At 37.8% G+C, this 461,373-nt stretch carries 481 protein-coding genes, 1 other RNA gene, 5 riboswitches and 2 other annotated features (2 of these 489 cut by a window edge); of the genes, 60 read left to right on the plus strand and 422 right to left on the minus strand.

Annotated elements, in window-relative coordinates; genetic code table 11:
* From RST01_RS01665 to RST01_RS01695, 7 genes are all read right to left on the minus strand, one after another.
* A protein-coding gene (locus RST01_RS01665) for a methylmalonyl-CoA mutase family protein (RefSeq protein WP_147195064.1) crosses the window boundary here: on the minus strand, window positions 1-32 show its 5' portion. The gene continues 1,633 nt to the left of window position 1, outside the view; the window shows 32 of its 1,665 coding nt (coding positions 1-32); it begins with the start codon at window positions 30-32; its stop codon lies beyond the left edge, outside the window.
* 200 nt (window positions 33-232) lie between these two features.
* Window positions 233-1,510 (minus strand): dihydrolipoamide acetyltransferase family protein, encoded by a 1,278-nt coding sequence (locus RST01_RS01670; RefSeq protein ID WP_147193599.1) that lies wholly within the window; start codon window positions 1,508-1,510, stop codon window positions 233-235.
* Between the two features lie 17 nt (window positions 1,511-1,527).
* Window positions 1,528-2,511: an alpha-ketoacid dehydrogenase subunit beta gene (locus RST01_RS01675; protein ID WP_066786718.1), complete on the minus strand. Its 984-nt coding sequence runs from the start codon at window positions 2,509-2,511 to the stop codon at window positions 1,528-1,530.
* A gap of 3 nt (window positions 2,512-2,514) precedes the next feature.
* Window positions 2,515-3,519, minus strand: a complete 1,005-nt coding sequence (locus tag RST01_RS01680; RefSeq protein ID WP_147193600.1) for a thiamine pyrophosphate-dependent dehydrogenase E1 component subunit alpha — start codon at window positions 3,517-3,519, stop codon at window positions 2,515-2,517.
* A 12-nt stretch (window positions 3,520-3,531) separates the two neighbouring features.
* A complete protein-coding gene (gene lpdA, locus RST01_RS01685; protein WP_147193601.1) occupies window positions 3,532-4,959 on the minus strand; it encodes a dihydrolipoyl dehydrogenase in 1,428 nt (475 codons plus the stop codon).
* Between the two features lie 140 nt (window positions 4,960-5,099).
* A complete protein-coding gene (locus tag RST01_RS01690) occupies window positions 5,100-6,197 on the minus strand; it encodes a Leu/Phe/Val dehydrogenase (protein WP_147193602.1) in 1,098 nt (365 codons plus the stop codon).
* 171 nt (window positions 6,198-6,368) lie between these two features.
* The gene (locus RST01_RS01695) at window positions 6,369-8,417 is read right to left on the minus strand and encodes a sigma 54-interacting transcriptional regulator (RefSeq protein ID WP_147193603.1); all 2,049 of its coding nucleotides are present in this window, start codon (window positions 8,415-8,417) and stop codon (window positions 6,369-6,371) included.
* Window positions 8,418-8,550: 133 nt separating this feature from the next.
* On the opposite strand from RST01_RS01695, the gene RST01_RS01700 reads away from it, so the two are divergent.
* The gene (locus RST01_RS01700; protein WP_147195066.1) at window positions 8,551-8,790 is read left to right on the plus strand and encodes a DUF2627 domain-containing protein; all 240 of its coding nucleotides are present in this window, start codon (window positions 8,551-8,553) and stop codon (window positions 8,788-8,790) included.
* Between the two features lie 78 nt (window positions 8,791-8,868).
* Here RST01_RS01700 and RST01_RS01705 read toward each other — a convergent pair whose 3' ends face one another.
* The 23 genes from RST01_RS01705 to RST01_RS01810 form a co-directional block, all read right to left on the minus strand.
* The gene (locus tag RST01_RS01705) at window positions 8,869-9,591 is read right to left on the minus strand and encodes a glycerophosphodiester phosphodiesterase (protein ID WP_147193604.1); all 723 of its coding nucleotides are present in this window, start codon (window positions 9,589-9,591) and stop codon (window positions 8,869-8,871) included.
* Window positions 9,584-11,155 carry a flagellar assembly protein A gene (locus tag RST01_RS01710; RefSeq protein ID WP_147193605.1) on the minus strand — a complete coding sequence of 524 codons (1,572 nt, stop codon included), beginning with the start codon at window positions 11,153-11,155 and terminating at the stop codon, window positions 9,584-9,586. Before RST01_RS01710 ends, RST01_RS01705 begins: the two co-directional genes overlap by 8 nt.
* Window positions 11,156-12,461: 1,306 nt before the next feature.
* A complete protein-coding gene (locus RST01_RS01715) occupies window positions 12,462-12,884 on the minus strand; it encodes a hypothetical protein (RefSeq protein ID WP_147193606.1) in 423 nt (140 codons plus the stop codon).
* Between the two features lie 596 nt (window positions 12,885-13,480).
* Window positions 13,481-14,272, minus strand: a complete 792-nt coding sequence (spo0A, locus tag RST01_RS01720) for a sporulation transcription factor Spo0A (RefSeq protein WP_066786694.1) — start codon at window positions 14,270-14,272, stop codon at window positions 13,481-13,483.
* Window positions 14,273-14,560: 288 nt separating this feature from the next.
* Window positions 14,561-15,520 (minus strand): SpoIVB peptidase S55 domain-containing protein, encoded by a 960-nt coding sequence (locus tag RST01_RS01725; RefSeq protein ID WP_147193607.1) that lies wholly within the window; start codon window positions 15,518-15,520, stop codon window positions 14,561-14,563.
* A gap of 120 nt (window positions 15,521-15,640) precedes the next feature.
* The gene (gene recN / locus RST01_RS01730; RefSeq protein ID WP_147193608.1) at window positions 15,641-17,341 is read right to left on the minus strand and encodes a DNA repair protein RecN; all 1,701 of its coding nucleotides are present in this window, start codon (window positions 17,339-17,341) and stop codon (window positions 15,641-15,643) included.
* 20 nt (window positions 17,342-17,361) lie between these two features.
* Window positions 17,362-17,811 (minus strand): transcriptional regulator AhrC/ArgR, encoded by a 450-nt coding sequence (ahrC, locus tag RST01_RS01735; protein WP_066786684.1) that lies wholly within the window; start codon window positions 17,809-17,811, stop codon window positions 17,362-17,364.
* A gap of 97 nt (window positions 17,812-17,908) precedes the next feature.
* A complete protein-coding gene (locus RST01_RS01740; protein WP_147193609.1) occupies window positions 17,909-18,730 on the minus strand; it encodes a TlyA family RNA methyltransferase in 822 nt (273 codons plus the stop codon).
* Window positions 18,727-20,637: a 1-deoxy-D-xylulose-5-phosphate synthase gene (gene dxs, locus RST01_RS01745; RefSeq protein WP_147193610.1), complete on the minus strand. Its 1,911-nt coding sequence runs from the start codon at window positions 20,635-20,637 to the stop codon at window positions 18,727-18,729. Before dxs ends, RST01_RS01740 begins: the two co-directional genes overlap by 4 nt.
* Window positions 20,638-20,954: 317 nt before the next feature.
* Window positions 20,955-21,839, minus strand: coding sequence for a polyprenyl synthetase family protein (locus RST01_RS01750; RefSeq protein WP_147193611.1), 885 nt, complete (start codon window positions 21,837-21,839; stop codon window positions 20,955-20,957).
* A complete protein-coding gene (locus RST01_RS01755; RefSeq protein WP_147193612.1) occupies window positions 21,836-22,078 on the minus strand; it encodes an exodeoxyribonuclease VII small subunit in 243 nt (80 codons plus the stop codon). The genes RST01_RS01750 and RST01_RS01755 overlap by 4 nt, the downstream gene beginning before the upstream one ends.
* Window positions 22,079-22,080: 2 nt before the next feature.
* The gene (gene xseA, locus RST01_RS01760) at window positions 22,081-23,430 is read right to left on the minus strand and encodes an exodeoxyribonuclease VII large subunit (protein ID WP_147193613.1); all 1,350 of its coding nucleotides are present in this window, start codon (window positions 23,428-23,430) and stop codon (window positions 22,081-22,083) included.
* A 129-nt stretch (window positions 23,431-23,559) separates the two neighbouring features.
* Window positions 23,560-24,429 carry a bifunctional methylenetetrahydrofolate dehydrogenase/methenyltetrahydrofolate cyclohydrolase FolD gene (folD, locus tag RST01_RS01765; protein WP_147193614.1) on the minus strand — a complete coding sequence of 290 codons (870 nt, stop codon included), beginning with the start codon at window positions 24,427-24,429 and terminating at the stop codon, window positions 23,560-23,562.
* A 24-nt stretch (window positions 24,430-24,453) separates the two neighbouring features.
* The gene (nusB, locus tag RST01_RS01770; RefSeq protein ID WP_147193615.1) at window positions 24,454-24,828 is read right to left on the minus strand and encodes a transcription antitermination factor NusB; all 375 of its coding nucleotides are present in this window, start codon (window positions 24,826-24,828) and stop codon (window positions 24,454-24,456) included.
* A 259-nt stretch (window positions 24,829-25,087) separates the two neighbouring features.
* Window positions 25,088-25,489: an Asp23/Gls24 family envelope stress response protein gene (locus tag RST01_RS01775; RefSeq protein WP_147193616.1), complete on the minus strand. Its 402-nt coding sequence runs from the start codon at window positions 25,487-25,489 to the stop codon at window positions 25,088-25,090.
* 20 nt (window positions 25,490-25,509) lie between these two features.
* Window positions 25,510-26,868 (minus strand): acetyl-CoA carboxylase biotin carboxylase subunit, encoded by a 1,359-nt coding sequence (gene accC, locus RST01_RS01780; RefSeq protein WP_066786659.1) that lies wholly within the window; start codon window positions 26,866-26,868, stop codon window positions 25,510-25,512.
* 15 nt (window positions 26,869-26,883) lie between these two features.
* On the minus strand, window positions 26,884-27,384 hold the full coding sequence (accB, locus tag RST01_RS01785) for an acetyl-CoA carboxylase biotin carboxyl carrier protein (RefSeq protein ID WP_147193617.1): 501 nt from the start codon (window positions 27,382-27,384) through the stop codon (window positions 26,884-26,886).
* A 253-nt stretch (window positions 27,385-27,637) separates the two neighbouring features.
* Window positions 27,638-28,183 (minus strand): SpoIIIAH-like family protein, encoded by a 546-nt coding sequence (locus RST01_RS01790; RefSeq protein ID WP_066786653.1) that lies wholly within the window; start codon window positions 28,181-28,183, stop codon window positions 27,638-27,640.
* The gene (locus tag RST01_RS01795; protein WP_490722673.1) at window positions 28,180-28,431 is read right to left on the minus strand and encodes a SpoIIIAG-related protein; all 252 of its coding nucleotides are present in this window, start codon (window positions 28,429-28,431) and stop codon (window positions 28,180-28,182) included. The genes RST01_RS01790 and RST01_RS01795 overlap by 4 nt, the downstream gene beginning before the upstream one ends.
* 260 nt (window positions 28,432-28,691) lie before the next feature.
* On the minus strand, window positions 28,692-28,835 hold the full coding sequence (locus RST01_RS15915) for a hypothetical protein (RefSeq protein ID WP_158512567.1): 144 nt from the start codon (window positions 28,833-28,835) through the stop codon (window positions 28,692-28,694).
* The gene (locus RST01_RS01800) at window positions 28,835-29,728 is read right to left on the minus strand and encodes a stage III sporulation protein AE (protein WP_184117496.1); all 894 of its coding nucleotides are present in this window, start codon (window positions 29,726-29,728) and stop codon (window positions 28,835-28,837) included. The genes RST01_RS15915 and RST01_RS01800 overlap by 1 nt, the downstream gene beginning before the upstream one ends.
* Window positions 29,729-29,760: 32 nt before the next feature.
* Window positions 29,761-30,135, minus strand: a complete 375-nt coding sequence (locus RST01_RS01805) for a hypothetical protein (RefSeq protein WP_066786645.1) — start codon at window positions 30,133-30,135, stop codon at window positions 29,761-29,763.
* Window positions 30,135-30,365, minus strand: coding sequence for a SpoIIIAC/SpoIIIAD family protein (locus RST01_RS01810; protein WP_066786641.1), 231 nt, complete (start codon window positions 30,363-30,365; stop codon window positions 30,135-30,137). The genes RST01_RS01805 and RST01_RS01810 overlap by 1 nt, the downstream gene beginning before the upstream one ends.
* Before the next feature lie 562 nt (window positions 30,366-30,927).
* Here RST01_RS01810 and RST01_RS01815 point away from each other — a divergent pair.
* Window positions 30,928-31,137: a hypothetical protein gene (locus RST01_RS01815; RefSeq protein ID WP_147193619.1), complete on the plus strand. Its 210-nt coding sequence runs from the start codon at window positions 30,928-30,930 to the stop codon at window positions 31,135-31,137.
* Window positions 31,138-31,554: 417 nt separating this feature from the next.
* On the opposite strand, the gene efp is transcribed toward RST01_RS01815, so the two are convergent.
* From efp to RST01_RS01835, 4 genes are read right to left on the minus strand one after another with little or no spacing between them, the layout of a single operon-like run.
* Window positions 31,555-32,112, minus strand: coding sequence for an elongation factor P (gene efp, locus RST01_RS01820; RefSeq protein ID WP_066786635.1), 558 nt, complete (start codon window positions 32,110-32,112; stop codon window positions 31,555-31,557).
* A 24-nt stretch (window positions 32,113-32,136) separates the two neighbouring features.
* Window positions 32,137-33,198 (minus strand): M24 family metallopeptidase, encoded by a 1,062-nt coding sequence (locus tag RST01_RS01825; RefSeq protein ID WP_147193620.1) that lies wholly within the window; start codon window positions 33,196-33,198, stop codon window positions 32,137-32,139.
* 13 nt (window positions 33,199-33,211) lie between these two features.
* The gene (gene aroQ, locus RST01_RS01830; RefSeq protein WP_147193621.1) at window positions 33,212-33,640 is read right to left on the minus strand and encodes a type II 3-dehydroquinate dehydratase; all 429 of its coding nucleotides are present in this window, start codon (window positions 33,638-33,640) and stop codon (window positions 33,212-33,214) included.
* 44 nt (window positions 33,641-33,684) lie between these two features.
* Window positions 33,685-34,122 carry a hypothetical protein gene (locus tag RST01_RS01835; RefSeq protein WP_147193622.1) on the minus strand — a complete coding sequence of 146 codons (438 nt, stop codon included), beginning with the start codon at window positions 34,120-34,122 and terminating at the stop codon, window positions 33,685-33,687.
* Window positions 34,123-34,305: 183 nt separating this feature from the next.
* Here RST01_RS01835 and RST01_RS01840 point away from each other — a divergent pair, with 183 nt between their 5' ends.
* Window positions 34,306-35,196, plus strand: a complete 891-nt coding sequence (locus RST01_RS01840; protein ID WP_147195068.1) for a DUF1385 domain-containing protein — start codon at window positions 34,306-34,308, stop codon at window positions 35,194-35,196.
* A gap of 22 nt (window positions 35,197-35,218) precedes the next feature.
* Here the strand turns inward: RST01_RS01840 and RST01_RS01845 are convergent, their stop codons facing one another.
* Window positions 35,219-35,578: a hypothetical protein gene (locus RST01_RS01845; RefSeq protein WP_147193623.1), complete on the minus strand. Its 360-nt coding sequence runs from the start codon at window positions 35,576-35,578 to the stop codon at window positions 35,219-35,221.
* A 30-nt stretch (window positions 35,579-35,608) separates the two neighbouring features.
* Window positions 35,609-36,442, minus strand: coding sequence for an octanoyltransferase LipM (gene lipM / locus RST01_RS01850; RefSeq protein ID WP_147193625.1), 834 nt, complete (start codon window positions 36,440-36,442; stop codon window positions 35,609-35,611).
* Between the two features lie 104 nt (window positions 36,443-36,546).
* Here lipM and RST01_RS01855 point away from each other — a divergent pair, with 104 nt between their 5' ends.
* Window positions 36,547-36,927: a rhodanese-like domain-containing protein gene (locus tag RST01_RS01855; RefSeq protein WP_066786621.1), complete on the plus strand. Its 381-nt coding sequence runs from the start codon at window positions 36,547-36,549 to the stop codon at window positions 36,925-36,927.
* Between the two features lie 391 nt (window positions 36,928-37,318).
* On the opposite strand, the gene RST01_RS01860 is transcribed toward RST01_RS01855, so the two are convergent.
* From RST01_RS01860 to comGA, 12 genes are all read right to left on the minus strand, one after another.
* The gene (locus RST01_RS01860; protein WP_147193627.1) at window positions 37,319-37,732 is read right to left on the minus strand and encodes a hypothetical protein; all 414 of its coding nucleotides are present in this window, start codon (window positions 37,730-37,732) and stop codon (window positions 37,319-37,321) included.
* A 280-nt stretch (window positions 37,733-38,012) separates the two neighbouring features.
* Window positions 38,013-39,491: an aminomethyl-transferring glycine dehydrogenase subunit GcvPB gene (gcvPB, locus tag RST01_RS01865; protein WP_147193629.1), complete on the minus strand. Its 1,479-nt coding sequence runs from the start codon at window positions 39,489-39,491 to the stop codon at window positions 38,013-38,015.
* A complete protein-coding gene (gcvPA, locus tag RST01_RS01870; protein ID WP_147193631.1) occupies window positions 39,484-40,833 on the minus strand; it encodes an aminomethyl-transferring glycine dehydrogenase subunit GcvPA in 1,350 nt (449 codons plus the stop codon). The genes gcvPB and gcvPA overlap by 8 nt, the downstream gene beginning before the upstream one ends.
* A 20-nt stretch (window positions 40,834-40,853) precedes the next feature.
* Window positions 40,854-41,966, minus strand: coding sequence for a glycine cleavage system aminomethyltransferase GcvT (gcvT, locus tag RST01_RS01875; RefSeq protein ID WP_147193633.1), 1,113 nt, complete (start codon window positions 41,964-41,966; stop codon window positions 40,854-40,856).
* Between the two features lie 44 nt (window positions 41,967-42,010).
* Window positions 42,011-42,084: riboswitch (glycine riboswitch) on the minus strand.
* Between the two features lie 3 nt (window positions 42,085-42,087).
* A riboswitch (glycine riboswitch) is annotated at window positions 42,088-42,180 on the minus strand.
* A gap of 84 nt (window positions 42,181-42,264) precedes the next feature.
* On the minus strand, window positions 42,265-42,828 hold the full coding sequence (locus tag RST01_RS01880; RefSeq protein WP_147193635.1) for a shikimate kinase: 564 nt from the start codon (window positions 42,826-42,828) through the stop codon (window positions 42,265-42,267).
* A 268-nt stretch (window positions 42,829-43,096) separates the two neighbouring features.
* Complete coding sequence (locus RST01_RS01885) at window positions 43,097-43,348, minus strand: hypothetical protein (protein WP_184117560.1); 252 nt, start codon at window positions 43,346-43,348, stop codon at window positions 43,097-43,099.
* Window positions 43,263-43,643, minus strand: coding sequence for a competence type IV pilus minor pilin ComGF (locus RST01_RS16285; protein ID WP_147193639.1), 381 nt, complete (start codon window positions 43,641-43,643; stop codon window positions 43,263-43,265). The genes RST01_RS01885 and RST01_RS16285 overlap by 86 nt, the downstream gene beginning before the upstream one ends.
* A 41-nt stretch (window positions 43,644-43,684) precedes the next feature.
* Window positions 43,685-43,990, minus strand: coding sequence for a hypothetical protein (locus RST01_RS01895; protein ID WP_147193641.1), 306 nt, complete (start codon window positions 43,988-43,990; stop codon window positions 43,685-43,687).
* The gene (gene comGD, locus RST01_RS01900; protein WP_184117498.1) at window positions 43,980-44,438 is read right to left on the minus strand and encodes a competence type IV pilus minor pilin ComGD; all 459 of its coding nucleotides are present in this window, start codon (window positions 44,436-44,438) and stop codon (window positions 43,980-43,982) included. Before comGD ends, RST01_RS01895 begins: the two co-directional genes overlap by 11 nt.
* Window positions 44,422-44,733, minus strand: coding sequence for a competence type IV pilus major pilin ComGC (gene comGC, locus RST01_RS01905; protein ID WP_147193645.1), 312 nt, complete (start codon window positions 44,731-44,733; stop codon window positions 44,422-44,424). The genes comGD and comGC overlap by 17 nt, the downstream gene beginning before the upstream one ends.
* A gap of 14 nt (window positions 44,734-44,747) precedes the next feature.
* Window positions 44,748-45,776 carry a competence type IV pilus assembly protein ComGB gene (gene comGB / locus RST01_RS01910; RefSeq protein ID WP_147193647.1) on the minus strand — a complete coding sequence of 343 codons (1,029 nt, stop codon included), beginning with the start codon at window positions 45,774-45,776 and terminating at the stop codon, window positions 44,748-44,750.
* Window positions 45,777-45,783: 7 nt separating this feature from the next.
* Window positions 45,784-46,821: a competence type IV pilus ATPase ComGA gene (gene comGA / locus RST01_RS01915; RefSeq protein ID WP_147193649.1), complete on the minus strand. Its 1,038-nt coding sequence runs from the start codon at window positions 46,819-46,821 to the stop codon at window positions 45,784-45,786.
* 254 nt (window positions 46,822-47,075) lie between these two features.
* Between comGA and RST01_RS01920 the strand changes: the two genes are divergently transcribed.
* Window positions 47,076-47,777 (plus strand): helix-turn-helix transcriptional regulator, encoded by a 702-nt coding sequence (locus tag RST01_RS01920; RefSeq protein WP_221297931.1) that lies wholly within the window; start codon window positions 47,076-47,078, stop codon window positions 47,775-47,777.
* Between the two features lie 130 nt (window positions 47,778-47,907).
* Complete coding sequence (locus RST01_RS01925; RefSeq protein WP_066786585.1) at window positions 47,908-48,147, plus strand: DUF2626 family protein; 240 nt, start codon at window positions 47,908-47,910, stop codon at window positions 48,145-48,147.
* 100 nt (window positions 48,148-48,247) lie between these two features.
* Here the strand turns inward: RST01_RS01925 and RST01_RS01930 are convergent, their stop codons facing one another.
* From RST01_RS01930 to RST01_RS01940, 3 genes are all read right to left on the minus strand, one after another.
* Complete coding sequence (locus RST01_RS01930; protein ID WP_147193651.1) at window positions 48,248-49,150, minus strand: aminoglycoside phosphotransferase family protein; 903 nt, start codon at window positions 49,148-49,150, stop codon at window positions 48,248-48,250.
* A 55-nt stretch (window positions 49,151-49,205) separates the two neighbouring features.
* Window positions 49,206-50,087, minus strand: a complete 882-nt coding sequence (locus tag RST01_RS01935; protein ID WP_147193653.1) for a GNAT family N-acetyltransferase — start codon at window positions 50,085-50,087, stop codon at window positions 49,206-49,208.
* A gap of 251 nt (window positions 50,088-50,338) precedes the next feature.
* A complete protein-coding gene (locus RST01_RS01940) occupies window positions 50,339-50,977 on the minus strand; it encodes an MBL fold metallo-hydrolase (RefSeq protein WP_147193655.1) in 639 nt (212 codons plus the stop codon).
* Between the two features lie 187 nt (window positions 50,978-51,164).
* Here RST01_RS01940 and RST01_RS01945 point away from each other — a divergent pair, with 187 nt between their 5' ends.
* Window positions 51,165-51,344: a DUF2759 domain-containing protein gene (locus RST01_RS01945; RefSeq protein ID WP_066786576.1), complete on the plus strand. Its 180-nt coding sequence runs from the start codon at window positions 51,165-51,167 to the stop codon at window positions 51,342-51,344.
* 110 nt (window positions 51,345-51,454) lie between these two features.
* Here RST01_RS01945 and RST01_RS01950 read toward each other — a convergent pair whose 3' ends face one another.
* The 4 genes from RST01_RS01950 to rpmG all read right to left on the minus strand — a co-directional run bounded on the left by RST01_RS01950 (window position 51,455) and on the right by rpmG (window position 54,584).
* Window positions 51,455-53,353: an LTA synthase family protein gene (locus tag RST01_RS01950; RefSeq protein ID WP_066786572.1), complete on the minus strand. Its 1,899-nt coding sequence runs from the start codon at window positions 53,351-53,353 to the stop codon at window positions 51,455-51,457.
* A 229-nt stretch (window positions 53,354-53,582) separates the two neighbouring features.
* The gene (locus tag RST01_RS01955; RefSeq protein WP_066786569.1) at window positions 53,583-53,789 is read right to left on the minus strand and encodes a YqgQ family protein; all 207 of its coding nucleotides are present in this window, start codon (window positions 53,787-53,789) and stop codon (window positions 53,583-53,585) included.
* Between the two features lie 17 nt (window positions 53,790-53,806).
* Window positions 53,807-54,376, minus strand: a complete 570-nt coding sequence (locus RST01_RS01960) for a 5-formyltetrahydrofolate cyclo-ligase (RefSeq protein WP_147193657.1) — start codon at window positions 54,374-54,376, stop codon at window positions 53,807-53,809.
* 58 nt (window positions 54,377-54,434) lie between these two features.
* A complete protein-coding gene (rpmG, locus tag RST01_RS01965) occupies window positions 54,435-54,584 on the minus strand; it encodes a 50S ribosomal protein L33 (RefSeq protein ID WP_066786565.1) in 150 nt (49 codons plus the stop codon).
* A gap of 162 nt (window positions 54,585-54,746) precedes the next feature.
* Between rpmG and RST01_RS01970 the strand changes: the two genes are divergently transcribed.
* Window positions 54,747-55,133 carry a hypothetical protein gene (locus tag RST01_RS01970; RefSeq protein WP_147193659.1) on the plus strand — a complete coding sequence of 129 codons (387 nt, stop codon included), beginning with the start codon at window positions 54,747-54,749 and terminating at the stop codon, window positions 55,131-55,133.
* Complete coding sequence (locus tag RST01_RS01975) at window positions 55,130-55,594, plus strand: endolytic transglycosylase MltG (protein ID WP_147193660.1); 465 nt, start codon at window positions 55,130-55,132, stop codon at window positions 55,592-55,594. The genes RST01_RS01970 and RST01_RS01975 overlap by 4 nt, the downstream gene beginning before the upstream one ends.
* A 71-nt stretch (window positions 55,595-55,665) precedes the next feature.
* Here the strand turns inward: RST01_RS01975 and pstB are convergent, their stop codons facing one another.
* The 7 genes from pstB to RST01_RS02010 form a co-directional block, all read right to left on the minus strand.
* A complete protein-coding gene (gene pstB, locus RST01_RS01980) occupies window positions 55,666-56,493 on the minus strand; it encodes a phosphate ABC transporter ATP-binding protein PstB (RefSeq protein WP_147193662.1) in 828 nt (275 codons plus the stop codon).
* Window positions 56,494-56,506: 13 nt separating this feature from the next.
* The gene (gene pstA, locus RST01_RS01985; RefSeq protein ID WP_147193664.1) at window positions 56,507-57,385 is read right to left on the minus strand and encodes a phosphate ABC transporter permease PstA; all 879 of its coding nucleotides are present in this window, start codon (window positions 57,383-57,385) and stop codon (window positions 56,507-56,509) included.
* Window positions 57,385-58,326, minus strand: coding sequence for a phosphate ABC transporter permease subunit PstC (gene pstC, locus RST01_RS01990; RefSeq protein WP_147193666.1), 942 nt, complete (start codon window positions 58,324-58,326; stop codon window positions 57,385-57,387). Before pstC ends, pstA begins: the two co-directional genes overlap by 1 nt.
* Before the next feature lie 23 nt (window positions 58,327-58,349).
* Window positions 58,350-59,306, minus strand: a complete 957-nt coding sequence (locus RST01_RS01995; protein ID WP_147193668.1) for a PstS family phosphate ABC transporter substrate-binding protein — start codon at window positions 59,304-59,306, stop codon at window positions 58,350-58,352.
* 148 nt (window positions 59,307-59,454) lie between these two features.
* The gene (locus RST01_RS02000) at window positions 59,455-61,635 is read right to left on the minus strand and encodes a peptidoglycan D,D-transpeptidase FtsI family protein (RefSeq protein ID WP_147193670.1); all 2,181 of its coding nucleotides are present in this window, start codon (window positions 61,633-61,635) and stop codon (window positions 59,455-59,457) included.
* A 186-nt stretch (window positions 61,636-61,821) separates the two neighbouring features.
* Window positions 61,822-62,430 carry a superoxide dismutase gene (locus RST01_RS02005; RefSeq protein ID WP_147193672.1) on the minus strand — a complete coding sequence of 203 codons (609 nt, stop codon included), beginning with the start codon at window positions 62,428-62,430 and terminating at the stop codon, window positions 61,822-61,824.
* 130 nt (window positions 62,431-62,560) lie between these two features.
* Window positions 62,561-63,040 carry a DUF456 domain-containing protein gene (locus tag RST01_RS02010; protein WP_147193674.1) on the minus strand — a complete coding sequence of 160 codons (480 nt, stop codon included), beginning with the start codon at window positions 63,038-63,040 and terminating at the stop codon, window positions 62,561-62,563.
* Between the two features lie 122 nt (window positions 63,041-63,162).
* On the opposite strand from RST01_RS02010, the gene RST01_RS02015 reads away from it, so the two are divergent.
* The 4 genes from RST01_RS02015 (at window position 63,163) to RST01_RS02030 (ending at window position 65,871) form a co-directional block, all read left to right on the plus strand.
* Entirely contained in the window at window positions 63,163-63,675 is a 513-nt protein-coding gene (locus RST01_RS02015; protein ID WP_221297932.1) for a DUF1189 family protein, read from the plus strand.
* Between the two features lie 50 nt (window positions 63,676-63,725).
* Window positions 63,726-64,064: a protein YqfZ gene (yqfZ, locus tag RST01_RS02020; RefSeq protein ID WP_066786537.1), complete on the plus strand. Its 339-nt coding sequence runs from the start codon at window positions 63,726-63,728 to the stop codon at window positions 64,062-64,064.
* 96 nt (window positions 64,065-64,160) lie between these two features.
* Window positions 64,161-65,276, plus strand: coding sequence for a flavodoxin-dependent (E)-4-hydroxy-3-methylbut-2-enyl-diphosphate synthase (gene ispG / locus RST01_RS02025; protein WP_147193676.1), 1,116 nt, complete (start codon window positions 64,161-64,163; stop codon window positions 65,274-65,276).
* Between the two features lie 22 nt (window positions 65,277-65,298).
* Window positions 65,299-65,871: a 5' nucleotidase, NT5C type gene (locus RST01_RS02030; protein WP_147193678.1), complete on the plus strand. Its 573-nt coding sequence runs from the start codon at window positions 65,299-65,301 to the stop codon at window positions 65,869-65,871.
* A gap of 45 nt (window positions 65,872-65,916) precedes the next feature.
* Here the strand turns inward: RST01_RS02030 and RST01_RS02035 are convergent, their stop codons facing one another.
* Window positions 65,917-66,399, minus strand: a complete 483-nt coding sequence (locus RST01_RS02035; RefSeq protein ID WP_147193680.1) for a hypothetical protein — start codon at window positions 66,397-66,399, stop codon at window positions 65,917-65,919.
* Window positions 66,400-67,004: 605 nt separating this feature from the next.
* Here RST01_RS02035 and RST01_RS02040 point away from each other — a divergent pair.
* The 5 genes from RST01_RS02040 to RST01_RS02060 all read left to right on the plus strand — a co-directional run bounded on the left by RST01_RS02040 (window position 67,005) and on the right by RST01_RS02060 (window position 70,458).
* Entirely contained in the window at window positions 67,005-67,733 is a 729-nt protein-coding gene (locus RST01_RS02040; protein WP_147193682.1) for a ZIP family metal transporter, read from the plus strand.
* Window positions 67,734-67,963: 230 nt separating this feature from the next.
* Entirely contained in the window at window positions 67,964-68,272 is a 309-nt protein-coding gene (locus tag RST01_RS02045; protein WP_147193684.1) for an excalibur calcium-binding domain-containing protein, read from the plus strand.
* A gap of 174 nt (window positions 68,273-68,446) precedes the next feature.
* The gene (locus RST01_RS02050) at window positions 68,447-68,914 is read left to right on the plus strand and encodes an RNA polymerase sigma factor (RefSeq protein WP_147193686.1); all 468 of its coding nucleotides are present in this window, start codon (window positions 68,447-68,449) and stop codon (window positions 68,912-68,914) included.
* A gap of 6 nt (window positions 68,915-68,920) precedes the next feature.
* A complete protein-coding gene (locus RST01_RS02055; protein ID WP_184117499.1) occupies window positions 68,921-69,763 on the plus strand; it encodes a zf-HC2 domain-containing protein in 843 nt (280 codons plus the stop codon).
* 47 nt (window positions 69,764-69,810) lie between these two features.
* Window positions 69,811-70,458, plus strand: coding sequence for a DUF421 domain-containing protein (locus tag RST01_RS02060; RefSeq protein ID WP_147193690.1), 648 nt, complete (start codon window positions 69,811-69,813; stop codon window positions 70,456-70,458).
* 78 nt (window positions 70,459-70,536) lie between these two features.
* Here RST01_RS02060 and RST01_RS02065 read toward each other — a convergent pair whose 3' ends face one another.
* Genes RST01_RS02065 through RST01_RS02075 form a run of 3 tightly spaced genes read right to left on the minus strand, consistent with a single transcriptional unit; the run spans window position 70,537 to window position 72,593 of the window.
* Entirely contained in the window at window positions 70,537-70,962 is a 426-nt protein-coding gene (locus RST01_RS02065; protein ID WP_147193692.1) for a Fur family transcriptional regulator, read from the minus strand.
* 12 nt (window positions 70,963-70,974) lie between these two features.
* Window positions 70,975-71,826, minus strand: a complete 852-nt coding sequence (locus RST01_RS02070) for a metal ABC transporter permease (RefSeq protein WP_147193694.1) — start codon at window positions 71,824-71,826, stop codon at window positions 70,975-70,977.
* Entirely contained in the window at window positions 71,826-72,593 is a 768-nt protein-coding gene (locus RST01_RS02075) for a metal ABC transporter ATP-binding protein (RefSeq protein WP_147193695.1), read from the minus strand. Before RST01_RS02075 ends, RST01_RS02070 begins: the two co-directional genes overlap by 1 nt.
* Window positions 72,594-72,697: 104 nt before the next feature.
* Here RST01_RS02075 and RST01_RS02080 point away from each other — a divergent pair, with 104 nt between their 5' ends.
* Complete coding sequence (locus tag RST01_RS02080) at window positions 72,698-72,943, plus strand: DUF2624 family protein (protein ID WP_147193697.1); 246 nt, start codon at window positions 72,698-72,700, stop codon at window positions 72,941-72,943.
* Window positions 72,944-73,027: 84 nt separating this feature from the next.
* On the opposite strand, the gene RST01_RS02085 is transcribed toward RST01_RS02080, so the two are convergent.
* The 9 genes from RST01_RS02085 to RST01_RS02125 form a co-directional block, all read right to left on the minus strand.
* A complete protein-coding gene (locus tag RST01_RS02085) occupies window positions 73,028-74,566 on the minus strand; it encodes an acyl-CoA carboxylase subunit beta (RefSeq protein WP_147193699.1) in 1,539 nt (512 codons plus the stop codon).
* 14 nt (window positions 74,567-74,580) lie between these two features.
* Complete coding sequence (locus tag RST01_RS02090; RefSeq protein WP_147193701.1) at window positions 74,581-75,360, minus strand: enoyl-CoA hydratase; 780 nt, start codon at window positions 75,358-75,360, stop codon at window positions 74,581-74,583.
* On the minus strand, window positions 75,338-76,267 hold the full coding sequence (locus tag RST01_RS02095) for a hydroxymethylglutaryl-CoA lyase (protein WP_221297933.1): 930 nt from the start codon (window positions 76,265-76,267) through the stop codon (window positions 75,338-75,340). Before RST01_RS02095 ends, RST01_RS02090 begins: the two co-directional genes overlap by 23 nt.
* Window positions 76,260-76,478 carry an acetyl-CoA carboxylase biotin carboxyl carrier protein subunit gene (locus RST01_RS02100; RefSeq protein ID WP_147193703.1) on the minus strand — a complete coding sequence of 73 codons (219 nt, stop codon included), beginning with the start codon at window positions 76,476-76,478 and terminating at the stop codon, window positions 76,260-76,262. The genes RST01_RS02095 and RST01_RS02100 overlap by 8 nt, the downstream gene beginning before the upstream one ends.
* Window positions 76,479-76,576: 98 nt before the next feature.
* On the minus strand, window positions 76,577-77,938 hold the full coding sequence (locus tag RST01_RS02105; protein ID WP_147193705.1) for an acetyl-CoA carboxylase biotin carboxylase subunit: 1,362 nt from the start codon (window positions 77,936-77,938) through the stop codon (window positions 76,577-76,579).
* Window positions 77,939-77,949: 11 nt separating this feature from the next.
* On the minus strand, window positions 77,950-79,593 hold the full coding sequence (locus RST01_RS02110) for an AMP-binding protein (RefSeq protein ID WP_147193707.1): 1,644 nt from the start codon (window positions 79,591-79,593) through the stop codon (window positions 77,950-77,952).
* Window positions 79,594-79,625: 32 nt separating this feature from the next.
* On the minus strand, window positions 79,626-80,768 hold the full coding sequence (locus tag RST01_RS02115; RefSeq protein WP_147193710.1) for an acyl-CoA dehydrogenase family protein: 1,143 nt from the start codon (window positions 80,766-80,768) through the stop codon (window positions 79,626-79,628).
* Window positions 80,769-80,831: 63 nt separating this feature from the next.
* Window positions 80,832-81,455: a TetR/AcrR family transcriptional regulator gene (locus RST01_RS02120; RefSeq protein ID WP_147193712.1), complete on the minus strand. Its 624-nt coding sequence runs from the start codon at window positions 81,453-81,455 to the stop codon at window positions 80,832-80,834.
* Between the two features lie 256 nt (window positions 81,456-81,711).
* Window positions 81,712-82,935, minus strand: coding sequence for a helix-turn-helix domain-containing protein (locus tag RST01_RS02125; protein ID WP_147193714.1), 1,224 nt, complete (start codon window positions 82,933-82,935; stop codon window positions 81,712-81,714).
* A 120-nt stretch (window positions 82,936-83,055) separates the two neighbouring features.
* Here RST01_RS02125 and RST01_RS02130 point away from each other — a divergent pair, with 120 nt between their 5' ends.
* The gene (locus tag RST01_RS02130; protein WP_147193716.1) at window positions 83,056-84,354 is read left to right on the plus strand and encodes an MFS transporter; all 1,299 of its coding nucleotides are present in this window, start codon (window positions 83,056-83,058) and stop codon (window positions 84,352-84,354) included.
* A gap of 65 nt (window positions 84,355-84,419) precedes the next feature.
* Here RST01_RS02130 and RST01_RS02135 read toward each other — a convergent pair whose 3' ends face one another.
* The 6 genes from RST01_RS02135 to RST01_RS02160 form a co-directional block, all read right to left on the minus strand.
* Complete coding sequence (locus RST01_RS02135) at window positions 84,420-84,923, minus strand: GNAT family N-acetyltransferase (RefSeq protein WP_147193718.1); 504 nt, start codon at window positions 84,921-84,923, stop codon at window positions 84,420-84,422.
* A gap of 70 nt (window positions 84,924-84,993) precedes the next feature.
* Window positions 84,994-85,251 (minus strand): hypothetical protein, encoded by a 258-nt coding sequence (locus RST01_RS02140; RefSeq protein WP_147193720.1) that lies wholly within the window; start codon window positions 85,249-85,251, stop codon window positions 84,994-84,996.
* A gap of 72 nt (window positions 85,252-85,323) precedes the next feature.
* On the minus strand, window positions 85,324-85,800 hold the full coding sequence (locus tag RST01_RS02145; protein ID WP_147193722.1) for a PaaI family thioesterase: 477 nt from the start codon (window positions 85,798-85,800) through the stop codon (window positions 85,324-85,326).
* 233 nt (window positions 85,801-86,033) lie between these two features.
* Complete coding sequence (locus RST01_RS02150) at window positions 86,034-86,588, minus strand: hypothetical protein (protein WP_147193724.1); 555 nt, start codon at window positions 86,586-86,588, stop codon at window positions 86,034-86,036.
* Window positions 86,589-86,672: 84 nt separating this feature from the next.
* Window positions 86,673-87,569 (minus strand): deoxyribonuclease IV, encoded by an 897-nt coding sequence (locus RST01_RS02155; RefSeq protein WP_147193726.1) that lies wholly within the window; start codon window positions 87,567-87,569, stop codon window positions 86,673-86,675.
* 17 nt (window positions 87,570-87,586) lie between these two features.
* Window positions 87,587-88,885, minus strand: a complete 1,299-nt coding sequence (locus RST01_RS02160; protein WP_147193728.1) for a DEAD/DEAH box helicase — start codon at window positions 88,883-88,885, stop codon at window positions 87,587-87,589.
* A gap of 207 nt (window positions 88,886-89,092) precedes the next feature.
* On the opposite strand from RST01_RS02160, the gene vrrA reads away from it, so the two are divergent.
* A complete protein-coding gene (gene vrrA, locus RST01_RS02165; protein WP_147193730.1) occupies window positions 89,093-89,920 on the plus strand; it encodes a VrrA/YqfQ family protein in 828 nt (275 codons plus the stop codon).
* Window positions 89,921-89,989: 69 nt separating this feature from the next.
* Entirely contained in the window at window positions 89,990-90,961 is a 972-nt protein-coding gene (locus RST01_RS02170; RefSeq protein ID WP_147193732.1) for a 4-hydroxy-3-methylbut-2-enyl diphosphate reductase, read from the plus strand.
* A gap of 146 nt (window positions 90,962-91,107) precedes the next feature.
* On the opposite strand, the gene RST01_RS02175 is transcribed toward RST01_RS02170, so the two are convergent.
* From RST01_RS02175 to ccpN, 12 genes are all read right to left on the minus strand, one after another.
* Window positions 91,108-91,635: a GNAT family N-acetyltransferase gene (locus RST01_RS02175; RefSeq protein ID WP_147193734.1), complete on the minus strand. Its 528-nt coding sequence runs from the start codon at window positions 91,633-91,635 to the stop codon at window positions 91,108-91,110.
* A 12-nt stretch (window positions 91,636-91,647) separates the two neighbouring features.
* A complete protein-coding gene (locus tag RST01_RS02180) occupies window positions 91,648-92,106 on the minus strand; it encodes a GNAT family N-acetyltransferase (protein WP_147193736.1) in 459 nt (152 codons plus the stop codon).
* Window positions 92,107-92,145: 39 nt separating this feature from the next.
* Entirely contained in the window at window positions 92,146-92,562 is a 417-nt protein-coding gene (locus RST01_RS02185) for a cytidine deaminase (protein WP_147193738.1), read from the minus strand.
* Between the two features lie 39 nt (window positions 92,563-92,601).
* Entirely contained in the window at window positions 92,602-93,426 is an 825-nt protein-coding gene (locus tag RST01_RS02190) for a DUF2785 domain-containing protein (RefSeq protein WP_184117501.1), read from the minus strand.
* Between the two features lie 101 nt (window positions 93,427-93,527).
* Window positions 93,528-94,646, minus strand: a complete 1,119-nt coding sequence (locus RST01_RS02195) for a Nif3-like dinuclear metal center hexameric protein (protein ID WP_147193742.1) — start codon at window positions 94,644-94,646, stop codon at window positions 93,528-93,530.
* Window positions 94,643-95,341, minus strand: a complete 699-nt coding sequence (locus tag RST01_RS02200; protein ID WP_147193744.1) for a tRNA (adenine(22)-N(1))-methyltransferase — start codon at window positions 95,339-95,341, stop codon at window positions 94,643-94,645. The genes RST01_RS02195 and RST01_RS02200 overlap by 4 nt, the downstream gene beginning before the upstream one ends.
* Before the next feature lie 110 nt (window positions 95,342-95,451).
* The gene (gene cccA, locus RST01_RS02205; protein ID WP_066786436.1) at window positions 95,452-95,826 is read right to left on the minus strand and encodes a cytochrome c550; all 375 of its coding nucleotides are present in this window, start codon (window positions 95,824-95,826) and stop codon (window positions 95,452-95,454) included.
* A gap of 322 nt (window positions 95,827-96,148) precedes the next feature.
* Window positions 96,149-96,712 carry a hypothetical protein gene (locus tag RST01_RS02210; protein ID WP_147193746.1) on the minus strand — a complete coding sequence of 188 codons (564 nt, stop codon included), beginning with the start codon at window positions 96,710-96,712 and terminating at the stop codon, window positions 96,149-96,151.
* A 263-nt stretch (window positions 96,713-96,975) separates the two neighbouring features.
* Window positions 96,976-98,124 carry an RNA polymerase sigma factor RpoD gene (gene rpoD, locus RST01_RS02215; RefSeq protein ID WP_066786431.1) on the minus strand — a complete coding sequence of 383 codons (1,149 nt, stop codon included), beginning with the start codon at window positions 98,122-98,124 and terminating at the stop codon, window positions 96,976-96,978.
* Between the two features lie 33 nt (window positions 98,125-98,157).
* Window positions 98,158-99,975: a DNA primase gene (gene dnaG, locus RST01_RS02220; RefSeq protein ID WP_147193749.1), complete on the minus strand. Its 1,818-nt coding sequence runs from the start codon at window positions 99,973-99,975 to the stop codon at window positions 98,158-98,160.
* A gap of 459 nt (window positions 99,976-100,434) precedes the next feature.
* On the minus strand, window positions 100,435-101,250 hold the full coding sequence (locus tag RST01_RS02225; protein ID WP_066786425.1) for a pyruvate, water dikinase regulatory protein: 816 nt from the start codon (window positions 101,248-101,250) through the stop codon (window positions 100,435-100,437).
* A gap of 11 nt (window positions 101,251-101,261) precedes the next feature.
* The gene (ccpN, locus tag RST01_RS02230) at window positions 101,262-101,900 is read right to left on the minus strand and encodes a transcriptional regulator CcpN (RefSeq protein WP_066786422.1); all 639 of its coding nucleotides are present in this window, start codon (window positions 101,898-101,900) and stop codon (window positions 101,262-101,264) included.
* 316 nt (window positions 101,901-102,216) lie between these two features.
* On the opposite strand from ccpN, the gene RST01_RS02235 reads away from it, so the two are divergent.
* Window positions 102,217-103,599, plus strand: a complete 1,383-nt coding sequence (locus RST01_RS02235) for a glycine--tRNA ligase (RefSeq protein WP_147193751.1) — start codon at window positions 102,217-102,219, stop codon at window positions 103,597-103,599.
* Window positions 103,600-103,634: 35 nt separating this feature from the next.
* Here RST01_RS02235 and RST01_RS02240 read toward each other — a convergent pair whose 3' ends face one another.
* The 3 genes from RST01_RS02240 to RST01_RS02250 are packed head-to-tail and all read right to left on the minus strand — an operon-like array spanning window position 103,635 to window position 106,643.
* Window positions 103,635-104,444, minus strand: coding sequence for an enoyl-CoA hydratase/isomerase family protein (locus RST01_RS02240; protein ID WP_147193753.1), 810 nt, complete (start codon window positions 104,442-104,444; stop codon window positions 103,635-103,637).
* Window positions 104,445-104,457: 13 nt separating this feature from the next.
* Window positions 104,458-105,501: an acyl-CoA dehydrogenase family protein gene (locus RST01_RS02245; RefSeq protein ID WP_147193755.1), complete on the minus strand. Its 1,044-nt coding sequence runs from the start codon at window positions 105,499-105,501 to the stop codon at window positions 104,458-104,460.
* On the minus strand, window positions 105,498-106,643 hold the full coding sequence (locus RST01_RS02250) for an acyl-CoA dehydrogenase family protein (protein ID WP_147193757.1): 1,146 nt from the start codon (window positions 106,641-106,643) through the stop codon (window positions 105,498-105,500). The genes RST01_RS02245 and RST01_RS02250 overlap by 4 nt, the downstream gene beginning before the upstream one ends.
* A gap of 403 nt (window positions 106,644-107,046) precedes the next feature.
* On the opposite strand from RST01_RS02250, the gene RST01_RS02255 reads away from it, so the two are divergent.
* From RST01_RS02255 to RST01_RS02280, 6 genes are read left to right on the plus strand one after another with little or no spacing between them, the layout of a single operon-like run.
* The gene (locus RST01_RS02255) at window positions 107,047-107,952 is read left to right on the plus strand and encodes an ABC transporter ATP-binding protein (protein WP_147193759.1); all 906 of its coding nucleotides are present in this window, start codon (window positions 107,047-107,049) and stop codon (window positions 107,950-107,952) included.
* Between the two features lies 1 nt (window position 107,953).
* Window positions 107,954-108,691, plus strand: coding sequence for an ABC transporter permease (locus RST01_RS02260; RefSeq protein ID WP_147193760.1), 738 nt, complete (start codon window positions 107,954-107,956; stop codon window positions 108,689-108,691).
* Window positions 108,692-109,828 carry a sensor histidine kinase gene (locus RST01_RS02265; RefSeq protein ID WP_147193761.1) on the plus strand — a complete coding sequence of 379 codons (1,137 nt, stop codon included), beginning with the start codon at window positions 108,692-108,694 and terminating at the stop codon, window positions 109,826-109,828.
* Window positions 109,825-110,427 (plus strand): response regulator transcription factor, encoded by a 603-nt coding sequence (locus tag RST01_RS02270; protein WP_147193763.1) that lies wholly within the window; start codon window positions 109,825-109,827, stop codon window positions 110,425-110,427. Before RST01_RS02265 ends, RST01_RS02270 begins: the two co-directional genes overlap by 4 nt.
* A gap of 51 nt (window positions 110,428-110,478) precedes the next feature.
* Window positions 110,479-111,018, plus strand: a complete 540-nt coding sequence (locus tag RST01_RS02275) for a GNAT family N-acetyltransferase (protein ID WP_147195074.1) — start codon at window positions 110,479-110,481, stop codon at window positions 111,016-111,018.
* A gap of 33 nt (window positions 111,019-111,051) precedes the next feature.
* Window positions 111,052-111,504 (plus strand): hypothetical protein, encoded by a 453-nt coding sequence (locus tag RST01_RS02280; protein WP_147193765.1) that lies wholly within the window; start codon window positions 111,052-111,054, stop codon window positions 111,502-111,504.
* Between the two features lie 42 nt (window positions 111,505-111,546).
* Here RST01_RS02280 and RST01_RS02285 read toward each other — a convergent pair whose 3' ends face one another.
* The 5 genes from RST01_RS02285 to RST01_RS02300 all read right to left on the minus strand — a co-directional run bounded on the left by RST01_RS02285 (window position 111,547) and on the right by RST01_RS02300 (window position 117,097).
* Window positions 111,547-113,163 carry a thiamine pyrophosphate-binding protein gene (locus tag RST01_RS02285; RefSeq protein ID WP_147193767.1) on the minus strand — a complete coding sequence of 539 codons (1,617 nt, stop codon included), beginning with the start codon at window positions 113,161-113,163 and terminating at the stop codon, window positions 111,547-111,549.
* A gap of 179 nt (window positions 113,164-113,342) precedes the next feature.
* A complete protein-coding gene (locus RST01_RS02290) occupies window positions 113,343-114,362 on the minus strand; it encodes a C45 family autoproteolytic acyltransferase/hydrolase (RefSeq protein WP_147193769.1) in 1,020 nt (339 codons plus the stop codon).
* A gap of 343 nt (window positions 114,363-114,705) precedes the next feature.
* A complete protein-coding gene (locus tag RST01_RS02295) occupies window positions 114,706-115,452 on the minus strand; it encodes an amidohydrolase family protein (protein ID WP_147193770.1) in 747 nt (248 codons plus the stop codon).
* Window positions 115,453-115,615: 163 nt separating this feature from the next.
* Window positions 115,616-115,789, minus strand: a complete 174-nt coding sequence (locus tag RST01_RS15920) for a hypothetical protein (RefSeq protein WP_184117502.1) — start codon at window positions 115,787-115,789, stop codon at window positions 115,616-115,618.
* A gap of 162 nt (window positions 115,790-115,951) precedes the next feature.
* Window positions 115,952-116,126: riboswitch (cobalamin riboswitch) on the minus strand.
* Window positions 116,127-116,353: 227 nt separating this feature from the next.
* Window positions 116,354-116,556, minus strand: a riboswitch (cobalamin riboswitch).
* A gap of 121 nt (window positions 116,557-116,677) precedes the next feature.
* Window positions 116,678-117,097, minus strand: coding sequence for a GNAT family N-acetyltransferase (locus tag RST01_RS02300; RefSeq protein ID WP_147193772.1), 420 nt, complete (start codon window positions 117,095-117,097; stop codon window positions 116,678-116,680).
* Between the two features lie 169 nt (window positions 117,098-117,266).
* Here RST01_RS02300 and RST01_RS02305 point away from each other — a divergent pair, with 169 nt between their 5' ends.
* Window positions 117,267-117,698 (plus strand): NUDIX hydrolase, encoded by a 432-nt coding sequence (locus RST01_RS02305; RefSeq protein ID WP_147193774.1) that lies wholly within the window; start codon window positions 117,267-117,269, stop codon window positions 117,696-117,698.
* A 14-nt stretch (window positions 117,699-117,712) separates the two neighbouring features.
* Window positions 117,713-118,267, plus strand: a complete 555-nt coding sequence (locus RST01_RS02310; RefSeq protein ID WP_147193775.1) for a histidine phosphatase family protein — start codon at window positions 117,713-117,715, stop codon at window positions 118,265-118,267.
* Window positions 118,268-118,362: 95 nt separating this feature from the next.
* On the opposite strand, the gene RST01_RS02315 is transcribed toward RST01_RS02310, so the two are convergent.
* The 7 genes from RST01_RS02315 to uvsE all read right to left on the minus strand — a co-directional run bounded on the left by RST01_RS02315 (window position 118,363) and on the right by uvsE (window position 124,951).
* Complete coding sequence (locus RST01_RS02315; RefSeq protein ID WP_147193776.1) at window positions 118,363-118,896, minus strand: helicase; 534 nt, start codon at window positions 118,894-118,896, stop codon at window positions 118,363-118,365.
* A 72-nt stretch (window positions 118,897-118,968) separates the two neighbouring features.
* The gene (locus RST01_RS02320; protein WP_147193778.1) at window positions 118,969-119,625 is read right to left on the minus strand and encodes an HAD family hydrolase; all 657 of its coding nucleotides are present in this window, start codon (window positions 119,623-119,625) and stop codon (window positions 118,969-118,971) included.
* 57 nt (window positions 119,626-119,682) lie between these two features.
* Complete coding sequence (locus tag RST01_RS02325) at window positions 119,683-120,147, minus strand: VOC family protein (RefSeq protein WP_147193780.1); 465 nt, start codon at window positions 120,145-120,147, stop codon at window positions 119,683-119,685.
* A 58-nt stretch (window positions 120,148-120,205) separates the two neighbouring features.
* A complete protein-coding gene (locus RST01_RS02330; protein ID WP_147193782.1) occupies window positions 120,206-121,558 on the minus strand; it encodes a M1 family metallopeptidase in 1,353 nt (450 codons plus the stop codon).
* A gap of 968 nt (window positions 121,559-122,526) precedes the next feature.
* Window positions 122,527-123,555, minus strand: coding sequence for a spore photoproduct lyase (gene splB / locus RST01_RS02340; RefSeq protein ID WP_147193786.1), 1,029 nt, complete (start codon window positions 123,553-123,555; stop codon window positions 122,527-122,529).
* Window positions 123,552-123,815: a transcriptional regulator SplA domain-containing protein gene (locus RST01_RS02345; RefSeq protein ID WP_147193788.1), complete on the minus strand. Its 264-nt coding sequence runs from the start codon at window positions 123,813-123,815 to the stop codon at window positions 123,552-123,554. Before RST01_RS02345 ends, splB begins: the two co-directional genes overlap by 4 nt.
* A gap of 179 nt (window positions 123,816-123,994) precedes the next feature.
* Window positions 123,995-124,951 carry a UV DNA damage repair endonuclease UvsE gene (uvsE, locus tag RST01_RS02350; protein ID WP_147193790.1) on the minus strand — a complete coding sequence of 319 codons (957 nt, stop codon included), beginning with the start codon at window positions 124,949-124,951 and terminating at the stop codon, window positions 123,995-123,997.
* Between the two features lie 147 nt (window positions 124,952-125,098).
* Between uvsE and RST01_RS02355 the strand changes: the two genes are divergently transcribed.
* The gene (locus RST01_RS02355) at window positions 125,099-125,557 is read left to right on the plus strand and encodes a GNAT family N-acetyltransferase (protein WP_147193792.1); all 459 of its coding nucleotides are present in this window, start codon (window positions 125,099-125,101) and stop codon (window positions 125,555-125,557) included.
* Window positions 125,558-125,779: 222 nt separating this feature from the next.
* Here the strand turns inward: RST01_RS02355 and RST01_RS02360 are convergent, their stop codons facing one another.
* Entirely contained in the window at window positions 125,780-126,739 is a 960-nt protein-coding gene (locus tag RST01_RS02360; RefSeq protein ID WP_147193794.1) for a D-2-hydroxyacid dehydrogenase family protein, read from the minus strand.
* Between the two features lie 207 nt (window positions 126,740-126,946).
* Between RST01_RS02360 and RST01_RS02365 the strand changes: the two genes are divergently transcribed.
* Window positions 126,947-127,861 carry an NAD(P)/FAD-dependent oxidoreductase gene (locus RST01_RS02365; RefSeq protein WP_184117503.1) on the plus strand — a complete coding sequence of 305 codons (915 nt, stop codon included), beginning with the start codon at window positions 126,947-126,949 and terminating at the stop codon, window positions 127,859-127,861.
* A 12-nt stretch (window positions 127,862-127,873) separates the two neighbouring features.
* Here RST01_RS02365 and RST01_RS02370 read toward each other — a convergent pair whose 3' ends face one another.
* Complete coding sequence (locus tag RST01_RS02370; protein WP_147193796.1) at window positions 127,874-128,020, minus strand: lmo0937 family membrane protein; 147 nt, start codon at window positions 128,018-128,020, stop codon at window positions 127,874-127,876.
* 182 nt (window positions 128,021-128,202) lie between these two features.
* A complete protein-coding gene (locus RST01_RS02375) occupies window positions 128,203-128,454 on the minus strand; it encodes a hypothetical protein (RefSeq protein WP_066786367.1) in 252 nt (83 codons plus the stop codon).
* Window positions 128,455-128,687: 233 nt separating this feature from the next.
* On the opposite strand from RST01_RS02375, the gene RST01_RS02380 reads away from it, so the two are divergent.
* Window positions 128,688-129,530, plus strand: a complete 843-nt coding sequence (locus RST01_RS02380; protein ID WP_147193798.1) for a DUF2268 domain-containing putative Zn-dependent protease — start codon at window positions 128,688-128,690, stop codon at window positions 129,528-129,530.
* A 4-nt stretch (window positions 129,531-129,534) separates the two neighbouring features.
* Here RST01_RS02380 and RST01_RS02385 read toward each other — a convergent pair whose 3' ends face one another.
* From RST01_RS02385 to RST01_RS02405, 5 genes are all read right to left on the minus strand, one after another.
* Window positions 129,535-130,236 carry a class I SAM-dependent methyltransferase gene (locus RST01_RS02385; RefSeq protein WP_147193800.1) on the minus strand — a complete coding sequence of 234 codons (702 nt, stop codon included), beginning with the start codon at window positions 130,234-130,236 and terminating at the stop codon, window positions 129,535-129,537.
* A gap of 135 nt (window positions 130,237-130,371) precedes the next feature.
* Window positions 130,372-131,334, minus strand: a complete 963-nt coding sequence (locus RST01_RS02390) for a cation diffusion facilitator family transporter (RefSeq protein ID WP_147193802.1) — start codon at window positions 131,332-131,334, stop codon at window positions 130,372-130,374.
* Between the two features lie 11 nt (window positions 131,335-131,345).
* Complete coding sequence (locus RST01_RS02395; protein ID WP_066786355.1) at window positions 131,346-131,666, minus strand: ArsR/SmtB family transcription factor; 321 nt, start codon at window positions 131,664-131,666, stop codon at window positions 131,346-131,348.
* A 183-nt stretch (window positions 131,667-131,849) separates the two neighbouring features.
* A complete protein-coding gene (locus tag RST01_RS02400; RefSeq protein ID WP_147193804.1) occupies window positions 131,850-132,458 on the minus strand; it encodes a YgaN family protein in 609 nt (202 codons plus the stop codon).
* A 29-nt stretch (window positions 132,459-132,487) separates the two neighbouring features.
* Window positions 132,488-132,943, minus strand: a complete 456-nt coding sequence (locus RST01_RS02405) for a hypothetical protein (protein ID WP_147193805.1) — start codon at window positions 132,941-132,943, stop codon at window positions 132,488-132,490.
* 287 nt (window positions 132,944-133,230) lie between these two features.
* Here RST01_RS02405 and RST01_RS02410 point away from each other — a divergent pair, with 287 nt between their 5' ends.
* Window positions 133,231-133,545 (plus strand): hypothetical protein, encoded by a 315-nt coding sequence (locus RST01_RS02410; protein ID WP_147193807.1) that lies wholly within the window; start codon window positions 133,231-133,233, stop codon window positions 133,543-133,545.
* A gap of 85 nt (window positions 133,546-133,630) precedes the next feature.
* On the opposite strand, the gene recO is transcribed toward RST01_RS02410, so the two are convergent.
* Genes recO through RST01_RS02440 form a run of 6 tightly spaced genes read right to left on the minus strand, consistent with a single transcriptional unit; the run spans window position 133,631 to window position 138,764 of the window.
* Window positions 133,631-134,458: a DNA repair protein RecO gene (gene recO, locus RST01_RS02415; protein WP_147193809.1), complete on the minus strand. Its 828-nt coding sequence runs from the start codon at window positions 134,456-134,458 to the stop codon at window positions 133,631-133,633.
* 21 nt (window positions 134,459-134,479) lie between these two features.
* The gene (era, locus tag RST01_RS02420) at window positions 134,480-135,391 is read right to left on the minus strand and encodes a GTPase Era (RefSeq protein WP_147193811.1); all 912 of its coding nucleotides are present in this window, start codon (window positions 135,389-135,391) and stop codon (window positions 134,480-134,482) included.
* The gene (locus RST01_RS02425) at window positions 135,378-135,785 is read right to left on the minus strand and encodes a cytidine deaminase (RefSeq protein ID WP_147193813.1); all 408 of its coding nucleotides are present in this window, start codon (window positions 135,783-135,785) and stop codon (window positions 135,378-135,380) included. The genes era and RST01_RS02425 overlap by 14 nt, the downstream gene beginning before the upstream one ends.
* Window positions 135,786-135,801: 16 nt before the next feature.
* Complete coding sequence (locus tag RST01_RS02430; RefSeq protein WP_147193815.1) at window positions 135,802-136,158, minus strand: diacylglycerol kinase family protein; 357 nt, start codon at window positions 136,156-136,158, stop codon at window positions 135,802-135,804.
* Window positions 136,145-136,633, minus strand: coding sequence for an rRNA maturation RNase YbeY (ybeY, locus tag RST01_RS02435; RefSeq protein ID WP_147193817.1), 489 nt, complete (start codon window positions 136,631-136,633; stop codon window positions 136,145-136,147). Before ybeY ends, RST01_RS02430 begins: the two co-directional genes overlap by 14 nt.
* A 16-nt stretch (window positions 136,634-136,649) precedes the next feature.
* Window positions 136,650-138,764 carry an HD family phosphohydrolase gene (locus RST01_RS02440; RefSeq protein WP_147193819.1) on the minus strand — a complete coding sequence of 705 codons (2,115 nt, stop codon included), beginning with the start codon at window positions 138,762-138,764 and terminating at the stop codon, window positions 136,650-136,652.
* A 619-nt stretch (window positions 138,765-139,383) separates the two neighbouring features.
* Between RST01_RS02440 and RST01_RS02445 the strand changes: the two genes are divergently transcribed.
* Window positions 139,384-140,025, plus strand: coding sequence for a GDSL-type esterase/lipase family protein (locus RST01_RS02445; protein ID WP_186806988.1), 642 nt, complete (start codon window positions 139,384-139,386; stop codon window positions 140,023-140,025).
* A gap of 41 nt (window positions 140,026-140,066) precedes the next feature.
* Here the strand turns inward: RST01_RS02445 and RST01_RS02450 are convergent, their stop codons facing one another.
* The 18 genes from RST01_RS02450 to hemW form a co-directional block, all read right to left on the minus strand.
* Entirely contained in the window at window positions 140,067-141,023 is a 957-nt protein-coding gene (locus RST01_RS02450) for a PhoH family protein (RefSeq protein WP_147193822.1), read from the minus strand.
* The gene (locus RST01_RS02455) at window positions 140,977-142,143 is read right to left on the minus strand and encodes a sporulation protein YqfD (RefSeq protein WP_147193824.1); all 1,167 of its coding nucleotides are present in this window, start codon (window positions 142,141-142,143) and stop codon (window positions 140,977-140,979) included. Before RST01_RS02455 ends, RST01_RS02450 begins: the two co-directional genes overlap by 47 nt.
* Before the next feature lie 5 nt (window positions 142,144-142,148).
* Window positions 142,149-142,388 carry a hypothetical protein gene (locus RST01_RS02460; RefSeq protein WP_066786320.1) on the minus strand — a complete coding sequence of 80 codons (240 nt, stop codon included), beginning with the start codon at window positions 142,386-142,388 and terminating at the stop codon, window positions 142,149-142,151.
* Window positions 142,389-142,438: 50 nt separating this feature from the next.
* Entirely contained in the window at window positions 142,439-142,894 is a 456-nt protein-coding gene (locus tag RST01_RS02465) for a YqfB family membrane protein (protein WP_147193826.1), read from the minus strand.
* Between the two features lie 23 nt (window positions 142,895-142,917).
* Window positions 142,918-143,922, minus strand: a complete 1,005-nt coding sequence (gene floA, locus RST01_RS02470; protein WP_147193827.1) for a flotillin-like protein FloA — start codon at window positions 143,920-143,922, stop codon at window positions 142,918-142,920.
* 10 nt (window positions 143,923-143,932) lie between these two features.
* Window positions 143,933-144,673 carry an NfeD family protein gene (locus tag RST01_RS02475; protein WP_147193828.1) on the minus strand — a complete coding sequence of 247 codons (741 nt, stop codon included), beginning with the start codon at window positions 144,671-144,673 and terminating at the stop codon, window positions 143,933-143,935.
* Window positions 144,674-145,050: 377 nt separating this feature from the next.
* Window positions 145,051-145,224, minus strand: a complete 174-nt coding sequence (gene rpsU / locus RST01_RS02480) for a 30S ribosomal protein S21 (protein WP_004227078.1) — start codon at window positions 145,222-145,224, stop codon at window positions 145,051-145,053.
* A 118-nt stretch (window positions 145,225-145,342) separates the two neighbouring features.
* On the minus strand, window positions 145,343-146,011 hold the full coding sequence (gene deoC, locus RST01_RS02485) for a deoxyribose-phosphate aldolase (RefSeq protein ID WP_147193830.1): 669 nt from the start codon (window positions 146,009-146,011) through the stop codon (window positions 145,343-145,345).
* 148 nt (window positions 146,012-146,159) lie between these two features.
* A complete protein-coding gene (locus RST01_RS02490; RefSeq protein WP_147193831.1) occupies window positions 146,160-146,963 on the minus strand; it encodes an SDR family NAD(P)-dependent oxidoreductase in 804 nt (267 codons plus the stop codon).
* 234 nt (window positions 146,964-147,197) lie between these two features.
* A complete protein-coding gene (locus tag RST01_RS02495) occupies window positions 147,198-148,037 on the minus strand; it encodes an N-acetylmuramoyl-L-alanine amidase family protein (RefSeq protein ID WP_147193833.1) in 840 nt (279 codons plus the stop codon).
* An 81-nt stretch (window positions 148,038-148,118) separates the two neighbouring features.
* Window positions 148,119-149,453, minus strand: coding sequence for a tRNA (N(6)-L-threonylcarbamoyladenosine(37)-C(2))-methylthiotransferase MtaB (gene mtaB, locus RST01_RS02500; RefSeq protein ID WP_147193835.1), 1,335 nt, complete (start codon window positions 149,451-149,453; stop codon window positions 148,119-148,121).
* A gap of 15 nt (window positions 149,454-149,468) precedes the next feature.
* Window positions 149,469-150,206: a 16S rRNA (uracil(1498)-N(3))-methyltransferase gene (locus RST01_RS02505; RefSeq protein ID WP_147193836.1), complete on the minus strand. Its 738-nt coding sequence runs from the start codon at window positions 150,204-150,206 to the stop codon at window positions 149,469-149,471.
* 17 nt (window positions 150,207-150,223) lie between these two features.
* Window positions 150,224-151,162, minus strand: coding sequence for a 50S ribosomal protein L11 methyltransferase (prmA, locus tag RST01_RS02510; RefSeq protein ID WP_147193838.1), 939 nt, complete (start codon window positions 151,160-151,162; stop codon window positions 150,224-150,226).
* 19 nt (window positions 151,163-151,181) lie between these two features.
* Complete coding sequence (dnaJ, locus tag RST01_RS02515) at window positions 151,182-152,315, minus strand: molecular chaperone DnaJ (protein WP_147193839.1); 1,134 nt, start codon at window positions 152,313-152,315, stop codon at window positions 151,182-151,184.
* A gap of 266 nt (window positions 152,316-152,581) precedes the next feature.
* Complete coding sequence (gene dnaK, locus RST01_RS02520; protein ID WP_147193841.1) at window positions 152,582-154,411, minus strand: molecular chaperone DnaK; 1,830 nt, start codon at window positions 154,409-154,411, stop codon at window positions 152,582-152,584.
* Window positions 154,412-154,447: 36 nt separating this feature from the next.
* A complete protein-coding gene (grpE, locus tag RST01_RS02525) occupies window positions 154,448-155,056 on the minus strand; it encodes a nucleotide exchange factor GrpE (RefSeq protein ID WP_147193842.1) in 609 nt (202 codons plus the stop codon).
* 28 nt (window positions 155,057-155,084) lie between these two features.
* Window positions 155,085-156,104, minus strand: a complete 1,020-nt coding sequence (hrcA, locus tag RST01_RS02530) for a heat-inducible transcriptional repressor HrcA (protein WP_147193844.1) — start codon at window positions 156,102-156,104, stop codon at window positions 155,085-155,087.
* Between the two features lie 99 nt (window positions 156,105-156,203).
* Window positions 156,204-157,337, minus strand: coding sequence for a radical SAM family heme chaperone HemW (gene hemW / locus RST01_RS02535; protein ID WP_147193845.1), 1,134 nt, complete (start codon window positions 157,335-157,337; stop codon window positions 156,204-156,206).
* Between the two features lie 199 nt (window positions 157,338-157,536).
* On the opposite strand from hemW, the gene RST01_RS02540 reads away from it, so the two are divergent.
* Window positions 157,537-157,935 carry a lipoprotein gene (locus RST01_RS02540; protein ID WP_147193847.1) on the plus strand — a complete coding sequence of 133 codons (399 nt, stop codon included), beginning with the start codon at window positions 157,537-157,539 and terminating at the stop codon, window positions 157,933-157,935.
* A gap of 101 nt (window positions 157,936-158,036) precedes the next feature.
* Entirely contained in the window at window positions 158,037-158,822 is a 786-nt protein-coding gene (locus tag RST01_RS02545) for a phosphotransferase family protein (RefSeq protein WP_147193849.1), read from the plus strand.
* Between the two features lie 142 nt (window positions 158,823-158,964).
* On the opposite strand, the gene hpaB is transcribed toward RST01_RS02545, so the two are convergent.
* From hpaB to gpr, 4 genes are all read right to left on the minus strand, one after another.
* Window positions 158,965-160,398: a 4-hydroxyphenylacetate 3-monooxygenase, oxygenase component gene (hpaB, locus tag RST01_RS02550; protein ID WP_147193851.1), complete on the minus strand. Its 1,434-nt coding sequence runs from the start codon at window positions 160,396-160,398 to the stop codon at window positions 158,965-158,967.
* Window positions 160,399-160,594: 196 nt separating this feature from the next.
* Window positions 160,595-162,430: a translation elongation factor 4 gene (gene lepA, locus RST01_RS02555; protein ID WP_147193853.1), complete on the minus strand. Its 1,836-nt coding sequence runs from the start codon at window positions 162,428-162,430 to the stop codon at window positions 160,595-160,597.
* Window positions 162,431-162,608: 178 nt separating this feature from the next.
* Window positions 162,609-163,451: a stage II sporulation protein P gene (gene spoIIP / locus RST01_RS02560; protein ID WP_066786274.1), complete on the minus strand. Its 843-nt coding sequence runs from the start codon at window positions 163,449-163,451 to the stop codon at window positions 162,609-162,611.
* A gap of 52 nt (window positions 163,452-163,503) precedes the next feature.
* Window positions 163,504-164,511, minus strand: coding sequence for a GPR endopeptidase (gpr, locus tag RST01_RS02565; protein WP_147193855.1), 1,008 nt, complete (start codon window positions 164,509-164,511; stop codon window positions 163,504-163,506).
* Between the two features lie 161 nt (window positions 164,512-164,672).
* Between gpr and rpsT the strand changes: the two genes are divergently transcribed.
* Complete coding sequence (rpsT, locus tag RST01_RS02570; protein ID WP_066786268.1) at window positions 164,673-164,921, plus strand: 30S ribosomal protein S20; 249 nt, start codon at window positions 164,673-164,675, stop codon at window positions 164,919-164,921.
* Between the two features lie 123 nt (window positions 164,922-165,044).
* Here the strand turns inward: rpsT and RST01_RS02575 are convergent, their stop codons facing one another.
* From RST01_RS02575 to RST01_RS02585, 3 genes are all read right to left on the minus strand, one after another.
* The gene (locus RST01_RS02575) at window positions 165,045-166,553 is read right to left on the minus strand and encodes an MDR family MFS transporter (RefSeq protein WP_147193857.1); all 1,509 of its coding nucleotides are present in this window, start codon (window positions 166,551-166,553) and stop codon (window positions 165,045-165,047) included.
* 116 nt (window positions 166,554-166,669) lie between these two features.
* The gene (gene holA / locus RST01_RS02580) at window positions 166,670-167,680 is read right to left on the minus strand and encodes a DNA polymerase III subunit delta (RefSeq protein ID WP_147193858.1); all 1,011 of its coding nucleotides are present in this window, start codon (window positions 167,678-167,680) and stop codon (window positions 166,670-166,672) included.
* A gap of 92 nt (window positions 167,681-167,772) precedes the next feature.
* Window positions 167,773-168,312, minus strand: a complete 540-nt coding sequence (locus RST01_RS02585; RefSeq protein ID WP_147193860.1) for a GrpB family protein — start codon at window positions 168,310-168,312, stop codon at window positions 167,773-167,775.
* 159 nt (window positions 168,313-168,471) lie between these two features.
* On the opposite strand from RST01_RS02585, the gene RST01_RS02590 reads away from it, so the two are divergent.
* Window positions 168,472-168,606: a YqzM family protein gene (locus RST01_RS02590; RefSeq protein WP_084246865.1), complete on the plus strand. Its 135-nt coding sequence runs from the start codon at window positions 168,472-168,474 to the stop codon at window positions 168,604-168,606.
* Between the two features lie 23 nt (window positions 168,607-168,629).
* Here the strand turns inward: RST01_RS02590 and RST01_RS02595 are convergent, their stop codons facing one another.
* From RST01_RS02595 to RST01_RS02650, 12 genes are all read right to left on the minus strand, one after another.
* Complete coding sequence (locus tag RST01_RS02595; protein ID WP_147193862.1) at window positions 168,630-170,906, minus strand: DNA internalization-related competence protein ComEC/Rec2; 2,277 nt, start codon at window positions 170,904-170,906, stop codon at window positions 168,630-168,632.
* A gap of 20 nt (window positions 170,907-170,926) precedes the next feature.
* Window positions 170,927-171,508, minus strand: a complete 582-nt coding sequence (locus RST01_RS02600; protein WP_066786247.1) for a ComE operon protein 2 — start codon at window positions 171,506-171,508, stop codon at window positions 170,927-170,929.
* Between the two features lie 80 nt (window positions 171,509-171,588).
* Window positions 171,589-172,311 carry a helix-hairpin-helix domain-containing protein gene (locus tag RST01_RS02605; protein ID WP_147193864.1) on the minus strand — a complete coding sequence of 241 codons (723 nt, stop codon included), beginning with the start codon at window positions 172,309-172,311 and terminating at the stop codon, window positions 171,589-171,591.
* A gap of 69 nt (window positions 172,312-172,380) precedes the next feature.
* Window positions 172,381-173,118 carry a class I SAM-dependent DNA methyltransferase gene (locus tag RST01_RS02610; RefSeq protein WP_147193867.1) on the minus strand — a complete coding sequence of 246 codons (738 nt, stop codon included), beginning with the start codon at window positions 173,116-173,118 and terminating at the stop codon, window positions 172,381-172,383.
* On the minus strand, window positions 173,115-173,465 hold the full coding sequence (rsfS, locus tag RST01_RS02615; protein WP_066786237.1) for a ribosome silencing factor: 351 nt from the start codon (window positions 173,463-173,465) through the stop codon (window positions 173,115-173,117). The genes RST01_RS02610 and rsfS overlap by 4 nt, the downstream gene beginning before the upstream one ends.
* A gap of 99 nt (window positions 173,466-173,564) precedes the next feature.
* Window positions 173,565-174,140: a bis(5'-nucleosyl)-tetraphosphatase (symmetrical) YqeK gene (gene yqeK, locus RST01_RS02620; protein ID WP_147193869.1), complete on the minus strand. Its 576-nt coding sequence runs from the start codon at window positions 174,138-174,140 to the stop codon at window positions 173,565-173,567.
* On the minus strand, window positions 174,127-174,699 hold the full coding sequence (locus RST01_RS02625) for a nicotinate-nucleotide adenylyltransferase (RefSeq protein WP_147193871.1): 573 nt from the start codon (window positions 174,697-174,699) through the stop codon (window positions 174,127-174,129). Before RST01_RS02625 ends, yqeK begins: the two co-directional genes overlap by 14 nt.
* Window positions 174,700-174,711: 12 nt before the next feature.
* Window positions 174,712-175,017, minus strand: a complete 306-nt coding sequence (gene yhbY / locus RST01_RS02630; RefSeq protein ID WP_147193872.1) for a ribosome assembly RNA-binding protein YhbY — start codon at window positions 175,015-175,017, stop codon at window positions 174,712-174,714.
* Between the two features lie 4 nt (window positions 175,018-175,021).
* Window positions 175,022-175,855 (minus strand): shikimate dehydrogenase, encoded by an 834-nt coding sequence (aroE, locus tag RST01_RS02635; protein ID WP_147193874.1) that lies wholly within the window; start codon window positions 175,853-175,855, stop codon window positions 175,022-175,024.
* 12 nt (window positions 175,856-175,867) lie between these two features.
* The gene (gene yqeH / locus RST01_RS02640) at window positions 175,868-176,971 is read right to left on the minus strand and encodes a ribosome biogenesis GTPase YqeH (RefSeq protein ID WP_147193876.1); all 1,104 of its coding nucleotides are present in this window, start codon (window positions 176,969-176,971) and stop codon (window positions 175,868-175,870) included.
* A complete protein-coding gene (locus tag RST01_RS02645) occupies window positions 176,968-177,489 on the minus strand; it encodes a YqeG family HAD IIIA-type phosphatase (RefSeq protein WP_147193879.1) in 522 nt (173 codons plus the stop codon). Before RST01_RS02645 ends, yqeH begins: the two co-directional genes overlap by 4 nt.
* A 126-nt stretch (window positions 177,490-177,615) precedes the next feature.
* Window positions 177,616-178,395, minus strand: coding sequence for a phosphatidylserine decarboxylase (locus RST01_RS02650; protein ID WP_147193881.1), 780 nt, complete (start codon window positions 178,393-178,395; stop codon window positions 177,616-177,618).
* Window positions 178,396-178,481: 86 nt separating this feature from the next.
* Between RST01_RS02650 and pssA the strand changes: the two genes are divergently transcribed.
* Both pssA and sigK read left to right on the plus strand, forming a co-directional pair.
* Entirely contained in the window at window positions 178,482-179,021 is a 540-nt protein-coding gene (pssA, locus tag RST01_RS02655; protein WP_066786218.1) for a CDP-diacylglycerol--serine O-phosphatidyltransferase, read from the plus strand.
* A gap of 104 nt (window positions 179,022-179,125) precedes the next feature.
* Window positions 179,126-179,839: an RNA polymerase sporulation sigma factor SigK gene (gene sigK, locus RST01_RS02660; protein WP_066791851.1), complete on the plus strand. Its 714-nt coding sequence runs from the start codon at window positions 179,126-179,128 to the stop codon at window positions 179,837-179,839.
* A gap of 258 nt (window positions 179,840-180,097) precedes the next feature.
* Here the strand turns inward: sigK and mtnN are convergent, their stop codons facing one another.
* From mtnN to cymR, 19 genes are all read right to left on the minus strand, one after another.
* Window positions 180,098-180,793, minus strand: a complete 696-nt coding sequence (mtnN, locus tag RST01_RS02665) for a 5'-methylthioadenosine/S-adenosylhomocysteine nucleosidase (protein WP_066786216.1) — start codon at window positions 180,791-180,793, stop codon at window positions 180,098-180,100.
* A gap of 139 nt (window positions 180,794-180,932) precedes the next feature.
* On the minus strand, window positions 180,933-181,739 hold the full coding sequence (locus RST01_RS02670; RefSeq protein WP_147193882.1) for a YrrS family protein: 807 nt from the start codon (window positions 181,737-181,739) through the stop codon (window positions 180,933-180,935).
* A 95-nt stretch (window positions 181,740-181,834) separates the two neighbouring features.
* Entirely contained in the window at window positions 181,835-182,116 is a 282-nt protein-coding gene (locus tag RST01_RS02675) for a hypothetical protein (protein ID WP_147193884.1), read from the minus strand.
* Between the two features lie 207 nt (window positions 182,117-182,323).
* Window positions 182,324-182,800, minus strand: coding sequence for a transcription elongation factor GreA (gene greA, locus RST01_RS02680; RefSeq protein ID WP_066786206.1), 477 nt, complete (start codon window positions 182,798-182,800; stop codon window positions 182,324-182,326).
* A gap of 115 nt (window positions 182,801-182,915) precedes the next feature.
* Window positions 182,916-183,554, minus strand: a complete 639-nt coding sequence (gene udk / locus RST01_RS02685; protein ID WP_147193886.1) for a uridine kinase — start codon at window positions 183,552-183,554, stop codon at window positions 182,916-182,918.
* Window positions 183,555-184,829, minus strand: coding sequence for a peptidase U32 family protein (locus tag RST01_RS02690; protein ID WP_147193887.1), 1,275 nt, complete (start codon window positions 184,827-184,829; stop codon window positions 183,555-183,557). It abuts the gene before it with no gap.
* Between the two features lie 17 nt (window positions 184,830-184,846).
* On the minus strand, window positions 184,847-185,776 hold the full coding sequence (locus RST01_RS02695; protein ID WP_147193889.1) for a peptidase U32 family protein: 930 nt from the start codon (window positions 185,774-185,776) through the stop codon (window positions 184,847-184,849).
* A 5-nt stretch (window positions 185,777-185,781) separates the two neighbouring features.
* Window positions 185,782-186,414 (minus strand): O-methyltransferase, encoded by a 633-nt coding sequence (locus tag RST01_RS02700; RefSeq protein ID WP_147193890.1) that lies wholly within the window; start codon window positions 186,412-186,414, stop codon window positions 185,782-185,784.
* Window positions 186,415-186,549: 135 nt separating this feature from the next.
* A complete protein-coding gene (mltG, locus tag RST01_RS02705; protein WP_147193892.1) occupies window positions 186,550-187,665 on the minus strand; it encodes an endolytic transglycosylase MltG in 1,116 nt (371 codons plus the stop codon).
* 78 nt (window positions 187,666-187,743) lie between these two features.
* The gene (locus tag RST01_RS02710; protein WP_066786187.1) at window positions 187,744-188,037 is read right to left on the minus strand and encodes a DUF1292 domain-containing protein; all 294 of its coding nucleotides are present in this window, start codon (window positions 188,035-188,037) and stop codon (window positions 187,744-187,746) included.
* A 124-nt stretch (window positions 188,038-188,161) separates the two neighbouring features.
* Entirely contained in the window at window positions 188,162-188,449 is a 288-nt protein-coding gene (locus RST01_RS02715) for a DUF1292 domain-containing protein (RefSeq protein ID WP_147193893.1), read from the minus strand.
* A gap of 9 nt (window positions 188,450-188,458) precedes the next feature.
* Complete coding sequence (ruvX, locus tag RST01_RS02720; RefSeq protein ID WP_147195078.1) at window positions 188,459-188,878, minus strand: Holliday junction resolvase RuvX; 420 nt, start codon at window positions 188,876-188,878, stop codon at window positions 188,459-188,461.
* Window positions 188,879-188,880: 2 nt separating this feature from the next.
* Window positions 188,881-189,147 carry an IreB family regulatory phosphoprotein gene (locus RST01_RS02725; RefSeq protein WP_147193895.1) on the minus strand — a complete coding sequence of 89 codons (267 nt, stop codon included), beginning with the start codon at window positions 189,145-189,147 and terminating at the stop codon, window positions 188,881-188,883.
* A 73-nt stretch (window positions 189,148-189,220) separates the two neighbouring features.
* Window positions 189,221-191,884, minus strand: a complete 2,664-nt coding sequence (gene alaS / locus RST01_RS02730; RefSeq protein ID WP_147193896.1) for an alanine--tRNA ligase — start codon at window positions 191,882-191,884, stop codon at window positions 189,221-189,223.
* A gap of 43 nt (window positions 191,885-191,927) precedes the next feature.
* Window positions 191,928-192,133 (minus strand) — a binding site (T-box leader).
* 67 nt (window positions 192,134-192,200) lie between these two features.
* On the minus strand, window positions 192,201-194,657 hold the full coding sequence (gene recD2, locus RST01_RS02735; protein WP_147193898.1) for an SF1B family DNA helicase RecD2: 2,457 nt from the start codon (window positions 194,655-194,657) through the stop codon (window positions 192,201-192,203).
* Window positions 194,658-194,677: 20 nt separating this feature from the next.
* Window positions 194,678-195,337 (minus strand): tetratricopeptide repeat protein, encoded by a 660-nt coding sequence (locus tag RST01_RS02740; protein ID WP_147193899.1) that lies wholly within the window; start codon window positions 195,335-195,337, stop codon window positions 194,678-194,680.
* 13 nt (window positions 195,338-195,350) lie between these two features.
* A complete protein-coding gene (gene mnmA, locus RST01_RS02745; RefSeq protein WP_147193901.1) occupies window positions 195,351-196,472 on the minus strand; it encodes a tRNA 2-thiouridine(34) synthase MnmA in 1,122 nt (373 codons plus the stop codon).
* Between the two features lie 19 nt (window positions 196,473-196,491).
* Window positions 196,492-197,634, minus strand: a complete 1,143-nt coding sequence (locus tag RST01_RS02750) for a cysteine desulfurase family protein (protein WP_147193903.1) — start codon at window positions 197,632-197,634, stop codon at window positions 196,492-196,494.
* Between the two features lie 153 nt (window positions 197,635-197,787).
* Window positions 197,788-198,207 carry a cysteine metabolism transcriptional regulator CymR gene (cymR, locus tag RST01_RS02755; RefSeq protein ID WP_066786159.1) on the minus strand — a complete coding sequence of 140 codons (420 nt, stop codon included), beginning with the start codon at window positions 198,205-198,207 and terminating at the stop codon, window positions 197,788-197,790.
* A gap of 237 nt (window positions 198,208-198,444) precedes the next feature.
* Between cymR and RST01_RS02760 the strand changes: the two genes are divergently transcribed.
* Complete coding sequence (locus RST01_RS02760; RefSeq protein WP_147193904.1) at window positions 198,445-199,737, plus strand: replication-associated recombination protein A; 1,293 nt, start codon at window positions 198,445-198,447, stop codon at window positions 199,735-199,737.
* 36 nt (window positions 199,738-199,773) lie between these two features.
* On the opposite strand, the gene RST01_RS02765 is transcribed toward RST01_RS02760, so the two are convergent.
* The 13 genes from RST01_RS02765 to hisS all read right to left on the minus strand — a co-directional run bounded on the left by RST01_RS02765 (window position 199,774) and on the right by hisS (window position 214,316).
* Window positions 199,774-201,012 carry an ABC transporter permease gene (locus RST01_RS02765; RefSeq protein ID WP_147193906.1) on the minus strand — a complete coding sequence of 413 codons (1,239 nt, stop codon included), beginning with the start codon at window positions 201,010-201,012 and terminating at the stop codon, window positions 199,774-199,776.
* Window positions 201,005-201,904 (minus strand): ABC transporter ATP-binding protein, encoded by a 900-nt coding sequence (locus tag RST01_RS02770; RefSeq protein WP_147193908.1) that lies wholly within the window; start codon window positions 201,902-201,904, stop codon window positions 201,005-201,007. The genes RST01_RS02765 and RST01_RS02770 overlap by 8 nt, the downstream gene beginning before the upstream one ends.
* Before the next feature lie 278 nt (window positions 201,905-202,182).
* Complete coding sequence (locus RST01_RS02775) at window positions 202,183-202,944, minus strand: tRNA threonylcarbamoyladenosine dehydratase (RefSeq protein WP_147193909.1); 762 nt, start codon at window positions 202,942-202,944, stop codon at window positions 202,183-202,185.
* A gap of 134 nt (window positions 202,945-203,078) precedes the next feature.
* Complete coding sequence (locus tag RST01_RS02780) at window positions 203,079-203,774, minus strand: glucosamine-6-phosphate deaminase (RefSeq protein ID WP_221297937.1); 696 nt, start codon at window positions 203,772-203,774, stop codon at window positions 203,079-203,081.
* A 17-nt stretch (window positions 203,775-203,791) separates the two neighbouring features.
* On the minus strand, window positions 203,792-205,513 hold the full coding sequence (ptsP, locus tag RST01_RS02785) for a phosphoenolpyruvate--protein phosphotransferase (protein ID WP_147193911.1): 1,722 nt from the start codon (window positions 205,511-205,513) through the stop codon (window positions 203,792-203,794).
* Window positions 205,507-205,776 carry a phosphocarrier protein HPr gene (locus RST01_RS02790; RefSeq protein WP_147193913.1) on the minus strand — a complete coding sequence of 90 codons (270 nt, stop codon included), beginning with the start codon at window positions 205,774-205,776 and terminating at the stop codon, window positions 205,507-205,509. Before RST01_RS02790 ends, ptsP begins: the two co-directional genes overlap by 7 nt.
* A gap of 18 nt (window positions 205,777-205,794) precedes the next feature.
* Complete coding sequence (locus RST01_RS02795) at window positions 205,795-206,514, minus strand: sugar isomerase domain-containing protein (protein WP_147193915.1); 720 nt, start codon at window positions 206,512-206,514, stop codon at window positions 205,795-205,797.
* Between the two features lie 3 nt (window positions 206,515-206,517).
* Window positions 206,518-207,240, minus strand: coding sequence for a GntR family transcriptional regulator (locus RST01_RS02800; protein WP_147193917.1), 723 nt, complete (start codon window positions 207,238-207,240; stop codon window positions 206,518-206,520).
* A 34-nt stretch (window positions 207,241-207,274) separates the two neighbouring features.
* The gene (nagA, locus tag RST01_RS02805) at window positions 207,275-208,426 is read right to left on the minus strand and encodes an N-acetylglucosamine-6-phosphate deacetylase (protein ID WP_244946633.1); all 1,152 of its coding nucleotides are present in this window, start codon (window positions 208,424-208,426) and stop codon (window positions 207,275-207,277) included.
* A gap of 212 nt (window positions 208,427-208,638) precedes the next feature.
* Window positions 208,639-210,582 carry an N-acetylglucosamine-specific PTS transporter subunit IIBC gene (gene nagE / locus RST01_RS02810; protein ID WP_147193921.1) on the minus strand — a complete coding sequence of 648 codons (1,944 nt, stop codon included), beginning with the start codon at window positions 210,580-210,582 and terminating at the stop codon, window positions 208,639-208,641.
* A gap of 221 nt (window positions 210,583-210,803) precedes the next feature.
* A non-coding RNA gene (gene ssrS, locus RST01_RS02815) (6S RNA) lies at window positions 210,804-210,995 on the minus strand.
* Window positions 210,996-211,245: 250 nt separating this feature from the next.
* A complete protein-coding gene (aspS, locus tag RST01_RS02820) occupies window positions 211,246-213,024 on the minus strand; it encodes an aspartate--tRNA ligase (RefSeq protein ID WP_066786127.1) in 1,779 nt (592 codons plus the stop codon).
* A 2-nt stretch (window positions 213,025-213,026) separates the two neighbouring features.
* Window positions 213,027-214,316 (minus strand): histidine--tRNA ligase, encoded by a 1,290-nt coding sequence (gene hisS / locus RST01_RS02825; protein WP_147193923.1) that lies wholly within the window; start codon window positions 214,314-214,316, stop codon window positions 213,027-213,029.
* A gap of 79 nt (window positions 214,317-214,395) precedes the next feature.
* Window positions 214,396-214,635, minus strand: a binding site (T-box leader).
* Window positions 214,636-214,884: 249 nt separating this feature from the next.
* Here hisS and RST01_RS02830 point away from each other — a divergent pair.
* The gene (locus RST01_RS02830) at window positions 214,885-216,717 is read left to right on the plus strand and encodes an N-acetylmuramoyl-L-alanine amidase family protein (protein WP_147193925.1); all 1,833 of its coding nucleotides are present in this window, start codon (window positions 214,885-214,887) and stop codon (window positions 216,715-216,717) included.
* 159 nt (window positions 216,718-216,876) lie between these two features.
* On the opposite strand, the gene panD is transcribed toward RST01_RS02830, so the two are convergent.
* The 8 genes from panD to dapB all read right to left on the minus strand — a co-directional run bounded on the left by panD (window position 216,877) and on the right by dapB (window position 223,682).
* The gene (panD, locus tag RST01_RS02835) at window positions 216,877-217,263 is read right to left on the minus strand and encodes an aspartate 1-decarboxylase (RefSeq protein WP_066786117.1); all 387 of its coding nucleotides are present in this window, start codon (window positions 217,261-217,263) and stop codon (window positions 216,877-216,879) included.
* A 2-nt stretch (window positions 217,264-217,265) separates the two neighbouring features.
* Window positions 217,266-218,117 (minus strand): pantoate--beta-alanine ligase, encoded by an 852-nt coding sequence (panC, locus tag RST01_RS02840; RefSeq protein WP_147193927.1) that lies wholly within the window; start codon window positions 218,115-218,117, stop codon window positions 217,266-217,268.
* A complete protein-coding gene (gene panB / locus RST01_RS02845) occupies window positions 218,114-218,953 on the minus strand; it encodes a 3-methyl-2-oxobutanoate hydroxymethyltransferase (RefSeq protein WP_066786110.1) in 840 nt (279 codons plus the stop codon). The genes panC and panB overlap by 4 nt, the downstream gene beginning before the upstream one ends.
* Before the next feature lie 213 nt (window positions 218,954-219,166).
* The gene (locus tag RST01_RS02850; protein ID WP_147193929.1) at window positions 219,167-220,150 is read right to left on the minus strand and encodes a biotin--[acetyl-CoA-carboxylase] ligase; all 984 of its coding nucleotides are present in this window, start codon (window positions 220,148-220,150) and stop codon (window positions 219,167-219,169) included.
* Window positions 220,134-221,321, minus strand: coding sequence for a CCA tRNA nucleotidyltransferase (locus RST01_RS02855; protein ID WP_147193931.1), 1,188 nt, complete (start codon window positions 221,319-221,321; stop codon window positions 220,134-220,136). Before RST01_RS02855 ends, RST01_RS02850 begins: the two co-directional genes overlap by 17 nt.
* Window positions 221,314-222,450: an N-acetyl-alpha-D-glucosaminyl L-malate synthase BshA gene (bshA, locus tag RST01_RS02860; protein WP_147193934.1), complete on the minus strand. Its 1,137-nt coding sequence runs from the start codon at window positions 222,448-222,450 to the stop codon at window positions 221,314-221,316. Before bshA ends, RST01_RS02855 begins: the two co-directional genes overlap by 8 nt.
* Window positions 222,451-222,465: 15 nt before the next feature.
* Window positions 222,466-222,870 carry a methylglyoxal synthase gene (gene mgsA, locus RST01_RS02865; RefSeq protein WP_147193936.1) on the minus strand — a complete coding sequence of 135 codons (405 nt, stop codon included), beginning with the start codon at window positions 222,868-222,870 and terminating at the stop codon, window positions 222,466-222,468.
* Window positions 222,871-222,884: 14 nt separating this feature from the next.
* Entirely contained in the window at window positions 222,885-223,682 is a 798-nt protein-coding gene (gene dapB, locus RST01_RS02870) for a 4-hydroxy-tetrahydrodipicolinate reductase (RefSeq protein ID WP_147195080.1), read from the minus strand.
* Between the two features lie 215 nt (window positions 223,683-223,897).
* On the opposite strand from dapB, the gene RST01_RS02875 reads away from it, so the two are divergent.
* On the plus strand, window positions 223,898-224,764 hold the full coding sequence (locus tag RST01_RS02875) for a YitT family protein (protein ID WP_066786098.1): 867 nt from the start codon (window positions 223,898-223,900) through the stop codon (window positions 224,762-224,764).
* A 71-nt stretch (window positions 224,765-224,835) separates the two neighbouring features.
* Here RST01_RS02875 and RST01_RS02880 read toward each other — a convergent pair whose 3' ends face one another.
* The 34 genes from RST01_RS02880 to prsW form a co-directional block, all read right to left on the minus strand.
* Window positions 224,836-225,540: a zinc metallopeptidase gene (locus RST01_RS02880; protein WP_443096414.1), complete on the minus strand. Its 705-nt coding sequence runs from the start codon at window positions 225,538-225,540 to the stop codon at window positions 224,836-224,838.
* A 26-nt stretch (window positions 225,541-225,566) separates the two neighbouring features.
* Complete coding sequence (gene lhaT, locus RST01_RS02885) at window positions 225,567-226,175, minus strand: lipoprotein heptaprenylglyceryl N-acetyltransferase LhaT (RefSeq protein WP_147193938.1); 609 nt, start codon at window positions 226,173-226,175, stop codon at window positions 225,567-225,569.
* A gap of 149 nt (window positions 226,176-226,324) precedes the next feature.
* Window positions 226,325-227,092, minus strand: coding sequence for a menaquinol-cytochrome c reductase cytochrome b/c subunit (locus RST01_RS02890; RefSeq protein ID WP_066786093.1), 768 nt, complete (start codon window positions 227,090-227,092; stop codon window positions 226,325-226,327).
* A gap of 41 nt (window positions 227,093-227,133) precedes the next feature.
* Window positions 227,134-227,808 (minus strand): menaquinol-cytochrome c reductase cytochrome b subunit, encoded by a 675-nt coding sequence (gene qcrB, locus RST01_RS02895; protein ID WP_066786091.1) that lies wholly within the window; start codon window positions 227,806-227,808, stop codon window positions 227,134-227,136.
* Between the two features lie 21 nt (window positions 227,809-227,829).
* Window positions 227,830-228,333 carry a QcrA and Rieske domain-containing protein gene (locus tag RST01_RS02900; protein WP_066786089.1) on the minus strand — a complete coding sequence of 168 codons (504 nt, stop codon included), beginning with the start codon at window positions 228,331-228,333 and terminating at the stop codon, window positions 227,830-227,832.
* Window positions 228,334-228,598: 265 nt separating this feature from the next.
* On the minus strand, window positions 228,599-229,048 hold the full coding sequence (locus RST01_RS02905) for a DUF2487 family protein (protein WP_066786086.1): 450 nt from the start codon (window positions 229,046-229,048) through the stop codon (window positions 228,599-228,601).
* A 47-nt stretch (window positions 229,049-229,095) separates the two neighbouring features.
* Window positions 229,096-229,647, minus strand: coding sequence for a ReoY family proteolytic degradation factor (locus tag RST01_RS02910; protein ID WP_066786083.1), 552 nt, complete (start codon window positions 229,645-229,647; stop codon window positions 229,096-229,098).
* A 17-nt stretch (window positions 229,648-229,664) separates the two neighbouring features.
* Window positions 229,665-230,918, minus strand: a complete 1,254-nt coding sequence (locus tag RST01_RS02915) for a tetratricopeptide repeat protein (protein WP_066786080.1) — start codon at window positions 230,916-230,918, stop codon at window positions 229,665-229,667.
* Window positions 230,919-231,048: 130 nt separating this feature from the next.
* Complete coding sequence (aroA, locus tag RST01_RS02920; RefSeq protein WP_147193940.1) at window positions 231,049-232,344, minus strand: 3-phosphoshikimate 1-carboxyvinyltransferase; 1,296 nt, start codon at window positions 232,342-232,344, stop codon at window positions 231,049-231,051.
* 19 nt (window positions 232,345-232,363) lie between these two features.
* On the minus strand, window positions 232,364-233,461 hold the full coding sequence (locus RST01_RS02925; protein ID WP_147193942.1) for a prephenate dehydrogenase: 1,098 nt from the start codon (window positions 233,459-233,461) through the stop codon (window positions 232,364-232,366).
* Complete coding sequence (hisC, locus tag RST01_RS02930; protein ID WP_147193944.1) at window positions 233,458-234,558, minus strand: histidinol-phosphate transaminase; 1,101 nt, start codon at window positions 234,556-234,558, stop codon at window positions 233,458-233,460. The genes RST01_RS02925 and hisC overlap by 4 nt, the downstream gene beginning before the upstream one ends.
* 23 nt (window positions 234,559-234,581) lie before the next feature.
* Complete coding sequence (gene aroH, locus RST01_RS02935; RefSeq protein WP_147193946.1) at window positions 234,582-234,944, minus strand: chorismate mutase; 363 nt, start codon at window positions 234,942-234,944, stop codon at window positions 234,582-234,584.
* Complete coding sequence (gene aroB / locus RST01_RS02940) at window positions 234,937-236,031, minus strand: 3-dehydroquinate synthase (RefSeq protein ID WP_147193948.1); 1,095 nt, start codon at window positions 236,029-236,031, stop codon at window positions 234,937-234,939. Before aroB ends, aroH begins: the two co-directional genes overlap by 8 nt.
* A 2-nt stretch (window positions 236,032-236,033) precedes the next feature.
* Window positions 236,034-237,215: a chorismate synthase gene (gene aroC, locus RST01_RS02945; protein WP_147193949.1), complete on the minus strand. Its 1,182-nt coding sequence runs from the start codon at window positions 237,213-237,215 to the stop codon at window positions 236,034-236,036.
* 136 nt (window positions 237,216-237,351) lie between these two features.
* Window positions 237,352-238,122, minus strand: coding sequence for a CheR family methyltransferase (locus RST01_RS02950; RefSeq protein WP_147193951.1), 771 nt, complete (start codon window positions 238,120-238,122; stop codon window positions 237,352-237,354).
* A gap of 126 nt (window positions 238,123-238,248) precedes the next feature.
* Entirely contained in the window at window positions 238,249-238,668 is a 420-nt protein-coding gene (gene ndk / locus RST01_RS02955; RefSeq protein WP_066786060.1) for a nucleoside-diphosphate kinase, read from the minus strand.
* An 85-nt stretch (window positions 238,669-238,753) separates the two neighbouring features.
* A complete protein-coding gene (gene hepT / locus RST01_RS02960; RefSeq protein WP_184117504.1) occupies window positions 238,754-239,728 on the minus strand; it encodes a heptaprenyl diphosphate synthase component II in 975 nt (324 codons plus the stop codon).
* 20 nt (window positions 239,729-239,748) lie between these two features.
* A complete protein-coding gene (locus RST01_RS02965; RefSeq protein WP_147193952.1) occupies window positions 239,749-240,453 on the minus strand; it encodes a demethylmenaquinone methyltransferase in 705 nt (234 codons plus the stop codon).
* 1 nt (window position 240,454) lies between these two features.
* Window positions 240,455-241,240, minus strand: a complete 786-nt coding sequence (locus RST01_RS02970) for a heptaprenyl diphosphate synthase component 1 (protein ID WP_147193954.1) — start codon at window positions 241,238-241,240, stop codon at window positions 240,455-240,457.
* 164 nt (window positions 241,241-241,404) lie between these two features.
* Complete coding sequence (gene mtrB / locus RST01_RS02975) at window positions 241,405-241,626, minus strand: trp RNA-binding attenuation protein MtrB (protein WP_066786045.1); 222 nt, start codon at window positions 241,624-241,626, stop codon at window positions 241,405-241,407.
* A 61-nt stretch (window positions 241,627-241,687) separates the two neighbouring features.
* Complete coding sequence (gene folE, locus RST01_RS02980; RefSeq protein WP_147193956.1) at window positions 241,688-242,293, minus strand: GTP cyclohydrolase I FolE; 606 nt, start codon at window positions 242,291-242,293, stop codon at window positions 241,688-241,690.
* A 231-nt stretch (window positions 242,294-242,524) separates the two neighbouring features.
* Window positions 242,525-242,797: a non-specific DNA-binding protein Hbs gene (gene hbs / locus RST01_RS02985; RefSeq protein WP_066786039.1), complete on the minus strand. Its 273-nt coding sequence runs from the start codon at window positions 242,795-242,797 to the stop codon at window positions 242,525-242,527.
* 362 nt (window positions 242,798-243,159) lie between these two features.
* Window positions 243,160-244,638: a stage IV sporulation protein A gene (gene spoIVA / locus RST01_RS02990; RefSeq protein ID WP_066786036.1), complete on the minus strand. Its 1,479-nt coding sequence runs from the start codon at window positions 244,636-244,638 to the stop codon at window positions 243,160-243,162.
* Between the two features lie 94 nt (window positions 244,639-244,732).
* Complete coding sequence (locus RST01_RS02995; RefSeq protein WP_147193957.1) at window positions 244,733-245,458, minus strand: YphF family lipoprotein; 726 nt, start codon at window positions 245,456-245,458, stop codon at window positions 244,733-244,735.
* Between the two features lie 23 nt (window positions 245,459-245,481).
* On the minus strand, window positions 245,482-245,703 hold the full coding sequence (locus tag RST01_RS03000) for a DUF2768 domain-containing protein (RefSeq protein WP_307723577.1): 222 nt from the start codon (window positions 245,701-245,703) through the stop codon (window positions 245,482-245,484).
* 165 nt (window positions 245,704-245,868) lie between these two features.
* Window positions 245,869-246,885 (minus strand): NAD(P)H-dependent glycerol-3-phosphate dehydrogenase, encoded by a 1,017-nt coding sequence (locus RST01_RS03005; protein ID WP_147193959.1) that lies wholly within the window; start codon window positions 246,883-246,885, stop codon window positions 245,869-245,871.
* Between the two features lie 28 nt (window positions 246,886-246,913).
* A complete protein-coding gene (gene der / locus RST01_RS03010) occupies window positions 246,914-248,224 on the minus strand; it encodes a ribosome biogenesis GTPase Der (RefSeq protein ID WP_147193961.1) in 1,311 nt (436 codons plus the stop codon).
* 174 nt (window positions 248,225-248,398) lie between these two features.
* Window positions 248,399-249,565, minus strand: a complete 1,167-nt coding sequence (gene rpsA, locus RST01_RS03015) for a 30S ribosomal protein S1 (protein ID WP_147193963.1) — start codon at window positions 249,563-249,565, stop codon at window positions 248,399-248,401.
* 83 nt (window positions 249,566-249,648) lie between these two features.
* Window positions 249,649-250,242, minus strand: coding sequence for a lysophospholipid acyltransferase family protein (locus RST01_RS03020; RefSeq protein WP_066786023.1), 594 nt, complete (start codon window positions 250,240-250,242; stop codon window positions 249,649-249,651).
* Window positions 250,243-250,917, minus strand: a complete 675-nt coding sequence (cmk, locus tag RST01_RS03025; RefSeq protein WP_173668470.1) for a (d)CMP kinase — start codon at window positions 250,915-250,917, stop codon at window positions 250,243-250,245.
* A gap of 339 nt (window positions 250,918-251,256) precedes the next feature.
* Window positions 251,257-251,913 carry a flagellar brake protein gene (locus RST01_RS03030; protein WP_147193964.1) on the minus strand — a complete coding sequence of 219 codons (657 nt, stop codon included), beginning with the start codon at window positions 251,911-251,913 and terminating at the stop codon, window positions 251,257-251,259.
* Window positions 251,914-252,135: 222 nt separating this feature from the next.
* Window positions 252,136-253,425, minus strand: coding sequence for a PepSY1/2 domain-containing protein (locus RST01_RS03035; RefSeq protein ID WP_147193966.1), 1,290 nt, complete (start codon window positions 253,423-253,425; stop codon window positions 252,136-252,138).
* Window positions 253,426-253,446: 21 nt separating this feature from the next.
* Window positions 253,447-254,220 (minus strand): spore cortex-lytic enzyme, encoded by a 774-nt coding sequence (sleB, locus tag RST01_RS03040; RefSeq protein WP_147193968.1) that lies wholly within the window; start codon window positions 254,218-254,220, stop codon window positions 253,447-253,449.
* A gap of 233 nt (window positions 254,221-254,453) precedes the next feature.
* On the minus strand, window positions 254,454-255,128 hold the full coding sequence (gene prsW, locus RST01_RS03045; RefSeq protein WP_147193970.1) for a glutamic-type intramembrane protease PrsW: 675 nt from the start codon (window positions 255,126-255,128) through the stop codon (window positions 254,454-254,456).
* A 71-nt stretch (window positions 255,129-255,199) separates the two neighbouring features.
* Here prsW and RST01_RS03050 point away from each other — a divergent pair, with 71 nt between their 5' ends.
* Together RST01_RS03050 and RST01_RS03055 are read left to right on the plus strand one after the other, a co-directional pair.
* Entirely contained in the window at window positions 255,200-256,168 is a 969-nt protein-coding gene (locus RST01_RS03050; RefSeq protein WP_147193971.1) for an asparaginase, read from the plus strand.
* Window positions 256,169-256,301: 133 nt separating this feature from the next.
* The gene (locus RST01_RS03055) at window positions 256,302-256,766 is read left to right on the plus strand and encodes a DUF2975 domain-containing protein (RefSeq protein WP_147193973.1); all 465 of its coding nucleotides are present in this window, start codon (window positions 256,302-256,304) and stop codon (window positions 256,764-256,766) included.
* A gap of 213 nt (window positions 256,767-256,979) precedes the next feature.
* Here RST01_RS03055 and RST01_RS03060 read toward each other — a convergent pair whose 3' ends face one another.
* The 4 genes from RST01_RS03060 to RST01_RS03075 form a co-directional block, all read right to left on the minus strand.
* On the minus strand, window positions 256,980-257,942 hold the full coding sequence (locus RST01_RS03060; protein WP_147193974.1) for a YpdA family putative bacillithiol disulfide reductase: 963 nt from the start codon (window positions 257,940-257,942) through the stop codon (window positions 256,980-256,982).
* A 308-nt stretch (window positions 257,943-258,250) separates the two neighbouring features.
* On the minus strand, window positions 258,251-258,931 hold the full coding sequence (locus tag RST01_RS03065; protein WP_184117505.1) for a LysM peptidoglycan-binding domain-containing protein: 681 nt from the start codon (window positions 258,929-258,931) through the stop codon (window positions 258,251-258,253).
* A 77-nt stretch (window positions 258,932-259,008) separates the two neighbouring features.
* A complete protein-coding gene (locus RST01_RS03070; protein WP_147193978.1) occupies window positions 259,009-260,445 on the minus strand; it encodes a RecQ family ATP-dependent DNA helicase in 1,437 nt (478 codons plus the stop codon).
* Between the two features lie 4 nt (window positions 260,446-260,449).
* A complete protein-coding gene (locus RST01_RS03075) occupies window positions 260,450-261,484 on the minus strand; it encodes a YpbB family protein (protein ID WP_147193980.1) in 1,035 nt (344 codons plus the stop codon).
* A gap of 101 nt (window positions 261,485-261,585) precedes the next feature.
* On the opposite strand from RST01_RS03075, the gene RST01_RS03080 reads away from it, so the two are divergent.
* On the plus strand, window positions 261,586-261,834 hold the full coding sequence (locus RST01_RS03080) for a ferredoxin (protein WP_147193982.1): 249 nt from the start codon (window positions 261,586-261,588) through the stop codon (window positions 261,832-261,834).
* A gap of 226 nt (window positions 261,835-262,060) precedes the next feature.
* A complete protein-coding gene (fabI, locus tag RST01_RS03085) occupies window positions 262,061-262,843 on the plus strand; it encodes an enoyl-ACP reductase FabI (protein WP_147193984.1) in 783 nt (260 codons plus the stop codon).
* An 88-nt stretch (window positions 262,844-262,931) separates the two neighbouring features.
* On the opposite strand, the gene RST01_RS03090 is transcribed toward fabI, so the two are convergent.
* Both RST01_RS03090 and RST01_RS03095 read right to left on the minus strand, forming a co-directional pair.
* Complete coding sequence (locus RST01_RS03090; protein ID WP_147193986.1) at window positions 262,932-263,942, minus strand: NAD(P)H-dependent flavin oxidoreductase; 1,011 nt, start codon at window positions 263,940-263,942, stop codon at window positions 262,932-262,934.
* A gap of 276 nt (window positions 263,943-264,218) precedes the next feature.
* Window positions 264,219-265,496: a C40 family peptidase gene (locus RST01_RS03095; protein ID WP_244946634.1), complete on the minus strand. Its 1,278-nt coding sequence runs from the start codon at window positions 265,494-265,496 to the stop codon at window positions 264,219-264,221.
* Between the two features lie 316 nt (window positions 265,497-265,812).
* Here RST01_RS03095 and RST01_RS03100 point away from each other — a divergent pair, with 316 nt between their 5' ends.
* Window positions 265,813-266,697 (plus strand): LysR family transcriptional regulator, encoded by an 885-nt coding sequence (locus RST01_RS03100; protein WP_066785977.1) that lies wholly within the window; start codon window positions 265,813-265,815, stop codon window positions 266,695-266,697.
* 47 nt (window positions 266,698-266,744) lie between these two features.
* Here the strand turns inward: RST01_RS03100 and trhO are convergent, their stop codons facing one another.
* The 11 genes from trhO to RST01_RS03155 form a co-directional block, all read right to left on the minus strand.
* A complete protein-coding gene (trhO, locus tag RST01_RS03105; protein ID WP_066785974.1) occupies window positions 266,745-267,698 on the minus strand; it encodes an oxygen-dependent tRNA uridine(34) hydroxylase TrhO in 954 nt (317 codons plus the stop codon).
* 189 nt (window positions 267,699-267,887) lie between these two features.
* Window positions 267,888-268,466 carry an ECF transporter S component gene (locus RST01_RS03110; protein WP_066785971.1) on the minus strand — a complete coding sequence of 193 codons (579 nt, stop codon included), beginning with the start codon at window positions 268,464-268,466 and terminating at the stop codon, window positions 267,888-267,890.
* A gap of 157 nt (window positions 268,467-268,623) precedes the next feature.
* A riboswitch (FMN riboswitch) is annotated at window positions 268,624-268,760 on the minus strand.
* Window positions 268,761-268,881: 121 nt separating this feature from the next.
* Complete coding sequence (locus tag RST01_RS03115; protein ID WP_147193988.1) at window positions 268,882-270,666, minus strand: ATP-binding protein; 1,785 nt, start codon at window positions 270,664-270,666, stop codon at window positions 268,882-268,884.
* On the minus strand, window positions 270,659-271,375 hold the full coding sequence (locus RST01_RS03120; RefSeq protein WP_066785966.1) for a response regulator transcription factor: 717 nt from the start codon (window positions 271,373-271,375) through the stop codon (window positions 270,659-270,661). The genes RST01_RS03115 and RST01_RS03120 overlap by 8 nt, the downstream gene beginning before the upstream one ends.
* Window positions 271,376-271,604: 229 nt before the next feature.
* Window positions 271,605-272,792, minus strand: a complete 1,188-nt coding sequence (gene ccsB / locus RST01_RS03125) for a c-type cytochrome biogenesis protein CcsB (protein ID WP_147193990.1) — start codon at window positions 272,790-272,792, stop codon at window positions 271,605-271,607.
* Entirely contained in the window at window positions 272,789-274,456 is a 1,668-nt protein-coding gene (gene resB, locus RST01_RS03130; RefSeq protein ID WP_147193992.1) for a cytochrome c biogenesis protein ResB, read from the minus strand. The genes ccsB and resB overlap by 4 nt, the downstream gene beginning before the upstream one ends.
* 16 nt (window positions 274,457-274,472) lie before the next feature.
* Window positions 274,473-275,003 carry a thiol-disulfide oxidoreductase ResA gene (resA, locus tag RST01_RS03135; RefSeq protein WP_066791844.1) on the minus strand — a complete coding sequence of 177 codons (531 nt, stop codon included), beginning with the start codon at window positions 275,001-275,003 and terminating at the stop codon, window positions 274,473-274,475.
* 118 nt (window positions 275,004-275,121) lie between these two features.
* Window positions 275,122-275,853, minus strand: a complete 732-nt coding sequence (locus RST01_RS03140) for a pseudouridine synthase (RefSeq protein ID WP_066785957.1) — start codon at window positions 275,851-275,853, stop codon at window positions 275,122-275,124.
* Between the two features lie 99 nt (window positions 275,854-275,952).
* Window positions 275,953-276,951 (minus strand): D-alanyl-D-alanine carboxypeptidase family protein, encoded by a 999-nt coding sequence (locus RST01_RS03145; RefSeq protein ID WP_223823522.1) that lies wholly within the window; start codon window positions 276,949-276,951, stop codon window positions 275,953-275,955.
* A gap of 18 nt (window positions 276,952-276,969) precedes the next feature.
* A complete protein-coding gene (scpB, locus tag RST01_RS03150; protein WP_147193994.1) occupies window positions 276,970-277,569 on the minus strand; it encodes an SMC-Scp complex subunit ScpB in 600 nt (199 codons plus the stop codon).
* Complete coding sequence (locus RST01_RS03155; RefSeq protein ID WP_147193996.1) at window positions 277,541-278,320, minus strand: segregation/condensation protein A; 780 nt, start codon at window positions 278,318-278,320, stop codon at window positions 277,541-277,543. Before RST01_RS03155 ends, scpB begins: the two co-directional genes overlap by 29 nt.
* Before the next feature lie 56 nt (window positions 278,321-278,376).
* Between RST01_RS03155 and RST01_RS03160 the strand changes: the two genes are divergently transcribed.
* On the plus strand, window positions 278,377-278,883 hold the full coding sequence (locus tag RST01_RS03160; protein WP_147193998.1) for a DUF309 domain-containing protein: 507 nt from the start codon (window positions 278,377-278,379) through the stop codon (window positions 278,881-278,883).
* On the opposite strand, the gene RST01_RS03165 is transcribed toward RST01_RS03160, so the two are convergent.
* The 12 genes from RST01_RS03165 to RST01_RS03220 form a co-directional block, all read right to left on the minus strand.
* Window positions 278,880-279,251, minus strand: a complete 372-nt coding sequence (locus tag RST01_RS03165; RefSeq protein ID WP_066785937.1) for a GNAT family N-acetyltransferase — start codon at window positions 279,249-279,251, stop codon at window positions 278,880-278,882. The two genes, RST01_RS03160 and RST01_RS03165, sit on opposite strands and share 4 nt — an antisense overlap.
* Window positions 279,252-279,446: 195 nt before the next feature.
* Window positions 279,447-280,763 (minus strand): diaminopimelate decarboxylase, encoded by a 1,317-nt coding sequence (gene lysA / locus RST01_RS03170; protein ID WP_147194000.1) that lies wholly within the window; start codon window positions 280,761-280,763, stop codon window positions 279,447-279,449.
* A gap of 80 nt (window positions 280,764-280,843) precedes the next feature.
* Window positions 280,844-282,397 (minus strand): spore germination protein, encoded by a 1,554-nt coding sequence (locus tag RST01_RS03175; RefSeq protein ID WP_244946635.1) that lies wholly within the window; start codon window positions 282,395-282,397, stop codon window positions 280,844-280,846.
* Window positions 282,387-283,181 carry a SigF/SigG family RNA polymerase sporulation sigma factor gene (locus RST01_RS03180; protein WP_066785928.1) on the minus strand — a complete coding sequence of 265 codons (795 nt, stop codon included), beginning with the start codon at window positions 283,179-283,181 and terminating at the stop codon, window positions 282,387-282,389. Before RST01_RS03180 ends, RST01_RS03175 begins: the two co-directional genes overlap by 11 nt.
* A 4-nt stretch (window positions 283,182-283,185) precedes the next feature.
* Entirely contained in the window at window positions 283,186-283,632 is a 447-nt protein-coding gene (spoIIAB, locus tag RST01_RS03185) for an anti-sigma F factor (protein ID WP_066785925.1), read from the minus strand.
* Complete coding sequence (locus RST01_RS03190) at window positions 283,625-283,978, minus strand: STAS domain-containing protein (RefSeq protein WP_066785922.1); 354 nt, start codon at window positions 283,976-283,978, stop codon at window positions 283,625-283,627. Before RST01_RS03190 ends, spoIIAB begins: the two co-directional genes overlap by 8 nt.
* Window positions 283,979-284,209: 231 nt before the next feature.
* Window positions 284,210-285,514, minus strand: a complete 1,305-nt coding sequence (locus RST01_RS03195) for a pyrimidine-nucleoside phosphorylase (protein WP_147194002.1) — start codon at window positions 285,512-285,514, stop codon at window positions 284,210-284,212.
* Window positions 285,515-285,529: 15 nt separating this feature from the next.
* Window positions 285,530-286,732: a phosphopentomutase gene (gene deoB / locus RST01_RS03200; protein WP_147194004.1), complete on the minus strand. Its 1,203-nt coding sequence runs from the start codon at window positions 286,730-286,732 to the stop codon at window positions 285,530-285,532.
* A gap of 79 nt (window positions 286,733-286,811) precedes the next feature.
* Window positions 286,812-287,723 (minus strand): site-specific tyrosine recombinase XerD, encoded by a 912-nt coding sequence (gene xerD, locus RST01_RS03205; RefSeq protein ID WP_147194006.1) that lies wholly within the window; start codon window positions 287,721-287,723, stop codon window positions 286,812-286,814.
* A gap of 57 nt (window positions 287,724-287,780) precedes the next feature.
* Entirely contained in the window at window positions 287,781-288,278 is a 498-nt protein-coding gene (gene fur / locus RST01_RS03210) for a ferric iron uptake transcriptional regulator (RefSeq protein ID WP_066785913.1), read from the minus strand.
* Between the two features lie 119 nt (window positions 288,279-288,397).
* Window positions 288,398-288,907: a hypothetical protein gene (locus RST01_RS03215; RefSeq protein WP_147194008.1), complete on the minus strand. Its 510-nt coding sequence runs from the start codon at window positions 288,905-288,907 to the stop codon at window positions 288,398-288,400.
* 54 nt (window positions 288,908-288,961) lie between these two features.
* Window positions 288,962-289,507, minus strand: a complete 546-nt coding sequence (locus RST01_RS03220; protein WP_147194010.1) for an NUDIX domain-containing protein — start codon at window positions 289,505-289,507, stop codon at window positions 288,962-288,964.
* A 70-nt stretch (window positions 289,508-289,577) separates the two neighbouring features.
* Between RST01_RS03220 and RST01_RS03225 the strand changes: the two genes are divergently transcribed.
* Entirely contained in the window at window positions 289,578-290,477 is a 900-nt protein-coding gene (locus RST01_RS03225; RefSeq protein WP_147194012.1) for an aldo/keto reductase, read from the plus strand.
* 149 nt (window positions 290,478-290,626) lie between these two features.
* On the opposite strand, the gene RST01_RS03230 is transcribed toward RST01_RS03225, so the two are convergent.
* Window positions 290,627-290,881 (minus strand): YqkE family protein, encoded by a 255-nt coding sequence (locus RST01_RS03230; RefSeq protein WP_147194014.1) that lies wholly within the window; start codon window positions 290,879-290,881, stop codon window positions 290,627-290,629.
* Between the two features lie 180 nt (window positions 290,882-291,061).
* On the opposite strand from RST01_RS03230, the gene RST01_RS03235 reads away from it, so the two are divergent.
* Complete coding sequence (locus RST01_RS03235) at window positions 291,062-291,997, plus strand: alpha/beta hydrolase (RefSeq protein ID WP_147194016.1); 936 nt, start codon at window positions 291,062-291,064, stop codon at window positions 291,995-291,997.
* Between the two features lie 28 nt (window positions 291,998-292,025).
* Here RST01_RS03235 and RST01_RS03240 read toward each other — a convergent pair whose 3' ends face one another.
* The 6 genes from RST01_RS03240 to yneA form a co-directional block, all read right to left on the minus strand.
* Window positions 292,026-292,247, minus strand: coding sequence for a YneF family protein (locus RST01_RS03240; protein WP_066785889.1), 222 nt, complete (start codon window positions 292,245-292,247; stop codon window positions 292,026-292,028).
* Window positions 292,248-292,380: 133 nt separating this feature from the next.
* On the minus strand, window positions 292,381-292,821 hold the full coding sequence (gene sirA, locus RST01_RS03245; RefSeq protein WP_066785888.1) for a sporulation inhibitor of replication protein SirA: 441 nt from the start codon (window positions 292,819-292,821) through the stop codon (window positions 292,381-292,383).
* 140 nt (window positions 292,822-292,961) lie between these two features.
* Complete coding sequence (tkt, locus tag RST01_RS03250) at window positions 292,962-294,965, minus strand: transketolase (RefSeq protein ID WP_147194018.1); 2,004 nt, start codon at window positions 294,963-294,965, stop codon at window positions 292,962-292,964.
* 97 nt (window positions 294,966-295,062) lie between these two features.
* Window positions 295,063-295,299: a DUF896 domain-containing protein gene (locus tag RST01_RS03255; protein WP_147194020.1), complete on the minus strand. Its 237-nt coding sequence runs from the start codon at window positions 295,297-295,299 to the stop codon at window positions 295,063-295,065.
* A gap of 129 nt (window positions 295,300-295,428) precedes the next feature.
* Window positions 295,429-296,085, minus strand: a complete 657-nt coding sequence (locus tag RST01_RS03260; protein WP_147194023.1) for a YneB family resolvase-like protein — start codon at window positions 296,083-296,085, stop codon at window positions 295,429-295,431.
* On the minus strand, window positions 296,078-296,392 hold the full coding sequence (yneA, locus tag RST01_RS03265) for a cell division suppressor protein YneA (RefSeq protein ID WP_147194025.1): 315 nt from the start codon (window positions 296,390-296,392) through the stop codon (window positions 296,078-296,080). The genes RST01_RS03260 and yneA overlap by 8 nt, the downstream gene beginning before the upstream one ends.
* 167 nt (window positions 296,393-296,559) lie before the next feature.
* On the opposite strand from yneA, the gene lexA reads away from it, so the two are divergent.
* A complete protein-coding gene (gene lexA / locus RST01_RS03270; protein WP_147194027.1) occupies window positions 296,560-297,174 on the plus strand; it encodes a transcriptional repressor LexA in 615 nt (204 codons plus the stop codon).
* A 149-nt stretch (window positions 297,175-297,323) separates the two neighbouring features.
* Here lexA and RST01_RS03275 read toward each other — a convergent pair whose 3' ends face one another.
* Complete coding sequence (locus tag RST01_RS03275) at window positions 297,324-297,824, minus strand: GNAT family N-acetyltransferase (RefSeq protein WP_147194029.1); 501 nt, start codon at window positions 297,822-297,824, stop codon at window positions 297,324-297,326.
* A gap of 451 nt (window positions 297,825-298,275) precedes the next feature.
* On the opposite strand from RST01_RS03275, the gene RST01_RS03280 reads away from it, so the two are divergent.
* Entirely contained in the window at window positions 298,276-298,584 is a 309-nt protein-coding gene (locus tag RST01_RS03280) for a hypothetical protein (RefSeq protein ID WP_147194031.1), read from the plus strand.
* 173 nt (window positions 298,585-298,757) lie between these two features.
* Here RST01_RS03280 and RST01_RS03285 read toward each other — a convergent pair whose 3' ends face one another.
* The 11 genes from RST01_RS03285 to mutS form a co-directional block, all read right to left on the minus strand.
* Window positions 298,758-299,357, minus strand: a complete 600-nt coding sequence (locus tag RST01_RS03285) for a DUF2247 family protein (RefSeq protein ID WP_184117506.1) — start codon at window positions 299,355-299,357, stop codon at window positions 298,758-298,760.
* Window positions 299,358-299,643: 286 nt separating this feature from the next.
* Window positions 299,644-300,978, minus strand: coding sequence for a type I glutamate--ammonia ligase (glnA, locus tag RST01_RS03290; RefSeq protein WP_147194035.1), 1,335 nt, complete (start codon window positions 300,976-300,978; stop codon window positions 299,644-299,646).
* 35 nt (window positions 300,979-301,013) lie between these two features.
* The gene (locus RST01_RS03295) at window positions 301,014-301,397 is read right to left on the minus strand and encodes a MerR family transcriptional regulator (protein WP_147194037.1); all 384 of its coding nucleotides are present in this window, start codon (window positions 301,395-301,397) and stop codon (window positions 301,014-301,016) included.
* Between the two features lie 205 nt (window positions 301,398-301,602).
* The gene (locus RST01_RS03300) at window positions 301,603-302,862 is read right to left on the minus strand and encodes a methionine gamma-lyase family protein (protein ID WP_147194039.1); all 1,260 of its coding nucleotides are present in this window, start codon (window positions 302,860-302,862) and stop codon (window positions 301,603-301,605) included.
* Window positions 302,863-302,965: 103 nt separating this feature from the next.
* Complete coding sequence (locus tag RST01_RS03305; RefSeq protein ID WP_066785861.1) at window positions 302,966-303,265, minus strand: rhodanese-like domain-containing protein; 300 nt, start codon at window positions 303,263-303,265, stop codon at window positions 302,966-302,968.
* Between the two features lie 208 nt (window positions 303,266-303,473).
* The gene (hfq, locus tag RST01_RS03310; protein WP_066785859.1) at window positions 303,474-303,701 is read right to left on the minus strand and encodes an RNA chaperone Hfq; all 228 of its coding nucleotides are present in this window, start codon (window positions 303,699-303,701) and stop codon (window positions 303,474-303,476) included.
* Window positions 303,702-303,758: 57 nt separating this feature from the next.
* Window positions 303,759-304,676: a tRNA (adenosine(37)-N6)-dimethylallyltransferase MiaA gene (miaA, locus tag RST01_RS03315; RefSeq protein WP_147194041.1), complete on the minus strand. Its 918-nt coding sequence runs from the start codon at window positions 304,674-304,676 to the stop codon at window positions 303,759-303,761.
* Window positions 304,658-305,596 carry an alpha/beta fold hydrolase gene (locus RST01_RS03320; RefSeq protein WP_147194043.1) on the minus strand — a complete coding sequence of 313 codons (939 nt, stop codon included), beginning with the start codon at window positions 305,594-305,596 and terminating at the stop codon, window positions 304,658-304,660. Before RST01_RS03320 ends, miaA begins: the two co-directional genes overlap by 19 nt.
* Complete coding sequence (locus tag RST01_RS03325; RefSeq protein ID WP_147194044.1) at window positions 305,589-307,244, minus strand: glycerol-3-phosphate dehydrogenase/oxidase; 1,656 nt, start codon at window positions 307,242-307,244, stop codon at window positions 305,589-305,591. Before RST01_RS03325 ends, RST01_RS03320 begins: the two co-directional genes overlap by 8 nt.
* A 25-nt stretch (window positions 307,245-307,269) precedes the next feature.
* Window positions 307,270-309,153: a DNA mismatch repair endonuclease MutL gene (gene mutL, locus RST01_RS03330; RefSeq protein ID WP_147194046.1), complete on the minus strand. Its 1,884-nt coding sequence runs from the start codon at window positions 309,151-309,153 to the stop codon at window positions 307,270-307,272.
* A gap of 15 nt (window positions 309,154-309,168) precedes the next feature.
* A complete protein-coding gene (gene mutS / locus RST01_RS03335; RefSeq protein ID WP_147194048.1) occupies window positions 309,169-311,766 on the minus strand; it encodes a DNA mismatch repair protein MutS in 2,598 nt (865 codons plus the stop codon).
* A gap of 319 nt (window positions 311,767-312,085) precedes the next feature.
* Here mutS and gntK point away from each other — a divergent pair, with 319 nt between their 5' ends.
* Window positions 312,086-313,630, plus strand: a complete 1,545-nt coding sequence (gene gntK, locus RST01_RS03340) for a gluconokinase (RefSeq protein WP_147194050.1) — start codon at window positions 312,086-312,088, stop codon at window positions 313,628-313,630.
* Window positions 313,631-313,741: 111 nt separating this feature from the next.
* On the opposite strand, the gene gnd is transcribed toward gntK, so the two are convergent.
* Window positions 313,742-314,638 carry a phosphogluconate dehydrogenase (NAD(+)-dependent, decarboxylating) gene (gnd, locus tag RST01_RS03345; protein WP_066785841.1) on the minus strand — a complete coding sequence of 299 codons (897 nt, stop codon included), beginning with the start codon at window positions 314,636-314,638 and terminating at the stop codon, window positions 313,742-313,744.
* 138 nt (window positions 314,639-314,776) lie between these two features.
* Between gnd and RST01_RS03350 the strand changes: the two genes are divergently transcribed.
* Window positions 314,777-315,622: a MurR/RpiR family transcriptional regulator gene (locus RST01_RS03350; RefSeq protein WP_147194051.1), complete on the plus strand. Its 846-nt coding sequence runs from the start codon at window positions 314,777-314,779 to the stop codon at window positions 315,620-315,622.
* A 140-nt stretch (window positions 315,623-315,762) separates the two neighbouring features.
* On the opposite strand, the gene RST01_RS03355 is transcribed toward RST01_RS03350, so the two are convergent.
* Window positions 315,763-317,181 (minus strand): DHA2 family efflux MFS transporter permease subunit, encoded by a 1,419-nt coding sequence (locus RST01_RS03355; protein ID WP_147194053.1) that lies wholly within the window; start codon window positions 317,179-317,181, stop codon window positions 315,763-315,765.
* 168 nt (window positions 317,182-317,349) lie between these two features.
* On the opposite strand from RST01_RS03355, the gene RST01_RS03360 reads away from it, so the two are divergent.
* Window positions 317,350-317,892, plus strand: coding sequence for a TetR/AcrR family transcriptional regulator (locus RST01_RS03360; protein ID WP_147194054.1), 543 nt, complete (start codon window positions 317,350-317,352; stop codon window positions 317,890-317,892).
* Window positions 317,893-318,036: 144 nt separating this feature from the next.
* Here the strand turns inward: RST01_RS03360 and RST01_RS03365 are convergent, their stop codons facing one another.
* The 121 genes from RST01_RS03365 to RST01_RS03965 all read right to left on the minus strand — a co-directional run bounded on the left by RST01_RS03365 (window position 318,037) and on the right by RST01_RS03965 (window position 441,833).
* Window positions 318,037-319,365: a GntT/GntP/DsdX family permease gene (locus RST01_RS03365; RefSeq protein WP_147194056.1), complete on the minus strand. Its 1,329-nt coding sequence runs from the start codon at window positions 319,363-319,365 to the stop codon at window positions 318,037-318,039.
* A 288-nt stretch (window positions 319,366-319,653) separates the two neighbouring features.
* The gene (gene cotE, locus RST01_RS03370; RefSeq protein ID WP_066791840.1) at window positions 319,654-320,208 is read right to left on the minus strand and encodes an outer spore coat protein CotE; all 555 of its coding nucleotides are present in this window, start codon (window positions 320,206-320,208) and stop codon (window positions 319,654-319,656) included.
* A 146-nt stretch (window positions 320,209-320,354) separates the two neighbouring features.
* Complete coding sequence (locus RST01_RS03375; protein ID WP_066785828.1) at window positions 320,355-320,789, minus strand: YlbF/YmcA family competence regulator; 435 nt, start codon at window positions 320,787-320,789, stop codon at window positions 320,355-320,357.
* Window positions 320,789-322,336, minus strand: coding sequence for a tRNA (N6-isopentenyl adenosine(37)-C2)-methylthiotransferase MiaB (gene miaB / locus RST01_RS03380; protein ID WP_147194057.1), 1,548 nt, complete (start codon window positions 322,334-322,336; stop codon window positions 320,789-320,791). The genes RST01_RS03375 and miaB overlap by 1 nt, the downstream gene beginning before the upstream one ends.
* Window positions 322,337-322,502: 166 nt before the next feature.
* Complete coding sequence (locus RST01_RS03385) at window positions 322,503-323,369, minus strand: 2-oxoacid:ferredoxin oxidoreductase subunit beta (protein WP_066785824.1); 867 nt, start codon at window positions 323,367-323,369, stop codon at window positions 322,503-322,505.
* Complete coding sequence (locus RST01_RS03390) at window positions 323,356-325,107, minus strand: 2-oxoacid:acceptor oxidoreductase subunit alpha (protein ID WP_147194059.1); 1,752 nt, start codon at window positions 325,105-325,107, stop codon at window positions 323,356-323,358. The genes RST01_RS03385 and RST01_RS03390 overlap by 14 nt, the downstream gene beginning before the upstream one ends.
* Before the next feature lie 214 nt (window positions 325,108-325,321).
* Window positions 325,322-325,678, minus strand: coding sequence for an SdpI family protein (locus RST01_RS03395; protein WP_147194061.1), 357 nt, complete (start codon window positions 325,676-325,678; stop codon window positions 325,322-325,324).
* A 165-nt stretch (window positions 325,679-325,843) separates the two neighbouring features.
* Entirely contained in the window at window positions 325,844-326,110 is a 267-nt protein-coding gene (locus tag RST01_RS03400; RefSeq protein ID WP_066785813.1) for a stage V sporulation protein S, read from the minus strand.
* Window positions 326,111-326,227: 117 nt separating this feature from the next.
* Window positions 326,228-327,025: a TIGR00282 family metallophosphoesterase gene (locus RST01_RS03405; RefSeq protein ID WP_147194063.1), complete on the minus strand. Its 798-nt coding sequence runs from the start codon at window positions 327,023-327,025 to the stop codon at window positions 326,228-326,230.
* A 146-nt stretch (window positions 327,026-327,171) separates the two neighbouring features.
* On the minus strand, window positions 327,172-328,728 hold the full coding sequence (gene rny, locus RST01_RS03410) for a ribonuclease Y (RefSeq protein ID WP_147194064.1): 1,557 nt from the start codon (window positions 328,726-328,728) through the stop codon (window positions 327,172-327,174).
* Between the two features lie 245 nt (window positions 328,729-328,973).
* Window positions 328,974-330,017 carry a recombinase RecA gene (recA, locus tag RST01_RS03415; protein WP_066785806.1) on the minus strand — a complete coding sequence of 348 codons (1,044 nt, stop codon included), beginning with the start codon at window positions 330,015-330,017 and terminating at the stop codon, window positions 328,974-328,976.
* A 171-nt stretch (window positions 330,018-330,188) separates the two neighbouring features.
* Window positions 330,189-331,442, minus strand: a complete 1,254-nt coding sequence (locus RST01_RS03420) for a competence/damage-inducible protein A (protein WP_147194066.1) — start codon at window positions 331,440-331,442, stop codon at window positions 330,189-330,191.
* A 146-nt stretch (window positions 331,443-331,588) separates the two neighbouring features.
* Window positions 331,589-332,167, minus strand: a complete 579-nt coding sequence (pgsA, locus tag RST01_RS03425) for a CDP-diacylglycerol--glycerol-3-phosphate 3-phosphatidyltransferase (protein WP_066785797.1) — start codon at window positions 332,165-332,167, stop codon at window positions 331,589-331,591.
* Window positions 332,168-332,213: 46 nt separating this feature from the next.
* Window positions 332,214-333,134, minus strand: a complete 921-nt coding sequence (locus RST01_RS03430) for a helix-turn-helix domain-containing protein (protein WP_147194068.1) — start codon at window positions 333,132-333,134, stop codon at window positions 332,214-332,216.
* A 17-nt stretch (window positions 333,135-333,151) separates the two neighbouring features.
* The gene (locus tag RST01_RS03435; protein ID WP_066791839.1) at window positions 333,152-333,952 is read right to left on the minus strand and encodes a DUF3388 domain-containing protein; all 801 of its coding nucleotides are present in this window, start codon (window positions 333,950-333,952) and stop codon (window positions 333,152-333,154) included.
* Between the two features lie 458 nt (window positions 333,953-334,410).
* Window positions 334,411-335,139, minus strand: coding sequence for an elongation factor P 5-aminopentanone reductase (ymfI, locus tag RST01_RS03440; protein ID WP_147194070.1), 729 nt, complete (start codon window positions 335,137-335,139; stop codon window positions 334,411-334,413).
* Window positions 335,136-336,446 carry an EF-P 5-aminopentanol modification-associated protein YfmH gene (gene yfmH, locus RST01_RS03445; protein ID WP_147194072.1) on the minus strand — a complete coding sequence of 437 codons (1,311 nt, stop codon included), beginning with the start codon at window positions 336,444-336,446 and terminating at the stop codon, window positions 335,136-335,138. Before yfmH ends, ymfI begins: the two co-directional genes overlap by 4 nt.
* Complete coding sequence (yfmF, locus tag RST01_RS03450; protein WP_147194073.1) at window positions 336,446-337,714, minus strand: EF-P 5-aminopentanol modification-associated protein YfmF; 1,269 nt, start codon at window positions 337,712-337,714, stop codon at window positions 336,446-336,448. Before yfmF ends, yfmH begins: the two co-directional genes overlap by 1 nt.
* A gap of 269 nt (window positions 337,715-337,983) precedes the next feature.
* Complete coding sequence (locus RST01_RS03455; RefSeq protein WP_147194075.1) at window positions 337,984-338,943, minus strand: ABC transporter permease; 960 nt, start codon at window positions 338,941-338,943, stop codon at window positions 337,984-337,986.
* 1 nt (window position 338,944) lies between these two features.
* Entirely contained in the window at window positions 338,945-339,994 is a 1,050-nt protein-coding gene (locus tag RST01_RS03460; protein WP_147194077.1) for an ABC transporter permease, read from the minus strand.
* On the minus strand, window positions 339,994-341,529 hold the full coding sequence (locus RST01_RS03465; RefSeq protein ID WP_147194079.1) for an ABC transporter ATP-binding protein: 1,536 nt from the start codon (window positions 341,527-341,529) through the stop codon (window positions 339,994-339,996). The genes RST01_RS03460 and RST01_RS03465 overlap by 1 nt, the downstream gene beginning before the upstream one ends.
* 270 nt (window positions 341,530-341,799) lie before the next feature.
* Window positions 341,800-342,867 carry a BMP family lipoprotein gene (locus RST01_RS03470; RefSeq protein ID WP_066785773.1) on the minus strand — a complete coding sequence of 356 codons (1,068 nt, stop codon included), beginning with the start codon at window positions 342,865-342,867 and terminating at the stop codon, window positions 341,800-341,802.
* A gap of 64 nt (window positions 342,868-342,931) precedes the next feature.
* The gene (locus RST01_RS03475) at window positions 342,932-343,660 is read right to left on the minus strand and encodes a GntR family transcriptional regulator (protein ID WP_066785771.1); all 729 of its coding nucleotides are present in this window, start codon (window positions 343,658-343,660) and stop codon (window positions 342,932-342,934) included.
* Window positions 343,661-343,854: 194 nt separating this feature from the next.
* Entirely contained in the window at window positions 343,855-346,191 is a 2,337-nt protein-coding gene (locus RST01_RS03480; protein ID WP_147194081.1) for an FtsK/SpoIIIE family DNA translocase, read from the minus strand.
* 144 nt (window positions 346,192-346,335) lie between these two features.
* Window positions 346,336-348,009, minus strand: a complete 1,674-nt coding sequence (locus RST01_RS03485; protein ID WP_066785766.1) for a ribonuclease J — start codon at window positions 348,007-348,009, stop codon at window positions 346,336-346,338.
* A gap of 208 nt (window positions 348,010-348,217) precedes the next feature.
* Window positions 348,218-349,111 carry a 4-hydroxy-tetrahydrodipicolinate synthase gene (gene dapA, locus RST01_RS03490; RefSeq protein WP_147194083.1) on the minus strand — a complete coding sequence of 298 codons (894 nt, stop codon included), beginning with the start codon at window positions 349,109-349,111 and terminating at the stop codon, window positions 348,218-348,220.
* 12 nt (window positions 349,112-349,123) lie between these two features.
* Window positions 349,124-350,164 (minus strand): aspartate-semialdehyde dehydrogenase, encoded by a 1,041-nt coding sequence (locus RST01_RS03495; RefSeq protein WP_147194085.1) that lies wholly within the window; start codon window positions 350,162-350,164, stop codon window positions 349,124-349,126.
* Between the two features lie 80 nt (window positions 350,165-350,244).
* Window positions 350,245-350,832, minus strand: coding sequence for a dipicolinate synthase subunit B (locus tag RST01_RS03500; protein ID WP_147194087.1), 588 nt, complete (start codon window positions 350,830-350,832; stop codon window positions 350,245-350,247).
* 1 nt (window position 350,833) lies between these two features.
* Complete coding sequence (locus RST01_RS03505) at window positions 350,834-351,640, minus strand: dipicolinate synthase (RefSeq protein WP_147194089.1); 807 nt, start codon at window positions 351,638-351,640, stop codon at window positions 350,834-350,836.
* Window positions 351,637-351,906 carry a YlmC/YmxH family sporulation protein gene (locus RST01_RS03510; protein WP_066785752.1) on the minus strand — a complete coding sequence of 90 codons (270 nt, stop codon included), beginning with the start codon at window positions 351,904-351,906 and terminating at the stop codon, window positions 351,637-351,639. Before RST01_RS03510 ends, RST01_RS03505 begins: the two co-directional genes overlap by 4 nt.
* Before the next feature lie 76 nt (window positions 351,907-351,982).
* Window positions 351,983-353,209: a M16 family metallopeptidase gene (locus tag RST01_RS03515; RefSeq protein WP_147194090.1), complete on the minus strand. Its 1,227-nt coding sequence runs from the start codon at window positions 353,207-353,209 to the stop codon at window positions 351,983-351,985.
* 104 nt (window positions 353,210-353,313) lie between these two features.
* Window positions 353,314-355,425 (minus strand): polyribonucleotide nucleotidyltransferase, encoded by a 2,112-nt coding sequence (gene pnp / locus RST01_RS03520; protein ID WP_147194092.1) that lies wholly within the window; start codon window positions 355,423-355,425, stop codon window positions 353,314-353,316.
* 315 nt (window positions 355,426-355,740) lie between these two features.
* Window positions 355,741-356,010 carry a 30S ribosomal protein S15 gene (gene rpsO / locus RST01_RS03525; protein WP_066785740.1) on the minus strand — a complete coding sequence of 90 codons (270 nt, stop codon included), beginning with the start codon at window positions 356,008-356,010 and terminating at the stop codon, window positions 355,741-355,743.
* A gap of 150 nt (window positions 356,011-356,160) precedes the next feature.
* On the minus strand, window positions 356,161-357,111 hold the full coding sequence (gene ribF / locus RST01_RS03530) for a riboflavin biosynthesis protein RibF (RefSeq protein WP_147194094.1): 951 nt from the start codon (window positions 357,109-357,111) through the stop codon (window positions 356,161-356,163).
* A 16-nt stretch (window positions 357,112-357,127) separates the two neighbouring features.
* Window positions 357,128-358,039, minus strand: a complete 912-nt coding sequence (gene truB, locus RST01_RS03535; RefSeq protein WP_147194096.1) for a tRNA pseudouridine(55) synthase TruB — start codon at window positions 358,037-358,039, stop codon at window positions 357,128-357,130.
* Window positions 358,040-358,127: 88 nt separating this feature from the next.
* Window positions 358,128-358,478 carry a 30S ribosome-binding factor RbfA gene (gene rbfA / locus RST01_RS03540; RefSeq protein ID WP_066785730.1) on the minus strand — a complete coding sequence of 117 codons (351 nt, stop codon included), beginning with the start codon at window positions 358,476-358,478 and terminating at the stop codon, window positions 358,128-358,130.
* Window positions 358,479-358,497: 19 nt separating this feature from the next.
* Entirely contained in the window at window positions 358,498-358,776 is a 279-nt protein-coding gene (locus RST01_RS03545) for a DUF503 domain-containing protein (protein WP_147194098.1), read from the minus strand.
* A complete protein-coding gene (gene infB, locus RST01_RS03550; protein WP_147194100.1) occupies window positions 358,776-361,322 on the minus strand; it encodes a translation initiation factor IF-2 in 2,547 nt (848 codons plus the stop codon). Before infB ends, RST01_RS03545 begins: the two co-directional genes overlap by 1 nt.
* A gap of 14 nt (window positions 361,323-361,336) precedes the next feature.
* Entirely contained in the window at window positions 361,337-361,648 is a 312-nt protein-coding gene (locus RST01_RS03555) for a YlxQ family RNA-binding protein (RefSeq protein ID WP_066785714.1), read from the minus strand.
* Window positions 361,645-361,923 carry an RNase P modulator RnpM gene (rnpM, locus tag RST01_RS03560; RefSeq protein WP_066785711.1) on the minus strand — a complete coding sequence of 93 codons (279 nt, stop codon included), beginning with the start codon at window positions 361,921-361,923 and terminating at the stop codon, window positions 361,645-361,647. Before rnpM ends, RST01_RS03555 begins: the two co-directional genes overlap by 4 nt.
* Window positions 361,924-361,984: 61 nt before the next feature.
* Window positions 361,985-363,139, minus strand: a complete 1,155-nt coding sequence (gene nusA / locus RST01_RS03565; RefSeq protein WP_066785709.1) for a transcription termination factor NusA — start codon at window positions 363,137-363,139, stop codon at window positions 361,985-361,987.
* 20 nt (window positions 363,140-363,159) lie between these two features.
* Window positions 363,160-363,642 carry a ribosome maturation factor RimP gene (gene rimP, locus RST01_RS03570; RefSeq protein ID WP_066785707.1) on the minus strand — a complete coding sequence of 161 codons (483 nt, stop codon included), beginning with the start codon at window positions 363,640-363,642 and terminating at the stop codon, window positions 363,160-363,162.
* A gap of 130 nt (window positions 363,643-363,772) precedes the next feature.
* On the minus strand, window positions 363,773-368,107 hold the full coding sequence (locus RST01_RS03575) for a PolC-type DNA polymerase III (RefSeq protein WP_147194102.1): 4,335 nt from the start codon (window positions 368,105-368,107) through the stop codon (window positions 363,773-363,775).
* A 96-nt stretch (window positions 368,108-368,203) separates the two neighbouring features.
* Window positions 368,204-369,910 (minus strand): proline--tRNA ligase, encoded by a 1,707-nt coding sequence (locus RST01_RS03580; RefSeq protein ID WP_147194105.1) that lies wholly within the window; start codon window positions 369,908-369,910, stop codon window positions 368,204-368,206.
* Window positions 369,911-369,971: 61 nt separating this feature from the next.
* Window positions 369,972-371,231: an RIP metalloprotease RseP gene (rseP, locus tag RST01_RS03585; RefSeq protein WP_066785698.1), complete on the minus strand. Its 1,260-nt coding sequence runs from the start codon at window positions 371,229-371,231 to the stop codon at window positions 369,972-369,974.
* 38 nt (window positions 371,232-371,269) lie between these two features.
* Window positions 371,270-372,415, minus strand: a complete 1,146-nt coding sequence (dxr, locus tag RST01_RS03590; RefSeq protein ID WP_147194107.1) for a 1-deoxy-D-xylulose-5-phosphate reductoisomerase — start codon at window positions 372,413-372,415, stop codon at window positions 371,270-371,272.
* Window positions 372,416-372,428: 13 nt separating this feature from the next.
* Window positions 372,429-373,223, minus strand: coding sequence for a phosphatidate cytidylyltransferase (locus RST01_RS03595; RefSeq protein WP_147194109.1), 795 nt, complete (start codon window positions 373,221-373,223; stop codon window positions 372,429-372,431).
* A gap of 6 nt (window positions 373,224-373,229) precedes the next feature.
* Entirely contained in the window at window positions 373,230-374,015 is a 786-nt protein-coding gene (gene uppS, locus RST01_RS03600) for an undecaprenyl pyrophosphate synthase (RefSeq protein ID WP_147194111.1), read from the minus strand.
* Window positions 374,016-374,258: 243 nt separating this feature from the next.
* A complete protein-coding gene (gene frr / locus RST01_RS03605; RefSeq protein WP_147194113.1) occupies window positions 374,259-374,816 on the minus strand; it encodes a ribosome recycling factor in 558 nt (185 codons plus the stop codon).
* Window positions 374,816-375,553, minus strand: coding sequence for a UMP kinase (gene pyrH, locus RST01_RS03610; protein ID WP_066785685.1), 738 nt, complete (start codon window positions 375,551-375,553; stop codon window positions 374,816-374,818). The genes frr and pyrH overlap by 1 nt, the downstream gene beginning before the upstream one ends.
* Window positions 375,554-375,627: 74 nt before the next feature.
* Window positions 375,628-376,515 carry a translation elongation factor Ts gene (gene tsf, locus RST01_RS03615; protein WP_066785683.1) on the minus strand — a complete coding sequence of 296 codons (888 nt, stop codon included), beginning with the start codon at window positions 376,513-376,515 and terminating at the stop codon, window positions 375,628-375,630.
* 343 nt (window positions 376,516-376,858) lie between these two features.
* Entirely contained in the window at window positions 376,859-377,581 is a 723-nt protein-coding gene (gene rpsB, locus RST01_RS03620) for a 30S ribosomal protein S2 (RefSeq protein WP_066785674.1), read from the minus strand.
* Between the two features lie 152 nt (window positions 377,582-377,733).
* Window positions 377,734-378,240, minus strand: a complete 507-nt coding sequence (locus tag RST01_RS03625) for a hypothetical protein (protein WP_147194115.1) — start codon at window positions 378,238-378,240, stop codon at window positions 377,734-377,736.
* A 29-nt stretch (window positions 378,241-378,269) separates the two neighbouring features.
* The gene (locus RST01_RS03630) at window positions 378,270-378,572 is read right to left on the minus strand and encodes an RNA polymerase subunit sigma (RefSeq protein ID WP_147194117.1); all 303 of its coding nucleotides are present in this window, start codon (window positions 378,570-378,572) and stop codon (window positions 378,270-378,272) included.
* An 18-nt stretch (window positions 378,573-378,590) separates the two neighbouring features.
* Window positions 378,591-379,361 carry a FliA/WhiG family RNA polymerase sigma factor gene (locus tag RST01_RS03635; RefSeq protein WP_147194119.1) on the minus strand — a complete coding sequence of 257 codons (771 nt, stop codon included), beginning with the start codon at window positions 379,359-379,361 and terminating at the stop codon, window positions 378,591-378,593.
* 83 nt (window positions 379,362-379,444) lie between these two features.
* Complete coding sequence (locus tag RST01_RS03640) at window positions 379,445-379,777, minus strand: hypothetical protein (protein ID WP_147194120.1); 333 nt, start codon at window positions 379,775-379,777, stop codon at window positions 379,445-379,447.
* Window positions 379,777-380,277, minus strand: coding sequence for a chemotaxis protein CheD (locus tag RST01_RS03645; RefSeq protein WP_147194121.1), 501 nt, complete (start codon window positions 380,275-380,277; stop codon window positions 379,777-379,779). The genes RST01_RS03640 and RST01_RS03645 overlap by 1 nt, the downstream gene beginning before the upstream one ends.
* Before the next feature lies 1 nt (window position 380,278).
* Window positions 380,279-380,911 carry a chemotaxis protein CheC gene (locus RST01_RS03650; protein WP_066785654.1) on the minus strand — a complete coding sequence of 211 codons (633 nt, stop codon included), beginning with the start codon at window positions 380,909-380,911 and terminating at the stop codon, window positions 380,279-380,281.
* 12 nt (window positions 380,912-380,923) lie between these two features.
* The gene (locus tag RST01_RS03655; RefSeq protein ID WP_147194123.1) at window positions 380,924-381,370 is read right to left on the minus strand and encodes a chemotaxis protein CheW; all 447 of its coding nucleotides are present in this window, start codon (window positions 381,368-381,370) and stop codon (window positions 380,924-380,926) included.
* A gap of 24 nt (window positions 381,371-381,394) precedes the next feature.
* Complete coding sequence (locus RST01_RS03660; RefSeq protein WP_147194124.1) at window positions 381,395-383,455, minus strand: chemotaxis protein CheA; 2,061 nt, start codon at window positions 383,453-383,455, stop codon at window positions 381,395-381,397.
* Between the two features lie 13 nt (window positions 383,456-383,468).
* Window positions 383,469-384,584, minus strand: coding sequence for a protein-glutamate methylesterase/protein-glutamine glutaminase (locus RST01_RS03665; protein WP_147195086.1), 1,116 nt, complete (start codon window positions 384,582-384,584; stop codon window positions 383,469-383,471).
* 27 nt (window positions 384,585-384,611) lie between these two features.
* Window positions 384,612-385,481: a MinD/ParA family protein gene (locus tag RST01_RS03670; RefSeq protein WP_147194126.1), complete on the minus strand. Its 870-nt coding sequence runs from the start codon at window positions 385,479-385,481 to the stop codon at window positions 384,612-384,614.
* Between the two features lie 2 nt (window positions 385,482-385,483).
* A complete protein-coding gene (flhF, locus tag RST01_RS03675; protein ID WP_147194128.1) occupies window positions 385,484-386,593 on the minus strand; it encodes a flagellar biosynthesis GTPase FlhF in 1,110 nt (369 codons plus the stop codon).
* Window positions 386,590-388,623 carry a flagellar biosynthesis protein FlhA gene (gene flhA / locus RST01_RS03680; RefSeq protein WP_147194129.1) on the minus strand — a complete coding sequence of 678 codons (2,034 nt, stop codon included), beginning with the start codon at window positions 388,621-388,623 and terminating at the stop codon, window positions 386,590-386,592. Before flhA ends, flhF begins: the two co-directional genes overlap by 4 nt.
* A 20-nt stretch (window positions 388,624-388,643) precedes the next feature.
* Complete coding sequence (gene flhB / locus RST01_RS03685) at window positions 388,644-389,729, minus strand: flagellar biosynthesis protein FlhB (protein WP_147194130.1); 1,086 nt, start codon at window positions 389,727-389,729, stop codon at window positions 388,644-388,646.
* A 1-nt stretch (window position 389,730) separates the two neighbouring features.
* Window positions 389,731-390,507: a flagellar biosynthetic protein FliR gene (gene fliR / locus RST01_RS03690; RefSeq protein WP_147194132.1), complete on the minus strand. Its 777-nt coding sequence runs from the start codon at window positions 390,505-390,507 to the stop codon at window positions 389,731-389,733.
* 4 nt (window positions 390,508-390,511) lie between these two features.
* Window positions 390,512-390,781, minus strand: coding sequence for a flagellar biosynthesis protein FliQ (fliQ, locus tag RST01_RS03695; RefSeq protein ID WP_147194133.1), 270 nt, complete (start codon window positions 390,779-390,781; stop codon window positions 390,512-390,514).
* Between the two features lie 13 nt (window positions 390,782-390,794).
* Complete coding sequence (gene fliP, locus RST01_RS03700) at window positions 390,795-391,463, minus strand: flagellar type III secretion system pore protein FliP (RefSeq protein WP_147194135.1); 669 nt, start codon at window positions 391,461-391,463, stop codon at window positions 390,795-390,797.
* On the minus strand, window positions 391,456-392,130 hold the full coding sequence (locus tag RST01_RS03705; RefSeq protein WP_147194137.1) for a flagellar biosynthetic protein FliO: 675 nt from the start codon (window positions 392,128-392,130) through the stop codon (window positions 391,456-391,458). Before RST01_RS03705 ends, fliP begins: the two co-directional genes overlap by 8 nt.
* Before the next feature lie 4 nt (window positions 392,131-392,134).
* Window positions 392,135-392,497 (minus strand): response regulator, encoded by a 363-nt coding sequence (locus tag RST01_RS03710; RefSeq protein WP_066785630.1) that lies wholly within the window; start codon window positions 392,495-392,497, stop codon window positions 392,135-392,137.
* A gap of 20 nt (window positions 392,498-392,517) precedes the next feature.
* Entirely contained in the window at window positions 392,518-393,738 is a 1,221-nt protein-coding gene (gene fliY, locus RST01_RS03715; protein WP_147194139.1) for a flagellar motor switch phosphatase FliY, read from the minus strand.
* Complete coding sequence (gene fliM / locus RST01_RS03720; protein ID WP_066785624.1) at window positions 393,731-394,726, minus strand: flagellar motor switch protein FliM; 996 nt, start codon at window positions 394,724-394,726, stop codon at window positions 393,731-393,733. The genes fliY and fliM overlap by 8 nt, the downstream gene beginning before the upstream one ends.
* 70 nt (window positions 394,727-394,796) lie before the next feature.
* Window positions 394,797-395,225, minus strand: a complete 429-nt coding sequence (gene fliL / locus RST01_RS03725; RefSeq protein WP_147194141.1) for a flagellar basal body-associated protein FliL — start codon at window positions 395,223-395,225, stop codon at window positions 394,797-394,799.
* Window positions 395,212-395,436 (minus strand): flagellar FlbD family protein, encoded by a 225-nt coding sequence (locus RST01_RS03730; protein WP_066785618.1) that lies wholly within the window; start codon window positions 395,434-395,436, stop codon window positions 395,212-395,214. Before RST01_RS03730 ends, fliL begins: the two co-directional genes overlap by 14 nt.
* A gap of 68 nt (window positions 395,437-395,504) precedes the next feature.
* Entirely contained in the window at window positions 395,505-396,287 is a 783-nt protein-coding gene (flgG, locus tag RST01_RS03735; protein ID WP_066785615.1) for a flagellar basal body rod protein FlgG, read from the minus strand.
* Window positions 396,288-396,364: 77 nt separating this feature from the next.
* On the minus strand, window positions 396,365-396,748 hold the full coding sequence (locus RST01_RS03740; RefSeq protein WP_147194142.1) for a TIGR02530 family flagellar biosynthesis protein: 384 nt from the start codon (window positions 396,746-396,748) through the stop codon (window positions 396,365-396,367).
* Between the two features lie 12 nt (window positions 396,749-396,760).
* Entirely contained in the window at window positions 396,761-397,444 is a 684-nt protein-coding gene (gene flgD, locus RST01_RS03745) for a flagellar hook assembly protein FlgD (RefSeq protein WP_221297941.1), read from the minus strand.
* A 3-nt stretch (window positions 397,445-397,447) separates the two neighbouring features.
* On the minus strand, window positions 397,448-398,761 hold the full coding sequence (locus tag RST01_RS03750; protein WP_147194146.1) for a flagellar hook-length control protein FliK: 1,314 nt from the start codon (window positions 398,759-398,761) through the stop codon (window positions 397,448-397,450).
* Window positions 398,762-398,805: 44 nt separating this feature from the next.
* A complete protein-coding gene (locus RST01_RS03755) occupies window positions 398,806-399,420 on the minus strand; it encodes a MotE family protein (protein WP_147194148.1) in 615 nt (204 codons plus the stop codon).
* A 4-nt stretch (window positions 399,421-399,424) separates the two neighbouring features.
* Entirely contained in the window at window positions 399,425-399,874 is a 450-nt protein-coding gene (fliJ, locus tag RST01_RS03760) for a flagellar export protein FliJ (RefSeq protein ID WP_066785603.1), read from the minus strand.
* Window positions 399,875-401,200: a flagellar protein export ATPase FliI gene (gene fliI / locus RST01_RS03765; protein ID WP_147194150.1), complete on the minus strand. Its 1,326-nt coding sequence runs from the start codon at window positions 401,198-401,200 to the stop codon at window positions 399,875-399,877. It lies immediately after the preceding gene.
* Window positions 401,201-401,203: 3 nt separating this feature from the next.
* Window positions 401,204-401,980: a flagellar assembly protein FliH gene (fliH, locus tag RST01_RS03770; RefSeq protein ID WP_184117508.1), complete on the minus strand. Its 777-nt coding sequence runs from the start codon at window positions 401,978-401,980 to the stop codon at window positions 401,204-401,206.
* Window positions 401,964-402,977, minus strand: coding sequence for a flagellar motor switch protein FliG (fliG, locus tag RST01_RS03775; protein WP_066785597.1), 1,014 nt, complete (start codon window positions 402,975-402,977; stop codon window positions 401,964-401,966). Before fliG ends, fliH begins: the two co-directional genes overlap by 17 nt.
* A gap of 15 nt (window positions 402,978-402,992) precedes the next feature.
* Window positions 402,993-404,591, minus strand: coding sequence for a flagellar basal-body MS-ring/collar protein FliF (fliF, locus tag RST01_RS03780; protein ID WP_147194154.1), 1,599 nt, complete (start codon window positions 404,589-404,591; stop codon window positions 402,993-402,995).
* Window positions 404,592-404,648: 57 nt separating this feature from the next.
* Window positions 404,649-404,909 (minus strand): flagellar hook-basal body complex protein FliE, encoded by a 261-nt coding sequence (gene fliE, locus RST01_RS03785; protein WP_244946652.1) that lies wholly within the window; start codon window positions 404,907-404,909, stop codon window positions 404,649-404,651.
* Window positions 404,910-404,977: 68 nt separating this feature from the next.
* Window positions 404,978-405,433, minus strand: coding sequence for a flagellar basal body rod protein FlgC (gene flgC, locus RST01_RS03790; RefSeq protein ID WP_147194158.1), 456 nt, complete (start codon window positions 405,431-405,433; stop codon window positions 404,978-404,980).
* Between the two features lie 2 nt (window positions 405,434-405,435).
* Entirely contained in the window at window positions 405,436-405,828 is a 393-nt protein-coding gene (gene flgB, locus RST01_RS03795) for a flagellar basal body rod protein FlgB (protein ID WP_147194160.1), read from the minus strand.
* A 595-nt stretch (window positions 405,829-406,423) separates the two neighbouring features.
* Window positions 406,424-407,203 (minus strand): GTP-sensing pleiotropic transcriptional regulator CodY, encoded by a 780-nt coding sequence (gene codY, locus RST01_RS03800; protein ID WP_147194162.1) that lies wholly within the window; start codon window positions 407,201-407,203, stop codon window positions 406,424-406,426.
* An 84-nt stretch (window positions 407,204-407,287) separates the two neighbouring features.
* Complete coding sequence (gene hslU, locus RST01_RS03805; protein WP_147194164.1) at window positions 407,288-408,679, minus strand: ATP-dependent protease ATPase subunit HslU; 1,392 nt, start codon at window positions 408,677-408,679, stop codon at window positions 407,288-407,290.
* Window positions 408,676-409,224, minus strand: a complete 549-nt coding sequence (gene hslV, locus RST01_RS03810) for an ATP-dependent protease subunit HslV (protein ID WP_066785582.1) — start codon at window positions 409,222-409,224, stop codon at window positions 408,676-408,678. The genes hslU and hslV overlap by 4 nt, the downstream gene beginning before the upstream one ends.
* Before the next feature lie 18 nt (window positions 409,225-409,242).
* Window positions 409,243-410,142 carry a tyrosine recombinase XerC gene (gene xerC, locus RST01_RS03815; RefSeq protein WP_066785580.1) on the minus strand — a complete coding sequence of 300 codons (900 nt, stop codon included), beginning with the start codon at window positions 410,140-410,142 and terminating at the stop codon, window positions 409,243-409,245.
* A gap of 256 nt (window positions 410,143-410,398) precedes the next feature.
* Window positions 410,399-411,709 (minus strand): FADH(2)-oxidizing methylenetetrahydrofolate--tRNA-(uracil(54)-C(5))-methyltransferase TrmFO, encoded by a 1,311-nt coding sequence (gene trmFO / locus RST01_RS03820; protein WP_147194167.1) that lies wholly within the window; start codon window positions 411,707-411,709, stop codon window positions 410,399-410,401.
* Between the two features lie 30 nt (window positions 411,710-411,739).
* On the minus strand, window positions 411,740-413,815 hold the full coding sequence (topA, locus tag RST01_RS03825) for a type I DNA topoisomerase (RefSeq protein WP_147194169.1): 2,076 nt from the start codon (window positions 413,813-413,815) through the stop codon (window positions 411,740-411,742).
* 91 nt (window positions 413,816-413,906) lie between these two features.
* On the minus strand, window positions 413,907-414,803 hold the full coding sequence (gene dprA / locus RST01_RS03830; protein WP_147194171.1) for a DNA-processing protein DprA: 897 nt from the start codon (window positions 414,801-414,803) through the stop codon (window positions 413,907-413,909).
* 68 nt (window positions 414,804-414,871) lie between these two features.
* Window positions 414,872-415,774, minus strand: coding sequence for a succinate--CoA ligase subunit alpha (gene sucD / locus RST01_RS03835; RefSeq protein ID WP_066785379.1), 903 nt, complete (start codon window positions 415,772-415,774; stop codon window positions 414,872-414,874).
* 16 nt (window positions 415,775-415,790) lie between these two features.
* Entirely contained in the window at window positions 415,791-416,951 is a 1,161-nt protein-coding gene (sucC, locus tag RST01_RS03840; protein WP_066785376.1) for an ADP-forming succinate--CoA ligase subunit beta, read from the minus strand.
* Window positions 416,952-417,116: 165 nt separating this feature from the next.
* Window positions 417,117-417,413: an EscU/YscU/HrcU family type III secretion system export apparatus switch protein gene (locus tag RST01_RS03845; RefSeq protein ID WP_066785374.1), complete on the minus strand. Its 297-nt coding sequence runs from the start codon at window positions 417,411-417,413 to the stop codon at window positions 417,117-417,119.
* Window positions 417,410-419,335 (minus strand): TP0910 N-terminal domain-containing protein, encoded by a 1,926-nt coding sequence (locus RST01_RS03850; protein WP_147194173.1) that lies wholly within the window; start codon window positions 419,333-419,335, stop codon window positions 417,410-417,412. Before RST01_RS03850 ends, RST01_RS03845 begins: the two co-directional genes overlap by 4 nt.
* Before the next feature lie 6 nt (window positions 419,336-419,341).
* Entirely contained in the window at window positions 419,342-420,115 is a 774-nt protein-coding gene (rnhB, locus tag RST01_RS03855) for a ribonuclease HII (protein ID WP_147194174.1), read from the minus strand.
* A gap of 88 nt (window positions 420,116-420,203) precedes the next feature.
* Window positions 420,204-421,067 (minus strand): ribosome biogenesis GTPase YlqF, encoded by an 864-nt coding sequence (ylqF, locus tag RST01_RS03860; protein WP_066785368.1) that lies wholly within the window; start codon window positions 421,065-421,067, stop codon window positions 420,204-420,206.
* 12 nt (window positions 421,068-421,079) lie between these two features.
* Window positions 421,080-421,649 carry a signal peptidase I gene (gene lepB, locus RST01_RS03865; RefSeq protein ID WP_066785366.1) on the minus strand — a complete coding sequence of 190 codons (570 nt, stop codon included), beginning with the start codon at window positions 421,647-421,649 and terminating at the stop codon, window positions 421,080-421,082.
* 146 nt (window positions 421,650-421,795) lie between these two features.
* Complete coding sequence (gene rplS / locus RST01_RS03870; protein ID WP_066785363.1) at window positions 421,796-422,140, minus strand: 50S ribosomal protein L19; 345 nt, start codon at window positions 422,138-422,140, stop codon at window positions 421,796-421,798.
* 134 nt (window positions 422,141-422,274) lie between these two features.
* Window positions 422,275-423,009, minus strand: coding sequence for a tRNA (guanosine(37)-N1)-methyltransferase TrmD (gene trmD, locus RST01_RS03875; RefSeq protein WP_147195088.1), 735 nt, complete (start codon window positions 423,007-423,009; stop codon window positions 422,275-422,277).
* On the minus strand, window positions 423,009-423,530 hold the full coding sequence (gene rimM / locus RST01_RS03880; protein ID WP_066785360.1) for a ribosome maturation factor RimM: 522 nt from the start codon (window positions 423,528-423,530) through the stop codon (window positions 423,009-423,011). Before rimM ends, trmD begins: the two co-directional genes overlap by 1 nt.
* 343 nt (window positions 423,531-423,873) lie before the next feature.
* Window positions 423,874-424,107: a KH domain-containing protein gene (locus RST01_RS03885; RefSeq protein ID WP_066785358.1), complete on the minus strand. Its 234-nt coding sequence runs from the start codon at window positions 424,105-424,107 to the stop codon at window positions 423,874-423,876.
* 14 nt (window positions 424,108-424,121) lie between these two features.
* Window positions 424,122-424,394: a 30S ribosomal protein S16 gene (gene rpsP / locus RST01_RS03890; RefSeq protein ID WP_147194176.1), complete on the minus strand. Its 273-nt coding sequence runs from the start codon at window positions 424,392-424,394 to the stop codon at window positions 424,122-424,124.
* A 106-nt stretch (window positions 424,395-424,500) separates the two neighbouring features.
* On the minus strand, window positions 424,501-425,856 hold the full coding sequence (ffh, locus tag RST01_RS03895) for a signal recognition particle protein (protein ID WP_147194178.1): 1,356 nt from the start codon (window positions 425,854-425,856) through the stop codon (window positions 424,501-424,503).
* A gap of 12 nt (window positions 425,857-425,868) precedes the next feature.
* Entirely contained in the window at window positions 425,869-426,204 is a 336-nt protein-coding gene (locus RST01_RS03900; protein ID WP_066785351.1) for a putative DNA-binding protein, read from the minus strand.
* Between the two features lie 151 nt (window positions 426,205-426,355).
* Window positions 426,356-427,621, minus strand: coding sequence for a signal recognition particle-docking protein FtsY (gene ftsY, locus RST01_RS03905; RefSeq protein WP_147194180.1), 1,266 nt, complete (start codon window positions 427,619-427,621; stop codon window positions 426,356-426,358).
* Between the two features lie 18 nt (window positions 427,622-427,639).
* Entirely contained in the window at window positions 427,640-431,203 is a 3,564-nt protein-coding gene (gene smc / locus RST01_RS03910; protein ID WP_147194182.1) for a chromosome segregation protein SMC, read from the minus strand.
* Window positions 431,204-431,205: 2 nt separating this feature from the next.
* Window positions 431,206-431,967 carry a ribonuclease III gene (rnc, locus tag RST01_RS03915; protein WP_147194185.1) on the minus strand — a complete coding sequence of 254 codons (762 nt, stop codon included), beginning with the start codon at window positions 431,965-431,967 and terminating at the stop codon, window positions 431,206-431,208.
* A 281-nt stretch (window positions 431,968-432,248) separates the two neighbouring features.
* Entirely contained in the window at window positions 432,249-432,494 is a 246-nt protein-coding gene (locus RST01_RS03920; RefSeq protein ID WP_304621408.1) for an acyl carrier protein, read from the minus strand.
* Window positions 432,495-432,542: 48 nt separating this feature from the next.
* On the minus strand, window positions 432,543-433,289 hold the full coding sequence (gene fabG / locus RST01_RS03925) for a 3-oxoacyl-[acyl-carrier-protein] reductase (protein ID WP_147194187.1): 747 nt from the start codon (window positions 433,287-433,289) through the stop codon (window positions 432,543-432,545).
* 2 nt (window positions 433,290-433,291) lie between these two features.
* Window positions 433,292-434,230: an ACP S-malonyltransferase gene (gene fabD / locus RST01_RS03930; protein WP_147194189.1), complete on the minus strand. Its 939-nt coding sequence runs from the start codon at window positions 434,228-434,230 to the stop codon at window positions 433,292-433,294.
* Window positions 434,231-434,255: 25 nt separating this feature from the next.
* Window positions 434,256-435,242 (minus strand): phosphate acyltransferase PlsX, encoded by a 987-nt coding sequence (plsX, locus tag RST01_RS03935; RefSeq protein ID WP_147194191.1) that lies wholly within the window; start codon window positions 435,240-435,242, stop codon window positions 434,256-434,258.
* Complete coding sequence (gene fapR / locus RST01_RS03940; RefSeq protein ID WP_147194193.1) at window positions 435,239-435,814, minus strand: transcription factor FapR; 576 nt, start codon at window positions 435,812-435,814, stop codon at window positions 435,239-435,241. The genes plsX and fapR overlap by 4 nt, the downstream gene beginning before the upstream one ends.
* 103 nt (window positions 435,815-435,917) lie before the next feature.
* Complete coding sequence (gene recG, locus RST01_RS03945) at window positions 435,918-437,963, minus strand: ATP-dependent DNA helicase RecG (protein ID WP_147194195.1); 2,046 nt, start codon at window positions 437,961-437,963, stop codon at window positions 435,918-435,920.
* Window positions 437,956-438,852, minus strand: a complete 897-nt coding sequence (gene sdaAA / locus RST01_RS03950; protein ID WP_147194197.1) for an L-serine ammonia-lyase, iron-sulfur-dependent, subunit alpha — start codon at window positions 438,850-438,852, stop codon at window positions 437,956-437,958. The genes recG and sdaAA overlap by 8 nt, the downstream gene beginning before the upstream one ends.
* A 12-nt stretch (window positions 438,853-438,864) precedes the next feature.
* A complete protein-coding gene (gene sdaAB / locus RST01_RS03955) occupies window positions 438,865-439,527 on the minus strand; it encodes an L-serine ammonia-lyase, iron-sulfur-dependent subunit beta (protein WP_066785328.1) in 663 nt (220 codons plus the stop codon).
* 259 nt (window positions 439,528-439,786) lie between these two features.
* Entirely contained in the window at window positions 439,787-441,451 is a 1,665-nt protein-coding gene (locus RST01_RS03960) for a DAK2 domain-containing protein (RefSeq protein WP_147194199.1), read from the minus strand.
* A gap of 19 nt (window positions 441,452-441,470) precedes the next feature.
* Window positions 441,471-441,833, minus strand: coding sequence for an Asp23/Gls24 family envelope stress response protein (locus RST01_RS03965; protein ID WP_066785323.1), 363 nt, complete (start codon window positions 441,831-441,833; stop codon window positions 441,471-441,473).
* A 346-nt stretch (window positions 441,834-442,179) separates the two neighbouring features.
* Here RST01_RS03965 and rpmB point away from each other — a divergent pair, with 346 nt between their 5' ends.
* Window positions 442,180-442,368 (plus strand): 50S ribosomal protein L28, encoded by a 189-nt coding sequence (gene rpmB / locus RST01_RS03970; RefSeq protein WP_066785320.1) that lies wholly within the window; start codon window positions 442,180-442,182, stop codon window positions 442,366-442,368.
* Between the two features lie 30 nt (window positions 442,369-442,398).
* Here rpmB and spoVM read toward each other — a convergent pair whose 3' ends face one another.
* From spoVM to RST01_RS04050, 16 genes are all read right to left on the minus strand, one after another.
* Window positions 442,399-442,545 (minus strand): stage V sporulation protein SpoVM, encoded by a 147-nt coding sequence (gene spoVM / locus RST01_RS16155; RefSeq protein ID WP_223823519.1) that lies wholly within the window; start codon window positions 442,543-442,545, stop codon window positions 442,399-442,401.
* Between the two features lie 4 nt (window positions 442,546-442,549).
* On the minus strand, window positions 442,550-443,212 hold the full coding sequence (locus RST01_RS03980) for a thiamine diphosphokinase (RefSeq protein ID WP_147194201.1): 663 nt from the start codon (window positions 443,210-443,212) through the stop codon (window positions 442,550-442,552).
* Window positions 443,209-443,874, minus strand: coding sequence for a ribulose-phosphate 3-epimerase (rpe, locus tag RST01_RS03985; protein ID WP_147194203.1), 666 nt, complete (start codon window positions 443,872-443,874; stop codon window positions 443,209-443,211). Before rpe ends, RST01_RS03980 begins: the two co-directional genes overlap by 4 nt.
* A gap of 2 nt (window positions 443,875-443,876) precedes the next feature.
* Complete coding sequence (gene rsgA / locus RST01_RS03990; protein ID WP_066785311.1) at window positions 443,877-444,758, minus strand: ribosome small subunit-dependent GTPase A; 882 nt, start codon at window positions 444,756-444,758, stop codon at window positions 443,877-443,879.
* A 39-nt stretch (window positions 444,759-444,797) separates the two neighbouring features.
* The gene (gene pknB, locus RST01_RS03995; RefSeq protein ID WP_147194205.1) at window positions 444,798-446,762 is read right to left on the minus strand and encodes a Stk1 family PASTA domain-containing Ser/Thr kinase; all 1,965 of its coding nucleotides are present in this window, start codon (window positions 446,760-446,762) and stop codon (window positions 444,798-444,800) included.
* A gap of 2 nt (window positions 446,763-446,764) precedes the next feature.
* On the minus strand, window positions 446,765-447,514 hold the full coding sequence (locus tag RST01_RS04000; RefSeq protein ID WP_147194207.1) for a Stp1/IreP family PP2C-type Ser/Thr phosphatase: 750 nt from the start codon (window positions 447,512-447,514) through the stop codon (window positions 446,765-446,767).
* Between the two features lie 14 nt (window positions 447,515-447,528).
* Complete coding sequence (gene rlmN, locus RST01_RS04005) at window positions 447,529-448,626, minus strand: dual-specificity RNA methyltransferase RlmN (RefSeq protein ID WP_066785305.1); 1,098 nt, start codon at window positions 448,624-448,626, stop codon at window positions 447,529-447,531.
* On the minus strand, window positions 448,626-450,008 hold the full coding sequence (gene rsmB / locus RST01_RS04010) for a 16S rRNA (cytosine(967)-C(5))-methyltransferase RsmB (RefSeq protein ID WP_147194209.1): 1,383 nt from the start codon (window positions 450,006-450,008) through the stop codon (window positions 448,626-448,628). Before rsmB ends, rlmN begins: the two co-directional genes overlap by 1 nt.
* Window positions 450,005-450,946, minus strand: coding sequence for a methionyl-tRNA formyltransferase (fmt, locus tag RST01_RS04015; RefSeq protein ID WP_147194212.1), 942 nt, complete (start codon window positions 450,944-450,946; stop codon window positions 450,005-450,007). Before fmt ends, rsmB begins: the two co-directional genes overlap by 4 nt.
* Window positions 450,943-451,446, minus strand: coding sequence for a peptide deformylase (gene def / locus RST01_RS04020; protein WP_147194214.1), 504 nt, complete (start codon window positions 451,444-451,446; stop codon window positions 450,943-450,945). Before def ends, fmt begins: the two co-directional genes overlap by 4 nt.
* 22 nt (window positions 451,447-451,468) lie before the next feature.
* The gene (gene priA / locus RST01_RS04025) at window positions 451,469-453,877 is read right to left on the minus strand and encodes a primosomal protein N' (protein ID WP_147194216.1); all 2,409 of its coding nucleotides are present in this window, start codon (window positions 453,875-453,877) and stop codon (window positions 451,469-451,471) included.
* Between the two features lie 88 nt (window positions 453,878-453,965).
* A complete protein-coding gene (coaBC, locus tag RST01_RS04030; protein ID WP_147194218.1) occupies window positions 453,966-455,171 on the minus strand; it encodes a bifunctional phosphopantothenoylcysteine decarboxylase/phosphopantothenate--cysteine ligase CoaBC in 1,206 nt (401 codons plus the stop codon).
* Window positions 455,172-455,359: 188 nt separating this feature from the next.
* Window positions 455,360-455,584 (minus strand): DNA-directed RNA polymerase subunit omega, encoded by a 225-nt coding sequence (gene rpoZ, locus RST01_RS04035; RefSeq protein WP_066785285.1) that lies wholly within the window; start codon window positions 455,582-455,584, stop codon window positions 455,360-455,362.
* Window positions 455,585-455,587: 3 nt separating this feature from the next.
* The gene (gene gmk / locus RST01_RS04040) at window positions 455,588-456,205 is read right to left on the minus strand and encodes a guanylate kinase (RefSeq protein WP_066785282.1); all 618 of its coding nucleotides are present in this window, start codon (window positions 456,203-456,205) and stop codon (window positions 455,588-455,590) included.
* Between the two features lie 48 nt (window positions 456,206-456,253).
* Complete coding sequence (locus tag RST01_RS04045; protein ID WP_147194220.1) at window positions 456,254-457,129, minus strand: YicC/YloC family endoribonuclease; 876 nt, start codon at window positions 457,127-457,129, stop codon at window positions 456,254-456,256.
* 300 nt (window positions 457,130-457,429) lie between these two features.
* Window positions 457,430-458,212, minus strand: a complete 783-nt coding sequence (locus RST01_RS04050; RefSeq protein ID WP_147194222.1) for a class I SAM-dependent methyltransferase — start codon at window positions 458,210-458,212, stop codon at window positions 457,430-457,432.
* Window positions 458,213-458,420: 208 nt separating this feature from the next.
* On the opposite strand from RST01_RS04050, the gene RST01_RS04055 reads away from it, so the two are divergent.
* Window positions 458,421-460,115: an Rqc2 family fibronectin-binding protein gene (locus tag RST01_RS04055; protein WP_147194224.1), complete on the plus strand. Its 1,695-nt coding sequence runs from the start codon at window positions 458,421-458,423 to the stop codon at window positions 460,113-460,115.
* A 119-nt stretch (window positions 460,116-460,234) separates the two neighbouring features.
* On the opposite strand, the gene RST01_RS04060 is transcribed toward RST01_RS04055, so the two are convergent.
* Both RST01_RS04060 and pyrE read right to left on the minus strand, forming a co-directional pair.
* Complete coding sequence (locus tag RST01_RS04060; RefSeq protein ID WP_147194226.1) at window positions 460,235-460,816, minus strand: DUF6944 family repetitive protein; 582 nt, start codon at window positions 460,814-460,816, stop codon at window positions 460,235-460,237.
* A gap of 199 nt (window positions 460,817-461,015) precedes the next feature.
* A protein-coding gene (pyrE, locus tag RST01_RS04065; RefSeq protein ID WP_147195089.1) for an orotate phosphoribosyltransferase crosses the window boundary here: on the minus strand, window positions 461,016-461,373 show its 3' portion. The gene runs 272 nt beyond the window's last position; only the last 358 of its 630 coding nucleotides appear in the window; its start codon lies beyond the right edge, outside the window; its stop codon occupies window positions 461,016-461,018.

The raw sequence follows: 461,373 nt of genomic DNA on the forward strand, positions 1-461,373 counted from the left end.
TTCGGGAAATTTACTTCTTTCATATTTGTCATACGCACGCGTAGATGCTTCCCCCCTTTGTCATTCTTACTACTATTTTACACAATATGTACATAGCTTAAAAGTAAAAGAAGTCTGAAAACCATTTCAACTAGGTTACCAGACTTCTTTTTTATTTATTCCACTTTGTCATTTAAAAAGATTTTGTTGGAAGAAGAAATGAGGCTCTCAATATCATTCTCCAGTATCTATCTTAATAAATGGACATTGTATCTTTTGAATAGCCCTCAAGCAATTCTTTGACACGTGAAAGGAATTTGCCACTCACTAAACCATCAAGAATACGATGGTCAATCGATAAGCATAAATTAACCATATCTCGTGCTGCAAACATGCCGCCTTCCATAATCACCGGACGTTTCACAATGGATTCAATTTGTAGAATCGCCGCTTGAGGATGATTAATGATGCCCATTGATTGGACAGAGCCGAATGCTCCGGTATTATTAACGGTGAAAGTACCGCCCTTCATATCATCTGATTTCAGCTTGCCAGCACGCACTTTCGATGCTAACTCATGAATTTCCTTGGCAATGCCTTTAACTGATTTGTCATCTGCATTTTTGATAACAGGCACAAATAGGGCATCCTCAGTTGCGACAGCGATGGATAGATTGATATCCTTCTTCTGGATAATTTTATCGCCTTGCCACTGTGAATTCATCATAGGGAATTCTTTTAAAGCTTGTGAAACTGCTTTTACAAAGAAAGCAAAGTATGTGATGTTATATCCTTCACGTTTTTTAAAGTCACCTTTAATTGAATCACGGTAATTCACCAAATTAGTGACATCAGCTTCCATCATTAGCCACGCATGCGGAATTTCCTGTGTACTATTCACCATATTTTTAGCTATGGCACGACGGACGCCTGAAACAGGAATTTCAATATCGCCTGTAGCAGTTGGCTCATACGTTTTTTCTTCTTTAACAGGTGCTGGTTCAGCCTGAATTGTAGGCTGCTCTGGAGTAGCAACTGGTTTTGCTTCTACTTCTGGATTTGGTTTAGTAGCTGGCATTTGTCCGGAATCAATAATCTTTTGAATATCTTTTCTTGTAATCCGCCCAGAAGTTCCACTGCCTTCAACCATATTCAAGTCGATGCCATGCTCTGATGCCATACGAACGACTGCAGGAGAATACCTTTTTTTCATACTTTGATCGCTTGCTGATTCTTCATTCTTTGTTTCTGCAGGAGCGGAAGCCTCTGTTTTTACTTCTGCAGCTCCGCCCTCAATTTCAACCTTACAAACAACTTCGCCCACCGCAATGGTGTCACCTTCGTTTGCGATTAATTCAATGATTTTGCCCGCAAAGGATGATGGGAGTTCAGCTGTTACTTTATCTGTCTGCACTTCCGCTAATGTATCGTACTTTTTCACTTCGTCGCCCGGTTTAACTAACCATTTTTCGATTGTGCCTTCCGTTACACTTTCTCCTAGTTGTGGCATTGTAATTTGTTCAATTGCCATTTTAAAACCCCCTTTGCTTAAAATGCAGCTAATTCACGCATTGCTACTTCTACTTTATCTGGATTAATCATAAAGAATTTTTCCATTGTTGGCGCGTAAGGCATAGCCGGTACATCAGGACCTGCTAAGCGTTTGATTGGCGCATCCAAATCGAATAGCGCATGTTCCGCAATAATCGCAGAGACTTCGCTCATGACGCTACCTTCTTTATTATCTTCTGTTACAAGCAATACCTTACCCGTTTTCTTTGCAGCTTCAATAATAGCCTCTTTGTCTAATGGGTAGATCGTACGTAAATCCAATACATGGACAGAGATGCCGTCTTTTTCCAAACGTTCAGCTGCTTGCAATGCAAAATGTACCCCAAGGCCATACGTAATGACAGTCAAATCTTCGCCTTCTCGTTTCACATCAGCTTTGCCGATTTCAATTGTATAGTCCTCTTCTGGCACTTCGCCTTTAATCAGGCGGTACGCTCTTTTGTGTTCAAAGAAAAGGACAGGATCGTCATCGCGAATCGCTGCTTTTAACAATCCTTTCGCATCATATGGAGTTGATGGAATGACGATTTTTAAACCGGGTTGATTAGCAAATACTGCTTCTACTGATTGTGAATGGTAAAGCGCGCCATGGACTCCTCCACCAAATGGAGCACGAATAACCATTGGACAATTCCAGTCATTATTTGAGCGGTAACGGATTCTAGACGCTTCCGAAATAATTTGATTGACTGCAGGCATGATAAAATCCGCAAATTGCATTTCGGCAATAGGTCTTAAACCATACATCGCTGCACCAATACCAACTCCGACAATTGCTGATTCGGCAAGAGGTGCGTCAATCACACGTTCTTCACCGAACTCATCGTAAAGGCCTTGCGTTGCTTTAAACACGCCGCCCTTTAAACCGACATCTTCTCCAAGAATAAAGACACGATCGTCTCTTTCCATTTCTTCTTTCATCGCTAATGTAATGGCATCAATATATGATAAATTCGCCATCTGCTACACCTCCTCATGGTTTCCGTAGACGTATTGCAATGCATGTTCCGGCTCCGCATATGGAGCGTTTTCCGCATAATCTGTCGCTTCGTCAACCTCAGCCATGATTTCTTCTTGCATCTTTTCTTCTATTTCTGAAGTTAGAACGCCTAAATCTTTTAAATATGCTGCAAAGCGAACAATCGGATCATTCGCACGGCCTTCTGCCAAATCTTCTTCTGTTCTGTATTGACGATGGTCATCATCAGATGAGTGTGCAGTTAAACGATAGCAGATCGTCTCAATTAAGCTTGGTCCCTCACCGTTTCTTGCACGATCTGCTGCTTCTTTCATCACTTTATACACTTCAAGTGGATCGTTGCCATCTACTGTTACGCCAGGCATACCGTAGCCAATAGCACGATCTGAGACATTTTCACACGCAACTTGCTTGCTAAGCGGCACTGAAATAGCATAGCGGTTATTTTCTACCATAATAATAACAGGAAGCTTGTGAACACCAGCAAAGTTAGCCCCTTCATGGAAATCACCTTGGTTTGAAGATCCTTCTCCAAGACTAACAAATGTGACAAAATCTTCTTTTTGCATTTTCCCCGCAAGTGCCACACCTACCGCATGTGGAACTTGTGTCGTTACAGGTGAAGAACCTGTAATAATGCGGTTTTTCTTTTGGCCAAAGTGACCAGGCATTTGGCGGCCGCCAGAGTTAGGATCTTCCGCTTTCGCAAATGCAGAAAGCATTAACTCTTTTGCTGTCATGCCGAAATGTAACACAACTCCCATATCCCGGTAATACGGTGCGACGTAATCTTTTTCATTATTTAAAGCAAATGCTGCGCCGATTTGAGCTGCCTCTTGTCCTTGGCAAGATATAACGAATGGGATTTTACCTGCACGGTTTAATAGCCACATTCTTTCATCGATACGTCGGGCAAGCAGCATTGTTCTATACATATCAAGTACTACTTCATCAGATAAACCTAAAGCAGTATGTTTATTTTCAGTCATTATGATCTCTCCTTAGAAATGAATTGCCATTCCATCAACAGCAAGGGCCGCTTCACCAATTGCCTCAGATAAGGATGGATGCGGATGAATATGCGCAGAAATTTCAAAAGGTGTTGCATCAACTAACATTGCAAGGCTTGCTTCGGCAATCAATTCCGTTGCATGCGCGCCCATAATATGCACACCGACTAGATCGTTTGTCTTTTTGTCTGCAATCATTTTAACAAAGCCTTCAGTCTCACCAAAAACAAGCGCTTTGCCAATTGCTGCAAATGGGAATTTACCCACTTTTACATCAATTCCAAGTTCTTTCGCTTGTTTCTCTGTATAGCCGATACTTGAAATTTCCGGGCTTCCATATATACAGCGTGCAATTTTATGGGCTTCCATCGGCCATGTTTCTTTACGAGCAATATGGTCTACAGCATGAATACCTTCGTGTGAAGCAACATGAGCTAATTGTAAGCCGCCGATTACATCACCAATAGCATATATATGTGATTCCTTCGTTTGGTAATGCTCATTGACTTGGATGAAACCTCGTTCTACTTGGATATCTGTATTTTCAAGGCCGATGTTTTCAATGTTTGCTTGTCTTCCGACAGACAATAGAAGTTTTTCAGCTGCAAAGATTTGAGTTTTGCCATCTACTTCAGCTGTAATCTCAAAACCATCGCCTGTTTCTTTATACGTATCAGGTAGCGTTTTTGCATTTGTAACTATCTGAATGCCACGTTTTTTCAGTGATGTTGCCATTGCTTTTTGGATGTCATGATCTTCTGTTGGCAATATCGAATCTGAATATTCAACAACCGTAACTTCCACTCCAAAATCATGTAACATAGATGCCCATTCAATCCCTATAACTCCGCCACCAACGATGACAATTGATTGAGGTAAGGTTTCAAGTGACATTAAATCATCTGATGTTACAATATTTTTACCATCAGGTGTTAGTCCCGGAAGCGTCCGTGGTCTAGAACCTGTGGCGATAATTACGTTTTGTGGGATTAACATTGCATTTTCTCGACCGTCTTTAAATTCGACAGAGATTGTGCCAGGCATTGGCGAAAAAATCGAAGGGCCTAATATTCTGCCATAGCCTTCGTATACATCAATTTTTCCTTTTTTCATCAATGCTTGGATTCCTGCATGAAGTTTATCTATGATACTATTTTTTCTTTTTTGAGCCTGCTCAAAATTGAATGTGACTTCTTTTACATCTACACCAAAATTCTCTGCATGCTCTTTTGTTGTCCGGTATACTTCTGCGCTTCGTAGCAAAGCTTTACTTGGTATACAACCTTTATGTAAACAAGTTCCCCCTAGTTTCCCTTGTTCCACAATGGCAGTCGATAGACCCAATTGCGCGGCGCGAATCGCGGCAACATAACCTCCAGTGCCTCCACCTACTATGACAAGGTCATAATTCTTAGCCATAAGAACACACTCCCTATTTTATACTAATATCTTTTAATATTAAAAGAATTGAATAGCTACCGTTTTTCACGGCAGCTATTCAATTTTATTACCTGGTACTAAATTATATCATAAAATGCTAGATTGTCATCTCTTGATTCTTATCCGCGTTGTGATAAGATATTTTTTTCGTTTTTCAAGAATGTGCCTCTTGATTTAGCCATTCTTTCAATTCTATCCTCTGCCATACGATTTGCAGCTAAGTATGTTGGAATATTATCACGTTCTGAAATTTCAACAATTTTTGTAATGCTATCATAAATACCTTCAACTTTTTTCATAGCGCGATCATAATTGTAACCGTATAATTCATCAGCTACATTGATAACACCACCTGAGTTGATTACGTAGTCTGGAGCATAGATAATGCCTTTTTCGTGAATGATCTCACCATGTTTTGAGTCTTTCAATTGGTTGTTTGCAGATCCTGCAATTACTTTTGCTTTTAATTGCGGGATTGTTTCATCATTGATGATTGCTCCTAATGCACATGGAGCAAAGATATCCACGTCTTGTGCATAAATTTCTTCAGGGCTAACAGCAACTGCACCAAATTCATCAACTACACGTTTGACAGCGTTTTCATTAATATCGGTTACGATAAGTTTTGCGCCTTCTTCGTGAAGATGCTTGCATAGTGAATAAGCAACATTTCCAAGACCTTGAACAGAAATGCGTTTTCCTTCTAAGCTATCTGTTCCAAATGCCGCTTTAGCTGCTGCTTTCATACCTACATAAACACCGTATGCTGTTACAGGAGAAGGGTTGCCTGATGAACCGAATGCAGGTGAAATTCCTGTCACATAATTTGTTTCTTCATGGATTAAGTCCATATCAGCAACTGTTGTACCCACATCTTCTGCAGTAATGTAGCGTCCGTTTAAGCCTTGGATGAAACGGCCTAATGCGCGGAACATTTCTTCATTTTTGTCTTTAAATGGATCTCCCATGATTACAGTTTTACCACCGCCAAGGTTAAGCCCAGCTGCTGCATTTTTATATGTCATGCCGCGCGCTAAACGAAGTGCATCTTCAATAGCTGCTTCTTCAGATTCATATGTCCACATGCGAGTACCACCAAGCGCAGGTCCTAGTGTAGTGTCGTGAATAGCGATAATCGCTTTCAACCCTGAAGTTTTATCTTGGCAAATAACCACTTGTTCATAATCATATTTTCCCATATATTTGAAAATTTCCATCTTAATAATTCCTCCTTCGAAGTTATAAAAAATCTGGTTGTATCCAGTCAATAATATATAATGCAAGAAGCGTGCCAAAACTTTTTGCCTTATAAAATAAAAGTTTAAACAATTTCGACGTTTTTTTCAATGCATAGCCATGCAGATCTGTGCAGTTATTTGCACGCCATTTTATGCAAGTTCATATTTTTCTAATTTATAATACAAGCTTCTAATCGAAATTTGCAACGCTTTAGCAGTCTGTGTTTTATTATATCTATTGTCCTTGAGAGCGGTTTCAATAATTCTTTTTTCATATTGGGCCATTGCTTCATCCAATGTTCCGTTATATATTTCTTCTTCTACTTTGCCCTCTACAGTTGAGGTTTTTTGCGTCGAAATTTGCACATAATTCTCCTGTAATTCTGTTTCAGCAGCAGGCATAAAGATCATCGCCCGCCCAATCACATTCTCTAATTCTCTTACATTACCAGGCCATTGATAGTTTCTTAACTTTTGAATTACTCCTCTAGTCACCTTTGTTACATTTCGACCATACTCACGGTTGAGTTTTTGAAGCAGACGATCTACGAGCTGTGGGATATCTTCAAGTCTGTTTCGAAGTGGTGGGATATAAATTGGCATGCGATTAAGCCTGTAGTAGAGATCCTCTCGAAACGTATGGTCATGAAGCGCTTTTTCCATATTGACATTTGTGGCTGCAATGATACGGACATCTATAGGAATGGGTTTTGTAGCGCCCACTCTAACAATCTCGTGTTCTTGTAAAACACGTAAAAGTTTGGCCTGGGTGCTAAGCGACAGCTCGCCAATTTCATCTAAAAAGATACTACCTCCGTTCGCCTCTTCAAAAAGCCCACGCTTGCCGCCTTTTTTAGCTCCAGTAAAGGCACCTTCTTCATAGCCAAACAATTCGCTTTCCAATAAATTTTCAGCAATTGCCGCACAATTGACTCTAATAAACTTCTCATAGTGGCGATTACTTTCACTATGTATTGCATGGGCAAATAATTCTTTCCCTGTACCTGATTCGCCCCTTAGAAAGACCGTCACCGGCGTTTTTGCAGCGAGCTTAGCTTGTTCAATCGCAAGCTTCATTTCTTCTGAATCGCCGATTATATCATCGAAAACATACTTTGATTCTAGTGTTCGTATAATTGTTTTCGCTTGGCTCAATTCCTTAGATAAGTTGCGCATCTCTGTTACATCATGGATGACCCCTACGCTGCCTTTAAGCTCATCTTCAACTAGAATTGGCGCCACATTGACGATAACTTCTCTTTTGGAAGGTCCTAAGCGCAAATTAACTCCTCGTATCGGCTTTTTGGTTTCAAGCACTTTTAAATGCATACTCTCACCTTCTGAAATATCGGTAGTTGCAGGCTTACCGATAATCTCTTCAGGTGACAAGCCTGTAATCCTTGTATAAGCCGGATTGACTACAATACCTCTTCCCTTCTCATCCACTACAGAGATCGCGTCGTCGCTCGATTGTATAATAGCTTCTAGCATCTTTTTTACTTCTTTCAGATCAGTAATCTCTTCCGCTAAGGCAACAACTTCAGAAATATCTTTAAATATTGCAAGTACACCAATTTGTTCTGACTTTTCATCTACCATTGGAATTTTGGAAAGCACGACCTTTTTTCCGGATGGAAGAATTAATTCTTGATTTGTCTCTGCTTGACCTGTTTCAATCACTTGCTCAAGTTCAAGAGCATTCATAACGTCTTTATAATGCTTGCCAACTGCTTTTTCTATTGGTGTATTAGTAAGTCGCATAGCACTTTGATTATAAAAAATAATTTCTCCTTTTTGATTAACGCTCATCATGCCTTCATCTATAGAGTTAAAGATAATTTGCTGTCTTCTAGAAAATGCTTGGATTTTTTGAATATAATAATCTTTCTCCTGCAAAAGTTTGATAATAATCTCAATCACGCTACCCGGTATCACAGTCGTATTATGGGGTAACTCCTCGACCAATTCGTCATATACCTTCGGATTACCAGTTACATCAATCGCCATATCGATAGAAGCATTCTTAAAATCACGCCAGTCATTTGCTGTAGCAATTCCTGACTTTTTAGCTTCTTTTATGCCTTTAGCATTATCATTTTTATCGATAACAGCCACTGTTTGCCAGTCTGACGAATGTGCGAGTAATTGCAGAATGGCTGTACCTCCTTTTCCTGCACCTACAATCATAATCCTATGCATTCTTATTCACTCCTTCCAAATATGTATGAAAATTCTTTCATATGGTTAGCTATCATCTTATCGGAAGTTTCCTATCTTGACAATGTGCAGGATACAAGTAAAAATGGATTATATTAGAGGAGTTGAACCAAAAATGGGGCGTTTTATTGCTTTTGTCATTCTAGCCATACCCGCTATTATGGCAGCAGCGGGCATCAAATTAATGCGAGATACATTTTTCGCCAAGTTATTCGATCCGATTCCATATCTTTGGCTACAATTTGTAATAGGGATTGTATTGTTTTTAATCGGCTTTGGATTTTTTGCCGGCTTTTTATTAAACCGTGATCGCAGAAATGGACGAGTTGCGCAAAAATATACAAAGAAAAAATAACATTGTGCAAAAAGCACCGACAAGAACGTAGTGTTCTCTTCGGTGCTTTTTGTATAATTATCTGAGCTTTACATTGATTTATTTAGTCTCCTGCATTTTCCGCACTTTCTCTGGATAGTCAGTAATCCATCCGATAACCGCATCATGCGGTTCTTTCAGAAATTGTTCATCACCTGTAATGTTATAAAAGCGGCATTTTCTTCCTTGAGCAGTAAGTGCATCAAGATACCTATTTTTATAATAACGCGATTTATTCGCATGAATTACATCTACGTATGGCAATTTGTCTAACTCTGCCCAGTTCAATTTCTTTGTTGTAATTAAGGCGGTCTCTATTCTTGGCGCTATTTCTTTTGCCTTTTCTAGCAATTCAGGATGAAACGATGAAATATGTAAATTTGGTATTTCACTACATTTCGCCACAGTCTCTCTTAGAGCGCTTTCATCTTGAAGCAGTGACTCTTTTAATTCCACATTAAGGGGTACAGAATGGACTTTGTGCCAACCTAGAAACTCATCAAACGTGCTAATTTTAGCTCCGCTAAACCTTCTAAAGAAAAATTTTCCAACATGTAATAGTTTAACCTGTTGGTAATACAAATTCGAAATCAGCTCATTTTTCCCTGTAAGACGCCTTAAATTATGATCATGAATCACAACTGGAATATGATCTTTCGTCGCTTGAATATCTAATTCTATACCATCTGCCCCTGATACTAACGCTAATTCAAAAGCATCTAGCGTATTCTCAATACCTCGAGCAGAAGCGCCTCTATGCGCAAAAACGAGCGGTCTAGACATTTAAAACACCACTTTCCAATTTAAATTCTCCTTTCGTCATTTGTTGAATAGTTGATCTTTCAGAACCTATTTGGAGAGTTGTCTCTGGATATGCAGCTTTGGTAATGGAAATTTTTTCATTACCACTACTCTTCAGTAGATGCAAAATCTCATCTATTTCATATTCAAGTATCTCAATTTGAGACTCCTTTTCTTTTATATTACTAGCAATCTTATCGTACGTTTGGCGCTGAACTGGCATCATTTTATGCAAGAACTTTTGCAATTGAGCTAGCTTTCCTCTTAAATCTTTCAGTTCATGCTCCAGATTCTCTATTTCATCACTTTTTTCTTTAATCTTTTTTAAGCTATCTTTGCGATCCGGGAGTGAAATAATCAGGTCTGTTTTACGACCAAGCTGATTGCCAACCCATGCTGCATGAATCGAATTTTTTGCACAAATACTTCCACCTATAAGTTTACCCTTATTTTCATCGACTCTGATATTTTGTGCCTTCATATCTGTACTGATGGCATATGTACTTATAAAAATGGTTTCTTTCGCAGCTAAATAGCAGTCATTGGTATACTGTACATAAATATTTTGACCCGCCATCACTTTCGTAATTTTGTTACCATATATACCTCCACAAACATAGACATCTCCGTGAGTAGATTGTATAAGTTCAGCTCCAGTTACACCTTCTTTGCTCTCAATCAGTATGTCACCTGTCGCCTTGACTGTAAATCCAGGTAGAATAGTTCCTCGAATAGTAATCGAGCCTGTGAACTCCAGATTGCCCGTTTCGACTCCCACATCACTCGGTATTTGAAGGTGCTTTTGAACAGATAATGGAGGATAAGGATGCTCGATGACACCATCGAAAGAAGCGTGGATGGTCACTATACCACTCGACTCTTTTTCATAAATAGATTTTTCATCATAAACCAACGTAAAATCTTTACCATCCATTGCCTCTATTCGTTGGCCTAAAACACTTTTCCCCGGAATTCCTTTCTTCGCAGGAATTTTTTCTCCTAACCATTCATCTTTTTTCACTTCCTGAATAAAGTTGATATCATAATGGTTTGCACGGCCATTATCAAGGATTTGGGGTTTCTTTTTTGGAAAGCTTTTATATGTAATCTTCGCATCTTCACCCTTTTGGGGAGGTTGGCCTTTTGCTATGACTGTTGGTTTTCCTAATAGAACAGTTTCAAGCGAAAGGGTTATATAACCATATTGGACACCCGCATTTTCTGCTGCTTCTTTAATTTGTTTATTCATAATCAACTCATCCTGAAATAGAGATGCAGGATGATCATTAATATACATAGTAGCTGCCATACCGTCACGTGCTATAACGATTTCAATGGGCGGCAGCCAATAGCCAATTTCTTGTTCTTCTTTTGAACAATTTAAAAAGACACTTCGCAATGCTTGAAAACCATTTAATTTAATTCTTTTGAATTTTTTTAATACAGGCTCAAACTCTTTTAAAGAATAACCTTCTTTTTTAACTAATACATAGACAATCGCTTCTTTTTCCATAAGCATAATCCAATCATTTTCAAAAAGAACCAACTTAAAAACCTCCCATCATTCTTTAATTATAGCACTTATTTCCTAATGTACAAAAATATCCATTTACTGTTCTAATGATAAATAGTAATTGAAGATTAAAATTCTAGCACTTTTAATTCCCCCTATAACTGGCTCCGTACTTTTTAATGTATGAAATTTCTTCTTTTTTAAACAATGAATTATAGCTATAAGAGATATTATAATCTGCCGGACTATTTTCAATTTTATTATAGTATTTGTTAGGTAATTTTAATTTATATTGATTTAATTTTAAATAATAACTATTATCTTCTTTAGAAATATCTTTTTTCTCAACTGTATATCTTCCATTCGATATTTCTTCATAAAATAGTTTATTAATTCCCCAAATACAAAAAAGGATGAAGATAAATAGATTACATTTATAATATACATTGATGGATTTAAAGATTCATTAATCAATAATTAAATAGCTCTGGAACTCCCCTTAAAAATCACCACTTCCTCAAATATCTTTGTTCACTTTGCAACATAATCTCCACTACAGAGTACATTACAGGTAAAAAATTCACTAAATAAAGCTAATCGTGCATTATACTATCTACATATCTATTTTGAAGGAGCTCTATTTCTTGAATGGACTGGCCCATAAAAATTCATAACAAGAAACTTAACAAAAGAAAAAAGCAAAAGAAATTTCTAAAACTGTACTTTATATTACAAATAGCATTTAATGATAAGTGGTTTTTTACCCCATTTATTTTAATAATTCATTCAATATATTAATTTAAAGTACAATTTCAAGAAAATTAATTAATGAAAGGAGAAGTAATGATGTTGGGCGGAATTCATTGGAGTTACATGTTAGTTCATCTTTTTATCATTTGGCTAATAGTTTTAATAACCGTACTTATTAGAAGAAAAAATTTGAATTCAACAAATAAACATTATATTACTATTGCTGCAATTATTATTGTTTTTCTTACTGTTCTACACTTTTTAGGATACCAAATATCTTTCATTTTTAGATTAATCGAATGGTCTACCAAATTTATCTTACCCTGGATAGCACTATATTGGCTAACTAGAGCAATAAAGCTATTAGAAAAAAAGATAAAATAATGTAAAAGAGAGCGATTGTTCATTATAAGAACAGTCGCTTTTTTTATTTAACTAACATTTCAAAGCAAATTAATTATCATCCTCTTACTGTACCTGTTATTTTTATCATTATTTTATTTTTGAGCAATGAAGCCGTTTTTTCTATCAAACAAAAAAGACAGTCTTATAAGCCGCACTTTATAAATTTCCTAACCTTTTTGTAATTTCAGCTGCTGGGAAGATCCCTATTAAAAGATACTTCGCCTACCTCTTCAATATTAATGGTTAATACTCGCCAATCCTCTACTCCGAACAAGGATTCACCAATTGACGAATATATTGTTTCAGCTAAATCTTTTTTACTTAAAAGGTCGTCTTCAGCTAATTTAATTGTAGCTTTAATTTCATTGCCCTTATTACTGAATTTAGTTATTTTATCGCCTTCACGGATGCTGTCGCTAATTATTTCTTTAAAATCAACATCATCTGATTCATTTTCCAATTCTTCAGTTGGTGCTGATTCTTCCGTTTCTGTTTGGGCTTGTACTTGCACTGATTCAGATTCAGCAGATCTGTCTTCATCGTTATTTCCACATGCAGCTAGTAATAATAGAAATAGCACGTCGGTAAATAATATGTATTTTTTCATAGTATTCCTCCTATTTTTTACATTTAATAAATACTATAGCATATCTAATAAAATAAATTAGGATTGTTGAATAAAAATGCTAGTAGCTCCTGGTGGTTAAGTGATGCATATTTTAATGATCAGCTAGTGGTTTCAAGGAGCTTAATTGCTGAAATATTTTCAATAGAATTATCTTGATTTCTCTTTAGGCTTGTAAAAAATTAAAGCAATTGTTGTATCAGATCATTGTTTTTTATAGAATTTAGCGACTTTTCTATTGCGGTAACTGTATATTTACCTCTTTCGTAGAATTATCAATATTTAATTCTTGCTTTATATAATTTATAACAAGTGTTAATGATATGTGATAACTTCTTAAAGTTTTTTGCGATAAATGTTTTAAATCTAATTACAACATAAACAGTTCAACTGTAAGTAAATTTCTATAAAATTTTTTCTATAGAAAGCAAAAAAGCACACCTCCAGTTGTTGAATTTTACATAAACTCAATAAATGGAAATGTGCTATATAATACAATTATTTAATAGTAGTTTATTGCTTTATAAATAATTACAATGGCAATTTACTATTATTCTATTTCAAGGCTTTAAACCGCTTTAAACAGCCACCATTTCAATACGAATCTTATCAGCGATCATAGCGATAAATTCTGAATTGGTTGGCTTAGATTTTAAGTGATGGACTGTATAACCAAACATTTTGGAAATAGATTCGTAGTTTCCGCGGTTCCATGCAACTTCGATAGCATGGCGAATTGCACGCTCTACCCGTGATGGCGTCGTATCAAATTTCTTTGCAATATCTGGATAAAGAATTTTGGTAATGGAACCTAATAAATCTACATCGAGATAGACCATTTGGATGGCTTCTCGTAAATATGCATAGCCTTTGATATGGGCTGGAACGCCTATTTCTTTAATTATTGCCGTAATAGTTGCATCTAATTGGCGCTGATCCATCTTTTGTGGAGTGGAGCTTTGCAGGACACTAACCCTTTTTTGTTTTTCCACTTTTTTACCGCCCACTTGCAGTATTTTAGACGCTAAACGATCATATTCAAAAGGCTTTAGCATAAAGTAAGATGCACCAAGCTCTGCTGCTTGTTTCATTACATCTTCTTGTCCAAATGCAGTCAACATAATTACTTGCATACTATTAAGCTGTGGGTTTTCATGGATCGTTTCCAATACAGCCAACCCGTCAAGGTGCGGCATAATTATATCTAATAACAGCACATCCGGCACTTGGCTTTCTAGCATTTTCAAACATTGTTTGCCATTTGTCGCTGTGCTGATTACATCAATTTCTGGTTGCTGTGACAGATACTCCTCCAGAGCTTTCACCAACTCACTATTATCATCCACAATTGCAACTTTTACTTTGTTCATACAGGACTCCTCCTTCATTTTTCCCAAGATTCAATCTGATTTTTGTTTCTTGCATAAATCTAGACATACGTTTGATACAAAATGGTAAATTCGACATCTTTACGGATAGCCCTTCAATTTTTTGAAAAATGAGTATGAAGGAATATGAATAATTTCAATTTCGACAATATTATGTAAATTAATTCGTGGTGTTTATTGACTATTATTGTAACAGATTTTTTGTAAAAAGAATACCAAATAAAAAGAAGAAAAAGCTGTCTCTTTCTTAGAGACAGCTAAAAATAAATTTTATGCAGGTTGATTTTTAAGCATTTCAGTAATTGGCAACGCAGCGCCTTTTTCCGGGCTTTCAATATACATGTGAGTAACCGCCCCGGCAAAATGACCATTTTGAATAATTGGGCTTCCGCTCATCCCTTGCAAAATTCCACCTGTTTTTTCTTTTAAGACAGGATCCGTTACTTCTATTTGAAAACTTTTGTTGTTCACTTTTGTAATCGTGATATCGAAGGTTTCTACCTTTTTTCCTTGAATAGTTGTTAATATTTTGGCCGGGCCTTTTTTAATTTGAGATGGCTGCATAATTTCAATTGCTTTTGGCAATGATGGTTGTAAAGTGTTTTGCCATTTTCCAAAAATGCCATATGAACTATTTAGCTCAATATCTCCAATTTCGCCATTTCCATTCTCTACAGAAGAAATTTTGTAACCTGGTTCTCCTGGAATACTTTTCTTAATATGTTCTATTCGCGCATAAAAAATGGACCCATCATTAAAATTCGGCGGTTCCTGCAATATCTGGTCAATAATCTGATGGCCAAGCGCTCCATATTGTTTTGTTTCTGGATCTAAAAAAGTGAGTGTTCCAATCCCATCTGTCTCGTCGCGCAAAAAATTCATGACAGATGCCATTTCTTCTTTCCGCACTTTGACGGTTTGATCTTCCCCATCTCGTCCAACTGTCATCTTAATGGCATCTTTTGATGAACTTTTCAAGATTTGATGGATGTTCTCAAGCTTCTTGATTTTAGTCTTATTCACTTTCTTGACGATATCTCCTCTTTTTAGCCAGCTTCCTTCTTGCAACAAGACATCATTTGAAACCGTCACATTTGCCAGCTGCAATTCCACACCGATTGAATCCCCCATTGGTATCACCTTCTTAGCGGCGCTTGCCATTGTCGACATGGATAACAGTATTCCCAGCAAAATGATCAAGCTCAAGAAAGAGCGCTTTGCATTTCTCATATGCCACCTCCTTTTTTAATTATCATGGCTATAATTGAGATAGTTATGAAAGGTAAATATTTGTGCACCTATTTGGCGTATAAAAAAACACCTCACATTTATGTAAGATGTTTTGCTATTTTATGCATGCATTGTTTTCTTTCTTTCATTTGCAATGTCGATCAATTCTTTAGCATGTTGGAAAGTCAGATCTGTTACTTCTGCGCCAGACATAATTCTGCTAATTTCACCAATCCGATCATCATCAAAAATCTCAGTCAAAGATGTAAATGTTCTGTGTGCATCTTCTTGCTTTTGGATATAATAATGATGATCAGCCATTGCGGCAACTTGAGGCAAATGAGAAATACATAAAACCTGTGAATGTATTGAAACCGCTGCAATTTTTTCAGCAATAGCTTGAGCAACTCGTCCGCTAACGCCAGTATCGACTTCATCAAATATAATGGAAGTAATACCATTAGATGAAGAAAAAATCGTTTTAAGCGCTAGCATGACACGTGAAAGTTCCCCGCCAGACGCGATTTTCGTCAATGGTTTAGGCGGTTCTCCTATATTTGTCGCAATATAAAAGACAACACGGTCAACTCCATATTGATCAAACTGACCAGGAGCCAATGTTTCAAAATGAACACTAAATTCGGCTTTTTCCATATACAATTCACGTAACTGCTGCATAATGGAAAAAGACAACTGTTCCCCTACAATTTTGCGAATACTTGTTAGTTTTTCGGCGGTTTTTTGCAATGTTTTTTGCAATCTCATTAATTGCTGTTCTTTTTTTTGGATATTTTCATCTCTGTTTAAGAGAGATGCCAATTCCTCGCCTATTTTTTCACGATACGTTAGAATTTCTTCTAAAGTATGCCCATATTTACGCTTCATTGATCCAATAAGAGCTAAACGTTGCTCTACTTCATTCAGCCTCTCTGGATCAAATTCAAGCTCATCCAGAATATTTTTCACTCCAAATGCAGCTTCTTGCAAATTGTAAAATGCGTTCGATACAGCTTCTGAATACTCATTAAAGCTTTCGTCAACAGTAGCCACATCCTCTAATGCGGACATAGCTTGACCAATCCAATCAAGCCCTTTTGATTCACCTAAAATGGTTTCGTGCGCTGTACTTGCGCCTTCAAATATTTTGTTGAAATTTAGCAGTCTTCTGCGTTCTTCCATTAATTCATCTTCTTCATTAGGCACAAATTTGCATGCATCAATTTCTTTGATTTGAAACTGAAAGAGATCAATTTTTTGTGCCACTTGTTGCTCATTAACTGAAATCGCAGCAAGCTCCTTTTTCAACAGGCGATATTCTTCGTATTGCGAAATATACAGCGTTTTTTGATCTGTGATTTGATCTCCTGCGAATTGATCAAGCAACGAAAGGTGATGCTTATCGTCCATTAATTCTTGGCTTTCGTGCTGGCCGTGAATGTCGATTAATGTTGCACCTATTTCCCTAAGTAATGATAGTGGGACAAGTTTTCCGTTGACTCGGCAAACACTTTTGCCGTTATCATTTAAGTCTCGTCTAAGGATGACCGAGCCTTCTTCTATATCAATGCCAGCTTCCGCACATTTAGAATATGCTGTATGCATCGATGAAGATAGGGTAAAAAGTCCTTCTAATTCGGCTTTTTTCGCCCCATGGCGAATAAATTCTTGAGATCCTCGCCCTCCTGCAAGAAGTTGCACGGCATCGATAATAATAGACTTCCCTGCCCCAGTTTCTCCAGTCAAGACCGTTAATCCTTCTTGAAAGTCGACCGTCAGATCTTCAATAATAGCGAAATTTTTAATTGACAGTTCTTTTAACAAGTTTCACACCCCGTTTACAGCTATAACATTTCCAACAAGCGATCTTTAATAAGGTTTCTTTCTTCATCTGCTCTGCAAATAATAAGAATTGTATCATCGCCGCAAATAGTTCCAAGAATTCCTTCCCAATCTAACCGATCCAATAAAGAACCGATTGCATGTGCGTTTCCTGGCAATGTTTTCATCACAAGCATATTGCTTGTACCATCTATAGACACAAAGGCATCCGCTAAAGCTCTATGCAGTTTTTGGATCGGATTAAAGCGTTGGTCTGCCGGTAAACTATATTTATAACGCCCATCATGCAATGGCACTTTTATTAAATGAAGTTCTTTAATATCTCTTGAAATGGTAGCTTGTGTCACATGGTAGCCTGCTTCTTTCAGCATATCCACTAATTCATCTTGTGTTTCTATCTCATTATTTGCGATCATATCGCGTATGCGAATATGTCTTTGGCTTTTATTCAACTGTGATCACCTCGTGCATAATTATGCTTATCTTAAATAAGGTAACATTTTTCCTATTGTTATACAAGAAAAAACACGGCCGTGAGTCGTGGCCGCGTTATTTCAATTGTTGATGTGCTTCATTTACTAACTTGTTGAAATCAGTAAATGAATGGACTTCCTCACCATTCTGAGGATTGTATAGATGGAATAAAAATTCAATATTTCCCTCTCCACCTGTAATTGGTGAGTAGGATGCATCTTTTAATACGAAACCAGTATTTTCAGCAAAGTTAGCCACTTTTTCTAATACTTCAAGATGTGTCTTAGCCTCTCGGACAATTCCTTTTTTCCCAACTTTATCTTTCCCTGCTTCAAATTGCGGTTTTACAAGTGCAATTACATCGCCCGTTGGTAATAACAATGTTTTCAAAACAGGTAAAATTAATTCAAGAGAAATAAATGAAACGTCGATTGTTGCAAAGTCTGGTAAACCAGAATCGAAGTTAACTGGTGTGACATAACGGAAATTGGTTTTTTCCATCACCGTTACACGTTCATCTGATCGTATTTTCCAAGCGAGTTGGTTTGAGCCTACATCTAGTGCATAACAGTGTTTTGCACCATTTTGCAGCGCACAATCAGTAAAGCCGCCTGTAGAAGATCCGATGTCCAACATAAGCTTTCCTGAGACATCTACATCAAATATATTTAAAGCCTTTTCTAATTTGAGACCACCGCGACTCACATACGGCAATTGTTGGCCTTTAATTTGAAGATCTGCATCAACTGAAATTTTTTCGCCCGCTTTGTCTACACGCACTTCTTTAGAAAAAACTTGGCCTGCCATGATCAAGCGTTTGGCTTTTTCACGTGTTTCGCAGAGGCCCCGTTGTACAAGCAATACATCTACTCGTTCTTTCGGTATTTTCGTTGTCATTTTGTTTCTAAACCCGCTTGCTTCTTAGATTTTTTATCGATAAGATGAAGCACGCTTTCTACAGCGTCTTCTTCTGTCATATGCAAATCACGTAGCAATAAGTCTACATTCCCGTGTTCAACAAATACATCAGGAATGCCCATGCGGTCAACTAAATCCGTATCATAACCATGGTCGTTTGCAAACTCTAACACAGCGCTCCCAAAACCACCTTCAAGCATGGCTTCTTCTATCGTAAGAATAGGCTTTTTGCTTTCAAATAAACGATGAAGCATATCTTCATCCATAGGCTTAATGAAACGAGCATTAATAATTTCCGTTTTGATACCTTTAGTAGCTAAGAGATCAGCTGCAGCTTTTGCCATTGGAATAGTGGTTCCGAACGTTAGAATTGCTGCATCAGTACCATCCTGTAATACTTCCCAAGTACCAATGTCAATCGGTTGCAATTCTTCATCCAACGGTACTCCTAAACCATTACCTCTTGGATAACGGAGTGCAATTGGACCTGCATCGTAATCAAGTGCCGTTTTTACCATATGCTGCCCTTCATTTTCATCTTTAGGCATCATAATCACCATGTTCGGCATGTGACGTAAAAAGGCAATATCGAAAACACCTTGGTGTGTTTCGCCATCTGCTCCCACCAAGCCTGCGCGGTCGATACCAATAAATACATTTAACTTTTGTCTGCAAATATCATGTAAAACTTGGTCATATGCACGTTGTAAGAATGTAGAGTAAATCGCAAGGAATGGTTTCGTTCCTTCTGCTGCCATCCCAGCTGCCATCGTAGTAGCATGTTGTTCTGCAATCCCTACATCAAAGAACCTATTTGGGAACTCTTTTGCAAATCCCTCTAATTTGGAACCCACTGGCATTGCAGGAGTGATGGTTACAACACGAGGATCCTTACGCGCAATGCGTGTGACTGTATCAGCAACCAATTTTGACCATGCAGGAGCTGTTGTTGAAGATTTAATAAAATCTCCTGTTTCAATTTTATATGGCCCAGTGCCATGCCAAGTACCAACAGTATCGTTTTCAGCAGGCGTATAGCCTTTTCCTTTTTTTGTTACAACGTGAATAAGGACAGGCCCTTGCGTTTTTTTAGCATTTTGTAACGTGTCTTCAAGGCTTTCAAAGCTATGACCATCAATTGGTCCGAGATAGGTAAAGCCTAATTCTTCAAAGAAAATGCCTGATACAAGCAAGTATTTCAAACTATCTTTCACACGCTCAGCTGTTGAAGCTAACTTACCGCCAACAGCAGGGATTTTCTTTAAAAGTCCCTCTAATTCATCTTTTGCTTTATTGTATTGACTCGCCGTGCGAAGGCGACCTAACACATTATGCAGAGCACCTACGTTAGGCGCAATAGACATCTCATTATCATTTAGAATCACAATCATATTTTTTTGTTCATGTCCGATATGGTTCAAAGCTTCTAACGCCATACCGCCTGTTAAAGCACCGTCACCAATAATAGGAACAATATAGTTATGTTCGCCTTTGACATCGCGGGCTGCTGCCATTCCCATTGCTGCTGAAAGGGATGTAGAACTGTGCCCTGTTTCCCACACATCATGTTCGCTTTCACTGCGTTTCGGGAAACCACACAATCCCTTATATTGTCTAAGTGAATCAAATTCACAAGCGCGTCCAGTCAAAATTTTGTGGACATACGCTTGATGGCCGACATCGAAAAGTAATTTATCTTCTGGGCTATTAAAAGCTCGATGCAAAGCTATCGTTAATTCAACAACCCCAAGATTTGGGCCAATATGACCTCCAGTATGAGCGCACTTTTCAATTAGAAACTTACGTATATCTTCACTAAGGTCCTGTAGTTGTTTTGTTGTACATTCTTTTAGAAAGGATGGACTAGATATCTGTGTTAAATCCATCGCCATCACACACCTTTTCATTATAGATTCATCGCACATTGTTGTTTTACACCATTATAACAGTGATAAAGTAAAACTTCACACATTGGGGGTCTTTTTTCTTCCCACATGAATTTTAGGATCATTTAATATGACATTAATAGACCTAACCCAGTATAGAGTATGAACTCAATTGGTTCAACTTAGCCTCTACATTTGAGAAAGCATCGTTCAGCCTTTCTTCACTGTTATAAACAGCTTTAAGAGAGTTTCCCCAAACATACATGGAAAATTGCTCAATAAAAGCATAGTAAACAATTGCACAAAATTTTGAGCTGTTACTTGTTACGATGAACAATATATTCAGCAAATTCTTTAAGTAAAATACTGTCAGAAGGCAATTTATCTAACGCTTCGATTGCTAAACGGAAATGTTGTTGCAATTTCTTGTTTGCCCCATCAAGTGTTAATAATGCAGGGTATGTGCTTTTGTCGCTTGCTACATCTTTGCCTGCTGTCTTACCAAGCTGCTCTGTGGTACCTACTACGTCTAAAATATCATCTTGTATTTGGAAGCATAATCCAATGTGATGGGCATATTCTGCCAATATGCTTCTTTCATCTGCTGTTGCATTAGCAAGTATAGCACCAGCTTCTATGCTAAAGCGAAGGATAGCACCTGTTTTATTAATATGGACTTTTTCTAGTTCTTCTAACGTCAGCTGCTTTTCTTCACCCTGAATATCTAGAATTTGACCGCCGACCATACCTTCCGCGCCAGCTGCAATACTTAATAGGTTGATGAGTTCTAAACGTTTCTCTGCATCCACATGTTGCATTCTAGCTAGTATGCCAAAAGCTAGAGTATTTAACGCATCACCAGCAAGAGTGGCAAAGGCTTCGCCGAAAACTTTATGATTTGTTAATTTGCCGCGTCGATAATCATCATTATCCATACTTGGCAAATCATCATGGATTAAAGAGTAGGTATGAATCATTTCAATGACAGCACCGACAGTATAAGCTGCATCATCTTTTACATTGAAATGATCCATAACAGCTAGCACAAATAAAGGGCGAACTCTTTTACCACCTGCATTCAGTGAATAAAGCATTGATTCCTTTAATATTTCCGGTGCTGTAATAATCTTCACAAGATCATCCATATGTTTTTCAACGAGTGGAATATTACTTTTCATGAATGATTGGAGTTGTAACGTCATTGTTTATTTCCCTCTTCTCCTGTAGGCTCGAACGGCTTTTCTTTGCCGCTTTCATCCATAATAGAGACAAGCTGTTCTTCTGCCTTTGTCAATTGGTCGTGGCAAAACTTTGATAGTTTCATTCCCTTTTTATACAGTTCAATTGCATCTTCAAGCGGCACTTCGCCTGTTTCTAATACTTGTACAATCTCTTCTAATTCGTTAATTGAAGTTTGGAAGGTTTGTTTTTCATTAGCCATTTTTAGTCTCCTTTCTTCGTAACAGATACAATGGATGCTAAAGCTTTTCCGTCATGCAAGTGTAGTTCAATTTGATCTTGTGTGTGAAGGTCATCAACTGATTTGACAACAGTACCCTTCTGGTATGCAATACTGTACCCTCTTGTCATGATAGAAAGTGGATTTAACGCTTCCAAAGTTCTGATTGCAGAACGAAACTCTTCTTTTTTTTGATTGATTTGCCCTACAATTGCTTTTTGCAAAGCACTTTCTAAATTGATTACATTTTTCTTTTCTTGCTTAATTTGTGTTACCGGTGTGCGTATTGCCAAGGTTTGATCCAATCTTTGAATAAGCTGTTTTTGATCTTTCACATAACGTACTGTCCCCTGTTGAAGCCTCTCATCTAAACGCATGAGCTGTTCGGTAAACGGTCGATAGAGCCTGTCAGGTAGACTGAGTGGATAGGATTTTTGCAAGCGGTCTAAACGGCTACGTTCGCTTCTAATTTTAGATTGAGTCAATTGAATTAGTTGAGCTTTTTTTGTGAGCAGATATTTCAAAAGTTCTTGGCTGCTTGGCACAGCAAGTTTTGCGGCTGCCGTCGGTGTTGCAGCTCTCGCATCTGCTACAAAATCAGCAATGGTCGTATCTGTCTCATGACCTACACCACTAATGATCGGCAACTTACTATTAAAGATAGCTCTTGCAACAATCTCTTCATTGAAAGCCCATAAATCCTCTATGGAACCTCCGCCACGACCAACAATTAATGTATCGATATTCGGTGTATTATTTGCCTGTTCAATTGCTTTCGCAATACTTTTGGCAGCATTTTCCCCCTGAACAAGTGCAGGAAAAATAACAATATCCACTAACTTATAGTGTTGTTTAATCGTCGTGCAAATATCACGGATAGCAGCACCAGTCGGAGCTGTCACAACTGCTATTCTTTGTGGAAAGGCTGGGATTTGTTTTTTATGGGTATCAGAAAATAGTCCCTCTTGCTGCAACTTCTCTTTTAATTGCTCAAATGCTAAGTAAAGACTACCTATACCATCCGGTTCCATTTCTTCGGCATATAATTGATATTGCCCGCCGCCTTCATAAACCGTTACATCCCCTTTAATCAACACTTTCATGCCATTTTCAGGTTTAAACTTCAATTTTTTAGCGCGCATAGCAAACATAACTGCTTTCACTTGCGACTTTTCATCTTTCAAGGTGAAGTAAATATGCCCAGACCCAATATGATGCTTCACATTGGAGAGTTCACCTTTAACATAAACATTGCGCAAATGAGGATCTGCATCAAACTTTTTTTTGATATATTTTGTAAGTGCTTGCACTGATAAATAAGGCATTGCCAAAATACGAAAACTCCTTATCTATACACTGGTAAAGATACCAGCGTTTATTCCTATTTCCCATTTCACAAAGATAGTTGTACTTATCAGTGAAATGGGCTGTCTTTCGCTAGAAAAACAGCCCATGTCTTCATATTATTTGACTAAAGGTTGTCTACTTGACTTCTTTTTGGCAGATTGCAATGTATTGTAAAGAAGCATTGTAATCGTCATAGGTCCGACTCCACCAGGTACAGGGGTAATAGCTGAAACTTTCTCAAAAACTGCATCGAAGTCAACATCCCCACAAAGTTTGCCATGATTATCTCTATTCATGCCTACATCAATCACGACTGCCCCATCTTTTACATCTTCTTTGCCGATTAACTTGGCACGGCCAGTCGCTACAACCAATATATCAGCTTGTTTTGTAATAGCACTTAAATCCTGTGTTTTAGAGTGGCAATACGTAACTGTTGCATCTTTTTTTAGTAGAAGCTGCCCCATCGGTATGCCAACTATATTGCTTCGGCCTACAACGACAGCATGCTTGCCTGCTACATCAACATTTGAGTATTCCAGCAGTTTCATAATCCCAGAAGGGGTACATGGCTGGAATGAGGGTTCACCAATCAGCATTTTACCTACATTGATTGGATGGAAACCGTCAACATCTTTATATGGAGATATAGCATCGATGATTTTTTGTTCATTGATATGTTTAGGCAACGGCAATTGCACTAAAATGCCATCAATCGCCGAATCAGTATTCAATTGTTCGATTTGAGATAACAGAGTATCTTCTGATATTTCGGCTTCAAATTGGATTAAACGCGAATAAATTCCTAGCTCTGAACAAGCTTTTTGCTTATTAGCCACATATGTATGCGATGCAGAGTCATCGCCGACCAAAATCACTGCTAAGCCAGGGGTAATGCCTTCACTCTTTAAGTCGTTCACTTCCTGTTGAATCGTTTCTCGAATCTTTCCACCAATTTCTTTACCATTGATCAATTTGCCTGACATTCTTTCCACCTCTATTTAAGGATTTTACGCAAATTTAGAAAGAACTCCATTCACAAATTTGCTGGATTGTTCATCGCCAAATGTCTTACTTAATTCAATTGCTTCATTTAATACAACACTTTTTGGTGTTTCAGGTGTAAATAACAGCTCATATGCTGCTAAACGCAAGATAGTGCGTTCAATTTTTGCTACGCGATCAAAAGACCAATTTTCAAGTTTTTCAGCTAGTGCTGCATCAATCTCCTGCAAATGCTCAGTTGTACCAGTTACTATCTTTTCATAGAACGTATCTGTCTCTTCACCCATGATATGCTCCATTGCTTCTTGTACTGTCAGCTCTGTATTTTCTAATTGGAAAAGGGTTTGTAATGCTTTTTCCCGCGCTTCTCGTCGCTTCATCTAAAATGTGCTCCTTTTACTACTACATCTGACCATTTTAATAATTGTCATTATGTGAAGTGTTTCATTTATTTACAATAGATTTATTTTATCACAAAACACCTATAGAAGCATGGATTCTTGCATGTTTTGAAAAATTCGACAATGGGGCTGAAATACTGTAAAAAAAAGGGCTCTTAAAAGCATAAAGATACCTTTAAGAACCCTTCTAAGAATGGTGTGAGTTCTCCACCACCAGAAGCTTCTGTATGACTTTTATTTAGTTTTTCATATCACTTTGATCAAATAAGATTCCTGTAATATGTACATTCACTTCTTTTGTTTGATGAGAGGTCATATTTACGATGGCTTCGCGAATATGTGATTGCACTTGTTTTGCAACCTTAGCAACTGATACACCATATTGGACAAAGCAATAAACATCGACGACTAAGCCTTCTTCTGTCCATTCAGTCTTAATGCCTTTGCCATGCACTTTTTTGCCGAACTTCTCTACAACACCTGTCGCAAAGTTGCCTCTTGTTTTTGAAATACCATCCACTTCAGTAGTCGCAATACCCGCAATCACTTCAATGACTTCAGGTGCTACCTCAATACGGCCAAGAGACGTCTTGTCAGCGGGTGTTTCTTGCGGTACTGAATGTACAATTTCGTCAGCCATTTAGCTTGCCCCTTTCTTTCTTATGAATTCATGACATCATTTTCTTCAAGGAATTTCGTGTTGAATTTACCTGATTTGAATACTTCATGATCCATTAATTTTTCGTGGAATGGAATAGTTGTATGAATTCCAGGACCCTCCACAATGAACTCCCCAAGTGCACGTTTCATCTTTTCGATCGCTTCTTCACGAGTATCGGCATGAACAATCAATTTTGCTACCATTGAATCATAGTATGGTGGGATCGCATAGCCTGGATACATAGCAGAATCAATACGTACGCCAATACCACCTGGCGCTAGGTAATTTTCCACTCTGCCTGGAGAAGGCATGAAGTTTTTTGATGGGTTTTCTGCATTAATACGGCACTCAATTGACCAACCATTTACCACAATATCTTCTTGTTGGTATGTTAATTTTTCGCCAGAGGCAATTTTTAATTGCTCACGTACAAGGTCAACCCCAGTAATTTCCTCAGTAACAGGATGTTCAACCTGGATGCGCGTATTCATCTCCATAAAGTAGAATCGATCTGCCTTATAGTCATAGATAAATTCAACTGTACCTGCTCCGCGATAACCACAAGCCTTCGCTGCTTTTACGGCTGCTTCGCCCATTTCAGTGCGTCTTTCTTCAGACAATGCAGGTGAAGGCGCTTCTTCAACAAGCTTTTGCATTCGACGTTGCACAGTGCAATCACGCTCACCTAGATGAATCGTATGACCATATTCATCTGCAAGCACTTGGATTTCACAATGGCGGAAATCTTCAATGAACTTTTCTAAATAGACGCCTGGATTACCGAAAGCAGCTTGTGCTTCTTTTTGGGTGATTTGAACGCCTTTAATCAAAGATTCTTCATCGCGTGCCACACGGATACCCTTACCTCCACCGCCGGCAGTTGCTTTAATAATAACAGGATAGCCAATTTCTTGTGCTACAGCTACTGCTTCATGTTCATCAGCAACAAGTCCTTTAGAACCTGGTACTGTCGGCACGCCAGCAGCAATCATAGTATCTTTAGCAATATCTTTAATTCCCATAATATTTATAGCCTGTGATGTTGGGCCGATAAACGTAATACCTGCATCTTCACATGCTTCGGCAAAACTCGCATTTTCAGCAAGAAAACCATAGCCTGGGTGGATACCATCGCAGCCTGATTTCTCTGCTACTGTTAAGATACGGTCAATCTTTAAATAACTATCGCTTGAAAACTTAGAGCCGATGCAATAAGCTTCATCTGCCAACTGTACATGCAGCGCTTCACTATCTGCTTCTGAGTAAACTGCTACAGAGGCAATACCTAATTCTTTGCATGCACGGATAATGCGAACTGCGATTTCTCCGCGATTGGCAATTAATACTTTTTTCAACATAGAGCATAGCCTCCCTTAGTTTTCTTTTACTAGGAATAAAGGCTGGCCATATTCCACTAATTCACCGTCAGTCACTAGGATTTCGACGATTTCACCTTTAACTTCTGCTTCAATTTCATTGAATAACTTCATCGCTTCTACAATACAAACAATGGATTCTTCTCCAATTTTGTCTCCTACTTGAACAAAAGGTTTTGCATCTGGACTTGGCGCCTGATAGAATGTTCCGACCATAGGTGAAACTATTTTATGCAATGATTCAGTTGAAGCGGTTTCAACTGTTTTCGCTTCTTGTTTTTCTACAGCTGGAGCTGCTTTAGCTACAGGCGCTTCAACAGCTGGTGCAGCTTGCACTGTTTCAATTGGTTTTGGTGCTTCGGGAGTATGATTTGAGATAACAATCCCGCTATTTTTTTTGAGTTTGACTTTTACTTCGTCAGCCTCATACACGAATTCTTCAATTGAAGAAGCATCTACTAATTTAATAATCTCGCGTATTTCTTGAATTTTCAACATATGTTACTCCCCTTATATTGTGATATAGTACAAGTTTTATTTTATCGTGTTTGGTAATATTTTTAAACAGTTATTTGGGAATATAGATATCTTCAACATTTTGGGCATAATTCCTCCTTTTCCTTGAAGATAATTCAAAACACTTATTAGAGCTGTATTTATAATCTACATTCATCCATCTAAAGGATAAATTACACACAAAAAAGACGGAAAAACAACTAGGTTGTTTCCCCATCTTCAGAAGACGTTTTATTTAGTTAATTGTTTCGGATTGGAAATCTACTACTACTTTTCCTTCATTAAACTCTTTTTTCACCATATAAACAATCTCATTCGCTTTTTCTTTTGATAATTCATTTGCCTGTACTGTTACACGAATTTGATCGTCTTCAGCCCGAACAAATGCGTCTGAGTATCCCAATGTGCGAATCAACATTTCAAGCATCGCTTCATTTGATTCATTTTTTGTAATCGCATCAATTTCATCGAAATATTTGTTCTTTTCATCTGCACTGTATTGAGAAGAAGCAACTTTTTGAGTTAGTGTTTCTTTCAATTGACTGCGCTCGTTTTGCAGCTCCATACGCATCTCTTCAAATAAGTGGCTTTCTGTAGTAACAGGAGTTGTTTTGCTTGTCTTACTTGCAAGCTCGCTAATCTTCGTATCTTTCAATGAATTATCACTGAAAATAGCAAGTCCGTTAAATGGCGTTACTGGATTAGATAAATAATAGACCGAAATGACTGCTGCCAAACTTAATAATGTTAAAAACCATACTGCTTTCTTTTTTACTCTCATGGGGTATCCTCCTTTTTTTCCATTGAACGTACGACAATACGATGAGTTGGTATTTCAAGTACACTTGATAAGACTGCTACAAGATCATTTTTTACTGTTAAAGAATCAGCTCCTTCAGCTACGACTAACACGCCGGTTACTTTCTGTTTACTCTCTCCATTTGTTTGCTGCCAGTTAAAATATTGTCCAAGGGATGACTCTTCCTTTTTAGGCTGGTCGTTTGTCTGGCCATAGTAAAAATAAATCATCACCTTACCAACACCTTCAATGGAACTAAGAATAGAAGTGAGATCCTGGGTCCCTGTTTGTTCGCTGCCAGCATTCGATGGATCTTTGTTGGTGTGATTCGTAAGCGAGAATATTCCGCTTACCAGAAGTATTGCGACTAAAATTCCTGCGGCAAGAAACGGTTTTTTAAAATTTGCTGCTTTTCCAAGGACATCTCCTCCTTCAAAACATTAACGACTAACACAATCTATGAATCTTGTTTCAGCAATATGCAAAAGTGTTACAAAAAGTATTGAATACTATATAAAGCAAGCACCATTTTTAATAACAGTGTCGCCTCCTCTTCCACATCTTTAGGAAGAATAAGAAGCAGGATTTTTCCGATGAGGCAATACACTAGCAAATTAAATAAAAAACTTGCCACTATGCCCCCCCCTTTCCCATCTGCATCTGAACCATAAGCACGACCATCATAATCGTGAAGAAATAGGCAAATGCAATAAGGAATGACACAGCACATAGAATGAAAAGTGTTTTGCTTACATCTTCGATTAATCCATTCACCTTACTGTCTGTGAACGGTTCTAAAACAGCAGCTAAAAAACGATAGCAAAAACCGAGTATTAAAATATTGAGTGTCGGAAGAATCGTTACACTCCAAACGCTTACAAGTAAACCAGTACTTGTAGTAATTAAAGCTGTCGACGAGTATTTTTTAAAAGTATTGAGAGATTCTGTGACAAGGGAACCGATGATAGGAATATTTTGTTGCAAGAGCCTTTTAACCGGCTCAGCTATTTCTCCTGAAAATGTACCAACCAAAACTCCATTTGTAGCAAGTAACATGGTATAAATTAGGACAGATACGGATACTACGCTCAAAACCGACATTCGCAAAAAATCTGACATTTTGGCAAACGAGAGCTCAGGAAGCATTCGCGTAATAAAATCGAAAACAAATGTGGCGATTAACATAGGGATTAAATATTTTGTAACGACCACTAAAATAGTCTGCAGGAAAATAAGGAAAACAGGACTAATGGAAAGCACTGAAAATATCCCTGAGCCAAGAAGCAAAGAGGATGTTAAAAGTGGCGACAGAACAAGATAAACATCCATTAGCTGTTCTGTTATATGTTGCATTTGTGTAAAAGCCTTAAAAACAGGTCGAATTGTTACCATGATCACTACTATTAAGAAAAAAAACCTTGTCCACTCTTTCATTGTTGGAAGCAGCCAATTAATACATAAAAACAGGATAGCGTAAAGAAAAAATGAACGTAGTGCGAAGAATTGTTCTTTAAATGGTTCGATCAAAAACGCAGCCACTTGTTCGATTATTACACCCCCTACGGTGCTACTAACTTTTCCCATTGTTTTAAAAATGATGCTAATTCATCGAGCCAAAGCGTGACAATCCAGATTTTTATAGCAAGATGACTTATAAAGGCAATGCTTTCATAATCGTTTTCATCTAATATGTGCGATACAATAAGTGAACAAAGGTAAAGCAAGGAACTACCTAATATAAGCGGCATATATGGCAAATCAAATAAAAAAAAGGTCTTTAATTTTTGCCAAAAAGGTAATACAACTCGCATCATCAAAAAACTTAATAGAATAAAAAATAAGACAACTGCAAAGAATTGATGCATTGTCGGTATTACTATTCGTATACCAATAAGGAAGAGGAACGTCATTAAAACATAGAATAAGAATTCCATTATGACGTCATCAGCCATTGGAAGAAGGTAATAATCTCATCAAAAAAGAGACGCAAAAATCGAAGCAACTCGATTGTGATATATAAATAGGCAATAAAATTAAGAAAGAAAGAAAATTCTTTTTTACCTGTTTGTTCAAAGAAGATGTGTAAAAGTCCCAGGACCAGTCCAATACCAGCTATTCTAAGCAAATCTTGAAGTTCCGAAGTCGCCCCTCCTCTCTTTACAATTTATGAGAGGGAAAAGAATTTATGCAGGGAAATTATGAAGAAATCTTGATAGATCTCACAAAAAAAGCACTTAAGATAAGTGCACGAAGGATTTTTATTGAAATTTTTATTATATATGTTTGAATTTCTTGACAGTTGAGAAATTTTAAATTAAATAAATTTTTGATAATCATAGACTTTCTTTTAGTAATTAAATTGTTAATATATTGATTGATATTAAACGAGTAAAAATAAAAACTTCCTTCTTCGAAACTCGTAACCGTTCTTTCAAATTTCATTCCATTTCTTCGTAAGAGTTTATAGAGGCTTTATTGGCAGTTTGTGTTTCAGCAATTATTGTTGAAAGTTTTAACAGCATAGGTAATTAGCAGCTGAACCACTTCGCATACATTGAATTAGAATAGTGGTTAAGATAGGGGGCTTATTTCTTCTAGTACATAAAGACTTTCTACTCATCAGAAAATACCAGCAATATGCTAGGTAGTATGTTATATTGATACGGAATTAATAATATTTAAGTAAGAACACAGTGTATAATTACATCTAAAAATGAGGGTTGACTTTGCTTGTTTTTACACTTTTTCTTCTATTCTTTTTATCTGTATTGTTAATCGGTTTAATTTTCTCGATAATTTTCTTGGTATCGTTTATTAAAGAGATGATTGAAAACAAAAGAAATGGTCTACCAATTTGGAATGATCGAATGAAAATTGTAGTATTAGTAGCTATCGTTCTAATCGTCTGCACTTTTTTCTATGAAGTGTATCATTAAAGTTTTGCATATTTAAAGACCACTTATGTGGTCTTTTTATTATTCTTTTTCGAAATCAATTAAGTCATTTATATCTTCTATTGCACAAAACACTTCATATCATTGCTTTTTTCCTTATTTGGTTCAGTTCCTATCGCTAACCATTTAAGTGGTTCTTTTCAAACTCAAATTTTCCTTATCTCCTTTTTTAAATAGGTAGCGTAGCATCCTTTGAAGGGATACCTCTGCCAAAGCCATATTCACTGTTATAAATAGGATCTGTATATGAATTACAAAATTTAAAGTACCAGTTAAGTTAGCTGAAGCAACACGAATATATCCTGTTTTAACTTGCTCAACAAGTTGAATAAGTTGAAAAGGAATAGTAAAATTCTCACAAAAAAAGCCATGCAGTTATGCATAGCTTTAATTTATAGATTAAGCACGAGAAACATAAGAACCATCAGATGTATTGATGATTAGTTTGTCACCTTCGTTTACAAAGAATGGTACGTTTACAACTAGGCCTGTTTCCATTGTTGCTGGTTTTGATCCGCCTGTTGCAGTATCACCTTTAATTCCAGGATCCGTTGCAGATACTTCTAGTTCAACTGTGTTAGGTAGTTCAACGCCTAGCACTTCTCCTTCATACATCATGATATGAACTTCCATGTTTTCTAGAAGGTATTTTAATTCTTCTTCTAATTGGCTTGCAGTCAATTCGATTTGCTCATATGATTCCATATCCATGAATGCATAAGCGTCGCCTGATGCGTATAGATATTGCATTTTGCGTGTATCGATTTGTGCTTTTTCCACTTTTTCGCCTGCACGGAATGTTTTTTCTGCCACGTTGCCATTACGTAAGTTACGTAATTTAGAACGTACAAAAGCTGCACCCTTACCTGGTTTTACGTGTTGGAATTCGATAACACGGAATAGGTTCCCGTCTACTAAAATCGTTAACCCTGTTTTAAAATCATTTACTGAAATCATTTCTGTATATCCTCCAATAATAAATTATAAGATGATTAATTCTTTTGGTGCATGTGTCAATTTTTCATTGCCAGTTTCAGTAATTAGCGTATCATCTTCTATACGCACGCCACCAACTCCTGGCAAATAGATACCCGGTTCACATGTGACAACCATGCCAGGCTCTAATGTGATATTGGATCTAAACGATAATCCAGGACCCTCATGTACCTCTAAACCAATTCCATGACCTGTAGAATGGCCAAAAGCATCACCATAGCCATGTTCCTTAATATAATCGCGGCATATTGCATCCGCTTCCTTACCTGTCATACCTGGTTTGAATTTTTCAAGTCCGAGAAGCTCTGCTTCCAAAACAATTTGGTAGATTTCCTTTAACTGTTCAGAAGGTTCGCCCACAGCGACTGTGCGTGTCATGTCAGAAATATAACCATTATATAAAGCGCCATAGTCTAAAGTGACGAAATCACCTTTTTCAATTATTTTATCAGTTGCAACGCCATGTGGCAATGCAGAACGTACTCCTGAAGCGACAATGGTATCAAATGAAGAAGAAGTTGCACCAAGTTTACGCATATAGAATTCAAGCTCATTTGAAACCTCAAGCTCTGTTTTGCCTGGTTTGATAAATTGAATGATATGTTCAAACGTTTCATCTGCAATTTGGCAAGCTGCTTTAATTGTCTTTAATTCATCTTCTGTCTTAACGAGACGAATTATTTCGATCAAATCTGTAACGCCGACTAAGTCAGCTGGAATAACCTTAGAATACGCTTCATACATGCTATAGCTAACTACATCTTTCTCAAAACCAAGCGATTTAATGCCTAATTCTTTCACGATTGCAGCAATTTCTTCAATGATTGTCCCCTTGTGTTCAACAATGCGATAGCCTGTAATTTGTTTAGATGCTTGTTCTGTGTAACGGAAGTCAGTGATAAACACTGCCTCTTTTTGTGATACTACCGCCACACCAGAAGTACCTGTAAAACCTGTCATATAACGTAAATTATAATTATTGGTAATAAGCAAACCATCTAAATTTTGCGAATTTAACGCTTTCACTAATCTCTCTACTCTTTCCATTATAATCCCCCTTTTATCCCTCTAAAAACATTCGAAGAGCTGCGCTATATCCAAATGTGCCAAGCCCTGTAATTTGCCCTACACATACAGGCGCTAAGTAAGAATGATGCCTGAATTCTTCTCTTTTATGTACATTTGAAATATGAACCTCAATAACAGGCACCGAAACACCAGCAATTGCATCCCTTAGTGCGATGCTCGTGTGGGTGTAAGCGCCAGGATTGAAGATAATGCCATCTACACCTGTATCTTCAGCTTCATAAATCCAATCAATCAACTGGCCTTCAACGTTTGATTGCTTGCAATCAATTGAAGAGTTGAACTCAGCTGCTAGGACTTTTAATTGGGACTCAAGGTCTTTTAATGTTGTATGCCCATAAACAGCTGGCTCTCTCTTGCCAAGTCGATTAAGATTAGGACCATTCAAGCATAAATAATTCATTGTTAGCCCTCCTCCTGCACTGATAGCCTTATTTTAGCATAATCCTAGACAGATTGGGGCAGTTTATTTCGAGATTCTAAATTTCTCATTTTCGCATGATATGTGGCTGTTTCAAATATCCAGAGCAAATGAAGTCCAATAACAACAGCAAGCGGAATTGAAAAGTGACGAATGTAGAAGGTATGTTGAACAGACCATTCAATGAGCCATACAATCACAATCGCAAGGAAAATAGCTACAATATCCATGCGTACTTTTTTCAATAATTCAGCAATCGCAAATAATACAGCCGCAATAATTACAACAAATATCCAGAGAATAAACCATTTGACAAGACCATGTGAATCGCTAAAAATATGCCACTTTTTTGCCCAACCTATCGGCGAAAGTTTCATAAAGGAAAACCAATCTAATATCTTTAAACTAAGTATAAATGTAAGCGAACTGAATAAAACAGTCCACAGGTAAACGTTAATTCTCATCTAAAAACCCTCCTTCCCCCTGAGGATAGACAAAAAATAAATATAATATGCTTTCTCTAGTGCAATGTTGATTTTTTTAGTACAATAAAAACAGTTTTTATCTTGTGAGAAAGCGCGGTGTCGTATGTGAAAGGTCAACAAAATCTCCCTGTATACGGTGGACAAGCCTTAGTGGAAGGTGTCATGATGGGCAGTAAAAAGCATACCGTATCAGCTATTCGCCGCAATGATGGGTCTATCGACTATTATTATGTCGAGCGAAAATACAATCCTACACTTCAAAAACTTAAAAAAATTCCCTTATTAAGAGGTATTATCGCCTTAATTGAGTCGGCTGCAAATGGATCAGAGCATTTACAGTTCGCCAGTGAACGCTTTAATCTCAATCCAGGTGAAGAAATAGAAGAAGAGAAAGAATCAAAATCAAAACTCGAGATGTGGCTTGGTGTAGCTGCAATCGGTATCCTATCATTTATTTTTGGCAAATTTATTTTTACGCTAATCCCTGTCTTTTTGGCCCAATTATTCCATTCTTGGCTGCCAGGAAAAACAGCTCAAATTTTATTGGAAAGTGGATTTAAACTAGTACTATTAGTCAGCTATATCTACCTAGTCTCACTGACACCTATGGTTAAGCGTGTGTTTCAATATCATGGCTCGGAGCACAAGGTAATCAATTGTTTTGAAAACGGCCTGCCGCTTACTGTAGAAAATGTACAAGCACAGTCTCGGCTTCATTATCGATGTGGTAGTAGCTTTATGTTGTTTACTGTACTTGTTGGAATGTTAATCTATTTTTTAGTGCCAACAGATCCATTTTGGCTTCGCATCCTAGACCGTATCCTATTAATCCCAGTTGTTCTAGGTGTTGCTTTTGAGGTACTGCAAGCAACCAATGCCTGTAGGGACATTCCTATCCTACGCTTCCTAGGCTATCCTGGCCTTTGGCTGCAATTGTTGACAACAAAAGAACCGCATGATGATCAAGTAGAAGTAGCGATTGCTTCTTTTAACAAACTATTAGACATTGAGAAAGATCCTGCAAATATACCAGCAGCTGATAAAGCTGTCTAATAAATAAAAAATGCAAAGGCTACTATTGAGCCTTTGCATTTTTTGTTTCTTTTCTTTTTCGAACCATCCAAATACCGAAGTAACCGATTAACCATGCTATCAAATAGTATAGTGAAAGGCCCCATGCGAAGTAATGAAAAAAAGATAGCATGATAATCCCAAAAGAAATGTACGAAATAAGCAATGCTATTAAAGGATTAATGTGGTTGATAGCACACGCTATTCCTTGAATTAGGAAAGCAAATGGGAAGATTAAATATAATCCAAAGATAAAGAACGATTTATTGACATCTCCTTCACCGAACAATCCTAAAAACGACAATACTGATAACGTAAGGATTGTAAAGGCCGGGAACATCAAGCCGGCGAGTTTGTTATTCATCTTTTCACCTCTAGCATTGCTTTCTTTTTATTATTTTCTAAAATTCCATTCATCCGATTCATAACGTGTTTTCGCCAGATTTTCGACAAAGGATTGCTGTTCCTCTGTCAATTCATAAGGGACCAACTCAATATCAAGCGCCTCTTGAAAACCTTTATAGAAAGCTTCAATGCAATCTTCCACATCAACTGTACGGTTTGCCAATTGATTGATTGCCACTGCTTTTTGAGGCAAATGCTTTTGCATGCGTTCTCTGTCTCTGTCTGAAGAAAAGTTGAAGAGTGAAATTAACTTCTCTTCATCCATATCAATTAAGATGGCGCCATGCTGCAATATTACACCTTCTTGTCTTGTTTGCGCACTGCCAGCAACTTTTTTGCCTTCTACTACAAGCTCATACCAGCTTGGTGCATCAAAACAAACTGCACTTTTTGGCTTTTTCAGTAAGTCACGCTTCTCTTCTGTATCAGGAATTGAAAAATAAGCTTCCAACCCAAGGTTTTGGAACCCTTTCAATAACCCTTCACTAATAACACGATAGGCTTCTGTTACCGTCTTTGGCATCTCTGGGTAATCCTCTGTCACGATTACACTATAAGTGAGTTCATGTTCATGCAAGACAGCTCGTCCCCCTGTGGGGCGTCTGACAAAGCCTAAGTCTAGTTTATGTATTTGCTCAAAATCGATATCCTGCTTTGCACGTTGAAAATACCCAATAGAAAGTGTCGCAGGGTTCCACTCATAAAAACGGATGACCGGAGGAATCAACCCTTCACTATGCCAATGCAGAAGCGCTTCATCCATCGCCATGTTATAAGCAGGACTGCAAGGTCCTGAATTAATAAAATACCACTTCGTTTTCATGTATACCATCCCTTCTTCACAACTATTTATTTTAACAAACCCATTGGACTATCGCTAGTTCTTCTTTTATAATATGTATGATAGATAGAAAGGGGTAAGATTTTGTGAGCTGGTTATATACTATACTAATTATTGTAGGTGTAATTGTTATTTATACACTAATCAATGCACTTCGCTTAAAAAAAGCAGTCACTTCTTTAAATGAAGAAGAATTCAAAAAAGGTTATCGCAAAGCGCAATTAATTGATGTTCGCGAATTGAAAGAGTTCGAGGGCGGTCATATTTTAGGCGCACGTAACCTGCCATCTACGCAACTACGCAATCGTTATCGCGAATTAAGAACCGACCAGCCTGTTTATCTTTATTGTCAAAGTGGTACTCGCAGTTCAAGAGCCGCATTATTTTTAAAGAAAAAGGGCTATGACCAACTCTATCAATTAGAAGGCGGTTATAAAAAATGGAACGGCAAAATTAAAGTTAAATAACCAAAAATTATACAAGTTGCATATGGTATTTTATTCTAGTTTGAGTGCCTGATCTACTAGCTATTATGCTAGTAAGAAGGGGTTGTATCTGACTCATTCTTTGGGAACGAAGTTGGATATTGCTCACACTGATACCAATAAGAGCGTATAAAGAAGAGAATCTTCTTTATATGCTCTTTTTATGCAGCAAGAAAAGCATTGAGAGCAAAGATCCCTGATATCCCTAAAATATCGAAAAATATAATGAGTTAAGTCCATTATTAAACTAGAATAAGAGCTAAGGATTAATTTTTATAGCCTTCTTAATAAAAGTCTATGAAAAATGGATAACTGAATTCTGTTCTGATTTGGACAATTGCTTTAATTGGTTGGCCTTCATTTCTTTGAGAGTTCAATTTTTTAGGCTTTGTATCCCCTTCAAACCATACCTTATCTTTTTTAATTTGCTTATTATAGTGATCTGCAAAGTATATTTCAAAACCAATTTTCTCTGTATCTCGCCAGGTATTGGAATTACATTGTCTTTATTGTAATAATTATATAGATCTTTTTCACTTAACTCACTTTCAAGTACAATATATGACGCAACTGTTGAATACCCTCCACTTCCAGAAGGTTCGCCTCCAAATAACACACCATAAGCAAAATCTTTCTCAATTACCTTAGTTTTATCCGGAAGTGGATATTCATAATGCTTAGAAGTAAATGACTTCGCATATAAATATTCTTGACCAAACAATACATATAACAAGGAACCACTTAAAAGGATTAAAATTGAAACTATCGCTATCTTTTTCGTTTTCATTTAAATCCTCTCCTGAAAGCACTTTACAATCCAGTTAATCTTAAAGTGAGTGATCATGAGACGGACCAGATTGGTAAAAGCTCCATATTTAATTAAATCAACAAGCTAATCAAAATTTAACAAATACCGTCATTGAAAAAGTGCTTTATGTTAATTCAGCTGACGAAGTTAAAAGTAGAAAGGGCTCTACATATTAGTTATTTCTAATATGTAGAACCCTTTAATTAGTCTATCTATATAAGATTAGGCCTTAATAAAAATCTCACAATGCACTTTCTTATTATACTTCTACTAAATCTGTCTTTTTCACATATTTTAATACTGGGTGACGGGCCGCACGTGTTTCGTCTAGACGGCTAATAACAGTAGTATGCGGAGCTTCTTGAACGACTTCAGGTGTTTCTTCCGCTTCTTTCGCTATTTGAATCATGGCATCACAGAATGCATCTAATGTTTCTTTTGATTCTGTTTCAGTTGGTTCAATCATTAACGCTTCTTCCACATTTAATGGGAAGTATGTTGTCGGTGGATGGTAGCCAAAGTCTAACAGCCTTTTGGCAATATCCAACGTACGGACACCCAATTTTTTCTGACGGCTGCCACTTAGAACAAATTCATGTTTGCAGTGGCGATTGAATGGCAATTCATAATAAGATTCTAATCTGCGCATCATGTAATTGGCATTGATTACTGCATTTTCAGTCACCGCTTTCAAGCCATCAGGGCCCATAGTACGAATATAGGTATAAGCTCGTACGTTGATACCGAAGTTACCGTAATATGGTTTTACACGACCGATTGATTTTGGACGGTTATAATCAAATGTATAGCCTTCCTCTGTTTTGATTAATACAGGTTTTGGCAAGTAAGGCATTAATTCTTTCTTAACGCCAACCGGGCCAGAGCCAGGTCCGCCGCCACCATGAGGTCCTGTAAATGTTTTATGCAGGTTCAAGTGAACACAGTCAAATCCCATGTCTCCTGGTCGAACTTTTGACATAATGGCGTTTAAATTAGCACCATCATAGTATAGCTTGCCGCCAACACCATGGATGATCTCAGCAATCTCTAGAATATCTTCTTCAAATAAACCAAGTGTATTTGGATTAGTCAACATTAAAGCAGCCGTATCTTTCCCTACAACTTCGCGCAAATGTTCTAAATCGACTAAACCATTTTCGTCAGAACGAACAGTCACTGTATCAAAACCCGCTACAGATACAGAAGCAGGATTCGTACCGTGCGCCGAGTCAGGAACGATTACTTTTGTACGTTCATGTTCCCCGTTCGCTTCATGGAATGCGCGAATCATCATAAGCGCTGTCCATTCTCCGTGTGCACCAGCTGCAGGCTGTAATGTCACTTCATCCATGCCTGTGATTTCAACTAAATGTTGTTGTAGATCATACATAAGTTCAAGAGCACCCTGCACTGTTTTTTCGGCTTGCAATGGGTGAATATGTGCAAAGCCTGGGAAACGTGCAACAGTTTCATTGATTTTTGGATTATATTTCATCGTACATGAACCAAGTGGATAGAATCCAGAATCAACACCATGGTTTCTGCGTGAAAGTGCAGTATAATGACGCATAATATCTAATTCCGATAGCTCAGGGAGCTCAGCTTCTTCTTTTCTAATCAAGTTTTCTGGCAATAAACTTGAAAGTTCCATGTCAGGTACATCCAACTCAGGCAGGCTGTAACCTACACGACCCTCTTTCGACAATTCAAATACAAGCGGTTGGTTTTCCTTATGCATGTTGTAATGCCCCCATTTCTTGGACAAGTGTATCAATTTCTTCTTTTGTCCGTTGTTCAGTGACTGCGATTAATACATGGTTAGCAAGTGCTTCTGAAACCTTGCCAAGGTCAAAGCCACCGATCATTCCCTTTGTAAACAGGTGATCGTTTAATTCCTCGACAGATCCTTCCACTTTAACAACGATTTCATTGAAATGCGGCCCTTTGAAAGGTACTTCAAAACCTGCTTTTTCAAATGCTTCTTTAGCATAATGTGTCTTCAAGATATTGTGCTTCGCCATTTCTTGAACACCTTTTTTTCCTAGAGCAGTCATGGCAACAGAAGCTGCTAACGCATTCAACGCTTGGTTAGAACAGATATTTGAAGTTGCCTTTTCGCGACGAATATGTTGTTCACGCGCTTGTAGAGTTAGAACGTAACCACGGATACCATCTTCATCGATTGTTTCTCCTACTAGTCTTCCCGGTACTTTACGCATCAGCTTTGTTGTTGTTGCAAAGTAGCCACAGTGTGGTCCTCCAAAACTTTCCGGTATACCAAACGGTTGTGCATCACCAACTACAACGTCTGCACCCAGTTTTCCTGGAGGCGTCAATATGCCTAGCGCTAATGGATTACTACTTACAACAGAAAGTCCTTTAACTGCATGGATTGCCTCTGACATCGTCGCTAGATCCTCGATTTGGCCAAAGAAGTTTGGATATTGCACCATGATGGCTGCTGTATCTCCATCTACTAAGTTGTTCAATGCATCCATATCTGTTTTACCGTCTTTAAGCGGTACAGTCACCACTTCAATAGACTGACCGTATGCATATGTTTTTACTACATCTATTGTAATAGGGTGAACGGCTTCAGAGATTAATAGTTTTTTACGGCGTGTATGCGCACATGCAAGCATACCTGCTTCTGCCATTGCTGTTCCACCATCATACATAGACGAGTTAGCCAAATCCATACCTGTTAATTCTGCTATCATTGTTTGGAACTCGAAGATAGCTTGCAATTCCCCTTGTGAAATTTCAGGTTGGTATGGTGTATAGGCTGTGTAAAACTCTGAACGGGAAATAACATGGTCAACAATAACTGGCTTATAATGGTCATAGACGCCTGCACCTAGGAAGGTTGCATATTCATCATGATTCGCATTTTGTCTTGCAAGGCCAGCTAATTCTTTCAATAGTGCCGTTTCAGCTTTAGCAGGTTTAATATTGTATTCACCTTTAAAACGGACTTTTTCTGGAATGTCTGCAAACAGCTCGTCAACTGTTGAAACACCAATCGTATCAAGCATTTCTCGTTGATCTTGCTCTGTCATAGGTAGATACCGATGTAACATATCTCATAAGCCTCTTTTCGTTATTTTTTTAATCTTTTATAAAATGGAGTTGCAACTGTCTTCGCTTTTACGCGTTTATTGCGAATTTCAACTTCCACCTCTTGGTCCAATTCAGCGTATTCACTTTTAATAAGCGCTAGCCCAATATTTCTTTTCGTCAAAGGCTGCTGTGTACCAGTAGTAACTTCGCCAACTTCTAAATCCCCGACAAACACTTTATATCCGTGACGCGGAATGCCTTTGTCGATCATTTCAATGCCAACTAATTTTCTAGGAACACCATTAGCTTTTTGGTCAGCTAAAACAGATTTCCCTATAAAATCGCTATCTTTATTGATTTTCACAACGAAGTTAATACCTGTTTCAAGCGGAGAAATCGTATTAGACAACTCTTGACCATATAGCGGTAGGCAAGCTTCAAAACGCAATGTGTCACGTGAACCTAATCCACATGGCAAAACGCCTTTTTCTTTCCCAGCTTCTAAAATCTTATCCCATAATTCTACAATCGCGTCATTTGCTCCATAAATCTCAAATCCATCTTCCCCTGTGTAACCTGTGCGAGAGACTAATGTATCAAATCCAGCTACTTCCACATGTTGTTTGAGGTGGAATGGTTTGATAGTCGACAAATCAACATCTGTTAATTGTTGCAATACTTCTTCTGCAAGTGGTCCTTGAAGTGCCAGTTGGCCAATTTCGTCTGATTGATTAGTAATTTTTACATCTCCAGACTCATGCTTCAAAAGCCATTCGTAGTCTTTTTCGATATTTGCTGCATTGACAACAAGTAAATAATTGTTTTCTGCCAATCTATAAATCAATAAATCATCTACTACTCCACCATTTTCATAGCACATCGTCGTATATTGCGTACCGTCTATTGCAATTTTTGAAACATCGTTTGTCATAAGCTTTTGTAAATACGCTAAACTTTCTGAACCTTCAACGAAAATTTCGCCCATATGCGACACATCAAAAAGCCCTGCTTTTGTTCGAACTGCTTCATGTTCTTCCTTTATAGAAGAAAACTGCACCGGCAAGTTCCATCCACCAAAATCAATTGTTTTACCACCATACTTTGCATAAGATTCAAATAATGGCGTGTGTTTTAAAGTCGTTTCCAATGTCATCCCCCTTATCCATAAAAAAGACAGAGAAACCCCTATAAAGGTTTCTCTGTCCTGTTCACCTGAAAGTTTAACCATAAAGGCTGGCCTCTTTGGTGGCTAAAATTAGCTCTCTCCAGAGTTGCGTCCCGTACGAGTCTTTTTGCCTGAGAGATTCATAGATACCTACTTGCTCCTTCGGCGACACTAAAAACATGTTCTCTCCCCGCACAATCATCCGCTTTTTATATTGGTACTCTTCCAATGTTGTATAACACAATTGCTTGAATATATCCTACCATTGAATAATCAATTCTGGCAATCATTTTCTAAAGATTGTTTGAGGAGAACTCCACGCTTTCTCCACACCAATGTGATCGCCTTTTAATCGGTTAATTTGGAACGCGGCATAGTCCACAATCTGTCTTAAAGACCTACCTTCAGTTCGTACCGTTATATGTGCAGCATTTAGGTAATATTTTCGCCTTTTTAAATAAAGCTCTTCTAATTCTTCTTTTGTCGACTTTTGAACGATGGGCCTATTTTTATCTCGATGTACTCTTTTCCAGATATCAGAAAAAGCTGCGTCCAAAAATAAAACCAATCCTGTTTGCCGCATGATTTTTCGATTTTCCTCACTGATAGAAACTCCGCCACCTGTTGCAATTATACAAAATTCATCACGAAATTCTTTCAGGAATTGCGTTTCTTTTTGGCGAAAATAGACTTCACCCTTTTGTTCAAATATTTCCGGAATAGTTAACCCTTCTCGCCTAATAATCTCCTTGTCCATATCATAGTAAGGCATTCGTAGAAAATAACTAAGTCTTCTGCCAATCGCACTTTTCCCGCTACCCATAAATCCGACAAGATATACTTTTTTCATTTTTTCACCTTCTTCGACTAGCGAATGCCCTATACCAAAAGTTCACTTTTAATTATAGTAGCATGAACACTTGTCGATTCCAATCACCTTTATTTTTTGACAGCATTATACAAAAGAACAGAATGGGTGGTGATACGCTCAGAAGCATATCTTTGTTCCAATTGAATGCTGAAAAAAATAGTTATGAAAGAGAAATGGTGATTTTTAAACTTAAAAGGAAATTGCTAAAAAGAATGGTATAGAAGTCAATTATTTTATGTCATGATTCTTATTCCCTTTCAAACGAGAGCAGGATAGACTTTGTTTGATTTAAATAGGCAATTTTTAATTCATCATACGAGCGATAATGCGATTCATATGATGCCGCTACAGCTAACATCATGTTAGTGATGAAGAATAAAAAAATCATAGCTGTTAGCAGCAAGAAACCTTGTTCATTCCTGATTCGGGACAATAAATTTTCTTCTCCTCTCACTTCCGCTTTTAAACGTAATAGTCGTTTCAAAGATAGAATCAGCATATTCAAATTCCGCATATTGAAGTCCAAATAACAAAGGTTGATATCCCCCCACTCTTCGAATATCCGAACCAACAGACTTTATGCCAATAATTCCTCGATTCGACGAATAAAGAGCTGTATATTTTTCGCTTAAAGAGAACTCTTTAGCATGTATAAGTTCTTTTGAAAGTTGATAGACGAACATTTCATATTGCAATTCACTATCACTTAATATGCCACTCTTTTTATGCCCATACCATACAAAAAAGAGTAGAAAAAATTGAGCAAACATCATTAATATTATAAGCTGTAGCATGGAATCCAGAATGGTAAAGCCCCTTTGATTATTATTCTTCTTTAAGTATTTGTCTCTACACAGAGCTGTTCTTCTTTTATGCCAGAATAACGAATACAAATGGAGGTTTCATCCCCTTTCCAATGGTAGATGACATCATCAATTTCTACATTTCCTTGGTACTTTTGAAATCGAACAATATTTCCAGCTGCATACAATGCTGCTTCTGCCGCATGCAGGCTCAATTTCTTTTTATAGAGCGATGTCTCTAATTGATAGTAAAAAGGCAATAATGTACCAAAAATTATAAAGACTATTACAAGAGTTAATAATGATTCCGGCAATGAATGACCGTTTTCATTGTTCAATTTGCACCCTTCCTTCACCTAAATAAACAGTTAATTTGACGATCCTATTATTAATAGAAAAGTACATAGTACCTGATTTTTGTACTGTTAACTCTTTTGTATAAGTAACTGATTGAATAGTACTGTATGGAAGTAATTGAATGTTCGTTGGATATTTCCTTACTAGATAATCCTTATTGCCATGCGCTGGCACCTTGATTCTTACTTCATTGAGCCCTTGCACAATAGTGAGAGTAGCATAATCTTGATAACGGAAAGACAAGGCTTGAGTTAGCTCAATATCTGCTTTCAATTGTTTAATGAAACGTTCCTCTAATTGTCGATCCAAGTGACTTTTGCCCAAAGTAATACCAATCAATGAAATGAGCATCGTAATGGCCAAGACCAACAACATTTCGATGAAAGTAAAGCCCCCTTGACTATTTACAGGTCTATTTAGAAATTTCAACTTTACCATCCGTGATCGTTAACTTCTTGCTTTCACAAGCTTTAGAATCCGTTTGTTTTAAATATTCATTTGTTTCTAATTCAGTTGTGGAACTTGGATAATTGCCATGGTCGATTCGATAGGCTTCTACTTGGCCTTGCACCATTTTGACATATGCATCGCAGCCTTTTTTATCAACTGTTGCGAAATGTTTTGTTACATTAGGAATAGCAATCAATATGAGTATCGAGATGATAAACAGCACAATTAACATTTCTATAAGCGTAAAACCTTTCTGAAAATGCTCTTTCCGCATACCTTTCTTCCTTTCTAGACTAAATCCATCATTTTATACATCGGCAATAAAATTGCAAGATACGCGCCTAAAATGCAAAGTGCAATTACAACAAACAAAAGTGGTTGGACGAATGCTAAGCTTCGCTGAATAGTATTTTCTGTCCGTTCAATTAAAAACTCACTATAGATTTGCAGCTCTCTCCCTAAGTTGCCACCTTGTTCACCATGAAGCACATGCGCATAAAAACCTTTATAAAAGTATGGTTCTTGTTGAATCGCAGTTGACAATGACTCACCATAAACTATCCTTTTTTGAAGAATCTCCGCTACCTTGGCTAAATAAGGCTGTAATGTTTGGGTTTTCAATAACTCTAAGGCTTCTTGCATTGACATTCCACTTTGAATGAGACCGCCTAATTCATAAGAGATCTGCCGCGTAATCTGTAATTTAAAGTGTTTGTTAATATAAGGAATTTTTAATAAAAAAAGAATTTGACTTGTTACCCTTTTCTTTTTCAACCAAATGAGGAAAAGGATCAACATTGATATAAATGAAATACCTAATACTATAAAGAAATCTGGCAAGTGTAAAAACAGCTTGGATAATGTTAAATCGAAACTTGTTTCGGAAGATTGGTTTGCCATCATAAAAGACATGTTAGGCAGAAAATAAGTTCGAAATGCGAAAAAGAGCAGGATTAAAAAAACAAACAGCACAGCAGGATAGACAAGCAATTTCTGTAGCCGTTCTCTATTTTGCTCCTTTTTCTCTAGCTGATTTGCCACTGTTTTTAAAGCTTGGATAGTTTTACCGTGTTCTTCTGAAACTAGAATGGTCATTAAATAAATTTTAGGATAGCCTAAAAGACAAAGTACGTCAGTCATAGATGAGCCATTTCGTAGCTGTGCTCTTATCTTAACCTCACCGCCTGTATCCTTTTTTAGATGATGAGGTAGCAGCATAAAAAGCGAATCTGAAAATGTAAAACCCTCTTCTAACAAAACGCTCATCTTTTTTAGTAATTGCGCTGAATCCCTTAAATGGATTTTTCGCTTTAGCAAAAAAAAATTAATCCATTTTCTTTGTAGAATGTTGGGAGGCGATTGCACCAAATTGAACCCCCTTCTCAATCTGTCCTTCTAGCGTTTTTTCAAAAGGAAGCTCGTAACTAATTTTATTTTCAATTGCTTTAAAGGATTGGTCTAGATATTGGTCAGATAAAATCTCAAAAATAGCTGTTAACTTTTTGGACTCCTGCAAGGGAACAAGTCTCTGAGCTACAATACCGATGACTGTCTGCTTTAATTCTTCCAATGAAATCCCTAAATCCAATAAACGGTATAAACAGCCAACGGTATCCTTACTATGAATGGTCGACACGACCAAATGGCCTGTCAAAACAGCTTCAATGGCTATGTGCGCTGTTTCACGATCCCGGATTTCGCCAATCATAATGACATCTGGAGAATGGCGTAAAATAGCTTTTAAGCCTACAGAATATGTGACCCCTGCTCGTTCATTCACCTGTATCTGCAAAAGATGAGACTGGTTGTTTTCAACGGGATCTTCAAGTGAAATAATATGTTTTTGATGCATATTAGAAAGATGATTGATTAAAGAATAGAGTGTTGTCGATTTTCCGCTTCCAGTTGGTCCAGTCATCAGCAAGATACCTTGTGGCTGTTCTACCAGTCGTATTAAGTCTTTGGCCGATTCACAGAACATGCTTAATTCAGTAATTGACACTGTTCGATTTTGAAGCATTAAACGTATGACGAGGCTTTCTCTCATAAATACGGAAGGAAGCGTCGATACACGAAAAGAAACATTTTGATCATTGAAAATATGCTCGAATGAGCCGCTTTGGGGTTTACGTTTTTCACTAATATCTAATGAGGATAAAAATTTTAAGTAAGAAATCAAACGATCTCCTATATCTAGGGGAAGCCCGCTTATAGGGACAAGTTTTCCGTATTTGCGGAAATAAATTTCATAGCGATCAGTTGTAGGCAATAGATGTAAATCTGTAGCGTTAAATTCCATCGCCTTTTTTAATAATTGCATTGTCTTCTGTTCAACAACAGTTTCTGTGTCAGAAAAAAGCATTTTACCTCCTCTTCAACCAACAAGCAAGGACCGCTCTTTACCTGTTATCACTATTATACAAGTAATCTATTAGATTTGGAAAGTTATATTTCTGAATTTTTCGATATAATTCTCTCTTTCTATCAGTATGAAATATATAACTCGTTGTATAGAACAAGTATCTCCATAAGTGTTTTAATAAATCTCGTGAAATCTACTGTCACTATTCCATAATTGCTTTATAATGGTAGTATTCTTATAGGAGGTGGCTGTTTTTGATTAATCATAATCCACTGAAAGTGACTAGCACTTTATCAGATGAAACTCGTTTTTCAATTTATCAATATATGTTGCAAGAGAAGAAGCCTTTCTCCGTGCAAGAGATTGCCGACCATTTTCATATTCATCCAAATGTTGCGCGACTCCATTTAACGAAACTAACAGAGATAGATGTCATAAGCGCAGAGTATGAAAAAACAGGAAAGGGCGGACGTCCAGGACGGCGTTATAAAGCTTTAGAAGATGGTATTTCGTTATCTTTCCCAAAGCGAAATAATGAAGAGTTACTAGATTGGGCAATCGACATTTTAGGAGAATTCGGCGAGGAAGCTTATATTGTTGGCCAAAAGATTTGTTATAAAAAAGGACGAAATGAGATTGAAGCAACCATTCTAAAACAGCGAAAAGAAATAACCCACTTAACTTTTGAAGAAAAGCTGGAAATTTTAACTGATACAGCTGCATTAATTGGATATATCCCAATGATCAAAGAAACCCCTGCAGGGAAAACCCTGTCTTTTGCTATTTATAACTGTCCTTTCCACACTGAAATCAAGCATAATGCAAGACTTGTTTGTGCATTACATGAATCTTATTTGAAAGGCCAATTTGATGCATTGTTTAATGTAAGCGATTTTGTGCAAGTAGAAAGTATGATGCAAAACTGTGAATACTGTACTTATCAAATAAATATATAATTTTTCATAATGTTAATGGAATTTACACTTCATTGTCACAAAGTCTTTACATCTTGCAGTTTACAGGCAAAATTCAATCATTTATAATGAGTATGAGATTATTGTGTCGTCGAAAAGGAGGGAATCGTACATGGATAATATGTATAAGGTGCTTGGCTTCTGGACAGGTATTTTCGCAGTTATGTTTTATTTAGGTGGTATGAAAGAGGTTTCGCTATTATTCGTAGCTAACACAGGGTTTTTCCTTCTATTAGGCTTCTTAAACCTTACAGAACGCATGTATATGTACATTTTCGGAGCATATTTAACTGTATTCTTTGCTGGATTTACTTATTGGACTACATTCATTCACGTTCCTGGCATGGAATAAGAAACAGACGATATGTAATAAAGAGCTATTGATATTAGATCTTACTAATATTGATAGCTCTTTTGCTTTTTATAAAAACACTTTTTTACTATTCAGTTATTTATATATAATAATCTTCTAAATACCAGGTTGGAATAGGGTCATCCATTCCGTTGAACCAAGTGAGCACATCTTTTGCTTGGTTTTTCATAATAGTTACTTGGTCTTCTCCGAAGGGGATAGCCCATGGAATGGAAGAAAGCATGTTACTACAAATATAAAAAACCAAGAGTTTGAAAAAGTCTATTGGCGGCCTTCCGTTGAAATAGCCATTAAGCTGTCCTGTTGCAAAGTGAGGACTAATCGTAGCACTCCATACAATTCGGTTAAACTCTTCCCAGGGATCACCATAATCATTGCGATTAAAATCAATAATGCTTAGCTCTCCTTTAGATGAAATTATCATATTTCCTACATGGTAATCACCGTGTTGAAAACATTGAGTCCTTCCTTCTAAAAGATGTTTGTTATTTTGGATATAGGAAATTATCTTTTCCCCACCTTTTATTTTCAGACCACAGTCTTGGTACATTTTTATCTTGCTATCAGCTTTACGCGAAAATCGAGCTTTCCACTCCTCTTGGCTTTCCGGCGCTGGTATTCGATGAATCTCCTTCAATATTCGCCCCGCATCCTTACCAAGTCCGTATTGCTCTATTTCCGTCATACTTTTTAACGCGATTTCGGCATCCTCTCCCTCGCACCATTTAAAAAGGGAATATACGCTTTTTCCATCGTTGCATATTCCTATTTTAATTGGATTTGACACGGGAACTTTACATTCTGCGAGGTGTTTCATTGCTTCAAATTCCTTAATCTTCTCGTCATATAGAGAAATTTCTGCAATCCGAAGCAACATTTTTTGATTCAGCTCGTTTTCAACAAAGTATTTTTTGTCGGTAGACCATCCTTTCATTATTGGCTTGATTAGCTTAAACTTCTCCCTCTCTTTTAAAATATGCATAGTTTCACCTCAATTAGCTTTTTTTCTTGAACTATGAATTTTCGTTTTTCTAAAACTATTTATCTTTTTGTAACAAGATCAGATTATGTTCTACTTGAAATCCAATTTTCTTATACATGTGGATCGCATGTTCATTATCTGATCGAACACAAAGAGAGATTTCTTTGATAGAGGGAAACGAAAACAGCCATTGCAACCCCCCTGTTAAAAGAGTTGTACCTATTCCCTTACCGCGGGCATTGGCATCTACACCAAAAAATTCAATACTACCTTCAGAATATGTAGGATTAGCTTCTGCATATAGATAACCTATCAAATTGCCTTCTTCAATTACTCCGAAAACTGCCGCTTCATCATTTAATCCTTGCAATATCTCCTCACCGGATAAATATGAACTTGGAAAAGTTGAATTATGCAGATTAATGAATGCTTCATTGTGAGATGCTGGCAACTTACTAACAGACTGAGTCTTTTTTGCCTTTAAAGTTTGGTTTGTACATGTTAAGATTGTTTGTTTACTAACTGGTTTAAAACCCAAATACTTCCCTGTATCTATTACTAGTCTATTGCGAATGTCAGGAAAAAGTGTAACAGAATCTATTTGATCAGGAATTCTTTTCAGTAGCGCTTCTAGTAATATACTTGAAGTCTCTAATGCATCATTACTCTTTATAAAAGGTCCCCATATATCCACAGTTTTTCTTTCATTATCTGCATCAAAACCGCAAACTCCTATTATATTGTTTTCATCTAAAGCTGATATAAATGCATTCTCTGCAGGCACATCTGTAAAATCTTTCTTCCATGTACTCATGATTTCCTCTGCATTTTTTCCGCAATAACCGATGTGGTTTTCAGGAATACAATTCATTCTTGCAATGAATTCCGCAATACTATTTAATTCTTCACTAGATGATTGACTTAATGTCAAAGTCATAAGCTTACCTCCTCCGTATGAATTATTAATATCTCTATTTGTATTAATTCTATAATCTACTAGTCTTTTCCTTTTAATAACGATTATAAGAAGTATCTTTCATTTAAGAGCTACAGACTAGCCTTTAAAATATAAAAAAGAAACAATATTTAACTTTTGTTAAGCCAAATATTGCTTCTTTTCTTTTTAAAAACTGTAGATATGGTGAATGGTACTTAGTAAACTTTAACATTCATATAATTCGTTAGAACTTAAAAACCATTTAAAAAAGGATTCTGTTCAGTTTCAATATCCACTCGAGTGGCTTCACCATGACCAGGATAAATAATAGTATCTTCATCCAAATTTAATAAATGATCATGGATAGACTTAAGCAATAGTTCTTGATTTCCTCCCTCTAAATCTGTACGACCAATACTACCTTCAAATAAAGTATCTCCTACAATCGCAAACCGATCTTCTGGGAAGTAAAAAGAAATACTGCCAGGCGAATGTCCGGGCGTATGAAAAATATCCATCTTAAAGTCAAAAAGCTCTAAGGTTTGCTCCTTATCAATCAAATGGTCAGCAGCATTCACCGTTACATCTGGAATTTCAGCATATCTACCAGAACCGTTGTATGCTGGGTCCTGTAACCAATGAGCCTCTGCTTTATGCAAATATACTGGTATTTCGAAAGCTTGTCTCACAGCCTCTACACCCCCAATATGGTCAAAGTGGGCATGTGTTAAGAGTATGGCTTTAGGTTTAAGACCTAAAGATCGTAACTTTCTAACAAATGCTTCTCCGTCTCCTCCTGGATCAATCACCAAACATTCTTTATTATTGTTGCTTACAACATAGCAATTGGCCTGAATGGGGCCAAGCGGAAAAGTTCGTATATTTAACATTTCAATCACCTCTATATCCATGATAAATCATTTCTTGCGAGAACCAAAGCCTTAATCTTTAGAAATTTTTAAGCTTGTTCAAATATCCGTCACTTTTTGTTCTCGACAAAAACTAAAAATAGCTTTACAATAGAGAAGGAATATTGTTTGCGACATTCATTTTCTGATGTCGAAAGGAGTGTCTAACTTGAACTTATTAATGGTTATTTTTGGCCTAGTAGCAATTTTTGGGCTTATTGGCACAATCCAAAGCATTAAAGAAAAAGCTATTCTTGGCATCATCTTTAACTTTGCAGCATTTGCTGTTTTTGGTTGGTTCGTTTTCATGACGATCCTACATCAAGGTTTCCCGCCAAGCCTACATTAATCAACAAACAAAAAAAGGTTGTCCTATTAAAGGACAGCCTTTTTTTGCATCTGCTGACAAAACCATTTTAAAAGCCGCACTGTCATCTTTAGACAGTACGGCTTTTCACACTATTCTTTTTCTTTCTTAACAGTAGCTTTCCCTGTTTTTGAATCATAGAAACGAAGTAAATCGCCATTAATAATCTGATCAGAGTACTCTAGTTTTTTGTTTGCTTGCTCAATATAAGGATCACATTTCTCTGCATCTGTTTTTTCTCCAGTTTTCTTGTCATAGCACACTTCCCCTGCATATAACAATTTGTCTGTTACAAATCGGCCATCTCTGAATGTCACAAAGTCTTTGTGATCTTTAGAGAATAAATCTGCACCCAATTGTAAATCGTTAGATGTATCAACACCTAGTAAGTGTAAAACAGTTGGACGAATATCTAATTGACCAGCTACCTCGTGCATTGGTTTACCAATTCCTGAATGAGGAATATGGATAAAGAAAGGCACTTTTTGAAGCTGAGCAGAATCAAACGGTGTAATTGAATCTTTTCCTAAATACTGAGCCATCGCTTTATTATGGTTTTCAGAAATACCATAGTGGTCACCATACATGACAATAACTGAGTTATCATATAGGCCTGATGCTTTCAATTGCTTAAACAATTCTTTAATAGATTCATCCGTATAGCGGACAGTTTGGAAATAACGGTTTACTGTATTGTCACTAGATGTATACGGTTCAATCATTTGATCTTCTTCATCTGAAGTGAATGGATAGTGATTAGACAATGTAAGCATCCGTGTATAGAACGGTTGTGGCATTGTTTTCATAATCTTAACTGATTGATCCATGAATGGAATATCTTTTAAGCCCCAGTTAGCTGAATTGTCATCTGTAACATTGTATGAATCTACATCATAAAAATGTTTAATATTTAAAGCTTGATACATCATATCACGGTTCCAGAAACTTTTATTGTTAGCATGCAGAACAGATGTATAATAACCGTTCCCATTTAATCGTTCTGCCATCGAATTGAACGTATTGCCGCTATTTGTAAAGAAGACTGCGCCACGTCCAGTACCGTATAAGGAGTTTTCAACAATAAATTCTGCATCAGATGTTTTACCAAGCCCAGTTTGATGATAGAAGTTATCGAAGTAGAATGTATCCTTGTCTTTAGATAACTTGTTAAGGAAAGGTGTAATGACTTGGCCATTCACTTTCTTATTGATAACAAAGTTTTGAGTTGATTCAAGAGAAATAATAATCACATTACGTTTTTTAGCTACGCCAAATGTTTTCTTATTATTATCAGCTTGATTTGATTTCACGTAATTTGTTACTTCTGTTAACTCACTACCATCTGCAAGAGCTCGTTGAGCATGTGATTTTGATTGCACAAAAATATCATATAAGTGATAGTTATATGTTCCCATGTTTTTAACTAATAGTTCACGGTCAAAACTACGTGTTAGTAGTTGAGGTCTTTCTGTTTCTGCTAATCCTAAATTTAAGAAAAGCATCGCAAAAGACAAAACAAAGTAAGTTCTGCGCAAGTTTGGTCTTACAACTGTTGCTTCTTTTGCAATTGGCAACAATTTAACTGCTAGTATTAATAAAATAACATCTGTAAAGAAGAAAATATCATACCAGTAGATTGAAGATGCTGCTGAATTGCCTAAATCTCCGAAGTTATTTGTTTGGAATAGAACCGGCAATGTAATAAAGTCGTTAAAGAAGCGATAGAATGCTACATTACCATATACTACAATGGATAAAATAGCGCTAATTGTAATTAAATATCGATTCCGTACCTTTGCCGTCTTGAAGAACAATGAAATACCATATATAAATAATAAAAATGCAAGCGGGTTAATCAACAATATTAATTCTTGCATAGCATTTTCAATCTTCATATCAAAGCTCGTTTTATATGTGATATAGGTCTTGATCCAAGTAGTGACAATGGCTATCACTAATATCGTATGTTTAGGAAGCTTTTTGAGTTTCATGCTTATTATCCTCCTACTTTCTTTCTTATTCTTTTGTTCACAGTCTGAAAGAAACAAAATATATACTAATCCTTTTTTTACAGGAACGCAACATTTTTGTTACAGAATAATTTCCCATACTGTGTACTACCCATTAATTAACGATTTAAACCCTGAAAAGGTTTCAATTTTATTCACAAATAATGGATTTAATACCCAACTGTAAAAGGACTTTTATTACAAACGAAAATTAACTGTACCTTTTACTTTCCAGTTTTTTCGTTTCAGTCCTTAAAATATGGCGTGCAGATTGAAAATCTTGCGCTTCGATTAAACCACCTTTATAGAGCTCTACTAAATCTATTTCCATCAGCTGCAAATCGCCAACACGGTTTTTTGTATAAACAAAAGTTCCAAAACGTTTTAAAAGCTGCATAACATCGTATACTGTCTCCAAGGGTTAATTGCCCCCTTTCATTTCTGCTCCACGAGAATTATTTCACGTTCTGTAATAATTTTTCCAATAGATAAATCATAATCATCTCGCGGGATTTTTTCAACCACCTGCAATTGAAATGCTAAAGAAATTGTTGAACCTCTATAATTCGACAAGTATCGGTCATAATAACCACCGCCAAAGCCAAGTCTAAAACCATCTTTATCATATGCTAGCCCCGGCACAATTAAGCATTGAATTTCTTCTTTTTTTACTACTTTTGTGCGATTTGGTATCGGTTCTGAAATCCTGCTGTAACCTATTTCAACTTGATCAAATGATGTAATTTCATAAAATGTCATCTCTCTTGTCTTGGGATGACATTTAGGTACTGCAACTGACCTCCCTCTAGCCCATAGCTCCTCAATAAGTGGCCAAGTATCAACTTCGGGAAAATTAGATAAAGTAATCCCGATAACAGACGCATCTTTAATTGCAGATTCATCCAAAAGTTTGCTATGTATAATGGCGGATTTTTCTTTATATGTATCAGCAGCAAGTTGTTTCAATTGCAGTTGCATTGCATTTCGAAGATCTTTTTTATCCATTTCGCCACCCCTTTAAAATTGAAAATGCCAAAACCACTGGAGGTTTTGGCAATGAGCATTATTTTGTTTCACGGTGAAGTGTCATTTTGTGATCACGAGAACAATATTTTTTTAATTCAAGACGTTCTGGATTGTTACGTTTGTTTTTCTTTGAGATGTAGTTACGTTCACCACATTCAGTGCAAGCTAATGTAATATTAACGCGCATTGTTATCCCTCCCACTCTATATAAAGAATAAAACTTTGTGAGCATGATTTATACGACTAACTTATTATATCACAGATTGCAAAAAAATCTACTGTCATTTCTAAATACTTGTCCATATGTTACAATAAATTGAGCAAATTTAAAAAGGTCGAAGGTGAACGAATGAATCTACCTGTACTCTTCATAATTGTAGGAACAGTTGTTTTTATTGCATCTTTTTTTATCGGCAACCACCCCAAAAAATTAGAAAACGAAGTGGAAGAGCTTTCTCTTCAGTTTTATCAGGAAACTAACCAATTAAAGCATCGTATAAAAGCAGTAGAAGAGGAGTTAATGATGGATTCCCCTCTGCTAAAAACTAAAACTATAAAACAGGATCCGCACCCACGCCGTGAGAAAACGAACATAAATAACATCCATCAAATTCTCATTAGCCAGGTACTCGCATTACATCAGCAAGGCTATACTGTGCCCGAAATTAGCCAGCGTTCTTCTCTTACACAGGAACAAGTCCATGCAGTGATCACTTCACGAGGTGGACATTTATGAGAAAATCAACTCTTCGTTCATTTGGCCTTGGACTTTTCATCGCTGGTAGTGCCATGTTTTTATACGATGAATTCACAGAAAAGCCCAGCAGCGACCGGATTGCAGCTAGCTCTTCTAAAGGAAATATAGTGAAAATACAAAAAGATAAGCTGGTCTCACTACAAAAAGAAGCTGCTGAAGCCAAAGAACAACTGGCAAAAATTCAAACTGATTACAATCAGCTGAAAAATGATTCTGCTGCAAAAAAAATTCATTCCTATACATTAGTTATCAATCGAGGAATGGACAGCGAGGACGTTAGCCAAGCTATAAAAAGAGGCGGCATCATTAAAGATGAACGTGCATTTGAACGGTTTATGGCTGATAAAGATGCATCTAAAAATATTCAAATCGGTGACTATAAGCTAACTTCAGATATGTCCAATCAAGAAATATTAAATATCATAACTCGAAAAAAATAAAAAAAGATGCGGATAAGAGCACAGACCTTCTTCCGCATCTTTTTGTTTTCGATTTTTCTGTAAGCAAGCCATTATCCGAATCTCCCAGAAATATAGTCGCCGGTTCTTCTATCAGCAGGAGATGAAAATAACTTATTGGTTTGGCTGCACTCTATCATCTCACCGTGCAAGAAGAAAGCAGTCTGATCTGAAATACGTGCTGCTTGCTGCATATTGTGCGTCACAATAATAATAGAATAGTTCTGTTTTAATGTCTGAATTAATTCCTCTACTTTCAAAGTAGAAATCGGATCAAGCGCAGAAGTCGGTTCATCCATCAGAATCACATCAGGTTCTATCGCAAGACATCTTGCAATGCAAAGCCTTTGCTGCTGTCCTCCTGACAAACCATATGCATGATGTTGCAAGCGGTCTTTAACATCGTCCCAAAGCGCAGCTTTTCTTAGACTATTTTCAACGATTTCGTCTAGCATTTTTTTATTTTTTATTCCATGAATTCTTGGACCGTACGCTACATTTTCATAAATTGATTTAGGAAATGGATTTGGTTTTTGAAATACCATTCCTACTTTCGTTCTCAAGCGTTCTACAGTATATTTTTTGTGTAGAATATTTTCCTCTTTATAAAGGATATCACCTGTAATACGAACATTCGAAGCTAATTCAACCATTCGATTCAAAGTTTTAAGATAAGTTGATTTTCCGCAACCTGAGGGTCCGATGATGGCTGTCACTTCTTTTTCTTTAATGGAAAGATTAATGTCTTTCAGAGCATGCTGTTCTCCGTACCAAACATTCAAATGGTTGGTTTGAAAGATTTCTCTCGGCTTTTCTATTTGTATAATCTTGGAACCTTCTACTTTTCTCTTCTCTGGTTCTCTAACTTGGATATGTAACATTTGCTTACCACCCTTAATAGCGTTTTTGATATTTATAACGGATATAGACAGCTAGTGAATTCAATAGAAGTAAAAATACCATTAGTACAACAATTCCTGCTGCTGCTACCGTTTGAAATTCAGGTTGAGGCCTTTTTGCCCAATCGAATATCTGCATAGGCAGCGCGGTAAATTCACTCAATAAACCAGTTGGCAAAAAATACACAATTACAGGAATACCTAAAATAACAAGTGGTGCCGTTTCACCAACTGCTCTTGAAAGAGCCAGGATGCAACCTGTTGCAATGCCAGGAATGGCTGCTGGTAACACAACATGTAAAATTGTTTTCCATTTGGCAGCTCCCATTCCATAGGAAGCTTCCCTTAGATCACTTGGTACACCTCTGATTGCTTCTTGTGAAGAGACGATAATAACAGGTAGTACGAGTAAACTCATCGTTAATCCTGCTGCTAAAACACTTTTCCCTAGCATTAGTCCCCGTACAAAAACCGTTAAGCCAAGAAGTCCAAATATAATAGAAGGAACTCCTGCTAAATTTGAAATATTAATTACAATAAGATTTGTCAGTTTGGTCTTTGGTGCATATTCCTCTAAGTAGATGGCAGTAGCTACGCCTATAATAAGAGTCACTGGAGCAACCACTAACATTAACAATATTGAACCAACCAAAGCAGCTTTGATACCAGCTTTGGCAGCAAAACGAGAGGAATAATTCCCCAGGAAATCAAGTGATAAATGACCCGCTCCTTGGCTAATCAGACGAAATAATAATAACGCGAGAACAGCTAAAACAAGTAAGGTCGCTACTAGAAAAATACCTTTTACAAATCGATTTAGGTTTACCCTGCTTTGGATTCTATGCAATATTTCTTTCTGGTTGATGAGGTTCATCAATATCCCTCCCTAAATCGCTTAGATAAAAACTGTGCCGCTATGTTCATTAGGAAAGTAAAGAAGAATAGCGTAAATCCAATTGCATAGATTGAATAATAAATGGTCGTACCGTAACCCGCATCGCCACTTGCTACCTGCACGATATATGCCGTCATCGTTTGAATAGAATCTGTAACTTGCATATCGAACTTAGGTGTTGATCCCCCAGCGAGCGAGACGATCATCGTTTCACCAATAGCTCTAGATACAGCAAGTACAACTGACGAAAGTATGCCAGATAATGCTGCAGGTAATACAACTTTTAAAGCAACTTCAAGCCTTGTAGACCCTAATGCCAAGGCGCCTTCCCTTAGTGAATTGGGAACTTGAGACATGGCATCTTCTGAAAGAGATGCAATCATAGGTAAAATCATTATGCCAATCACAATTCCCGGACTAAGTGCATTAAATATTTTAAGCGATGGTACGATATGTTGGAGTAATGGAGTGACGAATGTAAGTGCAAAGAATCCATAAACAATCGTCGGAATACCCGCTAAAATTTCTAATATCGGTTTAATCACCTGTCGAATTTTGTCGCTAGCATATTCGCTTAAATAGATGGCAATCGCAAGGCCTAGAGGAGCCGCTACAATTATAGCGATTCCCGTGACCTTTAAAGTGCCCATTAATAATGGCCAGATGCCGTATGTAGGGTCAGTGCTTGAGAAAGGAAACCATTCCTTTCCAAAAAGATATTCCCAGACACTTACCCTCGTGAAAAATTCACCTGTTTCTACTACCAACGTCAATATGATGCCTATTGTGGTCAGTACAGATACCAATGCCGCTATAAATAAAATCTTAGGCATTAATTTTTCAGTCAAATTTGAGCTTTGATTCTGAGACTGCTCAATCAACTCCTGTACTGTTTTCTCTTCTAGCTTTTTGGTAGCCAATTCAAGCGCTCCTTTTTAAACTCTTATTTTAGATTTTCCAATGCTTCTAAATCTTTTTTATAATCTTCATCTGGCGTTTTTACATAGCCTACTGCCTCAGCCATTTCGCCTGCATTTTCTATTGTGTATTTCATAAAATTGTACATAGATGCATTTTCTTTAACTGATTTATTTTTCACATACACGAACAATGGGCGGGATAGTGGCGTATAGGTACCGGATTTGATAGTTTCGTGTGTAGGTTCAATACCACCGATTTTTACCACTTTCAATTGGTCTTTATTCGCAAGATAATAGGCAAATCCAAAATAGCCAATTCCATTTTTATCGGATTCTACACCCTTGACTAAAACATTATCGTCTTCTGATAATGTTGCATTTTTAACGAGATCTTTTCCTTCTAAAATATCATTTACAAAGTAGTCATATGTTCCAGAATCTGTACCAGGAGAGTAGAATGAAATTTTTTCTTTTGGCCATTTTGGATTGATATCTGACCATTTTTTATTTTTACCGTTTTCTGTCCAGATTTCTTTTAACTGATCTACAGTAAGATCTTCAACCCAATCATTATCTTTATTCACAACTATCGAAATGCCATCATATGCAATCTTCATTTCTGTATAGTCGATTCCTGCTTCTTTTAACTTAGCTGCTTCCTCATCTTTTACTGGTCGAGAAGCATTTGAAAAATCTGTTTCTCCATTTATGAACTTTTCAAACCCTCCACCTGTTCCAGACACACCGACTGATACTTGAGTCTTCGGATGCGATGCTGAATATTCTTCTACGATTCCTTCTAAAATAGGCGCTACAGTAGAAGAACCATCACCCGAAATATTGCTTTCTGCTACTTCATCGGCTTTGGCTGTTTGCTCGGCTTCTGAGGACTTTGATTTTCCGTCTCCTTGACCGCAGGCTCCCAGTAATAGAGCTGATCCAATCATAGTTGCTGCCACTAAGTTTTTTGCTTTTTTCATCCGTATTGCCTCCCGTAGAAAATAGTTATTACTTACACTATCTACTATATCGATAGATTGTTAAGCTAGTATTAAGGGAATGTAATAGAATATTTAGATAATGTAAATGGCATGTAAAAAAAGCACAGCTATAAGCTGTGCTTTTTGTTTACTCATTTTCTGACTCAGTATTTTTCGGTTTTGTAATTTTTTCTTTGGTCGACTGTTTTTGTTTTTGCATATGGTCTTTTTGCAAAGAGAAATACGTTTCGACAGCTTTACGTGCAATAATGTTGTTTATAGCTGTATATGATTCATTTGTTGTAATCCATGGTACTACAACAGCATAGGCAATTTCCGGATTATTATATGGAGCGAATCCAATATGAGTAACACTAAGTGTCTGTGTTCCATAAGCTGCCCTCTTTGGTCCATAATAAACAACTTGGGCTGTACCTGTTTTACCAGCTGCATCAAATTTCGCATCTCCAAAATAGGATTTAGCAGAACCTTGACTGCCAAAATACACTCGATGCATCCCCTCTTTGACATGATTAATTTCGTAAGGAGAATTACGAATGACATTTAATACATTTGGTTGGAACTCTTCTACTATAGGGCCCAAGTTTTTGCCATCTGCAGAAGGTTCTCGGATTTCTTTTGCGAGATGTGGCTGAATTCTTTTACCGCCATTTGCAACTGTTGAGACATATTGTGCCAATTGTAGAGGTGTAAAAGTGTCATATTGGCCAATTACTAAGTCTAGTAATTTACCTGAAATGGTTTCTTGTCCTTTAAAACCATCAAATTCCCCTGGTAAGTCAATACCTGTATCAACTCCTAAGCCAAATTGGGCATAAGAATTTCGAATTTTAGTGAAATCATTTGCTGTTACACGCAGTCCACCATTTGGAACATATGTCACTCCAGCAATTTTCATAGCAACTTGGAACATATAAGAGTTAGAAGATCTCTCAAGAGCAGTTAAATCATTCATTGGAATAGCTCCAGATCGGTTAAAGATAGATGATTTAGGAGCTGTGCCAGCAATTTTAATCGGCTTATCAATCAGAACTGTATTTGGAGTAATAGCATTTAAAGCATAACCAGTCAGTAAAGTTGCAGGCTTAATTACAGATCCTACTTCGTAAGCAGAAGTAAATGTACCAATCGCATAATCATTTACTTCTGTTTTACCGTTTTCATCAGTATCAATCTTTTTACCAACCATAGACAGAATTTCTCCTGTATTTGGGTTCATCATAACGAGGAATGCCCTGTCTAATAAGCTGGATGCACCTGTTGCTTTGGCACTCAACAACTGTTCCTCTACTAATTTTTCAAGTTTCTCTTGGAGCTGACTATCTACAGTAAGTACCAAGTCTTTACCAGGAGAGCCAGGGAAAGTTGTTTTTGTCTCGACTACTTGCCCTTTTCCATTCGTCTCGTTCTTTACAACGGCTTTTTGCCCTTGTAACAACTCTTCGTATTCCTTCTCTATATAACTTTTACCTACTCGGTCATTCCGGGAGTAATCACGCGCTAGATAATACTCTAACTTGTCTTTAGGAATCCCTTCAGAAGGTGTAGTAGTCGATCCCAGAATACTTAAATCAGAATTTTTCACACGCTTCCAATCTGTAGCGGTGTTTACGTTAGGCAGTTCATTCAAATGCTCAGAGACAATCGCAAATTCCTTATCTGATACGTCATCACTTTTGATAATTTGAGGTGATAAGTTATACCCCGCCACCATTTTGCTATAAATTGCCAGAACTTGTAGGTCACTTTTTGAAAAGCTTTTTAGCTCTGCATTTGTAATACGCTCCCGCACTAAATCATCAATTTTTGCTTGTTTTTGAGAGCCTGTTAGCTTTTCATCTTTATTGATCGCTTTTTGCTCTTGTTTCGAAACTTTTTCATAAGCTTCTTCTTTATGGAGTTTAATCCAAAAATCTTGTTTATCCCGTAGTGCGATTTTGCTTGTATCCATCTTAATTAGTGTTGCGAGTTTTTTAGCTGTTTTTAGCATTTCGTCACTTGTAGTGGTTTGAAGCTTTGTATATGTAATCGCATTTTTCGGTTTATTATCAACCAGTACGCGCCCTTCTCTGTCATAAATCCTGCCGCGAGGCACACTAGTATTGACTGTCACTTCTTCTGTTTTTTCTAGTGTTCTTACATAATCCTCCCCTTTTACAATTTGCATATAGCCTAAACGTAAAATTAGGATGGAGAACAAAATAAAAATAGAGAAAAAGAGTACGTTCATTCGAAAAGAAAGACTAGCTCGTTGCTTTGCCTTGACATTAGTAGAACGCTTTTTGGGATTTTTATTTTTTTGGCGCATCGAATACGGGATCCTCCTTTCCGGTTTCATTCACAACTAGTAGTATATCATTTTTCCTTTGAAAAAACATAAAACTATTAATTGATTGCTAGCCCATTTGATATGTGTTTTTGTCATGCTTATGTAATAAAAAAACACACCTACATAAACGTAGTAGGTGTGTTTTTTGTTCCAATTAGAACAGAATTATTTTGCTGATTTGTATAATTCAGCAACTTTATCCCAATTTACAACATTCCAGAATGCTGAAATGTAATCAGGACGACGGTTTTGATAATTTAAGTAGTATGCATGTTCCCAAACGTCCAAGCCTAATAATGGTGTTTTACCTTCCATGATTGGAGAGTCTTGGTTAGGAGTAGACATGATTTCTAATTCTCCGTTAGATAATACAAGCCATGCCCAGCCAGAACCAAAACGAGTTTTAGCTGCTGCTGCGAATTTTTCTTTGAACGCATCAAGGCTGCCGAATTTAGCGTCGATTGCTTCTTTTAATTCGCCAGTTGGTTCGCCGCCACCGTTAGCTGATAATAATTGCCAGAATAATGAGTGGTTAGCATGGCCGCCACCGTTATTGCGTACTGCTGTACGTACGTCTTCTGGAACTGCATCAAGGTTAGCAATGATTTCTTCTACAGACTTACCTTCGAATTCAGATTTACCGGATAAAGCATCGTTTAATCCTGTAACATAAGTATTGTGGTGCTTGTCATGGTGAATTTCCATTGTTTTTGCGTCAATATGAGGTTCTAATGCATCAAATGCATAAGGTAAATTTGGTAATTCGAATGCCATAATAAAAGTCCTCCCTGAAATTAAGTAATAATTACTACAAATCTAGATTATCAAAAATTAGAGTGTTGTTCAAACATTAGACACTTGTTTTTATAGAATTCAGCCTTTTGACTGAGCCTTCACTCAATACTTATACAACCATCACAAAGATGATAATCATAATGATTTGAATAACCCCTTTTGTAAAAACGGAAGTAAGAAAACCAACAAGTGATCCGATACCTGCTTTAAAAGCAGTTTTTAAAGAAGTCCTCTTAAAAATCAGCTCTGCTAACACAGCACCAATAAATGGACCGATTAATATACCTGCAAATGGGATAACAAATGGGCCTACAAGCAATCCAATGGTACTCCCCCAAATTCCTGCTTCACTTCCGCCAAATCGTTTCACACCAAATGCATTTGCTAATGTATCTGCTCCAAATAATAAAAGAGTAAACAAAACCTCAATCACCCAGAACCACCATGGTAATTCACTAAATGAATGGAACAAGCCATGAATGATGAATCCTAAAAATATAAATAACACCGATGGTATGATTGGGTATACCAAACCAACCATGGCGACAATAAAACTCGCAATAACTAATGTCCATGATATAAATTCCATTTAATTAACTCCCTTTTTAGAAACAATCACCTATACCCTTTGTCCAAAAATCCATGCATTTTCACCAAGCATTGTCGAATCTAAATCGCTTCCATGGTACTATAATTTTGGAGGTATTGAATATGAAGATTAAACACTGGCAGTTATTCAAAGATAGTCTATTCCACCCTAAAAAGCTAGCGGCATATAGATTGTTGCCCATTGGCAAAGTTATACAGTATGTATTAATGCTGGTCCTTTTTGTTACAATTGTTTCACTTATTCAATTTGTAACAGGTAGCAGTATAGAAACCAGTCAAATAAATGGATTGAAGGAATTCTTTAATGAAGTGAAATGGCTCATCTACCCCGCTAGCTTTATTCTGTTATTTCTTATTAATTCATTCTCGCTCTTTCTTCAGATTAGTATTTACGCTTTGGCTGGAATGGTAATATTAATTATCCGTAAAAAACGCGGCGAATATCGGCATATTTGGCGTACAGCCGCCCTAGCTGTCACATTACCAACAATTATCGCGACATTATCTGTATTCTTGCCGATACATACTTATATTATGACCATCTTTACAGCGCTTTTGACACTCCTATACGTCTTTATCGCTTCGTCAAAATATCCAAATCAACCTCAAAAATAGTTCTGAATCTCTCTCTTATTCATATAGTAGATGATAAGGAGGGATTTTTTATGAGAATACTAGTTTCCGCACTGATTATTATTATTTGTGCTTATTTTATAAAAGTAGATTTAATCGAAGGTACTGTTTCTAAAGCAGATTTTTATAAAAATCAGCCAGAGCCAGTTTGTACGAAAACAGATGAAATCCAAACTATTAAAGTTACCGTAGCGTTAGGCGATACATGGGAATCTTTATTTGCCTTGTACCCTGCAGAAGATATGAATTTTGCGGATCGTCTAGAATTGGTCTATAAATTCAATCCCCATCTATTAAAGCAAAGCTTTAAAGAGAACGAACAAGTGGTTCTACCTTATCGTATAAAAGCCAACAACAACTGCACAAACTAGGTAAACAATGTTTCTCTCTTGTCATTTCCTTTTGAACACTGCTAAAATAGTGTACAGTAAGGCTTTTTAAATAGCCTATGAAGGAGAGAGTAATTCATGAATGAAATCACGCACCGTTCGAATACACGGAAAGTTCGTGTTGGTGATTTAACAATTGGCGGAAGCAATGAAGTAATCATCCAAAGTATGACAACGACAAAAACGCATGATGTGGAAGCGACTGTCGCAGAAATACTGCGTTTGGAAGAAGCAGGCTGCCAGATTGTCCGTGTTGCATGTCCTGATGAACGAGCAGCGAATGCATTAGCTGATATTAAAAAACGAATTCATATACCGCTTGTAGCGGATATACATTTTGACTATAAACTAGCATTAAAAGCAATTGAAGCTGGCGTTGATAAAATTCGTATTAACCCCGGCAATATTGGCCGTAAAGAAAAAGTTGAAGCTGTTGTAAATGCAGCGAAAGCAAAAGGTATTCCTATCCGTATAGGTGTAAATGCTGGATCCTTGGAACGTAAAATCATTGATAAATATGGCTACCCTACTGCTGACGGTATGGTAGAAAGTGCTCTTCACCATATAAAAATTTTAGAAGACCTTGATTTCCATGATATTATCGTTTCCATGAAAGCTTCTGATGTTAATTTAGCGATAGAAGCATATGAAAAAGCCTCTCGTGCTTTCGATTATCCGCTTCATTTAGGCATTACTGAGTCAGGTACTTTATTCTCAGGAACTATCAAGTCAGCTGCTGGCTTAGGTGCTATCCTTTCAAAAGGAATCGGGAATACACTCCGTATTTCTTTGAGCGCTGACCCTGTAGAAGAAATTAAAGTAGCAAGAGAATTGTTAAAATCTTTCGGGCTTGCTTCAAATATACCGACTTTGATTTCATGCCCTACTTGCGGACGTATTGAAATCGATTTAATTTCCATCGCAAATGAGGTAGAAGAATATTTGCAAACAATCAAAGCTCCTATTAAAGTATCTGTGCTTGGTTGTGCAGTAAACGGACCTGGCGAAGCACGTGAAGCTGATATTGGTATTGCTGGTGCTCGTGGAGAAGGCTTATTATTCCGCCACGGGAAGACAGTCCGCAAAGTACCTGAAGAAACAATGGTAGAAGAATTGAAAAAAGAAATTGACATTTTAGCGGAAGAATATTACCAAAAACAAGCAGCAGAAAAAGCTGCGAATGTGCAACTTTAACCGTTTGGAGGGCGAACTGACTATGGAGAAGAAATATAGTTTTGGCATAGATATAGATGGTACCGTAACAACTCCAGAGTTTCTATTGCCCCATATTAATAAAGCATTTAACAGAAATTTATTATTAGATGATGTCACTCAATATGATTTAACAAAAGTATTGAATATAGATGCTCAAACTTTCTATGACTGGTATCGTAAAGAAGAACTTAATATGTACAGCAATCCTCCAGTCCAGCTCGAAGCTCAGCGGATTCTTTCAAAATGGCATAATGATGTAATGCTAAACTTTATAACTGCACGAGAGGAAAATTCTCGAGAGGTTACAGATCTCTGGTTCAAAACGAACTTACTTCCTTATGATTTACTAGAAATAGTTGGAAATACAGATAAAGTAATCGCAGCTAAGAAACATGGCGTCCATCTTTTCATGGAAGATAAGCATGATAATGCAGTACGTATACATGAGGAATTAAAGATACCTGTCTTACTTTTCGATGCTCCATATAATCGTGATACGATCCCTGATGGTGTCATCCGTGTCCAAAATTGGACTGAAGCAGAAAACTGGGTCAAAAAAGAGTTCGGCATCTAAACAAAACAAGAGCGAAAGAACAAACCAATTGTTCTTTCGCTCTTTTTAAAATTTTACACCTAGCAGTTTTTTCATTTCCTCTAACTTCTTAGGTTCTTTTTTCACAGACATATATGTCATTTCTTTTTTCATCGTATCCTGGAAAAAAAGCGTCCCATCTTTTAGCATATATATTTTATAAGTTAATTTATCCATTTTTTCCGTATCACCAAGTGCCACAATATAGCTTCCATGCTTGTCTAGTTGCTTTACTATAGATGCTTGTTTTTCTGTTTTGGGTACCATTACAACACTCCGATTCACCAGTCGAATGAAGTCTTGAACTTTTGCAGGTTCTTTAATCAATTTGCCTGTCTTTTCAGTAGATACCCCTTGATCATTTACACCTTGAATATAAAGATATTTATAAAATTCGGTTTTCGGTATAATAATTTCACGAGTATTTACTTTAGACTTTCCTTCTCCGCCACAACCAGTAAGCACCATTATAACAGCTAGCATACATACAACAACTTTGATTATTTTCATATTAGGCCCCTCTCTTTCCTTTGCCACTTGTCGTACCTAATTATACAAGAGATTCCAAAGAAAAGATGGTTATGATTAAAGTTGTAACAAGATTGGCAAACCTATTGAAAAAGCGCTTACAGAATTTTTATTTTGCAGGTTTCAAACTTTATTGTTTTGATAGACTGCACTATAATATTATATATAGAAAACAAAAAGGAAGTGGTGGGAAGTAATGATGAGTTGGCAGTATTTGTTCAATTTATTTATGAATTGCTTTATATTCCTCTTCTTCATCCAATATATTTGCTCAATCTTTAAAGCTTCTCGTAAAAGCGGTCTTTCCAAAATATTAATAAATTGCCTTGTCATATCTGCCCTTGTCCTTTTGTCCCTCCCTATACTGGAAGAGTGCGACATCAATTTAGGTTATGTTATTGAATTCCCTTTTGATGATTAAGTAAATTTTCAATTGGAGAAACAGCTATTTTAAGATGCTAACACATAATTTTAAAATCACAAAAGCAATCTTCTGCTTAACAGCAGATGGTTGCTCTTTTTATGTCTTGATTGTTTCAATTCCTGTTTGTTCAGGGTATTGGTCCTCAAGTAAAGGAGTGGTTAATATGTGGCATGCCGCATTTTGGGGAGCAGTGTCAGGTTCAGCTGTCCTGCTAGGCGCTTTAGGCGCATTATTCTTACCAATTAAAAATAGATGGATCGGTTTTATTATGGCATTTGGGACCGGTGTATTAATGGGTGCCGCAACTTTCGAATTGCTTGAGGATTCGGCTCATGATGGTGGTGTAAAAGCAACAGGAATCGGTTTCTTAATAGGTGCTATAGTATTTACTATTTTTGATTATTTGGTATCTAATAAAGGAAAGATTCAGCGTAAACGATCGCAAGGTGATCTAGCAGCATCAAGCGGATTAGCTATTTTTGCAGGTACTATTATGGATGCAATACCTGAATCTATCATGATTGGCGCTAGCCTCATCGGACAGCAAAGTGTCAGTTCCCTCCTAGTTGTTTCTATTTTTATCAGTAATATCCCAGAAGGTCTTTCAAGCACAACAGGTATGAAAAAAAGCAACTATTCAACTGCGAAAATAATTTGGTTATGGATTGCAGTTTTAGCTATTTCGACATTTGCGTCATGGGCAGGGTTTTTCTTCTTAGACGATGTGTCTGCTGCTACCCAATCAGCAATTGCTGCATTTGCAGGTGGTGGTATAGTAGCCATGATTGCTTCAACAATGATGCCGGAAGCCTATGAAGAAAGCGGACCAATTACTGGATTGATTGCAGCCTGTGGTTTATTCATTGCTTTCTTGCTTGATCAATTCTCTTAATTTAATTGCCGCTCACTCTTCGGATGTTTGCGGCTTCATTTTGTGTTTTATACTGCCCTTCCCTTTAACTCCATTCTAATTCACTACTATAATAGAAATTTACCTAGTAGAACTATTATTAAACAATACTTTTTACACATAAACCTTCAAATTATTTATAAATTTTAGTTTGATTTATTCATAAAAATAACTTATTATAAATAGGAATAATTTCGAAGGAGTAAAAACGAATGAAAAAGACCCTACAAATTGGTATAGCTGCAGCTTTAGCAACAACAACGTTTTTTGGTGCTACAATCACTAAAAATGATGAAAATGTTCAAGCTCGTAGTATCTATTCAAATTGCACCGCTTTTAACGGAAAATACGCTCACGGAGTGAAAGTTTCGGCTAAAACGAAAAATACAGTACACAAGCGCAATGGCAGCATAGTTTATGAATACTCACGCGCATATGTTTCCGCAAGTATTTACAAAAAAGCCATGAAACAAAACCGTGATTTGGATAGAGATAGAGATGGAATAGCTTGTGAACGCTAAAAATATCATATAACTTCTATTTAATTTAAAAGCCTGTCTCCGTATACGAGACAGGCTTTCATTGTATTGTATATCTAATTTAAAAAACGTCTCTTTGTAGAAATAAAAATTTTTACGAAATCTTTGTAACGAAAAGGTGATTTTTTAGATATATGAGTTGAAAGGAGGTTAAATATGAACGAGTTAACGGAAATTTATGAAAAATATGGCGACCAAGTTTTTAAATATTTATATGTCTTATGCCGTAATACAGACATTGCAGAGGAACTGACACAAGAGACTTTTTATCAGGCTGTTCGTTCAATAGATAGTTATAATGGAAAATGCAAAATGTCAGTTTGGCTTTGTCAAATTGCAAAGTATACATACTATAAGTACGTGGATAAGCAGGTTAAACAACCGCAATCATCTCACCTAACGAATCAAATACCCTCTGCAGAAAGTAATATTATTGAAAGTGAAAATAAAATTACACTTTACCGGAAAATACATTTGTTAGAAGAGCCATTTAAAGAAATTGTGTTACTTCGAATACTAGGTGCATTGTCGTTTAAAGAAATCGGAGAAATATATCAAAAAAATGAGAATTGGGCAAGAGTTACTTTTTATCGTGCTAAAGTAAAATTAAAAGAGAGTGAGTGAATGTACATGAACAATGAATGTCCTATAGTGCATGATTTATCATCATCCTATATTGACCAACTATGTAGTGAGGAAAGTTCAAGATTTATAGAACAGCATATAAGCACTTGTAAATCATGTGCAGAACTTTTAGAAGAAATGCATAAAGAAATCGATATTCAGAAACAACAAGAATTCTCGAGTCGTTTAGAACAAAAGAAACCATTTCAAAAATTAGCGCGCTATTTTAATGCTCAGAACAGATTCATGAAATTTTCAGGTTATTCGTTTTGGATTACACTTATTATTACTTTAGGTTTTTTTATAAACTCTGTAGGTGTATTTACACAAATTAATCGCGAGAAAGAAAAAGTACAACTAATAGACCAAGAACAACATGAGATCATGAAAAAATCCTTCTCACTATTAACAGATAGTTCACACATAGATACTAAAGCACTTCAAGATGTTTTCCAAGAATATAAAGGTAAATTAAAATTTCTAGCAGTATTTTCAGAGCAGAATATAGAGGATAATACAGTATTGAAAGAAGGTCCGACGTATACTTACCCTATTGACTATTCACAAGCAAAACTTATTATCGGAGAAAAAGGAAAGATTACACAACCAATCATTCCAAATAATTATGATATTGGTACAGTAGCTATGGCAGATGATCAATGGATAGTTCAATATGAATACAAGGAATCATATCTTAAAACAGTTGAAAATGCATTTCAAATTAAACACTATGCCCCTTCTTCTTGGACAGTATTTCAGATACCAATAACGTTAATGTTTATACCTATAATTCTCGCAACTTACTGGTTTATTCAAAAACGAATTATAAAACAAATGAAGAATAATTAAACTTATCTTAGGGTATTTAAAGATTAAGTTAGGAGTGTGAGAAAAAGATGATATTAACTATTACACTTAAAGTTATTCTAGGCTTTATAGCACTTATGATAGTAATTCGCTTAATGGGAAAAAAGGAACTCTCTGAAGTTACTCCTTTCGATATAGTCTTTTTATTGATGCTGGGGGGTATCCTTGAAGAAACTCTTTATGATAACAAGGTACAGGTATGGCATTTTCTCTATGCAATTATTTTATGGACTGTACTGAGCCTTATGACAAATCTTGCTGTTAGGAAATATGATAAATTACGTCCGTTTATTAAAGGAGAACCATCAATTCTTATAAATAAAGGTGTCTTAGATATAAAAGAATTAAAGAAAAATAAAATGGAAACTGAACAATTGCTTTCCTTGCTTCGTCAGCAAGGGATTTTTTCTATTAGAGAAGTAAAATATGTGATTTTGGAACCCGGAGGTCAAATTAGTGTAATGAAGAAGGATTCATCCGATCAAGTAACGACTGATACATTGCCTCGCCTGCTTATTGACGAGGGGCAAATCGTAAATAGAACATTAAATCAAATTAGAAAGAATGAACAATGGGTCATTAAACTATTAAAAAAAGAAGGCTACGAGGATATTAAAAAAGTTTACTATGCAGAATGGTCTGAAGGTAAAGGCCTTTATGTTCAATGCAACGAATAGTTAGTGCTGAAAGAGGATAATAGATTAGGAAATTAGGAAAATTAATAAATATAAAACAACAAAAGCCTGTCAACCTTGTTATGACAGGCTTTCCGCTACACATTCGGGACATTTTCCGTAAATTTCAAATTTATGACTATCAATTTCATAACCAGGCAACTGTTCTTGTAACATATCCATTGGGCAAAGGTGAATTTCTTTAATATTGCCGCATACCATACAAATGAAATGGTGATGATGGTGTTCGGTTTCACATTGCATACGGAAGTGACGTTCACTATTAAGCTCGGTTTCTTCCAGTATACCTAGATCCACAAATGTTGCTAGATTGCGATAAATAGTATCAAAGCTCATGCCAGGATAATCCTTCTTCATCACATCCAACAAATCTCTTGCAGTTAAATATTTACCCGTTTTCGTGAACATGTCTAAAATCTGTTCACGTTTATCCGTTTTTTTGTAGCCACTTTCCTTCAGAATATCCCATGCTTTCGATATATTCATGAGAATGCCTCCTTAACTCTTTTTCGCACGAATAGCTATAGCAGCTTTCTTTCCGACAATGACGAATAGTAAAATGAAGATAGATGTCACTACGATTGTTCCGCCTGGTGCCAAGTTTAAATAGAAGGCTGAAATCAAACCAATCATAACAGCCAACTCCCCAAACAAAATTGCAAAGAAAATCGTTTGTTTAAATCCTTTGGCAATGCGGAGACTTGCAGCCACTGGCAATGTAATAAGTGATGACACCAGTAAAATTCCGACAATCCGCATACTTGCTGCAATGACTAATGCCGTCACAATCATAAAAAGAAAATGAATCCATTTTGCAGGAAGTCCGCTTGCTTTCGCATATTCCTCATCAAATGATAAAACAAATAGCTCTTTATAAAAGAAATAAACAAAAACAACTACTAAAATAGCGATCGATAGGACTACCCAAAGATCCTGTCTACTTACAGCTGATACAGATCCAAATAAATAACTGAATAAATCAGTACTAAAACCTTGTGCAAGAGAAATAAAGATTGCACTAACACCAAGGCCAGCCGACATAATAATAGGAATAGCCAATTCTTCAAAATGCTTATATAAACGACGTAAACGTTCAATTACCATTGAACCGCCGACAGCAGACAGAATTCCTAAATAAATCGGATTTAATAAAGCCAATGCTGAGAATGTTTGGCTGAGATATAAGCTTCCAGCTATTCCGGCTAAAGTTACATGGCTTAACGCATCTGCAATTACAGATAATCGACGTACTACAATGAAAACTCCTAATAACGGAGCGATTACGCCAATAATCATGCCTGACAGAAATGCATTTTGTAAAAAATCATAATGCAATATAGATGAAATCATTATTTATTCTCCTTCTTCATATGAGGAAGTTGGCGTACCGAATGGCCATACCATTCATTACGCTGATCTGCTGATATCGAATCATAGTTATCTTTATAGCCATGAAAATGAATCGTTTTGTTTAAACATGCAACATGGCTGATCGTATCCGTCAGTGTGTCCACATCATGTGTTACCAAAATCATTGTAATTCGCAGTTCCTCATTTAAATGATAGAGCATATCATAGAATGACTGTACATTTTCGTAGTCTATTCCGACAGTTGGCTCATCTAGAATAAGCAGTTTTGGTTCTGCAATCAGCGCCCGTGCTATAAATACACGTTGTTGCTGGCCTCCTGAAAGCTCGCCTATATTGCGATTTGCAAATTGTTCCATGCCTACAGCATGCAATGCCTCGAACACTCGCTCTTCTTTATTGGGAAGATGTCTTTTGAACAATCCAATTTTTTTAGTTAGGCCGCTTGCTACTACTTCTTTTACTGTTGCTGGGAAACCCGCATTAAATGAATTCGATTTTTGCGACACATAACCGATCCACTCTCGATGTTTAAATGATGTACTCTTTTCCCCGAACAGTTTTACAGAGCCCTTTGTTGGCTTTAATAGGCCCAAGATAATTTTAAGCAGTGTAGATTTGCCAGAGCCATTTGGACCCAGCAACGCAAGAAAGTCGCCTTCTCGCACAACAAGCGATATATTATGTAACACTTCCTGATATTCATACTGAAACGAAACATCTTCTAGTTCTATTAATGGCTGTTTCAATTAGCCTCACTTCTTTCTAATTCATAATCATTACGATTTATGTCAAATAGTATAGCGAATTGAAGGTGCTTTGTAAAGACAATTACATTAAAGGGGATAAGCGAATGGATTATTTAGCATTAATTAGTGAGATGAATCGAAAAACGGATAAGGAGCTTGCTGAATATGCCAAAGTTCATCAGATTCCACTTTCGAAAAAAGAAATACAAAAACTGCGCCCACTTCTTTCAAAATTTTCGTTTCAATGGGTCCTGACAGGAATTCCGGATAAAGTCCTGAAAGAAGTGGAAGAAATTCTAGGCAAGAAGAAAACAAAAGAATTATTAGGTAAATATGCAAAATATCTTTAATCATTAATAGAAGGCATAGCAAAAGGCGAAATGCATGAAAAATGCATTTCGCCTTAGTTTTGTTCTGTTGCTTTGTTCGTTTCTTTAAACTGGTCTAACCCCATGTTTACGTTCTGTAAATGATATATCTTTCGTTTTATAGGCTTCGAATCTCGCTTCTAATGTAGCCCGCAACTCATTTGGTTGTATGACATCATCAATTATGAGCTCAGATGCTAAACGATAAACATCAATTTCAGCGCGATATTCATTGCGCTTTTCTTCAATAAATGCAGCTTGCTCTTCTTTTGGTAACTGTGCGATTTTATTCGCATAAACTGCATTTACAGCTGCTTCTGGACCCATTACAGCAATTTGGGCAGTAGATAAGGCGATGCACGCATCTGGCTCAAATGCTGGACCAGCCATTGCATACAAACCAGCACCATATGCTTTTCGAACGATGACAGTTACTTTTGGAACTGTTGCTTCACTCATTGCAAAAATCATCTTTGCGCCGTGGCGAATAATGCCCAGTTTCTCCACTTGAGTACCAATCATGAACCCTGGTACGTCGGCTAAGAATAAAAGCGGTATATGGAATGCATCGCAAAGTTGGATGAATTTTGCCGCTTTATCCGCTGAATCATGGAATAAGACACCACCCTTAACTCTCGGTTGGTTAGCGATAATACCGACTGATTGGCCGTTAATTCGCGCAAGACCTGTAATAAGCTCCGCAGCAAAAAGCTTTTTCACTTCACAGAACGATCCCTCATCAACAATTCGGTCAATCAGGTCATACATATTAAATGGTACATTCTGATTGGCAGGAATAATCTCTTCAATCGTTTTTTCAAAGTTCGCTGGCAGTTTAGGCTCTTCTATTACCGGTTTAATTTTAAAGTTATCAGGAAAATAAGAAATATATTGGCGTGCGTAGGCAATTGCTTCTTGTTCTGTTTTTGCTAAAACATCGCCACATCCAGATGTTGTACAGTGCATTTTTGCTCCGCCCATTGTTTCTAAGTCTACTTTTTCCCCAATAACCATCTCAGCCATCCGAGGCGATCCTAAATACATGGAAGCATTCTTTTCAACCATGACCACGATATCACAAAACGCAGGAATATATGCTCCGCCTGCTGCTGACGGACCAAATAACAAGCAGATTTGCGGTATGCGTCCGGATAGTTTGACTTGGTTATAAAAAATACGTCCTGCTCCCCTTCTTCCTGGGAACATTTCAAGCTGATCTGTAATCCTCGCGCCTGCTGAATCGACTAAATAAAATAGCGGTACGCCTAGTTTTTCGGCAGTCTCTTGAATTCGAATGATTTTTTCAACAGTACGGGCCCCCCATGAGCCAGCTTTGACTGTTGAATCATTAGCCATAACACAAACCGAACGTCCATGGATTTTTCCTATGCCTGTAACCACACCGTCTGCCGGCAAATCTTTCGCTAAAACATTGGCAAACGTTCCATCTTCAGCTAATATACCATCATCAAATAGTAACTCAAGACGTTCACGCACAAAGAGTTTTCCTTGTTCACTATTTTTCGCATGATACTTTTCGTTTCCACCTTTTTGAATCGTTTCTTTCATCTCATCATGTTTAGAGCGTGTTGTTAGTTCCGCCATTTCTGTCATCCCCCTTATTTTCCTTGATAAACAGGTGTTCGTTTTTCTTGGAAAGCCTTTAACCCTTCTAAACGGTCTTCAGTGGGAAGCAATCTGCTATAGGCAAGTGATTCAATTTGCAATGCTGTAGAAATATCTGTTTGCATCCCATAATTTATCGCTGTTTTGGCTTGTTCCAAAGAAAGTGGAGCATTTTTGGCTATTTCTTTCGCAAGTGCTACAGCTTTAACCCATACATTGTCCGGTTCTTCTACATATTCCACTATTCCATAGTCCTTTGCTTCCTCTGCAGTTAGACGGCGAGCTGTGTATATTAATTCTTTTGCTTTCCCAACACCAATCAATCGAGGTAAACGCTGTGTACCGCCAGCTCCTGGAATAATACCTAATGAAGTTTCAGTTAAGCCAAGCTTTGCCGCACTGCTAGCAATGCGCAAATCACAGGCAAGGGCTAATTCAAGCCCACCACCAAACGCTACCCCATTGATAGCTGCAATAACAGGCTTAGAAATGGACTCAAAATGAGAGACGGTTTGGCCAATAAGGGCCACTGTTTGTTTTGTTTCCATCTCCGTCATACCGTGCCGCTCTTTCAAATCTGCCCCTGCACAAAATGCTTTCTGACCTTTTCCTGAAACAATCACCACACGAACAGACGGATTGTATTGAACTTCATCCAATACATCGTTGATTTCTTGTAGCATCTTTCGAGATAAGGCATTCGCTGCCTCAGCTCTATTGAACAGAATGGTGGCGATGCCTGCTTCAACCTCAAGCTTTACATACTCCGCCATGATTCTCCTCTCCTCTCGCTACTGCTACTAATTTAGAATGTAGTGGTTTCCCCAATTTTTCTTCCACATACAATGCAGTTTGTACAATTTTTTCTCGCTGAATCCCCGTTTGAATACCCATGCCTTCGAGCAAATATAGTAAATCCTCAGTGGCAACATTTCCTGATGCCCCATGTGCATATGGGCATCCACCAAGCCCCCCTATAGAGCTGTCAAACTTTTGAATGCCATGTGCAAGGCTTGCCATTACATTAGCTAAGGCCATCCCTCGAGTATCATGGAAGTGCATCGCTAATTGATCTGTACTAAAATGGCGGGTCATTTCTTCTAAGAGAGCATCAACCTGAGTAGGAACACCTACTCCAATCGTATCACCCAGTGAAATTTCTGAGACGCCCATTTCAAATAGCTTCTCCGCAACCCTTGCGACCTGGACTGGAGAAACCAATCCATCATATGGGCAAGCAATAACAGTTGAGATATAGCCTCGAACAGTTTTCCCTGCAGCAAGGGCGCCTTCTGCTACTTCCTTTAACACAGGGTAAGTCTCAACAATCGACTTGTTAATGTTTGCTTTATTGTGCCCTTCGCTAGCAGACATAAAGATACTTACTTCATCAATGTCAGCTTCTATTGCACGTTCTAATCCTTTGCTATTCGGCACGAGAGCACCATATGTAATTCCTTTTTTACGCTTAATTCCTTTTAAAACTTCTACTGCATCAGCAAGTTGCGGAATCCATTTTGGATGGACAAAGCTTGTTACTTCAATATAATTGAGTCCTGTTTCGCTTAAGCGATCTATCAGTTCAATCTTGTCATTTGTATTAATAAGTGTTTTTTCATTCTGTAAACCATCGCGTGGACCAACTTCTTTCACTTGGACGCTTGATGGAAGTTTAATCATTCTCAATCTCCAATAAGTCGTCGTCTACGTTAATAAAATTACCTTCCGCAGCGATTACATTTTTCACTATTCCAGCTTCTTCTGCTGCTATGGGAATTTCCATTTTCATTGATTCCAGGATGACAACATCCTGTCCTGCTTCCACGCGCTCTCCTTCTGAAACCAAAATTTTCCACACTGTTCCTGCCATACTTGCTTTTACTGTTGTCATCATAAATCCCTCCGATTAAAATAGTAGATAGAGAGGTGGTACACTCCTAGTGAACGAAGGCAAAGTTCTGGATTTCTATGTGCCCCCTCTCTATTTTTTTATTTAGGCTTTCCAACTGTTTCTTTTAAGTAATGTTCTTCTACGAATTTAGTAGTCGTTATTCCACTTTTAAACTGTTCATTTTTCACTATATCTAAAAGCATTGGAATATTTGTTTGAATTCCTTCAATTACATATTTTTTAAGTGCTTCCTCTAGCTTTTCACAAGCTTCTAAACGATTACCTGCAAACACAACCAATTTTGCGATCATAGGGTCGTAGAATGGTGTAACTTCACTTCCCTCTTGGATTGAAATCTCGTGTCTAATACCTTCCCCCTCTGGTAATACAAGCTTGGTAATTGTACCTGGAGAAGGGAAGAAAGTTACTGGATTTTCCGCATAAATGCGCACTTCAATTGCATGACCCTTGGCTACAATATCGTCTTTTGAAATGTTTAATACATCACCATAGGCAATTTTCAGTTGCTCCTCAACTAAATCTAACCCCGTAATTTCTTCTGTGACTGGATGTTCAACCTGCAATCGTGTATTCATTTCTAAAAAGTAGAAGTTTTGATCCTTATCTACTAAAAATTCAATCGTTCCTGCATTAGTATATTGGATGGTCTTTGCTGCATTTACTGCAGCCTCAAGCATTTTTTCTCTTGTCTCTTCTGAGATAAATGGAGATGGAGCTTCCTCTAGGACTTTTTGGTGACGTCTTTGAATGGAACATTCCCGTTCGTATACCGGAATAGTATTTCCATGCTGGTCTGCCAAAATTTGCACCTCTACATGATGTGGATCAGCGATAAATTTTTCGATAAACATTTGCCCATTCCCAAAAAAACTTTGCGCTCTCTTTTGATTTCCCTCAAAAGCTTGGCGGAGCTCTACTTCGGTATGAACAAGCTGCATTCCTATACCGCCTCCCCCAGCTGATGCTTTTAACATCACCGGGTAGCCCATTCTATTGGCAATTTCGACAGCTTCTTCAGCGTCTTTTAGTGGATCATTCACACCATCTACAATCGGTACACCTGCTTTTTCCATTGTTCTACGTGCTTCTAATTTACTGCCCATTGCAGCAATGACGTCTGAGGAAGGTCCGATAAATACCAGTCCTTCTTCTTCCGCACGCTTAGCAAACGCGGCATTTTCAGAAAGTAATCCGTATCCTGGATGAATTGCTTCTGCGCCTGATTCCTTTGTTACTTTAACAATTGCATCGATATTTAGATAACTCTGGGCTACCGGCGGCTTGCCTATACAATAGCTCTCAGTTGCATCAGAAACATATAAACTATTCGCATCTGCTTCTGAATAAACAGCTACAGTTTCAATTCCAAGTTTTTGGCATGTTCTAATAATTCGCCTTGCGATTTCTCCACGATTGGCAATTAGTACTTTTTTAAACATTTGAAGCCCCCCTAGTTAATTGATTGAGAGAGTGCGTTGAATTGTTCTCTTAGTTTATATTTTTGAATTTTTCCGGACGCCGTCATCGGATACTCGTCAATAAAGAAAATATACCGCGGTATTTTATGTCTGGAGATCTTGCCATCACAAAATGTGCGAATCTCCTCTTCTGTTGTTATTTGACCATCCTTCAAAATAATCCAAGCTGCTGCTTCTTCACCGTATTTTTCGTCCGGTACACCCGCAACTTGTACGTCAAGTACTTTTGGATGCTGATATAAAAATTCTTCTATCTCGCGTGGGTAAACATTTTCCCCACCACGGATAAACATATCTTTCAATCTACCTGTTACACGTAGGTAGCCATTTTCATCCATTGTTCCCAGGTCACCTGTATGAAGCCAGTTATCTTCATCGATTGCTTCATGTGTAGCATCTGGATTTTGGTAATACCCTTTCATAACAACATAACCACGGGCACAAATTTCACCTTGTTCTCCACGCGGCAATTCTTCGTTGGTGCCTGGTTTAGCGATAATTACTTCCACATTAGGCAATGCACGACCGACTGTCTCTACTTTTAATTGAATAGGATCCTCAATCCTTGTCTGTGTAACAACAGGAGATGATTCTGTCTGTCCGTAACAAATTGTTACATCTTCCATGCCCATCACATTTATGACACCTTTCATGACTTCAATTGGACAGTTAGACCCTGCCATAACACCTGTACGAAGTGAAGAAAGATCAAATTCATGAATATTCGGCAAATTGAGTTCACTAATAAACATTGTCGGTACGCCATGAAGAGCTGTGCACTTTTCTTTCTCAACCGTTCGGAGAACTGTTTCAGGATGAAATTCCTGTACAGGAACCATTGTACCGCCGACAGATGTAATGGCGAGCGTACCGATTACGCAACCGAAACAGTGGAAAAATGGCACAGGAATACAGAGTCTGTCTTCATGTGTTAACTTCATACATTCTGCAATATTAATCCCATTGTTAATCAAATTAGAATGCGTCAGCATAACACCCTTTGGAAAACCAGTTGTGCCAGATGTATATTGAATATTAATGACATCTTCATAAGAGAGAGAATTCTTTCGCTCTAACAGTTGTTCATCTGTTATTTCATTGCCTTTGGCCAAAAATTCATCATATGAATATGTGCCGGGATAGCTTTGATCACTAATGACAACAACAGTTTTTAAATACGGCAAACTTTCACTTTGGAGTTTTCCAGGTTCACTTGTTTTGAGTTCTGGGCAAATATCATAAATAGTTTCAATAAAGGAATAGTCGCGATAATGATCGATTAAAATAATCGCGCGTGAATCAGCCTGTTTCAGAAGGTACTCAAGCTCCTGTGAACGGTAATTTGTGTTCACAGTTACAAGTGGTGCACCCATCTTTCCAGAGCCAAACTGCAAACCTGGCCACTCTGGCACATTTGTTGTCCAGACGGCAAAATGATCTCCCTTTTCTAACCCAATCGCCATTAATGCTTTTGCGACGCCATTCGCATGGTCATTAAATTCAGCGTAAGTCATGCGGATATCTCTATCTGCATATACGAGCGCTTCATTTTGTGGAAGTAGTGCAGTTTTTTCATCCAATAATTCGCCTATCGTTTGGTAAACAAGTTCTGCCATCATAATCCCCCTTTATTCTCTTTTATGATAATTTAGCAGCCTAACAAGCGAGATATGACTACTCGTTGGATTTCAGAAGTACCTTCCCCAATCTCCATCAGCTTAATATCACGCAGATGTCTTTCAACATCATATTCTGCCATGTAACCATAACCACCGTGAATTTGGATGGCTTTGTTACACGTCCTAAAGCCCATCTCTGAAGCAAAGAGTTTTGCAAATGCCGCCTCTTTTTTAAATGGTTTACCATTATCTTTTAACCAAGCAGCTTTTAGAACCATGTTTCGTGCAAGTTCTATTTCCATTGCCATATCAGACAATTTGAAGCTAATGCCTTGGAATTTGGATATGGATTGACCGAATTGTGTACGTTCTTTAGAATAAGCTAGCGCTTTTTCAAATGCAGCCTGCGCAATGCCGACTGATAATGCGGCAATAGAAATGCGGCCGCCGTCTAATGTATTTAAAAATTGGCCAAATCCTTTTTTCTCATCGCCTAGAACGTTCTCTCTTGGTACACGCACATTTTCTAAAATAATTTCGCATGTATTAGATGCACGTACACCCATCTTTTGATAATTTGAACGAATCGTAACACCCGGTGTGTTTGTTGGCACAATAATAGCAGTAATAATATTTCTGCCTTTCTCATTTTGGCCTGTAACAGCTGTAACAACTACTTGTCGGGAATACTCCGCATTAGTAATCCAACATTTCTCACCGTTGATTACCCATTCATCCCCATCTATATAGGCACGTGTACGTGTTCCTCCAGCATCTGATCCAGCATTCGGCTCCGTTAATCCAAATGCACCCAGTGTTTTACCTTGTGCCATCGGAACTAAAAATTCTTGTTTTTGTTCTTCTGTTCCAAAATTATAAAAAGGCGTAGCGCCAAGGCTAACTGCAGCTGCATAGCTTAAACCAGTACCGCCGCAAGCACGTCCGATTTCTTCAACTGCTAATGCATATGAAACAATATCTCCGCCTGCCCCACCATATTCTTCTGGGAATGGGATACCGAGCAATCCTAATTCGCCCATTTTGTCGAAGCTCTCTTTTCTAAATGAATGGGTTTCATCTAGTTCACGAGCATATGGCTCAATTTCAGCTTTTGCAAAATCGCGTACCATATCACGGATCATACGTTGTTCTTTTGTTAATTCAAAGTTCATCTTTATTTCCCCCTTGTGTATAGACCGACTAGTCGGTTTGTAAAACAGAAAATGAAAATCCCCTTATTCAATAATCAAAAGTTGTTGTTTTAATGCTTCTTCGTAGCCTTCCTTTGTTACAATTCCCCGTAGTATTATATCGTTAAAATAAGACGTGATTTGCTGCATTGTCATTGGTCCGTTCTGCCTGTACCATTTATATGTCCAGTTGACAAGACCGATGATTGCCATTGTGGTCATACTTGTTGAAATTTCTTTTCGGAATGAACCAAATTCTACCCCATCACTAATGACTTGCTCAATTAGCTTCTGATATTCAGTTCGTTTTTCGTTTATAACCTCCTTGTATTCATCCGGCAAATACGTTCCTTCGTTATAGAAGACAGTAATATGCCGTTGATAGTAATCAAAAACATATGTAAACGCATACAACATTGCTACCACTTTTTCAATCGGCGTTTCATGCGTATCATAAGCTTCCTTTGTTTTTTTCAAGACAACGGAAATAAAAACATCGTGTATCTCGTAGAGAAGAGCGTCTTTCGATTTATAATTATGATAAAAGCCGCCTTTTGATGTCTGTGCTGCTTCGACTATTTTGTCAATTGTGACGCCGTGGTAACCTTTCTCATGAAACAAATCTAACGCTGTTTCAAGAATTCTTTCTTTCACCGATTGCTTTGTCATTTAACCTTCACCTACAACTAGCTAACTAAATTTAATTCAGAAAATTTACTATTTACTGTATTTTCAATATAACATAACAGATAATTCAAGTCTAGTAAACAGTTAGTAATTTCTACCTTATTCGTAAATTCTCTCGTTTAGTTGATAATCTTAAAGTAAAAGACTATTTATCGTATTTTACGTTGCCCCACTTCTATTTAAAAAGCACCCCCTAACGATTCTTGTGAAAATAGTTAGAGTGTGCACTTCTCTGTTCTTATATATTCTCTTTATTGATTTGATAATAAACGGTTTCTACAAATTCTTTATATGGTGAATCAGGCATTAGCTGCATATTTTGTTTCGCTATTTTTACCAGTTGCTTTGCTATTTTTTCGTTTCCAATTACCTGCTCACATAAGGCCCTATAGGCATCTTTAACATACAGTATTGAGAGATCAAACGGATGGTGAATGGAATGATGAATGCATACTCCTTTAAATACTTCAATTGCTTCTTCATAGCGCTGTAAACCATATAATACTTTTCCTTCTTCAATACGTAAAAAGTCTAACGATACTTCATCCATAACATGCTCAACTAGCGCATTGTTAATAAGTTCTAACGCTTTAGTATAATCCTTATCATTGTCTATTACATAATGAATCTGAATAAAACATAAAATCCACTTCGTAATGTTATCTTCCGCAAAATCGCTGTATTGCTGTAGCTTCTTTTCATAATAATAAAAAGCTTCTTGATCTTTATCATTCATTGCCTGATATGCAGCTAATCTGTATAAATGGTCAATTCGATAAAAAATACGCTCTTTTTTTGAATAATGAATTGCTTTATTCATGACACGAATAGCTTCTTTTGAATCCCCTACTGCAAATCGCATAATAGCTTCATAATAATCTAAATCCAGTTTTGTAAGTGCATCGATATAATCACCTTGCCGCTCTATCAGCATGCGCTCATTCAATAATTTTTGTAATGCTTCCTGATACTGATGTTGGGCAAATAATACATTCACACGAAACAACACCATGCCTGCTTGCCTAGCAGTAATATTTAGATCATCATAAATAGCTGATGCTCGATCTGCTGTATCCTGCCATCCCTCTAATTGCAGATAATGAAGAATTCGACTGTAAATCTCAAGCAGCCTTGCTGCCTCATACCCTTGTGTAAGCTTTGGTAAGAATGGCTTGATCTTCTCAATCCAAGCATTATAATCCGGTTTAACTTGTTCTTTTAAGAGTTGCTCTCCTTCGTGCAATAACTCCTGAAATTCCTGAATGCTTATTTCTCCCCATAATTCCGATATTTCAACTTCCAATCGTCGCGCTAGATATTGTAAGTTTTCGATAGATGGATTTGCCTTATTATTTTCGATTAAGCTAAGCATTCCCTTAGTCATTTGGTCTCCAGCACAGGCTTCTAATGTCATTCGATGTTTTTTACGAAGATTGCGGATACGTTCGCCAAGAGTATTCATGCGATTCAGCTCCTATTATATTCAACTAGTTTAATTATATTAAACTTTCACTTTAAATGAAAGGTCAATTGTGATATCCTTTGTTTAATTAAATTAAACTTTCAGAAAGGATTGAATAATTTGAACGATGGTTTGAAATTGAAAAAAGCTACCTACCATTTGTGGACATTTACTGCTAGCAAGATGATCAGCACTTTTGGAGCTCAAGTCTACGCATTTGCAATCAGTTTTTATATTTTGAAAATGACAGGCTCTGCTTCCAGTTTTGCAACTAATCTGATTTGTAATATCCTACCGCGAACATTAATCGGACCTTTTGCAGGTTATATTGCAGACACTTATTCTCGGAAAGTAATTGTTATAGCAGCCCAGCTTGTTTCCACTGTAGCTATTTTTGGATTGCTGCTCTATAGCCTTTTTTATACTTTATCTTTACCAGCAATTTATATTACGACTATTATTCTGTCCATTGCATCTACTTTTTCCAGCGTTGGTTTTACTTCATCAATTACTGGGTTAGTCGATGAAAAGCGAATTCAAAAGGCGATGTCTTTAAACCAAATGGCTTCTTCTATGGCAGCTGTTGCAAGCCCTGCGATTGGTGGAGTGTTATACGGAGCTGTATCTATACCTTTCTTTCTTGCAATCTATGGAGTTGCTTCATTACTTGGCGCGATCATTGAATCAACGATGAATTTTTCACTTTTCGCAAATCGAAATGTAGAAAAATCTACAGTTGCTAAAGAATCCATGTTTGCCAGCATTAAAGATGGAATTTCTTATATACGGCTTCAGCCCATTTTAATGGCCATCATATGGACTGCTCTTCTTATAAACTTTTTCATGGGAGCGCTTCAAGTAGGTTATTCATTCTTACTTATAGAGAAATTAAAAATCATTTCTTCTCACTTTGGTTTCATTGAAGGCGCTATGGCAGCCGGGATGCTTTTCATCTCTGGATATTTAGCTGCAAGGAAGGAATTTCAATCACCACTTATCATTTCAAAAAGGGGCATTGCTGGATTAGGCATTTTAATGTCATTGGTAACCCTACCATTGCTTGTTCCTCTCCCCTATGAAGGAATGTTTGCGTTTTATGCATCCCTATCTTTACTAAACGGTGCTTTATTACCATTAATAAATACGCCGCTGCAAGTTCTTATGATGAAGCTAATCGATGATGATTACAAAGGGCGTGTGTTTTCTATTTTAGAAACAATAGCTATGGCATTAATGCCAGCCGCCATGATTTTATTTGGATTTCTTTATGATGTTCTTCCTGCTCCTTGGATTTTATTTGGCTCAAGCTTTCTACTTATATTAACTGTTTCTATTCTTATGAGACCCTCTGTCATTCGGAATGCTACAACCTTGGATCAGAAGCCCGTGAACGAGCAAACAAATAGGGCAATAAGTTGAATAATTGTTCACTCTTTTTACAAAGCTAATATCTAAACCATCTTTAACAAAAAATATGGCACAATTCATATAATTGAATTGTGCCTCACATTATTTAATAACTTTTCTAAAACGATTTCATCTCTAATTGGTATATCATTGTATCCTGTAAAAGGAATCTGTGGTTTAATCTTTCTCGCAGTTTCGACAGCATTCTTTAATAATTCTGCTAGATAGTATCCTCTTTTTTGATAAAATTTCATGGCTAATAAATTATCATTTGTAGTTATAAGTTTTACGTGGGTACATTTATTTTCTAAAGCTTCTTCTTCCACTCTAGCCACCAATAAAGTGCCTATCCCCTTCTTTTCTTCTAAACTATCTAATGAAATTATTTCGCATTCTTTCTCAGTCATATAATAGGTAATCAAACCAGTGATTTGATCTTTATCATTTAAAACAGCAAAACCATCAAGCTTACTACAATCAAAAACGCCAGAAGATATAACCATTTCTGTGCTGCCCCACTGTTTCTTTAAAAAATCTTTAACTTTTTCTTCCGATATATCACATAATGCTAATAGCCTCATAAAAGTCTCCTGATAATTTTATTTATTCAGATATATTAGACCGTAACATTGTAAACATTTTTTTCATAATTTATGATTCACTAATGCCTATCGCAATTAAAAGGAAATATGACAAAACCAAAACAGCGCTATTTAATAACACTCCTGATACTATGAACCAAAGTTTTTTTGATGCTATAGCAAAAATTATCCCAAGCACTGATAGTACAGTAAACACGCAAACACCTAAAGTTAGATTTGCATTTGGACCTCTTATACTAAAGAAAAAAATAATATTTAATATAACCGTTAATATTGATAAAACTCCTAAAATAGCTTTCTTGTACAAGATAGCACTCCCCTTTTAAAAGTCTTTATTAAGTTCGGTGATTACTATATTAATTTCCTCTTTTACGCTTTTTTAATCTAAAATCATTATAGATGAGGTACTGTTACAGCACTTTTTATCATTTTGGACTACCTCTGCTGTAAGATATGCTGTTCTATTTCCTTTTCTTTCTACTTTAGCGACAACCTCAGCTATACCAGGAACTACTGGTCGGAAAAAAGTGGTATGTAAATCAATTGTAGTAAACGATTGGCCTGGCTTTAGTTCAGTTGCTATTGCATAAGCCATCATTGTATCTGTAGCTGCAGCAACAAATCCACCCATTGTGACACCAATACCATTGACGAATTTTTCATCTATTGTCCATATTGCTTTTGCCCATCCATCTTCCGACAGTACAGGCTCGATTTGAAGAGTTTGGTCACAGTTAGGTGAGGGAATCTTTTTCAAAACTACATCTTTAAAATTTTCTATACTATACTTTCCCCCTGTTGCGTTCCTACCTTTTACTTCCGCATTATCAATCAATTGATTGCTTGAATTGTTCATAGTTTTAACCCAACCCCTTTTACTTTTAGAACAGTCATCTAGCTGCCTGTTTTGGAACTACCTTACAATAAACCATTGAGTTTTAGCAAGCGATTTATTTCATTAAAGTAATAGTAACTTAGTGAATCTTCTTCGAAATACACTAATACATTATATTCTTCTTTTATAAGAGTAGTGAATTTAGAGTATCCATTTATTTATAAAAATCTGATAATCCAATTACTTTTCGCTCTCTATGATTCTATACAATCTGTGTAATACTTAATTAAATCAAACCCAACATAAATCTCTTTCGAATAGTCCCATCGGTAATAACAATTCCAGTAGCTTATGATTCTTTGTGTAATAAGATAATGAAATGATGGGTTTTCCAGAAAAAAATCCTTTATAAAAGCATCGTTTAAATGGTCTACCTGTTTTTGAATTCTGCTTAAAATCTCTATTACATGCTCTCCTGTTAATTTTATAATAAAAGGTGTCACCCAGTAGTCGTAATGCCCCCTCTCCAAAAGGTTAGTAAGATATTTTTCTCTTACAAATCCATCACAATGTCTAGTATATATGCAGTCAGCTATTGTTTTTTGGGTAATGCTTAAGCTTTCATATACATCTTTAGAGATCTCGTTAAAATAAATACGTTCCGGAATAAATAAATTTTCTTGATCTACAAATATCTGAAATGGATGTGAAAAATTTTGACTAAATAGCTTTAAAGGCAATTTTTTTTGTATGTATTTTACTTCTTGCTTTAAAGAAATTGGAAAAGCTTTGTTTAGAATGTTTCCCATTAATTATGACTCCTCCTTTATTCATTATTAGGATAAAAAAGCCCTTACCCTAAATTAAAGGTAAAGGCTTTATTTTTCTAGTAACTAATCTTGCTCACCACGTAATGCATCGATTTTTTCTGGCATAAACTGCCCTGTACGCAGCATTTCAATTTCGTATGCATATGGCGCTTTTTTGGTTTTAGCATCTTTCCCTACCCATGGTGTTTCTAGGATTTTAGGAATTTGCTCGAATGCTTCATGATGAACAATACGGCTTAACGCATCAAATCCAATATGACCAAAGCCTATATTTTCATGGCGGTCTTTTGCAGCACCACTAACATTTTTGCTATCATTCACATGCAACACTTTAATACGATCAAGACCTATAACCTTGTCAAAATTCGTTAATACACCATCAAAGTCATTAATAATATCATAACCCGCATCATGTGTATGGCATGTGTCATAACATATAGATAGTCGTTCATTATTTGTAACGCCATCAATAATTTTAGCTAGCTCTTCAAAAGTGCGACCACATTCAGATCCTTTGCCCGCCATAGTTTCTAATGCAATTTGTACCGGATAGTCTTGTGATAAGACTTCATTCAGGCCTTCAATAATCTTAGCAATTCCGACTTCTGCTCCTGCTCCAACATGGGCTCCAGGATGCAATACAATTTGATTTGCACCAATAGCTGCGGTCCGCTCGATTTCTTTTTGTAGAAAATCGACACCTAGCGCAAAAACTTCAGGCTTGGTCGTATTCGCTATATTAATTATATACGGTGCATGTACTACAATATTTGATAAACCATTTTCTTTCATATGCGCAAGGCCTGCTTCAATATTTAAATCTTCAATTGCCTTTCTGCGCGTATTTTGGGGGGCGCCTGTATAAATCATAAAAGTAGTAGCCCCGTATGAAGCCGCCTCTTCACTTGATCCCAGCAACATTTTTTTGCCGCTCATGGAGACGTGAGAACCAATTAACATAATGAAAAGTCCCCTTTCTAACGATTGCGGTTACGTTTACGTCGTTCTTTTTTCTTGATTTTATCCATTTCCCAACGCATATTACGTTTATATCCTGGTTTGACCTTTTTAGGCTTGCGGACACGAGATTTTGCAATTTGGTCGATCTCATCCACTTTCTTTTCACGATTTTGACGCGCATGACGCTCTTTCATTTCAATAATTTCGCCATTTTTAATATCTTTTGGCACAAAAGGAATCCCCATTTTTTCTACTCGTACAATAGCATCTTCATCTGAAGGCTCAAATAATGTAATGGCAAGCCCTTTGTTGCCTGCACGTGCAGTACGGCCAACACGGTGTATAAAGAATTCTAAATCCTGCGGTAATTCGTAGTTTATTACATGGCTAACACCTGGGATATCAATACCACGGGCAGCTAAGTCAGTAGCAACGATATATTGGAATTCTAAATCCCGAATTTGCTTCATCATTTTTTTACGATCGCGCGGCGTCAAATCACCGTGAATTCGTCCAACACGTTTCCCATTGCTCGAAAGGAAATTCGCTACTGCTTCAGCTTGTTTGCGAGTATTGGTAAAAATAATCGCTAAATACGGATTAATAGCATCCATAACCTCTAAGAGTTTTGTATTGCGTGATTTGCTTCTTGTTGGAATTAAGTAGAAATCAATATTTTCTGCTACTGGTTTTTTGTCGTTCATGTGAATATGAACAGGAGCCTCCATATATTTTCTTAAGAAAGGCTGTAAGCTCTCTGGCACTGTTGCGGAGAAAACATACATTTCAAGGTTTTCAGGCATTTGTGTCGCAAACTGGTCAATATCCTCAATAAAGCCCATATCAAATGCTAGGTCTGCTTCATCTACAACTAAAACAGATGCAGTATGCACAAGCAACGCTTGTTCTTTCACGAGGTCGCGTATACGCCCAGGTGTCCCTACCACAATTTGAGGCTGAGACTTTAATTTATCGATTGAACGCTGTTTATCCGTACCACCTATAAATAATTTAGCGTGGATATCAGTTTTTTCGATTATCTTCATTAACTCTGCATGTATTTGAGTAGCAAGCTCTCTAGTTGGTGCAGTAATAACTGCTTGTACCTTTTGCTCGTCTTGCTTAATACGCTCTACAATAGGAATTAAAAAACTATGCGTTTTGCCAGTTCCTGTGTGAGCTTGTCCGATTGCGCTTTTTCCTTTTAAAATCAGCGGAATCATTTCTTTTTGGATTGGCGTTGGCTCAGTAAAACCGAGTTCTTTGATTGCCTCTCGCAAAAATGGTTGAAAATTGTAATCACTATACTTGGACATTCATTTGTCCCTCCTAACTTCCTTCACTCATTGTAACATGATTCGTACATTAAAGTAGCCATTTGCATATGATATCTATTAATAGCACTTTCGTCAATTCTGTTGGCGATTTTTCCTATGGTTTTTTGTTTACCCCGCTTAAAGGAGGAGTAAATTTTCGATCGATTAAAGGTTTACTTTATTTAAGAATATGAAAGGAGTAATCATATGGTTCACCCATCCTTTTTTCCATACGGCAATCCAGCTCAACGTAATTATCCGATGTATACAACCAATCAGACGCTGAGGCCGCCTTCACCTTACCAACCGAATATGTATAGGCCATACCCGATTGCAAATACAGGATTTCCGCAAGCAACAGGACAAAAACCTAGAAAGAAAGGCGGGGGCCTTTTACAAAATTTAAAAAATACATTAACAGGAGGTAACAAACAAAATAATAATGAAACTTACTACCCTGCGCCAGGTATGCCACCTTATGGTATGCGTGGGCCTGGAATGATGGCTGGAGGTCCTTCTCGGATGGCTCCTGTACCCCGAGGCCCAAGAGGAGCTGCTGCATCACGGGGATCAGTGAACGTAGCAGAAGAATCAGTAGTTGCTGAAAACTTGGGTGGTGTAGAAGCTGGAGATGGTATAGGCGCTGGGCCTGAAGTAGCTGGTGTCGCAGCAACTGAGGCAGCAGCAGCAACAGGTGCAGCTGGATTGTTTGGCGGAGGTTTTGCGAAACTTGAACAATATATGAATACAGCCGATCAGCTTTATAATACCTATCAAAAATATTCACCAATGGTAAAACAAATCTCACCTATGTTCCAAAATATACCCGCTATGTATAAGCTTTATAAAGGATTCCAATCAATGCCTGACGCTAACCCTGGAGGTGGAGCAACAGCCAGGGCAGCAAGTGGAGGTACTTCAGGAGGCGCATCTAACTTGAATACAGGTAATACAGGTTCCTCCTCAACAGGTGGCCAGAATTTTATCCAAACGCCAAGAGCTTCAAGACCACGCATCTTTCAGCCTCCTTTCTAGTCGATAATTTTGTATTAGATTAAGGACTCCGTTATAATGGTAGTAGTGAGCATTGAAAGGGGTCCAATTATGCAAGTCATTAAAATTACACCTAGAGGCTATTGTTACGGTGTTGTAGATGCGATGGTTATCGCTCGCAATGCTGCAATGGATAAAACATTGCCAAGGCCTATATATATACTTGGAATGATCGTTCATAACAAGCATGTAACTGATGCATTTGAGAGTGACGGGATCATTACATTAGATGGAAAAGATCGTTTGGAAATTCTGGAAAAAGTCGATGGAGGCACAGTTATTTTTACTGCACACGGTGTATCGCCAGAAGTACGAAAATTAGCGTCCGAAAAAGGGCTAATTGCTATTGATGCAACTTGTCCCGACGTGACTGTAACGCACGATTTAATCAAAGAAAAGTCAGCAGAAGGCTATGATATAATCTATATTGGGAAGAAAGGCCATCCTGAGCCTGAAGGTGCAATTGGGGTAGCTCCTGATCATGTCCATCTTGTACAAAATATTGAGGATATCGAGGCGCTTCAACTAACGAACGATAAAATATTGGTTACAAACCAAACGACGATGAGTCAATGGGATGTATCACATTTAATGGAACGTTTAAAGGAAAAATATCCTAACATAGAAGTTCATAAGGAAATTTGCTTAGCGACACAAGTCCGCCAAGAAGCTGTGGCAACACAAGCTGGTGAAGCAGATTTGCTCATCGTAGTCGGAGACCCGAAAAGCAATAACTCTAACCGCCTGACACAGGTTTCTGAAGAAATAGCCCAAACGAAATCGTACCGTATCGCTGATCTTTCAGAATTAAAACTAGAATGGTTGGATGGAGTTGAAAAAGTCGGCGTGACAGCAGGCGCTTCTACGCCAACGCCAATAGTTAAAGAGGTTATTAAATTCTTAGACCAATACGATCCTGCGAATCCTGCTACACATGACTTAAGCCGTTCTGTCACACTAGACAAAATTCTACCGAAAATCAAACAACCTTCACCTGTGACAAAGATCTTACCAAAAGGATAATTACGGGCAATCTCAGATTTCATGAGTGATCCATAAATAAGCCTTCTGTTTTTCTAACAGAAGGCTTTTTTGGTTAGATACGTGAGGCACAGCTTATACAGCTAGCGAGGCAGGCTATCTTCCTAACTGTACACTAGAGGATTTTATTATCTCTTAAGAAGAGAATAAACATTAGTATCGTATGCTTTTCCTTGTTGGTATATATAGCCTCTTAAAATTCCCTCTTTTTGAAAACCGACTTTTTCCAATAATTTATTAGATGCTTCATTTTCTAGGAAAACAATTGCTCCTATACGTGTTAAGCCCATTGTATCAAAACCAAATGAAATTACTTTTGATATGGCCTCAGAAGTGTAACCTTTCCTCCAGTACTCCGGATGAATCTCATATCCAATTTCAGCTCTTTTATGTTTTTGAGACCAAGCATGGTATCCAATTGTACCAATTATACCTTTTGTTCCTTTTCGCTCAATCCCCCACCTTATGCCTCTTTCTTCATTATAATTTTTCTTAAAAAACTCTACTAATTCTTTTGCTTCTTTTGCGCTGTTTAATGGTTCTGACCCATAAAATCGTATGACTTCTTTATTGGAAAGGCAAGCGAAAATATCATATACATCTGTATCCGTTAATTCTCGCAGAGTTATTCTATCTGTCTCTAATATAGGAAACATTTAATCTCTCCTTTATTTTAGTTTTGAATTTGACTTAATTGGCATAACCATTGTAATAGTTCTATTTTTATATCCCATTTTTTCATACAGTTTAACAGCTTGATTTCCTGCATATACGCTTAAACGTGCTTCTAAATATCCGTCTCTTTCGAAATTTTCGGCCGCAGTTGTCATCAATTTTTTTGATATTCCTTTACCTCTAAATTCTTCTATTACAAACAATTCATAAATAAATCCATATGCTTTTTCAGTAAATTGATCTTTACTACTACCTATAAGGATCCAACCCATTAAGGTACCGTCTTCCGTTGCAATTAAATAGTAACTTCCCTTTTCCAATAAAGGCTCAACAAGTTGTTTGACTTTTACATCTGTCGGTATGATCCCACCCATAGTACCATCGTGTATAGCTTGTGGTGTTAATAATAAAATCTTTTGGTATTCCAAATCATTCGGTCTTCTGATTTCCATTAATTTAACATTCTCCTTCACGAACAAATCTCACACCATTTAGTTGAAAAACTCTTCCTCTGGATATGCGGCAGTCCAGTGATAGGGTTGCATTTCTGATAACGGTTTATAGACAATATCTTTCCCTGCCAAACTAACTGCAACCATAACAGACGGCCCCCAGTAGAATAGTCTTTCTTGGCACACTCCACAAGGTGATAAGACTTTGATGTCTGCAGCTGTATCATCTCGAACTAAACAGATGGAATGTGTTACCCTTTTGTTCAGCTTATGAGCTTCTAGTATTGCACCTGTTTCTATACAAAGTTCAGTAGATGCGTTAATCACTTCAGGCGCTATACTCGTCAAGATTGTACCATCGTCTAATGCCATCGCTGCGGCACCCCCCCAACCTGTTGGGTATCTATCCTTGATTAATTGCTCTGCATAAAGATATAATTTTTCTTTTAACTCCATCATTACCTCTCCTATTAACAATCTACGAATCTTCGATGACTAAGCATACACCCTATGATGTAGGTCCTTTAATTTCTCTGCCATCAATTCTCTTATGCGACAATCTCCATATTTAAATCCAATCCTAAAATAGAAGGTTTTAATGAAGTTTGCGACATTGAACTTGGTCTGGAAAAATTTATTTGAGAATCCTTCTTTCTCAAATATCAAATCTAAGCTATTAAATATTTGCAACACCCATTGTTCTAATTCCTTCTCGCTTTGTCCTTTTTCCAATAATGCTTCTATCACAAAGATTAACCGCTCATCTTCATCGTCAATATAGGTTGCATCTTTAAACAAACACTGTTGGACTGTTTGAAGAATTTTTGAGAATTGTAGTTCCTCTATTATCTTAGGATGACTTGCAAGAGATGCTAATAAGTCCGCTCCATGTGCAATACTGTGAGCCCACCCCTTTTTTCTACATATCCTCTTGTATCCATCTCGAATGGCTCTGTTCATTACACATTCTAAATTCTTCAGCGTTAAAAAGTTCAATTCACTATCTTTTGTTAATATCCCGGTAATGACTAAAGAAGAAAATGAGCGAGTGAAAACTGAATCTGTATTTAATTCGCCAATCTTATAGAACAGATGGTTCTCATCTAAACAGATTTCCAAAATAGAACAATATTGCTCAAAGGTTAATAAATTTTCATTAAATATTCTTATAAATGTTGGATATATTAGATTATCTCTTAGTTCCGGGTCAACTGATCCTATATTATCCAACATATTTTGAATTAAATATTTTAATTCAGCTTCAACAAAAGTTCCAATATTCCGACTCTTTAATTGATTAAGTTGTAATTTTAAATTCATGTTAGATACCTTTCGAGTCACCATTTTTTTAAAAGACTCCATTATATAACTCAAATAAACATGGCTTTTGTATTTCCATGTTCATTTGAGTCTTAACTGGTTTAAATAAATTGAAATGGCTCAGTAGAGAGTTTTGAAGGGATAAATGTGCAATCAATTTTTTGCTCTTTGCATAGTTCGTCCATCTTTTTTGAAACACCTATTTTCATGATCGATTCTACATGGTGCCCAGGGTCAACCACGTGGAGGCCTAAGTTTTCTGCATCTTGTGCAACATGGAAATACAAGTCACCTGTTACAAAGACATCTGCACCTGCTCGTTTCGCATCATAAATATATTTGTTGCCATCGCCACCGAGCACTGCTACTTTTGAAATATTTGAAGATAAATCACCAACTACACGAACAGCTTTTACCTTCAGTTTTGCTTTTACATGTTCTGCAAAGTCTTGCAAGGTCATTGGATGAATCGTACCAATCCGACCAAGCCCCATTTCTTTAGCAGGTGTCTCAAGAACAAACAAATCATACGCTGGCTCTTCATATGGATGAGCATTCAGCATCGCACGTAGGACTTTATTTTTCTTGCCTTCTGGGACCACGACTTCAATCTTCACTTCTTCCTCTATATGAAGCTTACCGAGTTTTCCTGCAAATGGATTAGCACCTTCTTGCGCTCTATATCTGCCTTCACCTTCAAGGGTATAACTACAGGAGTCATAGTCGCCAATTTGACCAGCCCCAGCTCCTGCTAGCGCTTGTCTTAATGCTTCAGCATAATCAGTTGGTATATAGACCGCTAGCTTATACAATCTTTCCGTATATGTTGGCACAAGGGTTTCACAGTTTTCTAATTGTAAGGCTTCTGCTAATAAATCGTTTACTCCGCCTTCTGCTACATCAAGATTCGTATGTGCTGCATAGACTGCAATATCATGCTTGATGCATTTTTCTATCAGTTGGCCCTGTGGCGAATCAGTGCGCATATTCGCTAATTTTCGGAAGATAGGCGGATGGTGTGCAATAATTAATTCACATTGATTTTCAATTGCCTCATCAACCACTTGTGTATTCACATCCAAAGTGACCAATACTTTTTTTATTGGCTTATTTAAGGTGCCAATAGCTAAGCCAATGGGATCACCTTCCATTGCAGCTAACTTTTTAGGAGACCATGTTTCAAAAATACTAATGATTTGTTGCCCATTCGCTACTTTCAATCTTTCAAAACCTCCTTGACCAGTTCTATTTTCTGTTGAAGTTCTCTTTCTTTCTCTGCAATAGCTGTAGTTGGTTCTGCTTGTTTTAATGCTTCTAGTACTTGTAGCCATTGATTTATTTCATGTTGCCACTTCTCTTTAAAGACAGCATTTTTCTCTTTATAGAGTACGGGGCCTAATAGTAATTGTACTGTGTTTAACGATTCTTCTCCTCGTTCTAGAACAAGCACTTCATAGATTTTTTCGTCTTCCTTCAGTATTTCCTCATTTATAATCTTCCAGCCATTTGCCATTGCCCATTCACGAATAGCTATCGCATGAATATTCGGCTGGAGGATCAGGCGCTCTACTCCCTGCAAACGTTCAGCATCTTTTTCTAATATGGAAGCAATTAGCGGACCTCCCATACCTGCAATTGTAATAGCTGTGACGCCATCCTCTTTTTCTATAGCTTGTAGGCCATCAGCAAATCGAACAGCAATACTTTCTTGCAATTGTTCTTTTCTTACTTCGTTGCATGCGGATTCATAAGGGCCTTTCACCACTTCACCAGCAATGGCTCTATGTATAACCCCCTGCAACACTAAGTAACACGGCAAATAAGCATGGTCACTCCCTATATCAGCCACAATGGCTTTCTCTGGTACAAAAGAGGCTACTGTTTGAAGCCGTTTGGATAATTTTTGAGCATTCATATAAAGTCCCGTCCTTTCATCTTATATTGTAACTGATAATAGATAGTATTTGTATGCAAAAAAACCCTTATCCACGTTGGATAAGGGTTTGCAAAATAGTCGAGAATTAATTATTTTAATCCAGAGATATATTTTGCCATTGCATCAAGTTCAGCGCCTTGAACTAAACCAGCTGGCATGCCGCCGCCTTTACCTTTAGTTAAGATGTCTTTAACTTCTGCTTCAGATAAACCTGTGCCATGTAAGTTAGGACCTACATTACCTTTAAGGTTGTCTCCGTGGCAAGAGATACATTTTTGTTGAGCAATTGCTTCAGGATCTGCTTCGCCTGAAGCTGATTTGCCTTCTGTTTGTTCAGTTTTTTCTTTGTCTCCGCCTTTAGCGATTTCAGCTTTTTTATCTGCTCCGTCAATAGACATGAAGAAGATTAAACCTAAGCCAAAAGCCATGATTAAGATATACGGAATAATAGGATTTTTCATCAATTTACCCTCCCTCATAAGTTCAATCTATTTCTATAAATAGAATCAGTCAACACTTAATATTGTACTTCATTCCGCAAGAAACGGAAAGACCTTCTGAAGAAGTTTTCAATCGTTTGTGACAAAATTGCCATATTTGACACAAAAAAAATAAATTTTTCTTGCATTTTCTCTTATTAGTATCACCTTCGTCCATTTCTCTGTCCTATTTTGTAGGAAAGCCATTTCAATGGTCATACTCCTACATCCTTATTTTCTACACTTTATTCATCGTTATGCTTCCTAATCCAATTTTAAAGTCACACAGATTTTCTAGTTTCTATTACTATATGAAATAATAAATAATTAAAACTAAAAGGCCTAACCCACCTGAAATAAGGAAATAAACTAAGCGTAACCATATACCAGAGATAATCCATAGAACACAATTCCCTATCAAAACACCATATAACACCATTGATTGGCCTTCAAAGAAAATATTTGCTCCTTTTATCGATATCCCAAAGAGCAGAAGAGCGATTGTTGCGTATGCAAATGTTGTACTAATGGCTCTATTAGGAGACAACCGAAAAATCAATATAATGATCCCAATGATAGCTGCAATACTAATGGCAAGCGGAATAAAAACGAGAGGCGCTTGTAAATAAAAAAGTGCAATCAATAATAAAAGGGTACCCGCTATTGTTAGGCTTTTTTTCCAAATCGTTTTTCCTGAGCCTTTGGCTAATATGGAAGTGGATGCGCTTACTTCATCCATAGAGGTATCCTTGCTATCTTCTCCAGCTGTGTAGAGAGTTGTGAGAAAATCACAGTATTGCTCTGGCAACAGCTTATTTTCTTTCCAAAACGCAATCTCGCTTAATATGACTTCTTTTTTTTGACTATTCATCCATTCACCTCGAACTTGTTAAGCTCTTTGATTTTCACCTTTAAAAAAGGCACCTAATTAAATAGGTGCCTTTTAATTATTGCACTCACGGACAACTTCTCTATGTGCTCTCCCTTGAAGAAATAGTTGAGCCAAGCTGCCTGTATAGCTTTGATAATCAGGGTCTGATTTTATACTATGATTTAAATCTTACTGTATAAGAAAGATGATTTAGAGAATTTCTCCTGTAAACGTCTGATTGATTAACAATCAGGTGCCCACTGTTATTCTAAGAAATCTTTTAATCGCTTACTGCGTGAAGGATGGCGCAATTTTCTTAGCGCTTTCGCTTCAATTTGTCTGATACGTTCTCTTGTTACACCGAAGACTTTACCTACTTCTTCTAGTGTACGAGTACGGCCGTCATCTAAACCGAAACGAAGGCGAAGGACATTCTCTTCTCGGTCTGTCAATGTATCTAATACATCTTCTAACTGCTCTTTTAAAAGCTCATATGCCGCATGATCAGATGGCGATTGCGCTTCTGAATCTTCGATGAAATCGCCTAAATGAGAATCATCTTCTTCGCCGATTGGTGTTTCAAGTGAAACAGGCTCTTGGGCGATTTTCAAGATTTCACGCACTTTTTCTGGTGTTAAATCCATCTCTTCACCAATTTCTTCAGGTGTTGGTTCGCGCCCTAAATCTTGAAGTAGCTGGCGTTGCACACGAATCAATTTGTTGATAGTCTCTACCATGTGCACTGGAATACGAATAGTACGAGCTTGGTCGGCTATTGCACGTGTAATCGCTTGGCGAATCCACCATGTAGCGTACGTAGAGAATTTGAATCCTTTACGGTAGTCGAATTTTTCTACTGCTTTGATTAAGCCCATATTTCCTTCTTGTATAAGATCTAAGAAAAGCATTCCGCGACCAACATATCTTTTGGCAATACTTACTACTAACCTTAAGTTAGCTTCTGCCAACCGTTTGCGCGCTTCATCATCGCCTTGTTCAATACGTTCAGCTAAAGCAATTTCCTCTTTCGCGCTTAATAAGTCAACTCGTCCAATTTCTTTTAAATACATTCGAACAGGGTCATTTATTTTTACGCCTGGAGGAACACTTAAATCATTCAAGTCAAACGTTTCTTCTTCGGCATTTCCTTTTAGCAAGCGATCAAGATTCTCTTCGTCTCCGTCTTTTCCGCCTAGTTCGATACCATTCGATTCGAGCTTGTCGATGAATTCTTCTACCTGATCTGCTTCCATTTCATATGTTTGCAGCTTATCAGCAATTTCTGCATAAGTTAATTCACCATTTTTTTTACCTGTTTCAAGCAAGATTTTTTTGGTTTCTTCTAATGTATGTTCTAAATCCAATTCTTTTACTTCTTTTTCGTCATTTGAACGTTTAGACTTGTCCGCCATAGGTGTTTCCTCCTTCTGCCAATCACAATCAACTTACATACGAGAAAGTGATTTCATTAAATCAAAAACTTCTTTTGAAAGCTCCATAGCACCTTTGATATCGTGCATTTTTTCAGCTTCTTTAATTGCCGAAGTTTTATCATGAATTTGTTGTTTAATTCTAAATTTCTTTAAATGCGCCCGGCAATCTGCAATTTCTTCATCCGCATGATTCGGATCACGCTCGACAAGAGCCGCTTCCATTATAATCTTTCTAAGCTCTCTGTCATTGATAACTTCAGCGAAACGCTTATAATCCGCTTGTTCATATTCTTCATAAAACCCTATTAAGTGTATATATATCGCCATATAATCTTCCCGTACAAAAGGATTCTCATCCTCTTCTTGGCGAATTCGATCCACTATATCAATGTTATGGAGCATATGCGAAAGCAATAAACGCTCTGCTCTATCTGTTGCTGTAATGGGTTTTTGAAGAGTTGGCTGCATTAAAGGCTGTATTTGTTGCTTTTGATGCTGTGAACTTTTAACTACCTGAGCTTCTTTTTGCCGCAATTGCATTTCTAAAGTCTCAGAGGATATATTCGTATCCATCGAAATCTGTTTAATATATAATTCTTTTTCAATGGGCGATATTCCTTCTATTAAAAAGTTCAGTGCCTCATCGACATATTGCAATATGTCGTTTTGGTATTGAAAATTCTTATTGCGCCTTGCATGCATTAACATGAAGGCAACATAGCTTTGCGGCTCGCTTATTACTTTTTCCTTAAAAGCATCTGGACCAAATTGCTGTATATATTCATCCGGATCTAAACCTGTAGGCAAAAGGGCGACTTCAACATTGAGTTTTTCAGCATGGAGCATTTCCGCTGCTTTCTTCGCCGCTTCCCAGCCGGCTTTATCACCGTCATAGCAAACAATTATGTGATCAGTTAGACGTTTAATCTTTGCCAAATGTTGCGTTGTTAGAGCTGTACCCATAGAGGCCACTCCATTAAAGACTTCCGCTCTTTTGGCTGATAGCACGTCCATAAAACCTTCAAACAGGACAACTTTGCGTTCTTTCCTTATAATAGGTCTAGCCTGATCTAAGTTATAGAGCACTTGTCCTTTATGAAAAATAGGCGATTCAGGGCTATTTAAGTACTTTGCATCCTCACCACCGCTATCTAAAATTCGGCCAGAGAATGCGATAATTTTTCCTTGCTCATCACGAATAGGGAACATCACACGGCCTCTGAAACGGTCAAAGTAACCTGATCCGTCCTCACGTTTGATAATTAATCCGCTTTGTTCCATTTCGTCTAAGCTAAAGCCTTTTCTCGCTAAAAGTTGAGTTAATGAATCCCAATGTGGCAAAGAGAAACCAATGCCATTAGATTCTATCTCCTCTTTTGAAAATCCTCGTTGTTGTAAATAGGAAAGCCCTTCTTCACCTTCTTCTGTATGAATAAGCAAATGTTGATAATATTCTGCTGCAAAGGCATGAGCCTCTTTCATTCTTTCCTCTTCCGGCGTTGCAGAAGATACATGATGATCATGTGAAGAAGATACATCAACATGGATACCTACTTGCTCACCAAGCTTAGCTGTAGCTTCTTGAAAGGTAAGATTTTCAATATCCATTAAAAATGTTATGGCACTGCCGCCAGCTCCACAGCCGAAGCAATGGAATATTTGCTTATCTGTTGATACGGAAAAAGAAGGTGTCTGTTCTCCATGGAACGGACATAAACCAAAATAGTTTCGTCCCCGTTTGGTCAACTGGACATAGTCTGATACAACATCGACAATATCTACCTTTGTACGGATCTCTTCAATAATCTCTTCTGGTATTTTTTGTGCCATTCCATCACCATCTTTTTTTGTTCAAATAACCAATTCGAGATTATCATTATAAATTCCTTCATTTTTCGACAAAAAAATAAAATTTTTAACCTTTATTCAAAGGCAATAGTCTTTAAAAGGAAAAGATTAGGAATTTAGGTGTGGAATAAGTGCTCGCAAAAGTTAAATTGTTCATTCAACAAGTAGAAGATAATTTCTACCCAATAAATGAGGCATTATTTTATTTACTTTAGTATTGACAAAATCTCATTAATTATTTTTACCACAATTTTTTATTATAAAACATTTGTTTCGGAAATTCTACCACAATTTTGATATTTTTATTAAGCAAACAAAAAAACCTTCTGGAATATGAAGGCTTTACACCTCAAATATGGAGGTTGAGTATATTTGTGGATTCTAAAGCAAGTCAACTTTCTTTTCAATTACCTTTTGAATAGAAAGAAGAATCTCCAACCATTATTGATTAGAGATTTGGATACGGTGCAATATATCATTTGCTGTTTCTTCGACCGCTTTATTGGTGACATCAATTACCTGGCAACCAATTCTGCCCACTACTTTTTTGAAATGGACGATTTCTTCATTAATACGTTCGAGACGAGCATAATTGGCATCATCATTTAGCCCTAAAGCAATTAAACGTTCTTTTCGAATATTATTTAACTTATCCGGAGAGATAACGAGTCCAAAACATTTTTTTGGATCGACCGAAAAGAGTTCTTCTGGTGGTTCTACTTCCGGAACAAGCGGGACATTTGCCACTTTAAAACGCTTATGTGCCAAAAATTGCGAAAGTGGTGTCTTAGACGTGCGCGAGACGCCGACTAAAACGATATCAGCCTTTAGTAAACCTCTAGGATCTCGACCATCATCATACTTAACAGCAAATTCAATCGCTTCAATTTTTTTAAAGTAATCGTCATCCAGTTTTCGAACTAAACCCGGTTCTTCAATTGGTTCAATTTGCAACGTATTTTGTAGCATTTCCATCATGGGACCCATTAAGTCTACCGCAGGAATCCCATTTGCACTGCAGCTCTTATGCAAATAATCGCGCATTACTTCTTTCACCAATGTATAAACTATCATAGCTCCCTGTTGATCTGCCAGAAGCACAATTTCCTTTAACTGTTCAATACTCTCTACGTGTGGAAAGCGTTGGATTTTAGTATCTTGCATGCCTGGTCTAAATTGGCTGATAGCCGCTTTCGTAACTAAATCTCCCGTCTCTCCTATAGAATCCGATATAATAAAAACAGATATATTATTCATGGTTTATCACCTCACAAATCATGATTTTCTGCGAGCGATAAAAATGCACGCGTTATATTTGTTTTTGTTAAACGACCAACAACTTCCAGGCCATCTGGGTGTTGCACCACAACGGGTAATGCGTCTATTTGTCTTTCAATTAGCTTGTGGGCCGCCTGTATTAAACCATCTGATTTAAAACAATAGGCTATATTCGGCATCCTTGTCATAATAATATGTACTGGAATATGGTTTAAATCTTGGCTGCCTATACTTGTGCGAAGCAAATCTTTTCTAGAAAGTACACCTGTCAAATAAGAATTTGGATCCACGACAAATAACGTGCCCACATCTTCTAAAAACATCTGACAAATAGCATCATAAACAGAAACATTTTCTGAAATCACTACCGGTATAGACTGGAAATCTTTCACCTTCATATTAGTCATACTGTCAACTACAGCTTGATTGGATTTTTTGCCAGAATAAAAATACCCTACTCGGGGTCTTGCATCTAAGAAACCAGCCATTGTCAAAATCGCTAAATCAGGCCTTAAGGTAGCGCGTGTCAATGATAGACGCTCAGCGATATGCTCTCCTGTAATCGGGCCATTTTCTTTGACAATTTCTAAGATTTCTTCCTGACGTTTGTTGAGCTCTATTGGACTCACCGCCTCAAAAAGTGTTATACTCAATACCTAATAATTATATACTACTTTCATTCTTATTGCTAAGAAAAGAATCACGTGGTACAATTGTCTTCATAATAAAGCGATGAACGGTCAATAAGTATGATTTCATCTTGACAAGCGAGTAGAGATGGTGAAAGTCTACACGAAATCAGAAAAAGGCAGCCGGGAGCTAACTTTTTAAAGTGGATTACTCAGGTAATCAATCGGGGTGGAACCGCGGGTATAGCACTCGTCCCCGGGTACAAATATGTGCCCGGAGACGGGTGCTTTTTATTATTTTATTGGAGGGTTTAGAATGGCAAAAACAATGGAAAGTATCGTATCTTTAGCGAAACATCGCGGCTTTGTCTTCCCAGGATCAGAAATTTACGGTGGTTTAGCGAACACATGGGATTACGGTCCACTAGGCGTTGAGCTAAAAAACAACGTAAAAAAAGCTTGGTGGCTAAAATTTGTACAAGAATCTGAGTATAACGTAGGATTAGACGCAGCAATCTTAATGAATCCTAAAACTTGGGTTGCTTCTGGCCATGTTGGTAACTTTAACGATCCAATGGTCGATTGCAAAAAGTGTAAGTCTCGCCATCGAGCAGATAAATTGATTGAAGATGCTGCATTAGCACAAGGTGAAGAAATTGTTGTAGATGGTATGCCGTTCGACAAAATGGCGGAAGTCATGAAAAAATATGATGTACATTGCCCAGATTGCGGCGCACAAGATTTTACTGAGATTCGCCAATTTAACCTTATGTTTAAAACATTCCAAGGTGTAACTGAGGACTCTACTAATGAAATCTTCCTTCGTCCAGAAACTGCCCAAGGTATTTTCGTTAACTTTAAAAACGTTCAACGTTCTATGAGAAAACGTGTACCATTCGGTATTGCGCAAGTCGGTAAATCATTCCGTAATGAAATTACACCAGGTAACTTTACATTCAGAACACGTGAGTTTGAACAAATGGAACTTGAGTTTTTCTGCAAGCCTGGCACAGAGTTAGAGTGGCATGCTTATTGGAAAGAGTTCTGCAAAAACTTCCTATTAAATTTGGCTATGCATGAAGAATCTATGCGTCTTCGTGACCACGATGAAGAAGAACTTTCACACTACTCTAATGCAACAACTGATATTGAGTTTAAATTCCCATTTGGCTGGGGCGAACTATGGGGTGTAGCATCTCGTACTGACTTCGACTTAAAACGCCATGCAGAACATTCAAGTGAAGATTTCACTTATATAGATCCTGCTACAAATGAACGCTTTGTACCTTATTGCATCGAGCCATCACTAGGTGCTGACCGTGTGACACTTGCATTTTTATGTGACGCTTACGAGGAGGAAGAGTTAGAAGGTGGCGATTCACGTACTGTTCTTCGCTTCCACCCTGCTCTAGCACCTTTTAAAGCAGCCGTATTGCCGCTTTCTAAAAAATTGGGTGACAAAGCTTCAGATGTATGGGCAGAATTACGCAAGGCATTCCCTGTTGATTATGATGAATCTCAATCAATTGGTAAACGATACCGTCGTCAAGATGAAATCGGTACTCCATTCTGTATCACGTATGACTTTGATTCAGTGGAAGATGGTCAAGTTACAGTCCGCCATCGTGATTCAATGGAACAAGTTCGTATGCCAATCGCCGATGTTCAAGCTTATATCGAAAAACACCTTGTATTCTAATAAAAAGGAGATGTGCTTATTGCACATCTCTTTTTTTATTTATTAAATTGCGGATTTCTTTTTTCCGCAACTGCCCTTACACCTTCTTTAAAATCTGGAAGTTCAGTTACAATACCCATTTGCGATGATATATAGTCTAGTGAAGAGCGCAAACTCATTGTTTGACTTTGATAGACAGCTCTTTTGATCATTTGAACGACTACCTTAGATTTACCTGCCAATTTCATTGCATAGTCGTTCGTAAATTCTTCTAAGTCAGTATCTTTTACAACATATGTGACAAGCCCTTTTTCCTTTGCATCCTGTGCTGAAAGTATGCGACCCGTCCATAATAAATCCAGCGCTTGATCAACCCCAACGATTCTAGGTAAATAGTAAGCTCCTCCATCTCCTGGTACTATACCAACGTTGATATAGCTTTCTGAAAGCTTTGTTGATTCTGCTACAATACGAATATCACACATTAATGCCATATCAAGCCCTGCGCCCATTGCAAAGCCATGTATTTGCGCTATCACTGGTTTATCAATCTCTTCCAACATAAGAGGTATGCGTTGGATTTTTTTCCAAAGTGAATTTTTCCGTGCTAGTGCCGTAGAGGTAATATCCTCCTTGCTCGCAAAGAAGCCCTCTCCCGCCTTCATCGCTTGAATATCACCCCCTGCACAAAAACACCGCCCATTGCCTTTAACTATTAGCACATGAATATCCTCAGAATCTCTCACTAATTCTAGAGCTTCAATCCATTTCAGAATCATTTCTTCACTAAATGCATTCATACTTTCAGGTCTATTTAAGGTAATTGTTGCAATGTTGCCGTTTTGTTCAAACAATAAATCTGCCATCCCACACCTCTCCCTAATATGTCGTTAAAAATTCCCACATGGAATTATTTGATTGTAGTAAATCTCTTGATAGTTTTTGGCTCCATTTAAGATGCCCTCTTCCTTCATCACGGTAAGACCATAGTCGGCGGGTATAATGATGCAGGTTGTGTTCATACGTGACGCCGATTGCTCCGTGCACTTGATGAGCGGATGCGGATACTGTCCGAATAGCTTCTTCTATACGTATTCTTGTAAGAGGAATTTCATGGCGATGTCGTTTTTCCACTAAAGCCTCCATCATATTATCTACAGCTGAATCAACAATAACTGTTTCTCCGGCTAACTGAGCTATATGATGCTGGATGAGCTGAAAGCGGTGGATGTAGCGTCCAAATTGCTGCCGCTGTTTTGTATATTCGATGGTTGATTCATAGATTTTTTCTAGTGTGCCTGCAATGACAGCGCATTTTGCTGCTGTTTCTAGTAAAATCATTTCTTCTATCTGTTCATAATCTATTATTCTGCTTTTTTCCAGGATAGGAATAGCCGTTAACTTTATATAGTCGCGCGGCTCCCCAGCTAAATTGGCACCCTCTTTAACTAGAGCATCCTTTAACGGTACTTTTACTAGGTAATTTCCTCCACTGCCTTTAGCGATAGTAACAAGGTTACTAGCATACCTGCCCCATGCTACATGAGGAAACGCTCCACTAACTTCCCCATTTTCGGATAAGGTACAATTTGGTGTATCAGATAAATTATAAGTAATCATTTCATCGGTTGGCGCAAGATGGAACTTCTCCAGTATATAATTCGAAAAAATATACTCCATCAGGGGAATGGGCACAGCATATTTGCCACCTATCTTAAGAAGTGAAAATAAATCCTCTAAATCACCACCTGCTCCGCCTGCTTTTTCAGAAATACATGCAGCTAGTAATCCATTCTCTTTCAATATTTCCCACACATCATCTGCCCATTGGCCTTCATCTATCAAATCTACGGTTTCTTTTGTAATGTGCTTTTTAAATATTTTTTCCATCGTCTTTACTAACAGCTCTTTTATCTCGCTCATCCATTAATCACATCCTTTGCAATGATGCCGTATAGTATTTCTGTCGTCCCTCCCCGAATAGTGAAACCTGGCGAATGTAGAATAGACTGAGCCATATACCGATCTAACATTTTTTGAGCATCCATTGTTGGATATGTCTCTGTTAAAAGACGTACCATTTCAGGAATGCTTTGCTCGAATTGTGTACCCATTGCTTTGACCAAAGCTGCAGGTACAGCCACCTCACCGCCTTGTTCCAACATTTTCGCAACACCGAGGGATAAATTTCGTAGACTCCAAAGCTTCGCGACAAGCTCAGTAAGCCTGTTCATGGCTTCTTTATTTTGCTGTTGCTTAAGAATCGAATATATTTCTTCAAGGAGCGGGAATGTGCTAAGAATCCGCTCAGGTCCACTTCTTTCATAGGCTAATTCAGCAAGTCCTTGTTTCCACCCTTCTCCGATTGTTCCAACTATACGGTTATCTGGAACAAATACATCTTCAAAAAAAACTTCATTGAAGTGATGTTCCCCTGTCAAATATTTTATAGGTTTGACGCTAACACCTTTATCATGTAAATCTATAATCATTTGGCTGAGTCCACTATGTTTAGATTCCTTGCTATAAGGAGCAGTTCTCACTAAAGTAATCATAAAATGAGCGTCATGCGCGTTGCTCGTCCATGTCTTAGCGCCGTTCACCAGCCATCCGCCTTCTACTTTTTTTGCATTTGTGCTAACAGATGCTAGATCAGAGCCGCTGTTCGGCTCACTTAAACCAATTGCAAAAAAACATTCTGCATTTGTTATTCTAGGCAAGAAATAACTTCGCTGCTCCTCTGTTCCATAGCGCAATAAAAGAGGACCTGTTTGCCGATCCGCAATCCAATGAGCTGCAACTGGAGCGCCAATCGCTAAAAACTCTTCAGTTAAAATATAGCGGTCAATTGCACTTCTTTCTTGCCCACCGTATTTTTGGGGCCAGGTCAGCCCAATCCATCCCTGTTCAGCAATTTTTTTAGAGAATTGTGGATTACAGCCGCTTAGCCATGAATCACACGCGGTTTCGAATGTTCTATTCGCCAATTCCTTTTGTAAAAATGAACGCACTTCTAATCGGAATTTCTCTTGATCCTTCGTAAATTGTGAAGATGGTAATTTCATCTTGATCATGCTCCTTTGCCGATTTTCACGCCACCTTACATCTATATGCGTATCGTAACAATGGAACACCTATTAACACAAGAAGTTTTTTCTGAATATTTTGTCTAAATGGTGGGTCTAAAGATAGTTTCTAACTATTCATCTTATGTTTATTCAGGAATGATGATGAAATTCAAGGTAATATTTTTTGAGGCGATGTAAATCCAATTAAGGTTCAGTTTGTGAATTTTCATATATACAATTTATTTCATAATTTTCAGAGACGAATGAGTTATAAAAACAGTTGTCTTCTCTGTTTAGGAACACAATACATGACATTTGTCATTTTTCTTCATGACGTAAACGACTAATGATGTTTCCTGCAGCATATTAAAATGAACATATAACAGTTGGGGGTGAAAAGATGAATGACGTTGTTACTTTTTACAATGTAACCAAAACTTATAAAGACCAAAAAGCAGTGAATGAAGTTTCTTTTTCCATACAAAGTGGAGAAATAGTTGCTATTTTAGGGCCGAATGGAGCGGGTAAATCAACCACAATTATGTTAATGCTTGGCCTTTTAGAGCCATCTTTAGGATTAGTGCAATTATTTACTCATTCTCCGAAAGAAAAGCTGGTTCGCGAAAGGATTGGGGCAATGCTGCAAGAAGTTAGTGTAATTGATCGTTTAAAGGTAAAGGAGATCCTTGAATTGTTTCGAAGTTATTATTCGAATCCTTTATCTTTAAGTGAATTGATTAAATTAAGCGGAATGTCTACAGAGCTTTTAAATCAAAGAGCAGAAAAGTTGTCGGGCGGCCAAAAGAGAATGCTCAATTTTGCACTATCACTTGCAGGAAACCCAGACTTATTATTTTTTGATGAACCAACTGTGGGGATGGACATTAAAGCTAGAGCAAATTTTTGGAACACAATTCGCATCTTAAAGGATAAAGGAAAAACTATTATTTTCACTACACATTACTTGCAAGAAGCGGATGATGTAGCAGAAAGGATACTTCTTCTGCATGATGGCAAACTGGTTGCAGATGGGCACCCTAGTGAAATCAAAAAGAAAATAACAAAACAGTCTGTCTCGTTTCTTGCTTCTACTGATTTAACGCTGGACCAATTCAGATCTCTACCACATGTAGAAGATGTTTATCTAGAGGAGGGCAGGATTTACTTAATTACAAATGATACAGATACGGTTTTATTCTCTTTAATTAAATCCAACTCTAGCGCTGAAATTAGCGAAATTCAAATTAAACAGGGGCGTTTAGATGAGGTATTTGAACAATTAACATTGAGCAAGGAGGCACAATAATATGTATGCCATGTGGATGCAAACAAAAGCTGAAACACTGAAAGTTTTAAGAAATCCCTATTATGTCTTTTGGTCACTTGCCATGCCTATTCTTTTTTACTTTCTCTTTACGAAAATCATTAATACAGGCGTAGATGATAAACAACAATGGCACAAGCATTATTTAATGTCGATGACAATTTTTAGTATTATGGGATCTTCCATTATGACGTTAGGTATTCGGCTTGTACAGGAACGGACAGAAGGCTGGTCCCGCTTTATGCGTATTACACCTCTTTCAGAGTATAGCTATTTTATTGCCAAAATGATGGCGCAAACAGTGATTCATATACTATCCATCATGGTAATCTTTGCGGCTGGCATAATAATTAATGGTGTTTCCTTATCATTCCAAGAATGGCTTTTGAGTGGTTTGTGGATTTTGGCTGGTTCTTTGCCATTCCTTGCACTTGGCACTTTAATTGGGACGATGAAACGTGTGGATACAGCTTCCGGTATTAGTAATATCCTTTACATGGCATTGGCAATTATGGGTGGTATGTGGATGCCAATTGAAATTTTACCTAGAACAATGCAAGCAATCGCTAAATGGTTGCCTTCATATAATTTAGGAAACGGTGCTTGGGAGATTATCAGTGGTAGATATCCTGAATGGTTTAACGTTTTGATTTTGTCGGGTTATTTCTTCTTATTCGTGATATTATCTAAATATGTAAGAAAAAAACAGGAAGCGATATAAATGAAAAAGAAAGAAACCTTCTCGATTTTCCCTAAAAGATATGGATTGTTCCCCTATGTGTTTTTAATATATTTGGGAATGCCTGCAACTCTTGTTATACAAAATGAAATAGGTCTTAAACGAATTCTAGGATTAATTATCGTTCTCATATTTGCAGTGTCTTACAGGCAAATGTATTTTAAAGCCGGAAAAAAGTCTTTTGACTCTTGGCTTGCACTACAGTTAATTATTATTTTTTTCATGAGTTTAGTTTATGATTTCAATTTCCTATTCTTGGGATTTTTTTCTACTTACTTTATAGGCTCATATACTGAACAAAAGAAATTTTTCAGAGCTTATATTGCTCTTTGTCTTGCTGTAATCATACCACTGCTCTATTTATATTTTACCGTTTCGTTTAGTCTTATCTTTATTTTTCTTTATTTGCTCGTTATGCTATCCTCCCCATTCGGTATTCGGTCTATGATCCAGCGGAGGAATTTAAAGGAACAATTGAATGAAGCAAATGAGCAAATTCAACAATTGATCAAACGGGAAGAAAGAATTCGTATTGCGCGCGATTTACACGACACACTTGGTCATACTCTATCACTACTCACATTAAAAAGTGAATTAGTCGGGAAGCTTATTGAGAAAAATCCCGAGAGAGCCCGCTTAGAAGCTAAAGAAATGGAAAGAACATCTCGCTCAGCCTTAAAGCAAGTTAGAGAACTTGTAACAGATATGCGAGCAATTACAGTTGCAGAAGAATTAAATGAAGCAAAGTTAATTCTTACAGCGGCATGTATTGAGCTATATGTCGAAGGTGATGTAGATTTACCAGATGTGCCTTCTTTAACGCAAAATATTTTAAGTATGTGCCTGCGTGAAGGCGTTACAAATGTTGTAAAGCACAGTCAAGCAAGTCATTGTAAGATTAGTAGTAAAGCTGTAGCTGGCCATGTGCTAATAACTATTATAGATGATGGGGTTGGCCTTACAAACACTATTAATAAAGGAAATGGACTAAAAGGAATAGAGGAAAGGCTCTCTTTAATCGAGGGAAGGCTTATACTTACTTCCTCTCAACTAGGAACAGAGTTAACATTTCAAGTTCCGATCATCGTAAAACAATTGAAAGAAGGGGTCGCTTTGTGATTCGAGTTGTAATTGCTGAGGACCAACGGATGCTAAGATGTGCACTTGGTTCTCTTTTAGATTTGGAAGAAGATATCGAGGTCGTTGGTCAAGCTGAAAATGGTGAAGAAGCTCTGCGTATTATCTATTCATTCAAACCGGATGTATGTTTACTAGATATTGAGATGCCAATTAAGAGCGGACTTGATGTTGCTGAGGAACTGAAACAACTAGATTCTTCTTGTAAAGTTATTATCCTAACTACATTCGCTCGACCTGGTTATTTTGAGCGTGCTTTAAAGGCAAATGTTCATGGCTATTTTTTAAAGGAAAGCTCAAGCGATGAGTTGGCAGATTCTATTCGCCATATTATGAAGGGCAAACGCGAATTTGCACCTGAATTGGTTTTTGGAAGTGTGACAGAAACAAACCCGCTGACTGCTAGGGAACAAGATGTTCTTAGGCAAGTAGCAGCAGGCAAGACTGCAAATGAAATTTCTGCGAGCCTCTATTTATCTTCGGGCACTATCCGCAACTATATATCAGAGATCATTAACAAGCTTGGAGCAAAAAATCGTATTGAAGCCATCAGCATGGCTCAGCAAAAAGGATGGATATAAGAAAATTCTCAGCTAAAAAACAAAAAGATCATAATGAATGGAGGAATACGTATGTTTACATATACAGTTAATAATGATATTAGATTAGGCTTACTCGAAGTTCGACATGCAGAAGAACTTTTTGCTCTTACTGATCAATCAAGAGAAAGCTTAGAAAAGTGGTTACCGTGGGTAGCGTTTACGCGTACAGTACAAGACTCAAAAACCTTTATTGAAGGTACACTAAAACAATTTAGCGAAAACAATGGATTTCAGGTAGGCATTTGGTATAAAGATGAGCTTGCTGGCGTAATTGGTCTACATGGAATCAACTGGACGAATAAATCTACATCAATTGGTTATTGGCTTGGAAGCAGTTTTGAAGGTAAGGGATTAATGACCAAGGCATGTCAGGCAGTTATTCAATACTGTTTCGAAGAGTACGGTTTACACCGAATTGAAATTCGGGCTGCTACTGGAAATAACAAGAGTATCGCAATTCCCGAACGACTCGGTTTTACAAAGGAAGGATGTATTAGGGAAGCAGAATTGTTAAAAAACGGTTTTGTGGATTTTTATGTTTTCGGTCTGCTTAAATCAGACTGGAAATAGTGAGCCAACATAATATTGGAGTGAAAATAAGGCATGCGTTTGGTTAAAATAATGATAGGGATGCTATCTATTTTTCTATTAACAGGTTGTTTTGGTGAAAGCTATGACTTTTCTCCACCCACTGTCTCACTTTCAACATCGAATGCTATTATTTCAAAAGAAAAATTAGCAGAGGCGAATATTAAATGGTACCAAGACAATGTTTTTAACAAAAAAATAGACAATCTTTTCGCTTTAGCAAGAAAGCAAGAGCCCATATTAGTGAAAAAAGGAAGCAAACTTGAACTTAATATAGAGAATGGGTATGATGAGCTTGAAAATATAGAAGTTTCCATCTGGAAAGGCCAAAAAGAAACTATTTTAGGAATTGAAGAAGATAAAACCTTCTATTTACCCAAATTAGAAGGCGAATATATGATAGTAGTTGAACTTGATACATCTAAAGGAATGGCTCAATACGTTGGAAATCTTATGATTACAAAATAATAAAAAGATGTGGTGACTGCCTATACAATCACCACATCTTTTTTAATTTGTTTCTGGGAAGAAGACTTGGGCTGTTCTGATATCTACGAGTGTTGGAGCATTAGTATTCAGCGCTTCTTCCAAAAGCGATTCTAAGTCGGTTTCTGATTCAGCACGAAGTCCCTTCCAACCACAAGCTTCTGCTACTTTCACAAAATCCGGATTTGTTAAATCTACCCCTACTTCCTTCTTATCAGCAACTTTAAGTTTGTCTCTCTCCATTTGCAGAGCCTCGTTATTTAAGACAATGACTGTAATATTTAAGTTGTAGCGGGTAGCTGTTAGTAAATCTGCTAGGACCATTTGGAGACCGCCGTCCCCTACTATCGCAACTACTTGTTTTTCTGGTTTAATAAGCTTAGCTGCCATCGCTGCGGGAAGACCAAAGCCCATCGTGCGCCAGTAACCGGAAACTAAAACAGTTTGATTCTTCTGTTTAAAATTACGGTTAGTCCATACTGTATTGTCTCCCGTATCAAGTGCAAGGACAGCATCCGCAGCTACTGTTCGGTCAAGAGCACGGATAATGCGAGATGGATGATAGGGATACCCCTCTGTGCTACCTTCCTGCTCATTTAGCTGAGCCCATTTTTCTTTGATTTCCTGACAGCTTGCTATCCAGTCTTCAGAACGGGAAAATCCTTGAAGGCTCTCTGTTAAGAGAGGAAGAACTTCTTCCGTTTTGCCCATAATACCTAGCTCGACAGGAATGCCTTTTTCAAATTTATCGAAATGGCAATCGATGTGAACGATGCGTGCATCAGTTGGCATATATCCTTCCGGCCACCAGGTCGTACCAGCCAAAAGTACAACGTCTGCCTGTTTAAACAAATCAGAGGCATAAGGATTTCCACCTTCACCAATCCCTTGCAATACATGCGGAGAAGATTCATCAAAAACTCCTTTACCTCCTAAGCTTGCTAGGATACCCGCTCCCCACAAATCTGCAAGTTTCTCCAACTCCTCTGAAGCACTTGCAGCGCCAGCACCTGCGAGTATCATGGGACGCTTAGCTGTTTTCATGATGGCCGTTGCCTGTTCTAAGCTTTCTTTCGTAAAGTGGGCTGAGCCCTCTATAACCTGTGGCAACGAACGCGGTTTACCTTTGGCTACCATCATGAAAATGTCTTTCGGTATAGACAAATGAGTTACAACCCGCTGTCCGAGTGATGTTTGTACTGCTTTGTGTAGAAGTTCTATCGTGGCATCTGGACTCGTAAGATTAGCAGAATAAGAAGCGAAAGGCTTCATTAACTCCTGCTGATCAATATATTGTGGAAACTCAGTACCTATTTTATTACTAGGTGCTTGACCAGTAATAGCCAGAACAGGCGCTTTGTCTGCATGAGCATCACCTAGCCCATTCATCAGATTAGTAGCTCCTGGCCCCATTGTTGCTGTACATACTCCAAGCTTCCCTGTTAGTTTCGCCTCGGCTGAAGCCATAAATGCAGCAGTCGACTCATGTTTGACCGCGATGAATTTTATTTTATCTTGCTTAGCCAGTGCATCGATGAGACCAAAACTAGCATCTCCAACAACTCCATAAATTCGTTTCACGCCAAATAAAGACAGTTGATCAAGCATTAATTCCGCAACTGTACGCTTAGTTTCTCCCATAACATGAACCTCCTTGATAAATCTTTTTAACTTGCCTTGAAGTAGCTATCCCTTATTGTTCATATTATTTCTTCCCCTAAAAAGCGTTGGTTAACCCTCATCTATCTATTTGAGGATGTTGCTGTTAAACGGATAATCTTTGCTTTGGATAAACATCATTTTAGTAATGCAGATGTATATCATACTTTGATTATTCCTTTTAGAAAATGCTGATCTATATTCTTTCCATTCACCCATTCATTTAAGTCAATATCCAGCACCTCTGAGCTTTGGGCAATGGTTGTTAAGATCCTTGCATTGGCATAAGAATACGAAAAAGTATGAAGGGTGCCAAATAAGTTGTCATAGTCACTGAAAAACAATGGTGATGTAGTTTCTTTAAACTGTTCAAACATTTCTTCATGTGTAATAGCTTTTTCTTTAAAGCCCTTCAGGTATTGTTCCCGTTTCATTGAACCATCTATTGAAACTCTATTTTGGTTTTTCATTTCAATTGTTCGAAAGTGATTTTCACATGACATTAAAGATTCTTCTCGTCTTATATTTACATTCAAAGGACTCGCTTCGACTACTGCTAAGCTTCCATTCTTATCTCCTATTGAAAAGTTGTAGCATGCTGAGTGTGGTATCTCTTTTAGCATTTCAATTGCCTCTTCAGTAGTAGAACAGCTATCCAAAACCATTCGAATTGAAATCCATGGAGATATGCCCACCGTATAATCATTATTACTCACAAAATGTAATCCTATGACTAGACCTTTCTGATTTACACCATCATGTCTTCCCAGTCCCTGAAGGTTGTATCCTGCAGAAGCAAAGGTTCCTTCAGGTTGAACCAAACTAAAAATGCCATCATATAAATCAGGCGTAAAATCATAATTTCTAACATAATAATCTTTTGTTATGATGGCAGAACACCCCATTGCTTCTGTTTTAGGTACATCATAACCTGAAAATAAGGATGCTGCTTTTGGGAAGGAGAGGTTCAAACCTTGAGCAATCCCTTCTAATTCTTCAAGCAGCTGCGGCGCAAAAGTGGTATAGATCGATTTCATATTCGGAATATCAATCTCTGGCTTTGTTATAACTTCAAAGGTCTTCAATATCGATGGGTTATTTTTAAAGAAATTCGCCAATTGAACTCCTATATTAAACGAATTATCTCTTGCTTGAAGAATATCTACAGCAAAATTTGTCATTACTTATACACCTCTATTATTTTTCTATGAGCATAATTAAAGAATTAATCCTCTCTTAGCGTGCAACTCCTTAATTGAAAGATACTATTTCCATATCCATAAATCCTGCCATTAGTTGCTTTTATTAGACATTTTTTATTTGTATCTATTGTAAATAAAGATCAATTAAAATAATTTACCTCACAAAAAACCCAGCCTTATAAAAGACTGGGGCATTATCTACTCATTTTTTCTTTTTCCAAGTTTCCAAAGGCGAGCACAGGTTGTACATTTCTAACAAACTTTCAAGACTTTAACGAATGGTACAGTTGGTGTTGCATCCATACTTTGAAAGAGCTGAACCTCATCTCATAAAATACCAATTATAAGCATTCTTATATAGAATTTCCTCCGCTTCTTTTTCATTAAATAGCCCTTGAATTAATTCAATGTCTGCTGTTTCAAACGGTCTTGTTGCTCTCGTTGAGGGTAAATCTGTACCAAACATTAAGGCTTCGGGGTTAGCCTGGTAAATCTCTTTTAATGCTTTTTCTACATTTAATTCGACGCGACCAAATCCCGTGGCTTTAACACGTACTCCTCGATCCACAAGTCTTAATAAATGTGGCAATCCTTCCGCAGATAAACCCAAATGGTCAATTGAAATAGCCGGCAAGGTTTCTATCGTAGATGCAATGCTTGGCAATTCTTTGGCATCTATATAAAGCTCACTGTGCCAGCCTGCCAAATCATATACCCTTCTAGCTAGATAATCGAGCTTTGAAAGATCTTCTGAACCACCGCGCTTCACATTAAAGCGCAATGCTCTAACACCATCCATATGTAATTTTTCTATTTCCTCATCCGACACCGTAAAAGGCAATTGGGTCACACCACAAAAGGTTGGCCCTAATAATTTTAAAGATTTGACTAAATAGTCTTGGTCAAATCCTTGAAATGAACCAGATACAATTGCACCCCCTGCTATCTCAAAAGAGGCGGTATCTCTTTGATAATCTACTACATTGTAAGAAGGCGGAAGATATCCCTGATTTTCAAAAACCGGAAACTCGTAATCAATTATATGAAAATGCGCGTCGAATAGTTTCATTTAAACTCTCCTTTTTTAAAAGAATTTAGAAAGAAAAAATCTTTTAATGCTATATAAATAATAACAAGGGAAGCATATTCAAACAAATACGTATATGAAATACTTCACATTATAAAGGTTACTGAAATTAAGACGCTAAAAACTTTATTTAATATTAAGTCAACTATCCAAGCAATTCTTTACGAACAATTTCAAAAGCTTGAGAAATTTGCTGATGCTGATTTGGAAACTTACGATTTAATTCCTTTTTCATATCATACAAGTTCTCATACTGATGTACGATTTGATTATTCATTACTAATGACCGAAATTCTTCAATAAACATATCTTTCTCCATTATTGTTCCTCCTTGAAATAGAAGTAACATACTCCAAATAAAAAACGCTATTCCTTTTCAGAAATAGCGTGGACATTTTTGCAAGTTTAAATAAGCGTAAAAAGAACTCTTTTTTCGCTTCTAGTCGCACAAAAACACCACCTATCTCCACGTAGGTATTTGGTGTGTACTTGAATCTTGGCAGGTCTCCTGACTTATCTTCAACGCCCTCTATGCCTTCCCGTTGTTAACAGTGGCTTTAAATATAGGCTCCAAATTACAGTTGCGGGACAGTGCCGGATTCTCACCAGCTTCCCTTTTAAGTATACCTTCGTATGCACCAGTTCATGACACGTATGTTATTATCGAGATTAAGCTGGTAGATTTCCTTTTAATAAGGGTTCAACACTCCTTTTTATAAGGTAACTACTAAGCTATCACATTACTTGATTACACAATATTTAAAAACAAAAAAACAACTTTCATCCATTTATGGTGAAGTTGTTAATAATAGACAAAACAAATAAACATACTGCTGAGGTATGTATACTGCCTCTCACTAACACCTCCCTATCCTCGTAGGTAAATTGATGCTCATCTATGGCAGGTCTCCTGACTTATGATCTTCATTTATAACCCCCTTCCCATTTTCTAATTTATGAAAACAGTGGTACCGCTTATAAACTCCCAAATACAGTTGCGGGACAGCGCCTGAATTACACAGGCTTCCCTTTTAAACAATGAAAATATAACTCGACTTCATCGTACCAATAAATGCTTGCTATTCAATTTTCATACTTAAGATTATCAAACTACTTTTTATTTTACAATAAATAAATATATTTTAAGATTCATTGTCTTTTACTCAACTATATTATTTTAACTATTTTTTATTTTATTAATTATTAGCTACTCTAAATATTCATCCCTAAGATCTGAATTCAAATACCTAGCCATACCTGTTTTTAACTTTTTAAAACCAGATTTATTATAAAACTCTTCGTTCCCCGTCGTAGAGATTAAGTGCACACATGATACATCTCTCAGTTGATTTAATATATACTCCATAACCTTTTTCGCTATGCCATGACCTTGGTAATCTTTGTGAACAACAATATCATAAATTGCAGCGTTAAAAATGCCATCTGACATCGCTCTGCCAAATCCGATAATTCGACCATTCACATACACTAAAGCAATTATGTTACTTGCTCTGAAAACTTGTTGAATGACTTCAGGGTTATGCTTTTTCCATCCAACAGATGCATAAACTTCTCTCATCTCATCAAGATTTGCATGGGTGAAATCATTACAAATCAATATATTCAATTAATATACTCCTCTCCTTGTTTTCTAGAAATTGCTTTAATTATCGCCGCCTTTTATTATTTATTTTTACCTATATTTTATCTAATGTTCACCTTTATTACATCACTTTACAAGAAGGAAAACGAGGTACCTCTATAGAATAAGTAAACAATTGAGTGGAGGTATAATCATGTTTATCGTAAATGTCGAGGGTGCTATAAGAAAGGAACATAAATGGCTAATCATAGAGAGAAGTAAAAAAGAAGAGCATGCTGCTGGATTGCTATCCCTTGTAGGCGGCAAGGTAGAATCTGATGGTCAGTCAGCAGATATATTAGAAAGAACTATAAAACGAGAAATCCTTGAGGAAATCGGTGTAAAAATAAAGGATAGGCTTCATTATGTACATAGCAGTATATTTGTTTCTGATGTAGGTGATAGCGTATTAAATACCGTATTTCTATGCGAGTATCATTCTGGTAGTGCCTCACCTCTTAGTCAAGACGAAGTAGAAGAAGTTTTTTGGTTGACTACTGCGGAGATTTTAAACCATCCAATGGCACCTATTTATTTAAAGGAAAGTATTAATCTTGCTGAGAAAGTAATTCCTAACGGTTATTGAAAGGAGTGATTTGATTGAAAAAAATTTATATTGTAAGGCACTGTGAGGCTAAGGGTCAGTCGGCAGATGCAACTCTTACAGATAAAGGTTATAAACAAGCTACAGATTTATGCAAGTTTTTTTGTGATATTGAAATAAATCATATAATTACCAGTCCGTTCGTCCGTGCAATTGAATCCGTTCAACCACTAGCAAATCATTTGAATTTACAGATAGTTACTGATAACAATTTAAAGGAACGTGTATTGAGTTCAGACAATTTTAATGATTGGCTAGAAAAACTTGAAGCAACATTCAACAATCATGAATTAAAATTTGAAGGTGGCGAATCGAGCGCTGAAGCTGGAAATCGTATAATCACTGTTGTCGAAGGGATTTTTAACAGCAATCATCAAAATACTGTAATTGTTACACATGGTAATGTAATGTCCCTGCTACTTAGACATTTTAATGAAAGCTTTGGTTTTAAAGAATGGAGAAGTCTCAGTAACCCTGATGTGTACCTTTTAGAAAACAGGGATAATAAAGTAACTTTTAAAAGACTATGGAGAGAGCCTTCTTGCTTATAGGATGTAACGCTTGCTGGCTTTTCAGTGTGTCTTGCCCCAGAAAGGCCAGTATTTTATTATTTTCATGCCGTTCAATGAATCGACAATGCTTAATTTTAACAAAAAACAAAGTGATCTTCTGAGTCCAATACGTGCAGGTAGTCAGCGATGTATCCTCGTAACCACAGTTCCCCATCAATTCTTCTAAGATAAAACCCCTTCGGAAAATTTACGTCTTCAGATAATATCTCTGATGCTATTGTAACGGAGCCATATGGTGCCTGATGTTGCAAAGAAGACTTCCCCAAATTCCCTTCAGGCTGATCAAGATATGCCAACCTTAAATATGGTCCAAGCTCTACAGGACATAAGTCTAAACCAACTTTTTTTGCTTTATTAAAAAGCTGAGGTATTGTTGCTCCTTCAGGGAAGCCAAGATTGCGTACTTTGAGCTCAACTGTTTTCACCTTGTATCCCTTCTCTGAAACAGTAAATTTATCATTATCAAAAAGTTTTTCTCCATATTTATTCAGCAAAATAGAATGTTGTTGTAACTTCTGAAGTAGCTGCGTTTTCGTAAAGCCGCCAATTTTGATCATCCTACTAATAGTTGGGCACTCAGGATATATTTTATCTATTTCTATTTCCATTTGATATCACTCCATACTTAATGAAAATAATAGTAAATAAAAGTTTGGTTACTAACCACGAAGAGAGTATGACTAGTTTAACCTTGAAATTAATGTCTTTAGTTCAATTAAATCATTTATAACAAAATCGGCATGGGAAAGTTCATTTTTATTAGCAAAATCAAAATTACATCCAATAGAAAGCAGATCATTATCTTTTGCGGCATTGATATCAGATAAGCGATCACCTACTACTGCTGCATCTTTAATATTGTATTTCTCTACAATACATTTCACTAAGTCTGATTTGTTCAGTGAATCGATTTGTTGAATACTGAACGTTTCGGTTACCCATTTATCTAAATCATAATAACGGATGATGGCGTTTAAATACTCCTGCAATCCATTACTAGCTATGTAGATTGAAAGTCCTTGCTCCTTTAAAAAATCGAAGACTTCCTTTACATTGGGATATAAAGAACCATTTCCTCGTTCTATATTGTCTATTAATACCTTCAAGAAATATTGATCTGTGTATCTTCTTTCTTCACTAGAATGATTGGGCAATAGCGTTTCCCATACCTTAGGCAAAGGAACCCCCATTATTTCACGATATTTATCGATAGGTGTTGCTCCCTCCCATTTATTCATTGAACAAAGATGTTCAAAAGTTTCATCAAGCGCTAGCTCTAATATTGTGTCTGTTTGAAAAAGAGTACCATCCATATCAAAAATGATTGAGCTCAACATTACCTTTCTCCTTTTCTATCAAATTTCTAGGGTTTATTAACTTCTACTTTATTCCTTTTAAAAATCATTTTTATTTAATTGTTCCCATTCACTTAAATACATACGTGTAGCAATTTCTTTAGGATTCTTAAGTTTGCAAATAAACTCTAAACTATTACCATCCGGATCATTAAAATGGATTTTAGCATGAGCATATTGTTGGTGGGGCATCACAAAAGGTTCAATCGGTTCGAAACCAAATGCTTCTCTTGGTTTAACTCCTCTATCCCTAAGCCAAGCCACTGAAGTCTTCAAATCTTCTAGAGTTACTTGAAAAGCCACATGCCTGATGGAAGGATGGTATTCTAGTTTTACATTGTCAGTTTCCCATAAACCTAACCAACTTTTATCTTTTTCTATCCACAAAAAAGCAATTTTATCGTCAACAATATGATCTAGTTCTAAACCGAGCTCTTTGTAAAAAAGTACAGATTGTTTTAGATCGCTAACTGGTAAATGTGCTTCATATAATCCTTTTATCATTTCGATCTCCTTCTTACAAAATAATACATTCATTATAGCATCGCATAGAAACTAATAATCAAAATTTTAGAAATTCTTTTAACAAATGATCATCTTTTAGTTCCAAATATTGCTTTATAAATCTTACAAATTCCGCTGTGTCTACATCTTTATACTTATAAAAATCATAGTAACTTTTCAAAAAATCTTCTGCTCTTTTTTTGCCGCCATATTCTGATAATACTTTCCATAGATAAACTGAAGCTTTGCCGTAAATATGATTACTTTGTTCCCCTAATGTATACTTGTTTAATGAAAGATTAACAGGCAAGGGAGCATCCTTAAATTGGCTTATATCTAATGAAATATACTCATTTTCGTAATCTGAATAAAATAAACGTGTAGCGAGGGTCGCAAGCCCTTCGTCTAACCAAGCATCGTGAAAAGGATCACTACTAATCATTCCGTAAAACCATTGATGAGCTATTTCATGGACTACTATGCTCTCTCTCCAATCAGACATATCTCCACTATTCTGGATAGTTCCTGCTGTTACAATACCTGGATACTCCATTCCTAATTGGGAAACAATAATATCCAATTGCTTATGAGGGTAAGGTCCAAACTTATCTTGAAAATAATTTAATGCTTTCTCAGCTATTTGCAATGCTTCTCTCTGTATTTCGGCATCATCATTAAGTGTAAAAGTCCTTATATTTACCTGTCCTACCTTTCTTTCAATTTCATTCGGTTTCTTTAGAATAGCAATAAAGAAGTCTTTTACATTCTTCATTTTTAATGTTGTTTTATGACTGCCCACGTATTCACGATCACTTGTAGAAACGATTGTTAACCCTTTAGGAATTTTATAATTCACTTCAAAATCGCTAAAAGCTGTGTGATACGTTTCACCTCTTACACGATAGTCTTCTTTATTCCAACCGCCATTTTTATAGGTAGCTACCATAGGATACCATTGTGCTAAGTAAAAGTTCCCATTTTCCTTTGTAAATCGATAACCTTCCTCTGGCATAGTAAAGTTATATTGAATGTCAATAACCATCTTCTTAGTTGGGTAGACCTTCTTATCTAAAAGCACTTTGAGCGTATCTTTTTTAAGAGAGAACTTCGCTTTTTCACCATTAACAAGGATCCTTTTAATATTGGCTGTACCAGGGTTATTTAAAGTAGGTGAATTTTCTTTCGTAAAAATGTTTGGAATAAAGTAGAAAACCACATCACTCCATTTATCATTCGAAGTATTTGTTATCGTACTACTCGACTCAACATCGAAGTGTCCTTTTGAATCCATTTTTAAACTTATCTTGTATTTAGTCTTGCTGCCGAACGGTTGAGTAATCGGGTTGTATTTTTGACTCATTTGCTTAGGCACAACTGTCTTCTCTAATTGAGGTCCTGTTTTTGGCTTCAAAATAAATGTTACACAAATGGATACAAAGACTAATAGACATCCAACTATCCAGATATATTTCTTTATAATTCTTCGCCCCTCTGACTGGTAAAATTTTTCATGTTATACTAGTAGTCTATTCAAATAATTTATTGGTTATTAAAAATATAAATTGTATACACGTCTTCATCATAAAGAATTTAAAATAAAACATATAAAAGGATGAAGTGTTATGAAAAAAATCTATTACACGTATTTTTCCTTACTTATTTTATTTTTAACTATTTTTCTTTTTGCATTTGCCCCAGAATTTATTTTACTTTTCCATTTTATTATTCCATTATTATTAGTCTTAATAGGCCTAATAAGTGCTTTATACGGGAGTAAAGGTGAAATTCGAATGGTGGTCGTTGTCTTACATCTATTTATTCTAATTGTATTTGCTAGTATTTATATATTGGGGATTTATGGATTCAATGAACCTTAATATTTTATGTGCCCTCGCTTATGGCAGGGGGCTTTTTTTATTTTCGTTTCAATGGTTTATATCTATATAATCAGTGCTCTTCTTTCTTAAAACAAGTCTTAGTATATTTCTGAATTCTCTCATCAATAACTACATCGCTCTACTTTATATTCTGGTGCTTGCATAAAAGAAGTATAATTATACATTCATTTCACCCTCTTAAAATTCCTTTCTTTTTATAGAAAGAAGAAAAAAACGTCACTTTCCCCTTTTAATACAGCTAAGTAAAAATTAGCGGGAAATGACGAAATATAAGAATTAACATAAATAAACTCTCTATTTCTCCTATTTTTCGCTATTTTTCATCTATCTTTAATTTCCAATAAAAAAGCCCTTCATCTCAAAAGAGATCAAAGACTTAATGATTAAAAGGCGATTTACTTAGATTTTGTTGGGAAATAATCAGTAAAAAACTTAGGATAAATTGTCGATCCAACTAGTAGAAGCTTTTATTCTTTTTTAATTACGTAAAATACTCCAACTTAGCGTGGGGAAAGAATTTTTCCATATAACTATAGAGGTGGTTTTTTATATCTTCCTCTTCGTCTTTTTGATAAATATATTTCCCTATACCATATTTTCCCCACTTATATCTTCGTCTTTCTTCATCTAACTCCAGCTTTGTCATAGGATAATTTTTTTCAATAACCCGTTTGGCTGGTTTCGTAAAACGATGCTGGATGAATTCAAAGGTTAAATCTTTCTTCGCTTCATCAGGAAGCTCTGCATCTAGGCGTTCGAACATATGGTAATAACCTTCTTCCCATCCTTCATGTAGATAAATAGGAGCCACAATAAATCCAAGTGGATATCCTGCTCTTGCGACTTTGCCCGCCGCTTCAATTCTTTTGGCTAAGGGTGAGGTGCCAGGCTCAAAGTTCTTTATTACATAATCAGCATTAACGCTAAACCGGAATCTTGTTTTTCCGTTATGTTTGGCGTCTAGCAAATGATCGACATGATGGAACTTTGTCACAAAGCGCAATTTACCATATTCAGATTCTCCAAAATGTTCAATCGCATGTTTTAAGGTATGCGTCAGATGGTCAATCCCAACAATATCTGATGTACACGAAGCTTCAAAACGCGTGATTTCAGGTGCCCGCTCTGCCATATATTGATCTGCTGCTTCTAAGATTTCTTCTACATTGACATACGTTCGAATGTACGGCTTGCTTCCCATTGTCGTCTGCAAATAACAATAGTGGCAATGACCCATACAGCCTGTCGCGAAAGGGATCGCATATTCAGCTGAGGGTTTAGATGTATCAAATTTTAGCGTTTTTCTAATACCTACGACAAGCGTAGATTTTGCAACCCGATACTTTTGGAAATCATTTTCACCTGGAAGATTCCTAATTTGGTTATGAGATGTGGTGTATCGAATTTCCACACCACTGTTTTCGAATTTCTTCAGCAACTGTTGGCCGAGCGGATAGTCAAGGGCTTTTGGTTCAAAATAGACTAGCCTTGGTGAGAATGGTTTATTCATTGTAATGGTCCTTCTGAAGAAGTTCCATAATAATAATTAAAAGCCCTATTTGCTTCTTCTTCTGTTGTATAGACTGCCATTTCATTTGATAGTGGATAATAATTTTCATATAAAAAGAGTGCGAGCTCATTTGGATTTTCAGGATGGTTTACAACTGCTGCACTTTGTAAATTGGCAACATCTTGCGTGTGAGGATTTCTATAAAATACATAGACGATATCACCTGGATTATAAGACTCACTGCTATTCATCTCGTTCATTTTCGTACGTCTCCTTTTTACTATTACTTAGTGATCCTATTCCTATTTTGCTTTACATAATAAAAATTATGTTACTTATTTAGATGAAATAGCAAAAGTTTGTTCAAGATGCGAATAGAAATAAATTATGTATACAAAAAAACGGCGCTAAAAGATGCTAGCTGCCGTCTATTCCAGTATTATTTCCATTCAACCTTTCCTCCTGCAACACGTTTGACACCTCGGATGTTTGAAATATTTTCAACCAATTGCAGCATAGCGAGATTCTTTTGCTTGGCTTCAATCATTACATCAAAGTCACGGTTAAGCTCTTTTGCCATTTTTAAGAAGGGCAACACAAAATCCAACGAGACAAAGTCTGCATGTGAACGAAAAGCACCTTCTGATTTGGGAGATGATAAATGAACTTTCGGCACTACGTTTGTGTGATTCCATGTATCAAAAATGCGCGGTAAAAATGCCTCGAGTTCGATATCCCCTTGATTCGCCATATAATGATGATAATCAAGGATCATTGGAACGTTTTCTTTTTCACAGGCTATCAGTGTTTCTTCAACATTATAGGTTTTATCATCATTCTCAAGCGTCATATGTTTTTTAACCTTACTCGGCAACATTTTTAAATTTTCATGGAAACGTTTTAACGTAGCAGTCTTATCCCCATATGCTCCACCTATATGAATGTTGATCAACCCTTTTTCCAATACATCCATCGCTTCAAGCATGTTGAAATGGAATTCCATGTCCTTTACAGCATTTTGCGTTACTTCTTCACGTGGACTTGTAAAAAGGGTGAATTGGTTCGGATGAAAGCTTGGCCGCATGTTGTATTGCCTGATGAGTTCACCCAGCTCCTGCCATTCATCTTTGAAGGGTGTTACAAAATCCCACATCACTTCTGGATGTGTAGCCAAAGGAACAAGTGAGCTTGAAAGACGATATAAACCAATTTCGTTTGCAATATTATAGTGAAGAATTCTTTTAGTGTGGTGTAAGTTTAAAGCAGTTACAGCTCTTAATTTGTCCATTCGCTCATACTCTGAAAGAGCTGAATAGCGAGCAAAGGTCATTGTCTTTGAAGGACTCGCATCCCATAAACCTAATGCACTTGCTACAAACCCAAAATTAATTTTCATGTCGTTATCCTCCATTACATGTCACTACATAATGAGTAATTCCCTAATTCCCCTATCTTTTACCTACCTCTTTAACATTTTTGACTTCTTTTGTTTTCGCTTAAACATTGTTATAATTCAGAAAATAGTTTTTAAGGAGAGATTAAGTTGAACCAACATCAACTCGTGATCACTCAGTATAAACCTGAGTATGCTGAACAGACTGTTGACATGTGGCGAAATAGTAAGGAACGAGCTATAGGTCAAAAAGAAATTCATAGCTTTGAAAATCACATTTACTTTTTAAATCATATTTTACCTGAACAGCACCAAATAGAATTAGCTTTAATTGATAACAAAGTAGTCGGAATGATTGCCTATAATGACAAGGAGGTAAGCCAGCTTTATATTCATAACGATTATCAAGGGTTAGGGATAGGCAGAACGTTACTTGATAGGGCTAAAGAACAATCAAGCGGTAGTTTAACTCTATTTACCTTTGATATTAATAAAAACGCACAACGGTTTTATGACAAGAATGGATTTAAAATAGTAGCAAGAGGCCACGAAAATGAGGAAAATTTGCCTGACATTCAATATAAATGGATTCAAAATAATAGTTTTTAAGAAGCTTGAGGTACTATTCAAGGGTTAAAAAAAGGTGTGAACATTTCTCACACCTTAATTTCCTAATACATATTCAATTATATTTAAAACAAGAAAGGAATCATTAATACAGCAATTGCACCCAAAGTCGTCACAGTTATGACTTTAATTAGATTCTTTTTCAAAAAATCTCCCTTTCACTTTCACATTTATTAACTTTGCTACAAGTTTATTCTAAAATCATTAAATTAAAGTTCTAATCGGTGAACCTAACAAATATGCCCGGATATCCTCCAAAGCTTCTCTATAATATTTTTCATAGTTTGATCGAGTCACATATCCAAGATGCGGTGTAGCAAGTACAGTGGGTAAAGTTCTAAAAGGATGATTTTCACTTAACGGTTCTTCTTCATAAACGTCTAATCCCGCACCAGCTATCACTTCGTTTTCAAGCGCTTCTATTAAATCATGTTGATTTAAAATGGGTGCTCTTGATGTATTGATTAGAAAGGCTGAGGGTTTCATTTGCTTCAATTCATTAGAGGTGATTAAATTTCTTGTCCGGTCACTTAAAACCAGATGAATCGATACATAGTCGCTTTGCCGTAAAAGTTCCGCCAATGAAGCCGCTTTTCTTACTCCCAGCGAATCTGTCTTTTCCTTTGTTAAGTTTTCACTCCATGCGACTACATCCATTCCAAAGGCTTGGGCTATCGTTGCCATCTTTGTACCGATTTTTCCAAGTCCAATTATCCCAAAGCACTTACCATAAAGATCTTCTCCAACCGACAATTGCCAAGATCCTTTCTGTCTAAAGTTATTATGTTCTTCTGTTATGTGGCGTGCTAAGTTCAGTATGAGCCCCCAAGCAAGTTCAGTCGGCGGTTCTGATCCGCTTGATGTGCCGCACACTGTTACTCCGCATTTCTTAGCTGCTGTTAGATCGATGGATGCATTCCGCATACCTGTCGTTACTAACAATCTTAGCTTTGGCAGCCTTCCGAACATGGCTGCATTAAATGGCGTTCTCTCCCGCATAATAATGACAATATCAAAGTCTTTAATTTTATCAACAATTTGATTCTCAGTATGGAAATGTTGGTGAAATGCAGTTACTTCAACCTGATCCTCTATGGAACTCCAATTTGCAAAATCAAGTGCCGTTTTTTGATAATCATCAAGGATAGCGCATTTTAATTTCATATGTACCTCCAGTAGTTTGAACTATTTCCTTTATTACTCATATTATAAGTTATTGAACACCAATTTGGTGTATAAGAGGAATTAATTTGATTTTCATATTTTAAGTCATAGAAAGCGCTCACTAGTTTAAAACTAACAAGTCAGTGGTATATTTTTCAAATGAACCTCTAATACTAAAATATCTTTAAAGAACAGGCGGTTAGATAAATGAAGACAATGGATTGTATTATTATTGGCGGTGGAATTGCAGGCTTGCAAGCTGCCATCCAATTGGGAAGATATAAACACTCAATTATGGTCATTGACTCTAATCAGGGGCGGTCCACTATATGTAAAGGCTATCACAATATTCTAGGTTGGCCGGATGGTGTAAGCGGTGAGGAATTGCGCAAGCTTGGCAAGGTTCATGCGGAAAAGTATGGTGTCGAATTTTTGGATGACATTGTGATATCTCTAAAAAATGAAAAAAATACTTTTCTTATAGAAACATCGTCAAATCAAACTTTTCAAGCGAACACGATTTTTCTTGCAACTGGATTAATTGATCATCTTCCTAAACTGGAAAACTTACTTCCCTGCCTCGGAAAGTCTATTTATGTATGTCCTGACTGTGACGGCTATGAAGTATCTGACAAAAAAACGATCGTTTTAGGCGGCGGGAATACAGGCGCTTCTATGGCCGCAACCCTCACTTATTGGACAAATGATGTAACATTTATTAATCATACCAAAGAGCAACCTGACTCAAAAAAAGTCAAAGAGCTAGAAGATTTAAATATCGAAATAATCAATGAAACATTAACGCGCGTTCTTTTAGATGATAAAGGCAATTTTGCTGGTGTAGAGCTTGAGAATGGCAAAACTATTGCTGGAGAAAAAGGCTTTACAGGTTTTAGCGGCAATAAAATAAATGCAGAGTTGGCTGAACAAGTGGGTGTAAATCTTAATGACAGCAGACATATAATAGTCAATCCTCGAACAAAAGAAACCTCGGTTGAGGGCATTTGGGCAGGAGGAGATCTTACCGCCCATTCTGAACAAGTCACTATTTCTATGGGAGATGGTTCCCAAGCCGCTATTTGGATTCACAAACGATTATTGAAACAAAAAAGGGAAGCCTAAACGGCTCCCCTTTTATCGATTTGCCATGCCTTTAATCAACTTTACTATAATCAAGATGACTGCAATAATTAAAAGAATATGAATCAAGCCTGCGCCAATTTTAAATATAAGACCTAGCACCCAAAGTACAATCAGTATTCCTATAATGGTCCAAAGCAACTTCATTCCCTCCTTCCTACATACTTATTTACTAATATACCCATTAAATAAAATTGAATACGGTTGTGTTTTGGCACGTAAACCAAGAAAATGAATGAAGTCTTATGCCCTGATTTTATGTATTAATAAAAGAACAAAAAACAAACGTGAAATTTTCTTCCACGTTTGTTTGAGTTATTATTTTACCAGAAAAATGCAGCTGAAAGAGCGATCCCTGTAATAGCACCTAATGCAATGCCATAGCCAAAGCCGCCTCCGCCCCAGCCCCAGCCCCAACCAAGTCCATAACCACCGCCGCCCTGAGGGCGAATCCATACCATATTGCGGTCTACTCGAGTAATATGACCTTCATGCACTCTGCCATCACGATCTGTAATCCGCACATGTCTTCCATGGTAACGACGACACATATTATAAGCTTCTGATGCGTTCATCCTATGCCTCCTCCCATTCATTTCTACATACGTGTATGCCTCCATATTATATGTCTCGCCCTTTTCTCCCTTTGGACAAAGGTCTAATTTAAAAAAATATTCAGCATACCTTAGGAGTCAACATATGATAGTTATAAAGCGTAACGCCATCTAAAGGAATGGCATTTGGTTAATTCCTTTAGATTTTATGATTTTGGCTAGGATGATAGAAAACATGTAAAGGAATGATTTGATTGGCAGTAATCGAAACACAAAAATGGCTTCATACTTTTAATGAAAGATGTAAGGAAACCTCTATAAAAGAAATAAATAATAACCATATTGATTTACTTTGCAAACCATTGGAGAATGTATTTGAAAAATTGCCCCCTCAAGCGATTCAGTATGAACTGCTTCAGTATGGGTTATTTGACCCGAAAGATTGGTACAGAATAGAATATGTGATGGAAGAATTAGAAAAACAAAAAGTATGGAAAAGGATTGAACACGAATTTTTGAAATTGAAAAAAAGATGGAAAGGCCCCGATATACCTATATATATTTTTCCTATTAAAAAAGGAAAGCGGCGTTCAGAAAAAGAACAATTTCGAAAAAACGGAGTGGCTTATAAAAATGCATTGTTTTTATTTGTATCGATAGAATTGCATAAGGAAGAATTAAAAGCAATGCTTGCCCATGAATACAACCATGTGTGTAGAATTAATCTAATAGATATTCCACCTAAAATAACACCATTAAAAGAATCGCTTGTCGTGGAAGGGCTTGGTGAATATGCGGTGAATGAGTTATATGGCGAGAAGTGGCTTGCCCCCTGGGTTAATCTGTATTCGCTAGATTCTTTGCAAAAAATATGGAAGGAGCATTTCATCAATTCTCTTAATCTGACAGGTATTGATGCCCATCAAAAATTCTTATATGGTCAAAAAAGAAGCCCATTCACTAAATGGATCGGATATGCAATCGGTTATCATATTGTTCATTCTTATGTTGAAAAAAATGGCCCTTTTACTTCTAATGAACTCTATCAAAAATCAGCGGATACGCTTATCAAAGGTTCTGCTTTTAGATTGGAGTAGCCTATTATTTAGAAGCAAGATAAACTATATACCCTATATGTCCATGCACTTTTTCTGTCATTTCATTATGCTCATCCCATACATCATAGAGTGACATTGGAATAGATTCCGATAAATCCATTTCATCAAGATCGCTTGAAATAAGAGAGGAATGTGTTTGGATTTCCTCAATAGTCGCAAATCCTGCTTCTTCTAGAATGGAACGCCATTCTTCTCCTGTGTAAATGTCATGAACTCCATAGAGCTTTTGAACTTCTTCTTTCATGGATTTAGGTATAGAAGCTTCTGCGGCCATTTCAATTAAAAGTAATTGACCCTTTTCTTTGAGCACGCGTGCAAGCTCCTTTACCGTTTCTTTCGCATGTGTAAAGCTAATAACAGATTCTGAAAGAATAAAGTTAAACGTTTGGCTCTCGATATCTAACTTTTCTGCATCACCAAGTAACACTTGAACAGGTAGATCTTCTTTAGCAAATCTTCTTTTCGCTTTTTCTACCATGAGAGGGTGATGGTCAATAGCTGTTACACTACATTTAAATTGTTTGGCTAAATATTGAGCTGTTTGGCCAGTACCACAACCAATATCTAAAACCAGGTCGTCCTGATTAATTGATACCTTTTCAAAAATAGACCTCGTCAAACTCGCCCCTCCAGGATGTGCACTCCCGATACCAAAGTATGCAAGCAAATCAATATACTCATTCATAGTTAGTTCTCCCCCATCTTAGTCATATAAATTATCGTATGCAGGAATGAAGAGGTAGAAGCCATACATTAACCTAGAATAAGCACCCATATTTAAAAAGCTCTTCCCTACAGGGAAGAGCTTTTTAGCATTGAGTTAATTCAATTTATGGTCATGTGGTTTTTCTTGATTCATATTTAAGTTGCACAGGATGTCGTCACCGTGTTGATGTCCATCATTTTCAAGTTGAATTGTCATATGGCCAATGCCCATATGTAGCAATTCGTGCTCTAAGTGTTGTAGGATTCCTTGGCTTTCTTGCACTGTTAGTGAACCATTCACAACTGCATGGCATGAAAGCGCATTTTCACCACTCGTGATGCTCCATATATGCAAATCATGAATGGCTAGAATCCCATCGGTTCCTTCTATAACTTGAATAATCTTTTCAATTTCCACATTGCTTGGCGTTCCTTCCATCAAGACATGAATAGAATCTTTAGTTACACGCCAACCACTGACTAAAATCAATATTGCTACAATAATACTTGCTAATGGATCTGCCCAATCCCAGCCAAACAGCATAATAAGAATTGCTGCCAACACTGCGCCGACTGAACCAAGCATATCACCAATAACATGCAAGAAGGCAGCTCGCATATTAAGGTTACCGTGCGTATCACCGCCACGCATTAGGATCCAAGCCACAAGAATATTGACAAGCAGACCAATAATAGCAATCAGTAGCATACCATTTGAAGCAACTTCCGGTGGATAGGCGAAACGTTTGACTGCTTCTATACAGATAAAGATGGATATAACAATTAATGCTACACCATTAAATACAGCTGCCAAGATTTCAAAGCGCTTGTATCCAAATGTATTACGATAATTGGCTACTCTTTCACTAAAGGTAAAGGCAACTACGCCAACTCCGAGCGATATTGCATCACTTAGCATATGGCCGGCATCAGAAAGTAAAGCCAAACTATTGGTCATATAACCGCCAATAACTTCTACAATCATATAAACTGTAATAATGAAAAAGGCTATCAGTAATGTTTTCTTATTCGCACCATGGGTATGGTTATGCTGATGTCCATCATGTGAATGAGCCATAATACTCCCTCCTAATTGTGCGTCGCATGGTCAATCGTCTGCTGCAGTATCTGCATCACATGATCATCATCCTGTGAATAGATGATGGTCGTCCCTTCACGGCGAAATTTCACTAAACGTAGATTTTTTAAGAAACGTAACTGATGGGATACAGTAGATTGTTTTAGGTGCAGCTTTTCGCTCAATTCATTGACCGAGAATTCTTTTTGGCAAAGTAAATTTAAGATTCGTATCCTTGTTGGATCACTTATAGCTTTAAAAGTTTGCGCTACAAGGAATAGACTTTCTTCATCCAAATCTTCTGGTTCTTTTGATAGCGGTTCCTCTTTCAATGGAAAAGCCCCCTTCTTATTCAATATAATATGTGTATATATTCATATATACACATATTATATTGTTGTTAAACATGCAAGTCAAAGATATGTGCGGAAAGTCAACAAAATTTTCTGTTCGGAATAGTAGTTCAGAACAACTTTAACAAAAGAGAACCTTTTACAAAAGCTCTCTTTCATTCTTTATTTATCTTTCGCCTTCCAAACAACACTGTATAAAATAGTTTCTTCTACATCCTGAATACCTTGTGGCAGCTCTCCATTTTTACTGCTGGGCGAACTTAAATGATTTTCAGAAGTCCCGTACCAAGCTGCTAAATAAACGGGTTTGTTCTTCTTTAACGTAATACGCTCGTTTACTAGTGATTCAAAAGAATACCCTTTCATATTATTAGAGAAATTCGTAGTGGCAATTCCAGATGGCGTACCCATAATCAACTTTAAAGATGTTCTTTTATAATCTATATTATTATCAATGGCAAAGGAGAAAAGAGTATTTTTGTATTTACTTTCTACCATGTTTGACATGGAAGTTAATTCCCCTTTAAATTTTCCTTTTTTATAATGCTCAATTTTGAATTCTAAATCATCCTTCTGCCCCAATTCACCATCAAACTGAAAGAATTCTATTTGGCTTACTCCAGCATACATCATTAGTGATTCTTCTTTATCACTTAATGAGTAGGGCTCTATTGAGATTTTTGTATGTCCATTCGTGCTTACTTTTTTTTCATTTGAACATCCGATTAATAATAAGCAGCAACAAATGAATAAGAAAAACCATTTCTTCATATTTTCTCTCCTCGGATTATTTTCGTCTTTTAATTGTCTATATCGGTAAAGCACTCTTTTATAATCTTCAGCAATCTTTTCAATGAATCTTGGCCTTGTATTCTATAAACTTTGTCTTCATAAAGTAATACACCATTCTCATAAATTGAGATATAATTCGGTAGATAATTATGGCGGACGATAAACATGTATTCCGTACCTGAAGGTTCCACTTTAACGTTTCTTTTAATATTCAAACTTTCTAATACATTCAAGAGGCTTTTGAAGTTTGCGTTGTTTTCGTCAATACTCACTATAAAATCTTCACTTTTTATCTTTTCATATTTTGTATCTTCCATTATCGTTATTCGATCTTTATTTTTATATTGTTCAATATGTAATACATCTTGCAGTAGATTTTTTGTTTTGTAGTCATTATAAAAATAGATACATCCGCCTATCATTAAAAAGAAAGCAACAATGCGATAAATTATTTTCTTTTTCAATCCATTGCTCCTTTTTCTTATTAGGTATGTGAAACTTTTGCCATGACATTTTTAAACCGTAATACTCGTTTTTGCTATTGAAAAATCCCTCTATTTATAACTAATTAGCTCTCCCTTAATAATACAATAAAATATTCTTATAATTATATATAATTTTATAAATTTCAAATTATGGTATATAAATACTTTAAGACTTGTTAGACTAAATGAAACAATTAATGTAGGCATGATTTATTTTAATCTTTTAAATATAAAGTATATGATGAGGGATTAAAGGAGAGAACATAATGGGGAGTATGTTAAAGATAGCAATTTTCGGATATATAATATCGTTTTTTATAAGTGTAATTTACAGTCTAAAATTCCAATTCAGTAGAGAAAATCATAACGAGCAAGGCGAAAAAATATTGAACATATCTTACAGAATTGCATTTCCATTAATTTTATTGGGCTGGTTTGTTATAGATTTAATCGATAGTTATGTTTTACCTTTTTCTTTAGAAAGCTATAAAACAGCTATATGGTTATTGGTAACTGGCACGTTTGTTGTTCATGCCTTATCTTTATTTATTTTAAAGAATATAAATACAGGCATAAGGTAATTATGAAAAAAAAGAGTCATTCCTACAAAGAGTGACTCTTTTTTTATATAACAAATAAATTCAATAATCTCTAAGCATTCAGCATTTATTCATTATCCTCATCAGTTTGTAATGCTTTATCAGGCTGACCCTCATCCGGTTTTTCACTGTCCATATGCTTATTAAATAACAATGGCGTTCGTTCTAATTGTTCAATAAAAGAGCGGCTCTTAAAACGCATGCCTGTTTGTTCTTCATAAATGGTCGTCACAATTTTACGGATAAATTGCTTTGTCTCTTTTTTTAATGTCAGTTTACCAATTTGGTCGATCGGTACTGTATAGAACATGCGTATGAGTTTAACCTGTGTTGGCGTTAGTCGAATGAGATACGGATCTAGACGAAAACACCGATGGCATAGAAATCCACCTTGAGAAAAGGAAAAAGCAAATTCCCCTTCCACTGCTCCGCAGCTAGCACAAGCATGTAATACTGGCTGTACGCCTGTATAGGGAAGCATTTTCCACTCCACAAACATGGCAATCGATTCAGGATCGTAACCTTCCTCAATCGCATGGAGAGCTTGCACCATAATATCGAATGCATAAGGCTCTGGACGGTCTGATTCAATCAGTCGGTCGATGATTTCAACTACATAGCTTGCATAAGCTGTAGCTGTGATATCTTCTTGTATATGACGCATGCTTTCAAGTGGTTCTCCTTGCTGCAAAGTACCCATACCCCGACCTTGTTGAATCATGAAAATACCATGAACAAATGGTTGGCTAATGGCAGCTAAACGGCTTTGCGGCTTTTTTGCTCCCCTTGCCATAGCTGCTGTTTTGCCAACTTCCCTTGTCATAATAGTTACTACTTTATTTGTTTCTCCGTATGCTTTGGTTTTTAAGACAATCCCTTCCCATTTGTTCAGCAATTGTCCTCACTTCCTAGTCGTTTAGTATTCATCTTCGCGATAGCCATAATCTCGCAGTTGCGATGCACGGTCACGCCAATCTTTTTGAACTTTGACCCATAGTTCTAAATATACTTTACTGCCAAGCAATGTTTCGATATCATGCCTTGCACGTGTACCGATTTCTTTTAAAAGAGCTCCGCGCTTACCAATGATAATTCCCTTTTGCGAATCGCGTTCAATAATGATAGATGCGTTAATACGCACTAGGTCTTTGTTTTCATCTTTAGCAATCTTTTCGATTTCAACAGCCACTGAGTGGGGTATTTCATCGCGAGTAAGATGTAATACTTTTTCTCGAATTAACTCAGCAATGATAAAACGTTCAGGGTGATCAGTCACTTGATCTGCTGGATAATATTGCGGCCCAGCAGGCAAGTATTTCTTCAATGTTTCTAATAATTTATCCACATTATTGCCTTGCAGTGCAGAAATAGGTATAATTTCAGCAAAATCAAACTCAGCTTTGTATGCGTCAATTATTGATAACAATTCATCAGGATGTACGGCATCAATTTTATTAACAATTAAAAAAACAGGTGTCTTTGTCCCTTTTAACATTTCCATGACAAAACGGTCACCTGCACCCATTTTTTGTGTTGCATTGACCATAAACATAATGGCTTCTACTTCACGTAATGCGTTTTTTGAAACCTTTAACATAAATTCGCCTAGCTTATGCTTTGGCTTATGGATTCCAGGTGTATCGATGAAAATCATTTGGGCATCTTCAGTTGTATAGACACCTTGCACTTTGTTACGGGTTGTTTGAGGCTTATCGCTCATGATTGCAATCTTTTGCCCGATAACTCGATTCAAAAATGTTGATTTCCCTACATTGGGTCTCCCTACTATGGTAACAAATCCTGATTTAAATTCTTTATTTTCCTGCATTCACTAAATCCTCCGGTGAAAAGGCGCCTGGTAACAACTCAGCAACAGTTGTTTCAAGTACATTGCCTTTCATATTAGTTAAGTATACTGGCATATCTTTTGGGAAGAATTCAGACATAACCTGTCTGCATGCTCCGCATGGTGCACAAGGTCCTTCTGTATCTGCAACCACTGCAATTGCCTTGAAGTTTCTTTCTCCCTCTGAAACTGCTTTGAAAATAGCAGTACGTTCAGCACAATTCGCCATAGAGTACCCAGAATTTTCAATATTACAGCCTTGATAGACTTTGCCATCTTCTGTTAATAAGGCTGCTCCCACTTTAAATTTTGAATAGGGAACGTAAGCCTTTTCTCTTCCTTCTTTCGCAAGGTCCATTAATTGTTGTTTCTCCATTTTATACACCTCAAATTCATAGATTCATCCACTTTGGCAAAAAGATGAGTATTCCGATTATAACACTCGCACAGGCAAAAACAAATACAGCACCCGCCGCAATATCTTTTGCAGCGCGAGCTAGCGGGTGAATATCAGGCGAAGCAAGATCAACTACATTCTCAATCGCCGTATTAATCATTTCTAAGCTAAGCATCAAGGCAATCAACAGGATAACGACAATCCATTCCATCTGTGATAAGCCAGTAAAAATACTTAAAAAAATGGCAAGCAATCCCGCAAATATATCAAAACGAAAATTCTGTTCGCGCCATGCTTGCTTAACTCCCGCTACTGCAAATGTAAACGAACGGAAAAATTTACGAATGTCCATTCTCATCGCGAGTCAAACCGAATGAATTTAAAATCTCATCTTGTTTACCAAACATTACGCGCTCATCTTCAGGATTCATATGGTCATAACCAAGCAAGTGCAAGAAACCATGAACAGCAAGGAAGCCTAGTTCACGCTCAAAAGAATGTCCATACTCCTCTGCTTGTTCAATTGTCCGGTCGGTTGAAATAATGATATCTCCTAACACGCGAGGCATACCTTCCGCAATGATTGGTGTTTCTCCCTCGCCTATTTCTTCTAAAGCAAAAGAAATAACATCTGTCGGTGCATCCTTTTGACGATAGGTACGATTAATTTCATGGATCGCTTCATTAGTAACAAATGTTACTGATAATTCAGCCTCATCCTCAATCGCTAATATCTTTGCAGCGTGCTGCAATAGTTTTTCAACCAATTCAATATCTTTTTCTTTTACTTTTTCTGTTTCATCTAAAAAGTCGATGTTCAAGCTCATATGTTATCTCCTCATCTTATTCTGGCTTCGGGTATTCAATTCTCGAGTGGAAGATCCCTTTTAATGTTTCACAAAATACATGTTCAATTCGTTGCAACTCACGAAGGGATATATCACATTCATCAAACTGGCCGTCTTGTAATTTGTCTTGGATAATACTGTGGATCAGCTGTTGAATAGCATCAGCAGTTGGATTTTTCATCGAACGCACTGCTGCCTCTACACTATCTGCTACGCTTATTATAGCAATTTCTTTCGTTTGTGGCTTCGGTCCTGCATAACGATAGTCCGCTTCATTCACATCAGGGTTTTCTTTCTTCTCCTTATAATAGAAGAACTTCACTAAGCTTGTCCCATGATGTTGTCTTGCAATGTCGACAATTTCTTTTGGCATTTTATGCTTTTCTAATATTTTAACACCATCTTCTACATGGGCGATAATAATATCTTTACTTGTTACTGCCGGCAAGTTATCATGCGGATTGCTGCCCATCTGGTTTTCAACAAAAAAGCCTGGCCTTCTTGTTTTACCAATGTCATGATAATAGCATCCGACACGAGCTAAAAGACCATTCGCCCCCACTTCTTCACAGGCAGCATCAGCTAAATTTGCAACCATTACACTGTGATGATATGTGCCTGGTGTTTCGACTAAAATTTTCTTGAGCAATGGATGGTTTGGATTGGAAAGCTCCACTAGCCTATAAGTCGACAACATACCAAAAGCTGATTCGACGAATGGCAATAAACCAAGCATTAAAGCACCAGATACAATAGCTGAAACAATGGCGGCACTTAGATAAAACAACAGTTCTTTCGGTCCATAATTCGACTGCGATAAAAGAAGATAAAATGCGATAAATGCAATATTCACACAAGCGACTCCCAAGCTTGTTGTCATTACGCTTGATCTTTTTCTAACATTGCGCATAAAGTAAATACTCGCCAAACCGCTAAAAATAATGTAAAGCGAAACTTCCATTTGCAGTACAGAAGAATAGCCTTTTTGAAATATAATTCCTGCCACGGCTGCAGACATAATTGTTGCTAATATAGCAATACGCTCATTAATTAGGATACGGAACATCATAGGCAAAATAGTAGCCGGGAATAAAAAGCCTACGATTACATCAAACTCGCTAGATATTAGGTTTAATAGTTTCATTACGATGATAGACGCCAAATAAATAATCATTGTAATCATAGCATGGCGCGTTTTAGTTTCCTTATCATCTCTCTCATGATATAAAGCAATATAAAAGAAAGCCATTTGCAATAAAACGAATAATGCTAATCCTAAAATTGGTTTTGGGGATTTTTGATTAATCAGCATGCCTGTAATTTCTAATTGATGATAGACTTCACGGTCAATTAATTGGCCTTCCTGTACAATAATCTGCCCTTGTAGTATACGCGTTGGATCAACATTTGCCTTCGCTTGTTCAATACGCTCTTTGGTCAACCTTCCGTCTCTTTTATCATTCGCAACTATCGACGACCTTGCGAGTGTAATGGCGATCGTACGAACAGCATCAGGTATCGAAAAGCTTCCTCTAACCGATCGCTCCACACTTCCCTTCGCATCAGTCAGTTGTTCTTCCCTAATCGGTTCTGCCATTTGCTTGCTAACAATTGAAACTAAGGCATCTTGCGTATTCTTTAAACCATCTTCATCCTGTGCAAGCAATGTGACAATTTCTTGTTCAGTCAACCTTACACTTGGTCCACTTTGATCAATTTTGTCTAGTTTTGCTCTTAATTTATTTATTTGATCCTCTTTTTTAGATTTTTTTGTTACTTTTTCAACCTTTTGCTTTGCTTCTATTATGTAATCAAAGGTAGTTTTCAACAGTGTTACTTGATTCTTCCCTATTTCTGTTGAAAAGGTATAGACAGGGTTTACTTCAGATGCAATTCTTTCTCGATCTGCTTCTGTCTTTTCGGTATCCTCTACCGTTTTGGCAGATCTTATTGTTTCAGGTGACAGCTGAAATAACTTTAGATCATAATGCTCTCCCTTTATATCATTAACTGTCAAAGCAAATTGTAGAATGCCAGCTACTATTAACAGAATCGCTAAAAGTATAGGAAAACGTATATATCTGTTTAATGTCCGAATAAAATTACTCATTAAAGCGCCTCCCATCTAATATTACTATACCAATTAGGCAAAGATTTTCCAGCTTTATTTTGGTGATAAAGGATAATATATTAAAAAAATTAAATAAATTTCCATTTAAATTAAATAGAGTTCCTTTCATCTAAATGAGCTCTCTTAGTGGTTGTGCGTTGCTTCATATAGCCTACTCCCATATTCATTATAAAATAAAAAAGAATGGTGGATTCACCATTCTTGATATTTCTTGTTTTATGCTCTTTCAATTCCCCTTTTCATATCACTAACATTAGTGCTTACATTAAGCTAAACCAGTTACTGAAATTCAATACTCCCTATTTTAAATTTTTAATAACATTATCTATTCCTGGTGGACATTTTTATGATTCATCGATTGAAATCATGACAAAGATAATTCCATATAAACACTCTCCTATTTTCTTATTACTGCCTTCAGATAGAATTTCAGCACTCTATTTCTTCATAACTTAATTTTTCTCCACTTTCATCAAAATCTTATCTTTCTTTATTTATGTATTTTTTCATGTCCTTACATTGAGTAATTAACCTATAGGCACATTTGTGTCAAAAAAGTCATAAGATATAAAAATAAAGAAAAGACTCGAGGTGTATGATGACTTACAATTCTTTACAATATATTGCAATAGGTGATTCCCTTACTGCTGGAATCGGCATCCCTTTCCTCAATTCAGGATTCCCAGAGTTTTATAGAAAACTGAGTGAGCATACATTGGAAAAGCGTATTTATCTTCACAAATTCGGAAAGTCTGGCGCAACCACAGGAGATATATTAAATATGCTCGATTCCCCAACTGTTGGAAGAGCTATTAAGTGCGCAAACATTATCACGATTACAGCAGGTGGAAATGATTTAATTAATGCAGCAAAGAATCTTCTAAGGCATAATGACAAAGAAAGTGTGATTCATGCGATGCAACAATCTCAAGAGAATTACTCTAAAATCATCAAAAAAATCCAGATAATAGATAAAGAAAATCCATCTATCCTGAGATTAATGAACTTATATAACCCATTTCCTCATATACCAGTGGCGGATGAAGCAATAAAAACATTTAACATCGCCATTTCAAGATTCGCAAAACAAAAGAATATCAAAGTGGCAGATGTCTATCATGTCTTTAGCGGTAAGGAAAAGGCGCTCTTATCAAAAGATGGAGTTCATCCTAACCAAGAGGGCTATCATCAAATGGCTTTAACTTTTTCTAAGCTTGGCTATGCACCTCTAGAGTATTGAATTCCAGAAAAAAAGAGTAGCGAGAGATTCGCTACTCTTTCTTATTTTTGTTGTTCATATGCTTGGATAATCTTTGCAACAAGTGGATGTCTCACTACATCAGCTTGCTCTAGAAACTTAATTTCAACATCTTTTACATAGCGCAATGTTTTTTCAGCGCTGATGAGACCTGACTTAGCACCGTGAGGTAAATCAATTTGTGTCTCGTCTCCTGTAATAACCATCTTGGAGCCAAATCCTAAACGAGTAAGGAACATTTTCATTTGTGCTTCTGTTGTATTTTGTGCTTCATCTAAAATCACAAACGCATCATCCAGTGTTCTGCCTCTCATATAGGCAAGAGGTGCGATTTCAATGGTGCCACGTTCAATCATACGGGCAGTTTGTTCAGCACCTAAAACATCATGCAATGCATCGTAGAGAGGCCTTAAGTATGGATCTACCTTTTCTTTCAAATCGCCTGGCAAGAAACCTAAACTTTCTCCAGCCTCAACAGCTGGTCTTGTTAGAATAATACGTTTTACATGCCCATTTTTTAAAGCTTGTGTCGCCATCACGACAGCTAAATATGTTTTACCTGTACCAGCTGGCCCTATACAAAAAACTAAATCCTTATGGCGAATCGCTTGGATATATTCTCGCTGGCCGATGGTTTTAGCACGGATAATCTTTCCTTTTGTATTGCGGCCAATCGCCTCATCATATAGCTCAGAAAAGTACTCCATTGTACCACTTTTGGACATTTCAAGAGCTGAGACTACATCACGTTGATTGATATTTATACCTTTACGGATCACTTTCAGCAACTGTTCAACTAACTCACTTGCTTGTTGTTTATTTTCTTCATCACCGACAATGACAATACTGTCACCACGGGTAATCATTTGGATTTGAAAAGCTTCTTCGATTAATTTCAAATTGGCATCCGATATGCCAAGTAGCATGACTGCTTCATTCGGATCTTGCATTTTGAGTTGGATCGGTTGTTGTTCTGTCATTCTCAATCTCCTTGGTTATCGCACTTTTTACCGCAATATTCTCATTTATTAAAAATAAAACTTTCCCTTTTACTGTATCATTATCAATGGTAACATTCAAAAGTTTTTCTTTTTTGATGACTGTTTTCGGCGGCAAGTCCCGTAAATATTTTTGATGTAGCAAGGGAACAATCATATCTTCTACCGCATTCTTATCAAGTGTTACTTTTTTGTCAATCTGTTCTTGCTCAATAGATACTTCACCTATTGAAGATAGCCATTTTGGTAAGTTAACGACCTTCCATTCATTTGGGCTCTTCTTTTCATTTGCCCATCTAAAATGATACGTTTTTTCACCCATTGTTCCGTATGTGATTTTTTGGGGCATAGTAAATGTTGACTCAATCCAATAATCCGCATACACTTCTCCATCTGCACCATAATAAATTGCTTTTTCACCTTGTTTTAAAATACCAGTTACTAAGAGGTCTCCTTTTTTTACTGCATCATTTTCATCGACTACTCGCTCTCCCCTTTGTAGATTAAAGTGTGTAATTACGCCACTTTTATTAGCATATAATTCACCTTTCATTGAACTCTTTTCTTCTTCTTGATCTACAGCTGGTGCATTTAATGGCTCAAAACTCATTTTGCTGCCTTTCCGATGGATATGAACCCATGAAAGGTCCCGATGTTTTGATAGGATATATTGCCGAATCACTGAATCGTCCGGTTTATCTTTTTTCATAATGGGGCCGTCTAAGTTTAAATCATGCAATGTTTCAGATAATTCATCTTCTTGCTCAGGAGTCGCATTGTCGATGGACACCTGCCAAATCCATTGTGAAAAGAAAAATGGTATGAAGAGCAAAATCAAAATGCCGGCAAATACAGTCCATTCTTTCCTTAAAATTTGATTATCATCTAAAGACTCAATGTGAAACGTAACACCGTATTGGTAACGCAATCTTCGAATCGTTTTTAGATGCTTCCGAATGGTTTCAAATCGGACTTCTTCTTCAGAAAGACGTAAATTTCTAAGTATAATATTATTTTTAGTTAAAGCATTTAAGAAAGCTTCTACTTTCTTTGTGCGTTTTATGCAAATTTCTATCATACGATAATCTCTGCTTTTTTTCATTATCCCTAATCCTCAATTCTGGTAAGCTCAATTTTTTTTACATTGCTCATATCAAGCGCCAATAATTCATCTCGGAGAAGATTGACATGAAATGAATCAGCTTCTATCTTTATCTTAAAATTTTCATGAATGAATACCATTTGATGATCATGAATAGCTTCTAGCAATATATCCCCTCTGATTCGAATTCCCTGGAAGTTTTCGATTTCGATCAGCGGCACTATTTGCAATAGCCTTTTCGACATAAAAAACCTCCTCTCTTTTTAGCATATGCTAGAAGGGAGGAGGTCATGTGTTATCTTTTAGATTTTGGTGGGCCTAAAATTTCAGCCATGATGATGGCATTTGCCATTTCATTTGTACTTTGTGGAAATTTGAAACCGGTTGATTTCTTATCAACTGTTTTCTTTATTTCTGTAGGTACAGTTGTGGTATGTTTATGCTTTTCAAAAATAGGATTTTGCGTTCTTCCTACCGATTGCCTTTCAATCAATTCCTGAGCTTTTGGCAATGCCTTTTCAACCGTCTCTGCGGCACGCTTTTGCATACTCCTAGGCATCTTGCCTTCAAGCTCGCCAATCGCTTTACGTGTATATTCTTCTGCTTTTTGACGCGTACGATTTGGTGTTGATGGATCAACACGCTTTATTTTTCGATTAATTGGAGGCGTTGTTTTTGAAGCATCATCATCTTTATTTTTGAAAAGGTAACCCACCAGTGATGTAATAATCAAGAATATTAGTGCTTCCATTCAAAACGCTTCCTTTCAAAGGCTTAGCTTTCAGTAGATGAACCACCGTCATGTTGTTGATTCATTTTGCCAATTGAATCACGCATCCCTGTATCAGCTTGGATGTTTTTATAATTCATGTAGTCCATAATACCGATGTTACCGGTTCTAAGCGCCTCTGCCATTGCCATCGGCACTTCTGCTTCTGCTTCTACTACTTTAGCTTTCATTTCTTGTACTTTCGCAATCATTTCTTGTTCGGATGCAACAGCCATAGCACGACGTTCTTCCGCTTTCGCTTGTGCAATATTCTTATCCGCTTGGGCTTGCTCGATTTGAAGTTCTGCCCCAATATTTTTGCCTACATCTACGTCCGCGATATCAATAGATAAGATTTCAAACGCAGTACCTGAATCTAAGCCTTTTGATAATACCGTTTGAGAAATGGAGTCAGGGTTTTCTAAAACTTCTGTATGACTTGTTGAACTACCGATAGTACTTACAATCCCTTCGCCAACACGAGCTACAATTGTTTCTTCACCCGCACCACCGACTAGACGTTCAATATTTGCTCGTACTGTAATACGAGCTTTTGCCTTTACTTCAATCCCATTCATTGCAACCCCTGCAATAAATGGCGTTTCAATAACTTTTGGATTTACAGACATTTGAACAGCTTCTAAAACATCACGGCCCGCTAGATCAATGGCTGCACAACGTTCAAAAGTAAGCGAGATATTCGCACGATGCGCTGCGATTAATGCATTTACAACACGGTCTACATTACCACCTGCTAAATAATGGCTTTCCAATTGATTAATTGTAACAGGAAGTCCTGCTTTGTGGGCTTTAATGAGCGGGTTGACAATACGAGAAGGAATAACCCGGCGCAGCCTCATACCAATTAATGTGAAAATGCTTACCTTAACGCCAGCTGCAAGGGCCGAAATCCATAGAGCAACTGGTACAAAAGTAAATAAAATAATTAAAGCCAAAAAGACAACAACAATGCCGATAATTGTAAAGATAAAACTACCTGTAATGGCCATTCTAATCCTCCTATACGTTTTCAGACTCCCGTACAACAATACGGACGCCTTCTACTTTAATAATGATTACATTTCTATGCGCTTCAATATAGCCGCCTTCCGTAACCACGTCGATTCTTTCATCCCCCAACATGGCAGTGCCAGAGGGACGAAGTGGCGTAGCGGTAACGGCCACTTTTCCAAGTAAATCAGTGCGATTCAGATTTGATACATAGCCATGTTCTGTATCGGTTGAATCTTTTAACACCATTTTGTTCAACAAATTTAGTTTTTTGCCGAAAAATTTCATCATAATCACCATTCCTACGACTGCTATAATAAGAGCAATCAAGACTGCATAAGCCATATGCGTTGTATTTGCGCCTGAACTTATCAAGCTGACAATGATTGCCGCAAAACCAATAATGCCGACTATGCCGCCTGGCAGTAAAAATTCCAATAAAACAAGCCCAACACCAATTAGAAGCATTATAATACCTAGCCAAGATGCAAAGCCTGCAATAAAATGAACGACGTAAAATATCAACAATGCAACGATGCTGAGTATTCCTCCAAAACCAAAATGCGGTGAAAATAGCTGCAATACAAGGCCGAAACTGGCGAGCGACAGTAACACTGTTACCGTTATGGGATGGGTCATAAAAAGTTGCCAGCCAGGTAAAGAAGCGGCAGAGACTTGGGCTGCAAAGCTAGGTTCCGCAATAAATGCGGCTGATAGCGTACAAATTAATATAATGATGATCTTTTTCATTAGTTATGTATGTGATCCCTCCTCTTCGCACAAGCTTATACTCTAACTTACGTTTGAAAGTGCTAGAAGTTTCATTTTATTTTCATTTAAAATTGGTCGATATGTAGCATAATTTAAGCTTGTGTATTATATTACACTGCGATTTAAGAAATATTTATAATATGTCTTATTTGTCTTATACTTTAAGAGTTTGTAGATTAAAACTGAAAATATCACATCTAGCCAAAGTAATATCTAGTTCCTTGGAGTAATTTTATTGCTTTCTTTCAAAAAAATAAGCTGAGAAATCTAGTAAGACTTCTCAGCTTAGTTCATTTGCGAGTTTATAAATCATGATAGTGCGTGTTTAGAACGTAGGGATTGTCTAGGAATTTAAATTACCACTTACGTTTACGTGCAGCTTCTGATTTCTTTTTGCGTTTTACGCTAGGTTTTTCATAGAATTCGCGTTTTCTTACCTCTTGAATTGTACCACTTTTAGAAACAGTACGTTTGAAGCGGCGAAGAGCATCTTCAAGCGATTCGTTTTTTCTAACGACAGTTTTTGACATCTCTCTTTCCCTCCCTCCGAACACACGTCAAAACACAATAATAAAATCATACGTCATATCATTGTGTACTAAAAAAGTATAACTTATTAATAGGTTTTGGTCAATACTATTGCTTCAATTAATAGTCAGTTTTTGCACGGTTGCCCTTCATGATTTGTACGCCAGAGCTTGCACCTATTCTTGTAGCTCCTGCTTCTATCATTGCTTCTAAATCTTCGAGGCTTCGCACGCCGCCAGATGCTTTTACACCTGTATGCTCTCCAACTGTTTTACGCATTAATGCAACATCCTCAACTGTCGCACCTCCTGTTGAAAAACCAGTAGAAGTTTTTACAAAGTCAGCGCCAGCTGCGATTGAAAGTTCACATGCTTTGATTTTTTCTTCTGTAGATAGTAGGCAAGTTTCAATAATAACTTTCACTAACACACCGTCTGCTGCATCAACAACAGCTTTTATATCTTTTTCTACTACATCATATTGTTCGCTCTTTAAAGCGCCTATATTAATGACCATATCAATTTCGTCAGCGCCATTAGCGATGGCATCTTTTGTTTCAAATGCTTTCGTTGCTGATGTTGAAGCTCCTAGAGGAAATCCAATTACTGTACACACCTTAGAGTCAGCACCCTTTAATTCTTCGGCTGCTAGACTAACCCAAGAAGGATTGATGCAAACAGATGCAAAGTTATATTCTCTTGCTTCTGCACAGATCTTTTTGATTTGTTCCTCTGTTGCTTCGGGTTTTAATAATGTGTGGTCGATATATGATGCATAATTTTTAGCCATTTGGAAATTCTCCTTTAAATAAAGTTGTACGTACCTCTAAAGTCTACCATGACTTAATATAGTTTATCCATAAAAAAGAAGAACTAAAACCACTTACCCAAAGTAGAATAAAAAAATCCATATGCTGGGCATATGGATTTTAATATTATTATTTTTGTTGTTCTGTCCAAGCTTGAACATCTGCAATAGATGGGTTTGCGATATAGTGACCGCCTTCAACTTGCAATACTTGTCCTGTCATGAATTTTGACTCATCTGATGCAAGGAATACAACAGTATAGCCAATATCATTTGGTTCACCATGATAAGGTAAAGCATTATATTTAGAGAAAATATCTAACATACCTTGTGGCATATTGTTCTTAGCAGCAGGAGTTAAAATTAATCCCGGTGCCACTGCATTACAACGGATTTTATCTTTGCCGTATTGAGTAGCAATGTATTTTGTTAATTGAGCTACTGCTGCTTTTGATGCACCATATGCTGAACGTACCGCATCAGATGCAAAGGCAGCCATAGATGTTGTATTAATAATTGAACCGCCGCCCGCTTTTTGCATATATGGAATAGCAAATCGAGAACCAAGCAATACAGATTTTAAGTTAACGTTCATCAAACGATCCCATTCATCTAAATCCATATTCACAACATCTAAATCTTTACGTAGATTAGTTAGGCCTACGTTGTTAAATAAAGTAGTGATGGTACCGTATGTGTTGACTGTGAATTCTACTGCTTCTTTAATAGAATCTTCGTTTCCAGCATCTAAAAAGATTGCTGTTGCTTCAAAACCTTGTTGTTTCAATGCTTCAGCTTCTTTTTTGGCACCTTCTATATTAAAATCACCAATAACTACTTTTGCTCCTTCTTTTGCAAGCAATTGAGCTGATGATAAACCAATACCTGATGCACCGCCTGTCACTAATGCTACTTTACCTTCTACTCGTCCCATTCAAAAAACCTCCCAAATTAAAATGAAACCTATTTATCAGTGGGACCTTTATCCCCGCTGATCAATTGTTTCAATCGACATTCCAAAGCTAATAATCCATAATTAACTACTCTTTATGAAAGGTAGTATGTGCGATTATAGGGTTGGTAATGTGATATAGACTTAATTATTTCTACTAATATATTTTAACACTTAAATATTAGATTTCAAATTAATTTGTTCGGTAATAGTTAATTATTTTTTTCGTTTCGAGTAAATTTCAACACCTTTAGCAATATCGACTGTTAACTTATCAAGTTTATCCCTGTCTAACAGTCTTTTTTCATCATTAGGGTTGGTTAAAAAACCTAATTCAACTAAAACAACTGGTACTTTTGACCAATTAAAACCGGCTTGATCACCACGATAGCTTATGCCATTTTGGTAAATATCCGTCCTGTGAGAGACTTGTTTTAAAATATCCTCTGCTGCCCACTTGCTTTCTTTATAGAAAGAAGTTGTATGTTCATTCTTTGCGGGCGCAATCACAGAAAAGCCAGAAGCATTTGGATTTTCAGCTCCATCAGCATGAATTCTAATATACAAAAATGATTTATTCTTGTTCGCTTGTTTGGTACGTTCTACATTGGATAAATCCACATCATTCGTATGTCTTGTCAGAATCGTTTTAAATCCCTTTTTCTTTAGTTGTGCAGATAACTTTTTTGCAGCCTCTAATGTAACAGCGTACTCTGGTCTTTTTGTTGTAATACCTATAGATCCTACTGTTGCTTTATATTTGGTTTGTAAAGAATGTGGAGCTTCTGGCTCTTGTCCAACATTCGCTTTCAATTGATGTCCAGGGTCAATCGTAATGACCAATCGTTTTTTCTTTCTCTTATGTGGAGCTTCTTTCTTTTTCTTTTCCTGTGATTTCATGTGATCTTTGGGGTTTTCTTTAGCCACATTTTTTTGGTTTTTTTGGTGAGTTTGTTGGGTGTTTACTAAACCTTCGTTGGTTTTATAATTTACAATTAATGTAATGCCAGAAATAATAAATGCCAAGATGATTAAGGATAGTGCTAATTTTTTCATTCAATCGCCTCAATTCTTGTGTTACTCCTAACTATAACAAAAAGCCTAGCATTCGTCTCGCTAGGCTTTCTGTTATTTTCTTTATACTTCTACTGTGTCCATCACACGCACAAATTGTGCATAAGAATGCGGATAGTAGGCTTTTTCAATTTTAACTTTCACTAACTTGCCAATCATGTCCTCACTACCTTCGAAAACTACTTTCATGTAGTTTGCTGTATAGCCAGTAAGAAGCCCGGTATCTTTGCCTTCTTGAACCACTTCTTCCGGGATGACTTCAAGGACTTGGTCTTCAAATCTAGAGGCGTATTCTTTTGCCAACTGATCATTTAATGTCAGTAAGCGGTGAACACGTTCATTTTTGATTTCTTCATCAATCTGATCTTCCATACGTGCAGCAGGTGTTCCTGTCCGTTTTGAGTAAGGGAAGATATGCAATTCTGCAAATTGATGTTTAGCAATGAAATTGTATGTTTCCATAAATTCATCTTCTGTCTCGCCTGGGAACCCAACAATAACATCTGATGTAATAGCCAAGTCAGGTAAAACTTCACGCAAGCGATCAAGGCGCTCACCGAAGAATTCCATTGTATATTTGCGGCGCATGCGTTTTAATACAGTATCTGATCCTGATTGGATTGGGATGTGAAGATGGTTGACGACAATTTTAGAATCTCTTAACACTTCGATTACTTCGTCAGTCAACTGGCTAGCTTCAATTGAGCTAATTCGCAAACGTTTTAACCCTTTCACATTCGCTTCAAGATCACGAAGCAACTGCGCTAAATTGTAATCTTTAAGGTCCTGGCCATAACCGCCTGTATGAATTCCTGTTAAGACAATTTCTAAATAGCCTGCATCCACTAATTGTTGCGCTTGACGAACAACTTCTTGCGGATCACGAGAACGCATCAGCCCACGCGCCCAAGGTATAATACAAAATGTACAGAAGTTGTTACATCCTTCTTGAATTTTTAAAGACGCTCGCGTGCGATCTGTAAAGTAAGGCACGTCCAACTCTTCATAAACACGGTTTTTCATAATGTTTTTTACAGCATTGATAGGTTGACGCTCTTTTTTGTATTGTTCGATATAAGAAAGCAAATTCATACGATCCTGTGTACCCACGACAATATCTACTCCTGGAATTGCCATAATTTCAGCAGGAGATGTTTGAGCATAACAACCAGTTACACAGATGACTGCGTCTGGGTTTTGACGAATCGCCCGGCGAATCACTTGGCGACTTTTTTTATCGCCTGTATTCGTTACAGTACATGTATTGATTACATATACGTCCGATTGATGATCAAAATCTTTCCGTTCATAGCCTTCATCTTTAAACAGTTGCCAAATAGCTTCTGTTTCATAGTGATTCACTTTACAACCAAGTGTGTGAAAAGCCACTGATGACAAGGCTGCTCACCTCTTTCATTCAAATTCATATGATATAGCAGATAAAACGTACAGTGGCGCTGTCTCTGCTCTTAATATTCTAGGTCCGAGCGAGATACTCTGACATCCTAATTGTTGTAGTGCTTGGGCTTCAGATCTATCAATCCCACCTTCAGGACCGAAAATCACAAGCATTGATTTATAATCATACACCTTTTTTAATCTTTCGGCAAATCGCGTTCGCGTAGTTTCTTTAGCATCTTCTTCATCTGCAAGAAATACAACATCATAATCTCCTACAACTTGCAATAGCTGTTTAAAGCTATACTGTTCATGAATTGTTGGAATATGCGTTCGATGTGATTGCTCTGCTGCTTCTTTTGCAATTTTTTGAAGTCGTTCTTGTTTCTTTTTCCCTTTTTTCGCATCCCATTTTACAATGGAACGTTCTGCTTCAAATGGGATAAAATCGTACATACCAAGTTCTGTTGATTTTTGTACGATAAGTTCAAGCTTATCTCCCTTAGGCAATCCACATGCAATCGTTACATGGATTGGTAACTCTGTGTTCGGACGCACTTCGCCTGTTTTTTGCACTTCGACCGAACCATTATCTATCTTTGTTATCTTGCAGACGAATGCTTCTCCATTATGTACAGCGATTAGCTCATCAGCAAGACGCATGCGCATCACATTGATAATGTGATGCGCATCGTCCTCTCGAATCGTGGCTACTTCATCATTAAAGGGTTGCTCTATAAAATACCTTTGCATTATACCACTCCACCCTATTAGGATTTACGACAAATAATTGTAACCCAGTCTTCCATCATCATCACTTCTTCGATGTCAAAGCCAGCATCAAGCAGTGATTTTTTTACGTCTTCTTTTTTCCCTTCTATGATCCCAGAAGTGATAAAGTATCCACCTGGTTTCACAATAGAGTAAGCATCATTCGTAAATGTCATGATGATTTCTGCCAAAATATTTGCAACAACTAAGTCTGCTGGTTCTTTTACTGTATCTAGAAGATTTCCTTGTACCACATTAATACTATTTTCAACTTTGTTCAAAACAACATTTTCTTTCGCTGAGCGAACTGCTACTTCATCCAAGTCTAAGGCATGAACGCTTTTCACTCCTAAGAGCGCCGCGCCAATTGCCAATACGCCTGAGCCTGTGCCGACATCAATCACGGTAGAACTTGGCTTAATATACTTTTCTAACGCCTGCAAACTAAGAACTGTTGTCGGGTGTGTTCCTGTACCAAATGCCATGCCAGGGTCTAACTCGATGATTAATTCATCACTCTCAACTGGCTTATATTCCTCCCATGATGGAACGATGGTGAAACGATTTGATATTTTAACAGGATGATAGTATTGCTTCCATGCAGTTGCCCAATCTTCTTCTTGTACTTCACTTGTGGTAACTTCATTAGCTCCAATATTTATATCAAATTGATGGAGATTTGTGATTGCAAGCTTGATCTCTTCTACTGTTTCTGCTAAAAAACTGGTAACAGGCAAATATGCTTTCACGACAACTCCATCTACCGGAAAGTCTGACGGGTCTAAATCGTAAATTTCTCCGTATACATTTTCTCTTGTTTTTGCTAGCTCTTGAGAATCTTCAATAACTATACCGCTTGCCCCAGCTTCATATAATATATTTGAAATAGGTTCTACTGCTTCATTGGCAGTATGAATCGAAATTTCCGACCATTTCACTTGCAAATCACTCCTCTAATTATTCGCCTTTAAATTTTTTCTTCAATTTATCAATTAATGAACTGCTTTGTTCTTCTGGGATATCTCCAGAAATATTTGCGAACTCTCGAAGTAGTTCCTTTTGCTTTTCAGTTAGTTTATTTGGTGTTTTGATTTGAACGATGACGTGTTGATCTCCATTGCCATAGCCATGCACGTTTTTAACACCTTTTCCTTTTAAGCGGAAGTGGTCGCCTGATTGAGTACCTGCAGGGATTTTCATTTTTACTTTGCCGTTGATTGTTGGCACTTCAATTTCGTCGCCAAGGGCTGCTTGAGGGAAGGTGATTGGCAATTTCAAATAAATATCGTCGCCATCACGCTCAAATTTTTCGTGTGCACGTACATGGAAAACGATATATAAGTCACCTGAAGGGCCACCATTTTTCCCAGCCTCTCCCTGGCCGCTTATACGTAATTGTTGACCATCGTCTACACCTGCTGGAATATTGACTTTGATTTTTCTACGTTTTTTAACTGTTCCTGCACCATGGCATGTTGGACATTTTTCTTTAATGATTTGGCCAGTTCCTTCGCAATAGCCACAGGTACGGCGATTTGTCATTTGACCGAACGGTGTATTGACTGTTTCTGAAATTTGCCCAGAACCATTACAGTGTGAGCATGTTTCTTTGGACGTGCCCGGTTTTGCACCGTTACCATGGCATGTTTCGCATGTTTCTTCCCGAGGGATTTCAATTTCTTTTTCTTTCCCGAATACTGCTTCCTCAAAGCTAATAGTCATGCGATATTGCAGATCATCGCCTTTTTGTGGTGCATTCGGATCTCTTCTGCTACGGCCGCCACCGCCAAAGAAGGTACTGAAAATATCTTCAAAGCCACCGAAACCTTCAGCACCTGAAAATCCGCCGCCAAATCCGCCAAAGCCTTGGTTAGGATCTTGATGGCCAAATTGGTCATAACGCGCTCTTTTTTGTTCATCGCTTAATACTTCATATGCTTCAGCGATTTCTTTGAACTTTTCATCTGCGCCTTCCTCTTTGTTGATGTCAGGATGATATTGTTTTGATAACTTACGGTATGCTTTTTTTATTTCGTCTTGAGAAGCCGTTTTGCTAATTCCTAAGACGTCATAATAATCGCGTTTCTCCATCTTTCACACTCCGCTCTTTTAACATAAATATTATTGTATCATGTATTTATAAAATGGCAAAAACACACTTTTATTGAAAAGGTGTATTTCAGCACTCATTTAAAAAAGCCAAAGCCCGAGAGCGGTCTTTGGCTTTTGATTATCTTTTTATTCTACATAAACGAACTATTACTACAGTACTTATAACCGAGAGCATTGTCTTCCTTTATAATACTCTGATAAAAGGTACATTGCTTAAGTTCTAATTTTATATAGATTTTGCACAATTATTTTTTATCGTCTTCTACTTCAGTGAAGTCAGCATCAACGACACCATCGTCTTTTTTGCCTTCTCCTTCAGCGCCAGCTTGTGCTTGTTGCGCTTCAGCTGCTTGTTGATAAACTTTCATTACAAGAGGTTGAAGAACGCCTTCAAGTTTTTCTTTCGCTTTTTTGATGTTTTCTGTTTCACCAGCTTCAAGCGCATTTTGCAATTCTTGTTTTGCTTCTGTTACAGAAGTTTTTTCTTCGTCTGTAATTTGATCGCCTAAGTCAGTAATTGTTTTATCCACTTGGAATACTAGTTGATCTGCTTCATTTTTAAGATCTGCTTCTTCTTTGCGTTTTTTGTCAGCTTCTGAATTTGCTTCAGCTTCTTTAACCATGCGCTCGATATCTTCTTCTGATAGACCAGAATCTGATTGAATTGTGATTTTTTGTTCTTTTTGTGTGCCTAGATCTTTCGCTTTAACATTCACAATACCGTTTTTATCAATATCGAAAGTTACTTCGATTTGAGGGATACCGCGTGGTGCTGGCGGGATATCAGTCAATTGGAAGCGGCCAAGTGTTTTGTTGTCTGCTGCCATTGAACGTTCACCTTGTAGTACATGAATATCTACTGCTGGTTGGTTATCTGCAGCTGTAGAGAATACTTGTGATTTAGATGTTGGGATTGTTGTATTACGGTCGATTAATTTAGTGAATACACCGCCCATTGTTTCAATACCAAGTGATAGAGGTGTTACGTCAAGAAGAACAACATCTTTCACATCACCAGTTAATACGCCGCCTTGTACAGCTGCACCCATTGCTACAACTTCATCAGGGTTAACGCCTTTATGAGGTTCTTTACCTGTTGCATTTTTTACTGCTTCTTGTACAGCAGGAATACGAGTAGAACCACCCACAAGAATTACTTGATCAATTTGTGATGCAGATAATCCAGCATCTTTCAATGCTTGGCGTGTTGGTACCATTGTACGTTCAACTAAATCAGCTGTTAATTCATTGAATTTAGCACGAGAAAGAGTTACTTCTAAGTGTAATGGGCCAGCTTCGCCTGCAGTGATGAACGGTAATGAAATTTGTGCTGAAGTCACACCAGAAAGTTCTTTTTTCGCTTTTTCTGCAGCATCTTTTAAGCGTTGCATAGCCATTTTATCTTGAGATAGATCTAAGCCGTTTTCTTTTTTGAATTCCGCTACTAAATAATCAATGATTTTTTGGTCAAAATCATCGCCGCCAAGACGGTTGTCCCCAGCAGTGGCTAGTACTTCAAATACACCATCGCCTAATTCAAGAATAGAAACATCAAACGTACCGCCACCAAGGTCAAATACTAAAACTTTTTGGTCTTGGTCCATTTTTTCTAAACCATATGCAAGTGCAGCTGCTGTAGGTTCATTGATAATACGTTCTACTTCTAAACCAGCAATCTTACCAGCATCTTTAGTAGCTTGGCGTTCTGCATCGTTGAAGTAAGCAGGTACTGTAATTACCGCTTTTGATACTTTTTCACCTAGATAGTCTTCTGCATACTCTTTTAAGTGTGTAAGAATCATGGCAGATACTTCTTGCGGTGTATATTGTTTATCTTCAATTGTTACTTTGTAGTCTGTACCCATATGGCGTTTAATTGAACTAATTGTGTTTGGGTTAGTAATAGATTGGCGTTTTGCTACTTCACCTACTTGGCGTTCACCGTTTTTGAATGCTACAACAGATGGAGTTGTGCGCGCTCCTTCTTTATTAGCGATTACAACTGGTTCGCCGCCTTCAAGTACAGCGACGCAAGAGTTTGTTGTTCCTAAGTCAATACCGATAATTTTGCTCATTAAAAATTCCTCCTAGTGATTCATTACTTAATCCGACTACTCGTTTACTTTTACCATTGCTGGTCGAAGCACTCTGTCTTTCAGCATATACCCTTTTTGCAGCTCTTGCAAAACAATACCCGGGTCTTTTGACTCGTCATGTTCTTGCATCACTGCATGGTGTATGTTGGGATCAAATTCAGCGCCAAGCGATTCAATCGGCTCAAGACCTTCTTTCTTAGTCGCTTCAACAAGAGAACGATAAATCATTTCAATTCCTTGTTTCATCGATACTGCCTCGTCCGTTGTCGCTTCAGCTTGCATAGCGCGCTCGAAGTTATCTAGTGCTGGCAATAAGTCTGTCAGCAGACTTTGAGCACGATACTTTTCTTGTGCCACGCGTTCAAGTTGCGTGCGGCGTTTTAGGTTATCAAAGTCTGCACGCAAACGAAGGTAACGTTCTTCTTCTTTAGCCAGCTTTTCTTCTAGTAGCGCTAGCTCGTCTACTTGTTCTTCTACCTTTTCATCTGTTTCATCGTTTCTAGCTGCTTCCGTTTTTTCTTCCGGTACAGCTTCTACGTTTTCATCAGTTTTTGGCGCTGCATTTTCTTTAGCTGTCTCTTCATTTGCAGCGAACTGTTCTTTTTCTTCTTCTGATTTAGACAATTAATACCCTCCTCTTCTACCGGCCATGCTAGTGGCGTTCGATAAATCGACTAAGACCACTGCTCATTAAATCTAATATAGAAACTACTCGCCTATAATCCATGCGAGTAGGACCGATGATCGCGATTGATCCTTTTTGCTCTTCACCTATAGTGTAGGTTGCTGTGATGACGCTGCAATCCTCCATTGCTATATGATGGTTTTCAGAGCCTATTCGGATTTGAATGCCTGATTGATGATGAGGGAAAATAGTCTGTATTTGACTTGTTTTTTCCATTAGCTCCATCAGCATTCGAACTTTATTTAAGTCATGGAATTCAGGTTGCTTCAGCATATTCGTTTTACCACCGTAGTATATCTTACCCTCACCGTGGTACTTATTGAGGTCGAAAATTGACGTAAGCAATCCATCATATGAGCCAATATGCTGCGCAATAACAGCTGTTGCCTCTTCTTCTAGCTTTTTGTGAATCTGCTCCAGTGGAACTCCAACAAGCCGTTCGTTTAGTATATTAACGACTTTTTCAATATCCGATAGCGAATAGTTTTCCGGTATCGATATTAATCGATTTTCTACATGACCATGATCTGTTACGATAATGGCTACAGCAGATCCCACTGAAATCGGTACGATTGAAAATCGCCTTACTTTATGAAGCTGAACATCCGGTCCCAAAATAATCGACGTGTAGGTGGTCAATTCTGATAAAATATCAGCGGATTTACGAATTACTTGCTCGGTTTCCATCATCCGATCTTGAAATAAGGATTGAATAGTTATGATATCTTGATTTGTAATAATTTGAGGTTTTAACATATGATCCACATAAAACCTGTAACCCTTTTCGGAAGGAACCCGACCAGAAGAAGTATGGGTTTTCTCTAAGTAACCAAGCTCTTCTAAATCAGCCATTTCATTCCGTATGGTAGCGGCGCTAAAACCTATACCTTCTTTTTTCGCAATTTGGCGAGATCCTACAGGCTGTGCGGTCGCAATGAAATCATCTATGATTACTTGCAGAATTTGCAGCTGTCGATTCGTTAGCATGATCATCACCTCACATTGTTAGCACTCAATAAGAAGGAGTGCTAATACAATTATTAATTTAACACCTCTCAAGAATGATGTCAACGGAAATGCCTAACCCTACAATAAAAATTGCTGAAATACTTCATTACCTACAAAACGCCCTTTTCGAGTGAGTTTGACAAAGTCACCATCATCTTCAATAAGCTCTTTTTCAAGTAAATCTTTCAGCTGTTCCTCATAAACACTTTCGATAGTACATTGATATTTTTCGTAGAAATTCTTTTTGCTGACACCCGCTGTTTTGCGAAGTCCAAGAAAGAGTTCTTCTTCTATTTTCTCTTGCTTTGTTTCAACATGTGTCTGTTGAATAGGCTTTTCGCCTCGAGAAATAGCTTCCATATATTTCTTTAAGGGACCAATATTAGAATAACGCACACCATTCATATACCCATGAGCTCCTGCCCCAAATCCAGCATACTCATCGTTGTCCCAATATATTTGATTATGGATAGAAGAGTAGCCAGGTTTGCTAAAATTACTAATTTCATATTGATGGTACCCGTGTTTTTCCATCTCCTTCATCAACACATCATACATTTCTGCTTCTAAATCTTCACCTGGAAGACTAAGCTTTCTTTTGACCATCAAATTATAAAATATTGTTTTCGGTTCTACGATTAATGAATATGCTGAAAAATGAGTGAGGTTTAAAGAGAAAGCATATGCTAATGTTTCTTTCCATTGTTCCATCGTTTGTCCAGGCAAACCATACATTAAATCAATGCTGATATTTTCAAAGCCAATCTTCCTGGCATTCTTGATCGTTTCAAATACATGTTCATTGGAATGAGTACGCCCTAAGTTTCTCAAAAGCTCCTCTTGGAATGCTTGAACACCCATGCTAAGCCGATTAACGCCCCCATTGTATAAAACGCGCAGTTTTTCTTCCGTCAATTCATCAGGGTTAGCCTCTGAAGTAAATTCTGTGACATGTTCCATTGGTATATACATGCGAATTAATGACAATAAACGTTGAAGTTGCTCAGGTGAAAGTGCGGTTGGTGTCCCCCCCCCTAAGAAAACTGTTTCAATTTTGTGATCCTTATAGTCGCTTGCCCACATGCGCATTTCTTCACCCAATGCTTCTATATATTCATCGACTGGCTGGTTTTTAAAAAATACCTTGTTGAAATCACAATAGTTGCAAATCTGATGGCAAAATGGAATATGAATATAAATACCTCTAGCCAATCTGAAAACCTTCTTCCTTTTGAAAATTCTAAACTGCTTCTTAACTAACATCTTTTAATCCTGTCATATAGTTTAGTTTATTTTTACTGTTAATGAAAATCAGACGCGTTAATATAAAAAGTTTTATTTAGATTACAACTTGTAAAATTATTTTAATTTTCCTATAATTTGTATAAACATTAAAGGAGATGAGTGTATAATGAAAAGATTTTTGATTGCTTTATTGTCAATTTTCGTTTTAGCTGGTTGTGCAAGCAACACAGATAAGGGGAAATATTTTGCAAAGAAAAGTGATTTGGAAAACACCGTATTTAGCGGACAAACCGAAGAAGCCAACCAACTTATTTTTAATAAAGATAATTTAACGATTATTACAAATCCCACTTTGAACAATATTAAACCCTCTACTAATCCTCAAAAAAACACCAATGAAAAAAGTAGCGAAAATCATTACAACAATATAAAAATTAGAACAGCTGGAAACACGTATACGATTACCGGATCTAATGGATTAGACTTAAAATTAAAGAAAGTCGGCAAACGTGTCATTAGTGATTTGGATGGCAACGAGTATTCGACAGAACGTGATTTAGATTAATATAAAAGGTGGATGGAATCTAGCTGTCCGTTCATTTTAGTTCACAGTAACACTATAAATTGATTGAAAACTAGAATACTTTGTAAAGAAGGTGTATTATTTTGCAGCCAATTGATATAAGTGAAATTCCTAATGAGATAAAAAAGTACATGGGTACCATCCATTCAATTCGTTTCCCAAAACAGGGTTGTACCTCAGATGTTGCCATTATTGAATGTGAAAAGGCTGTTTTCGCACTTAAAAGAACAAAAGAACATTTATATAATACTTGGTTGAACAAAGAAATTTCCGTTTTACATTGTTTATCTAGTAAAACAGATTTACCGATTCCAATAATAAAAGAATTTAAATGTGACAAAGATCAAACTTGGGCTCTAATTGAATACCTAGAAGGAGCAACTGTTAGAGAAGCCTTATCTAATGAGAAAAATAAGGAAACTAGAGAGGAAATAATATTTGTCTTTGGGAAGGCACTTTCCCGCATACATTCAACTTCATGTCCCGCTGAATTGAAATATAAAACGCCTTGGATTGATGAAATGCTACTAAAAGCCACATATAACTTCACACACTATGAAGTAGATGGGTCAGAAGCAATATTAAATAAAATTCAAACCCAAAAACCCAAAAATTTCAAACAAACATTAATACATGGCGATTTTACAATAGATAATGTATTGTTGCATAACGGTAAAGTATCGGGGATGATCGATTGGTCGGGAGGGGCTTATGGTGATCCAAGATATGATGTAGCACTTGCCATTCGTCCTAAGCCTAATGTTTTCGAAAATAGTGATAGAGAGATTTTTTTTGAAGGATATGGCAATAAAATTATAAATCAAGAGGAATATGATTACTTTGCGAACGGCTTATATGAATTCTTTTAATCATATCCTATCCGAAACAAGGCATCTCCAACACATTAGATAATCTATACCATTTAATCATCAAAATCGGATAGCCGTGGGCTATCCGATTTCTCGTTTCTAAGTACTTTCTCTCAGTCTGACTATAAATAATGCTTAGACTCTATTTAAGTTTCTTTTTCACCAATTCAACATATGGTTTCTTGTCATATTCATGATAAAGGCTCATTGCCAATCTTACTGGATCCCCAAAGAAGAATCGTTCATATAAGGTCTGACGGGTACCGAATGAGCTCATTGTCGCATCCCAAGCGAGCCGGAAAAGTTTTACACGGTCTTCTGCATTATTTGCAGCAGATTGGAGATATAGGTCTATATCTTTTCGAATTGATGAGTGAAATGCTTTTTCGGTTGGAATAGACATTAAGCCGCTCGCACCTAGCAATTGAACTATTTCAGTAAAACGTGGATATACCTTAGGAAAAATACTGATGGCAACTCTAAGAGTCGTATAATCCGGCTGCATCAAACCTGCTTCGTTCATCTTTGCTTCAACTTCGGATTTGATCAACAAGGCTTTTAAAGTTTCAAGTGCCACAATAATTTCGGTAGCCTTTTCTTGTACGTGTTGAAAGCCTGAAATATTGATAGATTCTATAATTGATTGAACGATTCCCAGCATAAATTCTGTTTTCACAATTTGTCTGGATAACACCTGATGTAGTCCAAAAGGTTGAAAAGAACTCCTACCTAAAAAGGACTGTGCGACATCAATATTGTCATAGTAAAATACACGATCCCACGGTACTAAGACATTATCAAAGACGACAATAGAATCCATTTCTTCATAGCGAGAACTTAAAGGATAATTAAAGACAGACTCTCCTTTTACAAATGATTCTCTACAAATAAATTTGAGTCCCTTTGTGTTACTTGGAATGGAAAAGGCAAACCCGCTCTCTTCATCAAATGGCTTCCCCGCTTTAATGAATAACATTTCATCGGTGATACCGCCCTGGGTTGCGAGTAAACGCGCTCCTTTGACAATAAGACCCTCACTCGTTCTTTCTACAACCTCAGCAGATATTGGCTCACTCGTCGGTTTATCTAAAACACTGCCGCGGTCCACTTGTGGTTCGATAAACGTATGTGTCATCGATAAATCATTATCTCGAACATATTCATAATATTTTTGTAAATTTCCAGGAAAACAATGATCTTTCCCCTCCAATAAATGGGCAGATGAAGCCATAGCCATGAGTGCTGTATTCATATAATCCGGGCTTCGTCCCATCATGCCATTGCTTTCTCTTGCCAATAGCTGGATAGCCTCTCTTCTCTTCGCTAAATCTTCTTTTGACCTTGGCATGAGAAAGGAAAGTCCTACAGGATCACCCTTCCCCTCAGAGAGATAGGTTAATTTATCTTTTAATATTTCATCATGCTGTAAATCATATAACCTAGCCTGACTCTTCATTACACCTCTAAATGCAGGATGTTCAGAAATATTTCCTGTCACCTGTTCTCCATCAACCCAAATATTAGCTTTCAATTGGTCAATCTGTTCAATATATTGGGATCCAGTTCTTACGGGCATAACTCTCCTCCTACCTTTTTATTCATCAACTTTTAGTTATTCGTCTAAAAGTATCATATGACAATTCTTAACAGGCGGTGACATGGCTATTTAATTGAAAAATGAAAAACACCTGATGAGCTTGAAAAACCTCATCAGGTGTTTTTATCTATAAGAGCTACTTACGCATGTTTCCAACAACATTGTAATTTTAAAATTATTTTTTCGGTTGATCATCATCCATTTTAAGTACAGCCATAAACGCTTCTTGCGGGACTTCAACGGAGCCGACTTGCTTCATACGTTTTTTACCTTCTTTTTGTTTCTCAAGAAGTTTACGTTTACGCGAGATATCGCCGCCGTAACATTTAGCCAAAACGTTTTTACGCATCGCTTTAATAGTTGAACGTGCAACAACTTTTTGACCAATCGCAGCTTGCACTGGTACTTCGAATTGTTGACGTGGAATTAACTCTTTTAATTTTTCAACAATAACCTTGCCTCGTTCATAAGCAAAATCCTTGTGAACAATGAAACTTAAAGCATCGACCTGTTCTGCATTCAAGAGAATGTCCATCTTCACTAGTTTTGATGGTTTATAGCCAATCAATTCGTAGTCAAAAGATGCATATCCTTTTGTGCTGGATTTCAATTGATCAAAGAAATCATAAACAATTTCGGATAACGGAATTTCATACAGGATATTTACGCGTATAGAATCCATATAATCCATCGTCAGGAAATTCCCGCGTTTTCGTTGGCAGATCTCCATTACAGCACCCACATAATCATTTGGCACCATTATACTTGCTTTAACATAAGGCTCTTCAATACGATCAATCTTTTGTGGATCCGGCATCATTGAAGGGTTGTCCACTTTAACTTCCTCACCATCGGTCATATGAACATGGTAAATAACTGATGGTGCTGTTGTAATTAGATCAATATTAAATTCGCGCTCAATACGTTCTTGAATGATCTCCATATGCAAGAGACCTAAAAATCCGCAACGGAAACCAAATCCTAGAGCTTGAGAGGTTTCAGGCTCATATTGAAGAGCAGAGTCATTCAACTCTAATTTTTCTAATGCTTCCCGTAAATCATTGTATTTTGATGTATCAATTGGATAAAGACCGCAATACACCATCGGGTTCAACTTACGATAGCCAGGTAATGCTTCTGTGGCTGGGCGATTTGCAAAGGTAATCGTATCCCCTACGCGCGTATCTCCTACATTCTTAATAGAAGCTGTGAGATAGCCAACATCCCCGACAGTTAAAAACTTCGCTGGCGTCATTTTTGGAGTATGCACGCCTACTTCGATGACTTCAAATTCTGCGCCTGTTGCCATCATGCGAATTTTATCTCCTGGTTTCACAGTGCCTTCAACAACCCGAATAGAGGTAATTACGCCACGATATGCATCATATACAGAGTCAAATATCAGTGCTTGTAATGGCCCTTCCGGATCCCCTATTGGTGCTGGCACTTTTTCAACAATCTGCTCCAGAATATCTTCTATTCCAATGCCAGCTTTGGCTGATGCAAGCACAGCTTCAGATGCATCGAGTCCAATGACATCCTCTATTTCACCTCGTACACGCTCTGGATCAGCTGATGGAAGGTCGATTTTGTTAATGACTGGTAAGATTTCCAAGTCATTATCTAGCGCAAGATATACATTTGCAAGCGTTTGAGCTTCAATACCTTGTGCTGCATCGACAACTAAAATCGCACCTTCACATGCAGCCAAGCTTCGTGATACTTCATAAGTAAAATCGACATGCCCCGGTGTATCGATTAAATGTAAAATATATGTTTCTCCATCTTTCGCTGTGTAGTTCAACTGTACAGCATTTAGTTTAATTGTAATGCCTCGTTCTCTTTCCAAATCCATGGAATCTAGCAGCTGTTCTTTCATTTCCCTTGCTGTTAGGGCTTGGGTTTTCTCTAGTATCCGGTCTGCTAATGTTGATTTGCCGTGATCAATATGTGCGATAATAGAGAAATTTCGTATATGTTCTTGTCTGTTAATTAATTCTTCTCGATTCATTCGTTCCGCTCCTATAATCTATGCGCCTCATTTTTGAATCGTCTATCTGCATGCGTTGCCTTAGACTAATTCATTTTTTCAGCTTCATTTCTCTTTCTATCACACCACTATAGAAGCGGTGATCTACTGAAATGTTGTTATTAAGAATTATAGCAGTGAAACGCCATATATTGCAATGTTAGGAATTAGGATTAGCAAACGCTTCTTCGATTGCACGTGCCAAAATCGCGACTGATCGATTTAACTCTTCTTCTGTGTTATCCACACCGCCTATTTCAACTAAAATGGATTGCTTCGACAAATCTTGATTGTAAATTCCATTTACGCCCGCACCCTTTTTAGCAATGACACCACGCGAGATACCAGGTACAAGGTCTGCCATTTTTTTAGACAACTTCTCAGCATATGCTTCATTTGCCTGGTAACTTGGATTTTTTGTTCCGATGACAATGGCCATGCGCGCATAAGAGGTGCCATTATATGTGATAGTCGATAAATTTCTTTTTGCAGAATCTCTATGAATATCCAAGATTAAATCATAATCTTTTTTTTCTATTTGCTTTTTAACATAAGGACGTACTGCATCATACGCCTGGTAAAACTTCATTTGTTTTTGACTCATCACTTTCTGAGTATCAACATCCAAAAGGTCCAATTGAATATTATTTTGTTTAAAATGATTGGTGAACAATTTTCCTAGGGATTGGATATTCTCGGTATTATGATACGCAGTTACTGCCTGTTGATGTTTTCGAAGTATAGGCGCATAAGCTTCATGAGAATGTGTAAAATATACCAATGCATCAAAAGAAGCTTTTGATTTTTTGTCCGATACTTTTGTAGCTAACCCCTTTTTAGCAGCATAAGCAACTTTTGTTTCTTGTACAGGGGACTCAATGACTGGTTTTCCATTTGGCTTTTGTTCAGCCAACACCGGGATCTTAGCTGCAATAATAGGTAGTGAAAAGAAGATTGCTAAGAATAATAAACTAAATTTCCATCGTTGTTTGCGTCTTCGCATTCTATATCCCTCCTCCTGTCAGCTTATGAAGGAGGAGAGAGAGATAGAACCATTATGCATTACTAATCCATCGCGTACAAACACTCGATAGCATGTTGATATAAGCAGAGAGCCAATCATCAATGTTTTTTGGCGTCACAAAAAGCCGTTGCTGGCCTGTTAGAACTTCTTGGAATAGCTGAAGTCGCTCTTCTTTGTCCCACTTCACCCAATCACCAAAGATAGGCATCAGTGCCTCTGTTTGAATCTTCGTTTCTTCGTTTGGCGTATAGGCAGAAACAGATAAAGCTTTGGACGGCGACTTCCCTTCTGATATCTGTGCGGAGATATATTTGAACATGGTTTCAATTGCATCTGTTATCAATACAGGACCATCCACCACTGTTGGTAATCCAATTGCTGTGACAGGACATCCCATTGTTTCGAGCGAAATCTCTTTACGGGCATTCCCTACTCCCGCCCCAGGCTGAATGCCTGTGTTTGTAATTTGAACTGTTTTACACAGTCGTTCGCTCGAATTAGTTGCGAGAGCATCAATTGCAATGATTAAGGATGGCTTAATTCGATCCGCCAACGCTTTGACAAACTCGCTCGTTTCATATCCTGTTTGCGCTGTTACGCCTGGCGCATAAATCATACATCTATCTTGAATTAGTTCATCCTGGTTGTGGAGCTGTTCAATCGTCATTGGACCCACGGCATCTGGTGTAATCGTACGATTGCCTAACCCTATTATCAATACTTTTTCAAGCGTCTCTTTTTTATGAAGTTTTTGCAGTGTTCTAATGATCGACTCTTCGAACATCTCAAGACCTTCTTGGTCGTAAGGGTCTAGCGTAGGTACAGATAAAGTAACATACGTGCCCTCTTTCTTACCGATATGTTCTTCTCCTTTTTGGGACACAATAACTTCTGTGACCTTTACGATATTTTCCCACGTTTCTTTTATATCAATTCCATTAGATTCCCTTAGTGTCTCTCGCTCTTCCTCTGTCTTATGATTGATAAAGGCTGTTGTTTCATCGACTAAATCAACAGTTGACCATTTGAAATTTTCCATTCTATCACCTCTTCTTTAGTTTGACCATTGTGTCAAGTAAATATTCTTTGCTATTGTCTCTTGATTTTTATAGTAGGCATTTGCTATAATGATGCTTGTTGTATAGACACATACAGTTGAGAATTTACTCATCTCGATCCTTTTTAGGAGGTGAATTTGAAATGCCAAATATTAAATCTGCAATCAAACGCGTAAAAGTTAACACTAAAGCTAACGCACAAAACGCACAAGCTAAATCAGCAATGCGTACTGCTGTGAAAAAAGCTGACGCTGCACTAACTGCTAAAGAAGAAAACGCAAACGAACTATTAACTCTTGCTGTTAAATCTTTAGACAAAGCAGCTTCAAAAGGCTTGATCCACAAAAATGCAGCTTCTCGTCAAAAAGCTCGTTTAATGAAAAAAGCTTAATCCTTGATGGGATTCAAAAAGGCTAGAGAGAAATCTCTAGCCTTTTTTTATTGCATATCTTTTGACCATGTAAAAGGAACCGTCTCACTACGAACGGTTCCTTTATTTAATGCTAGAATTAACTTAACTATCCTTTTTTACAACTCCAACTCTATCTTTTCCCATCAATAGTACAACAATGACAGAAATGGCAATAGGAATTAAAGCCATAGAAAATGTGAAAGTAACAGAGTCCGACAAAGCATGGACTATTTTATCAAGTATAAAACTAGGAATCTTTGCGCGTTCACTTGCTTCAAAAAGTTGCCTCGAATTATCTGAATCCGGTACATAGTTCCCATTCCCCATTCCCTTAAAGGCGTCAGTCAATTTTTGTGAAAACCCACTACTTTGTATAGCACCAAAAATGGTAATACCAAGCGTCATGCCAAACGAACGCAAGAAAGAGTTAGTTGAGTTAGCTGTCCCTCTAAAATTCGGTTCAAGGTTATGGATAGAAGCTGTCGGCAGAAGAGAGAACGAAAAGCCAACGCCAAATCCCACTAAAATCATATAAACGGTCAAAAGTAGCCTTGCTGTATCAGGCGTCAATGTACTAAGAAGATACATGCCTGCAAAATAGGATATCACAGAAATTATCATTAATCTTTGGAAGCTTGTTTTAGTAAGGAAAATACCACCCATCGCACTGCCTACTACTGACCCAAGCATCATGGGCATTAATATTAACCCTGCATTTGTTGCCGACCCGCCATAAACAGCTTGAACAAAAATGGGAATAAAAATGGTCAAAATAATAAACGTACCGCCGTATAAAAAAGCTAATATTTGTGAAGCAGCAAATAGACGTCTGCGGAAAAGCCAAAATGGTAATATTGGCTCTTTTGCTTTTATCTCGAATATAATAAATGCTATAAAAAAAATTATAAATCCACTAAACAAACTGACAATTTCAATGGATAACCAATCAAACTTCTTGCCGCCTAGCTCCAATCCAAACATTAAACAGATGATTGCTGCTACGAGAGTAATTGCCCCACCCCAATCAATTTTTTGATTTTCGAGTGCTGAGGATTCTTTATAGTAGCGAAGGATGAAAAATAATGAAATAATGCCGATTGGTACATTTACATAAAACACCCAATGCCAGCTGATATACTCTGTGATGTATGCGCCCAATAACGGACCGAGCACACTAGATGCACCAAATACTGCACCCAACAATCCCGTTATTTTCCCTCGCTTCTCAGGTGGATATATATCAAACACAATCGTAAAGGCAATAGGCATTAAAGCGCCACCGCCTATACCTTGGATTGCGCGGTAAATGCTTAGTTGTGTCATTGACTGTGCAATCCCACAGAGTGCTGATCCAATTAAAAAAACGACTAATCCAAATATAAAAAATCGCTTACGTCCAAACATATCCGATAATTTTCCAAAAATCGGCATCCCTGCCATAACAGCCACCATATAAGCGGATGTTACCCAGATAAACATGTCAAAGTCCCCTAAATCCGACACAATCGTTCCCATTGCAGTTGCCACGATAGTATTGTCCATGGCGGACATCAAAATCCCTAGCAACAATCCCGCAACAACAAACCGGATATTGCTCTCTTTTGTGATCATGTATTCACTCTCCCTTCTCTAATTCACAGTATATAGTAAAAAGGATCGTGGTATCGCTATAATTTTCTCGTTTTTAAAATAGTAAAAAAGCTAGCTCAAGTAAGCTAGCTTTTCTTCTATAATGGTTTCATTAAAAAAAGTTCTAGGAACCTCTCTCGTCTACCGCTGACCGATTTTAACTTGAGGTCGACTTCACTCAGTCCATACAATGCTTTCAATAAAGCTTCTTCCGATATATTTCTCCTGTCTTCTACTATACGTTTGATCCGATAAGGATTGACCTTTAACTGCTTGGCGATTTGTCCTGAATGATAACCTTTTTTCAATAAATAATAGACATTGGACATCAACCTAATTTGTGAAGCTAAAAGCGCAACAAGCATAATAGGTTCTTGCTTTTGCCGTATTAAATCGTGATAAATAGAGAGCGCTTCAGAAACATCATGGCGGATATAAGCATTCAACATTTTAAATGCATCCTGTTCCAATGTCTTTGAAACGAGTTCCTCCACTAAAGAAGCTGTGATAGTTGTTTCTTCACCAAGATATAAGCAAATTTTATCTACTTCTGATTTCAGATGAAGCATATCCAAGCCAACGAGTTCAATTAGTTTAGCTGTTGCTTCATCTTCAATTAACTTGCCAAAACCGGCTACCTCATGTTGCACCCAAACAGCCAAATCATGCTCTTTCGGGGTTTCAGCTAACAAATATACCGCATGCTCTTTCATTTGCTTTGTGACCTTTTTTCGTTCATCTAACTTTTCATACGGTGCAATAAAAATTGTCACAGATGTGTCTGATGGAAATTCTAACCACCTAGCAAGCCGAGTCAAATCATGTTGGATTTTTTCTTTTGTTTTATCCGTTGCCTTTAAAAACGAGGCATTCTTTGCAATAATCAACTTCTTGCTTGAGAAAAAAGGAATCGTATCTGACTCATCAATTACTAGATCTACTGGCTTCTCATCCAAATCTATTGTAACTGATTCAACCTCTCCTTCTTCTTCTAACTTATCTTTGATTCTGCGTATCGTTTCGTCTATATAATAAGATTCGAGGCCCGCTAAAAGATAAACAGACGCCAATTTCCCTTTTTGAATATCAGCCCATAATTTTGAAAACATAATGATACTCCCCCTACTACTGCTCCTTTAAGTATACATGGGTTTTGGTGGATATGCACTGTCTTCGCTAAGGATATGGATAGTGGATTTCTTTAATTGTTATTTCTTATACTAAGTATATTCTTTACAAAGTCTTCTTTATACTTTGTATAATCATTGATATTTAACCCTGTAGCTGTATTATTAATATATTCTTGTTTCAGCTTCATATAGCGATGTTTAACTTCTTCATTCGCATTTAAATAATCCCTAAAGAAAAGAAGATTATTCCAAAGATCTTTTTGATAATCAACCAAATGTATAAAGTGGGTTTTTTCTTGATAAGTATCATCCGTAAACTTAGCCAACACCTTTTCTTCAGGCCGTTCTACTTTCAACCTTAAAAAACCAACTTTTGAAAAGTCTCTAAGCAATGATTCATCTACTTTTTTTAGATTGTCTACTCCTACTAAAATATCAATGATTGGCTTGGCAGGCATATCTTTAATTGCCGTACTGCCGATATGCTCGATACGCTCTGCAGCTAGACCTGTTTGTTCTTCTATAGCTTTCCGAGTTTGCTGGAACTCTTCATTCCATTCAAGCGAATAATCTACCAACTTTATTTCATCCCGCTTCAATCCTAACTTCATGTAATACCTCCTAATAAACTGTTTAAGTTTAAATTTAGTTGACATATCACTACATTAAGCCCTATTTTAAATCTATTGCGGAGAACGCCATTTTCCGCATTCAATCTAGATTTTTCACAGCCATTACCGTATAATTAAATCGAACTAGGAGGGATAGTAATGAATCCATTTGAACAAGAGGTACAAAGCAAAAGAAATGACGCGATCGATTCAGGCGTTGGATTCGGCGTATCATTCGCATTCTTCGCAATCATGTTCATCATCGCAACAGTTATTGAGTATGTGAATTTATAAGTCCTTATTCCGAAAAAGCTTTGTCATTTGGACAAAGCTTTTTTCTTTTCAAGAAACTCTGCCGTTGTATGGATTTGCCATGAATCTTCTTTGACTGACACCTCGATTGATCCTGATTCCGCTGTGTTTAAAGTAGTATAACCTAATCTTTGATAACGATCGACCACTTCCTGGCTCGGATGACGATACCGATTATTTAAGCCTGTAGAGAATATGGTAAGCAAAGGCTTTGTTATATTCAAAAAAGGCTCCGAGCTTGACGTTTTGCTTCCATGATGGCCAGCTTTTAATATCGTTAGTCCCGCTATATCCGCTACACTATTTCCGATGAGCTGCTTCTCCCCCAACTCTTCTAAATCACCAGTAAAAACGGTTTTAAATTCGCCAAACTTTAGCAGCAGTACAAGAGAGTCATTATTACCCTCATAATTAGTATCAGTAGGTGAAATATATTTGAATTCAGTACGGTGTTCTGCCCAGCTATAACCTGCCATTCTTTCTTTTAGAGGAATTCTTTTTTCTTTAACAAGCTTAAGAACCTCTCCCATCACTGCCTTCTCCCAAGAGTTTGGACTTATGTGTATTTCTTTCACATGCAATTCCTCAATTACTTCTTCCGCACCTTCAACATGGTCTGCATCTGCGTGCGTTAAAATCATTGCATCCACTGAGCGTATCCCTCGACCTTTTAAATAGGGGACCACCACCTTCCTACCTACTTCATACTCATTCTTAGGTTCCTTCCATTTTTCCTGGCCAAAACGAAGTAATCCGCCTGTATCAATTACATATACTTTTTTGCGATATGGCAGTTCAATCACTGCGCTATCCCCTTGACCAACGTTTAAATAAGTAATGCGTAAATCTCGGTGCAAGCTTGAAGCAAAATGAATGATCAAAACCGGGAATAAAATCCATGCAGCTGCTCGGACAAAGTATTTTTTCTCTATATAAACAAATGCAGTTAATACACCTATCATTGCTAAGACACAAAGAAGAATGTCCGGCCTGCCCGACACCCACATTTGATATGGTATTTCCTTGAAAAACAAAATCCCAGAGGTTAACCATGTTCTCAGAGGTTCATATACTGCAAAAATTAGATTAGAAAGCGGTAAAGATATACCTGTTAATACAAGCATAATTAGATTAATAGGCAAAATCACAAACGAAAATAGGGGTACGAACACAAGATTGGCCACGAATGAAGAAAGGCTCAGCTCGAAAAAGTGGTAAATCAATAAAGGGTAGACTAATAGCTGACAGACAAAAGTCATATAAAATGATTGGAGCAATACATGATTTGAAGATTGTAAAACCCTACTTGAATAAATTAGCGCAGCTGTCGCCAAATATGACAATTGAAACCCCATTTGAAATACCATGGCTGGCTGATAGGCAAGAAGCAAAATGAAACTTATAGAAAGTGCATCATCTACCGTTAATAATGATTTGCTTGCTCGACTAATCATCATTATTTCTACCACAGTCACAGAACGCCATACCGAAGGGGCCCCACCAGCTAGACAAGCATACAGCGGCAGAACAATCATAATAGCCAGTGTTGCATGTTCTTTGCGGACATGGCACCTCAGCATTATCTCAAAAAGCAATAGCGTGATAAGGGCAACATGCAACCCAGAAATTGCGAATAAGTGTGTGATGCCCAGTTTTTGATAAGCACGACTGAGATCTTCATCCACATTCCCTTGGTCACCAATAATGAGTGCCTCTGCTTCAGCTGCTAAACGTTTAGGGAATGTCCTTTCTATATGCTTTTTAACTTTTAATCGTTGCTGTGCCAAAACAGAAGAAATACTTTTCTTTTTTCCGATATATTCAGCTTGTTCAATTTCATAAATGCCTATAGCACCTTGACTCTTCAGGTACTCATCCATTGAAAAAGCATATTGATGCGCAGGCATATTAGCTGGCGTAAGTTTTCCTTTAACACGGAACATAGCCCCACTTAAAGAAATATTTTCGTATTTTTCTTTCTCTTCTTTGTTTGAAAACGTCATGACCGCATAAATTTTGGCACCACTGTCCGTTTTGGAAAAGCCACGCAATTTAGCGCCATTAATTGTATAGGTACCAGTCCATGTAATCACCGCATGCTCTGGAATATGTTCTTTTAAATCTTCATTTCGATTCTTTGTATAAAAAAAGGCAGAAAAAGAAAAAACGGCGATAATGGCAAGAAGCCATGTTTTTTCATTTTTCCACCATAGAAAACAGCTATACGGAACGAATAGCCAAAGAAGAAAGCTATCTTTAAATGCTGCGAGAACAGCAAGCATAATAGCTAGAGCTATATATATTAATTTATGTCTAAAAGAGAATGGCCAAATAATTCTTCCACCTTCTGTTCATAAGGGGCCAATTCTTCAGGCGTTGCACCATGTTCACGCAATTTAGTAAGCATGTCCATATAGAGCATCATTTTTTCATCACTTAAAAAATCTATTTTTCTCTCATCAAAAGGTACATGTACGACATTCACCTTGGCTTGCGCCAACAATTCGATGGCGTACGGGTTATTCTTGTAGTCTGTTGCATAGTATAAGTTTTGGATGCCTGCTTGTATGATAGATTTGGTACATGGCAAACAAGGAAAATGCGTCACATAGAGATCTGCTCCTTTTGTCGGCGTTCCATATTTCGCACATTGCAACAAAGCATTAACCTCAGCATGCACTGTTCTAACGCAATGATTGTCCACTACATAGCACCCATTATCGATGCAATGGTCATCTCCGGAAATCGAACCATTATAACCTCCAGCAATAATTCGTTTCTCACGGACTATCGTAGCCCCTACTGATAATCTTGTACATGTACTTCTAAGTGCAAGCAAATGGCTTTGCGCCATGAAAAATTGGTTCCACGTGATTCGCTCCATATTATTGCCTCCTGTAATTATTACTTATTATATTCAGTGTAATTTTAAGAGACATCTTTTTCAACAGGCAAACGGGCTATTTAATTGACTGTTATTTGATCTTGTAGCGATTCAAATGTTTTGTCACCAATTCCCGTTACATTTTTTAAATCTTCAATCGTTTGAAAAGATCCATTTTCTGTCCGATAAGCAAGGATAGCTTGGGCTTTTGCAGGACCAATACCATTTAAGGTTTGCAAAACTGATTCATCTGCAGTATTGAGATTGACTAAATTTGAAGTACTTTGGCTACCACCGCTTGAACTGCTAGTATTGATAGACGGCTGGACTGCAGTTTTGTCATTTGATGCAATGGCCAGCACTTCTTCCACCTCTTCGCCTGTTTTGGGCACGTAAATAACCATCTCATCCTGCAACTTTTGAGCATGATTGATTTGCTTAGATTGTGCATTCTTAGCATATCCTCCAGCCAGCTGAATAGCATCTATAACGCGACTATCACCATCCAGCTTGTAGACCCCTGGATTTTTGACCGCTCCTTTGACATCTACTATTATGGATGTAGACGCTACGATTTCAGGTTTTTCAATCGATGTGCTATTTGATTTACCATTTGCATGATCAGCAGTATTTGATTCGTTTAATTCGTTTGTTTTTTCAGCACGGGAAAATAAGTCGTCCTGTGGGGGTGTGGACGATTGTTTGGAAAAGTATATAAAAGTAAAGAAAAAAATAACAATGGCTATGGGGATGCCAAATTTTTTGCCATTTTTCTTCAAAAAAGAAGGAATTAGTCCGCACATCCTTTCTTTTTCAGAAGGCAATATACGAAGCTAATTCCAGTATATAGGATATTCATTTTTTTGAAAAGACTATTTTACAGCCCGGAAGAAAATTCTTTCAGAAAATTCTACAGGCTCTTTTTCAGCAAAATCAGCTGTGATGAAGATATCCTGAAAGCCGGCTTCTTTGAGCATATTATTATACATTTCAATATCAAATGTACGCTGTGTATGAAATTCTTCAAATCTTTCATAATACCCATTATCTAGTTGGGAATAGAAAACAAGATCATGATGGACAGAATGAGGTTCTTCACCTTTTTCAGTCATCCACAAATAGCTGACTTCTCCGTCATCATAAGTGAAAGGAGAGTCCATAAAAAGTTCATCCATTTTGTAAATTGAATGCACATCAAAAAACAGCTGTCCGCCGCTTTTCAATGATTCATATATACGCTTAAGTGTTTCTCTTACCGCATCTTCTTCTAGAACATAGTTGATAGAATCTATCGGAATCGTAATGACATCGAGATCGTTGAAACCCTCAAGCTCATCCATGGACATGCAATAGAGAGGAATATCAAGGCCTGCTTCTGCAAAGTTTTGAGAAGCTACCATTAGCATATCTTCAGAAAGATCGATGCCGCTAACTTTATAGCCAAGAGCCGCAAATTTTGCGGCCATTGTCCCTGTACCGCAGCCAATATCCAAGAGATTGGGATAAGAGGCAGGCGACGCATGTGAAGTGACCCAATTGACATATTCATCATATGGAACGTCTGTCATTAAGCCATCATATACTTGTGCGAATTGTGAGTAGCTACTCATTCTGGATCCACTGCTACAAATTTTTCAGGCGCGTCTCCCCATAGACGCTCTAAGTTATAGTAAGCGCGTTCATCCTTGTGGAAAACATGACATACCACTTCACCTAGATCTACTAAAATCCATCGAGCCGAATCAAAACCTTCAAGCCTTTTTACTTCATAGCCTGCTTTATGAGCAACATCTGCGATTTCACGCGCAATTGCTTGGGTTTGGCGATCGGAGTTACCATGGCAAATTAAGAAGTAATCCGCCAAAAGTGAAATACCCTCCATATTTAACGCAACTATATCCTCTGCTCTTTTGTCATCACAAGCTTTAAAAGCAATTTCTAATAAATTATTTGCCATATATTTGTTTTCCTTCTTTCCTTTGACTTTACGCCAAAACATATACTTATGTTACGCAAGTTTTGTTTATATTAACCGTAAGAGGTTGCTGAAAATTTCTTATATATTACTTCTTCTTTTTTGCAATATATCATTGTAGCATTCGAAAGAATCTGGGAACACAGGTTGACCCTTGCTGATAAGAAACCCAATTGAGTGCGTAATACATTCACTCATTAGTTCATCTAAAGGTAGCTCTTGTGCAGCTTTCCTCAACTCTTCAACACCTGAAAATTGACGGTTCGGTTCAATCATATCAGCGATATAAATGATTTTTTCTAAATCACTCATGTTAGCGCGCCCTGTTGTATGGTAGCGAATCGCATTGAGCACATCTTCATCTTCTACATGGAATTCTTTTTGTGCAACATAAGCACCTACAGGACCATGCCATAATTCATGGTGGTATTCAAGCAGTAATGGATTCATGTTCTCGCCTTTAATAACTTCCTTCATCCAAACACGGTCCGCATATTTGCATGAGTCATGCAGAATCCCCGCTGTTTCCGCTTTTTTTGTATCTAAATTGAAGCGCGTTGCTAATTCGATTGCTGTGTCTGCAACGCCAATAGTGTGGATATAACGACGCTCAGGCATACGGTCTTTCATTGCAGCTAATAATTCATTTCGTCCCATATAAACCTTCCTTTCGTATATACTCCTCCACCGCAGGCGGCACTATAAATGTAACTGGTTTCCCTGCATGTAATCGCTCGCGAATCATCGTTGAAGATAAATCCACCATCGGCGCCTCAATCTTTTGCACAGGCAACGACGTGCTACCAACTGAACCAGGGCGGTGTACACCAACAAAATGGACTAGCTTTGTCAATTCCTCAATATGATACCACTCATCCAACATATCTATCATATCTCCGCCAATGATAAAATAAAACTCTACTTCTGGCTCTAATGCTGTTAAGGCCCTTAACGTATCATATGAGTAAGATACGCCGCCATGCTTGATTTCATACGGTTCTACCGTAAAATGTGGAACCATCTCTGCAGCGAGTTCTGTCATATGAAATCGCTGTTCTGCTGTGGCATCTTCTGGTTTAACTTTATGCGGTGGTATTGCATTTGGCATGAGGCGCACTTCATCTAAATTAAGCGCATAATACGCTTCATTAGCCATGATTAAATGCGCAATATGCGGCGGATTAAAAGTGCCGCCGAGAAGCCCTACTTTTTTCATGAAATCAAATCCTTATTTTGCTTTTGGCAATTCGATTTTGCGATGTTCACGTTTTGATGCTTGTTTATATAAAACAACTGTAAGACCAATCAATTGAACAAGTTCTGCATTTGTACCTGAAGCTAATTGTTCTGCCACATCATGCTTATCTTCTTCACAGTTGTCTAAAATACGCACTTTTAATAATTCACGCACTTCTAATGCTTGCTTAATTTGTACAAGCATTGCTTCATTAACACCGCCTTTGCCCACTTGAAAGATCGGCTGTAATGAATGTGCTTCTGCACGTAAAAATCTTTTTTGTTTACCTGTTAACATAAAATCAATTTCCTCCTATTTGCCGAAGCAAAAGTTCTTCTACATCTTTCGCATTCGGGTACGAGCCCATCCAGTAACTGTAACTAAGCGCACCCTGATGGATAAACATGCCTAGTCCTGTCACAATGGTGGCTCCTGATCGCTTTGCTTCTTTTAAAAATGGCGTCATCATTGGATTATACACAATATCTGCCACAATTGCAGTCTTAGACAGCCGTTTGAGCCCAATGGGCATTGAAAATTCACTTTTATTTAAACCTGCGGCCGTCGTTTGGATAATAATATCATATCGATCCAAATCCTCTGATGCTCTCTCTAAGGTAAGCGCCTTAGCCTCTATATCCAAATCATCACAAATAGCCTGTGCCTTGCTGATAGTACGATTGGCAATATTAATTTGCCTATATCCAGTTTGTTTTAAAGCAAACGCAATGCCCCGAGCTGCCCCGCCCGCTCCAATTAGCAAGACAGACTTATGGCGATGGTCTATGCCAACTGCTTCTTCTAAAGAACGTACAAAGCCAAGCCCGTCCGTATTATAACCTTTATACCGACCATCCTGCATCCTTACGACTGTATTAACCGCACCCATCTGTGCAGCTGTGTCATCAATCTCATCAAGCAATGGAATAATGGATTCTTTATGTGGTATTGTCACATTCCAGCCGCTGCAGCCAAGTAGTTTTAATGAAGTCACGGCTGCTTCTAAATTTTCTGGCAATACATGAACCGGGATATAGCTTGCATTTTTGCCCTCTTTTTCAATCCACGTACTATGCATTAAAGGTGACATAGAATGCTCAATGGGATTTCCTATAACGGCATACCATTTCTTCATCTTAGTTCCTCCCTATATCAATGACGGGCGAACTTGCACTTCGACTCCCTCTGGTGCGTATGCCGCAATTACGACATTTGGATCTTGTATTGTAATCCAGCCAAGCCCAGAAAAAACAATATCAGTTTTCGCTTCTTTAATTGAAAATTCATGGCGTACTAATTTCGGAAGTGCATCCATATGTTGCTTTGTAGGCGGTGATAGCAGCTCGCCTTTATGGTTTTCGTAAAGTTCATCTGCATTTTCGAGCTTAGTACGATGAATCATCAGTTCATTAGCAATATGCACTGTAAAGGCTGCTCTCTCGCCTTTAATAAAATCAAATCGCGCAAGCGCGCCGATAAATAGAGTTTGCGCCGGATTTAATTGAAATACTTTTGGTTTAATTTCTTTTTTGGGCATAATATATTTAAGCTCTGATGGATCTAAGTAATGCGCCATTTGATGATGATTGATAATACCCGGCGTGTCATAAATAGCTTGTCCATCTTCTAATGGGATTTCAATCATGTCTAGCGTAGTGCCAGGGAAATAAGAAGTAGTGATGATATCCCCTGCTCCTGTTGCTCTTTTAATAATTCGGTTAATGAATGTAGATTTCCCTACATTTGTACACCCAACAACGAAAACATCTTGTCCATTACGATAATTCTCTATTGCTTCTATCGCTTCTTCCATACCGCTGCCTTTATGCGCACTGACAAGCAAGACATCGATTGGTTTTAGCCCAAGCGCTTTTGCTTCTCTTTTCAGCCAATTAATCACTTTTTGCTTTTTCACTGATTTTGGTAGCAAGTCCGCTTTATTTGCGATGAGGAGTACCGGATTATTGCCAACAAAACGGTGTAATCCAGGTAACCAGCTCCCATTAAAATCAAATATATCTACAATTTTTACGATTAAGCCTTTTTGAGTACCAAGGCCGTTTAAGATGCGCAAAAAGTCGTCATCTGTCAAAGAAACAGGCTGAAGCTCATTGTAATTCTTGAGACGGAAACAGCGCTGGCATATGATTTCTTCTTTCTCTAACGTTGCTGCAGGAGCATATCCTGGTGCATTTTTATCTTCAGTTTGGATGGTAGTACCACAGCCAATACATTGTGGCATGTCTTTCATTCTTTTTCCTCCCACGTTTTAATTCCTTTTTTGCTTAAATATTTAAAAACACGGCGTTCGATGAAACGATTGAATCGTGTAACAAATCCGTCCGATTGTGCGACAGGCTTTACTAAAATCGTATATAACCTACTACGATTTGCTCCCATCATATCTGTGAGCATTTGGTCTCCCAGCATGAGCACTTCTTCAGGTCTCATATCAAGTAATGCAAGAGCACGTTTAAAACCCTTGCCAAGCGGTTTTTGCGCTTGGAAAATATATGGAATTCCGACCGGATCTGCAAATTTTTTGACGCGTGCCTCTTTATTATTCGACAGAATGACAACCTGTATTCCAGCATCCTTCATCTGTTGAAACCAGGCAATTAAGTCCTCTGTAGCATCTGCACGATCCCATTCGATTAATGTGTTGTCTAGATCTGTAATAATCCCTCGAATGCCTTTTTCTTTCAGCTTTTCCGGCGTAATATCAAACACCGAAAGTGCAAATTCGTGTGGCATAATCAATTTGTACATTTTTTCCTCCAATAAATCTATTCTCCTGCATTTACAGGCTGTTCCCCTAACAAATATATATGCTCAAGAAGCTAAGAAGGGGTGAACCTCCCGTAAAAGCCCAATGGTTTATCTACGCTCTACAAATTATAGCATATGTGCAAATGCTTGACCCACTTGGATCTTTTGTCCGGGAACAGTTTGTTCTAAGAATTCTGCGCTATTGGGTTCAAAAAGCATCACAACGGTTGACCCAAAACTGAAGAATCCTACTTCTTCTCCTTTTTTCCACTCTGTTGTTGTATTCGTCAAATGAATGGAATTCACGAACATGGCACCAACTTTAATGAACGCGCAAGTGGCACCGTTTGCTGTTTGTAGCTCTGTGATTTGTCGGTAGTTTTTTGAAATCGGCTGATCCCCATAAGTCAATCCTAAAGAATTAACGGGATAAGATTTTCTTCCAAGTGTAAATTGTTTTATCACTTCACCATCAATCGGACTATGAAGCCTATGATAATCCGCCGGACTAAGGTAAAACACAATGTATTTTCCATTGATATACTTTGCAATATTTTCTTCTTTGCCTAGTAGATCAACAAGGTTGTACTTTTTTTCCTTCACCAAAAATATACTGTTTTCTACAATATCGCCGCAGGATTCAATTTTTCCATCAACTGGGCTTGTATACAATTCAGTTCCTTCTGCAATCGGCCGAGCACCCTGTTTTAATTTCCGAGTGAAAAAGTCATGTAGATTGTGGTATGTGTTATTTTCCGTTTCTTGCGTATCAATTCCATATAATCGTATATAGGAAGAAATTATTCTTTTGCTAAAGCGAGAACCAGCTATTCCTCGCAGTATCGTAGACGACCACCTGCCATTTGTTAATTCTACAAGTGACCGGTAATATTTTTCTCGTAACATTGACAACCCTCATTTTAAAAAAGTTTTACACTCCCAATTAAAAGAAGTATAATATTGTAATACTGAACATAAAGGAATGATGTCCATTGTTTTTAATTGAAGTAGTGGATACCACAATTAAAAAAATGAAAGCACACTTAGCTAATACTATCACACTAGGGAATATCTCATTCGGCGGCGCCTCTATTATGGCAACCATCCATGAGTCCTTTAATTATGCTGTATTGTTTATTTTCATAGCTGCCTTTTTGGATCGTTACGATGGCAAAGTGGCACGGAAATTCAATCAAGAATCAGAGCTAGGAAAACAATTGGACTCCATGAGTGATATTATATCATTTGGTGTGGCTCCAGCGATATTAATGTATGAAATGACACTTGTCCATTTTGGCACGATCGGTATGATTGTCGCTGTATTATATATTGCATGCGGTGCATTTAGGCTGGCTCGTTTCAATATTACAGAATCCAATGGTTATTTCAGCGGTCTGCCAATTACCGCATCTGGTGCTATCTTAACGTTAACATTTTTCTTCATACCGGTATTATCCCCAGTTTTTTATATGTTTTTATTCCCACTTCTATCAGTTCTTATGATTAGCACGTTTACATTAAAGAAGGTTTAATTTGGCGAATAAGTATGACCTGCATTTGCAGGTCATTTTTTTGTTGTAAAATGACTTCTCTTGTCATATGATGTGTTACTCACATGTAAGGAAGGATGACGACAATTAGCTCCCTTTTAACAGCCATCATGCAACTGTGGGTCGATCTCCCCGTCTTACTTGGCTATTTAAAAGGCCAATCGTTTCCGCAACCCTTTTCAAAAGAGGAAGAAGCCGAGTGTCTCGAACGGTATATGAATGGCGATGAATCTGCAAAACTTGAACTCATTGAAAGAAATATGAGGCTTGTTGCGCATGTCGTCAAAAAATTCCATCCGAAACACGAACAGCTTGATGACTATATTTCCATTGGGACGATTGGGTTAATGAAAGCGGTCGCAAGCTTTACGCCGCAGAAAAAGACGAGGCTTGCTACATATGCAGCTCGTTGTATAGAAAATGAAATACTAATGCATTTAAGAAGCCAGAAAAAAGTTCAAAAAGACGTGTCTTTACACGAAACCATCGGCTCTGACAAAGATGGTAACCCGCTAGAAATTGCAGATTTTTTGCAAAGCGATGAACCTTCCACCGAACAACAGATTGAAAGGTGTGAAGAAGAGCAGCTTTTATATGAGCATCTAGATTTATTAGATGACCGTGAATTAAGCATTATTCAACAGCGCTATGGACTCGGCCAGCAAGAACCCAAAACCCAGAAGGAAATTGCAAAAGACATGAATATATCCAGAAGTTATGTTAGCCGCATTGAAAAACGTGCACTAGTCAAACTGTACCAGCATTTAAAAAAGAAAAATCATCGAAATTTCGAGCAATAAAAAAGAACTGCCATATATATGGCAGTTCTTTTCTATCTTTAAGATTCATTCATTCGGAAACTTCTGATACCATTATAAGGCTTAATACTGCTGTAATTGCCATAGCCGCCGCCATAATAAAAGTCATGAGAATCCCTCCCGCATCCTAAGTATGTAAGTATTTGTTGCTTTTATCTTACCACTTAAAAGAAGGCTTTGAATGGAACATTATGAACAACTGCTGTCTAAATTTTGGATAAATTGTGTCAGGCCACTGCCTTACGCTAACTTTGAAATAACCTTCAAAACAATCTCTGTTGAATGTTTTGCTGCTACTTGTAAAAATTCATCAAAGCTGATTGCAGATTCTTTGCCAGCAATATCAGAAAGAGCACGAATGACCACAAAAGGAGTATCAAATTGATAGCAAACTTGCGCTACAGCAGCTGCTTCCATCTCAACAGCTTTCATTGATTTAAAATCCCCACGTACTTTTTCCACACGAACAGGATCGTTCATAAAAGAGTCGCCCGTTGTAATCAGACCAACTGCAAATTGGTGCTCGCCTATTTCTGTTACGGCTTCTTTCGCGATTTCGATTAGTTTTTGATCTGATTGGAACATAGCTGGCATTTGTGGAACTTGTCCGATTTCATAGCCGAAAATAGTAGCATCCACATCATGATGCCTTACTTCGTCTGAAATAACTATTGCACCGATATCAAGATTTTCATCATAGCCGCCTGCAGATCCTGTATTAATGACAATATCTGGTTTGTATTCATGCAGTAGCAATGTAGTTGTCATGGCTGCATTGACCTTGCCAATCCCGCTCTTCAGAAGGATGACATCATGGCCTGCGTATGTACCTGTCGTAAATTCACTATGCGCCATAGTTCGGCTCTCCGTATTTTCTAGTGTGTTTCTTAAATATTCTACTTCTTCTTCCATTGCGCCAATGACAGCAATTCTCATTTTTATACTTCCTTTCTTAAGTTAAATCTACTCCATGCTGGGCCGTAATCTTCCCATAGGAGATAGTCACTTATACCGCTTATTATATTACAACATAAAGAATGGCGATGCCTCACTTATAGGGGGCATCGCACATATTTTAATAAGCACCTTGATGTGTTTTTAAGACTTCCAATTTAGTTGGTTTCCAACCTTTATTAGGAATCCACTCCATTGAAACACGATAGTTCTTGGTCTTGTCATTTGAAGAAACAATTCCGATTGACGTATTCGGGCTACCACCGTTCTTAACATACCATATAATCATATCATTTTCATCTAAGCCTGTCGTATGAGCAATCGTTTTTATTTTTTCGTTCCAATCAAGTGAACCTTTTGTATAGCTTGAATTATGGACATCGCTGGATTCTTTTTGTTTTGTTTTAGTTGGCTTCCATTTTGAATCGGTAACAACTTTTTTCACGTTTGGATCGTTAGAATCTTCGACTTTAGCTGTATGACTGTATTGGTCACTGTCTTTCTTACTTTCTTCATTATCTTGTGTTTCATCTGAAGCTGAATTATTATCTTCATCACTAGCAGTCTCTTCTTGTTCACTAGACGAATTATCGTCTTCCGCTTGTGCATCACTTTCTTCTTCAGATGCGTCTGCTTTTTCTTTCTTGGCCTCTTCCGCTTGTTTTGCTTTCTCTTTTTCTAGCTCTTTTGAATCTTTTTCTACTATATTATCTTTTTCGGATTCATTTTCTTGCGGTGTTTGTTGGGCAACTTTATCACTTTTAGTGTCTTTGTTATGCGAGCCGCCAATGACAATGAAGCCAGCTACAACGAGTATAAGTGCAGCTACAACACCAATTAACACATTCAATATTTTATCCATTTTCTTTTTATCTGTGTTTTTTGGTTTTTTGCCATTCGGATTATATCGGCGTCCAATTTCAGCCATAAGTCTCCCCCTTACTTCTTTACATGATGACGCGCATCATCTGGTTTGGTTTCTTAATACTCTTGTCTATCATAGCATAAAAACAGAATACGCTTCTAGCTTTGCGAGTATACATGAAAAGCATTCCAGGTAGCCCCAAAGCATATAAAATAAGGATTAAAGTCGTATTCATTTCTTTTACAAGTAACCGCAGACCCAATAACATGCTTTTTAATTGTTACTGTCGTTTGATTTCCGTAGTTTTCAAAACAATCAGCTATAATTAATTGATTCGTATGGTACTGATATTTAATAATAATCATGAGTGATATACCCAAAGTTAAAATACCAACGCTACCGAAAATCGCGATTGACTTTTTCTTTTTAGATGTTTTCAATTAAATCTCTCTTTCTTTCGTTTCATAATTCAGAATATAATATATTTTATTTTTCCTTTTTTTCAACCATTTAATAATGGCTGATACGTTTACTTAATCTATTTATAACAAAAACCTCATTTGTTGAATACAATAATTTCCGTTTAATTGCGTTTAATAAAAAAAGAAGACAATACAAACGATTGTCTTCTTTAAAGGTTTTACATTTTATTTAATAGAAATAATCTCGACATCCATGTCTCCACCAGGTGTATTGACTTTTACACGGTCTCCCACTTTATTGCCAAGTAGGGCTTTAGCGATTGGCGAATCATTTGAAATACGACCCTCGAAAGGATCTGCTTCTGCTGAACCTACGATTGTGTAAGTTTCTTCGTCGTCTTCCTCTAAGTCCTTGAATGTTACTGTACGGCCAATTGTTACGATATCAGATGTACTCGCGCCTTCTTCGATAATCATGGCATTACGAATCATTGTTTGCAAAAGCGAAATACGGCCTTCTACAAAGCCTTGTTCGTCCTTCGCAGCATCATACTCGGAGTTCTCCGATAAGTCACCAAAACCACGCGCTGTTTTGATGCGTTCAACAACTTCTTTACGTTTAGTTGAAATTAAGAATTCTAATTCTTCTTCTAGTTTTTGCTTACCCGCTGCAGTCATTGGGTATTGTTTTTCTGCTGCCATTTTATTCACTCCTCGATTGCTTCTTCATCATCTTAATAAAAATACTATGTCGCTACTCGTTAAAGCATGCGACATAGTTTCTAACAAGAATATTTACTAATCATTTACAATGATATTACACAATACTATTTGTTTCAAGAATTGTTTTTATTTTTGTAACCATTAAATCAATTGCCACTTCATTTTGGCCGCCTTCTGGAATAATAATATCTGCATAACGCTTAGTTGGCTCAATAAATTGATTATGCATCGGACGAACAACAGAAAGATATTGCTCAATGACAGAATCCATTGAACGACCACGCTCATTGATATCGCGTAAAATACGGCGAATAATCCGCAAGTCTGCATCCGTATCCACAAATAATTTAATGTCCATCAATTCACGCAAGCGCGGATCAAAAAGTACCAAAATTCCTTCAAGAATGATAACATCTTGTGGATCAATATGAATGGTTTCTTTTGAACGTGTATGTAGTGCATAATCATACACTGGTTTTTCAATGGATTTTCTTTCTAATAAACGCTTTACATCACTAATTAATAAATCCGTATCAAATGCATCCGGATGATCATAATTCGTTTCTAGTCGTTGATCAAATTCCAAATGGCTTTGATCTTTATAATAAAAGTCTTGCTCAATCACTACTACTGAATGTTCTTTAAATACATCATGGATGGCATGTGTCACACTTGTTTTGCCAGACCCAGAACCTCCAGCGATGCCAATCACAACTGGACGTTGTTTTTCCATCTACCGCATCTCCTTGCGCATCATATTCATTGGATACAGCTTCTCAGCACATTTGAAACGAACGATTTGCAATGGATGTCTAGCAGCATCAAGTGCTTGTCCATCTTCATCCCATACTTCGTCAATGACAACTTTAAAGTTTTCAATTTCAGGCCCGAAAAACTCTACTTCGTCGCCAGGTTTAAAGTAATTACGTTGCTGTAATGTAACCATTTGTGTTTCTTCATTGTAATCTAAGACCATGCCAACAAAATCAAATTTCGTTTGCTTGCCATGTTCACCGAACATTTGTTGTTCATATCCAGGTTGTCCTTCAAAGAAAGAAGAAGCTGTTTCACGGTTTGCACATTTATCTAGCTCTTCAAGCCATTCAAGTTTAATTTTGAAATTATCAGGATCTGCACAATATGCGTCGATTACTTTACGATAGACACTGACTACAGTAGCTATATAGTGAATCGATTTCATACGACCTTCAACTTTTAAAGAATCAATGCCTAAGTCAATAATTTTTGGAATAGATTCGATAAGCTTCAAATCTTTCGGGCTCATTGCAAAGGCTTCGTTGCCTTCTTCAAATAAAGGCTTTTCTTCACCATCTTCTACTGCATATAAATCATAATCCCATCGACATGATTGGCAACAACCCCCACGATTAGAATCACGCGCAGTCATATGGTTAGATAAAACACAACGACCAGAATAAGCAATACACATTGCGCCATGAACAAATGACTCAATTTCAATATCCACTTTTTCTTTCATTAGTTTGATCTCTTCTGCACTTGTTTCACGTGCTAACACGACACGCTCTAATCCTTCTTCTTTCCAATACTGAACAGCTTTCCAGTTGGAAAGGGATTGTTGCGTACTTAGATGGATTTCTAATTTTGGTGCAACAATTTTACATGTCTCAATAATTAATGGATCGGCTACAATAATACCTGCTACTCCTGCGCCTTCCAGTGCTTTTAGATATTCATCAAGTCCATCCATATTATCATTGTGAGCAAAAATATTCGTCGTCACATAGATTCTGGCACCATATTTATTAGCAAATTCTACACCTTCGCGCATTTCATCGATTGAGAAATTTCCTGCGTTTGAACGAAGACCAAATTCTTGGCCGCCGATAAATACAGCGTCTGCACCATAGTGGACTGCAATTTTTAATTTTTCCAAGTTGCCTGCAGGTGCTAGCAATTCGGGTTTTTTAACGATGACTCTTTTGCCATCACGAATTTCGCTTATCGTATCGTCTTTTAATAATGTCACGGTTTTTTTCTCCTTTCCTAGTATACAGTTTCCTTGAAGAAGAAGCCTGTATCCAATGGACGCAACTCTGGTTGAATTTCTTCAATTTTTGCGAGTAGTTCTTCTTTTATATCGAAGTATGCATCAGGAGATTCAGTGTATGCATCAATTGCTTTGCGGTAACACTCTGTTACAGCGACCACATATTCTTCTGTATGCAAGACACCCTCAATTTTGAAAACGTCGATTTCAGCTTCAAATAATTCATCTAATTCATCAATAATACACATATCATTCGGACTGAAAATATGCGTACCGTTTAAATCCTCGTATATTGGATATTTGCTGTTTCGTTCTGGATCATGCAAGAACATATTGCGATTGTTTTTCCGGTTTTCAACTTCCATTGCTTTGCCTTCATACAAGAAGTAATGGCCAAGCAGTGGTCGTTTCGACTGGAACATACATGTCATTCCGTGCACTTGGACTTCGATTTCGATTTCGGCATTTTCTTTAATTTCAACAATTTCATCCATGCTTAATTCACGAGCAAGGACAGCCCTTGTTGCACCGCGTTTGCCCCAATAATTAGCTTGGAACCAGTTCGTTGCAATTGTTTCTGGGTTCCAATGTAATGGGATGTTAACGTCTGCTTCACGTCTAGCAATGATGACTGATGGATCGCCAAAAACGATGCCATCCACACCTATTTCTGATAATGCTTTCATATAAGGTGCTAGTGCATCCACCCGATCATTATGGAAGATAGCATTCATCGCAACGTATACTTTTTTTCCAGCATTGTGAATGATTGCAGTAGCTTCACGTACTTCTTCAATAGTAAATTCTCCTGCTAATCGTAAACCAAATTGCTGTTCACCTATTAAAAAGGCATCTGCACCTGCTTCAATAAGCGCTTTAATATGTGAAAGCGATTGTGGAGTTACAAGTAATTCAGGTTTTGTCATTATGGTCACCTCTTTATACAAATCAATAATCCATCACCAACTGGGAAGAATGTGGATTGATAATCTTCATTTTCTATCATCCAATCCGCAAATTGATGCAAATTACGAATCATCGTTCTTTTCCGCCTAGGTACCTCTGAAAGATCCAGATCGGAAAGGCCGTGCATATACATATTATCGATATATATAATACCGCCTTGTTTTATAAGCGGACTATACTTTTCAAAGAACTTTTGATATTGCCCTTTTGCAGCATCGATAAAAATAGCATCAAATGCTGAGTGATGATTTTCTATATCTACTTCTAATGCATCGCCTGAGATGATTTCCACTTGCTCAGCAACAGAAGATTTCGAAAGGAAATGTTTAGCTTGCTGTACACGGTTTTCATCTCGTTCAATTGACACTATTTTTGTTTCGGGCAATGCCTCAGCCATACGAATGGCAGAGTAGCCAATTGCAGTGCCAATTTCTAATATACTTTTAGGTTGTTGGATTCGGAGCATTTGCAGCAATAATTCAATTGCTGGCAGTTGCATAATAGGCACAAAGTTTTCTTTTGCGAATTGTTCCATCTCAGTAAGCAATGGATTTCGTGGTTTTATAAAGGACATTGTATATGCATCCGAAATAGCCATACAATTCCCTCCTTATTTTTTCAAAAATACACTTTATCTTATCACAAAAATAGAAGAAAAGCGAGAGCCGCTCTTCTCCTATCTTAGTTATTCAAACCTAATTTCAATAAATCGGTTCAGCATCTTTTTCCTAGTTTACTTTATATATTTCTCAACTTTACCTAAATGTTCATCATACGTTTTAGAGAAATGATTGTTACCGTTTTTGTCTGACACAAAGTATAGGTATTCTGTTGTTGCTGGATTTATTGCAGCCTCAAGTGATTCTTTACCTGCGTTTGAAATAGGGCCTGGTGGCAATCCCTTAATTTTATACGTATTGTATGGATTTTTCACTTCTAAATCTTTATAAAGGACCCGGGATTTATGCTCTCCTAATGCATAAAGAACAGTAGGGTCGGTTTGAAGTGGCATTTTGCTTTCTAAACGATTATAAAAGACACTAGCAATCGTTTCACGGTCGGTTTTGGCTGTTGCTTCTTTCTCCAAAAGGGAAGCAAATGTTAAAAATTTATGAACAGATAAATGTTTTTGCTTCAATTGGCCAGAGTAATTAGTGATAACCTCATTGGTCTGTGCAATCATTGGCTCTATGATTTCCTGTAATGTCGGCTTCTCTTCGAAATACGGGTATGTTGAAGGGTACAGGTAGCCTTCAAGTGGATAGCGTATATTTTTTTGGTCAATTGCTTTTGTAACGGTACGTGGATATGCTTTTTTCATTTGTTTAATGAATTTCTTGCTATTCACGAGATCCATAAACTCTTTTTTCGAGTAGTTTGTACTTTTTTCAACTTTTTCTGCAATTTGGTCAAGAGTTAAACCTTCTGGGATTGTAATCGTAAAGATTGGCGTACGATACACTTTCCCTGTTTTCAGACTTTTGATAATTTCATCGATCGTCATAGAAGAAGTCAGATTATAGGTACCCGCTTGAAATTCTGATTCATTTTTTACCTTTGTATAATACTTGAAGACTTTAGCATTTTTAATAATATTTTTATTCTCCAAGGTTTCGGAAATAGTATCAATCGATGAACCGATCGGGAGATTAACTTTGACTGTTTTAGTTGCATTTTCATCTACTGGCTTTAACGCATTATTTACATAAAAATACATACTTATCCCAAGAATCAGTGCAAGTGCAATAAATACTCCTGATGCAGCTAATACAATTTTACGTACAACCCTTTTTTCAGACTGCCGTTCTTTTATTTTATTGATCTGATCTTGGTTTTTCTTCTTTTCCACGTAGGTAATTCCTCCTTAACGGATGTTTGCTGCACAAAAAAGCGGAATGCTAGTTGCTCATTCCGCTTAGGCAAACAATTACTCTTCGCCAAATTCAGCGTCAAGAGTGTTTAAAACTTCTTCCACCATGTCCCATTCTTCATCAGTTTCAATAGGAACAAGTTCTCCGCCTTCACCATCTTCAGCTGGGACAACAGCAGATGCAAAGATTTCAACTTCTTCGCCTTCTGCAGCGCCTTCTTTATAATAAAGTACATAGGAGCGGTCAAAATCCTCAGAGTCGAATGTATAAAGTACCGCGTATACTTGTTCGTTACCGAATTCATCTACTGCCACGATGTGCTCGTGATCATGTTCGTGTTCATGTGCCATTTAGGTCACCTCTTCTATATATTTTATGCTGTCTACTTCAGCAGCATCTTAAGTATTCCTTTTGTATTGGATAAATACATATTGCCGAGCATTTATTTTAAACTAAACTGCCAACTCTCTGCAATTATCCTTGTTCAATATCCTCATCCAACTCTTCAATAACAGATTCGATGTAATCCCACTCTTCATCTGTTTCGATTGGAGTAAGTTCACCGTCTGTTCCATTATCTGATGGTTCATAGGAGGATGCGAAGATCTCAACTGTGCCATCTTCGTCTTCTGAACCAATAATAGAGTAAAGTACATATGATTTGCCGAATTGTTCGGAATCAAATGTATGAAGCACTTCGCAAAGTTGCTCATTGCCTTCATCGTCTACAATTGTAATATGTCTTTCTTCAAATTCTTCCATAATTTCACCTCATAACTGTTTTCGGTCTAAGTATCCTTGGAGAATCATAACCGCCGCCATTTTATCAATGACTTTTTTTCGATTTTTGCGACGTACATCCGCTTCGATTAGCAAACGTTCCGCAGCCATTGTTGTCAATCTCTCGTCCCAAAGCGTTACTGGCTTAGAAAATGTATCTTCTAAAAGCTTTGCATAAGCCTGTGATGCCTCGCCTCTTGGTCCAACGGTATTGTTCATATTTTTGGGGAAACCTACAACAAATTCAGCAATGTCATACTCATTCACCAGCTCTTGGATTCTTTCAATGCCGAATTCATTATTTTCCTCATCAATTTTTACCGTTTCGATACCTTGGGCTGTCCAACCTAGCGCATCGCTAATTGCTACGCCAATAGTTTTGGAGCCAACATCTAAACCCATTATTCTCATCATTATGCCTCGTTATTCTTTTTAATATAGAACTTAACCAACTCTTCTAAAATTTCGTCACGTTCAAGTTTACGAATTTTGTTCCGTGCATCCTGATGACGAGGGATATAAGCAGGATCTCCTGATAATAGATAACCAACGATTTGATTGATAGGATTGTATCCTTTTTCTTCTAGCGCTGCATGTACTCGTTGCATGGTTTCTCTAACTTCTTGTTCCATCGATTCTTCAGGGAAATTAAATTTCATCGTCTGATCAAACTTACTCATGCAGGGCACCTCACTTTAAAATAGTAGAATAACGTCTTGTATCTATGTTAGTATACCCTATTCAACAAACCTTTTAAATAGATTTTACATAATTATACACGGAATCCAACGCTTCTTCCAATTTAGAAGCATCTTTTGCACCCGCCATCGCCATATCAGGACGGCCTCCGCCTTTGCCTCCGCAAATCTCTGCAACTTCTTTCACAATCTTGCCTGCGTGATAGTTTCCGTTTGCTAGATCTTTTGTTACCCCGGCAATCAGCATAACTTTACCTTCAGATGCTGCGCCTAAAACAATGACACTATGGTCCATTTTAGCTTTCAAATCATCCATTAGTTGGCGTAATTGATTGTTGTCTTTTGCTTCAACTTTTGTTGCCAGCACCGTTACTTCGCCGATTTTCTGTGCTGATGATAAGATAGTTGAAGCTTGTGCACCTGCTATTTTGGCAGATAATGACGCATTCTCGCGTTGTTGCTCTTTCAACTCTTGTTGAAGACTTTCCACACGTGCGACTAAGTCTTTCGGATTTGCTTTCAGCAAACTAGCTGCTTGTTCTAAAACATGCTGTTCTTCTTTCGTTGCTTGATATGCAGCTTTGCCTGTTACAGCTTCAATACGTCGAGTGCCTGCACCAATACCGCCTTCTGACATAATTTTAAAGAATCCAATTTCTGAAGAACGTTTAACATGGATACCACCGCATAGTTCAATAGAATAATCGGACACTTGTACTACGCGCACGACATCACCATATTTTTCACCAAATAAAGCCATTGCACCAATTTCTTTCGCTTCCGCAATTGGCATCTCCTGAATAACTACTGCGATGTCATCCCAGATTTTTTCGTTAACGATCTGCTCTATTTTTTCTAACTCTTCTCTAGTAACAGCGCCAAAGTGTGAGAAGTCAAAACGAAGACGGTCTGGTCCTACATATGAACCCGCTTGGCTTACATGATCGCCTAACACATCTTTTAGTGCGCGTTGCAATAGATGTGTTGCTGTATGGTTCTTCACAGTCAAGTTACGTTCTGTGCGATCAACTTGTGCAAATACATCTTCACCTACATGCATTTCGCCAGATTCAACAATAACTGTATGCAATGCTTGGCCATTTGGCGCTTTTTGGACATCTTTTACAAATGCATTGAATGAATCGTTGCTAATTGAACCATGGTCAGCAATTTGCCCACCCATTTCAGCATAGAAAGGTGTTTCAGCAAGAATAATTAGTGCTTCATCACCCTCTGAAGCTGTTTTTTCGATTTGTCCATTTACTACCATTGCTGCAATTGTTGTGTTTGTCTCAAGAGTTTCATAACCCACAAATGTGCTTGCCTCTGTTAGGTTTGCAAGTACTTCTGATTGGACATGCATAGAATCGACATCTTGGCGTGCATTACGAGCACGTTCACGTTGAACTTCCATTTCTGCTTCGAAACCTTCAACATCCACTGTCATGCCTACTTCTTCTGCATATTCCTCTGTCAATTCGACTGGGAAGCCGTAGGTATCATATAAACGGAATGCATCTGCTCCAGGAATGCTTGTTTGTCCGTTCGCTTTTTGGGCTTCTACCACTTCATTGAAGATAGAAAGGCCGTCATGTAATGTCTCATGGAATCTTTCTTCTTCGTTCTTAATAACGCGAGCGATAAATTCCGCTTTTTCTTTCACTTCTGGATAGAAGTCAGCCATGATCTCACCAACTGTTGGTACAAGTTGGTACATGAATGGTTTTTCGATACCTATTTGTTTTGCATATCGTACGGCACGGCGAAGTAAACGGCGAAGCACATAACCACGACCTTCATTTGAAGGTAATGCTCCATCACCAATTGCAAATGCCACTGTCCGGATGTGGTCTGCAATGACCTTGAATGGCGTGTTTATATCTTCCTCGCTGCCAAAGATTTCATTTAAATCGATTTCATTTGGGCGTTTGTATTTACGATTTGCAAATTCTTCAATTTTCTCGATAATTGGCATAAACAAATCTGTATCAAAGTTAGTTGGCACATCTTGAACAACTGAAGCCATACGTTCTAGGCCCATACCTGTATCAATGTTTTGTTTTGGCAGAGGTGTATATGTGCCATCTGGATTATGATTAAATTGAGAAAAAACAAGATTCCATATTTCTAGATAGCGCTCATTTTCACCGCCCGGATATAATTCTGGATCTTTCAGGTCGTTGCCGTATTTCTCTCCGCGATCGTAGAAAATTTCTGAGTTAGGGCCACTAGGACCTTCTCCAATATCCCAGAAGTTCCCTTCCAAACGAATTAGGCGTTCTTCTGGAATACCAACTTCGTCTTTCCAAATCGTATAGGCCTCATTATCTTCCGGATGTATGGTAATGGACAATTTTTCACCTTCAAAGCCCATCCATTTTGGATCTGTTAAGAACTCCCACGCATAGTGGATAGCTTCTTTTTTAAAGTAATCACCAATAGAGAAGTTCCCAAGCATTTCAAAGAATGTATGGTGGCGAGCTGTTTTGCCGACATTCTCAATATCATTCGTACGTATTGCTTTTTGTGCATTTGTAATACGTGGATTTTCAGGGATCACTGAGCCATCAAAATATTTTTTCAACGTTGCTACTCCGGAATTGATCCATAGTAATGACGCGTCATTAATTGGCACAAGCGGCATACTAGGTTCTTGTTTGTGTTTTTTCTCTTCAAAGAATTCGATAAACTTGCGACGAATTTCTGCTGATGTTTTCATTAATTTTCCTCCTTTTATATATAAAAAAACCCCCATCCACTGTAACAGGGACGAAGGTTTCTATTCGCGGTACCACCCTAATTATAATAGCTTTTGCTATTATCACTTAATTACCTTAACGCGGCACACGGTAGTTTTTAGCTACACTCAGGAATAGCTTTTCCAAATTGGGTAGTGAAGGTTCTCACAGCCTAGGAACCTCTTTCTGTACACGGACCAACAAGTACTTTTTTCCTTCAACGTATTGCAGTATTAGAGATCAATCTTGTTTAAATAGGATAACTCTTACTTATTTTAAGAAATGCTTTTACTTCTGTCAATTCTCATTATTCATAAAATCATAAGGGCTAATGCCCGCCATTCCAATCATTGGATGAATGCCTGAATAATTATCTAGCGTTAAAGCAACAGGTACCTTGTCCTCTACTGATTGTATTGCTTCTTTCTCAGTTGATTCCGTTTTGGTATCATTCTTTTCTTCTAGCGATTTGATTTCAGTTGTCTCATCCAATGATAAACGCTCTACAAGTGAGGTATGGCGTTTCATATCATCTGTTTTTTGAAAACCATACACAAATGTGTCTGGCTCGCCACATAGGATAAGAAAATTTTTAGCTCTTGTAATACCTGTATATAGCAAATTTTTCCGAAGCATTTTGGAATAACCGCGGACTATTGGCATTATAACCATCGGAAACTCGCTTCCTTGCGATTTGTGAATGGAGCAGCAATACGCAAGCGTTACCTGATTTAGATCACTTTTTTGATACGTTACTTCAATGCCATCAAACGATACAACCATTAAATCCGTTTTTTCAATCGTTTCTTTTGCCTTCACAATTGAAATGACTTCACCCATATCGCCATTAAACACATTGTTATTTGGCTGATTAACAAGTTGTAGCACTTTATCGCCAATCCGGTAAATCGTATCACCAAAGGCAATCTCTTTTGTCTTTTGGGATTTTTTAGGATTTAGTAATTCTTGTAGCATTTTGTTCATTGCATCAATACCCGCATTGCCACGATACATTGGTGCGAGCACTTGGACGTCATGAATAGAAAAACCTTTATTAATAGCACTCTTGACCACTTGCCCTACAACGTCTGCAATTTGATCTTGGGTTGCACGTATAAATGAACGATCACTTGTTTTCACCATCAAGTCTTGAGGGACAGTACCACGTTTCATTTCATGTGCCAACTGAATTATTGATGACCCTTCTGATTGCCTATAAACATCTGTTAACTCCACTGTTGGAATGGCTTTTGAGGCAAGCAGATCCTTTAAAACCTGTCCTGGACCTACCGGCGGAAGTTGGTCTTGGTCGCCTACAAATATTACTTGGCAGTCATCATTCAATGCCCTCAAAAGTTGATGTGCGAGCCATGTATCAACCATTGACATTTCATCGACTATAATAAGCCGCCCCATTACTTCTCGCTCCACATCTTCTTCCTTTTCTTGACCCGTGAAACCTAACAAGCGATGAATAGTCATTGCAGGCAGTTCCGTTGATTCGCTTAAGCGCTTGGCAGCTCTACCTGTAGGAGCCGCTAGAACGATTGGAAAGGCCTCTTCTTTCTCTGCATAATCTTTAGTGTTTAGCGAGAGCCCATGAAGTTCTGCATAGACATCCACTATTCCCCTGACAACTGTTGTTTTCCCCGTTCCGGGGCCCCCCGTTAAAATCATTACAGCTGAATTAATAGCCGTTTCAATTGCCTTTACTTGTGTATCAGCATATGTAACACCAAAGCGCTCTTCTGCTTCACCGATTACTTTTCTTATCTCAGAAGAAGGAAAAGATGATTGCTCTTCATTTTTTTGAGCAAGCTCTGTAATCTTCGAAGCAATTCCTATTTCAGAATAATAAAGAGACGGCAAATAAACTCTTGTTTCTTCACCGCATACTTTACCATTCTCGCCTAGTTCAATTATTGCTTGGGAAATATCATCGTATTCAATCGTGCATGACTGACTCGATTCAAGCATCGCCTTGGAAGCAGGCAAAATTTCTCTTGCATCTAAAAAAACATGCCCTTCTGATAACGAGGCAGTGTTTAACAAGTGAAGTATAGAGGCCTTGATGCGGTCGGGATGGTTGCCGGTGATTTGTAGCCTAGCGCCCAGTTCATCCGCTCGCTGAAAACCGATCCCCTCAATATCTTCAATGAGGCGGTATGGATTTTTTTGTAGTACTTGTAGTGTCTCACCTTCATACATTTGATAAATCTTCACAGCAATTTGAGCACCAAATCCCCATTCGTTCAATTGAATCATAATGCGGTCAAGCCCTAGATTTTGCTCAAGTACAGAGCGCAGTGTTTGTTTTTTATCTTCTGTTAAGCGTGGAACGTCATCCAACACATCAGGATTTTCAATGATGGTTTTAATAGCATCTGCACCTAGCTGTTGAACAATCGTTTCAGCAGTACGGTGGCCTATCCCCGGAAATAAATCGCTAGATAAATATTGCACGACACCTGTTTCAGTTGCTGGAATTTCTTTTTCAAAAGTGGCAGCTTGAAACTGCAGCCCATATTTAGGATGCTGTTTCAGCTGCCCTGTATAACGGTATAACGCTTCTTCTGAGACAGCAGGAAAATAGCCTGCGACAATAATCTCTTTTTCCTTATAATCCGTATTTGTTTCTTGGATTTTCAATTTAATAATCGAGAATAAGTTTTGTGCATTATGAAATATTGTGACGACAGGCCGGCCGACAATAAAAAGTGGTTCATCGGAAAACAAAGATAGATTTTCAGCCAACGCTGCCACCACCTTTCTTTTTAATCTTTTTTCATTGCAAGCATGTCATGAATGTAACGTGCTTGATCAAACTCTGGCTGCAAAGTAAAAGCTTGCTTTAAATGATACTGTGCATCTTCTATTTTATCGGTCGAAACAGCATACAGAACACCCAGATTATAATGGGCATCGGCATTGTTCCAATCTGTATCGATTACATACTTCAGCTCTTTTTCTGCTTCATTAAATAGCTCTAAAGTAGCTAACATAATGCCATAAGAAAGCCTGATCTGTAAATCTTCCGGTGCTAGTTCTGCAGCTCTTTGCATATAAGGCAATCCGAGTTTCGGCTCGTCGATATGTTCAAAGCTTTTGCCAAGCATAAAATAAGCGTCTGCTCCTTGAATACCATGGCGGATAGAACGTTCATAAAGTTTTGCTGCTTCTGTATACCGTTCTGAATTATAGTAAAGGTTTGCAAGGCCATAATAGGCAGTTGCCGCAGATTCATCCAATGAAATAGCTTTTTGGAAGAATCGCTCAGCTCGCTCGATATCATCAAGCGATGCAAGCAAATTTCCAAAGTTAATATAGCCAATTGTTTCATTTGGATTCTCTTCTATAGCTTGTGTAAAGGCTTTTGCGGCATCTTCATACCGTTTTTCTTGGATGGCTTTAATACCTATCTCATTTAAATCCATTTTTTCACCTCTATTACCCTACATACGTTAGTTTTTTACTGTCTTTAAATACTTCGTCTATTGTAGCGCCACCTAAACATTCATCACCATCATAAAGTACAACAGATTGGCCTGGAGTGATAGCACGTGTTGGTTCGTTGAATGTTACGTACCATTCATCATCCCCAGTGATTTCTACTGTAACTGGCACATCTTGTTGGCGATAGCGGAATTTAGCGGTCGCTTGGAATGTTTTCGGCATATCACGATGCGTCGTGAAGCCTGTTTTTACAGCTTTTAAGCTTGTTGAATAAAGCTTATCATTGTGGAAGCCTTGTCCCACTAATAATACGTTGCGTTTTAAATCTTTCCCCAGAACAAACCAAGGATCGCCGTCTCCACCAATCCCAAGGCCGTGACGTTGGCCGATTGTATAATACATAAGGCCGTCATGCTTGCCTATTACAGTGCCATCGAATGTTTCCATATTTCCAGGTTGTGCAGGTAAGTATTGACCTAGGAATTCTTTAAAGTTTCGTTCTCCAATAAAGCAAATACCAGTTGAATCTTTTTTCTTAGCTGTTGCAAGGCCCGCTTCTTCAGCAATTTCTCTAACGCGTGGTTTTTCAAGTTCACCAATCGGGAACATAACTTTTGAAAGTTGTTCTTGTGAAAGCTGGTTTAAGAAGTAAGTTTGATCTTTATTTTGATCAATGCCGCGAAGCATTCTTGTTTCGTCATCGCGTACTTCAACGCGTGCATAATGGCCTGTTGCTAAATAATCCGCACCTAGCTTTAATGCGTGTTCTAAGAATGCTTTAAATTTAATTTCTTTATTGCACATCACATCAGGATTCGGTGTACGTCCTGCTTTGTATTCTTCTAAAAAGTACGTAAATACTTTGTCCCAATATTGTTGTTCAAAATTGACTGCATAATATGGGATACCGATTTGATTACATACTTTAATAACATCTTCATAGTCTTCAGTCGCAGTACATACGCCTGAATCATCGGTATCATCCCAGTTTTTCATGAAAATACCGATAACATCATACCCTTGTTTTTTCAGTAGATAAGCTGCTACGGAAGAATCGACTCCTCCAGACATACCAACCACAACTCGGGTTTGTGAGGGGTCTTTCGTTGTATTCATATTGTTCACCTTTTTTCTATTATTTCGCTAATCGTTTTACAATCTCAATGGTCCGTTCTGCCGCTGTATCAATGTCTTCTAAGTCTAATCCATAGCCGAAGCTATAACGAATCGAATTCCGAAGCTCATCTGCTTCGCTTCCATACATTGCAACAAGTACATGCGATGGATCAATGGAACCGGCCGTGCAAGCAGAGCCACTAGATGCTGCAATACCTGCCATATCCAAATTGACTAAGAATGATTCGACATCCATATTTTTAAAGCTAATATTCATAACATGTGGCAAGCAGTATTGCTCATTTCCGTTTATATGATAATCGATTTCCGCCTGATCTAATTTCTTTAAGAAGTGTTGGTGGAATTCTTTGTATGCTTGTTGTTTCTCTTCAAAATTCCTTTGCGCAATGGCTACAGCTTCAGCAAACCCAACAACCGCTGGAACATTTTCCGTTCCTGCTCTGCGCTTACGCTCTTGTTCTCCACCATAGATTAGTGGCTTTAGCTTTGTTTGATCGCGTTGATATAAGAATCCAATGCCTTTTGGACCGTTCAATTTGTGGGAAGATACTGAGAGCAAATCAACGTGCAAATCATTGACATCAATCGGTAGAATGCCAAACGCCTGTACCGCATCAGTATGGAATGTTGCACTATGCTCTTTCAACAACTCGCCGATTTCTTTAATAGGCTGTATAGTACCGACTTCATTATTTCCAAACATAATCGTTACTAAGATAGTATCATCGCGTAAGGCTTTTTTGACGTCTTCAAGAGAAACACGACCCGTTTCATCAACAGGCAAATAAGTTACCTCATATCCTTCTTTCTCCAGTTGTTGACATGTATGAAGAACTGCATGATGTTCTACTACAGTTGTGATAATATGGCGGCCTTCATTCTGTTTCGCATAAGCAGTGCCTGTAATAGCCAAATTGTCTGCTTCACTACCGCCGCCTGTCACTATAATCTCCTGGTCTTTCGCCCCAATGCTTTTAGCTAAAATATGTCGAGCGTCATCCAAGTGCTTTCTAGCAAAGCGGCCAATTCTATGAATGCTAGATGGATTGCCGTAAACTGATTCCATACTTTCTACCATTTTGGAAATCACTAGTGGATGCATGGGTGTTGTAGCCGCATGGTCAAGGTAAATTTCTTTCATCTTTAAAACTCCTTCTAAACCGGATTAACGGGCAGTAAGATAGATTCCCCCGTACAAAATTGAGTTAAAAAACAAACAGTTAGAGGGGGTAACTGCCGTCAATACCCTCGCAGAACATCTAATTTCCATTGGTACTCTCTGAATAGATGCTGCTTATATATAAAACATATATCCTTTATCATCTGGCTCTTCTGTATAAGAAGCTAAATCTTCTAGGCTCGTTTTCTCTAAAACCTCTTTGACAGCATCACGTACACGAAGCCATAACTGTCTTTGAGCGGGAGCTTCTTCCTCAATCCCTTCAACAGGCTGAATTGGGCCTTCTAACACTTTAATTACATCTGCCGAAGAAATCAAATGAGGAGGCTTGGAAAGCATATATCCTCCATATGCACCTCGAACACTCTTAACGAGACCCGAATTTCTTAGTGGTGAAACTAGTTGTTCTAAGTATGCTTCCGATAAATTATTCTGGGATGCGATTTGCCTAAGAGGAATGGGCCCTTGTCCATATTGTTTGGCAAGTTCGATCATAATGGTTAGCCCATATCGCCCTTTTGTTGATATTTTCATTTATACACCTCTATATTTAGCGAATTTGTCTATGCACAAGTATAGCATATTTCCCTTCATTCTACTCGGGTATGATTTATGAACATGCACATTTGGCTTTTATCTGTTAATCCTGAACAGGAATTAATAAGTAATGACAACAAGATTTAAAATGCCTAATCTATTTTAATGCAAAGCTAGTGAATATTTGAGAAAATAACAAAGTAGGCTTTAGATATTAGAAAAGAGGTGACCACGTTGCCGCAACAACCACTTGCATTTCGCATGCGTCCGCGCAATCTTGATGAAGTTGTCGGTCATCAAGACATCATTGGACCAAAGACCAATTTATATAAAATGATTCAAAAAGGTCATGTTCCCTCCATGTTGCTATATGGAGAACCTGGTATAGGTAAAACATCCATTGCATTTGCTATTGCTGGTTCTTCTAACTTGCCGTTCTTTGCATTGAATGCGACAAGGGCTGGAAAAAAGGATGTAGAGGATGTAGTAAATGAAGCGAAGATTGTGGGACAAGTTATATTATTCCTTGATGAAATACACCGATTCAATAAATTGCAACAGGATACATTACTTCCGCACGTTGAAAATGGTGCTATTATACTCATCGGAGCCACAACAGAAAATCCATTTCATGATGTGAATCCAGCCATACGTTCACGCTGCGGTGAGATTAAGCAGCTAAAAAAGCTCGACGAAAGTGAAATAGTTTCATTAATTCAACGGGCTCTAGAAGATAAAGAGCGTGGCCTTGGCCAATATTCAATTCGCATAACTGATAAGCAAATTCAGGAAATTGCTCTTGCAGCAAACGGTGATGCAAGGAAAGCTCTTACTCTGCTAGAATCTGTTTATTACGCCTCTGATGAAGAAAATGACGAGACAATTGTCGATGATGTGACTATCCAAAGCTTAGCTGAGCGCATCGGTGTTTACGGAGACCAAAAGGGTAGCCATTTTTATAACTTATTATCTGCGTTACAAAAATCAGTTCGCGGAAGTGATCCTAACGCCGCCATTTATTATCTAGCTAACCTCTTAGAAAATGGCGATTTAGTTGCTGTCTCAAGGCGGCTTCTAGTCATGAGTTACGAAGACATCGGTCTAGCCGCTCCTGAAGTAGGCGCACATGTACTTGCAGCTATCCAATCCGCCGAACGACTCGGTATGCCGGAAGCTCGCATACCGCTTGCATCTGCTGTAATCGAGATGTGTTTGGCTGAGAAATCTAATTCTGCCATCACAGCGATTGATGCAGCTATTTCTTCTATCCATCAAGGAAAAACAAGTGACATCCCGCTCCATTTGCGAGACGCTCATTATAGCGGAGCCAAAACACTTGGCGTAGAAGGTTATCAATATCCACATAATACACCTGTCGGCACATTTGGCGGTTGGGTAGACCAAGAATATTTGCCAGACAAGCTAGTCGGCTCAGAATTCTATAAACCTGTAATTGCGGGACAAGAAAAGCGAATGGCAGGCATTTATGATCATTTAAACCAATTAAAAAAGAAAAATAAAAAATGATTGAAAAGGCTAATGCCTCTTCAATCATTTTTTTCATTATGTTGTTACTTTTAAAACCGTTTTAATTTTTTGCATCATGCCGCCTGAGCTGTATGTCAATACACTTCGTTTATAGAATGAAAAACTGATGTAGAACAATACGATAACTGTGACGATCAGGATAATAAGCGCAATCAACGGCTCCATTGGTGAAAGATCTGTTGCACTTATGCGTAGCGGCATAACCATTACGGTCATAAACGGGATATAGGATGACACTTTTACTAGCATCGTATCTGGGCTAAACAAGCCGGACATCAAGATATAAAAACCCGCCATACCCATTAACATTGCAGGCATCATAGCTTGGCTAGCTTCCTCTACTTTTGATACAAGCGAACCAAAGAGCGCCCCCATAATTAAGAATAAGAAAATGGACAACAATAAGTATGCAATAGTGTATAAAATATAGGTTGAAGATAGATGGTCAATCGTATTCGTTACTTTATCCCATTTAGAACCTCCATCCACAACTAAAAACAGCGCTACTTGAACAACGATTAACACAATGAGCTGAGTTAGCGCCAGCAAATATGTTCCGGTAATTTTCGCCAAGAAGTGCGTGGAAGGCTTTATACTTGCAAGCATTACTTCAAGCACACGCGATCCTTTTTCAGATGCGACATCGGTGGTTATCATCGATAAGAATGAAATAACAAAAGAATAGACAATGGAACCGATTAAAATAGAAACACCGATCCCGGCAGATTTTTCATCTTCACTTTTACCTGTGCCTTTTTGTTTATCTAAGTTTTTAGAGATAATCGTTGTATTGGCATCAAGAATCTGTGCAGCCTGATCGCTTGTCAGATTCAACTGTTGTACGGCATAAATTCTGCCAGCATATTGAATCATCCCTGACAAAGCGGTTTGATCGTTATATTCAAGCGGTTCAAATGTCGCTATTTCTGCTTCCATTTGTTTATTCTTGCTCGTAAGAAAAACAGCTGCGTCGTACTTTCCATTCTTTACTTTCTTTTCGACCTCAGCCCTTGATTGATCTGTAAAGTTAAATTTCATGTCTTTATCCGATTTAAACAAAGGCTTGAAATCCTGTTCTGTCTCATTAACCATCGCAATTTTCACAGGCTCTTCAGAAAATAATGCAGCCTTAATATCAGACCAGAACATTACACAACTAATTACGGCAACATACAAAAGAATAGATAGAATAAATGATTTCGTTTTAATTTTTTGTTTATAAAGCTGTGTAACTAAAATCCAAAACTTAGACAACTATACCACCTACCAAATCTTTGAAAATTTCATCAAGAGTTAAATAATCCATGCTGAATTTATCCATATATTGACCTCTACTAATTTGTTCAAATAGCTGTTTCCCGTATGTTTCGTCTTCCAGTGTAAGTGTGTATCCATCTCTTGTTTTTTTGACGTTTTTTACGCCTTCTAACATATGTAACTCTTTTTCTGTTAAATCTGTTCGAATGCTTAATTTCTTTTTACCATATTGTTCTTTTAAGTCTTTTAAACTACCAGTGAAAAGCGAAACGCCTCTTTTTAATATGCACAAATGGTCACAAAGCTCCTCAACATTCGCCATTTGGTGGCTTGAAAATAAAATTGTAGTTCCTTTTTCTTTTAAATAGAGAATGGCATCCATCAAAAGCTCACGGTTTACAGGATCCAGACCACTAAAAGGTTCATCAAGAATTAAAAATTCAGGCTGGTGGATAAAGCTTGCAATCAACTGCACTTTTTGTTGATTCCCTTTTGACAAGGTTTCCGCTTTCGCCTTTCTTTTGTCGACTAGTTCAAAACGTTCAATCCAATAATCTACATCCTGTTTTAAATCTTTTTTGCCCCTGCCACGCAAAACACCAAAGAAATAAAGCTGGTCTTCAACGGTCATTGATGGAAATATTCCTCGTTCTTCCGGTAAATAGCCCAGGACATCTCTGTTTACTTTATTGATAGGTATATCATTCCAAGAGATGTTTCCTTCCGTCGTTTCCTGTAAATCAAGAATCATACGGAAAGTAGTTGTTTTACCCGCGCCATTTTGCCCGATCAAACCGAATATCTCTCCTTTTTCAATCGTAAATGAAAGCTGGTTAACCGCAGTGAAATTTTGGTATTTCTTCGTGACATGATCAATTTTTAAAGCCATAGCTGTCTCCTTTTATAAAAATTTTCCGAACATATTACATATACGTTTAGTACAGCATAAAGTATTCATTTATTTAACTATTTAAGTGCAGTATCACTGAAAAATTTCTGAAAACTAATTGTCTTCATTCAATATTGAGATTTTTCAGCTCAATCACTATACACATCTATCTTATCATATAATTTCCTATAACATCCTTATATTTCTTTTTTTAGATAACTTACGTCCTAAAATATTAAAAAGCCGTATTCGCACAGTACATGCGAATACGGCTACAATTAATCACGAACACGTTGTATTTTAATGTCTTTTAGAATATCATTAATGACCCAGCTAGCTGCAAACAGTCCTGCTGTAGATGGGGCAAACGCATTGGATGAAGGCGGCATTTTAGCTTTCCGAATCTCTGCGTCTGGATTACCAACTGTTTGAGCTACATCTTGTCGTATTACAATTGGGCTCTCATCAGAGAAAATAACCGGAACGCCTTTTTTGATACCTTCTTTTCGCAATTTTAAGCGAATCACTTTTGCAAGTGGATCAGTATGCGTCTTAGAAATATCTGCAATTTTGAAACGTGTCGGATCAGTTTTGTTAGCTGCTCCCATACTTGAAATGATTTTGATATTGCGTTTTAGACATTCTTTAATCATATGGATTTTGTATTTGACCGTATCTGAAGCATCTATGACATAGTCTGGCTGATAGCTAAAGAATTCTTCGTATGTTTCTTCAGTATAAAACATATGAAGGTCAATTACTTCACACTCAGGGTTGATGTCTGCTATTCTTTCTTTCATAACTGCTGATTTAGATTTGCCGATTGTCGATAGATATGCGACTAATTGGCGATTGATATTGGTAATATCTACATCATCTTTGTCCACCAAAATAATACGACCTACTCCGCTTCTTGCACATGCTTCTGCAGCAAAAGATCCCACACCGCCGACTCCTAAGATGGCAACTGTCGTATTTTTAAGCTTGTCCAAGCCTTCTTGGCCAATAGCTAATTCATTTCTTGAAAATTGATGCAACATGATATCGCACTCCTTCTACTTAAGTAAACCAAGTAACTTACTAAGATAAACAAAACAAATTATAGCATGAAAATGTAATTGAAAATAGACTCTTGATAAAAAAGAAGGCCTTAGAATCTAGGCCTTCTCTTTATCTAGAAATCCAAATCTGTCAAAACAATCACGTTTGGATGATTATTTAAGACGGTTACTGGCACCTCTTCAGTCATATTCCCATCGATTAAAGATTTGATCGCATCTCTTTTTTTCTCTCCCACTGCGATTAAAAGGATGTATTTCGCCCTCATAATGGATTTTATACCCATTGTAATCGCTTTTTCAGGAACTTCATCAATTGATTCAAAAAATCGTGCATTAGCTGTTCTTGTAGAAGGTGTCAAATCTACGACATGGGTTTCACTGTCAAAAGAAGTACCCGGTTCATTGAAACCGATATGTCCATTTTCACCTACGCCTAATAATTGAAAATCAAGAGTTAGGGATTGTAAAAGCTCCTCATATCGCTTAGCTTCTAATTCTGGATTTGTAGCTTCTCCATTAGGTAAATGAGAATTTTTGAAAGGCTTCTCTTTAAACAATTGTTGCGTCATAAAAGAAAGGTAGCCTTCAGGATGTTCTTTTGGTAATCCAACGTATTCATCCAAATTTACACTCTCACAGTTAGAGAAGTCAATTGAGCTATTTCGGATACGTTCGTATAAAGGAAGCATTGTTCCTCCAGTTGCAAGTCCGAAAGTTTTAGCTCCATTGTCTTTCTGCTCCTCAATCAATTGAAAAGCTCGAGTATATAATTGATCTAGGTCCTTCACGGTTTCTAATTGAATAGCCAACTGGTCACTTCCCTTTTCTATTTAGTTTCCTTCATTAAATATTGTGTTACATAGCTTGAAACTTCTTTATTGGAGGAAAGTTGCAGAATCTTTTCTATATGCTTTTCTAAATCTTCTTTTGAAGATTTGGCGATTTGTGCACGTGCCCTAAGTATTGAAGATGCACTCATTGAGAATTCATCTAGTCCCATTGCAAGCAAAATAGGAATTGCTATCTCATCGCCTGCCATTTCGCCACACATACCTACCCATTTGCCTTCTTTATGAGCGCCGTCAATGACACTTTTCACAAGACGCAAAATAGCAGGATTATACGGTTGATACAAATAAGAAACTTTTTCATTCATCCTATCTGCTGCAAGTGTGTATTGAATTAAATCATTTGTGCCTATAGAAAGAAAGTCTGCTTCCTTCGCGAATAAATCGGCCATAACAGCAGTAGAAGGTATTTCAACCATCATACCGACTTCAATGGTATCGCTTACTTCTTTGCCTTCGGTTACAAGCTCCTTTTTCACATCCTCTAGAATGGCTTTCGCTTCTCTAAATTCATCAAGTGTTGCGATCATAGGAAACATAATTTTTAAATTGCCATAAATGCTTGCACGAAGCAATGCACGGAGCTGCGTTCGGAACAATGCTGTATCATCTAAACAAAGGCGAATGGCACGGTGGCCTAAGAAAGGATTCATTTCCTCTTCCATTTTCAAATATGGAAGCTTCTTGTCGCCACCAATATCTAACGTCCGAACTACTGTTGGCTTTCCTTTCATCTTTTCAAGAACAGATTTATAAGAAACAAATTGTTCTTCTTCAGATGGCAAATCAGTGCGGTCCATATATAAAAATTCTGTTCGGAATAAACCTACGCCATCTCCGCCATTTTCTAACACAATATCTGCATCTTCAGGCTTACCGATATTCCCAGCGATTTCAACATGGTGTCCGTCTCTACTAATGCTTGGCTCGCCCTTAAACTGCTCAAAGTATGCACGTTCTTCAAGATAAGCTTTTTGAGCCGTTTGGTATGTACCAACTATCTCCGGCGCTGCATCTACTATAACATCGCCTTTTGAACCATCTACAATGACTAATGATCCTTGTTGGATATCTTTTGTCGCTGTTTTGGCGCCAACAATCGCTGGGATTTCCATTGTTCTAGCAAGAATTGCTGAATGGGAGGTTCTACCACCGATATCTGTCACAAATCCTTTAACATGTGTTTTATCGAGTTGAGCCGTCATAGACGGTGTAAGGTCATTTGCGATTATGATTACATCTTCATTTAAATGGCTGTAATCTGGTATCTCTACATTCAATAATTTTGACAATAAACGCTTTGACACATCTCGTATATCTGCTGCTCTTTCTTTCATGTAAGCATTCTCCATTACCTCAAACATCTCGATAAATGTGGTTGATACCTCATGGAGAGCAGCTTCTGCATTCGTACCTTCATCGATTTTCCCATCAATCATACCGAGCATTTCAGGATCCTCTAATACCAGCAAATGTGCTTGGAAAATGGCTGCTTTATCAAGTCCAAATTTCCTTTCAGCTTCTGCTTTGATTCCTTCTAAATCCTTTTTAGCTTCGGCTACAGCATTTTTCAGACGCTTTTTTTCTGCCTCTGAATCGCTGATGGAGACTTTTTCAAATGACAAGTCTGGTTCTACTAAACAATACGCTTTAGCAATGGCAATACCGTTTGATACGGCAATCCCCTTCATTTCTAGCATTCTTCACCAATTCCTTCTGTAGAAAGAACATTTTTGACTTTGTTTAAAGCTTCATCTGCATCGCTTCCTTCCGCAGATACTAAAATCTCTGCTCCTGAAGGAATGCCCAGTGACATCACACCCATAATTGATTTAAGGTTTACCGTTCTGTCATTATACGTAAGCTGAACCTCTGATGAGAAGGGTGTTACAGCTTGTACTAAAACTGTACATGGTCTTGCATGTAAACCTTCTGATGCTGTAATGTTAAATTTCTTTTCCATTGTAAATACCTCCAAGAGTTAATTAAAATTGACCCGCTTTTGATATTGTTCTACCAAAGCTTCATTATTCTTTCCTGCTTTATCCACATTTGCACTAGAAAATACTGGAGCGCGCTCCTCTTTTTCCATAATTATCTCCACCACTTCACTTATCAAAGCATTCAATATGCAAGAACCGATGGTTGTAGAGACAGGACCATATTGCAGATTGCCTCTGTACAGGACGCCATCGCCAACAGGCACATGAGTATCTATTATCACATCTACTACATCCTCAAGCCGTTTGTGTGAAAGGTGCCTTGAAGATTCCCTTGAATAGTTAAGAGACTGAAGCGAGATGGTGGTGATTTTTAACTTTTTTGCTAAAAGTGCAACGTCAATTGGAACAGCATTTCGCCCAGATGTAGAAATAATAAGAAGGACATCTCCATCGTGAAAATCAAAATTTTCTATATGCTTTTCAACAAAATTTGGATCTTTTTCATTTTTAGAAGAAGTGAGCGCACCACTGTGAAGCATAAGGGGTTCTATACTAATTGGTTTGGCAGGAACCAATCCGCCTGCCCTATAAAATGCTTCTTGAGCCAGAAGGTGAGAATGTCCACAGCCAAATAACTGTAAAATGCCCCCTTTGTTCACGCTCTCTGCAATTAGTATCGCTGCCTGTTTTATGGCAGGCATTTCCTTTTCATATACATCTTTTAAAAGATGCGTGACTTCAGCAAAATAATTGTTCATGTGTCACCTCGTAATCTCGCTTATAAACTTATAACGGTCTGCGCGATACACGCTGCGCACAAGTTCAAACGGCCTTCCGTTCGATAAATAACTTGTTCTTTTGATAATCAAGACAACTGCTTTTTGCCCAACGTTTAGATATTTTGCATCCTCTTTTGAAACAATAGCGGCTTCCATCTGCTGTGTGGCATTGTGAATGTCTAGTCCGTATTCCTGCTCAATCAATTGATAGAGAGATCCACTTAGCTGATCTTTGCTTAAGTTTGGGACAAGTTTAACAGGTATATACGTCCTTTCAATAGCCATGGGAAGATGATCCGCATTTCGAATACGCACTATAAAGTATACCTCATCTTCATCGTTTAAACCTAAATCTTGCTTTATTTCAAAAGAAGGTAGTTGTTTCTCAAACAGTACTATATCACTGCTCGGCTCCATACCTCTTGCGATCATATCCTCCGTAAAACCGGTCAAGCCATTGAGCGGCTGTTCAAATTTAGGATCAGCCACAAAAGTGCCTCTCCCTTTTTCCCTATATAGCAAACCACTATTAACTAATCCTGTAATCGCTTGCCTCACTGTCATCCTGCTGACATTGTATGTCTCAGACAGCTCCCTTTCGGAAGGTATAGAAGATCCTTTAATGTACTCGCCAACCGCTATCTTTTCTTTGATGATATCTTCAATCTGTATATATATAGGCACATGCGAATTCCGATCAACCAAATCTATTCAACACCTTTAAATTAATGAACTTACACTACAGATTTTCAATGACGTTGCCTTTTTTAATCGTCTTTTGAATCTTTAAGTCTTTATCCAATAAAACGAGATCGGCGTCATAATGTTCTTTGATTCTTCCCTTGCCAGTCAAATTCAATTGCTTTGCCGCATTGAAGGATGTCATAGCGACAAGTTCTTGTAGTGTACAGTTGGTTGCTTCTTTCATATTTAGAAGAGCTTGATCCATTTTTAATACGCTGCCAGCCAATGCGCCATTCTCTAAATGAGCGCCACTCTCTGTGACATGAACAAGCTGCCCACCTAAATCGTAGTCACCATAGGGTAAGCCTTTCGCTCTCATTGCGTCGGTAATTAAAATAATATGCTCGGCGCCTTTCATTTGATAAGCAAGCTTAACTGATTCCTTATGTGAGTGAATGAAATCGACAATGATCTCTGCTTGAATTTCATGCAGAAGCAATGTACCTCCTACCACGCCTGGATCCCTATGATGGAAGGGGCGCATTTGATTATAAAGATGCGTTCCTTGTTTCACGCCAAGAACTACTGCTTTTTGCACTTCTTCAAAAGTTGCATCTGAATGACCGATAGAAACTACAACGCCTGTCTTTGCGACATTTTCTACAAATTCAAATCCGCCATCTGTTTCTGGTGCTACAGTTACTTCTTTAATCCTGTATCCGCTAAGTTCTTGAAACCGTTGGAATAATGATAATTGGGGTGGAATAATATGCTCGAGCGGCTGTGCACCCGCGCGTTTTTTCGAAACAAACGGACCTTCCAGGTGAACGCCGACCATTTCGGCTTCATCTATCCCACTTTGAAAAACAGCTAAATTTTTTAGTGCTTCTTCTATCGTGTCAATCGATTGAGTCATGGTAGTTGCAAGAAAACTGGTTGTCCCCTCTTTCAGCAGAGATTTCGCCATTATATGAAGCGATTCTGGCGTAGCATCCATTGCATCACTACCAGCTGATCCATGTATATGCAAATCGATAAATCCTGGAAGAAGATATTGGTTAACGCCATCTATCACTTCATCTGCTTCTATCTCTATCAAACGGCCGATGTGTTGAATAACGCCATCTTTTATATAGACGTCATAATTGTCCATACGTTCATCGGCATTTACAAGGGTTACATTTTTTATCAGGCATGTTTGCTTCAAATTTAACATCTCCTAAAGAAAATCCAGGTGTCTAACAGAAAACTTTAAATATAATGTTACATAGCTTTAAAACACTTTATGATTGGAATGAAGTGAAATCAGCTTCTATTCCACATTTAGACCCAAGCTTTCTGGACTGTAGAGTTTTAGCTGATTTCACTTTTATTAAAGCTACAACATTCTTTAATCTGTTGTTATACCTGACTTAAATTTTATTCTTCTAATCTGATGATATTTGATGTTCCATTACGTTGGTAGCCTGTTTTTTCAAGCTTCACGCTTTTATCTTGTGAGTTTGTAAAGATTACAGGTGTCGCAATGGATGGAGCATTTTCTTTAACATATGCCCAGTCAACTTTGATTAAATCATCCCCGCGTTGAATAAGCTGGTCTTGTTTTACTAGCACCTCAAAGCCTTTACCATTTAATTTTACCGTATCAAGGCCGATATGGATTAAAATTTCTATTCCTGTATCCGTTACAAGGCCAATTGCATGTTTTGTCGGGAAGATCATCATCACTTTTCCGTCAACAGGTGATTGTATAACACCGTCTTTTGGCAAAATACCGAAACCAGGACCCATCATGCCAGATGCAAATGCTTGGTCAGGTACTTCTGAAAGTGGAATTACATCACCTGTTACCGGCATAACAAAGTCTTCCGGCAATAAGTTCGTATGTGTAACATCTGTCTCTTCCAATGCTGCTTCACTTACTACATTTTTGGGAGCTGGATTTCCTTTGACGATGCGTTTTTTCATTGCATCTGCCAAAAATTCTACAGACGTACCAATGATGACTTGCAAGTTTGTTTTACTGATGCGCATAACACCACGTGCACCATATTTTTTCAATTCTTTTTCGTTCGCCAAACCCGCATCTTTTACAGTTAAACGAAGGCGTGTCGTACAATGATCCACTTGCACGATGTTTTCCTTGCCGCCTAGCGCTTCAATTGTATGATAAGCTTTTGCATCAAGTACTTCATCTTCTGTTCCTTGCATTGTTTCTGTTTCCTCATCCTCGTCATCTTCACGGCCTGGCGTTTTTAAATTGAATTTTGTTATTAAGAAATAGAAAATTACAAAATAGATAGCGCCAAATGCTAAACCAAGAGGTATAAGCAAGAAAGGTTTTTGTGCGATACCGAGATTCAATAAATAATCTATTAGACCGGCAGAGAAACCAAAACCATCATGAATATTTAATGCAGCCGCTATCATTAAAGAGATACCCGTTAATACAGCGTGCACTGCATATAAAACTGGAGATAAGAACATAAATGTAAATTCGATTGGTTCTGTTACCCCTGTAACAAAAGCTGTTAAGGCGATTGACAGGAACATACCGCCCACAATAGCGCGTTTCTCTTTTTTAGCTGCAAAGTACATAGCTAAACAAGCTGCTGGCAAACCAAACATCATAATCGGGAAGAAACCAGCTTGGAAGAGTCCTGCTGCTGGATCTCCAGCTAAGAAACGAGGAATATCTCCTTTTACTACTTTACCCGCAGCATCCGTAAATTTACCAAAGTCAAACCATACTATTGTATTGATTACATGATGCAAACCAATCGGAAGTAACAAACGGTTTAAGAAACCGTAAACCCCGTATCCAATAGCGCCTGCTCCGATAATCCAGTTACCTGTAGAATCAATAACTCCTTGAATTGGTCCCCAAATATAAGCAAGCAACGCGGCAATTATAGCCATAGTGATCGAGGTTATTATGGGGACAAATCGTTTGCCGCCAAAGAATGAAAGCCACTCAGGAAACTTTACATTATAAAATTTATTATATAAAAGTCCTGCGACAATACCCGAAACAAGCCCTCCGAAAACACCCATATTCAAATCTTTATCTATTTTTTCAAGTACACCTGATAAAACTAAATAGGCTATCGCCCCAGCTAACGCTGCACCCCCATTGTTGTCAAAAGCAAAACCCATCGCAATACCAATAGCAAAAATAATTGGGAGATTACCAATTATTGCATTACCTGATGCTTCCATAACCTTGGCGACAATTTGAATAAATTTCACATGGCTACTCCCAATCATATCAGGCGAGCCAAGCCGAACAAGCAATGCAGCTGCAGGCATGGTTGCAATCGGGAACATTAGCGATTTACCAATCTTTTGCAAGAAACCTAACATTTCAATACACTCTCCTTTGTTTTGGTATAGTTGTCTATACCAATTAGTATAAAGCGTTTTCATACAATAATAAAGTATTATTTTCCTCCAGAAGATATACCCTCTTTTGCTATAAAATATTGCCGGTTTTAAAAAAATTAATCATGTATTTCTAGCATTATATTCCATAAAAAAATCCTCTGATTCTTAGAGAATCACAGGTTATCAATCTTACAATATGAACAAATCCCGATTGTGCCGTCGAGTAATGCAAATAGCCTTGAACCCGCACTCTAGCAGGTGGGTGTCGTATTCGAAACTTTAAAAGTCCCCTACTAAGTAAAGGGCATGTTTGCCATTCCAAAATGAGCAACTCCCAAAGACGATATGTTCGGTCAAGACGATATGAGCTTCAACGAACACCTCAGGATTTGTTGTTAAATACATATTAACACGAAAGTTTTGAAAAATCAAAATAAAAGTTTTTACTCTTTTAATTATTAATCTTTCATTCGTGCTCCTTACATTTCTTTGACTTAATTCTCATCAGTCTTCAATCGAGCTGATAATAATATTAAATCTTGTAAGATAAGAATATATACCACTCTCACACAAGAGTTAAACATAAAAAAAGAGAATCGAGAAATTTTTCTCGACCTCTTTTTTTATCACTTTTAGGTTTAATTATAATTCATCCGCAAGTGTTTTTGTTTTAATATGAAGTTCATCTAATTGCGCTTCTGATACTTCGCTTGGCGCTTCAGTCATTAAGTCGCTAGCAGATGCTGTTTTAGGGAATGCAATGGTATCACGTAGATTATCGCGGCCAGCTAACAACATTACTAAACGGTCTAAGCCGAATGCAATCCCGCCGTGAGGAGGAACGCCGTATTCAAATGCATCCATCAGGAAACCAAACTGTTCATTCGCTTGTTCTTTTGTAAAACCAAGCACTTCGAACATTTTTTCTTGTAATTCTTTTTCGTAAATACGTAATGAACCGCCACCCAACTCGTAACCATTAAGAACGATATCATATGCTTGGGCACGTACTTCACCTGGAGCTGTCGCCATTTTTTCAAGATCTTCTTCAAATGGGCGTGTGAATGGATGGTGTGCTGCTGTATAGCGTCCTTCTTCTTCTGAGTACTCTAGCAGCGGCCAATCAGTGATCCAAAGGAATGCAAATTGAGATTCATCAATTAGACCTAAATCTTTTCCTAATTTCTTACGAAGTGCACCAAGTGAATCTGCAACAACTGAACGTTTATCTGCTACAAATACTAGCGTATCACCTGGCTCTGCACCCATGCGTTCCATTAGTTTTTGGCCAAATTCATCTTGGAAGAACTTGCCGATTGGGCCTGTTAAACCTTCTTCTGTTACTTTCATCCACGCTAAGCCTTTTGCTCCGTAGCGGCCAACGTATTTTGTCAATTCGTCTAAGTCTTTACGAGAATATTTGTCGTTGGCTCCTTTAATGTTCAAGCCTTTAACTTCATTGCCGGCTTCAACTGTTTGAGCAAATACTTTGAAGTTACAGCCTTCTACCACATCAGAAAGTTGGATTAACTCCAATCCAAAACGGACATCCGGCTTATCAGAGCCATAGCGAGCCATTGCTTCGTCATATTTCATGCGTTGGAATGGACGTGGGATTTCAATATCCTTAATATCTTTCATTACTTTTTGAATCAATCGTTCATTTAAGTCTAAAATTTCCTCTTGCGTCATGAAACTCATTTCCATATCTATTTGCGTAAATTCAGGCTGTCTGTCAGCACGCAAGTCTTCATCACGGAAACAACGAGCAATTTGGAAGTACTTTTCAAAACCAGATACCATCAACAATTGTTTGAACAATTGAGGTGATTGAGGCAATGCATAAAATTCACCTTCATGAACACGAGACGGCACAAGATAGTCACGCGCGCCTTCTGGAGTAGATTTTGTCAGAATTGGTGTTTCTACTTCCAAGAAACCTTCATCTTGCAGGAAGTTACGGATGACTTTTGTTACGTCTGAACGCATTTTAAATGTGTTATACATTACAGGACGGCGCAAATCTAAATAACGATATTTCAGACGCAAATCCTCATTTACTACAATACGGTCCTCAATTTGGAATGGCGTTGTTTTGGCTTTATTAATTAATTCAACTTTGTCTACATAAACTTCAACCATACCTGTTTCCATATTTGGATTAATCATATCATCTGCACGGCGTTTTACTTCGCCTTCCACTTCGATTACATATTCTGTACGGAAGCTATCAGCTAAATCAAGCGCTTCTTGTGAGTTTTCTGGAGTAAATACGATTTGTACAATCCCTGAGCGGTCGCGCAAATCAATAAAAATCAAGCCGCCAAAATCTCTTCGGCGTTGTACCCATCCTTTTAAAACCACGCGCTCACCTGCATGTTCGCCGCGTAAAATACCACATTCATGTGTTCTTATAGCCATCTTTACTTTTCCTCCATTTGCTTCTGCTTCTGTTTTGTTAAATATTCTACTAAATCGAAGAACGGCACTTTCTCTTGATCGCCTGTAGCCATATGTTTTACAGCCACTTGTTGTTCCGCTAATTCTGTTTCACCTAGCACGATAACCCATGTAGCCTGTTTTCGGTCGGCTGACTTCATTTGCGCTTTCATTTTGCGGTCCGTGTAATCAAGCTCTGTTGAAATGCCTTTTGCTCGGAATGAGCTAGCTAGCTCAACCGCTTTTAACTTCGCATCTTCATCCATAGCAACAATATACATATCTAACTGGTCTTCAATATTCAACTCTTTGCCTTCTGCTTCCAATGCTAGTAGCAAGCGTTCAATACTCATACCAAAACCAATACCTGGTGATTCAGGTCCACCAATTTCTTCTACTAAGCCGTTGTATCTTCCCCCACCACATAATGTTGTGATCGAACCAAAGCCTTTTGACGTACTCATAATTTCAAATGCTGTGTGATTGTAATAGTCTAATCCACGTACTAGGTTAGGATCCACTTCATAAGAGATGCCTAAGACATCTAAATACTGTTTTACTTTGTCGAAGTAATTCGCAGATTCTTCGTTTAAATAATCTGTCAATGCTGGAGCAGTCGCCATTAACGGATGATCATGATCTACCTTACAATCCAAAATACGTAAAGGATTTTTTTCTAATCGCGATTGGCAATCTTGGCAGAATTCATCAATATGTGGCTTAAAATGATTAACTAGAGCTTCTCTGTGATTTGCACGTACCTCTTGATCCCCAAGTGAATTGATGACAAGCTTCACATCTTGAAGTCCTACCTTGCTATAAATATTCATAGCTAGGGAAATTACTTCTGCATCAATAGCTGGGTCTTTGCTTCCAATTGCTTCTACACCAAATTGAACAAATTGGCGATAACGACCAGCTTGTTGTCGTTCATAACGGAACATTGGCCCTAAATAAGATAGCTTAATCGGCTGATCTGGCTGGCCAAACATTTTATGTTCTACATATGATCTAACAACACCTGCTGTACCTTCTGGGCGCAATGTTAATGAACGATCCCCTCTATCTTTAAACGTATACATTTCCTTTTGTACGATATCAGTGGTGTCACCTACGCTACGCGTATACAATTCAGTACTTTCAAAAATTGGTGTGCGGATTTCTGGATAGCGGTAAAGATGACATAGCTCACGGATAATCTCCTCAACTTTTTGCCATTTTTCTGTTACACCAGGTAATAAATCCTGCGTACCTCTAGGAACTTTAAAATTCATAGTAGAACTCCTTTCTATTTTAAAAAAGATCAACTAGTGCTTAATCCTAACAAAAAAGGCCCTCGCCCCCTGCATAAATGCAAGGGACGAGAGCTCTATAGCTTCCGCGGTTCCACCCTAGTTGATCTAGTATAATGACTAAATCCTCTCAAATCGGATAACGGCCGATTCCGTTTCCCCCTACTAGAACCATGTCCGTTCGAAGAAAAGCCTCTCAAGTGTTATTCACAAATCAGTACGATGGAAAAGCTTGCAGCCACGGCTTATTCCTCTCTAAAAAGTACTTGCTGATTGTTACTTTCTTGGTCTTTGGCGATCAATTTTTTAGATAATACTTATAATATCATTTCTAAGGAATATGTCAACTATTGCTCTATCTTTGTTTGATCTAGGTTTTCTTGTATATTTTATATTTTTTTATCATCAAAATTTTAACAAAATTTAAAAGCTGTATTTATGAAGTTTTCCCGAAAGATGTGGAATAAAGGAAAAATTTTTTATTAAACTATCAAAAAAGTTGTAGTTTTTTATGACTTTTCATCTTACAATGTAGAAAAGGAGGAAAAACATGGATACTAATAATCGAAAGAAAGCGACCATTGTCACACTTTGCTTATTGCTAGTGTTTTCATTATTTGCAGTCATACCAAAAGCAGAAGCTGCTACAGTAAAATTGAAGGTGACAGCGAATGCTTTAAATGTACGAAATGCACCAACTACGTCTAAATCACGTGTCCTTTTTAGCATCAAAAAAAATACTGTTGTCACCAAATTATCCAAAAAGGGTTCATGGTATAAAGTAAAGTACAAAAATAAAACAGGTTGGGCTTCAGCTACTTATTTAAAAGTGGTCAAGCAGACACTACAGCCTCTTAGCAACACAACAAAAGTAGTTTTATCCAAAACAAATGACCTAAACATTCGCAAGAGTAACACTACTTCTTCTACAATAGTTGGAAAAATGCAAAAGGGAGAAAGTGCAACCTATAAGGCTAAAAAAGGCGATTGGGTACAAATTAGTAAAGGATCTATTACTGGGTGGGTAAGCGCTGCTTATGTAACTATTTCTACTAAACCTTCTCTGACAGCAGCTGCAGCTAATTATTATTTCGCGGTGACAGCAAATTCTTTATCTGTACGTGCTGAACCTTATGCCGATTCTAAGCTGCTCACTTATGTAAAAAAGAATGAATCTCTTTTAATTTCACGAATTGCCAGCAATGGGTGGATTGAGGTTACTTATAAAACAGGAAAAAAAGGCTGGGTACTTTCAAAATACGGCAAACAGCAAAAGAAAGAACCAATTACAAATTCTGTTACAATTGTTGTGCCTGAACAAACAACCTACTACTATATTACAGAACCAACAGGTCTCACGATGCGTAACAGTTATAGTGTGAACGCAAAGTCACTTGGACAAACTATACCCAACGAAACTAAAGTACAAATTTTAAAGCAAGCTAGTAACGGTTGGATTTATGTAAAATATAACGATGTAGAAGGATGGATTAACGGGAGCTCATACTATGGCTTTGCTTCAATTGAAAATATTTCTTTTACATCAAGCATACCGTCTAAGACTTCTTACTTCGTAATGAAAGCTGATACATTGAATATTCGTTCACTGCCTTCTACAGTGGCACCTACATTAGGAAAAGCTTCAAAAGGCAATTACTTTAAAATCTTACGTATTTCAAGCAACAATTGGGTACAGGTTCAATATAACTCAAAACAAAAAGGCTGGATCTCAGCGAATACTAGCTCTAGTACCATTACAACAAAAAAACCAACAACTTCTGTATCGAACCCTTTAAAAGGCTCGCTAACAGGGTTGAAAATTGTAGTAGATGCAGGCCACGGTAAACAAGATTCCGGTGCTGTCGGCAATGGAGTCTATGAAAAAACATTGAATCTATATGCAGCACGCGCTGTCAGAGACGCAATCCAAGCAGTCGGTGGTACAGTTTCTATGACACGTAATAGTGATAATGAATTTTTGACACTGGATCAACGTTCGTTCTATGCTGCAAAGGTCGGAGCCAATGCCTTTATCAGTGTTCATCATAATTCTGGTCCTGCAGCAGCAAGTGGTTATGAAAGCTACTATACATCATCTGCTAAGGTTTCTAGCTATAACTTTGCAAAAATAATTAACGATGAAATTACGAAAGCCATAAAAGATGAATATCCAAATTACAATATTCGGAAAGCAAACAATAGCGCGCTTAAAGATAAAAGTCTTCAAGTAACACGCGTGAACTCGGTTGTATCTATTCTCTTAGAGCTTGGTTTTGTTTCCAATAAGGATGACGTCAAGCTTGTGAACACAGATGATTTCCGCGAAACTGTTGCAGAAGGTGTTGTAAATGGGCTTTTAATCTACTTTGGTCGTAACAAGTGATAAAACGAAAATGGAATAGCATATAAAAAACCGAACTATAGTGCGATTATCATCACACTTGTTCGGTTTTTATTTATCTTTGAATTCAAATTCTATTAAAATTATTATTATTTTGTTTTGAAAGGGACGAATTTTGTTTTATCCGATCCTCTTTATATATTAAACGATAACCGTAGCTTCTGGTTCATGCTGAAGCATTTGTTTAATTTGATTGTGCTCATTTAAAATGGCAACTGCTGGTTTATGATTCAAAGCTTCTTCTGCTGTCATATAGCCATAAGCGATAATAATAACTATATCTCCCGGTTGCACGAGCCTAGCAGCAGCACCGTTTAAGCATATAACTCCTGAACCACGCTCTCCAGCAATAGTATACGTTTCAAAACGAGCCCCGTTATTGTTATTTACAATTTGTACTTTTTCGTTTGGCAAAATGCCGACTGCTTCCAATAAATCTTCGTCAACTGTGATGCTGCCGACATAATTCAGATCAGCTTGTGTCACTGTTGCACGGTGTAATTTAGATGTCATCATCATTTTTAACATTTTTATATCTCCTCAGTAGAAAAAAGAATATTATCAATTAAACGCACTTCTGAAAAATAAACAGCAGCAGCGATGATTAATTTTTCCGTATTCGCCTGTACTTCCTGCAAATCCGGATAGCTCCAGACTTCTATATAATCAATCCGGCCGCTTGTATTAGCATGGATATATTCTTTTGCTGTTTCAATGGCTTGTTTTTTATCTTGATGTTGTAAGAAATCTTGTTTTGCCAAAAGTAACGCTTGTTGAATGAAAGGGGCTTCTTTTCTTTCCTCACTTGTTAAGAAAACGTTACGAGAGCTTTTGGCTAGGCCGTCTTCTTCTCGCACAATCGGCACATTGCATATTGTAAGAGGGAAAAAGTAATCCCTTGCCAGCATTTCAATTAGCGCTAACTGTTGTGCATCCTTCTGACCAAAATATGCATTTGTTGGTTGCACAATATGGAACAACTTCGTCACAATTTGCAATACTCCATTAAAATGGCCCGGTCTGCTCGCGCCGCATAATATAGATGTAGCAGGCCCTGCAGCAAATTGAATTCCGCCATCTGTTCCATACATCTCTTCCACTGAAGGAGCAAATAAATAATCTACTCCAGCCTTCTCTGCTATTTCTCGATCCCTTTCCAGATCCCTAGGATAGCTTTCGTAATCTTCATTGGGACCGAATTGAGTAGGGTTTACAAAATCACTCAACACCACTATTTCATTATCTCTTCTTGCTGCATCAATCAGTGATATATGCCCCTCATGCAAATACCCCATCGTTGGAACTAATGCCACGCTTTTATGTGCAGAGTGAAACTCTTTTAGCTCTTCTTGCAATCCTGCAACTGTTGATATTACTTTCATCTTTTTATGCCTCCATACAATTCATCTATCGTCTCTTCAGACATAGTAAATTGATGTTTAGGAGCCGGAAATTCATTGTTTTTTACAGCATTGCAAAATGAAGTGATACCCTTGCTTATTTCTGAAGCAACATCTGCATATGTCTCTACGAACTTTGGCAAATGATGATTGCCATATCTTAATACATCATGATAAACAAGCACTTGCCCATCGACATCGCGTCCAGCCCCAATTCCGATTGTCGGTATGCGTAATTCTTGCGTAACAATTTCAGCTAATTGATGCGGTACACATTCCAAAACGAGAGCAAATGCTCCCGCCTCCTCTAATGCTTTGGCATCTTGGATTAATTTTTTGGCAGCTTCAGCATTTTTACCTTGTACTTTAAATCCGCCTAAAATAGCAGCAGACTGCGGCTGCAATCCAAGGTGCCCCACAACTGGTATACCTGCATTAATCATTCTTTTGATAGAAGGGAGTAACATCCCTGCCCCTTCTACCTTTAAGGCATTTGCACCTGTTTGCTGAAATAAGCGTACTGCATTTTTCAAGGTTTCTGTCTCATCGCCATGGTAACTGCCAAATGGCATATCAACTACGATAAATGTATCTCTTGCTCCATTACGTGTTGCTTTTCCATGATGGATCATATCTTCCATCGTCACATTGACTGTAGAATCGTAGCCTAGTACCACCATCCCAAGCGAATCACCAACCAATATCATATCGACTCTGCTGCTTTCCACAAGCTGTGCAGAGGGATAATCATAGGCCGTAATCATTGTGATTTTCTCGTTCATTTCTTTCATTTTGATAAAATCCGTTGTCGATTTCATTATTTTTCCTCCTTTTTGAAGAGGAAGAAAACAAAACCCTTCTATCTTAAAGGATAGAAGGGCAGAATTTTCGTAAAGCAATCGTTTTCTTCCGTCCCTGTCTAGTCGATCAAGGCAGATCAATTATTGTAATAGTGTCGTTTTGGAGGTACAGTTCCGAGTTGGATACTGTCCTAGACTCACTATAACAAGTTCTATAACAATTGCCAATATTTATTTTTCTAATTCAATGTCAGCTGAGATAATTTCTTTTATAGTTCCATCATCTAACAGCAATTGCAGGACACCATCTTTTGTTATACCGACAGCCTTGCCTATAAATGTTTCACGGAGAGTTGTTGCTTTAATTCGATTGCCGATTGTGCAAGAATTCTTTTCCCACAATGTTTTTATTTTCTCAAAACCTTCAGCTACATATTGCTTACTGAACGCTTCCATATAATAAAGAATTTTTGCTACAAGCGCCGCCCGATCAATTTCTTTACCAAGTGATATACGTAAAGACGTAGCAATCGACGCAATCTCTTCACCAAAATCTTCTTGCTGGTGATTAACATTTATGCCGATCCCCATAATAATCGCATTAACTCTATCGGGATCTGCTTGCATTTCAGTCAATATCCCTGTACATTTCATGCCATTAATCAGCAAATCATTCGGCCATTTTATAGCAGGGCTAACGCCTGTTACATCAAAAATAGCATATGTAAGAGCGACTGCAGCCACCAATGTAAATTGTGGTGCTTGATAAGGTGCCACATCTGGCCGCATAATAATGCTCATCCAGATTCCTTTTCCTTTTTGAGACTTCCACTCACGCATGAGCCTGCCTCTACCTTCAGTCTGTTCTTCACAAATTACTAATGTCCCATCAAGGGCTCCCTCTTGTGCTAACTGATGAGCAATTGTTTGCGTAGATGTCAGCGATTCTTCATAAATAATTTCTCTGCCAAAGCGCTTTGTTTCCAAAAGTGCTTTTATTTTTGATGGGTCAAGGGTATCCGGGCTTTTCTGCAATAGATAGCCTTTTTTACGTGTTGCTTCAAACTCATAGCCCTCTTCTTCTAACTGTTTCATATACTTCCATACCGCTGTACGTGAAATTTGGAGCTCATCTGCCAATTGCTGGCCGGAAATGGGCTTATCTTTTGCAGCTAATAAACGCTTTACAATTTCATATTTAATGGGTGTGTTCACGCAAAAACCATTCCTTTATCTGTTCAGTACTGTTAGACAGCCGATTTTCAAGAATTTCATTTAAAATCCTATTCAGCATTTCTTTTAGCCAAGGCCCACCTCTTTGACCGCTCCACTTTATTAGGTCTTGTCCACTCACTGCCAATTCTTGTTGGGACTGAATCGCTAAGCTACTTTTGATCTGGACTATGTCATACTGAGATGCAGGAGCCTTTACATTCTTGTTTAATTGGCAAGCAAACTCATATGCCGTTTCTAAAATATCTACATCATAGTCAAAGTAATCCCTTTTAGTCCATCCACCATCAATTAGCAATTGAAATGCTTCAACTACTGCTTTAACATATTTCTTTTCACTATTCGAACATTTCAATTGCGACAATATTGAAGCATCGTGATTAGGTTGTAAGAGAGTTAAAAATGCCCACCCTTTTACAGATTTTCCGTTAGGCTTAAAGCATTCCCAAGCCTCATAATGGCTATAATCCCCAGGCAGAAATTGTGACAGACTGCTATTTGAAATATGAAGAAATGCATTTTTCGGATAGCGGCTTATAAAGATTTTATCGAACTCTTGTTTTAAACGTTCCTTGGCAATAAAGCATATGTCTTCCGCCTGCTGTTTAATAGCCTCCAACGTATTGATTTCAATCTGGAACCCTAATTGTGCACTAAACCGTATGGCACGGAGCATTCTTAAAGCATCTTCCTTAAACCGCTTTGTTGGTTCGCCCACCGCTCGGATGATACGTCGTTCCATATCTTCCTTGCCACCATATAAATCAATGATTTCTTCATGGATGGTTAAAGCCATTGCATTAATAGTAAAATCGCGTCTTTTCAAATCTTCAGAGAGGGATGAGACAAACTTTACTTCATCTGGTCGTCTGTGATCCTGATACTTCCCTTCAGTACGATAAGTCGTTACTTCAATAGGGCTGAGCTTATGAATGACTAGCACGGTACCATGCGCAATCCCAACATCTGCTGTATTCGAAAAAAGTGCCTTCACTTCTTCAGGGTGTGCATTTGTTGCAACATCTACATCATGTACCAAATGCCCTCGCAGTAAATCCCTTACAGCACCACCTACAATGACAGCTTCATAGCCATGGTTAATTAATGTTTCCATTACATTAAAGGCTGCTTTCCAGGATTTCTGCTCATACATTTTTCTTTGCCACCTTTTCATAAAGCGCTTCATATTGTTCCACAATATGAGTAGAATGGAAATTTTGCTGGGCTGTTGCAATCGCATTTTCTTTGAAATGACGGTGTTTTTCTTCATCTTGCAACAATTGAGCTGCATATTCTGCAGCTTTTTCTACATCTGCTAAATCAACTATATACCCATTTTCGCCATGTGAAATGACTTCTGGTATACCACCAATATTCGTTCCTATGCCTGGCACGCCACAAGCCATCGCTTCCAACAGAACAAGACCAAATGCTTCTTTCTCAGACATAAGCAATTTTAAATCACTTATAGCATAAAGCTCTGATAGGTTTTCTTGCTTTCCTAAAAAGAGGATATCGTCCGCGAATGGTCCCTTTTTGATCTCATGCATAATCTTGCTCTTCTCAGGCCCATCGCCTACCAATAACAATTTTGCTGGCATTTTTTCTCTTACTTTTAAAAATGTTTGAATAACGTCCGGCACATGTTTGACTTTCCGGAAATTCGAAACATGAATCAGCACTTTCTCATCTTCCTGAATACCAAACTCTTTTTTGAGGACTGTGCAGTCTTGTGGTTTATATTCTCGTTCATCTACAAAATTATAGATGGTCTCAATCGGTTTAGTCGTATCAATTAATTCATATGTCTGTTGCTTTAAAGAATTGGATACAGCCGTGACAATATCCGATTTTTCTATGCCGTATTTAATAGCACTTGTTAATGCTGTGTCATATCCCAACACGGTAACGTCTGTACCATGTAAAGTTGTGACGATTCCTACATTTTCTCCAGCCATATCCCTTGCTAAAGCCGCACATACTGCATGTGGGATAGCATAGTGAACATGAAGCAAGTCAAGTCCCTCACTTTGAATAACATCTGCCATCTTGCTCGCTAAAGCAATTTCATATGGGGGATATTGAAATACAGGATAATTGCTGACTTGTACTTCATGGTAAAAAATATTTGAATACATTTTATTTAATCTAAATGGCATGCTTGAAGTAATGAAATGTATTTCATGGCCTCTTTCAGCTAGCATTTTTCCGAGTTCTGTTGCCATAACACCAGAACCTCCAACAGTCGGATAACATGTGATTCCGATTTTTAATTTTTTCATCCGACCACAACCTTTCTAATCTTCTTGATGTTGTATTAAACGCCAATCCATAAATCCTTCTTGAAGTCCTTTAATTAATACTTCTGCTGTCCCCATGTTGGTCGCTAAGGGGACCTGATACACATCACTTAACCTCATTAAGGCAGAAACATCAGGCTCATGCGGCTGTGCAGTTAGCGGATCGCGAAGGAAGATTATCATATCCATTTCATTGTTAGCGACCATTGCTCCGATTTGTTGATCTCCACCTAAAGGACCTGAACGAAATCGGGTAATGTTGAGCCCTGTCGCTTCCATAATACGTTTACCCGTTGTACCTGTTGCAAACAACTCATGTTGTTGCAATATAGGACGATAAGCTGTCGCAAATTGTATGATATCTTCCTTTTTCTTATCATGTGCAATTAAAGCTATTTTCAATTGCCACACCCCTTTTATAGAATATTTTCAAGTCCATATACAAACTGGTTCAATTCCAGTACTTTTTCAATTGATAAGGTTAAGCCTGTCATAAAGGAATTGCGGTCAAACGAATCATGTCTTATGGTTAACAATTCCCCTGTGCCACCGAATAATACTTGCTGATGGGCAACTAATCCAGGCAGCCGCACACTATGTATACGCATGCCATCAAAATCGGCTCCGCGAGCTCCTTCTAATGTTTCACGCTCAGCCTCAGCTCCTTGACGGCGCGCCATACGATTTTCTTTAATCATCTGTGCGGTTTTTAGGGCTGTCCCTGATGGCGCATCCAATTTACCATCATGGTGCATTTCAATAATTTCTGTATCAGGAAAATAGGACGCAGCCATCTGAGCAAACTTCATCATTAAAACTGCCCCAATAGAAAAGTTTGGAGCAATAATGCAACCAATGCCTGCACTTTCTGATAAATACCTTAATTCTTGTAATTGGCTCTCCGTAAATCCAGTTGTGCCAACAACAGGCCGCACACCAGCAAAAAGTGCTGCCTTGGTATGTATAAATCCTGCTTCTGGTACAGTCAAATCAACGAAAACATCTGCTTGTACCGTTTCAAATAATGTTTGTATTGATGAAAAGACAGGAACACTATAAGTGGCGTCAAATTCCTGATACTGTGCTAAATTGGGAGCAATATTTTTATAATCAAACACAGCTACTAATTCCATCTTATCATCTCTCATTACAGTATGTACTGCATTTTGACCCATTTTGCCTCGGGGGCCTGCAATTGCAACTCGGATTACCATTTTCATCGTCCTTTCTCATTTCTACCATATATTTTATCTATTGTAGGCTTCTAGTTGAAAAAACCTTGGAAATACATGATAATATATTCTTGTGTTGATTTTTAGGTATTTCTACTAATAATGTAACATCTATTTGCCTTAATTACGATAAAGGACAATTATTTTTGTACATTTAAAGCTATTATATTCTATAACAAAAAGATGAGGTGAAGCTTATGCCAAAAATTAAAGTTAAAAATACATTATTTATTATTTTAGGCGCAGCATTATTCAGTTTCGGTTTTGTCCACTTTAATATACAAAACCATTTAGGTGAGGGCGGTTTTAATGGTATAACGTTAATTCTTTATAATGTATTAGGATGGGATCCAGCAATACTCAATTTAGTTTTAAATATCCCCATGTTTGTCATAGGATGGAGAATCCTTGGCAAAAAAACTTTTGTTTATACAATTATCGGAACTGTTTCGGTATCAGTATTTTTAAAAGTTTTCCAAATTTATCAATTCCCTATCGACTTGCACGATGATATGTTTTTAGTGGCGCTATTCGCCGGCGTATTCCTAGGCGCTGGTCTCGGCATCATTTTCCGTGTCGGAGGTACAACTGGTGGAGTTGATATTATTGCAAGGCTTGCAAATAAGTTTTTCGGATGGCCGATGGGTAAAACTATGTTTATGTTTGACGCTATCGTCATTATTTTATCTTGGTTAACATACTTGGATGCACGGTCTGTTATGTATACGCTAGTCTGTGTGTTTATCACCGCACAAGTAATCGATTTTGTACAAGAAGGTGCATACGCTGCGAAAGGTGCATTCATTATTTCTAAAAATAGTGATGAAATTGCAGCAAAGATTACTAAACAAATGGATCGTGGTGTTACTTTCCTAAAAGGTTATGGTTATTATACAAAAGAAGACCGAGAAGTTCTCTATTGTGTAGTGGCAAGAAATGAAATGTTTAGGCTAAAAAGCATTGTACTATCAGTAGATCCGCATGCATTTGTATCAGTTTCTGAGGTTCATGATGTAAGTGGTGAAGGTTTTACACTCGATAATCAAAAAAATCCGCTTGAATAACACAATTACATGCATATAAAAAAAGCGAAGGGCCTAAAATGGCCCTTCGCTTTTTTTACTCGATCTTCGAATTAATCATCATTATTATTGCCCATACCTGTATAAATGAGCAACAAACGTAGTAACTCCATAACAGCTGTAGCAGCTGCTGCTACGTAGGTTAATGCTGCAGCACTTAAAACCTTGCGCGCATGAGGTTCTTCTTCATTTCTTATAATCCCTAAGTCCACTACTTGATGCATTGCTCGTCTTGAAGCATCAAACTCTACTGGCAACGTTACAATTTGGAAAAGCACACCAACTGCTAATAATACGATGCCGACTAACATTAATTGATGCATCGCGGTACTAAACATACCAATCATAATGAAAATCCATGAAACATTGGATGAAATATTAGCTGCAGGAACCAATTTAGAACGTAGCGTCAAGAAAGCATATGCTTCTTTATGTTGAATTGCATGGCCGCATTCATGAGCAGCTACAGCCGTACCTGCGACTGATGCATAATCATAGTTATCTGCTGAAAGAGCTACTGTTTTGCTCGTAGGATCATAGTGGTCTGATAGGACACCTTCTGTTCTTACTACACGAACATTGCTCAATCCATTGTTATCCAATATAGTTCTTGCTACTTCTGCACCTGTCATGCCAGAAGTAGAGCGTACTTCAGAATAACGCCGGTAGGTTTTCATTACTTTTCTCTGCGCATAAAGCGGCAGTAACATTAGTACAAGAAAATAAACGATATACATCGCTATTGACAAATAAACCATCCTCCTAATACTTACTTAATACTATTTTAATGGTTGTCGATTTTACTATCAAATAAAAACCTTTTTTTCATGGACCAATATGCAAGCGCAATACATAAAATGGATAACCAAAAAGTAAAGTAGCCAATCTGTGCAATATAATCAGATAGCATACTATAAATAGGCATTTGGCCAAACACATAGTCAATGATGACATCATGCAATGTCCAAGCTCCCGCAATAGCTACATGGATTAAACGAAACTTATATTTCGGGATATACAGAACACCTTGTACTGCCATAGCAAAATGAGAAATCACAAGCATCCAGCCATCGTAGCCGATTGATCCTAATTGTTGTAATGCCAACAGGTTCATTACTACAGCCCAAAGTCCGTATTTTACCAATGTAATCAATGCCAAAGCCTCTATTAAACGAAAGTGTTTCCCGAATAACCAGAATATAATGGCTATAGAGAAAAACAATGTTGCAGTAGGGCTATCAGGCACAAAAATTCTAAATATCGGCTTTGTATCAGCCAATTGACTACCATACCAAATATATCCGCCAATTGTTCCCAAAACGTTCACAACCAATAGTATCCATAAAAAGGCTTTGTGTGTTAAATACTGCCATATAATAAAACTAAACTTCATGTTGTCCTCCTGGTTATTTCCTTCATTCTTTATTTTGTATGTAATATTACTGTATATGTATTGCTTTCTGATTTTCCTTAATTGTTGTCATAACAGATTCTTATTTACTGTAGAAAAAAAGAGCCAGTTTCCTGACTCTTCTCTCCATATTATTCAGCTTTTAATTCAGAAATGAATTTAGCTAATTTCTGTAAATCTTCATCTGAACCTTTATATTGTCCAGGTGGCATACCGCCTTTACCTTCATGAGCGATTTTTGCAATCTCATCAGGAGATAAACCAGTATTTGTCAGGTTTGGACCTGCTCCACCTTGAAGTTTATCACCATGGCAGTTAATACAAGATTGTTTTGCATATACTTTATAGCCAGGGTCTTCTTGGTCAATTTCAACTTCTTTCACAATTTGACCTTGCTTCTTAGCAGCAGCCCAGTCATGGTTTACAACAGATTCCCAAGTTAGGTAAACCATAGAAGCTAGCGCTAATAGCATAAATGCTACTGGAAGTGGGCGTTTAAGCGGTTTGCGTTCAGGACCTCTATCTAAGAATGGAGCTAACATTAAAGCACCAATTGCGATAGCAGGCACTACAATTGCACCAATTGTATTATAAGGGCCTGAAGCATATTCATATTTAAGTAATTGGTATAAGAATAAGAAATACCAGTCTGGCATTGGAATGTAACCTGTGTTTGTTGGATCCGCTTGTCCTTCTAGTGGCGACGGATGGGCAACAGTCAAGATTAAATACCCAACTAAGAATACAGCACCAACCATCCACTCTTTTAATAAGAAGTCAGGCCAGAACGGTTCTGTTTTGCCAGGATATTCGGAATAATCGGGTGGGTAAACGCTTTTATTGTTCTTTTCTTGAACACGCGAATCCCCTACGAATTTCATTCCTTTTCCTTTATGCATTTTGTCCCCTCCTTAAGGAAATATTAATGGCATTGTAAATCTTACAATGGGCCAGATATCCCTTGTCTACGAATCATGATAAAGTGAGCTGCGAGCAGTGCAAGTAAGCCTGCTGGCAAGAAGAATACATGAATCGCAAAGAATCTAGTTAGTGTTTGAGCACCGATGATTGTTGCATCACCAGCTAATAAGATTTTTATAAGTTCACCAATAAACGGTACTGATGCTGCAATTTGAATACCTACTTTAGTAGCAAATAATGCTTTCATATCCCAAGGAAGCAGGTAACCTGTAAAGCCAAGGCCTAACATTACACAGAAGATTAGAACCCCAACGATCCAGTTCAATTCACGAGGTTTTTTATATGAACCTGTGAAGAATACCCGTAATGTATGAAGGAACATCATAACTATTACGAGAGAAGCGCCCCAGTGGTGCATACCACGCACGATTTCACCGAATGCTACCTCATTTTGGAGATAGTAAACTGATTTCCAAGCATTTTCAATATCCGGTACATAGTACATTGTTAAGAACATACCTGATAAGATTTGAATAACAGTAACGAAGAACGTTAACCCCCCGAAACAATATACGAATGCAGAGAAATGATGTGCAGGGTTTACGTGCTCTGGAACTTCATGGTCGGCAATATCACGCCAAATCGGTGTAATATCTAGGCGTTCATCGACCCAATCATAGATTTTATTAAGCACTGACGTCGTACCCCCTTACAATTATACTAATGTGTTTGCTCTTGTTTTTCCGATCATTACTAGACCGTCTTTTACTTTTACTTCAAATTCGTCTAACGGACCAAGTGGCGGTGTACCCGGAATATTTTTACCGTTTTTCTCGTAACGACCTCCGTGGCATGGGCAGTAGAATTGGTTTTTAAATTCTGGGCTGCCGTTCCAGTTGACAGTACAACCTAAGTGTTTACATACAGGTGAAAGTGCGATAATTTTATCGCCATCTTTATAAACCCACGCTGTATCTGTAACATCAGATTTGTACCAAGCGTCAACTTGCTCGAACTTAAAATCAACTTTTACAGGAGTTTCTGATAGCTCTGATGCTTTTTTATCAGTCATTACAAAATCTCCGCCAGCTTTCTTTTCTAGAACTGGGTCGATTGCAAAGCGAGCCATTGGCATAAGCATACCTGCTGCCATAAAACCACCAACACCTGTTAGTGTATAGTTCAAAAATTGACGTCTTGTGACACGATTGTTACTCATCCTTTTCCCCCCTCTAACTTCAGGTCAGTCCAATGGACAAACTTATACAAAATAGTAATACTAGGACATATCTATGATATATCAAGTAAAATGTTAGGTCAATAACGCTTTCAATTGTTTTAGACAGTTTTGTGAACATTTATCGAAAAAAGTGAAAGTTCCAATTGTTGATAACCTTCCTGCATACTATCGCTCTTAATCTGACAGTCCTTCATAATCCTGTTATAAAACAGCAGTTTAGGCTATTAGCATTTAGTATACAATTTTATTGATTTGACCATTTAGCCGATAACATTGGAATAACTTGTCGTAATTGGTCGCTAAGCACTTGTTGTCTAACTTTTTGATCCATATCGCTTAAAGGTATGGACGGCAACCACAAAACATCCTTCTCCGGCGCTAATTGTGTCCATTCATGATCACTTGTAATGAAGAAAACATATGTAAAACCGCTCGCTATTAACTCGTCATGCATAGCCGCTATCAATTCTTTTCTGTTTAAAGATTTGGTATATGTAACAGGTGAAGTTAATACAACCCTTCCTTTAAATTGCTGTTCCAGAAAATTTGTTAACGACATTAAGAATTCTGCCCCAGATGCACTCTGTTTTATACCTATTTCTGTTCCTTCTAACAAAACTAATGGAACGATTGCTGTATCTATAAATTGTTTATTCTTTAAAAATTCATCTATATCCTTGCTTGTCCAAAACATACTAACTCCTCCTCAAGATAAAACTTCATCCAAAAAGGATGAAGTTTTTATTTTTCTTCATTTTTTATTATATTTAATAGTGCAGATAACTTATAAAACTTCTCTTTGTCGTTCTGGTCTAGTGCTTCATCAATTTGTTTTAGAACAGCTTCCTCTTGAAAAGTTTTCATACTATCTTGCAAAATTTCCTCCGCCAACTGCCGATCCGACTCGCTGATTTGCAAATAATTTGGCATAAAAGGATTTTCCTCTAGTACTGTTAAGTATTCGCGGCTCGGCGGAACTTTAGGGAAGTTTAATTGAATGTACATTTCTTCGTTTGGGTGAAGCCGTAAATCGTGAAAGGATTTTTCTGCGTCTGCAGTCATGATGTTCTCACGGTAAAATCGGAATGGGATACCTGAGGAATCAGTTGTAGACATTACCATTGCTCTTGGACAGTAATGTGCTTCTTCTACAAAATGAATGCGTTCTAATAATTCATCATGGCCCAGCAGATAGTTTAAAATCCATACACATTCACGTCGTTTCATTTGGTATTTTTTTAAAAACCAACGAACAAATTCTTTTTTGTCCAAGACAGAAACGGATGCCGTCATTTTGCATGGGTCTCCTCTCATTCAAAAGTTTGTAAAAGATCTTGCCAAGCCGGTTCATCTGGCTGTAATGCTACCAACTGCCGAGCGACTTGCTGTGCTTCCATACGCTTACCATCTTCAATTAGGAAATAAACGTATTTTTCGAGGAACAGTGGATCTTCCTTGTGTTCAGTATATGCTAACTTATAAAATTCGTATGCACGTTTGAAGTTTTCTAATCGATCATATGAGAGAGCGGCAAACGCAGACAGCGACGACCAATCAAAATCATCTTTTTCAAGCTGTTCAATTAATTCGACTACCTCTTCATCTCTTTCTTCGTTGGAAAGTATGGATACGAGTGTAAGGATAGCTTCCATATACTCACTATCTAATGCAATCGCTTGGCGCAAATATTGCTCGGCCTCATTTGGTAAATTATTTTTCAATGACATTTTGCCTGCGAACAAATATAGTTCTTTATCATATTCATCACGCATTATTCCCTCTTTTATTACTTCTAAAGCTTTTTTGTTGTCTTCTAACATAGCATGACTTTGAGCAAGCAATAAGTATGCGGAAAAATAGTCTGGATCCAGTGTTTTTAAATCTTCTGCATAGCGAATAGCAGTTTCATACATTTGACATTGAAAAGCAGAATACGCAGCGCCAAATAATAAATCTGGAGAAGTTTGATTTTCTAGTGCTTGCGTATAAAATTCATATGCCTCTTCAAATGCACCGCCAGCTCTATATACTTCAGCTAATCGTTCAACCAATCTCACACCAGCAATTTCTTCTGTATCTTTGTTTATTGAATGATAAAGCCTAGCTGCTTCACTGAAGCGTCCTATTTCCATTAAAAGCTCAGCTTTCGCAAATTGGAGAAGTGGCTCATCCGGCAATATTTCCAATGCTTCATTCATACGTTGCTCTGCAACTTCATATAAGCCTTGCATTTGATAATAATCGGCTAATGCAAGTAGGACCTGTGGATATTCTGGTTCTTCTTTACCGATAGACATTAGGTATTCAAGTGCCTGATCTTCTTCGCCACGCTCCATTAAAAGAGTGGCCCTATCAATCTTAAGCTGAACCTCATCTGGGAAAACATATTGTAAATGTTCCAATAGTTCATCTGCTTCATCTAAAAATCCGAAATTAATCAGTAGACCTGCAATCTCATATTGCATATCGGGATTAACTTTTAATAATACGTCTCCAAGCAAATCTTGAATTTCTTTTAAATCCCCTTGCTGAATCGCATCTATCATTTTTTTTTCAATATCCATATTGTCACCTGTTTTAACATTAATTTTTAAATCCTGATATATAACTTAGTTTCTACAAATAAATAAGGATTCATTCTAATGCTACATGAGTGTCTCTTTTGGTACAAGAAAAAAACATTTTTCGTATTAATTATCGTGATTGTAAAATAGTCTCTAAATCTTCGAAGAAGTTCGGATAGGACACTGCAATGCAGTCGCTATCATCTAACTGAATAGCTCCTTCAGTTATCAATGCTGCGATTGCACCCATCATGCCTATACGATGGTCCCCATATGTTTGAAGCGATGCGCCATGGAGTGGTTTTCCTCCTTGGATAATCATGCCATCTTCTGTAGCTTCTATATCTGCTCCAAGTTTTTTTAATTCAGATACAACAGCAGCAATTCTGTCTGTTTCTTTGACTCTTAGTTCTGCTGCATCCCGAATAATCGTCTTTCCTTGCGCTTGTGTAGCTAAAAGAGCAATAATTGGAATTTCATCAATTAATAATGGAATTAAGTCCCCGCTAATCGTTATGCCATTTAAAGTAGATGTGCTAATTGTAATTGTTCCTCTAGGCTCATAAGCATGGTCATCCACGTTGGAAACCTCGATATCTGCACCCATTTCTTGCAGCACAGTGAGAATGCCTGCCCGCGTCGGGTTTAGCCCAACATTATGAAGTATAACTTTGCTATTTTTTGCAAGTGCTCCTGCTACTAAAAAGAAGGCGGCTGATGAGATGTCACCGGGCACTTCAACATGAGCTGGGATGAGGTCTTGGCCGCCTTTATATGAAATTGTTCCATTTTCAGCTATAATTTCTGCGCCAAACTGTCTTAGCATTCTCTCTGTATGATCACGGGTTAAACCCTTCTCATAAATGGTAGTTGTTCCGCGTGCATGCATTGCTGCAAGCAAAATAGCAGATTTCACTTGAGCGCTAGCGACTGGCATTGTATATTCAATTGCTTGCAATGGATTACCCTTGATTGCTAGCGGAGTATACTGGCCATTCTCTCTGCCATTAATTTGCGCTCCCATCAAGCGTAAAGGATCTATCACTCGTCTCATTGGCCTCTTCCCAATAGAAGCATCGCCATTCAAGACAGTGTGTAATTTGGAACCAGCTAATATCCCTAACATCAAACGGGTTGTCGTCCCTGAGTTGCCTGTATCCAGGATGTCTGTCGGTTCTACCCAATCGGCCATCCCCTTGCTTTCAATCACAACATTCGTGCCTTCTACTTCTATCTTAACACCGAGTTTTCGAAAACAATCGATAGTGCTCAAACAATCATTGCCTAGCAAAAATCCGCTAACTGTCGTGCGTCCTTTCGCCATACTACCGAACATAATCGCTCGATGTGAGACCGATTTATCCCCCGGTATACTCAATTCTCCATGCAAGCTTGGTTTATGATAGTCTAAATTCATTTGATTCATAATCAAAACACCTGCCTCTTTATCTTATATAAACATCGTACTGGGTACGGCGCTTAATACAACTTGCTGCTTTTCCGCGATCTTCTTCGTTTTGAAAACTAACCACAAGGATACCATATACGTCTTCTCGTGTTTCTATAATACGAATATTTGTAATGCTGATCTGTTCTTCTGCAAAATAAGCAGTAATTTCTGCAATGCTACCTGGGTAATCAGGGACATCAATTGATAAATCATATGTAGAAAATAAAGCCCCTTTTGTACTCGGAAGCTGATCTCTATATTCTTTTGCATCGAAAAAAAACATTTCAATTTCATCCGCGTTGCCCGTTTCAAGAACCTCTTTTACTTTAGCCATTTCCTTTTGCCAACTAGTCAATTGAGCAAGTATCTGAATTCGATTTTGCATTGTGATATCACGCCATAACTTCGGGTTTGAAGAGGCAATCCTTGTGAGGTCTCTGAATCCTCCAGCCGCTAACATTTTTGTAGTTTGGTTTTGCGTGCTTTCTTCTTTTAATTGATTCACTAATGAAGCTGCCACAATATGAGGGAAATGGCTCACTACAGCTGTCATTTGATCGTGAGATGCTGCTGATACAGTTAAGAGCTTGGCCTTTGTATAAGAAAGTATTTCTTTTAACCTTTGTATTGTTGCTTCCTCTTCACTTTCTAGAGGGGTCAGCAAATAATAGGCGTTTTCAAATAAATATGGCTTTGCAGCTGAGATGCCACTTTTATGCGAGCCCGCCATCGGATGCCCGCCAATAAAAGTTATTCCTAATTTCCTTAGTTCACACGCTTTTTCCATAATTAATGTTTTTGTGCTACCTGTATCCGTAATAATTACATCTTTCTTTAGTGGCCAGTCCTTTATTAGGTCTAGCCAGTTTAACGTAGCATTTACAGGTGTTGCAAATAGTATTATGTCAGCTCTTTCTGATGTACTTTTAGGATCCAATGTTCCTTCCTGGATAATATTTAATTCTAAGGCGGCATCAGTATTCTTTTCGTTTATATCATAGCCAATCACATGTAGATTAGGGGACTTCCGTAATGAAACCGCAACGGAACCGCCAATTAATCCTAAACCGACAATGAGAATAGTTTTCTTCATATAGCAACGCCTTGGTCTTTAAGGACATCTGTTAACTGTCTCAAGAAGCCTTCATTCTGTTCTTGCGTACCAATCGTCACCCGTACATACCCTGGTACGCCAAGTACATTGCCGCTTCTTACAATATACCCTTTTTCCATTAGTCTTTGGAAGACTATATCACTGTCAGTCTTCACTTCCATTAAAATAAAGTTAGTATCTGAAGGATAAAAATGAAGATTATGCGCCGTACAGAATTTCTCTATTAGCTGTTTACCCTTTTCATTTTCACTTCTGCACATATCAATGAAGGATTGATCCTCAACTGCTACACTTACTACGGCTTGACTTAATACGGTAGTGTTAAATGGTCCTCTAACAGGTTCCAATTTAGCAATAATCGGTTCTGAAGCCATTCCATAGCCAACTCGGAAAGAGGCTAATCCATAAGCTTTAGAAAATGTACGTAGGATAAGTAGATTAGGATATTCATCTATATACGAAAGCGTATTTCTGTATGTAGGGTTTGTTATATATTCAAAATAAGCTTCGTCTAGGACCACTAATACATCCTGAGGAACCTTGTCAAGAAATGCTGTAAGGGCACTGTCATCAATCACAACCCCTGTTGGATTGTTTGGACTGCATAGCCATACGACTGCTGTCTCATGATCTATCTGTTCAAACATCTCTACTAAGTCATGAGTACCGTCTTTCAAAGGAACCTCGCGTACTTCTGCTCCTTCAATTCTTGCATTTAATGCGTACTGTGAAAAAGTCGGCTTTGCCATTACTGTATTAACCCCTGGACGAAGAAGCGATCTTGATATAATGCTAATTAATTCGTCAGACCCATTGCCAAAAATAAGCTTTCGACCACTAACACCTAAATGCTCTGAGATGGTTGACCGCATATCAGTTGCTGCTCCATCTGGATATAAAGCAAAGTTGAATGCTTCTTTTGCTAAGAATTCTTGCACCTTGGGCGAACAGCCATATGGATTTTCATTTGAAGCAAGCTTATGAATAGTGCTTAGTCCGAATTCTTTCTGAACTGCTTCAATCGACTTTCCTGGCTGATATGCTTTTAGCCCCTCAATTTCTTTCTTCCATTTCATTGCACTCTCTCCTTCTATATCTATTATTTTGTCAAATCTGGTCTTAATTTTACAGCCTCATTCAGATAGATGTGCTTAATTTCATTTTGTGGGACAGTTGTATTCACATGTACTAGTACTCGAATACATAAGGGAAGCCCGTTTGGCACATTCATCTCATGTGTACACATAACGGGAACATACTCCCATTTCGGAAGTGACCGTACAGCTTTAGCAGGAAAAGCTGAAACGATATCTGCAGTTGTAGAAATAATCACTGATGCAACATTCTCCGGAAGCACCTCATTATCCTTTATTATTCGCTCCATTAAATTCTTTGTTTCCTGCATTACTAATGCTGGATTATCATAAGCGATTGTACTGGCGCCTCGTATTCCTCTAATCATATGATACCCCCTCTATTAATTCTCTTAAAAGAAGATCTGTTTCTTGACACTCACTACGGGATATTCGCTGAGTGAATGGTTTACCGATATCCTTTAAAAGTACAAACTGCAGTTCACCATCTTCAGCTTTTTTATCCTTTTGCATAAACTCAAATAATTCATCAAAACTAAAATTAGCAACAGATTCTACAGGATATTTATTACGTATAGCAAACAAAAGAAATTCTTTCGTAAATGAGCGTGATATTTGACCATACTTTTCGCTTAGCAATAAAGCATATACCATACCGATCATCACCGCTTCGCCGTGCGTTAATTTCCCAAAGCCAAATGCTGCTTCTAGTGCGTGGCCGTATGTATGGCCAAAGTTTAAAAATTTTCGTACGCCATGTTCTTCTTCATCTTGGGCTACTATATTTGCCTTTACACGAATCCCCTGTTCTAAATAGCCCATCGTTTTCTCTTCATCTAGATTGAACATTGGCGGAAGCTCCATTAATTCCTGTAACCAGACCATGTCAGAAATAAGTGCATGTTTTACTACTTCAGCCATTCCTGATCTTACCTCTTGTGCTGGCAAGCTTTTTAAAAATTCAATATCGAATATGACACCTTCTGGTTGATAAAAGGTTCCTATCATATTTTTGCCTAAAGCATGATTTATCGCAGTCTTTCCTCCTACTGCGCTATCGTGGGCAAGAATGGTCGTAGGCAATTGAATGATCGGAATTCCTCTCATAAAAGTGGAAGCAACAAAGCCTGTAAGATCGCCAACTGCTCCTCCACCAAAAGCAAACAGCATTGATTTACGTGTACACTTTTGTTCTAACAAAAATGTCTGTGCGGCTAAGTATTGCTCAAATGTTTTGCATGCTTCTCCGCCTGGCAAAACAAATACAGAGAATGGAAAAGGGAAACTTTTTGTAAATGCGTCTTTATATATTCGCCAAACATTTTCGTCCGTAAATACAATTACCTTGTCCCTTTCTACGATGAATTGTTGATACGTTTTTATAGCTTCTTCAAGGTCTCCCTGACCTATATACACATTATAGCTACGGGAGGGAGTATGAATTGGAATTTTCATCACTAAAACTCCTTCATTATTTTTCTCATCTCATTTATTTGGTCTTTTAATTGGCCAAGCTGGTCGCTATGGAAATGTTCAACGATAGCTTTTGCTATTTCGAAAGCTACAACATGTTCTGCCACAACTGAAGCAGCAGGTACAGCACAACTATCGGAACGCTCGACACTTGCCTTAAAAGCTTCCTTAGTATCAATATCAACACTTTGAAGGGGTTTATATAATGTCGGAATAGGCTTCATTACTCCTCGAACGACGATTGGCATCCCAGTAGACATACCACCTTCTAGACCACCTAAGTGATTGGTTCTCCTTGTGTATCCCTCTTCAGGACTCCAGAGAATTTCATCATGCACTTCGCTCCCTTTTAAATGAGCCATTTCAAAACCAAGACCAAATTCCACTCCTTTAAAGGCATTGATGCTCATCATAGCCGCAGCTAATTTACCATCCAATTTACGGTCATAATGGACATACGAACCGATTCCAGCTGGTACACCTTCTACTATAACTTCTACAACGCCGCCAATCGAATCTCCCGCTTTTTTAGCTGCGTCAATTGCTTCTACCATCTTAATAGAAGCATCATGATCTACACAATAACATGGATCATTTTCAATGATTTGACGAATTTCATGAACTGTTTTATTCATCGTCGTTTCAGGATTTGCAATGACACCACCGATTTCTGTTACATGCGATACAATATGGATGCCTAATTCATTTAGTAAAACTTTTGCTACAGCGCCAACTGCTACACGCACAGTCGTTTCTCTTGCCGATGAGCGTTCTAATACATTTCTTAAGTCTCTATGTCCGTATTTAATGCCGCCTACTAAATCTGCATGTCCTGGGCGTGGTCTCGTAATTTTTCTTTTAATCTCATCTGGGTTTATATCTTCTGGCAAAGGGTCCGCACCCATAATTTTTGTCCAGTGTTTCCAATCATCATTTTTGACAATTAGCGCAATCGGCGACCCTAACGTCTTACCATGTCGAACACCTGAAGCAATCTCTACAGTATCTGTTTCTATTTGCATGCGGCGCCCTCTTCCATGGCCACCTTGTCGACGTTTAAGTTCTTTATTAATCTGTTCTGTTGTTAGCTCTAATTGGGCTGGTATTCCTTCGATAATAGTAGTTAATTGTGGTCCATGCGACTCTCCTGCTGTTAAATAACGCATATACTTTCCCCCTTCAACTCGTTAAAGTGTATGTTTTTCACTATAACATATTTTAACTCAAAAAAGCATGAACAGACGGATAAATTTGTGATTAATAAAAAGAGCGCCTTCCGTATAAAACGAAAGCGCCTTCAACTTATGCCTTGCTATAAAAAAATGTATCTTCAATATCAAACGAATATTTAGATGGATTAAAGATTTGCTCTGTACTACCAACAAATAATACTCCACCTGGTCGAAGCGCTTTACTAAAATTTAGGTATATTTGATCTTTTGCTTCTTCTGTAAAATAGATCATTACATTGCGGCACACAATCAAATCATAATTTTGTTCATATGGATCTTTGAGCAAGTTATGTTTGCGGAAGGTCACTGTCCGTTTTATTTCATCTTTCACTTGGTAGAACATCCCGTTTTTCACAAAATACTTTTCTTTAATGGCTGTAGGTACCTCTGCTAGCGACCGTTCTGGATATATCCCAGTTTTTGCTTTTGCTATTGCATTTTCATCAAGGTCAGTTGCTATAATTGAAATCTGCGATAAAGGAAGATAGTTTGATAAGACCATAGCGATAGTATATGGTTCTTCTCCCGTTGAGCAGGCTGCACTCCATATTTTTAGTTTTCTATTCTCTTTTAACAATCTTGGAAATATCTTATTTTGGAGAACTTCCCACCGTTTGCCGTTACGATAAAACTCAGATACATTTATTGTCATTCGATCTAAAAATTCATTTAATAATTGTTGATCTCTTTCAATTCCCTTATAAAAATCATTGAAATTTTTAAATCCTCTTTTTTCATATAGGGATGTTAATCTTCTTTTCATCTGGGCTTCTTTATATAAAGCCAAATCAATGTTTGTTTTGCGTTTAATATTTGTGATAAATCCTTCATAATCCGTCATATACTCTTCCCTCTCTTTAGACCTAGGTTTATTATACCTAATTAGTTCCAAATCGGAAATGGTCTATTAATAGAGTTTGAAGAAAAATAAAAAAACTGTTCATTTGAGTGAACAGTTTTCTTGATATTAGTGAATTTCTTCTTCTGTGAAGAATAGACCGATTTCACGTTCTGCTGAAGCTAATGAATCAGAACCGTGGATCACATTGTGAGATAAAGTTGTTGAGTAGTCACCACGAATTGTGCCAGGTGCTGATTGCTCAGGGTTTGTAGCACCCATCATTAGACGAGCTACAGAGATAACGTTTTCGCCTTCCCATACCATTGCAAATACAGGACCAGATGTGATGAATTCAGTTAACTCACCAAAGAATGGCTTGTCCGCATGTTCAGCATAGTGTTTTTCAGCTAATTCTTGAGATACTTGCATAAGTTTAGCACCTTTTAGTACGAAACCTTTGCGTTCAAATCGATCAACGATGTCACCAACTAGTTGGCGTTTTACACCGTCAGGTTTAACCATTAAAAATGTTTTTTGGATAGCCATTAAATATTACAACTCCTTAAGATGTTCTAGGGTAAAAACCCTACTTGAAAATAGTATCATTGAACGCTTGAATGTTCAACAATTTTTAGAATTTGCGTTTCCCCATATATAAAGCAATATCTTTTAAAGACTTTTTCACAGAATTGGCTGGCAATTCTTCAATTTCTTTTAAAGCTTTTTGCAAATATAAGTTGCTTATATGATAGGCATCGTTGATTGCATTAGAGCTGCGCATTTTTTTCAAGAAAACTTGTCGTTCATCTTCTTTCATATCGCCGTTCAATGCTTTTTCAATATATGGCCGAATAGCTGAATCGTTTTTCGCCAATAAGACAGGCAATGTGATATTCCCCTGAAGTAAATCGCTGCCTGCGGGTTTCCCTAACTGTTTATCTGTAGCTGTCAAATCCAGAACATCATCAATGATTTGGAATGACATGCCTACATAGTAGCCGAACTTCTTTAAGTGATGTGCTACGCTATCATCTGCTCCAGCGGCTACAGCACCAAGCTGACAGCTTGAGGATATAAGCAATGCAGTTTTCCGTTTAATTCTACGGAAATAATCACGGATAGATTGGTTTAAATGCATCTTATCCTCAATTTGAATGATTTCTCCTTGCACAATTTCCACCATCGTTTTAGATAGAATTTGGTGAGCCTTTTCATTTTGAATATTCGTCATATATTCTAATGCCCTTGCAAAAATAAAATCACCAGCATACATAGCAACACGATTATTCCATTGGGATTTAACAGTAGGACGGCCTCTACGCAGCTCAGCGTCATCGATGACATCGTCATGTACAAGCGATGCCATATGTATTAACTCAAGTGGCACAGCTACGTTTTTCATATCATCTATATTATATTGGCCAAATTTTGCACCGAGCAACACAAAGACAGGTCGAATACGTTTTCCGCCAGCCTTCAGCAAATGGAGAGAGGCATCTTTCAAATAGTGTGAAGATGAATCCAACGCTGTTTCTAATTCTTTTTCGATGACTCTTATGTCTGATTGCAAATCAGCATAAAGAAGCTTTAACTTCATCTTTTCCACGCGTCTAAACATCCCCTACACTAAATTTCTTTTTTTATGCCCATATGCATAGCAGCTGCTCCGCCACTATATGATTTGTATATTACATTTTGTAAGCCCGCAGCTTCAAACATTTTTTTCAATTCTTTCATCCCCGGGAAATCATTTGCAGATTCTTGCAACCAAGAATATTCATTGAAACTTTTAGCAAAAAGCTTGCCAAATAACGGCATAATATAGTGAAAATAAAAGCGGAACAATTGTCTATAACCTGGAATTTCAGGTTGTGATGTTTCAAGGCATACAACCTTGCCGCCCGGTTTTACCACACGGTGCATTTCTTTTAAAACTTGCATATAATCAGGTACATTGCGAAGACCAAAGCCAATTGTTACATAATCAAACGTATTATCATCAAATGGCAGTTCCATCGCATTTCCTTGTATTAGCTCTATTTGTTTTATATTCTTTGTTTTTTCAATGCCTACATTCAGCATATTTTGGCTGAAGTCTAGCCCTGTGACATGGCCATTCTCTCCAACTGCGTCAGCAAGCGCAATTGTCCAATCTGCAGTGCCGCAGCAGACGTCTAGCGCATGAGAACCTGGTTTTACGGCCATGCGTTTCATTGTATCTTTACGCCAATTTTTATGCATCTGAAAACTAATGACAGAATTCATCTTATCATAGCTATCTGAAATATTTTCAAAAACAGCGTGTACGCGCTCTTCTTTAGATTGAGCCATTCTACTCAACACCTTTCATCGTAATCTGTGCCTCTACATTTACTTCAACATGCTGCAACATAAATGTTTTCACTTCATCTTGTAAGATCGGAGAAGCTGTAATAATACGTATTAGCCTAGATGAAAGGTTAGAGATTAGCCGTCTTAAAATTTGTTCATTGTTCATGCCTGCATACTCTTGCTGCTGTTCTAGTATTTTCAGGAATGGCGTTTTCATATGCTTTTCTTGTAAAGACTGTAATTCTCGTTTAAGTCGTTCCAAAACCAGTCCGTTTTTGACAATTTCAATATAACTGTCTAGATTAAAACGCTTCAAAAACTGGCACGTAATCGTTGATTCGATCACTTCTAGAATCTTATACCATTCATCCATCGAACGCTTCATAGGCTCATATAAAGCAGTCCTTGATTCGCTACTCTTTGCGACAGCCTCAGACAATGAACGAACAAGCTCAATATCAGGAATTTTTGCAAGTGTTGCATAATACATACCGCTATAGTAATCGCCAGCAAGAACTGTTAGTTGCTGCCTTTTTGTGGCAGCATCTTGTTCGTTGATTTGTTCATGGCCATTCAATGCGGCATAAACCATAGCAACTGCGTTTACAGCCTGTTCTATTTTTTTCGGCCAATGTTCGCCGTTCAATTTTGGCAATAATATATAGCGAAGTTGTCCATCAAAAATAATTGGCTGGCCTGTATACTGCAGGAGCGTTCTATGATGCAATTTGGTTAATATATTATTTTTTGATTGTAATAAATGTTCTTCTAAAATTGCTGCATTCATAAACTTTTCTCCATTCAGTTCATTTCCTGTTGCTATACTGTATTACTTATCTCGTTTTAACAATGTAAAAGGCCAATTGGGGCTTTTTTCACCTAATGCTACAGCATGGCCCAATCAAACTTTCAACACCTTATTTTCCAGAGATAGTAAAACGGGCTATAATTTTATTTTTTCGCATCGCTTTCAACAATACCAAATGCTGTTTGAATCTCTGCTTTGCCTCGAATTTTCATCGCTGAAGTATGTTCTGTAAATTGCGCGATCATTACTTCACCCTCGTCCAGTTTCTCCGAGTGGTGAAATTTTGTATCATTCCCGCGAGTCAAACCGATCACATGGACGCCATCTTCCTTTGCACGTATTACTACATAATCATTTTGGCCCATTTGAAGAGTCTCCTTGTATTCGAATTTCCTTTTCCTATCATACCATAAAAAAAGGCGTAAATTAAGCCATTTTAATGAATGATAGTATTTCTTGTCGTTTCACATCATCTTCTGAAAAGATTCCTTTTGCTGAAGATGTAACCGTTTTTGCACCTGGTTTTTTAATACCTCTCATAGTCATACACATATGTTCTGCTTCCACCACAACATAAACACCTTCCGGCTCTAGCATCTCCATCATTGTTTCGGCAATTTCACTTGTAATACGTTCTTGCAATTGTGGACGGTGTGAAATAGTTTCAACTGTTCGCGCAAGCTTGCTTAGACCTGCAACAACTCCATCCTTTGGCAAATAAGCAATATGTGCTTTACCATAAAAAGGTACTAAGTGATGTTCACACATAGAATAGAATGGTATATCTTTTACTAACACTACTTCATTATGCTCTTCATGAAAAACTGTTTTAAAATACTCTCTAGCATCTATATGAAGTCCTTGGAACATTTCTGCATACATTTTCGCCACACGTTTTGGCGTATCTAATAATCCTTCACGATCAGGATTTTCTCCTACTGCTTCAAGTATCATTTTTACTGCTTGTTCAATTTTATTTAAGTCAACATTCGAATTTGAATGATCAATTTTCTCTTCTTTAATATTAATCATGGTAACCCCCTATGCTTCTAAAAAAGTCTCAAAATGAGATTAACATACAAGACCTCTAATCGCAAAATATGAAAACGGATTTATTTCATTTTCCAAACTTGAATAAACCTATATTATTCTTAGTCCATCCCACTAAGTAATATCTTTTTATGTATAGTTGGTCCTGTTCACTCTTAATTATACAAAAAGAGTAGCCAGTTATATTGGCTACTCTATGTAACAGATGCAAAATTATTTTACTGCATCTTTAAGCGCTTTACCTGGCTTGAATGCAGGTACTTTGCTTGCAGCGATTTCGATTTCTTCACCCGTTTGAGGATTGCGTCCTTTACGAGCCGCACGTTCGCGGATTTCAAAGTTACCAAAACCAATTAATTGTACTTTATCTCCCTTTGCAAGAGCTGCTTGGATAGATTCAAATACTGCGTCAACTGCTTTTGTTGCATCTTTCTTAGAAAGTTCTGCAGTTTCTGCAACAGAGTTTACTAAATCTGTTTTATTCACACCATTCACCTCCTCTCAAAAGGCATACCACTAAATCATGTAAAAAGATTATCACAACACTATTTACTGTGCAACAATATTTATACTTCATTTGTTGATTTTAAGCAAATAATAATGCCTGTCTTAACCAATATAGCATGTTTAAATGAAGTATACGACAGTAAAATATGTACAATTAAAGCAAATATATGATATCCCTTTTACATATAGATACATAAAAAACACCATAAAAAAAGGGCTACTTACATACTGTAAATAGTCCTTCATTGTTCCTTTTATTCAATTTATAAACTATTTTCTTTATATAGATAAATAAATTTTCAGTCCAGATTCATTTATTAAATGGCTAATATATATTGAATTTATAAAATAAATGTTACCATGCCCGAATCGCCTTTATTGACCATTTTTTCTATCGTTTGGCGCATTCTTGCTTTTGCATGTTTAGGAACTGCATCTGTCTTGTAAGCAATGCTTTCTTTCATTACTTCAAACAATGGTGTGCCGAATAATTGCGTTTCCCATAATGCATCCCGATCATGTAAAAAGGCATACGTTAAATCTTTCAGCAGCTGCTGACTATGGAACTCTGATCCAATCAACGGTGCAAATTCCGCTGCCATATCAATACGTAAAATATGATAAGATGGTGCTTTTGCTTCCATGCGGACACCAAAGAAATTATTCTGTTTAATAATCTCTGGTCTTGACGGTTCGAATTCCTGAAGGGTCGGCAGTGTTACACCATAACCATCCTTCCGTGCTTGCTCAATCGCTTCATGGAAGCGTTGATAAGATTTTCTCGCTTGTTGCGATTCTTTTATAAATAATAACCAATCCTTCTTACTTTGGATAGGCTCTTCCAGCCATTCGTCACAGATATTTTTGAAAATATCATTTTTCAGTTGTAAGCTAATTATCGCATGCCCTAATCCCGCATCTACACTTTTCACCTGTGCTGACGCAATGAAGTCCTCATCAAGCAATTCTTTTGTCAAGCGTTCAATATCCCTAATTTTATTGACAGATTGCTTCCAATTGTCAATTGATTGCTTGATCAATTTATTTAATTCATGATTCTCTTCTAGTACATCTAACCAATCCGGTTTTTCCATTTCCAATTTTTTAATTGGGAATTCATATAATGCTTCTTCTAGGATATGTTTTACCTCATTTAGCGTCATTTGATCTACTGATGTAGAAATGACTGGTGCATTATACCTCTCATGTAGTTCATCACATAATTCTTTAGCAGTCGTATGCGCTGGCATTTTGCTATTCACTACAATGACAAATGGTTTGCCGATTTCTTGTAATTGATCAATAATATCTTGCTCCGCCTGACGGACAGATTCACGCGGAATGCCATTAACTGTACCATCAGTCGTCATTACAACACCAATATTAGCATGCTCTCGTATAATCTTGTCTGTGCCAATTTTAGCTGCATCTTGGAATGGAATCGGGTCGTTGTGCCATGGTGTATGTACCAACTTTGGTCCATTTTCATCTTCATAGCCTTTCACTCCATCAATAATGTATCCTACACAATCTGCGAATCTAATCTTAAAAGGCATATCCTGATTGCCTACTGAAATTTGCGCGCCATTCGCTGGGACAAATTTAGGTTCTGTTGTCATAATGACTGGACCAGGCGAGCTTTGTGGCAGCTCATCTTGTGCTCGTTGTCTTTCTTTTTCATCTTCCATATTCGGTAATACCATAATATCCATAACACGCTTTGTAAACGTTGATTTACCTACTCTTACAGGTCCTACTACACCAATATAAATATCGCCGTTCGTTCTTGTTGCCATTTGCTCGTACACTTCTTGTGACATGTTTTTCTTCCCCCTTTTTCTCAGCACTATATCCTATGCACGCAAAAAACGTTTCATGCACAAGTCATGAAACGCTTTTTAAAAAGGTAAATGATTATTTTCTTTTCGAATCTGTAAGAAATTCGACTTCTTGTTTGTCATTCACTGTATAAGGCAAAGAATAGGCAGGCAAAACCTCATAGTGATCCGATAAAAGGTGTCTGATGTCCTCACCACTTTTCACTTTTGGCTTTTCTTTATCAAGAATTCTTTGCAGTTCAATAGAATAATCAATGCAAATTTCGCCACTTCCTTTAACTATAAAGGGCAGATTGGTATTTGAATAAGGGCTAGGAACAGTAGGGGCTTGTTTATAGCCCATTTTTTTATAATCTATTTGATAAATATCATCCTTGATTTGTCCCGCAATTGGCACAAATCCATTCACACCTTTTTTAATATTCATCTCTCGGATAATTTCAGTTCCCCGCAGATCGACTAATTTTACTTTTGGCTTTTTGCTCTCTGCATGCCAGATTACATATTGATATATTCCACCCTTTTCAAAAGAATTGCCTGGAGCTTTTGGAATATATCCGCCACTTATAAGCTTTGAAAAATCTATTGGGTACTTGATATATTGGTCTACATCTTGATCACGATTCTGAATCGGCAATAAACCACCTGTATCTTTTCTGAATTGATTAATAGTCTTTTGGACTGTTAATAGCTGTGCTTCATCTGGCACTTGATTTTCTACTTTCTCTTTATCTGGATACATACATCCGGCCAACACCACTGTAAGTAATGCAACAAATAATAATAAGCTATATTTTTTCATAAACTTTCCCTCATTCATTTATTTTAAAATGACATTACAACAAATACCATTGTCAAAAAGCCAATTATTAAAAAAATATACGCAATCAACGCGACAATTGAACTGATAATTCGATTTTTTATCTTTTGTCTGCTTAAATAAATGAGTCCTGATGCGACAAGCATAAAACCAATGGAATAAAAAGAAATCCACATCATTGTCATACCGGATATGCCTGTACTTGCAAGAAGCACTAAATTTGACAACGATACAACCACCTTTCTTATGTACATTCAGTCAAACCCTATATGAGATAGCCTAAAAAAATAAGAGATGGCTGCTGCTCACCTCTTATTTTGACTATTCACTAAATACGTAGAGCGTTGAAAATATCTTATGACTCCATTATACAATATGGATGTTAACAAAGTTTAGAGATAATACGCATCTAATTCTTGCTTTTTCACTCTAAGCATAAGTTCTTCCACCGTTTGGCGAGGGTTCTTATCCTCAAACAAAACGCTGTACAACGCTTCTGCAATAGGCATGGACACTTCGTACTTCTCTGCAAGCTGATGGGCTGCCTTTGTTGTACGAACGCCTTCTACCACCATGCCCATTTGTTCAAGAATCTCATCTAGTGTATACCCTTTGCCGAGCATATGGCCAGCTCTCCAGTTACGGGAGTGGACGCTTGTACATGTGACGATTAAATCACCCATGCCTGCCAGCCCTGAGAATGTAAGTGGGTTAGCACCCATTTTCACGCCCAATCTGGAGATTTCGGCAAGACCTCGAGTAATTAGGGCCGCTTTGGCATTATCGCCAAATCCTAAACCATCAACGGCTCCTGCAGCTAATGCGATAACATTCTTTAAGGCACCGCCTATTTCTACGCCGATGACGTCCTGATTTGTATATACTCTGAAATATTGATTCATAAATAAATCTTGTACTCGCTCAGCTGCTACTATATCTTCACATGCTGCTGCTACTGTTGTAGGATGATGCAATACCACTTCTTCTGCATGACTAGGACCTGACAACACTACAATTTCCTCAATAAATTCAGCTGGAATTTCTTCTTTAATAATATCAGATATGCGTAATAAAGTATTAGGTTCGATTCCTTTTGAGACATGTATAAAAAGGACCTTTTTGTCTAATGTCTTGAGCATTTTTTTACAAGTCTCGCGGATACCTTTAGTAGGCACAGCCATGACAACTATTTCCGCATGTGAAATTGCCTTTTCCATATCATCTGTCGCATTTAAATTCTCCGGCAAGATTGTTTCCGGCAAATATTTAGCATTCCTATGTTGGTTGCTAATTTCTTCCGCCTGTTCTTTTCTATGTGTCCATAGTAATGTATCATGCCCGTTTTCTGCTAGAACAATCGCTAATGATGTTCCCCATGAACCTGCTCCTAGCACTGCTACACGACCCATGTAAAAGCCCCTTTCTATTAAATAGTTATTAGTCCCTCGCTCTTGTAATCAACTTAATCGGCGTACCTTCAAAGTCAAAAGTCTCGCGGATTCGGTTTTCTAGGAAACGCTCGTAAGTAAAGTGCATTAATTCTGGATCATTCACAAAGACAACAAATGTTGGCGGCTTAATCGCTACTTGGGTTACATAGTAAATACGTAAGCGACGACCTTTATCTGTTGGTGCAGGATTTCTTGCTACTGCATCTGAAATTACTTCGTTTAAGATGCTCGATTGAATCCGCATGGAATGATTTTCGCTGACGCGATTAATAATTGGCAAAATGGAATGTACACGTTTCTTGGTTTTAGCAGACACAAAAATAATAGGTGCATAGTCAAGAAACTGGAATTGTTCTCTAATTTCCTTTGTTTTTTCATTCATTGTTTTTTCGTCTTTCTCTACAACATCCCATTTATTCACAACAATAATCACAGCTTTACCAGCTTGATGCGCATAGCCAGCAATTTTTTTGTCTTGTTCTTGTATACCTTCTTCGCCGTTTAAAACAACCAGAACGACATCTGAACGTTCAATTGCTCGAAGGGCTCGAAGGACACTGTATTTCTCTGTTGTCTCATAGACTTTTCCTTTTTTGCGCATTCCAGCAGTGTCAATGATGACATATTCTTGACCATCAAATTCATAATTTGAGTCAATGGCATCGCGCGTTGTACCGGCAACATCGCTGACAATAACTCGGTTATCACCAAGAAAGGCATTAACTAAAGAAGATTTGCCGACATTTGGACGGCCAATTAATGAAAACTTAATGACATCCTCATCGTATACTTGTTCTTCTTCATTTGGGAAATGTTTAGCTACTTCATCAAGCAAATCCCCTAAGCCTAAACCATGTGATCCTGAAATTGGGAATGGATCGCCGAAGCCTAATGAATAAAAATCATATATCATATCTCGCATATCAAGGTTATCAATTTTATTAACAGCTAGTACTACTGGTTTTTTTGTTTTGTATAAAATTTTGGCTACATGCTCATCTGCCAATGTTACGCCTTCTCTTCCATTGACCATAAAGATTATTACATCTGCTTCGTCCATGGCAATCTCTGCTTGATGGCGAATTTGTTCTAAAAACGGCTCATCTCCTATATCAATACCGCCAGTATCAATAATATTAAAATCATGTGTAAGCCAGTCCGCAGAACTATAGATTCGGTCGCGCGTCACACCTGGAATATCCTCCACTATGGACACACGTTCACCTACAATTCTGTTAAAAATAGTCGATTTACCGACATTTGGACGGCCGACAATTGCGACAATCGGTTTCGTCATTTTAAATTCATCCTTCCAACTTCTTAATCCTATTATACAACAAAAAAGGTGATGGCATCTGATCTGTCACCATCACCTACAATTCAAGTCAATATATCTTTATTTTATCAAAAAACTGATGCATTGCAAGAAAAAACAGACGCTAGAACGATTCTTTGCGTCTGTTTCTTTTAATTAGTTATTTTTTGAGAAATTTTTCAGTTGATCACCAATCACATCACCGAATGAAAATCCATTTGTTTCTTCTGGCATTTCGTAGTCTGTTACTTCTTCTTCAGCTGCATTATTTAGTAATGCTTTAATGCTAAGAGATAACCGTTTTTCGTTTTGATCAACGCCCAGAACCTTCACTTCTACCTCTTGGCCTTCTTTTAAAGCTTCATGAGGAGTGGAAATATGATTATGTGAGATTTGTGAGATATGGACAAGTCCTTCTACACCTGGGAATACTTCGATGAAAGCGCCAAAACCAACTAGGCGTTTCACTTTCCCTGTAAGAACAGCACCCACTGGAGCTTTCTCTTCAATATTTGTCCATGGGCCTTCTTGTGTTTCTTTAATAGATAAAGAAATACGCTCTTGTTCTGGATCAACGGATAGAACTTTTACTTTAACACGTTGTCCTTCAGAAAGAACGGATGCCACATCATCAATATGTTCGTGAGATACCTGAGAAATGTGTACAAGGCCGTCAACGCCACCCAGATCTACAAATGCGCCGAACGAAGCTAAACGCTGAACAGTACCTTCTAGTACATCGCCTTCATGAATACCACCTAACACTTCGCCTTTTTTCTCAGCTTTTTGGGCTTCTAAAACTGCGCGGTGAGATAGGATTAGACGGTTTTTCTCTTCATCCATCTCTACGATTTTGAATGTTAACGTTTTTCCTTTGTAATCGTCGAAAGATTCAACAAAGTGATCTTCTACAAGTGAAGCTGGTACAAATCCTCGAACGCCTAGATCAACGACAAGGCCACCCTTCACTACATCTTTCACTTCAGCTTCAATTATTTCGCCGTTATTAAATTGTTCCTCTAAAACTTTCCATGCCTTTTTCGCATCAACTTTGCGTTTTGACAACACGTATTGACCAGGCTTTGCATCATCAGGTTCTTCAACTTTTGTTACGATTAATTCTAATTCATCATTTACGGAGACAGCGTCAGAAGCTTTTTCCACATGCAAGCTAGATAGCTCGCTAATTGGCACTACGCCATCAAACGGTGCACCAGCTATAGTGACGATTGCAACTTTATCTTCCACTCGTTCGACCTTGCCTTTTACGACATCGCCTTCACGGATTTCGTTTACTTCGTTTAAGTTCATTTCTTCAGACATATGTAATCCTCCTTCACAATGTATAATTCCTATTTTATAAGAATTTGCTAGTAAAAACAAAAATTAACCCTTATAATCACATATTATTTATTTTCAGGATGATGTTCATTTAGCAATAGCTGGATATGATCCATGATCACTTGTGTTACTTCTTCCGCTTTTGCCTTTGTTTCTCTGTACGGTTCCATATCGATTGGTTTACCAAATACAACTTTCACTTTTCTAAACGGTTTATATGGACCTATGATGGCACATGGAACCACATTTGCATTTCCTCGCAATGCAAAAAAACCAGCGCCCGAAAAACCTTTGCCTAGTTTACCGCTTTTATTGCGAGTACCTTCTGGAAAAAGGCCAACAACTTGGCCGTCTTTTAATGTATCAATTGCAACTCGCAATGCTTGCCTATCGCTTAAACCACGCTTCACAGGAAATGCATGTACCTTAGGGAGAATGGATTTTAAAATAGGAACTTTAAAAAGCTCTTCCTTTGCCATAAAGTTGACCGGTCTTGGTGAACAAATACCCACCATTGGAGGATCTAAATTATCGATATGATTTGAGCATAAAAGTATACCGCCTTCTGCAGGAAAATTTTCCTTTCCTATAACTTCCATGCGGTAGATTGGCTTTAGTACATTAAACACAACTGTTTTAGCAAATTGGTAAAAGTCCATTTAGCCCATCCTTTCATTAGCTAATTCCAAAATAGTTTGTGCAGCTTCAGAAATAGAAAGCTCTGTTGTATCAAGGAAAATGGCATCTGGTGCCTGAATCAACGGAGAAGCTTCACGCTCACTGTCTAATTTATCGCGTTTTGCTATTTCAGATTTTAATTGTTCCAATGATGATTCAATACCTCGGTGTTTATTATCCTCATATCTTCTCCGAGCTCTTTCTTCCACTGTCGCTGACATAAATACTTTTAATTCTGCTTCTGGCAGCACTGCGGTAGCAATATCTCGTCCATCCATTACTACACCGCCCTGCTTTGCCATTTCACGCTGGTGATCTACCATAATCTCTCGCATCGTTGCATGACTAGCAACTTTCGATACATTCTTGGTCACTTCATTAGAACGGATTTCTTCCGATACATCTTTCTCATCAAGAAATACAAGTTGTCCATTGCTTGAAGGCTTTAACTGGATCTTCGTATTTGTAAGCAAATCAGTAATGCTTTTAGCATCTTCTAAATTTATATGTTCGTTCAATGCTTTTAATGTAAGAGCACGGTACATTGCGCCCGTATCAATATAAGTATAGCCAAGCTTTTCTGCCACTATTTTGGCAATTGTACTTTTGCCGGCCCCTGCAGGACCATCAATAGCGATTTGTATATTCATCTTCAAATGTCAACCCCTTCTCTCCGTCATATTGTAACACAGAAACCAATTGCCCGTGAAAAGATAAAGTGAAACATTACTCAATATTGAATCTGCGTTCAAACAGCAAGGAGAACCTTAGTAATATGAAGCTAGCATAAATTTATTTAAGGTAATAAAAAAACGAACAAATGTGATTATTTTACTTAACATTTGTCCATTTTCCTTGTTATTATTTTCCCACTCATAATTAAATATTTGATGACGGACTTTCCTCATAGGAGAAGCCATTCTCGTCTTTATATTAAATGATTAGTCGTCTATTGCTTATACTAACAGATTAAAACTTCACAGTTTCAAAATACCCTAAAAGCTTGTTTCCTTTTTGCGATTTTGCAATTGCCGTTCAAAACAGAACCTTACAATGTATTGTCGGTCGACGTCATCCGTATTTGTAAATTGCAGTGTAGCCAACATTCTTTGGTCTTTTTCGATTATCCGAATGACTCTTGCAGAGGTATGGACATATTTAACTCCTTCATTTGAATTCGAAAATGGCAAGACAATGATAAGTTGCAATTCATCATTTTCTTTAAATGGTACAATTTTGGGAATGTTGATTGCTAAGCCACCAGCGCTAATGTCTTCCGCCACATATTGATAATTCTGTTGATTATACTCTACAGCAATATCAACAGGTGTAGCTACACGAACATATTCACGCCTTTGTATCCTAATAAACTGATCGTTAGCAGGTAATGCCAGCATAATCATTGGAATATTGCTTTTAATTCTTCCAAGAACTTCTGTTTTAAATGCATAAGCGTTGTTAGCTTCATCTACAAAAGAAACGCGATATTGTCCACCCTCTAACAAAAAAGAGGTCTTATTTGTTTGTATATTGGTTGGATAATCAATGTAGAGAATATTGTTTTTTTGCTCTACAATTTTAGCGCGAAGGCGATCTTTTACATCGGAAGAAATTGATTCTAATATTATATTGGTACCTATTTTCAATTCCATAGCAATCTCCCTTTATGATTCATAAGTTGTGTTTTTATTATGCCACGGATTGGACGATTTAGCTATATCCATTCTACATAAAGGAAAAGAGCATAAAATGCATTTATATATTTTTTTATTTTTATCATTATGAATTTAAAAACGACATAATATTTAATCATCCGACACCTTTAGACCTACAAAAAAATCAGTGAGGATTCGTTCCCCACTGATATATGTTTTTTATGACAGTCGCTCGTTTTTAATTACCTCACCTGTCTCTGTGTCAATTAGTACTTTGTATGTGTGCTGCGTTTTATTGGCGTTCACTCTAACTGTTACTTCATAACAAAGTCTCTCGACAAAATCTTTATCCTCAACATATGCTAAATCTTCTTCCATCACTTCCGCATCGCGATTAAAGAATGTGTTCCAATCTATTTTCTTCATCGTTTGCGGTTTTACTTTTTCTTTTTGAATGTACTCAATTCCATTAAGACCTACAACTTCACCAGTATCTTTGGCTATTTTCACTTGTACGCCATCCGCATAAATCTTCGCTTTTGTTGATTGATCTACTCTTGCGTAGCTTAAGTGCCAAACTTCACTATTTTCTCTTGCATCTGTTTCAACAACATCGGTATAGCCTAGTTCTTTTAAATGTTGATCTGCCAATTTTTTTAGTTTTAGAATTGGAAGACTAGTTTGTCCAAATGGTCGTTCAACTAAATAGGAAAGAAGATGGCCGCCTTTTACGGTCAAATCCGCATAACCTGTGCGTTCGCCTTTAGTGAAAGTAATGTGATAAAAAGGATACGGTGCACCTTTTCTGCTATTTTTCACTGCTATAGTGGCATTTGATAACTCTGGGAACATATCTTTAAAACGATTTATCGCTTCGCTCTCGCTAATTTTTCGGTCATCTAATTTTTGCAGGTTTTTCCTCTTTTCATGATCTGATTCACTAGCAGTCAACGGAAAATCACTTTCTCTATATGTCTTAATTGATTTAGCCATATTTTTAAAATTACCCGTTGATTGGTCTGCCGTTTGTTCTTCTAGCCAATGTTTGTAATTGTTATCTTGCTGTAACACATGTGCTGTTGCTACTTGCCAATCATTCGAAAAGTTTGTGAGGTTTTCAGAAACATTCTTTATGTTGGCATGCCATTTATCAGCATTCTCCTTAGATGTCATCGTCATTTTTGCATTGTTACCTAGTCGACCAAGATAATTCATCCATTCGCTTGTAAATTCTTGATCTAACGGCAAATCCGCTATGGAATATTTAATATCAGATGACAAGCGCCATACATCCTGTAAAGATTGATGCAGTGCGGTGGTATCTTTATACATTAAGGATTGCTGAACAGCTTGCTGTAACTCATTTAGTTGTGTTGAAGCATCTGCCATTTTATTCGTATATTGTCCGTGCAGTAGATATTGAAGTTCCTTATTTTCTCTATTTGATGCTACTATAAATATTAAGCAGGCTATTAGTGCGTAGCTTAATAAAAATATGGTTTTTTTCATTCGTTTTCACCTCCAGTTTTACTAAATGCAGAAGATATGCTCGCCAATTTGTGTGATTTGTTTTCTTGTCCATATCCATTTACTTGTTGCTGTTTTTGGGTTGAAATAATAAAGGGCATTTTGTGAGGGATCCCATCCATTCATTGCATCCAGTACCGCTTCCATCGCTTGTTTGTTTGGTTCAAGCCAGATTTGTCCATCTGATACAGCTGTAAATGCACCAGGTTGGAAGATGATACCTGAAACAGTGTTAGGAAAATCAGGGCTTTCCAAACGATTCAATATCACAGCAGCTACAGCCACTTGTCCTTCATATGGCTCTCCTCTTGACTCTCCATATACTGCATTTGATAACAGCTTCAAATCCTGTTCCGTAAATTTACTTGGGATTTGCATATCTGCCCCATTACCAGTGCCTTCTTGTGTAGTTTTCTTTTGGCCACCATAGACAGTAAATTTATTTCCTTTTCTTATTTGTTCCATTACATAGTCTTTATCATAGTTTGAAACCGATGCTAACTTCTTCTTCGTTGTTGCACCAGCCACTCCGTCTATCGGCAATCCATATTGATCCTGGAAATTTCGCAATGCCCAATATGTGCTATAGCCAAATTTCCCATCAATCGTTCCTTTATAGTATCCAATGTATTGAAGTCTTGATTGCAATTCAATAACGTCATCGCCAAACGCGCCTCTTGTAATAATTTGTGAGGAGAATGCTTCTCCTGTCCTCGGGGCCACGCTTGTAAGAAAAAGACTTAGAATAACCAACAAAAGCATTTGATAACGTCTCATATTGACAGCTCCTTTTCTATAAGCATGGTTTCTTGCATGTTTTTTATACAAAAAAACTGAGAGAAAAAAACCTCTCAGTACAAACAAAAAGTGAAAAGCTTTTAGAAATTTATTATTCTAAAAGCCTTTTGTTTCTTTTCTTTATTTTTTCGATTAAAGAGATGCTGTTTGAACATATAGCAAACAATCCTAGTCAACCTATTTTTAAAAATTGATTTCGCTATTTTCAATTGTTAAAATTTCTGCTGTGCCGCAAGCATCTGAACCAATTGCTTATGTGCAATTTTTACTTTGCGCAGAGCAAACCACCATAAAAACAACATAAATGGGAGCATGATATATGCCCACTTTCCTTCTATTGTTAGTATGAAATTAAAAATAATATGAAGCAACATTGGCAAAGCCAAAGACACTGCTTGGTAACGAATAGAGCTGTTTCTTCCTGTAAATTTTGCTCTTCCTAGATAATAACCCATAACAACGCCAAAAAGGGCATGGCTAGACACAGGCATAAGAGCCCGCATAAAAGCCGTGTCTAAGCCGAATGACAGGATGTATAATATATTTTCAACAGTCGCAAATCCAAGTGATATACTGACTCCGTATAAAACGCCATCATAAGGGTCATCAAACTCGATATGATGATAAATGGCGATTAGTAATATAAACCATTTGAAAAACTCTTCCACTACTCCTGAAAACAGTACATCTTGCATTAGTACACTTGAAAAAATTTTTTCTTCATTTACGACAAATTGCAAAAATAAAATCGGAAATGTTAAAATTGCACCATATATAAATGTATGAAACAATGTTGTTCTAGGCTCTGTTGCCATTTGGTTCCTCAAGTAAAAGAAACTAAATAGCGCTAGTGCCGGAGCAATGGAAACGGATAAAAGAACAAACATTTGTCAGGCACCCCGTCTCTATTTATAGTACTATTTTATAAGATATGACAGGAAATTTCGAGGAGGACTTTATGAAGAAAAAAGTTTTGCTTATTCATACAGGAGGCACTATATCCATGCATATGAGTGAGGATGGAGGTGTCATCCCAGATACAAACAATCCCTTAATGCAAGAAAGCAAAAAACTGGAGATGATTGCAGATCTAATTGAAATAGAAGCTTTCAATCTACCATCGCCACATATAACACCGAAAAAGATGCTTGAATTGCGCAATTTAATCATAGATACCATTAAGAAAAATACGGTTGACGGAGTTGTAATTACCCACGGCACAGATACGTTAGAAGAGACAGCTTATTTCTTAGAATTAACAACAAATTTAGAAATGCCGATCGTACTGACAGGTGCCATGCGTTCATCAAATGAGCTAGGTGCTGATGGTGTTTATAACTTGGTAGAAGCTGTTAGAGTTGCTTCGTCTGATCAAGCAAGAAATAAAGGCGTACTTGTGGTGATGAACGATGAGCTTCATTCAGCTGTAAATGTTACAAAAACATCTACAAGCTCTGTTTCCACTTTCCAGTCACCGCAGTATGGCCCGCTTGGATTAGTGACAAAGACATTAATCCACTTTCAACAAGCACCAATGAAAAGAGAATACGTCGAAGTAAATAGCCTGAATAAAAAAGTTGCGTTATTTAAAATATATGCAGGAATGGATGCAGACCTTCTTCATTCAGCAATTGATTGCAATTATGATGGTGTAGTATTAGAAGGACTAGGACAAGGCAATGTTCCTCCTGCAATACTGCCTACTATAGAAAAATTAATACAACACGGCATTCCAGTTGTTCTAGTATCACGTTGTTTTAATGGCATTGCGCAAGGTGTATATGGATATGAAGGTGGCGGCAGAATGCTAGAAGATATGGGCGTTATTTTCGCAACAGGTTTAAGCGGACAAAAGGCTCGCTTAAAGTTAATGATCGGTCTCAACCAAGAGGAAAAACCAATTAATGTTAAGAAATTCTTCATCTAAATACATCATTCATCAAAAATTATATGGAAATCCTGTTTTTGCAGGATTTCTTTTTACTTTATGTTCAGCAGATGAACTTTCTGAATTTTCATACGTTATAATATAAAGGTAAATATAAAAAAGGGGGAATACTATGCAAAAAATCAATTCCACCATTTTAAGTTCAGTCACCATTTTAATAGGTACAATCATTTTGTTATTATGTGTGTTTGTTTTACCGAAGGTAGCCCAGGAAACCGTATTAATACATCCAGAAGTAACATATCTAAAATATCCTGTTTTATTAGGAATGTATGCGACAGCGCTGCCCTTTTTTTATGCGATATATGAGACACTGATTATGATTCAAATTATTGAGTATCAATCTATCAATCCTAGTCGCATTGTTCAGGGATTAAATCGAATAAAATACAGTGCATTTGTTATTATTGTCTTCTATGTCTTAGGAATCTTTATACTTGACTATGCAAATGCACTACCGCCAATAATTGCAGTAATGGGATTTGGGATACTTCTTGTTACAATAATGGTGGCAGCAGGAGCATCGTTCATAAAAAATATACTTATAAAATATCAATTGAAGTTATCTAATTCATAAAAGATCACCCTAGGACTGGCTTAGTTCAGTTTTAATTCACAAATTATAAAATCCAAAAGACAGATTTATTCTACACATTTGTAGAGTAAATCTGTCTTTTAATTTTTACAGCAATTATTTGTTTAACAATACAACCTAAAGAAAACCAATATAGCTTTGTTAAAGCTAGGACATCATATATATTTACTTATGACAAAATCCTAGTTATTTATTTTAGCGTTTTTCTTTAATTGATTTTGCGATTAAGTCTCCATGCAGCTTTCCATTTTCAATAAAAATTTCATTAGCATTATTGCCTGCTGCAATCACACCTGCAATGTATAACCCCGGCACATTTGTTTCCATGGACTCCGGATTAAATGTAGGGCGACCAGTTGCTTTGTCTTCCGTTACGCCCATTTTTTGAATAAATGAATGGTCAGGATGGTACCCTGTCATCGCGAATACAAAGTCATTCTTCACAGTAACTTCTTTACCTTCCTGCAATAATATTACTTCATCCTCTGTAATCTCTTTTACGAGTGTATTAAACATCATATTTATCTCGCCATTGCGTACAAGAGCTTCGAAATCTGGCAATACCCATGGTTTAATGCTCGGCGAGTATTCCGCTCCGCGGTAGGCAACTGTTACACGAGCACCTGCTTTATGGAGTTCTAGACCTGCATCTATCGCAGAATTCTTACCTCCAATAATCAAAACGTCCGTATCAAAGAAGGGATGGCCCTCCTTAAAATAATGATACACTTTTGGTAACTCTTCCCCCGGTATGTTCATATAATTGGGATGGTCATAATATCCTGTTGCAATGACAACATAGGGTGTTTCATATTCAGCCAAATCTGTTTTCACAATAAATTTGCCCTCATTTGGCGTTACTTGTTCAACTCTTTCGAAGCGATGAATATTTAGGTCTTTTCTTTTTACAACTTCACGGTAGTAGACCAATGCTTGATTTCGCTTTGGTTTTTGTTGTTCAGTTATGAAAGGTATATCACCAATTCCTAATTTTTCGCTTGAACTAAAAAACGTTTGATGCGTAGGATAGTTATAAATCGAATTGACGATATTTCCCTTCTCAATAATAATGGGATTTAGCCCAATCTGTTTTAATGAAATAGCCGCAGCTAAGCCACATGGACCGCCGCCTACAATTATCGCTTCTTCTTGTAGCACTACAATGTCACTCCTTGTAAATTTCTTTCTGTTTCAGAGATAGCTCTATATGCAACTTTAAACAATCAATATTAAGTTTACAGTATTGTCTAATTGTACATTATACGCCTGGATACCATAAAAAAACAGGCATGCGCCCTCTACCACATACCCGCACTCTTTTAAATTATAAGCATTTTTTGTTGACGGACTTTTGCCCACCTCAATTGAATTGACAATAATTGAGGTGAAGTCCTTTAATCAGACTCGATTTACAAGATATAGAGGAATTTAGCCTAAAATAAATCAAAGTTAATGTAATATCTTATTTATTTTTGGGCTGGTATTGCAATTGTTGTTCCTGGCGCAACGTTATTTCCTGTAATACCGTTTGCTTCTTGTATAATCGGAATTCCGGCTGCACTGCCATAGAACTGGACTGCTATACTTTCGATTGTTTCGCCAGACTTCACATTATAGAGACGTCCAGCTGCCTTTGCTTCTTCATATAACTGTTGCTGCTTCACTTTTTGTGCTTCAAGTTCTGCATTTGCGGCTTGTTCTTCTTTCTCTTTTTGTGCTTCAAGCTTGGCATTTGCAGCTTGTTCTTTTTTCACTTTTTCAGCATTTATTCGGTCTGCTTCTTTTTGAGCGGCTTGTTCCTTCTTTAGCTGCTCCTGTTCCTCTTTTTTTGACGCTTGAGTAGTTACTTTTTCTTTCTCGCTATTGGTCTCAATATGGACACCACTGTCACTCTCTATTTCCGCTTTCTCATGACTGTTATCATGTGAGAGAGTACTAAAATATATCAAGGTGGAAATAGGAATTAATATAAAGACAATTGCTAATGCTGTTAGCAATTTAGGTTTGCTTTGATTTTTTTTCTGCTTACCCTCATCGTTTTGATGTCTTCTTTTCATTCTAGAAGGATTTTTCTCTTCTTCTTCCGGCTCAATATAAATTGCCTGTCTATGTTCTTCAATTTTTCCTCGGTAATCATCTTGAGGCATGGAAATCCCCCATTTCAATAAAACTTCTATTCTCCTATTATGACGAATTAATAGGTACTTGTAAATGAACGAACTTACTAGGGCATAAGTGCCTGTAACCGTTCTTGCCATGATGGTCGATTTCTTGATACAGGATGAAATTCTCTTTTTGCGACAATGTCTTGGTGATTAATGCCGCAAAAATGGCAGCAGTTTGGCGGCTTCTCTTCCAACGATTGTCCAAAATAGGAAACTAATCCTTCTCGCATACATTTTTGAGCTTCTACAAAGTTTGCAACCTCTCTGATTTGCTCTACCTTTTGTCTGCGTAAATCTTCTAACTTTTGGATAACCTTTTCCGCTGGCAATTGTGTCATCCAATATGACAAAACACGATAAACCGTTTCGCTAATTTGGTTTAAATCAATCATTTTTTTGGGATCTTGTTCTAGACGTTGATATTCCTTAAATACTTCCACATGGTATGAACTAGGCAAATCCTCTGTCACGATAAAGCGGGTATGATCTTCATCCTTTGGACTGTGTACCAAGATGGCAAGCGCATCTTTCCCATCACGCCCTGCCCTTCCAACCTCTTGCATATAATTCGCCATTGTGGCAGGTATATGGTCGTGCAGGACTTGGTATACATTATCTTTATGGATTCCCATACCAAATGCAGTTGTAGCACATATCCACTCTAATTCTCCTGATTGAAATTGCTGTTGGATGAACTGCCTATCTTCCATCTCCATTCCAGCGTGGTAAGCGGCTGCTCTAATCTGTTTTTTTTGAAGCTCATCAGCATAAAGAAGCGTTTTTTTTCGCGATTGTGTATAAATGATACCTGGCCCCTCGGTTTGCACAACATGATTAATAATCCATGGTAGTTTTTCATCAACGCTAGGAAGATTAATGACATCATAATGAATATTAGGCCTTTCAACAGAGTGGATATATTCAAATGGGTGAATCATTTTCAAATATGTTTTAATATCAATTACCACTTGTTCTGTAGCAGTCGCACTTAAGGCTAATATTGGGGGTCTGTTTCTCTTAGGAATCCAACTGGCAATCTTCAAATAATCTGGGCGGAAATCAAATCCCCATTGAGAAATACAGTGCGCCTCGTCTACAACAATGAGCGAGAAATCTATCTTTTGAAAAACACGCTGGATTGAGTCGGTTGCAAGCATTTCAGGAGATATAAATATATATCGATAAGTAGCTATTCGTTGAAGTGCATGTAACTTTTCACTGCCTTGTAAAAAAGAATTGAGAGCTATCACTCTCTTTTCTCCAAATCTTTTTAATGAATCTACCTGGTCTTGCATCAATGAGAGCAATGGAGAAATAATTAAAATGGGACCATTTAATATATATCCCGGAAGCTGATAGCATAATGACTTGCCCATTCCTGTTGGCAGTAGCGCCACTGCATCTCGTCCTTCTAAAATTGCTTCTATTACTTCCTTTTGTCCTTCTCTGAACGCCTCATAACCAAAATGCCGATAAAGAATATCTTCAAGTTTCATAAGCTCAACCTCCTTTGATCGCCATCACTAATCGAATTTGGAAATAAGACAAATGCGGAATACTTTCACGTATAACTTTTAATTTTTTGCTCCCAGTCTGTCGCATTACATCTCTTGCTTTATTTGCATCCTCTTCGCTAATAAATTGATTGAGTGGAAAATCTATATCATTCATTGCCATCTCTACAAAATGGTCCTCAATTGTGCTGATTTTTAATGATCGGACTTGTGCGATTTGGTCTGGTGTATAGCCATTATAATATAAATCTGCGGTTTTCTTTGTGGAATCATTTAAAACATTTTCAAGCCTTATTCCTGCAGCCAGTTGATGTAAAAAGGGATATTGATTGCGCTTTGCATACAGGTCGTCCAGCCAAATATGTAACGACTCGATTAATATTAATTGCATATCTAACTCAGTTGCATCAAACTCTTCCGCCAATTGTTGCCATGTCCAGCCTGATAAACGATACCCTGTTATTCGTAAAACAATCGTTAACTTGTGCTTATCATCTATCGGCAATTGTTGGATAGATTCTTCCAACTCATCTCTGAATTGGTTTTTAAAATTAGTCTCTTTATATGGCTTTCCCATTAAAAACTGCTTTACAAAGTGTTGAATTTCCTCATCTTTCTGGAGTGGCATGAAACGATAGTCTCCTGCATGAAAATGCGACAAAGTTTGCACTACAAGCGAAAGTCGCTTAAAAAAGATGTGTTCATTGCCACGATAGTACCATCCATTAAAAAGTAACTCTTTAGATTGCTGAAGAAGCGTCTTCCCTCTTGCTGTTATAATTGCTTGTTGTCCATCATTTATATGAACCCAGCCTGCATCAATTAATTGATTTAATTCATCAGTAAAGGTATTTTTAGAAAGTTTCGGCAGGATACCAAAATATTTGTGAAGGTGAAATGTCCCTACATCTTGAATCGTCTGACCTGACCTCTTCCCCCTTAACAAATGAAGGGCTGCTTTTGAAGAACGCTGACCATTCATTGAAGAAAAAATAGATAATAGTACTTGTTGTATATACATGATTATTCCTCCATTTAAAGTGATTTAGGTTGAAATGTGAGGAAAAGCGTTTTAGAATAAGTAAGAAGCTATTGGGATTGATAGTAAAGGAGAGAAGTATAATGGCTAAATTTACCATCGTTGACCAAGATACATGTATTGCTTGCGGTGCATGTGGGGCGGCAGCACCGGATATTTACGATTACGATGATGAAGGAATTGCCTTCGTTATTTTAGATGATAACACGGGAACAGCTGTAGTTCCAGAAGATTTGATGGAAGATATGGAGGATGCTTTCGAAGGGTGTCCAACAGATTCGATCAAAGTAGCAGAGGAGTCTTTTGAAGGCGACCCGCTTAAATATGAATAATTATATAACGTTATAGATAAAAGAGTATCGAACCTAATTCGGTGCTCTTTTTATCATTTTTCAACAACTTTTTCTATAGTAATGAATGTACACAAATTCATCATTTATAAAAACTGCTATAAATTCGTTCTACAAAGAAGGTTATATTTCACGATTGCATTCTTTTAATAGATAGGTTACAATTTTTAGTATCTGGTATTAATAGCAACTATTATAGGAGGGTACGATGGATAATCTATTTCAACTAAAAGATAAAAATATCGTCGTGATGGGCGTAGCAAATGACAGAAGTATTGCATGGGGTACAGCCAAAGCATTGATTGAAGTCGGCGCTAATGTCATCTTTACATACCGTAAAGAACGTTCTTTAAAAAAACTAGAGAAACAACTTGCAAACTATGAGGATATTCAACCACTATTAATTCAATGTGATGTAAATAGCGATGAAAGTATACAGCAGGCATTCAACGAAATTTCTGAAAAAGTAGGTACAATTCATGGGATTGTCCATTCTGTTGCCTTTGCACATGCAGAAGATTTAAAAAATCGTTTTGTTGAAACATCTCGCGAAGGATATGCTTTTGCACAAGATACAAGCGCTTACTCCTTGATCGCTGTTGCAAACGCTGCTCGTCCATTTATGACTGAAGGCGGCTCGATTGTCACTATGACTTACTTAGGTGCAGAACGTGTACTTGAGGGTTACAATGTCATGGGCGTTGCTAAAGCTGCTTTAGAAGCATCTGTTCGTTATTTAGCTGCAGATGTAGGCACTGACGGTATCCGCGTAAATGCTATCTCAGCTGGAGCCATCAAAACACTCGCTGCTAAAGGGGTGCCTTCATTCAATACTATCTTAAATAAAATTGAAGAATCTGCTCCATTAAAACGTAATGTGACACTTGAAGAAGTGGCAAAAATGACCGTTGTTATGCTTAGCCAATTATCAAGTGGTATTACAGGAGAAGTTATTTATGTCGATAGCGGTTATCATATTCTTGGCATCTAATAATACTAAAAACTGCTTCATCCAATATTAACATTGGGTGAAGCAGTTTTTTATTTTCTATCCAATGAACGCACTTATCTTAAGACGATCACTTGGTTAGTCGATCTATAATATCTTGCACCGTTCCCTCGTTAGCTAGATGCAAACTTGTTCCGGCCCACATTGCCATTAAACTATACATATCTAGCTCTGCCGCCCGAAGACGAATATTTTTAGTTAAATCATTTTGATAAGGATATGGGGCAATCGTATTTCCCTCCATAAAGACCATAAAGTCATTTTCTATACCCCTTGCATATTTCCCTGAAAAAGCCTTTGTATAGGCAGTATTGTCTTCATCTGCTAACAAAATCTGTTTTTTATAAATTGAAGCTGCACCACTTTCTTCACTGACAATGAAGGCCGTACCGATTTGTGCCGCTTGTGCACCTAAAGAGAGCACTTCTTCCATTTGGGCTTTAGTTGCAATACCTCCTGCTGCTATTTTAGGAATATGGATCACTTCTTGCGCTTCGTTCAATAGTTGTTTGAGCGGGATAAACTCTATAGGTTCTATAAATGAACCTCTATGTCCCCCTGCTTCCTCACCTTGTAGTACAACCGCATCCATTCCCAACTCCTGAATGTATAAGGCTTCTTTAATTGTCGTAGCTGTCCCGATTGTATAAATGCCATGTTGCTTTAGTCTATCTAAGAGATTCTCAGATGGTACGCCAAACGTGAAAGAACAAACTTTTACGCCTTCTTCTATAATGACATCAATCTGTCCATCAAAATCTGTGGCAGATAATGGAGCTCCTTCTTCCGCAATCATCAATTTCTTACGATACGGCTTTAACACATTATAAGCTTCTTCCAGTTCTTCTGTTGTCGTTTCTACAAAATTGGGAATAAATAAATTGACAGCAAACGGCTTATCCGTTTTTTCCTTGACAGCCTGAATAAAAGCTCTGGTCACCTCTGCGTTTAAATAGCCTGCACCAATAGATCCTAAGATTCCTCCATTTGAGCTCGCTGCTACCATTTCAGGAGTGGTCACTCCAGCCATCGGGGCTTGCACAATCGGATACTTTAACTGCAAATTCTCCATTAAATCCATATATTATACCTCCTAGGATATGTATTAACTACTAACTTATAGATTACTTTACCATATATTCTTCTAAAATTATCTACATAGTATCTTACCCGTTCAATTTTGTTTTAAATCTTTTCCTACAGGGTATAAAAAGAAAAAGCCTTCATAAGAGAAGGCTAATTCAAGAGTTAAAATATCTATGGGATTTTAGAGTGCTATATAATTATTGGTTCATCTTCCCTATTAACATATCTATATGATTAGCGAAAAGTAAGTTTGAGAGTGGACAATATTATATTAGTTGACACCAGAAATGCGGCCGTATCCAACTAAATATTGGTTCCACCAATCTAGAGATTCAGTTACAACACCATTATTTTGGGCATCTAGCATTCTTCCGCCACCCAAATAAATACCGACATGAGCGATCCCTTGTCCATAACTAAAGAACACAAGGTCTCCTGCTTTCGCTTCACTTGCACTAATTTTTTTGGTAGCTATATATTGCTGAGCAGCTGTTCGCGGCAAGCTAACGCCTGCTTGTTTGAAGGCCCATTGAGTTAGACCAGAGCAATCAAATCCTGTAGATGGATTACTTCCTCCCCATACATAAGCTCGTCCTAAATATTTACTAGCTTCAGCTATTGCAGCTTTAGCTGAACCAGAACCTGATACAGAAGGTGCTTTTTGATCACTATCGGTTACTTTTGCACCATTGTTACCATTGCCAGCATTACCTGATGAGCCAACATTATTCTGTTGAGGTACGCTTTCAGCTTTTACCGTATTATTGCTTGTTTTGCTGACCTGTGCAGATTTTACTGCTTCGGCTTCTTGAGCTTGTTGTGCTTCTTTTGCTTTTTTAGCTTGTAAGAATTGCTTTTCTTGAAGAGCTTTTAAGCGTCTTGCTTCTCTTTCACGCTTTTTACGTTCTCTTTCAAGTCTTTCTTGTTCTTTCTTCGTTGCAATTTGTTCTTTCAATTTTAGAGATTTTGCTTTGTTTTCAGCTTTTTTTGTTTCTAATCTATTTTCTTCTTCCTGCATTTCTTGGAATTGGTTTTGTAGCTTAGATTGCTTCTCTTGCAAATTGTGTTTTTCTTTAGCAAGCTTAGCTTTGTCTTTTTTCTGTTCATCTAATAAGTTTTGGTCTGCATCTAAAATGGTTTTTACAGAAACAGTACGGCTTACAGCATCCGCAAAGTTATCTGCACCTAAAATAGCATTTAGGTATGGACTGAATGTGCGATCTTGATTTTGGTATGCTTTTAGACGGTCCTCAATAATCTTTGAGCGTTCATTTATCGTTTTTTCAGTTTTTGCAATCTCATTGTTTGTTTCTGCTATTTCTTGTAAAGTTTTTTCATATTCAGCTTGTTTTTTGTCTAGTTGTTTTTGTAGTTGTTTAATTTCTTTATTTAAGAGGTTAATTTTATGATCGATGGATGCTTTCTTTTGAATCATCTGCGCGGATGTTTTTGCATTTACATCAATTGGTTGTTGCGTTGTGTACATAAAGCCGCATGACAGTGCAAGGGTTGCTATAGCAGTGCGACCCCATTTTGTGCGTTTATTCAATCTAAATCAACTCATTTCCCTAATTTTCTTTATATGCGTTATTTACCATTACTTATATTATCATGAATAAAGCGTTTGTATAGGTCTTTTGATGGCATTTAATAGAAGCGTAACGGATGTTACATATTTGTCATAATATTCTTTTCTTCTATTTTCTTCTACAAATTATATCACTTACTTTCCTATAAGTCTTTTATATTGTTTTTATTCCATTTTTTAAATAGGATTCACAACCTTTTATTCATCCCTTAACAAAGCGAAAAAGGCTGTAGATATGTTACTATAATTAAATCAAGGGTAAGAGGAGCGAAGTCTAATGGAATGGCAACAGTTAGAATATTTTCAGGTGTTGGCTAAAATCCAGCATATGACCAAAGCAGCCGAGAAATTGTCTATTTCCCAACCAGCACTAAGCCGATCAATAGCTAGGTTAGAAATGGAGTTGGGGGTTCCTTTATTTGAAAGACAGGGCCGTTCCATCAAGCTAAATAGGTATGGCGAAATATTTGTTAAACGTGTGCACAATATTATGCGAGAATATCAAGATGGGCTCCATGAAATTCAAGAACTAATTAATCCGAATCACGGAGAAGTATATCTAGGCTTTTTACATACACTTGGCACAAATGTAGTGCCAGATTTAATTATGCATTTTAGAAAACAGTTTCCAAATATTCATTTTGTCCTAAAGCAAAATCACACTCACTCACAGCTTAAGCAACTAAAATCCGGGGAACTAGACCTGTGTCTGCTCGCTGAAATGAATGTAGAAAAACCTATAGAATGGATGGAGCTTTGGCGTGAAGAGCTATATGCTATAGTACCAATATCACACCCGCTTGCCGATCGTAAAACTATTACCATATTTGAGTTGGCCAACGAACCTTTCGTATTGCTTAAAAAGGGATATGCCTTGCGCATTCAGATTGATGAAGCGCTAAATCAAGCAGGCTTAACTCCGACAATTACATTTGAAGGGGATGAGGTAGCCACGGTAGCAGGTTTCGTGGCCGCAGGATTAGGTGTTTCCATATTGCCTGACGGAGAAGAAATAAATCCAAATAGGATGGCAAAAATAAAAATTAGCGATTTAAAATTAGAAAGGGTCATTGGGATGGCTTGGTCTTTAGAACGTTATCTATCTCCAGGTGCTAAGCAATTCCGACAATTTATTCTTCAATATTTTAAGAATAAAAAATAGTTATAAAAAAAAGCAAAACGCCCTGTGCGTTTTGCTTTTTTCAATATCTATTTAGCAATCGTTTCGCCAATTTGTGCTAGACGATCTAGTACTTCACTTTCAGTTAATTGATGTTTAGCAATATAACGGTTTCTTGGATGCACCCTACATTCATGCGTACAACCACCTAGATGCTTATCTTCATTTTCTTCCGAACATAAGATTTGTTTATTGCATTCAGGATTTGCACAATTTATATAACGCTCACAAGGTTCACCATCAAAGTGGTCTCTACCAACGATGACATGTTCTACTTGGTTAACTGGAACCGCAATTCGTTCATCGAACACATAGCATTGGCCATCCCATAATTGTCCTTTAGCTACTTCATCTTTACCATATGTGACAATGCCTCCGTGAAGCTGAGCCACATTGTCAAAGCCTTCTCTCTTCATCCATCCAGAGAATTTTTCACAACGAATGCCGCCCGTGCAATATGTCAAGATTTGCTTACCTTCAAATTGCTCTTTATTTTCATTAATCCACTCTGGCAATTCGCGGAATGTTTGAATATCTGGACGAATGGCACCTCTAAAATGCCCCAGATCATATTCATATGTGTTACGTGCATCTATCACAACTGTATTATCTTCTTGCATTCTTTTCAAAAACTCTGCTGGTTCTAAATATTCACCGGTTAATTCATTTGGATTAATATCTTCTTCTAAATGGAGATTCACCAATTCATCTTTCGGACGTACATGCATTTTTTTAAAGGCATGGCCCTCTGCTTCATCTATTTTAAAAACAATTCCATCAAAAAGTGGATTGTTTCGCATATAATCCATATATGCATTTGTAGCTTCTACAGTTCCAGAAAGTGTACCATTGATTCCTTCTGGAGCAACCAATATACGGCCTTTTAATTCATTTGATTGGCAGTATGCTAGATGCTCCTGAGCAAATTGCGCAGGATCTTCGATTTTTGTATAGAAATAATATAATAAAACTTGATATTTCATTTATTTCACCTATCTTTCATATTTACAAGATATTAAGACGGGGTCAGTAATTTTTAGACGCCGATAAATCTTGGCTTTTAAAACGACTTATCTATTATACTATAATTTAAAGAAAAAAGGGGCTCATTAGCTCGAACTCCATTAAACAAAAAAAAGCTAGCTTATTTATCATAAGCTAGCAATCTATTTTTACATATATTGTTTTTGCTGTTTTTGTATCCACTTTTTCATGTTTGAAGCTAGAAGTAAGAAGATAGCTGTTAGGATAATACCTTTAATAATATTAAAAGGCAATATACCCGTCACAATTGTTTTTGTTAGGACAGCTCCTGTCTCAGTTGGTACATTTAAAAAGTAGGAATACATCGGCATAAATAAGAAATAATTAAGAACGCTCATTCCTATAGCCATTGAAATTGTGCCGACCACTAATCCAGTTGAAAGCCCTTTGGTAGTTGTTAAACGTTTATATACAAAGTAAACCGGCATAATAAATAATATACCTGTTGTAATATTTGCCAAATGTCCTACTGGCACACCTGTTGGGCTGCCTTTATAAAACCAATCTAGCACATTTTTGATGACTTCTACTGTTATTCCTGCAACAGGTCCCATTGTAATTGTTGCCAAAAGAGCTGGGATATCACTAAAGTCGACTTCTAGAAAAGCCGGGAATGGAGGCAATGGAAAGTTAAAAATCATTAATACAAATGAAATACTGCTCAACATTCCAATCGTCACCATTTTTTGTAGACGTGTGTTCTTCAACGTTTTTCTCTCCTTTTGCGATTCACTTCAAAAAGAGGAAAGGCCCGTTTTGATTATGAACAAATAAACCCCTAAGCAAAAATTCGCTTAAGGGAGAGTTAGGCATAGTCAAATAAACGTCTTCGCATTCAACAAAAAAATGCACAGACGACCGTACCTTCACCTTCTCCCATCCAGACTATACTGTCGGCCCTGGATTCTCACCAAGTCCTGCCTTAACGGCTCGCGGGCTCAAGAGGTCAAAATGCCTCTAATACCGCCGATCGGGAATTTCACCCTGCCCCGAAGATGAATCAATATGTTTTTATTACAATTCCACTATATAAGAGATTTAGAACTTTGTAAAGAGAGTTGCACCATTCGTTGTAACAAAAAACGCCAGCATCTTTATGCTGGCGTTTTTAACTATTAAAATTTACTTACTGATCTTGGCTAACGGCAAGTAGAAAATAAAACTTGTACCCACATCCACTTCACTTTCTACCAAGATCCTTCCTTTATGTGCTTCAATAATATTTTTAGTAATCGCAAGTCCTAATCCTGTGCCGCCTTTTCCCCTAGTTCTTGCTTTATCAGCCTTATAGAATCGCTCAAATACATATTCTATGTCTTCTTTTGGAATACCTGCGCCATTATCCTTTACTTGGATACGCGCGTAGTCTTGCTGCTGATCGACAACAACTTGTACTATACCTTTTTCCCTTGTATGGCGAATGGCATTGTCAATTAAATTGGTTAGGACTTGCTCAATACGGTCTTCATCTAAACTAATCAGTGTCACATCATCAAATGACGATGAGTAGGTTAGCGTGATATGCTTTTCTCTTGCTGCTTGCACAAATTTCTGGGTAATTCGTTCGAACACGGGCGTAATAGGTACTACTTCTTTATATAAGGTGATGTTCCCCGATTCCATCCTCGCCAAATCTAGCAAGTCTGTAACCAACCTACCCATTCTCTGTGATTCATCATAGATAATTCGTATCATTTCATTCCGTTCTTCCTCACTAGATACGACATCATCGATAATAGCTTCACTATAGCCTTGCAGCATAGCAATCGGCGTTCTTAGTTCATGTGATACATTTGCGATAAAGTCAGAACGCAACTTATCCAAGCGATGTTCTTCTGTTTTATCACGAAGCACCGCAACAGCCCCCCGAACAGAATCGCCGCTATAGAGAGGGCTTATAGAGATTAAAAAATATGCCCCTTCCATTTCCAACTCTTCTCTTAATACTTCTTCCATTTCTAAGACATGGTCAAGCATATGGTAAATTTCATTAGGGATCAATTGGTGTTCATCTCGTTTTTTGATCGCCCATTTCTGAAGCAAGAGATCCGCGGGAGGGTTGCTTAATATGATACTTCTTTCACTATTAAATGTAATAACAGCATCTGTCATCGAAGTTAGAATGCTTGAAAGTTGTTCTTTTTCTTGGTTGATTACTTCCATATGGTGCTTGAGCTGCTTACCCATTTGGTTAAAGGCTATCCCTAGCTGACCAATTTCGTCATTTTGCAGTACCGGTACCTTTTTATCAAAGTGTCCCTTCGCTAATTCAAACGCCGCTTCACGAATTTTCAATAAAGGGGATGTGATACGCGTTGATAAGAAAAAGGCAAAGAAAGTTGTTAATAGAAAAGCTATAATAGCTGATAGAAATACAATCTTTGTTGTTTCTTTTGATGTTCGATGGATTGCATCAGGACTTTGATAGATAAAGACGACACTATGCTCCATCTTCTCAACATTTAAAGGAAAGGCTAAAACAATATACGATTCAACATGGTCCTTCTCGGTCGAGGAAGGAAGCATCATTTCTTTCACAATGGGTTTAGATGAAGTAAAAGCTTTATTGAAGGATTTTTCACGAATAATCCGTTCTTTAATCTTTTCTGAATTGACCCCTTCTTGCAAAGAAAATAGATCATGACCAGGCTTGTCTGCAATAACTGCATTTGTTTCATCGCTTAATATATCATGTATTATGGATTTAGTAGAGGCAATCGATTTATGGTCATCGACGACTCGTGCGATGGTAGTTGCTTCTTGTCTTAGTAGGGCTTCAGATTGTTGGGTATGGTATTTGGATAAAAATTCAAGCATCAATACTGTGAATACAAATAAAACAAATGAAACGAGAAGCAATATGGTTACCCATAGCTTCCCGACTACACTGCCCCATATCCTAATCATTCACTACCTCAAATTTATAGCCTACTCCCCAAACAGTTACAATCATTTTTGCAGCATTTTCCGATACACGATTTAATTTTTCACGAAGTCTTTTGACATGTGTATCAACTGTACGCAGATCACCGAAGAAATCATAATGCCATACTTCTTTCAATAGCTGTTCTCGGTCAAATACTTTATCTGGTGCTTTTGCCAAATAATAAAGCAATTCATATTCCTTCGGTGTTAGATTCACTTCTACGCCATCCGCTGAAACGCGATGTGCATCATTGTCAATAGTCAAATGCGGGAACACAACTAAATCCTTCGAAACCGATGTCACTGTTACGGGTGAAAAGGCAGCCGATCTGCGTAGAATAGCTTTTACTCGTAGTACTACTTCCCGAGGGCTAAATGGCTTTACAATATAATCGTCCGCTCCAGTTTCAAAACCTTGGACCCTATTAGCCTCTTCACCTTTTGCTGTTAATAAAATAATTGGTGTTGATTTCTTCTCACGAATTTCCTCGCAGGCTTCTAAACCATCTTTCTTCGGCATCATAATATCTAAAAGAATACAGCGGTAATCATTGGTTAATGCTTTTTCTACCGCTTCTTCTCCATTTTCTGCTTCTTCTACTATGTATCCTTCACGCTCAAGATACATTCTGATAAGTCGACGAATTCTTTCCTCATCATCAACTATTAATATTGAAATTTGTTCAGTCACTGTACATGCCTCCCAGTATGCTATAGTATTATTGTACAATTCTTAATAGAAAATGAAAAGAAAAGCCTTTTTCTCATAAGAGAAAAAAGGCTTTTCTTTTGTCATAGAAACAGCATCTAAAGACAAGTACTCTAGTCATTACAGCGTATTCTCATTGTGAATTATCAAGCTAACCTTATATCTAACTATATTTAACTATAGTTGTTAGGTTTATTGCTTTAATTAGTTGTTATCCAGCATATGAATGTAGACCAGCAATAATCAAGTTAACTGCTACAAGATTGAACATAATAATAACAAACCCGATTACTGCAAGCCATGCTGATTTTTGTCCTTGCCACCCTTTAGATAAACGCAGGTGAAGAAATGCCGCATAGAATAACCAAGTAATAAGAGCCCAAACTTCTTTAGGATCCCATCCCCAGAATCTTGACCAAGCTTCTTGTGCCCAAATCATAGCGAAGACTAGCGCACCAAGTGAAAAGACAGGGAAACCAATTAGTACAGATCGATAACCAACTTCATCCAACAACTGCATATTTACTCGTTTTGTAAGTGGTTGGATTGCACGGCTAATGGATTTGCGAAGAATTAAACGAATGATAATATACAAGATTGAGCCAAAGAGTATGGACCAAACTACTGTCGTTAATTTTTTCGCATTTACTAATGCCGGCATGGCAGCTAAAGGTTTCATCTTGTCTGGAGATTTCATTTCATATTCATGCATACCGAATAGAGCCGGCGTGTTGTAAGTAATTTCTTGAGTAGCGCCATTTTTATCTACATAGGTGAAATCAGCATTATAATCCATTAATTTAAAAGTAGTAGTCACAATCACAAATCCTAATACAAGTACGCCAGCATACATGACGATTTCTAGCCAAATGCTGCTCTTTGTACGTTTTTGTGTATCAACGCTCTTCATGAGATAAATCAAACCAGCTACAGCACTAATGGCTAAGATGGATTCGCCCATCGCAGCCGTAATAACATGGATAGTTAGCCAATAACTTTTAAGGGCTGGGATTAACGGCGTCACTTCTTTTGGGAACATACTTGCATAAGCAATAATCAAAATGGCGATTGGCAAAGCAAAAAGGCCAAGTGATGGCAGTTTGTAAATAAAATAAATGAGAATAAACGCACCGACAACAAACATGCCAAATGCAGTCGTAAACTCAAACATATTACTTACAGGCGCGTGTCCAGAATAAATCCAGCGAGTAATGAAATAGCCTAAGTTCGCAATAAAACCAATAATTGTAACAGTAATAGCGATAGTTCCCCACTTTTTATTGGAGACGGATGCATCTTTTTTTCCGCCTTTTACCGCTCCACCAAAAAATAGCGTACCTACTAAATAAGCGATAAAAGCAATAAATAATAACGTACTGCTCAGATCAATTAAACTCATAAGGTGTTGTCACCTTCCTTTTCTTCCATTTCCTTCTCATCTTCTTCTTGCTGGTCAACCCATAAAGGCAGGTGGGCATAAGTAGTAACCGCATCCAAATCTTTCTTCATGCTAAACCAGTTTTTATTTGTATGCGCAGCAAGCAACAGGCGACCATCATTTGTACGTTGTAACCAAAGTCGACGATGGCTCCAATATGAACCTATTACTACACCTAACATAAAGATTATACCACCGATTGCTAAAATTGGGAGAGTCCTATCTTTACGTATTGTTAGGCCTGAAACATTACGAGTTTCGATATTTTGGAATTTCATTTGATATTTAGTTGTGCCAAGTGGTTCAAGTGTTTGCTTAATTGCAACAAAGCTTGTCTCACCCTTTGGCGTCTCTGGTGTATACATTTTGAAAATAAAGGCAGGATTATTAGGTAGCGGTGAGTCAGATTGCGGTTCCCCATCATCAAAACCTGAAAAAGTTGGGTAGTAACCTTTAACTTCGACTTTTGAGCCGCTTCCTAAATCATACTCTTTTTTCGGTTCTGTTAAGTCAATATCTACTTCACCTAAAGATTTTCCTGTTTTCTTATTCACTAAATTAAAATTCATTGCTTTTAATTCGTTTAATTTAAAATCCATTTGATAGAGGGCATAGCCATCGTATTTCAGTGGTTTATTTACTTGGATTGCATGGTGTGCGACTTTCTTCATATCTTGAGTCTCACCAGCAATGCCTTCATCCTTTGATTGATACAGCACAACATCTGACTGATAATTTTTTGCTATTGAATTAACAGCAGCTTTGGATTGATTGAACTCTTGTTTTTGTTCCTCTTTTTTATACGTTTCAAAGGTGAATTTATTATTATGTAGATAATAACCATCCATACCAGGAATAGATGCTGTCTCGCCTTCTCGAATCCATAAGGACTCATCAATATAAAATCCAGGCATTAAGCGCAACATTACACCGAACAAGAAAATGATAAGCCCTACGTGATTGATATATGGACCTGAGCGCGCAAATCGGTTTTTCTCCGCGAGCAATACTCCATCTTCTCTTCTCACTTTATACTTTAGCTCTTTCATTTTCTTCTCAGCTAAATTTAATGACTCTTCCGCTTTATCCGCGGCTATTTCTTTCTCGCCAAAAATACGTTGGCGTTTCATAAAACTTTCATGTCGTTTTACACGTTGATTCTTTAATGATTTGTAAAGAGGCACGCCTCTATCAATACTTGCAGCAATAATAGAGATCGCCAGCATACCAATTAAGGTCTGAAACCACCAAGAACTGTAAATATCACTCAGCCCTAAGTTATAGTAAATTTTACCAAAAGTTCCATAATTATCAATATAAGCCTGTTTTGCATCTTCACCTTGCATGACATTAACATACATTACTTGCGGCAAGAATGTACCGATAGCTGCAGCAACTAGTGTGATGACGATAATCGAGACGCCGACTTTGACACTAGAAAAGAAGTTCCATATTTTATCGATGATTGTTTTATTGTATGTTTTTGAACGTATGGCTCTTCCTTCATACTTCATATCGACGACTTTTGCGTGCTTTTCTTCTTCTGTTAGCGGCCTTCCGCATTTTTCACACAGATGTGTTCCTTCAGGATTGACATGGCCACATTCACACGTTATGTTTTTCATCCGTAAGAACTCCTTATTATGGTTTAATACTGTTTAGATATTGATTAATCTCTTTCTCTTTCATTTCCCCGGTAATAATATTCTCAATTTTGCCATCTTTATTAATCAGTATCGTAGCTGGCAACGGATCAACATTGTATGCTCTCATAACACTTCTAGTTTTATCGATTACTATTGGAAATTCAACTCCTAGCTTGTCTGTAAAACTTGTTACTTCAAGTTCGGATTGAGCAATATTAATACCCAATATTTGGATTCCTTGATCTTTAAATTCTTTATATTGATCGTTTATAGCAGGCATCTCTTTTTTACAAGGTTTGCACCAAGTTCCCCAAAAATTTAACAGGACACCTTGACCCTTATAGTCCGATAGCTTATGTGTTTTACCATTTAAGTCCACAAGCGAGAAGTTAGGAGCATCATCCCCCACTTTAAGCAACTTTACATCATTCTTATTTGCTGTTGTATAAATAGTGTAAACGATAGCAGCTACAAGAACAGCCAAGATGGCTATTCGTAGATACAGCCTTTTTTGTTTTTTTTCCATTGGCATAGAAAGCCTCCTTTAACAGTAGAAACAGCCTATTCCATTATAGCAAATTTAATCTAATTAGTTCTGTAAGATATAGGTCTTTGTGAAAGCTTTATGAAGGATAATCGGCTGGTTAGCCGATTTTTCCTGTTTCTGACAATACACGTAGCTGTTTTACTTCATGTGCTGTTAATTCGCGTGATTCTCCTGCATTTAATCCATGTAAACCTAAAAATGCAAATTGCTCCCGTTTTAATTTTTGAACTGGGCATCCAATTGCTTCAAACATACGCTTCACTTGTCTATTTTTACCTTCATGAATGGTAAGCGCAATGATGGACTTATTTTGCTGTTTATCCGATGATAGCACTTTCACTTTTGCAGGAGAAGTTTTGCCATCTTCTAGTTCAATCCCGCGTTCTAATTTTTTTAAATCTTCCCTGCGAGGTAAACCCTTCACTTTTGCTACATATGTTTTATCAATTTTATAGCGAGGATGTGTCATTTGATTTGCAAATTCCCCATCGTTTGTTAACAATAAAACTCCTGATGTATCAAAATCTAAACGGCCGACTGGAAAGATCCGTTGTTCCACTTGCGGAAAAAGATCTAAAACAGTTTTGCGCCCTCTATCATCAGATACAGCTGAAATAACACCACGCGGTTTATATAATAAGTAATATACTTTCTCTTCCTTTTCTATTTTTACACCTTCTACTTCAATCGAATCATGTGAGGACACTTTGATACCGAGCTCACGAACGACCTGACCATTGACTTTTACTTTACCTTCTGTAATTAATTCCTCTGCTTTTCTTCTAGAAGCAATCCCCGCATGTGCGATTACTTTCTGTAGTCTTTCCATTTAGTCACCTCATTAAACTTAATGCTATTAGCCTTCAAAAATTATGTCATACTTTGACTAATAATAAAAGAGAAAAAGACCGTCACTAGGACAGTCCTTTTACTTCCAAATCATTTGTACAGGCTCTTCAATCAAAGGCTTTCCATTTAACTGGAATTGCCATACACCAATCTCTCCCTGTGCAATGCGTGGCATCTGCAAAATAGATTTGACTTTTTTGCTCTCATCTTTTGTTAACAAAGCCGACACAGGATGGTCAAGTTTAACTTGTAAATCATCTTTCACTTGATAAACACCTTTTTTTGCTAAGACACGTTGTTCATATTTATTGAAAACTGTGTCTGCAAATCCAGCATGCACTTGCCAGTCATTAGATTCGTTTAGCGTCACAACAATTACGCGCTTTCCATCTTTTTCAAAATATGTTGCAAGTGTTCGTCCCGCTACTTTTGTATAACCTGTTTTACCTGCAATCGCATATTTATTAGAGTGCAACAATTTATGTTTGTTTTGCCAAACTGTTGGGTTTTCCAAATCACTTTTATAGAATTTGGTAGTAGCAATTTTACGGAATTTTTTCTCCTGCATCGCAATACGAAGCATTTGGGCCGTATCATAAGCAGAGGATAAGTGCTTCTCATGATGAAGGCCAGAAGGGTTTTCAAATCTGGTTTCTGTTAAATCATAGAGCACAGCATAGTCGTTCATTAATTTAACAAAGCCTTCTGCTGATCCACCTACTTCTTCTGCAATTGCTGTGGCAGCATCATTACCCGAACGGAGAAGCAGGCCATTGAGCAGTGTTTTTAGGCTCGTCTCTTCACCCTCTTTTAAATAAATGGAAGACCCTTCGCTCAAGGTTGCTCTTTTCGAAATGGTTGTCGTTTTATTTATATCCATTTCTTTAATTGCTACAAAAGCTGTCCACATTTTTGTAAGGCTTGCAATTGGGAGTCTTTCATGTTCATTCATCCCTATGAGCAGCCTTCCCGTATCTGCATCAATTACTGCATACGAATGAGAAGCAGCTTGAGCTGTTTTTTCAAATGGCATAAAAACGACAAGGCAACTTAATACTACGATAATCCAACGATACAAATTGTCACTCCTTTAACTTCATTCTGTTTCAGGTTCCTGGAAGGCTTCTTGGAATTTAGACATAAATAAGTCTGGTTGATCATCCAGCTCTTCCATTCCTTCTTCTGGGAGAGTCGGCAATTCAGATAAATCATTTAAACCGAAATAATTTAGGAACTCTTTCGAGGTGCCATACAATATTGCACGTCCAGTCCCTTCTGCTCTTCCCACTTCATGGATTAAACCTCTTGCATTTAAAGTATGTAACGCTCTCTCACTTTTTACACCTCTTAAATCATCAATTTCTACACGAGTTATTGGCTGCTTGTACGCAACAATAGCTAATACTTCTAAAGATGCTTGTGACAATGATTGGCTTGGAGGATTCTCAACTAATTTTTGGATCAATTCAGCATGCTGTGGCTTCGTAATTAGCTGAAAGGTTCCTGCTAATTCTTTTAGTTTGATTCCCCTGTTATCCTGTTCTTCATAATCTTTCATCATTTGCTCAAGAGCTAATTTTATTTCACCTTCATCAGCCTCTAGTAAAATGGATAGTTGTTTAATTGTCAGTCCATCTTCACCTATGACAAATAGTAGGCTTTCAATTTTACTCATCAATAGATTCAAGTTGCTCATCTGTTATTTCTTCCTTCCGTAGTATCACCGTTAAATCGGCAAAGTTGTTCAATTGTTCAATCGCCACGATTTGCCGCTTCATCAATTCTAGAAGTGATAAAAATGTGATAACAAGCGTTTCTCTGTCATCTGACGGAAATAAATCAAAAAAGTCTGCACGACCGTTGGAAAACTTTAATACATTGATTACAGACTTCATTTGAGCTTTTATCGTGATGTCTTGTTTCGTTATCTTTGTAGACAAAGGAGCTTTCAATCTTTTTCTATTTAACATTTTTTGAAACGCCGCAACCATATCATAGACATTGACTGAAGCATCAAATAAAGCAAGTTGTTCCTCTGGCATAAGAGCAGATAAATCTGTTGGCGGTCTCGTAAAATAATGTGTTCTGCTGGTTTCTAATTCTTTTAAATTAAGAGCTGCTTCTTTATATTTTCTATATTCTATTAATCTTGCTACAAGCTCATCACGGGGATCCTGCTCTTCAATTTCAAACTCTTCTTCAGTCAGTTCCCCTTCATATATTGGTAATAGCATTTTACTTTTAATGGCGAGCAATGTTGCAGCCATAACCAAATATTCGCTTGCTTCGTTCAATTCCAAAACTTGCATCGTATGAATATGGCCCATATACTGTGCAGTAAGCTCAGCCATCGGTATATCATATATATCAATTTCCAAACGATGAATTAAGTGCAATAATAAATCAAGAGGGCCTTCAAAAGCCTCTAACTTCACTTCGTATGACATATCTTACCACCTGACAATTTTTCTTTAAAATTTAGTATAGAGGAAAGGTGAGCAAAATGCATCCTATGCATCATCCTTTATTTATTCAATTTCTTGCATACTTTAATGGCAACCAAGATTATTTTGAATGCCATGAAGTTCTAGAGGAGTACTGGAAGTATGTAGCTCCACGGGATAAATTGCATCCACTAACTGGCTGGATCCAATTAGCTACTGGCTTATATCATTATAGGCGAGGCAATTACAAAGGTGCTGATACTATTTTAAAAAAAGCAGAGCTAACTCTTCGCAATTCCCTTCACTCGCCTTTTTTTGATGACAAGGAAATCGATGCTCTTAGCGTAATCGAACATATTCATCAAACTCAAAAAAATGTGAGTCTTAGGGAACCTTTTAAAAACTGGCCAGTCAATATATTATCAATTTCTTTAAAAGATAGGGTAGAAGAATCCATCTCTATATTGCCAAACCAGGATGATCAATTCCTTCAAAATAAGCATATGCTTAGAGATCGTACGGATATTCTTCGTGCACGGAACGAAAAAAGAAGAAGCAGACATTAAACCTCTTCGTCTGCTTCTTCCAACATTGTTAAACATTTTTGTATAAACGGCTCTGTTAACTCATCAGCGGCAATAGAGCCACAAACATCCATTTCATAAAGCTTTCGAATCATTTCGACTCCAACGCCTTCTCCACGATGAGAAGGATCAACGGAAATATGCCTAACAATCCATTTATTATCTTTAATTTCGACTCCTACAAGACCAATATAATCATCGTCTTGTTTCCACAAATATAGTTGCCAGTTTGGATCAGAGTTATATTGACAAATCGTCTCTTGCAATTTTTTCACGTCTTTATGTTCTGGCATAAAGGACAAAAGCCCCATTGCAATTTTTTCGTTTGCTTTTTTATAACGACATAACATGTATTAGATCCCTCTTCTTTTTGCCTTTAAGTCTCTTTGAATATCCTACACGAAAATAAATAAATGCGCAAATATTCTTCCGTTATTTGGTAAGGGAATCAGGTGCTACAAAAAACCAATAGATTACTCCCCAAATCACAGCCATTAAAATAAAAGATATTAATAAAATAATATTGCTTCTTCTCACGATAGCTTTTACCTCCTTCCAATTGTCAAAGGAAGGTCTAACCTTACAATATCCTCATATGTTTCACGCTTGATTGCCAACTGATGTCTTCCCTCTTCTACAAATACTACCGCAGGCCGGGGAATTCGATTATAGTTGCTGGCCATTGAGTACCCGTAAGCCCCCGTGCAAAATATAGCAAGAATATCATTAGGCTCAGCCTCTGGCAATTGTATATGCTCAATCAGTTTATCACCAGATTCGCATAACTTACCAGCTATCGTGTAAAACTCAGCAGGTTTCTGTAAAATCTTATTAGCAATGGCCGCTTCATACTTCGCTCCATATAGAGCTGGACGGATATTATCGGACATTCCACCATCAACTGCTAAGTACTTTCGTGTATCGGGAACCACTTTTTGTGAACCTATAGTATATAAAGTTGTTCCAGCTTCGCCTACTAGGGAGCGACCTGGCTCAATCCAAATTTCAGGCATGCTTAAATTGTGCCTTTTGATTTCTTCTGATACTGTTTGAATTAATTCTTCTACATAGATATTTGGCTCTAATGGCTCGTCGTCTTCCGTATATCGAATACCAAAGCCACCGCCTAAATTAAGCACGTTAATCTCATAGTCTTCCTCGTTATGCCATTTACTAATTTTTTCTATTAATCTAATGGCAGCCAACCTGAATGCTGTACTGTCAAAAATTTGTGAGCCAATATGACAGTGGAGACCTTGTAGTTTTAGAAAAGGATCGTGCTGCAGCTCTTTAAATGCTCTGTCTGCTTGCCCATTGTTCAAGTCAAAGCCAAATTTCGAATCTGCTTGTCCTGTCGTAATAAAATCATGGGTATGTGCTTCAATCCCCGGCGTAACCCGAAGAATTACGTCCATTTTCTGCTCTTTACGCGCAGCTAGTTCTTTTAGTAATTGAATTTCTCTAAAGTTGTCAATGACAATACAGCCAATTCTTTCATTAAAAGCAAGCTCTAATTCTTCCAAACTTTTATTATTTCCATGAAAGTGAATTCGATTGCTAGGAATTCCTGCCTGTAATGCTGTGTATAGCTCGCCTCCTGAAACGACATCTATCGATAAGCCTGCTTCTGCTGCAGCCTGATAGATGGCGATACTTGAAAACGCTTTGCTTGCATAACACACTTGTGCTTTCACAGAAGCTTTCTCGAAAGTATCGATAAAACTCTTTGCCCTTTTGTAAAATAACTCGAGGTCATACACGAAAAGGGGAGTCCCATATTTTTTTGCAAGATCTACCGTATCTATATCTCCAATTGTTAAATGGCCTAATTCATTAATTGCTTGCGTTCCATATAAAAACATCAAATCTCTCCTATCATGAATAAACCGAATTTTCTTTATAATGAACTTTACCATGATAGGAAGAGAGATGCAATGCGTTGTTAGTTTCGCTTTCTGTCTTTTGCTCCAACAATATACGGACGAGGAGCGTCGTTAGTCATTGGGAAACGAATTAATACATGGGCAAAACCAACTGGGAAAAATGGAATGAGCGGCCATAGATAAGGCACCTTCATCGGTTTTAGAGAGACCATGTACCAAACAAGTAGGAATAATCCTATAAAGAAACCATTTAATCCTAATGCTGCTGTTAATAAGAGCAAGATAGTTCTAAATATTTTTATCGATATACTTAGCTCATAAGAAGGAATAGCAAAGGTGAAAATGGCCGAAATAGCCGTATAGAGAACAACCTCAGCTGAGAATAAGCCGACATCGATTGCAATTTGACCTATGATAATCCCTGAAATAAGTCCCATGGCAGTGGATAAAGGAGTTGGAGTATGAATCGCGGCAATCCTTAAAAATTCGACGCCTATGTCTGCAGTTAATATTTGGACGAGGAGAGGAACTGAGGTTTTTTTGTTAATGCCAATAAAATCAATTGATTGCGGGATAAATTCAGGATGTTTGACTAGTAAAAACCATAGAGGAAGCAAAAAGAAACTTAAAAATACGCCAAAGAAGCGCAAAAATCTAAGCATTGTACCAATGGCTGGCGCTTGTCTATATTCTTCAGCATGTTGCAAATGATGAAACATTGTAATTGGGACCAATATAACAGATGGTGATGTGTCTACTACAATGGCGATATGGCCTTCTAAAACATGCGCAGCTACAATATCCGGCCTTTCACTGTATCGGACAAATGGAAGCGGATGATAACGTTGCTTAATCAGCCATTCTTCTAGTGATTTATCCGACATGGTCATGCCGTCATGATGAATCGCTTTAATCCTCTCTCTTACATAATGGAGATGCTCATCATTAACAAGTTCTTTAATATAAACAATAGCTATATCCATTTTGCTTCGAGCTGTTTCTTGGTGAAGCTCGAACCTTAAAGAAGTGTCACGAATTCGCCTTCTAATCAATGCCGTATTCAAAACTATATTTTCTGTAAAGCCATCTCTAGAGCCACGTATTACCTTTTCATTATCTGGTTCTTCTGGCTGTCTACCAGGATAACTTCTTAAATCAGCAACAAATGCTATACCAGAGGGTGTGATAAACGCGACTTGCCCACTTAAGATTGCAGCCAACAATTTGTCCTTAGATGTTTGCATTTCCCAAGCAAAATAAGGAAAACATTCAAAGAAGTACTTTGCTTCTACACTTAATTTCTCTTCTTTGCTTGAATCCACTTTTTCATCTTTCTTATTAGCATCTAATTCTGGAGCATCTTCTTTTTTCACTTGAGCGTGGTTCTTCGCAAAGACAGATGTAGGCTGTGTGGCTGTTAAAATACGCGTGAAATTTTCTGTATCAGTTAAGCCATTAATATTAATCATAAATACGTCCATGTTGTGCACATGGACATATTTCATATTGATATCATAGCTTTCACTTTTACCAAACTGCGAAATCATGAACTCTTCTGCAGCTTCGTTGCTTTGAAATAAAGATACTATTTTATTATTGGTATCATTGCTCATGTTCTGCCACCTTTACCAATTGTTCGTATTGTTGATCTGTTAACCAAATTTTAAGCTGTGCTAATATCTTCTTCTCTAGCCGTGACACTTGCACTTGAGAAATACCCAAGCGTTCGGCAATGTCACTTTGGGTGCAATCATGGTAATAGCGCAGATAGATGACTGATTGTTCTCTTTTCCCCAGTCTCTCTAACATATCTTTTAATGGAATATGTTCAAAAGGTTTTTCAGATCTCTCATCTTTCATTTGATCCATTAAGCTTATCGGATCCCCATCGCTTTCAAAAATTTGTTCATGAAGTGAAGCAGGGTCTCGTAGCGCGTCGCTGGCCATTGTGATGTCATCAATAGAAACATCTAATTGCTGCGCCAATTCTTGCAATGTCGGCGGCCTTTCATTGTTCTTCAGGAAGTCATCTGTTGCATGACGAATTTTAAAATTAAGCTCACGGATGGAGCGGCTCACTTTTACCATACCGTCATCGCGCAGAAATCGTTGAATCTCCCCAATGATCATTGGAACAGCATATGTGGAAAATTTTACCGGGTAGGATAAATCAAATTTATCGACTGATTTCATGAGGCCAATACAACCTATTTGAAACAAGTCTTCTAAGTCTGCCCCTCGTGATGCAAATCGTTGAACAATGGACCAAACAAGTCTTGTGTTTCCTTCTACCATATCTTTCCTTGCTGCTTCATCCCCTGCCTGCGCTAATTTGATAAGCTCTCGCATCCGATCTTGTGTTAGTAACTCTTTTGACGCTTGCGGGTTTGATGTCATATTGTCACCTTACATATAGCGGCTCTTGGACTGGTTGAAATTGTTTCTTGAAAGTAACGGCCGTTCCTTTCCCGAGTTCTGATTGCACAGTTAATTGATCTGTAAAGCTTTCCATGATGGTAAAGCCCATCCCTGACCTTTCTAGCAATGGTTTTGTTGTATATAGCGGTTCCATCGCTTGTGTCACATTTTCAATTCCTATACCTTGATCAAGAATTGTTATGGTTACTTCTCGGCCATGTCTTGAAGCTTGTACTGTTACAATGCCATTAGGATTTTCATCATAACCGTGAATAATCGCATTTGTTACTGCTTCTGAGACAACTGTTTTAATTTCTGATAGTTCTTCAATAGTTGGATCAAGTACTGATAAAAAGCTTGTTATCGCTATTCTAGCGAGTGCTTCGTTATCGCTTACTGCCATGAATGATAGCGTCATTTCATTATCCATGCAGAATCCCTCCTAAACTTTGGATGGCTTCTTGTTCAGTGTCATGCCAAATATATTTTCCTAATCCAGAGAACTGGAATATTTTCTCCATGGTAGAAGAAGGTTTAATGATTAATGTACGGCCATTGTGCACTTGCAGATCTCGCATTCTCCCAAGTATTAAGCCTACGCCTGCGCTATCCATAAATTGAAGGCTTTCTAAGTTCCAGATAATATCTTGTACATAACCGCTATAGATCGCCTGAGAGATATCTTCGCGGATATGGCGAGCTGCATGGTGGTCGAGTTCGCCCCCAAGCCTGATAATGGCTATTTTTTCTGATGTAATTTCAATATGATGCTGCATTTGTATACCTCCTTTTTAGAAACTATACTACATGAAAAGGTAGGTTTCCTTAAGTATGACAATTTAAGAAGTAATAAGCTAAAAATAGAAAAAATGTGACAGCTACCATCCCTCATTATAGACGGCCATTTTCCCTTTTAAACACAAAGAGTTGGATTAATATTTTTGATTTCAAGTCAAAAAGTGATATAGAAAAAACCTGCATTCAATAGAATGCAGGTTTAATTTAAACTATTCAGTAATGATTTCTTCAATTAATTCTGGTGCTTTCACTTCGTTTTCTGAGAGTGAAATATTAGCGTATATCTTTTCGATCACTTCTTTGACTTCTTCTTGGTTTGCATAAATTGTAGCTAGAGATTCTCCTTCTTTTACAGAATCGCCCACTTTTTTATGCAATATAATACCAACAGCAAGGTCAATAACAGAATCTTTAGTAGCACGCCCAGCACCCAGTAACATTGCAGCAGTACCAATCTCGTCTGCTACAATATGACTTACATAACCTTGCTCTCTTGCAGGTACCTCAAACGTATATTTTGCTTGCGGCAACAGGGAAGGGTCGTCCACTACACTCGGATTGCCCCCTTGGCTTTCAATAAACTCTTTGAAAACTTCTAAAGCTTTGCCGTTTTGAATAACTTCTTCGAGCTGTATTCTTGCTTCCTCGATAGTTTTCGCTTTATTACCAAGTACAACCATTTGAGAACCAAGTGTCAGGCAAAGCTCTGTAAGATCTTCAGGTCCTTCCCCACGCAATGTATCGATCGCTTCTTTGACTTCTAATGCATTGCCTATTGCATAGCCTAGAGGCTGGTTCATGTCCGAAATAATCGCCATTGTATTACGTCCAACATTTTTTCCTATTTGAACCATTGCATGCGCCAATTTCTTAGAATCTTCAACCGTTTTCATAAAGGCGCCATCACCTGTTTTAACATCTAATACAATAGCATCTGCTCCAGCCGCAATCTTTTTACTCATAATTGAGCTTGCAATTAGGGGAATGCTTGATACAGTTGCTGTAACGTCACGTAGTGCGTAAAGCTTTTTATCAGCTGGAGTTAAGTTCCCGCTTTGGCCAATGACGGCTAGCTTGATTCGGTTTACTTGTTCTGCAAATTGTTCAGTTGATAATTCAACATGGAATCCATCGATTGCTTCTAATTTATCAATCGTTCCGCCCGTATGGCCTAAACCGCGTCCGCTCATTTTTGCCACAGGAACGCCTACAGCAGCTACTAGTGGTCCTAGAACAAGTGTAGTTGTATCTCCAACACCACCTGTCGAATGCTTATCTACTTTTATTCCTTCTATATCGGACAAGTCGATTTGGTCGCCCGACTCCACCATAGCCATTGTTAGATCCGCTCTTTCACGCTCACTCATATCTTGGAAATAGGTTGCCATCAACAAGCTACTCGCTTGGTAATCAGGGATAGACCCGTCTGTATAGCCTTGGATAAAGAAGCGAATTTCTTCTGTCGTAAGTTCTTGTCCCTCACGTTTTTTTTCGATAATGTCTACCATTCTCATGGATGGATCCCTCACTTATTTTAAAAGTTGTAAAAAGCTTGTGCCGAATTCAGGCATTTTGACACCAAAGTTCTCAGCAATAGTCGCTCCAATAGCAGCGAATGTTTCTGTCTTTGGTAGTTCTTTACCTTCTTTCAATCGAGGCGAATAAGCAATTAGTGGAACAAATTCGCGCGTATGGTCTGTTCCAGGGAAAGTAGGGTCGTTTCCATGGTCTGCTGTAATGAGAAGTAAATCATCTTCCTTCATAAGGTCCAACGCTTCTGCTAATCGACGGTCAAATTCTTCAAGAGCTTCTCCGTATCCAATAGGATCGCGTCGATGGCCATATTTAGCATCAAAGTCAACCAAATTAAGGAAAGATATTCCTTGGAAGTCTTTTTTCAAGACATTCACTAATTGATCCATTCCATCATCATTGTCTTGTGTACGGATAGCTTCCGTAACGCCTTCGCCATTGTATATATCTGATATTTTGCCTAATGCTATGACATCGTAGCCTGCATCCTTCAATTCATTCATTACTGTACGGCCAAATGGTTTCAATGCATAATCATGACGATTGGAAGTACGTTCAAAATGGCCTGGTGTACCAACAAAAGGTCGTGCAATAACACGGCCAACTAGATATTCAGGTTTTAACGTAATTTCACGTGCAATTTCGCATATTTTGTATAATTCTTCTAGCGGGATAATATCCTCATGTGCAGCAATTTGCAATACTGGGTCAGCAGATGTATAAACAATAATTGCACCTGTCTCCATATGCTCTTTTCCGAAATCTTCAATGACTTGTGTCCCTGAAGCTGGTTTGTTGCAAAGCACTTTGCGCCCAGTACGTTCTTCTAATTCATCAATAAGCGATTGAGGGAATCCTTCTGGGTACACTTTGAATGGCTTGTTAATATTTAGGCCCATGATCTCCCAGTGGCCAGTCATCGTATCTTTACCTACAGAGGCCTCTTGCATATAGCCATGAAAAGCTTGAGGCTGATCAACAGACTTCATGCCCTCTAAATCTTCTAAGCCGATTATGCCTCGAATATTAGAATAGCCCAACTTTTCCATATTCGGCATTGTGAGCCCTTTCATTTCTTTCGCGATGTGTCCTAGAGTATCCGCGCCAACATCGTTAAAACTAGCTGCATCCGGCGCTTCTCCTATACCTACTGAATCCATGACGATAAGGTGAATGCGTTTAAACGGTTTTATAGTCATAATGTTGCCCTCCTTGTTTATAGATTTATTTTACCAAAATATTTTAAAAAATAAAGGTCAGACATCTGATGTATATATTTTATGCTCTTGGATGGAACTGTTTATATACTTCAGACAACCTTGATTTGCTAATATGTGTATAAATTTGTGTTGTAGAGATATCAGCATGTCCAAGCATTTCTTGCACTGCACGTAAATCTGCTCCATTTTCAATTAAATGAGTCGCAAAGGAATGACGTAAAATATGTGGCGTCAATTCTTTCGTTATATTCGCTTTTTCTGCATAACCCTTTAATAATTTCCAGAGACCTTGCCTGGTTAACCTTTTCCCTCTCTGATTGATAAATAACGCATCTGTTCGTAGCTTCGGATTCTCAAGATGAAAACGCGCATGATTTAAATAATTCGTACATGCATTAATGGCTGAGTTCCCAAGAGGAATAATCCTCTCTTTGCCGCCTTTCCCAAAAACACGTACAAAGCCCATGGTTAAATGAATATCTTCCATATTAAGTGTTATACACTCACTCACACGCATACCAGTTGCATATAAAAGTTCCATCATCGCTTGATCTCTAACACCTTGTGGCCGCGAAAGATCCGGCATAGAGAGAAGACGATCTATTTCTTCAATTGATAATATTTTTGGCAATTTTTGCTCAATTTTAGGCAATTCTAAATGTACGCTCGGATCATTGTTTGAATATTTTTCTCTTAACAAAAACTGATGAAATGAGCGAATGGATGAAATATGCCTTGATATGGTCCTAGCTGAAATCCCTTTTCTCTGCAAACTCTGCAAATATTTTAAAATCTGCAATTTATCAATTTCATCAAATTTCTCTAGCTGACTCGGACTCGTCTCAAACAAAAACTGTGTATAATCTTTTAAATCTCGTTCGTAGGACTGCAATGTATTTTGTGATAATTGGCGCTCTACTCTTAGAAAGTGAATATAATCTGCAATTGCATCTAGTATTTCTTGTTTCATCGCAATAATCCTCCTAAAACAAAAAAGGACAGCACCTCCGCCATCCTTTCCATTTGTTTAAAAATCTTCATTATTATTTGGATTGTTAACATTCTCTTTGTTTTTTTCTTCGGCATGCTTTTCAGTACAACGCCAGCATATACCGTGAAATGTCAATCGATGGTCCTTTATTTGGAAATTCCACCGTTTTTCAACTACTGCTTCAACATCTTCAAGCAAGTCTTCTTGTATTTCATCAACGGCGCCACATTCGATACAAACGAGGTGATGATGAAAATGAGCTGCACCCTCTTGCCGTAAATCATAACGAGAAACCCCATCGCCAAAATTAATCTTATCGACAATTTTCAGCTCTGTCAGCAACTCTAATGTACGGTACACAGTTGCTAGACCGATTTCCGGTGCTTTCTCCTTTACTAATAGGTAAACATCCTCAGCACTTAGATGATCTTCTTCATTTTCTAAAAGTACTCTAACCGTCGCTTCTCGTTGTGGCGTCAGTTTATAGCTAGCACCATGTAATTGTTTTTTAATTCGATCAATACGGCTCTCCATATGACGCCCCCCTAAACTTCTACCATTATACCAAAAGTTTATTTCTCATTACAAGATTAAGCGACTAAAATACTTATAATGATTGTTTAATGATAATTAATATCAAATGATAAAAATCATTAAAACATAAAATGGATAATGAGAAGCTCAATACCAAATATAAGTGCAGCTAATACTCCAATGGCGATGAGTCGATTCCAATGAAGCCCCTGCCGTCTAGAATTATAAAATGGTTTAGGGACAAGCACAATTGAAAATAACAATAATAAGCAAGTGTATAAAAATTGAATAGGAAACCACCAAAAAACGTAATTCCAAATAGCATTTTGAGTAGCGATTAGATAAGCTGAACAAAAACCAAAAAAGGCGCTTTTACAGACGACTACTAATCTTGTTGCATGGCGGAACCATTGATGTGTAGCAAGCAACACTAAGAAAAGATACGGCATAAATGCTGGCCATAGCGATTGCCACATTTTTGGCTTACCCTCAAACAGAAGGCGAGGATCAATTATAGATATTAGCCATTCGGTTTGTTCGGGAGCTGAAATCTTAAAAGCTATAATTCCACCAATGAAGCCAATTGAAATGATTAGAAAAAAATACGATAGTTGCAATGAACGATTCACTAGGTCACCTACTTTCTAATAGTACAACCTATGCTCCTCGTTCTAAAAAATACCTTATTTTGATAGATTATTTTTTGCCCACATAATTGCTAGAATTGTTTTCGCATCATAAATTTGTTGTTTCTCTACTAAACGCTCTGCTTCTTCAATGGAAACTTCCATAAGTTCAACAAATTCGTCTTCATCTGGGCTTGCTGGCTGTTCTATTTGATATAAATCTGTTGCAGCATAGAGATGGATAATTTCATCAGCAAATCCAGGAGATGTGGCGAATGAATAAATTTTTTCAAAATTCTTCGCACCGTAGCCTGTCTCTTCTTCCAATTCACGCATTGCTGTTTTTTCTGGAGCTTCACCTGGCTCGAGCTTACCAGCTGGAATCTCAATAATACTTTGTTCGAGAGGCTTACGATATTGTTCTACCATAACTATTTTCCCTTCTTTTGTTACAGGAATAATAGCAACCGCTCCCGGATGTTTTACTAATTCTCTTGAAGCAGTTTTGCCATTTGGTAGTGTGACTTCATCTTTTTGGACATTAATAATACGTCCTTTATAAATTTCTTCTGTTGAAATAGTTTTTTCTTCAAATTTTTTCATTGTCGAATTCCTCTCTATTGTTATTTATCTATGAATCATTGTACCATTATCTTTAAAGGAGGCGATAGTTTTGGAAAAAAGACGGTTAGGAGCAAGTGAATTACTATTATCAGAAATAGGTCTAGGATGCATGTCTTTGCCGACAAATCGTGTTGACGCATCATATATAGTTGATACCGCAATCGATGCAGGCATCAACTACTTTGATACAGCTGACCTCTATCAGCGTGGCATGAATGAAGAAACCATCGGCCATTTACTAAAAGAAAAGCGAAAAGATATATTACTGGCGACAAAGGTGGGAAATGTATGGAATTCTTCTTCTGATTCATGGCACTTTGACGCTTCCGCTCAACATATCAAAAAAGCTGTCAGAGAGAGTCTGAGTCGTCTTCAAACAGATTATATCGACTTATATCAGCTGCACGGTGGTACCTTAGGGGAAAATTGGGAAGAGATCATTGATACATTCAATGAACTGAAACAAGAAGGTATTATTCGTGAATACGGTATTTCTTCTATTAGGCCAAATGTTTTTATACCCTTTTTAAAAGAGAGCAAAGCTGTATCCATTATGATGCAGTATAGTTTGCTCGACAGACGCCCAGAAGAATGGTTTGATTCCATTAAAGAGCTCGGCGCTTCAGTAGTGACTCGTGGATCTCTTGCTAAAGGACTGCTCACGGATGATTGGAAAAATAGGGTTCAAAAGACCAATGGTTATCTGACATACTCACAAGAAGAACTACAAGCTACCTTAACTAATTTGGCGAATGCGGCCACTTCAGTTCATGTGACCGCCTTGCAAAGTGTTCTCCAGCATAAAGAAATTGCCTCTGCTATTATTGGAGCAAGCACACGAGAACAAATTGCAGCAACTATTCAAGCCTATAATCAAATTGACCATTCCAATGATAGTAATTTAGTCGAATTAACAAAGCTAGACCAATATACAGAACATCGACTATAAAGTATAGTCACCTCACTTAGGAGATTATTTCATCTAAATTTTCTTATTCAGCCATCAGCTGGATTATAAAAGCCGCGAATAGTTGCATTTAAGGATAGGACAAAGTATGTCTATCTTTTTGATGCAATACTATTCGCGGCTTTTAACCTTTAAAATTTGGAACCTCTGTCTCCATATTCATCTAATAATTCCGCAAAGGATTTATTCTTCTCTCGTTGCTTGCGCTCAAATGCTAATTGTGCTGCTTTTTCTTCTTGTACCTGTTGCTCTTTTGCCACAAGTTCCTTTTTCGCTAGCTTTAACTTTTCCAATACATCTCCGTTTAATTGATCTTGCAATGTAAGCTTTTCATCTTTTTGCTCTTTTTGAGAAGATATATTTTGGTTTTTTCTTTTCTTAGCCATTTACAAAATTCCTTTCAAATTCCATTTCACTTTATCAAAAATCCAAGTCAACTCATATTATATTATAAAGCAATACAAATATTAAAAGTAAAAGACTTCAGAAAAACGAGGGATTTGATTCATTGCAAACAAATCTTTATGGCAGGAATGTAAAAATCTATATTGGAAGCAGGGGTGTCGATGAAAAAGAAGTTTTTTTGGATTTTCGGGTTAGTGACAGGCATTTTTGGCGGCATCCTTTCATTAGCTGGTTACCTAGTTTCAAGCCAACTCATTTATATAAAGAAAAAAGATGACTTGTTTATTTTAGAAAGAGAAAAAAAAGCTTTACGCTACGACGAAAAATGGTTCAATAGAGTAGAAAAAGAAGATATTATAATTTCTTCTCCAAATGGTTACGTCATAAAAGGAATCTATTTTAAGCCCCTACAGACAAAGAAGACAATGATAATTTGTCACGGGGTCACGGAAAATAAGGTAAACTCAGTAAAGTATGTAAGACTTTTTGAACGATTGGGCTTCAATACCATTGTTTATGATCATCGGAGACACGGAGAATCAGGAGGAAAGACCACAAGTTATGGCTTTTATGAGAAATTCGATTTAGAAGCTGTGCTACATTATATAAAAGAACAATTAGGGTACGAATCCATTATCGGCGTTCATGGTGAATCAATGGGCGCAGCTACCACCCTTTTATATGCCGGTATACTGGAAGATAGAGCGGATTTTTATATTGCTGATTGCCCGTACTCAGATTTCTATGAACAGCTTTTGTATTTAATGAAGAAAAAAACTCCATTAAAAAGTCCTTTAGCTATAAAACTTGCTGAGATTTTTTTACGTCTTCGAGATGGCTACTGGTTGAAAAATGTTGCTCCGAGAACAGCCATTCCTAATATTACAAAACCTGTCCTGTTCATTCATAGCCTTCCAGACGACTTTATTTTGCCAGACATGACGATTGAGTTATATCAATTAAAAAAAGGCCCCAAAATGCTAAAGTTATTTGAACATGGGGCACATGCACAATCATTTAATGAAAATCCAGATGAGTATGAAAAAGCTGTGCATACATTTATCGAAAAATATATTACAAATGAACAAGAAACATAAAAAACAGCACTCATTGGAGTGCTGTTTCTTATTTATTGTTTACTTTATTCATTTGGTTCATCATTTGTTTAATTTGTTTTTCTGATGGCTTTCTACCCATTTGAGTCATCATCATACGTAACATTTGTTCATTGATTGGTGGGTTTTCTTTCAGGTATTTCATCATATATTGTCTTGCAATAAAGAATCCGCCAACTAAACCAATAATTAACGCTACAATAATTAATGTAATCGCTAGTCCAGTATTCAACTAATTTCCTCCTCTAAATTGTGCATACGAGAATATCTCTCCAAAGAGGATTATACAACAAAAATGTCATCGACACTACTATTTCTCTTATTTTTGGTGACCGAGTCTTTCTCCTTCTAGTAAAGAGGCACTGTTAACTTTCTGCCAGAACAGAAAATTTTGGAGGTTTTAACCAGCCACATTCCATTTCGCCCTTATTGAAGCCAATAAAACCAGAGCTAATTTTTGATAATGTTGCAAATAAATCTAACTCTAACATACGGGAGCCAATACAATAAACATTTAGATAGTATGGCTGAATTTCTATGTGAAGATCCCCTTTGAATTGATTACTTAAATAGATTTCATGGTTTTTAATATTAATAGCAGAAAAACTAGTATGTAAATGTTTTTCTATGCTAGTTTCAATATCCTCAACAGGCAATGTCTCACATAAATAAGCTAATTCCTGTGAAGGATAAAAATTATTTTGGTTCGTTTTGACCCCATTAATTAATTCGAATAGAAGACGTTCTCTACCATATATAAATGATTGATGTTTTGGTTTAATATGAAAGATTGAGTAAACACGCATTTTTAAGCCGCCCCTTTCTTTCTACTAAGTATACCTTCAATCAAGTGAATATTTTGTCAATTTAAACTGTAAATACCCCACTTTCTTTGTCAAAAAACAAAAAGTAGAGGCATATTCCCTCTACTTTTTGGTATTTCTATTTATTTTGCCATTAAAGCTTTAACTTTCTCTACTACGTTGTTTACTGTAAAGCCATATTCTTCGATTACTGTTTCTCCAGGTGCACTAGCTCCGAATCGGTCAATAGCTAAAACATCACCTTCAAAACCAACATATTTATGCCAACCAAATGAAGAAGCCATTTCAATTGCTAATCGTTTTGTTACGTTTTTAGGCAATACGCTTTCTTTATAGGCTGCATCTTGTTCGTCGAAACGACCTAGATCTGGCATTGATACAACTGTAACATCGATTCCTTCACCAGCTAATGCTTTTTTAGCAGCAACAGCTAACTGTACTTCAGAACCGGTTGCTAATAGCAATGCATCAGCCACTTCTTTGTCTGCCTTTTCAACAACATAAGCACCTTTTTCAACGCCTGTATAGATTGCATTCACATCTACATCAAGCACTGGCAGGTTTTGTCGTGACAACACTAAAGCAGTAGGTTTATTTTTAGATGATACTGCAAGCTTCCATGCAGCGGCAGATTCGTTAGCATCAGCCGGACGGATAACAGAGAGGTTCGGCATCGCACGCAATGCTGCTAAATGTTCAATTGGCTCATGTGTTGGACCGTCTTCACCAACAGCAATAGAATCATGTGTAAACACATATGTCACAGGAAGTCCCATAAGTGCAGATAAACGTACGGCAGGGCGCACATAGTCAGAGAAGACAAAGAATGTTCCACCAAACACGTGAAGACCGCCATGCAAAGCCATACCATTTAATGCAGCACCCATTGCGAACTCACGAACACCGAACCAAATATTACGTCCAGCTCGTTCAGTTGCAGAGAAATCTCCTGCATCCTTAATAGTAGTTTTATTAGAGCCAGCTAAGTCAGCACTTCCTCCAAAGAAAGAAGGCAATTTCTTAGCTAACGCATTAATCACATCACCTGATGATGAACGTGTAGCTACCGATTTGCCTGGCTCGAAAGCTTTGATTTCTGCGTCAAAGTCTTCAGGCAGCTCTCCATTAATTGCTTTTTCTAGCTGTGCAGAAAGTTCTGGGTATGCTTGTTTGTATGCTTGGAATTGTTCGTTCCATACAGATTCAGCTTCTTCCCCTTGAATTTTCGCTGCTTCTTTAAATGTTTCGTATACTTCCTCAGGAACGAAGAAATCTTCATTTTCCCATTGATAAGCTTGTTTTGTTAGTAGAACTTCATCAACGCCAAGCGGTGCACCGTGAGATGATGATTTACCTGATTTGTTAGGAGAACCAAAGCCAATAACTGTTTTAATCTCAATTAATGTAGGTTGTCCTTTATGAGTTTTTGCTTTTTCGATTGCTGAATTAATAGCTTCAATATCATTGCCATCGTCAACCAAGATATAATTCCAGCCATATGCTTTAAAACGTTCAGCTGTATTATCTGAGAATGATTTATTCAAATCACCATCTAATGAAATATCATTACTATCGTATAAGACAATTAGTTTATCTAATTGCAAATGGCCAGCAAGTGAAGCTGCTTCTGCAGATACACCTTCCATTAAATCTCCATCTCCGCAAAGCGCGAATGTATAATGATCTACAATAGAATGTTCTGGTGTGTTGTATACTCCTGCTAAATGTGCTTCAGCCATCGCCATACCAACAGCCATAGCAATCCCTTGCCCCAGTGGACCAGTTGTCGCTTCTACTCCAGCAGTGTGCCCAAATTCAGGATGACCAGGAGTTAATGAATTCCATTGACGGAAGTTTTTAATTTCATCCATCGGTAAGTCATAACCACCTAAATGAAGTAGGCTGTATAATAACATTGAACCATGTCCTGCTGACAATACAAATCTGTCACGGTTAAACCATTTTGGATTTTTTGGATTATGTTGCATTTGTTTTGTCCATAGCGTGTAAGCCATTGGTGCTGCACCCATTGGTAAACCTGGATGACCAGAATTTGCTTTTTCGATTGCATCAATCGACAAAGTTCGAATTGTATTAATTGCAAGCTGATCTGCTTGTAGCGTCATGAATAGACATCCTTTCTGAAAGCAAAGTATTATTCTATTACAGTTTAGTCAACATTATGTCAGAAAACAATATTTTTTCGACATTTACTTTACCTTATTAATTTAAAGGATTATTTCGTTTTTGAATTTCCTTTACCTTTTCCGGTGTTACTTCATCGCCATTTGGATCAAATACTCGGACATGCTCAATGGTGTCTCTCATGGAATTACGGAATGTATCCAGATATTCTTTTCGAAGTGCTGTTTGTTCTTTCGCTTCCTCGACACTTAGTCCTTCTGCTTTTGATTTTCTAGACAGGAAATTAATACGGTCAATCTTTTCTTTTGGCAACATTTATATACACCCTTTCATATTCTTCATATCTTAAAGAGTATGTAAAATATGTTTTAAGTGCAAGCGTTAAGCATTATTTGCATATCAAGCCAACCTGTATTCGAAAGTAAACTTTTCGACAGTTTACAATTAATTATTGTGCTCTTCGAATTCTTTATAGCGTCTATGTACTGTTGCTTTGCTAAGTTGGAAGCCCAATCCATTTAGAGTAGAAGTGATTTCTTCAAATGTTAGCCCTTTATTTCTCAATTGAATAATCTGTTCAATCGGAGCATCAATTCTTTCTCTACCTTCTGGATTGCCCCGATCCTTTAAGTTATTTTCAGGCCTATAGCCGTTTTGTACAGCCCTTTTCATCCCACGACGTATTTTGGCATTATGTAATTTCCTTTGATATTCCTCTACTAGTGCCAATATTTCAAGCAACATTGTATCCATTTCATTCAGCTGGATATTGCCTGCATTATTAAGCGTAAAAATAGTCACTTCCATTTTATTAAGTAGATGTAATACGGCCATGCGACCATTCCCTCGTCCTAATCGCGTTTCATCCTGCACAAACAATGCTGTAATATGTTGTTCTTTAATATAATCCAGCAAATCCATGAGTCCCTCGCGTTCTACGTCATAGCCGCTATGTCGATCTTTAAATACACTCATAACATTATAGCCTTTTGTTTTGGCAAACTCTTTTAGTTCACTTTCTTGCCGTTCTAGCGAAGAATCTTGGGATTCTTTTTCTGTACTCACACGGCAATATAATACTGCTTCTTTCACTCTATTCATTTTCACTCGCCAACTCTATTCCTCTTTTATTTGTGCTAGTTTTTTTGTATGCAGGAATAGATAAAGTATGACCAGCTATAATGCGTCCGTCAATAATATTGTTTTTATCTTTCACTAAAGAAACCCACTCACTTTTGGATAAATCCCCTTTATAAAGTCCAGATAGCGACCATAAAGTATCTCCTTCTTGGACTTCTATGTTTGTGTAGCTAGTTGTATCCCGATTGATGACCATAAGAATAACCATAATGGCGAATATGAATGCAAATAAATAGGTGGTATTTCGATTTTTTTTAATCCAGTTCATAAGGATCTCCCCTTCGTCGAATGTTTGTTCGTAGTTTATATAAATCAATATAATACGAACATGCGTTTTTGTCAAATATATTTCGAACCTATGTTTGCATCCATTTAATAGACATGTTATACTTCATTTAACAATTAAAGAAAATTGCTGATAAGAGGGTGAGCAAATTGAAAAAGGTATCAAAAAGACAAGATGATATATTGGAATTTATAAAAGAAGAAGTACGCACTAAAGGATATCCGCCTTCTGTACGAGAAATAGGCGAAGCAGTAGGTTTAGCTTCCAGTTCAACTGTCCACGGCCATTTGAATAGATTGGAAAGCAAAGGGCTGATTCGCAGAGACCCGACAAAACCGCGCGCTATTGAAATCTTAGATCAAGGAAATGTTACCAAACAGGGTGTTATGCATGTTCCTTTAGTTGGGAAAGTAACTGCCGGGTTACCTATCACCGCTATCGAAAATATTGAAGAGTACTTCCCTATTCCTGACACTTACGGTGGATCAGATGACCATATTTTTATGCTCGAAATCATGGGTGAATCTATGATAGAGGCAGGAATTCTCGATGGAGACTATGTGATTGTCAAACAACAGGCAACTGCCAATAATGGAGATATCGTAGTAGCTATGACGGAGGAGAACGAAGCAACAGTAAAACGTTTTTATAAAGAAAAGGGACACTTCCGTTTACAACCAGAGAATTCCTCTATGGAGCCAATAATTGTTGAAAACGTTGCTGTTCTTGGTAAAGTTGTTGGTCTTTATCGAAACATATACTGATACTTAAAAAAACAATCGAGTCTATTACATTACCTGTAGACTGATTGTTTTTTTATAAACACAAAACAGATAGCGCGGGTGTTAAATTAGTTTTATTTTGCGCCTACTTAAAGTGCTATTTTGCAGTATGAAAACATTGCATGTTTCTTTTATTTCTCAACTAGCTTTTTAATCGCCAACATGGACTTACCCTGAATAATACCTGTATCTTCAAATTTAAATGAAGCGTATAATGTTTTAGCTTTGATATTACTTGTTTGATAAAAGAGAGCTATATATTCTGCTTCACCAAATGGCCACGTTACTATTTCCTTCAACATTTTTTCAAATGCAAGTTTGCCATATCCTTTCCCTTGGTAACTCTTTCCAATCATAATATGCCAAATAAAATAGCTCTTCTTGCCGTAAAAATCTTCTTTTTCAAACGATTCGTGATCCAACGTATCATAAATATACATCAAAAATCCAACCACCACTTCACCGGCATAAATGGCATAGGGTGCAGCAAATATCCCTTCTGCATTCAACATATGAGCATCTGCAAAGCTTCTTAGGTTAGTAGTTTCTATAAAGTCTTTTTGGTTTTCTTCAACTTCAAGTGCTATTACTTTCTCTATGTTATCTCCAGTTATTTTTCGTAATTCAATCATTTTCTATTTTTTCTCCTCTCTTAATACAATCCACTACCTCCTTGCACATTCAAAACATAGTCACATATCATACGATTATTCTCATAATATGCTGTACAAAGTATTCACCAGTAATAAACTCTACTCTTCCTGATTTTTCATTCTAGCGCCATACATAATTGTAATAAAACTTAAAAACTTCCATTATTCAATATAAGTAAATATATTACAGTGTATAATATAGGTAAATACAGGGATATAAATTTTTAGATTTAACAGTCAGATGGTTTAACACATCATCTATTGCACAAAAATATCTCTCGACAATTGAGTGAAGCAAAAACACAACATTTTTGCTTTCCGAAGCGCTTAAATATGAACGTGATAAGGCTACTATTATTGTTTAGGATTAAGGTTATCTGGGTGAAGTAAGCAAGACTAATATCAAAAAGTGACAGAGGTAGGTTAGAAGATGGATACTTTTAAAGCTTCAGAAAATGATGACGGTTCTTATATTGACTTGGAAGTTCTACAACATTACTTGGCAACTGGAAGAGAAGTTGAATTCTACTATCATAAAACAAAATACTATATAGCAAATAGCTCTGAAGGATATATACTTTTAGAAGTATTTCCAGGTTCTGATACCGAGAGTAAGGATATTTCTGATAGTTTTAATGATACAAATGAATTTTTGCTTAATGTTAAAATCGCTAATACCTCATTAAAAGAGATTTTCTCGAAGCATACTAAGAATATAGAGATCGTCTTTATCTATTAAAGATTGAAATGGGTGACTTGCTAATCCCGATAGGGTGTTATCGTATTTAGTTTTTTAATTGTCTGTGACTAAATAGAAATAGACCTCAACATGTAAAAGATATTAGGATCCTACGACTTAAAATTGAGTTTATTGTTAGTATTATTTTGGTAATTCGCATTTTTTCTTAAATATTATTCGACTATCTGTTTTTGTTCTTCTAAAAATTGATTCCATCTATTTAAAAATAGTTCTTGATTTTTCTCTGTTACTTCAAAAGTCATCGAGAAATATCGAAAATCACGAGCTGGTATTGAAGGTATTTTAAAATCCCAAATAACATTGTAAACTTTGGTACTATAGTCTATTTCTTTTAATTCTGAGTCGTATCGTTTCGGATGATTATATTTTTTGGGGTTTTGATACAACCACAATAAAGCAATATAAAGATATTTGTTTTTACAGTCAATCATGAATTGTTTATTTTCCAATAACATTGAATCAATTATTTTCTCTTGTATTAAATCATTAATATACTTTTCGGCTAAGTCTTCTTCATTTTTAAAAAGTGAAGCAAGCTCAAATAGCGTATATGAAGTATTATCATTAATTGATACCTCTGATACTGCTTTTTCAATAGCATAATTTAGAGAAACATATTGACTTTTTAATCCAAAATATAATTCATTCCAATTTAAAGAGGCTTGATCTATAAAGAAAGCATACGGAATATTTAAATTCAACGAGTTCTCTGGCATATCTAAAATAAATTCTTCATTCTGATAATCTGTCATATTAATCATTCATCTCCTTTTCGACAGAATAAACTACCCTTAGGTATTTAACCAATAGCTTGTTGTACCCGGTATCACATTTGACGCGTGATTTGTCCTTCTCTATTAATTGTATAATGAACTATACCTTCTTCTCTTTCAATGTTTTTCCTTCCTTTTATCAATTTACTTTTCTTTACACCTTTTGCTTTTTATATTCTTTTCAAATTTTGTAAATCCTGTATGCATAATAAACAACTATCAATACAAAAAAGCGCTGGGACTTTGAATCCCAGCGCTTTTTATTTTAGTAAGTCTTCATGTATTGGTCACGTTCCCATTGGTGGACCTGTGTTCTGAAGAAATCAAATTCTATTTCTTTTGCTTCACGGAAATTAGCATAAATATGCTTTCCTAAAGCACCTTGAATGACTTGATCCTCAGCAAGGGCGTGCAATGCGTCATCAAGGTTTGCCGGCAAATTGCCAATGCCTTCTTCTAGTCTTTCTTCAGCATTCATCACATAAATATTTCGATCAACTGCAGGTGGCGGTGTCAACTGTTGCTCAATACCATTTAATCCCGCTTCTAGAATGACAGCCATCGCTAAATAAGGATTTGCTGCTGGATCAACTGAACGTACTTCAATCCGAGTAGATAGACCGCGAGAAGCTGGAATACGGATAAGAGGAGATCGATTCTGTGCTGACCAAGCAATATAACATGGAGCTTCATAACCTGGCACTAATCGTTTATAAGAGTTCACAGTTGGATTTGTCACAGCTGTAAAGCCTTTGACATGTTTTAATACCCCAGCCATAAATTGATATGCTGTATCGCTCAATTGCAGGTCGCCATTCGGATTAAAGAAAGCATTTTCTGACCCTTTAAATAAAGATACATTACAATGCATCCCAGAACCCGCCACACCAAACAATGGTTTAGGCATAAACGTTGCGTGTAAACCGTGTTTGCGAGCAATTGTTTTTACAACCAATTTAAATGTTTGGATGTTATCGCATGCTGTAATCGCATCTGCATATTTAAAATCAATTTCATGTTGGCCCGGTGCTACTTCGTGGTGAGATGCTTCAATTTCAAATCCCATTTCTTCCAACTCAAGCACAATATCACGACGGCAATTTTCACCTAAGTCTGTTGGTGCTAAATCAAAGTAACCACCATGGTCATTTAGTTCAAGTGTTGGTTCGCCCTTTTCATCTAATTTAAATAAGAAAAACTCAGGCTCAGGTCCTAAATTAAAGCTGGTAAAGCCCATTTCTTTCATACGGTTTAATATGCGACGCAAGTTATTTCTTGGGTCTCCTGCAAACGGTGTACCATCTGCACTGTATACATCACAAATAAAGCGGCATACTGTACCTTTGCCGATTGTCCATGGGAATACAATAAATGTATCTAAATCAGGATATAAGTACATATCAGATTCTTCAATACGCACAAAACCTTCAATAGACGAGCCATCGAACATCATTTTATTATCCAACGCTTTTTCTAGCTGACTTACAGGTATTTCTACGTTCTTAATAGATCCTAATACATCTGTGAATTGTAAACGGATAAAATTCACTTCTTTTTCTACTACCAATCTACGAATATCATCTTTTGTAAACTTTCCCAATGAAATCTCTCCCTATATGTAGAATTTTTTAGGTGTTATGAAAAGAAACGAGATAAATCTCCATGTCGGATAGAGGTTTTTTGCATACTTTGCGCTTGACGCATTTCTTCTCGTAAAATCCTTCTTAAATCTTCATCAGTAATTTCTTTCTTCAATTGCTTGGTAACAAGCGGTTCATTTTTCATTTCAAATACTTTTTTAATTCCAGCCATATTGATGCCTTGTTCTAATAAATCCTTAATCTCTAATAAATCATCAACATCATTTAATGAAAACATCCGGCGATTCCCTTCAGTTCTTGCTGGAACAATGAGCTCATGTTCTTCGTAATAGCGAATTTGACGAGCGGTTAAATCAGTTAGTTGCATCACAATGCTAATTGGCAGCAAAGGCATAGTCTTTCTAATCTCTTTATTCAAATCCTTCACCTCACCTTTCACAAGTTAATTTTATAACATGTCAGCTTTACTGTCAACACAATGTTAGGTTTTCTAACATGCAAATTAAAACTTAATTAACAGGAGTTAAAATACGTATTCATTCCTTTAGAAATATAAAAAAACATCCTTCCTTATATTCGGAAGGATGTTTTATTATCTCTTAATAGCTCTGTTTTCTTACCTTTTATTGTTTAGTGCTTTGAAGTTGTTGAGCTGCACTTAAAATCGCAAACTTTACGTGTTCATATGTCAAGCCACCTTGAACATAGGCAGTGTATGGAGGGCGAAGCGGACCATCCGCTGATAACTCAATACTGGCTCCTTGTACAAATGTACCTGCAGCCATGATCACATCATCGTCATAACCTGGCATAGGAGCAGGTTCAGGTGCAAAGTGTGCATTGACAGGGGAATTTTTTTGGATAGCCTGGCAAAATTGGATCATTTGCTCTGGCGTGTTAAATGAAACTGATTGAATTAAATCTGTTCTTTTTGCATCATAGCGCGGTGATGGAGACATCCCAATATCCTCAAGTACAGCAGCAGTAAATATAGCTCCTTTTAATGCTTGAGACACTACATGAGGAGCTAAAAAGAATCCTTGATACATATCTAACAGTGCGTTAAGAGATGGACCTGCCTCTGCTCCAATACCAGGTGAAGTCATGCGGTATGCGCATTGTTCGACATATTTCGCCTTACCTGCAATATACCCCCCAACTTTTGCTAAACCGCCGCCAGGGTTTTTAATTAAAGAGCCTGCCATAAGATCTGCACCCAGTTCAGTAGGTTCTACTGCATCCACAAATTCACCGTAGCAATTGTCTACAAAAATGATGGCGTCACTTTTAATCAACCGGATTTTTTGAATCATTTCAGCGATCTGATCAATCGTAAACGATGGTCTTGTTGCATACCCCTTAGAACGCTGAATAGCAATTACTTTCGTTTTATCAGATACCCTCTCTTCAACCTGATCCCAATCAATATATTGATCGTCCAATAAGTCAATATGCTGGTAACTAATATTGAAGTCTTTTAATGAGCCAGTGTCTTGATCTCCTCCATCCACAATAGACTGAAGTGTATCATATGGTTGTCCTGTAATATACATCAATTCATCACCTGGTCTCAGCACTCCAAAAAGGCTAAGAGTGATGGCATGTGTACCCGAAATAATTTGAGGTCGAACAAGCGCCGCTTCCGCTCCGAATGTCTCAGCATAGATACGCTCTAGATTATCACGCCCTTCATCATCATATCCGTACCCTGTTGAAGGATGGAAATGATGTTCGCTGACATTATTATTACGAAAGGCAGAAAGTACTTTTTGTTGATTATAAAAAGCCATTTCATCCGCACGGTTAAAGTAGGGTTTAACCTTCTCTTCAATTTTCTTTGCTAGCATCAATGTTTCATCTGTTAATGGTGACTTGTAAGCCATTTTCTCTACTCCGTTCTCTCTAATAATTCCAATCATCATTATTATTGTTTAAATAGCAAAAGACGATGCACAAAGCTGTGATCGTCCTCTTTCCATATAAAAATTAAAATTCCAATTCGCCTTCCCAAGCACTCATGCCGCCTTCAAGATTTGTTACATCGTAACCAAGCCCTTCAAGGTAAGAGCATGCGCTGAAGCTGCGTCCGCCTGCATGGCAAACAAAGATATAAGGGGTTTCTTTATTTAACTCTTCCATACGCTCTGGAATTTGACCAAGCGGGATATGGATTGCTCCAGGAATAATACCATTAGCCACTTCCTCATTTTCTCGAACGTCTACAATATGTAAATCTTCGTTCGCATCTAATTTGTTTAATACTTCTTCAGGTGTGATTGTTTTCATAAATAATTCCTCCAATAATTTTTAAGTATAATATAGAAGGCCGTAAGAAAAAAGAGTTAACCACTGTTATAGCAGGTCAACTCTTTCATCTATGCCGTCTATCAAGTACTATTAGCTTTTAACCATCCAATTTGCAAATGAAAAGTTTAAGTGGCGATTGTCGGTTAAACTCTGGATAAAAACTACACATAAAACGCTGTAACCCTTATTACTCTTCTTCTTGTTGGAATGCGACAGGCTTAGATGGTGCAAATGTAGAAATAGCATGCTTATAGATCAAATGTTGCTTTCCTTCTGCTTCTAGCAAAACAGTGAAATTATCGTATGAACGGATTGTACCCTTTAATTGAAAACCATTTAGCAAAAATACTGTAACAAAAATACCATTTTTTCTTAATTGATTTAAATATGCATCTTGTAAATTAACTGTTTTCAATCCTTTTCCCCCTCGTTCTCTTTTAAGTATTTATTCGCCAAAGTGATGCCGAATCCTCTATTTGCTTAAAATTTGACTTAATATTTCCACTATACCCATTTCTGCGTTATACCATTCAATTTCCATCTTATTACGAAAATAAGTAAGCTGACGTTTTGCATAATGCCTAGAATTTCGTTTTAGGGTTTCTATAGCTTCATCAAATGAGACTAACCCATCTAAATATGCGTAAATTTCTTTATAACCAATCGCTTTAATAGACTGGACATCGCGAATATCCCTTTTATAGAGCCGCTCCACTTCTTCAAGCAACCCTTTATCGATCATTTGGTCTACTCGCTGATTGATTCGACTATATAGCATTGCTCGATCCATATCTAAACCTATGATCCGATGTTGATAGATTGGAATGTTTCCACGATGCTGTTCTTCATTTGATTTTTTGATTGTGCTGTGTTCTGCCATTTCAAGAGCACGTATGACACGCCTTGTATTATTTGGATGTATAGTGCTGCCTGTTTCGGGATCAACTGACATCAGCTTTGCATGCATAGCTTCCGGTCCTTTTTCCTCTAACTCATCGTAGTAACGACGTCTGATTTCTTCATCAATTTTTTCGTCTGTAAAACGAAAATCATATAGCACAGATTGGATATAAAGACCTGTGCCTCCTACAATAATGGGAAATTTCCCTCTTTCTTTTATTTCATTAATTTTATGTCGTACTAATTGCTGGTATTCTGCTACAGACATTGAATCTGTGGGCTCCTTAATATCCAACAAATGATGTGGAATTCCTTCCATTTCACCTGGGGTTATTTTAGCCGTGCCTATGTTTAAATCCTTATAAACCTGCATGGAATCACCATTGATAATTTCACCATCAAGAGCTTTGGCTAGTTTAATACTTAGTGCTGTTTTTCCCACAGCAGTAGGCCCTACAATCGCTATTACATCTATATCTTTTTGTTGCATTCTTTTTTCTCCAACCAATTCAGTATTGTTTGTATGACAAAGTCATTATTTATTTCATTTAGTATTTCATGACGCATTTCAGTAAACAGCTGTACAGTAATATCTTGCAATCCAGCTCGGCTCAACTGCCTAGCTACACGCCAAACCCCTTTTTCAAAGCCGCCTACCGGATCTTTTGAGCCGCTAATTAGTAATATCGGTAAATCTTTTCGAATTCGCGCTACTTCAGCGTGCTTTGATAATGTAATAATACCTCCCAATAAATCTACAAAAAATTGATTGGTAGAGATAAAACCACAATCATCATCCGCTAAGTATTTTTTAATTTCTGCTTCATCTCTCGTGAGCCAATCTACAGCTGTTTTGGGGTGAGTGATTTTTTTGTTGAACAGACCAAAAGATAATTGATTCAACAGCTTACTTTCTTCACGTTTTCCTTTTCCAGCAGCTAACCCTTTTGCCAAATTGGCACCAGCATAATGCTGAACACCGACTGAACCGGTCCCACAGTAAATCGCCTTGCATAGCTCCTCGCTATATAACTCTGAATATCTCCTAGCGACAAAAGAGCCCATGCTATGTCCGAAAAGAATCATTTTCGGCAGTTCGTACTGTGTGCGTATTTCATCAGTTACTGTCTTTACATCTTCTACCACATGTTCAAAACCATTTTTCTCACTAAAAAACCCTTTTACTTCGTGATTTAATTCAGCCGTTTTGCCATGGCCTCGATGGTCATGCATAGAGACAAGATATCCTGTATCTACTAATTTTTCTGCAAAGCCGAGATACCGGCCTTGATGCTCTGCCATGCCATGTAAAATATGAATATGGCCTTTAATCTCTTGGGTAGGCTCAATAATCGTAGCAGCCAGACGATGACCATCTTTAGCTGCTACGTTGAGTGTTTTCTTATTCATATGATGCTCCGTTTGCAAAGTGTCCTGCATCATAAAGTAGATCTTCTAACTCTTTAGTGAATTTATTTACTTCTTCGGTGGTATATTGCAAATACTTGCTCATCAAGTTGATCACTTCATCTTTATACATCTTCACACTGTCAATATCAAAGTACATTTTAGAAGACCGCCGTACTAAGAAATCTGCTGGTTTATAAGCCATTTCAAATTGGATTGCATAAATCAACTGTGCATGCATAGCAAGAGGCAGCTGAATTCCTTCTTCTCTTGGCAATGTTTGCATAATACGATACAATTCATCAATATTTGTTCCATAACGTCTTACAAGTCTCTCTGCTTCGTTAAAGGTTAAACCATAACGTGTTCCTTCTTGTGCCTTGTAATGAACATATGCTTCAAAATTTCCAGAATGAATGCCTTTCGCCCCTGATAGTGACAAATCTTTTGTAATACATGGTCCGACTTTTTTAAATTTATGGCTAGATACAATTTTATCTACTGTTTTCTCTGCCATCTTGCGGTACCCTGTCAATTTGCCGCCTGCCATTGTCAGCAATCCAGTAGGTGATTCCCAAATTTCATCTTTGCGTGATATCTCAGATGGATCTTTTCCTTCTTCATAAATCAGCGGCCTTACACCTGCCCAGCATGATTCTACATCTTCTTCAGACACATCTACATCAGGGAAAATATAATGAATCGTATCTAATAGATAATCAATGTCTTCTTTCGTCGCAACTGGCTTTACTGGATTTTTATCATAAAATGTATCCGTTGTGCCAACATATGTCTTGCCATCCCGTGGAATAGCAAACACCATACGGCCGTCAGGTGCATCAAAGTAAATAGATTGTTGTAATGGAAAATGCGATTGATCAATAACAATATGGACACCCTTTGTAAGTCGAAGCTTTTTATTATTACTGATTTTATCTTTTTGGCGCATTTTATCTACCCATGGCCCTGTTGCATTCACGACAGATTTTGCTTGAATTGTCCATTTTCTTTGAGTGATTTGATCTCTCACGACTGCACCGGCTACTTTTTTGCCATCGTATACAAAATCCTCAACCATCGCATAGTTTAAGCATACAGCACCTAATTCTACTGCTTTTTTCAGAACTTCAATCGTTAAGCGGGCATCATCTGTTCGATACTCTACATAATAGCCTCCGCCTTTAAGCTTATCTTTGTTCAATAATGGCTCTTTCGCTAGAGTCTCTTTCGGTGATAACATTGTACGACGTTCGGATTTTTTGACGCCTGCAAGCCGGTCATACATATTTAATCCTAATGATGTGGATAAAGGCCCAAATGTACCTCCTTTATAAAATGGAAGTAACATCCATTGAGGAGTCGTAATATGCACACCATTTTCATAGACGATTTCTCTTTCTCTGCCCGTTTCTTTTACAATACCGACTTGCAACTGTTTCAAATAACGTAAGCCGCCGTGCACAAGCTTAGTTGAACGACTGGATGTACCCGCAGCAAAATCTTGCATTTCGACTAAAGCTACAGACAATCCACGTGATACTGCATCGAGCGCAATCCCAGCACCCGTAATACCCCCACCTACAACTAAGACATCGAATGAATAGTTGTTCAACGTGTTCATTACTTCATCTCTTTTAATGGCTGAAAACATATTAAATTTCCTCCTTTTGCACTTTTTACATCACGCGTTTAAACATTTTTTCAATTTCATATGTTCTAAAATGAACGATCACTGGCCTGCCGTGAGGACACGTAAATGGATTCTCCCTTAGCTTTAAATCCTCTAATAGTCTTTCCATCTGTGGCTGATCTAAATAATGGTTAGCTTTAATGGAACGCTTGCAGCTCATCATTATTGCTGCTGACTCTCGCAGTTTTTTTATATCCGTTACGCGGCTATGCAGCACCTGTTCAATTAACTCTTCAATAATCTCTGATTCCATATTTACTGGGAACCAGGTCGGATATTCCCGTACTATAAATGAGTTTTGGCCAAATTCCTCGAGATATACACCTACTTCTTCAAGAGCTTTGGTATTTTCCTTCAAAGTGAGTGCTTCATCCGCTGAATAATGGAAGGTCAATGGCAAAAGTAACGCTTGACGTTCATCAGGATTTACTTCTCCAACCTTTTCTTTAAAATACTCATACTTTATCCTCTCTTGCGCTGCATGTTGGTCAATAAGATAGAATCCATCTATGCTTTGCGCCACAATATACGTGCCGTGTATTTGGCCGACAATCTCCAATTCCGGAAATGGTTCTTTGAAAGGTTCAGGATGTTGGCTTTCCTGAGCCTTTGGAACATTAAAATCATCCAATTGCTCAGCGCTCTCATCCACGCCATCTATCATGTCTACTTGCGGCCCATCTTTTAACTCTTCCCATTTCTCCTCTACAATAAAACCTTTGTCTTGTCCTTTTAAATCTTCTGGAATAAAGAATTCTTCCTTTGACTTAGGTTTTTCATTGAATTGTGGTAGGCTCGTCGTGTCGTAATTAACCGTCTTCCAGAAGTTAATTTGTTCTGTAGAACGCGGAATCTTTTTCTTTTTCTCCATTATTTCAGGAGGTTGCATTGACTGACGAATCGCACGGTGAAGTGAAGTTTCAATCAATTGGATTAAATCGGGCTCTTTGCTTAAACGTATTTGCTGTTTTGCAGGATGAACATTTACATCAGTTAAATACGGGTCACCTTCAATATGAAGCACAGCTATCGGATATCTGCCTATTGGCAAGAAAGTATGATAGGCATCAATTAACGCCTTTTGAATGGTGTAATGACGCACCCATCGTCCATTGACAAATATAGAGATGTAATTTTTAGAAGCTCTTGTAATTTCAGATGCTGTCGCATAACCAGATATAGTATAGTCATTTGTTTGACCTTCAAAATGAACCATTTTTTTCGCATTAGCCACGCCGTAGATAGCTGCCAATACCTGCCTTACATCGCCACGGCCATTCGTTTTAAGCAATGTATTCGCCCCGTGCGCCAGCCTAAATGCGATATCTGGATAGCACAATGCAAGACGATTCATCAAATCAATTGTATGACCAAGCTCTGTTTGTATAGTCTTCATATACTTTAAACGTGCAGGAGTATTGAAAAAAAGCTGTGAAACAGTCAGGTTAGTTCCCTTGCGCAAAGGCCCCGGTTTTTGCTCTACAATATGTCCACCCTCCATAAAAACTTCAATACCACTTTCTCCGTTTGAAGTTTCAAGATGAACTTTTGAAACCGACGCTATACTTGCAAGTGCCTCGCCTCTAAATCCTAGCGTCCGGATGCGGAATAAGTCATGCTCGTTGTTAATTTTACTGGTAGCATGACGTTGAAAAGAGACTAGCGCATCCTCTTCATCCATGCCGCAACCATTATCAATGACTTGGATTGAAGTTAAGCCTGCTTCTTCTAATACTACTTCAATAGTAGTACTACCTGCATCGATTGCATTCTCTACTAATTCTTTCACAACAGAAGAAGGGCGTTCCACCACTTCCCCTGCCGCAATTTTATTGGACAAAAATTCATCCATAATATGAATATGTCCCATTTACTACATCTCCTATTACTTTAATAATTTCTGCTGAAGCGAGTATACAAGCTGCAGTGCCTCCATTGGCGTTGTACCTGAGACGTTTACTTGCTTCAACGTGTCAATAATTTCATTTTCCGATGGCGAATAGTCTGGCTCGGCTTTCGTTTGGGGTAACGCCGGCTTCTCTTCTTCAAAAAGGGATAGCTGTGTTTCTTCATGCACAGCTAGTGATTTCTTGGCATTTTTCTCCATATTTTGGTCAGCGCCTTCAAACTGGTTTAGTAATATTCGTGCGCGTTCAATAATAGCAGAAGGCAATTCAGCTAGTTCCGCTACATGAATACCATAGCTTTTATCCGCTGGTCCTTTTTTTACTTTATGCAAAAATACAACTTTACCATCTTGCTCTGTTGCAGAAACATGAACATTCTGAAGCCTCTCTAATTCATTCTCAAGTGTTGTGAGCTCATGGTAATGGGTAGAAAATAACGTATTGGCGCCAATCTTGTCATGGATATATTCCATCATCGACTGCGCTAATGCCATACCATCATACGTAGACGTTCCTCTACCTATTTCATCAAAGAGTAATAAGCTGCTGCTTGTTGCATTAGTGATGGCTTGCTGTGATTCAAGCATTTCAACCATAAACGTACTCTGGCCACCAGCTAAGTCATCTGCAGCGCCAATCCGAGTGAAGATTTGATCGATGATCGGTAATTCTGCTGCATCTGCTGGTACGTAACACCCAATTTGGGCCATCACTGCAATTAATGCAACTTGCCGCATATAAGTACTTTTCCCGGACATATTCGGTCCTGTAATCAGCATCATATTTTGCTCAGCACTTAAAACGCAATCATTCGGTACATATAGTTGCTTGTTCATCATCTTTTCAACTACCGGATGTCGTCCATTTGTAATTTTCATAGAACGTTCAGTGTGAAATACCGGTTTTATAAAATGATATTTTTCCGATACCTCAGCAAAGCTTATGAGAACATCTAATTCGCTAATGGAAGCAGCCAATGCTTGTAGTCGAGGAATAAATTGTTTCAATTCCTCTCTGACCTCTGTAAATAGTTGATATTCAAGGACCAGACTTTCTTCTTCGGCATGCAAAATGATAGATTCTTTTTCTTTCAATTCCTCTGTAATATATCTTTCAGCGTTTGCCAATGTCTGTTTTCGTTCATAACGAGATAAATCCACTGCATTGATATTGGATTTTGTCACTTCAATGTAATAGCCAAATACACGGTTATAGCCGATTTTCAAATTTTTAATTCCTGTTTCTTGTCGCTCTCTTTGTTCCAATTGAGCTATCCAATCTTTCCCGTTATGTGAAGCATCCCGAAATTCATCAAGCTTTTCATTGAAGCCTTCCCTTATAACGCCACCTTCTTTGACTGAGATAGGCGGATGGTCTGTAATAGCATTACTTAAGTAAGCTAGAACATCATCACACGCGTCAATTACCCGACCTAGCGAAGGAAGTTGATCCCCGTTCGATTTTAATAGCACATTCTTTATAGCAGGAATGTTGTATAGGGAGTCACGTAATTGAGCCAAATCTCTGCCGCCTACATTGCCAAAAGCAACTCTTCCAGCAAGTCGTTCTAAGTCATAAACTTTCGAAAGAAGCTCTTTTAATTCTGCCCTTGCAAAATAATCTTCTAGCAGTTCCGTTACAATGTTTAGACGTTGTTCAATTGCACCTCGGCTGGCTAATGGCTGATGTAGCCATTGCTTTAATTTCCGACCGCCCATTGCTGTAGATGTATCGTCCAACAGCCAAAGTAGCGTTCCCTTCAAATCACCACGTAATGAAGAAATCAACTCTAGATTGCGTTTGGAGTTGGCATCAATCTTCAAATAATGCTTGGTTTCATGGAAAACAAATGATTGTATGTGACTTAATGAACGCATTTGGGTATGTTCAATATAACAAAGCAATAACTGGCAAGCTTTGTGCAACTCTTTTGGTACATCTGCAAAATAACGTAGTTGGTATTCCGCTATACTATCAACCCTATTCTCGATTGATAGAACAACAGACGAAGAAGAGGCAAGGCTTTGGAAGTCATCGTAAACAGCTTCTTCTATCACCAATTCTCTAATATTCAAAGCATGCAGCTGTTGGAACAATTCCTTTTTCTCGCCTTCAATCCACATCGCAGCCGCTTCCCCTGTTGATAGATCAAGATAACTGAATGCAAATTGATTATTATTTAGTTTTACAGCTGCACCAATAAAGTGATTGGACTTACCGTCTAGGTCTTTACCTTCCATAATAGTGCCTGGCGTAATAAGTTGAACCACTTCTCGTTTAACTACACCCTTTGCGACTTTTGGATCTTCTGTTTGTTCACATACAGCTACTTTAAATCCTTTTTGTACGAGTGTTTCAATGTAATTTTGGGCAGAATGATGAGGAACGCCACACATGGGTATACGCTCTTTTGAGCCTGCATCTCTGCTCGTTAATGTAATTTCTAATAATTGAGAAGCACGAACAGCATCATCAAAAAACATTTCATAGAAATCGCCTAAGCGAAAAAATAAAAAAGCATCTTTATAATCTGCTTTTATCTGCAAATATTGTTGCATCATAGGTGTATAAGACATTTTAATACCTCTCTTATGTTGCTAAATCTTATTATTATTATAGCAAATGGGTGTCGAAAAATCGTTTATCAGTCATTGGAAAGTGTTTTTATAGGAAGCCCAGCTACTACCTTTAAAATTTTTAAGGCATTTACGTTACAATCCTTTTCTTCCCTGAATAGAACAGCTAAAATAGAAAAGGAAATATTTTTTCTGAAACCGTTTTATTACAAGAAATAATTTTTATTATTTAATCTATTATATCTATTTAACGTTTCCTTACAATGGTTTTACCAGATGAGCGAAATGAACTTAAAAGATAACAAAAGGAGCCATCTACATGTCAAATAGATCTTATTACCTTGGTGTTGATATTGGCACGACTGCTACAAAAGCTGTTTTATTTGGCGAAAAAGGCCAAGTCATCAGTACACATCGTGCAGGATATCCTTTATATAGCCCAACTCCTAGCGTAGCAGAACAAGACCCAGACGAAATTTTAAATGCAGTAAAAGAAACTATTCGAGTTGCTATTGAGAAGAGCCAAATAAATGTAGAACAATTAAAATTGGTATCATTTAGTGCAGCCATGCATAGCCTTATTGCTATTGGTGAAAACGGGAAACCCCTTACTAGATGCATCACCTGGGCCGATAGCCGTGCCACTGACTGGGCAGAAAAAATAAAAAAAGAAATGAATGGGCATGATATTTACAGTCGAACAGGCACACCGATCCATCCGATGTCCCCTTTATGTAAAATTACATGGCTACGCCACGAGAAAAAAGAGATTTTCTCTAAAACCTATAAGTTTATTAGTATGAAAGAATATGTGTTTCATCATTTCTTCGGACGCTATATAGTGGACCATTCTATTGCTTCTGCAACAGGCATGTTCAACCTTAAAAATGCAGCGTGGGATGAGCAAGCACTGTCAGTAGCGGGCATTACAAAAGACCAACTTTCAGAGCTTGTGCCAACGACATTTTATCTTGATGGTTTAAAACAAGAAGTGTCTGAAGAACTTGGTATCCCTACACATATTCCATTTGTCGTAGGAGCGAATGACGGTGTTCTTTCTAACTTAGGTGTGAATGCAATCGATCCAGGCGTTGTGGCCGTAACAATTGGGACGAGCGGAGCCATCCGTACTGTAACTGACCGACCTGTAACCGATCCAAAAGGACGTATCTTCTGCTACGTACTCACAGATAAGCATTGGGTTGTTGGTGGACCTGTCAATAATGGCGGTATGACATTCAGATGGCTGCGTGATGAACTTGCTTCTTCAGAAGTTGAAACAGCCAAACGTCTAGGTATTGATCCATATGATGTATTAACGAAAATTGCTTCCAATGTAAATCCAGGCTCGGACGGTCTACTATTCCATCCTTATTTAGCCGGTGAACGCGCACCGCTTTGGAATGCCAATGCCCGTGGTTCTTTCTTCGGATTAGGTTTACATCATAAAAAAGAGCATATGATCCGGGCAGTATTAGAGGGTGTTATCTTTAATTTGTATACCGTCTTTATCGCCCTTCAAGAAGTAATCGGTGTGCCAAATAAAATCCAAGCTACTGGTGGCTTTGCCCGTTCTGCATTATGGCGCCAAATGATGGCTGATATCTTCAATCAAGAAGTGTCTGTTCCTGAAAGTTTTGAAAGCTCTTGCTTAGGAGCCATCGTTCTAGGCATGTATGCACTAGGCGAAATTGAAGATTTTTCAATTGTTTCTGATTGGGTTGGTTCTACTCATCTACACAAACCAATCGAAGAAAATGTTGAATTATATGTTGAATTGATTCCTATCTTTATTCGTATTTCTCGGATGCTTTCACAAGAATACGAAGACATTTCCAAATTCCAAGAAAAATGGGTTAAATAAATGTGATGATGTCCTATTACTAGACAATCTGCTCTAGCAATAGGACATTTTTATGCTTAAAAAAAGAGCCAGTCACCCAAAAGGCAAAAGACTCTTCCATTTATTCATTTATTATTTTTTTTCAACTGCATGGCCGCCAAATTCATTGCGAAGAGCAGCTACCACTTTTCCTGTAAACGTATCTTCTTCTAATGAACGATAGCGCATCATCAAAGCAAGTGATGTTACTGGCACTGGCGCTTGTAATTCCAACGCTGTTTCAACAGTCCATTTTCCTTCGCCTGATGAATGCATAATCCCTTTCAATTGATCTAATTTAGGATCTTTTGAGAAAGCATTTTGAGTTAATTCCATTAACCATGAACGAATAACAGATCCATGATTCCACATTTTCGCTACATTCTCGTAGTCATAATCAAACGGACTCTTTTCTAATACTTCAAACCCTTCCGCGATCGCTTGCATCATCCCGTATTCAATACCGTTATGAATCATTTTGAGGAAGTGACCACTACCGGATTTCCCTGCATATAAGTAACCGTCCTCTACACAGATGTCTTTAATAATCGGTTGTATAGTTTGGAAAGCCTCTTCCTCTCCACCTATCATCATACAAGCACCTTCTAGTGCCCCAGAAGTTCCGCCACTTGTGCCACAATCCATAAAGAAGATACCAGATTGCTTTAACTCTTCGGAGATGCGCATTGCTTCTTTATAATGTGAATTCCCGCCATCAATTAAGATATCCCCTGCTTCTAGTAGGCCTTTTAATTGTTCAATCGTTGTTTTCGTAATATCTCCTGCTGGCACCATTAACCAAATTATGCGCGGTTTTGGCATTGCTGCTACAAGCTCCTCTAACGTTCCGAAGCTATTGCCTCCCGCATCTTTAAATTTGGATGTTGCTTCTTCATTCACGTCTGTCGCAAAAACTGTATGTTCATGTTTTAGTAAATTCAAACCTAAATTAAAGCCCATTTTCCCTAAACCAACTAAACCAATATTCACCTAAAACACTCCTTTTCCTTCTGTTTCTTTTATTATAGCGAAAATATTTTCTTTTTTAAATTAAAAATATGAAAAAATATTTCTAACCAGAATTATGCTATACTACTTTTACGAGTATGAACGGAAAGGATTCTAATTATGCCCCATAACACGTTAAAAAAAATTCAATCACTATATCCACGCCTAAGTGAAAAAGAAAAGAAAATAGCTGACTATATTAAAGATAAACCCGAAAAAATCGTTAATCAAACAATTAACGAAGTATCGCAAGACTTAAATATTGCAGATGCAACTGTTTTCCGCTTTTGTAAGCGCTTAGGTTTTAAAGGATACCAAGCCATGAAAATAGCTCTTGCAGCCGAAATCACAAAGCCTATTAAACAAATACATGAAGAAATAAAGGTAGATGATGACGAAATCACTATCTTTGAAAAAATTTTCAAGTCTAATATCCAAACACTTGAAAACACACTCCATGTAATTGATGGATCAGCAATTGTGAAAGCGACTCACTTAATTTGCAATGCAGCTAACATCTATTTTTATGGCACCGGTGGTTCTTCTGTAATCGCTATGGATGCGTATCATAAATTTATTCGGACAGGAAAAAAATGTTTTGCTTTTATTGATTCTCACTTCCAATTAATGTCCGCTTCTCAGCTTTCCAAAGATGATGTAGCCATTGTCATTTCTCATTCTGGACGCAATCAGGATACGTTGCAAATTGCTAAAACTGCTAAGGACAAAGGTGCAGCAATCATTGCAATCACAGGATTCCCTAAATCTCAAATAAGCCAGTTAGCTGATGCCTCCCTCTACACGAGTTCAGAGGAAACAGAATATCGCTCAGAGGCATTATCCTCTAGGATTGGTCAGTTAAGCATTATCGATGCTCTTTATGTAAACACCATGGTGCAGCATAAAGAAGAAGCAAATGTAGCCCTCGAACATATTCGCGATGCTATTGCTAAAACACGTATATAAAAAAGGATAGATGACATGTATCTATCCTTTTTGCTTTATAGGTTCTTGTTTCCTAAAGTAGTATCCGGCAAGTAATAGATAAATCATATAATAGCAGCCAATACAAATTATTTTGTATTGGCTGCTTTTTATGCATTTGTTTAATTCTTTGATTTAGATGGAACAAATAGGGTTAAGACAAGCGCAATAATAGCTAAGATTGTCATAAAATAATATGAATCACTTGAGCCTAAAACTGAAGCAAGAGTTTTGATTACCTTAACTGGAGTATTTGGTGTTTCCTTTAATAATGTTTCAGCATGACTTGTTGTTTGTGCTGTGAAAATTGTAATTACCACGGCAGTACCAATTGCACCAGCAATTTGGCGTAAAGTATTGTTTACAGCAGTTCCATGCGTCACAAGTGCACGAGGTAAAGAATTTAAACTAGCTGTGTTCAAAGGCATTGTGATAAAACTTAATCCTACACGCAAGAAAATAGTCCGTATCATTAAGAAAACAAAGGGAGTTGTCTCTGTTAGATCTGTTACAACCCACATAGAAGGAATAATAAAAATTAATCCTATGATAAATAAAGGTTTCGCTCCAAATCTATCATACAATTTACCTGTCACTGGAGACATTAAAGCATTGACAATCGCTCCAGGTAATAATAGTAATCCAGCTTCAAAGGCAGAGAACCCTCTTCCGTTTTGTAAATATATCGGCAATAGTACCATATCAGCATACATCATCATGGTGACTATAATGTTGATGATGGATGTCAAAGTAAACAATTTATTTTTAAATACTGATAAATCGAGTAAAGGTTCAGTAGATTTAGACTGCTTTAAACAGAAAGTCAGTATTGCAACTATCCCTAGAATGATAGTGCATAATACAACCATATCCTCCCACCCCCTGCTGCCTGCAGAACTAAATCCATATAAAATAAAACCAAAACCGATTGTAGATAAAATAACACTAACTATATCTAGTTTTACTTTTTCTGTTTCTGAAACATTCATTAAATATTTCATTGCTAAAACTATAATTATTATAGTAAAAGGTATGATTCCAATAAATAACCAACGCCATGAATAATACTCTATTATAAAACCTGCTAGTGTAGGAGCAATTGCTGGAGCGAAAATGATGGCTAGTCCGATGAAGCCCATCATACTCCCTCTTTTTTCTGGCGGGAAGATAAACATAACAACACTCATCAAAAGAGGCATAATTATTCCAGCACCAATTGCTTGAATCATACGACCTATTAATAATAATGGAAAGTTTATTGCTACCGCACATATTATTGAACCAAATAATAGGAAACCCATTGAACTTAAAAATAACTGGCGTGTTGAAAATCGTTTCATCAAATAGGCAGTAATAGGTACTAATACTCCGTTAACTAACATAAAACCTGTGGCTAACCACTGTACAGTCGAAGCAGATATTGAAAATACAACCATTAGTTTACTAAATGCAACATTTAAGAGTGTTTGATTTAGAGTTGATAAAAAACAACCCAAAATTAATACTGTTAATAATACTTTTTTATTTATTTTATTGGACATATTCTATTTCCTCTCGTTAATTTGCTTTTTTAACACTGTGTCAATAAAATAGATAATATCATTTATTTAAATTGATTCCTATTTACAATTTTTTTAGAACTGATAACTATACAACACTTTTTTTAAAGGCATCGTCTTAATATAAGTAAATAGACAAAGGAGACCAAAATGAACAAACAAAAAAAGGAAGACCCTCGCGCCAAACGCTCTAAACAAATGTTAAAACAAGCTGCAGTGGATATATTGATAGAAAACCCTAATATATCAAAACTAACTGTTCAAAAAATATCACAACAAGCAGGATTAAATCGCGCAACATTTTATTTACATTTTTTAGATATAGGAGACCTTTTAAAGCAGTTAGTCCACAATATTTTTGACGACTTGTTGTTGGAAATGTCTCCAACCTTATTCGTTGATGATAAAAACAATAAAGAACAATTAATTGCATTTTTAGATTACTTTTATAAACATCGAAAAATTTTTTCTGTTCTTATTGAACACCCTGGTTTCAAAAAAAAATTACAAATGATCTTAACGGATTCTATTGTCATGAAAAGAGAAAGAAAAAGTAAGGAAATTGAAGTAACAATTTTATCGATGGATATTCTTGCTTCCTCAATCCTCGGTATAATCATGTGGTGGCTAAAAGATGGAGTTCAGTTTAGTTCTGAATACATAGCAACGCAAATTATTGAGTTATATCGCTAATTTTAGAAGATCAATAATATCTTGTATCCGACTTACTATAGTTTCATAAAATAAAAAAGAACATCACTATATAATAAGTGATGTTCTTTTTTTATAGAGGCCAAAGTGTTGTTTTATTAAACACCTGAGAAGACTCACGTTTTTTTAAATAAACGCGTTTAAGATTAATGCAAAGATAAACGCCATAAATGACAGAATGGTCTCTAAAGCTGTCCAAGTCTTAAACGTTTCTTTAATTGATAATCCTAGATATTCTTTAACCATCCAGAATCCTGCATCATTCACATGTGAAAACATTAATGAACCGGCACCCGTTACAATAACCAGTAACTCTAAGTTAACACCAGACATATTCGCAATAATCGGAGATACTATGCCTGCTGCAGTTGTCAGTGCAACTGTTGCAGAACCTGTCGCGATACGAATTAAACCAGCAATAATAAACGCCAGTACTAGAGGAGATACAGAGAAATTCTGTGCCAAATGGCCAATGGTATCACCGACACCACTATCAATCAAGATTTGTTTAAATCCGCCACCTGCACCGATAATCAAAACAATAGATCCTACTGGGACTAAACAATCTTCTGTAAATTTCTTGATAGCCTTGCGATCTTGTCCTAAACGCAGGCCAAGGAAATAGTATGCTGAGAAGACAGAGATCAATAATGCGATTAGCGGGCTACCGATTAAAGTGAATAGTTTTTCAATTGTTTCACTCGCTTTTATATATGGCGCAATAGTACCAAGCACCATTAAAATAACCGGCAAAAGAATAGAAAAGAATGAAATCCAAGTGCTTGGCATTTTGTCCTTTGGTATTTCTTCTACATGGACAAATTCAGGCTCTTCTTCGGGAGTGACACGTTTACTAATAAACTTAGCGTAAAGCGGACCTCCGATAATGCCAGATGGAATGGCAATAATTAAAGAATATAAAAGCACTTTTCCCAAGTTCGCATTGTAGATGCCTATAGCCGCTACTGCTCCTGGATGTGGTGGAACTAAGCCATGAACAATGGATAATCCAGCAATGGCAGGTAATGCAATTAATAAAATATTTTTCTTTGATGCTTTTTGTATCGAAATGACAAGCGGAAGTAAAATTAAAATTCCTACCTCAAAAAAGACCGGAATCCCAATTACAAATCCAGAGAAAAACATAGCCCAAGGCAATTTCTTTTCTCCGAACACTTTTATAAAGTAATTTGCGATGCGTAGCCCTGCCCCCGACTCAGCGAGCATCTTCCCTAGAATAGCGCCAAGTGCGATAATACCAATTAAGTGGCCGAGCGTCCCACCAACACCTGTTTCATATGCTTTTACGATTTCATCCAGCTTCATGCCAGTGAAAATAGCAAGGAACAGACTAGCAATCAATAAACTAATAAAAGCATGCCATTTAAAGACAGATACACCTAAGATAACGATGACAATCGCTAGCAGTGTAATCAACAATAAATATGCGTCCATTTTACTTCCCCCTTTTATATGTTCTTCTATCATGTAAGCATTTTCATTAGACTTATTATAAGGAAAAAATTTTTATTAATCAATATAGAATATGAAAAAAAAATACATGAACTTATGATATTCTAAGATATACCATTTCTCTTTGTATTCCCCAATACCTTAAAACTATACAATTTAAAACAAAAAAGCCGAGATTTGCTCTCGGCTCAATTTTATACTTTTCCCACTATTAACAGATATCAAGATCAAAACTAACTAGATTGTCACTCTTTCAGAAAAGCAATTGATTTATCCAAATGATGATGATTCTAATCCACTTGAGGAACTGGAAGAGCTAGAAGAACTGGAAGAAGAAGAGCTTTCATCTTTAAAGTCCCATTCTTCTTCATCATCTAATGGATGGATGCTAATGCAAATCGTTGTTTCTCCCACAATTTCCGCCAGTAATTCTCTCTCTATTGTAATAATAAATTTTTCACCATCCGGACAAATAATGGCCTCAATGCAGTTTGGATGCTGGATGACACGGATATGCACCTCTTCTTTACCTGTTGACTCGTCTTCATCCCTGTAATGTAGCTTGATTCTTTCTTTATAGGGAATGGATTCTGAATGGACAGCCGTTTTAGAATGATTGTTATAGGCATACCATACATTAATATCATACTTGCCAGTGACTTCGACAAACTTGCCGACTTTTTTTGCAGAATAAGTATGATTGATGACCCAGCATCCTAAGATACTTGATGGATTATTTGGCGGACGCAGGTTTTCTGTGCATTCTGTACTTTTTTTACCCTTTGCAATCACTGCTTTTGTCACAATATGACGTAACTGTTTCAGCATGATTCCTCCTTTATTCCGTTCACCTCATCATATGCGGCTATGGCCTAGCAGGTTCTTAAATCAGTTGAAAAATAAAAATGGACAAAAAAGATGCCTTAAAACAAAAAGTTGTTTTAAGACATCTCTGATGATGGGCTACTAAATTATGAGCAGCTTCCAGGCTGTGAATTACGCACTTTAGATCCTGTTTCTCCTCTTAATACATCGCCGCCTGTTGTTTCCACAATTTCATCTGTTACTCTGTTAGCAATTGAATTTGATACAAGCTGTAATAGGTCGTTGACATCGCCTTGTGATTGTTTAAATTCTACGACGATCGGCAATTCATCAATTTCTGCTTCGATTTTCTCTATTTTTTCATCAATTAATTTTAGTGCTTTTTCTTTTCCGTAATGTTGGAAATTTACAGCTTGTTTTTGTAAGCTTTTTAGACTAGCGATTTTTTCGCGAACAAATTGATTTTCATTAATTTGTGCTTCTGCCCGTTTAAAGAAATCCACTTCTTCAGTATTTGCAATCATGTGTGCAATTTCATGTGCTTTTTTAATAATATCGTCTTTTGTATATAATTCTGTCATTATACCTTCACCTCTTCACTCGCTATTACTTCAACCAATTCACCTGACAAAGACCATGTTTTTGCTTCTGTCACTTTGACTTTAGCTAATTTGCCGATTACTTCTTTAGGTGCTTTAAAGTTAACGAGTTTATTTTTTCTTGTATATCCTGCTAAAACATCAGGATTTCGCTTACTTTCTCCCTCTACCAAAACTTCTACAATTTCACCATCATACTTTTTCAATGCTTTGCCGCAATATTCATTTACCACAGCGTTTAAACGCTGTAGTCTATCTTTTTTCACTTCTAACGGCACATTATCTTGCATTTTAGCAGCTGGTGTTCCAGCGCGAGCTGAATATATATAAGTATAGGCCATTTCAAAGCCTACTTCTTTGTAGAGAGATAATGTTTCTTCGAATTGTTCTTCTGTTTCATTCGGGAATCCCACAATAATATCAGTTGTCAACACTACATCCGGCATTTTTGCACGAATTTTACGCACTAGTTCTAGATAGCTTTCACGCGTATATTTTCGAGCCATAATTTTCAGCATATCAGATGAGCCTGATTGGACAGGCAAGTGGATATGTTCTACCAAATTGCCTTTCTGCGCTAATACCTCTATTAATGCGTCATCAAAATCTCTTGGATGGCTTGTCGTAAAACGAATGCGCGGAATATCAATTTTACGTAAGTCGTCCATTAAGTGGCTCAAGCGATATTGTCTATTCTCAAAGTCTTTGCCATAAGCGTTAACATTTTGGCCAAGCAGTGTAATTTCTTGATACCCTTGAGAAGCAAGAGAACGTACTTCTTGAATAATATCTTCCGGCAACCGGCTTCGTTCTTTGCCCCTTGTGTAAGGGACGATACAATAGGTGCAAAACTTGTCGCAGCCATACATGATATTTACCCATGCCTTTGTATTTCCTTTACGTACCTTTGGAAGGTTTTCTATAACATCGCCTTCCTTGGACCATACTTCAATCACCATTTCTTTTGAAAGGTAAGCTTCGTTTAAGATTTCAGGAAGCCGGTGGATGTTGTGTGTGCCAAAAATCATATCAACTTGATCATATGTTTTTAATATTTTCTTGACCACTGCTTCTTCTTGGGACATACAACCACAAACACCAATCAGCAGATCTGGATTTTTTAGTTTTAATGGTTTTAGATGCCCTAGCTCACCAAATACACGGTTTTCGGCATTTTCTCGAATGGCACATGTATTCATCAGTATAACATTCGCTTCTTCGACATTTTCGGTTGGTTCATAGCCAAGCTGTAAGAAGATGCCAGCCATTACTTCTGTATCGTGTTCATTCATTTGACAGCCGTATGTACGGATTAAAAATTTACGTCCCGTCCCCATACCCATGAATTGTTCATCAATATTAAAATCCTTATGGTATTGGATTTCTTCCTTGCCGCGTTTTTTGGCATCTTTTAAAGAAGGGGCCGTATACGTGCTTTGAAAATATTTGCTATAGTCTTTTTCAGTATTTGCACTGGATGACTTAGAATTTATTGCTTGTTGACTAGCTAGTCGTTGTTCTTCGTTCATGGTATTCTCCTTTCGATCGAGTACCCATCTTCCTATTATACTGGAGTTGGAAGGATTCCTACAAGATAAGAGTACGAAATGTTGGCTATTCGCCATAAAATTCTTTTTCGAATAAATAAAAAAGAGATCAAGTTAAATACTTGATCTCTTTTTAAAAAGTTAGCTACTACATAAAGTCGTTCATCAATTCTTGAAGTTGTTCTTCTTTCATCATAATGTCCGCTTTATTCAAAGGTTCTTTACTGTAGCCTTCCACTTTATCCTGATAAGATTCTTCTTCATTGTTTTGATAGATAATACCTGTCACTAGTCCATCATGTTCCATGACAGTTTTCATTGCTTCCGCCCGATTTGTATTATCATAGCCTTCAATGCTTGAAAGTTTTGTTAAGTTTTCTTTAAACCAATCATACGTATTCACTTTATTATAAGTAACACATGGACTAAACACATTGATAAAAGAAAAACCTTTATGTTTCATTCCTTCTTCAATAATAGCTGTTAGTTCTTTCAAGTCAGTCGAAAAACTTTGAGCTACAAATGTTGCACCAGAAGATAGTGCTACTTCAAGTGGTTTTAATGAAGGCTCAATGGCACCACCAGGAGTAGATTTTGTAACAAATCCTGCAGCTGAGCGAGGAGATGTTTGGCCCTTTGTTAAGCCATAAATTTGGTTGTCCATGACAACATAAGTAATATCAATATTACGACGGATCGAATGGATTGTATGCCCCATTCCGATAGCAAAACCATCTCCGTCACCGCCTGTTGCGATAACGTTTAAATCACGATTGGCCATTTTGAGGCCTTGTGCAATTGGTAATGCTCTACCATGAATACCATGCAAACCATAAGAATTGATATAACCTGATAGACGTCCAGAACAGCCTATCCCGGATACGACCGCCAATTCATGCGGTACGATTTCAAGATTTGCTGCTGCACGTTGAATAGCAGCTTGTACAGAAAAGTCGCCACAACCTGGGCACCAGTTAGGCTTTACTGTATTTCGAAAATCCTTAAATGTTACCATCTGTTAGCAACTCCTTTACACGGCCAAATAGTTCTTTTGGCAAGAACGGTGTGCCGTCATATTTCGTCAAGTTGACGATTTTGTCATGGTGTCCCATGTTTAATTTGATAATATTCGCTAGTTGGCCTGTTGCATTGTTTTCAACAACAATAATCTTTTTAGCGTTTTCTACTAACGGTTTCATTTCTGCAACCGGGAATGGATGTATTAATCGGATATGTGCATGGTTTGATTTAATACCCTCTGCTTCAAGCATTGGAAGAATCTCTTCAATTGCACCTTTTGTTGAGCCAAATCCTACGATTAATATATCTGCCTCTTCATGTGGTGCTGCTTTGAAGACCGGATTCTCAAAATGTACATGCTGTAATTTTCTAAAACGCTTGTCCATTTGATTTTTACGGTTACCAGCTGCTTCAGAAGGTTTTCCTTCTTCGTTATGCTCTACGCCTGTAACATGGTGGATACCATATTTCTGTCCAGGAACAACACGTGTTGAGATACCATCTTCTGTCACTTCATATCGTTTGAAGTATTGTTTATCTTCAATTTCTGGCAATTCACCAAGATTTAGCTTACCACGGCTAATGTTAATTTTTGAGTAATCAAACGGTTCAACTGTTTGTTTACCTAGTGATAGCTGCAAGTCAGACAAAATAATGACAGGAAGCTGTAATTCGTCCGCAATATTAAATGCTTGAATTGTATCATAAAATGCTTCTTCGCCCGTAGAAGGTGCGATAACTACTTTCGGAATTTCACCGTGTGTACCATAAAGCATTGCCATCAAATCGGATTGTTCTTGTTTTGTTGGCAGTCCAGTTGATGGACCTCCACGCTGTGTATCAACGACTACAAGTGGTGTTTCTGTCATGCCTGCTAAGCCTAACGCTTCCATCATTAATGAAAGACCAGGACCAGCTGATGCTGTGAATGCTCGTACGCCGCCATAATTTGCTCCTATTGCCATTGTAGCTGCTGCGATTTCATCTTCTGTTTGGATGACTGTGCCACCGAATTTAGGTAATTTCTTAATGAGATATTCCATAATTTCAGACGCCGGAGTAATTGGATATGCAGCCATAAAACGAGTACCTGCTGCAAGTGCTCCTAAAGCAATGGCTTCATTCCCAATCATAAATAGACGATGTTTGCCATCTCCTGGCTCAAGTTCAAATTTCCCTGCTTGATCTTGTAATAAATCATTCATCACTAAATGGCCTTTGGCAATAGCCTCCATGTTTTTTTGGACAACTGTTTCACCTTTACGACCAAAGATTTCATCTACAACAGATTGAAATGCTGCATCCTCTAAGTTCATAAGAGCAGCAGTTGCACCGATGGCAACCATGTTTTTCATTAGGGAAGTCCCTAGTTCTGTTGCAATTTCTGTGAATGGAACAATATATAGTTCAGCTATGCAATCTTCAGGCTTAGTTGGTTTGAATTTAGCATCAGCCAGAATGACGCCTGCTTCATTTAATTCTTTATAATTGACATCGATTGTTTCTTGGTCAAACGCAACCAATATGTCCAGATCATCTGGAATCGTATGCACAGTCGAAGTACGAACGTTGATTTTATTATTTGTGTGGCCACCCTTAATACGAGAAGAGAAATGGCGATATCCGTATAAATGGTAACCAAGTCGGTTCATCGCAGTGGAAAAAATCTCGCCGGTACTTTCAATACCTTCCCCCTGCTGCCCACCGACTTTCCATGAAAGCTGATGTAACATCAATTAACATCTCCTTAATATACAAACGTTTAGCAATAATCCTACATAAGTTTAACACGAACAAGCGCTTGAAACTATTGTTATGGGATGAAATTGCTTAAAATCAGACCTTTGACGGAAAGCACATTTTCGCAGATGTTTTAAGTACTCAATGTAATGATGCCAAAAGCTATTGCTTAATCTGACTACTAATGACATAGTGGCAACAAATAATTTATTCTAACAAAGTTTTTTCTAGCTGCTTTAATTTCCTTTCTATAGCCATAATTAAATGAATAGACGATACTATCATCAACCCGATAATAACAAGAAGAGTATACTCACCATTTGATAAAGCAAAGCTTACTACAATGTCCAAGACCATTAGAATAACACCATATAAAATTAATAGTTTGGTGCTGTATTTATTTCCTTCCTTCCAAAGCACCTTATTTTTCATGGAGCGTGTTGTTCGATAGCCGTATAGCCCATTTATATCTTTTGGTGGCTTATACAACAATATCAGTCCAGCAATGATAAAGATTCCTCCCACAAGAATGCTCATTCCAACATTAATTAATAGCGTGCTCATTCGAATCCCCCATTCTAGTTAATTTACATTATATAACATTTAAGTAAACGGTGGAGTCACAATGAAGTTTTATTGCTTTATGTACTTTTATCTGCCAATTAACCGCTGAAAAGCAAAAAAGACAAAGGGATATCTCCCAATGTCTTAAGTAATGAAGTTAGCAATCTATCTTACTCGTTTTTCAACAAGAAGCTTTAATGCTGTACGATCTTCTCCAGCAATCAAAATATCTGTAAATGCTGGCGAACAAGTTAAATCTGTTCCGCTTGGTGCTACAAAGCCCCGCGCAATAGCAATAGCCTTTACCGCTTGGTTCAGCGCTCCTGCTCCTACTGCTTGCATTTCTGCAAATCCTTGCTCTCTAATCACTGCCACTAATGCTCCTGCCACAGAATTAGGGTTTGAGCGAGATGATACTTTCAATGAATCCACAACTATTCCTCCCTTAGTTTGAAAAAATCAGGGACATTTGATTGTCCATGAAGCATTGTATGCTCGCTCGCTTCCAGTTAGACTTCAAATTCTGAATTACAGTCATGGCAATCTTATTTATCCTTTTAAAGGCTTATCTCCATTAATATAGATTCGTTCAATACTTTTCGCTTTACCAGTTGTCGTATCCAGCTCAACAATCAATCCGCTAAATACTTCTCTGCCTTCTTGTGGCACTTCAAAGCGTACAGGCATATTTGTTTTAAAGCGATAAAGCACACTTTCCTTCTTAGTGCCTAATATCTCATCATACGGTCCTGTCATACCCACGTCTGTAATATAAGCTGTACCCTTTGGTAAAATTCTTTCATCCGCTGTTTGTACATGGGTGTGTGTCCCAACAACAACCGAGGCTTTTCCATCTAAATGCCAGCCCAATGCCACTTTTTCGCTCGTTGCTTCGGCATGGAAATCAACGAAAACAAGAGGAGAAGTTTTCTTTGCTTCAGTAATTAATTCTTCTGCCATAGCAAAAGGGTCCTGATGCGGTGGCAAAAATGTTCTTCCGTGCAAATTGATGATAGTGAGTGTCTCCCCGTTTTTTGTGATTGAAACCATCCCTTTGCCCGGCGCCTCTTCAGAAAAATTAGCAGGACGTATTAAATAATCGACATCATCTATAAAATCAAATATTTCTTTTTGATCCCATGTATGATTGCCCATTGTGATAACATCTACACCCATCATCAGTAAATCCTGATAGATTCGTTTTGTAATGCCTTTACCTTTTGCCGCATTTTCTCCATTTGCTATCACAACGTCTACTTGATATTTTCGTTTCAAACGAGGCAAATAATGTTGAACAGCCTCCAATCCTATATCTCCCACTATATCTCCTATAAATAAAATTTTCATTGTTCCACCCATTCCATAAAAAAAGGCTTCTCGACCGAAGATCTAAGAAGCCTTTTGTCATTTAGTTTAGTTTGTAAAAAGTTAGAAATGATTTCGTTTATCGTTCCACTTTATAGCTATAGCAAGAGATGATGTAATGCTCTCTTTTATTTTGCGTAGTCTACTGCCCGCGTCTCGCGAATAACAGTAACTTTGATGTGGCCTGGATAATCTAGTTCGTCTTCAATTCTTTTTCGAATATCACGTGCTAGGCGGTGTGAAGCCAAATCATCCACTTGGTCCGGACGTACAATAATACGGATTTCGCGGCCAGCTTGAATGGCAAATGATTTTTCCACGCCTTCGTAAGACTCTGAAATTTCTTCTAGTTTTTCTAAACGTCTAATATAGTTTTCTAGCGTCTCACTTCGTGCTCCAGGACGCGCAGCAGATAAAGCATCAGCTGCTGCAACGATGACTGCAATAACGGATGTTGGCTCTGTATCACCATGATGTGAAGCGATACTATTAATCACGACTGGATGTTCATGGTATTTTGTTGCTAATTCAACACCGATTTCAACATGGCTTCCTTCTACTTCATGGTCAATCGCTTTTCCGATATCATGAAGGAGACCAGCACGTTTTGCCAACGTCACATCTTCACCTAATTCGGCTGCCATTAATCCAGCTAAATGTGCCACTTCTATTGAGTGTTTTAATACATTTTGGCCATAGCTTGTCCGGTATTTCATGCGACCAAGGATTTTCATTAAATCAGGATGAAGATTATGAATTCCTACTTCAAAAGTAGTCTGTTCACCTGTTTCGCGAATTTGTTCATCAATTTCACGACGAGACTTTTCTACCATCTCTTCTATGCGAGCTGGATGAATTCGTCCATCTTGAACTAATTTTTCAAGTGCCAATCTTGCTGTTTCACGGCGGATTGGATCGAAACCAGATAAAATAACTGCTTCTGGCGTATCATCAATGATTAAATCAATACCAGTAAGCGTTTCAAGCGTACGGATATTACGGCCTTCACGCCCGATAATGCGGCCTTTCATTTCATCGTTAGGCAAGTTTACAACCGATACAGTGGTTTCTGCCACATGATCTGCTGCAAAACGCTGTATCGCTAATGATAAAATTTCTCGTGCCTTTTTGTCAGCATCTTCCTTTGCACGTGTTTCTGCTTCTTTAGTCATAACGGCAATATCAGTTGTTAACTCATTTTCTACTTCTTCTAATATAATCGTTCTTGCATCTTCACGTGTTAATGCTGAAATGCGTTCGATTTCAGATTGTTGTTTAGCAACAAGCTCTTCCGCTTTGCTTTCCATCTGTACAATATGCTGTTGTCTTTCTACTAACGCCTCTTCCTTACGCTCTAAACCAGATTCTCTCTTGTTAAGCGCTTCATCCTTACGATCAAGATTCTCTTCTCTTTGCAATAAACGGTTTTCTTGTTTCGTAAGTTCTGAACGGCGTTCGCGGATGTCATTTTCTGCTTCAGTTCGAAGTTTGTGAGTTTCATCTTTTGCTTCAAGTAATGCCTCTTTCTTTAGAGCCTCTGCTTCCCTTTTACCTTCTTCAACAATTAGTTCTGCAGTGCCCTTTGCACCTGTCACTTTTGAATCATTCACCTTTTTCGTAATAAAATAGATCACAGCTGCACCGACGATCAGTCCAATCAAAGCGGAGATGACTATTTCTATCATTCGAACACCTCCCCTTGAGTTATTGATATTTTCTTTTAGTCGGCTTTACATTGAGTTAACAATATAGCGCCAATTTCATTTCAAATTTAGAAATAATACATATTAATTGTATAGTTGATAGATAGACCTGTCAAGGATTCACAGTTTTTGGATACCCAAAAATACTAATAATTCTGTGATTAAAATCCTATATTTCTCCTAGCTAAAAAGGCCTCTTTTAATAAGAGGCCTTCACAGTTTTATTATTACTCTTCAAATAGAGTAGGATTTTCTTCTGGTTCTTCGATAACTTCATATTCTTGCTCACCAATACCTGAAGCCACCCTAATTTTTTGTGCAATTTCTTCACGTACTTCTGGATTCTCTTTAAGGAATTGTTTTGCATTTTCACGACCTTGGCCTAAACGTTCATCTTCATACGCATACCATGAGCCGCTCTTTTGTACGATATCTTTTTCTACGCCGATATCGATGATTTCTCCCTCTTTAGAGATTCCTTCGCCATACATAATATCAACTTCTGCAGTTTTAAAAGGTGGAGCTACTTTATTTTTTACTACTTTGATTTTAGTACGGTTACCGACCATATCATTACCTTGCTTAATTGTTTCAGCACGACGCACCTCTAAACGAACTGATGAATAGAACTTAAGCGCTCTTCCGCCTGGTGTAGTTTCAGGGTTCCCAAACATTACACCGATTTTTTCACGGATTTGGTTAATGAAGATGGCAATTGTATTTGATTTATTAATAATACCGGATAGCTTACGCAATGCTTGAGACATCAAACGCGCTTGCAAACCGACATGGGAATCACCCATCTCGCCTTCAATTTCTGCTTTTGGTGTAAGAGCAGCAACAGAGTCGATTATAATAATATCAATAGCACCACTGCGAACTAGTGCTTCTGCAATTTCTAGTGCTTGCTCACCTGTATCTGGTTGAGAAAGCAATAATTCATCAATGTTTACGCCTAGTTTGGACGCATAAACTGGATCAAGCGCATGCTCTGCATCTATGAAAGCTGCTTGTCCTCCATTTGCTTGTACTTCTGCAATGGCATGAAGTGCTACTGTTGTTTTACCAGAGCTTTCTGGTCCATATATTTCTATCACACGGCCGCGGGGATAGCCACCCACTCCAAGTGCTGTATCAAGAGCTAAAGATCCAGTAGAAGATGTAGAAACTTTACGATCTGCTTGCTCGCCTAATTTCATTACAGAGCCTTTACCAAATTGTTTTTCAATTTGTTTTAAGGCCATATCTAATGCCGCTTTCCGTTCGTCCACTCTGTTTCCTCCTATTAAGAACACTTTTTTATTTCTAAACCTACTATACTTCTTTTCTGAGAAAAACACAAGAAAAAAGCGAACATTTATTCGTTAAAATGTACACTTTTAAAAACCAAACGCTAAATTGAATATAGAATTCAATTTTAGCGTTTTTTTAGTTGAAATCTTTTAGGCTCTTTCATAGCCCTTTTCAATTAATAGCTGAATTAAACGATAGAATGCAGATTTCGTTGCACGAAGTCGATTTGTATTACGGCTGCCAGATAATTGGAGGCGATACGTATGCGGAGGCTCATCACCAATTGCAATACCAATCCATACAGTACCAGCTGGTTTATTACCGTGTGCTTGCGGACCTGCTGCGCCTGTTAAGCCAACGCCAATAGTCGAACCAAATTTCTCCTTCACTAAACGCGCCATTTCACTAGCACATTCACTGCTGACAACGCCATGCTGTTCAATCACTTCTTTCGCCATGCCTAATTGATTAATTTTTACTTGCTCATTATATGTGACCATTCCGCCGAGTAATGCTTCACCCACCCCCGGATTATTAGCCAGTTCTGCTTGGAATAGCCCAGCCGTTAAACTTTCAGCAGCAGCGATGGTTAATTCATTCTTCATCAGCATTTTAGTTAATACGCTTGATATAGAATCATCGTCTACCCCGTAAAAATAATCTCCTGCTATGTGTAAAATTTCTTCTTTGGCTACTCGAATTTTTTTCCATGCCTCTTCCGTCGTGTCGGCATTCGCTGTAATGCGTATTGTCACTTCACCATCAGAAGCTAATGGTGCTAGCGTTGGATTCGTTTGGTTTTCTAGTAAATGTTGAAGCTTATCTTCTAATTCAGCCTCGCCTATTCCGTAAAAACGAAGCACGTGAGAAACAATTTGGCCTTTTGAAACAAGAGAAGTAAGCAATGGCTTTGCTTCGAATTGGAACATGGGTTCAATTTCCTTCGGCGGGCCAGGTAAAAGAATGTAAGTGTGATTGCTCGCTGTATACATCATGCCAGGAGCCATGCCATTTCTATTAGCTAAAACATGCGAGCCTTTAAGAACAAGAGCTTGTTTGCGATTATTTTCAGTCATTGGTTTGTTTTGGTTTTGGAAGAATTCAACTATGCTTTTCATTGCATCCTTGTCTTCTTCGAGTTCAATATGTAAATGCTTTGCGATTGTTTCCTTTGTTAAGTCATCCTTCGTAGGTCCTAATCCACCTGAAAAAATAATAAGGTCCGAGCGATTTTCTGCAATAGTAATTGCATCAAGTAGTCGATTTGGATTGTCACCTACAACAGTATGATAATAAACATTTATTCCGATTTCAGCTAATTGACTTGAAATAAACCGTGCGTTTGAATTAGTTATTTGACCTAACAATAATTCAGAACCCACAGCAATAATTTCTGCATTCATCTAAATTCATCTCCTTAGACATCTCTTCATTAGTAAAAAGACTCACCGTTCAGTATATGGAACGCCACGTTAGTGGTTGTACTGCTGCAAGCAACAGGACAAAATGAGTCTTTATAGTATTTCCTTATTAAGTTTGAAATAAACCGCTATTTAGATTCTAACAAAATTTTTCGATTTAACCAGAAATAGTCGAGTCCAGACCAAATCGTAAAGATAAGGGCCACATACAACATAATTTGATCAAAAGGAATGCCCCACATAGCAAAAATAATATTATGAAGCAATAGGAAGGCAATAGCTAAAATTTGTGTCCAAGTTTTAATTTTGCCTAACTGATTAGCAGCAACTACTTCACCATGTTCTGCACAAATTAAGCGCAAGCCTGTAACTGCAAATTCTCGGCTGATAATAATGATGATGACCCATGCAGGAGCATAGTCCAAACCAACCAATAAAATGAAAGCAGAGGATACTAGCAATTTATCTGCTAACGGATCTAAAAACTTCCCTAAGTTTGTCACTAGATTGTATTTTCTTGCATAATACCCGTCAATCCAGTCCGTCAATGACGCAATAATAAAGATTAAAGCTCCGACTAAATGCTCTACTGGCATCGTAGCCCCTAACATAGTCAAATTGCCCCAATGAAAGTCGATTACCATTATTATTACAAATATCGGAATGAGACATACACGAGACACTGTAATTCTATTAGGTATATTCATGTAATTCACCTTTCTTGCAAAGGACAATCATCACTTTTATTGATGACTACTCCTCTTCCTCCAATTTGATGACGATATTTTGAGTATAGCGTTCTGTTGGAGATGCTGCAAACTTAATCTGCTTATTATTCACATAAATTGTACCATTAGGAGATGCGCCGAGCCTTACTCTTATGCTTTTCTTACCTGTTGCATCCATCTCTAAGACATCACCATTATTGTACATTTGGTCAGCTTTAAAATTTTTCGCTTGGCTTGAAATTTCATTACCGCTTTCATCTTGAATGCCAATCCATGTGCTACCAGTCACTTTTACTTTTACTTTCAAATCTTTCGTACCAGTTAAAGTATAAGTGGTTGTAATATTGTCGCTTTCTAATTTACCTTTGGAGATAAGCGGCTTCTCTTCTTTTTTCGAAGAGGTATTTTCTTCTTCTTTTGTATTCTCTTTTTCTTTATTTACGTTATCTTTTTGAGATGATTGCGCTTTATTTTTATGTGAAACATCAGTTGATTCAACATTCACATCTTGTTTAGGATCATCTACCACATCACTCTTAAAATTATGTTGTTTTAAGAACCAAATGGAGACAATAATAACAATAATAAATAGTGCAACAATAATTTTCGGCATCCAATCAACACTTTTTCTTGCTGCTTTTTTCGTCATGGCTCTCCGTTGTACAGGTTGAGATATAGGAGATGTTGCAGCACTTTGATCTGCAGATTTATTAGCTGGAATTTCACCTTTATATGTTTCTAGTAAGTCATTGCTATCCAGATCTACTGCTTCCGCATATTGTTTAATGAAAGCCCGCACATAAAAGGATCCCGGCATAATACTGTAATTGCCTTCTTCAATGGCAGATAAATACCTTTTTTGGATTTTTGTGATTTCCTGTAAATCATCCAGACTATAACCTTTTGACATTCTCGCTTCTTTTAAACGAGTTCCTAATTCTGTCAATGATATACACCTTCCTGTTAAAAATTAAATCCTCCAAATCCACCGAAATTACTTGGGTCTTGCATGAAATCTTTATCCTGCTCCAACAACTTATATGTAATTTCTTCATCTGGATGATGTCTTAGTTCGATAATGTAGTCAAAGTCTTCAATTGTGTATTCGGATTGCTGAACAAAGACATCAGGATGTTCCACCACTATAATTGTTGGTAATTGCATAATTTCTCGTACTAACTGTTTATGCCCTTCATCTGTTGAACGTCTCGTCACCACGCCATCTAAAATAAACACATTGTTACTGTTAAATTCATCGCCAAGCAACCGATTGCGTAATGTTTGTTTTATCATAGTAGACGATAAAAATAGCCAACGTTTATTTGCAGAAACACTTGCGGCTACGATTGATTCAGTTTTGCCAACTCTTGGCATACCACGTATACCGATCAACTTGCGGCCATCTTTTTTATAAAGTTCCGCCAAAAAATCGACCAACAAACCAAGTTCATCTCTTACAAAACGAAACGTCTTTTTTTCATCTGCTTCACGTTGAATATAACGACCATGTCGAATGGCTAAGCGGTCCCTTGTTGTCGGCTGCCTAAACTTAGTTACTCTAATCGTTTCCATCGTTGAAATAATGTTTTTAAAACGTTCAATTTGCTCGTCCTTTTCAGCACGTAGTAGCATTCCGCGCCTGACTTGGTCCACTCCGTTAATAGTAACGATGTTCACTCTCAGCATACCTAATAGCGATGCAATATCCCCTAGCAATCCGGGGCGGTTGATTTGTATTTCGTATTCAAAATACCATTCTCTCACATTCAACGTTCCCTTCTATTAAAAGACGCATGATACCTTTTCTATGTTCCATAATAGCCGATTTTTCTACATAAGAAAAGAAAAAGAGAGAGAATTCCCCCTTTTTCCACTCAAGTATTTTAATTGACGACAAGAGCCTTGTTTGACGTTTTTTCCATTCGGGAAGAAATGAAAGATAAAAGTCTTAGCTACAAATATATTTATGGAAATATTGTAATCTAAAGCAAACAATAACTAAGGACGAATAGTACTCTATATTACAAAAAATTAGAAAGTCTTCTATATGCATTTCATAATATTTGATACTAATATTCCCTCATGTAAAGTCTTTTATTATTAAATTGAAATGAGAGGAATTACTTGAGGTAATAAGTGAAGCTTTTTATAATTCTAAAAAAGGTAACAGACCCTCCAAAAATATACCATATATGTCTGCACCTTTAGGTTGTAAGCAATCATTAAATATACCAGCCACCATTTAATCGAAGTATTTGGCCTGTCATGTAATCCGCTTTGCCAGATAGTAAAAAATCGACCAAATATGCGACCTCCTCTGGTTTCCCTCCACGTGCTAATGGGATTTCTTCTATTAGACTAGCCTTCTCATCTTCCGATAAATGTCCATTCATTTTGGTCTCGATAAAACCAGGAGCCACAGCATTTACACGAATGCCATTATATGCAACTTCTTTTGCATATGCTTTCACAAACGTATGGATTGCTCCTTTTGCTGCGGAGTACACAGATTCAAATGATCCGCCTGCCTCTCCCCAAATAGAACCAATAAAAGTAACATAACTAATCTCATGCTGGCGTAATTTTTGAGATAGAATCCCTATTAACTGTATTGGTGTTTCAACATGCACTTGAAAAAGATAACCCATTTCATTTGCATCGGTATCTTCACAAAGCTTGTATAGCGCATGGCCGCTAGCAATGACTATAGCATGTATTGTAAAAATCGACTGGCTAATTTGTTCAGCTGCTTCTTCTTTTGATAAATCAGCTCGTATCGGCATGAATTCTTGCTTGGGATACTGTTGAATCAATTCTTCAGCCAGCTGCTGCATCCCAGCGACATTGTGGTTATATTGCATATATAAAGACCAGCCGTTCGCTGCCAACTCACTACAAATGGCACTCCCGATTGAACCGGAAGCGCCTAATACTAATGCAAATTTTTTCATTTGGATTCTTCTTTTTCTTTTGAAAGCGGCAATATCGTAAATACAGTTTGTTGAGATTCACCTTGCAAGGATTGGAACGCTTTTTGAACATCAGACACGTTCAATTCTTCAATGACTTCTACCGAATCAAACAGATTCATTTCATTAAATTTATAACGCGTAAATTGATTAGCGATATACTCAATCGAATTAAGAGCTCTTAGGTTAAAGCCGATTCGTCTGCGTTTTACCCTTTCTAATTCTTCTTCACCAAACGGCCACTTTTCTTCCGCTTTCTGTAATTGGTCTTTAATCGCTTCCACTAATTTATCCGGCTTATGTGTATCGGAGCTAATCATAGCAAACCCAAAACCATGTTCCAATGAAAAGTCATAGGAGTAGGATTCGTCGATTAAACCTTCATCATAAACTTTTGTATAAAAATCAGATGAGCGGCCAAACAAAACGTCTAAAGCTAAACTAATAGCAAGTTCATTTTTTAGCATCTCACGACCAGACAAATCTGTTTCTTTCGCTTTCAACCCGACAGATACCTTAGACTTTGATACATCCATATGAAGAGTTCGTTCAGGAATCGCAACTTCTTTTGGTTCTGATACTTCGATTCGTTTAATTTCTTCAGGTTTTTCAAAAGTCTTTTTAGCTTGGTTACTCTTGATGAGATCAAGCATTTCTTCTGGCTCAAGTGCTCCAATAGCAAATAACAGCATATTGGATGGATGATAGAACGTGTGGTAGCAAGTGTATAAATGTTCTGCCGTAATTTTATCAATAGATTCTACAGTTCCCGCAATATCAATCTTTACAGGATGTTCTTTAAACATATTTTCAATTGTGCCAAAGTATAAGCGCCAATCAGGCTGGTCATCATACATAGTGATTTCTTGCCCGATAATACCTTTTTCCTTATTTACAGTTTTCTCTGTAAAGTATGGTTCTTGGACAAAATCTAATAAAGTTTCTGTACTCTCTTTGACATTATTAGTAGCTGAGAATAAATAAGCAGTTCTTGTAAATGACGTAAAGGCATTTGCCGAAGCACCATATTGGCTAAACTTTTGAAAGACATCTCCATCTTCTTTTTCAAACATCTTATGTTCTAAAAAGTGCGCAATGCCATCAGGGACTGTAACAGCCTCTTTTTCACCAAGCGGTACAAACGAGCGGTCCACTGAACCGTATTTTGTAGTAAAGGTTACAAACGTTTTAGAAAATCCTTTTTTCGGCAAAATATAAACGTCTAGACCATTTTCAAGCTTTTCATAATAAAGCGTCTCATCTAATTGCTCAAAATAAATTGGTTCCATTATTTTTTCTCCTCCATTCCACTTAAGAAATAGACGGTTTCTTTATGCAATTGCTTTGCCATATCGACTATATCTTCCTTTGTCACGGCTTTCCATTTTTCCTGCCAATGCTCGACTTTGAATACTGGATCTAATTCTTTGTATTGATCGTAAATTTCGATTTGACCACGCGCTGAATCCAACGCTTCTTTTAATTGGTTTTGAAGCATTGCTTTTGTTTGGCTTATTTCCAAGTCTGTAATTTCACCACGAGACATGGCCTCTAATTGTTCGTCGATTAATTGTGTCGCTTTTTTCTCGTTTTCAGTATCAATGCCTGACATCACATAAACCAAGCCATATTGTGCAGAATACGAACTTGAGCAGTAATAGGCCATACTCTCTTTTTCACGAACATTCATAAATAATTTTGAATGTGGGTAGCCACCAAAGATGCCATTGAAAATTTGCATTTTCGGGAAATCAGCATCAGTAAAGAAAACAGGAACAGTAAAACCAATATGCAATTTGCCTTGTTTCATTTCTTGTTTTTCATGCACATAAGATTCTGTTGGCTGGATTTTTGGCAATTCATTCTGTTGGAAAGGGGCTTTGCGATCTTGGAATGGTAAGGCTGTTTTCAAATCAGCTATCATTTTCTCTTCGTCGATATCGCCAACTACATATATATCAATCACATCTTCAGCAATCATGCGTTGATATGTATTAGTTAATGATTGGGGTGTAATCGCTTCAACTGCAGGGATTGTGCCATTTGCAGAAATAGAAGCAGGATGGTCAGGTGCCAAAAAGTGATTTAAGCGATTTTGAGCATAACGTGATTTTTCATCAAAAATAGATTGAATCCGTTCTCTCACCATTTCTTTTTCACGTGCTACGATATTTTCTTTGAATTCTCCATTTACAAAGTTAGGGTCGAATAGGACCGTGTTCATCAATTCTAATACATGGTCCAGCACATCACCGTGTTGTAAATAGTGGTCATTAACCGTTTCAACATTTAACAATACTGTATGTTCATTGCCTTTTTTCGTTGTATCTAGGTAAAGGACTGTTCCATATAAATCATCTAAATGCATTCTCATACTTGCAGGTGATGGGTACTTGGCATTACTGTGTTGTAAAACATTTGTTAATACAGTTCTTTCTGCTGCCTCTTCTACTTGTAAAGGCCTACGGAATTTAATCGAAAAATTAATGGTTTTGAATTGATCAGTTGATCTTGTATGAATATAAACGTCTTTTGCTATTTCTGTCGTTTTAAACATTCAAACCCCTCCTATCTAATTAATATAACAATCCATTACTCCAACTATACATGCCAATTGAATAAAATTGCAACTATTGTAAATGAGATGGATTATGGGTGTTGCTTACAGTTCTTGAACAGTATTAACTGAGTTAAAAGATGACAATCAATAACTAATGGTTTCTTTATCAGTAGGTAGAAATACTAACAAACTACTAACCGGAAATACACTTATGATTTCCACAAAAAAAGACTACACAGTACAACGACTGCATAGTCTCTTTTAAATTATCTTTTGCCTTTAATATATGGTGTACCCGAAGCTTTTGGTGCTTTGGCTTTTCCAATAAATCCAGCAAGTGCTAGTATTGTTAAAACGTAAGGCAAGATTAATAGAATAACTTGAGGCACATCTTTTACATAAGGGATTGAAGCACCAGCAATACTTAACGATTGTGCTAGACCAAAGAATAGCGCAGCCCCAAGAGCGCCTAGTGGATGCCATTTACCAAAGATCATAGCAGCAAGTGCCATGAAACCTTGACCGCTAATGGTTGTCGCGCTGAAGTTCCCAGCGATTGCTTGAGCGTAAATCGCCCCACCAATACCACCTAATGCACCAGAAATCATTACTGCAATATAACGCATTTTGGTAACATTAACACCCATTGTATCAGCTGCCATTGGGTGCTCCCCAACAGAACGTAGGCGTAAGCCAAAAGGTGTTTTATAAATAATAAACCATGCAATAAACGCTACGACAATCGCAAAGATGGACGTACCGTATACATCTGTAAAGAACATTTTTCCAAGCAGTGGGATGTCCTTTAAAACCGGTATATCAAAACGAGAGAAACGTTCAGAAATTGAATCTGTTTGACCTTTATCATAAATCATTTTAATGGAGAAAACAGCTACTGCTAATCCTAATAAGTTTAGCGCAACCCCTGCTACTGTTTGGTCAGCTCGGAATGAAACAGCTGCAACAGCAAGGATTAAAGAAAAGACCGCACCTACAGCCAATGCAACAAGCAGGCCAACCCATGGCGTCCATCCGCCAAGTGTAGCAGCATACTTTAAGTTGAATACAATACTGCTGAATGCGCCGATAATCATAACCCCTTCAAGTCCAATATTGACAACGCCTGATCGTTCAGTAAATACGCCGCCAATGGCTGTCATGATCAATGGTGCTGCATAGTAGATTGCAGAAGGAATAATAAAATATAACACATCTAAAAAGCTCATGTTATTTTCCCTCCTTTTTTTTCTTGCTTAAACGGTCTAAGCCCACACGAATAATATAACCTGATGCTACGAAGAAGATAATTAATGCGATAACAATGGATACGATTTCCACTGGTATGCCAGCTTCATTCGGCATATTGAGACCGCCATTTTTTAATCCGCCAAAAAGTATTGCGCCAAGTAGTACGCCAAATGGCTGGTTTGCTCCAAGCAACGCAACCGCAATCCCATCAAAACCAATACCCGTAAAGCCTGTCATTTTAGTAATATTACCGAAGGTACCTAGACCCTCCATAGCGCCTCCAAGACCTGCAAAAGCTCCTGAGATAACCATTGCTAGAATGATATTTTTGCTAACATTCATACCAGCATATTCTGAAGCATTTTGGTTAAAACCGACTGATTTTAATTCATAGCCTTGTGTTGTCTTTTCTAAAATAAACCACATGATTAACACCGCAATTAGGGCAATTAGAAAACCCCAATGCAATCTTGAATAATCGGTAAGAGATTCAAAGAAAGGAGAACGAAGTGAAGCAGAATCGTGAATTTTTTCTGTCTTATCGCCCCCATCAGATAATGCAGATATAGTCGCATTGGCTACATGCAATGCAATATAGTTCATCATAATGGTAACGATAACTTCATGGACCTGTAATTTAGCCTTTAATAGGCCTGGAATAAACGCCCATAGAGCACCTGCAGCAGCTGCTGCAAGCAAAGCTAATGGTAGATGAATAATCTTGGGAAGTTCGAAAGCAGAGCCAACATAAGCTGCTGCTAACCAACCTACGATCAGTTGGCCTTCTACCCCGATGTTAAATAATCCTGTACGAAACGCGAATGCTACTGCCAAACCGGCGAACACATACGGCGTGATCTGGCGAACTGTTTCGCCCATGTTATAACTGCTGCCGAATACACCGTTCCACAGAGCGATATAACCGTCCACTGGGTTAAAACCGCTAATAAGCATGACGATTGCGCCAATAATTAAACCTAACACAATCGAAATAAGTGGAACTAGAATATTTACTACTCTTTTAGACACTATGCGTCACCTACCTTTTTACTATGGCCAAGTGAATGGCCAGCCATTAATAGGCCCAATTCTTGCTCTGTTGTTTCTTTTGGCGAAACGGTATCAATAATTGATCCATCGTGAATTACAGCGATGTTATCAGAGACATTCATTACCTCATCCAGTTCAAAGGAAATCAATAGTACTGCTTTGCCTTTATCACGTTGTTCAATTAAACGCTTATGGATAAATTCAATCGCCCCAACATCAAGTCCACGAGTTGGTAGCGCAGCGATCAAAAGATCTGGATCCCGATTAATTTCACGGCCGATAATCGCTTTTTGCTGGTTACCACCTGATAGTGCTCTCGCCTGCGTCATTTCACTTGGTGTACGCACGTCATATTCCTCAATAATATTGCGGGCAATGCTATTAACACGTTTGTAATCAATAATGCCACCCTTTGATACAGGTGATTGGTAATACGTTTGTAAGACGATATTATGTCCAATTGGAAAATCAAGTACTAAGCCATGTTTATGACGGTCTTGCGGAATATGGCCAATCCCTGATTCCGTGATTTTACGTGGTTTCTTGCCGGTAATATCCTTGCCGTTAAGCGATATCTGGCCACTTTTCACTTTACGAAGCCCAGTAATCGCTTCAATCAACTCTGATTGTCCATTGCCGTCTATACCAGCAATACCAACTATCTCACCAGCTCTTACAGCTAAAGACAAATCTTTAACACGATCAATTCCACGATTATCTTGTACAGTTAAGTTCTCAATGTTCAGTACTACATCTTTTGGATGAGCAGTTGTTTTTTCCGTTTTAAATACAACCTGACGACCTACCATCATTTCAGCCAGTTGGTCTGGATTTGTTTCTGCAGTAGTAACAGTGCCAATCCCTTGCCCTTTACGGATAATCGTTACTCTATCTGATACATCCATAATTTCTTTTAATTTGTGGGTGATTAAAATGATAGATTTGCCTTCTTTAATCAAGCGTTTCATAATTTGTATCAATTCATTGATTTCTTGTGGTGTTAATGATGCAGTCGGTTCGTCAAAGATTAACATTTCAGCTCCGCGGTAGAGCGTCTTTAAAATTTCGACACGTTGTTGCATACCAACCGAAATATCTTCAATTTTCGCATATGGATCAACATTTAATCCGTACTTTTCAGATAACTGCTGAACTTTCTTTGCAGCATCTCGGATATTAACTAAACCCATTTTCGTCGGTTCACTACCCAAAATGATATTTTCAGTTACCGTAAAGTTTTCGACTAACATAAAGTGTTGGTGTACCATCCCAATCCCAAGATCATTAGCCTTATTTGGATCGGTAATTTTGACCTCTTTACCATTCACTTTAATAACTCCCGCTTCCGGTTGATATAGACCGAATAACACGTTCATCAGCGTCGATTTCCCTGCGCCATTTTCTCCTAATAACGCATGTATTTCACCCTTCTTAAGTTGAAGAGTAATATTATCATTTGCTACGAAATCGCCAAATTGTTTGCGTATTCCAAGCATCTCAATGACATAATCCATTTTGCTCACTCCCTTAATCGATCAATATAATATGACGGTATATCAATTAAAATCTTTGGTTAAAAAATTAACACAAGAAGGAATTGAAGAGACTATTTTATTTTCAAACATTTATTCACAATCTAGCAGTATAAAAAATGTTCAAAAAAATAAGAATAAGGGTATTGTAAAAAGGCTCTTCGAAACCCTTCGTCTATTAATCTTTAAACTAAAAAATAGATAAAAAGATCATAAAGACCAATAACTGGCCTTTATGATATGAAGGTGACACTATTTTTCAGGTTTTTCTGGAACTGTAATGTCGCCGCTAATAATTTTTTCTTTGAATTCATCAATTTTCTTCTTAGTGTCGTCAGTAAATACGCCATGGTCGTCAGCTAAGTCAACACCTTTGTCTTTTAGACCAAATGTAATTGTTTTGCCGCCAGGGAATTTGCCGTCTTTAGTATCTTTAGATACTTTTTCAGCAGCAGTATCAACACGTTTAAGAACAGAAGTTAAAGTGATGTTTGTTTTATCATTCACTTTTCCTTCATCGTATTGGTCGCGGTCTACACCGATTACCCATACATCAGCCTTAGCATCTTTTTTCTTGCGTTCTTTTGCTTCAGTGAATAGGCCGTTTCCTGTACCGCCTGCAGCATGCATGATAATGTCTGTGCCTGAATCATACATACGTTTTGCGATTGCTTGACCTTTAGAAGCATCACCGAATGAACCTGCATATTGGATATCAATTTTTACTTTTGGATTTGCCGCTTTAGCGCCTGCAACAAAGCCAGCTTCGAATCCACCGATAATATCGCCTTCTACACCGCCGATAAATCCGATTTTACCTGTTTTGGATTGTAAAGCAGCTGCAGCACCTGCTAGGTATGAAGCTTCGTTAGCACGGAACATGATTGATGCAACGTTATCTTGACCTTCAATAACTGAGTCAATAATGGCAAATTTAGCGTCTTTTTGTTGTTTTGCAACTTCAGATGTAGCATCATGCAAATTGAAACCTACAGCATATACTAAATCGAAATTACGGCGAACAAGGTTGTTAAGGTTTGTATTGTAATCACTTTCAGAAGCTGATTGAAGGTAGTCGAAGCCACCGTTACCTTTTTTCATTCCATTCTCTTCACCAAACTTCTCGATACCTTCCCAAGTTGATTGGTTGAATGAACGGTCATCGATACCACCGATATCAGTAACCATTGCTACTGAGAATTTATCTTTATCGCTACCGCTTTTTTTCGATTCGTCCCCTTTGTCTGATCCACATGCTGCAAGCAATGTACCAGAAGCTAGAAGTGCAGAAAGTGCTAAACCAATTTTACGCTTTTTCACTTGAAATCCTCCCAAAAAGTAAATTAATTAAATTTTTTGTTGACGATAGCAGGAATGAATACATTTATACGCGTTTACGTATTACATGGAAGCTGAATTTATCAGCTCTAAAATAGTTTTTCGAATATAAGACCAGCCGTTCTTGTTCATCATAATGGAACTGCTTCAGCAACAAGAGAGCTGTCTCGCGTCCGCATTCTAAGATAGGCGAAACGTGCCCATGATAGCCAATCGGATCAATATAAGTGACCGCATAAGCAACATGTATGTCCCCTGATTCTTCTAATGCTTGAAATATCGATAGATTGCGTCTTTTCAAAAAATCTTTCGGCAAATAGTTTGAAGGTACTTGGTCGATACAATATACCACAGGATTATCGTCAGCTGTACGGACCCGTTCAATCGTAATTATCGGATCGCCAGCATCACATTGAAAGCGTTTTAAATCTTCGTCATTCGGAAGCAGCTCGGTAGAGTTTAAATAGACTGTACCGGGCTGCATACCTGCATCTTCTATCATAGAAGAAATACTTGATAACTGTTCAATGCCTGAAGTAAATATGGGCTTTGGATTCACAAAGGTTCCCACACCATGTCTTCTAACAATAATATTTTCTTCTTCCAAAAGTCTTAGTGCTTCCCGAAGCGTCGCACGACTTACCCCAAGTGTCTTCGACAACTCAAATTCAGATGGTAGTTTTTCATTTTCTTTGTAAATCCCTTTTTCTATGTCTGCCTTAAGATGATCGATCACTTGAAGATAGAGATGACGCTGGTCAGACTTTATTGTCAAATTAACCACCACCAGTAGAGATCAGACATCTGACGTAAAACATTCCTACTAATCAGTCATACTATAACACTTTTAAATAACGAAATAAATAACTTTCGAAAAAAACTGTGTTAAAACAGTTAATAAATTTTTAAAAATTGTTGAATTTGCTATTTTTCGTTACATTGTTAGAAAATTCATAATTGCCGGACGCGCTATTTCCCGATTAATACTTCTCTTGGTTTGCTTTTTTCAGCTGGTCCGACAATACCTCTTTCCTCCATCTGATCCATGATACGAGCGGCTCTAGCGTATCCTATCTTTAATTTTCTTTGCAGATAAGATACAGATGCAGTATCTTGGCTAGCTACCAAATTAACAGCTTCTTCAAAGAGGTCATCTGTATCATCCAAGTCTGTAATTTCCTCTTCTTCAGTAGGAATCATTTCCTCTTGGTATTGGGCTTTTTGCTGTGCTATAACAAAGTCTACAATCTGTTCTACTTCTTGGTCTGAGACAAAAGCCCCTTGTACGCGTACCGGCTTCGACTGCCCAGCTGGTAAAAATAGCATATCCCCCCGACCAAGCAAGCGTTCCGCTCCTCCCATATCAAGAATAGTTCGAGAATCGATTGCGGAAGATACAGCGAATGCTATTCTCGATGGGATGTTAGCTTTAATAATACCTGTAATGACATCCACACTTGGTCTTTGTGTTGCGATAATGAGGTGTATGCCTGCTGCTCTAGCCATTTGCGCTAAGCGTGTAATTGAATCTTCCACATCACTTGAGGCTACCATCATCAAATCGGCTAACTCATCAACAATAACCACAATAAACGGCATCTTGGGATGCTTCTCTCCATTTTCTTTATTAAAACGTTCGATATGTGCATTATATCCCTCTATATTGCGTGTTCCCGTATGTGAAAACAAATCGTAGCGTCTTTCCATCTCATCTACGACTTTTTTCAACGCTTGTGACGCTTTTCTTGCATCTGTCACAACTGGCGCCAATAAATGTGGAATCCCATTATAAACGTTCAATTCTACCATCTTCGGATCAATCATCATCATTTTTACTTCATGAGGTTTTGCACGCATAAGAATACTAATTATAATGCCATTAATACAAACGGACTTCCCACTCCCCGTCGATCCTGCTACTAATAAATGTGGCATTTTGTTCAGCTGTGCAAGTTTTGCTTCACCGGTAATATCTCTTCCTAAACCGATCAATAACTTTTCATCCGGCTTATTGTTTTCTTTGGATTCTAGCACTTCTCTTAGGCTAACTATAGCGACCTCTTTATTAGGAACTTCAATACCAACAGCCGATTTTCCAGGTATTGGCGCCTCTATTCTAATATCCTTAGCAGCCAGGGCTAAAGCTAAATCATCTTGCAATCCTACGATTTTGCTAACCTTCACGCCTCTGTCTGGCAATACCTCATATTCCGTTACCGCAGGGCCTAAATGAACTTGGGTAACTGTGGCTTTTACACCGAATGATTGGAATGTTTGCTCTAATTTCTTAGCATTCCCTTGAATTAATTGAAATTCGCCGCTTTGATCCGTATGCGGTGGTAATTTTAAAGTAGCCATAGCTGGTAATTGATACGCCTCATTCTCCACCTCTGCTGCAGATATTACAGCAGCATCAATTGTATCTGCAGCTGTTTCAGGTTCTTCTTCAGGAATATCTGCTACAGGCTGATCTTGTTGTTGAATTCGTTGCGTAAAGGCAGAAATGATTGGCTCTTTTGGTTGCTCGGGGATTGTTGCTGCATGATATTCTTCATCATTAACGGTATGTTCGATAGTTTCCTCTTCAGACACCGCAGCTTTTCTTTTTCTCTCTTTCTTTTTCTTACTCTTTGCTTCTTGGCGTCTGCTTACAGTGTCCTCTGACTCTTCTTTCATTTCCATAATTGACTGTTTAATTGTTGGCCATTTGCCAGCGATATAAGGAATTAGGGCTTTACCAGTAATTAAAAGGAGTCCAATTAACACCATTAGCCATCCTGCGATATTGGCACCTGCTGCATCAAATAAAGCGAAGAAACAAGCAAAAAGGATAGCCCCAATCATACCTCCTCCTAATGCATGAGAATGCTCTTTAATTCCTCCTGAAGTAACAAGCACTCTCCATGTTTCTTTTAAAACCGAATTATTGTGCAAGGCTTGACCATTAAACAGTTGCTCGAACAAGGAAATGTGGCTGAATAATGTTAAACCGCCTGTAATTAGTAAGACACCACCGATCAGGCGGTTTTTCAGATTAGGAATTGTGCGTTTGACCATTAGTAACAACGCACTCACAATAAACAAGAAAGGAACGATGATAGCCCAATTCCCAAATAAAAATAAGGCAATGTATTGGAACGCCTTTCCTACAATTCCATACTCAAAAAAGATAATAATCGCAAGGCCAATTAGTATTAATCCTATGATTTCATATACCAATGGTTGCGTCTTCGTAGCTTTTTTCGTTTTTTTGCTGACTGTTTTTTTACTCTTTGCAGGTTTCTTTTTCGTTGCTTTTTTTGCCATGCAACCACCTACTTTCTTTCGTTGATTAAGGTTTTTTACAATCTTTTTGTTTTGGAAGAATATCTTTATCATGTACATAATAAAACGGAAAAAGGATTTCCTACCATTTTTAAGAGGTAAGGAAATCCTTTTTCCCGCATAACGCTAATATTCCATAATAATAGGGATAATCATTGGTCTTCTTTTGGTTTTTTGGAATAAATAAGAGTTTAGCGTGTCACGGATTTCTTGTTTTATACTTGTCCATTCGTACGAGCCTTTATTCACATAACTTTCGACAACAGCGCGAACTAATTCAGAAGACTCACTTAATAATTCTTCTGATTCTCTTACATATACAAAGCCTCTTGATAAAATTTCTGGACCAGAAGCAACTTTTTTCTCTTTGCGGTTGATGGTCACAACTACGATGAATATACCATCTTGACTTAGCAATTTACGATCGCGTAATACAATATTGCCTACATCGCCTACGCCTATACCGTCAATTAGCACGTTACCGGCAGTGACACGGCCACTCATACGCATTTTGCCGCCTTTATATTCTACAATATCTCCTTTATCTGCAATAAATATTTGGGCTTTAGACATACCTGTTTGTTGCGCCAACTTTGAGTGAGCTATTAACATACGGTAGTCGCCTTGAATTGGGATAAAGTATTTTGGTCGCATTAAATTCAGCATTAATTTCAAATCTTCTTGCGAGCCGTGCCCTGAAACATGCACTTTTTTATCAGCAGACAACACTTTTGCTCCTGCTTTTGCAAGGCTGTTCATTGTGTCTGCGATTTGGACTTCCATCCCTGGTGAAGGTGTGAAAGTAATAAGAACTGTGTCTGTATTTTTAATACGGATATCGCGGTGGTGTTTGCGGATAATTTTTTCTAATCCTTCTAGTGGTTCACCTTGATTTCCTGTTATAATCGCCACAATTTCTTCATCTGCATAATCATTCATTTTATTTGCTGGGATAATTCTGTCAGGATCAACAGATAAGTAACCCAAGCGCATACCAACTTCAAATGCATGCTCTAAGCTTTTACCTATAACAGCGATTTTTCGATCAGCATCAGTTGCTTGATCAAATACTTGCTGGATACGGATAAAATTAGAAGCATATAGCGCAACTAAAATACGGCCTTCTGCATTATGAAAAGTTTTTGCTAACTTCTCCTGTACAACATTTTCGGGAATTGTATAGCCAGGACGTTCTGCTTCAGTAGAATCAGACATCAAGATAAAGACGCCTTCTTCACCCAAGTTTGCCATTTTTGCAAGATCTGGCTTATATTTACCTTTTGCTGATTGGTCAAACTTAAATTCGCCTGTATGGACAATAGCACCTTCACTTGTATGGAAAGCAATACCCAATGAATCTGGGATACTGTGTGTAGTATGGAAGAATGTCACATAAGTCGTTTGGAAGTTCATGCGACTCTTGCTCGTTACCTCAAAAAACTTAATTTGATATGGTGCAGGCAATTCTTTCAAATGTTCTTTTGCTAATGCGATCGTCAATTTAGATCCATAAACCGGCGCGTTCACTTTTTGTAGTAAATATGCGACAGATCCGATAGCATCTTCATGTCCATGTGTTAAGAAAATACCTTTTACACGTGATTTATTTTCGACTAAGTAAGATATGTCTGGTATGACATAATCAATGCCTAACATTTCGTCTTCCGGAAACATAAGGCCGCTATCCACGACAAAGATTTCTTCATCAATTTCGATAACGTACATTGCTTTGCCGACTTCACACACGCCGCCCAATGGGATGACGCGTATTACTTCATTTTTTGTTATTGTTTTTGCCACTTGTTTTCCTCCTAAATTAATCCCGAACACAAACCACTTACTCCCATTATATAGATAGTTGAGCGTTTTCACAAACAAAAAAGAATGGGTCAATGTCACCCATTCTCGAATCATCTGTGTTCGTTCAAATGTGGACCTTCTAAATCATTCATTCCGTTATAATCACTGCTGAGTTTAATTATGAAAATTCCTTTGTCTTTTATACACCTTAGTCAAAACTCTTTTGCTTTTCTTCATATTCTCTCCAAGCAAGATCATATGCCCTCTTCTCCTCAGCTGTTAAAGAAATAATAGGCAGCCTTACACTCTCCGTACCTAATCCTTGCTTTGCTAAGGCATACTTTAAAGTAGAAGGGCTAGGCGTTGCAAATAGTGCCCGTATAAGTGGCAGTAGCGCTCGATGAATGCGGGCAGCTTTTTCATGCTCACCATAATAATATGCCTTCATCATTTTTTGCATATCATATCCAACTAAATGGGAAGCTACAGATACAATGCCTGATCCCCCGATGCTGAGTAACGGCAATGTTAAACCGTCATCTCCAGAATATACTTGAAATCCTTGCGGGGCATTCGCTAAAATTTCTGCCATTTGATCTAAACTTCCACTTGCTTCTTTGACTATTTGTATATTTGGAATATCACTTAATGCAAGAACGGTTTCTGGTGTCATATTAACACCTGATCTCCCCGGAATGTTGTAGAGCATAACCGGCAGAGAAGTCGCTTGCGCAATAGCTGCAAAATGTTCGTACATCCCCTGTTGGCTAGGTTTATTATAATACGGTGCCACTAGCATAATGCCGTCAACGCCTGCAGCTTCTGCCTGCTGTGTTAACAGTATTGATTCTTTTGTATTGTTACTCCCTGTTCCTGCAATGACTGGAATTCTCTTATTAGCTTTTTGCACAACATATTGAAATATTCTTATCTTTTCTTCAGAACTTAAAGTAGGAGATTCACCTGTCGTTCCACAGACGACAAGTGAATCTGTCCCATTCGCAATTAAATGCTCAATCAATCTAGCAATCTCTTCATAGTGAATGGTCCCATCTTCATGGAACGGCGTAATCATAGCTGTCGCAATACGACCAATATTCACTCAGCTGCCTCCTTACTTTAGTCCATCTTCAATCATTTTTTCAGCGATTTGGATAGAGTTTAGCGCAGCTCCTTTCAACAAATTATCAGCTACAATCCATAGATGAAAACCTGTGTCTTCTGTTAAGTCCTTGCGAATTCGACCTACAAATACATCATCCAAACCATCTGAATATAGTGGCATAGGATAGTGCTGTGTTGCAGGGTCATCATGTAATACTACCCCCGGAGCTGTTTTTAAAATCTCTTTTATTTCTTCTACTGACACACCATTTCGCTCAATTTCAATATAAACTGATTCAGAGTGCCCTACTGTTACTGGCACGCGTACACAAGTTGCTGCTACTGGTAATGCTTCATCATGCAGAATTTTTTTGGTTTCATTAATCATTTTCATTTCTTCATAGGTAAAGCCGTTTTCTGTAAATACATCGATTTGTGGTATCACATTGCGTGCAATAGGATAGTGCTTCTTATCGCTTTTTACAGGTAAGATTTGGGCCTCTATTCCTGTAGGCTCATCAAAATGGACGCTTTGTTCTTTTAGCTCATTTACGGCACTGATTCCTGCTCCGGATACAGCTTGATATGTAGATACGATTATTTTCTTCAACCCAAATGCTTGCCGGATTGGCTGAAGTGCTGCGACCATTTGTATGGTAGAACAATTTGGATTGGCTATAATGCCCTGATGTGTTGCAAGATCATTAGGATTTACTTCAGGTACTACAAGAGGCGTATCTGGATCCATTCGAAATGCACTTGTATTATCAATTACGATTGCTCCGCGTTTTGCAGCTTCAGGCGCAAGTTCCTTAGAAACGGATCCTCCAGCGCTAAAAAAGGCAAAATCTATCCCATCAAACGCTTCTGGGGTAGCTTCTTCTATTTTATAACGCTCATTGCCTACTGCTAATTCTTTTCCGGCAGAGCGCTTTGACGCTAAAGGTTTTAATTGTGCCATAGGGAATTTACGTTTGATTAATTGTTCAATAATTTTTGTACCTACAGCCCCTGTGGCACCTACTACTGCTACTGTATATTTTTTCGTCATTATACATCGCTCCTCAGCTAATCATCCAAGTAATGGCGCTATTGTATCATACTTACCTAGTTATTTATATAATAATTAAATTATTTAGTATATTGAATCAATAATGGTTGCAATTGTGCTTTATTTAATGAAGCTTCTACTGTTTTTGCCATCAACGTAAAATCAGATATAAGAGAATTTGGCTTATTGATAGGATCATCTTGCCCAAACGGGATAAAGAAGATATTTTTTGTGTTTAATAGCTTCATAACATTTATTCCATTAAGTCCTAGCGCATCATTCGTAGAAATCCCTAGAACTACTGGGCTTCCATTTCTTAAAGTTGCTTTCGCCGCCATTAATACAGGAGAGTCAGTTGCGGCATTAGCAAATTTACTGATAGAGTTCCCTGTCATCGGAGCAATGACCATACAATCTAAAGGATTTGAGGGTCCAAATGGCTCTGCCTCCGCAATGCTTTTTACCACCTCATTGCCTGCCAAGCTCTCTATTTTCTCAATCCATTCTTCTCCTGTACCAAAACGAGTCGCCGCTGTTAAAACAGAATGCGTGATAATCGGGACAACGGTTGCCCCTAATTCAGTGAGAGAAGTGATTTTAGGTATTACGTCTGCATACGTGCAATGGGAAGCAGTAATCCCTAACCCAATCCGTTTGCCTTGTAGCATATTATTCCTCCTTTAGTTCGTTATTTTTTCGTACAATCACCTGTGCAAGCAAGTCTGCAGCATCTTGTGGGAAATACTTGCCGGGCAAACCAGGAAGGAATGTATAAATAAGCTTCTCTCTCTCTTCTATATTAAGGCAGCCTGGTGATGATGCTACATCAAATATGTTCAATTTTTTTTCTAATGCATTATAGAAATCTACAGTAAACCATTTATTCGGAATTGTATTAATTAAGTAATCGTGTTCTGTTGTATTCTCCGGTATCAATTGATCTGCAACGTAGCCATAGGCAATGGCCTCTTGAATTTGGCTGTTGGATCTTGCCAAAATATGAACATTTGCACCCAATTTATGGAACATGTAGGCAAGCATCTTAGCTACACGGCCAAATCCTGTAATACAAAATGATTTGTCAAATACTGAAGTATTCTCTAAATCATAAAATGCCCGCAGCATTCCTTCAGAGGTCAATCTAGCATTCAGCCATATATACGATTCATCCTGCAGATAATAGATCACCTGATCCTCTTTTAATTGCAGAAATTCCTGTTGTAGACTTTGATTGCTTTTACCGACAAATATTACAGCATTCGATGGGAGGCCCTCGAATGCACCGCGAGGAATTTCTGGCGCTTGGATTGGCAACACAATCCGCTCAGGCTTTTCCGTCTCAATGATTTGTTGGAGCTCCTCATTCCACTTGTCTGTATATTTATAAATAACCTGCTCATAATCTAGTGACAAATAGAGGGCCAATTCTTTGAACCGCAAATCTCTTCCAAGGATTAACCATTTTTCATTTATCATTTTGTGTACCCCGATTTCAGTGGTTGTGTTTTTTTGAATAAAATTCGGTCTTCGCCAATCAGTGAAATTTCTGTCCATGGAATATAGGACTGCGGTTTTTGATCTTTTGATTGAAATGGCAAGCGATAACCTCTTTGGACTAATTCAAATCCATAAATTTGCCCAGTTTTCGGATCTAATAAACACTCTGTTTCCGCAAGCAACCCGCAGCGGACTCCATCACTCATCTGGATTAGTTCTTTATCCGCGAGCTCAGATAAAAGCATTTAACCCCTCCTTCTCCGTCATAATAGTGTATGTCATTATACATTTGCATGTGCATAAAAAAAACTAAGAGGCATATTAAAGTCTCTTAGTTGGCTGAATAATCGATTTAGCAAATGGTTTTCCCAGTATATCTTGTATGATATTATTCACACTTAATTCATTTACTGCTTGCAGTTCTTCTAAATTTATTTCAATCGATTTATGCTCTCCATAGATCAATTCATTTTTTGCATTTCGATGCATGACATCATTAGTGGTTTCAAGGCTTAACAAAAAATTGCTTTCTAATTGTTCTTTTGCGTACTTTATTTCTTTAGCTGTTACGCCATTTCCCTTTAGGTTATCTGTTATTTGCAAAATAGTTTCTTCCAAAAGATCCAATTGCTTAGGAGATGTACCGCCATAAATCATAAAAGCGCCAGTATCTTGGTAAGCAGAGTAATACGAATAAATTGAATAGGCTAACGCTTTCTCTTCTCTCACTTGTTGAAAAAGCCTTGATGACGTTGTATCTCCGATTATATTATTCATGACAAGAAGACTCATTAGATTTGGGTCTTTTATTGAAAGTGATGAGTATCCAAGCAATAAATGTGATTGTTCTGCATGATTACGCTTGATCGTCATACCTGGATCAAATCGAGGTATTGTAGCAATCCGAGGGACTTCAGAGTCTCTTTCAAAATCTCCAAATAATGCGGCGACTGTGTCCAAAAGATGATCAGGGACATTGCCGGCAATGGAGATTACTATGCGTTCAGGCGTATAATGTGCCTCCATAAAATCTTCTAGCGTTTCTTTTGTGAAGGTTTCCAATGTATCTTTTGTACCTAGGATAGGAGCACCAATTGGATCGTCAGGAAACATGGCTCGCCAAAGCCTTTCATCTACTTCATCATCTGGCGTATCCTCAACTAATAGCATTTCCTCATAAATTACTTGCCTTTCTTTTTCAATTTCTTGCGGATCGAAGGATGAATGGAAAAACATATCCGCTAAAATGTTCAGCGCTTCAACTGCATGGATATCCAAAGTGGTGGCATAAAAACAAGTATTTTCTTTAGACGTAAAGGCATTTAATTGCCCTCCAATACGATCAAAGGATTCAGCTATTTCTTTTGCTGTCCTACTATATGTACCCTTAAACAACATATGTTCAATGAAATGTGTTATTCCGTTTAATTCAGGACTTTCATCTCTGGAACCTACATTTACCCAAATGCCCATGGACACCGATCTAACGTATGGACGTTTTTCAACAAGAATTCTAACGCCATTTTTACATATATGTTTAGTCCTCAATAATCTTCCTCCTTTATATAAAAAAGAGGCTGTCGTTTATTTAGACAACCTCGTTGCAGACATAATATATTCTTTAACTGCTTAACTTTTTAAATAAAACAGTCTTATTGTTCTTCTGCTCTTTCTTTTTCTTCTTTAATAACAATCTTGCGTGATAAGTTGACACGGCCTTGGCGATCGATTTCAATGACTTTCACCAATAGCTCATCACCTAATTTCAAGACATCTTCGACAGCTTTTGTACGTTCTTCTTGAATTTCAGAAATATGAAGCAAGCCATCCTTACCAGGGAAGATTTCTAGGAACGCGCCGAATTTTTCGATACGTTTAACTTTACCCATATAGTATTCGCCGACTTTTGCTTCACGCACAATGTTTTCGATTATTTCTTTAGCGCGTTTGATCATATCTTCATCTGAAGAAGCAATTGAAATCGTACCATCTTGCTCTGTATCGATTTTTACGCCTGTTTCTTCAATAATCTTGTTGATTTGTTTGCCCCCTGGCCCAATTACATCGCGGATTTTATCAGGGTTGATATGAATCTGCTGAATCTTAGGTGCATATGCAGATAAGTGTTCTTTCGGTTGAGCGATTGTAGCCAACATAGATTCTAAAATAATCATACGGCCGCGTTTTGCTTGCACTAATGCTTCTTCTAGAATTTCACGGGATAAACCATCAATTTTAATGTCCATTTGAAGTGCTGTTACACCTTTTGCTGTTCCAGCTACCTTAAAGTCCATATCGCCAAGATGGTCTTCCATACCTTGAATGTCCGTTAAGATGGAATAATAATCGCCCTTTTTAATAAGACCCATCGCAATACCTGCTACTGGTGCTTTAATTGGAACACCTGCATCCATCAATGCTAGGCAAGATGCACAGATACTTGCTTGTGATGTTGAACCATTTGATTCTAATACTTCTGATACACAGCGAATAGTGTAAGGGAAATCTTTTTCATCTGGAATAATCGCGGATAATGCACGTTCTCCAAGTGCTCCGTGACCGATTTCACGGCGTCCTGGACCACGCATTGGTCCTGTTTCCCCAACTGAGAATTGAGGGAAATTATAATGGTGCATAAAGCGTTTTGACTCTTCTACACCAAGACCATCAATGATTTGAACATCGCTTAATGCGCCAAGCGTACAGATTGATAGCGCTTGTGTTTGTCCACGTGTAAACAATCCTGAACCATGAGCACGCGCCAACAATCCAGTCTCTGAAGATAATGGACGGATTTCGTCTAATTTACGGCCATCTGGGCGGATTTTTTCTTCGGTAATCAATCGACGGACTTCTTCTTTGACCATCTTATCTAAAATTTGGCCAACTTGTTTCAATGTAGCATCGTCTGCTTCTTGTTCTTCAAATTGTGCAATTACCTCAGCTTTTACTGCTTCAATCGCTTCATCACGTGCATGTTTTTCATGCGTTTGAATCGCTGCGTTCATTTGAGTTTCAAATTGAGAAGCAATGCTTTCAGTCAATTGTGGATCTAACTCATGCAATGTTACTTCGATTTTTTCTTTGCCTGCTTCCTTCATTACTTCTTCTTGGAAGGCAATAAGCTTTTTGATTTCTTCATGTCCGAACATGATTGCTTCAAGCATTGTTTCTTCTGGCACTTCTAGGGCACCAGCCTCCACCATGTTGATCGCATCTTTGGTGCCTGCAACAGTAAGATTAATCAATGATTGATCTAATTGTTCCACGGTAGGATTAACAATAAACTCATCATTAATCATACCAACTTGAACACCTGCGATTGGTCCGTCGAATGGAATATCAGATACCATAAGAGCCAATGATGAACCTACCATAGCCGCCATTTCGCTGCTGCAGTTTGGATCAGCTGACATAACCATTGAGGTAACTTGTACTTCATTACGGAAACCGTCTGGGAATAATGGACGGATTGGTCGGTCAATTAAACGAGATGTTAAAACAGCACGTTCAGATGGACGTCCTTCTCTTTTAATAAAACCTCCAGGAATCTTACCGACTGCATAAAGTTTTTCTTCATAGTTCACAGTTAAAGGGAAGAAATCAGTTTGTTTTGGGTGTTTAGACATAGTAGCATTACATAGTACAGCTGTTTCGCCGTAACGTACCATTACTGCACCGTTTGCTTGTTTTGCAAGCTGGCCGACTTCGATTTGCAATGGTCGTCCTGCCCATTCATAGGTAAAAACTTTTTTTTCGTTCATCTATTGAACTCCTCTCTTAAAAAGAAAACCTAAATTACATATAAGCTTATGTTATGTAGTTACTTGTAGTTTATCAAAAATAAATGCGCTTTGCGAAACATTTCTCTACATTCCGCTTTTATTCGCTATAGATGGCTGGAATTTTATTAAACATAAAGAAAAAGCGGGACAAGCCCGCTTTCATCTCATGCATTTAATCTCGGCTCCTACTTCACTTCAATTGTGCAACTTGTACACAATGAGGATGGAGTAGGTTTCGACTGATTGAACTAACAAACAGCGCGGGCAGAATCCCTCGCTGTTTGATGTTTCATTTTATCGGCGTAAGCCAAGTTTTGTAATAATTTCACGGTAACGTTGTACGTCGTTTTCACGTAAATATTTTAATAAGTTACGGCGACGACCGACCATTTTGAATAGACCGCGACGTGAGTGGTGGTCTTTTTTGTGAACACGTAAATGTTCGTTTAAGTTGTTAATCTCTTCCGTAAGGACAGCGATTTGAACTTCTGGTGAACCAGTATCACTTTCGTGTGTACGGTATTCAGCAATGATTTCGTTTTTGCGTTCTTGTGTTAGTGCCATCCTATTCACCTCCTACTGATTAAAAAATATCCCCTATTACTGAGCAACTCGTTGGTGATTCGTAGAGCCAAGTAATGGTTCAGCGCCGCTAGAAGCGGATCACTTAGAAAATAGTAACATAAACAAGTTACTCATGCAACTATATTTGATTTAAACTAATGAGCGCAAGTATTCTAATGCCTGTTGTTTATCAGCTTCAATTTGGGTTTTCAATGCCTCAATTCCACTGAATTTTCTTTCGCCTCGCAAGTATTTATACCAATCCACTTTCACTTCTTCACCATAGATATTTTTATCAAATTGGTCAATAAACACTTCAATCGTTAAATTCTTTTCATCTGGATTTTTGAAAGTCGGTTTATAGCCGACATTACATACACCATTATGCCACTCATTCTGTACTTCAATCTTTACTGCATAGACACCAGTTGCCGGTATGAAAGTACCTTCTGCTTCTTGAACATTGGCAGTTGGAAATCCAATTTCTCTGCCTCGCTTATCCCCATGAACCACAACGCCAGGGATTTGATATGGTCGTCCCAACAAGTGGCGAACGGATTCCATATCGCCTTCTTTTAGGGCACTCCGAATCCGTGTAGAACTAATTTTATCTTCTTCAAACTGTTTTTTATCCACAATAGATACCTCGTAATCGCCATTGCTAAGTTGTTTCATATCTTTCATTTTGCCGCTACCTTTCTTGCCAAATGAATAATCAAAGCCAGCACTTACATGTTTAATATTTAACTCGCGAATAAATATATCAACAAATTCAGATGGATTTAAATTGGCAAAATCAGAAGTAAAGCGAACAACAAATACAGTATCAACTTGCAATTTTTTCAGGATTTCAATCTTTTGTTTCAAAGGAGTGATATAAAACACTTGTTCTTTTCGGCCTCCCAATACAATGGAAGGGTGTGGATCAAATGTCATCACAGCTAATTTTAAGTTTTTCGCTTTTGCTTGTTCTCTTGCCTCTTCTATAACCGCTTGATGACCAAGATGAATGCCGTCAAAAAAACCAATGGCTAGTGAGTAAGGGCCTTGAACTTCCGGCGAATTGATTTGATGCGGATACATGAGATGAATCACTTTCATAACAATTTCCTCCTACCTAATCCACGTTTGGAAACATTTTTTCTGGTTTCATGAATCCCTCTTTTTCTGGATGCTTTATATATACAGCAACTGCAGAATTGCCTTTCATATAAACAATTTTATCATTTTTATTAAGCGCAGGATGCATTAGCAGAACTTGTCCATTTTTAATGGCCTTTTCAATAGACTCAGTAAGCTCTATCTGTGGATATTCATAAAGTGCAAATTCCAATGGCTTCATGCACTCTTGAAGCAAGCCGGCATCAACTTTTTCTTGTAATTCGGATAATGTAACACAATCGTCCTTTGTAAAGGTACCTGACTTGATGCGTACTAATGAAGCCATATGAGCAGGATACCCTAACGCTTCACCAATCTGCACAGCAAGCGTTCGAATATAAGTCCCTTTGCTACAGCTTATACGGACAGAGAACCGAATTTTTTCACCCTTATATTCTGTAGAATGGTCTAATAACTCCAATTCATAAATGGTCACTTGCCTTGTTGGACGTTCAACAGTTTCGCCCCGTCTTGCATATTCATAAAGCTTTTTCCCATTTACTTTTACGGCAGAATACATAGGTGGGGTTTGATTGATTGTGCCGGTAAGCGATTGTAAAGCCTGAAGTAACTCATTGTGGCTAATTTGCTTTTCCGACAAATCTTCTTCCACTATCTCTCCTTCGGCATCTTCTGTAGTAGTGGAAACCCCAATTTCAATTACAGCCTCGTAGGTTTTTCCGGCATTCGTCAAATACTCAGCAAGCCTTGTAGCATTTCCTATGCATATTGGCAGCACACCTTCAACAGTGGGATCTAATGTGCCGGTATGCCCGACTTTCTTTGTATGTAAAATTTTTCGCACCTTGAATACACAATCGTGTGAAGTCATGCCTTTTTCTTTCCATAATGGTAAAATACCATGCATGTAACTCACTCCTTTGCCAACATTACACCAAATATTTAATACGTTTTTTAAGAGAAAAAGCCTGCAAGCTCTAATTGCAGGCTTTTGTCTATTGGTCTTGTGAATCGTTCAGTTGGCGCAGCAATGAATCGATTCGATTGCCATATTCTACTGAAGAATCAAAAGCGAAAGAAAGTTCCGGTGTAACTCGCAAACGAATGCGGTGGCTAATTTCAGAGCGAATAAAACCCTTCGCCTTTTCAAGCCCTTTTAACGTATCCTGGCGTTCTCTTTCATTTCCTAGGCAAGTAATATATGCCGTCGCTTGTTGAAGATCACCAGTTACCTCTACATCCGTTACAGTTACAAATCCAACTCTTGGATCTTTGATTTTACGGCTAATGATATCTGCCAATTCTTTTTTCATTTGTTCAGCGACACGTGTTGAGCGCATTGACATAAACGTTCACCTCTATTTCTTATATAAACTCCCGATCAATGTGAAGGCATTGCCATTCCGGATTTGACTCAAGAAAAGCGATAGCCCGCTCTAGCTCTCTTTCCGCTGCTTGTTGTGAAGAAGCAACAGAAACAAGAGCTAGAAGCGTTCTTTGCCAAACATCTTGATGGTCTATCTCTGCAATAGAGATATTGTATTTCTGTTTTACACGCATAGTCATAGACTGCAAAACAGCACGTTTTTCTTTTAGCGAATGTGCAGCAGGAACAAAAAATTCACACTCTGCATATGCCATCATTAGCGTTTAATCTCTTCCATTACGAAGGCTTCGATTTGGTCGCCTACTTTAAGGTCATTGTAGTCTTTGATTGTAAAACCACATTCATACCCTCTTGCAACTTCTTTTGCATCATCTTTGAAACGTTTTAAAGAATCTAACACACCTTCAAAGATAACAATTCCCTCGCGAATCACACGTACACCACTGTCACGAGTTAATTTACCTTCTGTTACATAACCGCCGGCAATTGTACCAACTTTTGAAACTTTAAAGGTTTCGCGAATTTCTGCAGAACCGATTACTTTTTCTTCATATTCAGGATCTAGCATGCCTTTCATTGCAGCTTCAATCTCTTCAATTACTTTATAAATAATGCGGTGAAGACGAATATCTACACCTTCAGCTTCTGCAGCACGTTTTGCATTGACATCAGGACGAACATTGAAACCAATTACAATTGCATTTGAAGCAGCTGCAAGTGAAATGTCAGATTCAGTAATAGCGCCCGCGCCTGTATGAATAATCTTCACATTAACGCCTTCTACATCAATTTTCATCAATGAAGCAGCCATTGCTTCAACTGTACCTTGAACATCTGCTTTGACAATTAAGTTTAATTCTTTCATATCGCCTTGTTTCATTTGTTCAAACAAGTTATCAAGTGTAACGCGTTGTTTTTCAGTACGCATTTCTTGGATAGCAGTCGATTCGCGAGCTTCCCCTACTTGACGAGCTGTTTTTTCATCTTCAAATACAACAAAACGATCCCCTGCTTGTGGCACTTCATTTAAGCCAGTAATTTCTACAGGCGTAGATGGACCTGCGCTTTTCACGCGGCGACCAAGATCGTTGACCATTGCACGAACACGACCATACGTATGACCCACAACAATTGGATCTCCTACATTTAGTGTACCGTTTTGAACTAATAATGTTGCTACAGAGCCACGGCCTTTATCTAATTGTGCTTCAATGACAGAGCCAATAGCACGACGTTTAGGATTTGCTTTTAATTCGCCTACTTCAGACACAAGCAAAATCATTTCAAGCAATTGGTCGATACCTTCGCCAGACAATGCAGAAATCGGTACAAAGATAGTATCCCCGCCCCACGATTCTGGAACCAAACCATGTTCTGTTAATTCTTGCATCACACGATCAGGGTTTGCTGTTTGTTTATCCATTTTGTTGACAGCTACAATGATTGGAACTTCAGCAGCTTTTGCGTGGTTGATTGCTTCAATTGTTTGAGGCATAACACCGTCATCTGCAGCCACAACAAGGATTGTTAAATCGGTAATCTTAGCACCACGCGCACGCATAGTTGTGAAAGCGGCATGTCCTGGTGTGTCTAGGAAAGTAATCTTTTTGCCTTGGACAACAACTTGATAAGCACCGATATGTTGTGTAATACCGCCCGCTTCGCCTTCTGTAACTTTAGTGTTACGGATAGAGTCAAGCAAAGTTGTTTTACCATGGTCAACGTGACCCATAATTGTAACTACTGGCGGACGTTCTTTAATATCTGCAGTATCTTCATTTTCATCTTCTTCGAAGTAAGTATCTAAATCCGTAGCATCAATGCGTACTTCTTCTTCTACTTCAACACCGTAGTCTGCGCAAATTAATTCAATTGCGTCTTGATCAAGTTCTTGGTTGATTGTAGCCATAACACCAAGCATGAACAATTTTTTAATGATTTCAGATGGTTCACGGCCTAATTTTTTAGCTAATTCACCAACGCTAAGTGATTCATAAAACGTGATTTTTTCTGGCAATTCTTTTTTCACAGCTGGCTGTGGTGCCGGTTGTGGACGATTCTTACGGCGCTGTCCGCCATGAATGCCTGGTTTGCGTCGTTGGTTGTTGTTACGGTTGCCGCCTTGTGCATTATTGCTACGGTTGCCGCCTCTTGCATTATTATTAGGGCGGTTGCCACCTTGTGTGTTGCTTGTTTGGCTACCGCTTCTAGCATTATTGTTAGAACGTTGGCCACCTTGCGTATTGCTTGTTTGACTACCGCTTCTTGTATTATTATTCGGACGGTTGCCACCTTGCGTGTTGCTTGTTTGGCTGCCGCCTCTTGAATTATTGTTTGAACGGTTGCCACCTTGCGTGTTGCTCGTTTGGCTACCACCTCTTGAATTATTGTTTGGACGGTTGCCACCTTGCGTGTTGCTTGTTTGGCCACCACGATTATTCGTTTGGCTTCGGTTTTGATTATTATTTGTTGATGGTCTTTGTTTTGAGTTGTCTTTTGAAGTTGAATTATTATTCATAGTACTTCCTTGGTTATTATTTTGTTTTGTTTGAGCAGGACTAGAAGAGGGTTGCTCTTTTCTTGCTGCAGGACGAGTTCCTGGCTGCCCTTTTGTTGGGTTTGACTGTACACTCTGTTGTTGAGTGCCTTTTTTATATACATGATTTAATTTGCTAATCGTTTCTGGTTCTAACATGGACATATGATTCTTCACATCAATTTGGAGCTTAGATAACTGATCAATCACTTCTTTACTTGACTGGCTTACTTGTTTCGCATATTCATGAACGCGTAATTTTGTCATGTACTCACCCCCGGTTAGATTTCGTTGAGTAGCTGAGACAGCTTTCTTGCAAAACCGCTGTCCATTATTGCTACGGAAACTCTCGCCTCCCTACCAAGGGCGTGTCCGAGAACATCCCTTGTTGAAAATTCGTGTAGCTCAACGTGAAAAGAATGGCATTTATCGGTTAGCTTCTTTCTAGTATTTTTCGAAGCATCTGTCGATAAAATAACCAGCTTAGCTTGCTGATTTCTTACTTCTTTTACTACCTGTTCTTCGCCGGTTACCACCTTGCGTGCGCTTGCGGCTATACCTAGCAAATTTAAAATTGCTTGTTCTTGATTCATATTCGAGTTTCCTTTTGAACAATTGCTAATAGATCATCGTATATATGTGCTGGAATTTCCACTTGAAGTTGGCGTTCAAACACATTTTTATCTTTTGCGGCTTGAATCGCTGTAGCCGATTTCGAAACATATGCGCCGCGCCCCGATTTTTTTCCAGTCGGATCAACAGTTACTTCTCCTTCTTTGGAACGGACCACGCGAATCATTTCTTTTTTCGGAAACATCTCTCCGGTAGCAATACATTTTCTCAAAGGTATTTTACGATTGGTCGGCATCAGAATTCACCTTTCTTTTGACATTTGGGTTAATTGAAGACACTGACGTCAAAATCCCTTGTTAGTCTTCTTTGTATAGATCCACTTCAATTTCTTCTAGTGGCTCTTCATCTATCTCTTGTTCATAGATATCAGCAGTTTGGACAATTTGCTCTTCTGAACGTGGATAAATGCCTAATTCAGTCGCATCTGTTTCGCTTTTAATATCGATTTTCCAGCCAGTTAATTTAGCTGCTAATCTTGCGTTTTGACCACGTTTACCGATTGCTAGAGACAACTGGTAATCTGGCACAACAACTGTAGTAGATTTTTCTTCTTCATTTACTTGGACATCTAGTACTTGTGAAGGGCTTAGTGCATTTGCTACAAATACCACTGGATCCTCAGACCACTCAACGATATCGATTTTTTCGCCGTGTAGTTCATTGACAATCGTTTGTACGCGCGCTCCTTTTGCACCAACGCATGAACCCACAGGATCCACTTCTTCGTTATGTGCCACAACCGAAATTTTAGAACGGTCGCCTGCTTCGCGGGCAATCGATTTAATTTCTACTGTGCCTTCAAAAATTTCCGGCACTTCAAGTTCAAATAGACGACGTAGCAATCCAGGATGCGTACGTGAAACGAATACTTGTGGTCCACGGGATGTGCGTTCTACTTTTGTAATATATACTTTTATCCGATCATGCGGTTTATATACTTCACCAGGAATTTGCTCGCTTTGCGGAAGAACCGCTTCAATTTTGCCAATTCCCACATAGATATTACGAGGATCTAAACGTTCGACTACACCGTTCATAATGTCATCAGCACGGTCTACATACTCTTCATAGACAATACCGCGTTCTGCTTCACGGAAACGTTGTGTCACAATTTGTTTAGCAGTTGTAGCTGCAATACGACCAAAATTGCGCGGTGTTTCTTCTTCTTCCACTACATCCCCAATTTCATAAGCCGGGTTAATTTTCTGCGCTTCTTCTATAGAAATTTGTAGGTGATCGTCTTCTATATCATCTTCTTCTACAACGTCTTTACGTGTAAACAAACGTACTGAGCCTTTATCTAAGTTTAAATCTACACGGACATTTGCCGCTTGATTGAAGTTCTTTTTATACGCATTAATGAGTGCCGCTTCAATCGCCTCAACGATGACATCTTTTGAGATACCTTTTGCTTCAAGTGCAGCGAACGCACCGACTAATTCCTTACTCATTGTCCAATTTCACTCCTAAGTTAACGTTCTGCTGAAAAGTCAATTGCTAAACGGGCTTTGGCAATTTTATCTTTCGGTATGAGAACTTTTATTTTTCTAGTTTTAATTTTTACTGCAAGCTCAGCGCCTTCATCTGTGTAAGATTCTAGATAACCTTCAAATTCCTTCATGCCATTAATCGGCTCATATGATTTTATATGCACAAACTGATTAACTGCTTTTACAAAATCCGCTTCTTTTTTTAATGGACGTTCCGCTCCTGGTGAGGAAACTTCCAAAAAGTAATTTTGTTCAATCGGGTCCACTTCATCCAGTTTCTCACTCAACAATTCGCTTACTTGTGCGCATTGTTCTATATCTATGCTTCCTTCAGGAGTATCCACATAAACGCGTAGAAACCATTCTCTGCCTTCTTTCACAAATTCAATCTCGACTAATTCAAGGTTCAGGCTTTCTACTATTGGTGTTACTAATTGTTCCACTTCTGTTGTAACCTTGCTCATACAATCCTCCTGACTAAAGTTTGTTGTCATAACAAGAGAAAAGAGCGGGATATCCCACTCTTTTGCTGTCGTTCTATCAACAAATAATTGTCTAAATTATAACACAATCGCACCTTGAATGCAACTAGGGCTAGAAGAGGGACAGCTGGTTGGCATCTGGCATTCCTTCTAAGCAGCCCAATTTATCCATATACTCAATCAATGTCTTGGAAACACGACCTCGAATTTGTAAATCTTCTTTTGAAAGAAATTCACCATCTTCTCTTGCCTTGACAATAGCATATGCCACGTTATTCCCTAAGCCTGGAATCGCATTAAATGGCGGAATTAACGTCTGGCCTTCTATAACAAACTCCGTTGCCTTTGATTTGTATAAATCTACCTTCTGGAACGCCATACCTCTTTCGCACATTTCAAGCGCTAGTTCTAAAACAGTCAACAAGTTTTTCTCTTTTGGAGAAGCATCCAAACCTTTGCTTTCGATTTCTTCAATGCGTGATTTTATCATTTGTGAACCATTGACCATAGCGATTAAATCGAAATCGTCTGCACGGACTGAGAAATATGCACAATAGTATACAATCGGAAAATGCACTTTAAAATAGGCAATTCTAACAGCCATTAATACATATGCGGCAGCATGCGCTTTAGGGAACATATATTTTATCTTTTTACATGAATCAATGTACCACTCCGGAACACTTTCTTTCCGCATTGCTGCTTCCATGTCTTCTGTTAGCCCTTTCCCTTTACGCACACTCTCCATAATTTTAAATGCTAACGATGGTTCTAGTCCTTGGTAAATTAAATACACCATGATGTCATCTCGGCAGCCGATTACTTCCGATAACACACAAGTACCATTTTCTATTAGCTCACTTGCATTTCCGAGCCATACATCTGTCCCGTGTGATAACCCAGAAATTTGAACAAGCTCAGAGAACGTAGACGGTTTCGTTTCTTCTAACATTTGCCGTACAAATCTCGTACCAAACTCTGGAATGCCTAATGTACCGGTTTTACAGTTAATTTGCTCGGGCGTAATGCCTAACGATTCTGGACCTGTAAATATTTTCATTACTTCAGGATCATCTGTCGGAATAGATTTGGGATCAATTCCTGTTAAATCAAGTAGCATACGGATAACAGTCGGATCATCGTGTCCCAAAATATCCAGTTTCAGTATATTATCATGAATAGAGTGGAAATCAAAATGAGTTGTTTTCCATTCAGAATCTTGCGCATCAGCAGGATATTGGAATGGTGAAAAATCAAAGATATCCATATAGTTAGGTACGACTATAATGCCGCCTGGGTGTTGACCGGTTGTTCTTTTGACGCCTGTGCATCCTTGGACAAGCCGATCCACTTCTGCACCTCTAAAATTTAAATTGTTGTCTGATGCGTAGCCTTTTACATAGCCATAAGCCGTTTTCTCGGCAACTGTACCAATAGTTCCGGCACGATATGCATAATCTTCTCCAAACAATATTTTAGTATAGTTATGTGCCCGTGGTTGATAATGACCACTAAAGTTCAAGTCAATATCAGGCACCTTATCCCCTTTAAACCCAAGGAATGTTTCGAAAGGTATGTCGTGTCCATCCTTTTTATAGGAAGTTCCGCACGACGGGCAATCTTTGTTCGGCAAGTCAAATCCTGAGCCAACAGAGCCATCGTTAAAGAATTCTGATTGCTTGCAGTTCGGGCAAATATAGTGTGGAGGCAATGCATTTACTTCTGTAATCTCCATCATAGCCGCTACAAGCGAAGAGCCTACGGAGCCCCGGGAGCCCACTAAATAGCCATCAATCAATGATTTTTTTACCAGCTTATGTGAGATTAAATAGATAACCGCAAAGCCATGGCCAATGATAGAACCTAATTCTTTTTCTAATCTGGCTTCAACTATTTCCGGTAGCGTTTCACCATATATTTGATGAGCCATTTTATACGTCATTTCACGTACTGTCTGGTCAGCACCTTCAATTTTTGGTGTGTATAGCTCATCTTTAACTGGCACAACATCACCAATCATATTGGCGATTTTTTGGGAGTTGGTTACGACAATCTCTTTTGCCACATCTGCTCCCAAAAAAGCAAAGTCTTCTAGCATTTCATCTGTAGTTCTAAAATGAACTGCTGGCAATTTATAGCGATTTAGTGGGTTAGCTCCACCTTGAGAACGAACGAGCACTTGCCGGAAAATCGCATCATTTTCAGTCAAATAATGAACGTTTCCTGTTACAACTACAGGTTTGCCTAATTTTTTACCGATTTTAACGATTTTTCGTATAATATCTTCTAAATTCCATTCATCTCGTATTAGCTCTGCTTCGATAAGCGGAGAATATACTCCTTTTGGATGGACTTCTAAATAGTCATAAAACTTCGCTACTTCCATCGCTTCTTCCATAGACTTTTGCATGACAGCTGTAAAAAACTCACCCTTATCGCAGGCACTACCTACTAGTAAACCTTTCCGCAACCGTTGAAGCGACGACCGTTTGATTCGGGGTACACGATAAAATGTATTGACATGTGATTCGCTGACAAGTTTAAATAAATTTTTCAAACCGTCGTTATCAACAGCGAGGAGTGTACAATGTGTTGGACGTGCCCTTTTGTAAGAATCTCCTTCACCGATATATTTATTAAAATCATCATGATATGCGATACCTTTTGCATCTGCTTCTTTTAATAAATGAAGTAATAGGTATCCCGTTGCTTCTGTATCATAAATAGCGCGGTGGTGCTGTGTTAATTCAATGCCGAATTTTTTACACAATGTATTTAAACGGTGGTTCTTAAGCTCCGGATGCAAGAAACGGGCCAGCTCTAATGTATCGATTACAGGGTGATGAAACTCATCAACACCCGCTTTCTTATAAGCTTCATATAAAAAGCCTATATCAAAAGATGCATTATGTGCTACTACGATGGTGTCACCAATAAAAGCATGGAACTCTTTAATCATATCAGTCACTTCTGGAGCGTTTCTGACCATATCATCCGTAATACCTGTTAACTCTATTGTTGTTGTTGACAGTGGATGATGAGGGTTCGCAAAGCTTTCAAACTTGTCTATTACTTCACCATTTCGGATTTTTACGGCTGCCAGCTCAATGATAGTGTCATATGCTGCAGATAACCCAGTTGTTTCTACGTCAAAAACAACATAAGTGTCGTCTTCTAGTAGACGATGTTGTTCATCATATGCTATAGGTACGCCATCATCCACTAAATTTGCCTCTAATCCATAGATAATCTTTATCCCATGTTTTTTTCCAGCATTATAGGCATCAGGGAAAGATTGGACGATTGCATGATCTGTAATGGCAATCGCTTCATGCCCCCACTTTGCAGCTTGACCGACAAGAGCATCTACTGAAGATACTGCATCCATCTGACTCATTGGCGTATGTAGATGAAGCTCAACACGTTTTTCGCCTTCTTTTGCGTGATCCTTCTTCAAAACGGGTTTAATCTCTACCATATCCTGGGCCATGACAATTAAATCTCTGACAAATGTATCGTTTTGCACAGAGCCGCGTACTTTTAGCCACATTCCTTTTTTTGCACATTGCATCAAGGCTGCATCTTCTTTATCGCGAGAGAACATCTTGACTAAGATAGAATCTGTGTAATCAGTCATTTTCAATGTAAGAAGTGATCGTCCACTTCTTAATTCTTTGACCTCCGCATCAAATACATATCCTTCGATTACTACACGCCGTTCTTCATCTTGTATCTGATGAATGTCCATAATCGGTTCATCGTGCTTAATAGGAACCCCTAGTTGGAATGGTCTATCGGATAAATCCACTCCCTCAGGATTTTGCTGACGCTCTTTCTCACGTTTTTGCATATCCATAACAGCTTGCTTTGCAAAGGCTATCTCTTCTTGTTGCCGTTGTTCTAGGAACTGGCGTTGCTGTTCTGCCAAGTCCTCAGTCGATTCGACTAACTGAAAATCAACGGCCATATGAGGAAACCCATACTTTTTATAGGTCATGGATAATACATCTGCATATTTTGACTTCAATGTCATTAATTGAAACTCATGCTGACAATTGAGCATAATCTTCTGCCCATTCCATTCTGGGAGCTGCTTCGCAAGACCTTCACGAAGCGGAGGGGACATTTCGTCTATTTCTTCTACAATCATCAACCAATAATCAGAAATTAAATCTTGTGTTAACTGTTGGTTTGTTGCTTCAATTGTTATCTGAATATCTGCGATAGATGAAAAAGCTTGTTTTAAACGCATTTGGAAATCGCGTAGCAGTTGAAACGGCAATATATGCGGAAGCTTTATTGAAAAACGCCAAACTTTGTCTTTTTTATGCACAGTTAAGCGTTCTAGCTCAGCTGATTCAAAAAATGGCATAACCACATCTTCCGTCATATTGATTTGTTGCAAGAGCAATTGAAATCTTTGTCTTGCATCCTGTTCGTTAGCCATCATTTCACCTCTTTGTTAAATTTTATTAACACTCTTTGAAACAAAGAAAAGAAAGTACAAATTGTACTTTCTCCCTAAAACGCAAGTCACATACTACTATTCGGCATGAAAGAAGTTGTTCAAACGATCCACCAATTCTTCTTTTGCCCATTCAAACGTTTCACCAGATTGGCGGAATTTCACTTCAACGATACCCTCAGAAGCTTTTTTGCCTACTGTGACACGCACAGGCAAGCCAATTAAATCCGCATCCGCAAATTTAACGCCAGCTCGTTCTTTTCGGTCGTCATATAATACATCATAACGATAAGAACGAAGCAATTTATAAAGATCATCTGTCAATGTTTTTTGCGCTTCATCTTTTTCATTAACTGAGATGAGATGAATATCATATGGCGCAATTTGTTTCGGCCACATAAAGCCATAGTTATCTTGGAATTGCTCTGCAACTGCTGCTAGTAATCTAGAAACACCGATTCCATAACACCCCATGATAAATGGTTGCTTACGTCCATTCTCGTCTAAGAAGCCTGCATTCATTGCATCACTGTATTTTGTACCTAATTTAAAGACATGACCTACTTCAATACCTTCAGCAAATTTGATTGTTCCTTGTCCATCAGGTGTAGGGTCACCTACTTGGATAAACCGGATATCCTCAAAATGGTCAATAGCAAAATCTCTTCCTGGGTTTACATTTTTGTAGTGGAAGCCGTCTTCGTTTGCACCACAAACACCATTGCGAATTGATTTAATTCCATGGTCGGCTATTACTTTCACGTTGACCGGCAGTTTAACAGGTCCAAGTGATCCCACATGACAATTTAATAATTCAAATACAGCTTGTTCCTCAGCAAGTTCCACTGACTCTGCATTTAGTGCATGTTTTAATTTTATTTCATTAATCTCATGGTCTCCACGAGAAAGAACCACTATTAATTCATCATCAACATTAAAAACAAGTGTTTTAATACATTGCTCCTGAGAAACTTCTAAATAGTTTGCTACTTCTTCTATTGTTCTTTGATCTGGCGTTTCCACTTTTTCCAGTGTACCCATCTCTTCATCTGAATGCGTGTATTCAACATTCACTTCTGCCATTTCTATATTTGCCGCGTAATCAGTTTCATCTGAATATGCGATCGTATCTTCTCCTATTTCAGACAGCACCATAAATTCATGTGTGTCCGTGCCACCAATTGATCCGGAGTCAGCTATTACAGCACGGAAATTCAATCCTAAACGAGTAAAAATGTTTGTATAAGCTTTCACCATATCCTGGTAGGTTTCATCAAGGCTTTCATTAGTTGAATGGAAGGAGTATGCATCCTTCATGATAAATTCTCGACCGCGTAGTAATCCAAAACGTGGGCGCTTTTCATCCCGGAATTTTGTTTGAATTTGATATAAAGTCAAAGGCAGCTTTTTATAAGAATTTATTTCATCACGTACTAATGAAGTAATTACCTCTTCATGTGTTGGCCCTAAAGCGAAAGGTCGTTCGTGACGATCAGTTAAACGCATAAGCTCTGGTCCATAAGCATCCCAGCGGCCGGATTCTTGCCATAACTCAGCTTGTTGCAAGGATGGCAATAACAATTCAACAGCGCCAGCTTCATTCATTTCTTCACGAACTATTTCTTCTATTTTTTGCAACACTTTAAAACCTAGTGGCAGATATGAATATACTCCACTCGCATGTTGACGGATAAAACCCGCACGTAATAAGAGCTGATGCGACAAGGCGTCAGCATCAGCAGGTATTTCGCGCAAAGTTGGTATAAATGTTTTACTTTGTTTCATGATTTAACCTCACTTTGAGCTCTGTTTAATTGTCTATTATATCGAAACTCTATTTAATACGCTAAAAGAAAAAGCGTTGAATATCATTCCAAGTTACAGCAATCATAAGAATCATTAATAAAACGATCCCTACGAAATGAACCATGCCCTCTTTTTGACGATCGACAGGTTTGCCACGTAATGCTTCAAATCCGAAGAATAGTAAGCGTCCTCCATCTAGAGCAGGTAGTGGAAGCAAGTTCATAATTCCTAAGTTAATACTTAATACTGCAGCCCAATTCATAATATTGACAACACCATATTTAGCCACTTCTTCAGTTGCCTTATAGATACCGACAGGGCCTGACAAGGCATCAATCGTAAAACCGCCAGTTATTAAGGCGCCTAGTATCGTAAATATTTTGATAATCCAGTGGTAGGTCTCAGTGAATCCGAACAATAATGCTTTGACTGGATTCTTTTCGACAGGGCTTTGATATTGTACCCCAATTTGACCGATTGACTGTCCTTCAATATCTTTCTTTTCTGGCGTCACTGTAAGAGTTTTATGAGAATCCCCACGTGTTACATCCAACGTTAGATCCTTCTTTGGATTTTTTTGGATGGCATCTGAAAGTTCTTGCCATGAATCAATTGATTTGCCATCAATGGATGTCACAACATCTCCCTTTTGCATCCCTGCTACAGCTGCTGGGCTGTCTTTTACAACACCCGCTATTACAGGTTCATACGTCGGTACACCTGTAATAAAAGCAATAATGATAAAAATGAAAACAGATAAAATAAAATTAAACAACGGACCTGCAAAAATAGTCATCGCACGTTTGCCGACCGATTTTGAATTAAACTGGCGGTCGTATGGAGCAATGATCAGCTCGCTGCCATTTTCTTCAATTACTGCATTTCGGGCAATATGGTAACGGACAAGTTTTTCATCTTCGTCATAACCTTCTACCCATAATTCTTTTTGAAGGTCTGCCTTTTCTACTTCTAAAAAGAGCATGTCCGGCAATTGTTTGTTTTGATTTAAAACGATTTTAGTTACTTCGTTTTGATTGTTTAGAAGCATTCCAATACGATAACCTGGTTGCAATTCAATGACATCTGCATCGTCTCCCGCCATACGGACATAACCACCCATTGGCAATAGACGAACAGTATATAATGTCTCGCCTTTATTGATCCCTATTATTTTAGGACCAAAACCAATTGCAAACTCACGCACTAATATGCCTGAACGCTTTGCGAAGATGAAATGACCAAGTTCATGGAAAAACACGATGGAACCGAATACCACAATAAATGCAATGATTGATTGCATGTAATCCCACCTTTTTATGCATTATAAAATTACTATTGCTATTTTAGCATGGTTTGAATCGTTTTTCTCGTTTCTTTATCTACTTGTAAAATAGTTTCTAAATCTGGGTTGCTAATATTCTCATGTTGGTTCATCATTCTGTCGATGATGTCTTCTATTTCAAGAAACTTGATCTTTCCTTGTAAGAAGGCACCTACTGCTGCTTCGTTCGCAGCGTTCATAACTGTTAAAATAGAGCCTCCCATCCGACCTGCTTGATAAGCAAAATCAAGGCAGCGGAAACGCTTTAAGTCAACATTTTCAAAGTGCAGTTGAGAGATTTTCGCTAAATCCAGTCTTTCTGCATTAGAGCGCGGCAACCTATCTGGATAACTTAAAGCATATTGGATTGGTGTACGCATGTCCGGTGTACCTAACTGTGCCATCACACTTGTATCATGATATTCAACCATCGAGTGAATAATGCTTTCTCGATGGATTAATACGTCAATTTTATCGTATGGCATATCATACAACACCGCTGCTTCAATGACTTCCAAACCTTTATTCATCAATGTAGCAGAATCAATTGTAATTTTTGCTCCCATAGACCAATTTGGATGATTTAGAGCTTCTTTAACTGTAACATTCTCCAATTCATCACGTGTTTGATCTCTAAAACTACCGCCAGAAGCCGTTAAGATAAGTCTTGAGACAGTTTTTGGATTTTCACCCTGCATTGATTGCCAAAGTGCTGAGTGCTCACTATCTACAGGCAAAATCGGTGCACCGTATTTCTTAGCTTCACTCATGACCAAATGTCCCGCTGTGACAAGTGTCTCTTTATTCGCAATTGCAATCATTTTTCTTTGCTGGATCGCTGCCAAAGTAGCTTCTAGTCCAATACTGCCTAAGACAGCATTCAATAGTATATCGCTGTCAGTATATGTAGCTACATCTATTAACCCTTGAGCACCATACGTGAATTCTGAGTCTGGAAATTCTTTTGCAAGTTTTTGTGCATCCGCCTCTAGTTGAACAGATACCAACTTAGGCTTAAACTCTTTTATTATTTCCTTTGTAAGCTCAATATTTTTACCAGCAGCAAAAGCTACAATTGAAAATTGATCAGGATGTTCCCTCACAATGTCTAATGTTTGTAATCCAATTGAGCCTGTTGCGCCTAATAAACTGATACGTTTCATCTACTAATCACCCTTAACCAATAAAGTGTAAAAAATAAAGCAGTGGCAAAACAAATAAGATACTATCAAAACGATCCAAAATGCCACCGTGTCCAGGAAGGATTTTACCGGAATCCTTCACGTCATAATGCCGTTTAATAGCAGATTCTACCAAATCCCCTAACTGGCCAAATATGGACGCAACAATGGAAATAAGTATAATTGTGACATATGAATAATCTAGCTTTACAATTGCCTGGAATATTAAAGCTGCAATGACTGCAACCACAATGCCACCCAAAAAGCCTTCAACAGTCTTATTCGGTGAAATTTCCGGCCATAATTTACGTTTGCCTAATTTTCTTCCGACAAAATAGGCGCCAGAATCCGTTGTCCACACGATGACCAATGCATAAACAACAAATGCCAATCCTTCCACCCTTGCAGTAATGAAGTAATGAAAGCCAATTCCTACATACAGTGCACTGATTACCAAGAATCCTACATCATCAAAGGTAAAACTATTTTTTACAAAGACAGTATAAATCAGCAATAGAATTGCTGCTATAAACATGTATTCCATTTGCGAAAAAGAAGTAGCTTCTTGTAGTTGTAAGCTCCATTGTTTCGGCATTAATACTACAAATAGTAGCAGTAACGTAATAATTCCGGGAACTGACAGTAAAGCTATTCCTCTCATTTTTAAAACTTCATATAATCCAATCGCTGCCATCACATACACTAATAGTGTGAACGGCAAATTTCCGTATACCACGAATGGAATAAATAAAAGCGCAGCAATAATTGCTGTGATAATCCGCTGTTTCAACTTTCATTATTCTCCTTTCAATCCCCCGTAACGGCGATTGCGTTTTTGGTAATCAATTATTGCACTGTACAAATGCTCCGCTTTAAACTCTGGCCAGTGTATATCAGAAAAAAAGAACTCCGTATATGCGAGTTGCCATAATAAAAAGTTACTTACTCGGTATTCACCGCTTGTTCGTATTAGTAAATCTGGATCCCCAATACTTGACGTCATTAATTGTTCAGAAATTGTTTCTTCAGTTATTGATGACATGTTAAGTTCACCTTGCTGTACAAGGCTCGCGATCTTTTGTACTGCAAGAACCATTTCTCTGCGGCTACCATAATTAAATGCAAAATTAAGCACCATGCCTGTATTATCTTTCGTTTTATCCATTGCATTTTGCACAGCTCGACTTGTATGCGAAGGCAACCCATCCATTTCGCCAATCATTTCGACCCGAATATTTAACTCCATTAACTCGGGCAGGAAGTCAGCCAAAAATTCTTCCGGTAAACGCATTAAGAAATCTACCTCAGTTGATGGTCTTTTCCAATTCTCTGTAGAAAAAGCATATAGTGTAATCGCTCCAACCCCAATGGCGTTCGCAGCTTTTGTAATCACACGTACATTATGCATGCCTTCACGATGCCCGATAAAGCGTGGTAAAGCTCGGCTTTTTGCCCAGCGACCATTACCATCCATTATAATCGCGATATGCTTTGGCACCTCTTGCATTTGAATCAGTTCCATTTGCGCTTGCAATGACAGGTCTTTTTTTTCAGTTTTCTTCCATCCGAATTTATCTAACATTTAGAATCCTCCACTAACTTACAAATCGGAACGTATACTTCCTCTATCATACCAAAAATAACAATTAATTTCCTTAATCTAAACAAAAAAGATGCTTAGCCTAAAACTTAGAGCCAATCTAAATGGATAGGTATTAGGGAAAGCTATGTATCAACTTAAATGCGCTTTCTTCATAAGGTGCATGTAAAACAAAAAAGACGTCCCTGAGTTATAGGACGCCTTGAAAAAGACAAGGTTCTATGATTAAACGGATAGGATTTCGCTTTCTTTTTCTTTAGCGATTTGATCTACTTTTTCAATGTTGGCATCAGTCAATTTTTGGATATCTTCAGAATATCCACGCAAATCGTCTTCAGTAATTTCGCCGTTTTTTTCTAGTTTTTTGCAATCATCGTTTGCGTCGCGGCGTACATTACGAATAGCAACTTTTGCATCTTCGCCTTCTTTTTTCACTAGTTTCACAAGATCTTTACGGCGTTCCTCTGTTAAAGCAGGAATTGAAAGACGGATGACGTTACCATCGTTAGTTGGTGTAATGCCGATGTCAGACTTCAATAAAGCTTTTTCAATTTCACCTAGTACAGATTTATCGTATGGTTGGATTACTAGAAGACGTGCTTCTGGCACAGAGACGCCAGCAAGCTGATTAATAGGTGTTGGAGCACCGTAGTATTCCACATTTACATGGTCTAGTAAAGAAGCATTTGCACGGCCTGCACGAATTGTTGCTAGTGCGCGGCTAAATGCTTGTATTGCTTTGTCCATTCTCTCTTCAGCTTTCGCCAAAACTTCCTTCGACATTATGGGTTCCTCCTCACGATTGTTCCAATGTTTTCTCCCAACACAGCGCGCTTAATATTACCGTTTTCAGTAATAGAGAACACAATAAGTGGGATATCATTATCCATACAAAGAGTGGATGCTGTTGAATCCATTACTTGTAGTCCTTGCTGAATAACTTCTAAGTATGTTAGTTGTTCATATTTCACTGCTTCTGTATCTATTCTTGGATCTGCAGAGTATACGCCATCTACATTATTTTTAGCCATTAAAATGACATCTGCATTAATCTCAGCTGCACGTAAAGCTGCAGTAGTATCAGTAGAGAAATAAGGATTTCCTGTTCCTGCTGCAAAAATGACAACACGTTTCTTTTCTAAATGGCGAACTGCTTTTCTGCGAATATAAGGTTCAGCAACTTGCGTCATAACAATTGATGATTGCACGCGAGTAGGTACATCTAGATTTTCAAGTGAATCTTGTAATGCTAAAGCATTCATTACAGTGGCCAACATGCCCATATAATCAGCATTTGCCCGTTCCATGCCCATTTCAGCACCAATTTTGCCTCTCCAAATATTTCCGCCACCTACTACTAATGCTACTTCTACTCCAAGCTCTACTACATCTTTCACTTGCTCTGCAACTGATTTGACGATTTTAGGAGATAAGCCAAACCCTTCTTCTCCGGCAAGGGCTTCTCCGCTAAGCTTAATGACTACTCTTTTGTACTGCTGCATACTCTTTGGAACCTCCATCATGCTTTTTCTTGAAAAAGAGGGAACACGAAAAAGATGTGCTCCCTACTTTTTTTGCTATTCATACGAATATATTATTTGCCTTTTACTTGGCTCATTACTTCTTCCGCAAAGTTGTCTTCGCGTTTTTCAATTCCTTCGCCAACTTCATAGCGCACGAAAGAAGTTAAAGTAGCGCCAGCAGATTTGATGTAGTCGCCCACTTTTTGATCTGGGTTTTTAACGAATGCTTGGTCAAGTACGCAAATTTCTTCGAAATATTTACGAAGACGGCCTTCAACCATTTTTGCTACGATATTTTCTGGTTTACCTTCGTTAAGTGCTTGTTCAGTTAATACTTTGCGTTCATGAGCGATTTCTTCTTCAGAAACTTGGTCATGAGCGATGTATTTTGGATTTAATGCAGCAATATGCATTGCAACATCTCTTCCTACGTTTTCATCAGTAGTACCTTCAAGAACAGCTAACACACCGATACGTCCGCCCATGTGTAAGTAAGCGCCGAATGCATCTGCATCTGTTTTTGAAGCAACTGTAAAGCGACGAAGAGTGATTTTTTCACCGATAGTAGCTATTGCTTGGGAAATATGTTCAGCAACAGTTGCACCGTTTTCCATTTTTGAATCCATAGCTTCTTCTAGAGTAGCTGGTTTTGCAGCTAATAAGTGATCCGCTAATTCTTTAACCAATTTTTGGAATCCTTCGTTTTTAGCAACAAAGTCTGTTTCAGCATTTACTTCTAAAAGTACAGCGTCATTGCCTTTTACTTCGATATAAGTTGTACCTTCTGCTGCGATACGATCTGCTTTTTTAGCAGCTGAAGAAAGACCTTTTTCACGTAAGAAGTCGATTGCCGCTTCCATATCTCCATCTACTTTTACTAATGCTTTTTTACAATCCATCATACCAGCACCAGTTTTTTCGCGTAATTCTTTAACCATTTTTGCAGTTACTTCTGCCATTGAAAATTCCTCCTTATAAATTCACATGAATTATTCCAGCTATATAGGGAACTTAAGTCCAACGTCCGGTGTAGATGCTAATGCAATATTTCCTTAAATTATATAATCCAGCAAATAAAGAGACATCAGTACACTGTGTGTTTATTTAAGAATACCCCAATAATTAGCATTAAACCAACTTTCTGCTTTAATAGATTGGTACGCTTACCAAAAAAGTTACGGCCGTTTTCTATTATGCGTTCATTGGTTTATAAAGCAAGCAAAGCTCCACTTTATTTTTATTATTCTCAAAAAAAGGTGATAAGAGGGTTTAGCCGCTTATCACCTGTTTTTTAATCAGAAATTACTCAGCTGCAACCTCTTCAGCTGGAACTGCTTCTTCTTCGCCTTGTTTAGACTCGATTAAAGCATCTGCCATTTTTGAAGTAATTAATTTTACAGCACGGATCGCATCGTCATTTGAAGGAATAACGTAGTCGATTTCATCTGGGTCACAGTTTGTATCAACCATTGCTACTAACGGAATGTTTAATTTGCGAGCTTCCGCTACTGCAATACGTTCTTTACGAGGATCTACAACAAACATAACGTCTGGTAGAGCGTGCATGTCACGGATACCACCTAAGAATTTAACAAGGCGTTCGTGTTGTTTTTTAAGTTGAACAACTTCTTTTTTAGGAAGAACTTCAAAAGTTCCGTCCTCTTCCATTCTTTCGATCTCTTTCAAACGTGCAACACGTTTTTGGATTGTACCGAAGTTTGTAAGAGTACCACCTAACCAACGTTGGTTGATATAGTAGTTACCTGAACGTTCTGCTTCTTCTTTAATTGCTTCTTGAGCTTGTTTTTTAGTACCAACGAAAAGTACTTTACCGCCGTCTTCGCCAACTTGGCGCATGAAGTCGTAAGCCTCTTCTAATTTTTTAACTGTTTTTTGTAAGTCGATAATATAAATTCCGTTACGTTCCACAAAAATATATTTTTTCATTTTTGGGTTCCAACGACGTGTTTGGTGACCGAAATGTACACCAGCTTCTAGTAATTGTTTCATTGAAATTACTGACATGATAGTTCCTCCTGATATGGTTTTTTTGTCCGCCGCATTCGTCCTTTATAAGAGCAACTCGAAATTCGAGCACCTTCTCCTATATCAGAATACGTGTGTAATGTAACACCATTTGATAATATATCATATCACCTGGTATTCTGCAAGAAATATTATTGCCCAAACTTTAAAAGCAACTCTACTTCAGTTTTCCCTTTTTGAAGGAGCTTTGCAATTTCATCCACAGACTTCCCGCTACGATAATATTTTTTTACCGTTTCTTCCATTGTTAATGGTTTGGGCTGTTCCATGTTTACGGCCAAATGATCTTGAAAAGTTGCTTTTGGCGTATTTTTTTTAGTATTTTTTTGGTAGGCCTTTGCCACGCTATTACGTGGCATTTTAAAGTTATTGAAGCTGCTTTCTTCTACTAGAGGGTGGTCCTTCTTCTGAACTTCTTTTTCATTGCTAGTTCTGTTTTCAAACGTTTGATGTGTTTTGGTTGCCAACTCTGCAATGAGACGGTTATTCTCATCTCTTATCTCCGCTAAATAAGCACCAAGGGAAGCCTCCAATTCATCTCTGACTTTTGTCTGATGAGTTTCTATATCTCTTAAACGAGAAATTTTGACATAAAGTAATGCAATAAAATAAAAGCTTAAAACTTGAGTGATAAACAAAAAGACTATACCTATTACCATATTTTTACCTACCCTTTAAAATCTACTAAATGTCCTGCAAAAGGATGCGTTAAATCATTGATCTTAGCGCTGTTTTTTTCATTATTTTCCTGGGAGGCAGACTCAGTTCTATGAGCGACAGCTTCCTTTTTAGCTTTTCCAGTTGGACTGGATTCTGAGACAGATGTCCTCTTTCTAGCTTCTTGTTTTTGATGTGCTCTGCTTGCTAATTCCTGTCCTAGCAGGGCTTGTTGCTGGTGTTGTTCCGATATTTTGCCTGCTTCAAAGGTTTTAGGCAAGGCTATTTGCAACTCAACAAATTTCAAACTCATCCTACTGTCCCCTATCGGCTATTCATTTGGCATTTCAGCAGATAATATTTTGCGCAACTTAAAGATTGCTTTTGAATGGATTTGTGAAATGCGGGAAGTGGAAAGATGAAGCATTTCCCCAATTTCAGTAAGTGTCAGTTCCTCTGTATAAAATAAGCTGAGGACTTGCTGTTCCTTTTCATTTAATTTTAAAATACTTTCAACCAAATCCTGTAAAAGTTCTGTTCGTACTGCTTCCTCTTCAGGGGTTTTTGTAAGATGGTCTCTTATAGCAAAAGACTTAATCTCAGTATCGTCTTGGTCAGTATTATGTTCGTCAATTGACAATATATTAGACATAAAATGTTCTTGCATCGTCTGATACACATCATCAACATTTATATTTAATTGCTCTGCAACTTCTTCAGGGGTGACATGGCGCCCTAATTGTTGCTCCATTGCCTCAATTTGCAACTCCATTTTTTTAGACTTTTCCCTCGCAGAGCGTGGAAGCCAATCTTCTTTTCGTAGGCCGTCAATAATCGCGCCACGAACACGAAAAGAGGCATATGTATCAAACTTTAAATCTCTGTTAATATCAAATTTATTAAGTGCATCAAACAACCCCATCATTCCAAGACTCGTTAATTCATCTTTTGAGATATTCTTTGGTAGATTTGTACCTATTCGCTGTACATGATACGAAACGAGGGGTGTATATTTTTTTATTAGTAGATCACCTGCATGAGGATCGCGTGTTGCTGCCCAGTTTTGCCAAAGTTTCTGTTCTTCTTGTGTGGTTGTTTGCATTTCGTATCCCCCCTAATATTTAACCATATTATATCAAATACTTACTATAAAAGGGAGCCAAATTATATGCTCCCTTTTTAATATTATTCATCTTGCGCCATCATACTCTTCACTGCTTTCGCCAGCTCCTCTGCTTGGCTTTCTGTATTTACTTCTAGATCAGCTTTTTCCATCTCTTCATTGACTTCAATATGTTCATTGCTTGGATTTTCTTCTTGTTCAATTTCAGTGGGTGTGTACATAACAAAAGCAATCAAATAACGTACAAGAAAAGAAGCGATAAAAACGACTAACGCAATGATAAATGTTTGGATAAGAATTTGAGTGGGTGTATCACCCGATTGAAGGTTGCAAAAAAAGTAAATCGTGAAAGCAGCTAGTGCTGCCCACCAATTGTAAAAAATAGAACCCGCCATTAAATCTCCTTCACTCCTTGGTTGACCGTGCGAATCTGCAATAATGAATTGGCTGTATCAAACTCAATCGTTCTGCCGCTGTTACCGCCTGTATCCTCAGCTACAATAGGAATAGAGAAATTTTTCAGTTGTTGTTTGACTGCTTCTACATTTCTTGGCCCGATTCGCATTGATTCTCTATTTGTAGCGAATTGAAACATTTGGGAGCCTCCTGCAATTTTAGCCTTTAACCGAAAAGGATGAACGCCCTCTCTTTTTAACTGCTCAAGCATGGCCGGTATTGCCGTATCAGCGAATTTTGCTACATTTAGAGAATCGCTTCGTGAAAGGGATGAATCCGGCAACATTACATGGATTAACCCAGCAATACCCTTAAATTCATCGTATAAAACGACGCCAACGCATGAACCTAGGCCTGATGTGCGGATCGTGTGAGGCGACTTGACTATATCCATTTGTGCAATTCCAACTTTTATTACGGTGCTCACGCTTTCTATCATTTTACAAAACCCCTAATGCACTAAAGATTGTTTCGAAAGATTCAGGATCCGGCAATAAAAAGAAATGTCCATGTACGGATTCTGAGCCTTCCATATGTTCTTCAAAAATCGTCGTGTCAATGACTATAGCATGGTCACCGATTTGCGAAAGTTCAATTAACCCATAACTTATAATGGCACCGAACATATCTACTGTCAGCGCAGGTGGGGTAGGCTGAATCTTTAACCCTGTAAAATCAGATAAGGATGATAAATAAGAACCTGATAATATGTTGCCAAGCTCTTGCATAGCTGAAATGCCCATATCCGATACATTTGTATCTTGAAAGTCAAATTTGTCATCATGTATTAATTTGCGAATAAAATGGTTGGCTTGTTCAACTGATAGGATGAAGAACATCCCTCCGGTTGCATCGCCTTCGATTCGAAGATAAATACTTACAACAACACTTTCTGCACCGCCAACAAATTCCATAATTTCATTAAATGAAGCCATTTTAACATATGGAACTTTCATATCTATCTTTGTATTCAATAAATTAGAAAGAGCAGTAGCTGCATGCGCTGCTCCTATATTTCCAATCTCTTTCAATACATCTAAATGAACGGAGGTGATATTATTTTTAAAAGACAAGAAAATGCCCCCTTATTTTAAGGTATGAAGTACTTTCTCTAAATTTAATAGAATAAGAAGCCTTTTATCTGTCTTTGCTACGCCTGATATAAATTCTTCCTCGAATGAGCCGACCACTTCAGGCTGAGGTTCAATTGAACTCGTCGGGATATCCATCACATCATTGGCAGCATCTACAATAAAACCTACTTCCATATCATCTAGGGATATAATTATAATGCGTGTATCATCATTTTCTACCGTTGATTTCACGTTGAACCGGTCGCGCAAATCAATAATGGGTGTTACCACACCTCTTAGATTAATGACACCTTTAACGTAGCTGGGCGTTTTAGGTACGCGCGTAATATGCATCGCTTTTTCAATGCCTTGCACTTGGTTCACTGGAATGGCATACTCTTTTTCCCCTAATTGAAACACAATAACTTTCACACTATCCAAATCTACTGCTTTTTCCAAAGTGCTCACCTAACCTTCTAAACATTATTTAATTAGTGAATTACAGTCTACAATTAATGCTACTTGGCCGTTTCCAAGGATAGTAGCCCCCGAAATGGCAAATACATTTGTTAAGTAATTTCCTAATGATTTCAACACAATCTCTTGCTGGCCTATAAACGAATCGACCACTAATCCTGCCATTTTTTCTCCTTTTCGCACAAGAACTACAGAATGGAATTCATCATGCTTTGGTTCTGGGCGAGGTACTTCAAAGAATTCATCAAGGAATAATAAAGGCACAACTTTCCCGCGAAAATCGATTACTTTTTGATTATGCGCATTCATAATGTCAGAATTCCGAATAATTGATGTCTCAATAATAGATGAGAGCGGAATAGCATAAATTTCTTTTTCAATTTCAACAAGCATCACTGAAATAATCGATAGAGTCAGTGGTAACTGTATTGAGAATAATGAACCTTTGCCTTCTACAGATTCAATCGTAATATTACCGCCTAATGACTCGATTGTAGATTTAACCACATCTAAGCCTACTCCACGACCAGATATATCAGAAATAACTGAAGCTGTTGAAAAGCCTGAAGACAAAATTAATTCATTCACTTGTTGATCTGACATTGATTCTGCAGCTTCAGCTGTAACAATTCCTTTAGCAATCGCTTTTTCTAAAACTCGTTCTCTATTGATTCCAGCACCATCATCTTCAAGCTCGATAAATACATGGTTACCACTATGATAAGCGCGCAAAACGATATTGCCTTGTTCTATTTTGCCAGCTTTCTTACGTACTTCTGGATCTTCTACACCATGATCTAAAGCATTTCGAATTAAATGGACAAGCGGATCACCTATTTCATCAATAACTGTTCTATCCAATTCAGTTTCTGCACCGATGATTTCAAGATTAACTTTTTTATGCAAATCGCGGGCTAACTGACGCACCATTTTTGGGAAACGATTGAATACTGTTTCAACTGGCACCATGCGCATGGTTAAAATAATATTCTGCAAGTCGCCAGAAATGCGTGCCATTCTTTCTACGGTTTCATTCAACTCGCCGTGATTCAATTCACCAGCAATTGATTGTAAACGCCCACGATCAATTACAAGCTCTTCAAATAAGTTCATCAAAATATCCAATCGCTCAATGTTAACGCGGATTGTTTTACTACCTTGAGCACTTTTCTTCTCTGTGACCTTATTATTTGGTACTGAGTTTGCTGCTTTTTGGACTGGAGTCTCTTTGGTTGTTTTTTCATCTTTAGAAACTACTTCTGCTGTTTCTTCTACCGTTGTAGCTGCAGCCTCTTCATTAGCCTTTGATTCATCAATTGGCGTGATAGTAATCCGTTCAACTTCCGAAACCTTCATTAGCTTACTTTGTAAGTCGTTAATTGGCTCTTTGGTTATAAAGGCAACGTGGAATTCTTGGTCGAATTGTTCTTCTTCCAATTTATCAACAGATGGCGAAGATTTCACCACATCACCCAATTTTTCAAGAATATCAAATACCATATAAACGCGGGCAGCCTTTAAAAGACAGTCAGCACGTAGCATGACGGTAATCTCATATGTATGAAAACCTTGCTCGCGAGATTGCTGAAGCACTGTTAATTCAAATTCATCGAATTGCAAAGCATCATTTGAAGATGCTCCAGATTCTTGTACTTCCTCTTTCGCATCAGAAGCTTGTACGATTTCTTCACCATTCTCAATCATTTTTAATTTTTGTACAGTGCTCGTAACATCTCTTTTTCCATCACCTCCGCCAGAGATATCATCAATCATTGCTTCAAGATGGTCCACGGATTCAAATACCACATCCAGAATTTCCGGCGTTACTGTAATTTTTTCATTGCGGATACCGTCTAGTACATTTTCCATCTTGTGAGTTAAGTCTGCTAGGTCTTCAAATCCCATTGTGGCAGACATCCCTTTTAATGTGTGGGCATTCCGAAAAATTTCATTTACGATAGCTAAATCATGTGGATTTTGTTCTAGAGCCAGCAAATTTTCGTTACATGATTGAAGATGTTCTTTACTCTCATCTATAAAGACCTCTAAATATTGATTTGTATCCATGAAGAGTCCTCCCTTAAGTCAAATATTTCATTATTGTTTTTGAAATATCGTGTAAATCTGCTACTTCATCTACCAAACCTGTCGCATAGGCAGCTTTCGGCATCCCATACACAACACTTGTATTAGCTGATTCGGCGATTGCTTTCACATTTCCGTTTCTTTTCAGAGCCTGCAAGCCCTTTGTCCCGTCAGACCCCATGCCTGTCATGATGACAGCTATTTTGTCGAGATCATTAAACTGGCTGACGCTATCGAACATAATATCGACAGAAGGACGATGACCTCCATTTGGTGGTTCTACATTGTCCAGTTCAATTGCATATGTTTTCGCGACTTTCCGAAGGCGAAGATGATAACCTCCAGGAGCTATATATGCCACACCGTTTTGCAAAATGTCTCCTTGCTCTGCTTCCTTCACTCGAATTTTGGACAATTGATCCAACCGGTTAGCCAATGATTTGGTGAAGCCCATCGGCATGTGCTGAACGATTATGACAGGTGCTTTCATATCTTGAGGCAAGTAGGGGATGACCTCTTGCAGTGCACGCGGTCCTCCTGTTGAAGTGCCAATCAATACGATTTTTTTAGCATTGGTATGCCAATTTTTTTGTGTTGATGATGTACTCGTTTGGGTTTTAACATTTGAATCAATTAAAGGCTTTACTGTTTTTTGATCTCCCAATAAATTTTTTGAAATGTTGATTTTTTCATCTATTGGTTCTCTTTTTTTCGTCAACTTAGACACATGGACAGTAGCTGCATTTTCTACAATACGGATAATGTCCGATTTAATATCCTTTAAGTCAAGTGAAATAGCGCCGCTTGGCTTTGGAATAAAATCTACTGCACCAGCATCCATCGCTTCAAACGTGCTTTTTGCCCCGCTTTGGGTAGCGCTAGACAACATAATCACAGGCAGTGGGTGGTCTTTCATAATAATTTTTAAAGCTTCAAGGCCATTCATTAATGGCATTTCAATATCCATCGTGACAATGTCAGGCTTCAGCATTTGAATTTTCTTTATTGCATCCATTCCGTTTCTCGCTGTGCCAACAACCCGAATATATGGATGATCTGCAAAAAAGTCAGACAACAACTTTCTCATAAATGCTGAATCATCGACAATCATTAATGATTTGGAATGAATAATAGACAACTAATCACGCCCTTTTAAAAAAATACTTCTTAATTTAGAAATAAACTTATTTGGCTGTTGCGTTATAAGGCCGTCATAAGCATGCCCTTCTATATATCTCTTCGTAATATCTTCCATTGTTTTAGCAATCTTGCTATTGGGATATAAGATTGTAAAAAGCTCTTGTTGTTTTACAGCTTTCGGAACTATAGGATCTTCAGGCAAGGATCCTAATATTGTTACGTCTTTTGACAAAAAACGCGCCATTGTTTGTTTAAGTCTAATTAATGTATCGGTTCCTTCCTCATTTGTTATTACTCTATTACAAAGCAAATAGAAATTTTTTTCTCGATCTTTAAAATGAATATACTTCATCATAGAATATGCATCTGTTATGGATGTCGGCTCTGTGGTAGAAATGACAATAATGTCATCAACAGCATTTAGTAAGTCTAAAGACCAGTTAGTGGCGCCAGCTCCCATATCAAATAAGATATAGTCGTAGTCTTTCTGTAGTTTTGCAAAAGCAAGAAGCAGACGATCAACCATTTCATCTGTCCATTCTAAAATGCTTGTTAATCCCGTCCCTCCAGAGACATAATTCAAATTATTGGGTCCATCATATATCACTTCTTCAAGTGTCACTTCGCCTTGCAAGTAATCTTTTAAGCTATAGCGGGCACTTCTACCTAATAAAATATGGACATTTCCCATTCCAATATCCATATCAATAATAATCACTTTTTTTTCATAGGACATTAGCATATTAGAAAAGTTAGTAGTAAAATTGCTCTTTCCTACCCCACCTTTTCCGCTCACAACGGCAATTGATTTTCCTAACCGGGCATTTTGCTGCATTTTCATTCTTAATGATTGAGCTTGATCTTTCATAACTAATCCCCTTGAATGAGCAATTCGACTATATTTTCAGCAGTAGCTTCCTCAATATCCTCTGGTACTTCCTGACCATTCGTATAGTAAGCAAGTCCCTTCTTATATTTAACCATTAAATTGATCATTGAGCCAATGGAAATTGTCTCATCCATCTTAGTAAATATGAACTTTTCAATTGGAATCTCTGTAAATTGATCTATAATCTCTGTCATATCCTGTTCTTTCGCTGTCAATGAGAGCACCAGATAATTTTCCATATTATCTCCTATATCTATTAGTTCACGTAAATCATTGATATATTTTGCTTCTCGATAATTTCTTCCCGCTGTATCAATAAAAACAATATCCAATGAATCAAACTTGACTAGTGCTTGTTCATAATCTTCTTTGCTATAAACTATTTCTACTGGTGATTGAAGTAAGTTCGCATAGACTTTTAATTGTTCAATCGCTGCAATCCGATACGTATCTGTTGTTATAAAACCAATTTTCTTCTTTTTCTGCAAAACAGCAAGTGCTGCCATTTTCGCAATGGTTGTCGTTTTACCGACGCCAGTCGGACCTAAAACATTGATATATTTTTTGTTATACGAGAGTCCTCCAAATGGGAGCCCTTGTAATAATTTAATAAGCTCTTCTTTAGCTAGCTCTTTATAGTCCTCTTTCGCTAATTTCTCGTTTCCATTTTTCTTCACTTGAAAGAGCTCATCACCTACTGCTGTGATGAGCTCAGGATTTAGCTCTTGCTGCTCTAGTCGTTGAATGATTTCCTCATATTCATCAGGATATTGGTAACTGACCGATTGTCTTTGTATTGTTTTAACTAATGATTTTAAATCTGCCAACTCTTTATTAATTTTCTCTGAGTGTTCATTAGGAAGTACTGCATCTTTCGGCGAATCGTCTATAGCAGGAATAGAAACGCTTGTAGTCTTTCTTACTGGTTCCTTACCCGCGATGACTTCTATACTCTTTTTTTTGAACATTCCTAAGAAGTCCTTTGAATAGACAACTTTCGAACTTACAATGATTGCATCATCACCTAAGTCTTGCTCCACTTTTTTCATTGCAAGAGCCATCGTTGATGCCGTATATTTCTTCATTTTCATTCTACATTCACCACCCCAACGCTTTGAATCTCAATCGATGCTTCTAATTCGTTATATGATAGGATTGGAATTTGTGGAAAATATCTTTCTGTTAGCTGCCTTACATACATGCGTACAGCAGGCGAACAAAGGATAAGAGGTGATTGCTCAAACAAGGCAATACGTTCCACTTCTTTTGCAATGGACTCTAAAATAGCTTGAGAGTCATTTGGATCCATTGCCAGATAATTCCCATGGTCTGTTTGTTGGATACTATCTGCAATCATTTTTTCTACTTTAGCTGAAACAGTCAACACTTTCAGCTCTTGCTCGCCATTTGAATACTGCGTCGTAATCTGTCGTGCTAATGACTGCCTTACATACTCTGTTAATACATCCACATCAGATGTTAACTTGGAGTAGTCAGCCAATGTTTCAAATATAATAGGCAAATTCCGTATAGATACATTTTCCGCCAAAAGCTTCGCTAATACCTTTTGGATCTCGCCAATAGACAGCGGACTTGGCGTTGTTTCTTCAACCAAGATTGGTGCTGTCTCTTGTAAATGGTCTATCAATTGTTTAGTCTCTTGTCTGCCTAATAATTGAGCTGCATTTGCTCGAATCACTTCAGTTAAATGCGTAGAGACAACGCTAGGCGGGTCAACAACTGTATAACCAAGCATCTCAGCCTCTTCCTTCACTTGTTCTGTAATCCATTTAGCTGGTAACCCAAATGACGGTTCTACTGTATCAATTCCTTCAATCGAATCATCATCGCCTGGGCTCATTGCTAGATAATGATCAAGAAGCAACTCTCCATGTGCCATCTCACTGCCTTTTATCTTAATTCGATATTCATTAGGCTGAAGCTGAATATTATCGCGAATTCGGACTACTGGAATGACAATCCCTAATTCAAGGGCCAATTGCCTTCGAATCATAACAACACGATCTAGTAAATCTCCACCTTGCGTTGCATCAACAAGAGGAATCAAGCCATAACCAAACTCAAACTCAATGGGATCAACATTTAATAGATTAACAACATTTTCAGGGCTTTTTAAATTGTCTGTCGTTTCTACTTCTTCGATTTGTTCTAATTCTTCAATATCTTCTTTATGTGCATTTTTCAGTCGATAGGCGATAAATGCAAGAATAGCAGCCACAGGAACGGTATAGATAAATTTAATCGGCGTTACTAGGCCTAAAGTAAAAATAGTACCAGCTGCTATATAAATCAATGTAGGATTTGTAAAGAGCTGTCCAGTAATATCTGTACTTAGATTACCCTCTGATGCTGCTCGAGTAACAACGATACCAGTCGCAGTTGAAATCAATAATGCTGGCACTTGCGAAACTAGACCATCACCAACCGTTAAAGTCGTAAATAAATGGACTGCATCCGAAAATTCCATATCCATTTGTACAATACCGATTACTAATCCGATAATTAAATTGATCATTACAATGATGATTGCTGCAATGGCATCACCTTTTACAAATTTAGTGGCACCATCCATTGATCCATAGAAGTCAGCTTCATTACTCACTTTTTCACGGCGTTCTCTCGCTTCCGTTTCAGAAATTAAACCTGCGTTCAAATCTGCATCAATGGCCATTTGTTTACCAGGCATTGCATCTAATGTAAAACGTGCTGCTACTTCTGATACACGCTCTGAACCTTTTGTAATAACAATAAACTGAATAATAACTAAAATAACAAATACCACTAATCCTACCAGAACATTGCCACGGACAACGAATGTTCCGAAAGTTTCTACTACGTTTCCTGCATCTCCACCAGTTAGAATAGCACGTGTAGTGGAAACGTTCAGTCCTAATCGGAATAACGTTAACAATAATAAGAGCGAAGGGAAGATAGAAAATTCTAATGCTTCCTTCATGTTCATAGCTGTTAACAGAACAAGTAATGCAAGTGTTATATTCACAATGATTAAAAAACTTAATAACCATGGCGGCAAAGGGATGATGAGCATCGCTACAATCATAATAACCGCTGCTAATACCGCAATATCGCGAAATTTCATATTATCTCTCCCTCTGGCCCTTAAATTTTTTGCTTAATTCGATATACATACGCTAACACCTCAGCTACGGCCTTAAAAAACTCATCTGGAATATGCTTTCCGATTTCTACTTGATCGTACATTGCACGTGCGAGCGGGCGATTTTCTACCATCACAACATTATTTTCTTTTGCGATTAACTTAATTTTTTGGGCGATCAAATCTGTTCCTTTAGCAATGACTTGCGGGGCATCCATTGTTTGGTCATCATATTTTAATGCGATAGCATAATGTGTCGGGTTAGTAATCACCACATCGGCATGCGGTACTTCTTGCATCATCCGCCTCATAGCCATTTCGCGCTGTCTTTGCTTAATTTTGGACTTAATAAGCGGATCACCTTCTGAATTTTTATATTCATCCTTAATGTCCTGCTTAGACATTTTTAGGTTTTTTTCATAGTCAAATTTCTGATAAAGATAATCAAGTATAGCTATAATTAATAAAACAGCAGAAGCAGCAATCCCCATTAGTACAGTCAGTTTTGCTATTGTTCTTAAGGTTGCTCCTGGCGATTTAAAAGAAAGACTTAATACTTCATCAATATTCATCCAGAGAATGGCTGTTGTTACTGAACCAATCAAAGAAATTTTTAAAATAGATTTTAGTAATTCAATTATTGATCTCACGGAAATAATTCTTTTTAAACCTTTAATAGGATCTAACTTTGTTAAGTCAAATTTTAATGGCTCTGTCGTAAAGAGTAGGCCAAATTGCAAAAAGTTTCCTACTACGCCTGCTACAACAGCAATGGCCATAATCGGCAATAAAACATATGCCATTTTGACTACTACATCTTTATAAATCTGTACGGCAACCTCTATTGATAAAGAATCCATAAGCATGTATTTAGAAAAGGTTTGTTTAAAAAAAGAAAGGATTCTATCGCGCATGGATCCAGCACCAACGAGTAGAAATAGAAAAACAGATAGCAGGACAATAGCGCTGGTAACATCTTGGCTCTTTAGGACTTGTCCTTTCTTTCTGGCATCTTGTCTTTTTTTAGGTGTTGCTCTTTCCGTTTTTTCACCTGCAAAAAATTGCAAGTCTAATTGAAGCCATTCCATTCTATCCACCACCTAATAACGCCATAAATTCCCGCATTGCGATAAGCATCATATTAAATAGCCTTTGCATAACCATAACCATTACGCTCATCGTGACAATTAATACAATAAAACTTACCCCTATTTTAATTGGAAAACCAACCACAAATATATTTAATTGTGGAACAGTCCTCGCTGTTATACCTAAGGCAATATCTACAAGGAATAGAGTAGCTACAATTGGAATGGACATTTGAAAAGCAATCCCAAATGCACTTGCGAATGTTTTCATAATAAACACCGGCGTATTATTTCCTCCGAAATCGGGCCACACACTATCCATCGGTATATATTGATAACTATAATAAATTCCATCTAATATTAAGTGATGTCCATTTGTGCCGATAAGAACTAGGAGTGCAAGTGTATTAAAAAATTGTCCCATCAGAGGTGTTTGTGCACCTGTTTGAGGATCAATGACATTCGCGATTGCAAAACCCATTTGAAAATCGATAAAACCGCCTGCAATTTGAATTGCCGTCATTATTATATAAGCCATTAGACCTATAGAAAGGCCGACAACAGCTTCTTTTAAAATCAGCAATACATAGTCTTCATTAATCTCGAAAGGCTTAATGTCCATGGTGTAATACATCATCCATGAAAGTACTAATGCAATAGCAATTTTTACTTTTGCAGGAATTGTGCGATAAGAATAAAAAGGCACAATCATAAAAAAAGAAGATATCCGAACAAGTATGAGCAATAATACGCTTATTTTAGGTAATAGTTCTTCCATCAAATCACCCTATAAAGCGGCCGAGATTTGCAATAATGTCTTTCGTAAAGGATGTCATTTTTGTAAGCATCCAAGGGCCAAAAAAAATAATGGCCACTAATACAGCGACAATTTTCGGCACAAAAGCTAACGTTTGTTCTTGTATTTGGGTTGTAGCTTGGAAAATACTAACCAAAAGCCCTGTGACAAGTGCTACAAGCAAAAGTGGACCAGAGACGAGCAATATGATTTTAATTGATTCTTCCGCGACTTTAATTACCATTTCAGCTGACATATATACTCATCCCCTAAAAACTTTCTAAAAGCGATTTTACTACCAGGTACCAACCATCTACCAAAACGAATAACAATATCTTAAATGGCAATGAAATCATAACTGGCGGTAACATCATCATCCCCATGGACATTAATATACTTGCAACAATCATATCAATAACTAAAAACGGAATGAAGATCATAAAACCCATTTGAAAGGCTGTTTTTAATTCACTGATGGTGTAAGCAGGCACCATTGTTGTAAGTGGAATATCCTCAATCGTTTTTGGACGTTCCTTCGCACCAGAATACTTTAAGAAAAGGTCTAAATCTTTCTGCCTCGTATGCTTGCTCATAAACTCTTTAAATGGTTTGCTAGCTTTTGAGTATGCTTCATCTAATGTGATCTTTTCATCAAATAATGGTTGCAATGCATGTTTATTAACATCCTGAAATGTAGGTGCCATAATGAAAAAAGTTAAAAATAGCGCTAAACCAACAATCACCTGATTTGGTGGCATTTGTTGTGTGGCTAGAGCTGTACGCACAAACGATAAAATAATGACGATTCTAGTAAAGCAGGTCATTAAAATTAAAATGCTTGGCGCTAAAGATAAAACTGTCAGCGTAAGCAATAGCTTTACAGAAGACGAAACATTGGAGGGATCACTATCAGAGAAATAATGGATAAAATCATTCATTTTTTCTACTCTCCTTTTGTTTCCATTCTTCTAGTTGTTGATTGCGATGCTCTTTCATTTCTTGCAACTGTTCTTCTAATTCTCCTTTGAAGTCCAGATTTGCAAGATCCTTTTGATCGTTATTTTTCCGTCCCTTTTTTTTGTTTAAAAGTTCAAGTATATATGGCATTTGTGAGGAACGTTCCTGCCGTTCATTGTATAGTTCTAGGAGACGTTCTTTCTCATTTTGGTCCGTCACTTCTTTCAGCATATTAACATTTTCGCCAACGCCTACAATAAAGAGCGCTTGTCCAACTTTTAAGAGCTGAACAGATTTTTGCTGCCCTAATGAAATGCCACCTAAATTTTGCATAAGTTGATTTTGTTGATATTTACTATTTCGACTGTTCACAAGCTTTAACACCCCGTAAAGGAGGACTACTACAAAGCCAAGAGCTAGCATCATTTTAATATAATCCCATGCCGACAAACCGACAGCTGTCCCGGAATCATCATCCGAGACAGGCGCCAAAGTATCATCCTTACATGTATCCCGGTTTTTCAAACAATCATCAACTGAATCATGCGATGCTGCATGAACAATAGATACATGTGGCGTAATAAGGTTTGTAATTAAAAATAATGCCGTCAAACATAACATTATTTTTAGAAGTAACTTAGAGCGCATTTACTTAACCTAACGCTTTTTGGATAGCTTCTATTACACGATCTGCTTGGAAAGGCTTAACGATAAAGTCTTTTGCACCCGCTTGAATTGCATCGATTACCATAGCTTGTTGTCCCATAGCTGAACACATGATAATAATAGCACTAGGATCTTTTTGTTTAATTTCTTTCAATGCAGCAATGCCGTCCATTTCAGGCATTGTAATATCCATTGTGACTAAATCGGGTTTTAACTCGGCATACTTTTCGACAGCTTGTGCTCCATCTCCAGCTTCTCCGACAACCTCAAATCCATTCTTCGTTAGGATATCCTTGATCATCATTCGCATAAATGCTGCGTCATCTACAATTAAAATACGTTTTGACATTCTTATTCCCCCGTTTACTTCTATTTCAGATTATTGAGCCGGTCTGCTTTGCTTAAGATATCTGTAATACGCACACCGAAATTCTCGTCAATTACAACTACTTCTCCTTTTGCAATTAGACGACTATTGACTAGGATATCAACTGGTTCACCAGCTAATTTATCCAGCTCTATAATGGAACCGCTAGCTAGTTCTAAAATTTCCTTTACAGAACGTTTCGTACGACCTAATTCAACAGTAACTTGCAATGGTATGTCAAGCAACATATCTAAATTTCTAGCTTCTGATTGTTTCAAATTCGTATTTTCAAAGCTAGCAAATTGTGCTTGCTGTACGTTTGCAGGTTGTCTCTGTTCTCGCGTTTGTATCATATACGGCTCTTCTTGTGTCTGCTGATGATTCATCGGCGGTTGTGTATTTTGTTGTACTGGTCGTTCTTCTTGCTGTGTTTTAACTGGTGCAGCAGGAATTTCCTCTTGCTGATGCTGCATCGTTGTTTCGGGAAGTTCTGTCGCCGTTACAGCCGATTCTTCCTGTTCAGGATTCATTAATTGATGGACAAGAGATTTACTAAACTCTAAAGGCAGTAACTGCATAATATTTGAATCTATTAAATTGCCAATTTTTAATCTAAATGAGACTTTTACGAGCAATTCATCTGTTGGAATATTTTCTGTCCCCTCATTGTTAGAGATATTCATGAGGTCAATCATCGGCGGTGAAATATCTACTTTTTTATTAAAGATAGTAGACATTGACGTAGCAGCAGAACCCATCATTTGGTTCATTGCTTCTTGCACTGCACTCAAATGAATCTCTCCTAGATCTTCGGCGGGTGCTTGCCCGTCCCCTCCTAACATCAAATCAGCAATAATTGCTGCATCTGATTGTTTAATGACTAATAAATTCATTCCTATTAAACCAGTAGTATATTCGACCTGAATAGCTACATACGGGTGAGGGAATTCCGCTTCAAGATTCGTGCGGTTAATCATCGTAATAGATGGTGTTGTAATTTCAACTTTCTGGCCCAATAATGATGAAAGGGCAGTAGCTGAGCTACCAAATGAAATGTTTCCAATTTCGCCAAGCGCATCTTGTGACATTGGATCTAAATAGTCTGTCACATTATACGTTTCGGTCGCTGAAGCATCATCATCGACGTTATCATCGTTATTATTAATTGACTCACCTCTCAGTAGGGCTTCAATTTCTTCTTGCGACAACATGTCATCACTCATCGTCGTCTCCTCCTTTCAAAGAATCAATAATTTGGACAGCCATTCTTTTCTTAATTGTACCGGGCTGTATTGTAAATTTAGGGATTCCTCCAACACTTAAAGTTAACGGATCGCTAATTTTTTGATCTAACTGCAACACATCACCATATTGAAGTGTGAGAAAGTCTTCAATGCTAATATCAGTATCACCTAATTGAGCTACCACTTCTAATTCGGATTGTTTCACCCTCTTTTCAATAATCGCGGTTTGTTCTGGTGAAACATCTGCTTTATTTGATTGCATCCAGTAGCGGACAGATAGGTTTGGAACAATGGGCTCCAGGACAACATGTGGTATACAAATATTAATCATGCCACTTGTTTCACCTATTATAGAGTTAAAAGAAATGACGACCACCGTTTCATTCGGTGATATCATTTGTAAAAATTGCGGATTAACTTCCAATTCATTTAATATGGGGTCAATGTCTGCTATATTGGCCCATGCTTCTCTTAAATTATCAAAAGAACGCTCAAAAAGGTTTGTCATAATTTTCGTTTCAATCTCAGTGAGGTTATCTACATTACTATGGCTTGAGCCGCTTCCTCCCATTAATCGATCCAACATAGAATATGCGATATTTGGATTGATCTCCATTAAGATATTACCGTCTAACGGAGGCACCTCAAATACATTAATCAACGTCATATTCGGAATGGACCTGATAAATTCTTCGAATGGGATTTGGTCTACGGATGCAACGGTAATTTGTACATATGTTCTAAGCTGAGCAGAAAAGAAAGTGGTAAGCAAACGTGCAAAATTTTCATGTATACGAGTTAAACTGCGAATTTGATCTTTCGAAAAACGAAGTGCACGTTTAAAATCATATACTTTTACCTTTTTCGCTTCCTCTTCCTTCTTAATATCATCTGCCGACATCTCTCCTGTAGACAAAGCTGATAGCAGCGCATCAATTTCAGATTGCGATAACACATCTCCTGCCATTCGATCACCTCCAAACAAATTAAATAAAACTTTTTAAAGTCTATTTCCGGCAAAGTAAATCAAAAAATTTTTATTGAATAATATAAGAAGTTATATATACTTGCTGAACTTCTCCTTCTTGCATTAATTCATTAATTTTTGTTTTTAAAGTACTTTCCAATAATTCTTTGCCTTTCTTACCTTCCAAATCTTCTCTGGACATTTCAGAAAGCTCATCAATAAGGATGCTTTTCACTTGGAAATCACGTTTTGTTAATTCTGCTGCTGCATCTTTATTTGATGTTTGTATTTTTAAAGCAATTTTAACATAATTATCATCTTTAATATTGGTAGTAATTTCTTCAATATCTACAGATGATGCTACGACATCATCAATACTTTCCACTTTAGGCTCTGCCCCTTTATTTAATTGTGTCACAACGACTACAGCGACAACCCCTAACAATGTAATGGAAACAAGGATAATCAACATGATTGTCAGTAGTTTATTCTTCTTCATCTTTCTCACCTCTTAGATGCGGGTTTGATAAAAGTTGAACCGAGCGGTAAAACGCGATTATTTTGCGTTGTACTTCTTCTTTTGATTCTAATACCACATATTTTCGCCCAGTTGTTAACGTGATGGTTGTATCCGGAAACTCTTCGACCGATTCTATGTATAAAGCATTTAATGAAAATGCTTTTTTATTAAGCTTTGTTAAAGAAATCATAGGATATAAGGGCCGGGTGATTAGAGCCGGCCCAGCCCCCTCCTCATTTTAAAATTGTTCTAACTATATTATCGTTTTAAATTCACTAGTTCTTGTAGGATTTCATCAGACGTAGTGATAATACGGGAATTTGCTTGGAAACCACGTTGAGCTACAATCATTTCCGTAAACTCTTCAGATAAATCTACATTGGACATTTCAAGGAAACTAGATTCAACAGTACCTCTTCCTTCTTCGTTCGGATTACCGATTTGAGCTTCACCAGAGTTATTAGACGCTTGGAAGTAGTTACCGCCTACTTTTGTTAATCCAGCAGGGTTCGCAAATCGAGCAATCTGAATTTGACCAGCTTGTACCAGCGTATTATTTTCCATATAAGAGACCGTTCCATCTTTACCTATTGTTATCTGTGTTGCCGTTGTAGGTATTGATACTTCCCCTCCTACTTCCACTTTTTTCCCATCCCCTGTTACTAATGTTCCGTTGCTATCTAAATAAAAGTTACCTGCTCTTGTATAATATTCATTTTCTCCATCTTTCACGACAAAGTAGCCATCGCCTGCAATCGCGACATCTAATGTCCGACCTGTTGTCTGCATAGAGCCTGCATCATGGATTGTATCGATGGTAGCGATTTGAGAGCCAAGTCCTACTTGTTTTGGATTCACACCACCTAAATTATCTCCAGGTGCTGTGGCTCCTTGAGTAGTTTGTGAGATTAAGTCTTTAAAAACAACTCGCCCTTTTTTAAAGCCGTACGTGTTTACATTAGCAATGTTATTGCCGATTACATCTAATTTAGTTTGAAAGTTTTTAAGACCGCTAATTCCTGAATACATAGATCGTAACATAATATGTTTTCTCCCTTCATAGTAAGCGTATTGCCTCTGTCATTCGGCAATACATAGGCATCCATTCCTGGTCCTGCCTAGCCTAGCACTATAGCTCCGTTAATATTAGTAAATAATTGATTTTCTGCTTCTTGTAAGTCCATGGCTGTAATGACGGTTGCATTTTTCGCGCTGACGATTAGTGCAGCGTTATTCAGTAAAACAAGTGATTCATTGACTCCCTTGGCTTTAGCTTCCTGTACTTTAGTTGAAATTTTGGCCCACTGCTTTTCATCAATATGAATATTGCGTTCATTGAGCCTATTCGATGCATGCTTACTAATTTTCAGCTGACCATTTGTCTGCTCTGCCAAAAGATCCCCAAAAGATTGGATTGATGTTTGCTTTGTTGTTTGAACATTTCTCGGCGGCAAACCTTTTTGCAACGGATATGGTTGAGGGATAAAGTTGATTTTCGTCATATTTACTCCTCCCTAGGCAGAGATAGAGGTAAACTGATCTTCTTTTATCTCTTTTCCATCAGATAAAACAAACATGACAGCCCCATTAGTTGATTTCTTCACAGATTGTATTTGGCCAGTTTTATCTATATCACCATTTTCATCTTTATAAGTTACATTTTTTCCTATTAGCATACTAGCTTCAACAAGGGAACTTGAGTAGTTTGGAACAGAACCCGTTGATGAATCACCTACTACTTCAGAAATATTAGCAGGAGTTAATTTTTTACCGTCTGCTAGAGTTAAGAACACAGAATCACCATCATAGGTTATTTTAGTGACAACGCCCGTACCCGAATTGATGATAGGCTTGCCATCCTCATCCGTTTTTGACGTTATTTCATGCCAATTAACACTTTTGCCAATAAAACTGTTGTATTGCATAAGCTGCGATTGTTGAGCGATGGTTGACAAAGAATCAATCGATTTGGCGACATTTTGCATCTGTTCTAATGAAGAAAATTGAGCCATTTGCGAGATGAATTCTTTATCATCCATTGGACTTGTCGGGTCTTGATTTTGCAACTGCGTCACAAGAAGCTGCAAAAAAGCATCTTTGTCTAATGAACTATTACCCGTTTGCTTCGTTGAATTTTTTTTATTGGATAAATAGTAATTCGTGTTAACAGACTGATTATTCACCTTAGCATCTTCCAATATTTAAACCTCCATTTCCATTAAGAAATCCTCAAAGCTTGATCTCTCTTCTTTTTCTTCTGGTTGCTGCTGATCGTCATTTGTTTGCTGTTTAAAGGATTGTTGCTGGAATTGTTGTTGGCCCTTTTCATTTCTTGCTGGCTCACTCAAAGCTTGCGCCACATCAATTCGATCTAATTGGATATGCTGATTGACTAGCCCTTGCTTTAATTGCTGTATTTGGCTTTCAAGCATGTCCTTACCAATAGCAGTAGATGCTAGAAAACGAGCTGTCAGTAACCCATCTTTTTGAGAGAGTTCTACCCGAATGGATCCTAAGTTTTCGGGATATAGCTTAATTAACAGTTTGGTACCAGCCATATTTTTTGAAATTTGCATTCGTTCGATTATTGATTGGAATTCCTTCACAAATGTTTCAGCTTGCCCTGCTTTATTATCGGGTAAAGCTATTGAAATTGTATGGTTAGAAGTAATTTCTTTTGTTAACGGCTGTACAGTACTTGCTTGATTATTTGCTGCCGCTTCTAAGTTCGTTTTTATATTCATATCTTGCGTGTTTTGCAATTTAGGCAACGTAAGCTTCGAAGTTTTACTTTGTTCAGCTTGTTGGCCTGCTTTTTCAGCAATAACATTTAGTATTTCTTTTGCTTGATATGTTAAATATTCTTGCTTTACCGTCATATCTGTTTTCTGTGAAACCAATACTACTACTTTCAAAACTTGGAGTAACTCTGATGTTTGCGCCTTTGGCAATTCAGTAGCCTTTCCTCCATTAATAGAAGAAACAATTTTTTGGATAAAAGAATAGGCATTCTGATCAAGTAAAGCTAAGAAGTCCCAAATGTCCTGTGCTTTTGCATCATCTTCTGTTAATTGTTTGATTGTCTTTTGGAACTCTTCTTTTTGAATTCCTAGTGAAGAAAGTATTTTATCTAACGTTAATGGTCCGTTTGTTAGTTCATCTACCTTTACATTTAAGAGCTGACCAAGTTCTTCTAACGTGTTTGTTTGCAAAATTGGCATCAATTCATCTGGTTTTACTTCATTACTTTCAACTTGAGCCTGTGTTTTTGAAAGCTTTAGGCTTGCGCCTAACAATCCTTCTAGACCTTGTTGCAAATTTACACGAAAAGTATTTTTTTCTTCATCTTCTTTAGGTATCTCAACAACATTTGACTCTGTTTTACTTGCAGTCTTTTCTGTCGCTGTGGTCAGTTCATTTAAAAAGCCGGAATTCCTCTCCGCTTGTTGTTGTGGTTTGGTTCCTTCATTTTCTACTTTCACTGGTTGAATTAAATCTAATCGGTCAATATTCAATGTGTTCACCTCCTCTCATCGAAAACATGCGGAACATGCTCGTGCTAATTTTTGGATAAAAGCGAAGTATAGTGAGCAGCCTTATCAGCTGGCATTTTTTCTAAAATGGCTGCGAGTGTATCCGGCTTAAGATTTGTTAAGATTTTTAATGCATCTTTATCTTTCATATTTGTTATAACAGGTGCAGCTGATTTTGGCGCCATTTTTTCGTATGTTGTAACAATATCGCCAAATTCCTTTGTTGTTTCATTTTTATTGTTTTCCGCCTTCTTTAATTGCACTTCTAGACGATGCTTTTCAATCGACATTTTAGAAGTTGTACTATTAGCATCTTCTATTTCACCTTGCATCTTCGCTATTTCAGCTTCTTTTTCTTGGAGCTGTGCTTTTAAATCGGCTATTTGCTTTTCATTTTGTGAATTTCTTTTCGTTAAATTCTCTTCTTTGTCTTGTGAAGAAGAAATAGTCATATTTTTTGCTTTTTCAAACACATTAACTCCGCTAACTTCCGCCACAATCAGGAGCACAGCAGACACAAATAGCAGTGGAATAATGACCCAAAAAAATAACTTTTGGAAAAAACCGGGATTTTTTTCTTCTATTGTTTGTTCATTGCTTTGTTGAGATACACTTCTTTTTTTGGGCTTTTGCTTTGCCATATATTCACCTGATTTCTTTGTTGTAATAAGCTATTGAAGATAGCTCGTCCAACTGAATTAACTCTAGACGATCTTGTTCTTTCATATAACTGCGATAATCTTTTTCTTTCATTTTTTCATATTTTCGATATTCTAAAGATGTTTCTAATAATTTATCTTTATGCCATTCCATTTTTGAACGGGCAAGTACAACTTTCTGTTGGGTCTCAGCAATTGAACGTTCGATACTTTCCAAAAACTTTGTATGATGGCGCATTTCATTAATACTTGCGCCACTTAAAAGTTTTTTTTCATGGTACTCTATTAAATCCTCTTTCTTCTTTAAAAGTGTATATAATTTTGTAGCTATATCTTCAAATGACTTCTGCGCATCTTTAAAGGCAATTTCTGTTTGGTTTTTTTCTTGCTGTTTTACTGTCATTACTTTATCAAAACGATATTGATAAGCTTGCATCTACCTTGCACCGCCATTCGATAGTTTCACTAATTCTCCTACACTGTCTTCCATGCTGATTTTATCCATAAACCCTTGTTTTAAATAAGAGGTAATCAGAGGCTCATTGTAAATCGCTTCGTCGATTTCTCTAGAAGTACCTTTTTTATAAGCGCCAATATTGATTAAGTCTTCTGATTTATCATAAGTAAAATAAAGTTCTCTGATATGTTCTGCAGCTTTTACATGTTCTTTATCTGCAATATGATTCATTAAGCGACTTACACTTTTCAACACATTAATTGCTGGGTATTGTCCTTTATTTGCCAAAGCCCTGTCCAAAACAATGTGACCGTCTAAAATCCCTCGCACCGTATCGGCAATTGGCTCATTCATATCATCACCATCAACTAGCACGGTATAAAACGCTGTAATAGAGCCAAATTCATTAGTTCCTGTCCGTTCAAGCAATTTAGGTAGAATAGCAAAGACAGACGGCGTGTAACCTTTTTGTGCAGGTGGTTCACCTGTAGCTAGTCCTATTTCCCGCTGTGCCATCGCCACTCGTGTAACAGAGTCCATCATGAGCATGACGCTCATCCCCTTATTACGAAAATATTCTGCAATAGCTGTTGCGGTAAATGCGCCTTTGATACGCATCAACGCTGGCTGATCTGATGTTGCAGCAATTACAATTGACCGCTTTAGTCCTTCCGGTCCTAAATCTCGCTCAATAAACTCCCTTACTTCACGACCTCGTTCTCCAATTAATGCAATAACGTTTAGATCCGCTTTTGTATTTCTTGCAATCATACCGAGCAATGTGGACTTACCTACACCAGAACCAGCAAATATGCCCACTCTCTGTCCTTTTCCAACTGTTAGCATCCCATCAATTGCTTTTACGCCTACTTCCAATGTTTCATTGATAGGTGGCCTAGTTAAAGGATTAGGGGGATCTTCTTCCGTTGGAACTGACGACAGCCCCTTCGGCAATTTTGCCCCATCTATTGGACGACCCATGGAATCTAACACCTTGCCAATCAATTCTGGCCCTACTTTTATTTCAAGTGGTGCATTTGTTCCTTCAACTAAACAGCCTATCGAAATTTCACGAAGTGACGTGTATGGCATTAATACTACAATTTCATCTTTAAACCCGACTACTTCAGCAAGAATTTCTTGATGTCCATGTTTCACAGTATTTACATGAATTTTACATACATCACCTATAGAACTTTCAGGTCCTTGTGATTCAATCATTAAGCCAACAACACGTGTAACCCTTCCAAACTTTTTAAAGGTTTGAATTCCAGATATATGTTTCATTAAATCTGCTGCTTTCATGAATCAATCCACACTTTCTAAGATTTCTACAAGTTTAAGTCTCAGCTCGTTTAATTGTTGATCAATGCCTACCATAATTCTTCCGTGATTTGTTTCAATATAAGAATCTGTATTAGCAAGATCCTCATCAACAAATACCATGACAGGAACCCCTACAGGAAACATGGCTTTTAGCTCGTCTATATGTGCAGATACCAATTCGTAATATGCTAAAGATGTATAGATTTTAATTTCTTTCATCTCTCTCGCTTCTTTTAAGCCTCTGCGTACTATATCCATATAACGTTCTTCATTTTCCTCTAGTACAGTTCCTAAAATCTTTTCTGCAGCATTAATTGCGATATTCAAGATAACAGCTTCCTGTTCTTGTAAATATTGCTGTGCATGTGATTTTGCTTGGAGTACAGTATCATTCGCCAATTGAATAGCTTCACTCATATTAGATTCAGCTTTCAAACGGCCTTCTTCAATACCTTGCTGAAAGCCCTCTTCATATGCTTGTTGCTGCAATTCCATCTTTTCTTGTTCCCAGTTTGCTTTTGCATCTTCTATCTCTTGTTGTGCAACTAATCGAAACTGCTCAAACATCTCTCTTTCTCGCTCAATTTCTTGGCGTGCGTCATCCAGGAGACGTTCTCTTTCTTCAAATAGACTTTCAGGAGTAACTTCTATATTCTCTGTGCTTTGATGTGTAAACAAGTCTTTAATTTCAATTGTGCGGAATATTTCTTTAGAGCTTTCAGGATTGTCAAAACGAATAATTTTAGACAATAACGTCATCTCCTCCACCACGTGCGACAATTATTTCTCCTGCATCTTCTAATCGTCTAATCACTGCAACAATTCGGGACTGCGCTTCTTCCACATCTCTTAACCGCACTGGCCCCATAACATCCATTTCCTCTTTAAATGTCTCTGCCATCCGCTGTGACATATTTTTAAAGATAATTTCTTTTACTTCGTCACTTGATACTTTTAATGAAAGAAGCAAATCTTCATTTTCACAATCGCGGATAACACGTTGAATGGAACGATTATCAAGCGTAACAATATCTTCGAATACAAACATGCGCTTTTTAATCTCTTCAGCAAGCTCTGGATCCTGGATTTCTAATGCATCCAAAATGGTTTTTTCGGTTTGACGATCTACACCATTTAAGACTTCTACTACAGCATCTACTCCACCTGTTTCCGTGTAGTCTTGCGTTACAGTTGAAGAAAGCTTCCGCTCAAGTACTGATTCAATCTCACTGATGACTTCCGGTGAGGTAGATTCCATTGTAGCAATACGCTTGGCAATATCTGCTTGAACTTCCTGTGGCAATGATGACAGTATCACTCCCGCTTGCTGTGGTTCTAAATAAGACAGAATTAATGCAATGGTTTGAGGGTGTTCATTTTGGATAAAGTTAAATATTTGAGCCGGATCCGTTCTTCTAGCAAAATCAAATGGTCTTACTTGAAGAGAAGATGTCAATCGATTAATAATCGCTTGTGCTTGGTCATTGCCCAGTGCTTTCTCTAAAACAGTTTTCGCATAGCCTATCCCGCCTTGGGATATATAATCTTGAGCTAACGCAATATTATGAAATTCTTCTATAATCTCTTCTTTTGCTTCTGGTTCCACTTTTTTTACGCTTGAAATTTCAAGTGTCAGCCTCTCAATTTCTTCTTCATTTAAATGTTTATAAACAGCAGCCGAAACCTCTGGTCCTAAGGAAATTAACAGGAGTGCTGCTTTTTGTTTTCCAGTTAAATCTTTATCTTTCTTGTTCACAGCTAATTCCCCCTATTAATCTTCCGTTATCCATGTTCTAAGCAATTTCGCAAATTCCTCCGGCTTGTCTTTCGCCATTCTTTCTAACTGTTTTCGACGTAATGTCGTTTCAGTTTCTTTTTCTTCAGATATATCGTCTACATCAATTTCCTCTTCATAGTAATCGTATTCTTCTTCCTCTTCCATCTGTCTTCTAGAACGTAAAATAAAGAAGACTAAAATGCCGATTGCAGCAAGAAGGATTCCGCCAATGACATAAACCCACCATGGAATTGAATTAGTTTGCGCTGTTGGAACAGTAGCTTTTCCATTCAATTTTTCCACAGCCACAATGACTTTTTCATTGATTTGCTGATTCGTTAATTGTCCCGCTTCATTCTTATCGATTGATGTCCGAACAATTGAAGCTAGCATATTTTTAATGTCGTCCTGCGTTGCGGCTGGCAATGATGTTGGATCGCCTGCTTTTGGAGGTTCAACCATTACCTGAATTCCGATATCACGTATGCGATATGGGCTTTCTGTAATTTTTCTTTTGATACGATTTACTTCATAGTTGACAGTATCTTCGCTCTTTTCGTAGTCGCCGTTCCCATTGCTTGAAGATTGATAATCAGTAAAGTTATCTGTGTTGGAATCTCCTTCAGGTGTCCCGCCAGCTCCTGCACCGTCTCCTGTATAAGTCTCGTTAATTTTTTGAGCACTAATTTGGATTCCGGCCATGTTGTCCTTATCAACGGGTTCTACTAAATTTTCTTCTCTGTTTTCCTGAGTAAAGTCGATATCAGTCGTAACGCTGACAGCTGCTTTGCCAGGACCCATTAACTGGCCTAACATGGTTTGGACTTGGCGCCCTAAATCACGTTCAATCTGTTTTTTGATTGCCAATTGTTTTGTCGCACCTGTAGCAGATAAACCATCACCACTATCTGCTGTTTCAGTACCAAGATCGTAGTATTCAAAGTACTGGTTAGTAATCACAATATTCTCAGGCTTTAAATTCGGTATACTTTTTGACGCTAGATTATAAAGTGTTTTAATTTCCGCTTCGGTAAATTGATATCCAGGTTCAGTATTTAATACAATAGATGCACTTGCCTCTTGCTGAGTATCGCTTACAAAAACACCTTTTTCTGGTAAATTAATCATCACTTTAGCATCTTTAACGCCCTTTACTTGCTTCATTAGATTTCCAAGCTCTGTTTGCATGGATGCAAGCTTAAGCATATTAAACTCATTATCTGTCATACCAAAGCCCGCATTTTGGGAGAAGAATGAATAGTCAATTTGCCCTGACTGAGGTAATCCTTGTGATGCCAAATCAACCTTTAAATCATCTACTTGATCTTTTGGCACTTCTATCGCTGTTCCACCATTAGTGACTTGAAATTTTACCCCATCAGAAGTTAATTGTTCTTTGATTTGACCGACTTCAGCAGCAGACAAATCTGAAAATAAAGGGGCATACGTTACTCTTGTAGCAAAGAAAGTAATAATTGCAGCTATCATTAGCACAGCTAAAATAGAACCGATAATTGTACCTTTTTGTACTTTTGTTCTACTTTTCCAAAACTGACTGAAGTTAGTCTTAATTTTCGTTAATCTTTCATTCATTTTAATCCTCCGGTTATAGGTAATGTTTTTGTTTTCTCTCTCTAATAAACATTCCTATTAAACTGTCATTCGCATAATCTCTTGATACGCTTCTACTACTTTATTGCGAATTTGGAGGGCGGTGTTTAGTGTGATATTTGCCTTTTGAGCAGTAATCATTACATCATGAAGCTCTACATTTTCTCCATTGACAAGCCGATTCGTCATATTATCAGAAGCTACTTGACTATTATTCACAGCTGAGATTGCATCTTTTAAAACAGCACCAAAGTTTTCTTTCTCATTCGTTGACGTCTTTTCTATTGCTGTTTGAGACATAGCTGGCTGCACTGGCTGTGAAATAGAAACTTGAGAAATTGCCAATCTTTATCATCCTTCCTGGTTGATTATTTTCCTATCTCTAATGCTTTTGAAAGCATAGATTTATTAGCATTAAAAACCGTTACATTTGCTTCATACGAGCGTGTGGCTGAGATTAGATTCACCATTTCTTTTAATGGATCAATATTTGGCGTTTGAACATATCCATCCTCATTTGCATCTGGGTTGGTTGGATCATATACAAGTTTATAAGGTGTCTTTGTATCTTCATTGATACTAGCTACTTTTACACCATTGCCTACTGTTTGATCAGATCCAACAGCTTTATTAAGGAAGTTAGAAAATGAATTTCCTTTTGGAACTAAAGTAACTGTTTTTCGCGTGTAAGGAACCCATTTGCCATCAACTTGTTTTGCTCTTGTTGTATCTACATTGGCCATATTGGATGAAATAGTATCCATTCTCAAACGCTGCGCAGTTAATGCAGATCCCGTTGTATCCATACTTTGGAATATTGACACGATTAATTGCCTCCCTTAATAACTGTCAGAAGCGAATTTAATTTGCCATTTTCGCGTTCAATTAGTGTATTGTAAAAAATACTATTCTCTGCTAGACTCGCTTGTTCTTTATCCATATCAACACTATTCCCATTATTTCTGTAGCTTAATTGTCTATTGTTCACTACACCTGGAGTTTGGTTTGTAGATTGGAAATCAAAATGTTTTGAGTCAGTCTTATTTGCCTGAATCGAAGAATTCTTCGCATCTTCTAGCATTTTGTGAAAACTTACATCCTTTGCTTTATAATTCGGCGTATCTACATTCGCAATGTTTTGAGCGATTGTTTTCTGTTTTAAACTTGCATATGATAACCCATTCTCAATATTAGAGAGGGTTCCGTCGAAAATACCCAATTCATTCACCTCAATTCGACTTTATTCGTCAAATTCAACTAATTTTCTGATGTTATAATTGTAATAAAGATGTTATAAAGTGTCTATCGAATTTATCATATTTTTAATAGGTTTAACAGACCATTTTTACTGGCAGAAAAATCTTCCCCATACAATAAACTTGATAAATGAAAGGTCTTATTACCTAAATCCTTTTTCACTATTTTAATAGTGTATATCTTTTAATACAGCAATTTGGGCAGAAAATATGTTTAATTGTATATAATTTTATAAATTTGCAAAGTATATATTACTATACCTTTTTTCCTAACGAAGAATATTATAAATGTTTTTCCTTATTTTTTCAATTGTCATATTCTTAATATTGCGAGCAATAAATTTATAAGACTGGTTGATAGCACATATTATACCATTTTAAGTTAATTTGGTGTATTTTTGCGAACTATGTATTTTAATTTGTCACATTCTGATAATCTTTTACGGTGGTTGTATCTTAATAGCGAAGAGAGAGAAGGTGTTTTGAGTATCCGGGAAGTAGTAGGGTAAATAAAAAAGCTGTTTTGTCCCCTGTTAAGGACAAAACAGCAATTTCAACTTATCTCATTTTGATTTCTGCTAAAGCATTTAGGAATTTGTTGTTTAGTACTTTAATATAAGTACCTTTCATACCTAAAGAACGTGACTCAATCACACCAGCTGATTCTAACTTACGCAATGCATTGACAATCACTGAACGTGTTATACCGACACGGTCAGCAATTTTAGAAGCAACTAGTAAACCTTCAGAGCCATCTAGTTCTTCAAAGATATGCTCGATCGCCTCAAGCTCACTGTAAGACAATGAATTGATCGCCATTTGAACAACCGCTTTGCTTCTAGCTTCTTCTTCAATTTCTTCTGCTTTTTCACGTAAGATTTCCATACCTACCACAGTTGCACCGTATTCAGCTAGGATCAAATCGTCGTCTTCAAACTTATCTTCAAGACGTGCTAAAACAAGTGTACCCAAACGTTCGCCGCCACCATTGATTGGCACGATTGTTGTGAGACCGGATTTAAAGATTTCTTGAGCTTCTACTGGGAATGCACTGTGCTCATCCGAGACACCTAGGTTCGAAGCTGTTTCAGAGAAGTCATATAACTTACGTGTATATTCTTCTGGGAATTGACGCTCTTCTAACATTTTTTTGAAACGTTCGTTTTCAATTTGTTGTTTTACACCAATACCCAACAATTTCCCTTTTCGGCTTACTATATATACGTTACTCTCAATAACTTCACCAAGTTCTTCTGCCATCTCTTTGAAGTTTACTTGTCTTCCTGCTGACGCTTGCAGCATAGAGTTAATTTTTCTTGTTTTTTCTAATAAATTCATTACGAATGTTCCTCCTGTAATTTTTACCTCATTTTTAAAATATTCAAAAGGTTTCAAATTTTGTGCAATACATTAGATTATATACTATAAAATAAATTGTGACAAATCTTTATTCTTGACAATTTCATTAAGTTTTTCGTCTACGTAATTTTCTGTGATTTCAATACGGGCCGGTGATATATCCGACGCTTCAAACGAAAGCTCTTCTAACAAACGTTCAAGGATTGTATGCAGACGTCTCGCTCCTATATTGTCTGAATCTTGGTTTATATTAGTGGCAATTTCTGCAATACGATCAATTGCTCCGTCTGTGAATGAAATTTCAATTTCCTCGGTAGCAAGAAGCGCTTCATACTGAAGAATTAACGAATGGTCTGGTTCTTTAAGAATCCGTATAAAATCTTCTTTCGTTAATTTTTCTAGCTCTACGCGAATTGGAAAACGCCCCTGCAATTCAGGTATTAAATCGGAAGGCTTTGACATATGAAAGGCTCCTGCCGCAATAAATAACATGAAATCTGTCCGTACTGGACCATATTTTGTATTCACGGTCGATCCTTCTACAATTGGTAAAATATCGCGTTGTACGCCTTCACGCGATACATTTGCGCTATTTCCTCCATTGCTTTTAGTAGCAACTTTATCAATTTCATCAATAAAGATAATACCTGTTTGTTCTGCCCGGTGGATGGCTTCTACCGCTACCTCATCGCTGTCAATCAATTTATTGGCTTCTTCGATGGTTAAAGCTCGTCTTGCATCTTTTACTTGTAAACGGCGCTTCTTTTTCTTTTGAGGCATTAAACTTGAGAGCATATCTCCCATATTTGTACCACCCATATCAAATCCACCTGGGATCATACCCATCATGCCTGTTTGCTGTTCAGTCACTTCTATCGTAACCCATTCGTTCTCTAATTTGCCGTTTCTTAAATCATCAGCAATTTGAGATCTTTTCAAACGTACTTGAGTATCTTCTTCCGGCTGATCGTCAGAAGCCTCCACTTTTTGGCCAAATAATGCCTCAAATGGGTTCGGGGTATTCTGTTTCTTTTTCATGCTAGGCACAAGTAGTTTAACGATTTGATCATTTGCCAATCTTTCAGCCTGTTCTTTCACTTCTTCTTGTTTTTCTTCTTTTACAAGTCGATTAGAGATTTCGACTAAATCTCTTACCATTGATTCAACGTCTCGTCCAACATAACCCACTTCGGTAAATTTTGTAGCCTCTACTTTTAAAAACGGCGCTTTTACCAAGCGTGCGATTCTTCTTGCGATTTCTGTTTTTCCGACACCTGTTGGTCCGATCATTAAAATATTCTTTGGAATGACTTCATTCTTCATTTCATCCGGCAATAACTGTCTACGATATCTGTTACGAAGCGCAACTGACACTGCTCTTTTGGCTTGTTCTTGACCAACAATATAACGATTCAAATAGTCCAACATTTCTCTTGGCGTTTTTTGTAATGTCATTCGCTTAAGTCCTCCACAATAATATTATGGTTTGTAAATACACAAATATCTGCCGCAATTTCAAGCGATGCTTTTGCAATATCATGTGCAGTTAATGTATCCCCTGCATATTGCTTTAATGCCCTGCCTGCAGATAAAGCATAATTTCCGCCTGAGCCAATCGCTAAAATACCATCATCCGGTTCGATTACTTCACCTGAACCTGATACAAGCAATAATGTTTCGTTATTCATGACAAGGAGCAAAGCTTCAAGCTTTTGCAGCATTTTGTCTCCGCGCCATTGCTTAGCTACTTCAACAGCTGCACGCTGTAGATTGCCGTTGTATTCCATTAACCGACTTTCAAACATTTCAAACAACGTAAAAGCATCAGCAACAGAGCCTGCAAAGCCTGCAAGAACTTTTCCGTTATATAAACGACGCACCTTTTTGGCAGTATGTTTCATTACAACAGAATTTCCTAATGTGACTTGGCCATCGCCTGCCATGGCACTAGCCCCTTTATGTTGTATAGCGAATATTGTGGTTGCATGCAAATCCATCAAAAAACCTCCTTCAAAATTTTACGCTCGTGGATGAGCATTTATATACGTATTTCGTAAATGTTCTTTCGTTACATGCGTATAAACTTGAGTAGAAGATAAACTGGAATGGCCTAAAAGCTCCTGGACCGTTCGGAGATCAGCTCCGTTATTTAATAAATGTGTAGCAAAAGTATGTCTAAGCATATGCGGATGAATCGTTGTATGTAGTTCTGCTTTTGCAATCATCTCATTTAATATATAGCGTATTCCTCTTGAAGTGATTGCCCCTCCGCGCAGATTCACAAACACAAAATTGTGTTTATTCGACTTCATTAGCGCAGAACGCGCTTCTTCAATATATCGTGTTAGTGAATGTCCTGCATATTCACCGAAAGGAACATAGCGCTCTTTTCTACCTTTCCCCATCACTCTAATGATATTTAAGGAAAAGTCAATGTCTTTTATTTGTAGAGAAGTCAACTCGCTCACACGGATACCAGTAGCATAGAGTAGCTCTAGGATAGCCATATTGCGTAGAGATTTCCGATCTTCACCTTCATTGGCTTGGAATAATTGAGAAAGTTCTTCTTCATAAAAAAAGTGAGGGAGCCTTTTTTCCTTTTTGGGGTGATATAGCGCTTGGAATGCTACATCATCAATTTCATATTCTTTATTTAAAAATCTAAAGAAAGAACGGATTGATGATATCTTTCTAGAGACGGTGGTTCTTGCTTTTTTTTCTTCATACAATTTTGTTATATAAAGTCTTGCATGAACGTATTCAACTTGCGTCAATTCTTTTACATCTTCAGTATGAAGAAACGAAAAAAACTCTAGCAAATCTGTTCGATATTCTTGGACTGTTAACGGCGAATAATTCTTTTCAAGCTGTATATATGTCATAAATTGTTCAAGTGCATCATCAAACTGTAGGTTCATTTAAACACTCCAAACTAAAGCTTTCTTTTGTATTCTCCCACTGTCATTGAATTAAATAAAGCAAGAACACTTTTTAACAACTTAGAATATGGAAATTTTCAGTAGATTTATGGCGTTTTTGTGTCCAAAATGGATCTTTTAATAGTATGCCTAAAATTGGAATAGATTAACCTTAAATAAGAAAAAAACAAAAAAATATTGACAAAGCAAAAAGCCCTTAAAAGTATATCAACAATTAAGGACTTTAGCAAACTAATTATAATGTATTTAATTCTTTGAATTGTTTTAGCGCTGCTAGTGCACGTTCCGCATGTTTCTCTCCGCGTTCCTGCTTCGATTTAATCTTTTCTCCTAGTGGAGGGAATAAACCAAAGTTAACATTCATTGGTTGGAAATGCTTAGCATCAGTCTCTGTTATATAACGAGCCATACTACCAAGTGCAGTTTCAGATGGGAATATACACAAGTCCTGTTGCTGTGCTAACCGAGCAGCATTAATACCTGCAATGAGTCCGCTCCCCGCTGATTCTACATATCCTTCTACCCCTGTCATTTGACCTGCAAAGAACAAAGTAGGACGTGCTTTTAATTGATACGTCTTTGCCATCGCTTTAGGAGAATTAATAAATGTATTTCGATGCATAACACCATACCGTACAATTTCCAGGTTTTCTAAGCCTGGAATCATACTAAACACTTCTTTTTGAGCTCCCCATTTTAAATGCGTTTGGAACCCTACCAGGTTATAAAGTGTTCCTGCTGCATCATCTTGGCGAAGTTGGACTACTGCAAAAGGTCTTTTTCCTGTCTTTGGATCTTCTAACCCTACAGGTTTCATTGGACCAAACAGCATAGTTTTAGGTCCACGTTCAGCCATTACTTCAATAGGCATACAACCTTCAAAGTATTTTTCTTTTTCAAATTCATTTAGTGGTGCTTTTTCTGCATCTACTAAAGCTTTTTGGAAAGCATAGAATTCCTCTTCTGTCATAGGACAGTTTAGATATGCTGCTTCCCCTTTATCATAGCGAGATTTCAAATAAACTTTATCCATATTGATGCTCTCTTTTTCAATAATAGGAGCTGCTGCATCATAAAAGTATAAATATTCTTCGCCTGTTAATTCTTTAATTTTATCCGCAAGTGCTGGGGATGTTAATGGTCCAGTTGCGATAACAGTAATCCCCTCAGGAATCTCTGTTACTTCTTCATTCACCACTTCAACAAGCGGATGATTTTTCACCTTTTCCGTTATATAACCAGAAAATTCATGGCGGTCAACAGCTAGTGCACCACCTGCTGGTACTGAGCATTGGTCTGCTGCTTCAATAATAATTGAATCTAGTTGGCGCATTTCTTCTTTAATAACGCCAACAGCATTTGTAAGATTATTTGCACGCAATGAATTGCTGCAAACAAGTTCTGCAAATTTATCCGTGTGGTGGGCTGGTGTTTGTTTCACAGGACGCATTTCAAAAAGACGGACGTTAATACCTCTTTTCGCAATTTGCCATGCTGCTTCACTTCCTGCTAAACCCGCTCCAATAACATTCACAATTGTTGTCATAACTCTCTTTACCTGCTTTCTAATAGTGCATCATTGTGTAGGTTGTTCCTTGTAGTCGCAATTTGTACATTGGACTTGAATACCCTTTTTAATCTTTTTCTCCACCAATAATTCATTACATTTTGGACAAGGGCGATTAATTGGCTTATCCCAAGAGACAAAATCACAATCTGGATAGCGGTTACATCCATAAAAAATCCGCTTTGTTTTACTCTTTCTTTCAACAATCTCGCCCTCTTTACATTTAGGGCATTTGACTCCGATCTCTTTCACAATAGCTTTAGTATTCCGACAATCTGGGAAATTGCTACAAGCCATAAACTTGCCATATCGTCCTAGCTTAAAGACCATTGGCGAGCCGCAAACTTCACAATCTTCGCCAGCAGGTTCATCTTTTATTTCAACTTTTTCCATCGCAATTTCTGCATGCTGTAGATCTTTCTCGAATTTACGGAAAAAGTCATCGATAATTTTTTTCCATTTTACATCGCCATCTTCTATACTGTCTAAATCTTTTTCCATTTGAGCAGTGAATTCAATATTAATGATATCAGGGAAAAATTCTAGTACGAGTGAATGTACTATTTCCCCAAGCTCAGTTGGCACAAAGCGTTTAGCTTCTAACGTTACATATCCCCGCTTTTGAATTGTATCTAATGTAGGGGCGTATGTTGAAGGACGGCCGATCCCTAGTTCTTCTAACGTTTTTACAAGCCTTGCTTCAGAAAAACGTGGAGGTGGCTGCGTAAAATGTTGTTTTGGATTTATTTCTAGACTCTTAACCACGTCTCCCTTTTCAAGCGGCGGCAGTAGTTTGTCTTTTTCTTCTTTCTGGTCGTCTGATCCTTCTATATAAAGCTTCATAAAACCAGGGAATTTCACATTGGAGCCTGAAGCTCTAAAAATAACATCGCCATTTTGCAAATCTGCCGTAACTGTATCTAAAATAGCAGGAGCCATTTGGCTTGCTACAAAGCGATCCCAAATCAAACGATACAATCTTAATTGATCTCGTGACAATACTGTTTTAAGTTGATCTGGATGACGCATAGTGCTTGTTGGGCGGATTGCCTCATGCGCATCTTGCGCTTTTTCTGACTTCTTCGCCTGTTGATTGATCGGCGTTGTATATTCATTTCCATAAGTTTGATCAATATATTGAAAGGCTTCTTTTTTAGCCGTCTCTGAGATACGAGTTGAATCTGTTCTCATATATGTAATCAAACCGACTGTACCTTCTTTACCAACATCAATACCTTCATATAATTGTTGTGCTAGCATCATTGTTTTTCTTGCTCTAAAGTTTAGCTTTCGAGCTGCTTCTTGTTGCAGTGATGAGGTAGTGAAAGCAGGTGAAGGATTTCGTTTTCTTTCTCGTTTAACTACTTTAATAATTTCAAAGTCTTCACCATTTAGTTTCGCTAAAATTGCTTCAACTTCTTCTTTATTTTTTAATTTAATTTTTTCTTTGGCATTACCATAAAAGAGTGCATCAAAAGGTTTTTTTCCTTTTTGGAAATTACCTTCGATTGTCCAGTATTCTTCAGGCTGGAAATTTTTAATTTCATTCTCACGATCAATAATAAGCCTTAATGCAACTGATTGTACACGTCCTGCTGATAAACCCTTTTTGACTTTCTTCCATAATAAAGGGCTAATGTTGTAACCTACGAGACGGTCTAGTATTCTGCGTGCTTGCTGTGCATCTACTAAATCAATATCAATTGGTCTAGGATGTTTAAATGATTCTTTTATTGCATCCTTCGTTATTTCATTAAATACTACTCTGCAGTCTGATTCGATATCAATATTTAAAGCTTGCGCTAAGTGCCATGCAATCGCTTCACCCTCACGATCGGGATCGGCTGCTAGATAGATTTTTTTTGCTTTTTTCGCAGCTGATTTTAAATCCTGCAGTACAGGGCCTTTACCGCGAATCGTAATATATCTAGGCTCATAATTATTTTCAGTATCAATACCCATCTGACTGCGTGGAAGATCTCGCACATGACCAATTGATGCTTTTACTTTATATTTTTTTCCTAAGTAACGTTCAATTGTCTTCGCTTTTGCAGGAGATTCCACTATCACTAAATAATCCGACATATAAGTTCCCCCTTAGAGAGGCTGTTTAAGTTTTCAAAAGAAATACCTGTTGCAAAATGTATAACAGAAAATCAAATTTTGCAACCATTTTTCATTTCGAATGTAAAAATTCTTCTAATTCTTCTATTATTTGATAGCCATTCCATATAGGTTTAGCTCCTTCTGCAATCAGTTTGTGTGGCCCTTTTGAAAGTGGATTTGTAATATCGCCTGGCACAGCAAAAATTGTTTTGCCATTTTCTAATCCATGATCAATTGTGCTTAAAGTACCGCTTTTTTCAGCCGCTTCTGTTACCACTATTCCCGTCGATAAACCGCTAATGATTCGATTACGCATAGGAAAATGCCATTTTTGCGGCTTGACGTATGGTGGATATTCGCTTATAAGCAGCTGATTTATTTCCATTTGCTCAGCAAGTTTTTTATTTTCTTTAGGATATAAATGAAATAATCCATGTCCAAGTACCCCTACTGTTTTTCCAGAAAAACGAATAGTTGTTTCATGTGCCTTGCGGTCAGCACCTTTTGCCAAACCACTGACAATGACAAACTCATGCTCTATTAATGGCGGCACGATGAAGTTTAATACCTTATCTGTATAAGTAGTAGCATTTCTTGCTCCTATAATAGCTATCTTTCGTTTATTCTCTAAAATTGCAGAGTCGCCTTTTGTATAAAGTACTACTGGCGGGTCATATAATGCAAGTAATCTGGTGGGGTATAAGGGATGATTAAAAGGTATGGGGATAATTTTATGTGCTTTGTATGCTTGTAGGAGTGGGGTCTCCAACGTTTTTAAATAATTTTTTTGCAATTTTTGAGCTTTATCGACAGAGATATTTAATAGGATGGCTAATTCAGATGCTTCAGTATGCCCAATTCTCTCTAAATTTGGATCTCTTTGAAGAAGTGATGAAAGTCTGTTTAGGGGAACAGGGAACACATAATGCAATGCTAGTATTCTTTCAGAAAAGGTCAAATGACTCATGACCTTCCTCCCTTCACATTGAAATGAAAAAGTGTAGCACTTTAGAGTGCTACACTACACTATACATATTAATGGGTTTTGCACTTATCGTACAAGCCTTTTTCTTTAATAACACGGATAAATGTTTCGCCGATTACAGCTGGTGTTTCAGCTACTTCAATACCGCACTCTCTCATTGTTTTGATTTTTTCAGCAGCTGTTCCTTTACCGCCAGAAATAATAGCGCCGGCATGGCCCATACGTTTTCCTGGAGGTGCTGTTTGGCCACCGATAAATCCAACTACTGGTTTCGTCATGTTGGCTTTAACCCATTCAGCAGCTTCTTCTTCAGCAGTACCGCCGATTTCACCAATCATGATTACGCCATATGTGTCTGGATCTGCTTCAAACTCTTTTAATACATCGATAAAGTCCGTACCATTGACAGGGTCCCCACCAATACCAACAGCAGTAGATTGACCAATGCCCTCTACTGTTAATTGATGAACAGCTTCATAAGTCAATGTACCAGAACGAGAAACAACGCCTACATGGCCTTTTGTATGAATATAGCCAGGCATGATACCAATTTTACACTCATCCGCTGTGATAACACCTGGGCAGTTTGGTCCGATTAAACGTGTTTTCTTGCCTTCCATATAACGTTTAACTTTAACCATATCAAGTACTGGAATATGTTCAGTGATACAGATAACCATGTCTAATTCGGCATCTACCGCTTCTAGAATAGCATCTGCCGCAAATGGAGCAGGTACATAAATTACAGATACATTTGCACCTGTATTTTCTACTGCATCGCTAACCGTATTAAATACAGGAACCCCTTCCACTGTAGTGCCACCTTTACCAGGAGTTACACCAGCTACGATCTTTGTGCCATACTCAAGCATTTGTTTTGTATGGAAAAGAGCTGTCGAACCTGTAATGCCTTGTACCAATACTTTTGTATCTTTGTTGATGTAAATACTCATCCCGATTCCGCCTTTCTTAACCTACAAGTTCCACAATTTTTTGAGCGCCATCAGCCATTGAATCTGCTGCAACAATATCTAAGCCTGATTCATTTAATAATTTTTTGCCTAGTTCTACGTTTGTACCCTCAAGTCTTACTACTAGAGGTACCTTTAGACCTACTTCTTTGGCTGCAACAATGACACCTTCAGCGATTACGTCACACTTCATAATACCGCCGAAAATATTGACAAAGATCCCTTTAACATTCGGATCTGAAAGGATAATTTTAAATGCCTCTGTTACTTTTTCAGCTGTTGCACCGCCCCCAACATCCAGGAAGTTTGCGGGTCTTCCGCCGTAAAAGCTGATTGTATCCATAGTAGACATAGCAAGTCCTGCCCCATTTACCATACAACCAATATTGCCATCAAGTGTAACATAGTTTAAGTCATACTTTGATGCTTCGATTTCTTTTTGGTCTTCTTCATCAAAATCGCGCAATTCGACAACATCTTTATGGCGATACAATGCATTGTCGTCGAAGTTGAATTTGGCATCAAGTGCCATTACTTCTCCGTCTCCTGTAACAGCAAGCGGGTTAATTTCTAAGATGGAAGCATCTTTATCTGTAAACGCTTTATATAAACCTAACATTAAATTAGCAGTTTTATTGATTAACTTAGTAGGGATATTCATATTAAAAGCAAGGCGTCTAGCTTGGAAGCCTGTTAAACCTACTACTGGATCGATAACTTCTTTAAATATTTTTTCTGGTGTTTCTTCAGCAACTTCCTCGATATCCATACCACCTGCTTCAGATCCCATTAATGTTACGCGAGAAGTCGCACGATCAACTAAAAGACTTACATAGTATTCTTTTTGAATATCTGAACCTGCCTCTATGTATAGGCGTTTTACTTCTTTTCCTTCTGGGCCGGTTTGATGTGTTACAAGTACTTTGCCCAATAATTCTTTTGCGTAAGAGCGAACCTCATCTAAGTTTTTCGCAATCTTTACACCGCCAGCTTTACCGCGGCCGCCTGCATGAATTTGAGCTTTTACTACCGTAACTTTGGAATCTAATTCTTTCGCAATATTTACTGCTTCTTCTGGCGAGAAAGCAACCCGACCAGCAGGAACAGCTACCCCATATTTACGAAGAATCTCTTTCCCTTGATATTCGTGGATATTCATCCTTGTTCCTCCCAACTAAATTCCTTCATGTTCTCAAATACTAGTATTCTGAAATACAAGTTTATTGTATATAAATAAAACTATAATGTCCAGAGATTCTCTATTTTATGACATTTTTTATTTAAAAAATAACAATTTGTGCTACGAAAGAACAAAGAGATTTTATCACATTTTGTCGATTTTTGTCTTTTCATGGAGTTGATCTAACTGGTAAATAAATGCAAATACTTCTGCGACGGCTTGATAAAGTTCCTCTGGTATACTTTCATTGAGATCTAGCTGTCCCAATAATTGAACAAGTGACGGATCTTTTTGTATGGGAATGTGATTGGCTTCTGCCCGCTCTAAAATCTTTTCAGCAATTTGACCCTTCCCTTTTGCAATCACTTTAGGCGCATCTGCTTGGTTGGGATTATAAGTTAAGGCAACCGCTTCCTTACGCACACTTGGCTCTTTTGTCATATTTTGAAATCAACTCCCCTTTGTTCGGCATTTGAAGATTGGAAAAGATTGATGCTATTGCTTTTAGCTGTTTCCGGCTGGTCTTTGAAAATGAGACCGGACAGCTGGTAATCATGACGTGCTAGATTTTCTTTTAACAACGCTTTAAGGGGGGCTGCTAAGTTTTTTAGACCTTCGTTGTCATTGTAGATATTTATAGTTACTATCCTGCTTTGAACCTGCATGTCCACTACTGTTTCTTTTAATGAATGCAATTGCAAATAAAATAGGATGCGTGCAAAATCCGCATCAATCTTTCCATCTGCACCTTTCCTACCGCTCCACTGCAGTGTTGCCTCTGATTGCCTTCCTAAGAAATTAAGTGGTAATTGCATGATTAGCTGTTGCTCTGGCCCTAATTCAGTAGATAAATACTGCATTCCATCAAGCCTTGCTGACACTTGCTTTGCTAAATCTTTAGTTGCGTCAGATACCACTCCATTTTGCAAAAGCCCAATTAGTTGCGGTTTTAGTTGTTCAGCGAATTGGCGAATGTCAGATGAGGCGTCTGCTAATTTTGCTTCGTAACTTAGCCCTAGTCCCTTGAATAATTCCTTAATGGTCGCTTGAATAGCTTTACCGTTTAGATTATTTGCCAATTGATCCTCAGTCTCTTGTAGCATTCCTTTTAAATGTGTTGATTTCGACTCTAACGTATACTTTGTTAAATGGCTGAAAAGTTGTTCGGAATTACCCTCCTGGCCAAGCAATTGAAGCAGCTGGTGCTTAGCTGATGTGCCTTTATCATCTACTTCAAATGGTTTTACTATCGCGTTCTCACTAGCAGCCTTTAACAATTGCTCTTGCAATTGAGTTATGACAGCTTTAGTTTGGGCTATGTCTTTCGTTGATGTGGATTGTTGTGCCAATTGAATTAGGTTACTTTTTTGTTCTGTAGTAAGTAATGTATTCTTTTCAATGGCTGTTTGAATTTGCCCGATAAGCTGTCCCTTATCTTGGGTAGTCGGCTGCTGTTCTAGCGCCTGAAGCAGTTTCACTATTGTACGCAGCTCTATTGGCTGTTCCGTCTTGTTGTTTATGGGGTCGGAGGTTGCCCCACTGCTAGCCGGTTGTTGAAAAATCTCTTGCTGCCAATTGGACAACCTCGAATTTTGAGGTATTACTCCCACATCCTTCAACGCCTGCAAAATAGCCGCTTTATTTTCTGGCAACGTTTGCTCTGAAGATAAGGCTTCTACCATTTTCCCAAGCAGAATACCCCCTGTTTCCTTTAAAAGAGGATTGTTGATTTGTTCTAGCTGATTCAGTAGTTGATTTTTCATGCCCATGGAGATTGTCTCATCCGTTTTTACGACTTGCTGGAAGTTTTTCAACAGGTCTGCAAATCCATTTTTCATATTTCCTTCCAGGACAGCTTGAAATGTACCTTGTTGAATAGGCAGCTTATGTGCTATAAGCTTTTGGATAATTTGTAAAGCTTCCTTTGTCCCTAGATTATCCGGCAAATTTTTCAATAATTCCTCTGCTTGCAAAAAAAGTTCTTTTGACAGCGGCAAATTATTTTTGAGAAAAAATGAAGCTAGTTCTTTCAGAGAAGTTGTTTGATTTAATCCAAGTGCATTTAATAGCTGATCTGCTTGTTGAGTTAGTGGCATTGCAGATGACATAGGGTTTGATATTACTTTTAATTGTAAATCTGGTTCAGTACCTGACACTTGAAAATAATGCGCATTGCCTGCCTGCAAAGGAATTTCTAATTTTGCGATTAACTTTTGGCCACCAATTTGAATTTCTGCCATTTGGTTAGGAAAAAGTTGTTTTATCGTACCATGGATTACCTGGCCTTGCTTAAGTGTGAGCGGCTGCTGGTTATTAACCATTGTTTTGCCCAATTGAACTGAGTTCAATGATGGATAATTCACTACACTTCACCCTTTCGTTAAAAGAATAGATTTAATCGGTTCAAATGTCTTTCGATGAATCGGTGTAGGACCATGTTGTTCTAATGCATCTAGATGCTGCTTAGTACCATAACCTGCATGCTTTTCAAAGCCATAGAATGGGTACTTATCAGCCATTTCCTCCATGTAATGATCTCTTGCAGTCTTCGCTAATATGGATGCTGCTGCAATTGCCAAACTTTTGGCATCCCCTTTAATAATAGAAGCTTGTTCTATATCAATCGGCAAAGTCATGGCATCTGCCAGTACAAAATCGGGCTTTAACTGCAGCATTTCAACTGAGGACTTCATGGATTGTTTTGTCGCTTCATAAATATTAAGTTCATCAATAATATCAGCTGGTTGAAAGTGGATCGCTGTAGCTAATGCACACTCTTGAATTTTCTCTGCGAATTTCTCCCTGGCCTGCTTAGAAAGTTGCTTAGAATCGTTTAAGCCTATCAATGAGTCGCATTCATCTGGCAATATAACAGCTGCTGTTACTACCGGTCCTGCCAATGGTCCACGACCAGCTTCATCAATGCCTGCAATTAATGCCTGTTTATATGGCCTAAACGACTGGTCAAATGCTATTTTCTTTTGGTGCTCTTTAGCCAGTTCATTTTCTTTCTCTTTTCGTCGATACCATTGCTGCAAGGCTTTTTTGGCTCCTTGCCGTGGATCGTCTTTTAACTCTTCCATCCATTCCTGCCATTCAACAATAGTATCTAATTCTTCTTTAATATTTTTGATTGTTCTCATGTCTTGTTCTCCTAATCGTTATCTTATGTATCGGCTAAATCTATCAAAAATCCAGAAAAAAACCTTTTTTGCCTGTGGGCAAAAAAGGTTATGGTTTTGTTGCAAAATCTTCTACAAAATCGAAAGTCAGTTTACCAAGCTGCTGGCCCCTGATATCACGCACTATCAGCTCTGCTACTTGATCATAATCAATCTCGCCTCCGCTGATTATAACACGGCGTAACTTGCCGATATGATCAAAGGTTTTTACAATTTCATCATCCAATTGTGAAAGTTTATAGCGTTCTTCCATTCTTCCAGGATAATATTGATTTAAAAATTTCAAGCCATAAATCGCTAAGTCATCCATATTGGTAATAGCATCTTTAATCGCTCCAGTGAGCGCTAATTTATAGCCTACCTCTTGATCCTCAAACTTAGGCCAAAGAATCCCGGGAGTATCCAGCAACTCTAGTTCTTTTTCAACCTTAATCCATTGCTGCGATTTTGTAACGCCTGGGGTATTACCTGTTTTTGCAACGTTCTTCTTGGCTAGTCGGTTAATCAGCGTCGATTTTCCAACGTTCGGTATTCCAACTATCATAGCACGGATAGCGCGCGTTTTAAGGCCTTTTGCTCTCATTCTAGCCCATTTATCCGCCAACAGTTCTTGCGCCGCCTTTGTGACCTGTTTGAGCCCTTTACTATCTAATGAATTGATAGCTATTGCTTTTTGGCCCTGTTGTTCAAAAAATGACAGCCACTTTTTTGTTTGTGCTTCATCTGCCATATCTGCCTTGTTTAGAATAAGCAGCCTTGTTTTTTGATGAATAACTTCGTCAAGCATAGGATTTCTAGAAGACATCGGAAGCCGCGCGTCAATTAATTCAAAAATAATATCAACAAGCTTTAGATTTTCTGTTACCTGCCTGCGCGCTTTGGCCATATGTCCAGGAAACCATTGAATCGTCAATTTGTTCACTCCTTATTTTACTTTGCCCATTTGATCGAGTGGCCAAAAGACAACGTTTGTTTTACCAATAATTTTGCTGATCGGTACAATGCCAATATGCCGGCTATCCTTACTATACCGTCTATTATCACCCATAACGAATACATAACCGTCCGGGATTGTATCACCTTTTGCATTAGGCGTATCCCTTAATGAGAAGTCCTCTGTTAAGGTTCCACCGTCCATGATTTCTTCTTTATATTTCTTTAAATATGGCTCGGCAATCTTTTTGCCATTTATATATAACTGATCATCTTTATACATTAATCGATCTCCAGGTAATCCAATAATACGTTTAATGTAATCTTTTTTCTCAGGAGCATGAAAGACAACAATATCGAAGCGATGAATATCACCAATATGGTAGCCAAACCGGTTGACAATCATACGATCTCCGTTTTCGAGTGTAGGCATCATTGATTCTCCGTCAACAACAATCGGTGTAAATAATAAATAACGGATACCTGCAGCCAGTACAAAGGCAATCACAAGTGCTTTTGTCCATTCCCACAACTCATTTTTTTCTTTTTTCTCTTTTTTCAAAAAGATGCCCCCTTGATATTAATCCAGAATATACATCTAGAGCGGTTTCACAAGCGTGCCCATTATATATCTATTGTACAGGGATTTGCCGTTTGAAGCAAAAAGAAAGAGAGCTAAAATGCAGCTCTCTTTTAACATATTTAAGCTTATCGAATTTCTTTAATACGAGCAGCTTTACCACGTAAATTACGTAGGTAGTACAATTTAGCGCGACGAACTTTACCGCGACGAGTAACTTCTAGTTTAGCGATTTTTGGAGTGTGTAATGGGAATGTACGTTCAACTCCAACGCCATAAGAGATTTTGCGAACTGTGAAAGTTTCGCTGATACCGCCACCACGACGTTTAATTACAACACCTTCGTATACTTGGATACGTTCGCGAGTACCTTCGACTACTTTAACGTCGATTTTTACTGTATCACCAGCACGGAATGCAGGGATGTCAGTACGAAGTTGGTCTTTAGTGATTTCTGAAATAATGTTTGACATTGTTTTCTCTCCTTGGACAGATGCTCTTGCAGGTCACTTTGGTTGCTACAGCGGAACACCGTAATTCGGCATTTTCATAAAATGCATCTCAAATATTATCATAAATTTAGATGTATTGCAAGAGATCCTCTCTTTTATGCTTTGCCGTTTTTAAGTTTTTCTAAATATGTTTTTTGTTCTTTGCTTAGTTCAATATCTGCTAATAAATCCGGTCTTCTCTCAAAAGTACGTTTTAACGATTGTTCCATACGCCATTGCTCAATTTTCGCATGGTTGCCTGATAAAAGAACATCCGGCACCTTCATTCCGCGAAAATCTGCTGGCCGTGTATAATGAGGATGTTCCAACATACCCGTTGAAAAAGAATCTAAAATGGGCGAATCATCATTGCCGAGCACTCCTGGCAATAAACGCACCACACTATCGATAATCGTCATAGCAGCTAATTCTCCGCCTGTTAGAACAAAGTCGCCTATGGAGAGTTCATCTGTTACTAAATATTCTCTTATACGTTCATCGTAGCCTTCGTAATGGCCACATAGGAACAGTAAATCTTCTTCTTTGGCCAATTCTTCAGCTTTCTTTTGGGTAAACCGTTCACCCTGAGGGCACATTAAAATGACACGTGGTTTTTTGCCATCCTTCGAAAGCGCCTCAACCGCATTAAAAAGTGGTTCAGGTTTCAATACCATACCTGCACCACCACCATATGGATAATCATCCACCTGCGCATGTTTATTCGCGGCATATTCTCTAAAGTCAGTAACAGACAATCCGACTGCTTCTTTCTCTTGCGCCTTTTTTAGAATAGACGAGCCAAAGACGCCCGTAAACATTTCGGGAAATAATGAGAGTACATGGATGTTCATCATGATAGCAAACCTTCTATCACTTCGATTACAATCTTTCCTTCTTCAATATTTACTTCTTTTATAAATTCATCAACTACAGGGATATAGTGCATTTTGCCATCTTCACCCTTTACTGTCCATACATCATTGGCAGCTGTCTCAAAAATTTCTTTTACTTGGCCAATAGCTTGTCCCTCTTGGTTATAAACCGTGCATCCAATAATCTCATGATAATAAAATTCATTATCTTGCAATTCATCTTCTTCTAATTGCTCTTCATTTACCTTTAAAATGCCGTCTCGGAAAGGTTCTACATCATTAATATTAGGATAGCCTTCAAATGTAAGAAGAATAAAGTTTTTATGCTTGCGGGAGGATGCGACCGTCAATAATAGCGGCTTTGTATCCCCTTTTCTAAATAGTCCTAGTTGTTGGCCAACTGCATATCTTTCTTCTGGAAAGTCAGTTTGGGAGATGACGCGCACTTCTCCGCGTATGCCATGTGTATTAACAATTTTCCCTACGTTATACCATTCCATCTTTTTCACCTCTTTTAATTTATGAGATCTTTACATTCACTCTAGTTTATTATATCCATTTTCTCTATTGCCCCTACAGCAAAATTGGAGACTATTCAAAAATTATCATCAGCTCTTGGAAGTGAGTTTTGCTACATGTCCTCAGGAAGTACAATAAGCCCCTCTTCCGCTTTTCAATATAGTCTATAAAAACTAATATTCAATGAAAAACCTACTACAGCTTCATTTTTTCTGTGAACTCCAAAACTTTAAGGAAAAAGACATATACTTGTCCTATTTGCTTTAGAAAAAACACGATGTTAAAAATAAAACTAGGAAGGGATTATGCTCCTTCCTAGTTTCATTAATCTAAAATATCGATATAAATTTTCTTGCCGCGATGGTTGCCTGCTGCTGAGTAAACAATTGTACGAACTGCTTTTGCAACACGTCCTTGCTTGCCAATAACCTTTCCCATATCACTAGGGTGGACAGAAAGTTTATATACAATGCGATGATTATTTTCGTCACATGTTATCTTCACTTCGTTTGGATAATCGACTAAAGGTTTTACGATTGTCTCGATCAGCTGCTGCATAAGACCGCCTCCGATTATTTACCGATTTTAGAGTTATGGAATTTTTCCATGATGCCTTGGTCTGAGAACAAGTTACGAACTGTATCAGATGGTTTTGCACCATTTGTTAACCAAGCTAATGCTTTAGTTTCGTCGATTTTAACTTCTGCTGGAGAAGTTAGTGGGTTGTAAGTACCGATTGTTTCGATAGAGCGGCCATCACGTGGTGAACGTGAATCAGCAACTACGATACGGTAGAAAGGAGATTTTTTTGCTCCCATACGTTTTAAACGAATTTTAACTGCCATTTTTAATTGCACCTCCGAATAGTTTCACACAAGATAGTATGATATCAAGCTTTAAATACTTTGTAAAGTGTTTTTTCTTAACACACATTATTTTAACTTATTTTTTTTATTTAAACAAGGAGTCTAGCCCAGGAAGTTTCATTTTTTTCTTTCCTTTTTGAGCCATACCTGTCATTTGCTTCATCATTTTCTTCATATCATCAAACTGCTTAATCAGTCGATTGACTTCTTGTACAGAAGAGCCAGATCCTTTAGCAATTCTTTTTCTACGGCTGGCATTGATAATTTCAGGGTTCGTTTTTTCAGCAGGCGTCATAGACAATATAATGGCTTCTATATGGCCAATTTGTTTGTCATCTATCTTTGCGTTTTCTAAGCCCTTAATTTTATTTGCGCCAGGTAGCATTTTTAAAATTTCATCAAGCGGTCCTAATTTTTTCACTTGGCTCATTTGGTCTAAGAAGTCATCTAAAGTAAAGCTTTGAGTTTTGAACTTTTCCTCAAGCTCTCGAGCCTTATCCTCGTCAACTGTAGCCTGAGCTTTTTCAATTAGGGTCATAACGTCGCCCATGCCGAGAATACGAGAAGCCATACGTTCTGGATGGAATTGTTCCAGCGCATCCATTTTTTCGCCCATACCAACAAATTTAATTGGCTTTTCTGTTACAGAACGAATAGAAAGCGCCGCACCACCACGTGTATCGCCATCTAATTTTGTCAATATAACGCCAGTAATGCCTACAGCTTCATTAAAACTTTCCGCTACGTTTACAGCATCTTGCCCTGTCATGGCATCAACTACTAGGAAAACTTCATCTGGTTCCTTTAAGCCACGGATATCTTTTAATTCCTGCATTAGATTTTCATCGATATGCAATCGTCCAGCTGTATCGACCAAGACAACATCATGGTGTTCTTCTTTGGCTTTTTCTAATGCTTGGCGCACTATTTCCACAGGCGAAATATCTGTACCTAAAGCAAAAACAGGCAACGAAAGCTGTTTACCAAGTGTTTGCAATTGCTGAACCGCCGCAGGACGATAAACATCCGCTGCAACTAGCAATGGCTTACGATTGTATTTTTTACGCAATACATTAGCCAATTTACCGGTAGTCGTTGTTTTACCGGCACCTTGTAAACCTACCATCATAATAACAGTAGGCGGCTTAGGCGCGAATTTAATCGGGCTTTGCTCTCCACCCATCAATTCTGTTAGTTCATCTTTTACGATTTTGATTACTTGTTGGCCAGGTGTCAAACTCTTCATTACATCCTGACCTACAGCACGTTCACTAACTTTTTTTATAAACGTTTTAACCACTTTTAAGTTAACATCGGCCTCGATTAAAGCAAAACGAACTTCGCGCATCATTTCTTTTACGTCTTGTTCGTTTACTTTTCCCTTACCTTTAATCTTATTGATCGTTCCTTGGAGCCGCTCCGCTAAACCTTCAAATGCCATAAAAATCGCCTCCTAATCCCATTCTTTAAGCTGTTCAATCAGCGATAATACCTCTTTGCTGTCTGCTTGGATATCTGCCATACTTTTTGAAAGCTTTGTTATTATTTTCTGTCGGTTTTGGAATTTCTCAAACAATTGAAGTTTTTCTTCATATTCTTCAAGCATCGCTTCAGTTCTGCGAATATTATCGTAAACTGCTTGACGTGACACCTCATAAGCTTCTGCTATTTCCCCCAATGAGTGATCATCTAGGTAATAAAGCTGCATATAACTTCTTTGTTTGTCCGTCAACAACGCTTGATAAAAGTCAAAGAGAAAGTTCATGCGTGTTGTTTTTTCAAGTAACATACTGAAACTCCCCTCGATTATACATACTCTACTGTATCTTAATTTCAAAACCTCTATCCGTCAAGTAAAATTACTTGTCTTTTCGACTTTCATTCAAAAAAAACGCAAGAATGCAGCAGTAGGAACATACGACATTCTTGCGTTTCGCTAACTATTCTTTTTCTTCAGCCAGTTGTTCATCTAAAGCATCCGCGAAAAGGCCGTAAACATATCGCTCAGAGTCAAACGGCTGCAAATCATCCATTTGTTCTCCGAGACCGACAAATTTAACGGGAATATGCAATTTATTGCGAATAGCAAGTACAATACCGCCTTTTGCTGTACCATCTAGCTTTGTTAATACAATACCAGTAACATTTGTCGCTTCTTTAAATATTTGAGCTTGTTGTAAAGCATTTTGTCCTGTTGTAGCATCGAGTGCAAGTAAAACTTCATGAGGCGCTGTCGGAATTTCCCGGGAAATGACACGATGAACCTTTTCCAGCTCATTCATTAAGTTTACTTTATTTTGCAGCCGACCGGCAGTATCGCAAATTAATACATCTGCTTTACGATTTTTCGCTGCACGGATTGCATCATACATAACAGCAGCTGGATCTGATCCTTCTGACTGTTTAATCACTTCAACGCCTACACGGTCTCCCCAAACTTGTAACTGGTCTATAGCACCAGCTCGGAAGGTATCGCCGGCAGCGAGTATAACCGACTTCCCTTCTTGCTTTAAACGGTGAGCAAGTTTGCCAATAGTTGTGGTCTTGCCCACGCCATTCACGCCAACAAATAAAATAACCGTTAACTCATCTTCTTGTATATTTAAGCTTGTGATATCCTCTTCGCCTTGTTCATAAATTTCAACCAGCTTTTCGGAAATCAACGCTTGGATACCATCTGTATTTTTAATATTTTTGCGTTGTACTTCAAAACGCAATTTTTCCGTTAGCTCCATCACGGTCTCCATGCCAACGTCAGCTTGCAATAAAAGGTCTTCAAGCTCTTCAAAAAACTCTTCATCCACATGGCGGTAGCGTGCTACAAGATCATTTACCTTAGAGGTAAAGGAATTACGCGTTTTGGCTAAGCCAGATTTGAATTTTTCCGTAATAGAGAAAGCAGAAAAGCCCCATTTTGACTTTGCTTCTTCTTTATTTTCTTCTTCATCGGAGGATACTTCTTGTTCCTCTTCTAATTCTTCTTTTTCTTCTAGCCCTACCTGCTCGTCTTGTTTTTCTTCGTGCTCATGTTCTTCAGTAGATTGTTCTACCTGTTCTTCCTTCACCGCTTCTTTGACATCTATATCATTTGACGGTGCATCTTCTACTATTCCCGCTTTTTCACCCTGCTCCAGGTCTTCCATTTCAGCAGGATCGTTTTTCGGACCGCCTGTGAGTTTTTCTTTCATACGTTTTAGAAAGCTCATATTATTCACTCCTTTGTACTATGTTGGTACGGGTACTTCTTGTTCAAGTTTGACAGAAACTAACTTAGAAACACCGGATTCTTGCATTGTGATACCGTACAATACATCCGCGCCTTCCATTGTACCCTTCCGATGGGTAATGACAATAAACTGTGTTTCTTGGCTATATCGCTTTAGATATTGGCTATAACGATTAACATTAGATTCATCTAATGCGGCTTCTACTTCATCTAGAATACAGAACGGTACTGGCCTTGTTTTTAAAATTGCAAACAGCAGCGCAATAGCTGTTAAAGCTCTTTCTCCCCCAGAAAGCAGGCTAAGTCTTTGAAGCTTTTTCCCTGGTGGCTGGGCAACAATCTCGATGCCTGTTTCTAATAAGTTATCAGGATCTAATAATTCTAAATCAGCATGACCTCCGCCGAATAATTCTCGGAAAACGCTTTGGAAATGTGCACGCGTTTCAAAGAAGGTTTCCTTAAAACGACTTGTCATCTCTTCATCCATTTCGCGAATCGCCTCGTGCAGAGTTTCTTTCGCTTCTAATAAATCATTACGTTGATTTGTTAGGAATGTATGGCGTTCCGAAACAGTCGCATATTCCTCAATTGCACTTAAGTTAACTGTCCCAAGTTCTGCAATCGATTGTTTCAACAGTTTGACTTTACGTCGTGCTGCCTCAATATCTGTATCATGGTCATGTTGCAATAAGGCATCTTCAAATGTTATATCATAATCTGTTTCCATTTGTTGTGCCAAATTTTCATATTCTACATCTAAACGACTTAGTTTTACTTCATAGTTTCGTATACCATCAAGCATACCTTGATGAACACGTTGTAATTCCTTTAAGTCGAGGTCGATTTGCTCTACCTGTTGCTGCATTTGCATGCGCTCTGTTTTAGTACGTTCTACCGTTTGTACAAGAGTCTCTCTTTGTTTTTGTAAACGTTCAATGGTCTCCTGGATTTCTTCCTCGCTTTGGCCATTTAGATCTCCACCATTTAGCAACCAATCCATCTCATTCGACGTATATTTCACTTCTTCTTTTGCTTGTTCAACTTGTGATGTAGCTTCCGCAACAGCTGTTTTTAGCTGTGTGACTTGTTCGTTAAGGACTGCTAGTTGAGAACGTTTAAGGGCGTATTCTTCTTTCAAGGCATCTCGCTTTGTCTCACTTTGCTGTTGTAAAGCATTCAACTCTTCGACTGTACGATTAATTTCCGTCAGTTCTTCTGTTAATTCTTTTTGACGTTTTGCAAAGCTTTCTAATTGCTGTTCTAGAGTGGTTTTGCGGCCTGTTGCATCTTGCTGTTCATCTGTGAACATGGAGACTCTTAGTGATAACCGCTTGATAGTAGTATCCATTTCACGCAAGTGAGCACTATATTCAACTTCTTTGGAACGCAATTCCTCACCCTGCAAGCGTAATTCTTCAAGCTGGGTAGACTTTTCTTCAAATTGCTTTTTCCAGTCAGCTACAATTTTTTCAGCTTTTCCAATCGATTGCTCCATTTGGACAAGCTGTTCAGATAGGCCTTCTAATTCTGCTTTTCTGCTAAACAATGAAGCTTGTTGTTTAACGGACCCCCCTGTTAGAGAACCGCCTGTATTTACTACATCACCGTCCAACGTCACAACGCGATAGCGATAATTACAAGCTTTAGCTATTTGTGAAGCGCCCTGTAAATCTCGTGCCACTAGGACGTGGCCTAATAAGCTTTCAGCAATTGTTCTTATGCTTGGATTGTAAGTAGCCAGTTCATCCGCCGTATTAATAAAAGAAGGATGGGTGTTGACAGTCTGCAAAACACTATCTGCTATTTTGCGAGATTTTATGACGTTTTTAGGCAAAAAAGTTGCTCTGCCAGCTTTTTGCTGTTTAAGCCATGAGATGGCTTTTCTTGCATCTCCATCTGTTTCAGTGACAATATGCTGCATAGCAGCACCTAAAGCTGTTTCTAATGCTTTAGCATACTCGCCATCTACATGAATAAGTTCAGCTACAGCTCCGTGGATACCATTCAATTGATTTTTTTCACGTGCGACCAATACAGCTTTTACACCTTGATAGAACCCCGAAAAATCTGCCTCTAGCTCCGCAAGTGTTTCTTTTCTTGCTTTCAGCTGCTGCAGGTGTTGATATCCTTTAAAAAGCATTTCTTGTTGCTTATCATATTGTGCTTTCGCATGGTTGGCATCTTTTTGGCAAGCTTCATATTCTGCTAATTTTCGAGCAACTTCTTTTGTTACTTCATCATGCGATTTGACAGTTCGCTGTTGCTCTTTTTGTAAGGTTTGAAGCTCTTCAGCCATCTCAATAGATTGGCTCGAAATCTTCACTTCATTTTGAGCTTGCTCTGCCAATAAATGCGTAATATTTTTTACTTCATTTTTCACAGTGGCTTCTTCATTTAAGCGATCAATATAGGTATTTTTCCATTGTTCAATTTCAGCATGTATCTCGGAAGAAGAGCGATTGAGAAGATCTTCTAACTGTTTTACTGCTCTTTTTAATTCTTGCAGATCCTTTTGACGCTCCGTTAACTGACCTTCACGAGTTACTTTTGCTTGTTCCCAATGAGAAAGCGATGCTTCTGCTTTTTGTAAGGATTGCTTTAGCTTCTCCAGTTGAGTATTAGCATTCATTCTTTTTTCTGCTACTAATACTTTTCTTCCTTCGAAACGCTCAGCCTCAGCACTTACTTCCACTAATTGATGTTGTGATTCGTCTAACAAGGAATCGAGATTACTAACCTTTTGACGAAACGCTGTAATAGTTTCTTCTTTTTCAGCAATCTGCTTGGAATAGGCTTGCTCTTGCGCCAAAACATTCTTTCTTTCGCTGACAATCTGTTCAATTGAACGTTTTAACTGCTCCATGTCATGAACTAAAACAGCTAAATCCATATCCTTCATTTCTTCGGACATCTTTAAATAATCTTCTGCGGCAGAAGCTTGTATATGCAGTGGCTCGATCCTTTTATCTAATTCATGCAAAATGTCTAGAACGCGATGCAAATTATCATCTGTTTCAAATAATTTGTGTTCCGCTTTTTTTCGGCGCTGTTTGTATTTCAATACGCCTGCTGCTTCTTCAAAAATAGAACGGCGGTCGTCTGGCCGACTATTGAGAATTTCATCTACTCGTCCTTGAGAGATAATAGAAAAGGCTTCTTTGCCTAAACCAGAATCTAAAAACAGATCCGTAATATCTTTTAATCGACATTGCTGTTTATTTAATAAATATTCACTGTCACCAGAACGATAGACACGACGAGTCACGCTTACCTCATTGTAAGAAATAGGCAAGCGTCCGTCTTCATTGTCTAAAATTAAAGAAACCTCAGCAAAGTTGAGCGGCTTACGTGAATCACTGCCGGCAAAAATAATGTCTTCCATTTTGATGCCACGCAGTGATTTGGCTGACTGCTCGCCTAGCACCCATCGAATAGCGTCTGTTACATTGCTCTTCCCACTACCGTTAGGCCCAACTACTGCTGTTACCCCAGGTACGAAATCTATTCCTACTCGATCAGCAAATGACTTAAAACCAATCACTTCAAGTCGTTTTAAAAACAAAATTAACCCTCCTGATCATTCGCTAACTGGGCTTTAAATGCACGTATAGCATGTTCAGCAGCTTTTTGTTCTGCTTCTTTTTTTGATTTGCCATGACCAACGCCAAGCTCTTTGTCATTCAACAAAACTTTTGACTCAAATGTACGATTATGTGCAGGACCGTTTTCTTTTATAATCTCGTATTGCACAGTACCTGAGTTATTTTGTTGAATTAATTCTTGCAATTGGCTTTTGAAATCCATCACATGTGAAAAAGCACCGAGCTCCACTTTAGGGAACACAACTTTGTCTAAAAATGTTACAACTGTTTCTAATCCTTGATCTAAATATAATGCGCCTACGAAAGCTTCAAAGCAATCTGCTAGCAATGCTGGGCGTTCTCGGCCCCCTGTGATCTCTTCTCCTTTACCCAACAGTACAAATTCGCCAAAATTTAATTCATTGGCAAACATAACAAGAGAAGATTCACAAACTATAGCTGCACGTAATTTCGTCAGCTCACCCTCACTCATTTTTGGGAATTTTAGAAATAAAAATTTAGAAACAGTTAGCTCTAGCACGGCGTCTCCTAAAAATTCAAGGCGTTCGTTATCTTCAAACAGCTTTCTACGATGCTCATTTACAAATGATGAATGTGTAAATGCGTTATACAATAAATTCGCATTCTCAAAATGCACGTCTAATTGTTTTTGTAATTGAGCAAATTTTAAACGTGATTGTTCAGAAATTGCTCCATTTTTCTGTGAGAGTCCCTGTATTTTCATTTTTTATCAACCTTCTTATTTTCCATTTCATACACCTCTATTTTACCTTTTTCTTTTCTAATCTGCAAAGTATTATAGGAAAGCTGCGCTGAGTTGATTCTCCACTAGCAATGTTATTCCGGCAGTGATTAGCAATCAGTAGTCCCTCATCTTGTCATAGGTTTCCTTACAAATCAAGGCATGTACTTCGCTGCTGAATAATCCTAGATAAAAATATAACTTCCCCTGCAAGAATACTGCAAGGGAAGTTTCAAGTATAGTATGTGTTTAAAAACTTAAAATTAGCCTAATTTGCTTTCGATAAAGCTTACTGCATCGCCTACAGTGCCGATTTTTTCAGCGTCCTCATCATCAATTTGCATATCAAACTCTTCTTCAAATTCCATTACTAACTCAACTACGTCTAGTGAATCCGCACCTAGATCGTCGCGGAAAGAAGCTTCTGGCTTCACTTCGCTTTCATCAACACCTAGACGGTCAACTACTACTTTAGTTACACGTTCAATTACTGTTGCCAAATTGTTCACCTCCCCTCAATGATTATACAAAAAACATCAAATTATTAATAGTTAAAGTTACATGACCATTCCGCCATCTACATGCAAAGTTTGACCAGTCATATAGCTTGCATCATCGGACGCCAAGAATGCAACCACTTTCGCTACATCTTCTGGATTACCTAGCTTAGCTAACGGAATTTGACCAAGCATTTGTTCTTTAATATCCTCAGGCAATTCTTCTGTCATCTCTGTGTCAATAAAACCAGGCGCTACAGCATTGACATAAATATTACGTGCAGCCAATTCTTTAGCCGAAGTCTTAGTCAGACCTATAACGCCAGCTTTTGCAGCAACATAATTTGCTTGTCCTGCATTGCCGGAAACACCAACGATAGAGGCGATATTGACAATACGACCAGCACGTTGTTTCATCATTTGGCGAGAAACAGCCTTAGTGCAAAGGAAGACGCCTTTTAAATTGGTATTCATTACGGCATCCCAATCGTCTTCTTTCATGCGCATAAGTAAATTGTCGCGCGTAATGCCTGCATTATTAACTAGTATGTCGATTCTTCCAAATGCATCAATGGTTTCTTTCATAAGAGCTGAAACATCGTCACTATTGGCCACATTGGCTTGTACTGCTATAGCTGTACCACCATTTTCTTGGATCTCATTCGCAACTGCTTCTGCTTTCTCTTTGCTACCGCTATAGTTGACAACTACTTTTGCTCCAAGTTTTGCTAGATATAGGGCAATCGAACGTCCAATGCCTCTTGAGGCTCCAGTGACAATTGCAACTTGATCTGTTAAATTAGCCATTTCTACCACTCCTTCGCAGCTTCTACAACTTGCTCTAACGTTGCCAAGTCATATACACAGTATGTTTTCACTTTGCGATCAACCTTTTTAATAAGACCACTTAATACCTTGCCAGGTCCGCATTCAATAAAGACATCTACACCTGCCTCTAGTAATGTGCGTACAGAATCTTCCCACAGAACAGGACTGTATAGTTGTTCTACTAACAATGATTGAATGTCTTGCTTCTTCGTTACAGGTTGTGCAGTGACATTAGCAATGACAGGGATTTTTGCATCTTGCATTTCGATGCTTGCCAACATTTCTTTCAATTCACCTGATGCCGGGCGCATTAATTCGGAATGGAACGGACCACTCACTACTAACGGAATAGCACGTTTCGCACCTGCTTCTTTCGCTTTCAAAGAAGCTTCTTCCACGCCTTTAGCTGTTCCAGAAATCACGATTTGTCCTGGGCAGTTTAAATTTGCTAACTGCACTAACTCACCATTTCGTGAGACTTCATCCGTTACTTCTTTTAACGCTGACCGATCAAGACCTAAAATGGCCGCCATAGCCCCTTCTCCAGCGGGTACAGCCTCATTCATGTATACGCCGCGTTTATGTACTGCTTGCACACCATCTTTAAATGACATCACATCAGAAGTCACTAAGGCCGCATATTCACCTAAGCTATGGCCTGCTGTATAAGAGGGATGTATGCCTTCTTTTTTCAATAGATCAGCAATCATAACGCCAGTTGTTAATAATGCAGGCTGAGCATGATATGTTAATGTGAGATCTTCTTTTGGGCCTTCTAGCATTAGTTTGGATAGCTCGAAACCTAATAATTGGTCGGCTTGCTTATAATAATTTTCAGACTCGTTGTCTGCAAGGAATTCTTGTCCCATTCCTACAACTTGAGAGCCTTGTCCTGGAAAAACAAAAGCAACTTTCACCATATTTTTCTCCCCTTGTCTTTCATTTTTAATCGTTTGTTGTTATTGTTTCATCAATTGTTTTACTAACGTTATATTCAACCATTTGACGAGCTTGACGTATCGCGCTCGCGAATGCTTGTGCATTAGATGACCCATGAGCTTTTATGACAGGTGCTTTAAGGCCAAATAATGCAGCACCCCCATATTCGGTGTAATCCATTTTGCTCTTTAAGTCTTTTAATTTATCTTTCATTAGCAATGCTGCTACTTTTGTTTTCGCGGAAACCATAAACGCTTCTTTCAGCATACTAAAGACATTGCCAGCTGTACCTTCAATCGTTTTTAAAACCATATTACCTGTAAATCCATCTGTTACTACTACATCTGCTGCATGATTAAGCAATTCACGCGCTTCTACGTTGCCAATGAAGTTGATTGGTGCTTCTTTTAACAGAGGGAACGCATGCTTAGCCAGATCATTACCTTTTTTATCCTCTGTACCAATGTTCAATAAACCAACTGTTGGATTTTCAATGCCTCTGACTTTTTTGGCATAGATGCTACCCATTATTGCGTACTGTACAAGGTTTTCAGGTTTTGCATCAGCATTGGACCCTAGATCGAGCATATCAAAACCACTACCGTCAAGCGTTGGCAATGTTGTAGATAAAGCAGGACGGTCTATGCCATCAATGCGATGTACAATAAATAATCCCGCAGCCATCAATGCACCGGTGTTACCGGCAGAAATGCAAGCATCTGCTTCCCCATCCGTAACTGCTTGTGCCATTTTAACCATGGAAGCATCTTTTTTGCGGCGTACTGCTCTTACAGGTTCATCCGTACCTTCAATGATGTCTTCACAATGGATTACCTTCAGACGAGGATGTTCCTTTAGATACGGCTGCATCTTCTCTTGATGGCCATATAGTAAAACCTCTAAATCCTGTGACGATTCAAGCGCCTGAAATACGCCTTCTATTATCGCTTTAGGCGCATGATCTCCGCCCATGCCGTCTACGGCTAACTTCATTTATGTTCACTGCCTTTCGTGCGGTACATTTCAAATTTCCCAGTAAAAACTGTGTTTCCATCAACTGTTGATGTTACTGTCACAAACGTTCGTTTTCGTTCTTTGTCATTGCTTGTGACCACAGCTTTTGAAATAACGCGTTGCCCTGCTTTTACCGGCTTTAAAAAATATATATCAGAATGTGCGGTGAGAGCTAAATCATCATCAATCACGGCAACAGCCAATGAATTGGCTTGCGCGAATAAATGATGCCCCCTTGCAATGCGGTTCCGTTGAAATACGTGTTCTTCTCCCACATCAAAAATCGATAGGGCTCTTTCATCTAATTCAATATCAATGATGTCGCCGACAACTTCATCGATCGGCAGGGACTTTACTTCACTTTCAAAATTGTTTGCTGCGACATCTTTAATCCGTTCGCGCAATTCAGGGATAGACAACTCCATACGATCCAATCTTATTGTTTGAACGCTTACATGAAACTTTGAGGCTAGCTGTTCATCTGTGATGAAAGGGTTGTCTGTTATGGTTTGCTGCAATAATAATTGTCGTTCTTTCTTGGAGTACTTCATATTATTCTTCGTCGCCCCTTAATATTAGCACTTGGTACTAATATCAGTATATAAATATAAAAAAAAGAATGCAAGTGTTGTTTTCACTCCACCTTGCATCCTTTTAATCAATTCTCTCTCCATCTAGCGCTCCAGACACCCGTAGACGCTCTCGCAACGGGCCATATTCATCATCTTGCCAAAAATCAGTAGAATTAATTAGTTGTATTGCATCTTGCCGCGCAGTCTCTAATGCTCTGTAGTCGTGGACTAAATCCGCCATCTTAAATTCTGGCAAACCGCTTTGTTTTTTTCCAAAGAAATCGCCAGGACCACGAAGTTCTAAATCTTTTTCTGCCAATTGGAAGCCATCATTCGTTTCTGTCATTGAATGCATTCGAACTTTTCCTTCCTCACTTTTAGGATCGGCAATTAATACACAATAAGACTGAAAATCACTTCGTCCGACACGCCCCCTCAATTGATGAAGCTGAGCTAAACCAAAGCGCTCTGCATCATAAATCACCATAAAAGTGGCGTTCGGGACATTGACTCCAACCTCTACAACTGTCGTTGACACCAATACATCCAGTTCTCCGTCACTATATGCTCGCATGACAGCATCTTTTTCTTGAGCAGGCAATCTGCCATGCATCAAGCCAACCTTATATTTACCATTAAATAAAGTAATTAATTGTTGATACACATCAACTGCATTTTGAACATCTAGTTTGTCGGACTCTTCAATGAGCGGGCAAATCACGTATGCTTGACGGCCTTGAGAGAGCTCTTGCTCCATTTGTAGGAGGACCTGTCCAAATTGTTCATGTTTTACCCAACTGGTTTCAATCTTTTTCCTACCAGCAGGCATTTCATCGATAATGGATACATCCATCTCTCCAAATGCTGTGATTGAAAGAGTACGAGGAATGGGTGTTGCTGTCATGAAAAGAACGTCAGGATTTTCCCCTTTTTCACGCAATATCCTTCTTTGTTCCACACCAAATCTGTGCTGTTCATCTGTAATGACTAAGCCTAATCGTTTGAACATTACATCTGGCTGGATAAGCGCATGGGTCCCTATTAATATATCAACTTCGCCTTGTTTTAATCTCTGTAATAGCTCTTTCCTTGCTTTTTGCTTGATGGAGCCTGACAAGAGAGCAACTTCTACGCCGAACGGCCTTAGCCATTCATCAAGTGAAGCAGCATGCTGTTCAGCTAAAATTTCTGTGGGCGCCATTAGGGCACCCTGAAAGCCTGCTGTGACAGCAGAATAAAGTGCAATAGCTGAAACGACTGTTTTCCCAGACCCAACATCTCCTTGAAGGAGCCTATTCATACGTTCAGGAATCAACAAATCACGAGAGATTTCGTTCACCACTTTTTTCTGCGCCTGAGTCAGTTCGTAAGGCAGCGATTGGATGAATTGACGTACTTTTTTTAAATCATAATGGATCTCTATGCCATGTTCTTGTTGCTTTCTTGTTTTTCTGAGTGCTTGAATTTTCATTTGGAAAAGTAGCAGTTCTTCATAAACAAATCTTCGCCTAGCTTGTTTCGCATGAGCAGCATCTTGCGGAAAATGGACACCTTCCAAAGCATCCGGCAAATTTAGCAATTTATACTCCTTACGTATGCTTGCAGGTAATGTTTCCGGAAGATCCGCTTTGGCATCATCCAATGCCTGCCTCATAAATTGTCTGAACTTTTTCTGTGACAGCTTTCCTTTCAAACTGTAAACTGGTTCGAAATCCGCTTGATCTGTTTTCGGACCAAATGTAATGTTGCTCACATTGATGACTTGTCTTCCACGATCCCATTTCCCTGTAACTGTCACAACCATGCCCGGCGACAATTTAGTCCGCAAGTAGTTTTGATTAAAAAATACTAGTTTAATTAGGTGGCGACCCACTAAAGCTTGCAGCTGCATTCTAGACTTATTTTTCCCTAGATAAAGTACAGCTGGTTCGCTTTCAATGCGCCCTTCTACAGTAACGCGCTCATTGTGAGGCGTTTCTGCTATATCTTTTAAGCGAAAATCTTCATGGCGATATGGAAATGTCCAAATGAGATGCTCGACTGTTTCAATGCCCATTGCCTGCAATGCTTCAGCAGAAGCTTTACCCACACCTTTCAGCTCTGTTACAGGGCTGAACAGATTAGCCACGTTCTAAAACAGCTCCACCGAAAATTTTTGCTTGTAGCGCTTTGCCGGTTGGTGTAGCAGCTAAACCGCCTTGCGCAGTTTCTTTTAGTGCAGTAGGCATTGTTTGACCAATACGGTACATGGCACCAATGACTTCATCTGTTGGAATTCGGCTAGTAATGCCCGCTAGAGCCATATCTGCAGCAACCATTGCATTGGCTGCACCCATGGCATTACGCTTCACACATGGTACTTCTACAAGTCCTGCAACAGGGTCACAAACAAGGCCGAGCATATTTTTCAAGGAAATAGCGAAAGCATGCGAACTTTGTGCAGGTGTACCGCCAGCCATTTCAACAATCGCAGCTGCTGCCATCGCTGCAGCTGAGCCAACTTCTGCTTGGCAACCGCCCGCTGCACCAGAAATAGAAGCATTATTAGCAACCACAAAACCAAATGCACCTGATGTGAACAAATAGCGTACCATTTGTTCTTTTGTTGGATTTAATTTATTCTTCACAGCAAAAAGCGTACCTGGAACTACGCCTGCAGATCCCGCTGTTGGTGTAGCGCATATTGTCCCCATTGCTGCATTAACTTCATTTGTCGCTACAGCTTTGCTAACAGCATCTAGCAAGATATCCCCTGATAGACCTTTGCCTGATTGAATATAATTTTGCATAAGAACGGCATCCCCACCTGTCAAACCTGTAACAGACTTTACGCCTTTTAAACCCTTCTCAAGTGCTTCTTCCATTACTTTTAAATTATTTTCCATTTGGGCAATAATTTCTTCTCTGCTTCTTTCAGACATTAACATCTCTTGTTCTATCATGATCTCTGAAATAAGCTTATTTTCATTTTCAGCGCGTTCAACTAATTCTCTTACATTATGAAATAAGACTTCCATCTTTTTTTCCTCCTATTTTTTTATGCGTGTCACCTTGGTGATATTTGGTAGAAGTTCGATTTCTTCCATTATAGATTGGTCAATATTTTGATCAATTTCAATGACCATTAACGCCATATTTCCTCTCTCCTTACGAGATACTTCCATATGGCCAATGTTAATATCATATTCTGCAAGGCATTTCGCCACATTTGCAATACAGCCTGCACGGTCATTATGCACAACTAAAATAGCAGGCATGCCTCCAGACAATCGAAGCGGGAATCCATTAAGTTCTGTTATCTCAATTGTACCACCACCGATTGAAATACCGACGATTGACATTTCTGTTTCGTCATCTCCTATTACAATCCGGGCTGTATTTGGATGTTCGGTATGATCTGTTTCAGGTATAAATTCAAATTCCAAACCGGCATTCTTTGCGTCTTGGAATGCTGTTTTAATGCGTTCATCGTATGTCTCGTAATCTAGCAATCCACCAATGATCGCTACGTCTGTTCCATGTCCTTTATATGTCTCCGCAAATGAGCCATATAAATGAATCTTTGCCCATTTTGGAAGGCGTCCAAATAAATCTCTTGCAACTCGGCCGATGCGAGCAGCGCCAGCAGTATGAGATGATGATGGTCCAATCATAACAGGACCGATAATATCGAACACAGATGTATATTTCATATCATTTCTCCCCAATTTTTATGAATGTTTTATCCAATATTATTACCGGACGATACTTTCCCATCTAAGCTTAAATGAATAGTTGTCCGTAAGATTCCTTGTTCCTACTAATCTCGCATAAAGAGACATATAACCCCTAGTGCGTTAAGTTTAACTTTATCTCAATTTTACACGAATACTAGCGTTTAACCAAACTTTTTTGTTTCACCATAAGAAAAACAGCTAAGCGATCATCTTAGCTGTTCTTCGTCTTATTTTCTTATTCTACTGAGAAGATATAAGGATATAGCGGCTGTTTGCCGTTATGAACTTCTACTTCTACATCAGGATATTTTTCTTCAATGAAATGTACTAATTCGTCTGCTGTTTCTTTTTGAATGTCTTCACCATAAAGCACGGTTACGATTTCAGATTCCTCATCAATCATATCGCTAAGCAGAAGCTCTGATGCTACTTTCAAAGAAGGGGTTGCTTGAATAATGCTGCCTTCATTAATGGCCATAAAATCATCTTTATGAATTTCAATGCCATCAATTGTCGTATCGCGGACAGCAAAAGTAATTTGTCCAGACTTAACATTCGTACTTGCATTTGCCATATGTTTTTTATTTTCTTCAACTGTTTGGTCAGGATTGAAAGCAAGAACCGCCGCCAAACCTTGTGGAATTGTCTTAGTCGGCACAACTGCTGCCTCAATGTCTAACAGTTCTGCAGCTTGTTCTGCTGCCATGACAATATTTTTGTTATTCGGCAAGATTAACACTTTTTCAGCGCCAACTTTTTTAACAGCATTTACGATATCTTCTGTAGAAGGGTTCATTGTTTGTCCACCTTCTATGACATAGGATGCTCCAATGCTTTCAAGAAGTCTTGCCACACCTTCGCCCATTGCCACTGTAACAATCGCATAAGGATGCTTCTTCACTTCTTTTTCTGCCGCTTTTTTTGTATCTCCTTGTGGATGGTCTTCACCAACAATAGCTGTATGTTGTAGACGCATATTATCTACTTTTATTTTGACCAAGCTTCCATATTGATGGCCATAGGAGATTACTTCTCCTGGCGTTTCGGAATGCACATGGATTTTTACGACTTCATCATCTGAAATAACAAGTAATGAATCACCGAATTTGCTCATATCATTTCGGAAAGATTCCTCATCAAATGGTTTCTTTCCTTCTTCAAACCGCACCATGAACTCTGTGCAATAGCCATATACAATCTCTGAAGTGTCCATGAAATCTTGCGCCTTGTGATGCTCTGCGTTGACTAAATCATCAAGTGATTCCACAACGGTAGCAGTAGGAATTTCCTCACCCTTTAATACTGCTGTAAATCCTTCATAAACAAAAACTAAACCTTGTCCACCACTATCTACTACGCCTACTTCTTTTAGAACAGGTAGCATTTCAGGAGTTTGGGCAAGCGCTTCCTTTGCCGCTGTTAACGTTTCTTCCATCACAACACGAATGTCTTGTTCATGTTCAGCGACTTCTACAGCTTTTTCAGCAGCAACGCGCGCAACAGTCAAAATAGTACCTTCTACAGGTTTCATAACAGCTTTATAAGCTGTGTCAACACCATGCTTTAGCGCTTGAGCAAATTTTATTGAATCCAATGTATCTTCTTTTTCTACTGCTTTTCCAAAACCGCGGAATAATTGAGAAAGTATGACGCCGGAATTACCGCGTGCCCCCATCAATAAACCTTTAGATAAGGCTTGTGCTGTATTACCGATGTTTTCTGTTTTATGAGCAGCCGTTTCTTTGGCGCCAGACGTCATCGATAAATTCATATTTGTTCCTGTATCGCCATCTGGCACAGGAAATACATTTAGCGAATCAACATACTCTGCATTTTGAGATAAATGGCGGGAGCCTGCCTCCACCATTTCCGCAAATTTGATCCCGTCTAATGACTTCATAAGTTTTTAGTTCCTCCTCTTACACGTTCGCCACACGAACACCTTGCACGAAAATATTTACAGAATGAACACTCATTCCCAGTGTTTGATCGAGTGTATATTTTACTTTGGATTGGACTTGATATGCAACCTCAGAAATTTTTGTTCCATAACTGATAATGACATACATGTCTATATGTATATCTTCGCCATCTTGGCGAACGATCACGCCTTTTGCAAAATTTTCTTTGCGAAGTATATCTGTTAAACCATCGCGTATTTGATGTTTACTAGCCATGCCGACAATGCCGTAACATTCAATTGCTGCACCCCCTGCAATCTGTGCAACTACATCATTAGAGATATCAATTCGACCGAATTCATTTTTCAATTCTACTGACATAATAACTCCTCCTGATTTTTCGACTATCTCTTATTGTACTATCAATTCTTTGCAAAGGACAACATTATCTAGACTCTTTGCACATTATACAATAGTTTTTTGCATTTGTACTATAAAACTACATTTAACTATAGACAGATAGAAATGAGCAACAGGTAAAGCGATTTTGTTATTTTCAATATTTTTCACAAGAATGTTTAAATGATTTTAAGTGTAAAGGCTTTTTTCTTGAAAGAGGGTCAAAATCAGTTGCAATGGCGAAAAGTGTGTGTTAAATTATTAAAGTATGTGAAATACCGAAGTGAAATCATAAATTTTTCAACTTCTTTATGAGGAGGGAATTAATATGCCAAAAAAATGTGTGATTACTGGACGTAAAGCAGTATCTGGTAACAATCGTTCTCACGCAATGAACGCTAACAAACGTACTTGGGGAGCTAACCTACAAAAAGTTCGTATCTTAGTAGACGGTAAACCGAAACGTGTATGGGTTTCAGCTCGTGCACTTAAATCAGGTAAAGTTGAACGCGTTTAATTTTAACATTAAAACGCCAAGTTGATTTTCTCAACTTGGCGTTTTTTCTTTCCCTTTTTTCTTTTTCGAGGCTGTTGCAGTTTTTTTAGGCCCTGCCGAATCATTAGATACCATTTGCAAACAAAAACGTGCAAAGTTACTCACTACTTTTGGTAATTGAAATGTGTATACTTTCAACTGGTCACTCCTTATCATCTGTACTTCTTATCATTAAACATATGCCATGTGTGAAAGAAATAGACGCATATTCACCCACTATTTCGTTACTCGTAAAACGAGTCGTCCCTAAATCAATGATTTCATCCGTTGTTTCGTACAGCATGTTTTTCAAAGTAACATTTAAGACATTGCTACCATACGCAAAAAAGGATATATACTTGAAATAGGAATCTGCTACTATCTTATGTTCGCCAGGCTGAAAAAATTGCAAAGAATTCATTTTATTTATAATTTTAAATTCAATAGATGGATGCATTTCTTGTAATCGATAGATCATTCGCATATTTGCCTCAAAATGGTCTAATCTTCCACCTGTTGCTCCAATTAATATAATTTTTTCCGGCTTGTATGCCAAAGCTCTGATAACGGCAAGCTCCGTATCCGTTTCATTTTTCTGCGGTGGATGATGTTCAATGCCTGATACGCGCTCTTGTATCCTAGACCATTCACTCTCTGTAAGCGAATCAAAATCTCCTATAGCCAGGTCTGGCATAATCCCATGATCCATCAATGTTATGGTACCGTGATCGGCTCCAATAAATACCGCATTTTTAAACGAAAGGAGGAAATCGCCTGTAACGATTTCCTCCTTCGGTCCGCCAGCACAAATAACGACAGTTGTCATTTGATCGCTTCTTCTCCTGCTGTTAAAATGCTTTGCAATGCAGCCTTACGGTCTTCTTGTCCGTATATGGCTGAACCAGCAACAAAAATGCTGGCGCCTGCTTGAGCGCAAGGTTTAATCGTTTCTGCATTAATACCGCCGTCAATTTCAATTTCCACATTCAAGTTCTTTTCTTTAATCATACCTGATAATGTTTCAATCTTCGGAACGACAGAATGGATAAACTTTTGTCCGCCAAAACCTGGATTTACTGTCATGAGCAGTACTAAGTCTATGTCTTCTAAGACATGTTTAATGGTTTCAACTGGTGTATGAGGGTTTAATACAACTCCTGGTTTTGCACCAAGTGAACGGATTAGCTGAATCGTGCGATGCAAATGTCTGCATGCTTCCACATGTACAGTAATATAGTCCGCACCTGCTTTTACGAACTCTTCTATATACTGATCAGGATTTTCAATCATTAAGTGAACATCTAATGGCAGATTTGTTACAGGGCGCAACGCGTCAACTACAATGGGACCCATCGTGATATTAGGAACAAAATGGCCATCCATAACATCGATATGAATTAATTTAGCTCCTGCTTCTTCTACGGCTTTTACTTCTTCAGCCAATTTTGAAAAATCAGCTGCTAAAATAGATGGTGCGATTTTAATCATTACTAGTACCTCGGCTTTCTGTCCATGATTTCTTGTAAAAATTGCAAATAGTGTTCATAGCGATAACTTTTAATACTGCCAGATTCATACGCCTCTTTCACAGCACATTTTGGCTCTTTTAAATGCAGGCACCCACGAAACTTGCATCGTTCTGATAGTTCATCCAATTCAGGAAAACAACGAGTTAATTCTTCCTTTTCAATCTCATCAAAATCAAAAGAGCTAAATCCCGGAGTATCTGCGATAAGGCCTCCCGCAATCTCAATTAATTCTACATGCCGCGTTGTATGTTTTCCTCGGCCAAGGGCTTCTGAAATGATGCCTGTCTTTAGACCAAGTGCTGGCATGATCGAATTAAGCAGGGTTGATTTTCCAACACCAGATTGTCCAGCTAAAACTGTGGTTTTTCCTTGCAGCAATGGAGCCATTTTACTTAGTAATTCTGGATCTTCTTTATAGGTTTCCAAGATGGTGTAACCTATATTTTTGTAATCCTGCTCATATGATGCTATGTTTTCTTTTTCTTCTATCGATAACAAATCCGTCTTAGTTAGACAGATGATAGGATGGATGTGGAACGATTCCAACACCACTAAGAAACGGTCGAGCAGAAGCGAATTAAATGCCGGTTCTGTCGTTGAGAAAACGAGAATAGCCTGATCTATATTCGCAATCGGCGGACGGACAAGTTCATTTTTCCGGGGATCAATTGCTGTAATTGTGCCATCATTGTTGCCCTCTACCTCATATTCAACGTGATCACCCACAAGCGGCGTAATCCCTTTATTGCGGAAAACGCCTCGTCCGCGGCATTGAATTTGCTTCTCTCCATCCTTCACATAATAAAAACCACTTAATGCTTTTCGTATTTGGCCATTTGGCATACCATACCTCCTAATTCATCTCATTTATGCTATCCAATATTATGACAAATCATCATAAGAAACCGTTTCATCTATAATTACTTTATCATCTCGTATGATTCTGTATCGTGCTTGCTGGCCTTTTTCAACTTCAAATTGCAATCGTTTTTCCTGAGAGGAGAACAATTGAAATTCTTGGTAAACATCATTTATTTTATGCGTTTTATCTTGAATATAGATACGTACTTGTTGCGGCTCGCCTTCACTCTCTTTTTCATAAGGGATGTTCACTGTTTTTACGTATGTTTTTACAGGCTTTTCTTCAGGTCCCTTAGATAAAACTACTTCAATCGTACTACCGACAGCTAACGCTTCACCTGCTGATGGAGATTGTGAAATTACTTGACCCTTAGGAACATCATCTGAGTATTTTTCGCTGCCAATATGAATGTGGAATCCAGAGCTTTTAGCATAGGTATTAAGAGCCTCTTCGTCATAGCCGACGAGATTTGAAACATGTTCTTGTTCCTGCCCTTTGCTGACAATCAGTTTAATGGACGTATCACCTGGCACCACTTTCTTGCCTTCATCAATCGATTGCTTGATAATGATACCTTCCGTTTCGTCTGAATAGTCCTCCTCAACCTCAACATCTTTAAAACCTTGTCTTTCCAGAAGGTCCTTCACTTGGTCAACGTCTTTTCCCGTATAGTTTGAGATCTCCACTTTTTTGGGCCCTTTACTAATGACAAGATCAATTTTCGTTCCCTTTGCTCTTTCATTATCTGGACCTGGGGAGGTCATAATAATATGGTTTCGTTTCACATCGTCCGAATTTTGTTTGGTTTTTTCACCGATTTCGAAACCTGCATTTTTCAAATTGGTAATTGCCTCATCTGTCTGCTGTTTGGAAACGTCAGGAATTGGATATCTTTTTTCATTGAACAGATCTGGAAAGATAAACAATAATGACAGTAGAATAAGCACAAGTGCGATGAGCAATCCGCTGAGAATCAACCATTTTCTTTTCTTCTTTTTCTGCTTCTTTTTAATTGGTTGTGCTGGTTCTTCTATCGCCTTGTCTCTGATAGGCATTGCCATTGTTTTTTGCAAATCTTTTTCTTCAACAGGTTCTTTAATGATTGGAATAACTTTTGTCATATCATGATCAATTGGAGTCTGAAATTTCGCTTCATGGCTTCTTTCATCAGAAAGGACTGTTTCTAAATCTTCCGCCATCTCCCACACTGATTGGTAACGGTGCACAGGGTCTTTGGCAGTTGCTTTTAAAACCACGTTTTCTAAACTTTGAGGGATCCCCGGCACAATTGCCCGTACAGAAGGTGTTTCGGTTTGCAAATGTTTTAAAGCAATTGAGACCGCTGATTCTCCGGAAAATGGCAATTGACCTGTCAATAATTCATATAACAGGATTCCTAAAGAATAGATGTCCGATTTCTTAGTAGCTGTACCACCTCTTGCCTGCTCTGGTGATAAATAATGAACAGTTCCTAAAACTGAATTGGTACGTGTAAAAGAAGTATCTTCTAAAGCCATTGCAATACCAAAGTCTGTAATCTTCACATTACCTTCTTCATCCATCAAAATATTTTGTGGTTTGATATCTCGGTGGATAATTTGGTTTTGATGGGCATGAGCAATTGCTGAAGTTAATTGTTTCATGATTTGGACGCTTTTCGCTGCAGCTAACGGGGCATATTTTTGTATGTATTGTTTCAGTGTTTGCCCCTTCACATATTCCATTACCAGATAGTGCATATTGCCGTCCTCGCCAACATCATAAATGCTCACAATGTTCGGATGAGTAAGGCTAGTAGCAGAGAGCGCCTCTCTTTGAAACCGTCTTTGCATTTCCTGTTCATCATTAAAATTATAATGCAGTATTTTAATAGCAACATCTCGGTCAAGAATCATATCATGAGCCAAGTAGACATTCGACATGCCTCCGCCGCCTATTACTTCTAATATTTTATAGCGGCCGCTAATTCTTTTTCCAGCTAGCATGCTTACACCTCCTCATGGCTTTGCGATAAAAGGATTAGTGTAATATTATCTTCTCCGCCCAAATCATTTGCTAATTGGACGAGCTCGTCACCTTTTTCTTCTATAGTTGATGTATTCATCACAATGGTTTGCATCTCTTCATTTGTTAGTTTATTGCTTAAGCCATCCGAACAAATCAGCATATAGGTATCATCCATCATCTCAACTTGATAACTATCAGGTTCAATAGTAGATTCTGTTCCTAATGATTTCAAAATATAGTTTTTCTTCGGATGGCTCTTAGCTTCTTCTTCACTAATTTCCCCATTATCAACAAGTATGTTGACGTAAGAATGGTCCTTTGTGATTAAGCGAACTTCCTCAGATGATATTAAATACACACGGCTGTCTCCAACATGGGAAATAACAGCATTTGTGTCTTTGAAGACAACAGCAATTAATGTGGTCCCCATTCCCTGGCAGCCTTCGTGTGTTAAAGAGTACTTATAAAGTGAGCTATTGATGCTTTTAACTGTTTCTTTTAACCAAACTTCTGTTTTGGAAGTAGATTCAAAACTGGCACCATCTGCTTCTATAAAATACTCTTCTAATTGTTTAACAGCCATTTTGCTAGCAACATCCCCTGCATTATGCCCACCCATACCATCCGCTACAATAGCTAGCTGGTATGAGTCGGCGCGGGAGATGAATGCAGCACAATCTTCATTTAAAGCTCGTTTTCTTCCTATATCACTGACGATTGTATATCTCACTACAGATCACCTCATTAGTGGGTTGTTTCTTCTTTTCTCTCCTTCGCCCGCAATTGGCCACAAGCCGCATCAATATCCGACCCTTGTTCGCGACGGATTGTTGCGTTAATACCATGATTTTTTAATGTTTTTTCAAAATCAAAGATCTTATTGCGCGGTGTTCTAACATAATCGCGTTCTGGTACATAATTGACAGGGATTAAATTCACGTGGCATTTAATACCTTTGATCAGTTTTGCTAATTCTTCCGCATGTGCAACAGTATCGTTGACGCTACCAAAAAGCCCATATTCAAAACTAATTCGACGACCCGTTTTTTCAGTATAATAACGTACTGCCTCCATTAATTCAGGCAATTTATATGCTTTTGCAATTGGCATTAATTGCTGACGCAGCTCTTGGTTAGGCGCATGCAATGAAAGTGCAAAGTTAATTTGCAATTGTTCGTCTGCAAATTTGTAGATTTTCGGAATAATGCCGCTTGTTGATACTGTGATATGTCTTGCGCCAATATTTAATGCTTTTTCATGGTTGATCACTTTTAAGAATTGCATCATAGCATCGTAGTTATCAAATGGTTCACCGATACCCATGATGACTACTGAGCTAACTCGCTGATCCTTTTCATCCAATGCTTGTTGTACCTTTACTACTTGTTCTACAATTTCACCAGGTAGTAAATGGCGTTTTAATCCTCCCAATGTAGAAGCACAGAAAGAGCAGCCAATTCTGCAGCCTACTTGGGTTGTTACACATACTGAATTCCCGTAATCATGCGCCATTAAAACAGTTTCGATGGAATAGCCATCTTGCAATTGGAAAAGGAATTTAATAGTGCCGTCTTTGGATTCTTGCTTGATTAGTGTATTTAACGTACTAAAAGCAAATGCTTGCTGCAATTTATCACGTAAGCCTTTTGAAAGATTAGTCATTTCATCAAAACTTTTTACGCGCTTCACATAGAGCCATTCAAAAATTTGGGCTGCTCTAAAAGGCTTTTCACCGTTTTCTTTCAGCCAGTCTTGTAATTCGTCTGGTAATAGAGAATATATTGATTCGCGTAGCTGTGGTTTTTCTTTTTTTACTCTTGCTGTTTTTATTTCATGATCCATTAGTTTGTGGATCCTCCTTTTTTTCTAAAAGCCGCGACAAAAAAACCATCGCTGCCTAAATCTTGTGGAAAGACCTGTATCATGCCTTCCTCTTTCAATGGCGGAAACGTATCTGGTACATTTTCAATTGGCGCTAGTTCCATATCTGGGTGCGCTTTTAAAAATGCAGCAACCGTCTCGTCGTTCTCCATTTTATCAATTGTACAAGTACTGTAAACCATTTTGCCTTGTTTTTTTAATAAAATATAGGCTGTATTTAATAATTCCAGCTGAATTTTTTGCAAAGACTCATGGTCGCTCTCATTTTTTGTATATTTTATATCCGGTTTCCGGCGTATGACACCAAGGCCACTGCATGGTGCATCTACTAAAATGCGATCGAATGACTCTTCACCAAATTGTTCTGCAGCTTTCCTGCCATCCAATACTGCTGGTTCAATAATGGATAAGCCTAAACGCGTTGCATTTTGATCGATCAAACGAATTTTATGTGCATGTAAATCTGTTGCTATAAGCTTGCCTTGATTGTTCATTTTTTCAGCTATATGTGTTGTTTTTCCACCTGGTGCCGCGCACATGTCTAATACTTTCATGCCTGGCGTAACATCGAGCGCATATGCAGGCAGCATAGAGCTTTCATCTTGAATCGTAATTAAGCCCTCTTTGAAGGCGTTCGAGCGAGCTGCTTGTCCTTCTAAAATATGAAGACATTCAGGTATTGCTTCACTCCGTTTGACTGAAAATCCATCATCCCACAAACTGCGAAGTGCTTCTTCTATAGTCGCTTTCGCCGTGTTTACACGAACCGTTTGGTGTGGTGGCATATTATTTTCAAACAGCATTTCACCTGCTTTTTCTAATCCATAATCTTGAATGTAACGGCGAACAAGCCATTCAGGATGGCTGGATTCAATCGACAATCGCAAAACATCATCCTCGATGAGTGTCGTATCACGGTATCCTTCTCTTAGTATAGAACGCAAAATGCCGTTTACTGTTGCGCTGACACCTCGATGTCGTGCACGCCTCTTGGCGATTTCAACTGCTTCGTTGACGGCTGCATGATCAGGTATTTTTGTTAAATATACAATTTGATAGAGAGATAAGCGCAATAGCCAACGTACCCAATTATCTAGCTTTCCTCTTACATATGGCTCTAAATAGTAATCAAGCGTCATCTTATGTTGGAGTGTGCCATACGTTATTTCCGTAAGGAGCCCGCGGTCTTTAGCATCAATTTTGTATTTTTCAATTGTTTGGTGTAACAGCAAGTTGCTATAGGCTTGCTGCTGGTCGACAGCCAACAAAATAGAAAGGGCGGCATCGCGGACATTACCGTCCCAAATAGCATTATTACTACTTTTTTTCTTACTCTTACTCATTCAAAAAGATCCCCAATCTGCAATTTTGAACCAACACCATTTAAGTAATTAACGGCTTCCATCTGTTTTTTACCCGCAGGCTGCAAGTCCAATATATCAATGGCTTGACCCTCTCCTGTAGCAACTGTAAAAGACTTTTTGCCAATCGCAATGACAGTGCCTGGTTTTTCAGTATGCGTAGCAGTCGATTTTTTAGCCCACCAAATTTTAACGTTTTGATTATCAAGGGTTGTATAGGCAATCGGCCAAGGATGCAGACCTCGGATTTGGTTATAAATCGCTGTACTGCTTTGTGACCAATCAATACGTTCTTGTTCACGGGAAATATTACGAGCAAACGACACTTTCGATTCGTCCTGTGGAATGCGCTCATTCGTCCCTTCGATGATAGAAGGCAATGTATCTTTTAATAAATCACGGCCGATAATGCTTAATTTATCAAAGAGTGTACCGGTTGTATCGTCTTCTTCTATTGGCATAGCTTGCTTTGCAATAATATCGCCAGCATCTAGTTTTTCTGCCATATACATAATTGTAACGCCTGTCTCTTTTTCGCCATCTATCACCGCTTGATGGATTGGTGCACCGCCGCGATACTTCGGCAATAGTGATGCATGGACATTAATGCAGCCGAGTCTTGGCGTCTCAAGCAATTCTTTAGGTAAAAGCTGCCCGAATGCTGCTGTGACAATCAAATCAGGCTGTAGGTCAATAATCTGCTTTAGTTCTTCTGAACCTTTTAAACGTTCAGGCTGGATGACTGGCAACCCAAGTTCCACAGCCGCTTTTTTTACAGGTGGAGGCGTTAGGACCCGTTTGCGTCCGACTGGGCGATCTGGCTGTGTTACGACAGCTTGGATATGATAGCCTTCTTCCTGAATCATACGCAAAATCGGAACAGAAAAGTCTGGCGTTCCCATAAATACAATCGATGTCACTCTTCTTCCTCCTCGTCTGCGTACATCTCTTCGATTTCTTCAAGTGTATACGTTTTAGTTATTTTTTGATCAAATAAAATGCCGTTTAAATGGTCTACCTCATGTTGGATGACGCGAGCATCATAATCATGTGCTTCTAGTTCATATAAGTCTCCATTTCGGTCTTGCGCCTCTACTTTTACGTATACTGGACGTTCCACATCGCCATATATATCAGGGAAACTTAAGCATCCTTCAATATCCGTATCCGTATCTTCTGATATTGCCACAATAACCGGATTAATTAATTCGAGAACATCCCGTTCTTCTCCAAGCTCGACAACAGCCGCTTGAATACTTTTGTTCACTTGAGGTGCTGCAATTCCAACTCCATCATTTTCTACCATTGTTTCATACATATCATCTAAAAGCTGCGCTAGGTTGTTATCAAATTGTGTAACTTCTGCTGCTTTTTTCTTTAAAATTTCTGCTGGGTTTTTAACAATCTCTAATAAGGCCATATTCTTTTCTCCGTTCTATCTATTAAATAACTGAAGGATCTAAATCAACTGTTAGCTGGATGCCTTTCTTAATCCAGTCCGTCCGATAAATCCGTATCAGTTGTTTTAACGTTTCGGTTAGGTTTGGTTCTATTTTATATTTTATCAAACATTGATAACGATATCGATTTTGGACGCGGCTTATAGACGCAGGTGTAGGCCCAATTAGCCCGACTTGGCTGGATAGTTTTAGCCTTAAAAAATCCATTGCCTTTCCTGCATATTCTGCTGCCATGAGTACATCTTCATGTGTAACTTGGATAAGCGCTACAAAATAATAAGGAGGATAAGCGAATTGATGACGCATCATCATTTCTTGGTCATAGAATGGTGCATACTGTTGCTCTTTCGACAGCTGGACTGCGTAATGTTCCGGACTGTATGTTTGGACAATGACTTCACCAGGCAAATCATGCCGTCCTGCTCGTCCGCTTACTTGTGTAAGCAATTGAAAAGTCCGCTCTGCCGCTCGAAAGTTCGGTAAATTCAATGAGGTATCAGCACTTAATACGCCGACGAGGGTGATTTTTGGAAAATCCAATCCTTTAGCAATCATTTGCGTACCAAGCAAAATGTCTGCTTTTAAGTTCCCAAAGTCTTCTAATATCTTCTCATGTGCGCCCTTTTGCCTTGTTGTATCGACATCCATTCGAAGAACACGAGCTTCAGGAAATAGTTTATAAATTTCTGCTTCTATCTTTTGTGTGCCTGTGCCAAAGAATCGAATATGTTCGCTATGGCATTCTGGACATTCTGTTGGAACATGTTCTTCATAACCACAGTAATGACACTTAAGCTTTTCAGAAGACCGGTGATATGTCATGGATATATCGCAATTTTTACATTGGACGACTGTTCCACAATCTCGGCATAGCACAAAAGAAGAAAAACCTCTACGATTCAGAAACAATACCATTTGTTCTTTTTTCTTCAACCGATCTTCCATTGCTTCCATTAATGCACCTGAAAACATAGACCGGTTGCCATTATGGAGCTCTTCTCGCATATCAACGACTTCCACTTTCGGAAGAGATTGCTGTTTCGCTCTTTTTTCTAGCGTTAATAATGTATAGACATTTTTCTTTGCACGCGCAAACGATTCAAGGGAAGGGGTAGCACTTCCTAATATAACGGGGCAATGATGATACTCGCTGCGCCAAATTGCTATATCTCTTGCATGATAACGAGGCGTGTCTTCTTGTTTATACGTCGATTCATGTTCTTCATCTAGAATAATCAGGCCCAAATTTGTAAAAGGTGCGAAAACAGCTGACCTTGCTCCAACTGCTACTTTAACTTCTCCACGACCAATTTTTCGCCATTCATCATATTTTTCACCCTTTGACAATCCGCTGTGCATTACTGCAACCAAATCGCCAAAGCGAGCCCTGAAGCGTTCTGTCATCTGTGGTGTCAAGGATATTTCAGGTACCAATACAATGGCTTCTTGTCCCCTATTAATCGCTTCCTGGATCGCTTGCAGATATACTTCAGTCTTGCCGCTTCCTGTGATGCCATGCAATAAATAGGTTGTTGCTTGACGTGATTTTACAGAATGTAAAATTTCTTTCAAGGCTACTTCTTGTTCATCTGTTAAGGCTAGAGGAATTGAACCCTTCACTTCTTTTGAAAATGGATCACGATACACTTCCTCTTGGAAATATGTGGCCGCTCCTTTTTCAATAACCGCATTTACAACCTGCGGCGTCACACTCACGGTTTTACATATTTCATTAGGAGTAAATTCCTCTCCCACATGCAAAGCCATCCATTCTACGACTTGCCGCTGTTTTTTAGCTCGTGGAGGGATACTTTCAGCAATCTCTTGCAATCTCTCATAATCGCTTGCTATTTTGACTTTGCGGACTTCTTTCACATTGCCTTGTTGTTTGACAACTGTTTTTTGCTCTACATACCCATTCTTCATACAAGATTTAAGCACCCTTAATAGATTGGCACTTTCTACTTTTTTATAAGGAATGGCTGTTTTATTTCCGAATAGCTGCTGTAGTTCCTCTGGCAAATAAGTAGGATCTTCTTTTAGAAGGATTGTTTTTTCATATTTCGCACGCAATGCGGATGGGAGCATAACCTGCAGAGCATCAATTTCATAACACAGCGTATGGTCTGTCATCCATTTAGCCAGCTCTAGCATTTCATTCGTTAAAATGGGCTCGATATCTAACAGTTCGGCAATGGGTTTAAGCTTGTCCTTCGGTACATCACTTTCACTTTGTAAAGCTGTAATAAATCCCAGAACATTTCTTTTGCCAAATGGTACTTTTACACGGCAACCAACCTCGACTAGCTCTTGTAATTCTTCAGGCACTTTGTAATCAAAAGGCCGATCGACAGGATATGCGGACACATCCACTATTACTTGCGCAATCATGTTAGGGTAATATCATTATTACCACTACCTTTCTATTGTTGAAATTAGCGGTTATGGTTATTTTACAGCTATCAAGCTTGAGTAATTTTTAATTCCACAATCCTTGCCTTTTTAATATAGTTTCAAACAATTTTAAAGCAAGCTCTTCTTTCGGAAGTTGTGAGAAGTTTACTTGATAGTCATTATTTCCGACAAGCGTAACTGTATTTAGATCTGTCCCAAATCCGCGGTCTGTTTTTGATACATCATTGGCTACAATATAATCGGCGTTCTTTTTTTCTAATTTACCTTTAGCATAATTGATGACATCATTCGTTTCAGCTGCAAAACCAATCAATAATTGGTGCTGTTTTCGTTCACCTAATGTCAAAAGAATATCGGTTGTCCGTTCTAATTCTATCGTTGAATCGCCTGGCTGCTTTTTCATCTTGCGGGAAAAAGTTTCTTTCGGTCGATAGTCTGCCACAGCTGCAGTTTTAACAACAATATCCGCTGTATCATACTCTTTTAGGATGGCTTGCAGCATTTCTTCAGCGCTTTCTACTGGTACTACTTGAACACCCTTTGGAGGATCTATTGAAACAGGACCAGAAACCAAGATCGTTTGTGCTCCCAATTTCGCTGCAGCCGCCGCCATTGCATATCCCATTTTCCCGCTTGAAAAATTCGTCAGAAAACGAACAGGGTCAATTCTTTCTCGTGTAGGGCCTGCAGACACTACTACTTTCTTTCCTTTTAAAGGCAAGTGTTTTGGCATGAAATAACTTTCTACCAGTGCAACAATTTTCTCTGGTTCTTCTAATCGTCCTTTTCCAACATAGCCACATGCAAGATAACCTTCATCCGGTTCAATCCATTGGTAACCATCCTGTGTAAGTGTTTCTACATTGCGCTTTACAGCTGGATGATCATACATATGTACATTCATAGCAGGGGCTATCCACACTTGCCCTGTTGCTGCAAGTAATGTTGTTGTCACCATATCATCCGCTATACCATTTGCCAGTTTACCAATAGTGTTGGCTGTAGCCGGCGCTACGATGATCAGATCTGCCCAATCTGCTAAATCAATATGGGCTATCACATTTGAATCCTTTTCATCAAACGTATCTGTATAAACATCATGTTTAGACATTACTTGAAAGCTGAGTGGCGTTACAAATCGTGTAGCAGATTCTGTCATGATGACTTTTACATGTGCACCCTTCTGGGTAAATTTACTAACAAGAGCAACAGCTTTATAAACGGCAATGCCGCCAGTAACACAAAGTAAGATTTTTTTATTTGAAAGCATTTTTCTCTTCCTTTCAAAACACAAGCCCCCAAAGAAAGTTTTCCCTGGGAGCTGCGGCTGTTAATAGATCGTATGAATTAAAGAAGCCATATTTTCAACCTATATCATTCGGTTGTCGGGAAAATGTTTCGGAATACAAATTTTATGTATCCAATCATCCTAATTACATAGGATGCCCGAATAGATGCTTATACTTCGTCTTCGTAAATTTTTGTTTCGTCTTGTTCCTCTTTTGTTAAGACGCCTGCAGCTACTTCTTCAAGCGCTTTCCCAACATTTTTGTGAGATACATATCTCATTAGTAAATTTGGGCTTCCTTCCTGCATAGAGCGCGCTCTTTTAGCGGCAAGACTTACAAGTGAATATTTAGAATCAATTTTCGTTTTTAAAACGTCAACAGATGGGTATAACATCGTTTATTCTCCTCTCAACATAGCTAGGTATTGTTTTTCCACACGCTCGCGTCGGCAATGCTCTGCTAGTACAATCGCATTGATGCGGTCACAAGCTAATTGTACTTCATCATTTTCCACAACATAATCATACAAATTCATCATTTCTAATTCTTTATTTGCAGCGGCTATGCGTGTTGCAATCACTTCTTCCGTTTCTGTGCCACGGCCGACTAAGCGGTCCTGCAACTCTGAAAGGCTTGGTGGCGCAAGGAAAATAAATAAGCCATCCGGCACTTTTTCGCGTATTTGCGCTGCTCCTTGTACTTCAATCTCAAGAAACACATCGCGGCCCGCATCAAGTGTAGCATTTACATAATCAATTGGCGTACCGTAATAATTCCCCACATAATTGGCGAATTCAAGCAGTCTGCCTTGTTCAATTAATGTTTCAAATTCTTCTTTGCTCTTAAAGAAATAATCCACACCATCGACTTCACCCTCGCGCGGTTTGCGCGTAGTCATAGAAATCGAGTATTCATAATTGGTATCCGGCTGTGAAAACAGTTCTTTACGAACAGTGCCTTTGCCTACGCCTGATGGACCTGATAAGACAATTAGTAATCCACGTTCTTTTCTCATAACTCTCCCTCATATTTCAAAAAAATAATCATACAATAATCCAAGCCACTATTCAATATTTTGGACCTGCTCACGCATTTTCTCAAGAATTGACTTAGCTTCAACAACCGCGCTTGCTACTTCAGCTGATTGGTTTTTAGCACCAATCGTATTAATCTCCCGGTTCATCTCTTGCATTAAGAAGTCTAATTTTCGGCCAATTGCAGCTTCATCTCTTAAGGTTTCATCCACCTGTTTTAAATGGCTGCTCAAACGGTCAATTTCTTCAGCTATATCCGCTTTTTCTGCAAATACAGCTACTTCCATCAGAACACGCTCTTCTACATGGTCAGCTTGGCAAATTTCTTGAATACGAGCCAAGAGTTTAGAACGATACTTTTCCACAGCCATCGCAGATCCTTTCTGTATAATCGTAATCTGCGCTTCTAGCATTGCTTTTAAACGTCGAACTGCTTCTAATAATTCTAAACCTTCTCTTTGCCTCATTCCCACTAGAACAGAAGCAGCTTCTTCAGTTGCAAGCTCGATGGCTGCTAAGACCTCTTCTTTAGACAGTTCCTTTGTTTTTACCGTGACGACTTCTTCTAAGCCTAATATCTCAGCCATAGACCACTGCTTTGTAAGCGGAAGCTTGCTGCTAAGCTCTTCTTGCGCCTCAATATATGCATCGACTAATGGCCAATTAATATGTATCGATTGACCAAGTGGTTCCATTTCTTTCACATTTACGGATACATCGAGTTTCCCTCTTGCTACTTTTGTGGAGAGTAGCTTCTTTGCAAATACTTCTGCTTCCGTCCACTCTTTTGGAAATCTCGTTGAAATTTCCAAGAAACGATGATTTACCGAGCGGATTTCCACGGTCAACTGCAATTGTTCCGTTGTTGTGACACCCCTGCCAAAACCAGTCATACTTCGAACCAAGGCCCGTCACATCCTTCTTTGCATTCTATCTAATAAGTATAGCACAAGAAATAAATCTTGCGTACATTGACTAGTAGAGAAGTTTTAAATAATATATCACTCTAAAAACCTCTAATGGCTGAGACATAATTGTTTTAACTCAAAAAAAAACCGAACACTCTGTAAAGTAAATCTCACATTTGTTCGGCTCTTCTTTTTATCATTATTCTATTGAAGCTCAAATAAATTGCTAGGTAGGACCTACTACTCTTATTTTGTCCCTAATCTTTATTTAATAGAGTTCCTAAATTGTTTTCAACATTACGACTTAATGCCTTTCCAAATAGTCCATCTATCCTTTTCAATAATGGGATTATTAGTTGTACTATTGATTTGGTCTTTAATGTATACCGCAAGCTCATCTACTTGTTCGTCGTTCAGTTCATAGAGAATGGAGCGTCCTGTTCGATTCTTAATATCTTTCATTAAATCATCGAGGTATTGATAAACTTTTCTAGTTTCCCATAAACTATATTCTTCGATAGGATGGAAACCATTTTCACTAAGGAACTGCATCACATCATGACTCGGGTGTCTTCTAGAAATTTCTTTATCGATTAAACTTGGATACTTCACAAAAAAGTATCCTCTTATATTAGTGACGCTGCCTTTCAGAAGACAATCCTCTGGCGTTCTGTCTTGAATAAGGAAGATACCGCCTGGTTTTAGCAATCGATATCCCTCTTGAAAACACGCATTTAAATCATCAATATGATGTATGACTGCTCTTTCTAAAATAATATCATATTGCTCATCAGCCAATTTTGTATCTAAAGCATTTCCTAATTTAAAATATATATTTGCATAGTCTCTGCAGTTTTCTTTTGCCGTATGTAATAGCTGTTCTGAAAAATCTAAGCCTGTAACTTCTGCAGCCTCCATCTTGGCTAATGCTTTTGTATAAATTCCTCCGCCACACCCAATATCTAAAACCTTTTTACCTTTCACTTCACATATTTCATTCACTTTATCTATCCACGTTTGATCCGCTTCTCTAGTAGAATATGTAAAACGATTAGCCGGTTTATTAAAATCTATTGCCATAAAAAATCCCCCTTCATTCTCACACTTCTCTGATTTCAGAAAAGCACCCTCAGTTTTATATTCTAGATTTATATTCTAGAAAAGCTTCAGCTATCCCTTTTTTGTATTTTCTTTTATGGCCAATTGAGCACATAATAGGCTCCATAAATTCATATTGCCTTTAAAAAATGTTAAGATAGAACAAAACGTGTTGAAAGAGGAATACCATATGGCATATGACGGTTTATTTACATTAGCGATGACCAATGAATTACAAAAGCTGACGACAGGTCGCATCGCAAAAGTGCATCAACCGAATGCACAAGAAGTAATTCTAACAATCCGGGCAAATGGCAAAAACCATAAACTATTATTTTCAATCCATTCATCATACGCCCGCGTCCATTTAACGGACCAATCAGTAGAAAATCCATCTGAACCGCCAATGTTTTGCATGCTCTTACGCAAACATATTGAAGGCGGGATTATAGAATCTATTCGCCAAATTGACGGCGACCGAATCATCGTCTTTACAATTACCAGTAAAAATGAAATTGGCGATCGTATCACGAGAGAATTAATTGCAGAAATCATGGGAAGGCACAGTAATCTTATTTTAATAGAAAAAGAGTCGCACAAAATTGTAGATAGTTTAAAACACTTGCCGCCTTCCCTGAATAGTTACCGTACAGTGCTTCCTGGTCAAGCCTACATTGCACCACCGCCGCAAGATAAAGTAAATCCAACAGAGGCGGATGCAGTAGCATTACAATCATTCTTTGGAACGGAGAAAACGGCACAAGACATAGTTCAGCATTTCACAGGCTTTTCTCCACTTCATGCGAAGGAGTTCTTATATCGTATAGAGAAAAATCATGACGCTGCCGCCGATTACTTTAACTCCTATATTGAATCGTTCCAGCACGGTGGCGACCAGCCTACATACGTAGAGGTTAATGGTAAAATTCATTTTTCGCCAACGGCCTTAACACATCTAGATGGCAAGTCTACATCATTTGATACATTAAGCTCATTGTTAGATCGTGTTTTCTTTGCACGGGCTGAACGAGATCGCGTCAAACAACAGGCAGGCGATTTAGAACGTTGGCTGCAAAACGAAGTGAACAAGTTAAAGTTAAAACTAAAAAAACTGCAAAAAGATTTGCAGCAGGCAACACGGCTGGACCAGTATCAACTATATGGCGAGTTGCTGATGGCGAACATCTATAATTTTGATAAAGGCGCAAAAGAAATCACCGTTGAAAATTATTATGATGAAAATCAAGCAGCTGTCACTATACCTTTAAACGAACGAAAAACGCCTATTGAAAATGCGCAAAGCTACTATACAAGATATAACAAAGCAAAAAATGCGCTTATTATGATTCAAGAACAAATAGACAAGACAAATGATGACATTACGTATTTTGAAATGCTGTCCCAACAAGTGCAGCAAGCATCTCCTCACGACATTGAAGAAATCCGCGAAGAGTTAGCAGAGCAAGGATTTATGAAAATGCGTGCGAACAAACGAAGAAAAAAACCAACGAAACCAATGCCGGAAGATTTTATTTCATCCACAGGTATACGCATTTCAGTTGGCAAAAATAATAAACAAAATGACTACCTGACCTTTAAAGTCGCAAAAAAATCTGAAATATGGATGCATACAAAAGACATCCCAGGCTCTCACGTCGTTATACATGATGCCGACCCAGATGAAGAAACGATAAGAGAAGCGGCAACATTATCAGCTTATTTTAGTAAAGCTCGCGAGTCTTCATCCGTTCCTGTTGATTATACGGAAGCTCGCCATGTTAAAAAGCCAAATGGTTCAAAACCTGGTTTTGTCATCTACTTTGAACAAAAAACTATTTTTGTTACACCAGATGAAGAGCTTGTTATGAAATTGAAAAAAGACTAAATAGTAAAGAACCGTCTAGCTCCTCAGCTGGCGGTTCTTTTTTCTACCTAATTCCCTTTTATTAATTATGCCAATGTAATAGCAGTATCATCATATAATAATTAATACCTACACAATCACTAGTCTGTCTCCAACCAACTTGCTTCAGGTTGCCCAGATTCATTGCGAATACCTTTTGCTACTCCTATAAAGCCAATAACTGAGCCAATCACCTCAATCCACCAACCGATTGTATTGATTGTTTCGCTTTCTTCTCCTCTAAGTGTTTTAATTCCAGCAAGAGCTACCATGGAGTATCCAACTGTTTCTAAAAAGCTACCATATATTTCATATAAAGCAAGGGGAGTTGGTTCCTCTTCTAGTGCCGCCACAAAGGAAAGACCCCCACCAGTTGCTTCAGTAAGAGATTCTTGAATCTCCAACTTTATCCTATCTTCTTCATTTGCCGTTGCGACAATGGCAATTATTGTGATTAGATTACCAATTACTTTTAGCTGTATACCCAATTTCCCTAATGAATATTGTTTGATACTATCTGCTACTAAAGCTCCTCCCGTAGCTTGTAAAGTTCCTCCGACTAACTCAAGAGAGGTTGATGCCTCTTCACTTTTTATTATTGATGGCGTGTTTCCAATTGCTGCGATTGTTGTACCTATTGCATTTATTAAAGATCCGAATAACGCTTGTATTTGATTGTCCAATTCTCCCCTCCTTCTAAAGCATCTTACTTATATATAATGCAGAACAGTTGACTTACGGAAGGGTAATGGCCTTTACAATGTTAGATTTTTTGATTGAATACAATTATCACATATAAGTAATACAAAAAGACTGCAAACAAAATTTAAATTTGTCTACAGTCTGCATAAGCCTACTACAATATTTCTATTGCTAGTTCTATTAAAGCTTTCCTTCTTTTAAATCAGCATGCCATTGAAGCAGTCCTGGAATATCAGAGGGTTGGATTTCCTGGTTCTCTTTCGCTGTTTCGACTAATGTTTCAAAGTTAGTCAGGCTTTTGTACGGTACGCCTGCTTCTGTGAAATTCTCATCTGCTCGGTTCAACATGTATGAATACACAGACACAACCCCTATGACTTCTGCCCCTTCACGTCGAAGTGCTTCTACTGCATTAATGCTTGAACCACCAGTAGAAATAATATCTTCCACAACAACTACTTTTTGTCCTCTATGTAGTTTCCCTTCAGTTTGATTGCCTTGTCCGTGCCCTTTTGGCTTCGATCGAACATAGACCATC

The sequence above is a fragment of the Rummeliibacillus stabekisii genome (genome assembly GCF_007988965.1).
Lineage (GTDB): Bacteria > Bacillota > Bacilli > Bacillales_A > Planococcaceae > Rummeliibacillus > Rummeliibacillus stabekisii.

Coding starts and splice junctions, on each gene's coding strand:
- RST01_RS01670 (WP_147193599.1), bottom strand. CDS start 1,510: ATGGCAATTGAACAAATTACAATGCCACAACTAGGAGAAAGTGTAACG.
- RST01_RS01675 (WP_066786718.1), bottom strand. CDS start 2,511: ATGGCGAATTTATCATATATTGATGCCATTACATTAGCGATGAAAGAA.
- RST01_RS01680 (WP_147193600.1), bottom strand. CDS start 3,519: ATGACTGAAAATAAACATACTGCTTTAGGTTTATCTGATGAAGTAGTA.
- lpdA (WP_147193601.1), bottom strand. CDS start 4,959: ATGGCTAAGAATTATGACCTTGTCATAGTAGGTGGAGGCACTGGAGGT.
- RST01_RS01690 (WP_147193602.1), bottom strand. CDS start 6,197: ATGGAAATTTTCAAATATATGGGAAAATATGATTATGAACAAGTGGTT.
- RST01_RS01695 (WP_147193603.1), bottom strand. CDS start 8,417: ATGCATAGGATTATGATTGTAGGTGCAGGAAAAGGAGGTACAGCCATT.
- RST01_RS01700 (WP_147195066.1), top strand. CDS start 8,551: ATGGGGCGTTTTATTGCTTTTGTCATTCTAGCCATACCCGCTATTATG.
- RST01_RS01705 (WP_147193604.1), bottom strand. CDS start 9,591: ATGTCTAGACCGCTCGTTTTTGCGCATAGAGGCGCTTCTGCTCGAGGT.
- RST01_RS01715 (WP_147193606.1), bottom strand. CDS start 12,884: ATGAAAAAATACATATTATTTACCGACGTGCTATTTCTATTATTACTA.
- spo0A (WP_066786694.1), bottom strand. CDS start 14,272: ATGAACAAAGTAAAAGTTGCAATTGTGGATGATAATAGTGAGTTGGTG.
- RST01_RS01725 (WP_147193607.1), bottom strand. CDS start 15,520: ATGAGAAATGCAAAGCGCTCTTTCTTGAGCTTGATCATTTTGCTGGGA.
- RST01_RS01740 (WP_147193609.1), bottom strand. CDS start 18,730: ATGACAACGAAAATACCGAAAGAACGAGTAGATGTATTGCTTGTACAA.
- dxs (WP_147193610.1), bottom strand. CDS start 20,637: ATGGATTTAACACAGATATCTAGTCCATCCTTTCTAAAAGAATGTACA.
- RST01_RS01750 (WP_147193611.1), bottom strand. CDS start 21,839: ATGACGTTACAACTCCAATCATTCATGAAAAGTAATATTCCACTCGTT.
- RST01_RS01755 (WP_147193612.1), bottom strand. CDS start 22,078: ATGGCTAATGAAAAACAAACCTTCCAAACTTCAATTAACGAATTAGAA.
- folD (WP_147193614.1), bottom strand. CDS start 24,429: ATGTCAGGCAAATTGATCAATGGTAAAGAAATTGGTGGAAAGATTCGA.
- nusB (WP_147193615.1), bottom strand. CDS start 24,828: ATGAAGCGACGAGAAGCGCGGGAAAAAGCATTACAAACCCTTTTCCAA.
- RST01_RS01775 (WP_147193616.1), bottom strand. CDS start 25,489: ATGGCTGACGAAATTGTACATTCAGTACCGCAAGAAACACCCGCTGAC.
- accC (WP_066786659.1), bottom strand. CDS start 26,868: ATGTTGAAAAAAGTATTAATTGCCAATCGCGGAGAAATCGCAGTTCGC.
- accB (WP_147193617.1), bottom strand. CDS start 27,384: ATGTTGAAAATTCAAGAAATACGCGAGATTATTAAATTAGTAGATGCT.
- RST01_RS01790 (WP_066786653.1), bottom strand. CDS start 28,183: ATGAGAGTAAAAAAGAAAGCAGTATGGTTTTTAACATTATTAAGTTTG.
- RST01_RS01795 (WP_490722673.1), bottom strand. CDS start 28,431: ATGATTTATTTTTACTATGGCCAGACAAACGACCAGCCTAAAAAGGAA.
- RST01_RS01805 (WP_066786645.1), bottom strand. CDS start 30,135: ATGGAATTCTTATTCTATGTTTTAATGACGTTCCTCTTCCTTATTGGT.
- efp (WP_066786635.1), bottom strand. CDS start 32,112: ATGATTTCAGTAAATGATTTTAAAACAGGGTTAACGATTTTAGTAGAC.
- RST01_RS01825 (WP_147193620.1), bottom strand. CDS start 33,198: ATGGAAAGAGTAGAGAGATTAGTGAAAGCGTTAAATTCGCAAAATTTA.
- aroQ (WP_147193621.1), bottom strand. CDS start 33,640: ATGAATTATTTATGCTTGAATGGTCCTAATCTTAATCGACTTGGCAAG.
- RST01_RS01835 (WP_147193622.1), bottom strand. CDS start 34,122: ATGAGAATTAACGTTTACCTGTGGACTGTTTTATTCAGTTCGCTTACA.
- RST01_RS01840 (WP_147195068.1), top strand. CDS start 34,306: ATGATGGGCAGTAAAAAGCATACCGTATCAGCTATTCGCCGCAATGAT.
- RST01_RS01845 (WP_147193623.1), bottom strand. CDS start 35,578: ATGAATAACAAACTCGCCGGCTTGATGTTCCCGGCCTTTACAATCCTT.
- lipM (WP_147193625.1), bottom strand. CDS start 36,442: ATGAAAACGAAGTGGTATTTTATTAATTCAGGACCTTGCAGTCCTGCT.
- RST01_RS01860 (WP_147193627.1), bottom strand. CDS start 37,732: ATGAAAACGAAAAAGATAGCGATAGTTTCAATTTTAATCCTTTTAAGT.
- gcvPB (WP_147193629.1), bottom strand. CDS start 39,491: ATGCATAAGGAAAACCAACCGCTTGTATTTGAATTGTCGAAAGAGGGT.
- gcvPA (WP_147193631.1), bottom strand. CDS start 40,833: ATGTTACATCGGTATCTACCTATGACAGAGCAAGATCAACGAGAAATG.
- gcvT (WP_147193633.1), bottom strand. CDS start 41,966: ATGACATTGGAAACGACTTTAAAACACACGCCATTATTTGAATCTTAT.
- RST01_RS01880 (WP_147193635.1), bottom strand. CDS start 42,828: ATGAAAAAAGTATATCTTGTCGGATTTATGGGTAGCGGGAAAAGTGCG.
- RST01_RS01885 (WP_184117560.1), bottom strand. CDS start 43,348: ATGCTGATTCTATCTTTGAAACGACTATTACGTTTAAAAGCGGAAGTG.
- RST01_RS16285 (WP_147193639.1), bottom strand. CDS start 43,643: ATGCTACAGCTTATAATATTAATGATGTTTGCTCAATTTTTTCTACTC.
- comGC (WP_147193645.1), bottom strand. CDS start 44,733: ATGCGGAAAGAGCATTTTCAGAAAGGTTTTACGCTTATAGAAATGTTA.
- comGA (WP_147193649.1), bottom strand. CDS start 46,821: ATGCTTTTTTCTGACACAGAAACTGTTGTTGAACAGAAGACAATGCAA.
- RST01_RS01925 (WP_066786585.1), top strand. CDS start 47,908: ATGGATAATATGTATAAGGTGCTTGGCTTCTGGACAGGTATTTTCGCA.
- RST01_RS01930 (WP_147193651.1), bottom strand. CDS start 49,150: ATGCATATTTTAAAAGAGAGGGAGAAGTTTAAGCTAATCAAGCCAATA.
- RST01_RS01935 (WP_147193653.1), bottom strand. CDS start 50,087: ATGACTTTGACATTAAGTCAATCATCTAGTGAAGAATTAAATAGTATT.
- RST01_RS01940 (WP_147193655.1), bottom strand. CDS start 50,977: ATGTTAAATATACGAACTTTTCCGCTTGGCCCCATTCAGGCCAATTGC.
- RST01_RS01950 (WP_066786572.1), bottom strand. CDS start 53,353: ATGAAACTCAAAAAGCTTCCTAAACATACGATATTAGTGATAGCCATT.
- RST01_RS01960 (WP_147193657.1), bottom strand. CDS start 54,376: ATGGATAAAAAAGATCTTCGAAATGCAATGCAACTGCAATTGAAACAA.
- rpmG (WP_066786565.1), bottom strand. CDS start 54,584: ATGCGCGTTAATATTACATTAGCTTGCACTGAATGTGGTGAACGTAAC.
- RST01_RS01970 (WP_147193659.1), top strand. CDS start 54,747: ATGAATCTACCTGTACTCTTCATAATTGTAGGAACAGTTGTTTTTATT.
- RST01_RS01975 (WP_147193660.1), top strand. CDS start 55,130: ATGAGAAAATCAACTCTTCGTTCATTTGGCCTTGGACTTTTCATCGCT.
- pstB (WP_147193662.1), bottom strand. CDS start 56,493: ATGTTACATATCCAAGTTAGAGAACCAGAGAAGAGAAAAGTAGAAGGT.
- pstA (WP_147193664.1), bottom strand. CDS start 57,385: ATGAACCTCATCAACCAGAAAGAAATATTGCATAGAATCCAAAGCAGG.
- RST01_RS01995 (WP_147193668.1), bottom strand. CDS start 59,306: ATGAAAAAAGCAAAAAACTTAGTGGCAGCAACTATGATTGGATCAGCT.
- RST01_RS02000 (WP_147193670.1), bottom strand. CDS start 61,635: ATGCGCCAAAAAAATAAAAATCCCAAAAAGCGTTCTACTAATGTCAAG.
- RST01_RS02005 (WP_147193672.1), bottom strand. CDS start 62,430: ATGGCATTCGAATTACCAAATTTACCTTATGCATTTGATGCATTAGAA.
- RST01_RS02010 (WP_147193674.1), bottom strand. CDS start 63,040: ATGGAATTTATATCATGGACATTAGTTATTGCGAGTTTTATTGTCGCC.
- RST01_RS02015 (WP_221297932.1), top strand. CDS start 63,163: ATGAAGATTAAACACTGGCAGTTATTCAAAGATAGTCTATTCCACCCT.
- yqfZ (WP_066786537.1), top strand. CDS start 63,726: ATGAGAATACTAGTTTCCGCACTGATTATTATTATTTGTGCTTATTTT.
- ispG (WP_147193676.1), top strand. CDS start 64,161: ATGAATGAAATCACGCACCGTTCGAATACACGGAAAGTTCGTGTTGGT.
- RST01_RS02030 (WP_147193678.1), top strand. CDS start 65,299: ATGGAGAAGAAATATAGTTTTGGCATAGATATAGATGGTACCGTAACA.
- RST01_RS02035 (WP_147193680.1), bottom strand. CDS start 66,399: ATGAAAATAATCAAAGTTGTTGTATGTATGCTAGCTGTTATAATGGTG.
- RST01_RS02040 (WP_147193682.1), top strand. CDS start 67,005: ATGTGGCATGCCGCATTTTGGGGAGCAGTGTCAGGTTCAGCTGTCCTG.
- RST01_RS02045 (WP_147193684.1), top strand. CDS start 67,964: ATGAAAAAGACCCTACAAATTGGTATAGCTGCAGCTTTAGCAACAACA.
- RST01_RS02050 (WP_147193686.1), top strand. CDS start 68,447: ATGAACGAGTTAACGGAAATTTATGAAAAATATGGCGACCAAGTTTTT.
- RST01_RS02055 (WP_184117499.1), top strand. CDS start 68,921: ATGAACAATGAATGTCCTATAGTGCATGATTTATCATCATCCTATATT.
- RST01_RS02060 (WP_147193690.1), top strand. CDS start 69,811: ATGATATTAACTATTACACTTAAAGTTATTCTAGGCTTTATAGCACTT.
- RST01_RS02065 (WP_147193692.1), bottom strand. CDS start 70,962: ATGAATATATCGAAAGCATGGGATATTCTGAAGGAAAGTGGCTACAAA.
- RST01_RS02070 (WP_147193694.1), bottom strand. CDS start 71,826: ATGATTTCATCTATATTGCATTATGATTTTTTACAAAATGCATTTCTG.
- RST01_RS02080 (WP_147193697.1), top strand. CDS start 72,698: ATGGATTATTTAGCATTAATTAGTGAGATGAATCGAAAAACGGATAAG.
- RST01_RS02085 (WP_147193699.1), bottom strand. CDS start 74,566: ATGGCGGAACTAACAACACGCTCTAAACATGATGAGATGAAAGAAACG.
- RST01_RS02090 (WP_147193701.1), bottom strand. CDS start 75,360: ATGGCGGAGTATGTAAAGCTTGAGGTTGAAGCAGGCATCGCCACCATT.
- RST01_RS02095 (WP_221297933.1), bottom strand. CDS start 76,267: ATGATTAAACTTCCATCAAGCGTCCAAGTGAAAGAAGTTGGTCCACGC.
- RST01_RS02100 (WP_147193703.1), bottom strand. CDS start 76,478: ATGACAACAGTAAAAGCAAGTATGGCAGGAACAGTGTGGAAAATTTTG.
- RST01_RS02105 (WP_147193705.1), bottom strand. CDS start 77,938: ATGTTTAAAAAAGTACTAATTGCCAATCGTGGAGAAATCGCAAGGCGA.
- RST01_RS02110 (WP_147193707.1), bottom strand. CDS start 79,593: ATGGCAGAACTTGTTTACCAAACGATAGGCGAATTATTGGATGAAAAA.
- RST01_RS02115 (WP_147193710.1), bottom strand. CDS start 80,768: ATGAACTTTGAATTAACAAAAGAACAACGTATGATCCGTGATATGGTA.
- RST01_RS02120 (WP_147193712.1), bottom strand. CDS start 81,455: ATGACAAAGCAATCGGTGAAAGAAAGAATTCTTGAAACAGCGTTAGAT.
- RST01_RS02125 (WP_147193714.1), bottom strand. CDS start 82,935: ATGAATACTCTTGGCGAACGTATCCGCAATCTTCGTAAAAAACATCGA.
- RST01_RS02135 (WP_147193718.1), bottom strand. CDS start 84,923: ATGAGGCTATTAGCATTATGTGATATATCGGAAGAAAAAGTTAAAGAT.
- RST01_RS02145 (WP_147193722.1), bottom strand. CDS start 85,800: ATGAACAATTCAAGCAATCAATTGATTGATAATGCGGAAGTAAAAGGT.
- RST01_RS02150 (WP_147193724.1), bottom strand. CDS start 86,588: ATGGGAAACATTCTAAACAAAGCTTTTCCAATTTCTTTAAAGCAAGAA.
- RST01_RS02155 (WP_147193726.1), bottom strand. CDS start 87,569: ATGTTAATTGGTTCTCACGTCTCCATGAGCGGCAAAAAAATGTTGCTG.
- RST01_RS02160 (WP_147193728.1), bottom strand. CDS start 88,885: ATGTCCAAGTATAGTGATTACAATTTTCAACCATTTTTGCGAGAGGCA.
- vrrA (WP_147193730.1), top strand. CDS start 89,093: ATGGTTCACCCATCCTTTTTTCCATACGGCAATCCAGCTCAACGTAAT.
- RST01_RS02170 (WP_147193732.1), top strand. CDS start 89,990: ATGCAAGTCATTAAAATTACACCTAGAGGCTATTGTTACGGTGTTGTA.
- RST01_RS02175 (WP_147193734.1), bottom strand. CDS start 91,635: ATGTTTCCTATATTAGAGACAGATAGAATAACTCTGCGAGAATTAACG.
- RST01_RS02180 (WP_147193736.1), bottom strand. CDS start 92,106: ATGGAAATCAGAAGACCGAATGATTTGGAATACCAAAAGATTTTATTA.
- RST01_RS02185 (WP_147193738.1), bottom strand. CDS start 92,562: ATGGAGTTAAAAGAAAAATTATATCTTTATGCAGAGCAATTAATCAAG.
- RST01_RS02190 (WP_184117501.1), bottom strand. CDS start 93,426: ATGAATTTAAAATTACAACTTAATCAATTAAAGAGTCGGAATATTGGA.
- RST01_RS02200 (WP_147193744.1), bottom strand. CDS start 95,341: ATGAATGCTCAAAAATTATCCAAACGGCTTCAAACAGTAGCCTCTTTT.
- RST01_RS02210 (WP_147193746.1), bottom strand. CDS start 96,712: ATGAATAGTCAAAAAAAAGAAGTCATATTAAGCGAGATTGCGTTTTGG.
- rpoD (WP_066786431.1), bottom strand. CDS start 98,124: ATGGCGGACAAGTCTAAACGTTCAAATGACGAAAAAGAAGTAAAAGAA.
- dnaG (WP_147193749.1), bottom strand. CDS start 99,975: ATGGCACAAAAAATACCAGAAGAGATTATTGAAGAGATCCGTACAAAG.
- RST01_RS02225 (WP_066786425.1), bottom strand. CDS start 101,250: ATGAATAATATATCTGTTTTTATTATATCGGATTCTATAGGAGAGACG.
- RST01_RS02235 (WP_147193751.1), top strand. CDS start 102,217: ATGGCAAAAACAATGGAAAGTATCGTATCTTTAGCGAAACATCGCGGC.
- RST01_RS02240 (WP_147193753.1), bottom strand. CDS start 104,444: ATGGCAGATTTATTGTTTGAACAAAACGGCAACATTGCAACAATTACC.
- RST01_RS02245 (WP_147193755.1), bottom strand. CDS start 105,501: ATGAGCGAGATAAAAGAGCTGTTAGTAAAGACGATGGAAAAAATATTT.
- RST01_RS02250 (WP_147193757.1), bottom strand. CDS start 106,643: ATGAAATTACCATCTTCACAATTTACGAAGGATCAAGAGAAATTCCGA.
- RST01_RS02255 (WP_147193759.1), top strand. CDS start 107,047: ATGAATGACGTTGTTACTTTTTACAATGTAACCAAAACTTATAAAGAC.
- RST01_RS02260 (WP_147193760.1), top strand. CDS start 107,954: ATGTATGCCATGTGGATGCAAACAAAAGCTGAAACACTGAAAGTTTTA.
- RST01_RS02265 (WP_147193761.1), top strand. CDS start 108,692: ATGAAAAAGAAAGAAACCTTCTCGATTTTCCCTAAAAGATATGGATTG.
- RST01_RS02275 (WP_147195074.1), top strand. CDS start 110,479: ATGTTTACATATACAGTTAATAATGATATTAGATTAGGCTTACTCGAA.
- RST01_RS02280 (WP_147193765.1), top strand. CDS start 111,052: ATGCGTTTGGTTAAAATAATGATAGGGATGCTATCTATTTTTCTATTA.
- RST01_RS02285 (WP_147193767.1), bottom strand. CDS start 113,163: ATGGGAGAAACTAAGCGTACAGTTGCGGAATTAATGCTTGATCAACTG.
- RST01_RS02290 (WP_147193769.1), bottom strand. CDS start 114,362: ATGACAAATTTTGCTGTAGATATTCTTCAAGCAAGAGATAATTCGTTT.
- RST01_RS02295 (WP_147193770.1), bottom strand. CDS start 115,452: ATGAAACTATTCGACGCGCATTTTCATATAATTGATTACGAGTTTCCG.
- RST01_RS15920 (WP_184117502.1), bottom strand. CDS start 115,789: ATGGAGAAAGATATGTTTATTGAAGAATTTCGGTCATTAGTAATGAAT.
- RST01_RS02305 (WP_147193774.1), top strand. CDS start 117,267: ATGTTTATCGTAAATGTCGAGGGTGCTATAAGAAAGGAACATAAATGG.
- RST01_RS02315 (WP_147193776.1), bottom strand. CDS start 118,896: ATGGAAATAGAAATAGATAAAATATATCCTGAGTGCCCAACTATTAGT.
- RST01_RS02320 (WP_147193778.1), bottom strand. CDS start 119,625: ATGTTGAGCTCAATCATTTTTGATATGGATGGTACTCTTTTTCAAACA.
- RST01_RS02325 (WP_147193780.1), bottom strand. CDS start 120,147: ATGATAAAAGGATTATATGAAGCACATTTACCAGTTAGCGATCTAAAA.
- splB (WP_147193786.1), bottom strand. CDS start 123,555: ATGAATAAACCATTCTCACCAAGGCTAGTCTATTTTGAACCAAAAGCC.
- RST01_RS02345 (WP_147193788.1), bottom strand. CDS start 123,815: ATGAACGAGATGAATAGCAGTGAGTCTTATAATCCAGGTGATATCGTC.
- uvsE (WP_147193790.1), bottom strand. CDS start 124,951: ATGAAAATTAATTTTGGGTTTGTAGCAAGTGCATTAGGTTTATGGGAT.
- RST01_RS02360 (WP_147193794.1), bottom strand. CDS start 126,739: ATGAAATTAAAATGCGCTATCCTTGATGATTATCAAAAAACGGCACTT.
- RST01_RS02365 (WP_184117503.1), top strand. CDS start 126,947: ATGAAGACAATGGATTGTATTATTATTGGCGGTGGAATTGCAGGCTTG.
- RST01_RS02375 (WP_066786367.1), bottom strand. CDS start 128,454: ATGAACGCATCAGAAGCTTATAATATGTGTCGTCGTTACCATGGAAGA.
- RST01_RS02385 (WP_147193800.1), bottom strand. CDS start 130,236: ATGAATGAGTATATTGATTTGCTTGCATACTTTGGTATCGGGAGTGCA.
- RST01_RS02390 (WP_147193802.1), bottom strand. CDS start 131,334: ATGGCTCATTCACATGATGGACATCAGCATAACCATACCCATGGTGCG.
- RST01_RS02400 (WP_147193804.1), bottom strand. CDS start 132,458: ATGAAGAAATGGTTTTTCTTATTCATTTGTTGCTGCTTATTATTAATC.
- RST01_RS02410 (WP_147193807.1), top strand. CDS start 133,231: ATGGGGAGTATGTTAAAGATAGCAATTTTCGGATATATAATATCGTTT.
- era (WP_147193811.1), bottom strand. CDS start 135,391: ATGCAGGAAAATAAAGAATTTAAATCAGGATTTGTTACCATAGTAGGG.
- RST01_RS02425 (WP_147193813.1), bottom strand. CDS start 135,785: ATGGAGAAACAACAATTAATGGACCTTGCGAAAGAAGGAAGAGAAAAG.
- RST01_RS02430 (WP_147193815.1), bottom strand. CDS start 136,158: ATGGACATTCGTAAATTTTTCCGTTCGTTTACATTTGCAGTAGCGGGA.
- ybeY (WP_147193817.1), bottom strand. CDS start 136,633: ATGAGCTTGAACATCGACTTTTTAGATGAAACAGAAAAAGTAAAAGAA.
- RST01_RS02440 (WP_147193819.1), bottom strand. CDS start 138,764: ATGAGTAATTTTATTCGGACATTAAACAGATATATACGTTTTCCTATA.
- RST01_RS02445 (WP_186806988.1), top strand. CDS start 139,384: ATGACTTACAATTCTTTACAATATATTGCAATAGGTGATTCCCTTACT.
- RST01_RS02450 (WP_147193822.1), bottom strand. CDS start 141,023: ATGACAGAACAACAACCGATCCAACTCAAAATGCAAGATCCGAATGAA.
- RST01_RS02455 (WP_147193824.1), bottom strand. CDS start 142,143: ATGAAAAAAAGCAGAGATTATCGTATGATAGAAATTTGCATAAAACGC.
- RST01_RS02460 (WP_066786320.1), bottom strand. CDS start 142,388: ATGTCGAAAAGGCTATTGCAAATAGTGCCGCTGATCGAAATCGAAAAC.
- RST01_RS02465 (WP_147193826.1), bottom strand. CDS start 142,894: ATGGAAGCACTAATATTCTTGATTATTACATCACTGGTGGGTTACCTT.
- floA (WP_147193827.1), bottom strand. CDS start 143,922: ATGGCCATTACAGGTAGTTTTATCTTTACAATTATCGGCATTGTTGTT.
- RST01_RS02475 (WP_147193828.1), bottom strand. CDS start 144,673: ATGAAAAAGATCATCATTATATTAATTTGTACGCTATCAGCCGCATTT.
- rpsU (WP_004227078.1), bottom strand. CDS start 145,224: ATGTCAAAAACTGTCGTTAGAAAAAACGAATCGCTTGAAGATGCTCTT.
- deoC (WP_147193830.1), bottom strand. CDS start 146,011: ATGGCTAAAAATTATGCATCATATATCGACCACACATTATTAAAACCC.
- RST01_RS02490 (WP_147193831.1), bottom strand. CDS start 146,963: ATGGGACGAGTAGAAGGTAAAGTAGCATTAGTGACAGGCGGTGCATCA.
- RST01_RS02495 (WP_147193833.1), bottom strand. CDS start 148,037: ATGAAAAAATTAGCACTATCCTTAATCATCTTGGCATTTATTATTTCT.
- RST01_RS02505 (WP_147193836.1), bottom strand. CDS start 150,206: ATGCAAAGGTATTTTATAGAGCAACCCTTTAATGATGAAGTAGCCACG.
- dnaJ (WP_147193839.1), bottom strand. CDS start 152,315: ATGGAGAAACGCGATTATTATGACGTCTTAGGAATTAGCAAAACGGCT.
- dnaK (WP_147193841.1), bottom strand. CDS start 154,411: ATGAGCAAAATTATCGGTATTGACTTAGGAACAACAAACTCTTGCGTC.
- hrcA (WP_147193844.1), bottom strand. CDS start 156,104: ATGCTAACGAATCGACAGCTGCAAATTCTGCAAGTAATCATAGATGAT.
- RST01_RS02540 (WP_147193847.1), top strand. CDS start 157,537: ATGAAAAGATTTTTGATTGCTTTATTGTCAATTTTCGTTTTAGCTGGT.
- hpaB (WP_147193851.1), bottom strand. CDS start 160,398: ATGCCCGTAAGAACTGGATCCCAATATATTGAACAGATTGACCAATTG.
- lepA (WP_147193853.1), bottom strand. CDS start 162,430: ATGAATCGAGAAGAATTAATTAACAGACAAGAACATATACGAAATTTC.
- spoIIP (WP_066786274.1), bottom strand. CDS start 163,451: ATGCGAAGACGCAAACAACGATGGAAATTTAGTTTATTATTCTTAGCA.
- gpr (WP_147193855.1), bottom strand. CDS start 164,511: ATGGAAAATTTCAAATGGTCAACTGTTGATTTAGTCGATGAAACAACA.
- rpsT (WP_066786268.1), top strand. CDS start 164,673: ATGCCAAATATTAAATCTGCAATCAAACGCGTAAAAGTTAACACTAAA.
- RST01_RS02575 (WP_147193857.1), bottom strand. CDS start 166,553: ATGATCACAAAAGAGAGCAATATCCGGTTTGTTGTTGCGGGATTGTTG.
- holA (WP_147193858.1), bottom strand. CDS start 167,680: ATGTTTTCAAAATTATGGGCTGATATTCAAAAAGGGAAATTGGCGTCT.
- RST01_RS02585 (WP_147193860.1), bottom strand. CDS start 168,312: ATGAAGTTAGGATTGAAGCGGGATGAAATAAAGTTGGTAGATTATTCG.
- RST01_RS02590 (WP_084246865.1), top strand. CDS start 168,472: ATGAATCCATTTGAACAAGAGGTACAAAGCAAAAGAAATGACGCGATC.
- RST01_RS02595 (WP_147193862.1), bottom strand. CDS start 170,906: ATGCTTGCTGTTCTCGCAGCATTTAAAGATAGCTTTCTTCTTTGGCTA.
- RST01_RS02600 (WP_066786247.1), bottom strand. CDS start 171,508: ATGGAGCGAATCACGTGGAACCAATTTTTCATGGCGCAAAGCCATTTG.
- RST01_RS02605 (WP_147193864.1), bottom strand. CDS start 172,311: ATGTGCGGACTAATTCCTTCTTTTTTGAAGAAAAATGGCAAAAAATTT.
- RST01_RS02610 (WP_147193867.1), bottom strand. CDS start 173,118: ATGAGTAGCTACTCACAATTCGCACAAGTATATGATGGCTTAATGACA.
- rsfS (WP_066786237.1), bottom strand. CDS start 173,465: ATGGCAAATAATTTATTAGAAATTGCTTTTAAAGCTTGTGATGACAAA.
- yqeK (WP_147193869.1), bottom strand. CDS start 174,140: ATGGGACGAAATGAATTATTAGCTGCAATGAAAGACCGTATGCCTGAG.
- RST01_RS02625 (WP_147193871.1), bottom strand. CDS start 174,699: ATGAAAAAAGTAGGGCTTCTCGGCGGCACTTTTAATCCGCCGCATATT.
- yhbY (WP_147193872.1), bottom strand. CDS start 175,017: ATGTTAACAGGTAAACAAAAAAGATTTTTACGTGCAGAAGCACATTCA.
- aroE (WP_147193874.1), bottom strand. CDS start 175,855: ATGAAGAAATGGTATGCCGTTATAGGAAATCCCATTGAGCATTCTATG.
- yqeH (WP_147193876.1), bottom strand. CDS start 176,971: ATGAAAGACATGCCACAATGTATTGGCTGTGGTACTACCATCCAAACT.
- RST01_RS02645 (WP_147193879.1), bottom strand. CDS start 177,489: ATGTACAAATTGATTATGCCACACGAATTTGCACTTTCGGTGTTTGAT.
- RST01_RS02650 (WP_147193881.1), bottom strand. CDS start 178,395: ATGTTACGAGAAAAATATTACCGGTCACTTGTAGAATTAACAAATGGC.
- mtnN (WP_066786216.1), bottom strand. CDS start 180,793: ATGAGAATTGCTGTCATTGGCGCAATGGAAGAAGAAGTAGAATATTTA.
- RST01_RS02670 (WP_147193882.1), bottom strand. CDS start 181,739: ATGGCTGAAATTGGACGCCGATATAATCCGAATGGCAAAAAACCAAAA.
- greA (WP_066786206.1), bottom strand. CDS start 182,800: ATGGCAGCAGAAAAACAATACCCAATGACTGCAGCGGGTAAGCAAAAA.
- udk (WP_147193886.1), bottom strand. CDS start 183,554: ATGGAAAAACAACGTCCAGTTGTGATTGGCATCGCTGGAGGTTCTGGG.
- RST01_RS02695 (WP_147193889.1), bottom strand. CDS start 185,776: ATGACAAAACCTGAATTACTTGTAACTCCACAATCGCTTTCACATATT.
- RST01_RS02700 (WP_147193890.1), bottom strand. CDS start 186,414: ATGGCTATTTCGGATGCATATACAATGTCCTTTATAAAACCACGAAAT.
- RST01_RS02710 (WP_066786187.1), bottom strand. CDS start 188,037: ATGGCACATGAACACGAACATGATCACGAGCACATCGTGGCAGTAGAT.
- RST01_RS02715 (WP_147193893.1), bottom strand. CDS start 188,449: ATGGAAGAATTTGAAGAAAGACATATTACAATTGTAGACGATGAAGGC.
- ruvX (WP_147195078.1), bottom strand. CDS start 188,878: ATGAGAATAATGGGTTTAGATGTTGGCTCCAAAACTATTGGCGTAGCA.
- RST01_RS02725 (WP_147193895.1), bottom strand. CDS start 189,147: ATGAGTAAGTTTGATCAGACGATGAAATTTAATTTCCCTGAAGAATCG.
- alaS (WP_147193896.1), bottom strand. CDS start 191,884: ATGAAAACATCAGCAGAAATTCGTCGCAAGTTTATCGAATTCTTTGAA.
- RST01_RS02740 (WP_147193899.1), bottom strand. CDS start 195,337: ATGGATTTAAATGAGATAGGTATTAAAGCCATCCAAGAAAAACGGTAT.
- mnmA (WP_147193901.1), bottom strand. CDS start 196,472: ATGAATACAACGAAAGACCCCTCACAAACCCGAGTTGTGGTTGGTATG.
- RST01_RS02750 (WP_147193903.1), bottom strand. CDS start 197,634: ATGAAAGAAATTTACCTTGACCATGCGGCTACAACACCCATGCATCCA.
- cymR (WP_066786159.1), bottom strand. CDS start 198,207: ATGAAAATATCAACAAAAGGGCGATATGGGCTAACCATTATGATCGAA.
- RST01_RS02770 (WP_147193908.1), bottom strand. CDS start 201,904: ATGGCTTTAAAAATTGATCATGTCACGAAGAAATACCAAAATTTCACT.
- RST01_RS02775 (WP_147193909.1), bottom strand. CDS start 202,944: ATGTTGCATCAATTTTCAAGAAATGAATTAGCTATTGGCCAAGAAGGC.
- ptsP (WP_147193911.1), bottom strand. CDS start 205,513: ATGCTAGAAATGAAGGGGATTGCCGTATCAAACGGTATTGCCATTGCT.
- RST01_RS02790 (WP_147193913.1), bottom strand. CDS start 205,776: ATGGAAAAGAAATTTAACATTACAGCATCAGAAGGTTTACATGCAAGA.
- RST01_RS02795 (WP_147193915.1), bottom strand. CDS start 206,514: ATGAACAATTATTTTGCTGAAGTCACGCATCTTTTAAAAGATGTATAT.
- nagE (WP_147193921.1), bottom strand. CDS start 210,582: ATGTTAGGTTTCTTGCAAAAGATTGGTAAATCGCTAATGTTCCCGATT.
- aspS (WP_066786127.1), bottom strand. CDS start 213,024: ATGGCTATAAGAACACATGAATGTGGTATTTTACGCGGCGAACATGCA.
- hisS (WP_147193923.1), bottom strand. CDS start 214,316: ATGAATTTTAAAGTTCCTAGAGGTACGCAGGATTTATTACCTGGTGTA.
- RST01_RS02830 (WP_147193925.1), top strand. CDS start 214,885: ATGGATACTAATAATCGAAAGAAAGCGACCATTGTCACACTTTGCTTA.
- panD (WP_066786117.1), bottom strand. CDS start 217,263: ATGTTAAAAATGATGATGACATCTAAATTACACCGTGCAACAGTGACA.
- panC (WP_147193927.1), bottom strand. CDS start 218,117: ATGAAAGTAATATCAACAGTTGCAGGATTGCAAGAAGAGCTAAAAGAG.
- panB (WP_066786110.1), bottom strand. CDS start 218,953: ATGAAATCGACAACGGATTTTATCAAAATGAAAGAAATGAACGAGAAA.
- RST01_RS02855 (WP_147193931.1), bottom strand. CDS start 221,321: ATGTATGAGCAGAAATCCTGGAAAGCAGCCTTTAATGTAATGGAAACA.
- bshA (WP_147193934.1), bottom strand. CDS start 222,450: ATGAAAAAATTAAAAATCGGAATCACATGTTATCCGACTGTTGGAGGT.
- dapB (WP_147195080.1), bottom strand. CDS start 223,682: ATGGTAATCCGAGTTGCAATTGCAGGCCCCCGAGGCAAAATGGGTCAA.
- RST01_RS02875 (WP_066786098.1), top strand. CDS start 223,898: ATGCCAAAAATTAAAGTTAAAAATACATTATTTATTATTTTAGGCGCA.
- RST01_RS02880 (WP_443096414.1), bottom strand. CDS start 225,540: ATGGTTTATTTGTCAATAGCGATGTATATCGTTTATTTTCTTGTACTA.
- lhaT (WP_147193938.1), bottom strand. CDS start 226,175: ATGAAGTTTAGTTTTATTATATGGCAGTATTTAACACACAAAGCCTTT.
- RST01_RS02890 (WP_066786093.1), bottom strand. CDS start 227,092: ATGCATAAAGGAAAAGGAATGAAATTCGTAGGGGATTCGCGTGTTCAA.
- RST01_RS02900 (WP_066786089.1), bottom strand. CDS start 228,333: ATGAGTAACAATCGTGTCACAAGACGTCAATTTTTGAACTATACACTA.
- RST01_RS02905 (WP_066786086.1), bottom strand. CDS start 229,048: ATGTTTTGGACAAGCAAGGATATAGATGAATTTTTAAAGAATAAACAA.
- RST01_RS02910 (WP_066786083.1), bottom strand. CDS start 229,647: ATGACGGCATCCGTTTCTGTCTTGGACAAAAAAGAATTTGTTCGTTGG.
- RST01_RS02915 (WP_066786080.1), bottom strand. CDS start 230,918: ATGGATATTGAAAAAAAAATGATAGATGCGATTCAGCAAGGGGATTTA.
- aroA (WP_147193940.1), bottom strand. CDS start 232,344: ATGAATCAAATGAATTTAGACTATCATAAACCAAGCTTGCATGGAGAA.
- RST01_RS02925 (WP_147193942.1), bottom strand. CDS start 233,461: ATGAAGAAAACTATTCTCATTGTCGGTTTAGGATTAATTGGCGGTTCC.
- hisC (WP_147193944.1), bottom strand. CDS start 234,558: ATGAAATGGAAGAAAGAAATTGAGGGGCTAAAAGCATATCAGCCAGGA.
- aroH (WP_147193946.1), bottom strand. CDS start 234,944: ATGATTAGAGGAATACGAGGCGCCAGTACAATCGCTTATGATAATCCA.
- aroB (WP_147193948.1), bottom strand. CDS start 236,031: ATGAAAATTCCAATTCATACTCCCTCCCGTAGCTATAATGTGTATATA.
- aroC (WP_147193949.1), bottom strand. CDS start 237,215: ATGCGTTATTTAACAGCAGGAGAGTCGCATGGACCACAATTAACTACT.
- RST01_RS02950 (WP_147193951.1), bottom strand. CDS start 238,122: ATGACGGATTATGAAGGATTTATCACAAATATTAAACGCAAAACAAAC.
- ndk (WP_066786060.1), bottom strand. CDS start 238,668: ATGGCTATCCAAAAAACATTTTTAATGGTTAAACCTGACGGTGTAAAA.
- RST01_RS02965 (WP_147193952.1), bottom strand. CDS start 240,453: ATGGCTCAATCTAAAGAAGAGCGCGTACACGCTGTTTTTGAAAATATT.
- RST01_RS02970 (WP_147193954.1), bottom strand. CDS start 241,240: ATGAATGCAGCAATTTTAGAAGAACATTTATTACAATCAAAAAATAAT.
- mtrB (WP_066786045.1), bottom strand. CDS start 241,626: ATGGGCCAAAATGATTATGTAGTAATACGTGCAAAGGAAGATGGCGTC.
- folE (WP_147193956.1), bottom strand. CDS start 242,293: ATGATTAATATTAAAGAAGAGAAAATTGATCATTCAAATTCGAATGTT.
- spoIVA (WP_066786036.1), bottom strand. CDS start 244,638: ATGTCACAAGAAGTGTACGAGCAAATGGCAACAAGAACGAACGGCGAT.
- RST01_RS02995 (WP_147193957.1), bottom strand. CDS start 245,458: ATGAAAAAATATAGCTTATTATTATTTGTTGCATTACTTACAGTGGTG.
- RST01_RS03005 (WP_147193959.1), bottom strand. CDS start 246,885: ATGGGTCGTGTAGCAGTGCTAGGAGCAGGTTCATGGGGAACATCATTA.
- der (WP_147193961.1), bottom strand. CDS start 248,224: ATGACGAAACCGATTGTCGCAATTGTCGGCCGTCCAAATGTCGGTAAA.
- rpsA (WP_147193963.1), bottom strand. CDS start 249,565: ATGTCTGAAGAAATGAACTTAAACGAAGTAAACGAAATCCGTGAAGGC.
- RST01_RS03020 (WP_066786023.1), bottom strand. CDS start 250,242: ATGGACTTTTACCAATTTGCTAAAACAGTTGTGTTTAATGTACTAAAG.
- RST01_RS03030 (WP_147193964.1), bottom strand. CDS start 251,913: ATGGAATTGAAAATAGGTACCAATATAATATTAGAATCAATTTCTTCC.
- RST01_RS03035 (WP_147193966.1), bottom strand. CDS start 253,425: ATGAAAAAAACCATATTTTTATTAAGCTACGCACTAATAGCCTGCTTA.
- sleB (WP_147193968.1), bottom strand. CDS start 254,220: ATGAGACGTTATCAAATGCTTTTGTTGGTTATTCTAAGTCTTTTTCTT.
- prsW (WP_147193970.1), bottom strand. CDS start 255,128: ATGTTTGTTCTTTTATCCGTTTCCATTGCTCCGGCACTAGCGCTATTT.
- RST01_RS03050 (WP_147193971.1), top strand. CDS start 255,200: ATGAAGAAAAAAGTTTTGCTTATTCATACAGGAGGCACTATATCCATG.
- RST01_RS03055 (WP_147193973.1), top strand. CDS start 256,302: ATGCAAAAAATCAATTCCACCATTTTAAGTTCAGTCACCATTTTAATA.
- RST01_RS03065 (WP_184117505.1), bottom strand. CDS start 258,931: ATGCCTCAAGATGATTACCGAGGAAAAATTGAAGAACATAGACAGGCA.
- RST01_RS03070 (WP_147193978.1), bottom strand. CDS start 260,445: ATGAAACTTGAAGATATTCTTTATCGGCATTTTGGTTATGAGGCGTTC.
- RST01_RS03075 (WP_147193980.1), bottom strand. CDS start 261,484: ATGTATATACAACAAGTACTATTATCTATTTTTTCTTCAATGAATGGT.
- RST01_RS03080 (WP_147193982.1), top strand. CDS start 261,586: ATGGCTAAATTTACCATCGTTGACCAAGATACATGTATTGCTTGCGGT.
- fabI (WP_147193984.1), top strand. CDS start 262,061: ATGGATAATCTATTTCAACTAAAAGATAAAAATATCGTCGTGATGGGC.
- RST01_RS03090 (WP_147193986.1), bottom strand. CDS start 263,942: ATGGATTTAATGGAGAATTTGCAGTTAAAGTATCCGATTGTGCAAGCC.
- RST01_RS03100 (WP_066785977.1), top strand. CDS start 265,813: ATGGAATGGCAACAGTTAGAATATTTTCAGGTGTTGGCTAAAATCCAG.
- trhO (WP_066785974.1), bottom strand. CDS start 267,698: ATGAAATATCAAGTTTTATTATATTATTTCTATACAAAAATCGAAGAT.
- RST01_RS03115 (WP_147193988.1), bottom strand. CDS start 270,666: ATGATTAGGATATGGGGCAGTGTAGTCGGGAAGCTATGGGTAACCATA.
- ccsB (WP_147193990.1), bottom strand. CDS start 272,792: ATGAGTTTAATTGATCTGAGCAGTACGTTATTATTTATTGCTTTTATC.
- resB (WP_147193992.1), bottom strand. CDS start 274,456: ATGAAAAACATAACGTGTGAATGTGGCCATGTCAATCCTGAAGGAACA.
- resA (WP_066791844.1), bottom strand. CDS start 275,003: ATGGAAAAAAAACAAAAAAGGCTGTATCTACGAATAGCCATCTTGGCT.
- RST01_RS03140 (WP_066785957.1), bottom strand. CDS start 275,853: ATGGAAAGACTACAGAAAGTAATCGCACATGCGGGGATTGCTTCTAGA.
- scpB (WP_147193994.1), bottom strand. CDS start 277,569: ATGAGCAACTTGAATCTATTGATGAGTAAAATTGAAAGCCTACTATTT.
- RST01_RS03155 (WP_147193996.1), bottom strand. CDS start 278,320: ATGTCATACGAAGTGAAGTTAGAGGCTTTTGAAGGCCCTCTTGATTTA.
- RST01_RS03160 (WP_147193998.1), top strand. CDS start 278,377: ATGCATCCTATGCATCATCCTTTATTTATTCAATTTCTTGCATACTTT.
- RST01_RS03165 (WP_066785937.1), bottom strand. CDS start 279,251: ATGTTATGTCGTTATAAAAAAGCAAACGAAAAAATTGCAATGGGGCTT.
- lysA (WP_147194000.1), bottom strand. CDS start 280,763: ATGTTTTTATATGGAACGCAAGCAATTAATGAATTAGGCCATTTAACA.
- RST01_RS03175 (WP_244946635.1), bottom strand. CDS start 282,397: ATGAGCAATGATACCAATAATAAAATAGTATCTTTATTTCAAAGCAAC.
- RST01_RS03180 (WP_066785928.1), bottom strand. CDS start 283,181: ATGACATCAAACCCGCAAGCGTCAAAAGAGTTACTAACACAAGATCGG.
- spoIIAB (WP_066785925.1), bottom strand. CDS start 283,632: ATGGATAATGAAATGACGCTATCATTCATGGCAGTAAGCGATAACGAA.
- RST01_RS03190 (WP_066785922.1), bottom strand. CDS start 283,978: ATGCAGCATCATATTGAAATTACATCAGAAAAAATAGCCATTATCAGG.
- RST01_RS03195 (WP_147194002.1), bottom strand. CDS start 285,514: ATGAGAATGGTAGACATTATCGAAAAAAAACGTGAGGGACAAGAACTT.
- deoB (WP_147194004.1), bottom strand. CDS start 286,732: ATGACTATAAAACCGTTTAAACGCATTCACCTTATCGTCATGGATTCA.
- xerD (WP_147194006.1), bottom strand. CDS start 287,723: ATGAAACAAGAAATACTAGATGCAATTGCAGATTATATTCACTTTCTA.
- fur (WP_066785913.1), bottom strand. CDS start 288,278: ATGGAGAGCCGTATTGATCGAATTAAAAAACAATTACATGGTGCTAGC.
- RST01_RS03220 (WP_147194010.1), bottom strand. CDS start 289,507: ATGAAAAAATTTGAAGAAAAAACTATTTCAACAGAAGAAATTTATAAA.
- RST01_RS03230 (WP_147194014.1), bottom strand. CDS start 290,881: ATGGCTAAGAAAAGAAAAAACCAAAATATATCTTCTCAAAAAGAGCAA.
- RST01_RS03235 (WP_147194016.1), top strand. CDS start 291,062: ATGAAAAAGAAGTTTTTTTGGATTTTCGGGTTAGTGACAGGCATTTTT.
- sirA (WP_066785888.1), bottom strand. CDS start 292,821: ATGCGTGTTTACTCAATCTTTCATATTAAACCAAAACATCAATCATTT.
- tkt (WP_147194018.1), bottom strand. CDS start 294,965: ATGACGCTACAAGCAGATCAGCTTGCAATTAATACAATTCGAACTTTG.
- RST01_RS03255 (WP_147194020.1), bottom strand. CDS start 295,299: ATGTTGCCAAAAGAAAAGATTGACCGTATTAATTTCCTGTCTAGAAAA.
- RST01_RS03260 (WP_147194023.1), bottom strand. CDS start 296,085: ATGAATAGAGTGAAAGAAGCAGTATTATATTGCCGTGTGAGTACAGAA.
- yneA (WP_147194025.1), bottom strand. CDS start 296,392: ATGAACTGGATTAAAAAAAATCGAAATACCACCTATTTATTTGCATTC.
- RST01_RS03275 (WP_147194029.1), bottom strand. CDS start 297,824: ATGATTGAATTACGAAAAATAACTGGAGATAACATAGAGAAAGTAATA.
- RST01_RS03280 (WP_147194031.1), top strand. CDS start 298,276: ATGGATACTTTTAAAGCTTCAGAAAATGATGACGGTTCTTATATTGAC.
- RST01_RS03285 (WP_184117506.1), bottom strand. CDS start 299,357: ATGACAGATTATCAGAATGAAGAATTTATTTTAGATATGCCAGAGAAC.
- RST01_RS03300 (WP_147194039.1), bottom strand. CDS start 302,862: ATGGCTTACAAGTCACCATTAACAGATGAAACATTGATGCTAGCAAAG.
- RST01_RS03305 (WP_066785861.1), bottom strand. CDS start 303,265: ATGAAAACAATCACACCTGAAGAAGTATTAAACAAATTAGATGCGAAC.
- miaA (WP_147194041.1), bottom strand. CDS start 304,676: ATGCAACAAAAAGATATAGATGTAATAGCGATTGTAGGGCCTACTGCT.
- RST01_RS03320 (WP_147194043.1), bottom strand. CDS start 305,596: ATGAATAAGAAAACACTCAACGTAGCAGCTAAAGATGGTCATCGTCTG.
- RST01_RS03325 (WP_147194044.1), bottom strand. CDS start 307,244: ATGTTTTCAGCCATTAAAAGAGATGAAGTAATGAACACGTTGAACAAC.
- mutL (WP_147194046.1), bottom strand. CDS start 309,153: ATGGGACATATTCATATTATGGATGAATTTTTGTCCAATAAAATTGCG.
- mutS (WP_147194048.1), bottom strand. CDS start 311,766: ATGTCTTATACACCTATGATGCAACAATATTTGCAGATAAAAGCAGAT.
- gntK (WP_147194050.1), top strand. CDS start 312,086: ATGTCAAATAGATCTTATTACCTTGGTGTTGATATTGGCACGACTGCT.
- RST01_RS03350 (WP_147194051.1), top strand. CDS start 314,777: ATGCCCCATAACACGTTAAAAAAAATTCAATCACTATATCCACGCCTA.
- RST01_RS03355 (WP_147194053.1), bottom strand. CDS start 317,181: ATGTCCAATAAAATAAATAAAAAAGTATTATTAACAGTATTAATTTTG.
- RST01_RS03360 (WP_147194054.1), top strand. CDS start 317,350: ATGAACAAACAAAAAAAGGAAGACCCTCGCGCCAAACGCTCTAAACAA.
- RST01_RS03365 (WP_147194056.1), bottom strand. CDS start 319,365: ATGGACGCATATTTATTGTTGATTACACTGCTAGCGATTGTCATCGTT.
- RST01_RS03375 (WP_066785828.1), bottom strand. CDS start 320,789: ATGACAGAATTATATACAAAAGACGATATTATTAAAAAAGCACATGAA.
- miaB (WP_147194057.1), bottom strand. CDS start 322,336: ATGAACGAAGAACAACGACTAGCTAGTCAACAAGCAATAAATTCTAAG.
- RST01_RS03385 (WP_066785824.1), bottom strand. CDS start 323,369: ATGGTAACATTTAAGGATTTTCGAAATACAGTAAAGCCTAACTGGTGC.
- RST01_RS03390 (WP_147194059.1), bottom strand. CDS start 325,107: ATGTTACATCAGCTTTCATGGAAAGTCGGTGGGCAGCAGGGGGAAGGT.
- RST01_RS03395 (WP_147194061.1), bottom strand. CDS start 325,678: ATGAGCACGCTATTAATTAATGTTGGAATGAGCATTCTTGTGGGAGGA.
- RST01_RS03405 (WP_147194063.1), bottom strand. CDS start 327,025: ATGAAAATTTTATTTATAGGAGATATAGTGGGAGATATAGGATTGGAG.
- rny (WP_147194064.1), bottom strand. CDS start 328,728: ATGATAGAAATAGTCATCTCCGCTTTGATTGGACTGATCGTCGGTGCA.
- RST01_RS03420 (WP_147194066.1), bottom strand. CDS start 331,442: ATGAATGCAGAAATTATTGCTGTGGGTTCTGAATTATTGTTAGGTCAA.
- pgsA (WP_066785797.1), bottom strand. CDS start 332,167: ATGAATATACCTAATAGAATTACAGTGTCTCGTGTATGTCTCATTCCG.
- ymfI (WP_147194070.1), bottom strand. CDS start 335,139: ATGAAAAAATTTGCATTAGTATTAGGCGCTTCCGGTTCAATCGGGAGT.
- yfmH (WP_147194072.1), bottom strand. CDS start 336,446: ATGGAACCAATTTATTTTGAGCAATTAGATGAGACGCTTTATTATGAA.
- yfmF (WP_147194073.1), bottom strand. CDS start 337,714: ATGTTTAAAACGACAGAAATAGCAAAAGACGTTTATATTCATACAAGA.
- RST01_RS03455 (WP_147194075.1), bottom strand. CDS start 338,943: ATGAGCTTTTTAGATGTGTTATATTTTATTATTCCTTCTGCAATCTAC.
- RST01_RS03465 (WP_147194079.1), bottom strand. CDS start 341,529: ATGGATTATGTCATTGAGATGCTTGGAATACGCAAACAATTTGGCGAT.
- RST01_RS03480 (WP_147194081.1), bottom strand. CDS start 346,191: ATGGCAAAAAAAGCAACGAAAAAGAAACCTGCAAAGAGTAAAAAAACA.
- RST01_RS03495 (WP_147194085.1), bottom strand. CDS start 350,164: ATGACGAAAAAATATACAGTAGCAGTAGTAGGTGCCACAGGGGCTGTA.
- RST01_RS03500 (WP_147194087.1), bottom strand. CDS start 350,832: ATGCTACAAGGCAAACGGATTGGGTTAGGGATTACTGCTTCCCATTGC.
- RST01_RS03505 (WP_147194089.1), bottom strand. CDS start 351,640: ATGATAAATGAAAAATGGTTAATCCTTGGAAGAGATTTGCGGTTCAAA.
- RST01_RS03510 (WP_066785752.1), bottom strand. CDS start 351,906: ATGCTTTTATCTGAGCTCGCGGATAAAGAACTAATCCAGATGAGTGAT.
- pnp (WP_147194092.1), bottom strand. CDS start 355,425: ATGAACGAAAAAAAAGTTTTTACCTATGAATGGGCAGGACGACCATTG.
- rpsO (WP_066785740.1), bottom strand. CDS start 356,010: ATGGCACTAACACAAGAACGCAAAAACGAAATCATTGCTGAATACCGT.
- ribF (WP_147194094.1), bottom strand. CDS start 357,111: ATGAAAGTGATTCATCTCATGTATCCGCATCAAATCAATTCGCCGGAA.
- truB (WP_147194096.1), bottom strand. CDS start 358,039: ATGCATGGTATTTTACCATTATGGAAAGAAAAAGGCATGACTTCACAC.
- rbfA (WP_066785730.1), bottom strand. CDS start 358,478: ATGTCAATGCGCTCAACACGTGTCGCTGAACAAATGAAAAAAGAATTG.
- RST01_RS03545 (WP_147194098.1), bottom strand. CDS start 358,776: ATGATGGCATATGCAGAGTGTGAATTTTTTGTTCCTGCTGCACATTCG.
- infB (WP_147194100.1), bottom strand. CDS start 361,322: ATGACAAAATTACGCGTTCATGAATATGCGAAACAAGTAAGCCAGTCA.
- RST01_RS03555 (WP_066785714.1), bottom strand. CDS start 361,648: ATGAATCAAGAACAAGCAATTTTAAATTTGCTAGGTATAGCCGCAAGC.
- rnpM (WP_066785711.1), bottom strand. CDS start 361,923: ATGCCGACCAATCGTAAAATACCTTTGAGAAAATGTATTGCTACCGGA.
- nusA (WP_066785709.1), bottom strand. CDS start 363,139: ATGAGTAAGGAATTAGTCGGTGCGTTCGCTGCACTTGAAGCAAAAGGT.
- rimP (WP_066785707.1), bottom strand. CDS start 363,642: ATGAGCAAGGTTACAACAGAAGTGGAACAATTAGTAACACCAATAGTA.
- RST01_RS03575 (WP_147194102.1), bottom strand. CDS start 368,107: ATGGCTAACGAACAGGATGCAAGACAAAGATTTCAATTGCTCTTGCAA.
- RST01_RS03580 (WP_147194105.1), bottom strand. CDS start 369,910: ATGAAACAAAGTAAAACATTTATACCAACTTTGCGCGAAATACCTGCT.
- rseP (WP_066785698.1), bottom strand. CDS start 371,231: ATGCAATCAATCATTGCATTTATTGTGGTATTCGGTTCCATCGTGTTT.
- dxr (WP_147194107.1), bottom strand. CDS start 372,415: ATGAAACGTATCAGTTTATTAGGCGCAACAGGCTCAATTGGATTACAA.
- uppS (WP_147194111.1), bottom strand. CDS start 374,015: ATGTTAGATAAATTCGGATGGAAGAAAACTGAAAAAAAAGACCTGTCA.
- frr (WP_147194113.1), bottom strand. CDS start 374,816: ATGTCGAAGGAAGTTTTGGCGAAAGCTGAAGAGAGAATGGACAAAGCA.
- pyrH (WP_066785685.1), bottom strand. CDS start 375,553: ATGGAGGTTCCAAAGAGTATGCAGCAGTACAAAAGAGTAGTCATTAAG.
- tsf (WP_066785683.1), bottom strand. CDS start 376,515: ATGGCAGAAGTAACTGCAAAAATGGTTAAAGAATTACGCGAAAAAACT.
- rpsB (WP_066785674.1), bottom strand. CDS start 377,581: ATGTCAGTAATTTCAATGAAACAATTACTAGAAGCTGGTGTACATTTC.
- RST01_RS03630 (WP_147194117.1), bottom strand. CDS start 378,572: ATGAGTTTGAAATTTGTTGAGTTGCAAATAGCCTTGCCTAAAACCTTT.
- RST01_RS03635 (WP_147194119.1), bottom strand. CDS start 379,361: ATGCAAACAACCACACAAGAAGAACAGAAACTTTGGCAAAACTGGGCA.
- RST01_RS03640 (WP_147194120.1), bottom strand. CDS start 379,777: ATGGCGGGTTCTATTTTTTACAATTGGTGGGCAGCACTAGCTGCTTTC.
- RST01_RS03645 (WP_147194121.1), bottom strand. CDS start 380,277: ATGATAGAAAGCGTGAGCACCGTAATAAAAGTTGGAATTGCACAAATG.
- RST01_RS03660 (WP_147194124.1), bottom strand. CDS start 383,455: ATGGATACAAATCAATATTTAGAGGTCTTTATAGATGAGAGTAAAGAA.
- RST01_RS03665 (WP_147195086.1), bottom strand. CDS start 384,584: ATGATTGTCGATGATTCAGCATTTATGAGAAAGTTGTTGTCTGACTTT.
- RST01_RS03670 (WP_147194126.1), bottom strand. CDS start 385,481: ATGAAAGATCAAGCTCAATCATTAAGAATGAAAATGCAGCAAAATGCC.
- flhF (WP_147194128.1), bottom strand. CDS start 386,593: ATGAAAATGAAGAAATATACGGCATCAACGATGGCTCTTGCAATGAAA.
- flhA (WP_147194129.1), bottom strand. CDS start 388,623: ATGAAATTTCGCGATATTGCGGTATTAGCAGCGGTTATTATGATTGTA.
- flhB (WP_147194130.1), bottom strand. CDS start 389,729: ATGGAATGGCTTCAATTAGACTTGCAATTTTTTGCAGGTGAAAAAACG.
- fliR (WP_147194132.1), bottom strand. CDS start 390,507: ATGGAAGAACTATTACCTAAAATAAGCGTATTATTGCTCATACTTGTT.
- fliQ (WP_147194133.1), bottom strand. CDS start 390,781: ATGTCAGCTGAAATGGTAATTAAAGTCGCGGAAGAATCAATTAAAATC.
- fliP (WP_147194135.1), bottom strand. CDS start 391,463: ATGAATGATTTTATCCATTATTTCTCTGATAGTGATCCCTCCAATGTT.
- RST01_RS03705 (WP_147194137.1), bottom strand. CDS start 392,130: ATGCGCTCTAAGTTACTTCTAAAAATAATGTTATGTTTGACGGCATTA.
- RST01_RS03710 (WP_066785630.1), bottom strand. CDS start 392,497: ATGTCAAAACGTATTTTAATTGTAGATGACGCAGCATTTATGCGAATG.
- fliY (WP_147194139.1), bottom strand. CDS start 393,738: ATGAGTGATGACATGTTGTCGCAAGAAGAAATTGAAGCCCTACTGAGA.
- fliM (WP_066785624.1), bottom strand. CDS start 394,726: ATGGCAGGAGATGTGTTATCGCAATCTGAAATTGATGCGCTGCTATCA.
- fliL (WP_147194141.1), bottom strand. CDS start 395,225: ATGAAGAAGAATAAACTACTGACAATCATGTTGATTATCCTTGTTTCC.
- RST01_RS03730 (WP_066785618.1), bottom strand. CDS start 395,436: ATGATTTCTTTAACAAAGCTTAATAAAAAAGCATTTTCATTAAATGCT.
- flgG (WP_066785615.1), bottom strand. CDS start 396,287: ATGTTACGATCTATGTATTCAGGAATTAGCGGTCTTAAAAACTTTCAA.
- RST01_RS03740 (WP_147194142.1), bottom strand. CDS start 396,748: ATGACGAAAATCAACTTTATCCCTCAACCATATCCGTTGCAAAAAGGT.
- RST01_RS03755 (WP_147194148.1), bottom strand. CDS start 399,420: ATGGCAAAGCAAAAGCCCAAAAAAAGAAGTGTATCTCAACAAAGCAAT.
- fliJ (WP_066785603.1), bottom strand. CDS start 399,874: ATGCAAGCTTATCAATATCGTTTTGATAAAGTAATGACAGTAAAACAG.
- fliI (WP_147194150.1), bottom strand. CDS start 401,200: ATGAAAGCAGCAGATTTAATGAAACATATATCTGGAATTCAAACCTTT.
- fliH (WP_184117508.1), bottom strand. CDS start 401,980: ATGACGTTATTGTCTAAAATTATTCGTTTTGACAATCCTGAAAGCTCT.
- fliF (WP_147194154.1), bottom strand. CDS start 404,591: ATGAATGAAAGATTAACGAAAATTAAGACTAACTTCAGTCAGTTTTGG.
- fliE (WP_244946652.1), bottom strand. CDS start 404,909: ATGTCTCAAACAGCAATAGAAAAGACGTCAACGAATGAGAAAGAAAAC.
- codY (WP_147194162.1), bottom strand. CDS start 407,203: ATGAATTTATTAGAAAAAACAAGAAAAATTAACTCTATGCTGCAAGCG.
- hslU (WP_147194164.1), bottom strand. CDS start 408,679: ATGACATTACAAAAAACGCCAAGAGAAATGTTGGACTATTTGAATCGT.
- xerC (WP_066785580.1), bottom strand. CDS start 410,142: ATGAACCTACAGTTTGATGATGCACTTGAACAATTTATGACATATATA.
- trmFO (WP_147194167.1), bottom strand. CDS start 411,709: ATGACAACAATTGTGAATGTTATTGGAGCGGGTTTAGCAGGAAGTGAA.
- topA (WP_147194169.1), bottom strand. CDS start 413,815: ATGTCGGATTATTTAGTGATAGTGGAATCTCCTGCAAAAGCGAAGACA.
- dprA (WP_147194171.1), bottom strand. CDS start 414,803: ATGAGTCATTTGACCTTTTCTGAAAGAATACTAGCATTGCATTATGTG.
- sucD (WP_066785379.1), bottom strand. CDS start 415,774: ATGAGTATTTACATCAACAAAGATACAAAAGTATTGGTACAAGGCATT.
- sucC (WP_066785376.1), bottom strand. CDS start 416,951: ATGAATATCCACGAATATCAAGGGAAAGAGATTCTTCGTAAATATGGG.
- RST01_RS03845 (WP_066785374.1), bottom strand. CDS start 417,413: ATGACAAAAGAGCCAAGTGTGCGTAAGGAAGCGGTTGCCTTAACTTAT.
- rnhB (WP_147194174.1), bottom strand. CDS start 420,115: ATGAGAACAATCAAAAATATTAAAGAAGAATTAGATACTATTGTTGAA.
- rplS (WP_066785363.1), bottom strand. CDS start 422,140: ATGTCAAACATTATTTCAGAAATCACTAAAGACCAACTTCGTACTGAC.
- trmD (WP_147195088.1), bottom strand. CDS start 423,009: ATGAACATCCATGTACTCTCATTATTTCCCGAAATGTTTACGGGCGTC.
- rimM (WP_066785360.1), bottom strand. CDS start 423,530: ATGGAATGGTATAACGTAGGGAAAATTGTTAATACACATGGCATACGC.
- RST01_RS03885 (WP_066785358.1), bottom strand. CDS start 424,107: ATGCAGCAGCTGATCGAGACAATCGTAAAACCTTTAGTCGATTATCCA.
- rpsP (WP_147194176.1), bottom strand. CDS start 424,394: ATGGCAGTTAAAATTCGTTTAAAACGTATGGGAGCAAAAAAATCTCCT.
- ffh (WP_147194178.1), bottom strand. CDS start 425,856: ATGGCATTTGAAGGTTTAGCGGAGCGGCTCCAAGGAACGATCAATAAG.
- RST01_RS03900 (WP_066785351.1), bottom strand. CDS start 426,204: ATGTTACTTGAAAAAACAACACGCATGAACTTTCTCTTTGACTTTTAT.
- ftsY (WP_147194180.1), bottom strand. CDS start 427,621: ATGAGCTTTCTAAAACGTATGAAAGAAAAACTCACAGGCGGTCCGAAA.
- rnc (WP_147194185.1), bottom strand. CDS start 431,967: ATGAAAATACAGGGACTCTCACAGAAAAATGGAGCAATTTCTGAACAA.
- fabG (WP_147194187.1), bottom strand. CDS start 433,289: ATGGCTAATTTAACAGATCAAGTTGCAATTGTCACTGGAGCCTCAAGA.
- fabD (WP_147194189.1), bottom strand. CDS start 434,230: ATGGTGAAAGTTGCTTTTGTTTTTCCAGGACAAGGCTCTCAAGTTGTA.
- plsX (WP_147194191.1), bottom strand. CDS start 435,242: ATGAAGTTAGCCGTAGACGGCATGGGCGGAGATCATGCGCCTAAAGCG.
- fapR (WP_147194193.1), bottom strand. CDS start 435,814: ATGAAGTACTCCAAGAAAGAACGACAATTATTATTGCAGCAAACCATA.
- sdaAA (WP_147194197.1), bottom strand. CDS start 438,852: ATGGAAGTCTTATTTCATAATGTAAGAGAATTAGTTGAACGCGCTGAA.
- sdaAB (WP_066785328.1), bottom strand. CDS start 439,527: ATGAAATATACATCTGTGTTCGATATTATCGGTCCTGTTATGATTGGA.
- RST01_RS03960 (WP_147194199.1), bottom strand. CDS start 441,451: ATGAAGTCATTAGACGGGATCAAATTTGCGGAAATGGTGGAGGCAGGC.
- RST01_RS03965 (WP_066785323.1), bottom strand. CDS start 441,833: ATGTCAGTAGAATTGAAAAATGAATTCGGTCGAATTGATATCTCTAAT.
- rpmB (WP_066785320.1), top strand. CDS start 442,180: ATGCCAAAAAAATGTGTGATTACTGGACGTAAAGCAGTATCTGGTAAC.
- RST01_RS03980 (WP_147194201.1), bottom strand. CDS start 443,212: ATGACAACTGTCGTTATTTGTGCTGGCGGACCGAAGGAGGAAATCGTT.
- rpe (WP_147194203.1), bottom strand. CDS start 443,874: ATGATTAAAATCGCACCATCTATTTTAGCAGCTGATTTTTCAAAATTG.
- rsgA (WP_066785311.1), bottom strand. CDS start 444,758: ATGCCAAATGGCCAAATACGAAAAGCATTAAGTGGTTTTTATTATGTG.
- pknB (WP_147194205.1), bottom strand. CDS start 446,762: ATGCTAGCTGGAAAAAGAATTAGCGGCCGCTATAAAATATTAGAAGTA.
- rlmN (WP_066785305.1), bottom strand. CDS start 448,626: ATGGATCATGAAATAAAAACAGCAAGAGTAAAAAAAGAAAAACCACAG.
- rsmB (WP_147194209.1), bottom strand. CDS start 450,008: ATGAGTAAGAGTAAGAAAAAAAGTAGTAATAATGCTATTTGGGACGGT.
- def (WP_147194214.1), bottom strand. CDS start 451,446: ATGGCCTTATTAGAGATTGTTAAAAACCCAGCAGAAATTTTAAAGAAA.
- priA (WP_147194216.1), bottom strand. CDS start 453,877: ATGATTGCGCAAGTAATAGTGGATGTGTCCGCATATCCTGTCGATCGG.
- coaBC (WP_147194218.1), bottom strand. CDS start 455,171: ATGCTTTCAAATAAAAAAATCTTACTTTGTGTTACTGGCGGCATTGCC.
- rpoZ (WP_066785285.1), bottom strand. CDS start 455,584: ATGTTATACCCATCTGTTGACGTTTTAAAAACGAAAATTGATTCTAAA.
- gmk (WP_066785282.1), bottom strand. CDS start 456,205: ATGAGAAAAGAACGTGGATTACTAATTGTCTTATCAGGTCCATCAGGC.
- RST01_RS04050 (WP_147194222.1), bottom strand. CDS start 458,212: ATGGCAATAGATTTTAATAAACCGGCTAATCGTTTTACATATTCTACT.
- RST01_RS04055 (WP_147194224.1), top strand. CDS start 458,421: ATGGCATATGACGGTTTATTTACATTAGCGATGACCAATGAATTACAA.